This is a genomic window from Pseudomonas sp. FFPRI_1 (genome assembly GCF_055384485.1).
On sequence record NZ_AP029168.1, the window covers coordinates 7,032,501 to 7,486,465 of the forward strand.

At 63.1% G+C, this 453,965-nt stretch carries 419 protein-coding genes, 1 tRNA gene, 1 other RNA gene, 5 pseudogenes and 1 riboswitch (2 of these 427 cut by a window edge); of the genes and pseudogenes, 186 read left to right on the plus strand and 240 right to left on the minus strand.

The features are described from left to right. Both ACZ5BO_RS31635 and ACZ5BO_RS31640 read left to right on the plus strand, forming a co-directional pair. Nucleotides 1-1,291 carry the 3' portion of a peptidoglycan DD-metalloendopeptidase family protein gene (locus ACZ5BO_RS31635; protein WP_464697411.1) on the plus strand. The gene continues 131 nt to the left of window position 1, outside the view, so the window shows 1,291 of its 1,422 coding nt (coding positions 132-1,422); the start codon falls outside the window, past its left edge; its stop codon occupies nt 1,289-1,291. Between the two features lie 3 nt (nt 1,292-1,294). Continuing rightward, nucleotides 1,295-2,386, plus strand: coding sequence for an anhydro-N-acetylmuramic acid kinase (locus ACZ5BO_RS31640; protein ID WP_025132433.1), 1,092 nt, complete (start codon nt 1,295-1,297; stop codon nt 2,384-2,386). A gap of 70 nt (nt 2,387-2,456) precedes the next feature. Here ACZ5BO_RS31640 and erpA read toward each other — a convergent pair whose 3' ends face one another. Both erpA and argC read right to left on the minus strand, forming a co-directional pair. Further along, a complete protein-coding gene (gene erpA / locus ACZ5BO_RS31645) occupies nt 2,457-2,807 on the minus strand; it encodes an iron-sulfur cluster insertion protein ErpA (protein WP_025132432.1) in 351 nt (116 codons plus the stop codon). A 169-nt stretch (nt 2,808-2,976) separates the two neighbouring features. Continuing rightward, complete coding sequence (gene argC / locus ACZ5BO_RS31650; protein WP_025132431.1) at nt 2,977-4,011, minus strand: N-acetyl-gamma-glutamyl-phosphate reductase; 1,035 nt, start codon at nt 4,009-4,011, stop codon at nt 2,977-2,979. A gap of 135 nt (nt 4,012-4,146) precedes the next feature. On the opposite strand from argC, the gene hemJ reads away from it, so the two are divergent. The 6 genes from hemJ to coq7 all read left to right on the plus strand — a co-directional run bounded on the left by hemJ (nt 4,147) and on the right by coq7 (nt 8,636). Continuing rightward, nucleotides 4,147-4,578 (plus strand): protoporphyrinogen oxidase HemJ, encoded by a 432-nt coding sequence (hemJ, locus tag ACZ5BO_RS31655; protein WP_025132430.1) that lies wholly within the window; start codon nt 4,147-4,149, stop codon nt 4,576-4,578. 33 nt (nt 4,579-4,611) lie between these two features. Continuing rightward, nucleotides 4,612-5,580 (plus strand): NAD(P)H-dependent flavin oxidoreductase, encoded by a 969-nt coding sequence (locus tag ACZ5BO_RS31660; RefSeq protein ID WP_025132429.1) that lies wholly within the window; start codon nt 4,612-4,614, stop codon nt 5,578-5,580. A 95-nt stretch (nt 5,581-5,675) separates the two neighbouring features. After that, nucleotides 5,676-6,599, plus strand: a complete 924-nt coding sequence (locus ACZ5BO_RS31665; protein WP_025132428.1) for a DUF805 domain-containing protein — start codon at nt 5,676-5,678, stop codon at nt 6,597-6,599. A 61-nt stretch (nt 6,600-6,660) separates the two neighbouring features. Next, entirely contained in the window at nt 6,661-7,449 is a 789-nt protein-coding gene (locus ACZ5BO_RS31670; RefSeq protein ID WP_025132427.1) for an SDR family NAD(P)-dependent oxidoreductase, read from the plus strand. 74 nt (nt 7,450-7,523) lie between these two features. Next, nucleotides 7,524-7,862: a histidine triad nucleotide-binding protein gene (locus ACZ5BO_RS31675; protein ID WP_016963742.1), complete on the plus strand. Its 339-nt coding sequence runs from the start codon at nt 7,524-7,526 to the stop codon at nt 7,860-7,862. 126 nt (nt 7,863-7,988) lie between these two features. Then, a complete protein-coding gene (gene coq7, locus ACZ5BO_RS31680; protein WP_025132426.1) occupies nt 7,989-8,636 on the plus strand; it encodes a 2-polyprenyl-3-methyl-6-methoxy-1,4-benzoquinone monooxygenase in 648 nt (215 codons plus the stop codon). 73 nt (nt 8,637-8,709) lie between these two features. Here coq7 and ACZ5BO_RS31685 read toward each other — a convergent pair whose 3' ends face one another. Next, complete coding sequence (locus tag ACZ5BO_RS31685; protein WP_025132425.1) at nt 8,710-9,132, minus strand: OsmC family protein; 423 nt, start codon at nt 9,130-9,132, stop codon at nt 8,710-8,712. 236 nt (nt 9,133-9,368) lie between these two features. Between ACZ5BO_RS31685 and crp the strand changes: the two genes are divergently transcribed. After that, nucleotides 9,369-10,013 carry a cAMP-activated global transcriptional regulator CRP gene (gene crp, locus ACZ5BO_RS31690; protein WP_025132424.1) on the plus strand — a complete coding sequence of 215 codons (645 nt, stop codon included), beginning with the start codon at nt 9,369-9,371 and terminating at the stop codon, nt 10,011-10,013. Here crp and ACZ5BO_RS31695 read toward each other — a convergent pair. The 14 genes from ACZ5BO_RS31695 to ACZ5BO_RS31760 form a co-directional block, all read right to left on the minus strand. After that, entirely contained in the window at nt 10,010-10,711 is a 702-nt protein-coding gene (locus tag ACZ5BO_RS31695; RefSeq protein ID WP_464697413.1) for a lipoate--protein ligase family protein, read from the minus strand. The genes crp and ACZ5BO_RS31695 overlap by 4 nt on opposite strands. Nucleotides 10,712-10,868: 157 nt before the next feature. Then, nucleotides 10,869-11,705 (minus strand): indole-3-glycerol phosphate synthase TrpC, encoded by an 837-nt coding sequence (gene trpC, locus ACZ5BO_RS31700; protein WP_025132422.1) that lies wholly within the window; start codon nt 11,703-11,705, stop codon nt 10,869-10,871. Continuing rightward, nucleotides 11,702-12,751 carry an anthranilate phosphoribosyltransferase gene (trpD, locus tag ACZ5BO_RS31705; RefSeq protein WP_025132421.1) on the minus strand — a complete coding sequence of 350 codons (1,050 nt, stop codon included), beginning with the start codon at nt 12,749-12,751 and terminating at the stop codon, nt 11,702-11,704. The genes trpC and trpD overlap by 4 nt, the downstream gene beginning before the upstream one ends. A 9-nt stretch (nt 12,752-12,760) precedes the next feature. Then, complete coding sequence (locus tag ACZ5BO_RS31710; protein ID WP_025132420.1) at nt 12,761-13,354, minus strand: aminodeoxychorismate/anthranilate synthase component II; 594 nt, start codon at nt 13,352-13,354, stop codon at nt 12,761-12,763. Between the two features lie 12 nt (nt 13,355-13,366). Beyond that, on the minus strand, nt 13,367-14,854 hold the full coding sequence (gene trpE / locus ACZ5BO_RS31715) for an anthranilate synthase component I (RefSeq protein ID WP_025132419.1): 1,488 nt from the start codon (nt 14,852-14,854) through the stop codon (nt 13,367-13,369). A gap of 71 nt (nt 14,855-14,925) precedes the next feature. Beyond that, on the minus strand, nt 14,926-15,744 hold the full coding sequence (locus ACZ5BO_RS31720) for a phosphoglycolate phosphatase (RefSeq protein WP_025132418.1): 819 nt from the start codon (nt 15,742-15,744) through the stop codon (nt 14,926-14,928). Next, nucleotides 15,741-16,415, minus strand: a complete 675-nt coding sequence (rpe, locus tag ACZ5BO_RS31725; RefSeq protein WP_464697415.1) for a ribulose-phosphate 3-epimerase — start codon at nt 16,413-16,415, stop codon at nt 15,741-15,743. Before rpe ends, ACZ5BO_RS31720 begins: the two co-directional genes overlap by 4 nt. A gap of 80 nt (nt 16,416-16,495) precedes the next feature. Then, nucleotides 16,496-17,644 (minus strand): iron-containing alcohol dehydrogenase, encoded by a 1,149-nt coding sequence (locus ACZ5BO_RS31730; protein ID WP_025132416.1) that lies wholly within the window; start codon nt 17,642-17,644, stop codon nt 16,496-16,498. Nucleotides 17,645-17,799: 155 nt separating this feature from the next. Continuing rightward, on the minus strand, nt 17,800-18,624 hold the full coding sequence (locus ACZ5BO_RS31735; RefSeq protein WP_025132415.1) for an ABC transporter permease: 825 nt from the start codon (nt 18,622-18,624) through the stop codon (nt 17,800-17,802). 13 nt (nt 18,625-18,637) lie between these two features. Continuing rightward, a complete protein-coding gene (locus ACZ5BO_RS31740; RefSeq protein ID WP_464697416.1) occupies nt 18,638-19,885 on the minus strand; it encodes an ABC transporter permease in 1,248 nt (415 codons plus the stop codon). A 143-nt stretch (nt 19,886-20,028) separates the two neighbouring features. After that, nucleotides 20,029-21,090, minus strand: coding sequence for an ABC transporter substrate-binding protein (locus tag ACZ5BO_RS31745; protein ID WP_025132413.1), 1,062 nt, complete (start codon nt 21,088-21,090; stop codon nt 20,029-20,031). Nucleotides 21,091-21,133: 43 nt separating this feature from the next. After that, entirely contained in the window at nt 21,134-22,258 is a 1,125-nt protein-coding gene (locus tag ACZ5BO_RS31750) for an ABC transporter ATP-binding protein (protein WP_025132412.1), read from the minus strand. Nucleotides 22,259-22,630: 372 nt separating this feature from the next. Continuing rightward, the gene (locus ACZ5BO_RS31755; RefSeq protein WP_025132411.1) at nt 22,631-23,260 is read right to left on the minus strand and encodes a response regulator; all 630 of its coding nucleotides are present in this window, start codon (nt 23,258-23,260) and stop codon (nt 22,631-22,633) included. A gap of 13 nt (nt 23,261-23,273) precedes the next feature. Then, entirely contained in the window at nt 23,274-25,673 is a 2,400-nt protein-coding gene (locus tag ACZ5BO_RS31760) for a PAS domain-containing sensor histidine kinase (protein ID WP_025132410.1), read from the minus strand. A gap of 74 nt (nt 25,674-25,747) precedes the next feature. On the opposite strand from ACZ5BO_RS31760, the gene ACZ5BO_RS31765 reads away from it, so the two are divergent. Next, nucleotides 25,748-26,737, plus strand: coding sequence for an alpha/beta hydrolase family protein (locus ACZ5BO_RS31765; RefSeq protein ID WP_464697418.1), 990 nt, complete (start codon nt 25,748-25,750; stop codon nt 26,735-26,737). Nucleotides 26,738-26,791: 54 nt separating this feature from the next. Here the strand turns inward: ACZ5BO_RS31765 and ACZ5BO_RS31770 are convergent, their stop codons facing one another. The 3 genes from ACZ5BO_RS31770 to ACZ5BO_RS31780 are packed head-to-tail and all read right to left on the minus strand — an operon-like array spanning nt 26,792 to nt 29,257. Beyond that, nucleotides 26,792-27,559, minus strand: coding sequence for a TerB family tellurite resistance protein (locus ACZ5BO_RS31770; protein WP_464697419.1), 768 nt, complete (start codon nt 27,557-27,559; stop codon nt 26,792-26,794). Nucleotide 27,560: 1 nt separating this feature from the next. Beyond that, nucleotides 27,561-28,235, minus strand: coding sequence for an N-acetylmuramate alpha-1-phosphate uridylyltransferase MurU (gene murU / locus ACZ5BO_RS31775; protein WP_025132407.1), 675 nt, complete (start codon nt 28,233-28,235; stop codon nt 27,561-27,563). After that, complete coding sequence (locus ACZ5BO_RS31780) at nt 28,232-29,257, minus strand: aminoglycoside phosphotransferase family protein (RefSeq protein WP_464697420.1); 1,026 nt, start codon at nt 29,255-29,257, stop codon at nt 28,232-28,234. The genes murU and ACZ5BO_RS31780 overlap by 4 nt, the downstream gene beginning before the upstream one ends. A gap of 131 nt (nt 29,258-29,388) precedes the next feature. On the opposite strand from ACZ5BO_RS31780, the gene ACZ5BO_RS31785 reads away from it, so the two are divergent. From ACZ5BO_RS31785 to ACZ5BO_RS31835, 11 genes are all read left to right on the plus strand, one after another. Further along, entirely contained in the window at nt 29,389-32,211 is a 2,823-nt protein-coding gene (locus tag ACZ5BO_RS31785) for an LPS-assembly protein LptD (protein WP_464697421.1), read from the plus strand. Continuing rightward, the gene (surA, locus tag ACZ5BO_RS31790; protein WP_036997049.1) at nt 32,192-33,508 is read left to right on the plus strand and encodes a peptidylprolyl isomerase SurA; all 1,317 of its coding nucleotides are present in this window, start codon (nt 32,192-32,194) and stop codon (nt 33,506-33,508) included. The genes ACZ5BO_RS31785 and surA overlap by 20 nt, the downstream gene beginning before the upstream one ends. Further along, a complete protein-coding gene (gene pdxA / locus ACZ5BO_RS31795; protein ID WP_464697422.1) occupies nt 33,505-34,494 on the plus strand; it encodes a 4-hydroxythreonine-4-phosphate dehydrogenase PdxA in 990 nt (329 codons plus the stop codon). Before surA ends, pdxA begins: the two co-directional genes overlap by 4 nt. Continuing rightward, a complete protein-coding gene (gene rsmA / locus ACZ5BO_RS31800) occupies nt 34,491-35,303 on the plus strand; it encodes a 16S rRNA (adenine(1518)-N(6)/adenine(1519)-N(6))-dimethyltransferase RsmA (RefSeq protein ID WP_025131263.1) in 813 nt (270 codons plus the stop codon). The genes pdxA and rsmA overlap by 4 nt, the downstream gene beginning before the upstream one ends. A 122-nt stretch (nt 35,304-35,425) precedes the next feature. Further along, nucleotides 35,426-35,806 carry a Co2+/Mg2+ efflux protein ApaG gene (gene apaG / locus ACZ5BO_RS31805; protein WP_025131262.1) on the plus strand — a complete coding sequence of 127 codons (381 nt, stop codon included), beginning with the start codon at nt 35,426-35,428 and terminating at the stop codon, nt 35,804-35,806. Further along, nucleotides 35,806-36,675 carry a symmetrical bis(5'-nucleosyl)-tetraphosphatase gene (locus ACZ5BO_RS31810; RefSeq protein WP_025131261.1) on the plus strand — a complete coding sequence of 290 codons (870 nt, stop codon included), beginning with the start codon at nt 35,806-35,808 and terminating at the stop codon, nt 36,673-36,675. Before apaG ends, ACZ5BO_RS31810 begins: the two co-directional genes overlap by 1 nt. Before the next feature lie 33 nt (nt 36,676-36,708). Beyond that, nucleotides 36,709-37,038, plus strand: coding sequence for a thiosulfate sulfurtransferase GlpE (glpE, locus tag ACZ5BO_RS31815; RefSeq protein ID WP_025131260.1), 330 nt, complete (start codon nt 36,709-36,711; stop codon nt 37,036-37,038). A gap of 299 nt (nt 37,039-37,337) precedes the next feature. Then, a complete protein-coding gene (locus tag ACZ5BO_RS31820; protein ID WP_025131259.1) occupies nt 37,338-39,260 on the plus strand; it encodes a PrkA family serine protein kinase in 1,923 nt (640 codons plus the stop codon). A gap of 118 nt (nt 39,261-39,378) precedes the next feature. Beyond that, nucleotides 39,379-40,653 (plus strand): YeaH/YhbH family protein, encoded by a 1,275-nt coding sequence (locus ACZ5BO_RS31825; protein ID WP_025131258.1) that lies wholly within the window; start codon nt 39,379-39,381, stop codon nt 40,651-40,653. Then, entirely contained in the window at nt 40,650-42,212 is a 1,563-nt protein-coding gene (locus tag ACZ5BO_RS31830) for a SpoVR family protein (RefSeq protein WP_025131257.1), read from the plus strand. The genes ACZ5BO_RS31825 and ACZ5BO_RS31830 overlap by 4 nt, the downstream gene beginning before the upstream one ends. A gap of 65 nt (nt 42,213-42,277) precedes the next feature. Then, on the plus strand, nt 42,278-43,507 hold the full coding sequence (locus ACZ5BO_RS31835) for a multifunctional CCA addition/repair protein (protein WP_464697423.1): 1,230 nt from the start codon (nt 42,278-42,280) through the stop codon (nt 43,505-43,507). A gap of 51 nt (nt 43,508-43,558) precedes the next feature. Here ACZ5BO_RS31835 and folK read toward each other — a convergent pair whose 3' ends face one another. Then, nucleotides 43,559-44,074 carry a 2-amino-4-hydroxy-6-hydroxymethyldihydropteridine diphosphokinase gene (folK, locus tag ACZ5BO_RS31840; RefSeq protein ID WP_025131255.1) on the minus strand — a complete coding sequence of 172 codons (516 nt, stop codon included), beginning with the start codon at nt 44,072-44,074 and terminating at the stop codon, nt 43,559-43,561. After that, entirely contained in the window at nt 44,065-44,418 is a 354-nt protein-coding gene (folB, locus tag ACZ5BO_RS31845; RefSeq protein ID WP_025131254.1) for a dihydroneopterin aldolase, read from the minus strand. Before folB ends, folK begins: the two co-directional genes overlap by 10 nt. Nucleotides 44,419-44,492: 74 nt before the next feature. Between folB and plsY the strand changes: the two genes are divergently transcribed. Beyond that, entirely contained in the window at nt 44,493-45,062 is a 570-nt protein-coding gene (gene plsY / locus ACZ5BO_RS31850) for a glycerol-3-phosphate 1-O-acyltransferase PlsY (RefSeq protein WP_019094979.1), read from the plus strand. A 47-nt stretch (nt 45,063-45,109) separates the two neighbouring features. Here plsY and tsaD read toward each other — a convergent pair whose 3' ends face one another. Then, a complete protein-coding gene (tsaD, locus tag ACZ5BO_RS31855; RefSeq protein ID WP_464697424.1) occupies nt 45,110-46,135 on the minus strand; it encodes a tRNA (adenosine(37)-N6)-threonylcarbamoyltransferase complex transferase subunit TsaD in 1,026 nt (341 codons plus the stop codon). Between the two features lie 200 nt (nt 46,136-46,335). Here tsaD and rpsU point away from each other — a divergent pair, with 200 nt between their 5' ends. From rpsU to ACZ5BO_RS31880, 5 genes are all read left to right on the plus strand, one after another. Beyond that, complete coding sequence (gene rpsU, locus ACZ5BO_RS31860) at nt 46,336-46,551, plus strand: 30S ribosomal protein S21 (RefSeq protein ID WP_002551877.1); 216 nt, start codon at nt 46,336-46,338, stop codon at nt 46,549-46,551. 486 nt (nt 46,552-47,037) lie between these two features. Beyond that, on the plus strand, nt 47,038-49,011 hold the full coding sequence (gene dnaG / locus ACZ5BO_RS31865; RefSeq protein ID WP_464697425.1) for a DNA primase: 1,974 nt from the start codon (nt 47,038-47,040) through the stop codon (nt 49,009-49,011). A 67-nt stretch (nt 49,012-49,078) separates the two neighbouring features. After that, nucleotides 49,079-50,926 (plus strand): RNA polymerase sigma factor RpoD, encoded by a 1,848-nt coding sequence (gene rpoD, locus ACZ5BO_RS31870; RefSeq protein WP_025131251.1) that lies wholly within the window; start codon nt 49,079-49,081, stop codon nt 50,924-50,926. 111 nt (nt 50,927-51,037) lie between these two features. Then, on the plus strand, nt 51,038-54,781 hold the full coding sequence (locus ACZ5BO_RS31875) for a bifunctional diguanylate cyclase/phosphodiesterase (protein ID WP_464697426.1): 3,744 nt from the start codon (nt 51,038-51,040) through the stop codon (nt 54,779-54,781). Between the two features lie 15 nt (nt 54,782-54,796). Next, nucleotides 54,797-54,873: transfer RNA gene (locus tag ACZ5BO_RS31880), tRNA-Ile, on the plus strand. A gap of 351 nt (nt 54,874-55,224) precedes the next feature. Here the strand turns inward: ACZ5BO_RS31880 and ACZ5BO_RS31885 are convergent. After that, nucleotides 55,225-57,591: a glucose/quinate/shikimate family membrane-bound PQQ-dependent dehydrogenase gene (locus ACZ5BO_RS31885; RefSeq protein ID WP_464697427.1), complete on the minus strand. Its 2,367-nt coding sequence runs from the start codon at nt 57,589-57,591 to the stop codon at nt 55,225-55,227. A 191-nt stretch (nt 57,592-57,782) separates the two neighbouring features. On the opposite strand from ACZ5BO_RS31885, the gene ACZ5BO_RS31890 reads away from it, so the two are divergent. From ACZ5BO_RS31890 to ACZ5BO_RS31935, 10 genes are all read left to right on the plus strand, one after another. Then, complete coding sequence (locus ACZ5BO_RS31890; RefSeq protein ID WP_011063845.1) at nt 57,783-58,244, plus strand: Lrp/AsnC family transcriptional regulator; 462 nt, start codon at nt 57,783-57,785, stop codon at nt 58,242-58,244. 193 nt (nt 58,245-58,437) lie between these two features. Next, on the plus strand, nt 58,438-60,120 hold the full coding sequence (locus ACZ5BO_RS31895) for a flavin monoamine oxidase family protein (RefSeq protein WP_464697428.1): 1,683 nt from the start codon (nt 58,438-58,440) through the stop codon (nt 60,118-60,120). Nucleotides 60,121-60,231: 111 nt separating this feature from the next. Next, complete coding sequence (locus ACZ5BO_RS31900) at nt 60,232-61,026, plus strand: carbon-nitrogen hydrolase family protein (protein ID WP_464697429.1); 795 nt, start codon at nt 60,232-60,234, stop codon at nt 61,024-61,026. Nucleotides 61,027-61,074: 48 nt separating this feature from the next. Continuing rightward, a complete protein-coding gene (pqqF, locus tag ACZ5BO_RS31905; protein ID WP_464697430.1) occupies nt 61,075-63,537 on the plus strand; it encodes a pyrroloquinoline quinone biosynthesis protein PqqF in 2,463 nt (820 codons plus the stop codon). Nucleotides 63,538-63,693: 156 nt separating this feature from the next. Continuing rightward, nucleotides 63,694-63,768: a pyrroloquinoline quinone precursor peptide PqqA gene (pqqA, locus tag ACZ5BO_RS31910; RefSeq protein WP_003194766.1), complete on the plus strand. Its 75-nt coding sequence runs from the start codon at nt 63,694-63,696 to the stop codon at nt 63,766-63,768. Nucleotides 63,769-63,872: 104 nt separating this feature from the next. After that, nucleotides 63,873-64,784: a pyrroloquinoline quinone biosynthesis protein PqqB gene (gene pqqB, locus ACZ5BO_RS31915; protein ID WP_025131239.1), complete on the plus strand. Its 912-nt coding sequence runs from the start codon at nt 63,873-63,875 to the stop codon at nt 64,782-64,784. A 93-nt stretch (nt 64,785-64,877) separates the two neighbouring features. Continuing rightward, nucleotides 64,878-65,630, plus strand: a complete 753-nt coding sequence (pqqC, locus tag ACZ5BO_RS31920) for a pyrroloquinoline-quinone synthase PqqC (protein ID WP_464697431.1) — start codon at nt 64,878-64,880, stop codon at nt 65,628-65,630. Further along, a complete protein-coding gene (pqqD, locus tag ACZ5BO_RS31925) occupies nt 65,627-65,902 on the plus strand; it encodes a pyrroloquinoline quinone biosynthesis peptide chaperone PqqD (protein ID WP_025131237.1) in 276 nt (91 codons plus the stop codon). Before pqqC ends, pqqD begins: the two co-directional genes overlap by 4 nt. Further along, nucleotides 65,874-67,043: a pyrroloquinoline quinone biosynthesis protein PqqE gene (pqqE, locus tag ACZ5BO_RS31930; RefSeq protein WP_051586112.1), complete on the plus strand. Its 1,170-nt coding sequence runs from the start codon at nt 65,874-65,876 to the stop codon at nt 67,041-67,043. Before pqqD ends, pqqE begins: the two co-directional genes overlap by 29 nt. Then, complete coding sequence (locus ACZ5BO_RS31935; RefSeq protein ID WP_464697432.1) at nt 67,009-68,841, plus strand: S9 family peptidase; 1,833 nt, start codon at nt 67,009-67,011, stop codon at nt 68,839-68,841. The genes pqqE and ACZ5BO_RS31935 overlap by 35 nt, the downstream gene beginning before the upstream one ends. Nucleotides 68,842-68,883: 42 nt before the next feature. Here ACZ5BO_RS31935 and ACZ5BO_RS31940 read toward each other — a convergent pair whose 3' ends face one another. The 5 genes and pseudogenes from ACZ5BO_RS31940 to ACZ5BO_RS31960 form a co-directional block, all read right to left on the minus strand. Further along, nucleotides 68,884-69,042 carry a YqaE/Pmp3 family membrane protein gene (locus ACZ5BO_RS31940; RefSeq protein ID WP_011063854.1) on the minus strand — a complete coding sequence of 53 codons (159 nt, stop codon included), beginning with the start codon at nt 69,040-69,042 and terminating at the stop codon, nt 68,884-68,886. Nucleotides 69,043-69,159: 117 nt separating this feature from the next. Then, a pseudogene (locus ACZ5BO_RS31945) lies at nt 69,160-69,474 on the minus strand (helix-turn-helix domain-containing protein). A 69-nt stretch (nt 69,475-69,543) separates the two neighbouring features. Continuing rightward, nucleotides 69,544-70,269 (minus strand): type 1 glutamine amidotransferase, encoded by a 726-nt coding sequence (locus ACZ5BO_RS31950; RefSeq protein ID WP_464697433.1) that lies wholly within the window; start codon nt 70,267-70,269, stop codon nt 69,544-69,546. Continuing rightward, entirely contained in the window at nt 70,269-71,552 is a 1,284-nt protein-coding gene (locus tag ACZ5BO_RS31955) for an aspartate aminotransferase family protein (RefSeq protein WP_464697434.1), read from the minus strand. Before ACZ5BO_RS31955 ends, ACZ5BO_RS31950 begins: the two co-directional genes overlap by 1 nt. Then, entirely contained in the window at nt 71,549-72,247 is a 699-nt protein-coding gene (locus tag ACZ5BO_RS31960) for an MOSC domain-containing protein (protein ID WP_464697435.1), read from the minus strand. Before ACZ5BO_RS31960 ends, ACZ5BO_RS31955 begins: the two co-directional genes overlap by 4 nt. Nucleotides 72,248-72,349: 102 nt before the next feature. On the opposite strand from ACZ5BO_RS31960, the gene ACZ5BO_RS31965 reads away from it, so the two are divergent. Next, nucleotides 72,350-73,279 carry a LysR family transcriptional regulator gene (locus tag ACZ5BO_RS31965; protein ID WP_464697436.1) on the plus strand — a complete coding sequence of 310 codons (930 nt, stop codon included), beginning with the start codon at nt 72,350-72,352 and terminating at the stop codon, nt 73,277-73,279. A 225-nt stretch (nt 73,280-73,504) separates the two neighbouring features. On the opposite strand, the gene ACZ5BO_RS31970 is transcribed toward ACZ5BO_RS31965, so the two are convergent. The 10 genes from ACZ5BO_RS31970 to bioB form a co-directional block, all read right to left on the minus strand. Continuing rightward, nucleotides 73,505-75,283: an acyl-CoA dehydrogenase C-terminal domain-containing protein gene (locus ACZ5BO_RS31970; protein ID WP_025131230.1), complete on the minus strand. Its 1,779-nt coding sequence runs from the start codon at nt 75,281-75,283 to the stop codon at nt 73,505-73,507. 184 nt (nt 75,284-75,467) lie between these two features. Next, nucleotides 75,468-77,264 carry an acyl-CoA dehydrogenase C-terminal domain-containing protein gene (locus ACZ5BO_RS31975; protein WP_464697437.1) on the minus strand — a complete coding sequence of 599 codons (1,797 nt, stop codon included), beginning with the start codon at nt 77,262-77,264 and terminating at the stop codon, nt 75,468-75,470. A gap of 91 nt (nt 77,265-77,355) precedes the next feature. Continuing rightward, entirely contained in the window at nt 77,356-78,648 is a 1,293-nt protein-coding gene (locus tag ACZ5BO_RS31980) for a GGDEF domain-containing protein (protein ID WP_025131228.1), read from the minus strand. A gap of 221 nt (nt 78,649-78,869) precedes the next feature. Then, the gene (locus ACZ5BO_RS31985; protein ID WP_025131227.1) at nt 78,870-80,675 is read right to left on the minus strand and encodes a phenylacyl-CoA dehydrogenase; all 1,806 of its coding nucleotides are present in this window, start codon (nt 80,673-80,675) and stop codon (nt 78,870-78,872) included. 297 nt (nt 80,676-80,972) lie between these two features. Further along, nucleotides 80,973-81,269 (minus strand): hypothetical protein, encoded by a 297-nt coding sequence (locus ACZ5BO_RS31990; protein ID WP_025131226.1) that lies wholly within the window; start codon nt 81,267-81,269, stop codon nt 80,973-80,975. Between the two features lie 107 nt (nt 81,270-81,376). Then, nucleotides 81,377-82,057 carry a dethiobiotin synthase gene (gene bioD / locus ACZ5BO_RS31995; RefSeq protein WP_464697438.1) on the minus strand — a complete coding sequence of 227 codons (681 nt, stop codon included), beginning with the start codon at nt 82,055-82,057 and terminating at the stop codon, nt 81,377-81,379. Continuing rightward, nucleotides 82,054-82,866, minus strand: coding sequence for a malonyl-ACP O-methyltransferase BioC (gene bioC / locus ACZ5BO_RS32000; protein WP_464697439.1), 813 nt, complete (start codon nt 82,864-82,866; stop codon nt 82,054-82,056). The genes bioD and bioC overlap by 4 nt, the downstream gene beginning before the upstream one ends. Continuing rightward, entirely contained in the window at nt 82,859-83,590 is a 732-nt protein-coding gene (locus ACZ5BO_RS32005) for an alpha/beta fold hydrolase (protein ID WP_025131223.1), read from the minus strand. The genes bioC and ACZ5BO_RS32005 overlap by 8 nt, the downstream gene beginning before the upstream one ends. Next, complete coding sequence (gene bioF / locus ACZ5BO_RS32010; RefSeq protein ID WP_464697440.1) at nt 83,583-84,761, minus strand: 8-amino-7-oxononanoate synthase; 1,179 nt, start codon at nt 84,759-84,761, stop codon at nt 83,583-83,585. Before bioF ends, ACZ5BO_RS32005 begins: the two co-directional genes overlap by 8 nt. A gap of 168 nt (nt 84,762-84,929) precedes the next feature. Beyond that, nucleotides 84,930-85,985, minus strand: coding sequence for a biotin synthase BioB (gene bioB, locus ACZ5BO_RS32015; protein WP_025131221.1), 1,056 nt, complete (start codon nt 85,983-85,985; stop codon nt 84,930-84,932). A gap of 89 nt (nt 85,986-86,074) precedes the next feature. On the opposite strand from bioB, the gene ACZ5BO_RS32020 reads away from it, so the two are divergent. The 5 genes from ACZ5BO_RS32020 (at nt 86,075) to rarD (ending at nt 92,142) form a co-directional block, all read left to right on the plus strand. Continuing rightward, the gene (locus ACZ5BO_RS32020; RefSeq protein ID WP_464697441.1) at nt 86,075-86,815 is read left to right on the plus strand and encodes a double zinc ribbon domain-containing protein; all 741 of its coding nucleotides are present in this window, start codon (nt 86,075-86,077) and stop codon (nt 86,813-86,815) included. Between the two features lie 63 nt (nt 86,816-86,878). After that, nucleotides 86,879-87,643: a TOBE domain-containing protein gene (locus ACZ5BO_RS32025; RefSeq protein WP_464697442.1), complete on the plus strand. Its 765-nt coding sequence runs from the start codon at nt 86,879-86,881 to the stop codon at nt 87,641-87,643. A gap of 231 nt (nt 87,644-87,874) precedes the next feature. Beyond that, nucleotides 87,875-89,779, plus strand: a complete 1,905-nt coding sequence (locus tag ACZ5BO_RS32030) for a PhoX family protein (RefSeq protein WP_464697443.1) — start codon at nt 87,875-87,877, stop codon at nt 89,777-89,779. A gap of 169 nt (nt 89,780-89,948) precedes the next feature. Further along, nucleotides 89,949-90,923 carry a serine/threonine protein kinase gene (locus tag ACZ5BO_RS32035; protein WP_464697444.1) on the plus strand — a complete coding sequence of 325 codons (975 nt, stop codon included), beginning with the start codon at nt 89,949-89,951 and terminating at the stop codon, nt 90,921-90,923. A gap of 331 nt (nt 90,924-91,254) precedes the next feature. After that, nucleotides 91,255-92,142: an EamA family transporter RarD gene (gene rarD / locus ACZ5BO_RS32040; RefSeq protein WP_025131216.1), complete on the plus strand. Its 888-nt coding sequence runs from the start codon at nt 91,255-91,257 to the stop codon at nt 92,140-92,142. Between the two features lie 225 nt (nt 92,143-92,367). Here the strand turns inward: rarD and ACZ5BO_RS32045 are convergent, their stop codons facing one another. Beyond that, nucleotides 92,368-92,886, minus strand: a complete 519-nt coding sequence (locus ACZ5BO_RS32045) for a glycine cleavage system transcriptional repressor (protein WP_025131215.1) — start codon at nt 92,884-92,886, stop codon at nt 92,368-92,370. Between the two features lie 494 nt (nt 92,887-93,380). Here ACZ5BO_RS32045 and ACZ5BO_RS32050 point away from each other — a divergent pair, with 494 nt between their 5' ends. After that, on the plus strand, nt 93,381-95,558 hold the full coding sequence (locus ACZ5BO_RS32050) for a malate synthase G (RefSeq protein ID WP_025131214.1): 2,178 nt from the start codon (nt 93,381-93,383) through the stop codon (nt 95,556-95,558). A gap of 135 nt (nt 95,559-95,693) precedes the next feature. Here the strand turns inward: ACZ5BO_RS32050 and ACZ5BO_RS32055 are convergent, their stop codons facing one another. After that, nucleotides 95,694-96,140 (minus strand): response regulator, encoded by a 447-nt coding sequence (locus ACZ5BO_RS32055; protein ID WP_025131213.1) that lies wholly within the window; start codon nt 96,138-96,140, stop codon nt 95,694-95,696. 453 nt (nt 96,141-96,593) lie between these two features. Here ACZ5BO_RS32055 and ACZ5BO_RS32060 point away from each other — a divergent pair, with 453 nt between their 5' ends. The 7 genes from ACZ5BO_RS32060 to ACZ5BO_RS32090 all read left to right on the plus strand — a co-directional run bounded on the left by ACZ5BO_RS32060 (nt 96,594) and on the right by ACZ5BO_RS32090 (nt 105,046). After that, complete coding sequence (locus ACZ5BO_RS32060) at nt 96,594-98,528, plus strand: putative nucleotidyltransferase substrate binding domain-containing protein (RefSeq protein WP_464697445.1); 1,935 nt, start codon at nt 96,594-96,596, stop codon at nt 98,526-98,528. Further along, on the plus strand, nt 98,525-99,232 hold the full coding sequence (locus tag ACZ5BO_RS32065; RefSeq protein ID WP_464697446.1) for a 3'-5' exonuclease: 708 nt from the start codon (nt 98,525-98,527) through the stop codon (nt 99,230-99,232). The genes ACZ5BO_RS32060 and ACZ5BO_RS32065 overlap by 4 nt, the downstream gene beginning before the upstream one ends. Before the next feature lie 307 nt (nt 99,233-99,539). Continuing rightward, on the plus strand, nt 99,540-100,058 hold the full coding sequence (locus tag ACZ5BO_RS32070) for an RNA polymerase sigma factor (RefSeq protein ID WP_025131210.1): 519 nt from the start codon (nt 99,540-99,542) through the stop codon (nt 100,056-100,058). Continuing rightward, nucleotides 100,055-101,032 carry a FecR family protein gene (locus tag ACZ5BO_RS32075; protein WP_025131209.1) on the plus strand — a complete coding sequence of 326 codons (978 nt, stop codon included), beginning with the start codon at nt 100,055-100,057 and terminating at the stop codon, nt 101,030-101,032. Before ACZ5BO_RS32070 ends, ACZ5BO_RS32075 begins: the two co-directional genes overlap by 4 nt. A 226-nt stretch (nt 101,033-101,258) precedes the next feature. After that, complete coding sequence (locus ACZ5BO_RS32080; RefSeq protein WP_025131208.1) at nt 101,259-103,688, plus strand: TonB-dependent siderophore receptor; 2,430 nt, start codon at nt 101,259-101,261, stop codon at nt 103,686-103,688. A gap of 63 nt (nt 103,689-103,751) precedes the next feature. Next, nucleotides 103,752-104,873, plus strand: coding sequence for a PepSY-associated TM helix domain-containing protein (locus ACZ5BO_RS32085; protein WP_025131207.1), 1,122 nt, complete (start codon nt 103,752-103,754; stop codon nt 104,871-104,873). Further along, a complete protein-coding gene (locus ACZ5BO_RS32090; protein WP_177330316.1) occupies nt 104,870-105,046 on the plus strand; it encodes a hypothetical protein in 177 nt (58 codons plus the stop codon). The genes ACZ5BO_RS32085 and ACZ5BO_RS32090 overlap by 4 nt, the downstream gene beginning before the upstream one ends. Here ACZ5BO_RS32090 and ACZ5BO_RS32095 read toward each other — a convergent pair. Next, entirely contained in the window at nt 105,005-105,457 is a 453-nt protein-coding gene (locus ACZ5BO_RS32095; RefSeq protein ID WP_025131206.1) for a hypothetical protein, read from the minus strand. The genes ACZ5BO_RS32090 and ACZ5BO_RS32095 overlap by 42 nt on opposite strands. Nucleotides 105,458-105,566: 109 nt before the next feature. On the opposite strand from ACZ5BO_RS32095, the gene ACZ5BO_RS32100 reads away from it, so the two are divergent. Beyond that, on the plus strand, nt 105,567-106,196 hold the full coding sequence (locus ACZ5BO_RS32100; RefSeq protein ID WP_025131205.1) for a glutathione S-transferase N-terminal domain-containing protein: 630 nt from the start codon (nt 105,567-105,569) through the stop codon (nt 106,194-106,196). Here ACZ5BO_RS32100 and ACZ5BO_RS32105 read toward each other — a convergent pair. From ACZ5BO_RS32105 to rloA2, 5 genes are all read right to left on the minus strand, one after another. Continuing rightward, entirely contained in the window at nt 106,193-106,378 is a 186-nt protein-coding gene (locus ACZ5BO_RS32105; RefSeq protein ID WP_115658648.1) for a hypothetical protein, read from the minus strand. The genes ACZ5BO_RS32100 and ACZ5BO_RS32105 overlap by 4 nt on opposite strands. Then, a complete protein-coding gene (creD, locus tag ACZ5BO_RS32110; protein ID WP_464697447.1) occupies nt 106,371-107,747 on the minus strand; it encodes a cell envelope integrity protein CreD in 1,377 nt (458 codons plus the stop codon). The genes ACZ5BO_RS32105 and creD overlap by 8 nt, the downstream gene beginning before the upstream one ends. 252 nt (nt 107,748-107,999) lie before the next feature. Beyond that, nucleotides 108,000-109,418: a two-component system sensor histidine kinase CreC gene (creC, locus tag ACZ5BO_RS32115; RefSeq protein ID WP_025131203.1), complete on the minus strand. Its 1,419-nt coding sequence runs from the start codon at nt 109,416-109,418 to the stop codon at nt 108,000-108,002. Beyond that, a complete protein-coding gene (creB, locus tag ACZ5BO_RS32120) occupies nt 109,418-110,098 on the minus strand; it encodes a two-component system response regulator CreB (protein WP_464697448.1) in 681 nt (226 codons plus the stop codon). Before creB ends, creC begins: the two co-directional genes overlap by 1 nt. Before the next feature lie 193 nt (nt 110,099-110,291). Then, nucleotides 110,292-110,789 (minus strand): retropepsin-like aspartic peptidase RloA2, encoded by a 498-nt coding sequence (gene rloA2, locus ACZ5BO_RS32125; RefSeq protein ID WP_025131201.1) that lies wholly within the window; start codon nt 110,787-110,789, stop codon nt 110,292-110,294. Nucleotides 110,790-111,171: 382 nt separating this feature from the next. Here rloA2 and ACZ5BO_RS32130 point away from each other — a divergent pair, with 382 nt between their 5' ends. After that, complete coding sequence (locus ACZ5BO_RS32130; protein ID WP_025131200.1) at nt 111,172-112,059, plus strand: acyltransferase; 888 nt, start codon at nt 111,172-111,174, stop codon at nt 112,057-112,059. 11 nt (nt 112,060-112,070) lie between these two features. On the opposite strand, the gene ACZ5BO_RS32135 is transcribed toward ACZ5BO_RS32130, so the two are convergent. The 4 genes from ACZ5BO_RS32135 to ACZ5BO_RS32150 all read right to left on the minus strand — a co-directional run bounded on the left by ACZ5BO_RS32135 (nt 112,071) and on the right by ACZ5BO_RS32150 (nt 115,089). Next, a complete protein-coding gene (locus ACZ5BO_RS32135; protein ID WP_464697449.1) occupies nt 112,071-113,228 on the minus strand; it encodes a glutathionylspermidine synthase family protein in 1,158 nt (385 codons plus the stop codon). Further along, nucleotides 113,225-113,947, minus strand: a complete 723-nt coding sequence (locus ACZ5BO_RS32140) for a DUF1190 domain-containing protein (protein WP_464697450.1) — start codon at nt 113,945-113,947, stop codon at nt 113,225-113,227. Before ACZ5BO_RS32140 ends, ACZ5BO_RS32135 begins: the two co-directional genes overlap by 4 nt. Before the next feature lie 10 nt (nt 113,948-113,957). Continuing rightward, nucleotides 113,958-114,386 (minus strand): DUF350 domain-containing protein, encoded by a 429-nt coding sequence (locus ACZ5BO_RS32145; RefSeq protein WP_464697451.1) that lies wholly within the window; start codon nt 114,384-114,386, stop codon nt 113,958-113,960. Between the two features lie 136 nt (nt 114,387-114,522). Then, nucleotides 114,523-115,089 (minus strand): DUF2780 domain-containing protein, encoded by a 567-nt coding sequence (locus ACZ5BO_RS32150; protein ID WP_025131196.1) that lies wholly within the window; start codon nt 115,087-115,089, stop codon nt 114,523-114,525. Between the two features lie 224 nt (nt 115,090-115,313). Between ACZ5BO_RS32150 and ACZ5BO_RS32155 the strand changes: the two genes are divergently transcribed. From ACZ5BO_RS32155 to ACZ5BO_RS32165, 3 genes are all read left to right on the plus strand, one after another. Further along, complete coding sequence (locus ACZ5BO_RS32155) at nt 115,314-115,958, plus strand: sigma-70 family RNA polymerase sigma factor (protein ID WP_025131195.1); 645 nt, start codon at nt 115,314-115,316, stop codon at nt 115,956-115,958. Next, nucleotides 115,955-116,629, plus strand: a complete 675-nt coding sequence (locus ACZ5BO_RS32160; protein ID WP_464697452.1) for an anti-sigma factor — start codon at nt 115,955-115,957, stop codon at nt 116,627-116,629. The genes ACZ5BO_RS32155 and ACZ5BO_RS32160 overlap by 4 nt, the downstream gene beginning before the upstream one ends. A 150-nt stretch (nt 116,630-116,779) precedes the next feature. Then, nucleotides 116,780-117,343 carry a hypothetical protein gene (locus ACZ5BO_RS32165; RefSeq protein ID WP_464697453.1) on the plus strand — a complete coding sequence of 188 codons (564 nt, stop codon included), beginning with the start codon at nt 116,780-116,782 and terminating at the stop codon, nt 117,341-117,343. Between the two features lie 99 nt (nt 117,344-117,442). Here the strand turns inward: ACZ5BO_RS32165 and fdhA are convergent, their stop codons facing one another. The 8 genes from fdhA to ACZ5BO_RS32205 form a co-directional block, all read right to left on the minus strand. Next, a complete protein-coding gene (gene fdhA, locus ACZ5BO_RS32170; protein ID WP_015637296.1) occupies nt 117,443-118,642 on the minus strand; it encodes a formaldehyde dehydrogenase, glutathione-independent in 1,200 nt (399 codons plus the stop codon). A 172-nt stretch (nt 118,643-118,814) separates the two neighbouring features. Further along, a complete protein-coding gene (gene purU, locus ACZ5BO_RS32175) occupies nt 118,815-119,672 on the minus strand; it encodes a formyltetrahydrofolate deformylase (protein ID WP_464697454.1) in 858 nt (285 codons plus the stop codon). 155 nt (nt 119,673-119,827) lie between these two features. After that, a complete protein-coding gene (locus ACZ5BO_RS32180; protein ID WP_464697455.1) occupies nt 119,828-120,460 on the minus strand; it encodes a sarcosine oxidase subunit gamma in 633 nt (210 codons plus the stop codon). Nucleotides 120,461-120,595: 135 nt separating this feature from the next. Beyond that, nucleotides 120,596-123,613, minus strand: coding sequence for a sarcosine oxidase subunit alpha (locus ACZ5BO_RS32185; RefSeq protein WP_025131190.1), 3,018 nt, complete (start codon nt 123,611-123,613; stop codon nt 120,596-120,598). Next, a complete protein-coding gene (locus ACZ5BO_RS32190) occupies nt 123,610-123,912 on the minus strand; it encodes a sarcosine oxidase subunit delta (protein WP_025131189.1) in 303 nt (100 codons plus the stop codon). Before ACZ5BO_RS32190 ends, ACZ5BO_RS32185 begins: the two co-directional genes overlap by 4 nt. Before the next feature lie 14 nt (nt 123,913-123,926). Continuing rightward, nucleotides 123,927-125,177: a sarcosine oxidase subunit beta family protein gene (locus tag ACZ5BO_RS32195; protein WP_011063903.1), complete on the minus strand. Its 1,251-nt coding sequence runs from the start codon at nt 125,175-125,177 to the stop codon at nt 123,927-123,929. A gap of 23 nt (nt 125,178-125,200) precedes the next feature. Next, the gene (locus tag ACZ5BO_RS32200; RefSeq protein WP_464697456.1) at nt 125,201-126,454 is read right to left on the minus strand and encodes a serine hydroxymethyltransferase; all 1,254 of its coding nucleotides are present in this window, start codon (nt 126,452-126,454) and stop codon (nt 125,201-125,203) included. 516 nt (nt 126,455-126,970) lie between these two features. Next, the gene (locus ACZ5BO_RS32205) at nt 126,971-127,711 is read right to left on the minus strand and encodes a TraX family protein (RefSeq protein ID WP_464697457.1); all 741 of its coding nucleotides are present in this window, start codon (nt 127,709-127,711) and stop codon (nt 126,971-126,973) included. A gap of 100 nt (nt 127,712-127,811) precedes the next feature. Here ACZ5BO_RS32205 and ACZ5BO_RS32210 point away from each other — a divergent pair, with 100 nt between their 5' ends. The 3 genes from ACZ5BO_RS32210 (at nt 127,812) to ACZ5BO_RS32220 (ending at nt 131,802) form a co-directional block, all read left to right on the plus strand. Then, entirely contained in the window at nt 127,812-128,852 is a 1,041-nt protein-coding gene (locus tag ACZ5BO_RS32210; RefSeq protein WP_464697458.1) for a threonine aldolase family protein, read from the plus strand. Nucleotides 128,853-129,532: 680 nt separating this feature from the next. Further along, nucleotides 129,533-130,978 (plus strand): purine-cytosine permease family protein, encoded by a 1,446-nt coding sequence (locus tag ACZ5BO_RS32215; RefSeq protein WP_025131184.1) that lies wholly within the window; start codon nt 129,533-129,535, stop codon nt 130,976-130,978. Beyond that, nucleotides 130,975-131,802 carry a nitrilase-related carbon-nitrogen hydrolase gene (locus ACZ5BO_RS32220; protein WP_025131183.1) on the plus strand — a complete coding sequence of 276 codons (828 nt, stop codon included), beginning with the start codon at nt 130,975-130,977 and terminating at the stop codon, nt 131,800-131,802. The genes ACZ5BO_RS32215 and ACZ5BO_RS32220 overlap by 4 nt, the downstream gene beginning before the upstream one ends. 70 nt (nt 131,803-131,872) lie before the next feature. On the opposite strand, the gene gbcB is transcribed toward ACZ5BO_RS32220, so the two are convergent. After that, nucleotides 131,873-132,973, minus strand: a complete 1,101-nt coding sequence (gbcB, locus tag ACZ5BO_RS32225) for a glycine-betaine demethylase subunit GbcB (RefSeq protein ID WP_025131182.1) — start codon at nt 132,971-132,973, stop codon at nt 131,873-131,875. 290 nt (nt 132,974-133,263) lie between these two features. On the opposite strand from gbcB, the gene gbcA reads away from it, so the two are divergent. Beyond that, a complete protein-coding gene (gbcA, locus tag ACZ5BO_RS32230; RefSeq protein ID WP_025131181.1) occupies nt 133,264-134,559 on the plus strand; it encodes a glycine-betaine demethylase subunit GbcA in 1,296 nt (431 codons plus the stop codon). An 83-nt stretch (nt 134,560-134,642) separates the two neighbouring features. Here gbcA and sorB read toward each other — a convergent pair whose 3' ends face one another. Both sorB and sorA read right to left on the minus strand, forming a co-directional pair. Continuing rightward, nucleotides 134,643-135,293 (minus strand): SorB family sulfite dehydrogenase c-type cytochrome subunit, encoded by a 651-nt coding sequence (gene sorB / locus ACZ5BO_RS32235; RefSeq protein WP_464697459.1) that lies wholly within the window; start codon nt 135,291-135,293, stop codon nt 134,643-134,645. A 14-nt stretch (nt 135,294-135,307) separates the two neighbouring features. After that, nucleotides 135,308-136,543 carry a SorA family sulfite dehydrogenase catalytic subunit gene (gene sorA / locus ACZ5BO_RS32240; RefSeq protein ID WP_464697460.1) on the minus strand — a complete coding sequence of 412 codons (1,236 nt, stop codon included), beginning with the start codon at nt 136,541-136,543 and terminating at the stop codon, nt 135,308-135,310. A gap of 265 nt (nt 136,544-136,808) precedes the next feature. On the opposite strand from sorA, the gene ACZ5BO_RS32245 reads away from it, so the two are divergent. Then, nucleotides 136,809-137,714, plus strand: a complete 906-nt coding sequence (locus ACZ5BO_RS32245) for a LysR family transcriptional regulator (protein WP_464697461.1) — start codon at nt 136,809-136,811, stop codon at nt 137,712-137,714. On the opposite strand, the gene ACZ5BO_RS32250 is transcribed toward ACZ5BO_RS32245, so the two are convergent. The 9 genes from ACZ5BO_RS32250 to ACZ5BO_RS32290 all read right to left on the minus strand — a co-directional run bounded on the left by ACZ5BO_RS32250 (nt 137,695) and on the right by ACZ5BO_RS32290 (nt 153,871). After that, on the minus strand, nt 137,695-138,951 hold the full coding sequence (locus ACZ5BO_RS32250) for a metallophosphoesterase family protein (protein ID WP_464697462.1): 1,257 nt from the start codon (nt 138,949-138,951) through the stop codon (nt 137,695-137,697). The genes ACZ5BO_RS32245 and ACZ5BO_RS32250 overlap by 20 nt on opposite strands. A 47-nt stretch (nt 138,952-138,998) precedes the next feature. Further along, complete coding sequence (locus tag ACZ5BO_RS32255) at nt 138,999-140,867, minus strand: c-type cytochrome (protein WP_464697463.1); 1,869 nt, start codon at nt 140,865-140,867, stop codon at nt 138,999-139,001. A gap of 125 nt (nt 140,868-140,992) precedes the next feature. Continuing rightward, nucleotides 140,993-144,445, minus strand: coding sequence for a GMC oxidoreductase (locus ACZ5BO_RS32260; RefSeq protein ID WP_464697464.1), 3,453 nt, complete (start codon nt 144,443-144,445; stop codon nt 140,993-140,995). Nucleotides 144,446-146,017: 1,572 nt separating this feature from the next. Next, entirely contained in the window at nt 146,018-146,788 is a 771-nt protein-coding gene (etfB, locus tag ACZ5BO_RS32265) for an electron transfer flavoprotein subunit beta (RefSeq protein WP_464697465.1), read from the minus strand. A 9-nt stretch (nt 146,789-146,797) separates the two neighbouring features. Then, nucleotides 146,798-148,018, minus strand: a complete 1,221-nt coding sequence (gene etfA / locus ACZ5BO_RS32270) for an electron transfer flavoprotein subunit alpha (RefSeq protein ID WP_464697466.1) — start codon at nt 148,016-148,018, stop codon at nt 146,798-146,800. Beyond that, on the minus strand, nt 148,018-149,982 hold the full coding sequence (gene dgcB / locus ACZ5BO_RS32275; RefSeq protein WP_464697467.1) for a dimethylglycine demethylation protein DgcB: 1,965 nt from the start codon (nt 149,980-149,982) through the stop codon (nt 148,018-148,020). The genes etfA and dgcB overlap by 1 nt, the downstream gene beginning before the upstream one ends. A gap of 227 nt (nt 149,983-150,209) precedes the next feature. After that, the gene (gene dgcA, locus ACZ5BO_RS32280) at nt 150,210-152,270 is read right to left on the minus strand and encodes a dimethylglycine demethylation protein DgcA (RefSeq protein ID WP_464697468.1); all 2,061 of its coding nucleotides are present in this window, start codon (nt 152,268-152,270) and stop codon (nt 150,210-150,212) included. A gap of 15 nt (nt 152,271-152,285) precedes the next feature. Continuing rightward, the gene (locus tag ACZ5BO_RS32285; protein WP_464697469.1) at nt 152,286-152,816 is read right to left on the minus strand and encodes a DUF5943 domain-containing protein; all 531 of its coding nucleotides are present in this window, start codon (nt 152,814-152,816) and stop codon (nt 152,286-152,288) included. Nucleotides 152,817-152,893: 77 nt separating this feature from the next. Further along, the gene (locus ACZ5BO_RS32290) at nt 152,894-153,871 is read right to left on the minus strand and encodes a dipeptidase (protein WP_464697470.1); all 978 of its coding nucleotides are present in this window, start codon (nt 153,869-153,871) and stop codon (nt 152,894-152,896) included. 236 nt (nt 153,872-154,107) lie between these two features. Between ACZ5BO_RS32290 and ACZ5BO_RS32295 the strand changes: the two genes are divergently transcribed. Then, a complete protein-coding gene (locus tag ACZ5BO_RS32295; protein WP_464697471.1) occupies nt 154,108-154,509 on the plus strand; it encodes a lysozyme inhibitor LprI family protein in 402 nt (133 codons plus the stop codon). Nucleotides 154,510-154,616: 107 nt separating this feature from the next. Here the strand turns inward: ACZ5BO_RS32295 and ACZ5BO_RS32300 are convergent, their stop codons facing one another. Genes ACZ5BO_RS32300 through ACZ5BO_RS32310 form a run of 3 tightly spaced genes read right to left on the minus strand, consistent with a single transcriptional unit; the run spans nt 154,617 to nt 156,866 of the window. Next, entirely contained in the window at nt 154,617-154,967 is a 351-nt protein-coding gene (locus tag ACZ5BO_RS32300; RefSeq protein WP_464697472.1) for a hydroxyisourate hydrolase, read from the minus strand. Next, entirely contained in the window at nt 154,964-155,473 is a 510-nt protein-coding gene (locus ACZ5BO_RS32305; protein WP_025131165.1) for a nucleoside deaminase, read from the minus strand. The genes ACZ5BO_RS32300 and ACZ5BO_RS32305 overlap by 4 nt, the downstream gene beginning before the upstream one ends. Before the next feature lie 55 nt (nt 155,474-155,528). Then, a complete protein-coding gene (locus ACZ5BO_RS32310) occupies nt 155,529-156,866 on the minus strand; it encodes a nucleobase:cation symporter-2 family protein (protein ID WP_464697473.1) in 1,338 nt (445 codons plus the stop codon). Nucleotides 156,867-157,047: 181 nt separating this feature from the next. On the opposite strand from ACZ5BO_RS32310, the gene ACZ5BO_RS32315 reads away from it, so the two are divergent. From ACZ5BO_RS32315 to ACZ5BO_RS32330, 4 genes and pseudogenes are all read left to right on the plus strand, one after another. Continuing rightward, entirely contained in the window at nt 157,048-157,962 is a 915-nt protein-coding gene (locus ACZ5BO_RS32315; RefSeq protein WP_025131163.1) for a LysR family transcriptional regulator, read from the plus strand. 99 nt (nt 157,963-158,061) lie between these two features. Further along, nucleotides 158,062-158,315: pseudogene (locus ACZ5BO_RS32320) on the plus strand (type II toxin-antitoxin system RelE family toxin). Then, nucleotides 158,299-158,622: a helix-turn-helix domain-containing protein gene (locus tag ACZ5BO_RS32325; RefSeq protein ID WP_464697474.1), complete on the plus strand. Its 324-nt coding sequence runs from the start codon at nt 158,299-158,301 to the stop codon at nt 158,620-158,622. The pseudogene ACZ5BO_RS32320 and the gene ACZ5BO_RS32325 overlap by 17 nt, the downstream one beginning before the upstream one ends. A gap of 34 nt (nt 158,623-158,656) precedes the next feature. Beyond that, the gene (locus ACZ5BO_RS32330) at nt 158,657-159,073 is read left to right on the plus strand and encodes a DUF3010 family protein (RefSeq protein ID WP_025131161.1); all 417 of its coding nucleotides are present in this window, start codon (nt 158,657-158,659) and stop codon (nt 159,071-159,073) included. A gap of 19 nt (nt 159,074-159,092) precedes the next feature. Here the strand turns inward: ACZ5BO_RS32330 and ACZ5BO_RS32335 are convergent, their stop codons facing one another. Then, nucleotides 159,093-160,271 (minus strand): ATP-binding protein, encoded by a 1,179-nt coding sequence (locus ACZ5BO_RS32335; RefSeq protein WP_464697475.1) that lies wholly within the window; start codon nt 160,269-160,271, stop codon nt 159,093-159,095. Between the two features lie 68 nt (nt 160,272-160,339). Then, nucleotides 160,340-161,299, minus strand: a complete 960-nt coding sequence (locus tag ACZ5BO_RS32340; protein WP_025131159.1) for a GlxA family transcriptional regulator — start codon at nt 161,297-161,299, stop codon at nt 160,340-160,342. Nucleotides 161,300-161,493: 194 nt separating this feature from the next. Here ACZ5BO_RS32340 and ACZ5BO_RS32345 point away from each other — a divergent pair, with 194 nt between their 5' ends. From ACZ5BO_RS32345 to ACZ5BO_RS32365, 5 genes are all read left to right on the plus strand, one after another. Next, nucleotides 161,494-162,438 carry a choline ABC transporter substrate-binding protein gene (locus ACZ5BO_RS32345; protein WP_464697476.1) on the plus strand — a complete coding sequence of 315 codons (945 nt, stop codon included), beginning with the start codon at nt 161,494-161,496 and terminating at the stop codon, nt 162,436-162,438. A gap of 88 nt (nt 162,439-162,526) precedes the next feature. Next, nucleotides 162,527-163,414, plus strand: coding sequence for a 3-dehydrocarnitine:acetyl-CoA trimethylamine transferase CdhC (gene cdhC / locus ACZ5BO_RS32350; RefSeq protein ID WP_464697477.1), 888 nt, complete (start codon nt 162,527-162,529; stop codon nt 163,412-163,414). A gap of 113 nt (nt 163,415-163,527) precedes the next feature. Beyond that, entirely contained in the window at nt 163,528-164,493 is a 966-nt protein-coding gene (locus ACZ5BO_RS32355) for an L-carnitine dehydrogenase (protein ID WP_464697478.1), read from the plus strand. A gap of 109 nt (nt 164,494-164,602) precedes the next feature. Continuing rightward, nucleotides 164,603-165,079, plus strand: a complete 477-nt coding sequence (locus tag ACZ5BO_RS32360; RefSeq protein ID WP_464697479.1) for a thioesterase family protein — start codon at nt 164,603-164,605, stop codon at nt 165,077-165,079. A 21-nt stretch (nt 165,080-165,100) separates the two neighbouring features. Beyond that, nucleotides 165,101-166,261 carry a gamma-butyrobetaine dioxygenase gene (locus ACZ5BO_RS32365; RefSeq protein ID WP_464697480.1) on the plus strand — a complete coding sequence of 387 codons (1,161 nt, stop codon included), beginning with the start codon at nt 165,101-165,103 and terminating at the stop codon, nt 166,259-166,261. Nucleotides 166,262-166,517: 256 nt separating this feature from the next. Here ACZ5BO_RS32365 and ACZ5BO_RS32370 read toward each other — a convergent pair whose 3' ends face one another. Next, a complete protein-coding gene (locus tag ACZ5BO_RS32370; RefSeq protein ID WP_464697481.1) occupies nt 166,518-166,946 on the minus strand; it encodes a DUF4952 domain-containing protein in 429 nt (142 codons plus the stop codon). 289 nt (nt 166,947-167,235) lie between these two features. Between ACZ5BO_RS32370 and ACZ5BO_RS32375 the strand changes: the two genes are divergently transcribed. Beyond that, nucleotides 167,236-167,499, plus strand: a complete 264-nt coding sequence (locus ACZ5BO_RS32375) for a hypothetical protein (RefSeq protein WP_025131152.1) — start codon at nt 167,236-167,238, stop codon at nt 167,497-167,499. 61 nt (nt 167,500-167,560) lie between these two features. Next, nucleotides 167,561-168,007 carry an aminoglycoside 6'-N-acetyltransferase gene (gene aac(6'), locus ACZ5BO_RS32380; protein WP_464697482.1) on the plus strand — a complete coding sequence of 149 codons (447 nt, stop codon included), beginning with the start codon at nt 167,561-167,563 and terminating at the stop codon, nt 168,005-168,007. Here aac(6') and gbdR read toward each other — a convergent pair whose 3' ends face one another. Together gbdR and ACZ5BO_RS32390 are read right to left on the minus strand one after the other, a co-directional pair. Next, nucleotides 168,008-169,111 (minus strand): choline metabolism transcriptional regulator GbdR, encoded by a 1,104-nt coding sequence (gene gbdR, locus ACZ5BO_RS32385; RefSeq protein ID WP_025131150.1) that lies wholly within the window; start codon nt 169,109-169,111, stop codon nt 168,008-168,010. Between the two features lie 456 nt (nt 169,112-169,567). Beyond that, the gene (locus tag ACZ5BO_RS32390; RefSeq protein WP_025131149.1) at nt 169,568-170,944 is read right to left on the minus strand and encodes an L-serine ammonia-lyase; all 1,377 of its coding nucleotides are present in this window, start codon (nt 170,942-170,944) and stop codon (nt 169,568-169,570) included. A gap of 427 nt (nt 170,945-171,371) precedes the next feature. Between ACZ5BO_RS32390 and ACZ5BO_RS32395 the strand changes: the two genes are divergently transcribed. The 3 genes from ACZ5BO_RS32395 (at nt 171,372) to choV (ending at nt 174,419) form a co-directional block, all read left to right on the plus strand. Further along, a complete protein-coding gene (locus ACZ5BO_RS32395) occupies nt 171,372-172,328 on the plus strand; it encodes a choline ABC transporter substrate-binding protein (RefSeq protein WP_025131148.1) in 957 nt (318 codons plus the stop codon). 70 nt (nt 172,329-172,398) lie between these two features. Next, on the plus strand, nt 172,399-173,244 hold the full coding sequence (gene choW / locus ACZ5BO_RS32400) for a choline ABC transporter permease subunit (RefSeq protein ID WP_025131147.1): 846 nt from the start codon (nt 172,399-172,401) through the stop codon (nt 173,242-173,244). Beyond that, complete coding sequence (choV, locus tag ACZ5BO_RS32405; protein ID WP_025131146.1) at nt 173,241-174,419, plus strand: choline ABC transporter ATP-binding protein; 1,179 nt, start codon at nt 173,241-173,243, stop codon at nt 174,417-174,419. The genes choW and choV overlap by 4 nt, the downstream gene beginning before the upstream one ends. Nucleotides 174,420-174,604: 185 nt before the next feature. Here the strand turns inward: choV and ACZ5BO_RS32410 are convergent, their stop codons facing one another. Beyond that, nucleotides 174,605-176,545 carry a BCCT family transporter gene (locus tag ACZ5BO_RS32410; protein ID WP_256245023.1) on the minus strand — a complete coding sequence of 647 codons (1,941 nt, stop codon included), beginning with the start codon at nt 176,543-176,545 and terminating at the stop codon, nt 174,605-174,607. Nucleotides 176,546-177,032: 487 nt separating this feature from the next. On the opposite strand from ACZ5BO_RS32410, the gene betI reads away from it, so the two are divergent. The 9 genes from betI (at nt 177,033) to yccS (ending at nt 191,176) form a co-directional block, all read left to right on the plus strand. Further along, a complete protein-coding gene (gene betI, locus ACZ5BO_RS32415) occupies nt 177,033-177,626 on the plus strand; it encodes a transcriptional regulator BetI (RefSeq protein ID WP_025131144.1) in 594 nt (197 codons plus the stop codon). Between the two features lie 109 nt (nt 177,627-177,735). Continuing rightward, nucleotides 177,736-179,208: a betaine-aldehyde dehydrogenase gene (gene betB / locus ACZ5BO_RS32420; protein WP_011063942.1), complete on the plus strand. Its 1,473-nt coding sequence runs from the start codon at nt 177,736-177,738 to the stop codon at nt 179,206-179,208. A gap of 143 nt (nt 179,209-179,351) precedes the next feature. After that, on the plus strand, nt 179,352-181,055 hold the full coding sequence (gene betA, locus ACZ5BO_RS32425) for a choline dehydrogenase (RefSeq protein WP_464697483.1): 1,704 nt from the start codon (nt 179,352-179,354) through the stop codon (nt 181,053-181,055). Between the two features lie 358 nt (nt 181,056-181,413). Continuing rightward, nucleotides 181,414-182,856, plus strand: a complete 1,443-nt coding sequence (locus tag ACZ5BO_RS32430) for a TldD/PmbA family protein (protein ID WP_025131142.1) — start codon at nt 181,414-181,416, stop codon at nt 182,854-182,856. Further along, nucleotides 182,856-184,193, plus strand: a complete 1,338-nt coding sequence (locus tag ACZ5BO_RS32435) for a TldD/PmbA family protein (protein ID WP_025131141.1) — start codon at nt 182,856-182,858, stop codon at nt 184,191-184,193. Before ACZ5BO_RS32430 ends, ACZ5BO_RS32435 begins: the two co-directional genes overlap by 1 nt. A gap of 118 nt (nt 184,194-184,311) precedes the next feature. Further along, a complete protein-coding gene (gene mdtD, locus ACZ5BO_RS32440) occupies nt 184,312-185,742 on the plus strand; it encodes a multidrug transporter subunit MdtD (RefSeq protein ID WP_025131140.1) in 1,431 nt (476 codons plus the stop codon). Between the two features lie 241 nt (nt 185,743-185,983). Next, nucleotides 185,984-187,321 carry an ATP-dependent RNA helicase DbpA gene (dbpA, locus tag ACZ5BO_RS32445; protein WP_256245022.1) on the plus strand — a complete coding sequence of 446 codons (1,338 nt, stop codon included), beginning with the start codon at nt 185,984-185,986 and terminating at the stop codon, nt 187,319-187,321. 146 nt (nt 187,322-187,467) lie between these two features. Beyond that, nucleotides 187,468-188,646, plus strand: a complete 1,179-nt coding sequence (locus ACZ5BO_RS32450) for a BaiN/RdsA family NAD(P)/FAD-dependent oxidoreductase (protein WP_464697484.1) — start codon at nt 187,468-187,470, stop codon at nt 188,644-188,646. A gap of 343 nt (nt 188,647-188,989) precedes the next feature. Next, the gene (gene yccS, locus ACZ5BO_RS32455; RefSeq protein ID WP_025131137.1) at nt 188,990-191,176 is read left to right on the plus strand and encodes a YccS family putative transporter; all 2,187 of its coding nucleotides are present in this window, start codon (nt 188,990-188,992) and stop codon (nt 191,174-191,176) included. A gap of 133 nt (nt 191,177-191,309) precedes the next feature. Here yccS and ACZ5BO_RS32460 read toward each other — a convergent pair whose 3' ends face one another. Next, nucleotides 191,310-192,047, minus strand: a complete 738-nt coding sequence (locus ACZ5BO_RS32460; RefSeq protein WP_025131136.1) for a substrate-binding periplasmic protein — start codon at nt 192,045-192,047, stop codon at nt 191,310-191,312. 267 nt (nt 192,048-192,314) lie between these two features. On the opposite strand from ACZ5BO_RS32460, the gene ACZ5BO_RS32465 reads away from it, so the two are divergent. Continuing rightward, complete coding sequence (locus ACZ5BO_RS32465) at nt 192,315-192,767, plus strand: GNAT family N-acetyltransferase (protein ID WP_464697485.1); 453 nt, start codon at nt 192,315-192,317, stop codon at nt 192,765-192,767. A 3-nt stretch (nt 192,768-192,770) separates the two neighbouring features. Here ACZ5BO_RS32465 and ACZ5BO_RS32470 read toward each other — a convergent pair whose 3' ends face one another. Genes ACZ5BO_RS32470 through ACZ5BO_RS32480 form a run of 3 tightly spaced genes read right to left on the minus strand, consistent with a single transcriptional unit; the run spans nt 192,771 to nt 195,769 of the window. Then, nucleotides 192,771-193,067: a winged helix-turn-helix domain-containing protein gene (locus ACZ5BO_RS32470; RefSeq protein ID WP_025131134.1), complete on the minus strand. Its 297-nt coding sequence runs from the start codon at nt 193,065-193,067 to the stop codon at nt 192,771-192,773. A gap of 23 nt (nt 193,068-193,090) precedes the next feature. Beyond that, a complete protein-coding gene (locus ACZ5BO_RS32475) occupies nt 193,091-193,603 on the minus strand; it encodes a M48 metallopeptidase family protein (protein ID WP_464697486.1) in 513 nt (170 codons plus the stop codon). Between the two features lie 42 nt (nt 193,604-193,645). Next, nucleotides 193,646-195,769: a putative bifunctional diguanylate cyclase/phosphodiesterase gene (locus ACZ5BO_RS32480; RefSeq protein WP_025131132.1), complete on the minus strand. Its 2,124-nt coding sequence runs from the start codon at nt 195,767-195,769 to the stop codon at nt 193,646-193,648. A gap of 319 nt (nt 195,770-196,088) precedes the next feature. On the opposite strand from ACZ5BO_RS32480, the gene ACZ5BO_RS32485 reads away from it, so the two are divergent. Beyond that, nucleotides 196,089-196,760: a polysaccharide lyase family 7 protein gene (locus ACZ5BO_RS32485; protein WP_464697487.1), complete on the plus strand. Its 672-nt coding sequence runs from the start codon at nt 196,089-196,091 to the stop codon at nt 196,758-196,760. A 207-nt stretch (nt 196,761-196,967) separates the two neighbouring features. Here ACZ5BO_RS32485 and fba read toward each other — a convergent pair whose 3' ends face one another. From fba to tkt, 6 genes are all read right to left on the minus strand, one after another. Then, nucleotides 196,968-198,032, minus strand: a complete 1,065-nt coding sequence (gene fba, locus ACZ5BO_RS32490) for a class II fructose-bisphosphate aldolase (RefSeq protein WP_003229012.1) — start codon at nt 198,030-198,032, stop codon at nt 196,968-196,970. Nucleotides 198,033-198,286: 254 nt separating this feature from the next. Then, on the minus strand, nt 198,287-198,616 hold the full coding sequence (locus tag ACZ5BO_RS32495; protein ID WP_025131130.1) for an MliC family protein: 330 nt from the start codon (nt 198,614-198,616) through the stop codon (nt 198,287-198,289). 60 nt (nt 198,617-198,676) lie between these two features. Beyond that, on the minus strand, nt 198,677-198,898 hold the full coding sequence (locus ACZ5BO_RS32500; protein ID WP_464697488.1) for a hypothetical protein: 222 nt from the start codon (nt 198,896-198,898) through the stop codon (nt 198,677-198,679). A 32-nt stretch (nt 198,899-198,930) separates the two neighbouring features. Beyond that, entirely contained in the window at nt 198,931-200,094 is a 1,164-nt protein-coding gene (locus ACZ5BO_RS32505) for a phosphoglycerate kinase (RefSeq protein WP_464697489.1), read from the minus strand. A gap of 17 nt (nt 200,095-200,111) precedes the next feature. Continuing rightward, complete coding sequence (gene epd / locus ACZ5BO_RS32510; RefSeq protein ID WP_025131127.1) at nt 200,112-201,191, minus strand: erythrose-4-phosphate dehydrogenase; 1,080 nt, start codon at nt 201,189-201,191, stop codon at nt 200,112-200,114. 111 nt (nt 201,192-201,302) lie between these two features. After that, entirely contained in the window at nt 201,303-203,300 is a 1,998-nt protein-coding gene (gene tkt / locus ACZ5BO_RS32515; protein ID WP_464697490.1) for a transketolase, read from the minus strand. 257 nt (nt 203,301-203,557) lie between these two features. Between tkt and ACZ5BO_RS32520 the strand changes: the two genes are divergently transcribed. From ACZ5BO_RS32520 to ACZ5BO_RS32535, 4 genes are all read left to right on the plus strand, one after another. Continuing rightward, entirely contained in the window at nt 203,558-204,553 is a 996-nt protein-coding gene (locus tag ACZ5BO_RS32520) for an ArsR/SmtB family transcription factor (RefSeq protein ID WP_464697491.1), read from the plus strand. A 19-nt stretch (nt 204,554-204,572) separates the two neighbouring features. Then, on the plus strand, nt 204,573-205,763 hold the full coding sequence (gene metK / locus ACZ5BO_RS32525) for a methionine adenosyltransferase (RefSeq protein ID WP_025131124.1): 1,191 nt from the start codon (nt 204,573-204,575) through the stop codon (nt 205,761-205,763). A 224-nt stretch (nt 205,764-205,987) separates the two neighbouring features. After that, on the plus strand, nt 205,988-207,664 hold the full coding sequence (ligB, locus tag ACZ5BO_RS32530) for an NAD-dependent DNA ligase LigB (protein WP_464697492.1): 1,677 nt from the start codon (nt 205,988-205,990) through the stop codon (nt 207,662-207,664). A gap of 124 nt (nt 207,665-207,788) precedes the next feature. Further along, on the plus strand, nt 207,789-208,184 hold the full coding sequence (locus tag ACZ5BO_RS32535) for a DUF1090 domain-containing protein (protein ID WP_025131122.1): 396 nt from the start codon (nt 207,789-207,791) through the stop codon (nt 208,182-208,184). 129 nt (nt 208,185-208,313) lie between these two features. On the opposite strand, the gene ACZ5BO_RS32540 is transcribed toward ACZ5BO_RS32535, so the two are convergent. Then, the gene (locus ACZ5BO_RS32540) at nt 208,314-208,763 is read right to left on the minus strand and encodes a c-type cytochrome (RefSeq protein WP_464697493.1); all 450 of its coding nucleotides are present in this window, start codon (nt 208,761-208,763) and stop codon (nt 208,314-208,316) included. Between the two features lie 132 nt (nt 208,764-208,895). On the opposite strand from ACZ5BO_RS32540, the gene mltA reads away from it, so the two are divergent. Then, nucleotides 208,896-210,068, plus strand: a complete 1,173-nt coding sequence (mltA, locus tag ACZ5BO_RS32545) for a murein transglycosylase A (protein WP_025131120.1) — start codon at nt 208,896-208,898, stop codon at nt 210,066-210,068. Nucleotides 210,069-210,135: 67 nt separating this feature from the next. Here the strand turns inward: mltA and ACZ5BO_RS32550 are convergent, their stop codons facing one another. Then, the gene (locus ACZ5BO_RS32550; protein WP_025131119.1) at nt 210,136-210,522 is read right to left on the minus strand and encodes an MAPEG family protein; all 387 of its coding nucleotides are present in this window, start codon (nt 210,520-210,522) and stop codon (nt 210,136-210,138) included. Between the two features lie 32 nt (nt 210,523-210,554). After that, nucleotides 210,555-211,388 (minus strand): EamA family transporter, encoded by an 834-nt coding sequence (locus ACZ5BO_RS32555; protein ID WP_025131118.1) that lies wholly within the window; start codon nt 211,386-211,388, stop codon nt 210,555-210,557. Between the two features lie 209 nt (nt 211,389-211,597). Here ACZ5BO_RS32555 and ACZ5BO_RS32560 point away from each other — a divergent pair, with 209 nt between their 5' ends. After that, complete coding sequence (locus tag ACZ5BO_RS32560) at nt 211,598-211,780, plus strand: hypothetical protein (RefSeq protein ID WP_157838127.1); 183 nt, start codon at nt 211,598-211,600, stop codon at nt 211,778-211,780. A gap of 41 nt (nt 211,781-211,821) precedes the next feature. Here ACZ5BO_RS32560 and ACZ5BO_RS32565 read toward each other — a convergent pair whose 3' ends face one another. The 30 genes and pseudogenes from ACZ5BO_RS32565 to sctW form a co-directional block, all read right to left on the minus strand. Further along, nucleotides 211,822-212,232, minus strand: coding sequence for a CesT family type III secretion system chaperone (locus ACZ5BO_RS32565; RefSeq protein WP_464697494.1), 411 nt, complete (start codon nt 212,230-212,232; stop codon nt 211,822-211,824). A gap of 5 nt (nt 212,233-212,237) precedes the next feature. Then, a complete protein-coding gene (locus ACZ5BO_RS32570) occupies nt 212,238-214,277 on the minus strand; it encodes a patatin-like phospholipase family protein (protein WP_464697495.1) in 2,040 nt (679 codons plus the stop codon). 87 nt (nt 214,278-214,364) lie between these two features. Continuing rightward, nucleotides 214,365-215,048, minus strand: coding sequence for an HrpE/YscL family type III secretion apparatus protein (locus tag ACZ5BO_RS32575; protein ID WP_025131114.1), 684 nt, complete (start codon nt 215,046-215,048; stop codon nt 214,365-214,367). Then, complete coding sequence (locus tag ACZ5BO_RS32580; RefSeq protein ID WP_025131113.1) at nt 215,027-215,668, minus strand: Yop proteins translocation protein K; 642 nt, start codon at nt 215,666-215,668, stop codon at nt 215,027-215,029. The genes ACZ5BO_RS32575 and ACZ5BO_RS32580 overlap by 22 nt, the downstream gene beginning before the upstream one ends. Beyond that, nucleotides 215,668-216,417 carry a type III secretion system inner membrane ring lipoprotein SctJ gene (sctJ, locus tag ACZ5BO_RS32585; protein ID WP_025131112.1) on the minus strand — a complete coding sequence of 250 codons (750 nt, stop codon included), beginning with the start codon at nt 216,415-216,417 and terminating at the stop codon, nt 215,668-215,670. Before sctJ ends, ACZ5BO_RS32580 begins: the two co-directional genes overlap by 1 nt. Continuing rightward, the gene (sctI, locus tag ACZ5BO_RS32590; RefSeq protein WP_464697496.1) at nt 216,414-216,752 is read right to left on the minus strand and encodes a type III secretion system inner rod subunit SctI; all 339 of its coding nucleotides are present in this window, start codon (nt 216,750-216,752) and stop codon (nt 216,414-216,416) included. The genes sctJ and sctI overlap by 4 nt, the downstream gene beginning before the upstream one ends. Continuing rightward, nucleotides 216,752-217,333: a YopR/YscH family type III secretion effector gene (locus ACZ5BO_RS32595; protein ID WP_464697497.1), complete on the minus strand. Its 582-nt coding sequence runs from the start codon at nt 217,331-217,333 to the stop codon at nt 216,752-216,754. Before ACZ5BO_RS32595 ends, sctI begins: the two co-directional genes overlap by 1 nt. After that, on the minus strand, nt 217,330-217,683 hold the full coding sequence (locus tag ACZ5BO_RS32600; protein WP_043274650.1) for a YscG family type III secretion system chaperone: 354 nt from the start codon (nt 217,681-217,683) through the stop codon (nt 217,330-217,332). The genes ACZ5BO_RS32595 and ACZ5BO_RS32600 overlap by 4 nt, the downstream gene beginning before the upstream one ends. Beyond that, complete coding sequence (sctF, locus tag ACZ5BO_RS32605) at nt 217,683-217,937, minus strand: type III secretion system needle filament subunit SctF (protein WP_025131108.1); 255 nt, start codon at nt 217,935-217,937, stop codon at nt 217,683-217,685. The genes ACZ5BO_RS32600 and sctF overlap by 1 nt, the downstream gene beginning before the upstream one ends. Further along, complete coding sequence (locus ACZ5BO_RS32610; protein WP_043274648.1) at nt 217,937-218,143, minus strand: EscE/YscE/SsaE family type III secretion system needle protein co-chaperone; 207 nt, start codon at nt 218,141-218,143, stop codon at nt 217,937-217,939. The genes sctF and ACZ5BO_RS32610 overlap by 1 nt, the downstream gene beginning before the upstream one ends. Beyond that, the gene (gene sctD, locus ACZ5BO_RS32615) at nt 218,106-219,410 is read right to left on the minus strand and encodes a type III secretion system inner membrane ring subunit SctD (RefSeq protein ID WP_025131106.1); all 1,305 of its coding nucleotides are present in this window, start codon (nt 219,408-219,410) and stop codon (nt 218,106-218,108) included. The genes ACZ5BO_RS32610 and sctD overlap by 38 nt, the downstream gene beginning before the upstream one ends. A gap of 1 nt (nt 219,411) precedes the next feature. Continuing rightward, a complete protein-coding gene (gene sctC, locus ACZ5BO_RS32620) occupies nt 219,412-221,223 on the minus strand; it encodes a type III secretion system outer membrane ring subunit SctC (RefSeq protein ID WP_025131105.1) in 1,812 nt (603 codons plus the stop codon). Continuing rightward, the gene (locus ACZ5BO_RS32625; protein WP_464697498.1) at nt 221,211-221,633 is read right to left on the minus strand and encodes a YscB family type III secretion system chaperone; all 423 of its coding nucleotides are present in this window, start codon (nt 221,631-221,633) and stop codon (nt 221,211-221,213) included. The genes sctC and ACZ5BO_RS32625 overlap by 13 nt, the downstream gene beginning before the upstream one ends. A 22-nt stretch (nt 221,634-221,655) precedes the next feature. After that, nucleotides 221,656-222,489 (minus strand): T3SS regulon anti-activator ExsD domain-containing protein, encoded by an 834-nt coding sequence (locus tag ACZ5BO_RS32630; RefSeq protein WP_464697499.1) that lies wholly within the window; start codon nt 222,487-222,489, stop codon nt 221,656-221,658. Between the two features lie 118 nt (nt 222,490-222,607). Then, complete coding sequence (locus ACZ5BO_RS32635; protein ID WP_025131102.1) at nt 222,608-223,423, minus strand: helix-turn-helix transcriptional regulator; 816 nt, start codon at nt 223,421-223,423, stop codon at nt 222,608-222,610. A gap of 252 nt (nt 223,424-223,675) precedes the next feature. Beyond that, nucleotides 223,676-224,095, minus strand: a complete 420-nt coding sequence (locus ACZ5BO_RS32640; protein WP_051586111.1) for a YscW family type III secretion system pilotin — start codon at nt 224,093-224,095, stop codon at nt 223,676-223,678. Continuing rightward, nucleotides 224,092-224,337, minus strand: a complete 246-nt coding sequence (locus ACZ5BO_RS32645; RefSeq protein ID WP_025131100.1) for a T3SS regulon translocated regulator ExsE family protein — start codon at nt 224,335-224,337, stop codon at nt 224,092-224,094. Before ACZ5BO_RS32645 ends, ACZ5BO_RS32640 begins: the two co-directional genes overlap by 4 nt. An 8-nt stretch (nt 224,338-224,345) precedes the next feature. After that, on the minus strand, nt 224,346-224,789 hold the full coding sequence (locus ACZ5BO_RS32650) for a type III secretion system chaperone (RefSeq protein WP_025131099.1): 444 nt from the start codon (nt 224,787-224,789) through the stop codon (nt 224,346-224,348). Between the two features lie 123 nt (nt 224,790-224,912). Next, nucleotides 224,913-225,800 carry a YopD family type III secretion system translocon subunit gene (locus tag ACZ5BO_RS32655; protein WP_464697500.1) on the minus strand — a complete coding sequence of 296 codons (888 nt, stop codon included), beginning with the start codon at nt 225,798-225,800 and terminating at the stop codon, nt 224,913-224,915. A 10-nt stretch (nt 225,801-225,810) separates the two neighbouring features. Further along, nucleotides 225,811-226,977 carry a type III secretion system translocon subunit SseC family protein gene (sctE, locus tag ACZ5BO_RS32660; protein WP_464697501.1) on the minus strand — a complete coding sequence of 389 codons (1,167 nt, stop codon included), beginning with the start codon at nt 226,975-226,977 and terminating at the stop codon, nt 225,811-225,813. Continuing rightward, the gene (locus tag ACZ5BO_RS32665) at nt 226,958-227,464 is read right to left on the minus strand and encodes a SycD/LcrH family type III secretion system chaperone (protein WP_025131096.1); all 507 of its coding nucleotides are present in this window, start codon (nt 227,462-227,464) and stop codon (nt 226,958-226,960) included. Before ACZ5BO_RS32665 ends, sctE begins: the two co-directional genes overlap by 20 nt. A 9-nt stretch (nt 227,465-227,473) precedes the next feature. Next, entirely contained in the window at nt 227,474-228,406 is a 933-nt protein-coding gene (locus ACZ5BO_RS32670) for a virulence-associated V antigen (protein WP_464697502.1), read from the minus strand. 10 nt (nt 228,407-228,416) lie between these two features. After that, nucleotides 228,417-228,695, minus strand: a complete 279-nt coding sequence (locus tag ACZ5BO_RS32675; protein WP_371261354.1) for an LcrG family type III secretion system chaperone — start codon at nt 228,693-228,695, stop codon at nt 228,417-228,419. Between the two features lie 42 nt (nt 228,696-228,737). Beyond that, complete coding sequence (locus ACZ5BO_RS32680) at nt 228,738-229,172, minus strand: LcrR family type III secretion system chaperone (RefSeq protein ID WP_025131093.1); 435 nt, start codon at nt 229,170-229,172, stop codon at nt 228,738-228,740. After that, nucleotides 229,169-231,295 carry a type III secretion system export apparatus subunit SctV gene (gene sctV, locus ACZ5BO_RS32685; RefSeq protein ID WP_025131092.1) on the minus strand — a complete coding sequence of 709 codons (2,127 nt, stop codon included), beginning with the start codon at nt 231,293-231,295 and terminating at the stop codon, nt 229,169-229,171. Before sctV ends, ACZ5BO_RS32680 begins: the two co-directional genes overlap by 4 nt. Further along, nucleotides 231,279-231,620 carry a type III secretion apparatus assembly chaperone SctY gene (gene sctY / locus ACZ5BO_RS32690; RefSeq protein WP_025131091.1) on the minus strand — a complete coding sequence of 114 codons (342 nt, stop codon included), beginning with the start codon at nt 231,618-231,620 and terminating at the stop codon, nt 231,279-231,281. Before sctY ends, sctV begins: the two co-directional genes overlap by 17 nt. A 5-nt stretch (nt 231,621-231,625) precedes the next feature. Continuing rightward, complete coding sequence (gene sctX / locus ACZ5BO_RS32695; RefSeq protein ID WP_025131090.1) at nt 231,626-231,991, minus strand: type III secretion apparatus assembly protein SctX; 366 nt, start codon at nt 231,989-231,991, stop codon at nt 231,626-231,628. Continuing rightward, nucleotides 231,988-232,356, minus strand: a complete 369-nt coding sequence (gene sycN, locus ACZ5BO_RS32700; protein WP_025131089.1) for a type III secretion chaperone SycN — start codon at nt 232,354-232,356, stop codon at nt 231,988-231,990. Before sycN ends, sctX begins: the two co-directional genes overlap by 4 nt. Nucleotides 232,357-232,365: 9 nt before the next feature. Beyond that, the gene (locus ACZ5BO_RS32705) at nt 232,366-232,641 is read right to left on the minus strand and encodes a TyeA family type III secretion system gatekeeper subunit (protein ID WP_025131088.1); all 276 of its coding nucleotides are present in this window, start codon (nt 232,639-232,641) and stop codon (nt 232,366-232,368) included. After that, nucleotides 232,622-233,410: pseudogene (sctW, locus tag ACZ5BO_RS32710) on the minus strand (type III secretion system gatekeeper subunit SctW); the annotation flags it as partial. The gene ACZ5BO_RS32705 and the pseudogene sctW, both read right to left, overlap by 20 nt. Nucleotides 233,411-233,689: 279 nt before the next feature. On the opposite strand from sctW, the gene sctN reads away from it, so the two are divergent. From sctN to ACZ5BO_RS32755, 9 genes are all read left to right on the plus strand, one after another. Next, on the plus strand, nt 233,690-235,012 hold the full coding sequence (sctN, locus tag ACZ5BO_RS32715) for a type III secretion system ATPase SctN (protein WP_464697503.1): 1,323 nt from the start codon (nt 233,690-233,692) through the stop codon (nt 235,010-235,012). Next, nucleotides 235,009-235,476: a type III secretion protein gene (locus ACZ5BO_RS32720; RefSeq protein WP_025131085.1), complete on the plus strand. Its 468-nt coding sequence runs from the start codon at nt 235,009-235,011 to the stop codon at nt 235,474-235,476. The genes sctN and ACZ5BO_RS32720 overlap by 4 nt, the downstream gene beginning before the upstream one ends. After that, nucleotides 235,473-236,465, plus strand: a complete 993-nt coding sequence (locus tag ACZ5BO_RS32725; protein ID WP_464697504.1) for a type III secretion system needle length determinant — start codon at nt 235,473-235,475, stop codon at nt 236,463-236,465. Before ACZ5BO_RS32720 ends, ACZ5BO_RS32725 begins: the two co-directional genes overlap by 4 nt. After that, nucleotides 236,462-237,394, plus strand: a complete 933-nt coding sequence (sctQ, locus tag ACZ5BO_RS32730; protein ID WP_464697505.1) for a type III secretion system cytoplasmic ring protein SctQ — start codon at nt 236,462-236,464, stop codon at nt 237,392-237,394. The genes ACZ5BO_RS32725 and sctQ overlap by 4 nt, the downstream gene beginning before the upstream one ends. Next, nucleotides 237,391-238,044, plus strand: coding sequence for a type III secretion system export apparatus subunit SctR (sctR, locus tag ACZ5BO_RS32735; RefSeq protein WP_025131082.1), 654 nt, complete (start codon nt 237,391-237,393; stop codon nt 238,042-238,044). The genes sctQ and sctR overlap by 4 nt, the downstream gene beginning before the upstream one ends. 2 nt (nt 238,045-238,046) lie before the next feature. After that, nucleotides 238,047-238,313 (plus strand): type III secretion system export apparatus subunit SctS, encoded by a 267-nt coding sequence (gene sctS, locus ACZ5BO_RS32740; RefSeq protein ID WP_025131081.1) that lies wholly within the window; start codon nt 238,047-238,049, stop codon nt 238,311-238,313. Next, nucleotides 238,310-239,098, plus strand: a complete 789-nt coding sequence (gene sctT, locus ACZ5BO_RS32745; RefSeq protein WP_025131080.1) for a type III secretion system export apparatus subunit SctT — start codon at nt 238,310-238,312, stop codon at nt 239,096-239,098. Before sctS ends, sctT begins: the two co-directional genes overlap by 4 nt. Further along, a complete protein-coding gene (sctU, locus tag ACZ5BO_RS32750) occupies nt 239,095-240,153 on the plus strand; it encodes a type III secretion system export apparatus subunit SctU (RefSeq protein WP_464697506.1) in 1,059 nt (352 codons plus the stop codon). Before sctT ends, sctU begins: the two co-directional genes overlap by 4 nt. 168 nt (nt 240,154-240,321) lie before the next feature. Further along, nucleotides 240,322-241,587 (plus strand): cation:proton antiporter, encoded by a 1,266-nt coding sequence (locus ACZ5BO_RS32755; protein ID WP_464697507.1) that lies wholly within the window; start codon nt 240,322-240,324, stop codon nt 241,585-241,587. Here the strand turns inward: ACZ5BO_RS32755 and ACZ5BO_RS32760 are convergent, their stop codons facing one another. Both ACZ5BO_RS32760 and ACZ5BO_RS32765 read right to left on the minus strand, forming a co-directional pair. Further along, nucleotides 241,588-242,475 (minus strand): formate/nitrite transporter family protein, encoded by an 888-nt coding sequence (locus tag ACZ5BO_RS32760; protein WP_025131077.1) that lies wholly within the window; start codon nt 242,473-242,475, stop codon nt 241,588-241,590. It lies immediately after the preceding gene. A 122-nt stretch (nt 242,476-242,597) separates the two neighbouring features. After that, complete coding sequence (locus ACZ5BO_RS32765; RefSeq protein WP_025131076.1) at nt 242,598-243,002, minus strand: acyl-CoA thioesterase; 405 nt, start codon at nt 243,000-243,002, stop codon at nt 242,598-242,600. Nucleotides 243,003-243,202: 200 nt separating this feature from the next. Further along, a riboswitch (S-adenosyl-L-homocysteine riboswitch) is annotated at nt 243,203-243,309 on the plus strand. A 23-nt stretch (nt 243,310-243,332) separates the two neighbouring features. Here ACZ5BO_RS32765 and ahcY point away from each other — a divergent pair. The 4 genes and pseudogenes from ahcY (at nt 243,333) to ACZ5BO_RS32785 (ending at nt 248,802) form a co-directional block, all read left to right on the plus strand. Continuing rightward, entirely contained in the window at nt 243,333-244,742 is a 1,410-nt protein-coding gene (ahcY, locus tag ACZ5BO_RS32770) for an adenosylhomocysteinase (protein ID WP_025131075.1), read from the plus strand. A 187-nt stretch (nt 244,743-244,929) separates the two neighbouring features. Beyond that, nucleotides 244,930-245,775, plus strand: coding sequence for a methylenetetrahydrofolate reductase [NAD(P)H] (gene metF, locus ACZ5BO_RS32775; protein WP_025131074.1), 846 nt, complete (start codon nt 244,930-244,932; stop codon nt 245,773-245,775). A 120-nt stretch (nt 245,776-245,895) separates the two neighbouring features. After that, nucleotides 245,896-246,712 (plus strand): annotated as a pseudogene (locus tag ACZ5BO_RS32780) (substrate-binding periplasmic protein). Nucleotides 246,713-246,936: 224 nt separating this feature from the next. Beyond that, entirely contained in the window at nt 246,937-248,802 is a 1,866-nt protein-coding gene (locus ACZ5BO_RS32785) for a DEAD/DEAH box helicase (RefSeq protein ID WP_464697508.1), read from the plus strand. Nucleotides 248,803-248,983: 181 nt separating this feature from the next. Here the strand turns inward: ACZ5BO_RS32785 and ACZ5BO_RS32790 are convergent, their stop codons facing one another. Together ACZ5BO_RS32790 and ACZ5BO_RS32795 are read right to left on the minus strand one after the other, a co-directional pair. Beyond that, entirely contained in the window at nt 248,984-249,580 is a 597-nt protein-coding gene (locus ACZ5BO_RS32790; protein WP_025131072.1) for a YceI family protein, read from the minus strand. Nucleotides 249,581-249,612: 32 nt separating this feature from the next. After that, nucleotides 249,613-250,164 (minus strand): cytochrome b, encoded by a 552-nt coding sequence (locus tag ACZ5BO_RS32795; protein WP_025131071.1) that lies wholly within the window; start codon nt 250,162-250,164, stop codon nt 249,613-249,615. 319 nt (nt 250,165-250,483) lie between these two features. Between ACZ5BO_RS32795 and ACZ5BO_RS32800 the strand changes: the two genes are divergently transcribed. Both ACZ5BO_RS32800 and ACZ5BO_RS32805 read left to right on the plus strand, forming a co-directional pair. Next, on the plus strand, nt 250,484-251,890 hold the full coding sequence (locus ACZ5BO_RS32800; protein WP_464697509.1) for an adenosylmethionine--8-amino-7-oxononanoate transaminase: 1,407 nt from the start codon (nt 250,484-250,486) through the stop codon (nt 251,888-251,890). Nucleotides 251,891-252,065: 175 nt separating this feature from the next. Further along, entirely contained in the window at nt 252,066-252,785 is a 720-nt protein-coding gene (locus ACZ5BO_RS32805; RefSeq protein ID WP_025131069.1) for a 16S rRNA (uracil(1498)-N(3))-methyltransferase, read from the plus strand. Nucleotides 252,786-253,318: 533 nt separating this feature from the next. Here the strand turns inward: ACZ5BO_RS32805 and ACZ5BO_RS32810 are convergent. Genes ACZ5BO_RS32810 through ACZ5BO_RS32820 form a run of 3 tightly spaced genes read right to left on the minus strand, consistent with a single transcriptional unit; the run spans nt 253,319 to nt 255,864 of the window. Continuing rightward, a complete protein-coding gene (locus tag ACZ5BO_RS32810; protein ID WP_464697510.1) occupies nt 253,319-254,221 on the minus strand; it encodes a transporter substrate-binding domain-containing protein in 903 nt (300 codons plus the stop codon). Nucleotides 254,222-254,250: 29 nt separating this feature from the next. After that, on the minus strand, nt 254,251-254,601 hold the full coding sequence (locus ACZ5BO_RS32815; RefSeq protein WP_025131067.1) for a RidA family protein: 351 nt from the start codon (nt 254,599-254,601) through the stop codon (nt 254,251-254,253). A gap of 21 nt (nt 254,602-254,622) precedes the next feature. Beyond that, nucleotides 254,623-255,864 (minus strand): D-amino acid dehydrogenase, encoded by a 1,242-nt coding sequence (locus ACZ5BO_RS32820; RefSeq protein WP_464697511.1) that lies wholly within the window; start codon nt 255,862-255,864, stop codon nt 254,623-254,625. Between the two features lie 106 nt (nt 255,865-255,970). On the opposite strand from ACZ5BO_RS32820, the gene ACZ5BO_RS32825 reads away from it, so the two are divergent. Continuing rightward, nucleotides 255,971-256,876, plus strand: coding sequence for a LysR family transcriptional regulator (locus ACZ5BO_RS32825; RefSeq protein ID WP_025131065.1), 906 nt, complete (start codon nt 255,971-255,973; stop codon nt 256,874-256,876). 283 nt (nt 256,877-257,159) lie between these two features. On the opposite strand, the gene trhA is transcribed toward ACZ5BO_RS32825, so the two are convergent. Then, complete coding sequence (trhA, locus tag ACZ5BO_RS32830; RefSeq protein WP_025131064.1) at nt 257,160-257,777, minus strand: PAQR family membrane homeostasis protein TrhA; 618 nt, start codon at nt 257,775-257,777, stop codon at nt 257,160-257,162. 154 nt (nt 257,778-257,931) lie between these two features. Between trhA and ACZ5BO_RS32835 the strand changes: the two genes are divergently transcribed. Next, complete coding sequence (locus ACZ5BO_RS32835; RefSeq protein ID WP_464697512.1) at nt 257,932-258,867, plus strand: LysR family transcriptional regulator; 936 nt, start codon at nt 257,932-257,934, stop codon at nt 258,865-258,867. Nucleotides 258,868-259,180: 313 nt separating this feature from the next. On the opposite strand, the gene madM is transcribed toward ACZ5BO_RS32835, so the two are convergent. The 9 genes from madM to mdcA all read right to left on the minus strand — a co-directional run bounded on the left by madM (nt 259,181) and on the right by mdcA (nt 266,480). After that, the gene (gene madM / locus ACZ5BO_RS32840) at nt 259,181-259,945 is read right to left on the minus strand and encodes a malonate transporter subunit MadM (protein WP_025131062.1); all 765 of its coding nucleotides are present in this window, start codon (nt 259,943-259,945) and stop codon (nt 259,181-259,183) included. Nucleotide 259,946: 1 nt separating this feature from the next. Further along, nucleotides 259,947-260,363 carry a malonate transporter subunit MadL gene (madL, locus tag ACZ5BO_RS32845; protein ID WP_025131061.1) on the minus strand — a complete coding sequence of 139 codons (417 nt, stop codon included), beginning with the start codon at nt 260,361-260,363 and terminating at the stop codon, nt 259,947-259,949. A 67-nt stretch (nt 260,364-260,430) separates the two neighbouring features. Next, nucleotides 260,431-261,366, minus strand: coding sequence for a malonate decarboxylase subunit epsilon (gene mdcH, locus ACZ5BO_RS32850; protein ID WP_464697513.1), 936 nt, complete (start codon nt 261,364-261,366; stop codon nt 260,431-260,433). Then, nucleotides 261,363-261,989 carry a malonate decarboxylase holo-ACP synthase gene (locus ACZ5BO_RS32855; protein WP_464697514.1) on the minus strand — a complete coding sequence of 209 codons (627 nt, stop codon included), beginning with the start codon at nt 261,987-261,989 and terminating at the stop codon, nt 261,363-261,365. The genes mdcH and ACZ5BO_RS32855 overlap by 4 nt, the downstream gene beginning before the upstream one ends. Continuing rightward, on the minus strand, nt 261,986-262,789 hold the full coding sequence (gene mdcE, locus ACZ5BO_RS32860) for a biotin-independent malonate decarboxylase subunit gamma (protein WP_464697515.1): 804 nt from the start codon (nt 262,787-262,789) through the stop codon (nt 261,986-261,988). Before mdcE ends, ACZ5BO_RS32855 begins: the two co-directional genes overlap by 4 nt. Further along, a complete protein-coding gene (locus ACZ5BO_RS32865) occupies nt 262,786-263,637 on the minus strand; it encodes a biotin-independent malonate decarboxylase subunit beta (protein ID WP_025131057.1) in 852 nt (283 codons plus the stop codon). The genes mdcE and ACZ5BO_RS32865 overlap by 4 nt, the downstream gene beginning before the upstream one ends. Then, the gene (locus ACZ5BO_RS32870) at nt 263,630-263,929 is read right to left on the minus strand and encodes a malonate decarboxylase subunit delta (protein WP_025131056.1); all 300 of its coding nucleotides are present in this window, start codon (nt 263,927-263,929) and stop codon (nt 263,630-263,632) included. The genes ACZ5BO_RS32865 and ACZ5BO_RS32870 overlap by 8 nt, the downstream gene beginning before the upstream one ends. Further along, nucleotides 263,929-264,804 carry a triphosphoribosyl-dephospho-CoA synthase gene (locus ACZ5BO_RS32875; protein ID WP_464697516.1) on the minus strand — a complete coding sequence of 292 codons (876 nt, stop codon included), beginning with the start codon at nt 264,802-264,804 and terminating at the stop codon, nt 263,929-263,931. The genes ACZ5BO_RS32870 and ACZ5BO_RS32875 overlap by 1 nt, the downstream gene beginning before the upstream one ends. Further along, entirely contained in the window at nt 264,804-266,480 is a 1,677-nt protein-coding gene (mdcA, locus tag ACZ5BO_RS32880) for a malonate decarboxylase subunit alpha (protein WP_464697517.1), read from the minus strand. The genes ACZ5BO_RS32875 and mdcA overlap by 1 nt, the downstream gene beginning before the upstream one ends. Before the next feature lie 193 nt (nt 266,481-266,673). Between mdcA and ACZ5BO_RS32885 the strand changes: the two genes are divergently transcribed. Next, complete coding sequence (locus ACZ5BO_RS32885; protein WP_464697518.1) at nt 266,674-267,246, plus strand: NADAR family protein; 573 nt, start codon at nt 266,674-266,676, stop codon at nt 267,244-267,246. A 21-nt stretch (nt 267,247-267,267) separates the two neighbouring features. On the opposite strand, the gene ACZ5BO_RS32890 is transcribed toward ACZ5BO_RS32885, so the two are convergent. The 7 genes from ACZ5BO_RS32890 to pilG form a co-directional block, all read right to left on the minus strand. After that, a complete protein-coding gene (locus ACZ5BO_RS32890; protein ID WP_464697519.1) occupies nt 267,268-268,173 on the minus strand; it encodes a hypothetical protein in 906 nt (301 codons plus the stop codon). Between the two features lie 79 nt (nt 268,174-268,252). Beyond that, nucleotides 268,253-268,720 carry a chemotaxis protein CheW gene (locus ACZ5BO_RS32895; RefSeq protein ID WP_464697520.1) on the minus strand — a complete coding sequence of 156 codons (468 nt, stop codon included), beginning with the start codon at nt 268,718-268,720 and terminating at the stop codon, nt 268,253-268,255. Next, on the minus strand, nt 268,713-274,613 hold the full coding sequence (locus ACZ5BO_RS32900) for a hybrid sensor histidine kinase/response regulator (RefSeq protein ID WP_464697521.1): 5,901 nt from the start codon (nt 274,611-274,613) through the stop codon (nt 268,713-268,715). The genes ACZ5BO_RS32895 and ACZ5BO_RS32900 overlap by 8 nt, the downstream gene beginning before the upstream one ends. Nucleotides 274,614-274,688: 75 nt before the next feature. After that, nucleotides 274,689-276,752: a methyl-accepting chemotaxis protein gene (locus tag ACZ5BO_RS32905; RefSeq protein WP_025131050.1), complete on the minus strand. Its 2,064-nt coding sequence runs from the start codon at nt 276,750-276,752 to the stop codon at nt 274,689-274,691. Nucleotides 276,753-276,892: 140 nt separating this feature from the next. Next, nucleotides 276,893-277,432 carry a chemotaxis protein CheW gene (locus ACZ5BO_RS32910; RefSeq protein WP_464697522.1) on the minus strand — a complete coding sequence of 180 codons (540 nt, stop codon included), beginning with the start codon at nt 277,430-277,432 and terminating at the stop codon, nt 276,893-276,895. Between the two features lie 11 nt (nt 277,433-277,443). Next, the gene (pilH, locus tag ACZ5BO_RS32915) at nt 277,444-277,809 is read right to left on the minus strand and encodes a twitching motility response regulator PilH (protein ID WP_011064000.1); all 366 of its coding nucleotides are present in this window, start codon (nt 277,807-277,809) and stop codon (nt 277,444-277,446) included. A 57-nt stretch (nt 277,810-277,866) separates the two neighbouring features. Next, nucleotides 277,867-278,271, minus strand: a complete 405-nt coding sequence (gene pilG / locus ACZ5BO_RS32920) for a twitching motility response regulator PilG (RefSeq protein WP_025131048.1) — start codon at nt 278,269-278,271, stop codon at nt 277,867-277,869. Nucleotides 278,272-278,534: 263 nt separating this feature from the next. Here pilG and gshB point away from each other — a divergent pair, with 263 nt between their 5' ends. The 7 genes from gshB (at nt 278,535) to ACZ5BO_RS32955 (ending at nt 285,141) form a co-directional block, all read left to right on the plus strand. Further along, entirely contained in the window at nt 278,535-279,506 is a 972-nt protein-coding gene (gshB, locus tag ACZ5BO_RS32925; RefSeq protein WP_025131047.1) for a glutathione synthase, read from the plus strand. Nucleotides 279,507-279,635: 129 nt separating this feature from the next. Beyond that, complete coding sequence (locus ACZ5BO_RS32930) at nt 279,636-280,535, plus strand: energy transducer TonB (RefSeq protein WP_464697523.1); 900 nt, start codon at nt 279,636-279,638, stop codon at nt 280,533-280,535. Between the two features lie 533 nt (nt 280,536-281,068). Next, nucleotides 281,069-281,638: a YqgE/AlgH family protein gene (locus ACZ5BO_RS32935; protein ID WP_025131045.1), complete on the plus strand. Its 570-nt coding sequence runs from the start codon at nt 281,069-281,071 to the stop codon at nt 281,636-281,638. Continuing rightward, nucleotides 281,638-282,075 carry a Holliday junction resolvase RuvX gene (gene ruvX, locus ACZ5BO_RS32940; RefSeq protein ID WP_464697524.1) on the plus strand — a complete coding sequence of 146 codons (438 nt, stop codon included), beginning with the start codon at nt 281,638-281,640 and terminating at the stop codon, nt 282,073-282,075. The genes ACZ5BO_RS32935 and ruvX overlap by 1 nt, the downstream gene beginning before the upstream one ends. Nucleotides 282,076-282,336: 261 nt before the next feature. Beyond that, nucleotides 282,337-282,843 (plus strand): bifunctional pyr operon transcriptional regulator/uracil phosphoribosyltransferase PyrR, encoded by a 507-nt coding sequence (gene pyrR, locus ACZ5BO_RS32945; RefSeq protein ID WP_025131043.1) that lies wholly within the window; start codon nt 282,337-282,339, stop codon nt 282,841-282,843. Between the two features lie 25 nt (nt 282,844-282,868). Next, a complete protein-coding gene (locus tag ACZ5BO_RS32950; protein ID WP_011064007.1) occupies nt 282,869-283,873 on the plus strand; it encodes an aspartate carbamoyltransferase catalytic subunit in 1,005 nt (334 codons plus the stop codon). Then, a complete protein-coding gene (locus ACZ5BO_RS32955) occupies nt 283,870-285,141 on the plus strand; it encodes a dihydroorotase (RefSeq protein WP_464697525.1) in 1,272 nt (423 codons plus the stop codon). The genes ACZ5BO_RS32950 and ACZ5BO_RS32955 overlap by 4 nt, the downstream gene beginning before the upstream one ends. 127 nt (nt 285,142-285,268) lie before the next feature. Here ACZ5BO_RS32955 and ACZ5BO_RS32960 read toward each other — a convergent pair whose 3' ends face one another. Beyond that, the gene (locus tag ACZ5BO_RS32960; RefSeq protein ID WP_025131041.1) at nt 285,269-285,688 is read right to left on the minus strand and encodes an NINE protein; all 420 of its coding nucleotides are present in this window, start codon (nt 285,686-285,688) and stop codon (nt 285,269-285,271) included. 251 nt (nt 285,689-285,939) lie between these two features. Here ACZ5BO_RS32960 and ACZ5BO_RS32965 point away from each other — a divergent pair, with 251 nt between their 5' ends. Beyond that, complete coding sequence (locus ACZ5BO_RS32965) at nt 285,940-286,563, plus strand: C40 family peptidase (RefSeq protein WP_047289730.1); 624 nt, start codon at nt 285,940-285,942, stop codon at nt 286,561-286,563. 78 nt (nt 286,564-286,641) lie between these two features. On the opposite strand, the gene ACZ5BO_RS32970 is transcribed toward ACZ5BO_RS32965, so the two are convergent. Further along, nucleotides 286,642-287,676, minus strand: a complete 1,035-nt coding sequence (locus ACZ5BO_RS32970; RefSeq protein ID WP_464697526.1) for a type IV pilus twitching motility protein PilT — start codon at nt 287,674-287,676, stop codon at nt 286,642-286,644. Nucleotides 287,677-287,880: 204 nt separating this feature from the next. Here ACZ5BO_RS32970 and ACZ5BO_RS32975 point away from each other — a divergent pair, with 204 nt between their 5' ends. The 11 genes from ACZ5BO_RS32975 (at nt 287,881) to ACZ5BO_RS33025 (ending at nt 295,481) form a co-directional block, all read left to right on the plus strand. After that, entirely contained in the window at nt 287,881-288,579 is a 699-nt protein-coding gene (locus tag ACZ5BO_RS32975; protein ID WP_025131038.1) for a YggS family pyridoxal phosphate-dependent enzyme, read from the plus strand. A 34-nt stretch (nt 288,580-288,613) separates the two neighbouring features. Next, nucleotides 288,614-289,432 (plus strand): pyrroline-5-carboxylate reductase, encoded by an 819-nt coding sequence (gene proC / locus ACZ5BO_RS32980; RefSeq protein ID WP_025131037.1) that lies wholly within the window; start codon nt 288,614-288,616, stop codon nt 289,430-289,432. A gap of 24 nt (nt 289,433-289,456) precedes the next feature. After that, nucleotides 289,457-290,044, plus strand: coding sequence for a YggT family protein (locus ACZ5BO_RS32985; RefSeq protein ID WP_464697527.1), 588 nt, complete (start codon nt 289,457-289,459; stop codon nt 290,042-290,044). Further along, nucleotides 290,044-290,337 (plus strand): DUF167 domain-containing protein, encoded by a 294-nt coding sequence (locus ACZ5BO_RS32990; protein ID WP_025131035.1) that lies wholly within the window; start codon nt 290,044-290,046, stop codon nt 290,335-290,337. The genes ACZ5BO_RS32985 and ACZ5BO_RS32990 overlap by 1 nt, the downstream gene beginning before the upstream one ends. Before the next feature lie 162 nt (nt 290,338-290,499). Further along, nucleotides 290,500-291,639 (plus strand): homoserine O-succinyltransferase MetX, encoded by a 1,140-nt coding sequence (gene metX, locus ACZ5BO_RS32995; protein WP_025131034.1) that lies wholly within the window; start codon nt 290,500-290,502, stop codon nt 291,637-291,639. 7 nt (nt 291,640-291,646) lie between these two features. Then, nucleotides 291,647-292,267: a methionine biosynthesis protein MetW gene (gene metW, locus ACZ5BO_RS33000; RefSeq protein WP_025131033.1), complete on the plus strand. Its 621-nt coding sequence runs from the start codon at nt 291,647-291,649 to the stop codon at nt 292,265-292,267. 25 nt (nt 292,268-292,292) lie between these two features. Beyond that, entirely contained in the window at nt 292,293-292,727 is a 435-nt protein-coding gene (locus tag ACZ5BO_RS33005; protein WP_464697528.1) for a DUF4426 domain-containing protein, read from the plus strand. Further along, the gene (rdgB, locus tag ACZ5BO_RS33010; RefSeq protein WP_025131031.1) at nt 292,724-293,320 is read left to right on the plus strand and encodes an RdgB/HAM1 family non-canonical purine NTP pyrophosphatase; all 597 of its coding nucleotides are present in this window, start codon (nt 292,724-292,726) and stop codon (nt 293,318-293,320) included. The genes ACZ5BO_RS33005 and rdgB overlap by 4 nt, the downstream gene beginning before the upstream one ends. Continuing rightward, the gene (gene hemW / locus ACZ5BO_RS33015; protein ID WP_025131030.1) at nt 293,317-294,519 is read left to right on the plus strand and encodes a radical SAM family heme chaperone HemW; all 1,203 of its coding nucleotides are present in this window, start codon (nt 293,317-293,319) and stop codon (nt 294,517-294,519) included. The genes rdgB and hemW overlap by 4 nt, the downstream gene beginning before the upstream one ends. Before the next feature lie 9 nt (nt 294,520-294,528). Further along, the gene (locus tag ACZ5BO_RS33020) at nt 294,529-294,852 is read left to right on the plus strand and encodes a DUF3392 domain-containing protein (RefSeq protein WP_025131029.1); all 324 of its coding nucleotides are present in this window, start codon (nt 294,529-294,531) and stop codon (nt 294,850-294,852) included. Between the two features lie 80 nt (nt 294,853-294,932). Then, nucleotides 294,933-295,481 (plus strand): RNA 2'-phosphotransferase, encoded by a 549-nt coding sequence (locus ACZ5BO_RS33025; protein ID WP_464697529.1) that lies wholly within the window; start codon nt 294,933-294,935, stop codon nt 295,479-295,481. 94 nt (nt 295,482-295,575) lie between these two features. Here ACZ5BO_RS33025 and trmB read toward each other — a convergent pair whose 3' ends face one another. From trmB to ACZ5BO_RS33045, 4 genes are all read right to left on the minus strand, one after another. Continuing rightward, entirely contained in the window at nt 295,576-296,301 is a 726-nt protein-coding gene (gene trmB / locus ACZ5BO_RS33030; protein ID WP_025131027.1) for a tRNA (guanosine(46)-N7)-methyltransferase TrmB, read from the minus strand. 9 nt (nt 296,302-296,310) lie between these two features. Continuing rightward, nucleotides 296,311-297,105 carry a thiazole synthase gene (locus ACZ5BO_RS33035; protein ID WP_011064024.1) on the minus strand — a complete coding sequence of 265 codons (795 nt, stop codon included), beginning with the start codon at nt 297,103-297,105 and terminating at the stop codon, nt 296,311-296,313. A 163-nt stretch (nt 297,106-297,268) separates the two neighbouring features. Continuing rightward, nucleotides 297,269-297,469, minus strand: coding sequence for a sulfur carrier protein ThiS (gene thiS / locus ACZ5BO_RS33040; RefSeq protein WP_043274661.1), 201 nt, complete (start codon nt 297,467-297,469; stop codon nt 297,269-297,271). A gap of 70 nt (nt 297,470-297,539) precedes the next feature. Next, nucleotides 297,540-297,920, minus strand: coding sequence for a DUF423 domain-containing protein (locus tag ACZ5BO_RS33045; protein WP_025131025.1), 381 nt, complete (start codon nt 297,918-297,920; stop codon nt 297,540-297,542). A gap of 74 nt (nt 297,921-297,994) precedes the next feature. Between ACZ5BO_RS33045 and mtgA the strand changes: the two genes are divergently transcribed. Beyond that, the gene (gene mtgA, locus ACZ5BO_RS33050; RefSeq protein WP_025131024.1) at nt 297,995-298,717 is read left to right on the plus strand and encodes a monofunctional biosynthetic peptidoglycan transglycosylase; all 723 of its coding nucleotides are present in this window, start codon (nt 297,995-297,997) and stop codon (nt 298,715-298,717) included. Between the two features lie 146 nt (nt 298,718-298,863). Here mtgA and rpoH read toward each other — a convergent pair whose 3' ends face one another. The 4 genes from rpoH to ftsY all read right to left on the minus strand — a co-directional run bounded on the left by rpoH (nt 298,864) and on the right by ftsY (nt 303,057). Further along, entirely contained in the window at nt 298,864-299,718 is an 855-nt protein-coding gene (rpoH, locus tag ACZ5BO_RS33055; protein ID WP_025131023.1) for an RNA polymerase sigma factor RpoH, read from the minus strand. Nucleotides 299,719-299,831: 113 nt separating this feature from the next. After that, the gene (gene ftsX, locus ACZ5BO_RS33060) at nt 299,832-300,854 is read right to left on the minus strand and encodes a permease-like cell division protein FtsX (protein WP_025131022.1); all 1,023 of its coding nucleotides are present in this window, start codon (nt 300,852-300,854) and stop codon (nt 299,832-299,834) included. After that, on the minus strand, nt 300,851-301,522 hold the full coding sequence (gene ftsE, locus ACZ5BO_RS33065; RefSeq protein ID WP_011064030.1) for a cell division ATP-binding protein FtsE: 672 nt from the start codon (nt 301,520-301,522) through the stop codon (nt 300,851-300,853). Before ftsE ends, ftsX begins: the two co-directional genes overlap by 4 nt. After that, nucleotides 301,519-303,057, minus strand: a complete 1,539-nt coding sequence (gene ftsY / locus ACZ5BO_RS33070; protein ID WP_464697530.1) for a signal recognition particle-docking protein FtsY — start codon at nt 303,055-303,057, stop codon at nt 301,519-301,521. The genes ftsE and ftsY overlap by 4 nt, the downstream gene beginning before the upstream one ends. A gap of 354 nt (nt 303,058-303,411) precedes the next feature. Between ftsY and ACZ5BO_RS33075 the strand changes: the two genes are divergently transcribed. From ACZ5BO_RS33075 to ACZ5BO_RS33095, 5 genes are all read left to right on the plus strand, one after another. Further along, nucleotides 303,412-304,767 carry a M16 family metallopeptidase gene (locus ACZ5BO_RS33075; RefSeq protein ID WP_464697531.1) on the plus strand — a complete coding sequence of 452 codons (1,356 nt, stop codon included), beginning with the start codon at nt 303,412-303,414 and terminating at the stop codon, nt 304,765-304,767. Further along, on the plus strand, nt 304,760-306,253 hold the full coding sequence (locus ACZ5BO_RS33080) for a M16 family metallopeptidase (RefSeq protein WP_025131019.1): 1,494 nt from the start codon (nt 304,760-304,762) through the stop codon (nt 306,251-306,253). Before ACZ5BO_RS33075 ends, ACZ5BO_RS33080 begins: the two co-directional genes overlap by 8 nt. Then, a complete protein-coding gene (gene rsmD, locus ACZ5BO_RS33085; protein ID WP_025131018.1) occupies nt 306,253-306,873 on the plus strand; it encodes a 16S rRNA (guanine(966)-N(2))-methyltransferase RsmD in 621 nt (206 codons plus the stop codon). Before ACZ5BO_RS33080 ends, rsmD begins: the two co-directional genes overlap by 1 nt. 205 nt (nt 306,874-307,078) lie before the next feature. Next, on the plus strand, nt 307,079-308,080 hold the full coding sequence (locus tag ACZ5BO_RS33090) for a hydrolase (RefSeq protein ID WP_025131017.1): 1,002 nt from the start codon (nt 307,079-307,081) through the stop codon (nt 308,078-308,080). Continuing rightward, nucleotides 308,073-308,906 carry an AraC family transcriptional regulator gene (locus ACZ5BO_RS33095; RefSeq protein WP_025131016.1) on the plus strand — a complete coding sequence of 278 codons (834 nt, stop codon included), beginning with the start codon at nt 308,073-308,075 and terminating at the stop codon, nt 308,904-308,906. The genes ACZ5BO_RS33090 and ACZ5BO_RS33095 overlap by 8 nt, the downstream gene beginning before the upstream one ends. Nucleotides 308,907-309,106: 200 nt before the next feature. On the opposite strand, the gene ACZ5BO_RS33100 is transcribed toward ACZ5BO_RS33095, so the two are convergent. Together ACZ5BO_RS33100 and ACZ5BO_RS33105 are read right to left on the minus strand one after the other, a co-directional pair. Further along, nucleotides 309,107-309,961 carry a sulfurtransferase gene (locus ACZ5BO_RS33100; protein ID WP_464697532.1) on the minus strand — a complete coding sequence of 285 codons (855 nt, stop codon included), beginning with the start codon at nt 309,959-309,961 and terminating at the stop codon, nt 309,107-309,109. Between the two features lie 33 nt (nt 309,962-309,994). Then, entirely contained in the window at nt 309,995-310,666 is a 672-nt protein-coding gene (locus ACZ5BO_RS33105; protein WP_025131014.1) for a TetR/AcrR family transcriptional regulator, read from the minus strand. 149 nt (nt 310,667-310,815) lie between these two features. On the opposite strand from ACZ5BO_RS33105, the gene ACZ5BO_RS33110 reads away from it, so the two are divergent. From ACZ5BO_RS33110 to ACZ5BO_RS33130, 5 genes are all read left to right on the plus strand, one after another. Continuing rightward, a complete protein-coding gene (locus ACZ5BO_RS33110; RefSeq protein WP_464697533.1) occupies nt 310,816-312,246 on the plus strand; it encodes a coniferyl aldehyde dehydrogenase in 1,431 nt (476 codons plus the stop codon). 30 nt (nt 312,247-312,276) lie between these two features. Further along, nucleotides 312,277-312,822: a hypothetical protein gene (locus ACZ5BO_RS33115; RefSeq protein ID WP_025131012.1), complete on the plus strand. Its 546-nt coding sequence runs from the start codon at nt 312,277-312,279 to the stop codon at nt 312,820-312,822. Nucleotides 312,823-312,956: 134 nt separating this feature from the next. Next, on the plus strand, nt 312,957-314,552 hold the full coding sequence (locus ACZ5BO_RS33120) for a GMC family oxidoreductase (protein ID WP_464697534.1): 1,596 nt from the start codon (nt 312,957-312,959) through the stop codon (nt 314,550-314,552). Nucleotides 314,553-314,667: 115 nt separating this feature from the next. Continuing rightward, nucleotides 314,668-315,147, plus strand: a complete 480-nt coding sequence (gene coaD, locus ACZ5BO_RS33125; protein ID WP_003234650.1) for a pantetheine-phosphate adenylyltransferase — start codon at nt 314,668-314,670, stop codon at nt 315,145-315,147. Nucleotides 315,148-315,281: 134 nt separating this feature from the next. Continuing rightward, complete coding sequence (locus ACZ5BO_RS33130) at nt 315,282-315,533, plus strand: YfhL family 4Fe-4S dicluster ferredoxin (protein ID WP_011064042.1); 252 nt, start codon at nt 315,282-315,284, stop codon at nt 315,531-315,533. A gap of 84 nt (nt 315,534-315,617) precedes the next feature. Here ACZ5BO_RS33130 and mutM read toward each other — a convergent pair whose 3' ends face one another. Next, the gene (gene mutM, locus ACZ5BO_RS33135) at nt 315,618-316,430 is read right to left on the minus strand and encodes a bifunctional DNA-formamidopyrimidine glycosylase/DNA-(apurinic or apyrimidinic site) lyase (RefSeq protein WP_025131010.1); all 813 of its coding nucleotides are present in this window, start codon (nt 316,428-316,430) and stop codon (nt 315,618-315,620) included. Between the two features lie 33 nt (nt 316,431-316,463). After that, nucleotides 316,464-317,276 (minus strand): HDOD domain-containing protein, encoded by an 813-nt coding sequence (locus tag ACZ5BO_RS33140; protein WP_177330319.1) that lies wholly within the window; start codon nt 317,274-317,276, stop codon nt 316,464-316,466. A gap of 227 nt (nt 317,277-317,503) precedes the next feature. Here ACZ5BO_RS33140 and ACZ5BO_RS33145 point away from each other — a divergent pair, with 227 nt between their 5' ends. After that, complete coding sequence (locus ACZ5BO_RS33145; protein ID WP_025131008.1) at nt 317,504-318,700, plus strand: class I SAM-dependent rRNA methyltransferase; 1,197 nt, start codon at nt 317,504-317,506, stop codon at nt 318,698-318,700. Nucleotides 318,701-318,754: 54 nt separating this feature from the next. Here ACZ5BO_RS33145 and ACZ5BO_RS33150 read toward each other — a convergent pair whose 3' ends face one another. Both ACZ5BO_RS33150 and ACZ5BO_RS33155 read right to left on the minus strand, forming a co-directional pair. Then, nucleotides 318,755-320,437: a DUF4153 domain-containing protein gene (locus tag ACZ5BO_RS33150; RefSeq protein WP_464697535.1), complete on the minus strand. Its 1,683-nt coding sequence runs from the start codon at nt 320,435-320,437 to the stop codon at nt 318,755-318,757. A gap of 55 nt (nt 320,438-320,492) precedes the next feature. Next, nucleotides 320,493-321,071 (minus strand): hypothetical protein, encoded by a 579-nt coding sequence (locus tag ACZ5BO_RS33155; protein WP_464697536.1) that lies wholly within the window; start codon nt 321,069-321,071, stop codon nt 320,493-320,495. A gap of 311 nt (nt 321,072-321,382) precedes the next feature. On the opposite strand from ACZ5BO_RS33155, the gene ilvD reads away from it, so the two are divergent. Next, a complete protein-coding gene (ilvD, locus tag ACZ5BO_RS33160) occupies nt 321,383-323,224 on the plus strand; it encodes a dihydroxy-acid dehydratase (protein WP_025131005.1) in 1,842 nt (613 codons plus the stop codon). A gap of 274 nt (nt 323,225-323,498) precedes the next feature. Here the strand turns inward: ilvD and ACZ5BO_RS33165 are convergent, their stop codons facing one another. From ACZ5BO_RS33165 to ACZ5BO_RS33180, 4 genes are all read right to left on the minus strand, one after another. Beyond that, nucleotides 323,499-324,722 carry an SGNH/GDSL hydrolase family protein gene (locus ACZ5BO_RS33165; protein ID WP_464697537.1) on the minus strand — a complete coding sequence of 408 codons (1,224 nt, stop codon included), beginning with the start codon at nt 324,720-324,722 and terminating at the stop codon, nt 323,499-323,501. A 1-nt stretch (nt 324,723) separates the two neighbouring features. Next, complete coding sequence (locus ACZ5BO_RS33170; RefSeq protein ID WP_464697538.1) at nt 324,724-325,902, minus strand: SGNH/GDSL hydrolase family protein; 1,179 nt, start codon at nt 325,900-325,902, stop codon at nt 324,724-324,726. Then, nucleotides 325,889-327,289 carry an MBOAT family O-acyltransferase gene (locus ACZ5BO_RS33175; protein ID WP_464697539.1) on the minus strand — a complete coding sequence of 467 codons (1,401 nt, stop codon included), beginning with the start codon at nt 327,287-327,289 and terminating at the stop codon, nt 325,889-325,891. The genes ACZ5BO_RS33170 and ACZ5BO_RS33175 overlap by 14 nt, the downstream gene beginning before the upstream one ends. 781 nt (nt 327,290-328,070) lie before the next feature. Continuing rightward, a complete protein-coding gene (locus ACZ5BO_RS33180; RefSeq protein ID WP_464697540.1) occupies nt 328,071-329,126 on the minus strand; it encodes an HAD family hydrolase in 1,056 nt (351 codons plus the stop codon). Between the two features lie 242 nt (nt 329,127-329,368). Between ACZ5BO_RS33180 and ACZ5BO_RS33185 the strand changes: the two genes are divergently transcribed. Next, a complete protein-coding gene (locus ACZ5BO_RS33185) occupies nt 329,369-330,760 on the plus strand; it encodes an L-cystine transporter (protein ID WP_464697541.1) in 1,392 nt (463 codons plus the stop codon). Between the two features lie 94 nt (nt 330,761-330,854). Here ACZ5BO_RS33185 and ACZ5BO_RS33190 read toward each other — a convergent pair whose 3' ends face one another. Then, complete coding sequence (locus tag ACZ5BO_RS33190) at nt 330,855-331,367, minus strand: dihydrofolate reductase (RefSeq protein WP_025130999.1); 513 nt, start codon at nt 331,365-331,367, stop codon at nt 330,855-330,857. 96 nt (nt 331,368-331,463) lie between these two features. On the opposite strand from ACZ5BO_RS33190, the gene ACZ5BO_RS33195 reads away from it, so the two are divergent. Both ACZ5BO_RS33195 and ACZ5BO_RS33200 read left to right on the plus strand, forming a co-directional pair. Further along, nucleotides 331,464-332,843, plus strand: a complete 1,380-nt coding sequence (locus ACZ5BO_RS33195; protein ID WP_464697542.1) for a DUF2868 domain-containing protein — start codon at nt 331,464-331,466, stop codon at nt 332,841-332,843. Then, nucleotides 332,836-334,221 (plus strand): DUF3482 domain-containing protein, encoded by a 1,386-nt coding sequence (locus ACZ5BO_RS33200; protein ID WP_464697543.1) that lies wholly within the window; start codon nt 332,836-332,838, stop codon nt 334,219-334,221. The genes ACZ5BO_RS33195 and ACZ5BO_RS33200 overlap by 8 nt, the downstream gene beginning before the upstream one ends. 52 nt (nt 334,222-334,273) lie before the next feature. On the opposite strand, the gene ACZ5BO_RS33205 is transcribed toward ACZ5BO_RS33200, so the two are convergent. The 7 genes from ACZ5BO_RS33205 to ACZ5BO_RS33235 all read right to left on the minus strand — a co-directional run bounded on the left by ACZ5BO_RS33205 (nt 334,274) and on the right by ACZ5BO_RS33235 (nt 343,462). After that, nucleotides 334,274-334,828, minus strand: a complete 555-nt coding sequence (locus ACZ5BO_RS33205) for a phosphonate degradation HD-domain oxygenase (RefSeq protein WP_464697544.1) — start codon at nt 334,826-334,828, stop codon at nt 334,274-334,276. Beyond that, nucleotides 334,828-335,961 (minus strand): TIGR03364 family FAD-dependent oxidoreductase, encoded by a 1,134-nt coding sequence (locus ACZ5BO_RS33210; protein WP_464697545.1) that lies wholly within the window; start codon nt 335,959-335,961, stop codon nt 334,828-334,830. The genes ACZ5BO_RS33205 and ACZ5BO_RS33210 overlap by 1 nt, the downstream gene beginning before the upstream one ends. 108 nt (nt 335,962-336,069) lie before the next feature. Continuing rightward, nucleotides 336,070-337,095, minus strand: a complete 1,026-nt coding sequence (locus ACZ5BO_RS33215; RefSeq protein ID WP_464697546.1) for a putative 2-aminoethylphosphonate ABC transporter substrate-binding protein — start codon at nt 337,093-337,095, stop codon at nt 336,070-336,072. A gap of 50 nt (nt 337,096-337,145) precedes the next feature. Further along, on the minus strand, nt 337,146-338,870 hold the full coding sequence (locus tag ACZ5BO_RS33220) for a putative 2-aminoethylphosphonate ABC transporter permease subunit (protein WP_025130993.1): 1,725 nt from the start codon (nt 338,868-338,870) through the stop codon (nt 337,146-337,148). 1 nt (nt 338,871) lies between these two features. Then, complete coding sequence (locus ACZ5BO_RS33225; RefSeq protein WP_025130992.1) at nt 338,872-339,948, minus strand: putative 2-aminoethylphosphonate ABC transporter ATP-binding protein; 1,077 nt, start codon at nt 339,946-339,948, stop codon at nt 338,872-338,874. Nucleotides 339,949-340,131: 183 nt separating this feature from the next. Continuing rightward, entirely contained in the window at nt 340,132-340,995 is an 864-nt protein-coding gene (locus tag ACZ5BO_RS33230; RefSeq protein ID WP_025130991.1) for a LysR family transcriptional regulator, read from the minus strand. A gap of 115 nt (nt 340,996-341,110) precedes the next feature. Further along, a complete protein-coding gene (locus ACZ5BO_RS33235; protein ID WP_464697547.1) occupies nt 341,111-343,462 on the minus strand; it encodes a heavy metal translocating P-type ATPase in 2,352 nt (783 codons plus the stop codon). Between the two features lie 88 nt (nt 343,463-343,550). Here ACZ5BO_RS33235 and cadR point away from each other — a divergent pair, with 88 nt between their 5' ends. Next, entirely contained in the window at nt 343,551-344,000 is a 450-nt protein-coding gene (cadR, locus tag ACZ5BO_RS33240) for a Cd(II)/Pb(II)-responsive transcriptional regulator (protein ID WP_464697548.1), read from the plus strand. Between the two features lie 24 nt (nt 344,001-344,024). Here cadR and ACZ5BO_RS33245 read toward each other — a convergent pair whose 3' ends face one another. From ACZ5BO_RS33245 to ACZ5BO_RS33260, 4 genes are all read right to left on the minus strand, one after another. Beyond that, the gene (locus ACZ5BO_RS33245; protein ID WP_464697549.1) at nt 344,025-344,612 is read right to left on the minus strand and encodes an undecaprenyl-diphosphatase; all 588 of its coding nucleotides are present in this window, start codon (nt 344,610-344,612) and stop codon (nt 344,025-344,027) included. A gap of 192 nt (nt 344,613-344,804) precedes the next feature. After that, on the minus strand, nt 344,805-345,776 hold the full coding sequence (locus ACZ5BO_RS33250; protein ID WP_025130987.1) for a thymidylate synthase: 972 nt from the start codon (nt 345,774-345,776) through the stop codon (nt 344,805-344,807). A 48-nt stretch (nt 345,777-345,824) separates the two neighbouring features. After that, on the minus strand, nt 345,825-346,634 hold the full coding sequence (gene lgt, locus ACZ5BO_RS33255; protein WP_025130986.1) for a prolipoprotein diacylglyceryl transferase: 810 nt from the start codon (nt 346,632-346,634) through the stop codon (nt 345,825-345,827). A gap of 81 nt (nt 346,635-346,715) precedes the next feature. After that, complete coding sequence (locus tag ACZ5BO_RS33260; RefSeq protein ID WP_025130985.1) at nt 346,716-347,498, minus strand: sulfite exporter TauE/SafE family protein; 783 nt, start codon at nt 347,496-347,498, stop codon at nt 346,716-346,718. A gap of 123 nt (nt 347,499-347,621) precedes the next feature. Between ACZ5BO_RS33260 and ACZ5BO_RS33265 the strand changes: the two genes are divergently transcribed. Beyond that, the gene (locus ACZ5BO_RS33265) at nt 347,622-348,368 is read left to right on the plus strand and encodes an NRDE family protein (RefSeq protein ID WP_464697550.1); all 747 of its coding nucleotides are present in this window, start codon (nt 347,622-347,624) and stop codon (nt 348,366-348,368) included. 73 nt (nt 348,369-348,441) lie between these two features. On the opposite strand, the gene ptsP is transcribed toward ACZ5BO_RS33265, so the two are convergent. Together ptsP and ACZ5BO_RS33275 are read right to left on the minus strand one after the other, a co-directional pair. Then, nucleotides 348,442-350,721: a phosphoenolpyruvate--protein phosphotransferase gene (gene ptsP, locus ACZ5BO_RS33270; protein WP_025130983.1), complete on the minus strand. Its 2,280-nt coding sequence runs from the start codon at nt 350,719-350,721 to the stop codon at nt 348,442-348,444. Nucleotides 350,722-350,743: 22 nt separating this feature from the next. Then, nucleotides 350,744-351,223 (minus strand): RNA pyrophosphohydrolase, encoded by a 480-nt coding sequence (locus ACZ5BO_RS33275; protein WP_011064073.1) that lies wholly within the window; start codon nt 351,221-351,223, stop codon nt 350,744-350,746. Between the two features lie 144 nt (nt 351,224-351,367). Here ACZ5BO_RS33275 and ACZ5BO_RS33280 point away from each other — a divergent pair, with 144 nt between their 5' ends. Continuing rightward, nucleotides 351,368-352,024: a histidinol-phosphatase gene (locus ACZ5BO_RS33280; protein ID WP_025130982.1), complete on the plus strand. Its 657-nt coding sequence runs from the start codon at nt 351,368-351,370 to the stop codon at nt 352,022-352,024. Nucleotides 352,025-352,131: 107 nt separating this feature from the next. Here the strand turns inward: ACZ5BO_RS33280 and ACZ5BO_RS33285 are convergent, their stop codons facing one another. The 4 genes from ACZ5BO_RS33285 to ilvA are packed head-to-tail and all read right to left on the minus strand — an operon-like array spanning nt 352,132 to nt 355,863. Beyond that, nucleotides 352,132-352,599, minus strand: a complete 468-nt coding sequence (locus ACZ5BO_RS33285; protein ID WP_464697551.1) for a DUF2269 family protein — start codon at nt 352,597-352,599, stop codon at nt 352,132-352,134. Then, a complete protein-coding gene (locus ACZ5BO_RS33290) occupies nt 352,596-353,852 on the minus strand; it encodes an SDR family oxidoreductase (protein ID WP_464697552.1) in 1,257 nt (418 codons plus the stop codon). Before ACZ5BO_RS33290 ends, ACZ5BO_RS33285 begins: the two co-directional genes overlap by 4 nt. A 26-nt stretch (nt 353,853-353,878) precedes the next feature. Continuing rightward, nucleotides 353,879-354,307 (minus strand): DUF2269 family protein, encoded by a 429-nt coding sequence (locus ACZ5BO_RS33295; RefSeq protein WP_025130979.1) that lies wholly within the window; start codon nt 354,305-354,307, stop codon nt 353,879-353,881. 41 nt (nt 354,308-354,348) lie between these two features. Beyond that, complete coding sequence (ilvA, locus tag ACZ5BO_RS33300) at nt 354,349-355,863, minus strand: threonine ammonia-lyase, biosynthetic (protein WP_025130978.1); 1,515 nt, start codon at nt 355,861-355,863, stop codon at nt 354,349-354,351. 335 nt (nt 355,864-356,198) lie between these two features. On the opposite strand from ilvA, the gene rpiA reads away from it, so the two are divergent. Continuing rightward, the gene (gene rpiA / locus ACZ5BO_RS33305) at nt 356,199-356,870 is read left to right on the plus strand and encodes a ribose-5-phosphate isomerase RpiA (protein WP_464697553.1); all 672 of its coding nucleotides are present in this window, start codon (nt 356,199-356,201) and stop codon (nt 356,868-356,870) included. 348 nt (nt 356,871-357,218) lie between these two features. After that, complete coding sequence (locus ACZ5BO_RS33310) at nt 357,219-359,165, plus strand: autotransporter domain-containing protein (protein ID WP_464697554.1); 1,947 nt, start codon at nt 357,219-357,221, stop codon at nt 359,163-359,165. Here ACZ5BO_RS33310 and ACZ5BO_RS33315 read toward each other — a convergent pair whose 3' ends face one another. From ACZ5BO_RS33315 to ACZ5BO_RS33330, 4 genes are all read right to left on the minus strand, one after another. Continuing rightward, nucleotides 359,166-360,068, minus strand: a complete 903-nt coding sequence (locus tag ACZ5BO_RS33315) for an SdiA-regulated domain-containing protein (protein ID WP_025130975.1) — start codon at nt 360,066-360,068, stop codon at nt 359,166-359,168. Nucleotides 360,069-360,162: 94 nt separating this feature from the next. Next, entirely contained in the window at nt 360,163-361,095 is a 933-nt protein-coding gene (locus ACZ5BO_RS33320) for an SdiA-regulated domain-containing protein (RefSeq protein WP_464697555.1), read from the minus strand. A gap of 163 nt (nt 361,096-361,258) precedes the next feature. Continuing rightward, entirely contained in the window at nt 361,259-361,924 is a 666-nt protein-coding gene (locus ACZ5BO_RS33325) for a fumarylacetoacetate hydrolase family protein (RefSeq protein ID WP_025130973.1), read from the minus strand. A 44-nt stretch (nt 361,925-361,968) separates the two neighbouring features. Then, a complete protein-coding gene (locus tag ACZ5BO_RS33330) occupies nt 361,969-363,363 on the minus strand; it encodes an FAD-binding oxidoreductase (RefSeq protein WP_464697556.1) in 1,395 nt (464 codons plus the stop codon). A 203-nt stretch (nt 363,364-363,566) separates the two neighbouring features. Here ACZ5BO_RS33330 and serA point away from each other — a divergent pair, with 203 nt between their 5' ends. Further along, a complete protein-coding gene (gene serA / locus ACZ5BO_RS33335; RefSeq protein WP_025130971.1) occupies nt 363,567-364,796 on the plus strand; it encodes a phosphoglycerate dehydrogenase in 1,230 nt (409 codons plus the stop codon). A gap of 134 nt (nt 364,797-364,930) precedes the next feature. On the opposite strand, the gene ACZ5BO_RS33340 is transcribed toward serA, so the two are convergent. Beyond that, complete coding sequence (locus ACZ5BO_RS33340) at nt 364,931-365,368, minus strand: DUF4399 domain-containing protein (protein WP_025130970.1); 438 nt, start codon at nt 365,366-365,368, stop codon at nt 364,931-364,933. A gap of 132 nt (nt 365,369-365,500) precedes the next feature. On the opposite strand from ACZ5BO_RS33340, the gene ACZ5BO_RS33345 reads away from it, so the two are divergent. Beyond that, nucleotides 365,501-366,286, plus strand: coding sequence for a transporter substrate-binding domain-containing protein (locus ACZ5BO_RS33345; protein ID WP_025130969.1), 786 nt, complete (start codon nt 365,501-365,503; stop codon nt 366,284-366,286). A gap of 93 nt (nt 366,287-366,379) precedes the next feature. On the opposite strand, the gene ACZ5BO_RS33350 is transcribed toward ACZ5BO_RS33345, so the two are convergent. Together ACZ5BO_RS33350 and ACZ5BO_RS33355 are read right to left on the minus strand one after the other, a co-directional pair. After that, on the minus strand, nt 366,380-366,862 hold the full coding sequence (locus tag ACZ5BO_RS33350) for a 2-thiouracil desulfurase family protein (RefSeq protein WP_464701418.1): 483 nt from the start codon (nt 366,860-366,862) through the stop codon (nt 366,380-366,382). A gap of 2 nt (nt 366,863-366,864) precedes the next feature. Further along, nucleotides 366,865-367,497, minus strand: a complete 633-nt coding sequence (locus ACZ5BO_RS33355) for a 2OG-Fe(II) oxygenase (RefSeq protein ID WP_025130967.1) — start codon at nt 367,495-367,497, stop codon at nt 366,865-366,867. A gap of 429 nt (nt 367,498-367,926) precedes the next feature. Between ACZ5BO_RS33355 and ACZ5BO_RS33360 the strand changes: the two genes are divergently transcribed. Further along, entirely contained in the window at nt 367,927-368,679 is a 753-nt protein-coding gene (locus ACZ5BO_RS33360) for a DUF2059 domain-containing protein (protein ID WP_025130966.1), read from the plus strand. 132 nt (nt 368,680-368,811) lie between these two features. On the opposite strand, the gene bipL is transcribed toward ACZ5BO_RS33360, so the two are convergent. Next, complete coding sequence (gene bipL, locus ACZ5BO_RS33365; RefSeq protein ID WP_464697557.1) at nt 368,812-369,750, minus strand: phospholipase BipL; 939 nt, start codon at nt 369,748-369,750, stop codon at nt 368,812-368,814. Between the two features lie 109 nt (nt 369,751-369,859). Here bipL and ACZ5BO_RS33370 point away from each other — a divergent pair, with 109 nt between their 5' ends. Further along, nucleotides 369,860-370,438, plus strand: coding sequence for a DUF6436 domain-containing protein (locus tag ACZ5BO_RS33370; protein ID WP_464697558.1), 579 nt, complete (start codon nt 369,860-369,862; stop codon nt 370,436-370,438). 110 nt (nt 370,439-370,548) lie between these two features. Beyond that, the gene (locus tag ACZ5BO_RS33375) at nt 370,549-372,960 is read left to right on the plus strand and encodes a penicillin acylase family protein (protein WP_025130963.1); all 2,412 of its coding nucleotides are present in this window, start codon (nt 370,549-370,551) and stop codon (nt 372,958-372,960) included. 32 nt (nt 372,961-372,992) lie between these two features. Here the strand turns inward: ACZ5BO_RS33375 and ACZ5BO_RS33380 are convergent, their stop codons facing one another. Next, entirely contained in the window at nt 372,993-373,898 is a 906-nt protein-coding gene (locus ACZ5BO_RS33380; RefSeq protein ID WP_464697559.1) for a cupin domain-containing protein, read from the minus strand. A 111-nt stretch (nt 373,899-374,009) separates the two neighbouring features. On the opposite strand from ACZ5BO_RS33380, the gene ACZ5BO_RS33385 reads away from it, so the two are divergent. Continuing rightward, nucleotides 374,010-374,351, plus strand: a complete 342-nt coding sequence (locus tag ACZ5BO_RS33385) for a carboxymuconolactone decarboxylase family protein (protein ID WP_025130961.1) — start codon at nt 374,010-374,012, stop codon at nt 374,349-374,351. Between the two features lie 130 nt (nt 374,352-374,481). Here the strand turns inward: ACZ5BO_RS33385 and ACZ5BO_RS33390 are convergent, their stop codons facing one another. The 8 genes from ACZ5BO_RS33390 to ACZ5BO_RS33425 form a co-directional block, all read right to left on the minus strand. Next, nucleotides 374,482-375,372 carry an ABC transporter permease subunit gene (locus tag ACZ5BO_RS33390; protein ID WP_025130960.1) on the minus strand — a complete coding sequence of 297 codons (891 nt, stop codon included), beginning with the start codon at nt 375,370-375,372 and terminating at the stop codon, nt 374,482-374,484. Then, nucleotides 375,369-376,250 (minus strand): ABC transporter permease subunit, encoded by an 882-nt coding sequence (locus ACZ5BO_RS33395; RefSeq protein WP_177330318.1) that lies wholly within the window; start codon nt 376,248-376,250, stop codon nt 375,369-375,371. Before ACZ5BO_RS33395 ends, ACZ5BO_RS33390 begins: the two co-directional genes overlap by 4 nt. Nucleotides 376,251-376,285: 35 nt before the next feature. Next, nucleotides 376,286-377,428 (minus strand): ABC transporter ATP-binding protein, encoded by a 1,143-nt coding sequence (locus ACZ5BO_RS33400; protein WP_025130958.1) that lies wholly within the window; start codon nt 377,426-377,428, stop codon nt 376,286-376,288. A gap of 71 nt (nt 377,429-377,499) precedes the next feature. Next, nucleotides 377,500-378,594, minus strand: coding sequence for a polyamine ABC transporter substrate-binding protein (locus ACZ5BO_RS33405; protein WP_464697560.1), 1,095 nt, complete (start codon nt 378,592-378,594; stop codon nt 377,500-377,502). Nucleotides 378,595-378,788: 194 nt separating this feature from the next. After that, nucleotides 378,789-379,886, minus strand: a complete 1,098-nt coding sequence (locus ACZ5BO_RS33410) for a polyamine ABC transporter substrate-binding protein (RefSeq protein ID WP_025130956.1) — start codon at nt 379,884-379,886, stop codon at nt 378,789-378,791. A 184-nt stretch (nt 379,887-380,070) separates the two neighbouring features. Next, on the minus strand, nt 380,071-381,435 hold the full coding sequence (locus tag ACZ5BO_RS33415; protein WP_025130955.1) for an aspartate aminotransferase family protein: 1,365 nt from the start codon (nt 381,433-381,435) through the stop codon (nt 380,071-380,073). Nucleotides 381,436-381,491: 56 nt separating this feature from the next. Beyond that, nucleotides 381,492-382,850 carry a glutamine synthetase family protein gene (locus ACZ5BO_RS33420; protein WP_011064101.1) on the minus strand — a complete coding sequence of 453 codons (1,359 nt, stop codon included), beginning with the start codon at nt 382,848-382,850 and terminating at the stop codon, nt 381,492-381,494. A gap of 38 nt (nt 382,851-382,888) precedes the next feature. Continuing rightward, nucleotides 382,889-383,671 carry a gamma-glutamyl-gamma-aminobutyrate hydrolase family protein gene (locus ACZ5BO_RS33425; protein ID WP_025130954.1) on the minus strand — a complete coding sequence of 261 codons (783 nt, stop codon included), beginning with the start codon at nt 383,669-383,671 and terminating at the stop codon, nt 382,889-382,891. Nucleotides 383,672-383,949: 278 nt separating this feature from the next. Here ACZ5BO_RS33425 and ACZ5BO_RS33430 point away from each other — a divergent pair, with 278 nt between their 5' ends. Both ACZ5BO_RS33430 and ACZ5BO_RS33435 read left to right on the plus strand, forming a co-directional pair. Then, nucleotides 383,950-385,326, plus strand: coding sequence for a glutamine synthetase family protein (locus tag ACZ5BO_RS33430; RefSeq protein WP_011064103.1), 1,377 nt, complete (start codon nt 383,950-383,952; stop codon nt 385,324-385,326). Nucleotides 385,327-385,468: 142 nt separating this feature from the next. Beyond that, nucleotides 385,469-386,107: a TetR/AcrR family transcriptional regulator gene (locus ACZ5BO_RS33435; RefSeq protein ID WP_464697561.1), complete on the plus strand. Its 639-nt coding sequence runs from the start codon at nt 385,469-385,471 to the stop codon at nt 386,105-386,107. Between the two features lie 8 nt (nt 386,108-386,115). Here the strand turns inward: ACZ5BO_RS33435 and coaA are convergent, their stop codons facing one another. The 11 genes from coaA to argE all read right to left on the minus strand — a co-directional run bounded on the left by coaA (nt 386,116) and on the right by argE (nt 397,543). Then, a complete protein-coding gene (gene coaA / locus ACZ5BO_RS33440; RefSeq protein ID WP_464697562.1) occupies nt 386,116-387,033 on the minus strand; it encodes a type I pantothenate kinase in 918 nt (305 codons plus the stop codon). Between the two features lie 119 nt (nt 387,034-387,152). After that, the gene (locus tag ACZ5BO_RS33445; protein ID WP_011064106.1) at nt 387,153-387,368 is read right to left on the minus strand and encodes a TOBE domain-containing protein; all 216 of its coding nucleotides are present in this window, start codon (nt 387,366-387,368) and stop codon (nt 387,153-387,155) included. 109 nt (nt 387,369-387,477) lie between these two features. Further along, on the minus strand, nt 387,478-388,284 hold the full coding sequence (ssuB, locus tag ACZ5BO_RS33450) for an aliphatic sulfonates ABC transporter ATP-binding protein (RefSeq protein ID WP_011064107.1): 807 nt from the start codon (nt 388,282-388,284) through the stop codon (nt 387,478-387,480). After that, complete coding sequence (gene ssuC, locus ACZ5BO_RS33455) at nt 388,281-389,069, minus strand: aliphatic sulfonate ABC transporter permease SsuC (RefSeq protein WP_011064108.1); 789 nt, start codon at nt 389,067-389,069, stop codon at nt 388,281-388,283. The genes ssuB and ssuC overlap by 4 nt, the downstream gene beginning before the upstream one ends. A gap of 9 nt (nt 389,070-389,078) precedes the next feature. Further along, nucleotides 389,079-390,227: an FMNH2-dependent alkanesulfonate monooxygenase gene (gene ssuD / locus ACZ5BO_RS33460; RefSeq protein ID WP_025130951.1), complete on the minus strand. Its 1,149-nt coding sequence runs from the start codon at nt 390,225-390,227 to the stop codon at nt 389,079-389,081. A 24-nt stretch (nt 390,228-390,251) separates the two neighbouring features. Next, nucleotides 390,252-391,217, minus strand: coding sequence for a sulfonate ABC transporter substrate-binding protein (locus ACZ5BO_RS33465; RefSeq protein ID WP_025130950.1), 966 nt, complete (start codon nt 391,215-391,217; stop codon nt 390,252-390,254). Nucleotides 391,218-391,305: 88 nt separating this feature from the next. Then, entirely contained in the window at nt 391,306-391,899 is a 594-nt protein-coding gene (gene ssuE / locus ACZ5BO_RS33470; RefSeq protein WP_025130949.1) for an NADPH-dependent FMN reductase, read from the minus strand. A gap of 311 nt (nt 391,900-392,210) precedes the next feature. Beyond that, nucleotides 392,211-392,849 carry a peroxiredoxin gene (locus ACZ5BO_RS33475; RefSeq protein WP_025130948.1) on the minus strand — a complete coding sequence of 213 codons (639 nt, stop codon included), beginning with the start codon at nt 392,847-392,849 and terminating at the stop codon, nt 392,211-392,213. A 273-nt stretch (nt 392,850-393,122) separates the two neighbouring features. Further along, complete coding sequence (locus tag ACZ5BO_RS33480; protein ID WP_464697563.1) at nt 393,123-394,448, minus strand: OprD family porin; 1,326 nt, start codon at nt 394,446-394,448, stop codon at nt 393,123-393,125. A 502-nt stretch (nt 394,449-394,950) separates the two neighbouring features. After that, entirely contained in the window at nt 394,951-396,249 is a 1,299-nt protein-coding gene (gene argA / locus ACZ5BO_RS33485; protein ID WP_025130946.1) for an amino-acid N-acetyltransferase, read from the minus strand. A 136-nt stretch (nt 396,250-396,385) separates the two neighbouring features. Next, nucleotides 396,386-397,543, minus strand: coding sequence for an acetylornithine deacetylase (gene argE, locus ACZ5BO_RS33490; RefSeq protein ID WP_464697564.1), 1,158 nt, complete (start codon nt 397,541-397,543; stop codon nt 396,386-396,388). A gap of 159 nt (nt 397,544-397,702) precedes the next feature. Here argE and ACZ5BO_RS33495 point away from each other — a divergent pair, with 159 nt between their 5' ends. Next, the gene (locus tag ACZ5BO_RS33495; protein WP_025130944.1) at nt 397,703-399,070 is read left to right on the plus strand and encodes a CYTH domain-containing protein; all 1,368 of its coding nucleotides are present in this window, start codon (nt 397,703-397,705) and stop codon (nt 399,068-399,070) included. A 28-nt stretch (nt 399,071-399,098) separates the two neighbouring features. Here ACZ5BO_RS33495 and ACZ5BO_RS33500 read toward each other — a convergent pair whose 3' ends face one another. After that, nucleotides 399,099-399,569, minus strand: a complete 471-nt coding sequence (locus tag ACZ5BO_RS33500; protein WP_025130943.1) for an Lrp/AsnC family transcriptional regulator — start codon at nt 399,567-399,569, stop codon at nt 399,099-399,101. Between the two features lie 124 nt (nt 399,570-399,693). On the opposite strand from ACZ5BO_RS33500, the gene ACZ5BO_RS33505 reads away from it, so the two are divergent. From ACZ5BO_RS33505 to ACZ5BO_RS33535, 7 genes and pseudogenes are all read left to right on the plus strand, one after another. Beyond that, nucleotides 399,694-400,011 (plus strand): hypothetical protein, encoded by a 318-nt coding sequence (locus ACZ5BO_RS33505; RefSeq protein ID WP_464697565.1) that lies wholly within the window; start codon nt 399,694-399,696, stop codon nt 400,009-400,011. 108 nt (nt 400,012-400,119) lie between these two features. Continuing rightward, nucleotides 400,120-401,898 (plus strand): type IV pilus assembly ATPase TfpB, encoded by a 1,779-nt coding sequence (gene tfpB, locus ACZ5BO_RS33510; RefSeq protein WP_464697566.1) that lies wholly within the window; start codon nt 400,120-400,122, stop codon nt 401,896-401,898. Nucleotides 401,899-402,394: 496 nt separating this feature from the next. Then, a pseudogene (locus ACZ5BO_RS33515) lies at nt 402,395-402,721 on the plus strand (HAMP domain-containing protein); the annotation flags it as partial. 141 nt (nt 402,722-402,862) lie between these two features. Continuing rightward, complete coding sequence (locus tag ACZ5BO_RS33520) at nt 402,863-403,576, plus strand: methyl-accepting chemotaxis protein (protein WP_370059455.1); 714 nt, start codon at nt 402,863-402,865, stop codon at nt 403,574-403,576. A 126-nt stretch (nt 403,577-403,702) separates the two neighbouring features. Next, nucleotides 403,703-404,623, plus strand: coding sequence for an SPFH domain-containing protein (locus tag ACZ5BO_RS33525; protein WP_025130939.1), 921 nt, complete (start codon nt 403,703-403,705; stop codon nt 404,621-404,623). Nucleotides 404,624-404,633: 10 nt separating this feature from the next. Further along, nucleotides 404,634-405,083, plus strand: a complete 450-nt coding sequence (locus ACZ5BO_RS33530; protein ID WP_025130938.1) for an NfeD family protein — start codon at nt 404,634-404,636, stop codon at nt 405,081-405,083. A 70-nt stretch (nt 405,084-405,153) separates the two neighbouring features. Further along, complete coding sequence (locus ACZ5BO_RS33535; RefSeq protein ID WP_025130937.1) at nt 405,154-405,471, plus strand: DUF2388 domain-containing protein; 318 nt, start codon at nt 405,154-405,156, stop codon at nt 405,469-405,471. Between the two features lie 233 nt (nt 405,472-405,704). Here ACZ5BO_RS33535 and gcvP read toward each other — a convergent pair whose 3' ends face one another. Next, nucleotides 405,705-408,584, minus strand: a complete 2,880-nt coding sequence (gene gcvP, locus ACZ5BO_RS33540) for an aminomethyl-transferring glycine dehydrogenase (protein WP_464697567.1) — start codon at nt 408,582-408,584, stop codon at nt 405,705-405,707. A 191-nt stretch (nt 408,585-408,775) separates the two neighbouring features. Here gcvP and ACZ5BO_RS33545 point away from each other — a divergent pair, with 191 nt between their 5' ends. Beyond that, complete coding sequence (locus ACZ5BO_RS33545) at nt 408,776-409,915, plus strand: DegT/DnrJ/EryC1/StrS family aminotransferase (protein ID WP_464697568.1); 1,140 nt, start codon at nt 408,776-408,778, stop codon at nt 409,913-409,915. A gap of 71 nt (nt 409,916-409,986) precedes the next feature. Here the strand turns inward: ACZ5BO_RS33545 and gcvH are convergent, their stop codons facing one another. The 9 genes from gcvH to ACZ5BO_RS33590 form a co-directional block, all read right to left on the minus strand. Continuing rightward, nucleotides 409,987-410,370, minus strand: coding sequence for a glycine cleavage system protein GcvH (gene gcvH, locus ACZ5BO_RS33550; protein WP_025130934.1), 384 nt, complete (start codon nt 410,368-410,370; stop codon nt 409,987-409,989). Between the two features lie 52 nt (nt 410,371-410,422). Further along, nucleotides 410,423-411,505, minus strand: coding sequence for a glycine cleavage system aminomethyltransferase GcvT (gene gcvT / locus ACZ5BO_RS33555; protein ID WP_025130933.1), 1,083 nt, complete (start codon nt 411,503-411,505; stop codon nt 410,423-410,425). 154 nt (nt 411,506-411,659) lie between these two features. Continuing rightward, a complete protein-coding gene (locus tag ACZ5BO_RS33560; protein ID WP_464697569.1) occupies nt 411,660-413,276 on the minus strand; it encodes an ABC transporter permease in 1,617 nt (538 codons plus the stop codon). Between the two features lie 138 nt (nt 413,277-413,414). Beyond that, a complete protein-coding gene (locus ACZ5BO_RS33565) occupies nt 413,415-414,416 on the minus strand; it encodes an extracellular solute-binding protein (RefSeq protein ID WP_464697570.1) in 1,002 nt (333 codons plus the stop codon). Between the two features lie 138 nt (nt 414,417-414,554). After that, nucleotides 414,555-415,772: a 2-octaprenyl-3-methyl-6-methoxy-1,4-benzoquinol hydroxylase gene (locus ACZ5BO_RS33570; protein ID WP_464701420.1), complete on the minus strand. Its 1,218-nt coding sequence runs from the start codon at nt 415,770-415,772 to the stop codon at nt 414,555-414,557. A gap of 9 nt (nt 415,773-415,781) precedes the next feature. Further along, nucleotides 415,782-416,267, minus strand: coding sequence for a DUF4442 domain-containing protein (locus ACZ5BO_RS33575; protein WP_464697571.1), 486 nt, complete (start codon nt 416,265-416,267; stop codon nt 415,782-415,784). After that, the gene (gene ubiH / locus ACZ5BO_RS33580) at nt 416,260-417,447 is read right to left on the minus strand and encodes a 2-octaprenyl-6-methoxyphenyl hydroxylase (RefSeq protein WP_464697572.1); all 1,188 of its coding nucleotides are present in this window, start codon (nt 417,445-417,447) and stop codon (nt 416,260-416,262) included. Before ubiH ends, ACZ5BO_RS33575 begins: the two co-directional genes overlap by 8 nt. Next, the gene (gene pepP / locus ACZ5BO_RS33585; protein WP_025130927.1) at nt 417,444-418,778 is read right to left on the minus strand and encodes a Xaa-Pro aminopeptidase; all 1,335 of its coding nucleotides are present in this window, start codon (nt 418,776-418,778) and stop codon (nt 417,444-417,446) included. The genes ubiH and pepP overlap by 4 nt, the downstream gene beginning before the upstream one ends. 23 nt (nt 418,779-418,801) lie before the next feature. After that, nucleotides 418,802-419,359 (minus strand): YecA/YgfB family protein, encoded by a 558-nt coding sequence (locus ACZ5BO_RS33590; protein WP_025130926.1) that lies wholly within the window; start codon nt 419,357-419,359, stop codon nt 418,802-418,804. 235 nt (nt 419,360-419,594) lie between these two features. Here ACZ5BO_RS33590 and ACZ5BO_RS33595 point away from each other — a divergent pair, with 235 nt between their 5' ends. The 4 genes from ACZ5BO_RS33595 to ACZ5BO_RS33610 all read left to right on the plus strand — a co-directional run bounded on the left by ACZ5BO_RS33595 (nt 419,595) and on the right by ACZ5BO_RS33610 (nt 421,022). Next, a complete protein-coding gene (locus tag ACZ5BO_RS33595) occupies nt 419,595-419,804 on the plus strand; it encodes a TIGR02449 family protein (RefSeq protein ID WP_011064144.1) in 210 nt (69 codons plus the stop codon). Next, nucleotides 419,801-420,124, plus strand: a complete 324-nt coding sequence (locus tag ACZ5BO_RS33600) for a cell division protein ZapA (protein WP_025130925.1) — start codon at nt 419,801-419,803, stop codon at nt 420,122-420,124. The genes ACZ5BO_RS33595 and ACZ5BO_RS33600 overlap by 4 nt, the downstream gene beginning before the upstream one ends. A gap of 23 nt (nt 420,125-420,147) precedes the next feature. Next, a non-coding RNA gene (gene ssrS / locus ACZ5BO_RS33605) (6S RNA) lies at nt 420,148-420,326 on the plus strand. 90 nt (nt 420,327-420,416) lie between these two features. Further along, entirely contained in the window at nt 420,417-421,022 is a 606-nt protein-coding gene (locus ACZ5BO_RS33610; RefSeq protein WP_025130924.1) for a 5-formyltetrahydrofolate cyclo-ligase, read from the plus strand. A gap of 33 nt (nt 421,023-421,055) precedes the next feature. Here the strand turns inward: ACZ5BO_RS33610 and ACZ5BO_RS33615 are convergent, their stop codons facing one another. Continuing rightward, nucleotides 421,056-421,205: a hypothetical protein gene (locus ACZ5BO_RS33615; protein ID WP_015637431.1), complete on the minus strand. Its 150-nt coding sequence runs from the start codon at nt 421,203-421,205 to the stop codon at nt 421,056-421,058. Between the two features lie 197 nt (nt 421,206-421,402). Between ACZ5BO_RS33615 and ACZ5BO_RS33620 the strand changes: the two genes are divergently transcribed. The 4 genes from ACZ5BO_RS33620 (at nt 421,403) to ACZ5BO_RS33635 (ending at nt 426,841) form a co-directional block, all read left to right on the plus strand. Next, complete coding sequence (locus tag ACZ5BO_RS33620; protein ID WP_464697573.1) at nt 421,403-421,852, plus strand: EVE domain-containing protein; 450 nt, start codon at nt 421,403-421,405, stop codon at nt 421,850-421,852. A 185-nt stretch (nt 421,853-422,037) separates the two neighbouring features. Further along, entirely contained in the window at nt 422,038-423,003 is a 966-nt protein-coding gene (locus ACZ5BO_RS33625; RefSeq protein WP_464697574.1) for an HlyD family secretion protein, read from the plus strand. Continuing rightward, a complete protein-coding gene (rbbA, locus tag ACZ5BO_RS33630) occupies nt 423,000-425,723 on the plus strand; it encodes a ribosome-associated ATPase/putative transporter RbbA (RefSeq protein WP_464697575.1) in 2,724 nt (907 codons plus the stop codon). Before ACZ5BO_RS33625 ends, rbbA begins: the two co-directional genes overlap by 4 nt. Then, nucleotides 425,723-426,841, plus strand: a complete 1,119-nt coding sequence (locus tag ACZ5BO_RS33635) for an ABC transporter permease (RefSeq protein WP_025130920.1) — start codon at nt 425,723-425,725, stop codon at nt 426,839-426,841. Before rbbA ends, ACZ5BO_RS33635 begins: the two co-directional genes overlap by 1 nt. Nucleotides 426,842-426,942: 101 nt before the next feature. Here the strand turns inward: ACZ5BO_RS33635 and ACZ5BO_RS33640 are convergent, their stop codons facing one another. Beyond that, nucleotides 426,943-427,350, minus strand: coding sequence for a flagellar basal body-associated protein FliL (locus ACZ5BO_RS33640; RefSeq protein WP_025130919.1), 408 nt, complete (start codon nt 427,348-427,350; stop codon nt 426,943-426,945). Between the two features lie 158 nt (nt 427,351-427,508). Here ACZ5BO_RS33640 and ACZ5BO_RS33645 point away from each other — a divergent pair, with 158 nt between their 5' ends. Both ACZ5BO_RS33645 and ACZ5BO_RS33650 read left to right on the plus strand, forming a co-directional pair. Then, entirely contained in the window at nt 427,509-428,486 is a 978-nt protein-coding gene (locus ACZ5BO_RS33645; protein ID WP_464697576.1) for an NADPH:quinone oxidoreductase family protein, read from the plus strand. 131 nt (nt 428,487-428,617) lie between these two features. Further along, entirely contained in the window at nt 428,618-429,232 is a 615-nt protein-coding gene (locus tag ACZ5BO_RS33650; RefSeq protein ID WP_464697577.1) for a flagellar basal body-associated protein FliL, read from the plus strand. Nucleotides 429,233-429,265: 33 nt separating this feature from the next. On the opposite strand, the gene ACZ5BO_RS33655 is transcribed toward ACZ5BO_RS33650, so the two are convergent. From ACZ5BO_RS33655 to trxA, 5 genes are all read right to left on the minus strand, one after another. Beyond that, complete coding sequence (locus tag ACZ5BO_RS33655) at nt 429,266-429,916, minus strand: gamma-glutamylcyclotransferase (RefSeq protein ID WP_025130916.1); 651 nt, start codon at nt 429,914-429,916, stop codon at nt 429,266-429,268. A 215-nt stretch (nt 429,917-430,131) separates the two neighbouring features. Beyond that, a complete protein-coding gene (locus ACZ5BO_RS33660) occupies nt 430,132-431,100 on the minus strand; it encodes a CDP-6-deoxy-delta-3,4-glucoseen reductase (RefSeq protein WP_025130915.1) in 969 nt (322 codons plus the stop codon). Continuing rightward, nucleotides 431,100-432,566, minus strand: a complete 1,467-nt coding sequence (gene ubiD / locus ACZ5BO_RS33665; protein WP_025130914.1) for a 4-hydroxy-3-polyprenylbenzoate decarboxylase — start codon at nt 432,564-432,566, stop codon at nt 431,100-431,102. Before ubiD ends, ACZ5BO_RS33660 begins: the two co-directional genes overlap by 1 nt. A gap of 143 nt (nt 432,567-432,709) precedes the next feature. Next, nucleotides 432,710-433,969 carry a transcription termination factor Rho gene (rho, locus tag ACZ5BO_RS33670; protein ID WP_007926725.1) on the minus strand — a complete coding sequence of 420 codons (1,260 nt, stop codon included), beginning with the start codon at nt 433,967-433,969 and terminating at the stop codon, nt 432,710-432,712. A gap of 247 nt (nt 433,970-434,216) precedes the next feature. After that, on the minus strand, nt 434,217-434,546 hold the full coding sequence (trxA, locus tag ACZ5BO_RS33675; protein WP_003206727.1) for a thioredoxin TrxA: 330 nt from the start codon (nt 434,544-434,546) through the stop codon (nt 434,217-434,219). 577 nt (nt 434,547-435,123) lie between these two features. Between trxA and ppx the strand changes: the two genes are divergently transcribed. Further along, a complete protein-coding gene (gene ppx, locus ACZ5BO_RS33680) occupies nt 435,124-436,626 on the plus strand; it encodes an exopolyphosphatase (RefSeq protein WP_464697578.1) in 1,503 nt (500 codons plus the stop codon). Between the two features lie 175 nt (nt 436,627-436,801). On the opposite strand, the gene ppk1 is transcribed toward ppx, so the two are convergent. After that, nucleotides 436,802-439,021, minus strand: coding sequence for a polyphosphate kinase 1 (gene ppk1, locus ACZ5BO_RS33685; RefSeq protein ID WP_025130912.1), 2,220 nt, complete (start codon nt 439,019-439,021; stop codon nt 436,802-436,804). A gap of 18 nt (nt 439,022-439,039) precedes the next feature. Beyond that, nucleotides 439,040-440,053, minus strand: a complete 1,014-nt coding sequence (gene hemB, locus ACZ5BO_RS33690) for a porphobilinogen synthase (protein WP_464697579.1) — start codon at nt 440,051-440,053, stop codon at nt 439,040-439,042. A gap of 207 nt (nt 440,054-440,260) precedes the next feature. On the opposite strand from hemB, the gene ACZ5BO_RS33695 reads away from it, so the two are divergent. Further along, nucleotides 440,261-440,887, plus strand: coding sequence for a DedA family protein (locus ACZ5BO_RS33695; protein WP_025130910.1), 627 nt, complete (start codon nt 440,261-440,263; stop codon nt 440,885-440,887). Here the strand turns inward: ACZ5BO_RS33695 and ACZ5BO_RS33700 are convergent. Continuing rightward, complete coding sequence (locus tag ACZ5BO_RS33700) at nt 440,868-442,103, minus strand: sterol desaturase family protein (RefSeq protein ID WP_464697580.1); 1,236 nt, start codon at nt 442,101-442,103, stop codon at nt 440,868-440,870. The genes ACZ5BO_RS33695 and ACZ5BO_RS33700 overlap by 20 nt on opposite strands. Before the next feature lie 113 nt (nt 442,104-442,216). On the opposite strand from ACZ5BO_RS33700, the gene elbB reads away from it, so the two are divergent. After that, nucleotides 442,217-442,885: an isoprenoid biosynthesis glyoxalase ElbB gene (gene elbB, locus ACZ5BO_RS33705; protein WP_464697581.1), complete on the plus strand. Its 669-nt coding sequence runs from the start codon at nt 442,217-442,219 to the stop codon at nt 442,883-442,885. Nucleotides 442,886-443,056: 171 nt separating this feature from the next. On the opposite strand, the gene ACZ5BO_RS33710 is transcribed toward elbB, so the two are convergent. Together ACZ5BO_RS33710 and ACZ5BO_RS33715 are read right to left on the minus strand one after the other, a co-directional pair. Further along, nucleotides 443,057-443,512 (minus strand): YaiI/YqxD family protein, encoded by a 456-nt coding sequence (locus ACZ5BO_RS33710; protein ID WP_025130907.1) that lies wholly within the window; start codon nt 443,510-443,512, stop codon nt 443,057-443,059. Nucleotides 443,513-443,593: 81 nt separating this feature from the next. After that, nucleotides 443,594-445,492 carry a cytochrome c/FTR1 family iron permease gene (locus ACZ5BO_RS33715; RefSeq protein ID WP_025130906.1) on the minus strand — a complete coding sequence of 633 codons (1,899 nt, stop codon included), beginning with the start codon at nt 445,490-445,492 and terminating at the stop codon, nt 443,594-443,596. A 450-nt stretch (nt 445,493-445,942) separates the two neighbouring features. Between ACZ5BO_RS33715 and ACZ5BO_RS33720 the strand changes: the two genes are divergently transcribed. From ACZ5BO_RS33720 to ACZ5BO_RS33735, 4 genes are read left to right on the plus strand one after another with little or no spacing between them, the layout of a single operon-like run. Next, nucleotides 445,943-447,433: a COG3014 family protein gene (locus ACZ5BO_RS33720; protein ID WP_025130905.1), complete on the plus strand. Its 1,491-nt coding sequence runs from the start codon at nt 445,943-445,945 to the stop codon at nt 447,431-447,433. A gap of 12 nt (nt 447,434-447,445) precedes the next feature. After that, nucleotides 447,446-447,817, plus strand: coding sequence for a YcfL family putative periplasmic lipoprotein (locus ACZ5BO_RS33725; protein ID WP_025130904.1), 372 nt, complete (start codon nt 447,446-447,448; stop codon nt 447,815-447,817). 33 nt (nt 447,818-447,850) lie between these two features. Continuing rightward, nucleotides 447,851-448,438 carry a penicillin-binding protein activator LpoB gene (gene lpoB, locus ACZ5BO_RS33730; RefSeq protein ID WP_025130903.1) on the plus strand — a complete coding sequence of 196 codons (588 nt, stop codon included), beginning with the start codon at nt 447,851-447,853 and terminating at the stop codon, nt 448,436-448,438. 3 nt (nt 448,439-448,441) lie between these two features. After that, nucleotides 448,442-449,185: a penicillin-binding protein activator LpoB gene (locus ACZ5BO_RS33735; RefSeq protein WP_464697582.1), complete on the plus strand. Its 744-nt coding sequence runs from the start codon at nt 448,442-448,444 to the stop codon at nt 449,183-449,185. A 58-nt stretch (nt 449,186-449,243) separates the two neighbouring features. On the opposite strand, the gene ACZ5BO_RS33740 is transcribed toward ACZ5BO_RS33735, so the two are convergent. From ACZ5BO_RS33740 to ACZ5BO_RS33750, 3 genes are all read right to left on the minus strand, one after another. After that, a complete protein-coding gene (locus ACZ5BO_RS33740) occupies nt 449,244-449,876 on the minus strand; it encodes a LysE family transporter (protein WP_464697583.1) in 633 nt (210 codons plus the stop codon). Nucleotides 449,877-450,020: 144 nt separating this feature from the next. Further along, nucleotides 450,021-450,602 (minus strand): mechanosensitive ion channel family protein, encoded by a 582-nt coding sequence (locus ACZ5BO_RS33745; protein ID WP_025130900.1) that lies wholly within the window; start codon nt 450,600-450,602, stop codon nt 450,021-450,023. After that, on the minus strand, nt 450,602-452,512 hold the full coding sequence (locus ACZ5BO_RS33750; protein ID WP_464697584.1) for an ATP-binding cassette domain-containing protein: 1,911 nt from the start codon (nt 452,510-452,512) through the stop codon (nt 450,602-450,604). The genes ACZ5BO_RS33745 and ACZ5BO_RS33750 overlap by 1 nt, the downstream gene beginning before the upstream one ends. A gap of 50 nt (nt 452,513-452,562) precedes the next feature. On the opposite strand from ACZ5BO_RS33750, the gene ACZ5BO_RS33755 reads away from it, so the two are divergent. Then, entirely contained in the window at nt 452,563-453,027 is a 465-nt protein-coding gene (locus ACZ5BO_RS33755) for a TIGR02444 family protein (RefSeq protein WP_464697585.1), read from the plus strand. Here the strand turns inward: ACZ5BO_RS33755 and ACZ5BO_RS33760 are convergent. Further along, nucleotides 453,024-453,965, minus strand: the 3' portion of a protein-coding gene (locus ACZ5BO_RS33760) for an AlgP family protein (RefSeq protein WP_464697586.1). Its footprint extends 180 nt past the window's final position; the window shows 942 of its 1,122 coding nt (coding positions 181-1,122); the start codon falls outside the window, past its right edge; it ends in the stop codon at nt 453,024-453,026. The two genes, ACZ5BO_RS33755 and ACZ5BO_RS33760, sit on opposite strands and share 4 nt — an antisense overlap.

The following is a 453,965-nucleotide window of genomic DNA, read 5'->3' on the forward strand; positions in this document are numbered from 1 at the left end:
GACATTGAGCCTTGACCTGGAAAGTCCGGTCGAACAACTCAAGCAAGATCAAGACGCTGTAACTGTCGAACAAGCCACAAATGAGGCTGTCGCCTCGCCTTTTGCACAGATTGACGATACCGCCGAAGACAGCGCGAAAACTGCAGAGGCCGAACCTGCGCCCGCGGCCGTCGAAGAGCAGAAAGCCCCAGGCCATAGAGAAGTCACGGTGACCAAGGGGGACACACTATCCACGCTGTTCGAGAAAGTTGGCCTCCCGTCGGCTTCTGTGCATGAAGTACTGGCAAGCGACAAGCAGGCCAAGCAGTTTTCCCAACTGAAACACGGCCAAAAGCTTGAGTTCGAACTGACCCCAGACGGTCAACTGAACAACCTGCACAGCAAGGTCAGCGACCTTGAAACCATTACGCTTAGCAAAGGCCCGAAAGGCTTTACTTTCAGCCGAGTGATCACCAAACCGGTAGTTCGCTCCGCCTATGTACACGGCGTCATCAACAGCTCGCTTTCACAATCCGCTTCCCGTGCCGGCCTGTCCCATAGCCTGACCATGGATATGGCCAACGTCTTCGGCTACGACATCGACTTCGCTCAGGATATTCGCCAGGGTGACGAGTTCGATGTGATCTATGAGCAAAAAGTCGCCAACGGCAAAGTCGTAGGCACCGGCAATATTCTTTCCGCGCGCTTCACCAACCGCGGCAAAACCTATACCGCTGTTCGCTATACCAACAAGCAAGGCTCCAGCAGCTACTACACAGCCGATGGCAACAGCATGCGCAAAGCGTTCATTCGCACCCCCGTGGACTTTGCCCGCATCAGCTCGCGCTTTTCCATGGGCCGCAAGCACCCGATCCTGAACAAGATCCGCGCCCACAAAGGCGTCGACTATGCCGCACCAAGGGGCACGCCTATCAAGGCTGCCGGTGATGGCAAGGTTCTGCTGGCAGGTCGTCGCGGCGGCTATGGCAATACTGTGATCATTCAACACGGCAACACCTACCGTACGCTGTACGGGCACATGCAGGGCTTTGCCAAAGGCGTCAAGACAGGCGGCTCGGTGAAGCAGGGGCAGGTCATCGGCTACATCGGTACCACCGGCCTTTCCACTGGGCCACACCTGCACTATGAGTTCCAGGTCAATGGTGTCCACGTCGATCCTCTAGGACAGAAGCTGCCAATGGCCGATCCTATTGCCAAGGCTGAGCGGACACGCTTCCTCCAGCAGAGCCAGCCTCTGATGGCACGAATGGACCAGGAAAAGGCCACCATGCTGGCCTCGAGCAAACGCTGAGTCATGGCGCTCTACATAGGGGTGATGTCCGGCACCAGCCTAGACGGCCTGGACATTGCCCTGATTGAACAAGATCCGACAATCAAGCTGATCGCCACCTGCTATATCCCCATGCCTGAAACCCTGCGCGCCGAGCTCTTGAGCTTGTGCGCCAGTGGCCCCGACGAGATCGCCCGCTCTGCCATTGCTCAGCAGCATTGGGTCAAGCTGGCGTCCGAGGGCATCCACGACCTCCTGCAAAAACAGCAACTGCAAGCTGAAGACATCCGCGCCATCGGCAGCCACGGGCAAACCGTACGCCATGAGCCCAGTCGCGGGTTCACCGTACAAATAGGTAACTCGGCGCTGCTGACCGAGCTCACAGGCATAACCGTCGTCAGTGACTTTCGCAGTCGCGATGTAGCCGCAGGTGGCCAAGGTGCCCCACTGGTCCCGGCCTTTCACGAAGCCCTGTTCCAGCAGCGCACGGGGAACCGCGCGGTTCTGAATGTCGGAGGGTTCAGCAACTTGAGCCTGATCGAAACCGGTAAACCGGTCGCCGGCTTTGATTGTGGGCCAGGCAATGTGCTGCTTGATGCTTGGATACAGATCCAACGCGGGGACAACTTCGATTACAACGGCCAATGGGCTGCTAGCGGAAAGCTGGTCCCAGGTTTTTTGAAGACCTTGCTCAGTGATCCGTTCTTTGCCACCCACGGCCCCAAGAGCACTGGCCGCGAAGTCTTCAATCTCGAGTGGCTGCAACAACATCTGGCCCAACATCCCAGCATGGCTCCTGAGGATGTACAGGCAACGCTGCTTGAACTGACCGCATTGACCATCGTCGAATCTTTGCAGACTGCCCAAGGCGATACGCAGGAGCTTCTGGTGTGTGGCGGCGGCGCCCACAACCTGACATTGATGAATCGCCTGGCCGCACTGCTGCCCAGGACCCGGGTCGACACCACCGCAGCTTATGGCATAGATCCCGACTGGGTAGAGGCCATGGCCTTCGCCTGGCTCGCTCACTGCTGCCTGGAAGGTATCGCCGCCAATCGCCCAAGCGTTACCGGCGCCCGTGGCCTGCGAATCTTGGGCGCCATCTATCCTGCCTGATCGCCAGGCAGCAAAACGCCGCAGGACCGTAAGGCCCTGCGGCGCTGGATAGAAAGCTTTCGCCGACTGATCAGATCGAGAACGAAGACCCACAACCACAGGTAGTGGTGGCGTTAGGGTTCTTGATCACGAAACGCGAACCTTCCAGGCCTTCCTGGTAGTCCACCTCAGCACCGGCCAGGTACTGAAAACTCATGGGGTCGACCACCAGGCTCACGCCTTCGCGCTCAACGATGGTGTCATCATCGGCCACATCCTCATCGAAAGTGAAACCGTACTGAAACCCCGAACAACCGCCGCCCGTAACGAATACGCGCAGCTTCAAGCGATCATTACCCTCTTCATCGACCAGGGTCTTCACCTTGTGCGCTGCACCTTGAGTGAATTGCAAAGCCGTGGGGGTGAAGGATTCAACGCTCATGCTGACTATCTCCCGGCGTTAAGCCGCCATACTGCGTAATGACGCGCATTATCCGCTTCTCCTAGAAAAGCGGTCAACTATTGTTACGGTATATCAATAGTCGTACAGCTGTCCGCATAACGCAGAAAGGCCCGTCAGACGGGCCCTTCTGCTCAACCGCCAACCCCCCTTAAGGCAGCATGCCCGCGTGGGAAAGCCCCAGACGCTCATCCAGGCCAAACAGGATATTGAGGTTCTGCACGGCCTGGCCCGAAGCCCCCTTGACCAGGTTGTCGATCACCGACAGTACCACTACCAGATCATCGTTCTGAGGGCGATGCACTGCAATCCGGCACACGTTGGCACCGCGCACGCTGCGGGTTTCCGGGTGGCTGCCGGCCGGCATGACATCGACAAACGGCTCGTTGGCATAGCGCTTCTCGAACAGCGCCTGCAGATCAACCGACTTATCCACAACCGTTGCATAGAGCGTCGAGTGGATGCCACGAATCATCGGCGTCAGGTGCGGCACGAAGGTCAACCCGACATCCTTGCCCGACGCCCGGCGCAGGCCCTGGCGAATTTCCGGCAGATGGCGATGCCCTTTAACGGCATAGGCCTTCATGCTCTCGGAGGTTTCCGAATACAGCGACCCTACGCTCGCGCCACGGCCCGCGCCGCTGACGCCGGACTTGCAGTCGGCAATCAAGCGGCTGGTATCGGCAAGACCAGCCTCTAGCAACGGCAGGAACCCCAACTGGGTGGCGGTCGGATAGCAGCCTGGAACGGCAATCAGACGCGCCTTGCGGATTTGCTCGCGGTTGACCTCAGGCAGGCCGTAGACCGCCTCGTCCAGCAGTTCCGGTGCGCCATGGGGCTGGCCATACCACTTGGCCCACTCATCGGCATCCTGCAGGCGGAAATCCGCCGACAGGTCAATGACCTTGGTGCCCGCCGCCAGTAATTCGCCAGCTAGCGCGTGGGCAACTCCATGGGGCGTGGCGAAAAACACCACGTCACAGGCGCCCAGGGTCTTGATGTCCGGCACGCTGAAGGCCAGGCCGTCATAGTGGCCACGCAGGTTCGGGTACATATCGGCTACAGCCAGACCGGCCTCGGATCGCGAAGTGATGACTTCCACGCGAGCCTGCGGATGCTGTGCCAACAGACGCAGCAGTTCGACACCGGTGTAACCCGTGCCGCCGACAATACCGACCTTGACCATAAACCTGCCCTCAACGAACCCACTGGAAAGCTGCCGATAATAGGGGCGGCGCGCCCCTGCGACAACCGTCAAGGTGACGTGCGGACGCTCTACCCTCTACTATCCTCGCCACCGTGAACCTGGGAATAACTAAAAATGCTCTATCTATGGCTCAAAGCCTTTCATATCGTCAGCGTGGTCTGCTGGTTTGCCGGCCTCTTCTACCTGCCGCGGCTGTTCGTCTATCACGCCCAAAGCGAAGACAGCATCAGTCGTGAACGCTTCTGCCTGATGGAGCGCAAGCTGTACCGCTTCATCATGGGGCCGGCGATGATCGCAACGCTGATCTTCGGCATCTGGCTGATCAGCCTCAACCCCAGCGCCTACTTCGGCCAGGGTGGCTGGATGCATGCCAAGCTGACCCTGGTGGTGATCCTGATCGGCTATCACCATATGTGCGGCGCCCAGGTGAAACGCTTTGCCCGTGGCGAAAACACCCGCAGCCATGTCTTTTATCGCTGGTTCAATGAAGTACCGGTTCTGATATTGCTGGCTATTGTAATTTTGGTCGTTGTACGGCCGTTCTAACTCTTACTAGTCGCATCCCCTGGGGGTACTCCAATGTCACTGCCCGCTCTGCTCGAACAACGCCTGCGCCTGCCAGTGGTAGCCGCTCCGATGTTCCTGATCTCCAACCCTGAACTGGTCCTGGCTTGCTGCCGCAATGGCGTGGTGGGCAGCTTTCCGGCACTCAACCAGCGCGAAAGCAGTGGCTTCAAGGCCTGGCTCGAGGAGATCGAGGCGGGGCTGGCCAAGCTGGAGAACCCTGCCCCCTACGCCGTGAACCTGATCGTGCACAACAGCAACCCGCGCCTGCAGGCCGACCTGGAGATTTGCATCGAGCACAAAGTACCAATCATCATCACCAGCCTGGGGGCGGTCAAAGAGGTAGTGGATGCCGTGCACAGCTACGGAGGCCTGGTCTTTCACGACGTGACCACCCGCCGTCATGCGGAGAAGGCGGCACAAGCAGGTGTCGATGGGCTGATTGCCGTTGCCGCCGGCGCAGGAGGACACGCCGGGACCTGGAGCCCATTCTCCCTGGTTGCCGAAATCCGCCAGTTCTTCGACAAGACCTTGCTGCTGGCCGGCTGCCTGAACCGCGGCCACGAGATTCTTGCCGCGCAACTGCTTGGCGCTGACCTGGCGTACCTGGGCACCCGCTTTATCGGCACAACCGAAAGCCATGCCCCGCAAGCCTACAAGGACATGCTGCTGAACTCTCGCGCCGCAGACATCGTCCACACCGCCGCGGTCTCTGGGGTTCCCGCCAGCTTCATGCGCCAGAGCCTGGAAAATGCCGGCTTCGACCTGGCCGCCCTGCAAGGCAAGGGTGAAGTCAATTTCGGCGCCAAGCTCAAGCCCATCAGCGATGAAGCCAAAGCCTGGAAAACCGTGTGGTCAGCAGGCCAGGGCGTCGGTGAAATCGACGACTTGCCGAACATTGATCAACTGATCGCCCGCCTGGACAACGAATATCGCGCGGCCCAGGAATCTTCGGCCCGATTGAGCAAACACTGGCCACGCTAAGCCGTTCTCATTGTTTCTTGGCCAGTGAGGGGGCGCTGGCCTTAAACTACGCATCTTTTGTGTAAACCTTCTTTTCAAGTGACAGGGATGCCCCCATGAGCGAGACCCGCTACAAGATTGTGTTCGACGGCACGCTGCTGCCCGGAGTCGAAAAGTCCACCGCCCAACTGAACCTGGCCGAACTGTTCAAAAGCGACACCACGGCGGTGGAACGCCTGTTCACAGGACAATGGGTGGAGCTCAAGCGCGACCTGACCCAGGCCGACGCCGACCGCTATCTCGAAGCCTTGAAGAAGGCAGGCATCGACGCCAGGATCCAAGCCGAGCAGTCCCTGGACCTGAGCCTGGACTCGGTAACAGCCGCCCCGCCTCCACGCCCGGCCAACACCAGCAATTCGCCCTACGCGCCACCTCAGGCCACCGTCGGCGAAGCCATTCCCCAGTACGCGACACTGAACCCCTTCAGTTTTCAGGGCCGGATTGGTCGCCTGCGCTACCTGGCCTGGACGCTGGTCCTGACCGTGATCATCATTGCCTTGCTCGGTGTCGGCGCCTTCGTCGGCATCCTGTTCAGCGCGATAACCAACTCCGGCCTGCTCATGGGACTGGGCATTTTCGTCGGCGCCATCCTGTTTATCGGCTCCATCGTCGTCAGCATCCAGATCAGCGTACAGCGCCTGCACGACCTGGGCTGGTCGGGCTGGCTGTGGTTGCTGAACTTCGTACCGATCGTCGGCAGCATCTTCCCGCTGGTATTGATGGTCAGCCCAGGCAGCAACGTGGCCAACCGCTATGGCGCGCCGCCTCCGCCCAACACCACGGCGGTCAAGGTTCTGTCATGGATGTGGGTGGTGCTGATCGTCCTGCTGATCGTCGGCGTTGTGGCCGGCGGCCTGAGCTCCCTGGAAGATCGCTACAGCGAGGCCAGCTACAGCGAAACCATCGACTCCACCAGCGTGGATGAAGACGCCGAACCGGCCGATAGCGCCGCGCCCTCTGTAGAATCCGAGCAAGAATAAACGCGTCCGCGCCTGCGACTCTCCCTGTCGCAGGCAACCGGCCGTTGCGATGGAGAAGTGCATGACCCGTTACGCCCTGATCACCGGTGCTTCCAGCGGCATAGGCCTGGCCCTGGCCGAAGCGCTGGCCCGGCGCGGCCGCAACCTGATTCTCGTGGCCCGTCAGCGTGATCAGTTGGAAGCCATCGCCCTGGAGTTGACCCAGCGTTTCGGCGTCGAAGTGTTGTTTCGCGCCTGCGACCTGGGTGAGCCCCTGCGCCTGTCCGGCTTCCTGCTGGAACTGGAGGAAGGTGACCGGCAGATCGACCTGCTGGTGAACTGCGCCGGCATTGGTACCAGTGGACCGTTCCTGGCCCAGGACTGGATGACCGAGCAGGACCTGATCGAAGTCAACATCCTCGCCCTGACCCGCTTGTGCCACGCCCTGGGCAACAGCATGGCACTGCTGGGCGGCGGACAGATTCTCAATGTCGCCTCGGTGGCCGCCTTCTATCCCGGCCCCTGGATGAGCACCTACTACGCCAGCAAGGCCTATGTCCTGCACTTTTCCGAAGGATTGCGTGAAGAGCTGAAGAAATGCGCGGTCAAGGTCTCGGTACTCTGCCCTGGCCCAACCCGCACTGCGTTCTTTCGCACCGCACAGATGGACACCGAGAAGCTCAACGACAGCACACTGCTGATGAGCCCCGAGGAAGTCGCACTCTACGCAGTCCGCGCCTTGGAAAAGAACCGCGCGATCATCATTCCCGGCCGCCTTAACCGCTGGATGGCCTTCAGCAGCCGCCTGGGTTCGCGCTGGCTGACTCGCAAGATCGTCGGTTACGTCAATCGGGCTTATTGCCCTCGTTAAGCACCCGGTCGGGGCTGGGCGCACATCGTGAGCCTGAGTACACTCAGCCCGGACCAACCAATGGAGAAACAGCTGTGGATACTCTGTTCACCAAGATCATCAACAGAGAAATACCTGCAAAGATCATCTACGAGGATGACCAGGTTCTGGCCTTCCATGATATTGCCCCGCAAGCACCGGTGCATTTCCTGGTGATTCCGAAAAAGCCCATCCGCACCCTCAACGACCTCACCGAGGACGACAAGGCCCTAGCCGGACACATTCTGTTCACCGCCCAGCGCCTGGCCAAGGAGCAAGGCTGCGAGGACGGGTTCCGAGTGGTGATGAATTGCAATGAGCTGGGCGGACAGACCGTCTACCACATCCACATGCACGTACTGGGTCAGCGCCAGATGAACTGGCCTCCGGGCTGATTGACCCAAGTCCCCCTTCTGCAGCGCCCTCTCGCCATGCCCCAGGCGAGGGTGCGCTGATCCAGCGCAGGTTTCACTCCAATGATTGGAGTAAACTGGCCGCCGTGATTCTTCCCGGAGATAAGCATGACTACCCAACGTCACTACTCGCCGATCGACCGTCTGCTGCTGCAGGCCGATATGGCCATGCGCACGCTGCTGCCTTTCAGCGGTCAACCTTATCGCCCCTCGCCCGCCATCGTGCAGCCGGAAGCGCAGATGAGTGACGAGGACACCCGGCACGTCGCCGGGCTCATGCGCATCAACCATACCGGGGAAGTCTGTGCCCAGGCGCTGTACCAGGGCCAGGCCCTGACCGCCAAGCTGCCTCAGGTGCGCAAGGCCATGGAGCATGCCGCCGAGGAAGAAATCGACCACCTGGCCTGGTGCGAACAACGCATCCGCCAGTTGGGCAGCCATCCCAGTGTGCTCAATCCGTTGTTCTACGGCCTGTCCTTCGGTATCGGCGCCGCTGCCGGCCTGATCAGCGACAAAGTCAGCCTGGGCTTCGTGGCTGCCACTGAAGATCAAGTGTGCAAGCACCTGAACGAACATCTGGAGCAACTGCCGGCGGAAGACGAAAAGTCCCGCGCCATTCTCGAACAGATGCGCATCGACGAAGAACACCACGCCGAAACTGCTCTCGAAGCCGGTGGCTTCCGCTTCCCCGCCCCGGTGAAGTTCGGCATGAGCCTGCTGGCCAAGGTCATGACCAAAAGCACTTACCGGATCTGAATCTCCAGCACCGAATATGAAAAAGGGCGCCATCGAGGCGCCCTTTTCCTTTGTCAGTGAAAGCGCTGGTAATTCAGCCCAGTTCGACAATCTCGTAATCGTGAGTAATGACCACTCCGGCGGCACCGAGCATGATCGACGCCGAGCAGTACTTCTCGGCGGACAGTTCGATGGCCCGCTTGACCTGGGCTTCCTTCAGGCCCCGGCCCTTGACCACGAAGTGCATGTGTATCTTGGTGAAGACCTTGGGATCCTCGGTGGCACGCTCGGCATCGAGGAAGGCCTCGCAGCTCTCGACCGCCTGGCGCGACTTCTTCAGGATGCTGACCACATCGAAGTTGCTGCAACCACCCACGCCGAGCAAAAGCATCTCCATGGGGCGAACACCCAGGTTTCGGCCACCGGCTTCTGGTGGACCATCCATCACCACAACATGGCCACTGCCCGACTCACCGAGGAACATGGCTTCACCAGCCCATTGGATGCGTGCCTTCATCGCCAAGACTCCACTGATAAAAAAGGGTCGCCAGCTTAGCACAGGCACTTCTGTCGGCAGCGCTTAGACCTTGCGCCCCCTCTTTACCGGACCAAGATAAGAAAAATCTTAAATTCACTGAGGATGTGTCTGTTAAGCTGACGCCAAATGACTGGCGCATCGCCAGCGTTTATCGCCCTCATGTTAGCCCTATAAAAAAATCACCCCATACCGTGCAGTCTTTTCGGGATACAACCATGGTTGCTATTGCCCCCACCCCCAAGATCAAGAATCTCGACAAGTTGCTGATGCATTGTCAGCGCCGCCGCTATCAGGCCAAGAGCAACATCATCTGCGCCGGCGACGTGTCCGACAGCCTGTACTTCATCATCAAGGGCTCGGTGACCATCCTTATCGAAGACGATGATGGCCGGGAGATGATCATTGCCTACCTCAATGCCGGGGACTTTTTCGGCGAGCTGGGCCTGTTCGAAGAGGCCGGGCACGAACAGCAGCGCAGCGCCTGGGTAAGAACCAAGGTGGAGTGCGAAGTTGCCGAGATCAGCTACGCCAAGTTCCGCGAGCTGTCGCAGAACGACCCGGACATTCTCTATGTGCTCAGCGGGCAGATTGCCCAGCGTCTGCGCAATACCACGCGCAAGGTCGGCGACCTGGCGTTCTTCGACGTGACCGGACGGGTGGCCCGCTGCCTGCTGGAGTTGTGCAAGCAACCGGATGCCATGACTCACCCGGACGGCATGCAGATCAAGATCACCCGCCAGGAAATCGGCCGGATCGTCGGCTGCTCACGAGAAATGGTCGGCCGCGTTCTCAAGGATCTCGAAGAGCGCAACCTGGTTCATGTCAAAGGCAAGACCATGGTGGTCTTCGGTACCCGCTAAGCCGGCAGAACCCCCTTGAGCATCTGCCGATACAGGCTGTCCAATCGAGCCATCGCATCGGGGGCGGCGAAGGCCTCATGCAAGGCAATGTGACTGTCAGCCCGGCAACGCTGCTCCAGGCCGCAGGCCCGATTGAAGGTGTTGACTGCATCCACCATGGATTCACGCTCGTTATCCAGCAGCAGTGCACCGTGAACCAGGCCGACCGGGCGCTGCCCACCCTTGCTCTGGCGCCAGCGCTGAGCCGTGCCAACCAGCTTGCGACCGTCAAGATTGACGTTGTAGCGACCGTCGCAGAAGGCACCTTCCACCTCCCCCAATGATGGATTGCCTCCCAGCTCACTGAGCAGATCGCAGATCGGCTGGCACAAGCGCCGGTAAGCCGTTTCGATCCGCCCCTGATCACCTTCGCTGCGCGGGGGCGCATAGACCAGCGCGATGTTCACCGTGGCCGCCGATTGCGGTACCGGCTCGCCGCCAGTTTCCCGCAGCAGCACCGGCCAGCCGTTGGCCGCCGACTCGGCGCATGCCTGCTCGAACCCGGGCAACCGGCTCAAGCGCCGCGGCATCACCAGTGCCCGATCGCTGGGCTGCCAGAACAACAGGCCGAACGCCTGGTCTGCAGTGCACACTTGGGCCAGCAAATCCTGTTCGGCTTGCAGGCCCGCTTCGACAGTCAAGGCAAGAGGCTGGGTCATGGAAATGGAAATCCTCGGGGCTGTTGCCATATCGGGACGAGCAGAACTGCTCGGAATTCATCTGGCAAGCCAAACGGCCTGCCCTGCTGCAGATGACGGAAAACCTTGCCGCAGGCATGAAAAAGCCGGCAGCGCCGGCTTGTTCATCGTCTCGAAGTCAATCCAGGGTCGAGCCGCTGACCGGCAGGCCGCGCTCCGGAAAGAACAGGCGCTGCAATTCGCTGCCTGGGCTTTCGGCGCGCATGAACGCCTCGCCCACCAGGAACGAATACACATCGCTGATTTCCATCAGCTCGACATCGGCACGGTTGAGAATACCGCTCTCGGTAATGACCAAGCGGTCGCGAGGAATACGCGGCAACAGGTCGAGGGTAGTTTCAAGGTCGACCTCGAAAGTGTGCAGGTTGCGGTTATTGACCCCCACCAGCGGTGTATCGAGGGTTTTCAACGCCCGCTCCAGCTCGTCGCCGTCGTGCACTTCGACCAATACATCCAGGCCCACGCCCTTGGCCACCGCTGCCAGCTCCGCCATCCGCACATCATCCAGCGCAGCGACAATCAGCAGTACACAGTCAGCACCCAAGGCCCGCGCCTCGACGATCTGGTACGGATCGATCATGAAGTCCTTGCGGATCACCGGCAGTTTGCAGGCCGCACGGGCCTGCTGCAGGTAGGCATCGGCGCCCTGGAAGTAATCGATGTCGGTAAGCACTGACAGGCAGGTAGCGCCTCCCTTCTCATAGCTCCTGGCGATTTCCGCCGGGACGAAATGCTCGCGGATCACGCCCTTGCTCGGCGAAGCCTTCTTGATCTCGGCGATCACTGCCGGCTGCTTGAGCTTGGCCTGTTCCAGCAGGGCCCGGGCAAAACCACGGGGAGCGTCGGCCGCCCGTGCCAGGCCTTCCAGCTCGGCCAGGCTGACGCGAGCACTGCGCTCGGCCACTTCCTCGCCTTTACGTACGAGGATCTTTTCCAGAACTGTCGGCACGCTCATCCTTCATTCTCCTGCTTGAACACCGCGGTAAAGGCCCCCAGCTCCTCAAGCTTCTCCCGGGCCAGGCCCGTGTGCAAGGCATCGTGGGCCAGGGCCACACCTTCTTTCAGGCTGCTGGCATGATCCGCGGCATACAGCGCTGCACCGGCATTGAGCACAATCATTTCAGCAGCCTTTTGCCCGTGTTCGGTCTTGCGCCGACCCAGGGCGTCACGGATCAGCTCCAGGGAAGCTGCCGGGCTCTCCACCACCAGGCCAAACAGGCTCTGGCTCTTCATGCCCAGGTCCTCGGGTTGTACCCAGTATTCGGTAATCTGGTCGTTCTTCAATTCAGCGACAAAGGTCGGTGCCGCCAGGCTGAACTCATCCAGGCCATCCTGGGAATGCACCACCAACACGTGCTTGCTGCCCAGACGCTGCAAAACCTCGGCCAAGGGCCGGCACAGCGCCTGTGTGAACACACCCACCACCTGATGTTTCACGCCGGCCGGATTCGTAAGCGGGCCGAGCATGTTGAACAGGGTGCGCAGGCCGAGGTCCCGACGTGGGCCTGCGGCGTACTTCATGGCGCCGTGATGGGACTGGGCAAACATGAAGCCGATGCCGACGTTGTCGATGCAACGTGCTACCTGGACCGGCGTCAGGTTCAAGTAGATACCCGCCGCTTCCAGCAGATCGGCGCTGCCGCTCTTGCCGGACACGGCTCGGTTACCGTGCTTGGCAACGGTGCAACCTGCCGCGGCAACCACAAAGGACGACGCGGTGGAGACGTTGAAGATGTTCGCCCCATCACCGCCGGTGCCCACCACATCCACCACACCGTCGAGGGTTTTCAGCTCGACCTTGTCCGCCAGTTCACGCATGGCCGATACCGCGCCGACGATTTCGTCGATGCTTTCACTCTTCATGCGCATGGCCATCATGAATGCGCCGATCTGCGCATCAGTGCATTGACCGGTCATGATCTCGCGCATCACCGCGCGCATCTCATCGGTGCTCAGGTCCAGATGGCCGACAATACGGCTCAGGGCAGTCTTGATATCCATGAAAAGTCCTTAGCGCGTGCCGCCGCTCTGTTTGAGGAAGTTAGCGAACAGCTCGTGGCCCTGCTCGGTGAGGATAGACTCGGGGTGGAATTGCACCCCTTCGATGTTCAAAGTCTTGTGGCGCAGCCCCATGATCTCATCGACGGAGCCGTCTTCCAGCTGAGTCCACGCGGTGGCTTCAAGGCATTCGGGCAGCGTTTCGCGCTTGACCACCAGCGAATGGTAACGGGTCACGGTCAGCGGCATGTTCAAGCCGCTGAAGACGCCCAGGTCGCGGTGAAACACCGGGCTGGTCTTGCCATGCATCACTTGTCGGGCACGCACCACCTGGCCGCCAAAGGCCTGGCCGATGGACTGGTGCCCCAGGCACACGCCGAGAATCGGCAGCTTGCCGGCGAAGTGCTTGATCGCCTCAATGGAGATGCCCGCCTCGGTCGGCGTGCAGGGACCGGGCGAGACCACGATACGCTCAGGCTTGAGCGCTTCGATCTGGGCCACGGTCAATTCGTCATTGCGCACGACTTTTACTTCGGCCCCCAGCTCACCCAGGTACTGCACGACGTTATAGGTGAAGGAGTCGTAGTTATCGATCATCAGCAACATAGTGGAAACTCCTCAAACCTTGGATGCGGGGGATTGTTCAGCCAGTGCCACGGCACGGAACATTGCACGACGCTTGTTCAGCGTCTCCTCCCACTCCAGGACCGGCACCGAGTCGGCAACGATGCCGCCACCGGCCTGTACATGCAGCTCGCCATTCTTGATCACCGCCGTGCGAATCGCGATGGCAGTGTCCATGTTGCCATTCCAGGCAAAGTAGCCCACCGCCCCGCCGTAGACGCCACGCTTGACCGGCTCCAGCTCGTCGATGATTTCCATGGCACGGATCTTCGGCGCGCCGGACAAGGTGCCCGCAGGCAGGATCGCCCGCAATGCGTCCATCGCTGTCAGGCCGGCTTTCAATTGGCCGGTGACGTTGGACACGATGTGCATCACGTTGGAGTAACGTTCGATGACCATCTTCTCGGTGAGCTTCACCGAGCCAATCTCAGAGACACGCCCGGTATCGTTGCGCCCCAGGTCGATCAGCATCAAGTGCTCGGCGATCTCCTTGGCATCCGACAGCAGGTCCTCTTCCAGGGCCAGGTCGGCCTCTTCGGTGGCCCCCCGCGGACGGGTCCCGGCAATCGGGCGCACGGTAATAAGGTTGTCCTCGACCCGTACCAGCACTTCCGGCGAACTGCCCACTACATGGAAGTCGCCAAAGTTGAAGAAGTACATGTAGGGAGTCGGGTTGAAACAGCGCAGCGCCCGGTACAGATCGATTGGCGCGGCCTTGAAATCGATCGACATACGCTGGGACGGAACCACCTGCATGCAGTCCCCGGCCAGGATGTACTCCTTGATGGTGTCCACCGCCCGCTCGTAGTCACCCTGGGTGAAACTGGAACGGAACACGGGATCAGCCGCCGGCGGACGGCCCAGATCCAGCCCCGGACGCGGAGTGATCGGCTGGCGCAATTGCTCCAGCAGTGCCTGCAGGCGCGCCTGTCCGGTTTCGAAGGCGTTGTCCTGGGCTGGGTCGGCCAGCACGATCGCGTGCATCTTGCCCGCCAGGTTGTCGAACACCACCACCGCGTCGGACACCATCAGCAGGATATCCGGAACGCCGATCGGGTCCGGATTCGGGCAAGGGCCCAGGCGCGGCTCGACATAACGCACGCAGTCATAACCGAAGTAACCCACCAGGCCGCCATTGAAACGCGGCAGGCCGGCAATGGTCGGTACGTTGTAGCGAGCCTTGAATTCCTCGACGAAGGCCAAAGGATCGGCCACTTCATGGCTTTCGATCTCGATACCGTCGTGGGTCACGCTGACCTGATGCCCGTGCACGCGCAGGACGGTGCGGCATGGCAGGCCGATGATCGAATAGCGTCCCCATTTCTCACCGCCTTGCACCGACTCCAGCAGGTAGGAATTGGGCTGATCGGCCAGTTTCAGGTAGATCGACAGGGGGGTATCGAAGTCGGCTAGGGTTTCGAAGGCCAGCGGGATACGGTTGTAACCGGCTGCGGCCAAACGCAGGAATTCTTCGCGAATCATGGTGTGCCTCGTGGCTTGAGGGTCTAACAGTCAGGTATGCAAACGTGCCGGCAGGGCCGGCCAGACAAAAATCAGGCGCGCCAACGCCAACGGGCCAGGGCCTTGATGACTTTCATCCAGAGTTTGCGAGTGACCACCACGATGGAGTTTCCAGAAGGGGATGGAACAGCGTCGGGCAACGTTATCTCAGCGGCCGGATCTAAGCAACCGGGGATCAGCGCCCGCAGATTGTCGATGACCATGGCCGGAGATTCCTCGGCAATCGGCCGGCCATGGTTATAGCCATAGCTCAGGGCCACGCACTTGACCCCAGCTGCCTTGGCCGCCAGCACGTCACTGCGCGAGTCGCCGACGAACAACGACTGCGACGCCGGCACGCTGGCCATCTTCATCACGAAGAACAGCGCCGCCGGATCGGGTTTCTTCTGTGGCAGGGTGTCGCCACCAATGATCCAGCGGAAATACCGGCCGATCTTCATCTGATCCAGCAAGGGCGCGACGAAGCGCTCGGGCTTGTTGGTGATCAGGGCCATTTCCACGCCCTGCTTGTACAGCCACTTGAGGGTCTCGCGCACACCGGGATAGACCACGGTCAGCTCATGGCTGTCCTCGTAGGCGGCGTTGAACAGCTCCAGGGCGTGCTCGGCCTCGCCGTCGTCGACGCCTTCGGCCTCCAGGCTGTTGGCCAGGGCCCGGCGCACCAGCATCGGCGCGCCGTTGCCAACCCACTCGCGCACCGCCTCAAGCCCGGCAGGTGCACGCCCCATTTTGAGCAGCATGTGATCCACGGCGGCGGCCAAGTCGGGAACCGAGTCCACCAGGGTACCGTCCAGGTCGAACATCACCAGGCGCGGCATGCGCCCCGGGAACAGCTGCTCAAAAGCACTCATGATCGCGCCAGCGCCAGTTCGGCGCGCATATTCTCGATCACTTCCTGGTAGTTCGGTGCATTGAAGATCGCCGAGCCGGCGACGAAGGTATCAGCACCCGCCGCTGCGATTTCACGGATGTTGTTGACGTTGACGCCACCGTCGATCTCCAGGCGGATATCCCGTCCAGAAGCGTCGATCAGCGCCCGCGCCTCGCGCAGCTTGTCCAGGGTGCCAGGGATGAATTTCTGCCCGCCGAAACCCGGGTTGACGCTCATCAGCAGGACCATGTCGACCTTGTCCATCACGTACTTGAGCACGTCCAGCGGCGTGGCCGGGTTGAACACCAGGCCGGCCTTGCAGCCACCCTCACGGATCATCTGCAGGGAACGGTCGACATGCAGCGTGGCTTCCGGATGGAAAGTGATGTAGGTAGCGCCGGCCTCGATAAAGTCGCCGATGATGCGATCCACCGGGGTCACCATCAGGTGCGCGTCGATCGGCGCAGTGATCCCGTACTTGCGCAGGGCGGCACAAACCATCGGGCCAATGGTCAGGTTCGGCACATAGTGGTTGTCCATGACATCGAAGTGGACGATGTCGGCACCGGCGGCCAGGACATTGTCCACTTCCTCGCCCAGACGGGCGAAGTCGGCGGAGAGAATCGACGGAGCAATAGCGAAGGGCTGCATGACGCACCTTTTTTGAGCAGAATCACGATGGCGCGCATTGTATACCTCATGCTTTGGAGCGCACACCGTAACCACGATGTTCAGTAGGCCGCGCGATAGATCTTCTCGATATCGGCGGGACTCAGCCGGCGTGGATTGTTGCGCATCAGCCGTTCGATTCCTGCCGCTTCCTGGGCCATCGCCGGGATCGCGTCCTCGGGCACGCCAAAACTGCGCAAGCCGCTGGGAATCTCCACGGCAGCGCATAACGCGGCCATGGCCTCCACGGCCCGGTCAGCCGCCTCGCTGGCACTCAAGTGCGCCGTCTGCAGGCCCATGGCTTCGGCAATATCCTGCATGCGCTCGACGCAGGCCATCTTGTTCCAGGTCATGACATAGGGCAGCAACAAGGCATTGCTGACCCCGTGAGACACATGAAAGCGCCCGCCCAGCGGATAGGCCAGGGCATGCACCGCCCCTACCCCGGCGTTGCCGAACGCCATGCCGGCCATCAGGCTCGCGGTGGCCATGTCCTCCCGGGCTTGCAGGTTGTTTGGGTTGGCAAAGGCCTTGGGCAAGGCCTTGACGATCAGCTTGATGGCACCAATGGCCAGGGAATCGGTGATCGAAGAGGCATTGAGCGACAGATAGGACTCGATGGCATGCACCAGGGCATCGACGCCACTGGCGGCGGTCACGCTGCGCGGACAGGTCAGGGTCATCTGCGGGCTGACCAGCGCCACGTCCGGCAACAGGTAGTCACTGACAATGCCCTTTTTCAGCTGCGCGGACTTGTCCGAGAGAATCGCCACATTGGTCACCTCAGACCCGGTACCGGCGGTGGTGGGGATGGCGATCAGCGGCGGCCCCTTGCGCGGCACCTGATCAACACCGAACAGGTCCTCCAGGGCGCCATGATAGCCGGCGTAGGCGGCGACACTCTTGGCGATGTCGATGGCACTGCCGCCCCCCAGGCCGATCAGGCCATCATGGCCACCCTCGCGATAGACCTGCATGCAGTCTTCGACGATGGCAATTTCCGGATCGGGTTGTACCCGGTCGAAGATCTCGTAACTGCGCTCCCCCAGGTGCGCCAGGGCCAGCTCTACCGTACCCGAGCGGACCAGGGCGGCATCAGTGACAATCAAAGGGTTATCGACATCCAGGCGGGTCAGTTCGCCAGCCAACTGCTCGATGGCAGTGCTGCCAGTAAGTAATTTGTGGGCGATCTTGAAAGAGGAAATACTCATGTGCGCAGCCTCTTATATAGAAGGTGAGAGCTGGCACAAGAGTAGCTGGGGATTATCGGTTGTCGCCTATTCAGCAGACGAATGCACAGGCCCCCATGCCGCAGCCACGGCCGTGTTCGGCGGCAATGGCTGCAAAGGGTTCAGGGCTCGGTGACTCAGACCTGAGCGGTACGCAGCTTCTCACTGCGCCCGCGCAGCCATTCCAGGGTCAGCAGCAGGACCACCGAGAAAGCGATCAGCAGCGTGGCCGCGGCCGCAATGGTGGGGCTGAGGTTCTCGCGAATCCCGCTGAACATCTGCCGCGGCAGGGTGGCTTGCTCAGGACCTGCGAGGAACAGGGTCACCACCACCTCATCGAACGAGGTGGCGAAGGCGAACAGCGCGCCACTGATGACCCCGGGGGCGATCAGCGGCAAGGTCACCCGGCGGAACGTCGTCAGCGGCGAAGCTCCCAGGCTGGCAGCCGCGCGTACCAGGTTGTGATTGAACCCCTGCAGGGTCGCCGACACAGTGATGATCACAAAGGGCACCCCCAGCACCGCGTGCACGATGATCAGCGAGAAGAAGCTGTTGCCCATGCCCAGCGGCGCGAAGAACAGGTAGCTGGCAACGCCGATGATCACCACTGGCACCACCATGGGCGAAATCACCAGGGCCATGACCAGCGCCTTGCCGGGAAAATCGCCGCGGGTCAGGCCAATGGCCGCCAGGGTGCCGAAGACCATCGCCAGCAAGGTCGCAGCCGGAGCAACAATGATGCTGTTCTTCAGCGCGCGCATCCATTCGGCGGAGGCGAAGAAGTCCTGGTACCAGTGCAGCGAGAAGCCCTGCAGCGGGTACACCAGGAAGCTCCCCGAGTTGAACGACAGCGGGATGATCACCAGCACCGGCAATACCAGGAACAACAGGATCAGGCCGCAGAGAATCCGCAAGCTGTAGAACCAGACCCGCTCGACGGGCGACATGTAGGGGCTCAGCATTTCGATTTTCTCCTTAGCTCAGGCGCAGGCGACTGGCGCCCACCAGCCAGCTGTAAATCAGATAGAGCACGATGGTCGCCAGCAACAGCAGGCCGCCCAGGGCCGTGGCCATGCCCCAGTTGATACTGGTGTTGGTGTAGAAGGCGACGAAGTAGCTGACCATCTGGTCGTTCGGGCTGCCCAGCAGCGCCGGGGTGATGTAGTAACCAATCGCCAGGATGAACACCAGCAGGCACCCGGCGCCAACGCCGGCATAGGTCTGCGGGAAGTACACCCGCCAGAAGCTGGCGAACGGATGGCAGCCCAGGGAAATCGCTGCACGCATGTAGGTCGGCGAGATGCCTTTCATCACGCTGTAGATCGGCAGGATCATGAACGGCAGCAGGATGTGCACCATGGAGATGTAGACCCCGGTACGGTTGAACACCAGCTCCAGGGGCTTGTCGATCACCCCCATGGCCAGCAGCGCGCCATTGATCAGGCCGCCGGACTGCAGGAGCACGATCCAGGCCGCTACCCGCACCAGGATCGAGGTCCAGAACGGCAGCAGCACCAGGATCATCAGCAGGTTGCTCTTGCGCGCCGGCAGGTTGGCCAGCAGGTACGCCAGGGGATAGGCCAGGGCCAGGCAGATGGCGGTGATCACCAGGCCCATCCAGAAGGTGCGGGCGAAGATGTCCAGGTAGATGGACTGGTCCGGGGTGGCCGGGGCCAGTTCACCCAGGTCGTCGATGCGATGGTCCACCGCCGCCAGCAGGTAGTACGGGGTCAGGCTGCTGGTGTTGCGGCGGATCGCCTGCCAGTAGGCCGGGTCGCCCCAGCGCTCATCCAGGCTTTCCATGGCTTCTTTATAGGATTCGGGCTCGGCCTTGAACGGCAGGGCGCGAGCGGTCTTGGTCAGCAGGCTGCGGTAGCCGGCCAACTCCATGTTCAGGCGTTTGGACAGGTCGCCCAGGGTCTGATTCTTGCGGGCATCCGCCAGGTCTTCGCTCAAGGCTTTGTAGGCCTCTTCGGCGGGCAGGCCACGCCCGTCCCAGGCACTCACCGCCGCCACGGTACGCGGCATGCCGCCGACCACTTCCGGGTTGCCGACGCTCTTGTACAACAGCGCCACGATCGGTACCAGGAACACCAGCAGCAGAAACAGCACCAGGGGCGCGATCAGCGCCTGGGCCTTCCAGCGGTTGACCCGCTCGGCACGGGCCAGCCGCTGCTTCAGGGTCGGACCGGCGACCGCGTTCAGGGGAACGGTGAGGGACATGACAAACTCCGCGAATCGATCTTTCGAATACAAACCACCGGCGGCAGGAGCAGGCGTGGCCGCGAGCCAGGCGCATCAGCCGGCACCGATGGTGCAGCTGATGACGCCTTCGCGGGCGAGCCCGCTCCTCCAACAGAAGGTGGTTACTTGGCTGCCCAGGCGTTGAAGCGCTGTTCCAGTTGCTCGCCGTTGTCAGCCCAGAAGCTGACGTCGATCTGCACCTGGTTGGCGATGTTCTCCGGGGTGGTCGGCATGTCCTTGAGAATGTCCTTGGCCAGCAGCGGCACGGCCTGGGTATTGGCTGGGCCGTAGGCAATGTTTTCCGAATAGGTCTTCTGCTGCTGCGGTTGCACCGAATAGGCGATGAATTTTTTCGCCGCTTCGGCACGGGTCTTGTCCAGGCCCTTGGGAATGGCCCAGGCGTCGAAGTCGTAGATACCGCCGTTCCATACCACTTTCAGGTTGCTTTCCTTCTGCACCGCAGCGATCCGGCCGTTGTAGGCCGAGCTCATGACCACGTCGCCGGAAGCCAGGTACTGCGGCGGCTGGGCGCCGGCTTCCCACCACTGAATGTAGGGCTTGAGTTCATCGAGTTTCTTGAAGGCGCGATCCTGGCCGTCCTTGCCGGCCAGCACCTTGTACACGTCCTTGGGCGCGACGCCATCGGCCATCAGGGCGAATTCCAGGGTGTACTTGGCGCCCTTGCGCAGGCCGCGCTTGCCCGGGAACTGCTTGGTGTCCCAGAAATCGGCCCAGCTGCCAGGTGGCGCTTTGAGTTTGTCAGCGTTGTAGGCCAGCACTGTGGACCAGACGAAGAAGCCCACGCCGCATGGCTGGATCGCGCCCTTGACGTAATCCTCGTTATTGCCGAACAGCGCCGGGTCCAGCTGCTCGAACATGTCTTCGTCACAACCGCGGGACAGCTCCGGAGACTCCACTTCTACCAGGTCCCAGGACACGCTCTTGGTGTCGACCATGGCCTTGATCTTGGCCATCTCGCCGTTGTATTCGCCGGCGATGATCTTGCCCTTGCCCGCCGCTTCCCAAGGGGCATAGAAGGCCTTGACCTGGGCCGCCTTGTTCGCCCCGCCAAAGGACACCACGGTCAGGTCCGGCCCCGCCGCCATCGCGTGCGCCGCACCCAGCATGCCCAGTGCCACAGCAAGGGTGCTGAGGGGGGCGGTGAATTTCAGGGATCTCAACATTTATTGTGTTCTCCACGTGCAGGTTGGTGTTGCAGGGGGGCGATCAATTCGCCTCTAAAAGCGGGTCGAGCGCGCGAACGTGCTCGACTTGCCAGCCAAGCGGAACCACGTCGCCCACCGCCAGCGCCGGATCGAGCTCGGCAATCGGCTGTTTCACGAAAAAGTCGCCCTTGCCACAGACCTCCAGGCGCACCCGGACGTGATCGCCCAGATAGATGAATTCCGCGACCCGGCCGGAGAAGCGATTGGCGCAACTTTCGCTGGAGCCATTGAGACTCACCCGTTCCGGACGAATGGACAGGGTCACCGGCTCGCCGATCTGGCCGACATTCACCGCCAGCGCTTCAACTTTCTCGCCACGGCCAAGCTCCACCACGCAACGCTCACCGTTGTGGCTATGCAGGCGACCGTTGAGGCGGTTGTTCTCACCGATGAAGTTGGCGACGAAGGTGTTCTTCGGTTCTTCGTAGAGGGTGCGCGGCGGAGCGATCTGCTGAATCTCGCCCTGGTGGAACACCGCCACCCGGTCGGACATGGTCAAGGCTTCGCCCTGGTCGTGGGTCACGTAGACCACGGTCACGCCCAGGCGCTGGTGCAGGTGCTTGATCTCCATCTGCATGTGTTCGCGCAGTTGCTTGTCGAGGGCGCCGAGGGGCTCGTCCATCAGCACCAGCTGTGGCTCGAACACCAGGGCCCGGGCCAGGGCCACCCGCTGCTGCTGGCCGCCGGACAGCTGGGCCGGGTAGCGCTGGGCGAAGGCGTCCAGCTGGACCATGCTCAGCACCCGCTTGACCCGTTCGCTGATGTCGGTCTTGCTGAGGCCGCGCACCGACAGCGGAAACCCCAGGTTCTCGGCCACGGTCATGTGCGGGAACAGGGCGTAGTTCTGGAACACCATGCCGATGTCGCGCTTGTGCGGAGGCACATTGTTGATGGAGCGCCCGGCCAGCTGGATTTCACCGGCAGTCGGGGTTTCGAAACCGGCCAGCATCATCAGGCTGGTGGTCTTGCCTGAACCGGACGGCCCCAGCAGGGTGAGGAACTCGCCTTTGCGAATTTCCAGGTTGAGGTCTTTGACGATCAGGTTCTCGCCGTCGTAGCTCTTCTGCACACCACGAAAGCTGACCAGAATCTCATTGCCCCCAGCGCTTGAATCGACCTCGCTCATACCCACACCTTTTGTTTTAGACGGCTGTGGAACAAGCCTAGTGGAGGCCGCAGCCCCCGAAAATCGGGGGGTAGGAGAGAATCGCCTCAGCCGTCTGGAAGGTTACGTGTAGGGATTGCCCTACAAGGATGGCGGGAACAGGCAAGAGCGGCGGCAAGCCTGGAGCTGTAAGCCGCAAGAACAGGCAAAGGTCGGGAAGTGGCGATGTCGTAAATAGATATGCAGCGGCCAACGCCCTGGCAAGAGCCACCGAAACCGGGGCGTAGCCAATGTAGCGAGGGCGCTTGCTCCCGCTGGGCCGCAAAGCGGCGCACAAACAGTCACCATCCAGCCAACAGAATGACGGCCTTCAGAGCCTACGCGCGCCCCCACTCAAAGCAGCTTGTGCTCCATGGCGTACTTCACCAGTTCGGCCAGGGAGGTGATGTTGAGCTTCTGCATCAGCCGCGCCTTGTGGGTGCTGATGGTCTTGCTGCTCAGGGCCAGTTGCTGGGCAATGTCGTTGACATTGGCCCCTTGGGCCAGGCGTTCGAACACCGAGAACTCACGTTCGGAAAGCAGCGAGTGCAAGGGCCGGGCATCAGTCAGACCGACCTCGAAGACCATGCGGTCAGCCAGGTCCGGGTCGATGTAGCGACCACCGGATGCGACCTTGCGAATCGCCGTCAGCAACAGCGCAGGGTCGCTGTCCTTGGTGGCATAGCCGGCGGCGCCGATCTTCAGCGCTCGGGCAGCCATCTGCGCCTCGTCATGCATTGACAGCACCAGGATCGCCGGAGGATTGTGCAGTGCGCGTATCCGCGGAATGGCCTCCAGGCCGTTCACCCCGGGCATCGAGATGTCCAGCAGCACCACTTCGCAGGGCACCTGGCGCAGGGTGTCCAGCAACTGCTCGCCATTGCTCGCCTCGCCAACCACCCTCAGGTCCTTGGCCAGGCCGATCAGTTGCTTGATGCCTTCGCGGACAATGGTGTGGTCTTCGGCTACCAGTACACGGATCACGCGTGCCTCCTCATTATTGTTGTTGGTCCAGGGGCACCCGGACGCTCAGGGTGGTGCCCTCGCCCGACTCACTGTGCAGCGACAGGCTGCCGCCCATGATCAGTACCCGCTCGCGCATGCCCACCAGGCCAAAGGAAGTCGGACGTGCCGCAGCGGTGTCGAACCCCAGGCCATCATCGCTGATGCTCATGCACAACTCGCCCGCTTCCAGGGTCAGGCTCAGTTCCACAGTATGCGCCTGGGCATGGCGCATGACATTGGTCAGGGCTTCCTGAAGGATACGAAACAGGCCGATGGCCTTGGCGTCGCTCAGGCGCGGCAGGTTGTCCGGCACCTGGACCAGGCAAGGAATCTGCGTACGTGCCTCGAAACGCCGGGCCTGCCATTCGATGGCCGAGGCAATGCCGGCGTCGAGGATTGGCGGGCGCAGGGCCGTGGCCACGTCCCGTACCAATTGAAACAGCTGGGCGATCAGGCGCTTCATGCTGTTCAGGCGCTCATGCAGGCCTGGGTCGAGCTGGGCATAGGCCAGCTCGCACATGGACGTTTCCAGCTTGAGTACGGTCAGCATCTGCCCCAGCTCGTCATGGACTTCCCGGGCAATGCGGGCCTTTTCCTCTTCACGCACGCTTTCCAGATGCGCCGACAACTCGCGCAACTGCTCACGAGAACTGGCCAGTTCCAGTTCGATGCGCTTGCTTTCGCTGATGTCCCAGACGATACCGTCCCAGACGAATGCACCGTCATCCAGGCGCCGGGTGATGGCCTTGATCTCGGCCCAGCGCTGCTGGCCCTGGCGGGTCAGGATGCGCCCCTGCCAGGACCAGTCGCTGTCGGTATCCAGGGCCTGGTCCTGGGTCTGGTGATAGCTGGCCTTGTCATCCGGGTGCACCAGGCTACGCAGGCCTTTGTCGCGATGGCTCAGCACCGTCGGCGAGTAGCCCACCAGGGATTCACTGCCCTCGCTGATGTAGGCAAAGTCGATCTGCCCGGTGACCGGGGCCCGCTCCAGGCGGAACACCAGCCCCGGGACGTTGGCCGCAATACCCTGTAAGCGCGCCTCGCTCTCGCGCAGCGCCGCCAGGGCCCGACGTCGTTCGGTGACATCGTTGAGATAGACCACCAAGTACTCACTGTCGCGAAACCGCAGGAAACTCAGGGACACATCCGCCGGCAGGATGCTGCCATCCGCTCGTACGCACTGGGTCTCGAAACTTTGCGCGCCCTCCTCGCTGGCCCGGGCGCGCTTCCACAGGTTGAGCCAACGGTCCATGTGCAGGTTGGGCTCGAAATCGATCAGCGGACGGTCGATCACCCCACCCGGCGGATAGCCGAGCATGTCTTCGGCGGCCCGGTTGGCATAGCGCACATGACTGTCCCAGTTGACCCAGAGAATGCCCACGGTGCTCTGATCGATGGAGAACTGAGTCAGGCGCAGCGCTTCCTCACTGGCGGCACGCAGGGCAATGTCTTCCCGCGCGGCCAGCAAGCGCAGCTCCAGGCCACGCTGCTGACGACGCGACCAAAACACCAGCGCCAGGCTGGCCAGCAACAGGATTGCCAGCAGCAGGCTGATGTTCTGCCAGACCCCGGGCGACTCGCTGAGCCGCGGGTACTTGGGTTGCAACCAGCGGTTGTGAAGCTGCTCCAGCTCCTTGGCCGGAATTGCGTGCAGGGCCCTTTCGACGATACTGGCCAGCTCCGGCCAGTCCCGGCGAGTCGCCACCCGCAACAGCTGCGGCAGACCAATATCCCCGACCACCGCCAGGCCGCTGAACTCGGCCTCAGCGGACAGCCGGCTGAGCTGCGCCTCATCCACCACGGCATAACGGGCCTGCTGGCTCAACAGCAACTGCAAGGCCTGGCGCTCCAGGGGTACGCCTTGCAGGTTCAGGTTGGGGTAGGTTACGCGCAGGTAGTCGGCCACGGCGCTGGGCATGCGCACCGCGACCCGGGCCTGACTGTCGAGTTTCTCCAGCTCCACGGCCCCCGCCCCCTTGCGCTCTCCCACCACCAATTGCGGCACTCGCATGTAGGGGTCGCTGAACAACCATAGGCGCAGGCCGGCCGGGGTCTGGGTCAGGCCCGGGGCCATGTCCACTTCTCCGTCGCGCAAGGCCCTTTCCAACTGCGCCTGATCGGGAAAATTGCGCCAGCTGAGTTCGATACTCAGGGCCTTGGCCAAAGCCTGCATCAACTCGACGTTGGCTCCGGAGAGGCGCTGCAGGCGCCGGTCGTATTGAGCGAAGGGGGCTTGCAACACCAACCCCACCCGCAGCTCGGGATGCTGCTCCAGCCATTGGCGCTGCTCAAGGCTCAAGGCCGCGGTGGCGCCGTGGGGCGCCGGGGCCGCACCTCCTATCAAGGGAAGGCACAGGCAGCCGATAAGCAGAAGGCAGCGAAAACGCATCATCTGAAGTCTCACACCCTGACAAATACTGACCAACCCATTAGGCTGCCGGAATTACTTCTGGCCTGGAATATCCGATGCCCCTTGTCCACCGCTCGGCACTGCCCGCATTGTGCCTGTCGCTGATCCTGCCTTGGGTCTTTTCTGCAGAGGCCGCCGATCCGGCCGCGGAAACCAAAAGCCCTGAGGAACAACCGGCCCAGCGCCAACCCCTGCCTGAGCGCAGCCAGGAAGACGCCGCCGCACTCGAACGCCAGTTGCCCGCCCAGGAGCAACAGCAGTTGCAGGCCGGCGGCGATACCTTCCTGGCCCTGTGGAAACCGGCCAATACCAGCGAGCCCAAGGGTGTGGTGATTATCATCCCCGGGGCCGGCGAAACGGCTGACTGGCCGCAAGCCATCGCCCCTTTGCGCAACAAACTGCCGGACACCGACTGGGGCAGCCTGAGCCTGACACTTCCGGACATGCGCAGCGACGCGGCGCAGCCACGGATTGTCGAAGCCGCACCGCCTCCCGTCGACACCAGCAACACTGCCAAGGACGCCAGTGCCGAAGCCAAGCCCATCGAACAGGTTGCTGGCGGCGAAGCCGATGTTGCGGACCGAGCAGTGGCAGAAAGCACGGAAGAACAAGTCAAGGCGGACGCCGAGCGCATCTTCACCCGGATCGACGCGGCCCTGGCCTTCGCTGAACAACAGAATGCCCGCAGCATCGTGCTCCTGGGGCATGGCACTGGGGCCTACTGGGCCGCCCGCTACCTGAGCGAGAAGCAGCCCTCGCAAGTACAGAAACTGGTGATGGTGGCCGCCCAAGCGCCGCTCAACGGCAAGCCCCGGCTGGCGGACCTGACGCCGACCTTGAAGCTGGCGACCGCCGACTTTTTCTATGTCGACAAGGCCGCGACACAAAAAGCCGCCCTGGAACGACTGCAAGCCAGCAAGCGCCTGAAGCACTCGAACTTCAGCCAGATTCCTCTCAAGGCCTTGCCCGGCAACCCTGCTGCGCAGCAGGAGCAACTGTTCCGGCGAATCCGTGGCTGGCTCGCCCCGCAGAACACCGACAGCTGAAGCCTCTGGCCGCCGCCCGCCCGAAGGCGACGGCGGCCAACCCGGCCCCAGCCCTCAGCGAAAGTCCCGACGCTGGCGTATCAGTGCATAGGCACTGTGCAGTTCTCGGGTCTTCTCCGTGGCCTCACGCACCTGGGCCGCACTGGCACCGGTACCTGCGACCTTGTCAGGGTGATGACGACTGAGCAGCCGCCGATAGGCCCGCTTGATCTGCGCCGGCTCACTGGTGGCCGCCACCCCTAGCAGACGTAGCGCCTCCTGATAGGTAATGGGCCCCTCGGCCAGGCTCTTTCTGGCCGGGCCGTACTCCTGGGCCAACGCCTGGATCTGCTCCACCGTCCAGCCCAGCCACTTGCCCCAGAGCTGGATCAACTCGCGCTCGGCCGGCCCGACCCGGCCATCGGCCCAGACCATCCGCCAACAGGCGCGCAGCACGCCTTCGGCCGCGTGCGGCTGGGCAGCCAGGCGACGCAGATAGCCCCGCAAACGGTCATTACCGGACTTGCCCCGATTGAAAGCGGCAATCGCCCGGCGCTGCGCCGCATCGCTCATCTCCAGCGAACGCATTTCCTGGCGCGCTTGCTGGATATGACCATCCACCACCCGGCCATCGCTTTTCGCCAATCGCCCCAACAGGACGAACAGCAGTTCATCGTTGCGCAACGCCGGGCGCCCGCCCAGGCGCTCCCGCAAATGTGCCCAGCTGTGCAGTTGCAGGCGCCGGTCCAGCGCCTGTCCCAACAATGCACCGAGCATGGCCCCCGGAATGCTGGCAATGGCAAAGCCCGCTCCGGCTCCGATCAGAGTCCCTGGCCACCACATATCAGCGACTCGCTTGCAGCAAGTGTTCTACCTGCGCCAGGCGCTCGACAGTACCGACGTCGACCCACTGCCCCTGCATATGTTCGCCCGTGACCTGGCCCTTAGCCATTGCTTCGCGCAACAGCGGAGCCAGCTTGAACGGGCCTGCGGCACAGTGCTGGAACAAGCGAGGATGCAGCACTGAAATGCCGCTGTAGGTCAGTGCCGGTGTCCCCGGACGGCGGTCGTGCAGCACCCCCTGCTCCAGGTGGAAGTCACCGCCGCAAGGGTGGTGCGGCGGGTTATCCACCATTACCAGGTGAGCCAGCCCGGCCAAGGGACGGCGCAGGGAGGCGAAGTCGTAATCGGTCCAGATATCGCCATTGACCACCAGGAACGGCGCATCGCCGAGCAACGGCAACGCCTGGAAAATGCCGCCACCGGTTTCCAGTGGCTCGCTTTCCGCAGAGTATTGAATGTTCAAGCCCCAACGCTGACCGTCACCCAGGGCGTCCTCGATCTGCTGGCCAAGCCAGGCATGGTTGATGACGATGTCACGAAAGCCCGCAGCCGCCAGGGCCCGCAGGTGGTACTCGATCAAGGGCACACCGGCTACCGGCAACAACGGCTTGGGGGTGGTCAGGGTCAGGGGACGCATGCGCTCCCCCTTGCCTGCCGCCAGAATCATTGCCTTCATGCATCGGCTCCCACTGGCTGGCGCAGGCTGAGCAGCAACTGTGAAAGCTCCACCAGCTCGGGACGCCGGGCCAGAACGGCTTCTATATAGGCGAAGAAGCGCGGGACATCGGCCAGGTAGCGCGGCTTGCCATCACGATGGCAGATCCGCGAGAAGATGCCGATTACCTTGAGGTGGCGCTGCACCCCCATCAGGTCACTGGCCCGAAGGAACGCCTCGAAGTCCTCCTGGACCGGGATCCCCAGCGCCCGGGCCTGGTTCCAGTAGTCCTTCAGCCAGCCCTGCACCCGCTCCTGTGGCCAACTGAGGAAGGCATCCTTGAACAGGCAGGTCACGTCGTAGGTCACCGGGCCGTAGACGGCGTCCTGAAAGTCCAGCACCCCCGGATTCGGCTCGCTGAGCATCAAGTTGCGTGGCATATAGTCGCGGTGAACCAGGACCTTGGGCTGCGCCAGGGCGCTGTCGATCAGCAGATCGCTGACCCTTTGCCACTGCTCGCGCTGCCGCGGGCTCAGCGTGACACCCAGTTCACGCCCGATGTACCACTCGGGAAACAGCTCCAGCTCACGGCGCAGCAAGGCGACATCGTAGCTGGGCAGTGGGGCCTCCATCGGCAACTGCTGGAACGCCAGCAAGGCCTGCAAGGCATCGCTGAAAAGTGCGTCGGCATTCTGCTCGTCGATGACGTCGAGGTAGGTCTGCGTGCCTAAGTCATTGAGCAATAAAAAGCCGCGAGGCAGGTCCTGTGCATAAATTTTTGGCACGTTGATGCCGGCAGTCGCCAGCAAATGGGCGATATCCACGAAGGGTTTGCAGTTTTCCTGGGGCGGCGGAGCATCCATGACCACGAAGCTGCGGCCTGCCCCCTGCCAACGGAAATAACGGCGGAAACTCGCGTCGCTGCTGGCCGCGGTCAATGTCGCCGGGGGCACTTCACCCCAGCCTTGTGCTGCATAGACAATCGCCAACTGTTCATCGAGCCAAACTTTCAGGTGTTGCAAGCGTACATCTTGGTCAGGCATTACAAGGGTCTCCGACGGCGCTAGCCGTCAAGCGGGTCATGCTTTATTATCCAGCATCTTTTTCAGACCATCGAGAGGCGTGCGGCCCACCACCGCGGGCAGATGGCACGCAGGAAGCCCGGACTAATAAGATGGCATTGAAATCCCCCGCGTTTCGTAAAAAATTTCCGTTGCTGGTTACCGGCAGTTTGCTGGCCCTGCAACCTCTAGCCACTTCCTTCGTGGTCGCCGCGGAACAGTATGACTGCTCAGTCTCTGCTTCGGGTGGCTGGGCCTGTGCGCCTAAAACCAGCGCAGCCCAACTGCCTCCGCGCCCGATTCACGACGCCAGCTCGGTCAGTTCCAGCGGTTCGACCGCTACCGACAGCGGCGCTGCAGGTGAGGCCGTTGGCGACAAGCCGGTTCTGGTGACCGAGGCCAAGGGCCGTGGCCTGCGGTCCCGCAGCACGGACTACAGCCACCTCGACTGGGTACCGCGCGAGAAGCTCACCGCCGCCCAGTTGGCCGAGACCGGTCCTTACTGCTCTGGTTCCTATATCGAACCAATTCGTCCTGGCATGAATGACAAGACGAATAAAAGTGATGCCCCGACCTTTATCGGCGCCAAGGCTTCGCGTTATCAGCAGGAAGAACAGGTCGCGACCCTGGCCGGCGATGTGGTCATGCGCCAGGGCAGCATGCAGGTCGAAGCCGATGAGGCCAACCTGTACCAGGCCGAGAACCGCGGCGAGCTGAGCGGCAACGTACGCATCCGCGATAATGGCACGCTGCTGGTGGGCGACCATGCCGACGTGCAGCTCGATACCGGCGAGGCCAAGGTCGACAACGCCGAATACGTGATGCACAAGTCACGGGTTCGCGGTAACGCGCTGTACGCCAAGCGTGCGGAAAACGCCATCATCCGCCTCAAGGATGGTACGTACACCACGTGCGAACCGAACAGCAACGCCTGGCAGCTCAAGGGCAACAACATCACCTTGAACCCGGCCACCGGCTTCGGTACCGCCACCAACGTGACCTTGCGGGTCAAAGATATTCCGGTGCTCTACACCCCGTATATCTACTTCCCGATCGATGACCGTCGCCAGTCCGGCTTCCTGCCGCCGAGCTTCAGCAGCGGCAGCGATACCGGCTTCATGCTGGTCACGCCGTACTACTTCAACCTGGCACCGAACTACGACGCCACGTTGTACCCGCGTTACATGGCCAAGCGCGGCCTGTTGATGGAAGGCGAGTTCCGCTACCTGACCAAGAGCAGCGAAGGTCAGTTCGGCGCCGCGTACCTCAACGACGACGACACCGACCGCAGCAAGCAGACCGACTACGAAAAAACCCGCTACATGCTCAACTGGCAGCACAAGGGTGGGCTTGATTCGCGCCTGATGACCGAGGTCGACTACACCAAGATCAGCGACCCGTACTACTTCCAGGACCTGCAAACCGACCAGATCGGTGTGAAGTCCACTGACTACGTCAACCAGCAGGGCGCCGTGACCTATCGTGGTGACAGCTACACTGCACGTCTCAATGTGCAGGCGTACGAGTTGGCGAGCGTGTCCAACATCACTCCGTATAACAAGCTGCCGCAGATCACCTTCAACGGCTCGCTGCCGTACCACCCGCAAGGCCTGGATTTCACCTATGAAACCGAGCTGGTGCGCTTTGATCGGGATCTGCTGAACGGAAACTATACCGACAAAGATGGCGGTCCTTTCAACTCTGACGGGACATTCGGCACTCCCCGCCTGGATACCAACGTTGCGGGCCTGGCTCGTTCGAATGGTGATCGTCTGAATCTCAAGCCTGGTGTCAGCCTGCCGCTGAACTGGAGCTACGGTTTCCTGACGCCGTCCTTGAAGTACATGTACACCCAATACAACCTCGATCTGGACGGCAAAGGTAAATCAGACCTGCTCACCAATCGTAATAACTCGGCAGCTCTGGGCGAATCGTTCAAGAGTTCGCAAAACCGTGGCGTACCAATCGCCAGCCTCGACGGTGGCCTGTACTTCGACCGCAATACCCAATGGTTTGGCAAGAACTACCGCCAGACCCTGGAACCGCGCGCGTTCTACCTCTACGTTCCTGAAGAGGATCAGAAAGACATCCCGGTATTCGATACCGGCGAGCCAACCTTCAACTATGCCTCGCTGTTCCGTGACAACCGCTTCTCCGGCTCCGACCGCGTCGGCGACGAGAACAAGCTGTCCCTGGGTGTCACCAGCCGCTGGATCGAAGACAACGGCTTCCAGCGCCAGCGCATCAGTGTCGGCCAGGCCCTGTACTTCAAGGACCGCACCGTCCAACTGCCGGGCATCGACTACCGGACCCGTGCCGACGCGACCTCCAACGTCTCGCCGTACGCTCTTGAATACGAATACCGCTACAACCGCGACTGGCGCACCACTGCCGACTACAACTGGGACCCGGACAGCCACAGCCCGCGCTCCGGCAGCGCCATGCTCCACTACCAACCTGAAGACAACCCGAACAAGGTGGTCAACGTCGGCTATCGCTATCGCAACGACCAGATCCGCTACGACCAGAACAGCGGTACCTGGAAAATGGGTGGCGACTACGGCACTCCGGGCCAACCTGGTTACGTGAAGGACTACTACAAGATCCAGCAGCATGACTTCTCGGTGATCTGGCCGATCGTGCCGCAATGGAACGCCATCAGCCGCTGGCAGTACGACTACAACCGTAACCGCACGCTCGAGGCCTTCGGTGGTTTCGAATACGACAACTGCTGCTGGAAACTGCGCCTGATCAGCCGTTACTGGGTCAAGTATGACGAGTTCAGTCAGAACGCTCCGGAGAACGAGAAAGGCGACCGCGGCATCTTCCTCCAAATTGTTCTGAAGGGTCTCGGTGGCGTCATGGGCACCAAAGTAGAGAGCTTCCTCGACAAAGGCATCCAAGGTTATCGTGAACGTGAAGACCAAGCTTTCTGATTGTCTGCGCCCGCTGATGCTGGGCGCGCTGTTCCTGAGTACTGCGGCCAGCGCCGCGGTACAGTCCATCGACAAAGTGGTGGCCATCGTCGACAACGACGTGGTCATGCAGAGCCAGTTGGACCAGCGGGTTCACGAAGTCCAGCAAACCATCGCCAAGCGTGGCGGTGGTGTGCCGCCTACCAGCGTCCTGGAGCAACAGGTTCTGGAACGCCTGATCGTTGAAAACCTGCAACTGCAGATTGGCGAACGCTCCGGCATCCGCATCACCGATGAAGAACTGAACCAGGCGATCGGCACCATTGCCCAGCGCAACAGCATGAGCATCGAGCAATTCCGCGCCGCTCTGGCCCACGACGGTCTCTCTTATGAGGACGCCCGTGACCAGGTTCGCCGCGAGATGATCATCAGCCGCGTGCGTCAGCGCCGTGTGGCCGAACGCATCCAGGTATCGGAACAGGAAGTGAAGAACTTCCTGGCCTCGGACCTGGGCAAGATGCAGCTCTCCGAAGAACTGCACCTGGCCAACATCCTGATCCCGACCCCGGAAAGCGCCAACTCCGAAGCCATTCAGAGTGCTGCCCGCCAGGCCATGGAGGTGTACCAGCAGCTCAAGCAGGGTGCGGACTTCGCCCAGCTGGCAATCGCTCGTTCCGGCAGCGACAACGCTCTGGAAGGCGGCGACATGGGCTGGCGCAAAGCGGCTCAACTGCCCCCTCCGTTCGATCGTGAACTGAGTGCCATGGCCGTGGGCGACATCACCCAACCAGCCCGTACCCCAGGCGGCTTCATCATCCTCAAGCTGCTGGACAAGCGTGGCGGCGGCAATCAGGTGCGTGACGAAGTGCACGTGCGTCACATCCTGATCAAGCCAAGCGAAATTCGCAGCGAAGAAGAGACCAAGCGCCTGGCGCAGAAGCTCTACGATCGCATCGAAGCCGGCGAAGACTTTGCCGAACTGGCGAAAAGCTACTCGGAAGACCCGGGCTCCGCTCTCAATGGCGGCGACCTTAACTGGATCGACCCGAACGCCCTGGTGCCGGAATTCCGCGAAGTGATGGCCAAGACCCCACAAGGTCAACTGTCCAAGCCCTTCAAGAGCCCTTACGGCTGGCACGTACTGGAAGTCCTTGGCCGTCGCGCCACCGACAGCACCAGCCAGGCCCGCGAACAGCAAGCCATGACCGTCCTGCGTAACCGCAAGTACGACGAAGAGCTGCAGACCTGGTTGCGGCAGATCCGTGACGAGGCCTACGTCGAAATCAAGCTGCCCGGCGCTGAACAGGCCGCACAGTGAAACCCAGACGTTTCGCTCTGACACCCGGCGAACCGGCGGGTATAGGTCCTGACCTGTGCCTGCTGCTCGCCTCGCAACCCCAGCCCCATCCCCTGATTGCCATCACCAGTCGCGACCTGCTCCTTGAGCGGGCCGCGCAACTGGGGGTGGCGGTCGACCTTCTGCCCGTGACCCTGGACCAACTGCCGGCTGAACCTGCTCCGGCGAACAGCCTGTATGTCTGGGACACTCCCTTGGGCAACCCAGTGATCAGCGGCCAGCTGGACCAGGCCAATGCCGCGTTCGTCCTGGAAACCCTGACCCGCGCCGGCCAGGGCTGCCTGGATGGACACTTCGCCGGCATGATCACCGCCCCCGTGCACAAAGGCGTGATCAACGATTCCGGGATCGCCTTTTCCGGGCATACCGAATTCCTCGCGGACCTGACCCGCACCGAGCAGGTGGTCATGATGCTGGCCACCCGCGGCCTGCGCGTGGCGCTGGTGACCACTCACCTGCCTCTACGGGAGATTGCCGACGCCATCACCGCCGAGCGCCTGGAGCGAGTCACACGGATTCTGCATGCCGACCTGCAACACAAGTTCGGCATCGCCCGGCCACGCATCCTGGTCTGCGGGCTCAACCCCCATGCCGGTGAAGGCGGGCACCTGGGCCGTGAAGAAATCGACATCATCGAACCTACCCTAGAGCGCCTGCGCACTGAAGGCATGGACCTGCGCGGTCCGTTGCCTGCCGACACTCTGTTTACCCCCAAATATCTGGAGCACTGCGACGCAGTGCTGGCGATGTACCACGACCAAGGCTTGCCTGTGCTGAAATACAAAGGCTTCGGCGCGGCCGTCAACGTGACGCTCGGCTTGCCGATCATCCGCACTTCCGTCGACCACGGCACCGCCCTGGATCTGGCCGGCAGCGGCAAGATCGACACCGGCAGCCTGCAGGTCGCCCTGGAAACCGCCTACCAGATGGCCGAGAACCGTATATGACCGAGCAATACCAACACCGGGCGCGCAAGCGCTTCGGCCAGAACTTCCTGCACGACGCCGGCGTCATCGACCGCATCCTGCGGTCCATCCACGCCAAACCCGAAGACCGCATGCTGGAAATCGGCCCGGGCCAGGGCGCCCTGACCGAAGGCCTGCTGGGCAGCGGCGCCCAGCTGGACGTGGTGGAACTGGACAAGGACCTGATCCCGATCCTCAATCAGCAGTTCGCCGGCAAGAGCAACTTCAACCTGCACCAGGGCGATGCCCTGAAGTTCGACTTCAACACGCTGGGTGCAGCGCCAGGCAGCCTGCGGGTGGTCGGCAACCTGCCCTACAACATCTCGACCCCGCTGATCTTCCACCTGCTGCAGAACGCCGGGCTGATCCGCGACATGCACTTCATGCTGCAAAAGGAAGTGGTCGAGCGCCTGGCTGCCGGCCCAGGCGGCGGTGACTGGGGTCGCCTGTCGATCATGGTCCAGTATCACTGCCGCGTGGAACACCTGTTCAACGTCGGTCCCGGTGCGTTCAATCCGCCGCCGAAAGTCGACTCGGCGATCGTGCGCCTGGTGCCCCACGCCGTACTGCCACACCCGGCCAAGGATCACCGCCTGCTGGAGCGCATCGTCCGCGAAGCCTTCAACCAGCGGCGCAAGACCTTGCGCAACACCCTCAAGGCGCTCCTCAGCAGCGCCGAGATCGAAGCTGCCGGCGTCGATGGCAGCTTGCGTCCCGAGCAACTCGACCTGGCCGCCTTCGTGCGCCTGGCCGATCAGCTGGCAGATCAGGTCAAGCCCGAGGCAAGCTGAGCCTCCCACGCGAGATCGGGTAGGACGCCAGACGGGATGTCTGGTTTACTACCCGATACTTGACCTAGACTGACGACCATCAGCTTTGTCCCGCGCCCCGCTTCGCTTTAAAGGCCTTTTGCATGTCCGATCCTCGTTATCAGGTCGATGTCAGCGTCGTCACGCGCTTTCTGGCAGACCAATCGCAACCCGAGCAGAACCGCTTCGCCTTCGCCTACACCATCACCGTCCAGAACAACGGCTCGCTCCCGGCCAAACTGTTGTCCCGACACTGGGTGATCACCGACGGTGACGGCCACGTGGAAGAGGTCCGCGGTGCTGGCGTCGTCGGCCAGCAACCGCTGATCGCCGCGGGCAAGAGCCACACCTACAGCAGCGGCACAGTGATGACCACCCGGGTCGGCAACATGCAGGGCAGCTATCAAATGCTCGCAGAAGACGGCAAGCAGTTCGACGCCATCATTGCCCCGTTCCGCCTGGCCGTCCCCGGAGCCCTGCACTGATGGCAACCTACGCTGTCGGTGACCTGCAAGGCTGCCTGGAGCCCCTGCAATGCCTGCTTGAGCAGGTAGCCTTCGATCCTGCCCGGGACCGCCTGTGGCTGGTGGGCGACCTGGTCAATCGCGGCCCGCAGTCGCTGGAAACCCTGCGCTATCTCTACGCAATGCGCGACTCGCTGGTCTGCGTGCTAGGCAACCACGACCTGCACCTGCTGGCGGCCTGGCGCAACATCGAGCGCCTGAAGAAATCCGACACCCTGCGCGAAATCCTCGAAGCCCCGGATCGCGAGGAACTTCTTCAGTGGTTGCGCCAGCAAAAGCTGATGCACTACGACGAAACCCGCAACCTGGCCTTGGTGCACGCCGGCATCGCCCCCCAGTGGTCCCTGAAGAAGGCCCTGAAGTGCGCCGCCGAAGTCGAGGAGGCACTGCAGGACGACAATCTCTTCGAGCCCTTCCTGGACGGCATGTACGGCAACGACCCAGCGAAATGGGACAGTGAACTCAAAGGCGTGACGCGCCTGCGGGTGATCACCAACTATTTCACTCGCATGCGTTTCTGCACCAGCGAGGGCAAGCTCGACCTCAAGAGCAAGGAAGGGCTGGACACCGCGCCAGCCGGGTACGCGCCCTGGTTCAGCCACAAGGAGCGCAAGACCCGTGACCTGAAGATCATCTTCGGCCATTGGGCGGCCCTGGAAGGCCATAGCAACGAACCTGGCATTTTCGCCCTGGACAGCGGTTGCGTCTGGGGCGGAGCCATGACGCTGCTGAATGTCGACACCGGCGTACGCCTGACCTGCGATTGCGACCCACAGGGCCATATCGCGCCTGCTTCCCCCACCCCCTTGCCCCTACCGGCAAAGCGCTAGATCGCGCCGACCATCACGCTTCAGGAGCCCGCCATGAGCGAATTCAAACGCATTCCCCCAGAACAGGCCCAGGCACTGCGCGAGCAAGGTGCGGTCGTGGTCGATATCCGCGACCCGCAAACCTATGCCCTGAGCCACATCAGCGGCTCGCAGCACCTGGATAACCACTCCATCTCCGACTTCATCCGCGGCGCCGATCTCGACGCCCCGCTGCTGGTGGTCTGCTATCACGGCAACTCCAGCCAGAGTGCTGCGGCGTACCTGGTCAGCCAGGGCTTCTCCGACGTTTACAGCATCGATGGCGGCTTCGAGCTATGGCGCAGCACCTATCCGACGGAAATCGCCCAAGGCACCGCCGAATAATTTTTTTCAGCAGCTCTAGCCCGCGTACTACGCGGGCTGACGCACCACCGGACGAACGGTAGTGCGCAACTAATTCCCCATCTCGCCTTGACCTCCCGGATTCCGAACTATCCTTAGCCTCAGGCCATCCAAATCAGGGGAGAGCCGGTACACCGGCGTGCGGGTCATCGGTACTAGCTTTCAAGGTCGATAGCTTTGGAAGTGTTCTGGGGGGTAAACAGCAGCTGGAAACTCAGCTGCATGCCAGCACTTGACTGACTGATCCGACGCCGGCTCCACGTATCGAGCGAGGTGACGTCATGAGTATTTTTAGCCACTTCCAACAACGCTTCGAATCCACACGCCAGGAAGAGCTTTCGCTGCAGGAATACCTGGAACTGTGCAAAAAGGATCGAAGCGCTTATGCCTCGGCCGCCGAGCGCCTGCTACTGGCCATCGGCGAACCCGAACTGCTGGACACCTCGACCAACTCGAGGCTGTCGCGAATCTTCTCCAACAAGGTGATCCGGCGCTATCCGGCCTTTGAAGACTTCCATGGCATGGAAGAGTGCATCGACCAGATCGTCTCCTATTTCCGCCATGCCGCTCAGGGCCTGGAAGAAAAGAAACAAATCCTCTACCTGCTGGGCCCGGTCGGCGGCGGTAAATCGTCCCTGGCTGAAAAGCTCAAGCAACTGATCGAGAAAGTGCCGTTCTACGCCATCAAGGGTTCTCCGGTCTTCGAGTCGCCACTGGGCCTGTTCAACGCCACGGAAGATGGCGCGATTCTCGAAGAAGACTTCGGCATCCCCCGGCGCTACCTCAACACCATCATGTCGCCCTGGGCCACCAAGCGCCTGGCGGAATTCGGCGGCGACATCAGCCAGTTCCGGGTAGTGAAGCTGTATCCCTCGATTCTCAACCAGATCGCCGTGGCCAAGACCGAACCGGGCGACGAGAACAACCAGGACATCTCGGCCCTCGTGGGCAAGGTGGATATCCGCAAGCTCGAAGAGTTCCCGCAAAACGACGCCGACGCCTACAGCTACTCCGGGGCACTGTGCCGGGCCAACCAGGGCCTGATGGAGTTCGTCGAGATGTTCAAGGCACCAATCAAGGTGCTGCACCCACTGCTGACCGCCACCCAGGAAGGCAACTACAACAGTACCGAGGGCCTGGGGGCGATCCCGTTCACCGGCATCCTCCTGGCTCACTCCAACGAATCGGAGTGGCACACCTTCCGTAACAACAAGAACAATGAAGCCTTCATCGATCGGATCTACATCGTCAAGGTGCCGTACTGCTTGCGGGTTACCGATGAGGTGAAGATCTACGACAAACTGCTGTTCAACAGCTCCCTGGCCAAGGCCCATTGCGCGCCCGACACCCTGAAGATGCTGGCCCAGTTCACCGTGCTCTCGCGCCTCAAGGAGCCGGAAAACTCCAATATCTACTCGAAGATGCGGGTCTATGACGGGGAAAACCTGAAAGACACCGATCCCAAGGCCAAATCGATCCAGGAATACCGCGACAGCGCCGGTGTCGATGAGGGGATGAACGGCCTGTCCACGCGCTTCGCCTTCAAGATCCTGTCGAAAGTCTTCAACTTCGACCCCCATGAAGTAGCGGCCAACCCAGTGCATCTGCTGTACGTACTGGAACAGCAGATCGAGCAGGAACAGTTCCAGGCGGAAACCCGCGAGCGCTACCTGCGTTTCCTCAAGGAATACCTGGCGCCGCGCTACATCGAGTTCATCGGCAAGGAAATCCAGACTGCCTACCTCGAGTCCTACAGCGAGTACGGCCAGAACATCTTCGACCGCTATGTGCTGTACGCGGATTTCTGGATTCAGGATCAGGAGTACCGTGATCCGGAAACCGGGGAAATTCTCAACCGCGTCGCCCTCAACGAGGAACTGGAAAAGATCGAGAAACCGGCAGGCATCAGCAACCCGAAAGACTTCCGCAACGAGATCGTCAATTTCGTCCTGCGCGCCAGGGCCAACAACAACGGCAAGAACCCCACCTGGCTCAGCTACGAGAAACTGCGGGTGGTCATCGAGAAGAAAATGTTCTCCAACACCGAGGACCTGCTGCCAGTCATCAGCTTCAATGCCAAGGCCAGCAAAGAGGATCAACAGAAACACAACGACTTCGTTACACGAATGGTCGAGCGCGGCTACACAGACAAACAGGTACGGCTACTGTCCGAATGGTATCTGCGGGTCAGGAAATCGCAGTGAAGCAGCGGCAAGCTTCTAGCCACAAGCTATAGGCGCGGTGTTGCAGGGCCCGGCCGGGCCCTGTCGCAGTGTCGCTGAGAGCTTGAAGCTTATGTCTTGAAGCTCCCCGGAGGGGCCCATGAGCTATGTGATCGACCGACGTCTCAATGGCAAGAACAAGAGCACGGTGAACCGCCAGCGGTTTCTGCGGCGCTACCGTGACCACATCAAAAAGGCCGTCGAAGAGGCCGTCAGCCGCCGCTCCATCACGGATATGGAACACGGCGAGCAAATCAGCATTCCCGGACGCGACATCGACGAGCCGGTGCTGCACCACGGCCGCGGCGGCAAGCAGACCGTGGTTCATCCCGGCAACAAGGAATTCACCGCCGGCGAGCATATCGCCAGGCCCCAAGGCGGAGGGGGCGGCGGCAGCGGACGCGGCAAGGCCGGAAACTCCGGCGAGGGCATGGACGAGTTCGTCTTCCAGATCACCCAGGAAGAGTTCCTCGAGTTCATGTTCGAGGACCTGGAGCTGCCCAACCTGGTCAAGCGCAACCTGACCGGCACCGACACCTTCAAGACCGTACGGGCCGGGATCAGCAACGAAGGCAACCCGTCACGGATCAACATCATCCGCACCTTGCGCTCGGCCCATGCCCGCAGGATCGCCCTGTCCGGCAGCAGCCGGGCCAAACTGAAGGAGGCCAAGGAAGAACTGGCACGCCTGAAGCGCGAAGAACCGGACAACTTCGGTGATATCCAGGCACTTGAAACGGAAATTGAACGCTTGAGCGCGCGGATCCACCGCGTGCCCTTCCTCGATACCTTCGACCTCAAGTACAACCTGCTGGTTAAACAGCCCAATCCCAGTTCCAAGGCGGTGATGTTCTGCCTGATGGACGTTTCCGGCTCCATGACCCAGGCGACCAAGGACATCGCCAAGCGCTTCTTCATCCTTCTGTACCTGTTCCTCAAGCGCAACTACGACAAGATTGACGTGGTGTTCATTCGCCATCACACCAGCGCCCGGGAAGTGGACGAGGAAGAATTCTTCTATTCCCGGGAAACCGGCGGGACCATTGTCTCCAGCGCACTGAAACTGATGCAGGAAATCATGGCCGAGCGCTATCCGAGCAATGAATGGAACATCTATGCAGCCCAGGCTTCCGACGGTGACAACTGGAACGACGACTCGCCGATCTGCCGCGACATCCTGATCAACCAGATCATGCCGTTCGTGCAGTACTACACCTACGTGGAAATCACGCCTCGGGAGCACCAGGCCCTGTGGTACGAATACGAACGTATCGCGGAAGCGTTTTCCGACACGTTCGCCCAGCAACAACTGGTTTCGGCCGGCGATATCTACCCGGTCTTCCGTGAACTCTTCCAGCGCAGGTTAGTGACATGACCGCCAGAGAGCAGAAACGCCAACCCATCTCCACCGGCTCTGAATGGACCTTCGAGCTGATTCAGGCCTACGACCGTGAAATCAGCCGTATTGCGGCTCGGTATGCCCTGGACACCTACCCCAACCAGATCGAAGTGATCACCGCCGAGCAGATGATGGACGCCTATGCCTCGGTGGGCATGCCCCTGGGCTATCACCACTGGTCCTACGGCAAGCACTTCCTCAGTACCGAAAAGTCCTACTCCCGCGGCCAGATGGGCCTGGCCTACGAGATCGTGATCAACTCGGATCCGTGCATCGCCTACCTGATGGAGGAAAACACCATCTGCATGCAAGCCCTGGTAGTGGCTCATGCCTGCTATGGCCACAACAGTTTCTTCAAGGGCAACTACCTGTTTCGCACCTGGACCGATGCCAGCTCGATCATCGATTACCTGGTGTTTGCCAAGCAGTACATCATGCAATGCGAGGAACGCCACGGTATCGATGCCGTGGAGGATCTGCTGGACTCCTGCCATGCGCTGATGAACTACGGCGTCGACCGCTACAAGCGGCCCTACCCGATCTCCGCAGAGGAAGAACGACGCCGGCAGAAAGACCGGGAAGAACACCTGCAGAAGCAGATCAACGACCTGTGGCGCACGATCCCCAAGGGGGCCGACAAGTACAGCGACAAGGACAATGCGCGCTTCCCCGCCGAACCCCAGGAAAACATCCTCTATTTCATCGAAAAACACGCGCCGCTACTGGAGCCCTGGCAGCGAGAAATCGTGCGCATCGTGCGCAAGATTGCCCAGTATTTCTATCCCCAGCGCCAGACCCAGGTGATGAACGAAGGCTGGGCCACTTTCTGGCACTACACCCTGATGAACGACCTGTATGACGAAGGCCTGGTGACCGACGGCTTCATGATGGAGTTTCTCACCTCCCACACCAGCGTGGTGTTCCAGCCGGGCTTCGACAGCCCCTACTACAACGGCATCAATCCCTACGCCCTGGGGTTCGCCATGTACCGCGACATCCGCCGCATTTGCGAGGAACCGACCGAAGAGGATCGTCGCTGGTTCCCGGAACTGGCGGGCACCGACTGGCTGTCGAGCATCAAGTTCGCCATGAGCAGCTTCAAGGATGAGAGCTTCATCCTGCAGTACCTCTCGCCCAAGGTGATCCGCGACCTCAAGCTGTTCAGCATCATGGATGACGATCAGAAGGACGACCTGCTGGTCCCGGCGATTCATGACGAAAGCGGCTACCGGATCATCCGGGAAACCCTGGCCGCGCAGTACAACCTGGGTAACCGCGAGCCCAACGTGCAGATCTGGAGCATCGACCGTCGCGGCGACCGCTCACTGACCCTGCGCCACCAGCAGCATGATCGCAAACCCCTGGGGGACTCCACCGACGAGGTGCTCAAGCACCTGCACCGCCTCTGGGGTTTTGATATCCACCTGGAAACCCTGCAAGGCGATCAGGTGATGAAAACTCACCACGTGCCGCCAAAAACCGATCACAACGAAAATGACTATGGCCGGCTGGACCTGGCAGTCATCCACCTCTAGAGCCTTCGACAAACCTCCGCGAGCACGGCACAAGGTTTATCCTGTCGCGCTAACGGAGGTTTTTTATGCGGATTTATAAAGTCGGCGGCGCCGTACGAGACCGGCTGCTGGGCAAACCGGTCACTGATATCGACTGGGTAGTGGTCGGCGCCAGCGCGGAAGAAATGATTGCCAAGGGGTTTCGCCCGGTGGGCGCCGATTTTCCGGTGTTCCTGCACCCCAGGAGCGGCGAGGAATATGCCTTGGCCCGAACCGAGCGCAAGAGTGGACGCGGCTATGGCGGCTTCACCTTTCACGCCAGCCCGGAAGTCACTCTGGAAGAAGACTTGATTCGTCGCGACCTGACAATCAATGCCATGGCCGAGGATGATCAAGGAGTAATCACCGATCCCTACAACGGCCAGAAAGACCTCGACGCTCGGCTATTGCGCCACGTTTCCCCGGCGTTCGCTGAAGATCCCCTGCGGGTACTGCGAGTTGCACGCTTTGCTGCTCGCTATGCCGGCCTGGGCTTCAGCGTAGCCCCGGAAACTCTCGCACTGATGCGTCAACTCAGCGAATCAGGCGAGCTGCAGGCGCTGACGGCGGAACGGAGCTGGAAAGAGATTTCTCGCGCCCTGATGGAGGACCAGCCTCAGGTCTTTATCCAGGTGCTGCGCGACTGTGGCGCCCTGGCGGTGCTGATGCCTGAGCTTGATGCTCTGTTCGGGGTGCCCCAGCCAGCGGTCCATCACCCGGAAGTAGACACTGGCGTGCATACCCTCAGCGTTCTGCAACAAGCAGCGTTGCATCGCCAACCGCTCGCGGTTCGCTGGGCCTGCCTGCTCCACGACTTGGGCAAGGGCTTGACCCCCAAGGACGAGTGGCCACGGCACATTGGCCATGAGCACACGGGCCTGGAGCCGATCAAAGCGGTCAATGATCGGTTCAAGGTGCCTCGGGAATGCCAGGAACTGGCGCTGCTGGTAGGCCAGTACCACACCCATGGCCACAAGGCGCTGGAGCTGAAAGCCACGACACTGCTCGAACTGCTGCAAAGCTTCGATGTGTTTCGGCGCCCGCAGCGCTTTGAAGAGTTCATTGCTGCTTGCGAAATGGACGCCCGCGGCCGCCTTGGATTGGAGTCGCGCCCTTATCCGCAGGCTGATTACCTGCGCGGCGCAGCCACTGTCGCACGCTCGGTTGCGGTTCAGCCCCTGCTGGAGCAGGGCTTCAAAGGACCGCAATTGGGTGAGGCGCTGAGGCTGGAGCGACTGAAGGCAGTCAAGGCCTACAAGGAACAGCACGCACCATGAACGTCACGCGGACCAGGCTCGCACCTGGTCCGCTGCAGCTCGGTTCAGCAACTACAAACCCGACGGGGTCAGTTGCCGTCCCTGCCACTCGAAGGCCACAGGCGCCAGCACCTGATCAATCTGGGCTTCATCCCAGAGCATGCCCAGGGATTTGCCCGCCAGCGGATGCACTCGCTCAGGCGCCATCAAGGACAGCGGCCAAAGCACAAAGGCATTCTTCAAAATCTCCGCACGGGGCAGGATCAGTCCATCGAAATTGCCGGTCAGGTCCCCGTACAACAGCACGTCGATGTCCAGCGGCAGACCTTTGCGCTCTGGTGCATAACGTCCGTTGTCCGCCTCGATGAACTTCAAGCGTCGGTCCAGTTCGGTCAGGGGCAGATCGGTAAAGGCCGACACCACCAGGTTGAAGAACGGCCCACTCTTGATGCCCACCGGCTGACTTTCGAAGACCGGCGAGCAGCGCATGTCCACCAGGAAGCTTGCCAGGGCATCGAGCCCGGCTCGCAGGTGAACCTCACGCTCGATATTGCTACCGAGCCCTAGAAACACCTGAGTCAGCGACATCCGCGCTCGATCTCCACGCCCACACCCTTAGCAGCCGGAACGGCCCCTGGCTTGGTCAGCTTCAAACGCAGCCAGGGGATGTGAAATTCGCTCATCAAGACCTCGGCCAGATGCTCGGCAAAGGTTTCCACCAATTGATAGTGGGCTTGCTCGGCAAATGCCTGGATACGGGCGGAAACACTGGCATAGTCCAGTGCCAGGGTCAGATCATCCCCTGCTGCAGCCGGGCGATTGTCCCAGGCAAAGTTAAGGTCAAGACGCAGGCACTGTCGGATGCCACGCTCCCAGTCATAGGCGCCGATCACGGTGTCCACTTCCAGTCCTTCGATAAACACTCTGTCCAAGCACTCTTCTCCGCAGCACGACAAGGGCGCAATGCGCCGTTAGAATCAGGGCGTCCTCGCCCGGAATAGTTAGCATGTTTTGGTTACTGGCGATTTTCGCCTACCTGCTCGGCTCTCTGTCCTTCGCCATTTTGCTCAGCCGCCTCACGGGTAACCCCGATCCGCGAATGAGTGGCTCGGGTAATGCCGGCGCCACCAACATGCTGCGCCTGGCCGGCAAGAAACTCGCTGTCCTGACCCTGCTGGGAGATCTGTGCAAAGGCCTGGTGCCCGTGCTGATCGCTCACCTTGCGGGGCTTTCACTGCAGCAACAGGCGTGGGTCGGCCTCTACGCCGTCCTTGGCCACCTGTTCCCGCTGTACTTCCGTTTCCGCGGCGGCAAAGGTGTCGCCACCGCCGCCGGCATGTTGCTGGGGCTGTATCCCCCGGCCGCCCTGCTGGCCATTGCCGCCTGGGCACTGACCTTCTATCTCACTCGCACCAGTTCGCTGGCAGCCCTGATTGCCACGCCCCTGACCCTGCCACTGCTGGCCTGGCAGGAGCCCGAGGCGCTGCTGCCGATGAGCGTGCTCACGCTGCTGATCGTCTGGCGCCATCGCGGCAATTTACGCGACCTGTTTGCCGGGCGCGAACGGCATTTTTGAATCCCTCGGGAGAAAAGGTCTCAGTTGGTGCCGCCGCCATGCCTCGATCAGAGCGCCGACAACTGCTCCATCGGCCAACGTGCCTGCACGCTGATCGCCAGACTTTCCTGCTGCCCGGCCTGTAAACGCTGACAACCGGCAAAAGCGATCATCGCACCGTTGTCGGTACAGAACTCGGGACGAGCGTAGAACACATTGCCCTTCATCTCGCCGAGCATCTGCTCCAGGGAAGCCCGCAAGGCCTTGTTGGCACTCACACCGCCGGCAATCACCAGACGTTTCAGACCGGTCTGCTTCAAGGCCCGCTTGCACTTGATGGTCAGAGTCTCCACCACCGCCTGCTGGAACGCGAGGGAGATGTCGCAACGGGTTTGCTCACCGTCGTCCCCAGCGCTGACGCACTGCTGCCAGGCAGTCAAGGCCGAGGTCTTCAAACCGCTGAAGCTGAAATCCAGCCCTGGGCGGTCAGTCATTGGCCGCGGGAAGACAAAACGCCCTGGCACGCCCTGGGTCGCCAGGCGGGCAATCTCAGGACCGCCCGGATAGTTCAGGCCAATCATCTTCGCCGTCTTGTCGAAGGCCTCACCGGCAGCGTCATCCAGGGTCTCGCCCAGCAGTTCGTATTGGCCGATACCATCGACCCGGACCAGTTGGGTATGCCCACCCGACACCAACAAAGCGACGAACGGGAATTGCGGAGGCTGCGCCTCCAGCATCGGTGCCAACAGGTGCCCTTCCATGTGGTGGACACCCAACGCCGGAATGCCCCAGGCAAAGGCCAGCGCCTGGGCGCAGGAGGCGCCCACCAGCAACGCCCCCACCAGGCCCGGGCCGGCGGTGTAGGCGATGGCATCGATCTCGGTGGGCACGCAGTCGGCCTCGGCCAGCACCTGGCGGATCAAGGGCAGCATGCGCTTGACGTGGTCGCGGGAGGCCAGCTCAGGCACGACGCCACCGTAGGCGCGATGCAGGTCGATCTGACTGAACAGCGCGTCGGCCAGCAGGCCGCGCTCACTGTCGTAAAGTGCGACGCCGGTTTCGTCGCAGGAGGTTTCTAATCCCAGTACTAGCATGGGTTTGCGCCTTGTAGAGGCTGAATTCGAAGGCGCGCATAATAGTCGCCACTCCCGCGCCCGACCAGCGGTTTTCGATCAGAGGCTTTGCATTCCGAGCGTTGAGGGGTTAACATCCGCAACCCTTAAAAACCGACGACCTCAGCCGCGATTTTTGCGACGAGAACGTTGACCCCGGTAATGAATGAAGGTAGCTCTGGATGCCAGCCGTCAAAGTTAAAGAGAACGAACCCTTCGACGTAGCTCTGCGTCGTTTCAAGCGCTCCTGCGAAAAAGCCGGTGTTCTGGCTGAAGTTCGTAGCCGCGAATTTTACGAGAAGCCGACTTCCGAGCGTAAGCGCAAAGCAGCAGCCGCTGTTAAGCGTCACGCCAAGAAAGTTCAGCGCGAACAGCGCCGCGCCGTACGTCTGTACTAATACACAGACGTTCGCTGCAAGCTTCTGCCAAGCCCGGCCCTCAGCCGGGCTAATGGCATTTGCGGACAACGCTTGATGCTTCACCGTCGAAGCCGCCCATGCGACCCAGACGAATCTGCTTCACCACGTCAGACCTGGCTCCTGCCAGCGGTGCACGTCTTTTCTGACGAGCCTTCCAAGGCTACTGACGAGCACACCCTTAACTGATTCCTGCAGACGATCAGCCCAAGGCGCCCTTTCTCTCGCGCTCGCTTGAATGAGCTGTCCGAGGCCTGCCAACGGCCACTGTCGGACTCAGCGCAACATCTTCAAATAGTGTCGAATACTGATTGAAACTAACGTCAGTTGACGTTCGGCAGATACACTTCCCGACTGCGATCACGCCGAAAACCTGGGCCGAGCCAAGCAATCCCGACGCTTCGCCGCACCCGACCTTTCGACAGCGTCGCCAGGGCTATTTTTCCGCGCAGTGATGACGAGAACGCCATGGCCGGGCTTATTCCCCAGAGCTTTATTGACGACCTTCTGAACCGCACCGACATCGTCGATGTCGTCAGCTCGCGCCTGCAGATCAAGAAAGCCGGCAAGAACTACACCGCCTGCTGTCCGTTCCACAAAGAAAAAACCCCCTCCTTCAGCGTCAGCCCCGACAAGCAGTTCTACTACTGCTTCGGCTGTGGCGCCGGCGGCAACGCCCTCGGCTTCATCATGGACCACGACAACCTGGACTTTCCCCAGGCCGTCGAGGAACTGGCGAAAGCCGCGGGCATGGAGATCCCTCGCGAGGAAAGCGGTCGCGGCCAGCGCAAGCCCCGACAACCGACCGACTCACCGCTGTATCCGCTGCTAACCGTGGCTGCCGACTACTATCGCCAGGCACTGAAAAGCCACCCGGCACGCAAGGCCGCGGTCGACTACCTCAAGGGCCGCGGACTGACCGGCGAGATCGCCCGAGACTTCGGCCTGGGTTTTGCCCCCCCCGGATGGGACAACCTGTTCAAGCACTTGAGCAGCGACACCTTGCAGCAGAAGGCCATGATCGACGCCGGCCTGCTGATCGAGAATGCCGAGACCGGCAAGCGCTACGACCGTTTTCGTGATCGAGTGATGTTCCCGATCCGCGACACTCGCGGGCGCATCATCGCCTTTGGCGGCCGGGTTTTAGGGGACGACAAACCCAAATACCTGAACTCTCCGGAAACCCCGGTCTTCCACAAGGGTCAGGAGCTCTACGGCCTGTTCGAGGCCCGCACGCACAACCGCAACCTCGACGAGATCATCGTCGTCGAGGGCTACATGGACGTGATCGCCCTGGCCCAGCAAGGCCTGCGCAATGCGGTTGCGACCCTGGGCACCGCCACCAGCGAGGAGCACCTCAAGCGCCTGTTCCGTATCGTGCCCAACGTATTGTTCTGCTTCGACGGCGACCAGGCCGGACGCAAGGCGGCATGGCGCGCCCTGGAGGCCACCCTGACCTGCCTTCAGGACGGGCGCCGCGCACGCTTCCTGTTTCTTCCGGAAGGCGAAGACCCGGACACCCTGGTTCGCTCCGAAGGCACTGACGCCTTCCGCGCCCGGATCAACCAGCACGCACAACCGCTGGCCGACTATTTTTTCCAGCAGTTGATCGATGAGGCAGACCCGCGATCCCTGGAGGGCAAGGCCCACCTGGCAACCCTGGCCGCACCGCTGATCGAGAAAATCCCCGGGGCCAACCTGAAGACCCTGATGCGCCAGCGCCTCAGCGAGATCACTGGGCTGACCCATGACACGGTCAACCAACTGGCCCATAGCGCCCCCTTGCAGGCACCGCCGGCCTACGACGCCGGCATCGACTACGACGCCATGCCGGATTTCGCCGACTACCATGAGCCCCACCAGGAAGCCTACGCCCCACAACAAGAGTGGACGCCGAAGAAGAGTGGCAGCGGCAAGAAGTGGGAAAACAAGCCCTGGGACAAGAATGGCAAGGGCAAGCGCCAGGGCGATCGCGATCAGCCACGCGGCCCGCGCATCCCGGCGGCCGTGGAACCTCCAACGCTGGCTGCCTTGCGGACCTTGCTGCATCACCCGCAACTGGCAGAAAAAGTTGAAGATGCCGGGCATTTTGCCGATGACGACAACACCAACACGCAGTTGCTGGTGGCTCTGATCGAAGCCGTGCAGAAAAATCCTAAGCTACGCTCTATTCATCAGCTGATGGCGCGCTGGCACGGCACTCAGCAAGGGCATTTGCTCACCGCCCTGGCGGAAAAAGAATGGCTGATCGACGGAGATAACCTTGAACAACAGTTTTTCGACACCATTAATAGTTTGTCCGCTCGCCAACGCGAGCGTGTTTTAGAGCAACTTCTGAGGAAATCGCGTCAAAGCGAACTCGACAGCGAAGAGAAAAAACAGCTGGTTGAGCTCCTAAAACGCAATGTTCCCGCATCAAACCCGACCTCAACTGGCGCGTGAGGTCATAGCTCGGGTATAATCCTCGGCTTGTTTTTTGCCCGCCAAGACCTTCAGTGGATAGGGTGTTATGTCCGGAAAAGCGCAACAGCAGTCTCGCCTCAAAGAGTTGATCAGCCGTGGACGTGAGCAGGGTTACCTGACTTACGCGGAGGTCAACGACCACCTGCCGGAGGATATTTCAGATCCGGAACAGGTGGAAGACATCATCCGCATGATCAACGACATGGGGATCAACGTATTCGAGAGTGCTCCGGATGCGGATGCCCTTTTGTTGGCCGAAGCCGACACCGACGAAGCAGCAGCTGAAGAAGCCGCCGCAGCGTTGGCGGCCGTGGAAACCGACATTGGTCGCACTACCGACCCAGTGCGCATGTACATGCGCGAAATGGGCACGGTAGAGCTGCTCACACGTGAAGGCGAAATCGAAATCGCCAAGCGTATCGAAGAGGGTATCCGTGAAGTGATGGGCGCTATCGCGCACTTCCCTGGCACTGTGGATCACATCCTCTCCGAATACACTCGCGTCACCACCGAAGGTGGCCGCCTGTCTGACGTTCTCAGCGGTTACATCGACCCGGATGACGGCATTACGCCGCCTGCCGCCGAAGTGCCACCGCCTGTCGACACCAAGACCGCGAAAGCGGACGACGACAGCGACGAAGAAGAAGCTGAAGCGAGCGACGAGGAAGAGGAAACCGAAAGCGGTCCGGATCCTGTCATCGCCGCACAGCGCTTTGGTGCCGTTGCCGATCAGATGGAGATCACCCGCAAGGCGCTGAAGAAGCACGGTCGCGAGAACAAGCAAGCCATCGCCGAAATGCTGGCCCTGGCCGAGCTGTTCATGCCGATCAAGCTGGTACCGAAGCAATTCGAAGGCTTGGTTGAACGTGTTCGCAGCGCCCTGGATCGCCTGCGTCAGCAAGAGCGCGCCATCATGCAGCTTTGCGTGCGTGATGCCCGCATGCCGCGTGCCGACTTCCTGCGCCAGTTCCCGGGCAACGAAGTGGATGAAAGCTGGACCGACGCCCTGGCCAAAGGCAAGAGCAAGTACGCCGAAGCCATTGCCCGCCTGCAGCCGGACATCATCCGTTGCCAGCAGAAGCTGTCTGCTCTTGAAGCCGAAACCGGCTTGAAGATTGCCGAGATCAAGGACATCAACCGTCGCATGTCGATCGGTGAGGCCAAGGCCCGCCGCGCGAAGAAAGAGATGGTCGAAGCCAACTTGCGTCTGGTGATCTCCATCGCCAAGAAGTACACCAACCGTGGCTTGCAATTCCTCGATCTGATCCAGGAAGGCAACATCGGCTTGATGAAAGCGGTGGACAAGTTCGAATACCGTCGCGGCTACAAGTTCTCGACCTATGCCACCTGGTGGATCCGTCAGGCGATCACTCGCTCGATCGCCGACCAGGCCCGCACCATCCGTATTCCGGTGCACATGATCGAGACGATCAACAAGCTCAACCGCATTTCCCGGCAGATGCTGCAGGAAATGGGTCGCGAACCGACCCCGGAAGAGCTGGGCGAACGCATGGAAATGCCCGAGGACAAGATCCGCAAGGTATTGAAGATCGCTAAAGAGCCGATCTCCATGGAAACCCCGATCGGTGATGACGAAGACTCCCATCTGGGCGACTTCATCGAAGACTCGACCATGCAGTCGCCAATCGATGTGGCCACCGTTGAGAGCCTGAAGGAAGCGACCCGCGAAGTACTCTCCGGCCTCACTGCCCGTGAAGCCAAGGTGCTGCGGATGCGTTTCGGCATCGACATGAATACCGACCACACTCTCGAAGAGGTCGGCAAGCAGTTCGATGTAACCCGTGAGCGGATTCGTCAGATTGAAGCCAAGGCGCTGCGCAAGCTGCGCCACCCGACGAGAAGCGAGCATTTGCGCTCCTTCCTCGACGAGTAAGCCCAAGACCCCCAGCCCTGCTGGGGGTTTTGCTTTTTAGCACCCCTCCCTCCCCCTGCTGCCCAGCCCGTCTACACTCGACACATTCCCCGTTCCATGACGAGACGGTTTATGCCCAGACTGTCGGCCATGCTTTTGCTGGCGCTGCTCACTTGGACTGCAACGGCTGGCGCGCTGACTCTCACCGACGAAGAACGTAGCTGGCTCAAAGCCCACCCGGAACTACGCCTAGGTGTAGACGCCTCATGGCCGCCATTCGAATATCGGGACGAGGAAGGCCGCTATCAGGGCCTTGCCGCGGATTACATCCAGCTGATCCAGGAACGCTTGTCGATCACCCTCAAGCCAGTCGAGCCCGCCAGCTGGACTGCCGTGCTCGAGGACGCCAAGCAAGGCAAGCTGGACCTGCTGCCAGGTATCATGTCGACCCCGGAACGCCAGAGCTACATGGCGTTCACCCGGCCCTACCTGGACTTTCCCATTGTGATCCTCGCTCATGAAGGCGGCGCACAACCCCACACGCTTCAGGACCTCTACGGCCTCAAGGTGGCCGTGGTGGAAAACTATGCCCCCCATGAGCTGCTGCGCACCCATCACCCGGATCTGAACCTAGTGGCCCTGCCCAATGTCAGCTCGGCCCTGCAGGCCCTGGCCACCGATGAAGTGGACGCGGTGGTCGGCGACCTGGCCTCCAGCGTCTGGAGCCTGCGCCAGCTCAAGCTCGACGGCCTCTACGTCAGCGGCGAAACCCCGTATCGCTACCAACTTGCGATGGGCGTGCCCCGGGACAGCAAGATCCTGGTGGGGATTCTCGACAAGGTCCTGGCGGACCTGAGCCCCGAGGAAATCAGCGCGATCCAGCAGCATTGGGTCGGTAGCGTGCTGGATCACCGCACCTTCTGGTCGGACGTACTTCTCTATGGCCTCCCCGGCCTGCTGCTTCTGGTCACGGTGCTGGCCGTGGTGATCCGCATCAACCGCCGCCTGAGTTCGGAAATCTCCCGCCGGGTCGCCCTTGAACAGGAACTGCGCAGTAGCGAATACCATTACCGCAGCCTGGTGGAGAGCCTGTCCGCCATCGCCTGGGAAGCCCGCATCAGCGATTTCACCTACAGCTACGTCTCGCCCCACGCCGAGGCCTTGCTGGGTTACCCCCTGTCCCACTGGCTGATCCCCGGGTTCTGGCGCAACATCATCCACCCGGCCGACCTGACCCGCGCCCAGGCCTTCTGCGACCACGAAGTGCAGGCCGGACGCGACCACAGCCTCGACTACCGGGTGATCACCGCCGACGGTCGCTGCCTCTGGGTGCGCGACATCGTCAGCCTGATCGAGCACGGCCACGAACCGGTGATGCGCGGACTGATGATCGACATCAGCGAGACCAAGCACACCGAAGAGGCCTTGCGCCTGTCGGAACAGAAGTTCGCCTCGGTGTTCCAGCAATGCCCGGACATCCTGGTCATCGCGCGCCTGTCCGACGGCTGCCTGCTGGAGGTCAACAAGGCCTTCGAGGAACAGATCGGCCTGAGCGCCGGCCAAGTCGTCGGCCAGACCGCCACCGACCTCAATATCTGGGGCATTCCCGGCGTGGGGCCGGGTCTTCTGCAGCGCCTGCAGGCAGGCAGCATCCGCAACCTGGAAATGCCCTTTCGCCGCCACAACGGCCAGCTCTTCACCGGCCTGATCTCGGCCGAGCCCTTTGACCTCGACACCACACCGGCGCTGGTGGTCGTGGTTCGCGACATCAGCCAACTCAAGGAAACCCAACAGCAACTGCAAACCTCCGAGGAGAAATTCGCCAAGGCGTTCCATGCCTCGCCGGATGGGCTGCTGCTGACCCGGCAGCGAGACGGATTGCTGATTGAGGTGAACGAGGGCTTCAGCCGCATCACCGGCTTCAACAGCGCCATGTCCCTGGATCGCTCGACCCTCGACCTGGGCATCTGGGTCAATCTCAATGAGCGCAAACAGATGCTCGACCTGCTGCAGCGCGACGGCTTCGTCCGTGACTTCAGCTGCCATATCCGCCGCAGCGATGGCCAGATCCGCCTCTGCGAACTGTCGAGTCGACCACTGCCCATCGGCGACGACAACTGCATGTTGACCATTGCCCGCGACATCACCGACCGCCACCAGATGCAGGAAAAACTGCTGCAAGCCGCCACCGTGTTTGAAAGTACGGCCGAAGGGGTGATGATCACCGACACCCAGCAGCGCATCAGTGCAGTCAATCGCGCCTTCAGCGAAATCACCGGCTACAGCGAAAGTGAAGCCCTCGGCCACACTCCACGCCTGCTCGCTTCCGGGCTGCATGACAGCGCCTTCTATGCCGCGATGTGGCATCAACTGACCCTTGAAGGCCATTGGCAGGGCGAAATTTCCAATCGCCGCAAGAACGGTGAGTACTACCCCAATTGGCTGACCATCAACGCGGTACGCAACGCCGACCGGCAAATCACTCATTTCGTAGCGGTGTTCGCCGATATCTCCAGCCTCAAGCACGCTCAGGCGCGGCTCGATTACCAGGCTCACCACGATCCGCTGACCGGCTTGCCGAACCGGACCCTGTTCGAGAGTCGGCTGCTGACGGCGCTCAACAGCCAGGAAGAGAGCGGCAGCCAGGGCGCGGTGCTGTTTCTCGACCTGGACCGCTTCAAGCACATCAATGACAGCCTCGGCCACCCGGTGGGCGACCTGCTGCTCAAAGGCATCGCGGTACGCCTCAAGGAGCAGTTGCGCGACATCGACACCGTGGCCCGCCTGGGCGGAGATGAATTCATCATCCTGCTGCCGGGCCTGCATCAGTCCAGCGACGCCGACCATATCGCCACCAAGCTGCTGAATTGCTTTACCGCGCCCTTTCAGGCCGGCGAACACGAGTTCTTCATCAGTGCCAGCATCGGCACCAGCCTGTATCCCAAGGATGGTTGCGACGTCGCCACCTTGATCAAGAACGCTGACGCCGCCATGTATCGCTCCAAGGCCAAGGGCCGCAACCGGGTCGAACGCTACACCCGCGACCTCACGGCTCAGGCCAGCGAACGGGTGGCCCTGGAACACGAATTGCGACGGGCCATCGAACGCGATGAACTGTCGCTGTATTTCCAGCCCAAGATCAGCCTCAGCAACCACGAACTGGTGGGCGCCGAAGCCCTGATCCGCTGGCACCATCCCAGCTTCGGCGATGTGCCTCCCGAGCACTTCATCCCGCTGGCCGAAGAGAACGGCATGATCCTGCTGATCGGTGACTGGGTGCTGGAACGGGCCTGCCAGCAGCTCAATGCCTGGCACCAGCGCTACGAAAGCTTCGGCCCGCTGTCGGTGAACCTGGCCGGCGCCCAACTGCGCCAACCCAATCTGCTGAGCCGCATCGAACAATTGCTGCGCGAATACGACCTGCAGCCCGGGATGCTGCAGCTGGAAATCACCGAGAACTTCATCATGAGCCAGACCGAGGAAGCCCTGGAGGTGCTGCATCAGCTCAAGCACCTGGGTGTCCAGCTGGCCATCGACGACTTCGGAACCGGCTACTCGTCCCTCAGCTACCTCAAGCGCCTGCCCCTGGATTTCCTCAAGATCGACCAGTCCTTTGTCCGCGGGCTGCCGGATGACCCCCACGACGTGGCAATCGTACGCGCCATCATCGCCCTGGGACGCAGCATGCAATTCACGGTGATTGCCGAAGGCGTTGAAAACCAGGACCAGCAGACCTTTCTCGCCATGGAAGGCTGCGAACAGATACAGGGCTACATCGTCAGCCTGCCGCTGGAGGCCGAAGAGTTTTGCGCAACCTTCCTGCAGATCCGGGTTTCCGATTTTTCGGATAGCACAGCCGAGAAACCATCGTTATAATCCGCCGCCTACTGAGGGCCTATAGCTCAGTTGGTTAGAGCAGAGGACTCATAATCCTTTGGTCCACGGTTCAAGTCCGTGTGGGCCCACCACCTTCAAAGCCGCGCATTGGCGCGGTTTTTTTGTGCCTGTCGATCCCTCTGCATCGGCTGTTATCTGGCAAACCGCCACCTTAAATCATCTCCGCCAGCCTCTCGTTGCTCCCTTCAAAAGAACTCAAGCGCCGCCTCAGGAACTCGTCGACGCCTTGGCCGCGCGGCGGGTGAAAATCGGTCGGGGCTGGACTAACTGGCCGCACTGGGCCGCATCAGCGTCGGCGCCGAACAGGGCACGCAGCGCTTGCGTGCCGCCTTCGCCAGGGTTGCCCAGGCCTGATGCCGCAGCCCCTCATCAATGCACAAGCCGCGCTATGCGCGGCTTGTGCATGGCCCGGCGTACAGCGGTTACTTGGGCAACGCGTAGGCAATCACGTAGTCGCCCCGGTCGGTCGACTGTCGGGCACCGCCTGCGGTGAGCAGAATGTACTGGCGCCCGGTCTTGGGTGAGACATAGGTCATCGGCCCCGACTGGCTGCCCACCGGCAGGCGGGCCTTCCAGATTTCGTTGCCGTTGCCGGAGTCGAAGGCCCGCAGGTAGAAATCCTGGGTGCCGGCGAAGAACAGCAGGCCGGACTGGGTGGCCAGGGAAGCGCCCAGGGTCGGCATGCCGATCGGGATCGGCAGGTGCATGCGGATCCCCAGCGGGCCGGTGTCCTGCACGGTGCCCACCGGCACTTGCCATACCAGCTTGCGGGTCTTCAGGTCGATGGCCGACATCGTGCCAAACGGCGGTTTCTGGCAGGGAATGCCCGCCGCCGAGAGGAAGCGCTGGCGCATGGCGCCGAACGGCGTGCCTTCCTGGGGCACCACGCCCATTTCGATGCCGCTAGCGCCGGCGGCGATCTGGTCCCGGGGGATCATGTAGTTGGCCAGGCCCAGGCGCATGTCGTTGACGAACATGTAGTTGCTGGTGGGGTCCACCGACACGCTGCCCCAGTTCATGCCACCCAGGGATCCCGGGAACTGCAGCGCATGATCCAGACCCGGCGGGGTGTATACGCCCTCATGGCGCATGCCCTTGAACTGGATGCGGCACATCAACTGGTCAAAGGGCGTGGCGCCCCACATGTCGGACTCGCTCAGGGTCTGGTTGCCGATGGACGGCATTTCCACCGAGAACGGCTGGGTTGGCGAATAACGCTCACCCGGCACATTACCCTGAGGCACCGGACGCTCTTCGACCCGGGCAATGGGTTTCCCGGTCTCACGGTTGAGCAGGAAGATCTCGCCCTGCTTGGTGACCTGGGCCAGCGCCGGTTGCACTCCGCCCTTGCCATCCGGAATGTCGTACAGCAGCGGCTGGGCCGGCAGGTCGAAGTCCCAGAGGTCGTGGTGGGTCGTCTGGAAATGCCAGCGCACCTGGCCGGTCTTGACGTCGAGGGCGACGATGGAGGAGTTCCATTGGTCATCGAACTCGGTGCGCTGGCCGCCGAAGAAGTCCGGGGTGGCGTTGCCGGTCGGCAGGTACACCAGGCCCAGCTTGGCGTCATAGGACATTGCCGACCAGACGTTTGGCGTGCCGCGGGTATAGGTTTCACCTGCCGGTGGACGCTTGGTGGTTGTCGGGTTGCCCGGGTCCCAGGCCCACTTCAGCTCGCCGCTGTGCACGTCGAAGGCCCGCACCACGCCCGGTGGCTCCCCGGTGGAGAAGTTGTCCGCCACTCGGCCGCCTACGATCACCAGGGTGCCGGCCACCAGCGGCGTGGAGGTTTGCTGGTAGTAACCCGGCTTGATCTCGCCCATGTCGGTCTTCAGGTCGACCGTGCCCTTGTCACCGAAGTCCTCACAGGGTTTGCCGGTTTCTGCGTTGATGGCAATCAGCCGTGCATCACCGGTGGGCAAGAACAGCCGCTTGCTGCAGGCAGCAGGTGTAGAGGCAGACTCGGCAGCCGACGTGGTGGAAACCTCGAAATAGCCCAGGCCACGGCAGCGCTGCCAGTTTGGCGCGGAGCCTTTGGGGTCGAACCTCCAGCGCTCGGTGCCGGTGTCGGCGTCCAGGGCGAACACCTTGCCGTAGGCAGTACAGGTGTAGACCGTGTTGCCGATCTGCAGCGGTGTGTTCTGGTCTTCGGCGCCGGCCCCGTTGCTTTCAGGCAAGTCGCCGGTACGGAAAGTCCAGGCCACCTGCAATTGATCGATATTGCCCTTGTTGATCTGGTCCAGTGCGGCGAAACGGTTACCCGCCGTGGTGTTACCCCAGTGGGCCCAATCTTTTTGTTCAGTACCTGGAGCCACTGGCTGGATCGCCGGCACCTGATCAGCCGAGACCACGTGAGTCGGTACGAACATGTAGCCGAAGGTCGCCACAACGCCGACTCCCAGCAATCCCGCCACAGCATAGGCACCCCGCCCGGCACGGGCGCCGGAAGCCCGCACCAGGGTCGGATAGGCCAGCGCCACCACCAGGCCAATCACGGCGAAGGTCAGCACCCGCGAAACCAGCGGCCAATACTCCAGGCCCGCGTCCCAGACGGCCCAGAGCGCGGTCAGCACCAGGGCCACGCCGTACAGCCAGGCACCACGCGGATTGCGACGCGCAATCAGCAACCCGGAAACCAGCATCGCCAGGCCCATCAGCAGGAAATAGGCACTGCCCCCCAGGCTGACGAGGTAACCCCCGCCTCCGGCCAGGCCCAACCCGATCAGGGCAATCAGGATACCCAACCCCGCAAGCAACCCTTTGCTGCCGGCGGCAGCCCCTGTGTGTCTCATCGTGAATACCTCTGCCATCTGTAAAACCAGTCCGCGAGAATGTACTAACCAGTTACTTATGACAATCTACCGCAGGCCATTTGTTTCAAAAAAATTCCTGCGTTTGCACGCAGGCGCAGCACTCGTCACCGCCCGGGACCGACAGCGAGGCTGTAACATGGGCGCTCTCGATAGCCGTGCTGGAGCCCACCTTGTCCGATAGCCGCCCTCCCGTTCTTGACGAAGTCGACCGTCAATTGATCGCCGCGCTGCAGATCAACGCCCGCGAAAGCGTGGCGATGCTGGCCCGGCAATTGGGTATCGCCCGCACCACCGTGACCTCGCGCCTGGCACGCCTGGAGAAAACCCGGGTGATCACCGGCTACGGCGTGCGCCTGGGCCAGCGCGTGGTCGATGGCGGCTTGCAGGCGTATGTCGGCATCAAGGTCCAGCCGCGTTCCGGCAAGGAAGTCCTGCGTCGCTTGAGCGGCATGGCCCAGGTCCAGCAGTTGTGCGCGGTCAGTGGCGAATTCGACTACGTGGCCTGGCTGCGCACCGACTCGCCAGAGCAACTGGACCAATTGCTGGACCAGATCGGCAGCGTCGATGGCGTGGAAAAGACCACCACCTCGATCATCCTCAGCAGCAAGATCGATCGCGGCCATGCGCTGTGAGGCAGTCCCGGCGCACTCGCACCGGCATAGCCAAGATGAACTCGTCGTTTTGCGATGATGGTTCGTCATATAGATAAATAACAATGCATAACGACGACAGTTTGCGTCTTATTAACGTGTTTTACCCTCTCTAAAATGGCTGCCATCTTTTCCTATACTCAGCACACTGCTGAGCCGCCCGCCAAGGTCAGCCATGAACAAGAACAATCGCCATCCTGCAGACGGTAAGAAGCCGATCACCATCTTCGGCCCGGATTTCCCTTTCGCCTTCGACGACTGGATCGAGCATCCCGCCGGCCTGGGCAGTATTCCCCAGGCCCAGCACGGCACCGAAGTGGCAATTGTCGGCGCCGGCATCGCCGGGCTGGTGGCGGCCTACGAGCTGATGAAGCTGGGCCTCAAGCCGGTGGTCTACGAAGCATCGAAAATGGGCGGCCGCCTGCGCTCCCAGGCCTTCGAAGGCGCCGAAGGGATCATCGCCGAGCTGGGTGGCATGCGCTTTCCAGTGTCATCCACGGCCTTCTACCACTACGTCGACAAGCTCGGCCTGCAGACCAAGCCCTTTCCCAACCCGCTGACCCCGGCCTCGGGCAGCACGGTCATCGACCTCGAAGGCCAGACCCACTACGCCCAGAAGCTCGCCGACCTGCCGGCACTGTTCCAGGAAGTCGCCGACGCCTGGGCCGACGCCCTGGAAGATGGCTCACGCTTCAGCGAGATCCAGCAGGCAATCCGCGACCGCGACGTGCCGCGCCTCAAGGAGCTGTGGAACACCCTGGTGCCGCTGTGGGACGACCGCACCTTCTACGACTTCGTCGCCACTTCGAAGGCCTTCGCCAAGCTGTCGTTCCACCATCGTGAAGTGTTCGGGCAGGTGGGCTTCGGCACCGGTGGCTGGGACTCGGACTTCCCCAACTCGATGCTGGAAATCTTCCGCGTGGTGATGACCAACTGTGACGATCACCAGCACCTGGTGGTGGGCGGCGTCGAGCAGGTGCCCCTGGGCATCTGGCGCCACGTCCCCGAGCGCTGCGCTCACTGGCCGGCCGGCACCAGCCTCAGCTCGCTGCACCACGGCGCGCCGCGCACCGGGGTCAAGCGCATTGCCCGGGCTGCCGACGGCCGTTTCAGCGTCACCGACAACTGGGGCGATACCCGGGAATACGCAGCGGTACTGACCACCTGCCAGAGCTGGCTGTTGACCACCCAGATTGAATGCGAGGAGTCGCTGTTCTCGCAGAAGATGTGGATGGCCCTGGACCGCACCCGCTACATGCAGTCGTCGAAAACCTTCGTCATGGTCGACCGGCCATTCTGGAAGGACAAGGATCCGGAAACCGGTCGCGATCTGATGAGCATGACCCTCACCGACCGCCTGACCCGCGGTACCTACCTGTTCGATAACGGCGACGACAAGCCGGGGGTGATCTGCCTGTCCTACTCATGGATGAGCGATGCCCTGAAGATGCTTCCGCAGCCGGTGGAAAAACGCGTGAAACTGGCATTGGACGCGCTGAAGAAGATCTACCCCAAGGTGGACATCGCCAGTCGCATCATCGGCGACCCGATCACCGTGTCCTGGGAGGCCGATCCGCACTTCCTCGGCGCCTTCAAGGGCGCGCTGCCGGGCCACTATCGCTACAACCAGAGGATGTATGCGCACTTCATGCAGGACGACATGCCCACCGAGCAGCGCGGTATCTTCATCGCCGGCGACGATGTGTCCTGGACCCCGGCCTGGGTCGAAGGCGCAGTGCAGACCTCGCTGAACGCGGTGTGGGGGATCATGAAGCACTTCGGTGGCGCCACTCATGCCGAGAACCCGGGCCCGGGGGATGTGTTCCACGAGATCGGGCCAATTGCCCTGGCCGACTGAAACTGGCGGCCGGGCAGGTGCTCGTCCCCGCAGGCACCCTCTGCGGGGATGTCGTATGAACCTGTGACAACGGCTACAGTGGCCGGTCTGTCAGTGAGTGGAGTGAAGACCATGCGCGTCGCCCTGTATCAGTGCCCGCCACGGCCGCTGGATGTGGCCGGCAACCTGCAACGCCTGCATCAGGTGGCCATGGAAGCCACCGATGCCGATCTGCTGGTGCTGCCGGAGATGTTCCTCAGCGGCTACAACATTGGCCTGGAAGCAGTTGCTGCCCTGGCGGAGGCTCAGGACGGCCCGTCGGCCCAGCGCATCGCCGCCATCGCCCAGGCGGCCGGCACGGCGATTCTCTATGGCTACCCGGAGCGCAGTGCCGACGGCCAGATCTACAACGCCGTGCAATTGATCGATGCCCATGGCCAGCGCCTGTGCAACTACCGCAAGACCCATCTGTTCGGCGACCTCGACCACTCGATGTTCAGTGCCGGCGACGATGATTTCACCCTCGTGGAACTGGACGGCTGGACGCTCGGCTTCCTGATCTGCTACGATATCGAGTTCCCGGAAAATGCGCGTCGCCTGGCCCTGGCGGGTGCCGAGCTGATTCTGGTGCCGACCGCCAATATGGTGCCCTACGACTTCGTCGCCGACGTGACGATTCGCGCCCGGGCCTTCGAGAACCAGTGCTACGTGGCCTATGCCAACTACTGTGGCCATGAAGAGCAGATCCGCTACTGCGGGCAAAGCAGCATCGCCGCCCCTGACGGTAGCCGGATTGCCCTGGCCGGGCTCGACGAGGCTTTGATCATCGGCACCCTGGACCGACAGTTGATGGCCGAGTCCCGAGCGCTCAACCGCTATCTTGCCGATCGCCGTCCCGAGCTTTACGACGACCTGAACAAGCGCTGATCCAGGGATATCCGCTAGCATGAGCGCTTCTCTGTTCTGGAAGTGCTCATGCCCGCGCTGAACCACCCTCTGCCCCACCTGGAAACCCTGGCCAACGGCCTGCAGGTGTCCTTGCGTCATGCTCCCCATTTGAAACGCTGCGCGGCGGCCCTGCGTGTGGCTGCCGGCAGTCACGATGTGCCGCTGGCCTGGCCGGGCCTGGCGCACTTCCTGGAACACTTGCTGTTTCTCGGTACCGAGCGCTTTCCCGCCGATCAGGGACTGATGACCTATGTCCGCGCCCAGGGTGGGCAACTGAACGCCAAGACCTGCGAGCGCAGTACCGAGTTCTTTTTCGAGCTGCCGGTCGCAGCGTTTGCCGGTGCCCTCGAGCGCCTGGGCGACATGCTCGGCCGGCCGCGCCTGAGCCTGGAAGATCAGCGACGGGAACGGGAAGTCCTGCACGCGGAGTTCATCGCCTGGTCCCGGGATGGGGCGGCGCAACGTCAGTTCGCACTGTATGACGGCTTGTCTGCGGCCCATCCCCTGCGGGCCTTTCACGCGGGCAACCGCTACAGCCTGAACCTGCCCAACAGTGCTTTCCAGCACGCCCTGCAGCAGTTTTATCGGGCTTTCTACCAGACCGGGCAGATGACCCTGAGCCTCGCCGGGCCACAGCCCCTGGAAGAGCTTCGGGCCCTGGCCGAGCGCTGCGCCGTGGAGTTACCCAGTGGGCAGCGTATTGCGCAGAGTCGCCCACCCGCGTTGCTGACATCCTCCACCACGACTTATCAACAACTCGGCGCACAGCGCCAAGATCTGCTGTTTGCCCTTGAACAGCTACCCGAGGGCGCAGCTGCCGCACTGGACTTTCTCTGTACCTGGCTGCAATCGGCCAAACCCGGCGGACTGCTCGCCGAACTGCAGCAACGTCACCTGGCCCATAGCCTGAAAGCGACGCCGCTGTACCAGTTTGCCGGACAAGCCCTGCTGCACCTGGAGCTCGGCCTTTGCACAGAAAAACCGACAGCAGCGGCTCAGACCCAGGCGCTGCTGATGGAATGGCTGGGGTTCTTCAGCGCCCAGGCCGATTGGCCACAGTTGCAGGAAGAATATGCCTTGCTGCAACAACGCCGGAGCCAGTCCAGCAGCGCCCTGGAGCTGGCGCAACGAGACTGCCGGCAAATCGTCGGCGAACTGGATGAGCTGGGGCTGGTTGCCCTCAAGCAAGTGCTCGGGCAACTGCAGCCCCAGGCGGTGGACAACTTCAGCAGCGACTGGCGCCTGCCCCCGCCCAACCCGTTCCTGCGCCCGACCACCGAAGCACCGCGAGCGGGATTGATTCGCGGCCAGACCAGCGCTCATCGGGGACTGCGTACCTTTGCCCAGGACCGTTCCCGGGGGAGGCGAGAACCGTCGGCCTTGAGCTTCAGCCAGGCGCTGCCAAGCGAGAGTGCCGAGGCGGCACTGAGGTTGCGCTGGCGCCTGGCCTCGCCCGCACCGGCCGGCCTCCACGCGCGCCTGGATCGCAGTCTGGAGCCGTTGCGCATTGATGCTCGCCAAGCCGGGGTGGAACTGGGTTTCTCGACGGCAGGACCAGACTGGCTGCTGACACTGAGCGGCCTGCACGCCCCTCTGCCTGCCGTGCTGCAGCAAGCCTTGAAGACCCTCAGCCATCCCACCGAATCATTCTGGCTGCAGAACGAGGCGACCACCGACCAAGCACCGTTGATGCCGATCCGTCAGTTGCTGAAGATATTCAGCGAGCAACCCCTGCCCAGCGGCCCATCAGCGCAGGGCCCGCAGGCACTGCAAGCACTGTGGGCCGCTGCCCGCTGGGATGGGCTGGCTTTGGCATTGCCGGCCAGTACACAAGAAGCCCTCAGCCGGGCGCTGCATCAAATGCCCGGTACGGCGGATACCACCCTCTGCCAGCCGGCAGCGCCTGAAGGTCGGTACCAGTGGCACTGCTTGCCTGGAGAGCCCGGCGAACATGGGTTGCTGCTGTTCTGCCCGACACCGGGTGCCGACCTTGCCGATGAAGCGGCCTGGCGCATGCTGGGGCAGGTCTGCCAGACACCGTTCTATCAACGGCTGCGAGTCGAGTTGCAGTTGGGCTATGCGGTATTCAGTGCAGTGCGCCAGCGTAATGGCCAGACCGGCCTGCTGTTCGGCGTGCAATCTCCCAACGCCAACGCCACGCACCTACTCCAGCACCTCGAAGAGTTCCTCCAGCGTCTGCCTGAGGGGATCATGTCGCTCAGCGAACCGGCCTGGAACGAACAGCGGACGGCTCTGGCGCGCCAGTTCGAACCAACAACGCTGCCCCTGCTCCATGCCATGGAACTGCTATGGCAGGCAAAGCTGGCCGGCCATCCGTCGGATTGCCTGCAGCAGTTGCAGACCTGCATCGACGCGCTCACGCCTGAGGGCACGGCCCAGGCCGCCGAGCACCTCAAGGAAGCGAGCGGAGGCTGGAGGGCCTGGGCCAACGGGCCCTGCCCGGGTTCGCCCTGGCAAGTGGCAGAATGATCATTACCCGCGCTGCAATGAGCTTTCTTCAGAATTGCGGGCAACCTGCAGCAGGAATTTAGTAAGATAGCCCCCTAAGCATCTGAACATCTCCCGCTGGAGGTGGACTATATGTATAGGCAACAATCGTCCCATCCACCCCATAGGAGCACTTTTATGACTTGGTCCAAACCGGCTTACACCGACCTGCGTATCGGCTTCGAAGTCACCATGTACTTCGCCAGCCGCTAATTTCTGCCTCTGGCCAGAAACGCAGCGCAACGCCTCGGCCCGTCCGGGGCGTTTTTATTTTCAGTTCTCCATCTTTTTTTCCAGTCCTCATCCAGGGAGCATTCATGTTCGTCCAGATTCTAGGTTCCGCCGCCGGCGGTGGTTTTCCGCAGTGGAACTGCAACTGCGTAAACTGCGCAGGGTTTCGCGACGGCAGCCTGCGGGCCCAGGCGCGCACTCAATCGTCCATCGCGATTTCCGATGACGGGGTGAACTGGGTGCTGTGCAACGCCTCCCCGGACATCCGTGCCCAGCTCCAGAGCTTCGCCCCCATGCAGCCGGGCCGTGCGCTGCGGGACACCGGGATCGGCGCCATCATCCTCATGGACAGCCAGATCGATCACACCACCGGCCTGCTCAGCCTGCGCGAAGGTTGCCCGCATCAGGTCTGGTGCACCGACATGGTCCATGAAGACCTGAGCACCGGCTTTCCCCTGTTCAAGATGCTCAGCCACTGGAACGGCGGCCTGAACTGGAACCGCATCGAGCTCGACCAGAGCTTCACCGTTCCTGCCTGCCCCAACCTGCGCTTCACTCCCTTGCCCCTGCGCAGCGCGGCCCCTCCTTATTCGCCCCACCGCTTCGATCCTCACCCGGGAGACAACATCGGCCTGATCGTCGAGGACCTGCGCAGCGGCGGCAAACTCTTCTACGCCCCAGGGCTGGGCAAGGTAGAGGGTCCTCTGCTGGAAATCATGTCTGCCAGCGATTGCCTGCTGCTGGACGGCACCCTGTGGGAAGACGACGAGATGCAGCGCCGCGGTGTCGGCACCCGCACCGGCCGGGAAATGGGCCACCTGGCCCAGAACGGCCCCGGCGGCATGCTCGAAGTACTGGAGCAACTGCCCCGCCAGCGCAAGGTGCTGATCCACATCAACAACACCAACCCGATCCTTGACGAAGACTCCGCCGAACGTGCCGAACTGGTACGCCGAAAGGTGGAAGTGGCTTACGACGGAATGAGTATTGAGCTGTAGGACCAATCGACTACAAGCTCGACCAGAGCCTTGGGACCCTATGCGCAGGAGCGGGTTTGCCCGCAAAGCGGCCGAAACACCCGGAGAATCAACATGACCGACACCCCCATGTCGCCTGCCGAATTCGAGCAGGCACTGCGCGCCAAAGGCGCCTACTACCACATCCATCACCCCTATCACGTGGCGATGTATGAAGGCCGGGCGAGCCGCGAGCAGATCCAGGGCTGGGTCGCCAATCGCTTCTACTACCAGGTGAACATCCCCATGAAGGACGCGGCGATCCTCGCCAACTGTCCTGACCGGGAAATCCGTCGTGAGTGGATCCAGCGCCTGCTGGACCATGACGGCGCCCCCGGGGAAGACGGCGGCATCGAGGCCTGGCTGCGCCTGGGCCAGGCCGTGGGCCTGGACCCGGACCAACTGCGCTCCCAAGAACTGGTGCTGCCCGGCGTGCGCTTTGCGGTAGATGCCTACGTCAATTTCGCCCGCCGGGCCAGTTGGCAGGAGGCCGCCAGCAGCTCCTTGACCGAACTGTTCGCCCCGCAGATCCACCAGTCGCGCCTGGACAGCTGGCCCCAGCACTACCCCTGGATCGACCCGACCGGCTACGAGTACTTCCGCACCCGGCTGGGCCAGGCCCGGCGAGATGTGGAACACGGCCTGGCGATCACCCTGCAGCACTACACCACCCGCGCCGGCCAGGAGCGCATGCTGGAGATTCTGCAGTTCAAACTGGATATCCTTTGGAGCATGCTCGACGCCATGAGCATGGCCTATGAATTGAACCGCCCGCCCTATCACAGCGTCACCGACCAGCGGGTCTGGCATAAGGGGATCAGCCTATGAATTTCGACCGCAGCAAAACCCCACGCTGGCGCCCCGGCTATCGCTTCCAGTACGAGCCGGCGCAAAAGGGCCACGTGTTGCTGTACCCGGAGGGCATGATCAAGCTCAATGACAGCGCTGCACTGATTGGTGGCCTGATCGACGGCGAGCGCGACGTGGCGGCGATCATTGCCGAGCTGGAGGTCCAGTTCCCCGGGGTGCCCGAGCTTGGCGATGACATCGAGCAGTTCATGGAGGTCGCCCGTGCTCAACACTGGATCGAACTCGGCTGAGCCCGCCGCCGTGCCCGGCAAGCCGGAAATCGGCCTGCCGCTGTGGCTGCTGGCCGAGCTGACCTATCGCTGCCCACTGCAATGCCCCTACTGCTCCAATCCCCTGGATTTTGCCCAGCAGGGCAAGGAGTTGAGCACCGAGCAGTGGATCAAGGTATTTCGCGAAGCCCGGGAGATGGGCGCCGCGCAGCTGGGCTTCTCCGGCGGCGAGCCGCTGGTGCGCCAGGACCTCGCCGAGCTGATCGGCGAGGCACGCAAGCTGGGGTTCTACACCAACCTGATCACCTCCGGCATCGGCCTGACCGAACAGAAGATCAGCGACTTCAAGAAAGCCGGCCTGGACCACATCCAGATCAGCTTCCAGGCCAGTGACGAGCAGGTGAACAACCTGCTGGCCGGCTCGAAAAAAGCCTTCGCCCAGAAGCTGGAGATGGCCCGCGCGGTCAAGGCCCACGGCTACCCGATGGTGCTGAACTTCGTCACCCACCGGCACAACATCGACAAGATCGACCGCATCATCGAACTGTGCATCGCCCTGGAAGCCGACTTCGTCGAACTCGCCACCTGCCAGTTCTACGGCTGGGCCCAGCTCAACCGCGTCGGCCTGCTGCCGACCCGCGAGCAACTGCTCCGCGCCGAACGCATCACCAATGAATACCGTGCCAAGCTGGAAGCCCAGGGACATCCTTGCAAGCTGATCTTCGTCACCCCGGACTACTACGAGGAACGTCCCAAGGCCTGCATGAACGGCTGGGGCAGCATCTTCCTCACCGTGACCCCGGACGGCACCGCCCTGCCCTGTCATGGCGCGCGGCAGATGCCGGTGCAGTTTCCCAATGTGCGCGACCACAGCATGCAGCACATCTGGTACGACTCCTTCGGCTTCAACCGCTTTCGCGGGTACGACTGGATGCCGGAGCCCTGCCGCTCCTGCGACGAGAAGGAAAAGGACTTCGGTGGCTGCCGCTGCCAGGCCTTCATGCTCACGGGGGACGCCAGCAATGCCGACCCGGTGTGCAGCAAATCGGAGCACCACGGGATAATTCTCCAAGCCCGCGAAGCGTCCGAAACCGCTACCCAAACCATCGAGCAACTGGCCTTTCGCAATGAACGAAACTCCCGCCTCATCGCCAAGGGCTGAGCCCTTCAGCGCCAGCCTGGCCACCGCTGCCGGGGTCGACTTTGCCGAACTGCAACTGACCGCCCATGGCCTGCTCTGGAATGAGTACCGTCCCACCGACGCCAGCTGCCGGATCTGGCACTGGCGGGAGGGGCAGGCCCATTGCCTGACGCCGCCAGGCTTCAGCGCTCGCAGCCGGGTCTATGAATACGGTGGTGGTGCCTTCTGCCTCAGTGGCGAGGTGCTGGTGTTCGTCAACGAATCAGACCAACAGCTGTATCGGCAAGCCCTGGCGGGCGGCGCACCCAAGGCCCTGACCCAGGGCGAATGCCGTTACGGTGACCTGCACAGTCATGGCGATCAGGTATTGGCAGTCGAAGAGCATGCCAAGCAACATCGACTGGTCAGCATCGACATTGAAAGCGGGCGCCAACACCTGCTCGCCGCTGGAGCAGACTTCTACGCTGCCCCAACCCTGAGCCCCAATGGCCAGCGCCTGGCCTGGATCGAGTGGGACCGCCCCCATCAACCCTGGACCTGCACCCGCCTGATGCTTGCCGAACGCCTGGCCAACGGAACCTGGGGCGACCCTCGCTGCGTGGCCGGAGAAGGTGAACTGGAGTCCCTGCAACAACCGCGATTCGATCAGCACGGCCAGCTCTACTGCCTCAGTGATCGCCAGGGCTTCTGGCAACCCTGGGCCGAGGCCGACCATGGCTTGCGTCCATTACCAAGCGCAGCTGCCGACCATGCTCCGGCGCCCTGGCAACTGGGTGGCTGTACCTGGATCCCCCTTGGTGAAGATGCCTGGCTGGGCACCTGGACCGAACACGGTTTTGGACGCCTGGGGCTGCACCAGAGCGCCGGTTCACGACAGGACTTCAGCGGCGGCTACAGTCGTTTTCGCAGCCTGGCGCTGGATGAGCAGCACCTGTATTGCATCGCTGCGTCGCCCATCAGCCCCTCTGCAGTGATCGCCATCGCCCGCGATACACATCAGGTTCAGGTACTGGCGGGCGGGGTCGCGCCTCTGCCGGCAGAGCGCATCAGCCGGCCACAAACCCTGTGCTACCCCAGTGGAGAAGGCCAGGCTCACGGTTTCTTCTACCCGGCCATGAACGGTGTCAGCCGGCCGCCTCTGGTGGTGTTCATCCACGGTGGCCCGACGTCCGCCTGCTACCCGATGCTCGACCCGCGCATCCAGTTCTGGACCCAGCGCGGCTTTGCCGTGGCCGACCTGAACTACCGCGGCAGCAGTGGGTACGGCCGCGCCTATCGCCAGGCCCTGCACCTGCGTTGGGGCGAAGTGGACGTGGAGGACGCCTGCGCGGTGGTGGCCTACCTGGACCAGCAAGGGCTGATCGACCCGCAGCAGGCGTTCATCCGCGGCGGCAGCGCCGGAGGCTACACCACCCTCTGCGCCCTGGCGTTCGCCAAGGTCTTCTGCGCCGGCGCCAGTCTGTATGGGGTCAGCGAGCCGGTAGCCCTGGCACGCGCCACCCACAAGTTCGAAGGTGACTACCTGGACTGGCTGATCGGCGATCCGGAACAGGACAACGCACGCTACCAGGCCCGTACCCCGCTGCTGCACGCGGACAAGATCAGCGTGCCGGTGGTGTTTTTCCAGGGCGAACTGGACGCCGTGGTGGTGCCCGAGCAAACCCGCGACATGCTCAAGGCACTGCAGGGCCAGGGCATAGCCGCCGAGGCCCATTACTACCCGGATGAGCGTCATGGTTTTCGCAAGGCCAGCAATCAGGCCCACGCGCTGGAGCAGGAATGGCGGTTCTATTGCAAGGTACTGCAGGGGCAGCACTGAGCAGCGCCTTGCCCGCTCCATCGGAACGGGCAAGTCTGGGGATCAGCGCTTGGCGATGATGTATACCGCGTGCACGATACCGGGGATGTAGCCGCACAGGGTCAAGAGGATATTCAGCCAGAAGGCGCCGCCGAAGCCTACTTGCAGAAAGACCCCCAAGGGCGGCAAGAGGATGGCGAAAATAATACGGATCAAGTCCATGGGCAGCTCCTGAGGGTCAGCGGCTCGGGCGAGCCTTACCTGCAATCGACCCTGGGCCCAGGCCAGGGTTCAGACCGATTGCGCCTGCGCCCTCACCTCCAGCTCTCCTGCCAAGTCTCAGGCGAGCATCTCGATACCGTGCTTCTGCACGATGCTCAACAGCTTGAGCGCCATGCCGCTGGGGTGCTTTTCACCGGTCTCCCACTTCTTCACCCTGGACGCGCTGGTATTCAGATAACGCGCAAACACCGGCTGGCTGACCTGATTGCGTCACCGCAGCTGCTTGATCTGTTCTGCGGGAACCTGCGCGGGAACAGCGGCGATGCAAGCCTCGTCGAAGCGGCGCATGGTGGTCTTGCCGATGAGTACAACGAGCCTGTAATCGGCGACGCTTTCAAGGTCAAAGTGGGGTTCTGAAAAAGACCGAGACAAAAAAACGCCCCGTGCGAAAAATCGGACACGGGGCGACGCGTTATACCGCGAGACGGTTCAGTAATTCAGTCAACGTAAGGTCGGATGTGGCCCTGACAGATAATCCAGGACTCGGAATAGGGTCGGCGCCAGGCCGCTGCAATGAGGGATCCCGGCAAGAATCGCCTGTTGGTCCTCGACGCTGTCCGGCTTGGCGCTGTGCTCGGCGTTCAGCCAGTCGCTGGGGCGGCTCTGCAAGAGCGCCTCGATGCTCTGCAGGTCGCTCTGCAACAGGCATTGCAGGCCAATGGCCCGCTCCTGCCAGATGAAGCCCTGGTGAGCGCAGGCTGCAGAACGATAGAGGGGCAGCGCCCCCTTGGGCAGGTCGAAACTCTCACCATGCCAATGAAAGGCCATCAGGCGTTCCGGCAGCGCCAGCCCGAGGGGCGAATCCTGGGCATGGGGGTATTTCTCCACCGGCCACCAGCCAATTTCCCTGACAGCGCTAGGGCGCACCTGAGCCCCCAGAGCCTGCGCCAGGAGTTGGCCTCCCAGGCCAATGCCCAGCACCCGCTTGCCTGCGGACAACGCCTTGCGCAGCAGGCGTTTTTCCGCCGCCAGCCAGGGAGCCTGAACCTCGTCATGCACGCTCATGGGCCCCCCCAGGACGATCAGCAAGTCGAAGCTGTCGAGCCGCGGCAACCGTGCCTGGGCATAGAGATGGCAGATATGCACGGCACTCGCCCGCTCCAGCAACCACTGGTTGATCCGGCCCGGGCCGGCTGCGCAGGAGTGCTGCAGGATCAGCACGCGCATTAGACGGATACTCCTTTGCGACAGTGCAATTGCGCCGTGCGCACCCGGGAGAAGGCCCGGGCCAGGCGCAGGAGCATCTCGTCGATATTGCCCTTGCTGACCGTCAGTGCCGGAGTGAAGCGCAGGCAGTCCGCTTGCGGGGCACTGAGCAACAGCCCCTCCTGCAACGCGGCCTTGACCACGGCTTCTGCCGAGTCGCCTGTCAGGGACATGCCCCAGAGCAGCCCATGGCCACGAACCTCGCCCAGGTCATAACGAACCGCCAGGCGATTCAGCCCCTGCCCCAGGTATTGACCGCTAGTCCGCACCTGCTGCATGAAACCGTGCTCTTGCAGGCTGTCCAGCACTGCCAGGCCGGCCGAGGTCATCAGGGCGTTGCCGTGATGGGTGCCGTCCAGTTCGCCGTGTTCGAAGCAGCAAGCCTTGCCTCGTGCCAGCAAGGCCGCCAGGGGCACGCCACCGCCCAGTCCCTTGCCCAGACTGATGATATCGGCGCGTATGCCATACAACTGCTCGGCCAGCAGGGTGCCACAGCGGCCAGCGCCGGTCTGGACCTCATCGAGGATCAGCAGAATGCCCAGCTCACGGCACAGACGCTCGACTCCCTTGAGGTAATGCTCGGTGGCCGGAATGACTCCGGCTTCGCTCTGGATCGGCTCGAGCATGATCGCCACTGTTTGCGCGTCCACCGCGGCATGCAGGGCCGGCAAGTCATTGAATGGCACCTGGCTGAAACCCGGCAATTGCGGTTCGAAGCGGTTGCCCGAAGCCCCCACGCCGGCCGCCGACAGCGCGGCAAAACCTCGGCCATGGCAGCTTCGGCTGGCGGTGATGATGCCTGCGGCGCCGCCGCGATGCAGTTGCCCCCACTTGCGTGCCAGCTTGATCGCCGCCTCGCAGGCTTCACTGCCGCTGCTCAGCAGGTAAGCCTGATCACTGCCAGTGCTGCGGCACAAGCGATCGGCAAGCTTGAGCATGCCGCGGTTGTAGAAGCCCGAACCGGGGTTGATCAGCGACTGGGCCTGGGCGGCAATTGCATTGACCAGCGCCGAAGGGCTGTGGCCCAGGCTGTTGGCGGCACCGGCCTGGGTGAAGTCCAGGTAGGTGCGGTCGTCACTGTCCCACAGCCAGGAACCCTGGCCGCGGACGAATACCGGCTGAGGACGCTGCACACTGGGCATCAGGCACTCGCTGGAGAGGGAAGTGTCCGGGATGGACGCACCCGGCTCGACGGCCAGGTCCTCCAGACTCGGAGAGGTACGGCGCAAACCGAACAGATTCATGCTCGCAGGCCCTCCAGGGGCAAGCCCAGCAAGCGCGCTGACCAGTCCTCGACGCAGCCAGTGCGCAGACGCTTGATGGCAATGTCACGCCAGCGCGAAGACAGCGCCGGACAGTCTATGAGTTTCTGCAGCCCGGCAGGCTCCAGTGGCTCCTGGAAGAAGTAGTGCAAGGCACTGGCCACTGTCAGTTCGGGGTAGCTGCGCTGGATCAGCTCGAAGGGTTCGTCCGCCTGCACGAAGCCGGGCTTGAGCACCCGATAGAACCAGCCACAGCGACCATTTTCCTGGGCCTGCCGAGGCAGATTGATCAAGCCCCAGCGCTGGCTCAGGCGGTAGCAGGGTGAACGAGGCTGGCTGATCTGCAGTAACGCCCCACCCCAGCGGAACATGTCTCCCAGGCAGACCTGTTCTTCGGTCAGGCCATGAGTCGAAAGGTTTTCCGCGAAGGCCGGCGCGCCCCAGTCGAACTGCGGATAACGTTTACGCCAGTGCCTGTAATGTTCGGCAGGATAATGGTGCAGCGCTCGTTCAGGGCCGGTGTGAAAGCGAGGATCGCCATGCTCGTCGCTACCCAGGCCCTGTGGCCACAACCAGAGACGGTTGGCAACCGAGTGCTTGTCGGTATCGTTCAGCAGACCCTGACCGATATTTTTTGCCTTGCCTATGTAAACACCATCGACATAAACGGTATTCATCGCCCTTCGTGGCCCTGTAAGCCTAGTGAATAGGCGCTAGACTAGGCCTCTCCGGGGCTTCGGGCCATTTCGTTTTTTAAGCTTTTTCGATAAGAAATACTTATGGATTTTAAGCAACTGCGTTATTTCGTCGCGGTGTATGAAGAAGGCCATGTGGGGCGTGCTGCAGAACGCCTGTCGATCTCACAACCGGCGCTCTCCCAGCAGATCCGCCAGTTGGAGCAGAACCTCGACGTCAGCCTGTTCGAGCGCAGCAGCAAGCGCCTGCTGCCGACCCTCGCCGCCCACACCCTGTACAACCATGCCCTGCCCCTGCTCGACGGCCTGCAACAGGCCCGTGAAGCCCTGCGCAACTTCAAGGGCCAGGCCCTGCACACCCTGGCCATTGGCGTGCTGCAAACGGTGCACACCAGCCTGGTGCCACAGATGCTCGAACGGGTGCGCAAGGCCCAGCCGCATCTGGTGGTACAGATCTACGAGCTGACTGGATTGGAGATCGAGCGGCGCTTGCTCAATGGCTCGCTGGACATCGGCATCAGCTACCTGCCGCCCCGCCAGCCAGGGCTGCACGGTGTACCGCTGTACGAAGACGAGTTGACGCTGGTCATTCCCGAGCAACACCCACTGCGTGAGTTCAAGAAAGTGTCCATGAGCCAGGCGGCAGAGTTGCCCATGCTGCTGTTGGGTGAGGAGTTTCAGATCCGCCAGATCTGGCAGGCACAACTGGCCAATCTGGGGAGACGCCCACAAGTCCAGGCGGAGTTGAACAACATGGCCGGCATTCTCGACAGCCTGCCCCATACACAGCTGGCCACTGTGCTGCCGGGGCGGTCACAACAGCAGCACGGCAACAAGGAACTGCTGTGGAAACCTCTGAGTGAGCCCAGGGTGCCGTTGAAGGTGGGGTTGGTCTGTCGTGATCTGCAGCGTCAGCAAGGGACACTGGAATTGCTGCGTGCGCTACTGGAGGATTCGATGAACGCTCAGGACGGGCGCCTGGGCGGTGTCGGAGTGGTGGAAGTGCTGGGTTGAAACCACAGCAACAAAAAATCCGGGCAAAAGAAAACCCCGCCGAAGCGGGGCTTTGCAGACTGTTTCCCTGACATCCTTTTCACTCCACCATCCTGGCGGAATCCTACGTGTCCGTGTTGTTGCTTTGCGCTTCCTGCGCGACGTCCATGTGAAGTAGATTAGCTCCAGCCGTCATCTGCCGATATGGGCGATCTGCAGCACGTCATGTAAGAGATTACTTACACGTCAGAACTGCTCAGCCTGCAGCAGGAACAGGGACTCGCTACCTGCCTTGACCGACGCGGTCAACGAATGGATCCGCGGCAACAAACGGGCAAAGTAGAAACGTGCAGTGCCCAGCTTGCTGGCATAGAAATCCTCTTCCTGCTCCTTGCCCAAGGCGGCCTTCGCCATCAACGCCCACATATAGGCATAGGCGGTGTAGCCGAACACCTGCAGGTACTCCACCGAGGCCGCGCCTATTTCGTTGGGGTTGCTGACTGCCCGATCCAGCAGCCATGCCGTCAACTCATCCAGGTTGTCCAACGCCGCATTCAAGGGGCGAGTGAACTCCGCCAGTTGCTCATCGGCGGTGGCGGTGAAGTGGCGAATCTCATCGGCGAACAAGGTATAGAACGCTCCGCCGCTGCCGACGATCTTGCGGCCCACCAGGTCCAGCGCCTGAATGCCGTTGGTGCCTTCGTAGATCTGGGTGATCCGCACGTCGCGAACCAATTGCTCCTGGCCCCATTCGCGGATGTAGCCGTGGCCGCCAAAGATCTGTTGGCCATGAACCGTGGTTTCCAACCCCAGATCGGTGAGGAATGCCTTGGCCACGGGTGTCAACAGTGCCACCAGGCTTTCCGCGCGTTTGCGGGTCTGGGCGTCTTCGCTGAACTTGGCGGTATCCAGTTGCATCGCCACGTAAGTCGAGAATGCGCGGCCACCTTCGTTGGCAGCCTTCATGGTCAGCAGCATGCGCCGTACATCCGGGTGCACGATGATCGGATCGGCGACCTTGTCCTTGGCTTGCGGACCGGTAGGCGAACGGCTTTGCAGGCGATCACGGGCATATTCCACCGCGTTCTGGTAAGAGCGCTCACCAGTCGCCAGGCCCTGGATACCGACCCCCAGGCGCTCGTAGTTCATCATGGTAAACATGGCCGCCAAGCCTTTGTTCGGCTCACCCACCAGGTAACCAATGGCCTGATCGAAGTTCATCACGCAGGTGGCCGAAGCCTGGATTCCCATCTTGTGCTCGATCGAACCACAGCTCACCGGGTTGCGCGCCCCCAGGCTGCCATCGGTGTTGACCATGAACTTGGGTACCAGGAACAGGGAAATGCCCTTCGGGCCGGCCGGGGCATCCGGCAGTTTGGCCAGCACCAGGTGAATGATGTTTTCCGTCAGGTCGTGCTCACCGCCGGTGATGAAAATCTTGGTCCCGCTGATGGCATAGGCACCATCCGCCTGAGGCTCGGCCTTGGTGCGGATAATCCCCAGGTCGGTACCGGCATGGGGCTCGGTCAGGCACATGGAGCCGGCCCAGACACCGGCATACATGTTCGGCAGGTACGCGGCTTTCAGTTCTTCGCTGGCATGCGCATTGATCGACAGACAGGCACCAGCGGTCAGCATCGGATACAGGCCGAATGCCAGGCTTGCGGAGTTGACCATTTCCTCGACCTGGGCGGACACCGCCTTGGGCATGCCCATGCCACCGAACTCCGGATCGCCTCCCACGCCAACCCAGCCACCCTCGGCGTAGGTCTGGTAGGCCTGTGGAAAACCTTGCGGGGTGGTCACCTCGGTATTGTTCCAGTGGCAACCTTCTTCGTCGGCGCTGCGGCTCAAGGGTGCGATGCTTCTGGCAGTGACCTTGCCTGCCTCTTCGAGAATGGCCTCGACTGTCTCGGCATCTACGGTTTCAGCCAAAGCCGGCAACTGGGCCCAGAGTTTGGCGACCTCGAACACTTCATTGAGGACGAAGCGCATATCGCGCAGGGGGGCTTTGTAGTCAGCCATGGCAAACCTCGCAAGATCGAAGACAAGTGGGCCGAAACAGGCCCATTTACGAAAACCCGAGTGTACCCGAACAACTTTTAAGACACATAGGGTCAACTAGTGACTTTTTTGTTATTTTTAGTCATAGACAAATGCCAGCAGGATAAAGCCCGCAGCAGCAGGCTTTATTCAGGGCAACTCAAGGTCACAGCGCGAACAACTGGGCCGGCAGCTTCATCAAGCAATCACTGCCAGACTCAATCGCCGCCAGATGAGCGCCGGTGCGGGGCAGCAAGCGCTTGAAGTAGAACTCGCAGGTGGCCAGCTTGGCCTTGGTGAAGTCCCCATCGCCCTGCCCGGACTCCAACTGCTGCTGAGCCACCAGGGCCATACGCAACCAAAGATAGGCCAGGATGATGTAGCCGCTGTACATCAGATAATCCAGGGCGGCAGCCCCCACTTCATCCGGGTTCTTCATCGCCGCCATGCCCACCTTGGTGGTCAATTCGCCCCACTGGCGGTTCAAGCCGTCAAGTTGCGCGATATAGCCCCCAAGCTGCGGATGCTCAGCGTTGGCCACGCAGAACTTGTGCACGATTTTGGTGAAGCCCAGCAGCAGCTTGCCCTGGCTGCCCAGCACCTTGCGCCCCAGCAGATCCAGGGCCTGGATGCCATTGGTGCCCTCATAGATGGGGGCAATGCGGCAATCACGTACCAACTGCTCCATGCCCCACTCGCGGATGAAGCCGTGGCCGCCAAACACCTGCATGCCATGGTTGGTGACTTCCAACCCGGTCTCGGTCATGAACGCCTTGCAGATCGGGGTGAGGAATGCCAGCAGGTTGTCCGCCTCCTGACGCTGCGCCGGGTCATCACTCAAATGGGCCACGTCCAGCAACTGGGCGGTGAAATAGGCCAAGGCCCGGTTGCCCTCGTTGAAGGCCTTCATGGTCAGCAGCATGCGTCGCACGTCGGGGTGGACGATGATCGGGTCCGCGGTCTTTTCCGGGGCCTTGGGGCCTGTCAGAGCGCGCATCTGCAAGCGCTCATTGGCGTATTTGATCGCCCCCTGGAAGCTCGTTTCACCCAGGCACAACCCCTGCATTCCGGTGCCCAGGCGTGCGTGGTTCATCATGGTGAACATGCAGTTCAGGCCTTTGTTGGCCTCGCCGATCAGGAAGCCCTGGGCGCCGTCGAAATTCAGCACGCAGGTGGCTGACGCCTTGATCCCCATCTTGTGCTCAATGGAGCCGCAGCTCACCCCATTGCGCTCGCCCACTTCACCCGTCGCGTCCGGCAGGAACTTGGGCACGATGAACAGCGAAATGCCCTTGGTTCCGGCCGGTGCATCCGGCAGCTTGGCCAGGACCAGGTGAATGATGTTTTCACTCAGGTCGTGCTCACCGGCAGAGATGAAGATCTTGCTGCCGGACAGCGCATAGCTGCCATCGGCCTGAGGCACGGCGCGGGTCTTGATGATGCCAAGGTCAGTACCGCAATGGGCCTCGGTCAGGCACATGGTGCCGGTCCATTGCCCGGCGGTGAGCTTGTTCAGGTACAACTGTTTCTGCTCGCGGGTGCCATGGGCATGAATCGCCGACATGGCGCCGTGGGTCAGCCCCGGGTACATGCCCCAGGAAGTGTTGCTGGACCCCACCATCTCGCTGATCACCAGCCCCAGCGAGTGAGGCAACCCCTGGCCGCCGTATGCGGGGTCGGCGGCCAGCCCATGCCAGCCGCCCTCCACATATTGGGCGAAGGCTTCCTTGAACCCCCTGGGGGTGGTCACCACGCCATTGTCGAAATGACAGCCCTCCTCATCACCGGAGCGGTTCAGCGGGGCCAGGACGTTTTCACAGAACCTGGCCCCTTCCTCGAGGATCGCGCTGACCATGTCCGGGCTGGCATCGGTAGCCCCAAGGGCCGCGTAACCGGCATGGAAGTCAAAGACGTGGTCGATCAGAAAGCGCATGTCGCGCAGGGGGGCTTGATACTCGGGCATGGTGATTCCTCCGGCAGCAGATCAAATCAACCTACTGCTGCCGCCCTCGACCTGCCAATGACTGTGCAGGCGCTGAATGCGCCATCATCACTCAACCCGCAGCCGTATCCATGCGCACTGCGCCGCGACGGTTCTGTCCGAATGCCACCACACAGTTACGCCCTGCGCCCTTGGCGCTGTAGAGCGCCTGGTCGGCGGCCTTGAGTACTTCCTCGGGCGTACGGTGCTCCATCAGGCGCTCGGCAACCCCGATGCTGATGGTGACCGAAACACTGGAAGCCGCAGCAACCCCGCGCCGCTGGCGGCCTTGCTGATCGTCCTGAGGACGGTTGTCCTGGTTGCGCAGTTGAATGTTGTAGGTGGCGATGACCTCGCGAATCATCTCCAGGTGCGGCATGCACTCGTCCATGCTCTTGCCGGCAAACACCACCGCAAACTCTTCCCCACCGTAGCGATAGGCCCGACCGCCACCGGTGACTTTCGAGAGTTTGCTGGCCACCAGGCGCAGCACCTGGTCACCCACGTCATGGCCATGGGTGTCGTTGAATTTCTTGAAGTGATCGACGTCAGTCATGGCCAGCACATAGTTGCGGCCCAGCCGCTGCATGCGCTCATTCAGGGCTCGACGCCCAGGCAAGCCGGTCAACTCGTCACGGAACGCCATCTGGTACGCCTCGTGAGCGACCGCTGCGGCGATCATCAGCATCACCTGGCTGCACATGATGTTCAGGGTGAACGGCAGGATGAAGGTCTTGGGCAGCATCCAGAACAGCCCGAGCAGCCCCACCAACTGCGCGGCGTGCAACGGCCGCGGGCTACGCCAGTACTGGATGGCCAACAGCAGGAAGGCAGCAAAGAACACCGGATAGGACAGCTGGATCAGGCTCATCCAGCTGCCATGCAGGGCTGGCCAGCGAATTTCCGCCAGCCAGTTCAGCAACGCCTGTGGATAACTCTGCTCAAGCCCCAGGGCCACACTGCCAAAGGCCAGCAACACGGCGAAACGCGCCACCATGTCCTGGAACAGGTGAGTGCGCTCCTGCCAGGCGGCGAACAGGCCGAACAGCAAAGGCAGCAATAGGCAGCAGAGGTGGAACACCACCGCCGCATCCTCGCGGACCCTACCGTTATCCCGGTAGAAGTCGGTCTGGGTGTCCAGCAGGAAGTAGGCGATGTACACCGTGACCATCAGGAACAGTTCGCGCTGGCGACGGTACACCGCGCAATAGGCTCCACCGAGCAACAGCACCAGGGTTGGCAGCACGTTGAACAGTGAAGTGAAGAAGACGTTGAGGTCCTTGACGTAGGCGGCCGCCAGCCCAGCAAGCAAAAGCAGTAAAGACGGTAGAAAATGACTGAAACGTACAGCGGAAGAACGCGGCAAGGGTAAAACTCCGACCCGGCTGACCAATAGATGGCATTGTGCCTCTATTTGCAGAAGTTAAGCACATGCAGTGTGACAGACATCACATTGCCATCTCTTTAACGGCAGGCAATCGTATCTGCTTAGCGATTTAGTCGGGAATTTTCACCAAGATTCTGCAGCTACAAAAAAGCCGCTGGCCCCGAGGGGCCAGCGGCTTTTTGCATGACATCCGCTAAGGCTTAGTAAGCCAGGCCGAAGTCTTCTTCTTTCATGTCCATCAGGTTGTTGGCACCCGACAGCATGGTTGCAACGTGAGTGCGGGTCCGCGGCAGGATGCGCTGGAAGTAGAAACGCGCAGTCTGCAGCTTGGCGGTGTAGAAGGCTTCCTCGGTGGTGCCGGCTGCCAGCTTCTCAGCCGCCAGACGCGCCATGTCAGCCCAGAAGTAGGCCAGGCAGGCATAACCGGAATACATCAGGTAATCCACCGAAGCAGCACCGACTTCTTCACGGTCCTTCATGGCGGCCATGCCCACTTTCATGGTCAGTTCGCCCCATTCCTTGTTCAGTGCTGCCAGCGGTGCGACGAACTCTTTGACCGCTTCGTTGCCTTCGTTGTTCTGGCAGAACTTGTGGACGATCTTGGTGAAGCCTTTAAGGGCCTCGCCTTGAGTCATCAGCACTTTACGGCCCAGCAGGTCCAGGGCCTGGATGCCGGTGGTGCCTTCGTACAGCATCGAGATGCGGCTGTCGCGAACGTTCTGCTCCATGCCCCACTCGGCGATGAAACCATGGCCACCGTAGATCTGCACACCGTGGTTGGCGGATTCGAAGCCGACTTCGGTCATGAACGCCTTGGCGATCGGAGTCATGAACGCCAGCAGGGCGTCGGCCTTTTTCTTCTCTTCTTCGTCCACACCGTACTTGACGATGTCGACCTGCTTGGCAGTGAAGTAGACCATGGCGCGGTTGCCTTCGGCGAACGCCTTCATGGTCAGCAGCATGCGACGTACATCAGGGTGCACGATGATCGGGTCAGCGGCCTTGTCCGGCGCTTTCGGGCCAGTCAGGGAGCGCATCTGCAGGCGATCGCGAGCGTATTTCAGGCCGCCCTGGAAACCGATCTCGGCGTGGGCCAGGCCCTGCAGGGCAGTACCCAGACGAGCAGTGTTCATGAAGGTGAACATGCAGTTCAGGCCCTTGTTCGCCGGGCCGATGAGGAAACCGGTGGCCGCGTCGAAGTTCATCACGCAGGTGGCGTTGCCGTGGATACCCATCTTGTGTTCCAGGGAACCGCAGCTCACTGCGTTGCGCTGGCCAACAGAGCCATCGGCGTTAGGCAGGAACTTGGGCACGATGAACAGCGAGATACCTTTGGTGCCAGCCGGCGCATCCGGCAGGCGAGCCAGGACGATATGGACGATGTTGTCGGCCATGTCGTGTTCACCGGCGGAGATGAAGATCTTGGTGCCGGTGACTTTGTAGGAACCATCAGCCTGAGGTTCGGCCTTGGTACGCAGCATGCCCAGGTCGGTACCGCAGTGCGGCTCGGTCAGGCACATGGTGCCGGTCCATTCGCCGGATACCAGCTTGGTCAGGTAAGCCTCTTGCTGCTCAGGCGTGCCGTGTTCGGAGATGGTGTTCATCGCGCCATGGGACAGGCCCGGGTACATGCCCCACGACCAGTTGGCTTCGCCGACCATTTCACTGACCGCCAGGCCCAGGGATTCAGGCAGGCCCTGACCGCCATGCTCGACGTCATGGGCCAGGCTTGGCCAGCCACCTTCGACGAACTGCTTGTAGGCTTCTTTGAAGCCGGTCGGGGTCTTAACGCCGGTTTCACTCCAGGTGCAACCTTCCAGGTCGCCCACACGGTTCAGCGGAGCCAGCACCTGCTCACAAAACTTCGCACCTTCCTCGAGAATGGCGTCAACCATGTCTGGAGTGGCGTCCTGGCAAGCCGGGAGGCTCTGATAGTGCGCCTCATAACCGAGCAGCTCGTCACGTACGAAGCGAATATCACGCAAGGGGGCCTTGTAGTCAGGCATAGCGATAAACCTCTGCTGATGTAACCGGGAATGAACAACCGCGTTGAATTTTTATAGCGGTCAAACAGTTGTTTGAAACATACGTTTACGCCCAAATCTTGTCAAGCATCGTGCAAACGCCTTTCGTCACCGGGGCACGAATGCACGCGCAGCCGAACGCCCACAGCACTTGCCGTGAAAGTGTAGGAGGCGACCTGGCGGCGTTCAGCTATCGAGCGGAATTAAGGTGTTATAGAAAGTAAAAGCATGCAGCAGGCCCGCTTTCCATCAGGAAATCGGGCCAGAGAGGGAGGGGTATCAGGCGTAGGTATCGATCAGGGTACCGAGGACTTCGTCAGATGCCTTGGCCACCTTGACGCCCAACTCAGCCTGGATCTTGCCCATGGACATTTCCACCATGCTGCTGGCCAGATCTGATTCCTGGCTGCGATCCACGCCACGCAGGCGATTCACCTGGAGTTCTGATGACTGGCTGCCGGCGGAGCGCTCAACGGCCGTGCTGGCGATCTGGCCAGCGGCTTGATCGACACGATTCTGCCCGGTCTGAATCGCGTTCAGTCCGGCGTAGAAAGCGTTGTTCCCGGAGATTTCCATGGGAGGTCTCGACCTTGAGAATGAGTGACGAGGGTAATTGAAGCAGACCTGTCAAGAAAACGCCCGTCAAAAACACTAATGGCAATATGCCTTGTCATAGGCAAAATCTAGTCCAGCAGGTCCAACTGCAAGTGCTCCGCTACCGCCTCGGCTCCAGCAGCCTTGAGCTTCGGCACTCTTCCCAGGCACGGTGCTGGCAATCGTTCGGCCAGGGTCGCAAGGTTTTCTTCCAGACGAGAGGTCTTCGGATCGATGATATTGGCCACCCAACCTGCCAGTTGCAGACCGTCCTGGGCAATGGCCTCGGCGGTGAGCAAGGCATGGTTGATGCACCCCAGGCGCACCCCCACCACCAGGATCACCGGCAGGCCCAGGGCCATGGCCAGGTCCGACAGGTTGTCCTGATCGGCCAAGGGCACTCGCCAGCCCCCCGCCCCTTCGATCAGGGTGAAATCTGCACCCTTGGCCAGGATCTGGCGCATGGGCGTCAGCAGCGACTGCACCGTCAGCGCCACCCCGGCCTCCCGCGCAGCCAGGTGCGGAGCAATCGCCGGTTCGAAGGCAATCGGATTGACCTCCTGATAACTCAATGGCAATGACGACTGTGCCAGCAGCGCCAGCGCATCGGCGTTGCGCAAGCCCTGGGGGCTCGGTTCGCAGCCGGATGCCACCGGCTTGCCCGCCGCAGTGCTCAACCCGGCCAGCCGGGCTGCGTACAACAAGCCTGCGGCAATGGTGGTCTTGCCGACATCGGTGTCAGTACCGGTGATGAAATAGGCGGGGCTCATAGCGGTTTCTCCAACACGGCATAGACCACTTGGTATGTAGCGGGCAATCCCTCGGCCTGACGAAACCCCTCATAGGCCTCGATAAGCCCGGCGATCCGCGCCCGCCCAGTCAAGCCGCCCGGGCGCCCGGGATTCAGATTGTGCGCGCCCAAGGCTTTCAATTCATGGGTCAGACTACGTACATCCGGATAATGCAGGACATGGGGAACCTTCTCCAGGCTACGCACTTGCAAGCCGCTGGCGTCACAGAGTTGCCGGTAGCGTTCGAACTCACGAAAGCGATTGACGTGCACCTGGCCGTCGACCTGGCCCCAGCTCTCGCGCAGCTCATGCAGGGTGCCGACGCACAGGCTGGCGAACGCCAGGACACCACCTGGCTTCAACACGCGCCGTGCCTCGCTGAGCACCGCCGTGAAATCGGCGCACCATTGCACCGCCAGGCTGGAAAAGATCAGTCCACAGCTGTCTGTTTGCAGGGGCAGGCGCTCGGCATCCCCGGCAATGAAATGCTCGGCGCCCCCCAGAGGCCTGGCGTGAGCCAGCATGCCCTGGGCAATATCCACCGCCAGTCCCTGGCTATCAGGGAAGCACGCTCCGAGCACCCGACTGAAATGCCCGGTGCCACACCCCAGATCCAGCCAGCGAGCGGGCGTCCAACCTTCAGGTAAACGGGCCAGCAACTGCTGGCCGACCGCGCGCTGCAGATCGGCAACACTGTCATAGCTGGCTGCCGCACGGGAAAACGAAGCCGCGACCTGACGCTTGTCAGGCAAGTTGCCGGGAAAGGCAGGAACAGACAGGTCAGTCATCACCAGACTCATGCAAGAAAACCTGGATCGCCCCCGCCACTCCGTGGGGGTCCTCCAGAAGAAACCCGTGGCTGGCCTGTTCAATCAGACCAACTTCTATATCCGGCAGCAATGCCAGCAATTCACCCGCGGCTTCGGCAGGAACCAAGCCATCCAGCCCGGCGAACAGATGCAACTGCGGCCCGCGAAACCCTTGCAGGGCGTCCCGCGTGTCCAGTTGCGCGAGCAACTCCAAGCCCGCCATCAGCACCGCCGGCGAGGTGACCGGAGCCCCACCCAGCAAGAGTCGCGACAGGCCCCGCGGGTCGGCGGCGCCCTGGGCACAGAGCAGGGAAAAACGCTTGAGGGTCGTGCGAGGATCGGCAGCGCAACCGGCCAGGAAGCCGTCGAAGATGTCCGCAGACATGGCACTGGACCAGTGCTCGTGGGCGACAAAGCTGGGGTTGCTGGCCAAGGTCAGCAAGCCGCAGCAACGCTCGCCGCGCCGCGCCGCCAGCTCCGAGGCAAGCATGCCTCCCAGGGACCAGCCGCCGAGCCAGGCGTTGTCCGGCAAGGCTGCGTCGAGCTCATCCAGCCACTCCTGCGGATCGCTGGACGCCAGCTCCGGCAGCGGCTCGATCTCTACCCGCAAATGCTCGTCCAGGCCTTGCAACGCTGCGGCCAAGGGCTCCAGAGGTGACACCCCCAACCCCCAGCCAGGCAACAGAATCAGTCGATCACGCATGGCTCGGCCCCGCTTGCAGTTCACTGAAACACTCTGCCAACGCGTTTAACAATAGCTGGACCTGAGCTTCGCTGTGGGCCGCGGACAGGGTCACCCGCAACCGCGCACTGCCGGCCGGCACGGTGGGTGGACGGATCGCCGTGACCAGGATCCCCCGTGAGCGCAGCATCTGCGACAGGCGCACGGCCCGGGCGCTGTCGCCGATCATGATGGGCTGGATCGGGGTAAAGCTGTCCATCAGCTCCAGGCCAATCTGCTCGGCGCCCCGGCGGAATTGACCGATCAGGCTCGCCAAGTGCGCACGCCGCCAGTGCTCGCTGCGCAGCAACTCCAGGCTTTTCAGGGTGGCGCAAGCCTGGGCCGGTGGCTGACTGGTGGTGTAGATGTAAGGCCGGGCGAACTGGATCAAACTCTCGATCAGGTCGTCGCTGCCCGCGACAAACGCACCGGCAGTGCCAAAAGCCTTGCCCAGGGTGCCCACCAGCACCGGAACTTCCTCCAGGCCCAGGCCAAAATGCTCGACCAATCCTCCGCCATTGGCGCCCAGAGGCCCGAAGCCATGGGCGTCGTCCACCATCAGCCAGGCACCCTTGGCCTGGGCTTCCCGGGCCAGGGCCGGCAGGTCGGCAACGTCGCCATCCATGCTGAACACGCCGTCGGTGACCACCAGGGTATTGCCGCAAGCCTTTTCCAGGCGCTTGGCCAGGCTCGTCGCGTCGTTGTGCAGGTAGCGATTGAAGCGCGCACCGGAAAGCAGCCCGGCATCCAGCAGCGACGCATGGTTGAGGCGATCCTCCAGCACCGTGTCGCCCTGGCCCACCAATGCGGTGACCGCACCGAGGTTGGCCATGTAGCCGGTGGTGAACAACAGCGCACGGGGACGTCCGGTGAATTCGGCCAGGGCCTCTTCCAGCGCATGATGCGCAGCGCTATGGCCAATCACCAGGTGAGAAGCCCCACCGCCCACGCCCCAGCGACTGGCACCGGCGCGCCAGGCCTCAATCACCTGTGGGTGGTTGGCCAGGCCCAGGTAATCGTTGTTGCAGAAAGCCAGCAACGGCTGGCCATCGACCAGCACTTGCGGCCCCTGAGGGCTTTCAAGCAGCGGGCGCTGGCGATAGAGATGTTCGGCACGGCGGGCAGCAAGGCGCGCGGCGAGATCAAAAGACATGCAGGCCTCGATGATCAGGAAATGATCTGTAGCAACTGCCCGTCACTGCGACAGGTCGGGCCTCTGCGCCACCAGCCTTGCCAGCCCAACGGGGCGGGGGCAGGCGGCGCAACACAGCGACGTCCAACCGGTCGCAGTCGACGGCAGCGACTACAGGCGAGCGGCCGCTCAGACTGCAGCGTTGTAGAACTGCTCGCTGCTTTTCTGCTCCACCAGGGCCTGTTCGATGGCCGCCTGGTGCACTTCATCGGCATGTTCTTCCCGGGCTTGCGGAGCGATGCCCAATCGCGCGAACAACTGCATGTCCTTGTCGGCCTGGGGGTTGGCGGTGGTCAGCAGTTTGTCGCCGTAGAAAATCGAGTTGGCACCGGCAAAGAACGCCAGGGCCTGCATCTGCTCGTTCATTGCCTCGCGGCCGGCGGACAGCCGTACGTGGGACTGTGGCATGAGGATGCGCGCCACCGCGAGCATGCGGATGAAGTCGAAAGGGTCCACGTCATCGGCGTTTTCCAGTGGCGTACCGGCGACCTTCACCAGCATGTTGATCGGCACCGACTCCGGATGCTCCGGCAGATTGGCCAGCTGGATCAGCAGGTTGGCGCGGTCATCGAGGGACTCGCCCATACCGAGAATGCCGCCGGAGCAGATTTTCATGCCGGCATCGCGCACGTAGGCCAGGGTCTGCAGGCGCTCGCTGTAGGTACGGGTGGTAATGATGTTGCCGTAGAACTCCGGCGAGGTGTCGAGGTTGTGGTTGTAGTAATCCAGGCCAGCCCTGGCCAGGGATTCGGTCTGCTCCTGATCCAGGCGCCCCAGGGTCATGCAGGTTTCCAGGCCCAGGGCTTTCACGCCCTTGACCATCTCCAGCACGTAGGGCATGTCCTTGGCGGACGGATGCTTCCAGGCAGCGCCCATGCAGAAGCGCGTGGAACCAATGGCCTTGGCCCGGGCAGCCTCTTCCAGGACTTTCTGGACTTCGAGGAGCTTTTCCTTCTCCAGGCCGGTGTTGTAGTGACCGGACTGCGGACAATATTTGCAATCTTCCGGGCAGGCGCCGGTCTTGATCGACAGCAGGGTGGAAACCTGGACCCGATTGGCATCGAAATGCGCGCGGTGCACCGTTTGCGCCTGGAACAGCAGGTCATTGAACGGCTGGACGAACAGGGCTTTGACTTCAGCCAAAGTCCAGTCATGACGCAGGGTAGCGGTGGTGCTGGCGCTCATGGGCGATTCCTTGATTATGCTGGGCAGGCGGCGGGGGGCAGGAAAGCCCCACCCGCGACACGGATGTTCGGCATATTTAAGGAAGCGTCATGCGCTGTCAACCAGAATACAAAGGACCGGTTTACATCTGGTCAAAAAACATACAAACATGTTTGCTGTGCGATGAGCCCAGCGATTCGGCGCTGGCCCTGTGCAGCCCCTGCCTGGACGACCTGCCCTGGCTCGGCGCCCAGTGCTCGATCTGTGCCCTGCCGCTGCCCGCCGCCGGAATGGTCTGCGGCCAGTGCCTGCAGCGACCTCCGGCTTTTCAGCGGGTCATAGTGCCCTGGCGCTACGACTTCCCGATGGACAGCCTGATCAGTCGTTTCAAGCATCAGGAGAAATGGCCCTATGGCCGGCTGATGACCGAACTTCTCGGGCAATTGCTGCATTATCGCTTCGATGAGGACCTGCCGCGCCCGGACCTGCTGTTGCCGGTACCGCTGTCCCGCCGTCGCCTGCGCCAACGTGGATTCAACCAGGCGGGCATGCTCGCCCATTGGCTCGGCAGCCAACTGCAGCTGAGGGTAGATGCCCAGTTGCTCAAGCGTATCCAGGACACCCCGGCACAACAGGGACTGGATGCCAGGGCCCGTCATCGCAACCTGCGCCAGGCGTTCGCCCTGGCCGCTCATGCACCTGTCGCCGGCCGCCATCTGGCCCTGGTGGACGATGTGTTGACCACCGGCGCCACTGCCCAGGCCCTGGCCCGCTTGCTGCTTGACGCCGGAGCCCAGCGGGTGGACGTGTACTGCCTGGCCCGGACCCCAAGGCCCGGTCCCTGCACCTGACTTGACTCTCGTCGCTCAAGCCGCAAACTCCCAGTCCATCTTCCGTGCTCGAAGCCTCCCGCCATGTCCTTGCCCACCCTGTTGACCCAGCACATCGTCCGCCGCCCGCAGCGTATCGCCCTGTTGCAGCACATTGCCGAACAGGGCTCTATCACCCGGGCGGCCAAAAGTGCCGGCCTCAGCTACAAGGCGGCCTGGGATGCCATCGACGAGTTGAACAACCTGGCCCAGAGCCCGCTGGTGGAACGCAGTGTCGGCGGCAAGGGTGGCGGTGGCGCCAAGCTTTCTGTCGAGGGCCAGCGTGTGCTGCGCCTCTATCAGCGCTTGCAGGTGCTGCAGGCCCAGGTGCTGGAAGCCGCGGAAGACGCCAGCGACCTCGATCTGCTGGGCCGCCTGATGCTGCGCACCAGCGCCCGCAACCAGCTGCATGGCAAGGTCCGGATGATCGCAGCGCAAGGCTGCAACGACCTGATCAGCCTGGAGTTGCCCGAGGGGCTGGTGCTCAACGCCCAGATTACCCACGACAGCACCCAGCGCCTGGAGCTGCTGCCCGGTACCGAAGTGGTGGCGCTGATCAAGGCCGGCTGGCTGGATGTTCAGGCAGTCGGCGCCCCGGTAACAACTGGACACAATTGTATCAGCGGAACGATCGAGCAGATTCTCGACGCCGAAGACGGTCCCTGCGAGGTGCGGATCACCCTGCCCAACGGCCAGACGCTCTGTGCCCTGGCCGAGCCGCTGCAACTCAAGACCCTGCAATTGGCCGAGAAACACCCGGTCCAGGTGCAGTTCTCGCCCTCCCACGTACTCCTCGGCACCCCGCTCTAAGCAAGGCCTGCAGCGTACCTGGTACGGCCAGAAAGACTCTGCCATGGGCGTCAGCAGGCGACCGCGGCCGTGCTTGCCGACTATCACCCGAGGCTCGCCTGGCCACTACGCCAGCGGTTGATGTCGCCCACAGCGAAGGCAGGGAATTCGCCCCGGTGGCGACGTCTGACTGCAACCTATTCGTCATAGGCGCTCATTAAGGTGGCTGCAAAAACCCGCAGGGAGCCTGATATGAGCCTGTTACTAGAAGAAGACCAACCCACCGACCTGGAACAGATGGTCGGCCTCAGCCGCCGAGGCTTCATCGGTGCCGGCGCCCTGTGCGGCGCCGCCCTGTTTCTCGGCGGTAGCCTGCTGAGCCGCAGCGCCCTGGCCGCCGGTGTCAGCGCCGGTAACAGCCAGTTGCTGGGATTTGCCGGGATTGCCGCTGCCACCAGCGACAGCATCACCCTGCCACCGGGCTACAAGTCCTCGGTGCTGATCAGTTGGGGCCAGCCCCTGCAAAAGAACGGCCCGGCCTTCGACCCGAGCGGCAACGGCACCGCCCAGGCTCAGGAAGTGCAGTTCGGCGACAACAACGACGGCATGAGCCTGTTCGCCTTCCCGGACGACAGGCACCGTGCGCTGATGGCGATCAACAACGAATACACCAATTACCGCTACCTCTATCCCCACGGCGGCCAGCCGCAATCCGCCGCGGACGTGCGCAAGGCCCTGGCCTCTGAAGGCGTGTCGGTAATCGAAGTGCAACGCAAGAACGGCCAGTGGCAATTCGTCCAGGGCTCGCGCTACAACCGGCGCATCCACGGCAACACGCCGATCCGCCTGAGCGGCCCGGCCGCCGGCCACGCACTGCTGCAGACCGCCGCCGATCCCAAGGGCAAGAAAGTCCTCGGCACTTTCCAGAATTGCGCTAACGGCAAGACCCCCTGGGGCACCTACCTGACCTGCGAAGAGAACTTCACCGACTGCTTCGGCAGCAGCAACGCCGAGCAGAAGTTCGACGCCGCGCAGAAGCGTTACGGCGCAGTGGTTGCCAGCAAGGAGATCAACTGGCACCCCCACGACCCGCGCTTCGACCTGGCAAAGAACCCCAACGAACTCAACCGTCACGGCTGGGTGGTGGAAATCGATCCGTTCGACCCGCAATCGACCCCGGTCAAGCGCACCGCCCTGGGCCGCTTCAAGCATGAGAACGCAGCCCTGGCGCAAACCCGTGATGGCCGCGCCGTGGTCTACATGGGCGACGATGAACGCGGCGAATTCATCTACAAGTTCATCAGCCGCGACAAGATCAATCAGCGCAACCCCAAGGCCAACCGCGACCTGCTGGATCACGGCACCCTGTATGTGGCGCGCTTCGACGCCGGCGACAGCAACCCGGACCACCCCAAGGGCCAGGGCCAGTGGATCGAGTTGAGCCACGGCAAGAACGGCATCGACGCCAGCAGCGGGTTCGCCGACCAGGCCCAGGTGCTGATCCAGGCCCGCCTGGCTGCCAGCGTGGTCCAGGCCACGCGCATGGACCGTCCGGAATGGATCGTGGTCAGCCCCAAGGACGGCCAGGTCTATTGCACCCTGACCAACAATTCCAAGCGCGGTGAAGACGGCCAACCGGTAGGCGGCCCCAACCCGCGGGAGAAGAACGTCTACGGGCAGATCCTGCGCTGGCGCACCGGCGGCGATGATCATGGGGCGATGAGTTTCTCCTGGGACCTGTTCGTGGTCGCCGGCAACCCCAGCGTGCATGCCGGCCAGCCCAAGGGCGGCTCGTCCAACATCAACCCGCAGAACATGTTCAACAGTCCCGACGGCCTGGGTTTCGACAAGGCCGGGCGCCTGTGGATTCTCACCGACGGCGACTACAGCAACAGCGGCGACTTCGCCGGCATGGGCAACAACCAGATGCTCTGCGCCGACCCGGACAGCGGCGAGATCCGCCGCTTCATGGTCGGCCCGGTCGGTTGCGAAGTCACCGGGATCGCCTTCGCCCCGGACCAGAAGACCCTGTTCGTGGGCATCCAGCACCCGGGGGAAAACGGCGGTTCGACCTTCCCCGAACACCTGCCCAACGGCAAGCCGCGCTCTTCGGTGATGGCCATCACCCGGGAAGACGGGGGCATCATCGGCGCCTGACCGCCATCCTCGCCAAGCCGGCTTCTGCATCTCCAATGCCGGGGCCGGCCGATTGGCAAAAGCCCTGCCCGAGAACCTCAGCGTCCCCGGTAAACCCTCCCCCTTTGCCTGCCGGTCTGCGCTACCATGCTTGGCCGGACGCGGCAGCCTGCTGCGCGCAGGAGTAAGCATGTCGCACCCGTTTGAAACACTGACCCCCGACCTGGTTCTCGACGCCGTGGAAAGCATCGGCTTTCTCAGCGACGCTCGAGTCCTGGCGCTCAACAGTTACGAAAATCGCGTCTATCAGGTGGGCATCGACGAAAGCGAACCGTTGATCGCCAAGTTCTACCGGCCACAGCGCTGGACCAACGACGCCATTCTCGAAGAGCACCGCTTCACCTTTGAACTCGCCGAATGCGACGTGCCCGTGGTGGCGCCGATCATTCATGAAGGCGCCAGCCTGTTCGAGCACGCGGGCTTTCGCTTCGCCCTGTTTCCCCGCCGTGGCGGCCGGGCCCCCGAACCGGGCAACCTGGACCAGCTCTATCGCCTCGGCCAGTTGCTGGGTCGCCTGCATGCCGTGGGCGCCACCCGCCCATTCGAGCATCGTGAAGCCCTGGGAGTGCAAAACTTCGGCCACGACTCCCTGGCAACCCTGCTGGAGGGCAACTTCGTTCCCAAGAGCCTGCTGCCGGCCTACGAATCGGTGGCCCGCGACCTGCTCAAGCGCGTGGAGGAGGTCTACCAGGCCACCGCGCATCAGAACATCCGCATGCACGGCGATTGCCACCCCGGCAACATGATGTGCCGCGACGAAATGTTCCATATCGTCGACCTGGATGACTGCCGCATGGGGCCGGCCGTACAGGACCTGTGGATGATGCTCGCCGGCGACCGCCAGGAATGCCTCAGCCAACTGTCCGAGTTGATGGATGGCTACAGCGAGTTCCACGACTTCGACCCGCGCGAACTGGCCCTGATCGAACCCCTCAGAGCCCTGCGCCTGATGCACTACAGTGCCTGGCTGGCCCGGCGCTGGGACGATCCGGCGTTCCCCCGCAGCTTCCCCTGGTTTGGCAGCGAACGTTACTGGGGCGATCAGGTGCTGGCCTTGCGCGAACAACTGGCAGCCCTCAACGAAGAACCGCTCAAACTGTTCTGAATCCATGCGCGGGCGACGAAGAAGCCCGCGAGATCGCCTTCGCCGGCAAGCCGGCTCCTACAGAAACCCGCCTCCCAATAGCGCCAACCGTAGGAGCTGGCTTGCCAGCGAAAAGGCCCGAAAGATCACCCTCCCTCACACGCCACCCCCACAGAAACCCACCTCCCAATAGCGCCAACCGTAGGAGCTGGCTTGCCAGCGAAGAGGCCCGAAAGATCACCCTCCCTCACACGCCATCCCCCACAGAAACTGGCTGCGCGAAAGTCAGGACAGGTCTAGACATTTGTCCTTACAATCCCGTCTTTGTTAGCTGCCTAAGCAAGGACTCTGCATGCAAGCCGCCAACCCGCGCCGCGGGTACATCCTGGGCCTGACCGCCTACATCATCTGGGGTCTGTTTCCGATCTACTTCAAAGCCATCGCCAGCGTGCCCGCCGTGGAGATCATCGTCCATCGGGTGCTCTGGTCGGCGCTGTTCGGAGCCCTGCTGCTGACGGTCTGGAAACACCCGGGCTGGTGGCGCGAACTGCGGGACAACCCCAAGCGCCTGGCAATCCTGGCCTTGAGCGGCACCCTGATCGCCGCCAACTGGCTGACCTACGTCTGGTCGGTGAACAACGGGCGCATGCTTGAGGCCAGCCTGGGTTACTACATCAATCCGCTGGTCAACGTGCTGCTGGGCATGCTGATTCTTGGCGAACGCCTGCGGCGCATGCAGTGGCTGGCGGTGATCCTGGCAGCAGTCGGTGTGGCCCAGCAGGTGTGGCAAGTCGGTAGCCTGCCCTGGGTCTCGCTGATGCTGGCGCTGAGCTTCGGCTTCTATGGGCTGATCCGCAAACAGGCTCCGGTCAAAGCCTTGCCCGGCCTGGTGGTGGAAACCTGGATGCTGGTGCCCATCGCCCTGGGTTGGCTGCTGCTGCACCCGGAGGCCAGCAGCGCCCATGCCGCATTCTGGAGTTCGTCCGAAGCCTGGTGGCTGGTGGCCGCCGGCCCGATCACCCTGATCCCCCTGGTGTGCTTCAACGCTGCCGCCCGCGACCTGCCCTATACCACCCTGGGCTTCCTCCAATACCTGGCGCCGACCCTGGTATTGCTCCAGGCAGTGCTGCTGTTCGGCGAGCACCTGTCGTCCAGCACCCTACTGGCCTTCATGTTCATCTGGGCAGGTCTTGCGGTATACAGCGTCGATGCCTGGTTCAGCCTGCGCGGTCGCCGCTGATCAATAAACGTACAACCCTCTACAGGCCATGTCTTTCATGGCCTGCAGCCGTTCTTCCCAAGGTTATCCACAACCTGATCCCCGCCATTTGTGCACAAGCCCTTGAAACTGCCGGTTTTTTGATCAGTTGCCGGTAACCCCCGACAGCCGTGGGCTGGCGCGGGGTCTCTACAGGTTATCCACAGGCACATGCACGGTTTAACGGGATAACCCGCAAGGCGGGAATCAGGCGTCGCTGCGCAATACCAGCTCCACCATCAAATCATCCGCCAGGGTTTCCAGCCGCGATTGCAGCACTTCCAGGGACAGGGTGAGGGGCACTGCCAGAATCGCCTCGGCATGAAACAGCGGTTCGCTGCTCATGGGTGCCGGACGCACTTCGGTGACCAGGCGTTCCAGGTTGACCCCCTGCTCCGCCAGCAACCGGGTGATATCGCGCACGATTCCCGGGCGATCATTGCCCACCAGCTCCATGGCGATGGGTTTCCAGGTACAGGACTGTTCGATACCGCTTTCGGCAATCAGCACCCGGATCCCTTGGGCCGAGAGCCCCTGCAGGGCATCCACCAGCTCATCGTAGGCTTCGGCTGGCACCCCGACTCGCAAGATACCGGCGAACTGCCCGGCCATGCGCGACAGGCGACTTTCCAGCCAGTTGCCGCCATGCTCGGCAATGCACTGGGCAATGCGCTCGACTTGTCCGGCCTTGTCCGGGGCGAATACCGTGAGAACGAGATGGTCCATGGCGCAGCCCTCTATTTATGGTGGAAGAGCAATTATAGGCAGCCTCGCCCTTCGCGCCCTGGTCCTGCGGATACTGGCCTGCAGAGCCGGCTTCTTCCGGGAAAAACCTCAGCCAGGGAGGTAAAACACAAATCGTGTACAACTTTTTGTATTTATATGGAACAATCCACCGACTTTTTGAGAACATCACGTTCCCCAGCGTGACCGCACTGCTTTCCCGAGTCGCGGAACGACGTATTTAGTCTGATTTTCACAACCGCAGTTCATCATGTAGTATGCCGCAGCGCGCACTACATAACGTTGGAACGATGTCCGCCAAGGCCTGACCGCAACCCCCGCAACGCCCATCAGCAAGGCTCCGCCGTTGATTGGAAGGACCCAGCCGCCCGCAATGGCATGTACTGGTGAACAGGGTTGTGCTTTAAATGGCCGCCGGCTTCATTGTTAATTTGAAGAGCTGAAAAGCGAAATAGCTGAGCAGAGTGAGGCAAGCAATGACTGAACACGTTCAAGTCGGTGGCCTGCAGGTCGCCAGAGTCCTGTTCGACTTCGTGAACAACGAAGCCATTCCCGGTACCGGCCTCACCGCCGACGCGTTCTGGGCCGGAGCCGACAAGGTCATTCACGACCTGGCACCGAAGAACAAAGCCCTACTCGCCAAACGCGATGATTTCCAGGCGCGGATCGATGCCTGGCACCAGTCCCGCGCCGGCCAGGCCCATGACGCCGTGGCCTACAAAGCCTTCCTCCAAGACATCGGCTACCTGCTGCCAGAAGCCGCGGACTTCCAGGCCACCACCCAGAACGTCGACGAAGAAATTGCCCGCATGGCCGGCCCGCAGCTGGTGGTGCCGGTAATGAATGCGCGCTTCGCCCTCAACGCTTCCAACGCCCGCTGGGGCTCGCTGTACGATGCGCTGTACGGCACCGACGCCATCAGCGAAGCCGATGGCGCGGAAAAAGGCAAAGGCTACAACAAGGTTCGCGGCGACAAGGTCATCGCTTTCGCCCGCGCCTTCCTCGATGAGTCCGCGCCGCTGGCCGCCGGTTCCCACGTTGGCTCGGTGAGCTACAAGATCGTCGCCGGCAAGCTGGTGGTCGGCCTCAAGGGCGGCACCAACAGCGGCCTGCGCGACGATGCCCAACTGATCGGCTACCAGGGCGACGCCGCGGCCCCGACCGCGATCCTGCTCAAGCACAACGGCCTGCACTTCGAGATCCAGATCGACGCCCAGAGCCCGGTCGGCCAGACCGATGCAGCCGGGGTCAAGGACCTGCTGATGGAAGCGGCCCTGACCACCATCATGGACTGCGAAGACTCGGTCGCCGCAGTCGATGCCGATGACAAGGTGGTGATCTACCGCAACTGGCTCGGCCTGATGAAAGGCGACCTGGCGGAAGAAGTGTCCAAGGGCGGCAAGTCCTTCACCCGCACCATGAACGCCGACCGCGAATACACCGGTGTCGACGGTTCGCCGGTGAAGCTGCACGGCCGCTCTTTGCTGTTCGTGCGCAACGTTGGTCACCTGATGACCAACGACGCGATCCTCGATAAAAACGGCAACGAAGTGCCGGAAGGCATCCTCGATGGCCTGGTCACCAGCCTCGCGGCGATCCACAACCTCAACGGCAGCACCTCGCGCAGGAACAGCCGCACCGGTTCGGTGTACATCGTCAAGCCGAAGATGCACGGCCCTGAAGAAGCGGCGTTCACCAACGAGCTGTTCGGTCGCATCGAAGAGGTGCTGAACCTGCCACGCAACACCCTTAAAGTCGGGATCATGGACGAGGAGCGCCGCACCACGGTCAACCTCAAGGCCTGCATCAAGGCGGCCAGCGAGCGCGTGGTGTTCATCAACACCGGCTTCCTCGATCGCACCGGCGACGAGATCCACACCTCCATGGAAGCCGGCCCGATGGTGCGCAAGGCCGACATGAAGGCCGAGAAGTGGATCGGCGCCTACGAGAACTGGAACGTCGACATCGGCCTGGCCACCGGCCTGCAAGGCCGCGCCCAGATCGGCAAGGGCATGTGGGCCATGCCGGACCTGATGGCCGCCATGCTCGAGCAGAAGATCGCTCACCCATTGGCTGGCGCCAACACCGCCTGGGTACCGTCGCCGACCGCAGCGGCCCTGCACGTACTGCACTACCACAAGGTCGACGTGTTCGCCCGCCAGGCCGAACTGGCCAAGCGCCCCCGCGCTTCGGTGGACGACATCCTGACCATCCCCCTGGCCGTCAACCCGGACTGGTCGGCAGAGCAGATCAAGAACGAACTGGACAACAACGCCCAGGGCATTCTCGGCTACGTGGTGCGCTGGATCGACCAGGGCGTGGGTTGCTCGAAAGTGCCGGACATCAACGATGTCGGCCTGATGGAAGACCGCGCGACCCTGCGCATTTCCAGCCAGCACATCGCCAACTGGCTGCGCCACGGCATCGTCACCGAGGCCCAGGTGATGGAAAGCCTCAAGCGCATGGCTCCGGTGGTTGACCGGCAGAACGCCGGCGACGCGCTGTACCGTCCGCTGGCACCGAACTTCGACAGCAACATCGCCTTCCAGGCGGCGGTCGAACTGGTGATCGAGGGTACCCAGCAGCCCAACGGCTACACCGAGCCGGTGCTGCACCGTCGTCGTCGCGAGTTCAAGGCCAAGAACGGCCTGTAACCTGCGCCACTAAAAAAGCCCCGGTCCAGTGACCGGGGCTTTTTTTTGCGGTTTGTCCCCTCCAGCCCAATCCTCACAGGCTCCCGCCCGGCTCAAGAACAGCCCCACCCGGATCCCTCGCCACACTGAAGGCGGCTACAGGACCACGCCCAATTCGTGCTTCACCAGCGCCAGCAGCTTGCTGGTATCGATGGGCTTGAGCAGGAAATCCACCACGCTCAGGTGCATGGCGGCGATGGCGTCACGCACATCGGCATCGCCGGAAATGATGATGATCGGCAACGCTGCCCGTTCCGATTCGCGCACCTGGCGGATCAGGTCCAGGCCGCTGCAGGGGGCCATGCGCAGATCGGTGATCAGCAGGCCGATGGACTTGTTCGATTCGAGTAATTCAAGTGCAGCCTTGCCACTGGCGGCCGTGATGCAACGGATACCATCCAGGCCGAGAATCTCCGCCAGCAACTCCCGTGCATCCTTGTCGTCATCAGCGATCAATACCCGCTGGGCTGGTAGATCGGGCTCCAGCATGACCGCACTCAGCGCCTCGCGCTCGGCATCACTCAAAATATCGTGGTCGGGCATACATTTCTCTACATGAACAGTTCAATCCCCTAGCACAGTGGTCAGACATCGCTAAGCAGGCCTCCAATGTGCACTTCGTCGGAAAAATTTCCAAGAGTCTTGATCAGAGCTTTTTTGCATTGATCGCAGGCGGTTCAAAGCCAAATGGCCGCGCTGCGCAAACTCGCCGGGCATCATCAGGCAAGACACGCCAATCCATGGCGGTAACAGCCAGCAGGGTCGTGGCCCATCCACGTTGGCGAAGAATGCCGGGAACCCGTCCGCGACCGGCAAATTCCCCCTTCTGCCTGTCGCTCAAACTCGCCTCCCGGGCTGTTTTCAACACCCCACGCTCGGGGCCCCGAGCGTTTAACCCGTGGACCTAGACTTACGTCCAATGGGCACCCCAGGCAGGGGGACCGACCATGGCTGCGATACGACCACAACAAATCCAAAAAGACTGCGGTAATCGTTATGAGTAAAACGGACGCCTTCATCCAGGCCGGGAAGACCGCGGTGTTGCAGAACATTCAAGGGACCGTTCAGTTCCTGCAGCGGTTCCCGCCCTTCAACCAGATGGAGAACCTGCATCTGGCCTATCTGGTGGAACAATGCCAACTGCGTTTCTACGGTCCGGGCGACAGCATCATCAAGCCTGCCGACGGCCCGGTTGAGCACTTCTACATCGTCAAGCAGGGCCGCGTGGTGGGCGAACGCACCCACGCCGCCAAGGGCAGCACCGAAACCACCTTCGAAATCACCACCGGCGAGTGCTTTCCCCTGGCCGCGCTGCTCGGAGAGCGAGCGACCCGCACCGAGCACCGGGCCGCCGAAGACACCTTCTGCCTGCAACTGAACAAGGGCGCCTTCATCAAGCTGTTCGCCCTGTCTGCGGAATTTCGCGACTTTGCCCTGCGCGGTGTCAGTAGCCTGCTGGATCAGGTCAACCAGCAGGTCAAGCAGAAGGCCGTGGAAACCCTCGGCACCCAATACTCGCTGAACACCCGCCTCGGTGAATTGGCCATGCGCCACCCGGTGGCCTGCAGCCCGCAGACTCCGCTGCGTGAAGCCGTGGCGCAGATGCACGAGCAGCAAGTGGGCAGCATCGTGGTGGTGGACGAACGCAAGGCGCCCCTGGGCATCTTCACCCTGCGCGATCTACGCCAGGTGGTGGCCGACGGCACCCAGGACCTCAACCAGCCGATCGAGCGGCACATGACCCAGGCGCCGTTCTTCCTCAGCCCCGACCACAGCGCCTTCGACGCCGCCATCGCCATGACCGAGCGACACATCGCCCATGTCTGCCTGGTCAAGGAACAGCGCCTGTGCGGCGTGGTGTCCGAACGCGATCTTTTTTCCTTGCAGCGGGTCGACCTAGTGCACCTGGCGCGCACTATCCGCAATGCGCCACGGGTCGAACACCTGGTGGCCCTGCGGGGCGAGATCGGCCAGTTGGTGGAGCGCATGCTGGCCCACGGCGCTTCGTCGACCCAGATCACCCACATCATCACCCTGCTCAACGACCACACCGTGTGCCGGGTGATCGAACTGACCCTGGCCGACAAGGGCGACCCCGGCGTGCCCTTCACCTGGCTGTGCTTCGGCAGTGAAGGCCGGCGCGAACAGACCCTGCACACCGACCAGGACAACGGCATCCTGTTCGAGGCCCGAGACGCGGCCCACGCCGCAGAGGTCCGCGGCAAGCTGCTGCCCCTGGCGCAACAGATCAACCAGAGCCTGGCGCTGTGCGGCTTCACCCTGTGCAAGGGCAACATCATGGCCGGCAACCCCGAGCTGTGCCTGTCCCGTGCCGAATGGGCCCGACGCTTTGCCGCCTTCATCCGCGAGGCGACCCCGGAGAACCTGCTGGGGTCGAGCATCTACTTCGACCTGCGGGTGGTCTGGGGCGACGAACAAAGCACCGAGCAATTGCGCCGGGGCATCCTCGACCAGGTCGCGGACAACCGCCTGTTCCAACGCATGATGGCGGAAAATGCCCTGCGCCAGCGCCCGCCCGTGGGGCGTTTCCGCGAGTTCGTCCTGGCCAGGAAGAACGGCGAGAAAGCCACCCTTGACCTCAAGGTCCAGGGCCTCACGCCCTTTGTCGACGGCGCCCGGCTGCTGGCCCTGGCCAACGGCATCGGCGCGATCAATACCCTGGAGCGCCTGCGCCAACTGGTTTCCAGGCAGGTCATCGAGCCCCTGGACGGCGCCGCCTATGAAGAGGCCTACCACTTCATCCAGCAGACCCGCATGCAACAGCACCAGCGCCAGACTCGGGAGAACCAGCCCTATTCCAATCGGGTCGATCCCGACAGCCTCAACCACCTGGACCGGCGCATCCTGCGAGAATCCCTGCGCCAGGCCCAGCGCCTGCAAAGCAGCCTGGCCCTGCGGTACCAGCTATGAGCCTGTTTGCCTGGCTCCGTCCTGCGGTCAGCGCCCTGACCACGCAACAGCAACTGCGCCGCGACCGCCTGCCGGCCTATGCCGAACTGGGCGAATGCAGCCTGCGCGAGCAGCGCTGGGTGGTGGTGGATGTGGAAACCACCGGCCTCAACCTCAACCGTGACCAGGTGCTGTCCATTGGCGCCGTGGTGATCGAGGACGGCGCCATCGATTTCAGCCAGCAGTTCGAACGCACTCTGCAGCGCGCGGGGCACAAGTTGAGCCCCAGTGTGCTGATCCATGGCCTGGGCCCCAGCGCCATCGCCGCCGGCTGCGACCCGGTGGAGGCCCTGCTGGACTTCATGGAGTTCGTCGGCGACAGCCCGTTGCTGGCCTTTCACGCCCCATTCGACCAGCACATGCTCGGCCGGGCACTCAAGGACAGCCTGGGCTATCGCCTGCAGCACCACTTCCTCGATGTGGCGGACATGGCGCCCTTGCTGTGCCCCCAGGCCAATATCCGCGAAGCCGGGCTGGATGACTGGACCCAGTGGTTCAAGCTGCAGGTGGTGGAGCGGCACCACGCGGCGGCCGACGCCCTGGCCACGGCGGAGCTGGCGCTGATCCTGTTCCATCGGGCGCGCCAACAGCAGATCCACAGTCCCTTGAACCTGCAGCAGCGCCTGGGCCAGTGGAAACGTCGGCAGCAGGCACCTTCGTTCTGATCCACAGCTGTGGCGCAGGCTCCTGTGGCGAGGGCGCTTGCTCGCCCTCGCTCGGCCGCTGCCCCGGCGCGCAACGACGGTAAACCTGAGTCCCGAATCCAACTGACTCCGGGCCTTGGCCGTGCTACGCAGGCCAACGGAAGCAAGCGCCCTCGCCACAACGGGCTTCCTCTTCAGACCAAAGTCTGCAACACCCGGCAGCGTCAGCTGCAAGGCAGCCGACCAGCGTCAATTGCGCCACTGTTTCGCCTCTGCGACAATCGCGAATAATTCTCGTTAGTTTAAACTTCTCGATTGGTGAGTCCCGTTGTCGTCAGTCCAAAGCCCTCACAATGAGCTGGTTGGTGCGTTGTACCGCGACCATCGTGTCTGGCTATTGGCCTGGCTGCGGCGCAACGTGGCTTGCGCGCAACGGGCCGAAGACCTGAGCCAGGACACTTTCGTGCGCCTGCTGGGCCGCGACGAACTCAAGGCGCCGCGGGAGCCACGAGCCTTTCTGGTGGCGATTGCCAAGGGCCTGCTGTTCGACTACTTCCGCCGCGCCGCGCTGGAACAGGCCTACCTCAGTGAGCTGATGCTGATCCCGGAAGGCGAACAACCGTCGCCGGAAGAACAGCAGATGATCCTCGAAGACCTCAAGGCCATCGACCGCCTGCTGGGCAAGCTGTCCAGCAAGGCCCGGGCCGCCTTCCTCTATAACCGCCTCGACGGCTTGAGCCACGCCGAGATCGCCGAGCGCCTCGGGGTCTCGGTGCCCAGGGTGCGCCAGTACCTGGCCCAGGGCATCCGCCAGTGCTATATCGCCCTGTACGGGGAGCCGGTATGACCCCCATCAGTTCCAAGCCGGTGTCTGCCCGGGTCCTGGACGCCGCCATCGCCTGGCAGTTGTCGCTGGATGGCGGCGGCAGTGCGCTGGAGCGCGAGGAATTCGCCAAGTGGCACGCGGCCCACGAGGAACACGCACGGGCCTGGCGCCAGTTGGGCATGCTTGATCAACGCTTCAGCGTGGCTTCGGGCCCGGCGCGGAGTGCCTTGCTGCAATCGCGCGAGGGGCTGCGCCGGCGCGTACGCAAACTCGGTCGTGGGGTCGCCAGCATTGTGCTGGTGGCCGGCCTGGCCCTGTTTGCCGGGGAGCGTTACCTGCCGGTGGATTACTGGCTGGCCGACCAGCGCACCGCCACTGGTGAACAGCGCACCCTGCACCTGTCCGATGGCACGGTGATCAATCTCAATACCCACAGTGCACTGGATGTGCGCTTCGATGAGCAGCAGCGACGAATCGTTCTGCAAGAAGGCGAGATTCTCATCGAGACCGGGCACAACGACAGCCGTCCGTTCATCGTCGAGACCCGCGATGGCCGGATGCGCGCTCTGGGCACGCGGTTCCTGGTCAAGCGTGAAGACCAGGGCACCCGCCTCGGCGTGCTGCAATCGGCGGTGGCCGCGCGGCCGCAAGCCGGCCAGGACGAGCAAGTCTTCAAAGCAGGCCAGCAGGTGCTGATGCGCCAGGACGGCCTCGGCTCACTGCAGGCTCTGGGCCCCGGGGCCGATGCCTGGACCCGCGGCATGCTGGTGGTGGACAACGCCCGCCTCGGCGACCTGATCAACGAACTGGGACGCTATCGTCGCGGTTACCTGGGGGTCGCAGGGAACATTGCCGACTTGCGCATCACCGGCAGCTTCCCGCTGCAGGACCCGGACCTGGCACTCGATGCCCTGCTGCCGACCCTGCCGGTGAAGATTGAACGCCACGCCCCTTGGTGGGTGACCGTGGTCGCCAAATCCGACACCCAGCCCTGAAACCCGGCCCCGTGGCCGGCACGGGGCCTGGCCCGAGAAAACTTCGATAACCCGCAACGGATGGCGGCTGCAGCGCAGCACGCCACGGGCTTCCGTGCCCTGCTACGGCGCTGCTTTCAGCAGGGCTGGCTGCTGAATCTAAATTATTTTCAATTCGCTCTATCACTTTTGCAGTTTCGTTCGGCAGATAGGCAATTGCGAAACATTTCCATTCAGGAGCTGCCGTATGTCCCGCTCGCTAGACACCCTGTTGCGCCCCAGCCTGTTGGCCGTTGCCATTGCCTTCAGCGCTCCCCTGCTCAGCTCGCCACTGATTGCCGCCGAGCAGGCGTCCAGCGTGCGCGCCTACAACCTGCCGGCGGCCCCGCTGGCCAGCACCCTGAACCAGATCGCCAGCCAGGCCGGCCTGGCCCTGAGCCTGAATCCGTCCCTGGCCGCGGGCAAGACCTCGGCCCCGGTCAAAGGCCAGTTCGACGCCCCGGGCGCCCTGCGCGAAGCCCTGCGCGGCACCGGCCTGCAACTGGAGCACAGCAGCGCCGGCACCTACAGCCTGGTGGCCATCACCGAAGGCGTGGTGGCCTTGCCGGAGACCAGTATCACGGCCCAGGGCAGCAATGAAACGGCCTGGGGCCCGGTGGAAGGCTATGTGGCCACCCGCACCGCCGCTGGCACCAAGACCGACACTGCTCTGGTTGAGGCGCCGCGCTCGATCTCCGTGGCTACCCGTCAGCAGATGGAAGACCGCAACGTGCAGAATCTTGATGATGCGGTTCGCTACATGCCCGGTATCGTTTCCGCCAGCTATGGCAGCGATACCCGTTACGACTGGATGCTGGTACGTGGTTTCGAGCCCACACAATTCCTCGACGGCCTGCCATTGCCTCGCGGCGTGTATGCCAACCCGAAGGCAGAAACCTGGAACCTCGATCGCCTTGCCTTGCTGCGAGGCCCGGCGTCCTCGGTCTATGGCCAGACCCCTCCGGGTGGCCTGCTGGACATGGTCAGCCGACGCCCCAGCGCCGAGGCCAGCCATGCCGTGCAGATTCAGTACGGCAGCGACAACTATCGCCAGATCAATTTCGCCAGCACCGGCAAGATCGATGATGAAGGGCAATTCCTCTACGGCCTCAGCGGCGTGGTGCGGGATGCCGGCACTCAGGTCGATCACATCGATAACAAACGCTACAACATCGCCCCCAGCCTGACCTGGAACATCGACACCGATACCAAGCTCACCCTGCTCTCGCAGTTCACCCGCGACGATACCGGGGCGACCAGCCAGTTCATGCCAATCCAGGGCACCAAGATCAAGTCTCCCCTGGGCGACGTTTCCCATCACAAGAACCTCGGCGACCCGGACTACGAGTTCTATGATCGCACCTACTACGCCCTGGGTTATGCCTTCGAGCACCGTTTCAACGACGTCTGGCAGTTCCGCCAGAACCTGCGCTACACCAAGTCGGAGCTGGCCTTCCAGCAACTGACCGTTGGCTCCTACGCCTACTCCCCGGCAGATGCGGCGGGTAACATCAGCCGTACCTCGACCAACGTGAACGAAGACATCGGCCAGTTCGCCGTCGACAACAACTTCCAGGCCGACTTCACCACCGGCGACATCAGCCATACCCTGTTGATCGGCCTGGATCACCAACGCACCGACACCTCCTACCTGTCGATCTACGGTGACGGTGGCAAGACCAATATCTTCAACCCGGTCTATGGACAGCCGATCGTACGCCCGGCGCGCTCCGGTGCTTACTACGATTACAACCAGAAAACCGTGCAGACCGGCCTCTACGTCCAGGACCAGATGGCACTGGACAAATGGCGCCTGACACTGGGTGGCCGTGAAGACTGGGTGCACCAAGGCACCACTTACTTCAACAAGAACGACGTGACCAACACCGACCGCAGCAAGAACTTCAGCGGCAATGCGGCGCTGAGCTACGTGTTTGATTCCGGTGTGGTGCCATACCTGTCCTACGCCGAATCGTTCCAGCCGGCCAGCAATGCCAGTGCCTCGCCTACCGAGTCCTACAAGCCTACCGAGGGCAAGCAGTGGGAACTGGGCATCAAGTACCAGCCGCCAGGTTCGAATACGCTGCTGAGTGCGGCGGTCTACGACTTGACCCAGAAAAACGTCCAGGTGACCAGTATCGGGGCGGGGGGCGAGTCGATCACCAGCCAGACCGGTGAAGTGAAGGTCAAGGGCCTGGAGCTGGAAGCCGTGTCCGATGTGACCGAGAACCTCAAGGTCATCGCTGCCTACACCTTGGCCAAGTCCGAGATACAAAAAGGCATCTATAAAGGCAACCGCCTGCAACTGATGCCCAACCAGCAAGCCTCCCTGTGGACCGACTACACCTGGCACAGTGGCGTGCTCGACGGATTCGGCATCGGTGCCGGTGCCCGCTATACCGGCAATACCTATGGCGACCAGGGCAATACCTGGCTGGGCAAGGCCAATGCGTACACCGTGTTCGACGCTGCCGTGCACTACGACCTCGGCCGCCTGGACAGCAGCCTCAAGGGCGCCTCGCTGAAACTCAATGCCACCAACCTGTTCGACAAGGACTACCTGTCCACCTGCGATGGCTCTTACTGCTATTTCGGCGACCAGCGCAGCGTGGTGGCCAGCGCCACCTATCAATGGTAACCGGCTGAGTTCACCACCAGGCCGTCCGACAAGGACGGCTTTGGTGCATCTGAAGGCAAAGAAATGAAAAGCAAGACGATCCGCCGCTGGTCCTTCATCCACACCTGGACCAGTCTGATCTGCACCGTATTCCTGCTGCTGTTGGCGCTTACCGGCCTGCCGCTGATCTTTCACCACGAGATCGACCACCTGCTGGGGGACGCCCCCGAGCTGCGGGACATGCCCGCCGGCACCCCGCACCTGGACCTGCAGCAACTGGTGCAGGCCGCCCAAGCCCATCGCCCGGGCGAGGTGATGCAGTACTTCGGCTGGGAAGACGACGAGCCCAACGGGGTGGTGACGATCATGGCCAGGACCGCCGGCACCGAACCCAATTCATCCCACACCTTTATGCTCGATGCCCGTACCGGCGAGGCGCTGGAAATGCCCTCGGCCAACGGCGGGCTGATGATGGTCATGCTGCGCCTGCACGTGGACATGTTCGCCGGGCTGCCGGGCAAGCTGCTGCTGGCATTCATGGGCCTGCTGTTCATCCTGGCGATCATTTCCGGCACGGTGCTCTACCTGCCGTTCATGCGCCGCTTGAAATTCGCCACGGTGCGCCAGGACAAGTCCAGCCGCCTGCGCTGGCTCGACCTGCACAACCTGATCGGCGTGGTAACCCTGACCTGGGCCCTGGTGGTGGGCGTGACCGGGGTCATCAGCGCCTGCGCCGACCTGATCATCGCCGCCTGGCGCAATGACAGCCTGAGCGCCATGGTCGCCCCCTACCGCGACGCTCCGCCACTGGCCCAACTGGCCCCGGCCAGCCGCCTGCTGGAAATCGCCAGGGACGTGGTCCCGGGCATGCAACCGGACTTCATCGCCTTTCCCGGCACCCGTTTCTCCAGCGAGCATCACTATGCGGTGTTCCTCAAGGGCGGCAGCCACCTGACCTCGCACCTACTGACCCCGGTACTGATCGACGCCAGTACCCTCGAGGTCACTGCGGTGGCCGAGCGCCCCTGGTACATGGATGCCATGGGCATGTCCCAGCCCCTGCACTTCGGTGACTACGGCGGCATGCCGATGAAGGTGCTGTGGGCCTCGATGGACGTGCTGACCATCATCGTCCTGGGCAGCGGCCTGTACCTGTGGATCGTCCGCCGCCGAGCCGGCAGGCCCTCCCCGGAGACACGGCCATGAAGCCCCGGCAGTCAAACTTCTGGAAGGTCTTCGGCCTACCGGCGCTGATCGCCCTGCTCAGCGCTGCCGGGCTGTTTGCGGCGCTGCTGGGGGACGGGGTCTGGGACAGCCTGAGCTGGATCGGCCTGGGCCTACCGACGCTGATCGCCCTGCGCGGCCTGCTGCGGCGCTAACCTGCGGCCTGAGCCCGGTGCCGGAAAACCGCGCCACAGGTACATCGAGAGCGCGAGGCCGACCAGCATCACCGGAATGAACATGCGGTTCTCCATCAGTGCCTCGATGGCCACCAGCACGCTGAACAGCGCCAGCCCCAGCAGCGGCACATAACTGGCCGCCAGGCCCCAGCGCCAGGGCTGGGTCACCGGGTTGGGGCCCCACAGGGTCAGCAGGGTGTACACCAGAGCCGGCAATACCAGGGCCGGCAGCGCCCAATAGCAGGCCATGTAGGCAAATGCCATGATCAGCTCCGGCTCGCCCTCGCCATGACGGCGAAACTCGTACTGCAGGGCCAGGTACACCGCCAGCCCGCCCAGCAGGGTCAAGGCCAGGCTGTACAACCCATGTCTAAGATACCGTTCGCGCATTCCTCACTCCTTGCCTGTCCTGCATTGCGCCCTGTAGCCCCTGCTCCAGGCTGCGCTAAGATCCCGGGGGCGTGAGCCTTTGCCACACTCCCACCCGCGAGGAATATTCATGTCCACCCCCAGCATGACGCTGTTCCACAACCCGGCATCACCTTATGTACGCAAAGTCATGGTGCTGCTGCACGAAACCGGTCAGTTGAACCGCGTGGCCCTGCAGGCGTCCCAGCTGACTCCGGTCAACCCGGATGCGGCGCTGAACCACGACAACCCCCTGGGCAAGATTCCCGCCCTGCGCCTGGATAACGGCCAGGTGCTGTACGACAGCCGGGTGATCCTCGACTACCTGGACCAGCAACATGTCGGCAATCCGCTGATCCCTCGCGAAGGCCCGGCCCGCTGGCGGCGCCTGACCCTGGCAGCCCTGGCCGACGGAGTCATGGACGCCTCGGTGCTGATCCGCTACGAGCTGGCGCTGCGGGCCCCGGAAAAACACTGGGAGCAGTGGCTCGAAGGCCAGCGCGACAAGATCCGCCGCGCCCTGGCGGTGCTTGAAGCCGAGGCCATTGCCGAGCTGGCCAGCCACTTCGATGTGGCCGCCATCAGCGTCGCCTGTGCCCTGGCCTACCTGGACTTTCGCCACCCGGACCTGGACTGGCGGCAGGACCAGCCCAGACTCGCCGCCTGGTACGCCGAGGTCAGCCAGCGTGGGTCGATGCTCGACACCCGCCCGCCGGCCTAATCGGTGAAGCGTGGCGAATACGACGCCACCCGGCCGGCTCCTGCAACCACCTCCCGCTCTTTGCAGGGGCCGATCGGCCGACGCGGCTGCCGGTACGCCGCAGGAGGAAACAGGCCGGCGATCCGCACTGCCAGGTGTTCGCGCAGACACTGATCCTCGCGCAGCCCCAACCACCTACTCATGGCCCACCTCCAGGTCGAACGACAGAGGCGCCGGCTCCTTGCGCAAGCCAATGCCGTACCAGTCCAGCTTGCGGGTCAGCACCATGAACACACCCAGCAGGCCGAACAGCAGCAGCGAGCCCATCAGCAGCGCATAGTCCTCGGCGCTCAACAGGCCGTACAGCAAGCCATACAGGGCAGCCAGGGCAGCGGCGAACGCCGTGCCGTTGCGCCAGCTGTGCAACACATGGCTGACGTAGAAACCGATCAGCAGCACACAGGCACCGGCGGACAATCCATAGGCCAGCTCAAAGCCCAGGTGCTCGGACAGTGACAACAGCAGCAGGTAGAAGAACGCCAGGGCCACCCCCACCAGGCCGTACTGGATCGGGTGCACCGACAGGCTCTTGAGCACTTCGAAGAGAAAGAAACCGGCGAAGGTCAGGCTGATGAACAGCAGCGCGTACTTGATCGCCCGGTCGCTCTTGAGGTACTGGTCCACCGGGTCGATGAAGCTCACGCCAAAGCTGCGGCCGTTGAAGTCATGGCACTCGCTGGAGACGGCGCAGCGCTCCATGGCCTGTTGCAGGTTGGTGGAGAAAAACGAGGTCTGCCAGGCCGCGACAAAACCCTGTTCAGTGACCTCGCGCTGGGCCGGCAGGTAGTTGCCGATAAAGCTCGGATGGGGCCAGTTGGCAGACAGGCGCACCTTGCTGGTCTTGCCCACCGGCAATACCTCCAACTGCCCGGTGCCCTGCAGGCGCAGGTCGAAGGCGAAGTCCAGGCGGGTAGCTTTCTTCACGTCCAGGGGCGGCAAGACCACATGCACACCTTCGTCCAGCCAACTGACGAAGGTGCCCGGAGCAAAGTCCAGGGTCTGGCCGTTGAGCTGCAACTGCAGGGCGTTCTCGATGCCGCGGATATCGCTGATACCGACCGCCAGGAAAGGCGCGTCGAACTGGTAATCGGCGAAGTCGTCCTTGATCCCGTACTGCTCGGGCACGGCAAACTGGCCGCTGATGTGGTTGTCGGCATGGAACAGCCGGGCCTCGTAGATACCCCGGGCCCGCAGCTCTGTCTGGGCCTTGCCGTCGAGTTCGAAGTGCTCCGGCAGGAAGTACAACCGCCCCTGTTTCTCATGGGCCTCCTGGTAGCGCTTCTGGGTTTTCTCGTCGGTCTTCCAGGTGCGCACGGTCTTGCGGTAATCCACCACCATCACCGGCCCGCTGATCTGCTGGCGGGTGCTGGAGCTGCGGGCGATGTCTTCAAGCACGCCGTCGCGCAGTTGCTGACGCTCGGAGATCAGGCCATCGATCATCATCAGCGGGATCAGCAACAAGATAATCAACAGGGCAATGGCCCCGAGTTTGAAGCTCAGATTGCGGTTCATGGATCTCTCCTTGTGCGAATGGGAGAGAGTCTGGCGCGCGGGGATGGGGGTTTGATGGAAGCAATGTGGAGACTCTGTGGAGAATCCCCGGCCAGCGTGACGGTGGCGTGGGCCTGTTCCCCGCGGCCGGCCGGCGCCCCGATGCACAGCGCTGGTCAATCCTGGGGCCGGGAACCAGGGGGAACACTGAGGCAGTGACGGCCCCTGAGGCGCCCAACACCCCAGCGGAGGCAGGCTCTCTCGCCAGACGAATCAGCGCAGGCGCAGGGTCACCTGGACGCCACCGGGTACATTCTCGATGCGCATCTGGCCGCCGTGCAGTTGCACCACCTCTTCGACGAAATTCAGCCCCAGGCCCGTGCTCTTGCGCCCGCTGTCCGGACGCGGCAGGGAATAGAACCGCTCGCACAGGCGCGGCAGGGCGTAATCGGGAATTGCCTCGCCCTGGTTGAACAGCACCCATTCCACGCCGTCTTCCACACGCTGCGCAGTGCAGCGCAGCAGGCCGCCGACAGGGCTGAAATCCAGGGCGTTGGCCAGCAGGTTGCCCAGGGCCTGGCGCAACAGGAACGGCTCTCCCGACCACATCAGGTCCGCAGCGATCGCCTGCTCGACCTGCAACTGCTTGCCCTCGATGCGCCCATGCTGGCTATTGAGCAACTCCTTGAACAACGGCGCCAACGGCACCTCGACCCGCTCTTCCAGCCCCTGGCGCTGCTCCACTTGCGCCAGGTTCAGCAGGCGTTCGATCAGGTGCTGCATGCGCGCGCTTTCGCTGTCGATATTGCCGACGAATCGCTGGCGCTGCGCCAAAGGCATTTCGCTCTGCAACAGTTCCGCCGCCCCACGGATTGCCGCCAGGGGGCTTTTCAGTTCATGGGTCAAGGTGTGCACGTAACGCTCGACATAGGCCTTGCCCTCCAGCTGGGTGCGCATGTGCTCCACCGCACTGGCCAGTTGCGCCAGTTCCCCGCCACGATAATGCGGCAGCTCGGCCCTGCGCCCCTCGCTCACCGCTAACGCGTAGGCGGTCATGCGCCGCAATGCAGCGCTCAGCCACCAGGACAGCAACGCACCGAGCAGCAGGCCCATGGCGATCAGCCCGGCGCCGTACCACAGCAGCCGCCGCTCGGTGCGGTCGACATAGGGCTGCAGGGAGCTGTTGGGCTTGGCCACGGTGACCACCCCGATGATCTGGCCGTTGTCACGGATCGGCGCGCCCACGTGCATCACCGAGGAATTCGGATCGTCGGGCAAGGCCCGGCTCGAACGTGCGCCGTATTGCCCGCGCAGGGTCAGGTAGACGTCGTTCCAGCGCGAATAGTCCTGGCCTACCGCCAGGCCGCTGGAGTCCAGGACCACCTTGCCCTGGGCATCGGTCACGTAGATGCGGTGGTTGACCTGGTTCTTCGCCAGGCCCCAGATGCTCGCCGCCGGCTTGCGTTCGCCATAGGCTCGCAACAACTCCGGCCAGCGGTTCTCGCTCAGGGTGCCGGCCTTGAAATCGTCCCGCAGGATCTCCGCCAGCAGGTTGGCGGTGTCCACCAGGGTTTCCTCGGTGGACTGGCGCACCCCGGGACGGATTTCCTGCATCACCGTATTCAACACGAAGTAACCAGTCAGGCCGATAAACAGCAGGTAGACCAGGAAGATCCGCAGCCCTAAGGTCATCAGGCGTGACCCGGGCTGTAGCTGTAGCCCAGGCCCCGGTGGGTCTGGATCGGCTCGGCCTGGGCCGCCACCAGGCGCAGCTTGGCCCGCAGGCTTTTTACATGGCTGTCGATATTGCGCTCGTAGCCGACATCCGCCATTACCCCCAGGGCGTCCAGCAACTGCTCACGGCTGAACACCCGCTCGGGCTGCTCCAGCAAGCACTGCAGCAGACGGAACTCATGCCGGGTCAGGCTCAACGGCTGCCCCCGGTAGCTGATCTGCACCCGCTCCGGGTCAATCACGAACAGCGCCGGGGGAGCTTCGACCAGCGCCCGTGGCGCCATGCGCTTGAGGATCGCCTTGACCCGCGCCGCCACTTCCCGCGGGCTGAACGGCTTGACCACGTAATCATCGGCACCGATCTCCAGGCCCACGACCCGATCGATCTCGGCGTCCCGGGCGCTGAGGAACATCACCGGCACTTCGCTGAAGCGCCGCAGCTGCTTGCAGGTTTCAAAACCGCTGATGTCCGGCAGGCCGATATCGAGGATGACCAGGTCCGCCGGGGTCGCCCGCTGATATTCCAGGGCGCCGTGGCCCAGGCTCAACCAGGTGGTGGTGAAGCCTTCGCCCTGCAGGGCAAAGATCAACGTGTCGGCAATCGCCGCTTCGTCTTCGACAATCAGGATATGGGGCATGGCATCCAGGCACAGAAGTTCAATGGGCGAACGGTGCCGGATGCCTTATACGCCGTCAATCAAACCCTGAGAAAACGCCGGTGCGAGGCCGGGCAAAAGCGCGGGCAACACAGGTCGGGAGGCGCATATGAGCCACTGGGGCCGGTGCACGGGCCCATGCACGCCAGCTACTGTCTGAAGACGGCAGGCTGGATCAGCAGTCCGGTTTGTCTGCGGTGTAGCGCCGCGCCGGGTTCACCGCCGCGCCGAACTCGCGCAGGGCCTTGGCACCGATCAGCAACGGATAGTTGAAGCTGCTGCGGTCGGTGAGGTTGACCTCCACCGTGCGCTTGACGTTGCCCAGGCACATCTCCAGCTCCACCACCGGGCGCTTGGCCGACTGCGGCTCCTCGCCATCGTCCTCGTCGGAGCGGCTCTTGATCTTGCTGATCCGCGCCACCTTGTGCTCGTAGACCTTGCCGCCGGCATCCTTGGTGGCCAGGCGAAAGCGCACCCAATCCTCGCCGTCACGGCTAAAGGTCTGGATATCCCTGGCCGACAGCGACGCGGTCAGGGCCCCGGTGTCCATCTTGGCCTGCAGGGTCTCGCCGATTTCCGGCAGGCGGATGTATTCATAACGACCGTACAGGGTCGGCTCGGCGGCCATGACCGGCAGCGCCAGCAGAGACAAAAGTGCAAGGACGGATTTCACGGCGCAGGTTTCCTCGTGGAATGGGGCAGCGGGATTTTAGACCGCTGCCGGTCAATTGGTTCGCAGGATCTTTGTATCTTGGATTCAGCACAGGGTTCACTCGGCCGGTCGTGGCGTGGCGAGGCGCCCGGGCGCGGCAGAACCTGGCGCGCCCAGCTTCAGCCGATGTGCCGTCGCAGGCAATCCTCGGCGGCGGGCCTTGCAACCGTTGCGCCCCGACGAGCCAAACGGGCGCCCGCGCCCTCGCCACAGGGGCATTCGGTTGAGCCCCAGGAAAAAGCCTACCCCACCCCAGGTGAAACATTCGTCAGCACACTAGAATTTGGCCTGTCCGCCGAAGCTGCTTATCATGGCGCGCCCAAAAGATTGTAAAGAGTGCCTTATGCGCCGCCTGCTCACCGGCTGTTTCGTCACCCTGCTGCTCCTGCTCAACACCCTGGTGCTGTTCGGCCCGTTGATGGTGTTCGCCCTGCTCAAGCTGGTCCTGCCGGGACGCCTGCGCGATTACGCCTCGGCGGCGGTGATGTGGATCGCCGAGACCTGGGCCGAGATCGACAAGCTGATCTTCTCCCTGTGCATCCCGACCCGCTGGGACATTCGTGGCGGCGAGAACCTGCGCCAGGACACCTCCTACCTGGTGGTGAGCAACCACCAGTCCTGGGTCGACATCCCGGCGCTGATCCAGACCCTCAACCGGCGCACGCCGTTCTTCAAGTTCTTCCTCAAGAAGGAACTGATCTGGGTGCCTTTCCTGGGCCTGGCCTGGTGGGCCCTCGACTACCCCTTCATGAAGCGCTACAGCAAGGCCTTCCTGGCCCGGCACCCGGAACTGCAAGGCAAGGACCTGGACATCACCAAGGCCGCCTGCGAGCTGTTCAAGCGCCAGCCGGTGACCGTGGTCAACTACCTGGAAGGCACCCGCTTCACCCCCGCCAAGCGTGAGCAGCAGGGTTCGCCCTTCCAGCACCTGCTCAAGCCCAAGGCCGGCGGCGTGGCCTTTGTCCTCGCGGCCATGGGCGAGCAACTGGATGCGATGCTGGATGTCACGGTGGTTTATCCACAGGCGCACACGCCGGGTTTCTGGGACCTGATCAGCGGCAGCGTGCCCAAGGTGATCATTGATATCCGTACCCGCGAACTGGACCCGGCGCTGTGGCACGGCGATTACGAGAACGACCCGGCGTTCCGCCAGCAGGTCCAGGACTGGGTCAACCAGCTGTGGACCGACAAGGACCGGCGCATCAGCCAACTGCTCGCCGAGGGCCGTTGATCAATCCTTGATCAATCGCTGATCACATGGGGCAGGAAGCGGCTGCTGTCCTTGGTGATCGGCGAGCTGTCCTCACGAATGCCGATGCCCGCTGGCTGATCACCGATCAGCCAACTGCCGATCACCGTGTGATTGCCGGCGAACACCGGCAACGGGTGAAACTGCTGGCGAATGCAGGGGCCGCCACCGTAGGGCCCGGTCTCGGCCAAGCGCTCGCCCTCTGCGGTGCAGATTTCCACGTTGGCCCCTTCCCGGGAAAAGAACGGCTTGCGCACCCAACCCGCGCCCAGGCTGGCGCTGGGATCGTCGTCGATAAACGCCGGCAGCAGGTTCGGGTGCCCCGGATGACGCTCCCACAGCAGGGCCATGGCGCCCTTGTTGGAGAGGATCGCCTTCCACGGCGGTTCGACAAACTGCGTGCGGCTGCCGGCAATCGCCGGGCCATAGGCTTCGTGGAACATCTGCTCCCAGGGGTAGAGCTTGAACAGGCTCTCGATGGGCATCTCCAGCAGGTCGACGAAACGCCCGCCGGCATTCAGGCCGATGTCTTCGATGGCGATCAGCCGCGTACCCAGGCCAGCCTGGCGGGCGATATCGCGCAGGTATTCGACGGTGCCGCGATCCTCCAGGGAATCCCTGACCGAGGCAAAGTGCATCGGCGACTTGAAGCCGCCCTGGACGAACGCCTGGAGCAGCTTGTCCTCGATGCTGTTGAACTGATCGCAGCCGGCCGGCAACTGCCCGCGCTGCATCTGTTGCTCGAGCCACACGTACTGGAAGAAGCTCGCCTCATACAGCGAGGTCGGGGTGTCGTAGTTGGTTTCCAGCAGCTTGGCCGGGCCTGTACCGTCGTAGCACAGGTCCATGCGCCCGTAGAGATGAGGGTCGCCCTGCTTCCACGACTGGCGGATCAATTCATGGAAGGCCGGGGGAATGGCCAGGCGCTGCAGCAGTTCCTCGCTGTCCACCACCTCGGCCACCAGGGCCATGCACAGCTCGTGCAGCTCCTGGGTCGGGTCTTCGAGGTGGTCCTCGATCTGCCGCAGGCTGAAGCGGTAGTAGGCCGACTCGTCCCAGTAGGGCTCGCCATCGAAGGTGTGGAAGGCAAAGCCCAGTTGCTCCGCCGTGGCCTGCCAGTCCGCCCGCGGGGTGCTGAGGATGCGTTTCAAGAACCGAACCCCCAGCTGTGCCCGGAACCGAAACCGCCTCGACTGACCACCTCATGGGCGCCGGCCATGGCGTCGCCGGCGCGAGTGAAGCGCTCCGGACTGGAAATGCCGAAACGACCACCGTTGCTGGCATTACTGAAGGTCTTGCCGGCCTCCACTTGCTGGGTGAGGGTGCTCAACTGCGAGCCGCCACGACCGTCGCGCTCCTTGTACAGGGCCTCGCTGAAGTAGCGTGGCTCCGGTTCCAGGCCGATCCAGCGCCAGAAACTCGAGCCGGAACTGGAAGAGCCGCCATTGCCGACGCTCATCGCGCTGCCGCCACCGCTGGTGGTGCCGCTGGAACCGGAGCCGGCCTGCTGTTGCTCCTCCTCGCCGGGCTTGACCGGCACCGTGCGCTGGCTGGTCAGGGCAAAACCTTGGAAGGTCGGTATGTAGGTCCGGTTGTAGATGGAGACCTTGCAATGGCCGGGGTAGAAGTCCTCCTCGCAGTCTTGCAAGTCCTTGTAACGCGGGGCCACCACGTCACTACGCTCCCAGGCGTCGTCGCGGGCTGACTGGCAGATATCCAGTGAAATCTGCGCCTGCTCACATTCCTGCGGGCTGGTGAAATGCTGGACTTGGCGAACCTCTCGAGTCGCCTGGGGCTGGCCGTCACAGGCAGCCAGGGCGAACGGCACACTGCCCAGCAGCACCAGGCGCACGCTTTTACTGCGTTTCATGCCGGCGCCCTCAGACTGATGGGGTCATGCAGGCCGCGTTGAGCAGGCCGACACCGACAGAGACTGCAGCCACCAGGATCGCCGCAGCGTTTTCCTGGTTGGCGATGCGCTGGGACAGGCCCTTGAGGGTCAGGCTGACGACAAAGAACGCCAGCAACTGCACCACCGCGGCGATACCGGCCCAGAGCAGGAAGTCGATGATCGAAATGGAATGGGCAATCGCGCTGGCCACCGGGATTGCAAAGCCCAGCAAGGCGCCGGACAGGGCAATGGCGGCGGCGCTGTTGCCCTGGCGGATCAGGGCGAATTCGTTATAGGGGGTCAGGCGCGTGTAGATGAACGCGTAGAGGGCAAACACCAGGGCCGCGCCCAGCATGTAGAGCATGAAACCGAGCACCGCATCAGCGGGCAGAGACATCTTCAGTGCATCCATGAACATCGCGTTCGAGCTTCCTTGAAAAAACGGGCGCGAGATATAACACAGGCCTGATTCGGCGAAAACTCCGAAACAGGCCTGGAACAAATCCCTCGAGGATCAACGACTCCGGCATGCCCGGCGTCGGTACAAGGGTGCCTTACTTGGCCACGCCCCAGATGCCGCTCAGGCTTTGCAGCAGCGAGCCGCCCACGCCCTGCTGGCCCAGGTACTGCAGGATCACCGGCGCGAATTGGCCGATCATGCCGCTGTCCATGCCCAGGGCGCCGAAGGCGTTGTTCAGGTCATTGGTGTCCTTGACGTTGCCCAGGGCGCTGTCCAGGCCCTTGGTCTGCCCGGACGACTGGCCCAGCACGCCGCTCAGGGCACCCAGGCTGCCCAGGGCATTGCTGCCGGAGAGCTTGTCCAGGCCGGGCACGCTTTTGCTCAACTGGGAATAGTCGGAACTGCTCAACTGGTTCTTCGCCAGGCCGAGCATCGCGCCCGTACCGCCGATGGCTTGCTGGGGGGTGACATTCAGCTGCGAGCCCAGGCTGCCGAGCAGGCCGGCGGTCTGGGAGGTCGGGGCCGCGGCGGCAGCCTTGTCGCCGCCCTGCATCCCGGAAATGGCGTTGGCCGCATCGTTCAGGCTGAAACCGCCGGCCAGGGCCGAACCGGCTGCCAGGGTCATCAGGGTAGCCAGGGCGAAACCGCGTGGAATATTCATCGAAACAACCTCATGGGGCAGGAAACCATCCGTGTTCGGGTGGCTGGAAAACAGCCTTTTGACTGAAGAGCCGGGCGAATGTTCCGAAAATGGCGCAGCGGCGCCCGCACCTTCTGGATTTTAGTCGAGAATCCCGCATCCACGGCCCGCCGCCCTGCGTATATCCAGCATCGACGACCGGCGCAGCGTGCATCGGCACCGGCCGTAGCATGAGGTAGCAAGCCGTGAATGGAACAACCGATCACCCTGGACTACCCTCTGGCTGCATCGGCCGCTGCCAATCGTGGTCCGTCCACCTGCCGCTCGCCTGGAGAATCGCCATTTCCGCACTCGACCCCGATCAGCTCAGGCACCTGCTGGCCCAGTGCTCACTGGGCGATCGCCGCGCCTTCGAAAGCCTGTACCGCAGCGTTGCCCCGCGCCTGAACGGCGTCGCCCTGCGCTTCATGGGCCGCCGGGACCTGGCCGAGGAAGTCCTGCAGGAAAGCTTCGTACGGATCTGGCACAACGCAGCGCGCTACCAGCCGCACCTGTCCGCGCCCCTGACCTGGATGATCAACATCACCCGCAACCAGGCCATCGACCAATTGCGCAAGCAGCGCGAGCGCCCCCTTGGCGAACTCGAAGCACAACAACTGGTGGATGAAGCCCCCTCGGCCCACGAGCTGCTGGACAGCGCCCGTGAAGCCCGAGCCCTGAACCACTGCCTGGAAAGCCTGGAGGGCATGCAACGCCAGTCGATCACCGTGGCCTACTTCCAGGGCCTGTCCTGTTCAGAGTTGGCCGACCACCTGGCGGCGCCCCTGGGCTCGGTCAAATCCTGGATCCGCCGGGGCATGGAACGCCTGCGCAGGTGCCTTGAATCATGAATTATCAAACCCCTGAACGACGCCGCGCCCTGGCCGCCGACTACGCCATCGGGCTGATGCAGGGCGCCGCGCGTCGGCGCTTCGAAGCACTGCTGCTGGACGACGCGGCCCTGCGTGAAGAACTGGCGCAGTGGCAGGAAAGCCTCGCCAGCCTGACCGAAGCCCTTCCCGAGCAGCAAGTGCCGGAGCATGTGTGGCAGGGTATCCAGGCGCGCATCCAGCCCCAGGTCCTGCACCTGCCGCAGAAGAACCCGCTGTGGATGCGCCTGCGCCTGGCGATTGCCGCCTGCGCCGTGCTGGCGACCCTGTACATCGGTTTTATCCGGCAGGACGACCAGGTGCGCTATAGCGCCACCCTGCTCAGCGCCAGCCAGGAGCCGGCCTTGCAGATCAAGGCCCATGCCCAGTACCTGCAAGTCGAACCGCTGACCCTGGCGGCCATCGGCCTGGACCGCAGCCTGGAACTCTGGGCGATCCCGGCCGAAGGCAAACCGATTTCCCTTGGCGTGGTGCCAGTGGGAGGCAAGGGCCGGATCAACCTGACCCAGGCCCAGCGCGACCTGCTGGGCACACCGATTGCCCTGGCGGTAAGCCTCGAACCTCACGGCGGCTCGCCCACCGGGCAACCCACCGGCCCGGTGCTGTACCAGGGGCAATTGGCGGCGCTGTAACAGGCACCTGCTGGCGTAGGAGCGGGCTTGCCCGCGAACGCCGTCAGGGTAAACTCCGCGCCCAGGCCCCCCGCCACGTCCTTGCAGGCAGGCCCTTGCCTGCCATGCAGGCCCCCGCCTCGCCTGGCGCCATCCACCGAACGGACTCTTATGAAAGCTGCGCTCTACAGCGGCCTCCTGCTGGCCCTGGCAATCGCCGTCTTGCTCTGGCGAATCGGCACCCCGGTTGATAGCCGCCAATGCACTGATGCGGCCCCAGGCCCCTTGACCGACTTCATCCGCCAGCACTTCAGCGATCGCCAGGGAGCCGACTGGCGCGACGACGGCAGTGCCCTGGGCATTCTTGAAGTTCCCGAGGCCCAGGCATTCGCCCGCCAACCCGAGTTTTACTACTGCGAAGCCCTGAACCTGCTGCAGGACCCACAGCGAACCCAGACGGAAAAGGTGCACACCACGGCCTTGATGCTGTCCCTGCCCCTCGACTACTACCTGGACTTCATGGACCGCAGTCACCAGCTGTACCAGCGCGGGCTCATCGATCAATCCGTCATGAGCATGGTGCTTCTGCCAAGAAGCACGGCCCTGAATTACTGGTGGCTGCCCCAGTGGCGGTCGCGCTTCCAACGGGATGCGCCCGGCATTCTCAGCGATGACCACATGGAAGAGATCCTGAGTGGAGAGCACTGGTTCGACTACCCGGGCCGGGGTTACTGACCCGTCATCGCCGGCGCTCACTGCGTCCGGCCCTGGCCTGCTCCCTGAAACGCCAAAGGGCGACCTGTGGGTCGCCCTTTGCTCCTATTGCCGCAAACCTCAGGCAGCGCTGAACAGCTTGTGCGGGTCGATGACGAATTTCTTCGGCACGCCGGCATCGAACTCGCCATAGCCGCGCGGGGCGTCGTCGAGGCTGATGACTTCAACCCCCACCACGTCGGCAATGTTGATGCGGTCCCACATGATCGCCTGCATCAGTTGGCGGTTGTACTTCATCACCGGGGTCTGGCCGGTGTGGAAGCTGTGGGACTTGGCCCAGCCCAGGCCGAAACGGATGCTCAGGCTGCCCATCTTGGCCGCGGCGTCCACCGCGCCCGGGTCTTCGGTGACGTACAGGCCGGGGATGCCGATTTTGCCCGCCACCCGCACCACGCCCATCAGGGAGTTGAGCACGGTGGCCGGTGCTTCGTGCTGGGCGCCGGCATGGCCGTGGCCCCGGGCTTCGAAGCCCACGGCGTCCACTGCGCAGTCCACTTCCGGCTCGCCGAGCAAATCGGCGATCTGCTCGTGCAGCGGGGTGTCCTTGGACAGGTCGGCAATCTCAAAGCCCTGGGCCTTGGCGTGGGCCAGGCGCACCGGGTTGACGTCACCGACGATCACCACCGCCGCCCCCAGCAGGCGCGCGGAAGCAGCGGCCGCCAGGCCCACTGGGCCGGCACCGGCCACATAAACGGTACTGCCCGGGCCGACACCGGCAGTCACAGCGCCGTGATAACCGGTGGGCAGGATGTCGGAGAGGCAGGTCAGGTCGCGGATCTTTTCCATGGCCTTGTCGCGGTTCGGCAGCTTCAGCAGGTTGAAGTCGGCGTAAGGCACCAGCACGTACTCGGCCTGGCCACCGGTCCAGTCGCCCATGTCGACGTAGCCGTAGGCACCACCGGCGCGGGCCGGGTTGACGGTCAGGCAGACCCCGGTGTGCTGCTCCTTGCAGGAGCGGCAGCGCCCGCACGCCACGTTGAACGGCACCGAGACCAGATCACCGATCTTCAGGTTCTCGACATCACTGCCCTTCTCGATCACCTCGCCGGTGATTTCATGGCCCAGGACCAGGCCGACCTGGGCGGTGGTACGACCACGGACCATGTGCTGGTCCGAACCGCAGATATTGGTGGAGACCACGCGCAGGATGACGCCGTGCTCGATCTTCCTGCCGCGCGGGTCCTGCATTTTTGGATAGTCGATTTTCCGTACTTCGACCTTGCCGCTGCCGAGATACACGACACCACGATTACCAGACATGCTTTCACCTCGCTGTTGTTGTTATGGAACCGCGTAACCCAAAGGGGGGAAACACGTGGATTGCTCGGGTACAGATGCTGTTTCGTTTTCACAACCGCTTTCACGCGAACAGGCGCAACGCCTGTAGGAGCGAGCTTGCTCGCGAAGGGCTGCGCAGCAGCCCCAAGAATCATCAGAGCACCACCGTACGGTTGCCGTTCAAGAACACCCGCCGTTCGATGTGATAGCCCACCGCCCGGGCCAGGGTCAGGCCTTCGATATCCCGGCCCTTGGCGATCAGGTCTTCGGGGTAGTAACTGTGGTCCACCACCTCCACGCCCTGGGCGATGATCGGCCCCTCGTCCAGGTCGTTGTTGATGTAATGCGCCGTGGCCCCCACCAGCTTCACGCCCTTGTTGTAGGCCTGGTGATAAGGCTTGGCACCCTTGAAACCCGGCAGCAGGGAGTGGTGGATATTGATCGCCTTGCCATCAAGCTTGCGGCACAGCTCCGGCGACAGCACCTGCATGTAGCGGGCAAGGATCACCAGCTCGGCGCCGGACTCCTCGATCACCTGCCACACCTGGCGCTCCTGGGAGGGCTTGTCGTTGGGGTCGAGGGGGAAGTGGTGGTAGGGAATCTGGTGCCAGTCGGCCAGAGGCTTGAGGTCCGGGTGGTTGGACACCACCGCCACCACGTCCATGGGCAACTGGCCGATGCGCTGGCGGTAGAGCAGGCCGTTCAGGCAGTGGTCAGCCTTGGAGACCATGATCACTACCTTGGGCCGGTAGTTCGGCGCGGTCAGTTCGAAGTTCATCTCGAAGGCCTTGGCCCGCTGCGCCAGGCCCTGGCGAAAACCTTGCTCGTCGAGGCCGTCGGGCTGGCGGAACTCCACGCGGATGAAGAAGCGCCCCGAGAGCCGGTCATCGAAGGAATGGTGCTCGGTGACGTAGCAGCCCTGCTCGAACAGAAAGCGGGTCACCGCGTCCACCGTGCCGAGCACACTGGGGCAGTCAGCGGTGAGAATCCATGTGTCGGGGGCGCGGCTCATACGGGATAACTCCTGTTCGTTAAGGCAACCGCAGCGCGGTTGATTCGCTGTAGGAGCGAGCTTGCTCGCGAAGGACGGATGTCCCGGAAGACCACAGCGCCCTTGGATCTTTCGCGAGCAAGCTCGCTCCTACCGATCACAGCCAAAGCCGGGCGTCAGGCCTGGACGCTGAGGCCGTATTCAGCGGCGGCGTCCTGCAGCCACATCCACCAATAATCGGAAAAGCTGCGGCGTACCAGCAGTTCCCAGGTGTCTTCGCCGGTACGGCGGATCACCAACTGCGACTTGGCGAACACCGTGCCCACCGCCTTGCCCACCGGAAAGTTGTTGGGGTGCACGTCGTAGCTGGTGGACTTCATCAGCACCTGGCGCACGTTGGGCCCGGACAGTTCGAGAATCTGCTGGCCGCCGCTGACGTTGACGATCTGGATATGCAGGTCGCCCAGGGCGGCGCGCAGGTTCTGCTCGGCGGCGAACTCTTCGCCGCTGGGCACGATCAGCAGCCACTCATCCGGGCCCAGCCATTGCAGGCTGGTCTCGCCCTTGACCACTACGCTCAGGGCGCCTGGCAATTCGATGCCCAAGGCTTTGTGCACGCCGGCGGCGAAAGCCGGATCGTGGCCATCGCCACGGATCGTCAGGTGGCCAAGGAGTTTTTTCTCGCGCAGGGTGACCCCGGCGTTCTTGCGGCCCTTGCCCACCAGGCTCGGCAGGTCGGCGTGGTGCAACGACGATTCGGCCTTGGCCCCGGTGGTGGGGCGCTGTGGGTAAACGTTGACTGCGGTCATAGAGCACCTGTGCTGAATTCTGTTGATAACGCCCTGTAGGAGCCGGCTTGCCGGCGAAGAGGCCCTTGAGCCTGGTGCCAGCCCTGAGGCCGCCTTCGCTGGCGAGCCAGCTCCTACACAAGCCGGTTCCTAGCCCTAAATGTTCTGGCGATCACCTTTGGGGTCGAAGAACACCGAGGAAACGATTTCCGCCTCGATCACCCGGCCATCGGCCAGGGGCGCGAAGACCCGCTCGCCCAGGCGCTTGAGACCGCCCTTGACCACGCCCAGGGCAAAGGAATAACCCAGGGAGTTGTGGGCATAGCTGGAAGTCACGTGACCGACCATGCTCATGGGAATCGCCTGCTTGGGGTTGAACACCAGCTGCGCGCCTTCCGGCAGCCACTGGGTCGGGTCGATCGGCTTCAGGCCCACCAGTTGCTTGCGCTGCTCACGCACGCAGTCTTCGCGGTTCATGCCGCGCCAGCCGATCCATGAGAACGGCTTGGTGCGGCCCACGCACCAGCCCATGTTCAGGTCGTCCGGGGTCATCGAGCCGTCGGTGTCCTGGCCGACGATGATGAAGCCCTTCTCGGCCCGCAGCACGTGCATGGTCTCGGTGCCGTAGGGGGTCAGGTTGTATTTCTTGCCAGCCTCGACGATCTGCTCCAGCACGCCCATGGCGTAGTCGGCCTGGACGTTGACCTCGTAGGACAGCTCGCCGGTGAACGAGATGCGGAACACCCGGGCCGGCACGCCGCCCACCAGGCCTTCCTTCCAGGTCATGAACGGGAAGCCGTCCTTGTCCAGGTCGATGTCGGTGACTTCGCTCAGCAGCTTGCGGCTGTTGGGCCCGGACAGGGTCATGGTGGCCCAGTGGTCGGTGACCGAGGTGAAGTACACCTTGAGGTCCGGCCATTCGGTCTGCTGGTAGATCTCCAGCCACTGCAGCACGCGAGCCGCGCCGCCGGTGGTGGTGGTCATCAGGAAGTGGTTGTCGGCCAGACAGGCGGTGACGCCGTCGTCGAAGACCATGCCGTCTTCCTTGCACATCAGGCCGTAGCGGGCCTTGCCCACGTCGAGCTTGGTCCAGGCGTTGCTGTAGATGCGGTTGAGGAACTCCCGGGCGTCCGGGCCCTGGATGTCGATCTTGCCCAGGGTCGAGGCGTCCAGCAGGCCGACGCTGTCGCGCACCGCCTGGCATTCGCGCTTGACCGCGGCATGCAGGTCCTCGCCGTTTTTCGGGAAGTACCAGGGACGTTTCCACTGGCCGACGTCCTCGAACTCGGCGCCGTTCTTCAGGTGCCAGTGATGCAGCGCGGTAAAACGCACCGGCTCGAAGATGTGCCCGCAGTGCCGGCCGGCCACGGCGCCGAAGGTGATCGGCGTGTAGTTCGGGCGGAACATGGTGGTGCCCATCTGCGGGATGCTGACGTTCAGCGAGCGGGCGGCAATGGCCAGGCCGTTGACGTTGCCCAGCTTGCCCTGGTCGGTACCGAAGCCCAGGGCGGTGTAGCGCTTGACGTGCTCCACCGACTCGAAGCCCTCGCGGGTCGCCAGTTCGATGGCGGCAGCGGTGACGTCGTTCTGCAGGTCGACGAATTGCTTCGGTGCCCGAGCGGTGCCTTTTTCGTGGGGCACCTGGAACAGCGCCAGGGTCGGTTCTTCAAGACGGGCCAGGGCCTTGGGCAGCACGCCCTCCACGGCCTGGAAACCGGCTTCGCTGGCTGCGCGCACGCCGCCTTCGAAACCATCCGCCAGGGCATCGCCGAGGCTGTAGACACCATTGATGCCGCCCACGCACACGCGTTTCTGCGGTGCTTCACCGGGCACGAAACCGAGGATGTCTTCGCGCCACACCGGCTTGCCGCCCAGGTGCGAAGCCAGGTGCACCACCGGGCTGTAGCCGCCGGAGCTGGCGATCAGGTCGCAGTCGAGCCATTCGCCGGGGCTGGTGACCTTGTGCGCCTTGACGTCGATGGCCGCCACCCGCGCGCCGGTCACATGCTTGCTGCCACGGGCCTCGATCACTGCGCTGGAGGTGAGGATGCGAATGCCCTTGGCCCGGGCTTCTTCCACCAGGGCGCCGCGGGGGTTGTGCCGCGCGTCGGCGATGGCCACCACCTGCAGGCTGGCGTCGAGCCAGTCCAGGGCCACACGGTAGGCGTGGTCGTTGTTGGTGGACAGCAGCAGTTTCTTGCCCGGGGCCACGCCGTAACGACGCACGTAGGTGGAGACGGCGCCGGCCAGCATGTTGCCCGGCACATCGTTGTTGCCATAGACCAGCGGCCGCTCATGGGCACCGGTGGCCAGCACCACGCGCTTGGCCCGCACCCGATGAATACGCTGGCGCACCTGGCCAATCGGCGCGCGATCGCCAAGGTGATCGGTGAGGCGCTGATGAATGGTCAGGAAGTTATGGTCGTGATAGCCGTTGACCGTGGCCCGCGGCAGCAGCAACACATCCGGCAGGGACTGCAGTTCGGCAACCACGCTGGCTACCCACTCCGAGGCCGGCTTGCCGTCCAGGCTTTCGCGGCTGTCCAGCAAGCTGCCGCCGAATTCTTCCTGCTCATCGGCGAGGATCACCCGGGCGCCACTGCGGGCGGCGGCCAGGGCGGCGGCGAGACCGGCGGGGCCGCCACCGACAATCAGCACGTCGCAGTGCTGGTTCATGTTGTCGTAGGTGTCCGGATCGTTCTCGGTGGGCGAACGGCCCAGGCCTGCGGCCTTGCGGATGTACTTCTCGTAGGTCATCCAGAACGATTGCGGGTACATGAAGGTTTTGTAGTAGAAGCCCGGCGGCATCAGCTTGCCGCCGACCTTGCCGAGGATCCCCATCATGTCGTTGTTGACGCTGGGCCAGCCGTTGGTGCTGGTGGCTACCAGGCCCTGGTACAGCGCCTGCTGGGTGGCGCGCACGTTGGGAATCTGGGTGGCTTCGGTGGCACCGATCTGCAGCACCGCGTTGGGCTCTTCACAACCGGCGGCAAAGATGCCTCGGGGCCGGGAGTACTTGAAGCTGCGGCCGATGATATCGACGCCGTTGGCGAGCAGGGCCGAGGCCAGGGTGTCGCCCTCGAAGCCCTTGTAGCTCTGGCCGTTGAAGGTGAAGGTCAGGACCTTGTTGCGGTCGATGCGTCCGCCGTTGGACAGGCGATTGGTCTGGCTCATACCTTCTCTCCAGCAGCCTTGGCGGTGAATTGCGGCTTGCTGCCGATCTTGTAGGTTTCAAGGATTTCGTAGGTGACGGTGTCGCGGGTGGCGTTGAAGTACTGGCGGCAACCGGCAGCGTGGATCCACAGCTCGTGATGCAGGCCACGGGGGTTGTCGCGGAAGAACATGTAGTCGCCCCACTCCTCGTCGGTGCAGGCGTTGGGGTCCAGGGGCCGTGGAATGTGAGCCTGGCCGGACGAGTGGAATTCCTCTTCGGAGCGCAGTTCGCCGCAGTGAGGACAGAAGATATGCAACATAGGGTTTTGTCCTTTTAGTGGGCGACCGCAGCAGCGCCGTGTTCATCGATCAGCGCACCGTTGTGGAAACGGTCGATGGAGAAAGGTGCGGCCAATGGGTGCATCTCGCCCTTGGCCAGGCTCGCGGCAAACACGTTGCCCGAGCCCGGAGTGGCCTTGAAGCCGCCGGTGCCCCAGCCGCAGTTGAAGAACATGTTCGGCACCGGGGTCTTGGAGATGATCGGGCAGGCGTCCGGGCTGGTGTCGACGATGCCGCCCCATTGGCGGTTCATGCGCACCCGGGACAGCACCGGGAACATCTCGACGATGGCCTGGATGGTGTGCTCGATCACCGGGTAGGAACCGCGCTGGCCGTAGCCGACCCAGCCGTCGATGCCGGCGCCGATCACCAGGTCGCCCTTGTCGGACTGGCTGATGTAGCCGTGCACCGCGTTGGACATGATCACGCTGTCGATGATCGGCTTGATCGGCTCCGACACCAGTGCTTGCAGCGGGTGGGATTCGATCGGCAGGCGGAAGCCCGCGAGCTTGGCCATGTGCCCGGAGTTGCCGGCGGTGACCACACCAACGCGCTTGGCGCCGATAAAGCCCTTGTTGGTCTCGACGCCGATGCACACGCCGTTTTCCTTGCGAAAGCCAATGACTTCGGTCTGCTGGATCAGGTCCACGCCCAGGGCGTCGGCGGCCCGGGCAAAGCCCCAGGCCACGGCGTCGTGACGGGCCACGCCGCCGCGCCGTTGCACCGTGGCGCCAAGCACCGGGTAGCGGGTGTTCTTCGAGCAGTCCAGGTAGGGGATCTCGTCCGCCACCTGCTGGGTGTTGAGCAACTCGCCGTCGATGCCGTTGAGGCGGTTGGCGCTGACCCGGCGCTCGGAATCACGGATGTCCTGCAGGGTGTGGCACAGGTTGTAGACCCCGCGCTGGGAGAACATCACGTTGTAGTTGAGGTCCTGGGACAGGCCTTCCCAGAGTTTCATGGCGTGCTCGTAGAGCTGCGCCGACTCGTCCCACAGGTAGTTGGAGCGCACGATGGTGGTGTTGCGCGCGGTGTTGCCACCGCCCAGCCAGCCCTTCTCCACCACCGCGACGTTGGTGATGCCGTGTTCCTTGGCCAGGTAGTAGGCGGTGGCCAGGCCATGCCCGCCGCCGCCGACGATGACCACGTCATAGACTTTTTTCGGGGTCGGCGTGCGCCACATGCGCTGCCAGTTTTCATGGTGGCTGAGAGAGTGCTTGAAGAGGCCGAAGCCCGAATAGCGTTGCATAGTCATTGCTCCAGTTGCGGCTCTCAGCGGTAAACCGGGAAATCAGCACACAGGGCCGCCACCTGGCGAGCGACATTGGCCTCGACGTCGGCATCGCCGAGGTGATCGAGGATGTCGCAGATCCAGCCCGCCAGCTCGGTGCACTGGGTGACCTTGAATCCGCGGGTGGTGACCGCCGGGGTGCCGATGCGCAGGCCGGACGTGACAAACGGCGACTGCGGGTCGTTGGGCACGGCGTTCTTGTTCACGGTGATATGGGCGCGGCCCAGGGCAGCATCGGCATCCTTGCCGGTCAGGCCCTGGCGAATCAGGCTGACCAGGAACAGGTGGTTGTCGGTGCCGCCGGACACTACATCGTAGCCGCGTTTGATAAACACGCCGGCCATGGCCTGGGCGTTGTCGATCACTTGCTGCTGATAGGCCTTGAAGCCCGGCTCCGACGCTTCCTTGAAGCACACCGCCTTGGCCGCAATCACGTGCATCAGCGGGCCGCCCTGGGCGCCGGGGAATACCGCGGCGTTGAGTTTCTTCTCGATCTCTTCGTTGGCCTTGGCCAGGATCAGCCCGCCACGAGGGCCGCGCAGGGTCTTGTGGGTGGTGGTGGTGACCACGTCGGCATAGGGCAGCGGGTTGGGGTACAGACCGGCGGCCACCAGCCCGGCAACGTGGGCCATGTCGACGAACAGCAGCGCCCCGACCTTGTCGGCGATCTGCCGGAAGCGCGGGAAATCCAGGGTCTTGGAGTAGGCCGAGAAGCCGGCGACGATCATCTTCGGCTTATGTTCCACGGCCAGGCGCTCGACTTCGTCGTAGTCGATCAGCCCGGTACGGGTATCGATGCCGTACTGCACGGCGTTGTACAGCTTGCCCGAGGACGACACCTTGGCCCCGTGGGTCAGGTGGCCGCCGTGGGCCAGGCTCATGCCGAGGATGGTGTCGCCGGCCTGCAGCAGGGCCAGGTACACCTCGCTGTTGGCCGAAGAGCCGGAGTGCGGCTGGACGTTGGCGTAATCGGCGCCGAACAGCTGCTTGGCGCGCTCGATGGCCAGGGCCTCGACCTTGTCCACATGCTCGCAGCCGCCGTAGTAGCGCTTGCCCGGATAGCCCTCGGCGTACTTGTTGGTCAGCCCGCTGCCTTGCGCCTGCATCACCCGCTTGCTGGTGTAGTTTTCCGACGCGATCAGCTCGATGTGATCTTCCTGGCGTTGTTCCTCGGCATTGATCGCCGCCAGCAGTGCATCGTCGTAACCCTGGATCTGGTCTTGCTTGCTGAACATCACGTCTCTCCCAGCGGCGGCGCTGCGCCTTTCGTCTCGGTGAGGCGAGCCTTACAGCTGCGCCCTTTGGATGCGATGGTATGACCGGGACGGCGAACTCAAATGCCTATGGACGCCACGCAAAGGTGCGTTTACGACATGCCCTGGCGCCCACGGATAGATGCCCGCCTGCGCCACCCGCCAACGGCTCTGGATCGGGCCTGTCCCTCCCCCGCACCGCAACGCCCCTCCCCGGTAGGAGCTGGCTTGCCAGCGAAGAGGCCCTAAAGCCGAGCGCAAACCCGACGGCCGCCTTCGCCGGCAAGCCGGCTCCTACAAAAGCGGCCACCACCTCCCCCGTAGGAGCTGGCTTGCCAGCGAAGAGGCCCTCAAGCCAGGCGCAAACCCGACGGCCGCCTTCGCCGGCAAGCCGGCTCCTACAAAAGCGGCCACCCCCCCGTAGGAGCTGGCTTGCCAGCGAAGAGGCCCTCAAGCCAGGCGCAAACCCGACGGCCGCCTTCGCCGGCAAGCCGGCTCCTACAGGGATGTGCGCAGGGCCAACAGCAGGAGAAAGTGCGCCGGGTACAGCAGGTAGGCCCAGCGGCGCATCGCCGGAAACATGCGGCCGTGCAAGGTTTGCAGCAGCAACAGCCCCAGCAACGGCGCCAGCAGACAGGCGGCAATACCATAAGTCGCCACTGGGTTGCCCAGGCGCGCCGCCGGGAACAAGGTTTGCCATAGATTGGCCGCCAGGCACAGCGCCCCAGGCAGCAGGCTGAAATACCAGGGCCGACGCAGCACCAGCACCAGAGCCAGCGGCAGCAGCACCCCGAAGGCGCCGAACATCAGCCGCTCACTGAAAACCACCGCCAGCAGCAAGGCCAGCAGGCCAAGCCCCAGGTCCAGGCCCTGGCGTCGCTGCCAGCCCCGGGCCACCAGCAGCCCCAGGGCCAAGGTGGGCAGGACATTCAAGGTGTCGGGGTCTGGAATGAACAGGCGATAGGGAATCTCGCTCAGCAGGCTGAACAGCAACAACCAGCCCAGGTAACGCCATTGTCCCGGTCGGTTGTCGGTTTCAACCCTGGCCCGGGTCAGATTCACCGCCATGGCCAGGCAGAACCAGGGAAACGCTAGGCGCCCGGGTACGTACAGCCAGTCCAGGCTCAGGCCCACATATCGCAGGTGATCGAGGACCATGCTCAGCAGCGCCAGCCATTTCAGCGCATCCAGTGCCCCGTCGCGCCGGGCAGTATCGGGTTTCAGCATCGCGTCACGCATAAATCCTTATAGGCCATGCATTATTCCGGCATAAACAGAGCGTGTGCTGGGCCATTATTCTTGGTTAAAGTGCGCACCATCATCGACCACGGAGCCGGCCATGACCGACAAGAGCCAACAATTCGCCAGCGACAACTACTCCGGCATCTGCCCTGAAGCCTGGGCAGCCATGGAGCAGGCCAATCACGGCCACGAGCGCGCTTACGGCGACGACCAGTGGACCGCTCGCGCCTCGGATCATTTCCGCAAACTCTTCGAAACCGACTGTGAAGTGTTCTTCGCCTTCAACGGCACCGCCGCCAACTCCCTGGCGCTGTCGTCGCTGTGCCAGAGTTACCACAGCGTGATCTGCTCGGAAACCGCCCACGTCGAGACCGACGAATGCGGCGCCCCGGAATTTTTCTCCAACGGCTCCAAGTTGCTGATCGCCGGCACCCATAACGGCAAGCTGACCCCGGAATCGATCCGCGAGGTGGCCCTCAAGCGCCAGGACATCCACTACCCCAAGCCGCGGGTGGTGACCCTGACCCAGGCCACCGAAGTGGGCAGCGTCTACACCCCGGAAGAAGTTCGCGCCATCAGCGCCACCTGCAAGGAACTGGGGCTGAACCTGCACATGGACGGCGCACGCTTCTCCAATGCCTGCGCCTTCCTCGGCTGCACCCCGGCGGAGCTGACCTGGAAAGCCGGGGTCGACGTGCTGTGCTTTGGCGGCACGAAAAACGGCATGGCGGTGGGCGAGGCGATCCTGTTCTTCAACCACAAGCTGGCGGAAGACTTCGACTACCGCTGCAAGCAGGCCGGGCAACTGGCCTCAAAAATGCGCTTTCTCTCGGCGCCCTGGGTCGGTTTGCTGGAAAACGACGCCTGGCTCAAGTACGCGCGCCACGCCAACCACTGCGCACAGTTGCTGGCCAAGCTGGTGGAAGACATTCCCGGCGTTGAGCTGATGTTCCCGGTGCAGGCCAACGGCGTGTTCCTGCAGCTTTCGGAACCGGCGATTGCCGCGCTGACGGCCAAGGGCTGGCGCTTCTATACCTTCATCGGCAAGGGTGGCGCGCGTTTCATGTGCTCCTGGGACACCGAGGAAGAACGGGTGCGGGAACTGGCGGCGGATATCCGCACGGTGATGAGCGCCTGACCCGCAAGCCAGGCGTCGATCCTTGCGACGCCTTCGCCGGCAATCCGGCTCCTACAAAGGCCGCGCCAGCTCCTCTCCCGTAGGAGCTGGCTTGCCAGCGAAGAGGCCCGCAAGCCAGGCGCAAATCCCGCCGACGCCTTCGCCGGCAAGCCGGCTCCTACAAAGGCTGCGCCAGCCCCTCTCCCGTAGGAGCTGGCTTGCCAGCGAAGAGGCCCGCAAGCCAGGCGCCGATCCCGCCGACGCCTTCGCCGGCAAGCCGGCTCCTACAAGGGCCGTGCCAGCTCCTCTCCCGTAGGAGCTGGCTTGCCAGCGAAGAGGCCCGCAAGCCAGGCGCCGATCCCGCCGACGCCTTCGCCGGCAAGCCGGCTCCTACAAGGGCCACGCCCTCTCCCCTCCCGTAGGAGCTGGCTTGCCAGCGAAGAGGCCCGCAAGCCAGACGCCAATCCCGCCGACGCCTTCGCCGGCAAGCCGGCTCCTACAAGGGCCGCGCCAGCCCCTCTCCCGTAGGAGCTGGCTTGCCAGCGAAGAGGCCCGCAAGCCAGGCGCAAATCCCTCCAATGCCTCCTCCGGCCGCCATCAGTTCACAGATTCCTGAACTGATTATTTGCCCCCACTGATTCAACAACCGCTGCGTTTGTCCGAGACTCCAGGGTCGACCTATAAAAACAAGGCTGTACCCCATGACGACCTCTTCTTGCGTCACCGAGAAAGCCCCGCCTCCCGGCCTGAAGATCGAGACCCGCTCCATCGACTATGTGCCCCGCGATGAACGCCACGGCAAGGTCTGGCACCAGGGCCCGTTCTGGTTCACCGGCAACTTCGTGCTCACCACCATGGTCACCGGCTTCACCGGCGCAGCCCTGGGCCTGAGCCTGCAATATGCGATCCTGGCGATCGTCATCGGCGTGTGCCTGGGCACCTTCTGCATGGCCTTCCACGCCAACCAGGGCCCGCGCATGGGCCTGCCGCAGATGATCCAGTCCCGCGCCCAGTTCGGCCTGCGGGGCGCCATCGTGCCCTTCACCGCGGTGGTGTTCGTCTACATCGGCTTCAACGTGTTCAACGTGATCCTCGCCACTGACGCCATCAACACGGTGATTCCCGGCGCCCGGGCGCCCTGGTACACCTTGATGATCGCTGTCGCGGTACTGATCGCGGTGATCGGCCATGACCTGTTGCACACCGTGCAACGCTGGCTGACCTACGTGATGATCAGCGTGTTCGCAGTGCTGACCGTCAGCGCCCTGCTGACCCTGCAGGCCGACGCCGCAGTGGCCGATGCGCACTTTTCCTGGTCGGCGTTCCTGATCCAGCTGTCGGCCGCCGCCGGCTACCAGATCAGCTATTCGGTGTACGTCTCCGACTACTCGCGCTACCTGCCGCACAAGACGCCGTCACGCCAGGTGATCTTCTGGACCTACCTGGGCGCTGCCGGCTCGGCCCTGTGGCTGATGTCCCTGGGGGCCTTTCTGGCTTCCGCCCTGCCTTCGCCGGACGCCATCGCCAGCGTGCGCGAAGTGGGCAACCGGGTGATTCCCGGGTTCGGCACCTTCACCGTGCTGATCGCGGTGCCGGCGCTGGTGGGCATCATGGCAGTCAACTGCTACGGCGCCATGCTCACCGGCATCAGCGCCATCGACGGTTTCAAATCGATCAAGCCCAACCTCAAGAGCCGGGTGACCGGGATCCTGCTGGTGGCGGTAGTGATCTTCCTGATCGCCATGAACATTCCCGAAAGCTACCTGGGCAGCTTCAACACCTTCGTGCTGCTGATGCTGTATTTCCTGGTGCCCTGGACCGCGGTCAACCTGGCGGACTTCTACCTGGTGCGCAAAGGCCGCTACGCCATCAGCGACATCTTCAACCCCGCCGGGATCTACGGCCGCTGGTCCAGCGCCGGGCTGCTGGCGTACTTCCTCGGCCTGCTGGCAATGGTGCCGTTCATGTCCCTGAGCTTCTACCAGGGGCCCTTGTCGGTGGCACTGGGCGGCGCCGACATTGCCTTCGTGATTGGCCTGGCCGTGGCCGGGCTGGTTTACTGGGGCCTGACCCGCAACCTCGACCTGGATGCGGAGCGTCTGGCCATCCAGGCCAGCGAACAGCAACTGGAAGGAGGCGCCCAATGATTCCCCAGCCCACCCTGAAAGTGGCCTGCCAGCAGCTGGCGCCACGGATCGGCGACCTGGACTACAACCGCACCCTCAGCGCCGAGGCCATCCGCCAGGCCGCCGCCCGCGGCGCCCAGGTGGTGGTGCTGCCCGAACTGGTGCAAAGCGGCTATGTGTTCACCGACCTGAAAGAGGCCCTGGCCCTGGCCGAGCCCCTCGACGGGCCGACCCTGAGCCTGTGGAAAAGCCTCGCCGAGGAACTGCAGGTGGTGATAGTCGCCGGTTTCTGCGAGCGCCTGGACGATGAACGCGTGGCCAACAGCGCCGCGCTGATCGAGCCCGAGGGCAGCCTGACGGTGTACCGCAAGGCCCACCTGTGGGATCAGGAAAACCTGATCTTCACCGCCGGCGACGAACCGCCGCCGGTGGTGGCCACGCGCTTCGGGCCGATCGCCATGATGATCTGCTACGACCTGGAGTTCCCCGAGTGGGTGCGCCTGCCCGCCCTGGCCGGCGCCGCCCTGCTATGCGCCCCAGTGAACTGGCCGGACGGCCCGCGCCCGGCCAGCGAGCGCCCGGCGGAAATGGTCCGGGTCCAGGCCAATGCGGCGGTCAACCGAATGTTCATTGCCGCCTGCGATCGCTGCGGGGAAGAGCGTGGAGTGGACTGGGTCGGAGGCTCGACCATTGTCGATGCCGACGGCTATCCCCTGGCGGGCAAGGATCGGGAGCGCCGTGAACAACTGTTGCTGGCGGACCTGGACCTGGCCCAGGCCTGGCACAAGTCCATCAGTGAACATAACCATGTGCACCTGGATCGGCGCCCGGCGCTGTATCAGTAACCTGGTTGTCTCGGTTCGCTGGCCAGCCAGCTCCTACAGGAAACGGGTGTAGGAGCCGGCTTGGCGGCGATCAGAACTCCACCCGCACGTCGCCCTTGGGCACGCTGCAGCAGGACAGGATGTAGCCTTCGGCTTCGTCTTCCTCGGTGATCCCGCCGTTGTGCTCCATCTCCACCTCGCCCCCCAGCTTGAGCACCTTGCAGGTGCCGCAGATACCCATGCCGCAGGCCTTGGGAATCATCAGGCCGAGCTTGGCCGCGGCCGCATGCACGGTTTCCCCCGGGGCCACGCGGATGCTCTTGCCCGAAGCGGTGAACTCCACCTGATGCAGGTCCGCCAGGTCCGGTTCCGGCGCCTCGGCCGCCTGTTCGGCGTGCTCCACGGCATCGGCCCGGGCTTCGGCCGGGGTCGCGCCGAAGGACTCCTCGTGGTAGCGCGTCATGTCGAAACCGGCGGCTTCCAGCAGGCGCTTGACCGCGCTCATGTAAGGCGTGGGGCCGCAGCAGAACACTTCCCGCTCGAGGAAGTCCGGGGCCATCAGTTCCAGCATCTTGTGGTTCAGGTAACCGCGATAACCGGCCCAGGGCTCGCCCAGGCCGTGCTTCTCGCAGATCAGGTGCAGGCTGAAGTTGTCGATCCGCGACGCCATGTGCTCCAGCTCGCGGTGGTAAATGATGTCCTTGGGTGAGCGGGCGCTGTGGATGAACACCATGTCGACGTTGGCATTGGTGTCGTAGAACCAGCGCGCCATGGACATCACCGGGGTAATGCCGACGCCGCCGCTGAGGTAGAGGATCTTCGGCGCCGGAAAGTCGATGGCGTTGAACAGCCCCACCGGCCCGTGCACTGCCAGTTCCTGGCCCTCGTGCAGGGTGTCGTGCAGCCAGTTGGAAACCTTGCCCCCCGGCACGCGCTTGATGGTGACCGAAAAGCTGTAGGGCACCGACGGCGAGCTGGAGATGGTGTAGGAGCGCATCACCGGCAGGCCTTCGATCTCCAGCTCCAGGGTGACGAACTGCCCGGGCTTGAAGAAGAACATGATCGGCTGGTCGGCCATGAAGCAGAAGGTCCGCACGTCCCAGGTTTCCTGGATGACTTTGACGCAACGGACGATGTGACGGCCATTGGCCCAGGTCTGGGTGGTGACCGGGTTGAGGAAGGTGTTGGACATGCTGATCTCCACGGCCGGGCGTCGGCGTCTTGTCAGCGATTCTGCGTAAGGCTTCTCGCGCCCATTTACCTATCTGCGACATTCACATGCTTATCGCGACCAGCCCCCAGGTACAGGGGCTTGCGCGTCGGGAACAGATTGGGCCATGTCGCCCATGGATAAGGTTCAAGGCGTCTGCGGACCCACACTCGCCTCCAACACGACAGCCGATTTTTCGTGACTTGCGTAGCACCCACCGTAGCCACTATTTAATTCGCCGGCCGCACCGAACGGCCATGAGGACTTGAACGATGGACGTCACCGCAACCCTGAGCTTGGGCGATCCACTGGAACCCGCACGCAAGGCCACTGCACAGATGCTGCAGGAACGCGAACGGACCTTTTCCCTGCCGCAGCCGTTCTACTGCGATGAAAGGCTGTTCGATATCGACATGCAGGAGATCTTCCAGAAGGAATGGCTGATCGCCGGCATGACCTGCGAGATTCCCACCAAGGGCAACTACATCACCCTGCAGATCGGCAAGAACCCGATCATCGTCATCCGCGGCGCCGACGGCGTGGTCCACGCCTTCCACAACGTCTGCCGCCACCGCGGCTCACGGCTGTGCACCAGCGACAAGGGCAAGGTGGCCAAGCTGGTCTGCCACTACCACCAGTGGACCTACGAACTGGACGGCCGCCTGCTGTTCGCCGGCACCGAGATGGGCGCCGACTTCGACATGAAGCAGTACGGCCTGAAACCGGTGAACGTGAAGACTGCCGGCGGCTACATCTTCATCTCCCTGGCCGAGAACCCGCCGGCCATCGACGACTTCCTCTCCACCCTGGCCCATTACATGGAGCCCTACGACATGGAGAACACCAAGGTGGCGGTGCAGACCACCTTGCACGAAAAGGCCAACTGGAAGCTGGTGCTGGAGAACAACCGCGAGTGCTACCACTGCGGCGGCTCGCACCCCGAATTGCTGAAAACCCTGCTGGAATGGGACGACGTCACCGACCCGCGGGCCGACCAGGCCTTCAAGGACCACGTGGCTGCCTCCGCCGCCGCCTGGGAAGCCGAGAAGATCCCTTACGCCCACGCCAGCTTCGGCCTGCGCAACCGCATCGTGCGCATGCCGCTGCTCAAGGGCACCGTGTCCATGACCCTGGACGGCAAGCAGGGCTGCGCCAAGCTGATGGGGCGGATCAAGAACCCGGACCTGGGCTCGATGCGCATCCTGCACCTGCCGCACTCGTGGAACCACTGCATGGGCGATCACATCATCGTGTTCACCGTGTGGCCCATCAGCGCCCAGGAAACCATCGTCACCACCAAGTGGATCGTGCACAAGGACGCGGTGGAAGGCGTGGACTACGACGTCGAGCGCATGCGCCAGGTATGGGACGCCACCAACGCCCAGGACCGGCGCCTGGCGGAAGAGAACCAGCGCGGCATCAACTCCACCGCCTACCAGCCGGGTCCGTACTCCAAGACCTACGAGTTCGGCGTGGTCAACTTCGTCGACTGGTACAGCGAGCGCATGCTGAGCAACCTCGGTGCGGAACCGGCGCCTTATCTCAAGGGCGTACCCGTACACGGCTGACACGCTCTTGCAGGGGCGAGCCTGCTCGCTCCTGCAATGGCTGCCTGAACGCTATTTTCCAGCTGTCTTCCAGGCGGCTACGACTAAGGCGCGGTCTCAGGCTGCCCGAGGATGAACTCGCTGAGCGTCTTGAGCTGCACCTCACTCAGGGTCGAAAAAGGCGGCATCGGGATTGCTCCCCAGCGCCCTACGCCGCCCTCTCGAATATGCTCGATGAGTGTCTGCTCGCCCTTGGGATCGTTACGGTAACGCTCGGCGACTGCCTGATAGGCCGGACCGACCACTTGATGATCAATGGCATGACACCCCAGACACCCGTTGGCATTGAGTACGCTCATGGCGTCCTGCCGGACGCTGCCCTGTACGCTTGCCACTGGCGGCTCCGCGACCTTGGCGCGAGGCTCTCCCGAATAGGTTTGCTCCAGGTAGGCTGCAATCGCATCCCCCTCTCGATCATCGACCGGCGCACCAAAGGCATGCTGCATCTTGGCCACCTCGCCGCGCCACTGCTGCAGGCTCATGCCAGGTGGTTGCAACTGGATATAGTCCGCTGAATGGCAAATGCTGCATTTGGCGTTGGCAATGGCATAGCCCGGCAGGGATGACGGCTCGTAGCGCGCGGTTTCCGCTGGCAGTTCGAGGCTCAGTGGAGCGGCCCAGCTCATCTGCAAGCCCGTGAGTAAAACGAGGGCCGCCAATAGCACGGTGACCCGGAGGCAAGGAAGTCTGCTCATGGAATGAGGCCCTTTCAAATAATCTGCAGTTGCAGTGACTCGACGGAGTGCCGGGCATAGCCACCGGGGTTCCAGGTCGGTGTCATTGGCTGGGTCTGGCCCTGAACGTTGCGTGCTCGTACCAGTAGCTGGACGATGCCGCGCTGACGCGGTCGCCAGTCCGCCAGCCATTCGCGAAACGAGTAGACCCCCAGGCTTTCACCCAGGCGGGTGGCGTGCCAGGTACGGCCGTTGTCATCGGAAAACTCCACGCTCTGGATACCGGCACCGGCGCCGTCGAAGGCAATGCCGCGCAAGACCTGCAATTTCCCCATCGGCAGGCGCTGTCCACTGTGCACACTGGTGACGAATGAGCGCACCGGCAAAACCGCGATCGGGCGGCTGGCCGTCAGTTCACTACCGGGCGCTACAGACAGGCTCTGGTTGTCGGGCACGCGATAGGCCTTGCTCATGAAAAACCCCTGGAAATCATGATCAATGACTTCGATTTCACTCAGGTGCTTGATCCAGTAGGTGCCGTAGTAGCCCGGCACGATCAGACGGATCGGGTAGCCATTGAGAAAGGGCAGATCCTCACCATTCATGCTCCAGGCGATCAACGGCTCCGGGGCCAGTGCATGGTTGATGTCCAGCGCCTTGGTTACCGTCGGCGTTGCCGGCAGGATGGGTTGGTCGAGGCCGCGAACGGTTACTTGAACGGCGTTGTCCTCGACCCCGGCCTGCTCCAGCACCCTGCGCAACGGCATACCGATCCAGCGCGCGTTGCCCATGGAACCATGTCCCAGTTGCGCGCCAAAAACCCGAGGTTCGAAATAGCCGCGACTGTTGCCCGAGCACTGGTTCACTGCAACCACCTCCACCGGGTCCCCCAGTGCCTTCAGTGCTTGCAGGCTCAGGTCCAGCGGCTGGCGTACACAACCGAACACCTTCAGACGATAGGTACCCGGATCAATCCGGGTGGGAATGTTGGCCAGGTGATAGCGCACGAAGAACGCATCATTGGGGGTCAAGAGTCCCTGGTTGAACACCTCGAACGGGGTCTCCAGGTGGGGTGGACGAGTGGTGATGCGCATCAGCGGCCGCTTCTGCGGGTAAGCGACCAGCTCCCGTTCGCCATTGGCAAAAGGCTGTTGTTCCAGGCTTGCGGCCAACGCTTGCAAAGGTTGAGTGGCCAGACCCAGGCCCGCGAGAACACTGGCCTGCAGGAAGTGTCGACGATCCAGGCCGCCGCGTTTGTCGAAAGGGTTCATCACGTCTCTCCGGGTGGATGACTGCGGCTCAGGCCGGCATCAGGGGGCGCAGGCCAGGAGCAGGCCAGTGAAGCCAAGACAAGGCTCAGCAACAGGCAGGGACAGAGGCGGGAAACCAGGGTCCGGCTGTCCGGTCCCGAGATTGACGGCGAGGCTATGCATGGGAAGTTTCTCTGGTGAGATAACGCTTAAACCTTAAGACGACCAAGTAAATTTGTTAAACGGATAATTTCGCTATCAAATACCTGAAAAACAGGTAAAGACCATGGCCTTCAGTTTCCGTCAGCTACACATATTCTGTGCGGTCGCCCGTACAGGCAGCACGACCACCGCTGCCGAATCCATTTCACTGTCACAGTCGGCGACCAGCGCCGCCCTCAACGAACTGGAAGCGCAGCTTGGCAGCCAGCTGTTCGAACGCGTAGGCAAGCGCCTGCACCTCAACGAAACAGGCCGTGCCCTGCTGCCACAGGCGCTGCGCCTGCTGGATGACGTGCAGCAGTTACAACAGCAGTTTGGCAACGCAGCCAGCATGCCGGCCAACCTCGCGGTGGCGGCCAGCAGCACCATCGGCAATTACGTGTTGCCACGGTTGCTGGCCTCGTTCCAGAAGACGCATCCGAACATCCAGGTCACCATCAACATTGCCAACACCGGCACGGTGATCGATCAGGTACAGGGATTCGATGCCGACGTAGGCCTGATCGAAGGGCCATGCCGCTCACCCCACCTGCTGGTGGAGCCCTGGCTTGAGGATGACCTCATCCTGGTAGCGGCCCCATTCCACCCGTTTGCCAACCAGGGCCGAGTGTCGCTCGAGGCACTGCGCCAGGCTCGCTGGCTGCTGCGAGAAGACGGCTCCGGCACGCGCGATGAGGTCAACCACCTGCTGTTGCCACAGCTGCACTATTTGCCGGATACCCTGGTGATGGGCGGGTCCGAAGCCATCAAGCACAGCGTGGCCGCAGGCCTGGGAATCAGTTGCCTTTCACGCTGGGTGGTCGAGGAGCAACTGAGCTGTGGCTCACTGATCGCCCTCAGCAGTGACCTGCCGCCGTTGCGGCGGCACTTCTATCTTCTACGTCATGGCGAAAAGTTTGTCTCACCCGCCCTCGAACGTTTCTGGACCTGTTGCGAATCCTTTTCCAGTGTCAACGAAGCGGCCAGCTAGTGGCACCATTCTCGCCAATGAAGTCCTCCGTGATCATCTCGCCCTGCAACTTCACCCTCACGTAACCGTTGCGCACCCGCAGCGGATAGTTCGGGTCATCGGCGGACAAGGTTTCCGACCACTGCACCCGGGGGTTGCCCTTGAGCTCGCTGGTGGGGCCATAGGGAATCGCCCCGTGACCGATGCAGCGTCCGTACATGCCGGCACTGGGCGCGTAGCAGATGCCATTGTGCAGGTGCCCCCAATACCAGTAGTCCGGCACCCGCCCCAGGGCCGCGACCACCTGCTGGTACAGCGCTGTCTGCTGCTGCCCGCTGATATCCAGCCCCTGGTGATGGCTGAGCACGATGATCCGGCGCCCCTGCCCCTTGCTGGCCACCAGGTCCTTGAGCCATTGCTGCTGCGGCGGGTTCAGGTTGCCGTCCATGTACAGGTTCATTTCGTCGGCGGCATAGGCGCTGTCCAGGCCGACGATCAGCCAGTGGCTGTTGAACAGGGCAAAGTAGCTGGTGCCCTGCTGCTTGGGAAACAACGTCTGGATCTCGGCAAAGTAGCCGTGGGCACCGCTGTACATCTCGTGGTTGGAGTTGAGGCTGAACGACGCCTGGCTGCCCATGGGCCAGTCCGTGAGGTCGGCGTTCTCTTCACTGCCGGTGCCGGCGTAATACACATCGCCCAGGTGGATGGTGAAATCCGGCTTGTCCTGGGTGATCAGGTCCGCCACCCGCTGCGCTGCCGAATCGGGCTGGAAATACCCGGTGCCCCAGTCCCCGGCCATGTCCAGCACTACGTTGTCGGCCATCTCGATCAGCGCCGGCGTGGTGCCGAAGGGCGCGTGCTTGCGCAGGTTCTCGATCCAGTTGAGCAGGGCCTCGCTCCAGCGCAGGTCCAGCAGCTCCCATTGGCGACAGCCCAGCAGGGTGCCGTCCTTCATCACCTGGGTCTTCAATTCGTCCACCGTTTGCGGCAAGGGCGAGGCGTTCCCCAGGTGCAGCACCGACAGACCGTGGGCCAGCTCCCAGGGCACCGGCGCCTGCCCGGGGGGTAAGTCGCCGTGAATGAGGGCGTACTGCGCCTGATCATGGGCGCGCTGCAGCAGCTGCACGATTGCCTGCAGCTCCTGCGGCTCAAGCTGGCTGCGGAGTTTTTTCCAGGCCAGGTCGAGCCTGGCCAGCAAGCCGTCGACTCGGGCTTTCACCTGTTCGTATTCATGTTCCAGATTGCTCACAAATGACATGCTGGCATCCCTCTTGATGGTCCCTTTGCACAGGCGCCGAACGGGCGTCACAGGGTCTTCATGTATTCAATCAACTGCCATTTCTGCAGGTCGGAGAGTTGCGTGCCGTACACATGGCCGCTGTTGCTGTTGCCCTCCAGGTGGGTGTCGTACTTGAAGTGGCCCGGCCCCTGTAGCGCCGCGCCACTGGTGATGAAGCCGACCTTCTGCGGGTCATACACATCCGAGCCGGTGTAGAACACCTGGGGCCTCAACTCCGGGGCCTGCAACAGGTCCCAGAGGCTCGGCACCGAGCCGTTGTGCAGGTAGGGCGCGCGCAGCCAGATGCCGTCGGTGGGGGTGTTGCTGTAGCTCTGGGTCTTGCGATAGGCGCCGAAGTCGAAAGGCGGCTTCTTGAAGCCGTGGAAGGCTTGCACCAGGCCGCTGGTGAAGGAGTCCAGGCGATGGGGGTCGGTGCCCAGTGCCTGGATATTGGTGGTGACCTGCCCGGTATCGGCCTTGCCGAAATCATGGCAGCCGGCGCAGTTGGCCTCCCACAGCGGCTTGCCCTGGGCGGCCTTGGCCTGATCGATGGCGAACGGCCAGGCCGGTGGCTGGTGCCCTAGCAGCCAGTTGGTGACCCGATTGAAACTCTGGGGCAGCACCGATTCCGGGGTCGCGCCCACCGCCATTGCCGCGGCGTAGTTGCGCTCGCGGATCTGGTTGTTGTTGCCGTCCCAGTGCAGGTACATCGATTCCCGGGGCTTCTGGTTCCAGATCTGCGGCAGATCCACGGTGCCGATGGTGGAATCGTCGGGGAAGCCAAACACCACCATCTTGGTCGGGTTGAAGGTGTCGGTGCGCCCCGGGCCCTGCTGCGGCCGCAGCTTCTGCCAGGCATAGGCCTGCTTCTGCTTGAGCAGCGCGCTCTTGGCCATGGGGATGATCAGGTAGCGGTTGTACAGGCGCTCGACAAAGCCCAGTTGGAACTTGGCGTTGATCGCGTTCATCACCGCGTCCACGGTGAATTTCGGATCGCTGGCGCAATCGTAGGCGAACCACTGGAAGGCCTGGAGCTGCATCAAGTTGGCCGGAGCGGTGGGCACCACCTGGGATACATCGCTGGCACTGGCGCGGTAGGCACCGGTGTGGCACAGAGCGCAGTTGGGCTCCACCGTGGGGTAGCCCAACTGACGCTTGGCCATGCCCACCGGCAGGTCCCGGCCATTCTCATACAGAAAGCCGAAGACCTCGTAGCCACCGGGGCGCGGGAGTTTTTCCGGGCACATCTGCGGCAGGACGGCAAACAGGTAGTAGGGAATCCGCGCCTCGATCCCCAGGCCGATGGCGGCGTACTTGAAGTGATCCTCGTCGGAAGCTTCCGCTGGCTGGGGCACCTCGCGAATCATGTTGACCCAGGTGGCATAGCCGACCACCCCCAGGACCAGCAGCAGGACCAGGCTGGCCACGCGAAAGCTGTGGCGCTTCCAGCACGCGGCCCAGTACTGGCGCCAGTCGTGCAGCCCGGCACAGAGCAAGGCCCAGGGCCGGTTGGCCGGGGCGCTACCCAGGTACAGGAGGATGCCGAGGATCAGGAACATGCTGAGGTCGCCCATCAGCATGGGCACGAACACCGTGGCCTGGTTGCTGGTGTCGATCAGGTAGATCCAGAACGCCACGGCTATCAGCCGCGACAGTACGCACAGCCAGGAATGCACCACGAAGCGCGGCGCGTTGCAGCCCGAAGGCATGTAGAACAGGCTGATGCCCACCAGCAGCATGCCGGCGTTTTCCAGCCAGGGATCGGACAGCACCGGCGGCAGGCCGACCACCGCGGTCAGCAATGCCGGGGCAAACAGCGCCGGCAGGGCGAACACCATGTTCATGGCGATGCCCAGCCAGATAAAGCGTTGGAACCAGCGGATATAAGCGTTCATCTGAGCCTTCCCTGCATCCATGTGTAGCCGCTGCCGCAGGGCAGGCTCCCGGAGCCTGCCCTGCGGTACCTATCGCCAAGCCCGGCTGCGGTACGGGCGCGCCGCAGGCCGCGAGCCGGCCGTCGTCAGCCCTGGGCGGTCTTCTCCAGGTGCGCCAGCATCAGCGGGTACACATCCACCACGGCGTTCTTGCCGAAAATGCAGTCGATATGCCCGTAACCTGGCACCACGTGGCGGCTGAACAACTCGGGGCCATGGAGTTGGCACAGACGTTCATAGGTTTTCAGGGTGCTTTGCGGCAGGTAGCACTGGTTGTCGGCGCCGCTGATAAAGCAGATCGGCAACTTCAGCCGGTCAAAATGCGGCATGTAGACGTCACGCCCCTTGAAGTCCACCAGGTGCCCCTTGCGACAGATCAGCGCCAGGTGCTCGAAGGTCTCGATATTGGAGGCGCCGAACAGCTCGTGCAGGTTGTCGTGCAGGCTCTGGTTGAGGGTGTCGTGGCGGTACAGCGAGGCGTACATGAAGGTGATGCGGTGGCACACCGGGTTGGTGCAATAGCCCTGGGCCTCAAGCCGGGCATAGCCGTTGAGGGCCGTGTCGTAGAGCTTGTTGAACCAGCTTTCCTTGCTGTCGGCATAGGCGGTCAGGGACTTGATGCCAATGGCGTCGAGCACTCCCGGCAGGTGCAGGCCAGCCTTGATCCCGGTAGCGGTGGCCACCACGGTGTCGGCGGCGATCTGCGAGCAGACTACCGAACGCACGTCCTGCAGGCCCGCCAGCAACGACATGAAGAAGGTCGTGGCGCCATAGCAATGCACCACGCATTGCACGTCCCGGGCGCCGGTGGCCTGCTTGATCTGGCCGATGGCGGCCTTGAAGTCATAGGCGGCGATCTGGTCGCCATTGCACTCCTGCTTGCTCGCCGGCAACAGGATGCTGACCCGGAAATCCAGGAGCCAGACGTCATAATCGTGCTTGCACAGGTACTCCAGCAGGTTGGTCTGGATGGTGTCGGTGGAGAAGATGTTGGAGCCCACGCCCAGGCCATGGACCAACATCACCGGGCCTTTGCTGCCGGCCTGGTAGCGGGTCAGGCGCAGCTGCACCCGGTCTTCGGTCTCGAAGAACTGCACCGTCGGCACCGGCGCATCCAGGGGCCGCTTGATCCGTGGTGGCGCGTCGGGGTTGAAGTAGATGTCCCCGGCGAACACGCCGCCGTAGCTCTCCCAGAGAATCCCGGCGAAGAACTTGCCAAAACGCGCCAGGGCCTCGATGCGCTCACGCTCGTTGCGCGCGTTGAGCACCTTCATGGTGGTCATCTGCTTGGCGAAGTCCGCCGGCAGAATGTGCATCACCCCGGAGCCCAGCACCGGGCCGCTCTTGTCCTGGCCGCGGTACAGGGTTACGTACAGGGTGCTGGTATCGGGCCAGATATTCAGTACCCCGTGATCCTCGGGCACGGTCTTGAAGGCGCTGAAATAGTACTCGTTGCCGTCCTCGGCACTCAGGCGCATGTCGTAGTTCATGTGGCGCACGCCGACCTGCTGCTGGAACTCCTCGAACAGGTTGAACACCCCGTGGCTGGCCACCAGGGGTTGTGCCGACAGCGCCGGAGCCTCCAGGGTGCCCACCAGGGTCGCGGCGTGCTCGGGCTCCTTGATCATCCGATTGAGGTCGTTGGCCGTGATGGTCAGGGTGAATTCGATAGGCGAGTTCTGCGCCTCGCCGCGCTTGGCCGCCGCCTCATAGAGCGCCAGGTCGGTGCCCTGGGGCTGGGTGAAGGCGTTGGAGAAATAGCCCTTCATGGTTTCGGTGAACTGTACCCCCAGGGTCGGCGCCGCCACCGCCTTGCTCGGGGCCGAGGGCAGGCTGTAGTCGATCTTCCAGCCGCGATCCTCTGCCAGCAGGCGCATGTTGCGCTCGCTGACCGCTGAAATGGTCAGCAACGGATTGACCGCCAGCGAGGTGGGAATCACCGCGCCGTCCGCCACATACAGCCCGGGATAGACCTGGTTGCCGCTGGCGCCGCTGAACACCTGGCCCTTGTGGTTGACCACGCCCTGGCCGGCATCTTCACCCATCACACAGCCACCCAGCGGGTGCACCGAGACGATGCTGTGCTTGAGCAGCTTGGTCCAGATCGGGTTCTCCACCCAGACTCCGCCCAGCGCCTTGGTGCTCTGGTACAGGCGCTCATTGCCAAGAATCACGTTGGGTTGCTGGCCAACCCCCGGCCAATCGATGCGCAGCTGATCCTTGGCGTCCAGCAGCATGCGACCGCGACCATTGTCATGACTCATGATCAGGTAGGTCTGCATGTTGTGCAGCGCACCGTGGTAGGGCCCGCGCAGGAAGCTTTCGGCCTCGCGTTCCTTGTACCCCAGCTTGCCACTGAGGCTGTCGTCGGTGGCCTTGCCCAGGGTCCCGGCGAACAGCGCCATGCTCGGTACCATGGCCCGGCCCAGGGCGCCGGGGATCGAGCCTTCCTCAATGACCATGCGGCTGCGCCAGTCGCCCTGGGTACGCATGTCGATGATCGAGGTGATGCACGGTCCCACCGGCTCCATCTCACTGGCCGGGTGGGTGCCGAAACCGATGCCGTTGATGGTCTGCTCACAGTTGTGGCCGAAGCCGAGGATGTCGCCGTTGCCGCTCATGTGCTCGCCCAGCTGGTCCGAGGTGGACAGGCCCTTGGCCTTGGAGCGCAGGAGGATTTCCGTGGAGCCCAGGGTGCCGGCACTGAGCACGACGATGTCGGCCTTGACGAACAGGGTCGGTGCCGAGAACTTCTCGCGACCGCTGTCCAGGTACTGGAAGTGCACGATCCAGCCATCGCCGTCACGCTCCAGGTAGCGCACCTGGGCCTGGCAGAAGATCTCGGCGCCATGGTTGCAGGCATCCGGCAGGTAGTTCATCAGGGTGGTGTTCTTGGCCTTGTTGTTACAGCCCGAGACGCAGTCGCCGCAGTGGTTGCAGGGCAACTGTTCGACCCCGACGTGATTGAGGTTGTTGGGCAGCTTGGCGAAGGTCACGTTGATCGGCGGCTTGTAGAAATGCGTGCCCTGCTTGAGGAACTCCGCGGACTTCTGGTTGGCCTTGAGCTTGGGCAGGGTCGGCGCCGAATCGGGATAGGGATTGGGCTTGAGCATCTCCCGGGCCCGGGCATAGCCCTCCTTGAGCAGGGTATCGCGGTGCTCGCGTACCGCCCGCGGCCAGCGCGGATCGTCGAACACCCCGGGCTCGGGCTCCAGGGCGACGTTGGCGTTGATCAGCGAAGTGCCCCCCAGGCCGCAGCCGACCACCACGTTCTGCTGGGCATTGACGTGCAGGTCGAATAGCCCGGTGCGCGAACCGATGTGGCCGTCGGGATCGTGCACCTGCAACTCCTCGGTGGCGGTGGCCAGGGTGTTGGGGTACTCGCCGGGCTGGATCTCGCGCCCTCGCTCCAGCAGACAGACGCGGCGCCCGGCCCGGGACAGACGGGAAGCGGCAATGCCGCCGCCATAGCCTGAGCCGATGACGATCACGTCGTAGCGTTCCTGGATCTCGCTGATGGGGGTCGCGATCCGAGTCATGACAAAGTTCCTCTCAGGCAGATGGGGCAACTCTGGGGTCGCCTCTAATGGGTGAAGCCGAGCGCGCAGCAGGCAGCCGGACAGGCAGGCCTTGGCGCCAGAAACACAAACAGGGGGATCAGTGATGGAGTCGGAGCCGATGGCTCGCGGGCAGGGCTATAGACGAGCGCGCTGGTTGGCGGCGCGACGCCGGGTACGTCGAGGTAGGGAAATCCGGATCGGGGAAACCTGCGATAAACGACAATCCATTGCCTGCGCTCCCTGAACCGAATGTGGATAAGTAGCTGCTAAGTCCTTGTGCCATCAGTGAAGACAGGCCACATGGCACTGTCAAGAAAGCCATTAGAACTGTATGAAATTTGATCTATTGCCGTACACGCTATGGATTACGCGGGCTGCAGCCTTGCGCAAACATCTTGTCCACAGCTTGACCCACAGCAACTGTGGGCAAGTGCCCAGGCGTTGGGGATATTTCAGTGGGCAACGGCAAGAAAATCCGTGACTTATGGGCAAACTGCCGTTTTTCCCGTAATTGATCAATTATTGAACAAAGCTCTGGAACACCCGTATTAAAAGGCCTGTAGCGGAAGGCGAACACCTTATCCACAGAACGGCCAACAGACTTTGGGGGCAACTGGGGCCTGGGACCTCAGCGACTGTGGAAAACCCCTGCAAGCCGCGAAATATCGAGGCTTTACCCGAATAATCGAGCCAGAACAGCATAGTTGGGTGTTTTTTGATCAAACCATTCAAAGCCAGGTTTTGCGGGGCCTGCAGCGGTAAGCGAACATCTTATCCACAGAAGCGCCAACAGACTTTGGGGGCAAGTGCTGTGCAAAAGTCTTTTCGGCTATTTCTCCACCCTGGGAAAAAAGCCATAAAAATCGGCAGCTTAGGCTGTTCAAATTTCGTACAGCTGGCTACAGGGCTTGTTCCACATGGGCTTGAGCAAGGCGCGAACACCTTATCCACAGGTACGCACACAGGGATTGTGAGTAACCCGACCGCGACTCTGGCAGCAGCGGGTTTGCCAGCGAACGGCGCTGCCCAGAGCTTTGCAAAACCCTAGCGGCCCCTTCGCCGGCAAGCCGGCTCCTACGGTGGGGGCAGGCGCGATTTCCCGTGTAGGAGCTGGCTTGCCAGCGAACCGCGCTGCCCAGAGCTGTGCAAAACCCTAGCGGCCCCTTCGCCGGCAAGCCGGCTCCTACGGTGGGGGCAGGCGCGATTTCCCGTGTAGGAGCTGGCTTGCCAGCGAACGGCGCTGCCGAGCGGTGCAAAAACCTAGCGGCCCCTTCGCCGGCAAGCCGGCTCCTACGGTGGGGGCAGGTGCGATTTCCCGTGTAGGAGCTGGCTTGCCAGCGAACGGCGCTGCCCAGAGCTGCGCAAAACCCTAGCGGCCCCTTCGTCGGCAAGCCGACTCCTACGGTGGGGGCAGGCGTGATTTCCCGTGTAGGAGCTGGCTTGCCAGCGAACGGCGCTGCCCAGAGCTGCGCAAAACCCTAGCGGCCTCTTCGCCGGCAAGCCGGCTCCTACGCTAGGGGCACGGCTTGAGGTTTTTGCATGAACCTGGGTTCAGCGTACGACGCCTTCTTCGATGAGCAATTTGAGAATGGCTTCGGCGCCGGCCTCCGGGCTGGCGCCCTTGAGCACCTGGCCGGTGCCGCCGCTGGCCTTGGCGGTGGCGGCCTTCATGCGATCCGCGCCGCTCTTGGCCTTGATCACTTTCAGGCGCTTGGGCCGGGGTTTGGCCGGTTGCAGGCTGCAGGCTGAGAGTAACTGGTCTTCCACCACCACGACCTGATCGGCCTGCAACAAACCACGGCGCGCCGGACCATAGGCGCTCTGGCGCGGTTTCGGCGCGGCGTTATCCACAGTGGCGAGGAACGGCAGGCGCACCTTGAGCCGGCGCCGCTGGCCCCGGGGCAAGGCTTGCAACACATGGGCCACGCCATCGGCCAGGGATTCGACCTCGGCCAACCCCACCACCAGCGGCCAGCCCAGGTTCTCTGCCAGCAGAAACGGCAGCATGCCCGAGCCCTCACCGGTTTCCGCCTGGCTGCCGGTGAGCACCACCTGCGCCCCGGCGTGCCGCAGGTACTGGGTCAGGGCCGGCAGGGCATCGGCGCCCGCCGGTTGCTCCAATACATGCAACTGCTCCAGGCCCATGCCCAGGTAGGCGCGCAGGGCCGGTTCGGCGACGTCGCCAGCATGCAGCACTTGCAGTTGCCCACCGGCCAGTTGCAGGCCCAGCTCCACCGCCCGGGCATCCTGTTCGGCGCGCCGTGGACGGCCGGAGGTCGGGTGCGCGCCAATCGATACCAGGCTGATCACATTGCTGTTCATAACGTCCCCTTAAGCCGCATCGCGCTTGGCGCCGTTGCGGTAGAGCTGTACCGCCGCGATCAAGGCTCGAAGAATCTCGGCGCTGTCGCCGATCACCGACAAGTCGGCTCTTTTGATCATGTCGCAGCCCGGGTCGAGGTTGATCGCCACCACCTTGTCGCAGGCACCGATGCCCTGCAGGTGCTGGATCGCCCCGGAAATCCCCACGGCCACGTAGACCCGCGCGGTGACCCAGATACCACTGGCCCCCACTTGCCGGTCCCGCGCCATGAAGCCGTCGTCCACGGCCACCCGCGAAGCACCTTCGGTGGCCCCCAGGGCCGCGGCGGTCTGGTGGAACAGTGGCCAGTCCTTGACCCCGTTGCCCCCGGAAAAGATGAACTCGGCCTCGGCCATGGGAATCGCCGCCGGGTCCACCGCCACCGCGCCCAGGTCCTCGATCCGCGCCAGGCTGCGGGCCACGCTTGTGGATAACTCCACCGCCAAGGCTTCGTGGCGAGTTTCGCTGACCGGTTCGGCGCATTCGGCCGCGGCCAGGATCAAGCGTGCCACCGGCTGCGCCAGATCCTGCAGGCCGGCACCGGCACGGCCGATGCACTGCCCGTCCTTGACCTGCCAGACCCGGGTCGCCGGGCGTTCGCCCAGGGCCGCGGCAAAGCGCCGACCCAGTTCGCCACCACCGGTGCGGCTGTCAGGCAGCAGCCAGTGACGCGGGCTGAACTGGTTATCCACAGCCCGCAAGCCCTGCACTCGCTGCTCCGGTGCATAACCTTCAAACTCGTCGCCCACCAGCACCAACAGGCGGTCGACACCCGCCGTGGCAAAGGCCGACTCCTTGTGCTCGCCAAACACCACAGCCAGCACCGCACCGTCCTGGCCTGCCAGTTGATGGGCCAGGCCCAACAGGTCGCGGTCGTGGCTGCTCAGGCGACCACCGACCATGTCCGGCACCACGCTGATGTAGAACGCCGGCTGCGGCACCTGATGCAACGGCAACTGCACCTCGGCCGCTGCCGTGCGTTTGGCACTGCCACCCTGCTGGGCACCACTGCGATCGATGCGCTTGAGGCCGTTGGGGCCGATGAAACCGATGCCATGGGGGTTCTTGCGGATCAGGCCATTGGGCCCCATCCAGCTGTGTTGCGCCGGCTGCATGGCCGCATGCAGCGGGTGCAGGCGGTTGCGGGCGATCCACTCGGCCCGGGGATCACGGCGGATAATGTCGCTCATCAGTGCACCTCCGCAGGTTCGGGTTTCACCGAGGCCGGCGCTTTGCTCGGCGCGGCATCTTCAAGCAAGGCATCGGCCACCAGTTCGGCGATGTCCTTGATCATCGGCCGCGGCTCCACCACCCCTTCGAGCATCGCCGTGCACTGTGGACAACCCACGGCCACCAGCTCGGCGCCGGTCTCGCGGATGTCTTCCATGCGCATGTCGGGTATGCGCTGCTTGCCGGGAATGTCGGTGATCGGCGCCCCGCCGCCACCGCCACAGCAACGGGAACGGAAGCCCGAGCGCTGCATTTCCCTGATCTCGATGCCCAGGGCCCGCAGTACGTCGCGAGGGGCCTGGTACTCGCCGTTGTAGCGGCCCAGGTAGCACGGGTCGTGATAGGTCACGCTGCTGCCCTTGTGCTGACCAAGATTCAATGCGCCAGCGCCGATCAGCTCGGCCAGATAGGTGCTGTGGTGCTGCACCAGGTAGTTGCCGTCGAAGGCGCCGTATTCATTTTTCAGCACATGGAAACTGTGGGGATCGCAGGTGACGATGCGCTGGAAGCGGTACTTGGCCAGGGTCTGGATATTGCGCTTGGCCAATAGCTGGAAGGTTGCTTCATCCCCCAGGCGCCGGGCCACGTCGCCGCTGTCGCGTTCTTCCAGGCCGAGCACGGCGAAGTCCACCTTGGCCGCCTTCAGCACCTTGACGAAGGCCCGCAGGGTCCGTTGGTTGCGCATGTCGAAGGCGCCGTCGCCGACCCAGAACAGCACATCGGTGGTTTGTTTTTCACTGAGCAGGGACAGGTTCAGGTCTGCCGCCCAGTTCATCCGCCCACCCGGGTTGAAACCGCCGGGGTTGTCGGTGGCGATGAGGTTTTCCAGGACCTCGGCGCCCTTGTTCGGGGTGGCGCCCTTTTCCAGGGTCAGGTGGCGGCGCATGTCGACGATGGCGTCGACGTGCTCGATCATCATCGGGCATTCCTCGACGCAGGCCCGGCAGGTGGTGCAGGACCACAGGGTCTCGGCGTCCACCAGGCCGTTGACGATGGGCTGGTGCGGGTTGCCGCCATGTTCGCCAATGGCTTTGCCACTGCCGTCAAGGGATGGGTATGGGCTGCCAGCGAACTGGGCGTCGGTACCTCCGGCCAGGCCCACCACCATGTCCTGGATCAGCTTCTTCGGGTTCAGCGGCTGGCCGGCGGCGAAAGCCGGGCACGCCGCCTCGCACTTGCCGCACTGCACGCAGGCGTCGAAGCCCAGCAGTTGGTTCCAGGTGAAATCCTTGGGCTTTTCCACCCCCAGCGGAGCGGACGGGTCTGCCAGGTCCAGGGGCTTGAGACCCGTGGAACGACCGCCACCAAAACGTTCGGCGCGACGGTGCCAGGCTAGGTGCAAGGCGCCAGCGAAGGCGTGCTTCATCGGCCCGCCCCAGGTCATGCCAAAAAACAGCTCGGACACGCCCCACAGCACCCCGACCGCCAGAATCGCCGCCAGCAGCCAGCCGCCGAAGTTTTCCGGAAGGATGCCAGCCACCGGCAAGGTCACCAGGAAGAAACTCACCGAGAATGCCAGCAGGCTTTTCGGCAGGCGCATCCACGGCCCCTTGGACAGGCGCGCCGGTGGGTTGCGCCGGCGCTTGGCGACGAACAGCGCGCCGACGAACATCAGCGTGGTGGCCAGCAGCAGGGCGTAGCCGAGGATGCGGTTATGCAGGCCGAAGCCATGCACCAGGATCGCCAGCACCGCAGCCAGGACAAAACCGCCCGCGGTGGCGACGTGGGTGTTGGCCATGTATTTGTCCCGGGCCACCACATGGTGCAGATCCACCATGTAGCGCCTGGGCATGGCCAGCAGCCCGCCGAGCAGATCGACCTTGGAGGCTCGCCCCCGGCGCCACATGGCCACGCGTCGCAGCGCGCCGAGGACCGCAAGGCCGACGGCGGCGAACAACAGAATGGGAAGAAGGGTGTTCAACATCACAGTCACCTTACAGTCAGCTGCAAGCGGCAAGCTTCAAGCGGCAAGAAAGAGCAATGTGAGCAGTGCTTTCGCTTGCAGCTTGCAGCCGGAAACTTGCAGTTGCCGCTAAAAATCCTCACAGAGCCAAGTGCGTCCTATCGACCGCGCGCTTCCAGCAGCAAGAAAGAGCAATCGCGAACGCCTGCTTCAACTTGCCGCTTGCAGCTTGAAACTTGCAGCTGCCGCTAAAAGTCCTTGCACAGGCGCAGTGCGTCGTAGATCGCGGCATGGGTGTTGCGCTGGGATACGCAGTCGCCAATGCGGAACAACAGGTAGCCCTCCCCGCTCTCGCTCAGGCACGGCTGCGGCTTGATCGCGAACAGCGCCTCGACGTCCATCTGGCCCTTGTTGCGCGAACCTTCCTTGAGCCCGTAGTACAGCTCTTCGTCGGGACGCACGCCGTTCTCCACCACCACCTGGTCCACCACTCGCTCTTCGCGGGCGCCGGTGTATTCGTTCTCCAGCACCGCCACCAGCTTGTCGCCTTCGCGGTAGACCTTCTCCAGGGTCAGGTCCCCGGTCATGATCACTTCCTTGGGGTACAGGCTGCGGTAGTAGGTAGGGAACGAGGTGCCGCCCACGGCGATGCCGGGTTTGATGTCGTCGGTGACGATCTCCACTTGTGCGCCCTTGTCGGCGATATAGTCGGTGACCGACATGCCGGTGAATTCGCAGATGGTGTCGTAGACCAGCACGTTCTTGCCCGGCGCCACCTTGCCGTCAAGGATGTCCCAGCTGCTGACCACCAGCCCTTCGGCAGCGCCCCAGTGTTCGTTCTGCTCGATGAACGGATGGCCGCCCACCGCCAGCACCACCACGTCCGGGCGCAGGTCGAGGATGGTCGCGGTGTCCGCCGCGGTGCCCAGGCGCAGGTCGACTTTCAGCCGCGCCAGCTCCAGCTGGTACCAGCGGGTGATGCCGGCGATCTGATCCCGTTGCGGGGCCTTGGAGGCGGTGGTGATCTGCCCGCCGATGGCCTCCTTTTTCTCGAACAGGGTCACGTCGTGGCCGCGCTCGGCGGCCACGCGGGCCGCTTCCATGCCGGCCGGACCGGCACCGACCACCACCACCTTGCGCTTGATCCCGGTGGTTTTCTCGATGATGTGCGGCACCCCCATGTATTCACGGGAGGTGGCGGCGTTCTGAATGCACAGCACATCCAGGCCCTGGTACTGGCGGTCGATGCAGTAGTTGGCGCCGACACACTGCTTGATCTGGTCGATCTGGCCCATCTTGATCTTGGCGATCAGGTGCGGGTCGGCCATGTGCGCACGGGTCATGCCCACCATGTCGACGTAACCGCCTTCGAGAATCCGCGTGGCCTGGTTCGGGTCCTTGATGTTCTGTGCGTGCAGCACCGGCACCTTGACCACTTCCTTGATGCCCGCCGCCAGGTGCAGGAACGGCTCCGGCGGGAAGCTCATGTTGGGGATCACGTTGGCCAGGGTGTTGTGGGTGTCGCAACCCGAGCCCACCACGCCGATGAAGTCCAGCATGCCGGTGTCGTCGTAGTACTTGGCGATCTGCTTCATGTCCTCGTGGGACAGGCCGTCCGGGTGGAACTCGTCACCGCACAGGCGTATGCCCACGCAGAAATCGTCGCCCACTTCAGCGCGCACCGCCTTGAGCACCTCCAGGCCGAAGCGCATGCGTTTCTCGAAGGTACCGCCCCATTCGTCGGTGCGCTTGTTGACCCGCGGGCTCCAGAACTGGTCGATCATGTGCTGGTGCACCGCCGACAGCTCGACCCCGTCCAGGCCGCCGGCCTTGGCCCGGCGTGCGGCCTGGGCGTAGTTGCCGATCACCCGCCAGATCTCTTCCGGCTCGATGGTCTTGCAGGTAGCACGGTGCACCGGCTCGCGCACCCCGGACGGCGACATCAGGGTCGGCCAGTTGAAACCGTCCCAGCGCGAGCGCCGGCCCATGTGGGTAATCTGGATCATGATCTTGGCGCCATGCTTGTGCATGGCGTCGGCCAGGTTCTGGAAGTGCGGGATGATCCGGTCGGTGGACAGGTTCACCGAGCTCCACCATTCCTGGGGGCTGTCGATGGCCACCACCGAGGAGCCACCACAAATGGCCAGGCCGATGCCGCCCTTGGCCTTCTCCTCGTAGTACTTCACGTAGCGCTCGGTGGTCATGCCACCATCAGTGGCGTAGACCTCGGCGTGGGCAGTACTCAGGACACGGTTGCGGATGGTCAGTTTGCCGATCTGGATCGGCTGGAACATCGCTTCGAAAGCCATTTTTCTTAACTCCGCTTACAACGGTTTGACGACGAACAGGCCATCTTCGTGACCTTCTTCGGAACCACCGTAAAGCTGCTCGGCCACGGTGCGGATCTTGCTGCCACGGGCGGCCAGGATCTGGTCCATGGCGCCGGCGAACCAGCCGGTGAACATGTAGTCGACCTTGCGCCCGACCTTGCCGTAGACGTAGACGAACGCCGAGTGCTCGAGCTTGACGCTGGCAGTGCCTTTATCCAGGTCGATGTCCTGGATCTTGAACAGCCCCCAGCCGCGCTGGGACAGGCGCTTCATGTAGTGTTCGAACACCGCCACGCCTTCCAGGCCGTGGCATTCGGCTTCTTTCTCGCACCAGTGCCAGGCGGACTTGTAGCCGGCCTTGTAGAGAATCTCGGCGTAGGCGTCGCTGCCCAGCACTTCTTCGATGCCCATGTGGTTGTTGACGAAAAAATGCCGTGGCACGTAGAGCATCGGCAGGGCGTCGGAGGTCCAGACACCGGTTTCGCTGTCGACTTCGATAGGCAATTGCGGGGCGATCTTGGCCATGGAAACGTGACTCCAGAAATTCAGTGGGTGCCCCTGCGCGAACGGCAGGGGGTATCGGATAAGGGAGGTGCGCAGGCTTACTCGCCCCAGACGTCCTTCAGGACGCTGACCCAGTTCTCGCCCATGATCTTGCGCACCACGCGCTCGCTGTGGCCGCGTTTGAGCAGGGTCTCGGTGAGGTTGGGGAACTCGCCCACGGTGCGGATGCCCAGCGGGTTGATGATCTTGCCGAAGTTGGTCAGGCGCCGGGCATAGCCCTTGTCGTGGGTCAGGTATTCGAAGAAGTCCTGGCCGTGGCCCTGGGTGAAGTCGGTGCCAATGCCGATCGAGTCTTCACCGACGATGTTCATGGTGTATTCGATGGCTTCGGCGTAGTCGTCGATGGTCGAGTCGATGCCCTTGGCCAGGAACGGCGCAAACATGGTCACGCCGACAAAACCGCCGTGGTCGGCGATGAACTTCAGTTCGGCATCGGACTTGTTGCGCGGGTGCTCCTTGAGCCCCGACGGCAGGCAGTGGGAATAGCAGACCGGCTTCTTCGATTCGAGGATCACTTCCTCGCTGGTCTTGGAGCCGACGTGGGACAGGTCGCACATGACCCCGACACGGTTCATCTCGGCGACGATCTCGCGACCGAACCCGGAGAGCCCGCCATCACGTTCGTAGCAGCCGGTGCCCACCAGGTTCTGGGTGTTGTAGCACATCTGCACGATGCCCACGCCCAGCTGCTTGAACACCTCGACGTAGCCGATCTGGTCTTCGAAGGCATGGGCGTTCTGGAAGCCGAACAGGATGCCGGTCTTGCCCAGTTCCTTGGCCTTGCGAATGTCCGAAGTGGTGCGCACCGGCATCACCAGATCGCTGTTTTCACGGATCAGTTTCTGGCTGGCGGCGATGTTGTTGACCGTGGCCTGGAAGCCTTCCCACACCGACACGGTGCAGTTGGCCGCGGTCAGGCCGCCCTTGCGCATGTCCTCGAACAGCTCGCGGTTCCACTTGGCAATGATCAGCCCGTCGATAACGATGCTGTCGGCGTGTAATTCGGCTGGGCTCATCAGGCTGTCCCCTTATTGGCGATTCCTGCGCCGAATCGTCTGCCGGCGCTTTGGGGCCAGCATATGCCTGAGGGCCGGGGCGCCTCGGTGCAAAAACGACAGGGGAATTGCCGAAAGCGTCAAGCACTGACAAAGGGCCGGACGGAGGGCATGGGTGGCCTCTGTTCTTTGCCCGGGGCTTGCGCCAGAATTCGCGCCTTTAGTGGATGCTTCACCGGATTAGGGGCAGTGATGCAATGAAACCGATCTTCCTGGCCTTGGTACTGATGGCGACCGGCGTACAGGCGGCCGAAGAGGCCGACAGCACGCCCTGCGACGGTGTGGAAAACGACGTGCAGACCCTGGAATGCGCGACCTACAACCGGACCACCGCCGAGCAATTGCTGGGCGACAACGTGCAGAGCCTGCTGGAACGCCTCGGTACCTTGTACGGCAACGACAAGGCGCAACTGAGCGACATCAGCGCCAAGGTCAAGAACGCCCAGCAGCTGTGGCAGAAACAGCGCGATGCCGACTGCGCGCTGGAATCCTTCCCGGCCAAGCCCGGCACCAAGGCCTACAGCATCGCCACCAATGATTGCCTGGCGCGGATGAGCGACGAACGCTCGGAGTTCATCGAGTCCATCGCCCAGGAATGACCCGCCCCCGGTAGGAGCGGGCTGGCCCGCGAAGAAACTCCGGCGCAAATCCCTGTCGCGACGGGAAGAGCTTCGCGAGCAAGCTCGCTCCTACGGGCTCCGGGGGTTCAGGCGCCGCCGCGAAAGCACGAGACGCCCCAGGCGGTGAGCTTGAAGGGCAGGTGGTAGTGCTGGCGCGGGTCGTCCAGGCCGAAGCGGTACACCAGCACCTCGAGGAAGGGCACCGACGGCAGCGCCTGGCCTTGCTCGCGATAGAACGCCGCCACCTCCAGCTCCACTTCGTAGACGCCCTGGCCAACGCTTGCCGCCAGTTCGCTCAGCTCGTTCAGCAGGCCATTGCTGCCAATCCGCCCCTGGCACAGCCAGGCGCCGCCCACAGGCCGCACCCGCACCGCCATGCCTTCGGCCACCTTGCCGCTGGCGACGTCCACCACATGGATGGATAGGCCGCCGTTCATTTCCAGAAGCCCTTGTGCGCCAGCGCGGCCTCGCTCTCCAGCATCGGCCCGAACACCGGAATCTGCCGCTGCCCCCGAGCGAAGACTTCACGGCACGGCAGGGAAAAGGTCGGGTTTTCCGGGTGATCGCCGGTCAACTCCAGCAGCTCATGTTCGGACAAGGCGTAGACCACCCGGCCAATGCCGGTCCAGTAGATGGCCCCGGCGCACATGCAGCAGGGCTCGGCGCTGGTGTACAGGGTGCACTCGGCCAGGGCCTGGGGGCTGAGGCGCTTGGCCGCCAGTGCCGCTGCCGCCAGTTCGGCGTGCTGGGTCGGGTCGCCTTCGGGGGGCATCGAGTTGTTGCCGGCGCTGGCGATGACCTTGCCGTCGCGATCGGCCACCAGGGCGGCGAACGGATGACGGCCACGGGCCTTGGCCTCTTCGGCGAGCAGGATGCTCTGGCGCAGCAGGTGCAGGTCCAGTTCGGTGACGCCGGCAGGGATGGAAGAAAGAATCTGGGTCATCTTGACCTCCTTTTCATGGACAGGAGCCGCCACAGCAATGGCGGCGAGAAAAACGTCAGTCATTGAGCTCGACATGGGCTGCCAGCACCTGGGCGGCGGGCTCACGGGGGTTGAGCAGCAGGTTGAGCACGATGGCGGTGATGGCGCCAAGGAAGATGCCGCTTTCCAGCACCAGCTTGAGGGGACCGTGCAGATGGGCGAACAGCGCCGGGAAGGACATCGGCAGCACCCCGACGCTGACCGACACCGCCACCACGATGGCGTTGCGCGTGCCCTCGAACTTCACCCGCGACAGTTCCTGGATGCCGGCCACGGTGGTCATGCCGAACATCACGATGGCGCAGCCGCCAAGCACCGGGGTCGGCACCGCGGCCACCAGGGCACCCAGCTTGGGAAACAGCCCCATGAGCACCATGATTGCCCCGGCTGCCGCCACCACGAAGCGGCTCTTGACCCTGGACAGCGCGATCAGCCCGGTGTTCTGGGTAAAGGCGTTGTAAGGGAAGCTGTTGAACAGGCCACCGAGCATGGTTGACAGGCCATCGGCGCGGAATGCATCGCCCAGGGTGCGCTGGGTGGTCGGCTTGCCGGTGAGCTTGCCGATGGCCAGGCAGTTGCCGGTGGTCTCGGCCATGATCACCAGCATCGCCAGGGTCATGATCAGGATCGGCAGCAGGGAAAACTGCGGGGCACCGAAGGCCATGGGCCGGCTCAGTTCGAACCAGGCCGCCTGGCTCACCTGGGCGAAGTCGGTCATGCCGAACGCCGCGGCGATCAGGCTGCCCACCAGCAAGCCGATGAGCACGCTGAGGTTGCCGATAAAGCCCGAGAACTTGCCGTAGATCACCAGGGTCACGGCGACCGTGGCCAGCCCCAGCAGCAGGTTGGCCGGCGCGCCGAAATCCTCCGCCGCCGGGTTGCCGCCGCCGAGCCAGATCGCCGCTGCCGGCATCAGGGAAATGCCGATGATGGTGATCAGGCTACCGATCACCACCGGTGGAAAGAACCGCAGCAGACGGCTGAACAGCGGTGCCAGGGCAATGGTGATGACGCCCGCGGCGATCACCGCGCCGAACACCTCGGTCAGGCCGAACTGCTTGCCGATCATGATCATCGGTGCCAGGGCGATGAACGAGCAGCCCTGGATCAACGGCAGCCGCGCGCCAAAACGCCAGAACCCCAGGGTCTGGATCAGGGTGGCGATGCCCGAGGTCAGCAGGTTGGCGTTGATCAACAGCACCACCTGCGCCGGGGTCAGGCCCAGGGCATTGCCTAGAATCAACGGCACCGCCACCGCACCGGCATACATCACCAGCACATGCTGCAAGCCGAAGGTGAACAGCTGGCGAACGGGCAGGACCTCGTCCACTGGGTGAACCCGGGGAATGTTCATGTCGCAGATCTCCTGAAGGTGCAGCTCTTGTTGTTGTTCTGGCAGGCATCCGGGAGCGGTGCCCCGGCAGGATGTACGAACGTCGGCGTCCATGATCTGTGCTTGAATACGATGAAACAAATGAGCAGCCATCGCTTTTAACGATGGATCAGACAGCCCTGTCCCAGGGCCGGGAGCCGCGATGCGCTTTTCGCTGGATCAACTGCAGATGTTCGTACAGGCCGCGCACAGCGGCTCGTTCTCGGCCGCTGCACGCAAGCTGGGCAAGACCCAGTCCACGGTCAGCGTGGCCATCGGCAACCTGGAGGCGGACCTGGGGGTCGAGCTGTTTGACCGCAGTGCCCGCAACCCGGTGCTGACAGCCACCGGGCAGAAGATGCTGCTGCAGGCCGAGGCGGTGCTGGAGCGCTGCCTGACTCTGCAGGCCAACGCCGACTGCTTGTCCGAGGTGGTGGAGCCGCAGTTGTCCATCGTCATCGAAACCCCTTACGGCCCGCTGATGCCGGCCTTGCGCGAGTTCGAGCAGGCCTTCCCCTATGTCGACTTGCTGATCCGTCACCCACTGTCCGGTGATGCCAGCGAACTGGTGGCCCGAGGCGAGGCGGTGCTGGGGATCGCCTTTTCCCAGCCTGGCTATGCCCAGGAACTGGAGTTCCAGCAGATGGGCAAGCTGATCATGCTGCACGTCTGCCACCCGGATCATCCCCTGGCCCGGCTGGACAGCGTGACCTTCGACGATCTGCATGTGCATCGACGCCTGGCCTTCAGCGCCCATGCCGACAAGCTGCCCAGCAGCGAATACCTGCGCTGCAGCCAACTGTGGCAGGCGGAAAACTACCTGGCACTCCTGGAGATGGTCCGCGCCGGCCTTGGCTGGGCCACCCTGCCCCGGCAACTGATCCAGCGTGAGCTGGCCAAGGGCGAGCTGGTGGAGCTGCAACTGAACGCCTACCCCCACACCGACTGGCTGGTGGGGGTGGACCTGCTCTGGGCCCGGCAACGGGTGCTGGGCAAGGCCGAACGCTGGCTCAAGGAACGCTTGCTGCGGCACAAGGTGTACGAGGTGGATCGGCGCGGGCAGTCGACGACCTGGTAACGGCGGCGCGGGCAACAAAGGGACAAGGTTCTGCGCTTGGCCGGGCAGTGGATATAAGCAAGGAGTCGCAATCCTTATGAAAGGCTTATATAGCCCGCCATACACGAAATCCTCTGGAGTCGAAAAGCGGTCAAGCAATTGCTGCGTTTGCACCCCGAACACCAGGTCCAGGTTCGTGATGCGATCGCCCTGCTGGCCGACATGCCCGCCAATGGCAACGTCAAAGCCCTGTCCGGCCACACCTATGCCTATCGCCTGCGGGTTGGCCAGTAATGCGGGCTGTTCGATTGGGACGGGCCATCCATATCGTCAGTGTCCAAGAGGTCAAAAAACGTGATGAACGCACCTACTGACCTCCAGATCATCCACGGCCCGGACGGCAAGCCGGCGTTCGTGGTAATTCCCTACGCGCAGTACGTTGCGCAGCAGAAGGAGCCTGGCCTGATCCCCCATGACGTGGTCAGTCCCATGGTCGATGGCGCCACGCCGATCCGGGCCTGGGGCGAGCACCTGCACCTGACCCAGGACCAGGTAGCCAAGCGCCTGGGGATCTCTCAGCCGGCCTTCGCCCAACAAGAGAGCGTGGCCCGCCCCCGCAAGACCACCCGGGAAAAAATTGCCGCCGTCTTCGGTATACGCGCCGACCAGCTAGAGCTGTAAGCTGCGCCTCACTGACTGATTGAAAGGGTTACTCATGAGCATCTGCGGTATCGAAATCAAGGGCAGCGAAGCCATCTTCGCCCTCGCCACCCTGCAAGACGGCGCCCCTCAGCACCTGGCCATCGCCACCAAGAAAATCGCCCTGGAGGATGACGACGAGGCCGCCAACGTCAAGGCCTTTGCCGCTCAAGTGGCAGCCTTCGTGAAAAGCAACGGGATCCAGCACATCGCCATCAAGAAACGCAGCAAGAAGGGCGAGTTCGCCGGCGGCCCCACCACCTTCAAGATCGAAGGTGTGTTCCAACTGCTGGAAGACTGCGCGGTGACCCTGCTGTCGCCACAGACCCTCAATGCCCAGTACAAGAAGCACGCCTTCGACCTGCCGGCGAGCCTGAACAAGTACCAGCATGAAGCCTACAAGGCCGCCTGCGCGGCGCTGCTGAAGAAGTGAGGCCGCGCCAGCCCTGGGCTCAGTCCGACTTGCGCCGGTAGTGCTGCAGCCAGTCAGCGAACGAGTTGTCCTCCAGGGCATAGGCGCCACGGCTGGATTTCCACACCAGCTCCTTTTCCCGCAGGGCATCGATACAGGCCTGGATGGTCTGGGTGCCGGGCATGGTACTGCTGCCCGAGGCCTTCAGGGCCTCGCCCACTGCTGCCAGGGTGTCATCGGTAAAGGGTGCAAAGGGCAGGTTGCTGATCGAGCGCTCGACCATGACTTCCAGCACCGCCCGTTGCGCGGCGGTCAGGCCGTTCCAGGCGCTTTCAAATTCGCTCCAGACCCCGGCCCGTAGAATTTCGGCACTGCTGCGCAACAGCTCGTTGAGCTGGCTCGCCTCACCCAGTTCCAGAGCCACCTGGCCAATGATGCTGCGGAGCATTTCCGGGCGCCGGCCGACCCACTCGAAGGCCTGGTCCAGATCCTCGGCATTGAACTGGTTGGTGGACGCCAAGTGAGCGTTCAGGTGCGCGGTGTAGGCCTTGGTGAAGTCACGCCCCAGCAAGGGAAAGGGGGTGATGCTCGACCCGAAGAACGGCTGGTTGCGGTTGAGTACCAGATGGGCCAGCTTGTCCCGGTTGGACCCGGTGAACACCAGGCGCAGGCCGCTGGTGTCCATGTCGCGGCCCTGGTTGAGCTGATCACGGGCGGCCTTGAGGGCAAACATGGCATTCAACCCGGCCTCGGAACTCAGCGCATGCTGGGCTTCATCGATGACCAGCACCACGGTCTTGCCCGCCGCGCTGTGCAACAGCTCCAGAGCCTGGGTCAGGGTGGCCCCTTCCGGCAGTTGGGATCGACTGAAGTCCCAGGACAGGGTCCGCAGGAAGCTGAGCTTCTCCACCCCCCATGACTTGGCCAGCTTGCGTATGCCCTTTTCGAACGGCACCAGCGCGCCGGCAATGGCCCCGGCGATCAGCTCGGCGGGGTCTTTTTCGCGGTTGGCCCACAGATCCACATAGACCGCCAGCCAGCCTCGACGCAGGCACTCGGGCAGCAGGTCTTCGCGCAGGAAGGTACTTTTGCCGGTACGCCGCGGCGCCGCCAGGAACAACCCCGAGCTGTAGTCCTGGATCCCGGAGCCCACCAGGCCATCGGCAATATTGAGCGCCAGGGCAGGACGACGAAACACGAAACCGGTGTTTTTCGACATGGTTTTATACTCAATTATTGCCAGGACTATAATTTATAGTCGCGAGTATAATTAACTATAAAACCCTGTCAAACCAGCTCCCGGCCGCCTCCCAACTGGCGCCGGTCCTCGCGCGGGCACTGCACGAAACGTGCGCGGTAGCTGCGGGTGAAGTAGGAAGGCGATTCAAACCCGCAGGCAATGCTCACCTCCAGCACGCTCATGTCGGTCTGGCGCAGCAGCTTGCGGGCCTTCTCCAGGCGCAGGCCCAGGTAGAAGTTGCTCGGGGTGTCGTTGAGGTGCAGGCGGAACAGGCGCTCCAGCTGGCGCCGAGTGACCTTGATCGACTCGGCCAGGGCCAGGGTGCTCAGGGGCGGTTCGCTGTGCTGTTCCATTTCGCCGATCACCTGCACCAGCTTCTTGTTGCTGATGCCGTAGCGGCTGGCGACTTCCATGCGCTGGTGATCCTTGCGCGGGCGGATGCGCCCGAGCACGAACTGCTCGCTGACCTGGACCGCCAGTTGCGGGCCGTGGGCCTGGGCGATCAGGTCGAGCATCATGTCGATGGACGCCGTGCCGCCGGCACAGGTGATGCGCCGTCGATCGATCTCGAACAGCTCCTGGGTCACGCTCAGTTGCGGGTAGGACTCCTTGAAGGCCTCGATGGCCTCCCAGTGCAAGGTCACCCGGTGCCCCTCCAGCAAGCCGCTCTCGGCGAGGATCACGCTACCGGTGTCGATCCCGCCCAGGGTCACCCCCTCCACCTCCAGCCGCCGCAACCAGTGCTCCAGGGCCGGGGTGAGGAACTTCAGCGGCTCGAAACCGGCCACCACCCACAAGGTTGCGCCTTTGTTCAGCGGCTCCAGGGCCGCATCGACATTCACCGACATGCCATTGCTGGCCAGCACCGCGCCGCCGTCGGCGCTCAGCACATGCCAGCGGTACAGCTCGCCACGAAAGCGGTTGGCCACCCGCAGCGGCTCGATGGCGGAAATGAAACCGATGGCGGAAAACCCCGGCATCAGCAGGAAGTAGAAGTCCTGGGACATGCAACGCACTCCGGTGACGGCCAGCGTGGGCCTTGTGATACGCCAAATGCCCCGGTGCCACAAGGGGGCAGGTCGCTGCAGTGCAAGAGTCGGTCGCCGCTGTGCGTTTGCCAGCGGCGGCGCCTGCGTACCTTGGCATCACCTGCGCACAAAGACGCCGGGACCGACAATAACGACCTGCCGAGGAAAGCATCATGAAACGACTGATCAGCAGCTGTGTGCTTGCGCTTAGTGGTAGCGTTTTTCTGAGCAACGGGGCCCTGGCCGCCGATGCCGCCAGTTGCCAGAACGTGCGCCTGGGCGTGGTCAACTGGACCGACGTGATCGCCACCAGCGCCCTGACCCAGGTCCTGCTCGACGGCCTCGGCTACAAGACCAAGCAGACCAGCGCCTCCCAGCAGATCATCTTCGCCGGCATCCGTGACCAGCGCCTGGACCTGTTCCTGGGCTACTGGAACCCGCTGATGACCCAGACCATCACCCCCTTCGTCGACGCCAACCAGGTCAAGGTCCTGGCCGAACCGAGCCTCAAGGACGCCCGCGCCACCCTGGCCGTGCCGGCCTACCTGGCAGACAAGGGCCTGAAGACCTTCGCCGATATCGCCAAGTTCCAGAAGGAACTGGGAGGCAAGATCTACGGCATCGAACCGGGTTCGGGAGCCAATACCCAGATCAAGGAAATGATCGCCAAGAACCAGTTCGGCCTGGGCCAGTTCCAGTTGGTGGAATCCAGTGAGGCGGGCATGTTGTCGGCGGTGGCCCGGGCGGTAAAACGCAACGAAGCCATCGTGTTCTTCGGCTGGGCACCGCACCCGATGAACGTCAACTTCAAGATGACCTACCTCAGCGGCAGCGAAAACGCCCTGGGGCCCAACGAAGGCCAGGCCACGGTGTGGACCGTCACCGCGCCGAACTACGCCGAGCAGTGCCCGAACGTGCACCGGCTGTTGACCAACCTGACCTTCAGCGCCGAAGACGAGAGCCGCATGATGCAGCCGCTGCTGGATCACAAGGATGCCCTGGAATCCGCCCGGCAATGGCTCAAGGACCACCCGCAGGACCAGCAGCGCTGGCTGGAGGGGGTCACCACCTTCGATGGCCGGCCGGCCGCCGAACACCTGCAACTGACCAGCAAATAAGCCACCGCCACCAGCGCCCCGCAGCCCGCCCCGGGCTGCGCACGGCCAGCTCACGCCCCCAGCAAACACGCCTGTAAGGAACCGCACCATGAACCACGACGTCATCATCACCTGCGCACTCACCGGTGCTGGCGACACGACCGCCAAGAGCCCCCACGTGCCGGTCACCCCGAAACAGATCGCCGCGGCCGCCGTAGAAGCCGCCAAGGCCGGCGCCACCGTGGTCCACTGCCATGTGCGCGACCCCGCCACCGGCAAGTTCAGCCGCGATGTAGCGCTGTACCGCGAAGTGATGGAGCGCATTCGCGAGGCCGACATCGACATCATCGTCAACCTCACCGCCGGCATGGGCGGTGACCTGGAGATCGGCAGCGGCGAGAACCCCATGGAGTTCGGCCCCAACACCGACCTGGTGGGCCCGCTGACCCGCCTAGCCCACGTCGAGGAGCTGCTGCCGGAAATCTGCACCCTGGACTGCGGCACCCTGAACTTCGGCGATGGCGACACCATCTACGTCTCCACCCCGGCCCAGCTGCGGGCCGGCGCCAAGCGTATCCAGGAGCTGGGAGTGAAGGCCGAACTGGAGATCTTCGACACCGGCCACCTGTGGTTCGCCAAGCAGATGATCAAGGAAGGCCTGCTGGATGACCCGCTGTTCCAACTGTGCCTGGGCATTCCCTGGGGCGCGCCGGCCGACACCACCACCATGAAGGCCATGGTCGACAACCTGCCGCAGGGCGCGGTCTGGGCCGGCTTCGGGATTGGCCGCATGCAGATGCCCATGGCCGCGCAAGCGGTACTGCTGGGGGGCAACGTGCGGGTCGGCCTGGAAGACAACCTGTGGCTGGACAAGGGTGTGCTGGCCACCAACGGCCAACTGGTGGAACGGGCCACGGAGATCCTCAGCCGCCTCGGCGCCCGGGTCCTGACCCCCGCCGAAGGCCGGCAGAAAATGGGCCTGAAGCAACGCAGCTAAGCCGACCCCACCCTCCCCCGTAGGAGCCGGCTTGCCGGCGAAGAGGCCCGCAAGGCCGCCAACCGCTTCGCTGGCGAACCCGCTTCTACAGACTCTTTTTCCAGGAAGACGCGATGACTTTTATCACCAACATCAAAACCTTCGCCGCTCTGGGCAGCGGCGTGATCGGCAGCGGCTGGGTGGCCCGGGCCCTGGCCCACGGCCTCGACGTAGTGGCCTGGGACCCGGCGCCCGGCGCCGAAGCGGCCCTGCGCAAGCGCGTCGCCAACGCCTGGGGCGCGCTGGAAAAACAAGGGCTGGCCCCTGGAGCATCACAACAGCGCCTGCGCTTCGTCGACACCATCGAGGCATGCGTGAAGGATGCCGACTTCATCCAGGAAAGCGCCCCCGAGCGCCTGGAACTCAAGCTGGAACTGCACCGCAAAATCAGCGCCGCGGCCAAGCCTGACGCACTGATCGGCTCCAGCACCTCGGGCCTGCTGCCCAGCGAATTCTACGAGGACTCGAGCCACCCGGAACGCTGCGTGGTCGGCCACCCGTTCAATCCGGTGTACCTGCTGCCGCTGGTGGAGGTGGTGGGTGGCCAGCGCACCGCACCCGAAGCGGTCCAGGCCGCGATCAAGGTCTATGAATCCCTGGGGATGCGGCCTTTGCACGTGCGCAAGGAAGTCCCCGGGTTCATCGCCGATCGTTTGCTCGAAGCCCTGTGGCGCGAGGCCCTGCACCTGGTCAACGACGGCGTGGCGACCACCGGGGAAATCGACGATGCGATCCGTTTTGGCGCCGGCCTGCGCTGGTCGTTCATGGGCACCTTCCTCACCTACACCCTGGCCGGCGGCGACGCCGGCATGCGCCACTTCATGGCCCAGTTCGGCCCGGCGCTGCAACTGCCCTGGACCTACCTGCCGGCCCCGGAGCTGACCGACAAGCTGATCGACGATGTGGTCGAAGGCACCGCCGAGCAACTGGGCAGCCACAGCATTGCGGCCCTGGAGCGCTATCGTGATGACTGCCTGCTGGCGGTGCTGGAGGCGGTGAAAACCACCAAGGCCAAGCACGGCATGCACTTTCACGACTAACCCAACCCCGTAGGAGCTGGCTTGCCAGCGAAGAGGCCCTCAAGCCAGGCTGCAAACCCAACGGACGCCTTCGCCGGCAAGCCGGCTCCTACAGTTATCCGGTGACCCTATGCCTGCCCTGACCACCTACAGCACCCGCATCATCCGCGACTGGGTCGACTACAACGGCCATCTGCGCGATGCCTTCTACCTGCTGATCTTCAGCTACGCCACCGATGCCCTGATGGATCGCCTGGGGCTCGACAGCGACAACCGCGAAGCCAGCGGTCATTCGCTGTTCACCCTGGAGTTGCACCTCAACTACCTGCACGAGGTGAAGCTCGACAGCGAGGTCGAAGTCCATACCCAGATCATCGGCCACGACCGCAAGCGCCTGCACCTGTACCACAGCCTGCACCAGGTCGGTGACCCGCTGGAGCTGGCCGGTAACGAGCAGATGCTGCTCCACGTCGACCTGGCCGGGCCGCGTTCGGCGCCGTTCAGCGAGCCGGTGCTGCAACGCCTGCAAACCCTGGCCGCCGAGCAGGCCGACCTGCCGCGCCCGACCTGCCTGGGCCGGGTGATCGGCTTGCCCGCGGAAAAATAATCAGCAGAACAGGAGATCGCCGTGAACACCGCCGCCCTTGCCGACTACCGCAGTTATCCGTTGATCAGCGCGCTGGCCAGTGCCCAGGTCCTGCCGGACCGGGTCCAGGTGCACTGGGCCGACGGGCGTCTCAGCCCTTTTCACCATCAATGGCTGCGGGATAACTGCCCCTGCTCGCAATGCGTCTACAGCGTGACCCGCGAACAGGTGCTGGAAATCGTCGATGTTGCCGAAGACCTCGCGTGCACTGCAGCGCGCATTGATGCCGACGGCTGCCTGAACCTCGACTGGGCAGACGGCCACCACAGCCGCTTCGACCCCGGCTGGCTGCGAGCCCACGCCTACGACTGGCAATCACGCGAGGAACGGCAGGCCGCCAGGGCTCGACGCCAGCTGTGGGACGCCAGCCTGCAGCTGCCCGTGTTCGAGTACCGGGCGCTGATGGAGGATCCTCAAGCACTGCTGCAATGGTTGCGGGCCCTGCGCGATACCGGCCTGACCCAGGTTCGGGGAGCACCCACCGAACCCGGCTCCCTGGCGTTGATCGCCAAGCGCATCTCGTTTATCCGCGAAAGCAATTTCGGCGTGCTGTTCAACGTGCAATCCAAGGCCGATGCCGACAGCAACGCCTATACCGCTTTCAACTTGCCGTTGCACAGCGACCTGCCAACCCGCGAACTGCAGCCGGGGCTGCAATTTCTCCACTGCCTGGTGAATGACGCAGAGGGTGGTGAAAGCATTTTCGTCGACGGCTTTGCCATCGCCGATGCCCTGCGCCGGGAAGCCCCCGAGGCGTTTCGTGCGCTGTGCGAAATTCCCGTGGAGTTTCGCAACAAGGACCGCCACAGCGACTACCGTTGCCTGGCGCCAATCATTGCCCTGGACGCCCTGGGCCAAGTCGCGGAAATCCGCATGGCCAACTTCCTGCGCGGCCCGTTCGACACCTCGGAAGAACAGATGCCGGTGCTGTATCGCGCCTACCGGCGCTTTATTGCCATGACCCGCGAGGCCAGGTTCCGGGTGATTCGCCGCCTGGACCCGGGCCAGCTCTGGTGTTTCGACAACCGCCGTACCCTGCACGCGCGCAATGCCTTCGATCCGGCCAGCGGCGCCCGGCATTTCCAGGGGTGCTACATCGACCGTGACGAACTGCTCTCCAGAATCCTCGTGCTGGAACGCTGATCCTCACCCCACCCGCCCCCAGCTCCCCCGTAGGAGCCGGCTTGCCGGCGAAACTTGCCGGCGAGCCTTCCACAGGCAAAAAAAAGCCCCGATCAAGCCGTGACAGGATCGAGGCAGGGACTACTGCTTTGAGGAGCTGCGGTGAGAAGGTGACCAAACCCACACGACGCCAGCTGCTTGCAGTCTGCCGACTCCGCCCTGGCATCGATTAGCCGAAAACGACCTGGCCGTAGGTAAAAGGGCCATTCCGGCGCCTTCAGACTTCCTCGGTATAGAACACCACCGTCACGTAGAAATAACCGATCTTGTCCCAGTCCTGCCGCTGGTTGTAGGGCGTCTCTTCAGACCCCATGCCGATCTGGTAACGGCGATCGCTGGCTTTGTCTCGATAGGAAAAGAAGCCCTGGGTTTCCCAGCCACAGCAGACGAACCTCAGGTCATGCTCCAAGCCCATTTTCCGCTGCAGATACCGCTCGACCTCATGGGCATCCCGGCCTTTGACTCTGTAGCTGGCGGTCAGCGGGGCCCCCTGGGATGCCGGCGCCGACTCACAGCGCAAAAACTCCAGGGACGGCGGCGGCTCGGCCATGGCTCGGAGAAAATCCGCACACTCGGGAGACGCCGAAGCCGCGCTGGAAATCATCCAGAACAAACCGACCCAACACACTCTGAACATCAGTTTCATCGACTACAGCTCCATGGTTTCCAATCCAGCGGCGGTGCAGCCTGGCCCTCGGCGACCGACCCGCTTGAGTACCCGCCTTTATGCAAGCCCCAGGCCCCACAAGCAAGCCCCGGAAGACAATTGCACAGCCGTTGCAACCGGCAGTGGCCATCGCCTGCCGATCGCCGAGTTAGCCGAAAACGACCTGTTCATAGGTAAACGGGCCATCGCGACAATCTGCCCTTGCCGCCACCGGGACGGCCTACCAGAATCGACTGACGACCACGCTCCCTGAAAAAGGATAAGAGTCATGATGCATGCGGATTTGATTGATCAGGACGACCTGCTGGGGCAACTGCGGGCCCTGGGTTTCGAGATGCCCGCAGGCGCCAGCGCCGAGCAGGCCTGTGAATGTGCGGTAAGGGGCTTGAGCGATGCACGAGCCAAGGCGCTCAAGGGCATGGTCGAGCAGATGCTCACCGGCAATGCGACGATTCTGCCGGCAGTGCGCCAGGCCATCGACCGCCAGTTGCTGCCAGCCCTGGCCGAGTACCTGCAGCAAAAACGTGCGTGAATTTCCCCGAACCCGAGGCAATTGCTAGAGTGCGGGTCCTGCGGAAAATACAGGCACGCCCATGATCTCCATTCAACCAGGCTCACCCGCCAACACTGGCGGGTGGCTGCAATTGCGCCAGGGCCTGTGGCCCGATTGCCCGCCGGACGAGCACCAGGCGGAAATCCGGCAGATGCTGGCCGAGCCTCAGCGCTACGGGTGCTGGCTGGCCCATGCCGAGAACGGTGAGGCCGTGGGCCTGGCGGAGGCGGCGTTGCGCCACGACTACGTCAACGGCACCGACAGCTCCCCCGTGGTCTTTCTCGAAGGCATCTATGTGCTCCCCGGCTACCGTCGCCAGGGCATCGCCCAGCACCTGATCGAACAGGTCGCCAGTTGGGGGCAACAGCACGGATGCGTGGAGATGGCCTCGGACACCAGCCTGGACAACCTGGTCAGCCAAAGCCTGCACCAGGCGCTCGGCTTCGTTGAAACCGAGCGCGTGGTGTATTTCAAGAAACGCTTGTGACTACAGGCGCACGCTGGCGAAGGTCGACTCGTTGCGCGCCTGGCTCAGGGCCGACAGCGGGCCGGACAGCGGCGACAGCACCATGGCTTGCGGCAGCGGCATCATCGCCACTTGCTGGGTGGTGTTGGAACCGATGCGCTCATCCCGCGGCGGAATGCCGAAGTATTCGCGGTAGCACTTGGAGAAGTGCGGTGTCGACACGAAGCCGCACACCGATGCCACCTCGATGATCGACATCGGCGTCTGCTTGAGCAGTTGCCGGGCGCGGATCAGCCGCAGCTTGAGGTAGTAGCGCGACGGCGAGCAATGCAGGTACTTCTGGAACAGCCGCTCCAGCTGGCGCCGGGATACCGCGACGTACACCGCCAGTTCGTCGAGGTCGATCGGTTCCTCGAGGTTGGCTTCCATCAGCGCGACGATTTCCTGCAGCTTGGGCTGGTTGGTGCCAAGCATGTGCTTGAGGGGCACACGCTGGTGATCCTGCTCGTTGCGAATGCGCTCGTAGACGAACATTTCCGAGATTGCCGCCGACAGCTCGCGGCCGTGATCGCGGCTGATCAGGTGCAGCATCATGTCCAGTGGCGCGGTGCCGCCGGAGCTGGTGAAGCGGTTGCGGTCGAGGGTGAACAGGCGGGTGCTCATGGCAACCCGGGGGAAGGCTTCCTGCATCGACGCCAGGCATTCCCAGTGCACGCTGCAATCGAAACCGTCCAGCAGGCCGGCACAGGCCAGGGCCCAGCTGCCAGTGCATACCGCGCCGAGACGGCGCGATTGACGGGCCTGGCTTTGCAGCCAGGAGACGTGTTCGCGGGTCACCGTGCGCTGGATGCCGATGCCGCCGCAGACGATCACGGTGTCGAGGCTGGGGGCTTTGTGCATGGAGGCGTCAGGCGTGATCTGCAGGCCATCGCTGGCCCAGACCTGGCCACCATCGACGCTGAGGGTGGTCCAGCGATACAGCTCGCGACCGGACAGTTGGTTGGCCATGCGCAGGGGTTCGACTGCGGAGGCCAGGGAAATCAGCGTGAAATTGTCCAGCAGCAGAAAGCCGATGGATTGAGGCGCACGGTTCTGGGGTTGGGCCCCGGAGTTGAACGACGTCATCGCGATATCTCCTCACACAAAGCGGGTGATGGCCTCAGGCGGAGGCTCTTTTTATGTGCCCTGTTCCTCAAGGGAGACGGGCTTGATATTCACAGAGCAATTGCCATGCCTAAAGTTGAATGGGCATTCAATAACTCCTGAAAACGACGTCGCGACCCGTCTATATAGCCCCTTCTCAATGTGCGGATTAGAAGCGCGGCAGGGCGCAGGCAAACGCCCGGCGAACAAGCTGTGAGCACTTAGGTAGCACTTGCGCGGCCAGCACCTGCTGCTGGAACCGGCGAGTGTCACTCAAAGCACAACCGGCCGACGAACGGGGGCGCTCATCAGCCGGGGCCGCGACGTGTCTATCTGCGACGCGCTAAAAGGTGGCGCGGCCCCGGGATCGTGGGCGATTTGCGCGCGCCATGGCCCGGGCCGGCACCGCTGGCCGCCCCCACCGAGCCCAAGGCCGGTTCAACATTCCACGGCACTCACCGCCAGCCCGCCACGAGAGGTTTCCTTGTACTTGTCATGCATGTCCGCGCCGGTATCACGCATGGTGCGAATCACCCGGTCGAGGGAAATGAAGTGCTGGCCATCCCCGCGCAAGGCCATTTGCGCAGCATTGATCGCCTTGACCGCGGCAATCGCGTTGCGCTCGATACAAGGCACCTGCACCAGCCCGCCCACCGGATCGCAGGTCAGGCCGAGGTTGTGCTCCAGGCCGATTTCCGCGGCGTTGCACAGTTGCTCGGGGGTCGCGCCAAGGATTTCCGCCAGGCCGGCCGCGGCCATGGCGCAAGCCGACCCGACCTCGCCCTGGCAGCCCACTTCGGCGCCGGAGATCGAGGCGTTCTTCTTGCACAGGATGCCGATGGCCGCTGCGCCGAGGAAGAAGTCCACCACGTTGGCGTCGGTCACTTCCTCGCTGAATTTCATGAAGTAGTGCAGCACCGCGGGAATGATCCCGGCCGCGCCGTTGGTGGGCGCCGTGACCATGCGCCCGCCTGCGGCATTCTCCTCATTCACGGCCAGGGCGAACAGGTTGACCCACTCCATGGCGCTCAGGGTCGAGCCGATCACATTGGGCTTGTTCAACTCCTGCAAGCTGCGGTGCAACTTGGCCGCGCGACGCCGCACGTTGAGCCCGCCCGGGAGAATGCCCTCATGCTTGAGGCCTTGCTCCACGCATGCCTGCATGGCCCGCCAGAGCGCCATCAGGCCGGTGCGGATCTCCTCCTCCGAACGCCAGACCTTCTCGTTGGCCAGCATCAGCTCGGCCACCCGCAGGTTGTGCTTCTGGCACAGGCCCAGCAGTTCCACCGCGCTGGAGAAATCGTAGGGCAACTCGCTGCGGTCCAGGTCCGCCACGCCACTGCTGGCCTGGGCCTGGTCGACGACAAAGCCGCCCCCCACTGAATAGTAGGTGTCGCGGTACAGCTCCCCTCCTTCCCCCTCGGCCACCAGGGTCATGGCGTTGGGGTGAAAGGGCAGGTTCTCGTCCAGCAGGCGCATGTCCCGGGACCAGAGGAAAGGCACCGGCAGGCGCCCGTCCAGCAGCAGGGTGTCGGTTTCGCGCAACCGCTCGATGCGGGTCCCGATCAGCGACGGATCGATTGCGTCCGGCCATTCGCCCATCAGCCCCATGATCACTGCGTTGTCGCTGCCGTGGCCGATGCCGGTGGCGGACAACGAGCCGAAGAGCTGCACCTCGATCCGTCGCACCTGCTCCAGCAGCTGGCGCGCCTTCAATGCCTGGACAAACAGCGCCGCCGCACGCATGGGTCCGACCGTGTGGGAACTGGAAGGACCGATGCCGATTTTGAACAAGTCGAAAACACTGATAGCCATTACTGCGTGACCCCTCGATGAGCACTGCCCAGGCGCCCAAAGCGCCCTCTGGCGGAGCTGCTACGCTCAAGCTGCAATCCGCCGAGAAGGGCGCATCATCGGGCTTTTGCCGTACCCCGCAACGTCTGACACCGACCCACTCATGCCCACCAACGCCGCCAGGCGCCATGCGCGGGTTCTGGGCGTTTTTTGCGGCTCAGATGAAGGAAAAATTGCGGAAAAACACTGTATGCGACCTCACCGACACTGGATGCGACCCTCCCTGTACTGGATACGACGCACCCTGTAGGCGACAGTTTTTCACTGGTACATGATCAGTCTCGACTCGATTGCACGGCACGGTGGTAGAGCTGTCCCCGGCACACCAACCGCCACACTTATAAGCGCGGTCCATACACCGCCAGAAAAACATCCAGGAGTCCCCCCCATGAAAGGTTCCCCCTCGCTGTTGTTGGCCGCCATGCTGAGTCTGCCGCTACTGGCACAAGCCGCAGAACCGGAACAATGCAGTACCGTCAACTTCTCCGATGTCGGCTGGACCGACATCACCGTGACCACCGCTACCACCAGCGTCGTGCTCAATGCCCTGGGCTACAAGACCAAGACCACGATGATTTCCGTGCCGGTGACCTACAAGTCCCTGGCCGATGGCAAGAACATGGACGTGTTCCTCGGCAACTGGATGCCGACCATGGAAAACGACATCAAGCAGTACCGTGACGCCGGCACCGTGGAGACCGTTCGGGCCAACCTGGAGAACGCCAAGTACACCCTGGCCGTGCCCGAGTCGCTGTATGACAAGGGCCTGAAGGACTTCGCCGACATCGTCAAGTTCAAGACCGAGCTGGACGGCAAGATCTACGGCATCGAACCGGGCAACGACGGCAACCGCACCATCCAGAGCATGATCGACAAGAACGCCTTCGGCCTCAAGGACGCCGGCTTCAAGGTGGTGGAGTCCAGCGAGGCGGGCATGCTGTCCCAGGTTGAACGCGCACAACGACGCGACACCGCCGTGGTGTTCCTGGGCTGGGAACCCCATCCGATGAACACCCGCTTCAAGATGAAGTACCTCACCGGCGGCGATGACTTCTTCGGCCCCAACTTCGGCCAGGCGACCATCTACACCAACACCCGCAAGGGCTATACCAGCGAATGCAGCAACGTTGGCCAGTTGCTGAAGAACCTGTCGTTCACCCTGAACATGGAAAGCAGCCTGATGGGCAACGTGCTGGACGACAAGATGAAGCCTGATGCGGCCGCCAAGGCCTGGCTGAAGAAGAACCCGCAGGTGCTCGACACCTGGCTCGCAGGGGTGACCACCATTGACGGCAAACCAGGCCTTGAAGCCGTGAAAGCCAAGCTCGCGCAGGCCTCCAACTAAGTAGCACGCTTACGCCGGGCGGGCCCGCCCGCCCGGGCTGTTTTTTCCTTGCATGCGGACGTTCAATACCATGCTCATTGATCAGAAAATCCCCCTGGGCCAGTACATCGCGGCTTTCGTAGAGTGGTTGACGAAACACGGCGCCAGTACCTTCGATGCGATCGCTACCACCCTGGAAACCATGATTCACGGCGTGACGTTCGCGCTGACCTGGTTCAACCCCCTGGCCCTGATCGGCCTGATCGCCCTGCTCGCGCACCTGATCCAGCGCAAATGGGGCCTGACCGTATTTGTCGTGCTGTCCTTCCTGTTGATCCTCAACCTGGGGTACTGGCAGGAAACCATGGAAACCCTGGCCCAGGTGCTGTTCGCCACCCTGGTCTGCGTGCTCATCGGCGTGCCCCTGGGGATAGTCGCCGCCCACAAGCCGCTGTTCTACACCATGATGCGCCCGGTGCTGGACCTGATGCAGACCGTGCCCACCTTCGTCTACCTGATCCCGACCCTGACCCTGTTCGGCCTGGGCGTAGTGCCCGGACTGATCTCCACCGTGGTGTTCGCCATTGCCGCACCGATTCGCCTGACCTACCTGGGCATTCGCGATGTTCCACAAGAGTTGATGGATGCCGGCAAGGCCTTTGGCTGCTCGCGCCGTCAGTTGTTGTCGCGCATTGAACTGCCCCATGCCATGCCGAGCATCGCCGCCGGTATCACCCAGTGCATCATGCTGTCGCTGTCGATGGTGGTGATCGCCGCCCTGGTCGGCGCCGACGGCCTGGGCAAGCCGGTGGTCAACGCCCTCAACACCGCGGACATCGCCCTGGGCTTCGAAGCCGGCCTGGCGATCGTGCTGCTGGCGATCATGCTCGACCGCATCTGCAAGCAACCTGAAGCCAAAGTAGGAGGTGACGCATGAGCATTATCCGCTTCGACAAGGTCGATGTGATTTTCTCCAAGGACCCGCGCGAGGCCCTCAAGCTGCTGGACCAGGGCATGACCCGCAACGAGATCCTGAAGAAGACCGGGCAGATTGTCGGCGTCGAGAATGCCAGCCTGGACATCGAGAAAGGCGAGATCTGCGTGCTGATGGGCCTCTCCGGGTCCGGCAAATCCAGCCTGCTGCGCTGCATCAACGGCCTCAACACCGTGAGCCGCGGCAAACTGTTCGTCGAGCACGAAGGCAAGCAGATCGACATTGCCTCCTGCAGCCCGGCGGAACTGAAGATGATGCGCACCCAGCGCATCGCCATGGTGTTCCAGAAGTTCGCCCTGATGCCTTGGCTGACGGTACGCGAGAACATCAGCTTCGGCCTGGAGATGCAGGGCCGGCCGGAAAAGGAACGGCGCAAACTGGTGGACGAGAAACTGGAGCTGGTGGGCCTGACCCAGTGGCGCAACAAGAAACCCGACGAGCTTTCCGGCGGCATGCAGCAACGGGTCGGCCTGGCCCGCGCCCTGGCCATGGACGCCGACATCCTGCTGATGGACGAACCCTTCTCGGCCCTTGACCCGCTGATTCGCCAGGGCCTGCAGGACGAGTTGCTGGAACTGCAGCGCAAGCTGAGCAAGACCATCGTGTTCGTCAGCCACGACCTGGACGAAGCGCTGAAACTCGGCAGCCGCATCGCCATCATGAAAGACGGCCGGATCATCCAGTACAGCAAGCCGGAAGAAATCGTCCTCAACCCGGCGGACGACTACGTGCGCACCTTCGTCGCCCACACCAACCCGTTGAACGTGCTGTGCGGCCGCAGCCTGATGCGCAGCCTGGACAACTGCAAGCGAGTCAACGGTTCGGTGTGCCTGGACCCGGGCGGCGACTCCTGGCTGGACCTGGCAGAAGGCAACACCATCAAGGGCGCCCGCCGCAACGGCTCGCAGATGGACCTGCAGAACTGGATACCAGGACAAGCGGTGGAGGAGCTGGGACGGCGCCCGACCCTGGTGGACTCCAACATCGGCATGCGCGACGCCCTGCAGATCCGCTACCAGACCGGCAACAAACTGGTGCTCCACGACAACCAGCAGGTGGTGGGCATTCTTGGCGACAGCGAGCTCTACCACGCGCTGCTCGGCAAGAACCTGGGTTAAGCAGCAGACACAAAAACGCCGCGAGCAATCGCGGCGTTTTGCTTTAACGACACACCACCTTCTGCAGGCGCTGGCTTGCCAGCGAAGAGGCCCTGAAGCCTTGCAGCGCTTGAGGGCGCCGTCGCCGGCAAGCCGGCTCCTGCATCCGGTAGAGCCGCTCCAGCAGGAGCGGCCCGTGACTTCACTCAGCTATAGACACGGCCAAGGAGCTGCCGATGGCTTTCGAACTGATCGAGCACATCACGGGTGATCTGTTCCTGGGTGAAGCCCATCAAGTCGTATTCCTGGCTGCCGTTGTGCAGGTACACCTCGGCGCGGTAGTAGCGGGTGCGCTCTTCCTCGGCGTCGGCCGATTCGCTCGGCGTCGCCAGGTAGCCGTCCAGGCTCACTTCGTAGACGAAAGGGTTGCCCTCTTCCATCTCGATCCGCACGCCCATGCAGCGCTTGGACTTGCCGAGCAGGGTCTGCACGTCCAGGCCCTGGGCCCGCAGTTGCGCCGCCGCTTCTTCCAGCGCCGGAGTGACCTTTCGGTCCATGAAGCGCTGGACCACCGACTGAGTCGGTTGCAGGTCGAGGGCGGTCAGGCGTTCACTGAAACCACGACGTCCGCGTTCGGCCAACTGCGCCTGCTCCTGTTCGATCTGCACGTCCTGGCGCATGGCCTTGTGCAGGCCGAACATGAAGCACACCAGCACCACCGAGAACGGCAGCCCCGCCAGCACCACCATGGTCTGCATGGCTTCGAAGTTGCCGGCGAACAGCAGGCCGATGGTCACCAGGGTGATCACCACCGACCAGAAGATCCGCAGCCAGTGCGGGGCGTCTTCGTCGACGTTACCGCCCTTGCAGGACAGGTTGGCCATCATCACCGCGCCGGAGTCGGCCGGGGTCAGGAACAGCACGAAGCCGACGAAAATCGACACGCCGATCACGATCTTCGACGCCGGGTAATGCTCAAGCAACTGATAGATCGCCATGGACGGCTGTTCCAGCGCCGTCTTGCCCAGCTCCACCGCCCCATGGTTCATCACCAGGTCCAGGGCCGAGTTACCGAAGATCGACAGCCAGGCCAGGGTGAAGCCCAGGGGAATCAGCAGCACGCCGGCCACCAGTTCACGCACCGTGCGGCCGCGGGAAATCCGCGCAATGAACATGCCGACAAAAGGGGCCCAGGAAATCCACCAGGCCCAGTAGAACAGGGTCCACAGGCCCAGCCAGCGATCGGACTTGGCACTGTCGCCTTCATACACATAGAGGTCGAAGGTCTTGAGCACCACGCCGTTGAGGTAGTCACCGATGTTCTGCACGAAGCCGTTGAGCAGGTGCAGGGTCGGACCGAACAGCAGCACGAAGATCAGCAGGCCGCTGAACAGCACGATGTTCAGGTTGGACAGGCGGCGGATGCCGTTTTCCACACCGGACACCGCAGCGATGGTCGCTACCGTGCTCATGACGATGATCACGATCAGCAGGTTGGTGTTGCTGTGCTCCATGCCGAACAGGTTTTCCAGGCCGGAAGACACCTGCATCGAGCCGATCCCCAGGTTGGTCACCAGGCCCAGCAGGGTCACGAACATGCCGAAGCCGTCCACCGCGTGACCGGCCGCGCCCTTGACCCAACGCTCACCCACCAGCGGGTACAAGGCCGAACGCAGTGCCAGTGGCTGGTTATGCCGGTAGGCGAAATACGCCACCGCCAGGCCGACCAGGGCGTAGATCGCCCAGCCATGCAGGCCCCAGTGCAGGAACGTCAGTTGCACCGCCTGGCGTGCGGCCAGGTTGCTGCCGGCCACGCCTTCGGGTGGGTTGAAGTAGTGGTCCAGGGGCTCGGAGGCACCGAAGTACAGCAGCGAGATACCGATGCCGGAGGAGAACAGCATGCCCGCCCAGGCGCCGTAGCTGAAGTCCGGGGTGTCGTCCTTGCTGCCCAGCTTGAGCTTGCCGTAGGAGGAAAACGCCAGGCCCACCACAAACACCAGATAGGCGGCGATCACCACCATGTAGTACCAGCCGAAACTGCGGGACAGCCAGGCCTGGGCAATGCCCAGCATTCTGCCGGCCTCTTGCGGGGCGATGATCAGAATGGCGGTCAACAACAGGATCAACGCGGTCGAGGTGTAGAACACCCAACCGTTGACCCGCACCTTCTCCGGTGGGGTCTTTATAAGCGAGGCAGAACTCATTGCACAGATGCTCCAGGCAGTGCGAGAGAAGGACACAAGGCAACACGGCACCCGACCAATCGGTTAGTTGGCAGCCGATCGTCGGGTGTTATAAAGACACCCCGAAAAAACCCGAAACCGCAAAAGCCGCGTTGCGCACCCGCATCCAAGGTCGGTGACGAACCTGCAGTTCATCCCCTGGTCCCCAGAGCGTCCTGCCCCTTCAACACGTCCGTTCTCTTGCCGGTCCACGCCATGCCACATGTAGGTTTCGGGCTATTTCGGAGGTCGTTATTGCGCCGTCTACGAGGAGGAAGAACTCCTTCAGGCAGCGACGATTTGTCGCAGATCTTATTCTTTGTTGATTGAACGTTCAATCAAAACAAAATAGACTGGCCCACAAGTCGACAGGCGTATGACGCCCGTCGACGGGCCTAAGGAGAGGTAGCAGATGCCCAAGGTCGGTATGCAACCCATACGCCGCCAGCAATTGATCGAAGCCACGCTGCAAGCGGTCGATCAGGTCGGAATGGGGGACGCCAGCATTGCGCTGATCGCCCGTTTGGCCGGTGTCTCGAACGGCATCATCAGTCACTACTTTCAGGACAAGAATGGCCTGATCGCCGCCACCATGCGGTACCTGATGAACGCCTTGATAGAGAACGTCACCGAGCGCCGTCAGGCGCTGACAGATGACAGCCCGCGGGCCCATCTGCAGGTGATCATCGAAGGCAACTTCGACGCCAGCCAGGTCAATGGCCCGGCAATGAAAACCTGGCTGGCCTTCTGGGCCACCAGCATGCACCACCCGTCATTGCACAGGTTGCAGCGGATCAACGATCACCGCCTCTACTCCAACCTGTGCTGCCAGTTCCGCCGCGTTCTGCCTCTGGATGAAGCACGCAGCGCGGCCCGTGGTCTGGCAGCCCTGATCGACGGTTTGTGGTTGCGCGGTGCACTGTCGGGAGACGCTTTCGACACCGAGCAGGCGCAACAGATCGCTTACGAATACATGGATTTCCAACTGGCTAAGCAGGAGCGCTAGAGCACAACCAAAAACGCTCGGCCCCTGAACCGCCACTGATCAGCGCGCCCCGAACTTCCGGGCGCCTGCGGTGGTCAAGCCAACTACTTAATGCACTTGCGAGGACACTATGGCCCGTTTCGAACTGCAAAAACTCTACATCGACGGCGGCTACACCGACGCCGGCAGCGACGCCACTTTCGATGCCATCAACCCGGCCAACGGTGAAGTTCTCGCACAAGTGCAACGTGCCACCAAGGAAGACGTTGAACGTGCCGTGGTCAGCGCCGAGAAAGGCCAGAAGATCTGGGCCGCGATGACCGCCATGGAGCGTTCGCGCATCCTGCGTCGCGCCGTGGAGATCCTGCGCGAGCGCAACGACGAACTGGCCGCCCTGGAAACCCTGGACACCGGTAAAGCCTTCTCCGAAACCAAGTACGTGGACATCGTCACCGGCGCCGACGTGCTGGAATACTACGCAGGCCTGGTGCCAGCCATCGAAGGCGAGCAGATCCCGCTGCGCACCACCTCTTTCGTCTACACCCGTCGCGAGCCCCTGGGCGTAGTGGCCGGTATCGGTGCCTGGAACTACCCGATCCAGATCGCCCTGTGGAAATCCGCCCCGGCCCTGGCGGCCGGTAACGCGATGATCTTCAAGCCGAGCGAAGTGACCTCGCTGACCACCCTGAAACTGGCCGAGATCTACACCGAAGCCGGCCTGCCGGATGGCGTGTTCAACGTTCTGACCGGCAGCGGCCGCGAAGTCGGCACCTGGCTGACCGAGCACCCGCGCATCGAGAAAGTCTCCTTCACCGGCGGCACCGACACCGGCAAGAAGGTCATGGCCAGCGCTTCCAGCTCCTCGCTGAAAGACGTGACCATGGAACTGGGCGGCAAGTCGCCACTGATCATCTTCGACGACGCCGACCTGGATCGCGCCGCCGACACCGCGATGATGGCCAACTTCTACAGCTCCGGTCAGGTCTGCACCAACGGCACCCGGGTATTCGTACCGAGCCACCTGAAGGCCGCTTTCGAAGCCAAGATCGCCGAGCGCGTTGCGCGCATCCGCATCGGCAACCCGGAAGACGAAAACACCAACTTCGGTCCGCTGGTCAGCTTCCCGCACATGGAAAGCGTGCTGGGCTACATCGCCAAGGGTAAAGAAGAAGGTGCCCGCGTCCTGTGCGGCGGCGAGCGCCTGACCGACGGCGAATTCGCCAAGGGCGCCTTCGTGGCCCCGACCGTGTTCACCGATTGCACCGATGACATGACCATCGTCCGTGAAGAAATCTTCGGCCCGGTGATGGCCATCCTCACCTACGAGACCGAGGAAGAAGTCATCCGTCGCGCCAACGACACCGACTTCGGCCTGGCCGCCGGCCTGGTGACCAAGGACCTGAACCGCGCCCATCGCGTGATCCATCAACTGGAAGCCGGTATCTGCTGGATCAACGCCTGGGGCGAATCCGACGCCAAGATGCCGGTTGGCGGCTACAAGCAGTCGGGCGTGGGCCGTGAGAACGGCATCAGCTCGTTGAACAACTTCACCCGCATCAAGTCGGTGCAGGTCGAGCTGGGCGACTACGCCTCGGTGTTCTGAGCGGCGGTCAGCAGCTAGCTACACGCGGCAAGTACAGGCAACAGCCTTGCTTGCCGCCCGCTCCCCATTTCCTGCCAAGCCTGCTTCGCCGCTGTTTCTTGCCGCTTGAAGCTTGAGGCTTGCAGCTCCCCACGGAGGCTCCAATGGCCAAAGAATACGATTACATCATCATCGGTGCCGGCTCTGCCGGTAACACCCTGGCGACCCGCCTGACCGAAGACGCAGGCGTCACCGTCCTGCTGCTGGAAGCCGGCGGCCCGGACTACCGTTTCGACTTCCGCACCCAGATGCCCGCGGCACTGGCGTACCCACTGCAAGGCCGTCGCTACAACTGGGCCTATGAAACCGATGCCGAGCCACACATGGACGGCCGCCGGATGGAATGCGGGCGCGGCAAGGGCCTGGGCGGCTCGTCGCTGATCAACGGCATGTGCTACATCCGCGGCAACGCCATGGACTACGACGGCTGGGCCAAGCTGCCTGGCCTGGAAGACTGGACCTACCTGGATTGCCTGCCGTATTTCCGCAAGGCGGAAACCCGTGACATCGGCCCCAACGACTACCACGGCGGCGACGGTCCGGTCAGCGTGACCACACCCAAGGCCGGCAACAACCCGCTGTTCCACGCCATGGTCGAAGCCGGCGTGCAGGCCGGTTACCCGCGTACCGAAGACCTGAACGGCTACCAGCAGGAAGGCTTCGGTCCGATGGACCGTACCGTCACCCCTAAAGGCCGTCGCGCCAGCACCGCCCGCGGTTACCTGGACGTGGCCAAGCAGCGCTCGACCCTGACCATCGTCACCCACGCCCTGACCGACAAGATCCTCTTCGAAGGCAAGCGCGCCGTGGGCGTGAGCTACCTGCAAGGCAGCACCGAAGAGCGCGTGGAAGCCCGTGCGCGCAAGGAAGTCATCGTCAGCTCCGGCGCCATCGCCTCGCCGCAGTTGCTGCAACGTTCCGGCGTCGGCCCGGCCAAGCTCCTGGAAAGCCTGGACATCCCGGTGGTCCACGACCTGCCGGGTGTCGGCGAGAACCTTCAGGACCACCTGGAGCTGTACCTGCAGTACGCCTGTACCCAACCGGTATCGCTGTACCCATCGCTGCTGTGGTGGAACCAGCCGGCCATCGGTGCCGAATGGCTGTTCAAGGGCACCGGCATCGGTGCCAGCAACCAGTTCGAAGCCGGCGGTTTCATCCGTACCCGTCCGGAATTCGAGTGGCCGAACATCCAGTACCACTTCCTGCCGGTAGCGATTAACTACAACGGCAGCAACGGCGTGCAGGAACACGGCTTCCAGGCCCACATGGGCTCCATGCGCTCGCCGAGCCGTGGCCGTGTGCAGGTCAAGTCCAAGGATCCGCGCCAGCACCCGAGCATCCTCTTCAACTACATGGCCACCGAGCAGGACTGGCAGGAATTTCGCGACGGCATCCGCCTGACCCGGGAAATCATGCAGCAACCGGCCCTGGACGCCTACCGTGGTCGCGAGATCAGCCCGGGCATCGAAGTGCAGACCGACGAGCAGCTGGACAAATTCGTCCGCGAGCACGCCGAGACCGCGTTCCACCCATCCTGCTCGTGCAAGATGGGCACCGACGACATGGCCGTGGTAGATGGCCAGGGTCGCGTGCACGGCATGCAAGGCCTGCGTGTGGTGGATGCCTCGATCATGCCGATCATCACCACCGGCAACCTCAACGCGCCGACCATCATGATGGCCGAGAAAATCGCCGACAAGATCCGTGGCCGCCAGCCACTGCCACGCAGCAAGGCCGACTACTACGTTGCGGGCGAAGCCCCGGTACGTGGCAAGCCGATGCGTGAAGTAGGCCCGACCGCGCAGTAAACGATGTTGGCGCCGACCGCCTGGGTCGGCGCCACTTCCACCCTCGTCCCGCCCTTGCGGCACCACACTCCCCGCCCATGCCTCCCTCCCGGCCCCGGGCCTGGAACAGGCGCGAACGAAAATCTCCGGCTGTCGATCGACAACCATCAACCTCCCCGTCCCGCTCCTGCCTTCAGCACGCTCGGCCATCGCCTTGCGGCAAGGACTGCGTCCTTGATCGCAGCCTTGGGCAGCGGCTACAGTTCTGCAACTTGCACATCCCCTTTCGCCCCCGAGCCCATCAGCACCTATACCTGTAGGAGCCAGCTTGCTGGCGAAACGCGCCGGCCCGCTATCGAGCCTCACAAGGAGGTCCTCCATGTTCGACTTTCACCCCCAGCTCAAGCAGCGCTTCGCTGCCTTGCGCACGGGCGCCGAATTCTTTTCCCTGCGCTATGTGCGCGAGTCGGACCAGTACCTGTCGGTGCGCAAGAACGTTGCCGAACCACCCAGCCTGGGCCGTGACGAAGGCGCGATGCTGACCGTGCGGGTGCGGGGCGTGGAAGCCTACGCGGCCACCAACGACCTGTCGCAAAGCGGCCTGCAGGCAGCTCTCGATCGAGCCGAGCAGCAGGCCCGGGTGATTGCCGCCCACGCCCTACTGGACCTGCGCGAGCAGCCGGTGTCCAGTCATCGCGCGGACTACCTGTCGCCGAACCTGGAACAGCCCTTCCCGTCCTTGAGCGACTGCTACCAGTTGCTCGGCGATGAATCGGCCTCGGTGCCCAAGGACGAACGCCTGGTGAACTGGCAGGTGGGCATCGGCGTCACCCAGGTCGAACAGATCTACCTCAACAGTGCCGGTGCCGAGCTGCGCCAGGCCCAGCGCTTCGTCTATCCGGGCCTGGACGTGACCGCCTACGACGGCAGCGACAGCCAGACCCGCAGCCTGGGCCGGGAGAACTTCGGCCAGCAGGGCTCCGGTGACGTGATCAGCCGTTGCGGGCTGCTGGGGGCGGCGCCACGGGTGGCCGACCAGGCCCTGCAACTGCTGCTGGCCCCGAACACTCCGCAAGGCACCCGCGACCTGCTGCTGATGCCGGACCAGATGATGCTGCAGATCCACGAGTCCATCGGCCACCCTCTGGAGCTGGACCGGATCCTCGGCGACGAACGCAACTACGCCGGCACCAGCTTCGTCAAACAGCAGGACTTCGGCCGCCTGCAATATGGCTCGTCGCTGCTCAACGTGACCTTCGACCCGCAGATCCCCGAAGAGCTGGCCAGCTACAGCCATGACGACGACGGCAGCGCCGCCGACAAGCAGTTCCTGATTCGCGAAGGCCTGCTGGTACGCCCCCTGGGTGGCGCCCTGTCGCAGTACCGCAGCGGCCTGGACGGCGTGGCCAACAGCCGCGCCTGTGGCTGGAACCGCGCGCCCATCGACCGCATGGCCAACCTCAACATCGAGCCCGGCGACCAGCCCCTGGAACAGCTGATCGGCCAGATCGAGCACGGCATCCTGATGTCCACCAACCGCTCCTGGTCCATCGACGACGCGCGCAACAAGTTCCAGTTCGGCTGCGAGTGGGGGCAATTGATCGAAAACGGCGAACTCAAGGGCGTGGTGAAGAACCCCAACTACCGGGGCATTTCCGCGCAGTTCTGGCGCAACCTCAGCGCCGTGGGCGACCGCAGCACCTTCCAGGTGCTGGGTACACCGAACTGCGGCAAGGGTGAACCCAACCAGGTGATCCGCGTTGGCCATGCTTCGCCGGCCTGCGTGTTCAGCAAGATTGACGTATTTGGAGGAGACGCCTGATGACCAGGACGATAAATCAGGCCGATCAGTTCAAGGCCTTGGTGCAGTGGCTCGGCGATGCGCTCAAGGAGTCGGAGCAGTTCACCCTGGGTTACGCCGCCGAAGCCTCGGCGTTCATCCGCTTCAACCACGCCAAGGTGCGCCAGGCTGGCCAGGTGCAACAGGCCAGCCTGCATTTCAAGCTGATCGATGACGGCCGCCACGCCGACCTCAGTATCACCTTGAGCAACGATCCCGAGACGGACCGCCAGCGCCTGGCCGAAGGCTTGCAGCAACTGCGGGACACCCTGCCGCTGCTGCCGGCCGACCCGTACCTGATGCTCAACCACACGAGCTGGAAGACCCACCACGTGCAGGAGCAGCCGCTGCCCGGCAGCGAACAGGTGGTGGCGCAAATCGCCCAGGCCGCCGCCGGCCTGGACCTGGTGGGCATCTATGCCGCCGGCCCCATCAGTCGTGGCTTCGCCAGCTCTGCCGGGGCCTTTGGCTGGCACCAGGCCAACAGCTTCAATTTCGACTTCAGCCTGTTCCACGACAATGGCGAAGCGGTGAAGGCCAGCTACGCCGGTCACACCTGGAGCGACCAGGACTTCGCCCAGCGCTTCCAGCAGGCCCGTCAGCAACTGGAGTTCCTTGGCCGGCCGCTGCGGACCCTGGCCCCGGGAGAATATCGGGCGTACCTGGCCCCGGCGGCGCTGGAGGAAATCATGGGCATGCTGGCCTGGGGTGGCTTCTCGGCCCAGTCCATCGCCAGCAAGCACAGCCCGCTGCAGAAGCTCTACGCTGGCGATGCCCGCCTCAGCCCCCTGGTCAACCTGGACGAGCAGGTCAGCGGCTCCCTGAGCCCGGCGTTTTCCGATGAAGGCTACCCCCGCAGTGACCTCAAGCTGATCGCCGAGGGTGCTGCCAACGCCCAGTTGATCAACTCCCGCAGCGCCGCCGAGTATGGCCTCACCGCCAACGGCGCCGGCAGCGGCGAATACCCCAGCGCACTGAACATGGCCGCGGGCCAGTTGTCCCAGCAGCAGATCCTCAAGCAACTGGGCACTGGGCTGTACATCAGCAACCTGTGGTATCTGAACTACTCGGACCTGCCCGCCGCACGCCTGACCGGCATGACCCGCTTCGCCACCTTCTGGGTGGAGAACGGCGAGATCCAGGCCCCGGTGAGCACCATGCGTTTCGATGACAGCGTCTACAGCCTGCTGGGCTCGCAACTGGAGGCCCTGACCGAACAGCGCGAGCTGCTGCTGTCGGCCAGTACCTACGGCCAGCGCCAGACCGCTTCGATGCATCTGCCAGGGGCACTGGTCAGCCGCCTGACCCTGACCCTGTAGGAACTGCCCGCAAAGCTGTAGGAGCTGGCTTGCCAGCGAACGATGCAACGCCCCGGCCCGAATGCAGCGCGTCCTTCGCCGGCAAGCCGGCTCCTACCTGAACTGACATCGAGGTCCCATGCCCGCACGCCCGCCTCTCGACGCCACCACCGCCCGCTGGCTGCCCTGGGTGGTGGCCATCGCCTTCTTCATGCAGTCCCTGGACGGCACCATCCTCAATACGGCGCTGCCGGCCATGGCCCAGGACCTGGCGGAAAACCCGCTGCGCATGCAGGGGGTGATCATCGCCTACATGCTCACCGTGGCCCTGCTGATTCCCGCTTCGGGCTGGATCGCCGATCGCTTTGGCACCAAGAAGATCTTCTTCGGCGCCATCCTGCTGTTCAGCATCGGCTCCCTGCTCTGCGCCTTGTCCAACACCCTGACCCAACTGATTGGCGCCCGGGTGATCCAGGGCCTGGGCGGCGCGCTGATGCTGCCGGTGGGACGGCTGGTGGTGCTGCGGGCCTACCCGCGCTCGGAACTGGTGCGGATCATGGGCTTCATCACCATTCCCGGCCTGCTGGGGCCACTGATCGGCCCGACCATGGGCGGCTGGATGGTGCAGTACCTGACCTGGCACTGGATCTTCCTGATCAACCTGCCGGTGGGCGCCCTCGGCTGCTACGCGGTATGGCGCTTCATCCCCGACCTGCGGGGCAGCGAGCGCACGCGCTTCGATGGCCTGGGCTTCCTGCTGTTCGGCGCGGCGATGGTACTGATCACCATCGCCATGGAGGGCCTCGGCGAGCTGCACCTGCCCCACCTGCGGGTGATGCTGCTGCTGTTTGGCGGGCTGGCCTGCCTGGCGGCCTATTGGCTGCGGGCCGGGCATATCGACAACCCGCTGTTCGCCCCGTCGCTGTTCAAGGTGCGGACCTTCGCCGTGGGCATCCTCGGCAACCTGTTCGCCCGCCTGGGCAGTGGTGCCCTGCCATTCCTGGTGCCGCTGCTGCTGCAAGTCGCCCTGGGCTACTCACCGTCCCAGGCCGGGATGAGCATGCTGCCCCTGGCGGCCGCGGCGATGCTGGCCAAGTCCATTGCCCGGCCACTGATCGAACGCCTGGGCTACCGCATCGTGCTCACCGGCAACACCCTGGCCCTGGGCATCATGCTGGCCAGCATGGGCCTGGTCAGCGAACAGACGCCCTACCCGCTGCTGCTGGGCATGCTGGCGGTGCTGGGGGCGATCAACTCGCTGCAGTTCACGGCCATGAACACCGTGACCCTGATCGACCTCGACGATGCCGCCGCCAGCAGCGGCAACAGCCTGCTGTCGGTGGTGGCGCAACTGTCCCTGAGCCTCGGGGTGGCCTGCGCCGGTGCGCTGCTGGGCGGCTTTACCGCCGAAGTCGGCAACGATGGCGTGGACACCGTGCTCGGCGCCTTCCAACTGACCTTCCTCACGGTAGGGATCATGGCGATGCTGGCGGCGGCAATCTTCCTCCAGCTGTCGCCCACCGATGGCCGCCGCGCACGCAAGCTCGAGGAGCAGCACATCGAGCATTGACCCGCACATCCCCTCCGTAGGAGCCGGCTTGCCGGCGAAGAGGCCCCGAGCCCCGCGCCAACCTCGCGGCCGCCTTCGCTGGCAAGCCAGTTCCTACCCGGAACCGCCCCTGCGCGGCTGCTCGTCCAGAATTTGCAGGTTGTGGCAGCGGGACTGATACACTGCGCGACATTTTGTTTTGCAGGCCAGTCCCGTGACCACCATCGCCACCGCTTTTAATACTTTGCCCCTGTCTCCCGCCATGCTGGCTAACCTCGACTCCCTCGGTTATGCCCAGATGACGCCGATCCAGGCGCAGAGCTTGCCGGTGATCCTCAAGGGCATGGACCTGATCGCCCAGGCCAAGACCGGCAGCGGCAAGACCGCGGCCTTCGGCATCGGCCTGCTGAACCCGATCAACCCGCGCTACTTCGGCTGCCAGGCCCTGGTGATCTGCCCGACCCGCGAGCTGGCCGACCAGGTGGCCAAGGAAGTGCGCCGGCTGGCCCGCGCCGAAGACAACATCAAGGTCCTGACCCTGTGCGGCGGCGTGTCCTTCGGCCCGCAGATCGCCTCCCTGGAGCACGGTGCGCACATTATCGTCGGCACCCCGGGACGCATCTCCCAGCACCTGCGCAAGGGCTCGCTGAAACTCGACGGCCTCAACACCCTGGTACTCGACGAAGCCGACCGCATGCTCGACATGGGCTTCTACGACCCGATCGAGGAAATCATCGCCTACACCCCGGAGCGTCGGCAGACCCTGCTGTTCTCCGCCACCTACCCGGTGGGCATCAAGCAACTGGCGTCGAAGTTCATGCGCGATCCGCAGCAGGTCAAGGCCGAAGCCCTGCACGCCGACAGCCAGATCGAACAGCGCTTCTACGAAATTTCCCCGGAAGAACGCATGGACGCGGTGGTCAAGGTGCTCAACCACTTCCGCCCTCAGTCCTGCGTGGCCTTCTGCTTCACCAAGCAGCAGGTGCAGGAAACCGTCGACCACCTGACCGCCAAGGGCATGTCCGCCGTGGGCCTGCACGGTGACCTGGAACAGCGCGACCGCGACCAGGTGCTGGCGATGTTCGCCAACCGCAGCACCTCGGTGCTGGTGGCCACTGACGTCGCCGCCCGCGGCCTGGACATCGACGCCCTGGACATGGTGATCAACGTCGAACTGGCACGGGACTCGGAAATCCATATTCACCGCGTCGGCCGTACCGGTCGTGCCGGCGAGAAAGGCGTGGCCATCAGCCTGGTATCGCCGTCCGAAGCTCACCGCGCCCAGGCCATCGAGCAACTGCAGAAAGCCCCGCTGAACTGGGAACAGATCGACAGCCTGAAAAGCCAGGGCGGCGGCCCGCTGCTGCCAGCCATGAGCACCCTGTGCATTGGCGCCGGGCGCAAGGACAAAGTGCGTCCAGGAGACATCCTCGGCGCCCTGACCGGCGAAGCCGGCATTCCCGGCACCCAGGTCGGCAAGATCGCGATCTTCGACTTCCAGGCCTACGTGGCCGTGGACCGCAGCATCGCCAAGCAGGCCCTGCAGCGCCTCAACAGCGGCAAGATCAAGGGCCGTTCGCTGCGCGTGCGGATTCTCTGACCCCGCGCCAGCAGCACTCGGGCGGCGCTCCACGCGCCGCCAAACACCCATAACCCGGTCCGCGCCACGGACCGCGGCGCGGCCTTCGCTGGCAAGCCAGCTCCTACGGCAGGCGCCTGTCGTGAGTTTTGTGAGAGGACACCGTTTTGCGCTCTACCGAAGTCGTGATCATTGGCGCTGGCGCCGCAGGTTTGATGTGCGCCCTGACCTCGGCCGGCCGGGGACGCCAGGTGCTGCTGCTGGACCACGCCAACAAGGCCGGGAAGAAAATCCTGATGTCCGGCGGCGGCCGCTGCAACTTCACCAACATGTACACCGAGCCGGCCAACTTTCTCTCGCAGAACCCGCACTTCTGCAAATCGGCCCTGGCGCGCTACACCCAGTGGGACTTCATCGGCCTGGTGGCCAAGCACGGCGTGCCCTACCACGAGAAAAAGCTCGGCCAGCTGTTCTGCGACAACAAGTCCAGCGACATCCTCGGCATGCTCCTGGACGAGTGCGAGCAAGTGGGCGTGGAGCTGCACCTGGACACCTCGATCCAGCAGATCGAGAAACTGGACGCCGGCTACCTGCTGCAAACCACCCTGGGGCCGGTGCAGTGCCAGTCCCTGGTGATCGCCACCGGCGGCCTGTCGATCCCGACCCTGGGCGCCACCGGCTTCGGCTATCAGGTGGCCAAACAGTTCGGCCACCAACTGCTGCCGACCCGCGCCGGCCTGGTGCCCTTCACCATCACCGACCAGCTCAAGGAGCTGTGCGGCGAGCTGTCGGGCACCTCGGTGGATTGCCTGGTGAGCTGCAACGACCAGAGCTTTCGCGAGAACATCCTGTTCACCCACCGCGGCCTCAGCGGCCCGGCGATCCTGCAGATTTCCTCCTACTGGCAGCCCGGCGACGCCGTCGAGATCAACCTGCTGCCGGACCACGACGCCCTGGGCTGGCTGCAACAGCAGCAGGCGGAGCGCCCCAACAGCGAGCTCAAGACCCTGTTGGGGGAGATCTTCACCAAGAAGATGGCCGGCCTGCTGGCGGATCACTGGTTCGTCTCCAAGCCGATGAAGCAGTACACCCCGGCGGAGTTGGCCGAGGTGGCCGGCAAGCTCGGCAACTGGCAACTGGTGCCGGCGGGCACCGAAGGCTACCGCACCGCCGAGGTGACCCTGGGCGGCGTCGACACCCGCGAGGTGTCGTCCAAGACCATGGAATCACTGAAAAGCCCGGGGCTGTATTTCATTGGCGAAGTACTGGACGTCACCGGCCACCTGGGCGGCTTCAACTTCCAGTGGGCCTGGGCCTCAGGCTACGCGGCCGCGCAGTACGCCTGATCCTCCCGAACACCTGCGGCAGGCCTGCTGGCTGCCGCAACCGCCGCTCCTGGAATTCCTGCTCGTGTAGCGGTCCATGGTTGCTGTGGTTTGTCTGGCCTGGGCGCTTGCTCCCGCGGGCCCGCGTAGCCGGGCCCAGTCCAGTACCACTGTCCACGAACAGCCTCACAAGCAGCCCCATCGCCCAACCTGCCCGCCTCTCAGGCTCCGCCCCAGCGCTCACACCCCAGATCGAACCTCGCAAAGAGGAACAGATTTTGCTCAAGGATGTGACGGCGGCATTGCGCCGTCGTCAATACTGGCTCAATTTAGCTGCATCGCCCCGGAAGGCCTTACCCACTTCATGTCATCGACCTCTTTTCGCCAATCCCTGCGCCGTCTCTGGGCACTGGACAAATTCAGCTACAGCGTGCGGGTGTTCATCGCCCTGACCGGCAGCATGGCGCTGTGCTGGTACCAGGATGAAATGGCCCTGCTGATCCCGCTGTTCCTGGGCATCATCGCCAGCGCCCTGGCGGAAACCGACGACAGCTGGCAAGGCCGCCTGAATGCCCTGGCAGTGACCCTGGTGTGCTTCAGCATCGCCGCACTGTCGGTGGAACTGCTGTTCCCCTACCCCTGGATCTTCGCCATCGCCCTGGCCCTGGCCAGCTTCGGCCTGACCATGCTCGGCGCCCTCGGGGAACGCTACGGAGCCATCGCTTCGGCAACCCTGATTCTGTCGGTCTACACCATGATCGGCGTCGACCAGCGCGGCGGCGCGGTGATCGATTTCTGGCATGAGCCGCTGTTGCTGGTGGCAGGTGCCGCCTGGTACGGCCTGCTCTCGGTGCTGTGGCAGGCACTGTTCTCCAACCAGCCGGTGCAGCAGAGCCTGGCCCGGCTGTTCCGTGAACTGGGTTTCTATCTCAAGCTCAAGTCGTCGCTGTTCGAGCCTATCCGCCAGCTGGATGTGGAAGCCCAGCGCCTGGAGCTGGCCCGACAGAACGGCAAGGTGGTGGCGGCCCTCAACGCGGCCAAGGAGATCATCCTGCACCGGGTCGGCAATGGCCGTCCGGGGTCGAAGGTCAGCCGCTACCTGAAGCTGTATTTCCTCGCCCAGGACATCCACGAGCGAGCCAGTTCGTCCCACTACCCCTACAACGCCCTGACTGACGCCTTCTTCCACAGCGACGTGCTGTTTCGCTGCCAACGCCTGCTGCGCCAACAGGGCAAGGCCTGCCGTGCCCTGGGTGAATCCATCCAGTTGCGCCAGCCCTTCGTCTATGACGCCGGCTTCGCCGAGGCCCTGGGCGATCTGCATGCGTCCCTGGAGCACCTGCGGATCCAGAGCAACCCGGCCTGGCGCGGCCTGTTGCGTTCGCTGCGGGCCCTGGCCGCCAACCTCGGCACCCTCGACCGCCTGCTCAGCGATGCCAGCAACCCCGATGCCCTGGCCGATGCCACCGACAGCAGCCTGCTGGACCGCTCGCCGCGCAACCTGAAGGATGTCTGGGTGCGCCTGCGCACCCAGATGACGCCGACTTCACTGCTGTTCCGCCATGCCCTGCGCCTGCCCCTGGCCCTGAGCATCGGCTACGGCATGGTGCACCTGATCCACCCGTCCCAGGGCTACTGGATCATCCTCACCACGCTGTTCGTCTGTCAGCCCAACTACGGCGCCACCCGCCGCAAGCTGGGCCAGCGGATCGTCGGCACCGCCATCGGCCTGACCATCGCCTGGGCGCTGTTCGACCTGTTCCCCAGCCCGCTGGTGCAATCGTTGTTCGCCATTGCCGCCGGGGTGGTGTTCTTTACCAACCGCACCACTCGCTACACCCTGGCCACCGCCGCCATCACCCTGATGGTGCTGTTCTGCTTCAACCAGGTGGGCGATGGCTACGGGCTGTTCCTGCCCCGGCTGTTCGATACCCTGCTGGGCAGCCTGATCGCCGGCCTGGCGGTGTTCCTGTTCCTGCCGGACTGGCAAGGACGGCGCCTGAACAAGGTGCTGGCCAACACCCTGACCTGCAACAGCATCTATCTGCGCCAGATCATGCAGCAGTACGCCGCCGGCAAGAGCGACGACCTGGCCTACCGCCTGGCCCGGCGCAACGCCCACAACGCCGACGCAGCGCTGTCCACCACCCTGGCCAACATGCTCATGGAACCAGGGCATTTCCGTAAGGAAGCGGACGTGGGCTTCCGCTTCCTGGTGCTGTCCCACACCCTGCTCAGCTACCTCTCGGGCCTGGGCGCGCACCGGGAAACCCGGCTGCCGGACGAAGTTCGCGAACACCTGATCGAGGGCGCCGGGGCCAGCCTGACGGCGAGCATCGACGAGATTGCCCAGGGCCTGGCCAACAAGACCCCAATCGCCCTTCAGAGCGACGCCGAGGAAGCGCTGGCCAATGAACTGGAACAGATGCCCGACGAGATCGACGAAGGCCAGCGCCTGGTGCAGACCCAGTTGGCGCTGATTTGCCGCCAGCTGGGCCCATTGCGGACCCTGGCAGCGCACCTGATCAAGGACACCAGCAGCGCTGAATAACCGTAGGAGCCGGCTTGCCGGCGAAAGGGGCCGCGGGAGCTGCGGGAAATCCACCGGCCTCTTCGCTGGCAAGCCAGCTCCTACACAAGCCCGCTCCTACACAAGGCAGCGCCTGCACTAGCCCACTGTCCGGTTACATGCCGTGCTGGCGCAGCAGGCGGTCGTAGCTGCCGTCGGCTTTCATGGCGGCAATTTCCTTGTCGAACCTGGCCACGATCTGTGCGTGCTCGGGGTTCTTCAGGCTGACCAGGATGTGCAGGCTGTTCTCGCTCAGGGGCTTGGGCAGGAACTCCACGGCATTGCGCACCCGCGGTGATTCCCGGGCCAGGTAATAGCGGGCTACGTATTCGTCTTCCAGGGTCAGCTTGACCCGGTCCGCTGCCAGCATGCGCACGGCCATGGCGAAGTTGTGCACCGGCACTTTCTGCAGATCAGGGTCGTTGTCGAATTGCGATGAGTAGGCATACCCGCGCACCACGGCAATCGGGTACTGATGCAGCTGCTTGAGGTTGCTGTATTCCAGAACCGCATCCTTGCGCTTGATGAAGCGCACCCGGTTGACCATGTACTCCGAAGAGAACTGCCCCAACTGGGTGCGCTCGTCGTTGTACCAGGCATTCACCAGCACGTCGTAGCGCCCCTCGCCAATGCCCAGCAGGGCCCGGGCCCAGGGCACCTGTTCGAATTCGCTGGAGTAGCCGGCACGGGCCAGGGCCGTGCTGACAATGTCGGTGGCCACACCGCCATTGACCAGAGTCGCGTCGGTAAAGGGGGGCCAGACATCGGCAACCAGCCGCAGCTTCTCTGCAGAAGCGCCCTGACTCAGCAACAGCAATCCGATCAAGGCCAAAGCTCGATGCAATCGCAGCATGCTAAAAGATCCTTAGCGGGCACAGGGCCCGGCGCGTTCCAGCCCACACTCCAGGGGCCCGGCCCTGACTCGGCAGGTCGACCCAGGTCCTAACATTAGCTCATGCACAGAACCTGAAAGCAGATTACACAAAGAAGACAAGCGTCAGGAAACACAATAGTGGCATTTTGACCCAACTCACAGAAACAAGCTCCCGGGCACACTCCACAAGACATACTGCGCCGATCTGCTTACTATTTCGCGCAGCACTTTTCACAGGATATGAAGATGACCATCGAATGGGTCTGCAAACACCACACCGACCTGGGCAAGGAACAGCTGTACGCGATCTTGCAACTGCGCACTGAAGTCTTTGTCGTGGAACAGAAATGCCCCTACCAGGAAGTCGATGGACGCGACCTTGAAGGCGACACCTGCCACCTGATGGCCTGGGATGGCGACAGCCTGGTGGCCTATCTGCGCCTGCTGGACCCGATCTCCCAAGGCGGCGACGTGGTGATAGGTCGCGTCGTGACCGCTGCCCAGGCCCGGGGCCAAGGCCTGGGCCACAGCTTGATGGAGCAGGCGCTGAAACAGGCGCAACGGCACTGGCCTGATACCCCGATCTACCTTTCGGCCCAGGCGCACCTGCAGGGGTACTACGCCGGCTACGGGTTCAATGTCGCCAGTGATGAATACCTGGAAGACGACATCCCGCATATCGGCATGCGCCGCGCCTGAACCTCAGGGATAACCCAGCACGGCCTTGATCTGCGGCAGGTGCGGCTCGATCCAGGCCTTGTCGATCGCGCCCCAATCGTGAATCCGGTAGCAACCGGCATGATTGCGGGCGCCGTCCTGTTGCTCGAACTCACAGTGGATGTCCAGGTCCGCCAGAGCGGCGATGGTGTCCTGGGCTGTACGCCGGGGCATGCCGGTGAGTTCGGTCAGCGCCGGCACGCTACTGGCCAGGCCGCTGTCGATCAGGTACGCCACATACAGCCGGCGGTAGAAACTGCTCTTGGTCTTGCTCACATCCATCGCCTACTCCTGGTCGCTAAGGATCAACCCGACACCTCTACCCTGGCTGGCAGGTCGCGCCAGGTCAGGTAGACCCGCAGGTCGAATTCCAACTGGTGATAGCCCGGCAGCATGTGCTCGCAGAGCTTGTAGAACGCCTTGTTGTGATCGGATTCCTTGAAGTGCGCCAACTCGTGCACCACGATCATCCGCAGGAATTCCGGCGCCGCTTCCTTGAACAGCGAGGCGATGCGAATCTCCTTCTTGGCCTTGAGCTTGCCCCCCTGCACCCGGGACACCGAGGTGTGCAGGCCCAGGGCGCGATGGGTCAGGTCCAGGCGGTTGTCGAACAGCACCTTGTCGATGGGCGGTGCGTTGCGCAGGTATTCCTGCTTCAGTTCCAGGGCATAGCTGTACAGCGCCTTGTCACTCTGCACCCCATGCTTGGCCGGATAACGCTGGCTCAGGTAGTCGCCCAGACGCTCCTCGACGATCAGCTGGCGCACTTGCTCTTGCAAGGCAGCGGGATAGGCCTGGAGGTATTTGAGTGCAGTCATGGGGGAACAACGCAAGATGCAAAGGTCGCCAGTGTAGCGAATTCAAGCCTGCAGCGCGCTCCAGTCGAACGGCTGGACGAACTGGCTGGCGGTGCTGACGGTCAAGGGTCGGGCCACCAGGAAACCCTGCACGTACTCACAGCCGCAAGCCTTGAGCCATTGGTATTGCTCGAGGGTTTCCACGCCCTCGGCGATCACCAGCAAACCGAACTGCTTGCACAGATCGATCACGCTGCGAGCAATCGCGGCGTCCCGCGGTGACGTGAGCAAGCGGGCGATCAAGTGCCGGTCGAGCTTGAGGGTGTCCAGCTGCAAATCACGCAGGTAGGCCAGGCAACAGCTGCCTGAACCGAAATCGTCCAGGGCCACCCGTACCCCCAACTGATGCAACAACTGCAGCTGTTTGCGGGTGTCATCCAGGTTCTGGGTCAGCGCCGCCTCGGTCACCTCGACTTCCAGCTGGCGCGGTTCCAAGCCGTGGCGCATCAGAACCTGACGCAGTTCCGAGGCCAGGTTGGGCATGCTGAACTGGGTGGCACTGAGGCTGATGCCGAGCACCAGATCAGGGCTGAACACCTGCTCCCATTCCTTGCGCTGGGCGGCGCCCTGCTGATAGATCCAACTGCCCAGCCGACTGATCAGCCGGGCCTCTTCAAGCAAAGGCAGGAACAACCCCGGCGGCACGTCGCCAACACTCGGATGCCGCCAGCGCAGCAGCGCCTCGAACCCGCGCAAGCGCCCATCGGCAATGGCCACCTGGGGCTGATACACCAGGGTGAATTCCTTGCGCTCCACCGCGCTGCGCACGCTTTCCTCGAGCATCAGCCGGGAGCGGGCGCGTCCGTTCATTTCGTGATCGTAGTAGCGGTACTGCTGTCGACCGGCACGCTTGGCCTCGTACATGGCAATGTCCGCGGCCCGCAGCAGGCCATCCAGGTTGGAGCCGCAGTCGGGGTAAATGGCGATGCCGATACTCGCCCCCAGCACCACCTCCAGGCCATCGATCTGCTGGTTGATGGACAGGCGCTCGATCAGTTTCTCGGCGATCTTCGCTGCCTGCTCGGGGAATCTCAGCTCCAGCAAGGCGGTGAACTCATCCCCGCCCATGCGCCCGAGAATGTCGAACGAATGCAGGCACTCCTTCAACTGCTCCGAAACCCAGCGCAATACCCGGTCGCCGGCGTCATGACCCAGGGAATCGTTGACCCGCTTGAAGCCGTCCAGATCCAGGTACAGCAGGACCAGGGACTTGTCCGAGCGATCACTGCGCAACAGGATGTTTTCCACCGTCTGGTAAAAGCCCCGGCGGTTGAGCAGCCCCGTCAGCGGGTCGGTCACGGCCTGGTACTCCAACTGCTGGTGCAAGTGACGCACCTCAGACATGTCCAGCAGGGTCACCACCATGGCCTTCTGCTCGCTGGGCAGTGGCGCACAGGACAGTGCCACGCTGATCTGCTGGCCGGGGACGGTACGCAGCAGAGCGTCATGCAGGCGGTAGGTTTCACCCCGGCGATAGCAGGCGTACAGCTGCGAATCGCTCCAGTCGGGAACATGGGGCTTTTGCAGGTAGTCGAGAAAGGGCGAGCCCTCCAGCTCCTTCACCTGGGCACTGAGCAGGCGTGAAACAGCCGGATTGGCAAAGCGTACGTAACCGCCCTCGTCCACCACCAGGATGCCTTCGGCAGCGTTGTCCAATACCGAGGCATTGAATGCCCTGGCCACCTCCAGGTCATGGCTGAGGTGCTGCAGGGCCCGGCGATTGCGCTGATGCTCGAGCAGCGCCTGGACCTTGGGCTTGAGGATCTGCGGGTCGAAAGGCTTGAACAGGTAGTCCACCGCGCCACTGGCATAGCCCTTGATCACGGCATCCTGGGACTGCTCGTTGGCGGTGAGGAAAATGATCGGGGTCAACCGGGTGCGCTGGCTGCCACGCATCAGCCGGGCGACCTCGAAACCGTCCATGCCGGGCATCTGCACGTCCAGCAGCACCAGGTCCACCTCATGCTCGAGCAACAGACCCAGGGCCTCCACGCCGGAGGCAGCGGTCATCACCCGCCAATCCTGACGCTGCAACAACGCGCGCATGCTTAGGAGATTTTCAGGATAGTCATCGACGATCAAAAGAGTGGAGTGACCTTGGGCTGCCTCCGGTTGCACGCATTCCATGCTGCTTCTCTTGTCTGTAGATAAGACCGAACGGTTGAGAAAACCTGACAAAAACTGAGGTTTCACTCTAGACCCGGATACCGCAAAGCAGAAGCTGTCAGTACGCCATCGCTCTGCCAATGGCCCCGACTCCCGACTAACGGTCACACTTTTGCAGCAGGAAAACCGGGAAAGATGGCATTTCGACATTTTGCCGGCGCCAATTATCTGCCGTACGGACCTTTCCCAGGCGTGCTTCTGCGCTATAAAGACGCCCTGAGAAGCTCAGACCAAAGCCTTCACCGGCCTGCTGCAGGCCGCTCCTTGCGGAATCTTCACCATGATCGACCTGGCAACCTGGAACCTCAGCGTTCCTGTCGGTAGCCCACCGACCACCATCGACACTCCGAGGCTGGTCCAAGGCTTCAAGGACCAGTACTTCCACTCCGACACCGGCACGCTGTTCTTCTGGTCGCCGGTCACCGGCTCGAAAACCGAGAATGCCATCTACCCCCGCACCGAACTGCGCGAGACCTACGCCAACGGCACGCTGCGCAACTGGACCTATCCCGAAGCCGACAACCTGCTGTATGCCACCCTCGCGGTGAACCAGGTGCCCTCGTCGGGCAAGATCGTCATCGGCCAGATCCACGCCTACAACAGCACCAAGCCCCTGGTGAAGGTCGAGTACCAGTACAAGACCAGCAAGGGCAGCGGCAACATCGTGGCCAAGGTGCGCCTGCGTCCGGACGACGAGGAAGGCCGGGTCATCACCATTGCCGAGAACGTGCCCATGGATCGGGAGTTTTCCTACCTGATCCACCTCAGCCCGGGCGGCGCCCTGGGCATCAGCGCGGCGGGCTACCAGTGGGACACCCAGCTGAGCGCCACCTGGCGCGACAAGCCCTTGTATTTCAAGGCTGGGGTCTATGTGCAGGACAACACCGGCTACACCAGCGAAGGCGGCAAGGTGACCTTCACCAAGCTGGACATCGACCACAACAAAACCTAAACCCCCTCCCCGTGCAGGAGCCGGGTTGCCGGCGAGGGCGTCCTGAAACACAGCGCAGGCCCAAAGGGCCTCTTCGCTGGCAAGCCAGCTCCTACAATAAACGCCTGGATCCCCTGTGGGAGCCGGCTTGCCGGCGGCTACGGAGGCGGGAATTCCGGGCACAAAAAAGCCCGCATCACTGCGGGCTTTTTCGTTCAGCGCAAAGGCTTAGTTGACCTTGGCGTTCAGCTCACCCTTGAGGTAACGCTGGAACATCGCTTCCAGGGAGATCGGCTTGATCTTCGAAGCGTTGCCTGCAGTACCGAAGGCTTCGTAACGGGCAATACACACGTCGCGCATGGCGGTCACGGTGGCGCCGAAGAACTTGCGCGGGTCGAATTCGCTCGGGTTGGTGGCCATCAGGCGACGCATGGCACCGGTGGACGCCAGGCGCAGGTCGGTGTCGATGTTGACCTTGCGCACGCCGTACTTGATGCCTTCGACGATTTCCTCAACCGGCACGCCGTAGGTTTCCTTGATGTCACCACCGTACTGGTTGATGATCGCCAGCCACTCTTGCGGAACCGAAGAGGAACCGTGCATCACCAGGTGAGTGTTGGGGATGCGCTTGTGGATCTCTTTGATCCGGTCGATCGCCAGCACGTCGCCGGTAGGCGGCTTGGTGAACTTGTAGGCGCCGTGGCTGGTGCCGATGGCGATGGCCAGGGCGTCGACCTGGGTCTTCTTGACGAAGTCTGCGGCCTCTTCCGGGTCGGTCAGCATCTGGCTGTGATCCAGCACGCCTTCGGCGCCGATACCGTCTTCTTCACCGGCCATGCCGGTTTCCAGGGAACCCAGGCAGCCCAGCTCGCCTTCAACCGACACGCCGCAGGCGTGAGCCATGGCCACGGTCTGCTGGGTCACGCGGACGTTGTATTCGTAATCGGTCGGGGTCTTGCCGTCTTCGCCCAGGGAGCCGTCCATCATGACCGAGGAGAAACCCAGTTGGATGGAGCGCTGGCAGACGTCAGGGCTGGTGCCGTGGTCCTGGTGCATGCACACCGGGATATGCGGGAACTCCTCGATGGCGGCCAGGATCAGGTGACGCAGGAAAGGTGCACCGGCGTACTTGCGCGCACCGGCGGACGCCTGAACGATCACCGGGGAGTCAGTCTTGTCAGCGGCTTCCATGATGGCGCGCATCTGCTCAAGGTTGTTGACGTTGAAGGCTGGAACGCCGTAGCCGAACTCGGCTGCGTGGTCCAGCATCTGGCGCATGCTGATGAGTGCCATTGTGTGTGTCTCTCCCGGTCGAGGGTCGTTAATCGTGCAAGCCTGCCGGAGCGGCGGCTGCTATTCAAGTGATTGCAGATCGGGGGTCAGCCCGCTCTGCGGATTCGGTAAAACAGTATTCCAGTCCTGTGAATCCCAGGCCGCGAATGAACGCAATCGCATTCGAGGGCCTGGCTTCACGCCTCCAGCTGACACGGCCGTGCTGCAAGCGCCGGACACCTGGAGGAGGCATCAGGTTCGGGCACAGGCTGCCGTCATTGCGCCTTGCAGCCGCGGCCGATCAAGTCATTGGTGGCGACCCAGTACACCAGGCCTTCCTCACCCTTTACGTGAAACGCCAGCATGTCATCGCTGTACAGCGAACCCGAACCGCTGGGTTCAAGCTTCAGGCGGCGCACCTGATCGTCGCCTCCCAGGCGCACGTCGACGGCCTTGCGGCTGTCGTCGGTGTAACGCCAGAGCACTTGTGCCTGGCTGTCGCAGACCCAGGTGGTCCAGTTGTCGGTGGTGGGCGACTTGAGCAGGTTGAGGTTGGCGCACCCTGCAAGCAAGCCCAGCATCGCCACGGCGATCAAACCTTTCATCGATGTTCCTCGGCGGGCGGCCCGCGGGCCCCGGCACGTTGCGTTATCCAATCTGACCCGTCATGGGCAACCCTGTTCCCTGGCCTTTGACGGTGTCTCGTACTTCTCCAGCCCCTCGGGGCCCAGGCGCTTGTTGATCACCGGGGCCGTCTCGGCCTGCCAGTCCGCCTGGTAACAGCCCTTCTCCGGCTCGCCGACGGCATCCTCAGGTTTTGCCTCAGGGGCGCTTGAACACCCCGCCAGCAACGCCACGGCGATCAACAGTGACAACGTCTTGACCATCAGAACACTCCTTTGCCCGGCCAATCCGGGCCTCAGGCCTTGGCCCGGGCTTCCAGGACTTCAACTGCCGGCAGGACCTTGCCCTCGACGAACTCGAGGAAGGCACCGCCACCGGTAGAAATGTAGGAGATCTGCTGGGCCACGCCATACTTGTCGATAGCGGCCAGGGTGTCGCCACCGCCAGCAATGGAGAATGCGGCGCTATCGGCGATGGCCTGGGCCAGGACTTTGGTGCCATTGCCGAACTGGTCGAACTCGAACACGCCCACCGGACCGTTCCAGAGGATGGTCTTGGACGATTTCAGCAGTTCGGCGAACTGCGCGGCCGTTTGCGGACCGATGTCGAGGATCATGTCGTCATCCGCCACATCAGCGATCAGCTTGACGGTGGCTGCTGCGCTTTCGGCGAACTCCTTGGCCACGACCACGTCCACCGGCAGCGGCACGCTGACCTTGGCAGCGATGGCACGGGCAGTGTCCAGCAGGTCCGGCTCGTACAGCGACTTGCCCACCGGGTGACCCGCGGCCGCCAGGAAGGTATTGGCAATGCCGCCGCCCACGATCAACTGGTCGCAGATCTGGCTCAGGCTGTTGAGCACGTCGAGCTTGGTCGACACCTTGGAGCCGGCGACGATGGCTGCCATCGGCTTGGCCGGGGCACCCAGGGCCTTGCCCAGGGCATCCAGTTCAGCGGCCAGCAGGGGGCCGGCAGCCGCCACCTTGGCGAACTTGGCGACGCCGTGGGTCGAGCCTTCGGCGCGGTGCGCGGTGCCAAAGGCGTCCATCACAAACACGTCGCACAGGGCCGCGTATTGCTGGGCCAGTTCGTCGGCGTTCTTTTTCTCGCCCTTGTTGAAGCGCACGTTCTCGAACAGCACGAGGTCACCGGCCTTGACGTCAACGCCGCCCAGGTAGTCGGCCACCAGCGGCACTTCACGGCCCAGGGCACGGCTCAGGTAGTCGGCTACCGGCTTGAGGCTGTTCTCGGCCGAGAACTCGCCTTCGGTGGGACGGCCCAGGTGCGAGCAGACCATCACTGCCGCGCCTTTTTCCAGGGCCAGCTTGATGGTCGGCAGCGAAGCCAGGATCCGCGCGTCGCTGGTGACGACACCGTCCTTGACTGGGACGTTGAGGTCTTCACGGATCAGCACGCGCTTACCTTGCAGATCGAGGTCGGTCATCTTCAACACGGTCATGGGTCGCAATTCCTGGGTTACTGTTCTTTAGAAGCAGAGAGTTTAGAGACAGAAAGTGGAGCAGCTGTTTGCAGGTAGTGGCCTGCAACATCCAGCATTCGGTTGGCAAAGCCCCATTCGTTGTCGAACCAGGCCAGGATGTTCACCAGCCGAGGGCCGGAAACACGAGTCTGGCTGGCATCGACGATCGCCGAATGGGGATCGTGATTGAAATCACAGCTGGCATGAGGCAACTCGGTGTAGGCCAGCAAGCCCTTGAGCGGGCCGCTGGTGGCGGCCTCGCGCAGGATCCGGTTGACCTCGGTGGCGTCGGTATCACTCACGGTCTGCATCGTGATGTCGAGGCAGGACACGTTGACCGTCGGCACCCGCACAGCTTTGGCCTGAATTCGCCCGGCAAGTTCCGGCAACAGGCGCTCGATGCCACGGGCCAGACCAGTGGACACCGGGATCACCGACTGGAACGCCGAACGGGTACGGCGCAGGTCCTCGTGGTGATAGGCATCGATTACCGGCTGATCGTTCATTGCCGAGTGAATGGTGGTCACCGAGATGTATTCCAGGCCGATGGCCTGGTCCAGCAGACGCAGCAGCGGCACACCGCAGTTGGTGGTGCAGGACGCGCTGGACACCAGCCGCTCGGCACCGGTCAGGCAATCCTGGTTCACCCCGTAGACGATGGTGGCGTCGACATCCGCCTCGCTGGCCATCGGCTGGGAGAACAGCACCCGCGGCGCGCCGGCGTCGAGAAAACGCTGGCCGTCTTCGCGGGTGTGGTAGGCACCGGAGCATTCCAGCACCAGATCGACGTCCAGGGACGCCCAATCGATGCCTTCGGGGGTGGCACTGCGCAACACCTTCACGCAATTGCCATTGATATGCAGACAGTCGCCATCGACCTTCACCTCGCCGGGAAACCGGCCATGGGTAGAGTCGAAGCGTGTCAGGTATTCCACACTGGCCATGTCCGCCAGGTCATTGATGGCGACGATCTCGAACCCGGCCGCAGCCCCTCGCTCGAACAGAGCACGCAAGACGCAACGACCAATCCGGCCGTAGCCGTTGAGTGCAACTTTATAGGGACGCGGTTGAGGCATGGGGTTCTCGATCAGGCACAGGCAGACAAACTTGTTATGCGCACCCGGCTGCAGGAATCGGCGAACCCATTCCTGCAGGGGATCGCGGTGGCCAGGCCACCGCGTGCTTTTTTAGTCTTCCAGCAGCTCTTCGGCCTGGCCCAGGATGTTTTCCAGGGTGAAGCCGAACTCTTCGAACAAGGCTGGCGCAGGCGCCGACTCGCCGTAGGTCGTCATGCCGATCACGCGGCCTTCCAGGCCCACGTACTTGAACCAGAAATCGGCGTGAGCGGCTTCGATGGCGATCCGCGCGCTGACCTGCAACGGCAGCACCGATTGCTTGTAACCCGCATCCTGGGCGTCGAACACGCTGGTGCACGGCATGGAAACCACGCGCACCTTGTGGCCCTGCTCGCTCAGCTTGTCGAAGGCCTGAACCGCCAGGCCCACTTCCGAACCGGTAGCGATCAGGATCAGCTCAGGCTCGCCCGCGCAGTCCTTGAGCACGTAGCCACCGCGGCTGATGTCGGCAATCTGGCCGGCATCGCGGGTTTGGTGCTGCAGGTTCTGCCGGGAGAAGATCAGCGCCGAAGGGCCGTCCTTGCGCTCCAGGGCGTGCTTCCAGGACACCGCCGATTCCACGGCATCGGCTGGACGCCAGGTGTCGAGGTTTGGCGTGGTGCGCAGGCTGGTCAACTGCTCGATCGGCTGGTGAGTCGGGCCGTCTTCGCCCAGGCCGATGGAGTCGTGGGTGTAAACGTGGATCACCCGCTGCTTCATCAGGGCCGACATGCGCACCGCGTTGCGCGCGTATTCCATGAACATCAGGAAGGTCGCGCCGTAAGGCACCAGGCCGCCGTGCAGGGCCACGCCGTTCATGATCGCGGTCATGCCGAACTCACGCACGCCGTAGTACATGTAGTTGCCGCTGGCATCTTCGGCGCTGACGCCTTTGCAACCTTTCCACAGGGTCAGGTTGGAGCCGGCCAGGTCCGCCGAGCCACCGAGGAACTCGGGCAGCAGCGGGCCGAAGGCATTCAGGGTGTTCTGGCTGGCCTTGCGGCTGGCAATGGTTTCACCCTTGGCCGCCACTTCGGCGATGTAGGCATTGGCCTTCTCGGCGAAGTCTGCCGGCAGATCGCCGCTCAGGCGACGCACCAGTTCGTTGGCTTCAGCGGGGAAAGCTGCGGAGTAGGCGGCGAAACGCTGGTCCCACTCGGCTTCCGCCGCGCGACCGGCTTCCTTGGCGTCCCACTCGGCATAGATGTCGGCAGGGATTTCGAACGGGCCGTGGTTCCACTTCAGGGCGGCACGGGTCAGGGCGATTTCCTCGGCCCCCAGTGGCGCGCCGTGGCAGTCTTCCTTGCCCTGCTTGTTCGGCGAACCGAAGCCGATGGTGGTCTTGCAGCAGATCAGGGTCGGCAGCGGGCTCTTGCGCGCGGTGTCGATGGCGGTCTTGATCTCTTCCGGATCGTGGCCGTCGACGTTGCGGATCACCTGCCAGTTGTAGGCTTCGAAGCGCTTGGGCGTATCGTCGGTGAACCAGCCTTCGACTTCGCCGTCGATGGAAATGCCGTTGTCATCGTAGAAGGCGATCAGCTTGCCCAGGCCCAGGGTGCCGGCCAGGGAAGCGACTTCGTGGGAAATGCCTTCCATCATGCAGCCATCACCCAGGAACACGTAGGTGTGGTGATCGACGATGTTGTGACCCGGGCGGTTGAACTGCGCACCCAGGACCTTTTCCGCCAGGGCGAAGCCCACGGCATTGGCCAGGCCCTGGCCCAGCGGACCGGTGGTGGTCTCCACGCCCGGGGTGTAGCCGAATTCCGGGTGGCCCGGGGTACGGCTGTGCAGCTGGCGGAAGTTCTTCAGGTCATCGATCGACAGGTCGTAGCCGGTCAGGTGCAGCAGCGAGTAGATCAGCATCGAGCCATGACCGTTGGACAGCACGAAGCGGTCACGGTCGGCGAAGGATGGATTGCTCGGGTTGTGCTTCAGGTAGTCACGCCAAAGTACTTCGGCGATATCCGCCATACCCATGGGGGCACCGGGATGGCCGCTGTTGGCTTTTTGCACGGCATCCATGCTGAGGGCACGAATGGCGTTGGCACGCTCACGACGGCTTGGCATCGCTGATCTCCTGGGGATTGAATAAAACGAAACGGAAAAAAGGCCTGCATTTTCCCTCAGGCGCCAGGCCGGGGCAATGACAGATAGTCACTCAGGCATGTTTTTCCCACAGATAGAGGTTGAATCGACTGGTGAACGCCCGCTGTCGCTCGTTGATTGGAGGTACACAGGCCTCCACGAACGCCTGGCAACCAATATCAAAACTTTTTGATATTGGCCTTGCAGGGGCCTTCCTGCATCACTAGACTGCTGCCCTTATGAACTTGCGCGCACCAACCCTTGCCCATGACGATTGCGACGAACTGGCTGCCCTGTGCAAGGCCGGTGGCGATCCACTGCGGCTGAATGTATTGCGCGCCCTGAGCAACGATTCATTCGGCGTGCTGGAGCTGGCACAGATCTTCGCCATCGGCCAATCCGGCATGAGCCATCACCTGAAAGTCCTGGCCCAGGCCAGCCTGGTGGCGACCCGCCGTGAAGGCAATGCGATTTTCTATCGCCGCGCCCTGCCCCACACCGAGCTGCTGGGTGGCAAGCTGCATGCAGCCTTGCTCGATGAAGTCGATCAATTGGCTCTGCCGATCGAAGTCCAGGGGCGGATCGGCCTGGTGCACCGGCAACGGGCTGCCGCCAGCCAGGACTTTTTTTCCCGGGTGGCGGAGAAGTTCCGCGCCCAGCAGGACCTGATCGCAGGACTGCCCCAGTACCGCGACAGTGTGCTCGCGCTGCTGGACAAACTGAGCTTCGACCCTGCGGCCACGGCGATTGAAGTCGGGCCCGGCGACGGTGGATTTCTCCCCGAGCTGGCCCGGCGCTTTGCCCAGGTAACCGCGGTGGACAACAGCCCGGCGATGCTTGAACTGGCACGCCAGCTGTGTGAGCGCGAAACGCTGGCTAACGTCAGTCTGAAACTGGCCGATGCATTGGACGGTGTGCAACTCAACGCCGACTGCGTGGTACTGAATATGGTCCTGCACCATTTCGCCGCACCGGCCGAGGCCCTCAAGCAGATGGCCCAATTGCTGCAACCAGGCGGCAGCCTGTTAGTGACAGACTTGTGCAGCCACAACCAGAGCTGGGCCAAAGAGGCTTGCGGCGATCTCTGGCTAGGGTTCGAACAAGATGATTTGGCCCGTTGGGCCACCGCTGCGGGACTGACTCCCGGGGAAAGCCTCTATGTGGGCTTACGTAATGGTTTCCAGATCCAGGTTCGCCATTTTCAGCGACCGGCTGGCGACACTCACCATCGGTAAATTTTAGGAAACCGTCGAGATGAGCGAATACTCCCTTTTCACCTCCGAGTCCGTGTCTGAAGGGCATCCGGATAAAATCGCCGACCAGATTTCCGATGCGGTACTGGACGCCATCATTGCCCAGGACAAGCACGCCCGCGTTGCGGTCGAGACCCTGGTCAAGACCGGCGTTGCCATCGTTGCCGGCGAAGTCACCACCAGCGCCTGGGTCGACCTGGAACAGATCGTTCGCGATGTGATCTGCGAAATCGGCTACACCAGCTCCGACGTCGGCTTCGACGGCGCCACTTGCGGCGTGATGAACATCATCGGCAAGCAGTCCCCCGACATCAACCAGGGTGTGGACCGTGCCAAGCCGGAAGACCAGGGCGCCGGCGACCAGGGCTTGATGTTCGGCTACGCCAGCAACGAAACCACCGAGCTGATGCCAGCACCTATCGCCTTCTCCCACCAGTTGGTGCACCGCCAGGCCGAAGCCCGCAAATCGGGCCTGCTGCCATGGCTGCGCCCCGACGCCAAGTCGCAAGTGACCTGCCGCTATGAAAACGGCATCGTGGTCGGCATCGACGCAGTCGTGCTGTCGACCCAGCACAACCCGGAAGTGTCCTACGCCGACCTGCGCGAAGGCGTGATGGAACTGATCGTCAAGCACGTGCTGCCAGCCGAGCTGCTGCACAAGGACACCCAGTTCCACATCAACCCGACCGGCCAGTTCATCATCGGCGGCCCGGTGGGCGACTGCGGCCTGACCGGCCGCAAGATCATCGTTGACAGCTACGGCGGCATGGCCCGCCACGGCGGTGGCGCGTTCTCCGGCAAGGATCCATCCAAGGTTGACCGTTCCGCCGCCTACGCCGGCCGCTACGTGGCCAAGAACATCGTGGCCGCGGGCCTAGCCGAGCGCTGCGAGATCCAGGTCTCCTACGCCATCGGCGTAGCCCAACCGACCTCGATCTCGCTGAACACCTTCGGCACCGGCAAAATCAGCGACGACAAGATCGTCAAGCTGGTCCGCGAGCACTTCGACCTGCGTCCTTACGCGATCACCACCATGCTCGACCTGCTGCACCCGATGTACCAGGAAACAGCTGCCTACGGCCACTTTGGTCGTGCTCCGCAAACCAAGACCGTGGGCGAAGATACTTTCACCACCTTCACTTGGGAAAAAACCGACCGCGCCGACGCCTTGCGCGCCGCTGCCGGCCTGTAAGCAGAACCTGGCAACATCCAGAGCCCCGCCGGCAACCCCGGCGGGGCTTTTTTGTAGCCGAAGGTTTCCCCCGATTCCCACGGAACGCCCGCGTTGCGCCACTGCCAGCCCGTCGCGAAAGGCGCCTTCGCGCCGGGGACATACCTGGCAAACACCTCCTTCGCGCCCCTACTCCTCCAGCCCCTACCCTTTACAGCATGCCCCCCAGAGCAAGGACGCTCCCCATGCTGCCAAGACTCCACCTGCTACTGATGCTGCTGCTCATCTCGCTGGACGCCCAAGCCCGCTGCCCCGATTGGCCCACCCCGCAAGCCATCGAGGAAATCACTGCCCTGCAGCAACGACTGCAGCACTGGGATGCGCGCTATCACCTGCATGGCGAGTCATGGGTGGCCGACGAAATCTACGATCAGTCGCGCCTGCGCCTGAACCGCCTCGAGCAATGCTTCCCACAGATACCTAGGGCGCCAGCCCAGCCCCTGCTCGGCGCCCGCGGCAGCATCGCCCATCCGGTTGCCCACACGGGCGTCGAGAAACTCCCCGATGCCAATTCCGTACAGCTCTGGCTCAAGGATCGCGAGGAAGTCTGGGTACAACCCAAGGTCGACGGTGTCGCCGTGACCCTGATCTATCGGCAGGGCCGCTTCCATCAGGCACTGAGCCGGGGTGACGGTTTGCAGGGGCAAGACTGGAGCGCCGCGGCACGGCAGATCGCGGCTATTCCCAAACAGCTGCCACAGCCTATCGACCTGCTTGTGCAAGGAGAGCTCTATCAGCGCCTGGAGCAACACGTGCAGGCCAGCTCCGGCAGCCTCAATGCCCGCAGCCGGGTGGCCGGATGGCTGGCTCGCAAGCCAATGGCGAGCGCGGACGCCGAGCAGATCGGCCTGTTTGTCTGGGACTGGCCTCAAGGCCCCGCCAACCTGGAGGAACGCCTGGAGCAACTCGCAGGACTGGGGTTTGCCGAAGGCCGTGAATTCAGCCACGCCATCGCCCGCTTCGCCGACGTCCATCGCTGGCGGCAACACTGGTACCGTTCGCCCCTGCCCTTTGCCAGCGACGGCATCATCCTGCGGCAAAGCCGGCGCCCCGCCGCCGAACGCTGGCAGGCCAAGGCTCCCTACTGGATAGCCGCCTGGAAATACCCCTACGCCCAGGCCCTCGCCAGCGTGCGCCAGGTGCGATTTCGCATCGGACGCACCGGGCGCATCACGCCCCTGCTGGAGATCGAGCCGGTCACCCTGGACGACCGGCAGGTCCGCCGCGTCAGCGTCGGCTCGCTGCAGCGCTGGCGGGCCCTGGACATCATTCCCGGTGACCAGGTGGCTATCAGCCTCGCCGGCCTGACCATCCCCCGCCTGGACAGCGTGGTGTTCAGGCACGCGCAACGCCGGGCCATCCAGGCCCCGACGCAGGCCGACTTTCACCCTCTGAGCTGCTGGCAGCCATCACCCGGCTGTGAAGGGCAGTTCCTCGCGCGACTGACCTGGCTCAGCAGCAAGCAAGGATTGAACATGCAGAATGTCGGGGAGCACACCTGGGCTCGATTGATTGAAACAGGCCGTATCAAAGGCCTGCTGGATTGGCTGACCCTCGATCAGGCAGAGCTTGCTAACATTGCCGGCTTCGGCGAACGCAGCAGCGCTCGCCTGCTCAGGAGCTTGCACGAAGCCAGGCAGCAGCCCTTCACACGCTGGCTGAAAGCGTTGGGGCTACCGCCCAGCGGAGCTGCCGACCTGAGCGGGCCGTGGCAAGCGCTCGCGCCAAGAAGCAGCCAGGACTGGCAGAATGAGGCCGGTATCGGCGCAGAACGCGCTGCCCAATTGGCGGCATTTTTCCGCGCCCCAGAGGTGCTGGCTTTGCGCGACACCCTGAACACCGCTGGAATCGAAGGTTTTTAATCCGTCACCCTGGGGACGACTGTTGAACCACCCAGGCGGGAATAGGCTCCAAGAGACCATTCCCGCTGCACCCCAGCGTATTTTTATTTGGTTATTTTTTGATCTTTTTCACCTGGAGCCGTCAATGAAGCTTTTTCCCACGCTCACCGCCCTGACCCTGTGCAGCCTCATGAGCGCACCGCTGCTGGCCGCCGAACCCGCCCCGCAGTTGACCGGCTGCGCCGCCAAGCGCCAGGCCATCATGACCCAGATCGAACAGGCCAAGGCCTATGGCAACAGCGCTCAGCAGCAAGGCCTGGAACGGGCCCTGAGTGAAGTCACCGCCCACTGCACCGACGCTTCACTGAAAAAAGAGCGGGAAAACAAGGTGCTGGAGGCCAAGCACGAAGTCAGCCGGCGCCAGGCCGACCTGGAAAAGGCCATGAAAAAGGGCGACTCGGAGAAGATCAACAAGCGCAAGGACAAGCTCGCCGAATCGCGCAAGGAGCTCCAGCAAGCCCTGGACGAACTGGACAAGTAAAGCCACAGGGCCCGGCCACGCCACCTGGAGCGCTCAAGTCAAACGCTGCGAGGAGGTTCGGGCCTGCGGGACAGGCAAGCACACCCAGGCTTGCCCCACCCGGCAGGATTGTTCACCCGAGCCTGGCAATCAGTGGTTGCGGAACTCTTTATGGCAGGCACTGCAGACGTCCTCGACCTTCTGCACCGCAGGCCCCAGGTTGCTGGCCTTGTAGGGCTGGACCTGGCTGATGGTCACCAGCTCACCGGTGGCTGCCTCGAGGTTGCGCGCCAGCTCCTGGAAACGCGCCTGTTTGCGCCAGACGTCATCGGTGGCGCTGGTGTGATCCTCTTCCTTGACCTCAGGGAAGTGTTTCCAGGGCTCATGGGACAGGTTGTCGAGCTTCACTGCGCCTTCGGCAAAACGCGCGCCGTCGAAGGGAATCCGCCCACGGAGCATGCCCCCCAGGTCCTCGCCAGTCTTGAGCATCTGTTTGAAGATCGCCTTGCGCTGGCCCAACGGAGAGTTCGGATCGACACCGCCACAGGCGGAGAGCGTCAGGCAGGCCAGCAATACAACGGAAAGTCTTTTTAGCGTCATGGTGGCTTCAGTTCAGGTCACGGAAACGGCGGCCAGTATCCTCGCCTCCCCGGCAAACACCAATAGCCCTATTAATAATATGGGTTGTCCCGACCCAAGAGCGTTGCGGAAAACCCTTCAAGGACACACAGCATGAACCCGAGCTTCCTCAGCTGGCGCCGCCATTTGTTCTGGACCTTCCCAGCCCTGGCACTGCTCGCTGGCTGCAACGGCGGTGACAGTGGCAAACCACAGACTCACGCCCTGGCTACCTACAACAGCGCGACCTGGGAATCCCTGCCCAGCGTTGCCGACAACGACCTGCTGGCCGGCTTCGGCTCCTGGCGCAGTGCCTGCACCCGCCTGAAAGCCGATCCGGTGTGGGGCGCCACCTGCGCCGCGGCCGCCACGGTGCCGCAAACTCCGCAAGCCATACGCCGTTTTCTCAAGGAGCATCTGGAGGTCCATGGCCTGCGCTCGGGCAATGGCAGCAGCAGCGGCCTGATCACCGGCTACTACGAACCGGTGTATCCCGGCAGCCTGACCCAGACCCCGGTTGCCAATGTGCCGGTGTATGGCGTGCCGGACGACATGATCATCGTCGCCCTGGACAGCCTCTACCCGGAGCTCAAGGGCAAGCGCCTGCGAGGCCGGCTCGAGGGGCGGGTACTCAAGCCCTATGACGATGCAGCGACCATCGAGACCAAGGGGGTCAAGGCGCCGGTAATCGCCTGGCTGACCGATCCGATGGACCTGCAGTTCCTGCAGATCCAGGGCTCCGGGCGGATCCAGCTGGACGACGGACGACAGCTGCGGATCGGCTATGCCGACCAGAACGGCCACCCCTATCGTCCCATTGGCCGCTGGCTGGTGGAGCAGGGCGAGCTGAAGAAGGAAGACGTGACCATGGGTACCATTGCCGCCTGGGCCAAGGCCCACCCGACGCGGATTCCCGAGCTGTTGGGAAGCAACCCGAGCTATGTGTTCTTCAACCGCAACCCGGACAGCAACGAGGGCCCGCGAGGCTCGCTGAACGTACCGCTGACCTCTGGCTACAGTGTTGCCGTGGATCGCAAGGTGATCCCCCTGGGCAGCCTACTGTGGCTATCCACCACCCGCCCCGACGGCAGCAACCTGGTACGCCCGGTGGCCGCCCAGGACACCGGAGGCGCAATTACCGGCGAAGTCCGCGCCGACCTGTTCTGGGGTACCGGAGACGCCGCCGGCCAGTTGGCCGGCGACATGAAACAGCAGGGTCAGATCTGGATGCTCTGGCCCAAGGGCATGGCACTGCCCAAGGTGCCGGACGTTCCAGACAGCAAATGACCGGAGCGATCCGGCTTGCCAACCGCTCGCCTGCAGTCGCTGCTGCAGGCGACCAAGCGCCGAAGCGTCAGACCGAAACGAAGAAGAAGCTGGCAATCAGCGCCATGCCGACGAACCACACCAGGGAACGCAGGATGGCCCAGTCCGCCAGGTAGCAGATGATGTACAGCAGGCGACTGGTGATGAACAACACTGCCAGCACGTTGAGGGTCACCAGTTCGGCGTTGCCCGCTACATGGGCGATGATCACCGCAGCGGCAAACGCCGGGGTCACCTCGAAACTGTTGAGCTGGGCATTGTGCGCCCGCCGGGCAAAACCTTGCAGGGTGTCGAGGAAGGCTCGCGGATCGTGGTTCTGTCCAGCTCCATACTTGCCTGAACCGAACTTGGCCACGCCGGTACACAGGTACGGCAACAAGATAGCGATCAATACACACCAGAAAGCGACAGTCATAGCGCAAATTCCTTTTTTAGAGTTGTTTGAGGTCAGAACTTCATCACCAACATGCCAATCAGCACCAACCCACAGGCTAAGAGCCGTGGCCGGCCGAAAGGTTCTTTCAGGTAGCGCATACCGAACAGCACCACCAGAATCACACTGATCTCACGCAGCGCCGCCGCTTCGGCGATCGATCCCAGCTGCATGGCCCAAAGCACCAGAGCGTAGCTGAACAACACGCAAAATCCGACACTCAGGCCAAGGCGCCATTGCTCACGCCAGAACCGCGCAAAAGCCGGGCGTTTCCACACCATCGCCACCAGCGGAAAGGGCCAGGCGCTGAGCAGCGTGACCCAGGTCAGGTAGTCCAGCGGGTGCGGCCAGCGGCGCAAGGCCTGCCCGTCGATAAAGGTGTAGCAACCGATGCACAGGCCAATCAACGCCACCACCGGCAGCATCGACCAGGGCAGGCGCGCACCGCCTCCTCCCTGCCAGAGCAGGCAGAGCATGCCAAAGGGGATCAACAGGATGCCAAGGATTTGCTGGGTACTGAGTACCTCGCCGGCAAAAAACAGGGTCAGTGCCAGCACCACCAGGGGCGACAGCCCGCGCATCAGTGGATAGACCAGCCCCAGATCCCCCACGCGATAGGCCTGGATCAGCAGATAGCGATACAGCAATTCAAAGGCCGCCGAGGCCAGGATCCAGGGCCAGATCTCCGGCGGCGGCGCTTGCAGGAAAAACAGCATGCCGGCGACGAACAGCAGCGCCACGCTGTCCATGCAAGCCACCACCAGGAGGCGTTCGCCACTGAACTTGATCAGGGTATTCCAGGCCGCATGCAGCAGCGCGGCCACCAGAACCAGACTTGTCGCCAGCACCTCACACTCCCTGATTGCCTGAAGAGAATCGATTCATCTAGGCTCGGCGGCGGTCTATAGTGACGCCGATCACGCCGCACGCAGTTGCGCCTATCTATTCCGATCGTTCCGGTTACGGCTCGATTTGCTGGACCTGAGCCGCTGCAGAAGCAAAGCCGGCATGCGTATGCCCGATCAGAGCGTCAAGACTACAGACAGAGGCCTTGCCCGTGCCAGCCGCTTTATCTGCACTTGCCGTTGCCGCGCTCGGTATCGACACCCCTGAATTCGGCATCAAGGATCGGTTGCCCGATGCCGCCCGCGACCTCGTGATGAACACTCCTCACGCCGGCCTGCTCATGACCACGCGCCTGGTCACCGCACCTTGCCATGTGGATGCCCGCTTGAAATGACACCGGGCCCATAAGGGCCCGGTGTTATTCAAACAGTCAGCTCAGACAAATACCCCACTTCGCATAGGCGCATCAGTCAGGGTCGCGCCGGGCGCAGTCAACGAACTGAACGAGGTATGGCCTTGCAGCAATTTGCCATACCAGGCGTTCAACTGCTCGACGTCTGCCTGCCCCTCAAGCGCCTCGATCCACAGCACCAGATCACCGGCAACGTCAGCCGTCAGTCTGACCGGGGCAAGCACCGAGAACGGGCTGTTGACCTGCAATAATTGCAGCACCACACCCTGCAGCAGGGGGCTGGGCAACGCGCCCAGGCGCAAGGCAATCAACCAGCCGCCTGGTGTGCGCTCGAGCAACAATTCAGGCCCCTCACCAATGCGCAGGCGGCAGGTATGCTGCGCCTCTGGCGGCAACTGCAGGTCCCATTGGTCCAGCCAGGCTTTTACGCTCATGGGGTTTACTCCTTGATCCGCCAGGCCCGGGCCATGTCGATGGTGGTAGAGCTGAACGCCTTGCTCCAGGGCTTGTTCCGCGCACCGTAGTTGTCGGCCAGATCATCCAGAGCCTGATTGATCTGCGCTGGGTTGATGGCACGCATCAGGCTGTGCTCGACGCGGCGCAGCAATGCTACGTTGGAGTCCGGCTGACCAGTCCGGAACAGGGACGGCAAGATCACTTCCTTGCGAATGTTGTCGGCAATCACCGCTACATCACGCTTGCGCATTTCGTCCACCGCCGCCTTCAGCACTGGCGACTCCACCGGCGTGTTGCGCAGAGCGCCGAGCAAACGTTGATGGTCCTTGTTATCCGCGTTATTCAAGGTTTTGCTCAACCACTCCTTGCGCTCTGGCGTCGTCGCCAAAGCGTCCAACTGCGAGAAGGCCGAACGCATGTCGTCGGTCAATTTCATGTCTTCGGCCGAGACGATCGCCACCGTCAGACCGGATAACGCCTCGCCCACCGCCTGCCGGAACTGCACAACGTCCGCTGTGCGCACCGGGTCTTGCTGGGCGACACTGGCCAGCATTTCATCGTCCAGCGCCAGCAAAGCGCCTTCCATCGTCGCAAACGTGTGGGCCTCGCGGGCTTGCAAACGGTTGTCGAGGTGGCCACCCACCTCGTCCTGCAACAACGCCTGCAGCGAATTCTTGACGGCGTCGGGCATGGTGAAATTCAGGGTGCCGCTGAGCATCCCGCTGTAGTCGCCCGATTCAGTCTTGAGCGGCACCACAACGGTCTGGTCTTCGAACGCGGCGAGCCCACGATCCTGCAATGCCGCTCGTGCGCCCAGTGGAGCGCCCACAATCCCCTCCGCCAGATTGATCGCGCCTCGGCCAGGGCCCTTCTGTGCAACCTCATCCTCAGGGAACTTGAGGATGAGGTTATCGGCCTGACGCAACGGACTGTTCGAGAACTGCCGATCGATCATCTCTGGCACTGGCACGTTGAGCATGACGCCACCGTCCTGAAACAGCGTGCGCTCACCCTGTTCCTGGAACGGCTGCGCGGTTTCAGCGGATTTCTTGAACACCAGCGGGAACGAGCCTGAGATGTGCGCAGCATGGGCGATGTCCATGTCGGGGGTCAGCTCGGCGCTGAACACCACCAACTGCGGACGCCCTTCAAACATGGCCGTGCCGGTCATGTTCAGTTCCTTAATCTGCGGAATCTGCTTGCTGAGCACGGCCAGGTCGCGGAATGTCACCGCCCCGCCTTTCTCCAGTTTTTGCGCGATAGCGCTGACGGCGGGTTGCCGAGCAACGTCCGGATGAGCCGCGATCTGGCTCAGTACGGACTTGCTGGACTCCGTGCGCAGAACCTTCTCCAACGGCGCCGCTTCAGAGCCCATGCGCGGCAGAATGTTGGATAGCAGCCGAATGATGCTGCCGACGATGCCCAACTTGCCCCCGGTCATCAGGGTGCCGGCACCGGAGATCAGATGCTGGGCTTTCTTCTGCCAGCCTGTACCGCTGTCGAGCAGGGAGATCAGGTCCATGCTGTCCGACAGATTCTTGAACGAAGTGGCGTTCATCCCGGACGCCAGCAGCGAAGCCGTGATAGCGCCGGCCGACGAGCCGGAAATGCTCTTGATACCTTCGAGCGCGCCCTTGTTTTCAAGCGCCGTAATCGCCCCCGGATACGCCGCGCCTTTAGCCCCCCCTCCGCTGAGGACCAGACTGGTCAAGGGTGGACGCGTCAACTGCAGTTCGGTAACGCCGTTCTCGAAACTGCGCAGCGTGATCTTGCGCTGTCCGGCCGCGTCGGCGATCAACTGCGACGCACCTTCAGGCTGCGGCGTGACCAGGCTGGCACGGCTGAAGTCCGGCAATTGCGCGCTGACCGCGATGCCGACGGTATTCTTGAGCGCTGCCGTCAGACTCTGACCCACGGCGTCGGTAGACAAGGTGCCCTTGGCCGGTTGCGAGTCTTTCGGCGGGGTGATTTCCTGCGGCTTGCCGGTACTGGCAAGCGCGTTGATTGAGGAAGGAATTAACATAGTGGCTCCCAGGGAACGTTGGTTCTTTCAGGAGCAAAGACTAAGGGAATGACTTTTTTTGTTTTTCCAGTATCGGACGTATTTTTGTCAATTTAGAACTTCAAGCGTGGGTGCTTCGACGGCACTCTCACTCACAGTCGCGATGACTCTGTCCTTGTGCATCCAGGCTTGCTTCAAGGTCGCTTCCAGAGCGCTCAACTGACCGTCCACGCTCGCATCGATAATGCCAATTTCGGTCTCCAGGATACAGCCGCCCTGGTCCAGGCGGGCATCGGCAATGACTTCGACATAGCCCACTTCCGGGAAGTCCTTGAGCACTCGGGAGATCTGCTCGCGCACCTCAACCACCTGATCCGGCTGCACATGCAGAATCACCTGCTTCTGATTGCTGACCAGCGACAGCGCCTGCTGCGCGACCTGTAATGTCAGCTCGATGTTGTCGTAGTGCTGGAGAATCTTGCGCACTGCCTGCAACACCACGTCGCTCATCTGTTGTTCGACCTCACGGTAATACTGATGACATTGCAGCAGCGTCTCCTGAATCAGCGTGGCCTGGCGGATACGTGCCTCTTCGACACCGGCCTGCCAGCCCAACGCCTTCTGTTGCACGTAGACATCATGGGCGGCCTGTTCGATTTCAGCGGCGCGTTTACGGGCGATGTCGACCAGTTCGCCCGCCGTCAGGTAATCCTGATAGTCGCTGCTACGCAGCAAGACCTGATCCGGCGCGAGTCGTACTTCGGAGGCTTTTATTTCAATAAATGGAAGCATTGCGGGCTCACTTGTCGGGCGATTTTCAGGCACAACGCCTGGGCCAATGAACGCTGGTTGCTGCTCATCACCCAATGCACCGCAGGCGCGGGCAAACCGGGCTCGGCAAGCCCCAGGCGCAAGGCCACACGTCGGGCAAAACCCGGGGCGGCGTCAGCGCAGGCCAGCAACCAGAACGCCAGCGCGCGTTGGCGCAGGCAATCACCGAGCTCACCTTCAGGCAATGGCAGCTGCCAGCCTGGCGGCCAAGTACCTATGATCAGCTCCAGCTGTTCCAGGCAGTAACGATGCCCGGCCTCACCGATTGCGGCATGAACCCGGCGCAGGTTGCTCGCGTCCAGCACTTGGCGAATAGCCTGGCCATGCAACAGCGCGCCCAGGTAACCGAGGGTCTTCTCCAGCGCCGCTTGCTCAAAGAACGCCAACCCTCCAAGGGTCGCTGGCAACTCGTAGTCGATGTCCAGCGCGCATTCACTGAGCAGCCAGGCATTGATCCCGCTGTGCCGACGCCAATGGCTCAGGGTGTCGGCCAGTTGCATCAGCGCAGGCGGGACGCGCGTAGGGTGGATGTAGCGGGCAGGACAAAACCGCAGTTGATAGGGCGTCAGCAACAACGTCATTACGAAGCCCTGCTGCGCAGCCACAAGTACTGGCCGAGATTACTCACCAGCAACAGCGCGACCAGCAGACCGAACAGCCCGAGCAAACGCCCACGAGAGGCTTCCGTCACCTGAATCGAGAACACCGTGTCATATCGCGGCGCGAGTGGAACCTGGCGGACGTCCACCGAAGGCACCAGGACCACGCTGATACGGTCGTAACTCAGGCCCTCGATGCCGTTGTTCACCAATTGTTTAATCTGCGGAATGTAAGCGTCGAGCTGAATGTCCGCCGCATGCTTGATAAACACCGACGCCGAGGCCGGTGAAGATTTCTTGCCCAAACCGTCACGGTCTTCGGGCAACACCACATGGACGCGCGCCACGAGCACACCGTCGATTTCCGACAGTGTCCGGGAAATTTCCTGAGCCTTGGCGTAATTGAGCCGGGCGCGCTCCTCGACCGGCGAGGAGATCAACCCCTCCTTGGGGAACACATCCTTGAGTGTGGAAAAACTCTCACGCGGATAGCCCTTGCGCTTGAGCGCATCGATGGCCTCGGCGATATCGGACTCCTCGACCAGCAGTTTGATCTTGCCATCCTTGTCCGGCTGCTTGGACGCTTCGATTCCCTCGGTGCGCAGCAACGCGAGCATTTCATTGCCTTCTTTCTGACTGATACCGGCATAGAGTTCGACCTTGCAACCGGCAAGCAGCAAAACGGTCAGCAACATCAGCGTTCGATTGAGTCTCTTCACGCAACACCTTATTGGGTTTTCATCAGCGTTTCGACGTTCTGACTCATGCGTCCGACCGTCTTGGCTATCAGTTCCTCCTGCATGCTGATGCGCATCAACGACCACTGCATCTGCATCAGGCTGCTCGGGTCATCGCCGGGGGTCGACAACTCGACCTCAAGCTCGCGCTTGGCCTGGGAGAAACGCTCTTTCATCTGTCCGATCTCATTGAGCAGGTCGCCCCCAAGGCTCTCGGCGCCCTTGGCCATCGCCTGCTCGAAATCGGCAATTTGCCCGACACTGGCCTGGGGGGGCTTGAGCTCATCGAGCGAGGTGACCGCGGCCTGACTTATCTGATTAACGTCCATCACGACTCCAGATCGGGTGAGTGGGTAAAGCTCATCAAGTTTTTAATCATTGCGTTGAGCGGAATCAGCGTCTGCAACTCGCTGCGCACCAGGGAGCTCAGGTACTCGCTACCCTCAACGCCCTTGATCTCGCCCAGTACATTGAGCAACAGCGTCTCCTGCTGCTTGCCAAAAGGGGCCTGCTCCTTGAGCAGATCCTTGAGCGCCAGACGATCGGGCTCAAGCCCGCCTCGCTGTTGCGGGAAATGCGCCAGCAAGCGATCCGACAAACCGTGCATGAGCCACTCGCGCAGCTCGTCACGACGGCCCTCAGCCGACTCCGGCAGGTCCTGGCGATACCATTTCCAGACCGTCTCGCGCTGCTGCGTGCGGTCCATCCCCGTCAGGGCTGTGGCCAGGCTCGCACCTTGCAACCACAGCTGCAGCGGGGCATCGGTCGGAGCCGGCCGGGACGCCCCTGGAGGGCTTTTCATCGCCGCCTCGAAGGCCTGCACCTGACCGGGCTCGGCCGGCGCTGCGGGCCTTGCATCCAGTGCATGGCGCAGCGGCAACTGAGCGGGCGCCCCATCAATTTTGTTCATGCCCCCTCCGGGTTGCGCATGCCATGGGCAAACTGCAACAGGCGCGGGTCCTCGCTCGCAGCCAGCCCGGCCAGACGCCGATCCAGCGCCGACCCCAGACCCAGTCGCCATTCACACAACGCCAGCCAGGGCTCCAGCTCCGGCCACGACTGACGCTCGCCCAACACCAACGCCTGTTGGTAATGCCCTTGATTCATCAGGCTGGAAAGACGGATCAGGCACACGACTTGCGCCGGCCCTTCAACCTGCTCGAGCCAGTTGGCAATCTGTTGGGCTTCTTCGTGGCAATGGTGGCCGGTACCGGCCAGGGCTAGTTCTGCCATCAGCCCTTTCAATGAACTGTCCATCATCAGATTTTCTGCAAGATGCCTTGCATCAGGTCTCTCATCGAACGTGTAACGGTCGAGTTGATGTTGTAAATCACCGACCATTTGTTGAGTTTGTGCTGAAGCTCGGCCAACAGCGCCGGGTTGTCGGCGGAGTCCTTGAGCGCCGCGATAGCGTCGCCAACTTCCTTATTGGCGTTGTTCGCCTGTTCCTTGAGGTTATCCGCGACTTTGTCGAGGGTGTTGACGCTGCTGTCATTGGTAAAGATCGATGCCATCACGAAGCTCCCTTGAGCGTGTTGAGAATATTGATGGCGGCCTCGACTGCCTGGGCTTCCATCTGCCATTGCTGGTATTGCCGAGGCTCACCGCCGCTCATCAAGCGACATTTGACCTGGGCCTGGGCCTGCTCCAACTGCGTGCGTATCTGCCGTTCAAAATCTACGTCAGCGGCGCGCAGACGCTCCTCCAAAACCGTCATCATTAAGCGGCTCTCCTTTGAGATTGATGATGAACTGTTGCTTGCCGCGACTGACGACCACAGCGTCAGCATTGATCGCCAACACCCTCACGCCTTGGGGAGTCGACGCATCAACCGGGTATTTCTGGCCGTCGCCAAGCACCACATAAGGCAATTTGCCCAAGGACACCGAACGCACCACAAACTCCAGCTCATCGCTGCTGGCGCGCTTGTTGCGGCTGAGCAGCTCAAGGGCTGGGCGTGCACCGAACTCCTGACGAAATTCACGCTGCAACTTATAGAACTGGTTGAGCTGAGCCTCATCAAGCGCCCCGCGCAACTCGATGCGTTCACCTTTGTCTTGATAGGCCAGCGCCGCTTCAAGCCCGAAGTCGGCAAGCATCTGGTCGAGTCGCTTAAGGTGCGAGCCGGCCAGGCGTACGCGGTTTTCCACACCCAGCAAGCCGGGGACATCGGCCTTTAGCAGGTTATCGATCTGCAGCCAGTGATCATCCTCCAGCGCCAGCTCGCCAGTGAGGCGAATCCAGCCGGGCTGATCGGCATTGACAGTGCGTACCTGGCGATAACCGAACTTTTGCAAGATGAATTCCACCCCTTGGCGAATCTCTTCCATGCTGCGTACGTCGAGCCGATACGTCAGTGCGCTGCGCTCCAGGTATTGCTGCAGTGACAGCCGTGTGCGGTTATCTTCCAGGTAGCCGGTGAGCGTGATACTGCCATTGGCCTGAGGCTCACCGACTTGCACAGACTGGAACTGGCGATCACGCAAAAACATGCGCAACGCAACGAGCGGATCTTCGCTGCTCATACCACTGCTGCCACTCGACCATGGCGCTCCCAGCAGCCCCACGAGCCCCACCAGCAGCAACAGGCTGGCGGTGAGCATCAGGCGCCCTGCCCAATAAGCCCGGGGCGCCGGCGCACGTCGCTCTTGCGGGTTGGCAGCCATCGGCAACTGCTCGAAAAACTGCCGTTCCTGAGCACAGAAGGCCCACAGCAACGGCCCACAAGCCTGTCGCACCAGCGCCTGCAACGTGCTGCCGCCGGCCAGCGGCTGGCCCTCCTGAAGCGGCTGATGCCCTTCAGCCCACTCCAGCAGGCGAACACCTTGCGGGTCGACCTCCAACACCAGATGGACCGGCGCAATACCTTCATCGACCAGCACCAGATCGGCTTGCAAAGGATCGCTACCGATGACCACGCGCCCTTCGGCCAGCGGTACTTCGACCCCTTGATTGAGGCCGCTGTAGAAACGAATTTTCCAGCTCATTTCAGGGCTTCTCAGGCGCACGGACGCACTGTTCGACACCTTCGACGCAGGCCCCTTCGGCAATGCGCCAGCCCGGGGTGTCGTTGCCCTGATTGCAGGCGGTCAGCGAAGAGTCCTTACCGGCCTGCGCCAGTATCTGCTGCAACTCGCGAGCCGGCCCCAGAGCCTGGCACTGCGCAGTGCCGAGCAATTTCTGCAACGAAAGGCTCTGGTTCGACAACTCATCGATCTGCAGCAGTTCATCCATATAGCCACGCTTGCTGCCCAACGCCACGAAGTGACCGAGACCATTGTCGATCAGCCGCGGCTCGATCAGGAACAGTCGCACCGAACGGCGAGTCAGACTGGACTTGAAACGGAACAGTGCGCCCAGGTACGGGATATCGCCCAGCAGCGGCACCTTGCGTACCGACTCGTTGAGTTCGTCGCGGTAGATACCGCCGATCAATAGACTCTGGCCGTGCCCGACGCGCGCCACAGTGTCGACCACGGTACGGGCAATAGTGGGAATGCCTCCAGGCCCGGAACTGTTGGGTTTCTGGTTGCCGTCCTCGATGTGCAGGCTAAGGCTGATTTCCGGTTTGTCCCCCAACTGGATCACCCGCGGCGTCAGTTTGAGCATGGTCCCGTAAGTGATGGGCGTGAGTTGAGCCACACGCTCACCGATGAGACGGACGTAATAGGTTTCGCTGTGGTCGATCACCGCCAGGGTATTTTCCTGAGTCAGCACAGTCGGCCGCGAACCGATCTGCGCGCGCCCCTGGCTCTGCAGCAAGGTGATTCGCGCCAGCAGGAAATCCAGGCCACGACTGTCTACCAGACTGGCACCGGCCTCCGCAGCGGAAGCGGGACCGCCGAGATTCTGGCTAGTCGTGCGGATGTCGACCAAATGGCGAGGACCGGCACTGATCCCGACGCGCCAGTCCACCCCCAGTTCAGCGAGGTTTTCTGCGTTGATGTCGACAATCGACAAGCCGACTTCGATACGCGCCGACGGACGATCCAGCGCCGTTATCAGGCGCCGATACATCGGCATGCGCTCCTTGGTATCGCGCACCAGGATGGCATTGAGCGAGGGCTCGGCCTGAACCACCGCCCGCCCGGACTGTACCGGCTGCCGTGGGCTGTCCTGCCCTTCGACCGACACCACGTTAGCGTCACTCAACACTCGGGCCAGGATAGTCGCCACACCAGGGGCTTCAATATCATCCTCGCGGTACTTGATTCGCCGGTCCTCAGCGACCGCGTACTTGAGCGGGAAGATCTCCACCGCCAGGTCGCCGGTTTTTTCACTGCGCAATGCGTGTTGCTGCTCCAGGGCCATGGCAGTTTGCTCCACCAGGTCAAGGTAGCGCGAAGGGCCAGCGGCATACACCAGCCGCCCGCTCATGTCCGGGCGCCAGCCAAAACGCGGTTCCCAAACCCCGGCCGCTTCCAGCGCCTGCCTCAGTTCGGTTTCGCTGACCTGTTCCAGCTTGACCAGCCGCGACTGCATTTCGGTGGATTTGAATACATACAGAACAGCCCCGTCGTAATACCAGATGAGGTTGTAAAGCGAGGCCATCAGCTGCAGGAAGGACTGCGGATCCTTGAGGTCGAAGCGCCCGCTGACCTGGTCATTGACCTTGTCACTGACAATCACCGAACCGTCGTAGTTGGCGCCAAAATTGGCCAGCACATCGCGCAGGCTTTCACCTTGCGCAACATAGTTGTAGGGGACGGCTGGCCAGTCCAGATCCTGGCCGTGGGCGGTGGTGGTCAACAGCCACGCAAGCACCAGACCCAAGTACCGCGAAACACTCAAGGACGCCATAACGTTTGCTTCCACTGCGGCTCCAGGCCGGCCAGCAGCAGCTCTGGCTTGATCGTTTCCAGAATGACGACCTGCGCCGCCATTGCCTGCTCCAGTTCGTCGAGCCCGAGGGCACCCAGATCAAGGCGTGCTTCAAGAATGAGATTGGATTGTTCGTCGGTCGCCAGCGCCTGGGGATAATGCCGGCTCCAACGGGTCACCTGACCCAGCAAGTTGACGAGCAAGTCTCGATCCGCTGGGGATTGGATCTGAACCTGCCAGTTCAGCGGACTGAACAGCACCAGGTCATCACCCTGACGCCGAAAATACAGGCTATGCCCGTCGATCCGCAGGTGATAGCGACCTGATCGATCGACCACAAAGGGCCCTTGGCCCGTTCGCGCGGCCAATCCAGTCAGTAAATGTTCCATAGTTCCTCAACGTATCTGGCAGTCAGAGGCTCTGCCAGTAAAAATGATCGTGAGCCCGACACAGGCTCCGTTCTCGCAGAAAGTGCTGCACTGCGCCCGCTGCGTCAGCGTCCTCGTCAAGTTTGCCCAACGGCTCCCACAGCGAGGTCAGCGCCACCGGCACAGGCGCAAAGCCATCGAGCTTGCCGTCAGCCAGCAACACAGCCATCCCTTGATTCCAATTGGGCCAGGCCAATCTCGCCTGCTCGCAAACATCACTCAGCTTGAGCAGCAGCGCCGCCATTTCGGCCTGGGTCTGGGCCTCGCAGCGCTCGACTTTGGCCAACTCCTGCTCAGACAGTTGCGAATCGGTTGCGCTGACTTGGCGCCAGAACTCGGCTCTGATGCGCAATTGACGAGCCTGGGTTTCATACTCGATCAGTGCAGAACGCCAACTGGGGATGGCTTCGTCGAACAGGCTTTCCCACCAGCTGTAGACCGGCAACAGGACCCAATCGATGATTGCCTGGCTCGAGGCCAGGTTGATTCGGTCGCCCAGCCAATCACACCAGTCCTCGCCCTGGGCCGAGGCGTAACGCAACACCAATTGAATGTCCCCACGCTCAAGGGCCATTCCGCGGGCAAGACGCTGCTGCAGCCAATTGGACTGAAACAGCTGCTCCAGTTGCACACGCGACAACAGGCGCTGTAACAAGCTCAACTGGCGTGCGCTGATGATTCCCCATTCACGGTACAAGCCGGCTGATACACAGCCCGCAGCTCTGCCTCGACTCCGGGCATCCTGCCCCACTACGGAGACCCGGCGGCCTGCGAAAATTCCGGCTTGAGGACGTTGATTATGATCTTCCTGGCTCATTCTCTGCCTTGACTATCTCGTTTCGTAGCACACCCGCCAGCATCTTTCACTGCGACCAATCTTACTGAGGGCCAATGGACCAAACTTACAAAAAACGTCATTTTTTTTTAGTCTGACGCTATTCCTTTCCTTGCCTGGAGCGACTGGGCGTACATCCGAAACGGCGACGATAGCTTTGGGTAAAGTAGGACTGACTGGAAAAACCGCTTTCCATCGCGATGTTCACAATACTCACCTCACTGTTAAGCAACAAATGATGGGCGTAGAGGATACGCCGCTCGCTGATCCAGGCACGAGGGGAAACGCCATAGACTGAACCGAACAGCTCCTTGAACGTCGTCAAGCCCATGCCGAACTGCCGAGAGAACTCACAGAGCCGCCACTCCTTGAGATAGTGCTGCTCCATGAACACCTGCAGTCGCTCGACATGCCGACTGCCCTGTTGGCGCAGCACCGACATCAGCGCCGGTCCTTGAGGGCTGAACGCAAACAACATCAACAATTCTTCGACCCGCAACAAGGCCAGCATCGGTGGGTGCTCGTGCACCATCAAGCCTTCGAGCCCCTTGATGCAGTCAGCCATCAATGGAGTACTGGCAAACGCGACAAGACTGACTCCAGGTCCGTCCCAGCGCTCGACCTCACTCAACAGTGAACCGAAACGTTGAATGAATTCTTGTAGGAACCGGACAGATAATGGAATCCAGATTAAACAACTTTCATGTCCGCCCGTACTGATGACGTAGTTGCCTCTACGAGCGAAAACCAGTTCACCCGGCATGAGACAAACTGTTGTATTGCAATCTTGAAGTGTGAGCTGCCCCTCAATCAGGATATAAATCCCAGCTTCACCGTTCGAGACAAACTCAAACGTAGGAATAGCCCATCGGCACAGCTTTATTTGTTTCCGAGCTCGGACGCTGGCACCTTGCATTTTTTTTGTGACCCCTACCTGCACATACAGTTTGTACCGCGCCCAGGTAGGCGACGTACGAAAACTCACCCTCGACGTAATACGACGTGACGCATTGAACAATGAGCTGCCTAACGACAGTTGCAAAACAATGGTTAATTATCGAATTAGAATAATTGCTCTTATTTAACCAACTAACGCCTATCTTTCTATAACGGGCGAATTATCCGAATACTTAACAAAGCAACCAGTAAAAAAACGATACAAAAAATTTCAAAGATGCATCGATGCTGACCGAACAGCACACTTGGGGTAACACGGTAGTTGCCCAAGATTTACTTTCATGTTGCTGTCGGTCACCACAGGCTGCCAACTTCGAGCCTGAACAGGCCCCTCTTCGGACCAGGCCAACTGACTGCGCAACAATAGCCCCTCACCGACCACCTGTTGCGGCATCAGACGAAAGGCGAAATGCACGGGCAACGCCGCCACCCGGTAGCGAGCCTGGGCGATCAGTCGCGGCGTCCCTTCGACCTGGGCGTAGAGACGAACAGTGACATAGGCCGGGCGCGTGACGGGGGACGGCATGCGTACCTCGCCCTTCACATTCACCCCCTGCACCGGCAGCGCGGGTGACACACCGACACAGCCAACCAGGAACAAAAAAACACTGCACAGCAGCGCCTTGATCATGGCTGACGAACCTGACGCTCATAAACCGCCGATACATCGCCATCAACCAAGCGCTGCAGGTGCTGCTCACTCTGTTGATCGGTAGCCACTTGCGTCGCCAGCCAGCGCCCCAGATCAGCCACACTGGCAACTCCTGCCTGGCGGCTGGGCACCTGACTGAGCGAGCGTCCGGCAAAACTCCCGGACACTTGCACCTCGTCGCTCTTGGCCGCGAGTGAAATGCCAGCGCTGTCTATCTTCATAGCTCTGCTTAAACCCTCATGCCGGCAGGTATGGATTGCACTTGGGCGGTACTGTCCTGTGCGGGCAGCAATTTCTGCCAGAACTCGGCGTGATCCAGCAGATTGGCCAAGGTGGTTTCGAAGCGTAACAAGGTCAACTCGGCGGCCGGAATCTGGGCGTACAACTGCACCACACCGGTTTCCTCGTCAAAACCAAAATGCAGGTCGAAGCGATACCAGCGTCGATTGAAGCTCGCCAGTTGCCGGAAAATCCCGTCACCAACGGTCTCAATCCCTGCCACATCGGCTTCCAGAACCAGTCGATCACGTCCGGCCAGCAATACCAGCGTTACGCCCAACTGATCGTCAAACAGAAGGCTTGCAACGCCTTCTTTATCCAACGACAAAGCGGGAAGGCCACTGCGACTGGCGAATTCGGCAAGCAGCTGATTGACCTTGATACTCAAATCCATGCATGTCTCCTCGAGCTAGGCAAATGCTAGCACCCGGCCATGCAACGGCTTTGTCACTGACGGGCTTTTCTTTTAAGAAAAAAGCCGCATCAATGCGGCTTTTTTCCTATAGACAAAATCACATCAAGCGCCGATAGCTGCTGCTCGTACCGCCTGGTTGTGATTCTGGGTGTACTGCGCAAGCAGCTGCAGCATCTCTTTCCAGAACTCGGAGTTGAAGCTCACCTGGTCTTCGCCCCTTTGCTTTCCGCTCTGGGCAATCGACGCATTGACTTCATCTTCCTTGGCATTGGCCTGAACCGCCGTCTGCTGGACCTGCACCGCGTTGCTGGACATCTGTCCGAGCGCCTGATTGACCGAGTTGATGCTTTGCAGCTTGGCATTGCGGCTATCCACACCCTGCCCGGTCAACTTCAGCGCGCTGGTGTCGGCTGCCTGGTCCTTGGACCAGATCCGGCCGATTTCGGCGCGATCCGCCTTCGAGGTTTTGCCCATTGCCTGCATCTTGGCGTCGATCAGTTCGTTGCGCCCGGAGATGTTTTTCTCGAGGGTTTTCTCCTGGCTGATCGCCTTGCCGTTCTTGATCGCACCGATGGCCCCGGTGATCGCCGAGCCAACAGCCATCACACCAGAGATCACGGCCATGGCGATCATCAACTTGGAGCCGCTGCGCATTTCGTCCACCTGGGATTTCTGCGCACTGATAATCGACTTGTTCTCGCTGTCGCGCTGAACGATGCCCAGTTCACGCGCCTTCTGCGCGAAGCGAAGCAGCAGCACCAGCATATCCACAGTGCCATTGAGCTCACTGCTGACCTTGCCCAGCCCCTCTGGCTTGAACACTTGACGCGGTTCAATCAGCTCGACACCCGAGTTCCTTTTCGCCGCGCCGGACGATAGGCCCGCTTGGTGCACGGTTTCACCGCGCGCGGCCGCTTGGGGTTTTTCCAGCGGCTGGGTGTTGCCGATTTGCCCCAGGCCCTGAGCGCCATACCCTGTTTCAATCATCATAATGTGCTCCTCAGATAGCCGCAGGGCGGCTGGAAAGATTGTGCAGGCTGTCGTCCTTGGCATTGAGCATCTGGAAAATCAGCTCCATGACTTGCAAGAACGACTCGACCATGCGGCTGAGCTCCTCCTTGAGCTTATCGAGCACCGCCTGGACCTGGGTAAGCTGTGAACGCCCCTCGAGAACATCCGCCTGTCTGTCGGCGGCCTTGGCCTGCATCACCGAATTGGCGGTTTGCGCCGCACCATTGGCCACATCCAGGGTCACATCGCTAATCTGCATCCCGAGCTTGGCGCCATGGGAAAGCGACTGGCTGGCGACATTGCCGAACTTGCTTCCCAGATCCGCCACTTTGCCGGCGAGACTGGCGGTGAGCTCGGCGGCCTTACCGCCGATTTTTGCACCCACCTTGGCGACCGCCCCTACGGCAGCCCCCCCGAAACTGACTACCGCAGCGATCACGGCGATGGCGATTTCAATCCCCATCAGAGCCGGTCCGAGCTTTTCCATCACTTCCTTGCTAATCAATCCGTCCTTCGCCGCTTGTTGCACCGCCTGGGAAACCACCCCCATGACACCGCCGGCAATCATCAATGCGCCAGCCGCTGCACCCACGCCGGTAGCGACCAGAATGGCACCGACGATGATCGACGCAATGGCACTGATCCAGCCAAAGATCTTGCCGACCAGACCGGACTTCTGGGCTTCTTTAGCTGCCTCGGTCGACTCCAGAATCTTCTTCTGGTTTTCTTCCATCTTTTGCAGATTCTGCTCACGCGCCTGCTTGATTTCTTCGAGCTTGAGCTTCTTCTGCGTGGACTCCAGTTCGCCAGTCAGCTTGGCCAGCTCAATCTCGAAGTCTTCCACCGAGCTGAGCCGTGCCAAGCCCAGACGCGAGCTTTCAGCGACCACCCGCTGGGCCAGTGCACTGTCCTCGCGCACCGACTGCAGCAGACGCCTGACGTCCGCCCGAGTGCTGGCATCCACAGGCTGCTGACTGGCCGCCAGCGGCGCCGTCAGTTGCACACCCTGGGAGTGAATGGCCTGACGGCCATCCGCCTCGACCCGGGAGACCGTAAGTGCGCCCCCCTCTCGATCATTGCGTGGACGAACCACAGTATCGCTTGCAGAAACGCCCCCTGTGGCAAACGCAACGCGATCAAACGTTATCGGATTCATTGTGTTGATCCTTTCTCGCTAATACGGCTTCCAACATGGCGCCGGCACGCTCGGCCAAAACCGCGTGTGCCGGCTGTGCCGAGGCCAAGGCCTGAGCCGAGTAGAAGCCACTCTCGGCTCCGTCGAGATCACCCAGTTGCAGGTGACACTCGCCAGCATGAAACGGAAATCTGGGCTCATTGATGTCGATCAACGCGCCATAACTGAAGCTCTGCAATGCCAGCTCGAGCTGCCCCAGCGACTGGCGACACGCGCCCAGCCCGAGGAAGAACCGAACGTCGTAGTGATCAAGCATGCACAGCGATTGAAAGATCTTGTGGGCGTCCTGCCACTTGCCAGCCTGGTACTGATTGAAGGCCAGGGAATAAAGCTGCTCCAGACTGTCGCTGGAGATATTCTTGAGCATGGCCAGCGTGCCGCCATCGCGCAAAAACGCCTCCAGCTCCTTCTCGACCGCCTCGGAAACATCGTGTTCTTGCTGGGTCATCAACCGTTCCTATATGGCATTTAGAATGTCGCGCATCATGCTGTCGTACTTCTGGACAAAGCGATTCAAGGCCTCGATCGCGGTGTTGTAGCGCGAGCTGACATCGTTCAACAGCGTGGTTTTTTCACTGACTTTGTCGTTGATCGGACGCGCGCGATCGCTCACCGTCGTGGAGAAGTTGGCGATCGGGTTGTTCTCGTCCTTAAACTCATACTTGTTCTGCAAGTCGCCATCCTTCATCGCACCACTTTCCTTGGGATCACCCTTGAGGAATGCCTTGATGCTCAGCGGATTGCCTGCACGGTAAGTGTCGAGCCCGGTCAGCAACTTGTATTCCGAACTGGCCTGCCAACTCTTGTCATCGGGATAACCGTACAAGGTGCGATCAAACAGGTTGAGCCCCGGCTCGATCTCGATCTCCTTCTTGGCCGCCAGCTTCGCGTTGATCTGCGACTGGATCTTGCTGAAGATATTGAGTTCGGCGGTCAGCAACTTGAGCTCGTCGCGCAGTGCCGTGCGCTTGCCGTCCTGGATCAGCAGAACCTCGCCATAGACGTCCCGCACGTCATCGTCGATGCGGTCAGCGGTCAGCCCGAAATGTGCCTTGGCGAGAAACTCTTTCAGCGGCCACGGCTGCCCCGGATGGGCATCGGCGTACTGATTGATCAGTTGCTTGACGGACTCGACCCCGGACTTGACCTGCAGCTCATACAGCCCGCCGTCGGCGTTCGGGTCAGGCGGCAGAAAATACGCCAGCAGCTTTTCGACCTGGGCAGCCGACAGGGTTTGCCCGTCATGCGTGAAGCTGATGTTGCGGCTTTTGATCAGCGCCTGAAGCTCTGCGAGCGACTCGGACCGACTGCCGCGCAGTTGATCCATGGGCAAGGTCTGCAGCTGATTGAGCAAGCCCGACAGATCTTGTTGGTAATGCTTGATTTGCATAGGGGGTTCCTTACACCGCAAGTCCACGCATCGAAGTCGGACGGCGTAATCGTTTTCCTTCATCGGCAACGGGTGGGCGGGAAGCCCGCATCCGTTGCACTTCCTTTAACAGCTCTTGCTCTGCCGCCTGGACCAGAGACTTGTCCCGCGATTGAAAAACCTGATCACGGACCTCATCGGACAACGCCAGGCCTTGCCACATTTCGCTGAGCAGGCGCGCGCGATGTTCGTTGTCTTCAATGGCCAGGACAGCGGCTTGAACGGTTGCGGCGTGGGTTTCGTCAGACACGTCCATGGCTCCTATAGTAGGGAGAGGGCATCGGGTTTCCTGTCAGGTACAGTCGATTTTTTGTCGTTTTCTCATTGATCGCAGCGAACACACCCGCCCGGCCTCCAACTCGAACCAGCCTGGCAGAGGCTCGATCGCGCCGGCCCAGTGGCGGTAGAAGCGCTCCATACGCCCAGCCAACAATGGACTGCCCGACATCGCTTGCACCTGGCCGTACAGGCTGGCGTGAGGCCCCAGCTGCGCAAGGACTGCCGCCGCCAGCACGTACAACGCGGCAAAGGAATTGCACAGCCCCTGGCGTCCATCAGTTCGACGCAGCATGACGATCCACACGCGCTTGCCCTCACAACGCCAGGCCAGTTCGCAACCGCCATGCACGAACTTCCAGCCCAGGGGCAGCGTGCTCTTGCGCAAAAAATGCTCACGGATGCGGTAACCCCGCGCCTGCAGCCAATCAATCAACGGGTCGCGCGTCATAACGAAACCCGACCCAATGGCTGGATGTTGATCTGCTGGGTCAGCTCCTGATACGAGAGAACGGGCAAGCTGTAGTAATCACTTTCAATCAACTTGCGCACGTAGCGGCGGATGTCCATCGACACCACCAGCACCGGTTTGGCCTGCATTTGCGAGAGGTCACCGACGGTCTGCCTGACCTGCTCGAGAAAGGACTGGGTCACAGCCGGATCCAGTGCCAGATAGCTGCCGGCACTGGTCTGGCGGATGCCACCACGAATTTGCTCTTCCACCAGTTGGTCGAGCAGATAGGCCGGCAGGATGTTATTGCCGCTCGAATACTTGTAGCAGATGTAGCGTTTGAGACTGCTGCGGATGTACTCGGTGAGTTGCACCACATCCTTCTCTTTCTGCCCCCACTCGACCATGGCTTCCAGAATCGCCCGCATATTGCGGATCGAAATGTCCTCGCCCACCAAGCGCTGGAGAATCTCGGTCATGCGTTGCAACGGAATGATGCGTTGCGCTTCTTTCACCAGTTCCGAATAGCTGTGCTCCATCTGCTCCAGCAAGTACCGGGTTTCCTGGATGCCGATAAAGTCTTCGGCGTATTCACGCAGCACGTGGGACAGGTGCCAGGTCAGCACCTGATCCATGCTCAGGAAAGCGCAACCGGAGCGCTCCAGCCGTCCTTCGTGCGCGGCGTCGACCCACAACGTCGGCTGGCCCGGCAACACCGGCTCGCCTTCTTCAAACGGCACCCCCATCAGCTCCAGCTGACTGGCTCGCTCCTGCACCAGCAACCGCGCACTGCGCAGTCGCCCGCGTGCCACCGGCACCTCTTGCAACTGAATCAGGTATTCGCCGTCTTTCAGATCCTCATTGAAGCGCAGGTGAATACCCGGAAACGGCACGCCAAAGTCCAGATAGAGCGCACGTCGCACCCGCACCAGTTCGTCATTGAGGGCGAGCGCCTCAAGCTCCTGCTGCATGCCCGCGTCGACATCGATCAACAACGGCACGGTCATGGCGAACTCTTCCTTGTCGCCCAACCGCGAGCTTTTGGGTTTGCTGCCTGAGGGCTTGGCTTTGGGTTTGGCCGATGACGCGGCACCCGCCCCCTGGGCCAACAGCGTTGGCAAGTCCCTGGGGTTGTTCTCGGCTGCCAGTCCGCGTTGGCGCAACAACATGAAGTAGCCGCCACCGCCCACCACGGCAGCCAATACCATGAAGGTCACCGTTGGGAACCCGGGGATGAGCCCGAACAATACCAGCAGCACTCCACCGATCAGCAACGCCTTGGGCTGCGCAACGACCTGGACACCGATGTCATTGCCCAGGTCCGAGGCGCCATCCGAGGAGTCCCGGGTCACGATGATCCCGGCCGTGATCGCAATCAACAGGGCAGGCACCTGGCTGACCATGCCATCGCCGATGGTCAGCACCGAATACAGCTGCAAGGCGTCGCCGGCGGTCATGCCCTTCTGGGTGATGCCGATGGTAATACCCGCCAGAATGTTGATGAAGATGATGATCAGGCCCGCAATCGCATCGCCCTTGACGAATTTCATCGCGCCATCCATCGAGCCGAACATCTGGCTCTCGCGCTCGATCACTGCTCGCCGGTCCCGCGCCTCATTGACATCGATGACACCGGCGCGCATGTCGCCGTCGATACTCATCTGCTTGCCGGGCATGGCGTCCAGGGAGAACCGCGCGCTGACTTCGGCCACGCGCTCGGCTCCTTTGGTGATGACCAGGAACTGCACGATGGTGATGATCAGGAAGATGATGCAACCGACGATCAGATTGCCGCCCACCACAAAATTCCCGAACGTGTAGACGATCTGACCAGCGTCGGCTTCAAGCAAAATCATGCGCGTAGTGCTGACCGACAACGCCAGCCGAAACAACGTAGTGATCAACAACACCGCCGGAAATACCGAGAATTGCAACGGTGAGCTGACGTACACCGACATCATCATCAACACCACCGACACGGTGATGTTGATCGCGATCAGGATGTCGAGCAGGAAGGGCGGCAGCGGCAGGATCATCATGAAGACCACGGCCAGCAGCATCACGGCCAGCATGATGTCCTGGCGCTCGCCCACCTTCCTGAGGAAATCAGACAACGCGTTCATAAGACTCCCGCGGGCTCAGGAACCGCTCGTAAGCGACGCGAGCATCGGCCATGCGTCCCTGCAACTGGCAGGCACGGCTGATACAGCCCCACAGCGCCAGGTCACCTTCGCCATCGGCCAGCAACCGGTCGCATTGACGTTCAGCCAAGACCCCCTCCTCCAGTTGCAACAGCGCCACCACCAGTGCCCGACGCGCCTGGCCGTGGGCTGGCTCGACCACCAACAGGGCTTCAAGAAATATCCGCGCTCGACCCGGCTGGCCGCACTGCAGCTGTAGCCAGCCAAGCAGGAGCAACAGGTTTTGCTGTACCGGCTCTAACATCATTGGGGTCATACCTTGTGCAGCATATGGAGGGCCATCTGCAGCAGATACTCATCTTCGCTACGGGTTTGCAGCAGCGCCAACGCCGCCTGCAACTCGGGCACCTCGGGTGAGGAGATCTGCTGCGCGAGGTCTTTCAGGGCCTGGCGAAACGCCTGTGGCCGGAGCAACTCGTGAAAGCCTTCAGTAGGGCAGGCAAAGGCCAGCAGCCGACGCCCGGCGAGATCCGCCGGGTAGAGGTTATCCAGATGGGTCTCGAGCGAATGACCATCGGGCGGCAGCACATACCGCTCGGGCAGGGCGCAGCTGCGATGCTGTTCCCCGACCTCGGTCAGCCGTTCGATGCCGATGTGCGGGGCACTGATCCGACTCACGGCTCAAGCACCGTGCGGCGCGCCGAACTCAGGGTATGCAACGCCTGGTGCAGTACCGGGGCAGTGATACGTCGCTCATCCAGGGTGATCAGCAGCAACAGGCGGCCACTCGCCCACGCACAGCGCAGTGGCAATTGCGGCCCAGTGCCACTGAAGGTCAACGCCAGGGCACGAATCCCCCCCTGATGAACCTGATGCCACGCCAGATCCACGGCCAGCCACAGCGTCAGCTTGCGGTCATGCTGTTCAAGTTGCAGGGTGCCGGTTTCCTCGAACTCCAGCTGGATCAGCGCCCCCGCCGGAGCAGGTACGGCCACCCCGAGGTCCTGGCAGAACTGGGCCAAGGCTTGGTCAATCCAGGGCATGTCGTTTACTCACTGTGCCTGCCATTCGTCTTCTTCCTGATCGATTGCCTGGTCCAGCGCAAGCTGGCAGGCATTGAGCAGGTTTTGACGCTGCTCCTCATCGCTAAAGATTTCCGTAGGAATCAGGCGGATCAGACGCTTGATCTCACGAAAGAAATGGATCCGGCGTGCCGCATCCTTGATCGCCAGCGGCGCGATCAGACGCTGCACGTCCTGAACACTCGCCCAGCGTTTGTCGACCAGGCCGATCACCCCGCCCATCAGGTCAGAAGGCCCGTATGCCATGACCTCGCTCCCCCGTTACCAGCGCCTGCCAGAGCGCATTGACCTGGTTCGACAGCCCCGTCAGCACCCGCAACTTGTGCATGTCGCTCATTACCCGTTCGAGCTTGACCGGGTCGAGCCTGAGCTGCTGGCTGTCGAGGTCGGCGCTCAATGCCTTCATCAGGAATCCGGTCACGCCTTCAAGTGCGCTATTGCCAAAACGCGCGTGAATGTCGTTCCACGCCGCACTCAGCCCGCGATAGTCCATGACCGCATCGCGATAGGTGTCTCGCAGTGACTGGATGTCGCCGACCCCCTGCTCTGCCGCTTCCTTGGCCAGCGGCCCGATCTGCACCCCCAGCTCGATGGCATGCCCATGTTCCTGGGCCATCTCCAGCAGAGCCTGATCAATCAGCTCGACCATCGCCCAGGCGTCGGTCTTGCCGGCCAGTTCCTGGCGCGCATGGGAAAGGGCAACAAACTGATGGCTGATCTCCCGGGAGAACCCCTTGAGGTACGCCTTGAGCTGCGCCAGATTGCTCAACTGGCCGCTGCCAAGGTGCGCAACAAGGGCCTCGAGCTTTTGTTGCGACTCAAGGTCCGGGACTTTCTTGAGGTGCTCCTCCAGCATTTCGAGGATTTCGCTGATCCGCGCATGGCCATCGCTGACGTTGCGCTTGGCCAACGACTTTTCGACCCGCTCGGAGAACGCAAAAGTCAGCTCTTCAGCGGCGTCGGCCATCGACTGGCTGGCAGAAACGTACTGCACACGCTCCCCCTGGAAACTGCCGGTCGGCCGGCTGTCGCGCTCAATACCCGATGGGTCCTGTCGGTCCGGCAATGACACTGCAGGAACGACACTCTGAATATTGGCCATGGAAGCACTCGCTTGCAGAAAACGCTGATGTGAGCCCCATTGTAGAAACCCGCCTGCCAGGGGCTCTGCCAAAATCGGTCGCTTTTTTTTAGGCCTTGCGCCAACCAATTTCTAAAAACTTGCGACCGGCACTGAAATCACTGCAGCGGGCCTTTACTTATAGTGGCCGTCACCCCTCCACCCAAGCCGACCATGCACCTCTCACTCGAACACATCACCGGCCAGATGCAGCAGGCCATCGATAAATGTCGGCTGATTCAAATTCGCGGCCGGGTCACTCAGGTCACCGGCACACTGCTTAAAGCGGTGGTCCCGGGCGTACGCGTGGGCGAACTGTGCCAATTGCGCAACCCGGACCAGTCGCTGTCGCTGATGGCTGAAGTCATCGGATTTCAGCAGCATCAGGCGCTCTTGACCCCGCTGGGTGAAATGCTCGGCATTTCCTCGAACACCGAAGTCAGCCCGACCGCCACCATGCACCAGGTTGGCGTCGGCGATCACTTGCTGGGCCAGGTGCTTGACGGCCTCGGCCAGCCGCTCAACGGCATCAGCCTCGGTGAGCCTGCTGCCTGGTACCCGGTTTACCGCGATGCGCCAGACCCCATGAGCCGCAAGCTGATCGAACAGCCGATTTGCCTCGGCGTGCGCACCATCGATGGTCTGCTGACGTGCGGTGAGGGTCAGCGCATGGGCATTTTCGCCGCGGCCGGCGGCGGTAAAAGTACCCTGCTGGCAACCTTGATGCGCAGCGCGGACGTCGACGTCATCGTCCTGGCGCTGGTCGGTGAACGGGGGCGTGAGGTTCGCGAGTTCATCGAGTCCGATCTCGGCGTACAAGGCCTCAAGCGCTCGGTGCTGGTGGTCGCCACGTCGGACCGACCTGCCATGGAGCGTGCCAAGGCCGGGTTTGTCGCCACCACCATTGCCGAGTACTTCCGCGATCAGGGCAAACGCGTCCTGCTGCTGATGGATTCGGTCACCCGGTTTGCCAGGGCCCAGCGCGAAATCGGGCTGGCCGCGGGCGAACCGCCGACCCGGCGCGGCTACCCACCTTCGGTGTTCGCCGCCCTGCCACGATTGATGGAGCGGGCCGGCCAGTCGGACAAAGGCTCGATCACCGCGCTGTATACCGTGCTGGTCGAAGGCGATGACATGACCGAACCCGTGGCGGACGAGACCCGTTCGATTCTCGACGGGCACATCATCCTCTCGCGCAAGCTGGCCGCGTCCAACCATTACCCGGCCATCGATGTGCTGCGTTCGGTCAGCCGGGTGATGAACCAGATCGTGAGCCCTGAACATCGCAACGGCGCCAACCAATTGCGCGAATGGCTGGCTCGTTACGAAGAAGTCGAATTGCTGATCAAGATCGGTGAATACCAGAAAGGCCAAGACCCCGTGGCTGATCGAGCCATCGAAAAAATGGACGATATCCGTGCCTGGTTGCGTCAAGGCACCCACGAACCCAGTGATCTGCCCCATTGCCTTGAACAGCTCGCGAGCCTGACCCGATGACGTTGCCCACCCTGCTGCGCATCAAGAGCTTGCGCGTCGAACGCGCCGAACAGGCGTTGCAACGCCAGGAACAGAAGGTCGCCGAAGCCCACCGCAACCATCAGTCCGCGATCACCGAACACCAGCAATACCGGCAGTGGCGCCAGGCGCAAGAACACCAGCTGTTCGAGCGCTGCAAGGCCAAGCCCATGAACCGCAAAGCACTTGAACAATGGCAGCAACAAGTGGCCCTGCTGCGAGAAAAAGAGGCCGCACTGGAGCAGGCCATCGCCGAGCACGCGGAAAACCTGGCTCAGGAGCGCGAACGCCTGCGCCTGAGCCGACGTCGCTTGCAGGAGGCCCAACAGCAAGTGGAAAAATTCACCGAACTGAACCGCCACGCCCTCGCCGAGGAGCGGCTGCTACTTGAGTTCAAAGAAGAACAGGAGCTCGAAGACTTTCGTCGTGCCGAGGCCATTTCATGAGCAGAACTTCCCCACCAGACTTTCCGCAGGAAGTCTTTGCCCGTACACCGGCCCCGACAGGAGTTGCCGCCGACCGGGCACGTCAGGCTGAATTCGAGCGGGCACTCAACCATAAACCGGATGCCCACGAGCAACGCCGGGACGCAGAGGCGCACAGGCTCGATAGCGGCGACCCAGATGCATCGTGGGTTCTGGAGGGTGATTTGCGCTACGCAGCAGATAAACCCAGCCAGCAGCGAAAACCGCTCACTGAGCCTGAGTCAGACATTGGCCCAGCGGATGAGCCCGCGGAAAAACACCAGGCCAGCGCGCAATCGGAGCTTGAATCCGTACCACCGCGGCTTCCCACAGCTGCGGAGAAACAGCCGGAGGTGGCGCCCGAGCGCCCCGTTGTTGCAGCAGGCCAGCGTGAAAACGCCCCGGTAACCGCCAAGCATGAGGAGCCGGGTCTGCCCGTTCCCCCTGGCCCGTCTGCCACTGGGCCCGTCGCTGAACTGCCCTCGGAGCAGCAGGATTCTTCCCCAGAGCAGGAGCAACAGCCGCCCTTGATTGCCCTGCTCGAAGAGCCAACGGCGGCTGCAGGCATGACCCAGACCCCGGGTGACAAGCTACTGGCTCGCTTGCTCAACAACATCGAGCCGCCACCGCTGAGTAAAGACCTCGACAAGTTGCTGCAAACCCTGCAACCGCAGATCCATGCCGCAATTACCCGCAATGGCAGCACCACGCTGCTGCAGGTGAACCTGACACAGCTGGGACAGGTCGGCATTCAGCTCGCCCATTCTCATGGACACCTGCATGTCGACATTCAGGCCAGTCCCGGCAGCCTGCTGCAGCTTCAACTCGCCCGTGGCGACCTGATGGAGCGCCTGCAACGCCTGAACCCCGGACAACCGATCCAGCTGACCTTTAACCAGCATCAATCTGGAAGCGACCAGGGCTCTCGTCAGCGCCGGCACGTGCAAGACGAGTGGGAGCAAGACTCATGAGCGGCCTGACGCTGGCTCGCGCTGCCCTCCACACACTGGCCCTGCAACAGAAAGTCAGTCGTTGCCGCACGCGCTACCCGCTCGCCGACGGTGAAGCCCGGCTGGCGATTGTGCCGCAACCCGAGGCGCTGGATGTACGGCTCAATGTCCACTGGCAAGGTCTGTTCCTGCGCTGGCGCTGCCACAGTGCAGCCCTGGCCGGATGGCTTGAACCCCTGCTGCAGGAGGCCGCGCTCAGCAACCTGCCGCCACCGCTGCAACTGGCATTGCTGGAGCTGGAAACAGCAGTGCTGCCGGGGCTCATCTGGAAAAGCATTGAACCGTGCCAGGCCGAGCCTGGCACGGACACACCGACACTGGCATTGACGCTGTCACGCGGCGCACAGCGCTTGGTGATCTGGCTGGAAAGTGACCCTGACGCACTGCTGGCGCACGTGCCCGCACGCCCGTTGGCGGAGCTGACGGCCGTAGCCTTGCGACTCTCGCTGCAATGGGGACCGGTCTGCCTGCTCCCCGCGCAACTGCATTCACTGGCCACCGGTGACCTGTTACTCCTGCCACCACGTCACGACGCCGCCAGTCCTTTGCTCGGCGTAGTCGAAGACCGCCCATGGGCACGATTTCGCCACCACGATTCTCAACTGGAATTGCTCACCATGCACAACGAAGCGCCCGTCGAAACCCTGCCGGATCTGGCCAGCCTGGAGCAACTCCCGGTCCAGGTCAGTTTCGAAGTCGGCCGTCAGACCCTCGATCTGCACACCCTGGCCACCCTGCAACCAGGATCGTTGATCGACCTGGCCACGCCGCTCGAGGGCGAAGTGCGAATCCTCGTCAACCAGCGCTGCCTGGGCGTGGGTGAGCTGGTGAGTATTCAGGATCGCTTGGGCGTGCGCATCACCCGCCTGCTGCAGGATCAGCCCACATGATTCAACTGCCTGACGAGCTCAGCCTGATTTTCGGATTGGCGCTGCTGGCATTGCTGCCGTTCATCGCGGTCATGGCGACCTCATTCATCAAGATGACCGTGGTCTTCTCGTTACTGCGCAATGCCTTGGGCGTGCAGCAGATCCCGCCAAACATGGCGATGTACGGGTTGGCGATCATCTTGAGCCTGTACGTCATGGCCCCGGTGGGTTTCGCCACCCGCGACTATTTGCGCACGCATGACGTCAGTCTCAGCAACACCGAATCGGTGGAGCAGTTTTTAGACGAGGGTATGGAGCCGTATAGGGGCTTTTTGAAAAAGCAGATACTGGCCCGCGAACACGAATTCTTCGTCGACAGCACCCGTCAGGTCTGGCCCAGCGAGTACGCGGACCGCCTCGAACCCGACAGCCTGCTGATCCTGCTGCCAGCGTTCACCGTCAGCGAGTTGACCCGCGCCTTTGAAATCGGCTTTTTGATTTACCTGCCATTTATCGCAATTGACCTGATCATCTCGAACATCCTGCTCGCGATGGGGATGATGATGGTGTCCCCGATGACCATCTCCTTGCCGTTCAAGTTGCTGCTGTTTGTCCTGCTGGACGGCTGGGCGCGGCTGACCCACGGCCTTGTGATCAGTTACGGAGGTTGAAGGTGAACAACGCCGAGATCCTTCATTTCACCAGTCAGGGTTTGTGGCTGGTACTGATTCTGTCGATGCCCACCGTACTCATGGCCGCTGCCGTCGGCACACTGGTGTCGCTGCTGCAGGCGCTGACCCAAATCCAGGAGCAAACGCTGGGGTTCGTCGCCAAACTGATTGCCGTGGTCATCACCCTGTTTGTCACGGCTGGCTGGATGGGAAATGAACTCTATGCCTTTGCCGAGCTGACCCTGCTGAAAATTCCTCTCGTGCGATGAGCATTCAGGACCTGCAAGAGCTTCTGCTGGCCTATACCCTGCTGCTGCCCAGAATCATCAGCTGTTTTGTGGTCATGCCGATTCTCAGCAAACAAATGCTCGGTGGCGGCCTGGTGCGCAATGGCGTGGCCTGTTCGCTGGCGCTGTTCGCCTACCCGACCATCGCCGGTACGTTGCCGGTAACGCTCGACGGCATAGACCTGGCAATGCTGATCGGCAAAGAAGTGTTGCTCGGCCTGCTGATCGGCTTTGTCGTGACAATCCCGTTCTGGGCCATCGAGGCCACCGGTTTCATCATCGACAACCAGCGCGGCGCCTCCATTGCCTCGACACTCAACCCGACACTTGGCAGCCAGACCAGCCCTACCGGCCTGTTGCTGACACAAACCCTGATCACCCTGTTTTTCACCGGAGGCGCGTTCCTGGCATTGATCGGCGCGCTGTACCAGAGCTACGTCAGTTGGCCGGTCGCAACCTTCTTCCCCTACATCGGTAGCCAGTGGGTGGACTTTTTCTACGGTCAGTTCGGACAACTGCTGCGCCTATGCCTGTTGCTGGCCGCGCCCCTGCTGATAGCCATGTTCCTGGCCGAATTCGGTCTGGCCCTGATCAGCCGCTTCGCCCCGTCGTTGAACGTGTTCATCCTCTCCATGCCGATCAAAAGTATCGTCGCCAGCCTGCTGCTGGTGCTGTACCTGAACGTGTTGATGGACCACGCCTATGACAGCCTGCTGATCGCCATCGACCCGCTGCGCCAACTGCGCCCGGTATTGGAGACACCATGAGCGCGGAGAAAACCGAACAACCCACACCGAAGAAGCTTCGCGATGCCCGGACCAAAGGCCAGGTCGTCAAAAGCCGGGAAGTGGTGTCCACCGCCCTGATCCTTGCATTGATCGCCACACTCATGGGGTTTTCCGAGTACTACATGGAGCACCTCGGGCAATTGATGCTGATGCCCGAGGCGTATCTGAACCTGCCTTTCCGGCTGGCCTTGCAGTTGATGGTGGAGAACCTGTTCCAGGAGATGATCTACCTCTGCCTGCCGCTGTTGGTCGTCGCGGCCGTGGTGGTGATCGCGGCACATCTGGCGCAGTACGGTTTTCTGCTCAGCAGTGAATCGATCATGCCCGATCTGCAAAAGATCAACCCGGTGGAAGGCGCCAAGAAGATCATCTCGATCCGCAGCCTGGTGGACTTTCTCAAGTCGCTGTTCAAGGTCGCATTGCTCTCGGTGTTGGTGTGGACGATTCTGGCCGACAACATCAATGCCCTGGTTCGCCTGCCTGGCTGTGGCCTGAGCTGTGTCGCACCGGTGATCGGCCAGCTGCTGGGGCAACTGCTGTTGGTCTGCGGTGTCGGATTCATCGTGATCTCGGCGCTCGACTACGCCTTCGAGCGTTACCAGCACACCAAGCAATTGCGCATGAGCAAGGACGAAGTCAAACGCGAATACAAAGAGATGGAAGGCAGCCCGGAGATCAAAAGCAAACGGCGCCAGTTTCACCAGGAGCTGCAGTCGAGCAACCTGCGTGCCGACGTCAAGCGCTCCTCAGTGATCATTGCCAACCCCACCCACATCGCCGTGGGTATTCGCTACGTGAAGGGTGAGACGCCGCTGCCGGTCGTCACCTTGAAACATACCGACGCACTGGCCCTGCAGGTGCGGCGGATTGCCGAGGAAGAAGGCATCCCGGTGTTGCACCGCGTGCCGCTGGCCCGGGCGCTGTATCAGGACGGTCATGTCGACCAGTACATCCCCGCCGACCTGATTCAGACCACGGCCGAAGTGTTGCGCTGGCTCGACAGCCAGCAACAGGCATCACCACCGGAGCTGTAACATCCCTGCGGTTTTTTTCACGCCAAGCGGTAACGGCGTGTCAATCCTGCGGTCAACGCAGACGGAGACTAAAGCCTCGCTGGATGTATCTCCTGTGGAAAACCACGCATCAAAGTCATGCCCGACACGTCGGGCAGTCTTCTCACGCACCCCTCCAAAGGACCCCGGATGCTTGAACTTGTCGCTGCCTTTATCTGCCTGACGACCCTGCTGACCTACGTCAACTTCCGCTTTATCGGCCTGCCGCCGACCATCGGCGTGATGGTGACCGCCCTGCTGTTTTCCTTGCTGCTGCAAGGCTTGAGCTACCTGGGCTTTCCCGGGCTCGAGGAGCATGTCGAGGAATTGATCGGCAAGATCGACTTCGGCGATCTGCTGATGAACTGGATGCTGTCGTTCCTGCTCTTCGCTGGCGCCCTGCACGTCAACCTCAATGACCTGCGCAGCTATCGCTGGCCCATCGGGCTGTTGGCCACGGTGGGCGTGCTGATCGCCACCTTCGTGATTGGCAGCCTGGCCTACTGGATCTTCGGCCTGTTCGGCTGGCAGGTGAGCTTCCTCTATTGCCTGCTGTTCGGTGCACTGATTTCCCCCACCGACCCGATTGCGGTACTGGGCGTGCTGCGGACCGCCAATGCCTCCAAGCCGTTGAAAACCACGATCGTCGGCGAGTCGCTGTTCAATGACGGCACTGCGGTGGTGGTGTTCACCGTATTGCTGGGCATTGCCCAGTTGGGCGAGACCCCGACCCTGGGCGCCACCGCCTGGCTGTTCGTCCACGAAGCCATTGGCGGCGTGCTGTTCGGCGCGCTGATCGGCTACCTGGTGTACCTGATGATCAAGAGCATCGAGCAGCACCAGATCGAAGTGATGCTGACTCTGGCCCTGGTGATCGGCGGCTCGGCGATGGCCAGTGAACTGCATGTGTCAGCCCCGATCGCCATGGTGGTGGCCGGCCTGATCATCGGCAACCTGGGGCGCAACCTGGCGATGAACGAGATGACCCGGCGCTACCTGGATGGTTTCTGGGAATTGCTCGACGACATGCTCAACGCCCTGCTGTTCGCGCTGATCGGCCTGGAGCTGTTGCTGCTGCCATTCAACTGGCTGCACCTGGCAGCCGCCAGCCTGTTGGCGGCGGCCATCGTGCTTTCGCGCCTGCTCACCGTGGCCCCGGCGATTCTCCTGCTGCGGCGCTGGCGCAGCGTTCCCCGGGGCACCATCCGCGTACTGACCTGGGGCGGCCTGCGCGGCGGCGTGTCGGTGGCCCTGGCCCTGGCGCTGCCCCTGGGACCGGAGCGCGACCTGGTGCTGAGCATCACCTACATCGTGGTGTTGTCATCGATCCTGCTGCAGGGCCTGAGCATCGGCAAGCTGGTACGCCACGTCACCAGCGATGCGCCGGTGACCAAGGCCGAAACCGAGGCGCACTGATCATTTCTTGATCCGGCGTGGATCGGGCACTGCTGCCCGGTCCGCATCCCGGTTCGACCTGCCACTCTCACTGCGCACCTGGGCATGACTGATCAGGGCGAAGATGAAACTGCCACCGATGATGTTTCCTGCCAGGGTCGGCCCGGCGAATACCCAGCAGAAATCCCGCCACGTCAGCTCGCCGGCAAATACCAGGTAGGACACCTCCGCCGAACCCACCACGATATGGGTGAAGTCCCCCAGCGCCATCAGGTAGGTAATGAGGATAATGATCCACAGCTTGGCGCTTTCCATGGAGGGGATCATCCACACCATGGTGGCGATCATCCAACCGGAGATGATGCCCTTGGAGAACATCTGCGCACGGTCGTTCTCCATCACCTTGCGGCCAATTTCCAGGAAGGCCTGATCGGTCCTGCTGTCGAATATCGGCAAGTGCAGCATCACGTAGGCCACCAACAGGGTGCCGCACAGATTGCCCACCAGCACCACGCCCCACAGGCGCAGCAAACGCCCGGCGTTGCCCCACGTCGGCTTGCTCATCACTGGCAGTACCGCGGTCAGGGTGTTTTCCGTGAACAATTGCTGGCGCGCGAGAATCACCGCCAGAAAGCCCGCGCAATAACCGAAACTGGCGATCACCTTGAAGGCCTCGCCATCGGGCAGGCGCGAGTTGAGCAGGCCCATGCCCATCAGGGACAGGCCCATGGTCAGGCCCGCCGCCAGGGCCGACCACCACAGAGCGGCGACACTGCGTTCGAGTTCCTGATCGCCCTGGGTGCGGATGATTTCATGCAGGACCGCCGCGCGAGGCGGCTGGTTGTGTTCAACCTCATGCCGCTCTTTCGCGGAGAGGTCGGGGGTCTTGCCGTCTTCTTGAGTGTCCATGGGACTCCTGAAACCCGTGGGTCATGTAGCTACGACACACAGGTTGCAGGGCTGTTCAGTGCTTACCCGGGTTTAGCCGTTACTGGCGCCAGGCGGCTCCGGCAACCGACCATGCAGGTCACTCACTCGGCGGGCTCGTCTTCCTTGAACTGGTCCTTCACGTATTTGATCTCGGTCCGCCCGTGAGGCGCTGGCAAACCGTCTTCACCCAGGTTGACGAAGACCATTTTCTCCACCGTGAGAATGGACTTGCGGGTGATCTTGTTGCGCACTTCGCAGGTCAGGGTGATGGAAGTGCGACCGAACTCGGTGGCGGTGATGCCCAGTTCGATGATGTCGCCCTGGCGTGAGGCGCTGACGAAGTTGATTTCGGAAATGTACTTGGTGACCACCCGCTGGTTGCCCAGCTGGACAATCGCGTAGATCGCCGCCTCTTCGTCGATCCAGCGCAACAGGCTGCCGCCGAACAGCGTGCCGTTGGGGTTGAGGTCTTCGGGTTTTACCCACTTGCGGGTGTGGAAATTCATATTCACTCCTGACCGTCCTGCCGATTGATGCGCGACATGATGGCAGACCGGCCGGTCAGCCTCCATGCACCATCGACTATGGTCGCTATTAATGAACTTCATGCAGTCGACATAAACACTTTTGGAAGTGTGGCTCAGGCGGCTATAATCGCCACCGATTCAAAAACGGTCATCTGTACTGGATACCGTTTTCCCGCCACCTGTCCGAGGGGCGCTGCAGCAGGCCTGGCCTGTCAGGCTCGGATGGGGCGTTGATTGATCGTGATGACGCGATCGGTCACTAAACGCACAACGGCGCCCATTCGCATACATTACGAATGGAGGCTCTTCATGAGCGCTGTCAACACGCCTGCAGATTTCAACGACTACAAAGTCGCCGACATGTCCCTGGCCGCCTGGGGCCGTCGCGAAACCATCATCGCCGAATCGGAAATGCCGGCCCTGATGGGTCTGCGCCGCAAGTACGCTGGTGAGCAGCCACTCAAGGGGGCAAAAATCCTCGGCTGCATCCACATGACCATCCAGACCGCCGTGCTGATCGAAACCCTGGTTGCCCTGGGTGCCGAAGTGCGCTGGTCGTCCTGCAACATTTTCTCCACCCAGGACCAGGCCGCTGCCTCCATCGCCGCTGCCGGCATTCCTGTGTTCGCCTGGAAAGGCGAGACCGAAGCCGAATACGAGTGGTGCCTGGAGCAGACCATCCTCAAGGATGGCCAGCCTTGGGATGCCAACATGATCCTCGACGACGGCGGCGACCTGACCGAACTGCTGCACAAGAAATACCCGGCGGTACTGGAGCGCGTTCACGGCGTGACCGAAGAAACCACCACCGGCGTGCACCGCCTGCAGGACATGCTGGCCAAGGGCGAACTGAAGATCCCGGCCATCAACGTCAACGACTCGGTGACCAAGAGCAAGAACGACAACAAGTACGGCTGCCGTCACAGCCTCAACGACGCCATCAAGCGCGGCACCGACCACCTGCTGTCCGGCAAGCAAGCGCTGGTCATCGGCTACGGTGACGTGGGCAAGGGCTCGGCCCAGTCCCTGCGCCAGGAAGGCATGATCGTCAAGGTGTCCGAAGTGGACCCGATCTGCGCCATGCAAGCCTGCATGGATGGCTTTGAACTGGTTTCGCCATTCATCGACGGTATCAACCACGGCACCGAGGCCAGCATCGACAAGGCCCTGCTGGGCAAGATCGACCTGATCGTGACCACCACCGGCAACGTCAATGTTTGTGATGCAAACATGCTCAAGGCCCTGAAAAAGCGCGCCGTGGTCTGCAACATCGGTCACTTCGACAACGAAATCGACACCGCTTTCATGCGCAAGCACTGGGCATGGGAAGAAGTGAAGCCACAGGTGCACAAGATCCATCGCACCGGCCATGGCGATTTCGACCCACAGAACGACGACTACCTGATCCTGCTGGCCGAAGGCCGCCTGGTGAACCTGGGCAACGCCACCGGTCACCCAAGCCGCATCATGGACGGTTCGTTCGCCAACCAGGTCCTGGCCCAGATCTTCCTGTTCGGCCAGAAATACGCCGACCTGTCGCCGGCCCAGAAAGCCGAGCGCCTGACCGTTGAAGTTCTGCCCAAGAAGCTCGACGAAGAAGTGGCCCTGGAAATGGTTCGCGGCTTCGGTGGCGTGGTCACTCAACTGACCAAGCAACAGGCCGACTACATCGGCGTGACCGTCGAAGGCCCATTCAAGCCAGACACCTATCGGTACTAAGAGCAGCTACAAGCCTTGAGCTTCAGGCGGCAAGCCGGGCCACAAGCCCAGCTTGCCGCCTGGGCCTTGGGCTTCGCCCCTATTTGCTTAAACAGTTCCAGGCAGTCAGGTTCAGGCACAAGAGACGAGCGCACCCCCGCTGCTCTTGCAGTTTGCGGCTTGCGGCCTGTAGCTGGAGGTTCCCTCCATGTCCCAAGACCGTCGTTACAGCTTCGAGTTCTTCCCTACCAAGACCGATGCTGGGCATGAAAAACTGCTCGCCACTGCCCGTCAGCTGGCCGGCTACAACCCCGATTTCTTCTCCTGCACCTACGGTGCCGGTGGCTCGACCCGCGATCGTACGGTCAATACCGTGCTGCAGCTGGAGAGCGAAGTGAAAGTCCCTGCCGCACCGCACCTGTCCTGCGTTGGCGACAGCAAGGACGACCTGCGCGGCCTGCTGCAGCAGTACCAGGCGGCCGGCATCAAGCGCATCGTTGCACTGCGTGGCGACCTGCCTTCGGGCATGGGCATGGCCAGCGGTGAGCTGCGCCACGCCAATGATCTGGTGAGCTTCATTCGTGAAGAGACCGGCAGCCATTTCCACATCGAAGTCGCCGCCTACCCGGAAATGCACCCGCAGGCACGCAATTTCGAAGACGACCTGAGCAACTTCGTGCGCAAGGCCAACGCCGGCGCCGACAGTGCGATCACCCAGTACTTCTTCAACGCCGACAGCTACTTCTATTTCGTCGACCGCGTACGGGAAATGGGGGTCAACATCCCGATCGTGCCGGGCATCATGCCGATCACCAACTACAGCAAGCTGGCGCGCTTCTCCGACGCCTGCGGCGCCGAGATCCCACGCTGGATCCGCAAGCAACTGGAAGCCTACGGTGACGATAGCGCCAGCATCCAGGCCTTTGGCGAGCAGGTCATCAGCGAGATGTGCGAGCGTCTGCTGCAGGGCGGCGCGCCCGGGTTGCACTTCTATACCCTGAACCAGGCCGACCCGAGCCTGGCGATCTGGAACAACCTGAAGTTGCCGCGCTAAGGCGCAAAAGCTCCTCAGGCCCCGCTGCAAAGCGGGGCCTTTTTGTTGATGTCAGGCTTGAACTAGAGCGGCTGGAACTGCCCCTAGCAATTGCATGATCTCTCGTCGTAATCTCCAGCCATGTCCGTCATCGCCCAGTTGCTGACAGCCCTTCTCTGCACTTGCCTGAGCCTCGCCGCCCATGGCGAGAAGCTGCGCATTGTCACCGAACCCTGGGCACCTTATGTCTACGAGGAGAATGGCAAGTCCCTGGGGCTCGACTACGAGACCACGGCCATTGTCTTCCAGCGCCTGGGAATAGAGGTGGAATGGCAGTTCCTGCCCTGGAAGCGCTGCCTGGCCATGCTCGAGACCGGCCAGGCCGACGGTGCCCTGGACATTTTCCACAGCGACCAGCGCGACAGCACCCTGCTCTACCCCAGCGAGCCGCTCTCCGAGGTCGAGTTCGTGATGTTCTATGCCAACCAGCGCCCCCATCCGTTCAAACACCTCGATGAACTGAAGGGACTGACCATCGGCACCTCCCCCGGCTACCTGTACAGCGATGACTTCAGCGGCTCGACCCTGTTCAACCGCGAGCCGGCCCCCACTCACGAGGCCAACTTCGGCAAGCTGCTGCTGGGACGGATCGACCTGCTGATCACCGACAAACGGGTTGGCCAGCACCTGCTGGACACCTTGGGCATTCGTGACCAGGTCAGCCAGAACCCCGTGGTCATCAGCCATCAGAGCCAGTACCTGGCGGTGCGACGCAACGCCGGCATGGACCTGCTGGTGCAGCGCTTCGGCGCCGAACTCAAGCGTTTCAAGCGCGAGCCGGCCTACGCCGAACTCAGCGCCAAGTACGGTGCGGAGCCGGCCTTGCCCCCGGTCAGGTCCTCATCGACCCGCGAATCAGAAAAAAGCCGTTGAGCAGCAGGAAAGCAGCGCACACTGAATGCTCTGTTATACTCCGGCCTCCCGCCAGGCTCACGCCCGGACGCTGGACCCTGTTCAAGGCATCTCGACCACGCTACGGCGCAGCCAATCCGGCCCGCGCGAGCCTGGGGTCGATGAGTCTTCAGGCCAGCAGGACCGGACGGGATTGCGTCCTCTTAAACGCCATTCACGCCCGGCAAGATTATCCCTTTGGGCCCAGCCCTCACTAAAACAGGATTACTCATGTCCTTTGCTTCCCTCGGTCTCTCCGAGGCTTTAGTCGGTGCCATCGAAGCCGCCGGCTATACCCAGCCTACTCCGGTGCAACAGCGGGCCATTCCCGCCGTGTTGCAAGGTCGCGATCTGATGGTCGCGGCACAGACAGGTACTGGTAAGACCGGCGGCTTCGCCCTGCCGATCCTGGAACGCCTGTTTCCCAATGGTCACCCGGACAAGTCCCAGCGCCATGGCCCACGCCAGCCGCGGGTACTGGTCCTGACCCCGACTCGCGAACTGGCCGCGCAAGTGCATGACAGCTTCAAGCTGTACGCTCGCGACCTGAAGTTCGTCAGCGCCTGTATCTTCGGCGGCGTCGGCATGAACCCGCAGGTGCAGGCCATGGCCCGCGGCGTGGACGTGCTGGTGGCCTGTCCCGGCCGCCTGCTGGACCTGGCCGGCCAAGGCAGCGTCGACCTGTCCCACGTGGAAATCCTGGTGCTCGACGAAGCCGACCGCATGCTCGACATGGGCTTCGTCCATGACGTCAAGAAGGTCCTCGCCCGCCTGCCGGCCAAGCGCCAGAACCTGCTGTTCTCCGCGACCTTCTCCAAGGACATCACGGACCTGGCCGGCAAGCTGCTGCACAATCCCGAGCGCATCGAAGTCACCCCGCCGAACACCACGGTAGAGCGTATCGAGCAACGGGTATTCCGCCTGCCGGCGAGCCACAAGCGCGCCCTGCTGGCACACCTGATCACCGCCGGCGCCTGGGAACAGGTCCTGGTGTTCACCCGTACCAAGCACGGCGCCAACCGCCTGGCCGAGTACCTGGACAAACACGGCCTGAGCGCTGTGGCGATCCACGGCAACAAGAGCCAGAACGCCCGCACCAAGGCCCTGGCCGACTTCAAGGCCGGCGACGTGCGGATCCTGGTGGCCACCGATATCGCCGCCCGCGGCCTGGATATCGACCAACTGCCTCACGTGGTCAACTTCGAGCTGCCCAACGTCGATGAAGACTACGTGCACCGCATCGGCCGTACCGGCCGTGCCGGTCGCTCGGGTGAAGCCATCTCCCTGGTGGCCCCGGATGAAGAGAAGCTGCTCAAGAGCATCGAGCGCATGACCAAGCAGAAAATCGCCGACGGCGACCTGATGGGTTTCGATGCCAGTGCAGTGGAAGCCGAGAAGCCGGAAGTGCGCGAGCGCCCGGATGTACGCAACCCGCGTAATGCTCGTGGCCCTCGTGGCGACGGCCCGAATGGTGGCGGTGGCGGCGGTGGTCGCAAGGACAAGGGCAAGGACAAGGGCGGCAAGGACAAGCCGGCCCGTGGCGAGCGCCCGGCCCGCGAGCACAAACCTCGTGAAGGCACCCCGGCCCGCGAACAGCGCCAGCCAACACCACGTGCCGACCGCGCGCCGGACGAGTTCCTCGACGACGATGTGGACAACTTCGGCAACCGTGCTGACTACGTCAGCCCTTACCAGAACAAGGGCAACCAGGGCCGTGGCCGCCGTCCAGGCGCGCCTGCCCAGGGCGCAGGCGCAGGCAACTCGCCACGTGGCGGCACCGGAGGCGGCCAGGGTCGCTCGGGCAATCCACGCAACAGCAATGGCAGCTCCACCGGCACTGCTCCAGCCAAGCGCAATGGCCCACGCAGTGGTGCCCCGCGTGATGGCCAGGGCCGTCGCGAAGACTCGAGCAACCGCCGACCAAACCGCGATGACAGCTCGCGCCAGGAACCTGCCGTGCAAAACCCACGGGGCAACCAGCCGAAGATCATGCACAAGGAATCCAAGGCCGATCGTTTCCCGACGCCTGAGCAACTGGACCAGTTGCCAAGCCGTCCACGGGGCGAAAAGCCTGCGTTGCTGACACGCAACCGCTGAATCCCGACGCTGAAATGAAAAACGCCCCTGGTTGCAAGACCCGGGGCGTTTTTTTATGGCGGGCCATCCAGGAAGCCTCAGCCAGAATCAACACAGCCTTCATGCACAGGCTGACCCGGCAACAACCGCCACCATGCAAAACGCCGACACAAGGTCGGCGTTTTGTTGAAGCCTGCGAGATTTACTTCGCTTTCACACCTTCGAAGGTGATGTACAGCTCGACGTTGTTGGACGCCGGGCCCAGGTCCATCATCTTGCCGAAATCCTGGCGATTGAAGCTGGTGGTGCCTTCGAAGCCAGCGCGGTAGCCGCCCCATGGATCCTTGCCTTCGCCCAGGAAAGTGGCCTTGACCACGACCGGCTTGGTCACCCCGTGCAGGGTCAGGTCGCCCGCGACGTCGGCGGTCAGCTTGCCGTCGGCGTTCTTGCCGGTGGGCTTGACGCTGGTGGAGACGAACTTGGCGTCGGCAAACTTGCCAGCGTCGAGGAAGTCCTTGCTGGTGATGTGCTTGTCACGTTCGGCGTGGTTGGTGAACACGCTGGCGGTGCGCACATTGACTTCGATCTTGGCGTCTTCAGGCTTGGCCGCGTCGAAGCTGAACTTGCCGTCCAGGTCCTTGAAGGTACCGGTGATGAAGCTGTAGCCCAGGTGGCTGATCTTGAAATCGACGAAGGCGTGCTGGCCTTCCTTGTCGATCACGTAGTCCGCTGCCATCACTTGACCGGCCGTCAACAGGGCAGATCCGATTGCCAGAGCGGCGAGAGTCTTTTTCAACATGCTTTCTATTCCTTTTGAGTCAAGGTTGAACATCAGGCTTTGCGGCCCAGCATACGGGTGAGGGTCGCATCACGATCGATAAAGTGGTGTTTCAGAGCAGCCAGGCCATGAACGCCGGCGAAAATCACCAACGCCCAGGCCAGGTACAGATGCACCACACCTGCTACGTCTGCCTGGTCCGGTAGTCCGGAGACCAGGGCAGGCACTTCAAACAAGCCAAACACCGGAATACCCACGCCATCGGCGGTGGAAATCAGGTAACCGGCAATCATCACCGCAAACAGGCCCAGATAGAGGAATGCATGCCCCAACTTGGCCCCGAGACGGGTCAGAGGTCCATGATTGGCCGGTGCCGGTGGTGGTGGGCTGACAAACCGCCACAGCACCCGCAGCAACATGATCGCAAACAACGTCAGGCCAATGCTTTTATGCAGATCCGGCGCATCTTTGCGCCAGGTGCTGTAGTAGTCCAGACCCACCATCCACAGGCCCAGGGCGAACAGTCCGAACACCGCCAGGGCCACACCCCAGTGCAGAACAATGCTGACCCAGCCATAGCGCGAAGAAGAATTACGTAGCTGCATGAGTTGAATCCTGTAAGAAACGCAGAGCAAGACTAACGATTTACCTATCGAATTAAAGCGGAAAAATTCGCTTTGAAATATCGAGAAATACGATGATGAGTGTGGGACGAGCGCGTTAAGAAAAGATTAAGGCCCCCTGTTTTCTCCCCCTTCCTGGCCAGCCCTTGGTGTCTCGCCCCTCCTTGGACACGTCTTTGCACAGCAAGTGCCGCCATTGAAGCGGCTGCTCCACACAATAGGTTGTCCCACGGCCATGCATTGCATAGGCTTGCCCGATTGTTCGCCCGCGTACCTGGCGGGCCGCCCCAGGAGACTGTACATGAGCCTGAATAACCAGTGGATGCAACGCGATCTCGCGGTGTTGTGGCATCCCTGCACCCAGATGAAAGACCACGAACAACTGCCCCTGATCCCGATCAAGCGCGGTGAAGGCGTCTGGCTGGAAGACTTCGAGGGCAAGCGTTACCTGGACGCGGTCAGTTCCTGGTGGGTCAATGTGTTCGGCCATGCCAACCCACGGATCAACCAGCGCATCAAGGATCAAGTCGACCAGCTCGAACACGTGATCCTCGCCGGCTTCAGCCACCAGCCGGTGATCGAACTGTCCGAGCGCCTGGTGCAGATCACCCCCGAAGGGCTGACTCGCTGCTTCTACGCCGACAACGGTTCGTCATGCATCGAAGTGGCGATGAAGATGAGCTTCCATTACTGGATCAACCGCGGGCAACCGAACAAAAAGCGCTTCGTCACCCTGAGCAACAGCTATCACGGCGAGACCATCGCCGCGATGTCTGTAGGCGACGTGCCGCTGTTCACCGAAACCTACAAGGCCCTGCTGCTGGACACCCTCAAGGTGCCGAGCCCGGACTGCTACCTGCGCCCCGAAGGCATGAGCTGGGAGGAACACTCGCGGAACATGTTCGCCGCCATGGAGCAGACCCTGGCCGAACACCACGACAGCGTCGCTGCCGTCATAGTCGAGCCGCTGATCCAGGGCGCCGGCGGCATGCGCATGTACCACCCGGTGTACCTCAAGCTGCTGCGCGAAGCCTGCGACCGCTACGGCGTGCACCTGATCCACGATGAGATCGCCGTGGGCTTCGGTCGCACCGGCACGATGTTCGCCTGCGAGCAGGCCGGTATCCGCCCGGACTTCCTGTGCCTGTCCAAGGCCCTGACCGGCGGCTACCTGCCCCTGGCCGCGTGCGTGACCACCGATGAGGTCTACAGCGCCTTCTACGACGACTATCCAACCCTGCGGGCCTTCCTCCATTCCCACAGCTACACCGGCAACCCGCTGGCCTGTGCGGCGGCCCTGGCGACCCTGGATATCTTCGAGCAGGACAACGTCATCGAGAACAACCAGGCCCTGTCCCGGCGCATGGCCAGCGCCACCGCGCACCTGGTCGATCACCCCCATGTTGCGGAAGTACGCCAGACCGGCATGGTGCTGGCCATCGAAATGGTCCAGGACAAACCGAGCAAGAGCGCCTACCCATGGCAGGAGCGCCGCGGCCTGAAAGTCTTCCAGCACGCCCTGGAACGCGGCGCCCTGTTGCGCCCCCTGGGCAGTGTGGTGTATTTCCTGCCACCGTATGTGATCACCCCGGAGCAGATCGATTTCCTGGCCGAAGTCGCCAGCGAAGGTATCGATCTTGCCACCCGCGACAAGGTCAGCGTGTCAGTACCCAAGGACTTCCACCCGGGCTTTCGCGATCCGGGCTGAAAGGCTTCGCTCCTTGTGGCGAGGGCGCTTGCTCGCTCTGGACCGCGCTGCGGTCCAGGAACCAGAGGCCTAAGCCATCTCGTGCAAGCGCCCGAGGCATGCACGGACGGCTTCGCCGACGAGCGGGAGCAAGCGCCCCTCGCCACCGACCATTCAGATTCAACAGAGATCCCTGATGAGATTGTCCCGCTTCTTTATCGATGCCCCCCTGAGCCTTGGCGAACACGAGTTGCCGGAGGCCCAGGCCCATTACATCGCCCGCGTGTTGCGCATGGCCGAAGGCGACGCCCTGCAAGTGTTCGACGGCTCGGGGATGGAGTTTCGCGGCACGCTGGTGGAAGCCGGCAAGAAGCGCGTGCGGGTCCGGCTCGATGAGAGCTTTGCCGGCCAGGACGAATCGCCGCTGCAGATCCACCTCGGCCAGGGCCTGTCCCGGGGCGAGCGCATGGACTGGGCGATCCAGAAGGCCACGGAACTGGGGGTTGCCGAGATCACCCCGATCTTCAGCGAGCGCTGTGAAGTCCGGCTCAAGGACGAGCGCGCCGACAAGCGCCTGCTGCATTGGCGCCAGGTGGCCATCAGCGCCTGCGAGCAATGCGGCCGCTCACGAGTGCCGGTGATCCACCCGCCGTTGCTGCTGGCAGACTGGATCAAGCAATCCACGGCCGACCTCAAGCTGGTGCTGCACCCGGTGGCAGCGCCCCTGGAAAGCCATGCCAAGCCCGGGACCCTGGCATTCCTGATCGGCCCGGAAGGCGGCTTGTCCGACGCCGAAGTGGAGCAGGCGCAGGGCGCCGGTTTCCTGCCTGCGCGCCTGGGACCACGGGTGCTGCGTACCGAAACCGCACCGGTGGTGGCCCTGGCGGTGGCGCAGCAACTCTGGGGCGATTTCTGACCCCGCCATTCATCCCTGGGTAGGAGCTGGCTTGCCAGCGCAAGCACCCGCAAGGCATGCGCCCGGCTCGACGGCCTCTTCGCCGGCAAGCCGGCTCCTACACGAGCCCCGCAACACACCGTAGGAGCTGGCTTGCCAGCGAAAGCACCCGCAAGGCATGCGCCCGGCTCAACGGCCTCTTCGCCGGCAAGCCGGCTCCTACACGCCCCCCGCAACGCCCGTAGGAGCTGGCTTGCCAGCGAAAGCACCCGCAAGGCATGCGCCCGGTTCAACGGCCTCTTCGCCGGCAAGCCGGCTCCTACACGCCCCCCGCAACGCCCGTAGGAGCTGGCTTGCCAGCGAAAGCACCCGCAAGGCATGCGCCCGGTTCAACGGCCCCTTCGCCGGCAAGCCGGCTCCTACACGAGCCCCCCGCAACACACCGTAGGAGCTGGCTTGCCAGCGAAAGCAGCCGCAAGGCATGCGCCCGGTTCAACGGCCCCTTCGCCGGCAAGCCGGCTCCTACAGGCAAGCGCCACTTCGCGGTTCGCCGGTTACTCCACCGGATCGCTGGTCGGCTTGGCGATGATCGCCTTCAGCTCGCTGGTCATGGGAAATTCCAGGTTCAGGCCCTTGGGCGGGATCGGCTGCTGGAACCAGCGCTGGTAGATGCCGTTGATCTCCCCGGTGCGATACAGGTCCGCCAGGGTCGCATTGACCAGAGCCAGGAACTGCGGGTCGTCCTTGCGCACCATGCAGCTGTAGATCTCCCGTGACTGCTCTTCCCCCACCACCACCCAGTTGTGCGGGTCCCGCGCCTTGGCCCGCTCGCCATAGAGCAGCGCATCGTCCATGTAGAAGGCCGCCGCACGTCCCGACTGCAGCATCTGGAACGCTTCGCCGTGGTCCTTGGCGCTGATCACGAACATATCGATCTTGTGCTCGACGTTATAGCTCTTGAGGAACCGCTCGTTGGTCGTGCCCGCGGTGGTCACCACGTTTTTGCCCCGCAGGTCGGCGAAGTTCTTGATTCCGCTGTCCTTGGCGGTCAGCAGCTGGCCCTTGACGTAGATGAAGCCATAGGAAAACGCCACCTGCTTCTGCCGCTCGGCTGTCACCCCGGTGGAGCCGCACTCCAGGTCCACGGTGCCGTTCTGCACCAGGGGAATACGGGTCTGGGACGTCACCAGGTTGTACTTCACCGCCAGCTTGGGCAGTTGCAGCTGCTGCTGGATACGCTCCACCACCTTGCCCGCCAGCTCCACGGAATAGCCCATGGGCTTGCCGCTGTGGTCACCCACGTAGGAAAACGGCACCGAAGCATCGCGATAACCCAAGGTAATACTCGCGCTGTTGGCGATCTTCGCCAGGGTGCCGTCCAGCGACGCCTCACCGGCCTGAGCCGTGGCGCCGAACAACAGGCCCAGGGTGCAGCCGAGCAACGTGATCTTATGCATTGTTATTCTCCGTTGTGGGTAAGGGTGATTCAGCGGCGCACCGCAATAACGCTGATTTCGACGAGGATTTCCGGACGCGCCAGGGCGGCCTGCAAAGTGGTGCGGGCCGGCGCCTGCCCCGGGGACAGCCACGCCGACCAGACCTCGTTCATGGCGCCGAAGTCGGCCTGGATATCCTTCAGATAGAGGGTCGCGCTGAGCAGGTGGTCCTTATCGCTGCCGGCCTCGGCCAGCAAGGCGTCGATCTTCTCCAGCACTTCGCGGGTCTGGCCGCTGATATCGCTGCTCGGGCCCGGCACCTGACCGGAAAGAAACACCAGTTCGGCAAAGGTCACGGCACCACTGAGGCGGTTGTTGCTGTGGATACGCTGAATGCTCATCAAGAAACTCCTGTTCAAGGTTCAGGCCACGCGGGGCGTCAGGCCCTGCATGTCGATACTGGTGGAACGCTGGCCGATCAGTTCGCCAAGCAGTTGGCCGCTGCCGCAGGCCAGGGTGAAACCCAGGGCGCCGTGCCCCAGGTTGAGCCACAGGTTGCGGTAGGCGGTGGCACCGATCAGTGGTACGCCGCTGGGGGTGGCCGGGCGCATGCCGGCCCACTCGACCGCGGCCGCGTAGTCACCGGCGTTGGCGAAGCTTTCGGCCGCCTGGCGGCGCATCAGGGCCAGGCGCCCAGGGTCCGGTGCCGGGTCGAAGCCGACAATGTCGACCATGGCCGCGACCCGCAACTGCTGGCCGATGCGGGCGTAGACGATCTTGCGGTTGTAGTCGGTGAGGCTGATCTCCGGCGCCCGGTGCTGCGGGCCGATGGGTACGCTGAGGCTGTAGCCCTTGAGCGGATAGAGCGGCAGGTGCAGTCCCGGCAGGCGCAAGTCGGCGCTGCGATGGCCGGCGGCCAGAACCAGGTGCTCCACCGGCAGTTGGTAATCGCCCAGGTCGATGGCCTGGACCCGGTCACCGGCATGGCGAATGGCCCGGACTCGCTGGCCCAGGAGGATCTCGCAGCGCCCGGAAGCCCGCAGCCGCGCCGCCAACTGCTGGCAGAACCCATGGCAATCGGCGACCTCTTCATCCGCGGTGTAGATGCCACCGACAAACGGCACATCCCCCAGGGCAGGTTCCAGGGCCGCGCATTCAGCGGCCGACAGCACCTGCTGCCGACGGCGGTCCGCCAGGTTGTGCCGGGCATGCTCGAAGCTTGCGCTTTCGCGGAAGGTCACCAGCTTGCCGTTGCGCCGCCAGTCGAAGCCCTGCAGGTGGTCCTCTTCGCGCCAGCCTTGCAAGGTGGCCTGGCTGAGCAGTGCCAGGCGCAGCAGGTGCGCGCCATTGCGCTGGTTCACCGAGCGCCGGCAAGCCCCGAGAAATCCCGCCATCCAGCGCCATTGCGCCGGGTCCAGGCGCGGCCGCAGCTTGAGCGGCGAGTCGCCCTTGAGCATCCACCCCAGCGCCTGCCAGGGCACGCCGGCATCGGCCAGGGGCGCCACGTAGCGATAGGACAGCTGCCCACCATTGGCAAAGCTGGTCTGGCTGCCCAGGGAGTCCTGGGCTTCCACCAGCGTCACCTCGAAACCCTGGCGAACCAGAGCGTAGGCACTGGCCAGGCCGATGACCCCTCCCCCGATGATGCACACCCGCTGACTCATGATTGCCCCTGGCCTGTTGTTGAACGGCTTCAGGTTAGGGGCAGGTGACAGCGGGCGAACAATGAATAAAGATGGACCTCCCATAAACAAAGGTTATGGACCGCCCATGCGCCTGCGCCATATCGAAATCTTCCAGGCCATCCGCCAGACCGGCTCCATCAGCGGTGCCGCGCAGTTGCTGCACGTCTCGCAACCGGCGGTGAGCAAGGTGCTGCAGCACGCCGAGTTGCAACTGGGCTTTGCGCTGTTTCTGCGGGTGCGCGGCAAGCTCCAGGCAACCCCGGAGGCCCTGGAGCTGGAGCGCGAAGTGGACAAGGTCAGTGAAAGCCTGCAAGGAGTCCGGCGCCTGGCCCAGAGCCTGCGCCGGGAGCCGGGTCAGAGCCTGCGCATCGGCGCCACTCCGGCCCTGGCCCTGGCGTTGCTGCCTCCGGCCATCAGCGAATGGACCCGGCGCTACCCGGACAGCCTGTGCGAGCTGTCCAGCGCCCACAGCCGCGAACTGGTGCAGAACCTGCTGATGCGCGAGATCGACCTGGCCCTGACCCTGCAACGCCCGGATCACCCCGGGCTGAGCGGGCAGGCCCTGGCCCAGGGGGTGCTGGTGGCGCTGGCGCCGCTGGACTACTGGCCAGCGGCAACCCGCGGCCAACCCCTGGCGCTGATGGAGTTGGCGGATGCGCCACTGATTGGCCTGAGCAGCGCCGATCCGCTGTCGGCCCGGCTCGACAGCTACCTCAAGTCGGTGGAGCCGGCACCGCGGGTGCACATTGCCGTGCAAACCTATTCCCTGGCCCGGGCCATGGTGGAATCCGGCGCCGGGCTGGCGCTGATCGATCCCTTCACCGCCCTGGGCGCCTCAACGGCCAGCACCGCGATCCGTCCCCTGAGCCCGGCGCTGCCGATCACCCTGTACGCGGTGACCCGCGCCGCCGAACCGCCGCCCCACACCCTGGCCAGCCTGCTGGAGATCTTCGCTCGCCAGGCCCAGGCCCAACTCGACCACCCCTTGTAGGCGCTGGCTTGCCAGCGAAAGCGCCCACAAGCCCGGCGCAAACCCTCAAGGCCCCCTTCGCCGGCAAGCCGGCTCCTACAACAAACCGCAGCATCCCGCCCGTAGGAGCTGGATTGCCAGCGAAGGCGCCCGCAAGCCCGGCGCAAGTCCCAAGGGCCTCTTCGCCGGCAAGCCGGCTCCTACAACAAACCGCAGCATCCCGCCCGTAGGCGCTGGCTTGCCAGCGAAAGCACCCGCAAGCCCGGCGCAAGTCCCGCGGGCCTCTTCGCCGGCAAGCCGGCTCCTACAGGACGTAGAACAGGATGGCGACGAAGTGCAGCAGGCTGCCGGCGATCACGAACAGATGCCAGATGCCGTGGGCATGGCGCAGGCGGCTGTCGAGGGCGAAGAAGATGATGCCCACGGTGTACAGCACCCCGCCCGAGGCCAGCCACGCAAACCCGGCAGGCCCCAGGGCCGCCAACAGCGGCTTGACCGCCACCAGCACGATCCAGCCCATCACCGCATAGATCACGATGGAGAGGATCCGCGCCTCGGAGCGCGGCTTGATCTCCTGGAGAATGCCGATCAGCGCCAGCCCCCAGACAATGCCAAACAGGGTCCAGCCCCAGGGCCCGCGCAGGGTCACCAGGCAGAACGGTGTATAGCTGCCGGCGATCAGCAGGTAGATCGAGAAGTGGTCGACCTTCTGCATGATGTTCTTCGCCCGTCCGCGCACGCTGTGATAGACCGTGGACACGCTGTAGAGCACCAGCAGGGTGAAGGAGTAGATCGCCACGCTGACGATCTTCCACGGGCTGCCGTCGAGGCTGGCCAGCACCACCAGCCAGATGCCGCCGACAAACGCCGCGATGGCCCCCAGCAGGTGGGTCCAGGCGTTGAATCTTTCTCCGTGATACATCGTTCGCTTACCCTGAAAACATGAAAAAACACGCAAGGCTCAGGCCTGCAGCTTGAAAGCGCAATATTTCTATTGGGGCGTGGCCGGTAAAAAACCAGCGGCCACCGGCTGACTCATCGGGCATCATCAGGCCCTCCTCACCAGAGTCCGGACCATGCTCATCGACGAAGAGTTGACCCTGAAAAAGCTCGAAGTGTTTCTGGCCTTCATGCGCACCGGCAATCTGGCCCGCGCCGCCAGTGAGTTGCAGACCAGCAATGTCAGCGTGCACCGGGCCATCCACTCCCTGGAAAACGCCCTCCGCTGCCCGCTGTTCAAGCATGAAGGGCGCAACCTGACCCCGCTGGAAAGTGCCTATGTGCTGGAGGAGCGGGCGCAGAAGCTGGTGCAGGACGTGGTCGAGAGCGTGCGCCTGACCCGGGAAGCCGCGGGCTTCTCTGCAGAACGCTTCAAGCTCGGCGCGCTTTACTCGTTGACGGTGAAAACCGTGCCGCAACTGATCATGGGCCTGAAGCTGCGACGCAGCGAGCTGAACATCGACCTGATCCTGGGCTCCAACATCGACCTGTTGTACAAGCTCAAGAACATGGAAGTAGACGCCATCCTGATTTCCCTGGACGACAGCGTCAACGACCCGGACTGCGAACAGCTGCCGCTGTTCTCCGATGACATTTTCCTCGCCACCCCCGCCGACTCGCCCTTCGCCCAGCAGCACGAGGTGGACCTGGCCGACGTGCGCGACGCCACCTTCATCACCCTGACCCAGGGTTTCGCCACCCACCAGGACGGCGCACGGGTGTTCAAGCAGGCGGGCTTCGAGCCCAAGGTGGCGATGCAGGTCAACGATATCTTCACCCTGTTGAGCATGGTCAGCTCGGGGGTCGGTTATGCGTTGCTGCCGGGAAGGATTGCCGCGGTCTATGAAAACCGCGTGAAGTTGATACCGCTGCAGGCGCGCTATCGCCTGCAGCAGCATATCGGCGTGGTGTTCCTCAAGGCCAAGGAGCGCGACCCGAACCTGCTGGCGCTGTTGGCCGAATGCCGGATGTACGCCAACCGCCAAGCCCCGTCCCGACACCCTCCCCTGTAGGAGCTGGCTTGCCAGCGAAGGCGTCCGCAAGAGCGGTGCACGTCTCAGGGGCCCGTTCGCCGGCAAGCCGGCTCCTACAAAAACACGGCATCTGTGGCTCTACCCTCCTGTGTGGGAGCTGGCTTGCCAGCGAAGGCGTTCGCAAGAGCGGTGCACGTCTCAGGGGCCTGTTCGCCGGCAAGCCGGCTCCTACAAAAGCACGGCATCTGTGGCTCTACCCTCCTGTGTGGGAACTGGCTTGCCAGCGAAGGCGTCCGCAAGAGCGGTGCACGTCTCAGGGGCCTGTTCGCCGGCAAGCCGGCTCCTGCAGGGGTTAGCCCACCAGGCCGCGGACGATGAAGAACAGCAGCGACGGCCCCAACAGGCAACCCAGGCCGGTATGGAAGGTGGCGGTCAAGGCGCCGTAAGGCACCAGCCGCCGGTCGGTGGCTGCCAGGCCTGCGGTCACGCCGCTGACGGTTCCGGCCAGCCCGCCGAAGACCATCGCCGAACGCGGATTGTCCAGGCCCATCCAGCGTGCCGCCATGGGTGTGCCCACCATCACCAGGATGGCCTTGATCAGGCCCGTGGCAATCGACAGGGCCACCACATCGGAACTGGCACCGATGGCCGCACCGGTCACCGGGCCGACGATATAGGTCACGGCCCCCGCGCCAATGGTGGTCATGCTCACCGCATCGCGATAGCCAAAGGCCCAGGCGATGCTCGCACCCACGATAAACGGCAGCACCGTGCCCAGCAGCAGCGCCACTGCGCCGATCATCCCGGCCTTGCGCGCCTCGGTGGCCTGTACCTCAAAGGCCGTGGCGACGATGGCGAAGTCCCGCAGCATGGCCCCGCCCATCAGGCCGATGCCGGAGAACAGCGCCAGGTCCGCCAGGCCCTTCTGCCCGCCGGTCACGGTACCGCCGACCCAGGCCAGCACCAGGCCGATGACGATGGCAATCGCCGAGCCGTGAATCCTGCCGAATGTCAGGCGCCTGGACAGCAGCACCGAGACCCACATGATCGCCCCGACGAAAGCGAACGCCGTGACCAGACCGTTGTGCTCCAGGCCTTTCTCGATCAGATCCCACATCTCAGCGCCCCCCTGCCGGTGCTGCATCGGCGCCCGGCTCCAGCGGCTCGGCCGGCAATGGCTCGCCCTTGTGGGTCCGGCTGATCAGGGCAATGGTGCAACCGCAGAGCAGCACCGAGCCGATGGCGGCCAACACCGCCACGGGTCCGCCGTGCAGGGCGGTGACCACGTTCTGCTGGGCAGCCATGGCCACCACCACCGGGATGTACATGGCACCCCAGAAGCCGACGCCCATCTCGCAATCCTTGGTCATGCCGCCGCGCTTTTGCATCCACAGGCGCGCACAGATCAGCAGGATCATGGCGATGCCGACCCCGCCGACATTGGACTTCACTCCCAGCAACACGCCGAGCATGTCACCGATAATCACGCCCGCCAGGGTACAGATCGCCAGCAAGGCCACACCGTAGATAATCATTGTCGTTGTCCTCAAAGTGCATCGTCGAAGTTGTTGTTCTTGTGCTTCGTCAGCCTGAGTCGGTGCTCTATCGGTCGCGGTTGCCCTCCTCGCGCAGCAGTGCCTGCAAGGTGTCCAGACGGGCACCGTCGAAGGCGATGACCGTTCCTTGCTCGAATACCCGACGCGCCAGCCCGGTCAGCACCGCACCGGGAGGCAGCTCGATCTGCAGGCGCACGCCACGCTCGTAGGCGCTTTGCACCGTGCCGCGCCAATCCACCACCCGGCACATGTTGCAGGCCAGGTCGTCGCGCAGTTGTTCCACCCCACGCATGGGCCGCGCCCGACTGCCGCTCAGGTAGCCGATCCGGGGAACCTGCAGGCGCACTTCGGCGAAGGCCGCCGCCAGGGCCTGGGCCGGCTGCTCCAGCAAGGGGCAATGGGACGGCACGCTGACCGCCAGGCGCCTGGCCACCCCCGCGCCCGAGCGACGGGCCCGTTCGGCCACCGCCTGCATCGCGGCGTCGCTGCCGGCGATCACCACCTGGCTGTCGGCATTGATATTGGCCAGGTACACCGGCGTATCCCGGCTGTGAACCTGGGCCAGAAGCGCCTCCACGGCCGCAAGCTCCAGGCCGATCAACGCGGTCATGCCATAACCCTGTGGATAAGCCTGCTGCATCAGCTCCCCCCGCAGGCTCACCAGGCGCAGGGCATCGGCGAACTCCAGGGCGCCCGCCACCACCGCTGCCGGGTAGGCGCCGATGGACAGGCCAGCGACGTAGTCCACCGTGGCCGCCGATTGCAGCAGGGTCCGGGCAGTAGCCACCCCGGCGATCAGCAGGCACAGCTGCACTGCCCGGGTGGAGGCCAGGGCCTGGGGCGAATCCAGCTGCATTACGTCCTGGCCCAACACCTCGCCGGCCTCTTGCAGGCACGCCAGCACCTCGGGGCTTGGCGGCAGGCGCTGGAGCATGCCCGGCTGCTGCGCGCCCTGGCCCGGGAACACCAGCAGGCTGCTCACGCTGCTTGCTCCCGAACGTCCCAGGGGTCACTCACCAGCCTCGCGCCTTCCGCGCTCTTGAGCAGCACCCGGGGCGCCGAGCCGGCCCACTCGCGCAACGCCAAGGCCCCTGCAGGCACCTGCAATTGCATGTCCACCGGGCAGCCGGCGCTGTCGAGCAGCGCCAGCAACGCCCGGGCACGGGGCCGGGACAGGGGTTCTGGCGCACGCAGGATCAGGTCCAGGTCGCTGCCCTGATGCAACGCGCCAACGCCACTGGCCAACTCGAAACCGGCACTGCCACTGACGCCCCATGCCCACTCCAGGGCGTCCAGCTCGTCCCGCAGTCGATCCAGTGCCCGCAGCGCCGGCCATTGCCGAGACGACGCCACATGACGCAACGCCTCAGGGCACACCCCGCGTTGCACGGTGTCCTGCGCCAGCAACGCCGGATAACGCTGCTCCCGGGACGTGCCACGCAGCCCTACGGCCACCAGCCCGGGTGCAGTCAGGGCCCGGCGCACCACCACCGGCTGCCCGGCCGCCAGCACCGCATGGGCCCAGGCCGGCGCGTCGGCCGGCAACTGCGCCGGGGTCATGCCCCACAGCAGATCGTGGGGCAGCCAGGGGCCGGCGCCCTTCACCACTGCTCCCGCAGCAGTTGCCGGACCCGGCTGGAGGCAGCGCGGTTCGCTGCACCCAGGCGGCTGCCCAGGTCCACACCCTTGGCCCGCACATCGGCCACGGCCTGCAGTAGGCACTCCTCGACCCGGGCCAGGTCCTGCGCCGTCGGTTGCTCGATCTGCTGCACCGACAGGGTTTCCCAGAGCAGGCCGAGGCCGGCGTAGCTATCGATGTCGTAGGCCATGGGCGGCACGCTGGCGGCCAGGGCTTCCAGTTCCTCAACGCTGCGCAAGGTCACTCGGGCCGCCGAGGCCTTGCCCATGGCGTGCACCATCACGCCCGGGTCACGCAGGGCAATCAGCCGGTTGGCCTGGTAGCCGTGGGCCAGGAAGGCACCGGACATGGCCTTGCCCACCAGCAGGGCAATCACCGGGTGCCCGGCCAGCCGCGCCCGAGCGTAGCTGTCGGCGGCACCGGCCAGGGCCTGATGGATGCCCAGGGCCTCCTCGCGCCGGCCATAGGCCTGGCTGGGCACATCGACAATGGCAATCAGCGTTCGCTTGTGAGCCTGATCCTGGTCGGCGGCAATCACTTCATCCACCGTCCTGGCCAGGCCCCAGCCTTCGAGCAGGCCGACCTCACCCTGGCGGGCACGGACAAAGCGGTTTTCAGGATCGGCCACGACGGCGATGAAACGCGCCGGCTGGCCGCCCAACTGACCGTCCGCCACCTTCAGCGACGGCGGCAGGTCCTTGACCTCCCTCGCCCCGCCAGCCAAGGCGTTGAACCAGTTCAGCCCCCTCAGGGAACAGGCACTCATGAGCGGTCTCCTTGATACAGATGACGAACCGTCGCCGCATCGATTTGCGGCGCCGTGTCCAGGCGGGCCAGGCGCTGCAGATACAGGTCGGCCTCGCGGCTGCGTTGGCGCGGCGGCAAGCCGAGGGCCAGCAGTTCGCGAACCTGGGCCTGGATCTGTGCCACATCGTCGGCCACGTAGCGGTCCACCAGGCCACTGGCGAAACGCTGCTCACCGCCGGTCAGGCTCCAGATGAACGGCCGGTCCCGGGAGTCGTATTCCTCAAGGCCCGCTTCCTGCTCGATCACCTGCGGGCCGTTGAGCCCCAGGCGCGCTTCCTGGGTGACCAGCAGATAACTGCACAACCCGGCGGCAATCGACATGCCGCCAAAGCAGCCGACACTGCCGGCCACCACGCCGACCACCGGCTGGTACTGGCGCAGGTCGACGATCGCGGCGTGGATATCGGCAATCGCCGCCAGCCCCAGGTTGGCTTCCTGCAGGCGCACACCGCCGGTTTCCAGCAGCAACACGGCGCGGGTCGGGATGCCGTTGCGGTTGTCTTCGGCGGCCAGTTCCAGGGCGCCGGCAATCTTCGCCCCACCCACTTCACCGAGGCTGCCGCCCTGGAAAGCGCCTTCGATGGCAGCAATCACCACCGGCGAACCCGCGATGCTGCCCTTGGCGATCACCACCCCGTCATCAGCCTGGGGCACCACGCCCTGGCGCTCCAGCCAGGGCGACATGACCCGCTGGAACGGGTCGAGCAATTCGCGAAAGCTGCCGTCATCCAGCAGCGCCCGGGCCCGTTGTCGGGCCCCCAGCTCGACGAAACTGTGCTTGTTCAGCAAACGTGCACTGTCAGTCATGGCCGATCTCCTCGAAGCCCTGTTCCAGGCGCAGGCGCACCACGCCGGGGGTGGCGCCGAAATCATGGATGTCGATCAGCAACGCCGGCGGCGTCTGGCCATCGAACATGCGCTCGAACAGGTGCTGCCAGCGGGAGGCGCTGCCATTCACCGAGGTCTGCACCTGGATCAGCAGCTTGCCGGCCTGCCCCGGCTCCAGCAGCACCTCAAGGTCGCCGGAACCGACACAGCCCACCAGGGCACGGCCACGGCCGGGCTGGCCGGCGGGGAATTCGAAATTCAAGGTTTCCATTACATCGCTCCCTGGATTAAGGCATCGCCGGATTCGATCCGGTCGAGCAACAGGCTGGCTGCCAGCAGGTCTGCGGCGCCGCCGGGCGAGGCATTCAAGGTCACTAGTTGCAGGTCCAGCTCGTGCAGGCGACAGCGGCCGGCCAGGCTGGCACTGCCCCCCGCCTCGAGCACCGCCCGGGCGCCCTGCTGCATCGCCTGCAGGCCCGCCTCGCCGGCGCGGTAGAGCACGCAGGTGTCCGCCAGGCGACTCATGATCGCCAGCAGGGCATCGAGCCGGGCGTTCTGTTCGCCATGGCCCTGCTCGCGGCTGCGCCCGAGCTGGGGCAGCCCCCACTGCAGCACTGCGGGAAAGCCCTGCTGCGCCTCTTCCCGGGCACCGCGCACACCGTAGCGCAGCGCCACCTGGGCGCCGTGGCTCAGGGGCCGTGGCGCATAACGATCTTCCAGCAGCGCCAGGCGGGCAGCCCGCAGCGCGATGCTGCTGGCCCCTGTGGATTCAGGCTCCAGCGCGGCAGCGGCCACCAGCAGGCCCAGGGCCCAGATCGCTCCGCGATGGGTATTCACCCCCTGAGTGGTGGCAAGCATCGCCCGCTCGCCTTCACGGCCGATATGGCCCAGGGCTTCGCGCAGGGGCAGGCCGATTTCGCCCCATTCCAGCGCGGCATCGGCCATCTGCTTGAAGGCCGGCCACAGGGACAGCGCCGAGGCGTGCATCAGCCCCAGGTGCAGGTCGCAGTGGGCGCCATTGCCGCGGCGGTCCACCAGGGCCGGCTTGGGCGACAGGTCGGCTTCGTCGATCAGTGCGTCCACCGCCAGGTCCGCCAAGCGTTCGGCCAGGTTCAAGGGGCGCGATTGCAGATTGAATGCGTGCATTACCAGCTCCTGAACTTGGCGGGCGGGTTGTACAAGCCGCCGGACCACTCCACCAGGTCGGCGACGCTTTTCGCCGCCAGCAGTTCGCGGCTGGCGTCGGTACGGCGAATGCCGAGGTCTTCCGGCAGGGCGATCAGGCCTTCGCGGCGCATGCGCGCGGTGTCCTTGGGGTTGTGTCGCAGGCCGATGGCGGTGACCCCGGCCACGGCGGCGATCATCGCCTGGCGCTCTTCCAGGGAGCGGGCCTTGTACAGGTAGGCAATGCCCTCCTCGGTCAGCAGGTGGGTGACGTCGTCGCCGTAGATCATGATCGGTGCCAGGGGCATGCCGCTCTTGCGCGCCACGTCCACCGCGTCGAGGGTTTCGACGAAGGTCGGTTTGCCGCCTTCCTGGAAGGTCTCGACCATCTGCACCACCAGCTTTTTGCCGCGTTCGAGCATGGCCTGGGGGGCGTCGCTCTGATCCTGGCGCATATCCAGCCAGGCCGGGGTGCCGTGGCGGCGCCCGCGCGGGTCGTGGCCCATGTTCGGCGCCCCGCCGAACCCCGCCAGGCGGCCGCGGGTCACGGTGGAGGAGTGGCCGTCGCCGTCCACCTGCAAGGTGGCACCGATAAACAGGTCCACCGCGTACTGCCCGGCCAGTTGGCAGAACATCCGGTTGGAGCGCAGCGAGCCGTCGCGACCGGTGAAGAACACGTCCGGGCGTGCGGCAATGTAGTTCTCCATGCCCAGTTCGGTGCCAAAGCAATGCACGCTTTGCACCCAGCCGCTTTCAATGGCCGGGATGAGGGTCGGATGGGGATTGAGGGTCCAGTTGCGGCAGATCTTGCCCTTGAGCCCCAGGGACTCGCCGTAGGTCGGCAGGATCAGTTCGATGGCCGCGGTGTTGAAACCGATGCCGTGGTTCAGCGACTGCACGTTGTGTTTTTCGTAGATGCCGCGGATCGCCATCATCGCCATCAGCACATGCACCGGCTTGATGTGGCGCGGGTCACGGGTGAACAGCGGCTCGATGTAGAACGGCTTGTCGGCCACCACCACGAAGTCGACCCAGGAGGCCGGGATATCCACCCTGGGCAACTCGCTGACGTCATCCACCAACTGGTTGACCTGAACGATGACGATACCGTCGCTGAAGGCCGCCGGTTCGATCAACGCGGGCGTGTCCTCGGTACTGGGGCCAGTGTAGATATTGCCGGCACGGTCGGCCATGAAACCGGCGGACAGCACCACATTGGGGATCAGGTCCACCACCAGCCGCGCATAGAGTTCGATGTAGGTATGGATCGCACCGATTTCCAGCAACCCGTCCTCGAGCAACTGGCTGATGCGCAGGCTCTGGGTGCCGGCAAAGGAGAAGTCGAGCTTGCGGGCGATGCCGCGCTCGAACAGGTCCAGGTGCTCGGAGCGGCCGACGCTGGGCATGATCATGTGCAGGTCATGCAGCTTGGCCGGATCGGCCTTGGCCAGGGAGCGAGAGAGAAAATCCGCCTGCTTCTGGTTGTTGCCCTCCAGCACCACCCGGTCGCCCGGCAGGATCAGCGCTTCCAGCGCCGCGACAATCTTGTCGGTCGGCAACACCACGCCGTCGGCGAGGGCCCGCACCTGCTCGAGGCGCCGCAGCTTTTCGCTGCGCCGCCGCGACCAGCGCGCGTCGGGGGAAATTGTTGTTGTCATGCTCACTCCACAGGTTCGCTGTCGTGGCAGTCACCATAGGAGTGAAAACGGAGGGCATCAATCAAGCATGACGCCGGATAGTTACGCTGAGCGTAATGATTGCAAGGCCATTGGCGCCCCATCACCCAATCGGTACACAATGCGCGCCGGAACGGCCAATCAACGGTCGAGGCAGACAACGATGAGAGTCAGCATGGACACACCGATTCGCTCAAACCAGACGCTGCTGGAGCAGATCAGCCTGGGCCTGAAGCCCGACTACCTGATGTTCTGGGGGCACCAGCCAACCCGCGACGGACGCATCTCGCAAAGCTGCTTCAGCCAGTGGTTCGCCAGCGGTTTCGAGCTTGAGGGCATTCACTACCCCAGCGCCGAGCATTTCATGATGGCCGGCAAGGCCCTGCTGTTCGACGACCGGGAAACCCACTCGCGGATCCTCAAGGCGGTCACTCCGGCGGACGTCAAGCAACTGGGCCGTGAAGTGCGCGGTTTCGATGATGCCCGCTGGACCGAGGCACGTTTCGAGATCGTGGTGCGCGGCAACCTGGCCAAATTCAGCCAGCACCCGGCCCTGGGTGAATACCTGCTGTCCACCACCGATCAGGTGCTGGTAGAAGCCAGCCCGGTGGACCGAATCTGGGGCATTGGCCTGGCCGCCGAAGACCCCAAGGCCAGCCGGCCGGAGCAATGGCGCGGGCTCAACCTGCTGGGTTATGCCCTGATGGAAGTGCGCGACCAACTTCACAAACCGGGACTGGATCACTGAGGTCAGAAACCCTGAGAGTGCTTAGAAGGGCAAGTGCAGTCTGCGTCTGACTGCACCGAAAGACACCAATGCAAGGGTCGCGACCACCGCACTGGCTATCGGCTGATACGGCACAAGAAAGCGCATCGACTGTATATAAAAATAAGTGATCAACAGCATATAGAACGTCAAAATCAATACGTTATGGCGCTTGCGCTCGATACTCCACGAAATCCTGAGGAACCCTGGCAACACCAATACAATGGCCACGGCGCCTTCGATCAAAGCCTTGATGAACCTGTCAATCACTTCCCCTTCGACCCTAACGAACACCACTATCATAGAAAGACTGGTGGTTATGAATATGAACGAACAGACATATTCAAACACGTGCAGGAGTTTCAGCTTACAGGCATCTTCAACAGCTGCCTCATCCACCTCAGGTTTCAATGTCAGCAATGCGGCTAAAAGCCCGGCGCCCAAACCACCGAGTGTCATAATCACGAAATTCGTAAGAACCAGCGCGAATTCTTGAGCCCCTGAGTTCTCCTTGATTTGCTCGGTGTATTGGAAAACCTTCTTCCGATAATCAATCGGTTGCTGACTAGCGTCCATCGGACCAGAGCTACTCTTTTCAATCACCGCTATCTGGCCATTGAACTGCGCAATCGAGGCTTCCAATTTGGCATTTTTCTGCTTCAGCTCGAAGCCCGACGCCGACAGGTAGAACATGATTAAAGCGGCGCTGGATATGGAAAAAAAGAACCCCAACATCATGCCTGTCCGGGTTCTCACACCCATGACAAATGCACCACTTACCGATACCCCTACAATCCAAAATAACAGCACTTCAACTAACGGCATGTGGGAAGCCTCCATCACACCGGCGGTCAATGAACTGCACTGCTCGGACAGCACTCTCAATACATCGCCAAAATCCACTTTCAAACAAAACCTCCCTTTACTTCAAACAGACTAAGACCGGCCTCTCTATCGGCCCCAAGCGATGTAGATTTACCCACCAAGGCTACAAACTGCTTGAATACCCCATACCGTTTACCAGCAACTCTTCCAGCGCCAGCAGGTCCGGCACCTTGACCACCTGCTCGGCCACCTGCACCGCGGCCTTTTCCAGCGGCGCCAGGGGCACATCGACGTAGCTCAACTGGCTGTCGAGCTTGCAGGAGCGGGGAATGCCCTGCACCAGCAAGGCCATGAACTTCAGCTCCGGGCGCCCACCCAGGGCGTTGAGCACGACGATCCGCGCCCGCTCGCCAATCACCGTCCGAGCGCCACAGGCCGACTCGAAGCTGATCAGCGCAATCCAGCGCTCGCGCCAGAGCACCCGCCCCAGGTACCAGGGCGGTGAATCCAGGTCGAAGGCGCCCTGCTGGTAGTCGATCAGCTCGGCCACCGCGACATTGGGCAGGATCAGGGTGCGGTCGGCCAGGGGCAGCAGCAGCCCGGTGAGAGTGCTGGCGCGGTGATCAAGCATGGGTCTTGCTCCACAGGGCAATGCTTTCCAGCAGCACCGACTCTTGGTAGGGCTTGCCGAGGTAGTCGTTGACGCCAATGGCCATGGCCCGGTCGCGATGCTTCTGGCCGGTACGGGAGGTGATCATGATGATCGGCAAGTGCTGCAGGCGAGGGTCGTTGCGCACCTGGATCGCCACCTCGAAACCGTCCATCCGCGGCATTTCGATGTCCAGCAGCATCAGGTCCGGGGTGTGCTCGGCCAGCAACGCCATGGCGTCGACCCCGTCCTTGGCGGTGAGCACGTTCATGCCGTGGCGTTCCAGCAGGCGGCTGGTGACCTTGCGCACGGTGACCGAGTCGTCCACCACCAGCACCAGCATCGGCCGTGGCGGTTGCACCTCGCTGGCCGGTTCGTCACCCGCCAGGCGCGGCAGTGGCGCCTGGACCTGCAACGCGCGGATATGCGCCAGCAGATCGAGAATCAGCACCACCCGGCCATCGCCGAGGATGGTCGCCCCGGACAGTCCCTGGACTGCGGCAAACTGCGGCCCCAGGCTCTTGACCACGATTTCCCGGGTGCCAAAGGTGGCGTCCACCTGCACGGCTATCCGCTGCTCGTTGCAGTGCACCAGCAGCACCGGCAAGGGCAGTACCTGGCCCAGCAGCTTCGGCCGCGGCACGGTATGCAGCAACTCCCCCAGGTAACACAGCTGATAGCCCTGGCCGGCGTATTCGTAGTGCGGCGGATCAAGCTGGTAAAAGGCATCCAGCTCGCCCGGCAGTACCCGCACGATGCCCTCCACGGTGTTCAGCGGAATCGCGTACTGCTCGTCCGCGCATTGCACCATCAGCGCTCGGTTGACCGAGACGGTGAACGGCAAGCGGATGCGAAAATGCACGCCCTGCCCGGCAATCGAATCGATGCTCATGGTGCCGCCCAGTTGGCGCACTTCTTCATGGACCACGTCCATGCCCACGCCGCGTCCGGAAATCTGGGTGATCTTCTCGGCGGTGGAAAACCCCGGCTGCATGATGAACTGCAGCACCTCGCGGTCGCTGAGCTGCGCCTGCGGGTCCAGTAATCCGCGTTTGATGGCCTTTTTGCGCACCGCTTCCAGGGGCACACCGGCACCGTCGTCGCGCATGTCGAAGATGATGTCGCCCCCTTCCCGGGACAGATCGAGGGTGATCCGTCCCTGCTCCGGCTTGCCCACCGCCAGGCGCGCCTGGGCCGACTCCAGGCCATGATCGACCGCGTTGCGCAGCATGTGCTCCAGCGGCGCAACCATGCGTTCGAGAACGTTGCGGTCCATCTCCCCTTCGGCGTTGCCGACCACGAACTCCACGTCCTTGCCCAGCTCTTCGGCCACCTGGCGGACGATGCGCTTGAGCCGCGGCACCATGCGTTCGAAAGGCACCATGCGCGTGCGCATCAGGCCCTCCTGCAGCTCGGTGTTGATCCGCCCCTGCTGCGCCAGCAGGTTCTCGGCGTCGTGGTTGCGCCGGTCGAGGGTTTCCTTGAGGTCCAGCAGGTCCGAGGCCGACTCGAACAGGGCCCGGGACAGTTGCTGCAATTGTGAGTGGCGGTCCATTTCCAGGGGGTCGAACTCTTCGTAGCCCAGGCGCTCGGCCTCCACCTGCTGGCGGCTGAGGATCCGCCCCTGGGTTTCGGTGTCCAGCCGCCGCAACTGATCGCGCATGCGCTCGATGGTGGTTTCCATCTCGCCCAGGGCCACCCGGGCATCGTTGACCTGTTGTTCGATGCGCCCCCGGAAGATCGAGGTTTCCCCGGCCAGGTTCACCAGGTCGTCCAGCAGTTCGGCGGAGACTTTGACCATGTCTCCTGCGCCGGCCGCGTCCGGCACCGGGACCACGGATTCCGGCTTGGCCAGCAGCAGCGGTGCATCCTGGCCGGGACCGGACGGCACACGAGGGTGGCTCAAGTCATGGATGGCCTCGATGAGTTTCTGCGCGGCCTCGATGGGTTGCCCCGCCCGGGCGGCATCGAGCATCTGGGCCAGTCGGTCGTGGCTCTTCTGCAACAGGGTGAAGAGCACCGGGCTGGGCTGCAGCAAGCCGGCGGACAGGCCTTCGAAAAGAAATTCCAGCTCATGGGCCAGGTCACCGATGGGGGCGATTTCCACCATCCGTGCACCGCCCTTGAGGGTGTGCAGGTCGCGCAGCAGGGTTTCCACCTCCTGGCGCGCCTGGGGGTCGGCCTGCCAGCGGCCGAGCGCTGCGGCCGAGCTGTCGATGATGTCGAAACCTTCCTCCAGGAAAATCTCCAGCAGCTCCGGGTCCTGGGCCGTGCTGTCTTCCGGCACAGCGCTCTCCGGCACGTCGGTGGGGCTGGCAGCCTGCTGCCGATAAGCGCGGACCGCCTCGACCTGGCCCCGCGAGTCATCCAGGGCGCGCTGCCCCTGCAGTTGTTCGAGCAACAATGCCAACTGCTCGTGGCTGCTGCGCAACAGCAGGCCCAGGTGCGGGCTGTAGCTGTAGCGCCGGTCCACCAGCCCCTCGTACAGCGACTCCAGCTCCTGGGCCAGTTCGGCCACGGGAGCGACCTCGGCCATCCGCGCGCCGCCCTTCAGAGTGTGCATGTCCCGCTGCAGGGACGACAGCGGCGCGCCGTTTTCAGGGTCGCCCAACCAGCGCTGCAGGGCCTGGTCGGCGCTGTCGAGAATATCCACCGCCTCTTCGAGGAAGATCTCGACGATCTCCTGGTCCGCGGCCGGTGCGTCCGGAGCCTGTTCCAGGCGAGCAGTGGCGGCCCCCAGTTCGCTGATGCTCAGGGTGCGGCTGCCGTCGCTCTTGATCAGGCCGGTGGCGGACGGATCGAGCGCCTCGTCCAGCAACTCGCGAAGGGCCTGGACGCGCTCCGGACGGGGGCTGACCTCCTGGCCCGCCGCCAGTTCGTCGAGCATGTTGATCAAGGCCTCATGGGCACCTTGCGCCTCATGGAAGAACCGTTCGCTGACCGCCAGGCTGCTCTCCTCCACCGCGCCGTAGAGGTCGAGCAGGGCCTCGCACAGCTCATCCATCGGGTGCAGGTCCGCCAGGTGCGCACCTTCGCCCAGGGTGGTCAGTTCATCCAGCAGGGCACTGAGCTCCTGGCGCTCGCCAGGATGCTGCTGCCAGCGCAGCAGCAGGCTCTCGGCATCCAGCAGGATATCCATGCCCTGGGCCAGAAAGTTGTTGATCAGTTGCGGATCACGCTTGGCCCGGGGCGCGCTGTCCGGCGCACTGAGCAGGTTTTCCAGGCGCTCGCCCAGCAGGGCCAGGGCACGGCCCACCAGTGAGCGGGCGCCGTCGATGGGGGCCAGCGGGTCGCTGTCCAACTGCCGCAGGCCACGTCGCAACAGGCCTTCGGCTTCCAGCAGCAGTTCCACTTCATCCAGATCCAGCGCAATCAGGTGCGCACGGTATTCCCGTGCCAACTGGTCAAAGGGGCCGGCCAGCTCGGCCATCGGCAGCACCCCGGCCATGGAGGCGCTGCCCTTGAGGGTATGCAAGGCGCGCTGCAGTTCATCACTGGCCTGCAGTGGCAACTGCTCGGCAGCCTGATCGAGAAAGCGATTGATGCTGTCCAGGTGGGTCTGGGCTTCGCTGCGAAAGATCTCCAGCAGCTGCGGGTCCAGGGCTTCGTCCCGAGACGGCGCGGTGCTCGCCGCGGCATTGCCTGTGGCCAGGGCATGGGCACGAGCCGCAAGACGGTCGACATCATCACGCTGGCGCTGCTCCTGGGCGGCAAACTCGGCGATCAGCCCCGGCAGCAGCGCCAGGGTGTCGCCCACCAGTTGCTGGATATCGGCACTGGGCGCCACGCTGTGCTCCAGCACCCGATTGAGCAGGTTCTCCACCGCCCAGGCCAGTTCCCCCAGCACCAGCGCACGCACCATGCGCCCGCTGCCCTTGAGGGTGTGAAAGGCCCGGCGCAGTTCACTCAGGGCAGACTTGCCCTGAGGGTCGGCGATCCAGCGCGGCAGGTACTCGTGGAGCATTTCCAGGACTTCCTCGGTTTCTTCGAGAAAGACTTCCCGCAACTCGTCATCCACCGGCGGCTCATCCCCCGGGGGCGGCAACAGGCTGCCCGGCGTGACCAGGGCCGGCGGGTTGAGGGCCGACACCGGCACTGCCAGCACCTGGGCCAGGGACGCCGCCAGGGGATCGTCCAGCGCCGCAGAGGCCTGCTCGTCAAGCCCCGCAGACGGCTCCGCCAGCGGGGCCCGGACCACCGGCACATAACCCAGGGCGGCCAGCCCCTCTTCGGCGATATCGAGGATCTTCTCCCCCGGCGCCTCATGGTCCTCGCTCAAGCGCTCCAGGTAATAGTCCAGGCTGGTGATCACATCCGCCAAGTGCTCGAACTTCTGCCAGTCCGGGTGGGGCTGGGCGGCCAGCAAACGCTCGCTGATGAACTGGTTGCAGGCCTCCATCAGGCCGGCGGCACGGGGCAGCGGAATCATCGCCAGGGCGCCGCGCACCTGGGTCAGCAACTCGGGGACAGCAACCAGCTGCTCGGGCTCCCAGTCAGCCTCGATGTACTCGACGATCAGGTCCTTGGCCTGCTGCAGGCAGATCCGTGCCTCCTTGATCACCAACTGATGGATCTGGCTCAGATCGGTGGTGGGCAGGCGGCTGTCCTCGCGGTTTTCCGGCTCCACGGTGCCGACCATCCCGGCCAGGGTCGCCTCGACATAGAGCAGGGCCCCGGCGACATCCATCAACACCGCATCATCCGGCGCACGCTGGCCCTGGGCCAGGCTCTGGACCACCGCCAGCTGGTCGATGATCACCTTGCGTGGCTGGCCAAACCCCAGCACTGCCAGGGTGTCGGCGATCTGCCGCAGGGGCGACAACAGGCTGTCCAGGTCATCGGCATGCTGGCGGTCACTGCGCACGAACAGGTCGAGGCGCTCCTTGACCCGCACCAGCCCATCGCACACCGCCATCAATACCGAGCGCATGGCGTCCCGGTCAGGGCCAGTCAGGCGGGCCCGCTCTTCATCGACCAGCGCACTGTCGGGCAATGCGTCATCCAGTCCGTAACGTTCTTTCATGGTCAGCATCAATGGCGTGGGATGGCGCGCTTTGGCGATATAGAACAGCAGGCTCTTGAGCAACTCGTCAGGGGCCGGCTGGTTGATTCCGGGCATGCCCTGCTCCAGCAGGCGCTTGAGCTCCTTGTCAGCATCCTTGAGCAGGCTGCGCACCGCCGGGCTGTTGGCGATGACGTCCTGGCGCATGCCTTCCACCAGGGCCGAGGCGATATGCCACAAGGGCGCCAGCGGCGCATCCTGGCACAAAGCCTCCAGGCGCTCGAAGACCTTGGCCATGTGGCCCAGGCTGGTTTCATCGTCCTGCTCGCGCAGCAAGTCCACCAGGGCGCTCTGCAGCATGTGCCGCAGCTTGCGCAGCTGGGTCGGGAACTCCAGCGGCTCCAGGGCCGCCAGGGCCTTGTCGCTCAGGGGCGGCAGGCTGGGCAGTTGCGGGCTGAACAGGCTGGTTTCCGAAAGCAGGCTTTCACCACGGGCACTGCGCAGGTCGTTGAGCAGCGGCAGCACCACCAGCGGCAGGTCGCGCCGGGCGCTCTGCACCCGGTCCAGGTACTGGGGCAACTGGCTGATGGCCTGGCGCAGCAGGCGAATGGCTTCGTCGCGCTGGGCGACGCGCTGCTCCTGCAAGGCCAGGGCGAGCTTCTCCATTTCCTCGGCCAGCAGCGCGGCCCCGTAGAACTCCACCATCTGCAGGCTGCCGTGCACCAGGTGGATACCCTCCAGGCACTGGCCCAGGGCATCCGGGGCCTGGGGGTCGTCGGCCAGATGCTCCAGCGCCTGATAGGCCTGCTTCAGGGTCTCGGCAATTTCACCCTTGACCCATTCCAAGGCCACATAGTCGTGCCGATCAACCATACCCACTCCAGTCAAAACCTTCTGTCAGAACCTGTTTGCGCGAGCTCATGGAGCGCTGAACCTGGTTTTTTAGCGTCAACGGTTGTCATTCGGCGCCGGCCCCCGGGTCGCCGGCAAGGTAAAGCCCGACACCGAGCGGCGCAGTTGGCTGGCCATCTTCGCCAGGTTGCCGATGCTCTCGGCGGTCGCGGTCGAGCCGGACGAGGTTTGCGAGGTGATCTGCTGGATCACGTTCATGGTCAGGGATATCTGCCCGGCCGAGGAGGTCTGCTGCTGGGCCGCGTTGGAAATGCTCTGGATCAGTGCCGCCAGGGTCTTGGACACGCCCTCGATCTCTTCCAGGGCCACCCCGGCGTCCTGGGCCAGGCGCGCACCGCGCACCACTTCGCTGGTGGTCTGCTCCATGGAGATCACCGCTTCGTTGGTGTCGGTCTGGATCGCCCGCACCAGGGTCTCGATCTGCCGGGTGGCCGCCGAGGAACGCTCGGCCAGCCGTTGCACTTCGTCGGCGACCACGGCGAAACCGCGACCGGCATCGCCGGCCATGGACGCCTGGATCGCCGCGTTCAGGGCAAGGATGTTGGTCTGGTCGGCAATGTCATCGATCAGGCTGACAATATCGCCGATTTCCTGAGACGACTCACCCAGGCGCTTGATGCGCTTGGCGGTGTCCTGGATCTGCTCGCGGATGTTGTCCATGCCATGGATGGTGTTGTGCACCACCTCGTTGCCCTTGTTGGCAATCTCCACCGAACGCTCGGCCACCGCCGAGGACTCCGCAGCATTGGCCGACACCTGGTCGATGGACTGGGCCATGTCGTTGATCGCCGTGGAGGCTTCGGAAATCTGCTGGGCCTGGTGCTCCGAGGCCTCGGCCAGTTGCATCGCGGTGGCCTGGGTCTCCTGCACTGCGCCGGCTACCTGGCCGGCGGTGAGGTTGATGGTGGCCACCAGGTCCCGCAGCTGGTCGACGGAATAGTTGATCGAGTCGGCGATGGTGCCGGTGAAGTCTTCGGTTACCGAGGCCGTCACCGTCAGGTCGCCATCGGCCAGGTCTTCGATCTCGTCCAGCAGGCGCATGATCGCGTTCTGGTTACGCTCGTTCTTCTCGGCGGTCTCGCGCAGCTGGCGGTTGGTCTCGCGCACCATCACCAGGCCGATGAGGATGATCGAGGCCAGCGCCAGCAGGCCCAGGACATAGCCGCCGATGGTGTCCAGCTTGCGGCTGCCGGCCAGGTTCTCGAAACCGGTGGCCAACAGTGAAGCCTCGTCCAGCAGGGTCTGGGACAGGCTAAAGATGCTGCTCGCCGATTCACGGACCTGGAACAGCTCGGGGGAGGTTTCGAGGATTTCGTCCACGGAGCCGGAAACGAATTCGAACAGTTCGGAAATCTCCCCCAGGCGGGCGCGGGCATCGGGATCCTCGACCTGACTGATCTTCAGCCCCGGGTTGCCCTGCAGCATGCCATTGAGCACCTGTCCGAAACGCGCGGCATCACGCCCGAAGGCATCGGCCGCCTGTACCGCGTTTTCGTCACCGGCCAGCACGGTATTGACCGCCCCCAGGATCCGCTCGGCCAACAGCGACTGGCGCTGGGCCATGGCCACCTGGGCCGCGGGGGCGCCGCGCTGGAGCAGGATTTCCACGACCTTTTCGTATTCCACCTGCAACTGCGGCACGGTTTCCGCCAGGGTTGCCGCCACTTGGTGCAGCGACAGCACCGTCTGTTCGCTGGCGAGAATGGCGTCGGTGTTCTTCAGCAGTTTTTCCCAATCCAACTGCACCGCGCGCATTTCCTGGCGCAGCACCACCGGGGCGCCGGGCAGGCCGGTGACCGGGTCGCCCTTCTTCAGATAACCCCAGCGCTGGGCGAAGTCATTGCGCGCATCCCCCAGCAACTTGAACGCCGCAGCCTTGCCGGCCGCCGCTTCGGTGGCGTTCTTGGCGATGCGCTGGGACAGCACCCGCAGCTCACCGGCATGGCCGATGTACTGCTTGTCGTAGGTGGCCTGGGTATTGAGGTAAGCGAAGTTGGCGAACAGCAGCATGATGAACACGATCAGCGCGATGAACAGCACGATGATCTGCGAACGACTGCGGGAGCCCTCCAGGGGCTTGCCGGTTTTGGCTTTGGTCATCGATCAGGCCTGTGGCGAGCGGGCGGTCCCGCATTCAGGTGCCCGGGGCGCACGCATCACCGGGGCAGCATGGGTTGACCCAGGGAAGCACGGGCCTCCCATGGCACGACGAACGGGTTGCACCAGCGCCGGAGCGCCCTTCACGCGGCCACCTCGAGAAAATCCGTCGAGCGGGCCAGGGCAAAGGGACTGAAGACCTGCCAGACCTGCTCGCGACGGAACTGGCCCTGCAGGTAGGGATTGATCGCCGCCAAGACCGCGTCGCCGACGCCGGGCTCCAGGCTGTCCTGGGCAAAATGCTGCAGGCCAGCCACCTCGTCCACCAGCAGGCCGGCGAACAGTTCCTTGTACTCCACCACCAGTACCCGCCGCTGCTTGCGCAGGGGCGACAGTTCATGGCCGAAGAAACCGCACAGGTCCATGATCGGCAGCAGCCGCCCGCGCAGGTTGGCCACGCCCTTGACCCAGGGCTTGACCCCCGGCAGCAGGGTGTAGCGCGGTTCGGGCAGGACCTCGCTGATCTCGCCCATGGCCGCCACATACCAGTGCTCGCCCAGGCGAAAGCCGATGCCGCTCCAGCTGTGCTGGCGGGTTTCCTGGGACGGCAGGTCGGCGGCCAGCAGGCGACAGCGCTGGTCGATCTCCAGCAGCAGCTCGAAGGCGGTCTGGGATTCGCTCATGGCCGGGGCGGTCAGCCGGCCAGGACGTTGTTCAGGGTCTTGATCAGGGTCTCTTCGTCCACCGGCTTGGTCAGGTAGTCCTTGGCGCCCTGGCGGGTGCCCCAGACCTTGTCGGTTTCCTGATCCTTGGTGGTGATGATGATCACCGGGATATGGCTGGTCTCGGCGTCCTTGGTCAACTGGCGGGTGGCCTGGAAACCATTGAGGCCGGGCATGACGATGTCCATCAGCACGGCATCGGGCTTTTCCTCACGGGCCAGGGCCACGCCGTCGGCGCCGTTCTCGGCCTTGAGCACTTCATGGCCGTGCTTTTCCAGCATGCCGGTGAGTTTGTACATTTCAGTCGGCGAGTCATCGACGATCAGAATACGAGCCATGGTCTTCCCCATACGGTATTGGCGCCCGGCCCGCTGGCCGGACGCCGCTGTGCGTGTCTACTGTGGCGCAAGCGCGACAAAGTCCGGGACGTGGGCCTTGATTGCGCTCAGCAGTTCTTCCTTGCTGAAGGGTTTGGTCAAAAACTGGTCGGAGCCGACGATCCGGCCCTTGGCCTTGTCGAACAGCCCATCCTTGGAGGACAGCATGATCACTGGAATGGACTTGAACGCACTGTGGTTCTTCACCAGCGCGCAGGTCTGATAACCGTCGAGCCGCGGCATCATGATGTCGACGAAAATGATCCCGGGATGATGGTCGACGATCTTCGACAGGGCTTCGAAGCCGTCCACTGCGGTGATCACCTCGCAGCCGACGTTCTTCAACAGCATTTCGGCCGTGCGGCGAATCGTCTTCGAGTCGTCGATCACCATCACCTTCAAGGCGTTGGAATGCTGTTCCATATCTGCTCTGCCATCGCCCCAGCGAATGATTTGATCCGGTACCCCTGGCCAACGCCCCAAACCCTTGAACTTCAAGGCCTCGGCCCGGCATGCGAGCCTTTTTAGCACACTCTCCCCCCTGCAATCTATGGACCACGCCAGGCAGTGGTTTTTCCTTGACCCAGGCTCATGTCAGCGCCACTCTGACGCCACTTTCGGAGGCTGTGCCGCTCAGGTGGCAGGCCCCAGCCTTGCGTCCACCCATTTTTTGAAGGAACCCACCCATGAGCGTTCGCGTCGGGATTGTCATGGACCCTATCGCCAGCATCTCCTACAAGAAGGACAGTTCGCTGGCCATGCTGCTGGCCGCCCAGGAACGCGGCTGGACCCTCTTCTATATGGAACAGCGCGACCTGTACCAGGGTGCCGGCGTGGCCCGGGCACGGATGCGCCCGCTGCAGGTCTTCGCCAACCCGGAGAAATGGTTCGAGCTGGACGCCGAGATCGACTGCCCGCTGAGCGATCTGGACGTGATCCTGATGCGCAAGGATCCGCCCTTCGACATGGAGTTCGTCTACTCCACCTACCTGCTGGAGCAGGCCGAAAGCGCCGGCGTGCTGGTGGTGAACAAGCCCCAGAGCCTGCGCGACTGCAATGAAAAGCTGTTCGCCACCCTGTTTCCCCAGTGCACGCCGCCCACCGTGGTCAGCCGTCGCGCCGACGTGCTGCGCGAATTCGCCGCCGAACATGGCGACGTGATCCTCAAGCCCCTGGACGGCATGGGCGGCACGTCGATCTTCCGCCACCGCGCAGGCGACCCGAACCTGTCGGTGATCCTCGAGACCCTGACCGCGCTCGGCAGCCAGCAGATCATGGCCCAGGCCTACCTGCCGGCGATCAAGGACGGCGACAAGCGCATCCTGATGATCGACGGCGAGCCGGTGGATTACTGTCTGGCGCGCATCCCCGCGGCCGGTGAAACCCGCGGCAACCTCGCCGCCGGCGGCCGTGGCGAAGCCCGCCCGCTGAGCGACAAGGACCGCTGGATTGCTGCCCAGGTCGGCCCGACCCTGCGGGCCAAGGGCCTGCTGTTCGTCGGCCTCGACGTGATCGGCGAGCACCTGACGGAAATCAACGTCACCAGCCCGACCTGCATCCGCGAAATCGACAACGCCTTCGGCACCAACATCGGCGCACAGCTGATGGATGCCATACAGAGCAAGCTGCAAGCCACAAGCAACAAGCCGCAAGCTTGATCTGTGTCACCTGCAGCTGGTCGCTTGCCGCTTGCCGCTGGAGGCTTGAAACCAACATTGCGTTATCATGCGCCGCCTGAGAAACCGTGATGTTGGTTGTGCAATGCCTCCAGTGATGTCGAACTGCCTATGAACCTCCCGTCCGATCTGCCCCCCGAGCTTGCCCATGGCGGCGTGCGTGCGGCCGATCGCCTGGGGTTTACCCTGTTCCTCGCGGCGCTCCTGCACCTGGCACTGATTCTCGGCCTGGGCTTCTCCTTCGCCGAACCCAAGGCCATCAGCAAGACCCTGGAAATCACCCTGGCCACCTTCAAGAGCGAGACCAAGCCGAAGAAGGCCGATTTCCTCGCCCAGGACAACCAGGAGGGCAGCGGCACCCTGGACAAGAAAGCCCTGCCGAAGACCACCGAAGTGGCGCCCTTCCAGGACAACTCGGTAAAAAAGGTCACGCCGCCACCATCGGTCAAGCCGCAGGTCAAGGAGGTCGCGCCCAAGGCCGCGGTCGCCACCACCGCGCCCAAACCGAAAAAGACCGTGGTCCCCCGAGAAGAGGTCAAGAAAGAGCCCACCCCCAAGGCCGATACCCCGACGTTTGACAGCTCCCAGCTGTCCAGCGAGATTTCCAGCCTGGAAGCCGAACTGGCCAATGAACAGCAGCTGTACGCCAAGCGCCCGCGGATCCACCGCCTGAGCGCGGCCTCGACCATGCGCGACAAGGGTGCCTGGTACAAGGACGAATGGCGCAAGAAGGTCGAGCGCATCGGCAACCTGAACTACCCCGACGAAGCCCGGCGCAAGCAGATCTACGGCAACCTGCGGCTGATGGTCTCGATCAACCGCGACGGCTCGCTGTATGAAGTGCTGGTGCTGGAGTCCTCCGGGCAGCCGCTGCTGGACCAGGCGGCCCAGCGCATCGTGCGCCTGGCGGCACCGTTTGCACCCTTTACCGGCGACCTGTCGGACATCGACCGCCTGGAAATCATCCGCACCTGGCGCTTCGCCCGGGGCGACAAGCTCTCCAGCAACTGACCCGCCCTCCGGGTAGGAGCCGGCTTGCCGGCGAAGGGGCCCGCAAGCCCTGTGCAACCTTCGATGACGCCTTCGCTGGCAAGCCAGCTCCTACAACACCCCCGCCCCCCGTAGGAGCCGGCTTGCCGGCGAAGGGGCCCGTAAGCCCTGCGCAACCTTCAATGACGCCTTCGCTGGCAGCCAGCTCCTACAACACCCCCTGCCCCCGTAGGAGCCGGCTTGCCGGCGAAGGGGCCCGCAAGGCCTGTGCAACCTTCAATGACGCCTTCGCTGGCAAGCCAGCTCCTACAACACCCCCCGCCCCCGTAGGAGCCGGCTTGCCGGCGAAGGGGCCCGCAAGCCCTGTGCAACCTTCGATGACGCCTTCGCTGGCAAGCCAGCTCCTACAACACCCCCGCTCCCGTAGGAGCCGGCTTGCCGGCGAAGGGGCCCGCAAGCCCTGTGCAACCTTCAATGACACCTTCGCTGGCAAGCCAGCGCCTGCAACAGGGTTGCGCTTGTCAGCCGGCCCCGCCAACGCCACACTAGCGCTCATGAAAAATGTCAGCCCCAGCTACCTCAAGCATCACTTCCTGATCGCCATGCCCCATATGGCCGACCCGAACTTTGCGCAAACCTTGACCTACATCGTCGAGCACAACGCCAGTGGTGCCATGGGCCTGGTCATCAACCGGCCCCTGGACCTCAACCTCGCCGAGATTCTGGAACAACTGCGCCCCGAGGAAGACACGCCCTTGCTGTGCCAGCATGTGCCGATCTTCAGCGGCGGGCCGGTGCAGACCGATCGCGGTTTTGTCCTGCACCCCACTGGCCCGGTCTACCAGGCCACGGTGGAGCTTGAAGGCCTGTCACTGTCCACGTCCCAGGACGTGCTGTTCGCCATCGCCGACGGCGTGGGGCCGGCCAAGAGCCTGATAGCCCTGGGCTATGCCGGCTGGGAAGCCGGGCAACTGGAAGCCGAACTGGCGGACAACGCCTGGCTGACCTGCCCTTTCGACGCCGACATCCTGTTCAACACCAGCAGCGAATTGCGCCTGGAAGCCGCGGCCCGGCACCTGGGGGTCAACCTCAGCCTGCTCACCAGCCAGGCGGGCCACGCCTGATGGCCCTGCGACTGATCCTCGGCTTCGACTACGGCACCAAGCAGATCGGCGTCGCCGTCGGCCAGGCCATCACCGGCCAGGCCCGCGAGCTGTGCACCCTGAAAGCCCAGAACGGCGTGCCCGACTGGAATCAGGTGGAGGCCCTGATCAAGGAATGGAAACCCGATGCGGTAGTGGTGGGCCTGCCCCTGAACATGGACGGGACGCCCAGCGATATGTGCCTGCGTGCCGAGAAGTTCGCCCGACGCCTGAACGGCCGCTTCAATGTGCCCTTCTATACCCATGACGAACGCCTGACCACCTTCGAGGCCAAGGGCGAACGCCTGACCCGGGGCGGGCAGAAAGGCAGCTACCGCGAGAACCCGGTGGACGCCATCGCCGCCGCCCTGCTGCTGCAGGGCTGGCTCGACGAAAACCCCGCACTGCTGAACACCTGAAGACCCAGACATCCCGAAGATGCGCGGCTCAAGAGCTGCGTGCCTCCTGGCCCAACACCAGCCGTAAGAACCTGTTAACGATCTAGCGAGCGACGCTCAGGCAAGGCAAAAATGGCAAAGAAAGCAGAATTTAGGCACCTACAATGAGCATTTCGAAGCCGTTTTTAACGCCGCATCAGCTAAGCGCAGCAGATCCTGAACAGGTTCTAAGTCCACGCGCCTGCTGCCCGGCAGCAGGCGCGAGCCCACGAAGGAGCCACCATGAGCCTGCCCAATCCCGCCGCCCTGATCAGCCAGATGGCCGCTGATCTCAATGCTCACCTGGCCAAGCGCGCCATCAGCGAACCACGCTTCATCGGTATCCGTACCGGCGGCGTGTGGGTGGCCCAGGCCCTGCTGGAGGCCCTGGGCAGCGACTCGCCCCTGGGCACCCTGGATGTGTCCTTCTACCGCGACGACTTCAGCCAGAACGGCCTACACCCGCAGGTACGCCCTTCGGAACTGCCGTTCGAGATCGAAGGCCAGCACCTGGTATTGATCGATGACGTACTGATGAGCGGCCGGACCATCCGCGCCGCCCTCAACGAGCTGTTCGACTATGGCCGCCCGGCCAGCGTGACCCTGGTCTGCCTGCTGGACCTGGATGCCGGTGAATTGCCGATCCGTCCGAATGTGGTGGGCGCGACCCTGTCGCTGGCGGCCCACGAGCGGGTAAAATTGTCCGGTCCTGCGCCGCTTCAACTCGAGCTCCAAGACCTCGCCCTCTAACTCGCCCTTTTAAGAGTCCATTGCGATGACGCCTCTAGACGCCAAGCGCCCGCTGCAGCTCAACGATCAGGGCCAGCTGCGCCACTTCCTGTCCCTCGACGGCCTGAACCGCGAGCTGCTGACGGAAATCCTCGACACCGCCGACTCGTTCCTCGAAGTCGGCGCCCGGGCGGTGAAGAAAGTCCCGTTGCTGCGCGGCAAGACCGTATGCAACGTGTTCTTCGAGAACTCCACCCGCACCCGCACCACCTTCGAACTGGCGGCCCAGCGGCTGTCGGCGGACGTGATCACCCTGAATGTCTCGACCTCTTCGGCGAGCAAGGGTGAAACCCTGCTGGACACCCTGCGCAACCTCGAAGCCATGGCCGCCGACATGTTCGTGGTCCGCCACGGCGATTCCGGCGCCGCGCACTTCATCGCCGAACACGTGTGCCCGCAGGTGGCGATCATCAATGGCGGCGACGGCCGTCACGCCCACCCGACCCAGGGCATGCTCGACATGCTGACCATCCGCCGGCACAAGGGCGGCTTCGAGAACCTTTCGGTGGCCATCGTCGGCGACATCCTGCACTCGCGGGTAGCGCGCTCGAACATGCTGGCGCTGAAAACCCTCGGCTGCCCGGACATCCGCGTGATCGCGCCGAAAACCCTGCTGCCCATCGGCATCGAACAGTACGGCGTGAAGGTCTACACCGACATGACCGAAGGCCTGAAAGATGTGGACGTGGTGATCATGCTGCGCCTGCAACGTGAGCGCATGCAGGGCGGCCTCTTGCCCAGCGAAGGCGAGTTCTACCGCCTGTTCGGCCTGACCACCGCACGCCTGGCCGGGGCCAAGCCCGATGCCATCGTCATGCACCCGGGCCCGATCAACCGCGGCGTGGAGATCGAATCGGCGGTGGCCGACGGCCCGCATTCGGTGATCCTCAACCAGGTGACCTACGGCATCGCAGTGCGCATGGCGGTACTGTCCATGGCCATGAGCGGGCAGACCGCCCAGCGACAATTCGAGCAGGAGAACGCCCAGTGAAGCTCAGCATTCTCGGCGCCCGCGTCATCGATCCAAGCAGCGGCCTGGATCAAACCACTGATCTGCATCTGGAAGCCGGCAAGATCGTCGCCATCGGCGCCGCTCCCGGCGGTTTCAATGCCGTCACCGTTATCGACGCCAAGGGCCTGGTGGCCGCACCCGGCCTGGTGGACCTGAGCGTCGCCCTGCGCGAGCCGGGCTACAGCCGCAAGGGCAGCATCGCCAGCGAAACCCGCGCTGCCGCGGCCGGCGGCGTCACCAGCCTGTGCTGCCCACCGCGGACCAAGCCGGTACTGGACACCTCGGCCGTGGCCGAGCTGATCCTCGACCGCGCCCGCGAAGCCGGCAACAGCAAGGTGTTCCCCATCGGCGCCTTGAGCAAGGGCCTGGAAGGCGAACAGTTGGCTGAGCTGATTGCCCTGCGCGATGCCGGTTGCGTGGCCTTCGGCAACGGCCTGGAAGGCTTTCGCAGCACCCGCACCCTGTGCCGTGCCCTGGAATACGCCGCCACCTTCGACCTGACGGTGATCTTTCACTCCCAGGACCGTGACCTGGCCGAAGGCGGCCTGGCCCACGAAGGCCCCACCGCCAGCTTCCTCGGCCTGCCGGGCATTCCGGAGAGCGCGGAAACCGTGGCCCTGGCCCGGGACCTGCTGCTGGTGGAACAGAGCGGCGTGCGCGCGCACTTCAGCCAGCTGACCAGCGCCCGCGGCGTGGAACTGATTGCCCAGGCGCAAGCCCGCGGCCTGCCAGTGACCGCCGATGTGGCGCTGTACCAGCTGATCCTCACCGACGAGGCGCTGATCGACTTCTCCAGCCTGTATCACGTGCAGCCACCGCTGCGCTCGCGGGCCGACCGTGACGCTCTGCGCGCGGCAGTGAAGTCCGGGGTGGTGCAAGCCATTTCCAGCCATCACCAGCCCCACGAACGGGACGCCAAGCTGGCGCCGTTCGGCGCCACCGAGCCGGGCATCAGCAGCGTCGAGCTGTTGCTACCCCTGGCCCTGACCCTGGTGCAGGACGGCCTGCTGGACCTGCCGACCCTGCTGGCCCGCCTGAGTGCCGGCCCGGCCGCGGCCTTGCGCCTGCCGGCAGGCAAGCTGGCAGCCGGTGGTGCGGCGGACCTGGTGCTGTTCGACCCGGCCAGTTCCACCGTGGCCGGCGAGCGCTGGCTGTCCAAGGGCGAAAACTGCCCGTTCCTCGGCCATAGCCTGCCGGGCGCGGTGCGCTACACCCTGGTGGACGGGCATATCAGCTATCAGGGCTGATTGCCTGGCAAACACCCTGTAGCCGCTGCCGCAGGTTGCGAACGGCTCCGAAGGAGCCGCCGCTGCTGATGGCGCCCTGCGGCAGTGGCTACATGCTGCGCCAGCACCGCCTGCGCCGATGACGGGATCAACGGCGCTTGGCGTTTTCCAGGGATACCTGATCGTTCAGGGTCCAGAAGTCGTACAGCACCCCGAGGAAGAACAGGCCGCCGGTGAACAGGTAGAGCACCCCGCTCAGCCATTTGCCCTGGTACATGCGGTGCACGCCGAAAACCCCGAGGAAGGTCAGCAGAATCCAGGCCACGCTGTATTCCACCGGACCTGCGGTAAAGCGAAGGTCGGCTTCCCGGTCCATGGACGGAATCAGGAACAAGTCGATCAGCCAGCCAATGCCCAGCAGACCGAAGGTGAAGAACCAGATGGTCCCGGTCACCGGCTTGCCGTAATAGAAGCGGTGGGCACCGGTAAAACCGAAGATCCACAACAGGTAGCCGATCACCTTGCTATGGGTGTCATGGGCGGATGCATCCTGACGATAGGTGTTCATTAAGAGCCTCTTTGCAGGTGATAGATAAATATTCTTAAAAACTTTGTGACTTTTTTACAGGCGTTCGACGTGTGACCAATGTTACCTTCTCTTGCGCCAAAGCCTTGTACTGCCTGACTTCTGACGGTTTTCTGCGTCAAGTTGCCACCTCTTTGCCGAAGTTGACCCCAAGGTTGAATCGACAAACGGCCTCGGAAGTGACCTGAAAGCTGTTATAAAGTTGCGCGCTAACCAAATAAGAGCCTTGCCTAATGCGTCCATTTTTCAAGACATGGCTAACCATTTGCCTATTAATGCCACTGGCCGCCCACGCCACCAACCGTGAGCAACGACTTCCCAACGTTAATGGCTACACCCCGAAACCTCACGTTTCGACGGTCACCGCCAAGAACAAGACTTCGATCAAGCACCCCACCCGCCTGAGCAAGGCCGACAGCAAGCTGGTGGCCAACAACGCCGGCCGGCCGAGCACCACGGTCCTCAGCCGCGCGGTCAACGTCCTCGGTACACCCTATCGTTGGGGCGGCAGCAGCCCAAGTAAAGGCTTCGACTGCAGCGGCCTGGTGCGCTATGCCTTCAACGACGTCGCCGCCGTGGACCTGCCACGCACCTCCAATGCCATGGCCAGCGGCCACGGGCAGAAGGTCGAGCGCAAGGACCTGAAACCCGGCGACCTGCTGTTCTTCAACATCAAGAGCCGCAAGGTCAACCACGTCGCCATCTACCTGGGCGAAGACCGCTTCATCCACGCCCCGCGGCGCGGCAAGGCGGTGACCATCGACACGCTGAAAAAACCCTACTGGCAGAGCCACTACGTGGTTGCCAAGCGGGTCCTGCCCAAGGAGCACGCGCCCCTGCGGGTCGTGCAACGCTGATACCCCGCTTCGCCGGCAAGCCGGCTCCTACACCCACCTGTAGGAGCCGGCTTGCCGGCGAATGCATTTCCAGCCCCGTCAAAAGCTCTCCGGCATCCGCGCCTGCTCCCGGGCCTGATCGCGGCTGATCAGCCCCTGCGCGAGCAATGCCTTGAGGCTCATGTCCAGGGTGCGCATGCCTTGGCCGCCCCCGGTCTGGATCGCCGAATACATCTGCGCCACCTTATCCTCGCGGATCAGGTTACGAATGGCCGGGCTGCCCAGCATGATCTCGTGGGCCGCCACCCGGCCGCCACCGACTTTCTTCACCAGCACCTGGGCAACCACCGCCTGCAGCGACTCGGCCAGCATCGAGCGCACCAGGGCTTTCTCCTCTCCCGGGAATACATCCACCAGCCGATCGATGCTCTTGGCGGCCGACGAGGTATGCAGGGTGGCGAACACCAGGTGCCCGGTTTCCGCGGCGGTGAGCGCCAGGCGGATGGTTTCCAGGTCCCTTAGCTCTCCCAGCAGAATCACGTCCGGGTCCTCCCGCAAGGCCGCGCGCAGCGCCGTGGCAAACCCTTGGGTATCGCGTTGCACCTCGCGCTGGTGGACCAGGCAGTTTTTCTGCGGATGGATGAACTCGATGGGATCCTCGATGGTGAGGATATGCTGCTGCCGATGCTGGTTGAGGTGATCGATCATCGCCGCCAGGGTGGTGGACTTGCCGCTGCCGGTGGGCCCGGTCACCAGCACCAACCCCCGGGGCAGCTCGGTAATCTGTCGAAATACTTCACCCAGCCCCAGCTCCTCCAGGCTCCGTACGCGCTGGGGAATCAGGCGCAGTACTGCGCCAGCGCCCCGAGCGTGCCGGAAGGCATTGACCCGAAATCGCGCCAGGCCTGGCAGTTCATAGGCAAAATCGAGGTCCTGATGGGCAGCAAATGCCTGACGCTGCGGCTCGCTCATCAGCCCCTGGATCAACACCTGCACCTGCTCCGCGTCCAGGGGCGGGCCACCACTCGGCCGGATATCGCCATCGATGCGCAGCATGGGCGCCAACCCGGCAGACAGATGCAGGTCGGAAGCGCCCAGGGAGACGCTCAGGGCCAGGAGTTCGGTGATGTCCATAGTGCTCCCCAATTCCAGTAGAATGCCGCGAGCTTCAGACCCCTGTACGCCCGGCAGATTCAATTGCCCGGTGGCGGACAACCTCCGGCGCGGCCCTTGAGCATTGCTCGGGCCGGCTGGCAGACCGGGTCTGGTGGATTCACGCGGCAGGTGGCGGCCAGGGTCGCAGGCAGCCGGTCGCAGGTACTTTTGAGACGGAATCGAATGTCCACGATAGCAGACAACATTGCCCAGGTAGCCGAGCGGATCCGCAGCGCCTGCCAGGTCGCGCAGCGTAACCCGGACAGCGTCCGATTGCTGGCCGTGAGCAAGACCAAGCCCGCCGCGGCCCTGCGCGAAGCCCATGCCGCAGGTCTGTGTGACTTCGGCGAAAACTACCTGCAGGAAGCCCTGGGCAAACAGCAGGAATTGGCCGACCTGCCCTTGAGTTGGCACTTCATCGGCCCCATTCAGTCGAACAAGACTCGCGCTATCGCCGAACACTTCGACTGGGTGCATTCCGTGGACCGTCTGAAAATTGCCCAACGCCTGTCCGAGCAGCGCCCCGCCGAGCTCGCGCCGCTGAACATCTGCATTCAGGTGAATGTCAGTGGCGAGGCCAGCAAGTCCGGCTGCGCCCCAGCCGAGCTGCCCGCCCTGGCGGCCGCCATCAGCGCCTTGCCACGCCTGCAACTGCGCGGCTTGATGGCAATCCCCGAACCCACCGAGGATCGGGATGCCCAGGACGCGGCCTTCGCCGCGGTTCAGGCCTTGAACAACCAACTGCGGGACAGCCTCGGGCTGCCCCTGGACACACTTTCCATGGGCATGAGCCACGATCTGGAAGCGGCCATCGCCCAAGGCGCCACCTGGGTGCGGATCGGTACCGCGCTGTTTGGTGCCCGCGACTACAGTCAGTCCTGATGCGACTGACCCCGACCTCACATAAGGACCTGTCATGAACACCACTCGTATCGCTTTTATCGGTGCCGGCAACATGGCGGCCAGCCTGATCGGTGGCCTGCGGGCCAAGGGCCTGGATGCCTCGCAGATCCGCGCCAGCGACCCGGGCGAGCAAACCCGTGCCAAGGTAGCCGCCGAACACGGCATCCAGGTGTTTGCCGATAACGCCGAGGCCATCGACGGCGTCGAGGTGATCGTCCTGGCGGTCAAGCCCCAGGCCATGAAAGCGGTGTGCGAGGCCCTGCGCCCGAGCCTGAAGCCGCAGCAACTGGTGGTGTCCATCGCCGCCGGCATCACCTGCGCCAGCATGAACCAGTGGCTCGGCGAGCAGCCGATCGTGCGCTGCATGCCCAACACCCCGGCGCTGCTGCGCCAGGGCGTCAGTGGCCTGTACGCCACCGCCCGGGTCAGCGCCGAGCAACGCCACCAGGCCGAGGCGCTGCTGTCCGCCGTCGGCATCGCCCTGTGGCTGGAACAGGAACAGCAACTGGATGCAGTGACCGCTGTCTCCGGCAGCGGACCGGCGTATTTCTTCCTGCTGATCGAGGCCATGACCGCGGCCGGGGAAAAACTCGGCCTGCCGCGGGAAACCGCCGCCCAACTGACCCTGCAGACCGCTCTGGGGGCTGCCCACATGGCGGTTTCCAGTGATGTCGACGCCGCCGAACTGCGCCGCCGCGTGACCTCGCCGGCCGGCACCACGGAGGCGGCGATCAAATCCTTCCAGGCTGACGGTTTTGAAGCCCTGGTGGAAAAAGCATTGGGTGCCGCCGCGCACCGCTCGGCCGAAATGGCTGAACAACTCGGCCGTTAATTCGCCCTTACAAAGGAATCAATGATGTTCGGACTCAACGACGCTGCCATTTTCGTCATCCAGACCCTCGGCAGCCTGTATCTGCTGGTGGTCCTGCTGCGCTTCATCCTGCAAGTGGTACGGGCCAACTTCTACAACCCGATCTGCCAGTTCATCGTGCGGGCCACCCAGCCACTGCTCAAGCCCATGCGCCGGATCATCCCCAGCGTGTTCGGCCTGGACCTGTCCTCGCTGGTGCTGGCGCTGATCGTGCAGATGGTGCTGTTCGCCGTCATCCTCACCCTCAGCTACATCCCCTTCAACGTGCTTGGCCTGCTGCTCTGGGCCCCGATCGGCATCTTCGCCCTGCTGCTGAAGATCTGGTTCTTCGCCATGATCATCAGCGTGATTCTGTCCTGGGTCGCCCCTGGCAGCCAGAGCCCGGGCGCCGAACTGGCCTACCAGATCAGCGAGCCGTTCCTGGCGCCGTTCCGCCGTATCGTGCCGAACCTGGGCGGCCTGGACATCTCGCCGATCCTGGCCTTCATCGTGATCCAGCTGCTGCAACAGTGGCTGATCCCACGGATGGCGTTCTACACCTTCATGCCCCGTGAGCTGTTTGGCCTGATCTGATGAGCTATTTCCGCTGGGACGGTGACGATCTGATCCTCGATTGTCACCTGCAACCCAAGGCCAGCAGCGATGAGTTCGCTGGCCTGCACGGTGATCGCCTGAAGATCCGCCTGACCGCCCCGCCCGTCGAAGGCAAGGCCAATGCCCACCTGATGGCGTTCCTGGCCAAGGCCTTCGGCATTCCCAAGAGCCACGTCAGCCTGGTTAGCGGCGAGCTGAACCGGCAAAAGCGGGTGCGCCTGCAAGCGCCGAAGAAGCTGCCGGAGCTGCCGGGGCTGGCTCGCCCCGCCTGATTCGCCGGCAAGCCGGCTCCTACGTCCTGTGTCCGCTGTAGGAGCTGGCTTGCCAGCGAACCTCCCAGGTCATTTCCCGCAACGAACACAGCCCCGGGCTTTGCTTGCCGCTGGGTGCAGCGGTCTTTAGACTTACGCCTCATTTAAATGAGAGCAGGGTCGATGCCAACTGCCTTCCCCCCCGATTCTGTTGGTCTGGTCACGCCGCAAACAGCGCACTTCAACGATCCTCTGGCCCTGGCCTGCGGACGCGCGCTGGCCGCTTACGACCTGGTCTATGAAACCTACGGCCAGCTCAACGCCAGCGCCAGCAATGCGGTTCTGATCTGCCACGCCCTGTCCGGCCATCACCATGCCGCCGGCTACCACAGTCCCGACGACCGCAAGCCCGGTTGGTGGGACAGCTGCATTGGCCCGGGCAAGCCGATCGACACCAACAAGTTCTTCGTGGTCAGCCTCAACAACCTCGGCGGCTGCAACGGCTCCACCGGACCCAGCAGCCTCAACCCGGACACCGGCAAGCCATTTGGCGCCGACTTCCCGGTACTCACCGTGGAAGACTGGGTACACAGCCAGGCACGCCTGGCTGATCGCCTGGGCATCGGCCAATGGGCCGCGGTGATCGGCGGCAGCCTCGGCGGCATGCAGGCCCTGCAATGGACCATCACCTACCCGGACCGGGTCCGGCACTGCCTGGCCATCGCCTCGGCGCCCAAGCTCTCGGCACAGAACATCGCCTTCAACGAAGTGGCGCGCCAGGCGATCCTCACCGATCCCGAGTTCCACGGCGGCTCGTTCCAGGAGCAGGGGGTGATCCCCAAGCGTGGGCTGATGCTGGCGCGGATGGTGGGCCATATCACCTACCTGTCCGACGACTCCATGGGCGAGAAATTCGGCCGCGGCCTCAAGAGCGAGAAGCTCAACTACGATTTCCACAGCGTCGAGTTCCAGGTCGAAAGCTACCTGCGCTACCAGGGCGAGGAGTTCTCCGGGCGTTTCGACGCCAACACCTACCTGCTGATGACCAAGGCCCTGGACTACTTCGACCCGGCGGCCAACTTCGACGATGACCTGGCCAAGACCTTCGCCAACGCCACTGCCAAGTTCTGCGTGATGTCCTTCACCACCGACTGGCGCTTCTCCCCGGCCCGCTCCCGGGAACTGGTGGACGCACTGATGGCCGCGCGCAAGGACGTCTGCTACCTGGAAATCGACGCCCCCCAGGGGCACGACGCCTTCCTGATCCCGATCCCGCGCTACCTGCAGGCTTTCAGTCACTACATGAACCGCATCACCTTGTGAGGAATCGATGAGAGCCGATCTGGAAATCATCCAGGAATGGATCCCCGCCGGCAGCCGCGTCCTCGACCTGGGCTGCGGCAACGGCGAGCTGCTGAGCTGGCTGCAGGAACACAAGCAAGTCACCGGCTACGGCCTGGAAAACGACCCGGACAACATCGCCGAATGCGTGTCCAAGGGCATCAACGTCATCGAGCAGGACCTGGACAAGGGCCTGGGCAACTTTGCCAGCAACAGCTTCGATATCGTGGTCATGACCCAGGCCCTGCAGGCCGTGCACTACCCGGACAAGATCCTCGACGAGATGCTCAGGGTCGGCCGCCAGTGCATCATCACCTTCCCCAACTTCGGTCACTGGCGCTGCCGCTGGTACCTGGCCAGCAAGGGTCGGATGCCGGTCTCGGAATTCCTCCCGTACACCTGGTACAACACGCCGAACATCCACTTCTGCACCTTCGAGGACTTCGAAGAGCTGTGCCGCGAGCGCGAAGCCCGGGTCATCAATCGCCTTGCCGTCGATCAACAACACCGCCACGGGTGGGCCAGTAAGCTATGGCCTAATCTCTTAGGAGAGATCGGCATCTACCGCGTCAGCAGTCCCGGCCTGCAGGATCACAAAGTCGCGGTTTAACCACGCTGCATCGAGGAGAACGATCATGGGTCGCTTGATTACGTTTCTACTGACTGCCTGCCTGAGCCTTGCGGCCCTGGCGGCGGATCCGATCAAGGGCGAGCGCCAGGAAGTGTTCGGTGACGTTACCGTGCACTACAACACCTTCAACTCCACCTACCTGCAACCGGACATCGCCAAGGCTGCAGAGCTGATCCGCAGCAAGAACCAGGGGGTCATCAACGTCTCCCTGATCAAGGACGGCAAACCGCTGGTCGCCCAGGTCAGTGGCACGGTGAAGGACCTGACCAGCAAGAGTATTACCCTGAACTTCCGGCAGATCACTGAACAGGGCGCGATCTACTACATCGCCCAGTTCCCGGTGGAGCAGCAGGAAAACCGTACGTTCACCATCAATGTGCAAACTGGCGGTGACACCAACAGCTTCAGCTTCAACCAAGAGCTATTCCCGGGCGAATAATGAACCTCACGCAACTCGTACTGGCCAGCCATAACGCCGGCAAACTCAAAGAACTCCAGGCCATGCTCGGCGCTTCGGTGCAATTGCGCTCGATCGGCGAGTTCAGCAGCGTCGAGCCGGAAGAAACCGGCCTGTCGTTCGTCGAAAACGCCATCCTCAAGGCGCGCAATGCCGCGCGCATTTCCGGCTTGCCGGCATTGGCCGACGATTCCGGCCTGGCGGTGGACTTCCTCGGCGGCGCGCCGGGCATCTACTCGGCGCGCTACGCCGACGGCCAGGGCGATGCGGCGAACAACGCCAAGCTGCTGGAAGCGCTCAAGGACGTGCCCGAAGCCCAGCGCGGCGCGCAGTTCGTCTGCGTCCTGGCCCTGGTGCGCCACGCCGACGACCCGTTGCCGATCCTCTGTGAGGGCCTGTGGCACGGGCGCATCCTGACCGCCGCCAGCGGCGAGCACGGCTTTGGCTACGACCCGCTGTTCTGGGTGCCCGAGCGTGACTGCTCCAGTGCCGAACTGGGCCCCGTGGAAAAAAACCAGCTTAGCCACCGCGCCCGCGCCATGGCCATTCTGCGGCAACGCCTGGGCCTGAAATGAGTCATGAGCCCTCCGCGTCGCCGCTGATTCACGGCGGCGCGCAAACGCCCCGGGCGGCCCTGCCCCAATTGCCGCCCCTGGCGCTGTACATCCACATCCCCTGGTGTGTGCGCAAATGCCCGTACTGCGACTTCAACTCCCACGCCGCCAGCCCGACGCTGCCGGAAGAGGAGTACGTCGACGCCCTGCTGGCCGACCTCGACCAGGACCTGCATGCGGTGCACGGCCGCGAGCTGAGCTCGATCTTCTTCGGCGGCGGCACCCCCAGCCTGTTCAGCGCCCAGGCGTTGGGCCGGCTGCTCAAGGGCGTGGAACAGCGCATCCGCTTCGCCAGCGACATCGAGATCACCCTGGAAGCCAACCCCGGGACCTTCGAGCAAGAGAAGTTCACCGCCTACCGCGCCCTGGGGATCAATCGCCTGTCCATTGGCATCCAGAGCTTCCAGGAACAGAAACTCAAGGCCCTGGGTCGCATCCACAACGGCGATGAAGCCATTCGCGCTGCCGGCATGGCGCGCCAGGCCGGGTTCGACAACTTCAACCTGGACCTGATGCACGGCCTGCCGGACCAGTCCCTGGACGACGCCCTGGGCGACCTGCGCCAGGCCATCGCCATGAAGCCGACCCACCTGTCCTGGTACCAGCTGACCCTGGAGCCCAACACAGTGTTCTGGAACCAGCCGCCGGTGCTGCCGGAAGACGACACCCTGTGGGATATCCAGGAAGCCGGCCAGGCCCTGCTGGCAGAGCACGGCTATGCCCAGTACGAAGTCTCGGCCTACGCCCAGCCGGGCCGTGCGGCGCGGCACAACCTGAACTACTGGAGCTTTGGCGACTTCATCGGCATCGGCGCCGGTGCCCACGGCAAGCTCAGCCACCCGGACGGGCGCATCCTGCGCACCTGGAAGACCCGCCTGCCCAAGGACTACCTGAACCCGGCCAAGCAGTACCAGGCCGGCGAGAAGGCCCTGAGCAATGCAGAGCTGCCGTTCGAGTTCCTGATGAACGCCCTGCGCCTCACCGACGGCGTCGACGCGGCGCTGTTCGCCCAGCGCACCGGGCTGGACCTGGCGAGCCTCGCCGAAGGCCGGCGCCAGGCCGAACAAAGCGGCCTGTTGCAGGTCGAACCCTCACGCCTGGCGGCCACGCCCCGTGGGCAACTCTTCCTCAACGACCTGCTGCAATACTTTCTGATCTAAGGAAATCACATGGATCTGGTACTCGACCTGCTTGCCACCGTGTCCCGCTGGAGTCGCAGCAACCTTTCGGAAATCTCCCTGGCGCTGGTGGGCTGCCTGCTGGTGCTGTTCGGCGCAGACATCAAGGGCTGGGTCGAACAACGCCTGGGTGGCATGGCCGGCGCCCTGCGGGTGCCGCTGATGGCCCTGCTGTGCATGATCGGCAGCGGCCTGGCCCTGATCTATGCGACACCGTGGATCGTCCGCGGCCTGAGCCAGTTCAACAATTACAGCCTGGCGCCGGTGCTGCTGGTGGTGCTGGTGCTGATTGGCGTGGTCGCTGATCGCCGCTGACCTTGAGCCCCGCTGCTACCCCGTAGGAGCCGGCTTGCCGGCCAACGCAATCTAACGGCCCCCCGTTATCAAGGAAGAGCATGAGCCAGAAAATCATCGAGGAAAGCAGCAAGTTCCTCAGCTACGTGCTGCGCCACGAACCCCATGCCATCGGCCTGGAACTGGACAGCGAAGGCTGGGGCGATATCGACGCGCTGATCAGCGGCGCGGCCAAGCACGGCCGGCAACTGAGCCGGGAACTGATCGCGCTGGTGGTCGAAGGCAATGACAAGAAGCGCTTCGCCCTGTCCGCCGACGGCCAGCGGATTCGCGCCGTCCAGGGGCACTCCAACAAAAACGTGCAACTGCAGCTGGAGGCCCGGCAACCGCCCGCCGTGCTCTTCCACGGCACCGCCACGCGCTTCATGGCTTCGATCAACGAGAAAGGACTGATCCCGGGGTCACGCCATCACGTGCACCTGTCCCAGGACCTCGATACCGCCCGGGCCGTGGGCCAGCGTTATGGCCAGGTGGTGATCCTGCAGATCGACGCCCAGGCCATGCAGGCCCAGGGTTTCACCTTCTATCAGGCGGAGAATGGGGTGTGGCTGACCGACCAGGTACCGGTCGGTTTCATCAAGCCCTTGTAGGAGCCAGCTTGCTGGCGAAGGCGTCCTTGAGGGCCCCTTCCCTGGCAAGCGGAACGCCGCCCGGCCAGCTCCTACAACCGCGGGTTTGCGTGGCTCAGGCGAGCTTTTCGAACTTCAAGTCCCACACACCGTGGCCCAGGCGCTCGCCACGACGTTCGAACTTGGTGATCGGGCGTTCGGCCGGGCGCGGTACGCACTTGCCGTCTTCGGCCAGGTTGCGATAACCCGGGGCAACGTTCATCACTTCCAGCATGTACTCGGCATAGGGCTCCCAGTCGGTGGCCATGTGCAGAATGCCGCCGACCTTGAGCTTGCTGCGCACCAGTTCGGCAAAGGACGCCTGGACGATACGGCGCTTGTGGTGCCGGCTCTTGTGCCAGGGATCGGGGAAGAACAGCATGAGCCGATCCAGGCTGTTGTCGGCGATGCAACGGTTGAGCACCTCAATGGCGTCGCAATCGTAGACCCGCAGGTTGGTCAGGCCCTGGGTCAGCACGCCGTTGAGCAGCGCGCCAACACCCGGACGGTGAACTTCCACACCGATGAAATCCTGCTCCGGAGCCGCCGCGGCCATTTCCAGCAGCGAGTGGCCCATGCCGAAGCCGATCTCCAGGGAGCGCGGCGCCGAACGGCCGAACACCTGGTCGTAATCCACCGGGGCATCGGCCAGGGGCAGCACGTACAGCGGTGCACCCTGGTCCAGGCCGCGCTGCTGGCCTTCGGTCATGCGCCCGGCGCGCATCACGAAACTCTTGATACGGCGGTGTTGGCGCTCGTCGCCTTCTTCCGGCTGGATTGGCGTGTCGTTTGATTCAGTCATCAATGGCTCTTACTTGATCAGACCATCCAGCGGCGAGGAGGCGCTGGCATAGAGTTTCTTCGGCATGCGACCGGCGAGGTAGGCCAGGCGGCCCGCGACAATCGCGTGTTTCATGGCTTCGGCCATCATGACCGGCTGCTGCGCGTGGGCGATGGCCGAGTTCATCAGCACCGCTTCACAACCCAGCTCCATGGCGATGGTGGCATCGGACGCGGTGCCGACACCGGCATCCACCAGCACCGGGACCTTGGCTTCTTCGAGGATGATCTGCAGGTTGTACGGGTTGCAGATCCCCAGGCCAGTACCGATCAGGCCGGCCAGGGGCATGACCGCGATGCAGCCCATTTCCGCCAGCTGGCGAGCGATGATCGGGTCATCGCTGGTGTAGACCATCACGTCGAACCCTTCCTTGACCAACACTTCGGCGGCCTTGAGGGTTTCCAGCACGTTGGGGAACAGGGTCTTCTGGTCGGCCAGCACTTCCAGCTTCACCAGGTTGTGGCCATCGAGCAGCTCACGGGCCAGGCGGCAGGTGCGCACGGCTTCGACCGCGTCATAGCAACCGGCGGTGTTGGGCAGGATGGTGTAGCGATCCGGCGGCAGGATATCCAGCAGGTTCGGTTCGCCCGGGTTCTGGCCGATATTGGTCCGGCGCACCGCGACGGTGACGATCTCGGCACCCGAGGCCTCGATGGCCAGGCGGGTTTCTTCCATGTCACGGTACTTGCCGGTGCCTACCAGCAAACGCGACTGGTACGTCCGACCGGCCAGGACGAAAGGCTTGTCACTACGAACGTTGCTCATCGGAAATCCTCTGTTGGGGTGAGGTTCTTGCAGAATTCTGTATCAGGCCCGGGGCGCTGGTGACCCTCGATCCGGGGCCGGTGAACGCCTGTCGTCCATGAGAGGGCCCGGAATCGGGCCAGGGCGCTGCGCAGATTAGCAGCAGCGCGGTTGACGCCAGTGACTAGCCGCCACCGATGGCGTGAACCACTTCCACCTGATCGCCCTCGTTGAGGATAGTTTCGGCGTGTTGGCTGCGCGGAACGATATCCAGGTTGAGTTCCACCGCGATCCGCCGTCCGGTCAGTTCCAGATGGCTCAGCAGGGCCGCAACGGTCGAGCCGTCGGGCAGTTCAAGGGATTCACCGTTCAACTGAATGCGCATGCCAAGGCCGCCATCATTTTTAGGGGCCAGCATTCTAGCCCGATCATGACCTAAAGGTCAGCTACAAGCGTCAGGCGGCGACTTGCAGGCGCCAGGCGGCGAGCCCCAGCAGGAACCAGCCGACCAGGAAGGCCACACCGCCGAAGGGGGTGATGATGCCCAGCTTGCTGATGCCGGTCAGGGTCAGCAGGTACAGGCTGCCGGAGAACAGCAGGATGCCCAGGATGAAGGCTCCGCCGGCCCAGGTCACCAGGCGCCCGGGAATGTGCGCCGCCAGCAGGGCGACGCCGAACAGCGCCAGGGTATGCACCAGCTGATAGGTCACGCCGGTATGAAATATAGCCAGGTACTCCGTGCTCAGGCGGTTTTTCAGGCCGTGGGCGGCGAAGGCGCCGAGGGCAACCCCGGTGAAACCGAAGAAGGCGGCCAGCATCAGGAAGCCACGCAACATGAGGAACTCCAGTCAGATTCAGCACAAAGGGTCTGTATAATGGCGCGCTCAACGGGTTCGGCCAAGCCATCTCTATGCTGCGTTTTCTGTTTCGTCGCCTTGTAAAAGCCTTGATGTGGTTCGTGGTCGGCAGTGTCCTGCTGGTACTGGTGCTGCGTTTCGTGCCGCCACCGGGCACTGCCCTGATGGTGGAGCGCAAGATCGAGTCCTGGGTCGACAACGACCCCATCGACCTGCAACGCACCTGGAAACCCTGGGATGAAATCTCCGACAACCTCAAGGTGGCGGTCATCGCCGGCGAGGATCAGAAGTTCCCCGATCACTGGGGCTTCGACCTTGACGCGATTCAAGCGGCCTTTGCCCACAACGAACGCGGCGGCTCGATCCGTGGCGCCAGCACCCTGAGCCAGCAAGTCTCGAAGAACCTGTTCCTGTGGTCCGGCCGCAGCTACCTGCGCAAAGGCCTGGAGGCCTGGTTCACCGCGCTGATCGAGGTGCTCTGGCCCAAGCAGCGGATTCTTGAGGTCTACCTCAACAGCGTCGAATGGGACGAAGGCGTGTTCGGCGCCGAAGCGGCTGCGCGCCATCACTTCGGCGTCAGTGCCGCCAATCTCTCCCGGCAACAGGCCAGCCTGCTGGCTGCGGTCCTGCCCAACCCGCGGGTATGGAGCGCAGCGCGCCCCAGCACCTACGTCCTGCAACGGGCCGGCTGGATCCGTCGGCAGATGAGCCAGCTGGGCGGAGCGGACTACCTGAATCGGCTGAACGAGTCGCGCAGGGCGCCCTGGGCTGAGTGAGTCGGAATCGGCTTTGTACCCGCTCTTCTCGAGCATGTTCGAGACGGGTGACGGGCCGGGGATTCGCCGGCAAGCCGGCTCCTACGGCAGCCGCACAAACAAAAACGCCCCGATCATCTCGGGGCGTTTTGCGTGGTGCCTGACACTTAGGCGGCGATGGACAGTTTCAGCTTGTTCATCGCGCTTTTTTCCAGCTGGCGGATCCGCTCAGCCGAAACGTTGTACTTCTGCGCCAGGTCATGCAGCGTCGCTTTCTCTTCCGCCAGCCAACGCTGGTAGAGGATGTCCCGGCTGCGTTCGTCCAGCACTTCCAGCGCCTCATGCAGGTTGCTGCTGGAGTTGTCGCTCCAGTCCGCATCTTCCAGTTGCAGCGCAGGATCGTAGCGATGGTCTTCCAGGTAGTTGGCCGGAGACTGGAATGCACTGTCGTCGTCCGCTTCGGCAGCCGGATCGAAGGCCATGTCCTGACCGGTCAGGCGACTCTCCATCTCGCGCACTTCGCGAGGCTCCACGCCCAGGCTTTCGGCCACGCGATGGACTTCCTCGTTGTTCAACCAGGCCAGACGCTTCTTCTGGCTGCGCAGGTTGAAGAACAGCTTGCGCTGCGCCTTGGTGGTCGCAACCTTCACAATCCGCCAGTTACGCAGGATGAACTCGTGAATCTCCGCCTTGATCCAGTGCACCGCAAAGGACACCAGGCGCACACCCATCTCGGGGTTGAAACGCTTCACGGCTTTCATCAGGCCAACGTTGCCTTCCTGGATCAGGTCGGCCTGGGCCAGCCCGTAGCCGGAATAGCTGCGGGCGATATGTACGACAAAACGCAGGTGGGCGAGCACCATCTGCCGAGCCGCCTCAAGATCCTGCTCATAGTAGAGACTCTCGGCCAGTTCACGCTCCTGCTCCGGGGTCAGCAATGGAATGCTGTTCACCGTGTGTACATAAGCCTCCAGGTTTGCGCCTGGAACCAATGCATAAGCAGGTTGCAAAGAAGTGGTCATACGAAAAAACCTCCGACTCACATAACTCGTGCCATTCAGCACTGCGAAAATTGACCGGAAACCGCGAAACAAGTTCCCATAAATGCTGAAAGGTCAATACAAGCAAAAAGACATTACTTCGGTGCCAGCTCCCTCAGGTGGCGGGCCACCGCAATCCACGCACCGATATAACCCAACAGCACCGCCCCTAGCAAGAGCGACAGACCATCGGCAACCGGGACACCGGCGAGGGCAAAATCACTGCCATACAAGCCGGCCAAGCCGATTACCGCATCGTTCAGCCAGTCCAGGCCGAACGCCAGCACTCCCCAGGACAGGATCCCCGCGCCAAAACCATACAGCGCGCCCATATAGAGGAAGGGCCGACGAACATAACTGTCCGTGCCGCCGACGAGTTTAATCACTTCTATCTCGGTGCGGCGGTTTTCAATATGAAGACGAATGGTATTGCCTATCACCAAAAGTAATGCAGAAACCAGCAACACCGTCAGACCGAAGACAAAGCGGTCCCCCAGCTTGAGGATCGCCGCCAGCCGCTCGACCCACACCAGGTCCAGCTGTGCCAGCTGCACCTTGGGCATTTCCGCCAAGCGCTGACGCAGGGCTTCCAGCGTTGCCTTGTCCACCTCGTTCGGCGTTACCAGCACCACGCCCGGCAATGGGTTATGGGGCAGCTCCCGTAGCGCCTCGCCCAGCCCGGACTGCTGCTGGAACTCTTCCAGGGCCTTTTCCTTGCTGATGAACTCGGCATCCGCCACGCCGGGCAGCCCCTTGATCTCTTCGCGAAGCTTCTCGCCTTCGGTGGCGCTGGCATCCAGCGCCAAATACAGCGAGATCTGCGCCGCGCGCTGCCAGGAACCGCCCAGGCGCTCGACGTTGTTGAGCAACAACGACAGGCCCATGGGCAGGCTCAGGGCCACGGCCATCACCAGGCAGGTAAAGAAGCTGCCGATGGGCTGCTTGCCCAGGCGCCGCAGGCTGTCCAGCAGGCTGGCGCGGTGGCTCTCGATCCAGGCGTGCAGCAGGGTGCCGAAATCCGGGCCGTCGTCTTCGTCGCGCTTTTTCTTCGGCGGTGGTGCTTCGGAGGCCTTGGGCGCTACGCGCTCAGCGACTTTAGGGGTACGTGTAGCACTCATACGCCTGCCTCCCCGTCGCCGATCAATCGGCCGCGCTGCAGGGTCAGCATGCGGTGGCGCATGCGGGCGATCAGGGCCAGGTCGTGACTGGCGATCAGCACGCTGGTGCCCAGGCGATTGATATCTTCGAACACGCCCATGATTTCCGCCGCAAGACGCGGGTCGAGGTTACCGGTGGGTTCGTCCGCCAGGAGCAAAGCGGGACGATGAACGATGGCCCGAGCGATGCCCACGCGCTGTTGCTGGCCGGTGGACAGGTCGCCGGGGTAGAGATCGGTTTTATCCGAGAGCGCCACGCGCTCCAGGGCCGAATCCACGCGCTTGGCGATTTCCGCCTTGGACAGGCCGAGAATCTGCAACGGCAGGGCTACGTTGTTGAACACGGTGCGATCGAACAACAGTTGGTGGTTCTGGAACACCACGCCAATCTGCCGCCGCAGGAACGGGATCTGCGCGTTGCTGATCTGCCCCAGGTCCTGGCCGGCCAGCAGCAGCTTGCCGGTGGTCGGGCGCTCCATGGCCAGCAGCAGGCGCAGCAGGGTGCTCTTGCCGGCACCGGAGTGGCCGGTGACAAACAGGAATTCGCCGCGACGGACGCGAAAGCTCAGCTCATGCAGGCCGACGTGGCCGTTGGGATAGCGCTTACCGACCTGTTCGAAACGAATCATGAACGCTCCCGCTCGGCAAACAGTGCCTGGACAAAGGGTTCGGCTTCAAAAGTACGCAAGTCATCGATGCCTTCACCCACACCGATGTAACGAATCGGCAAGCCGAACTGCTTGGCCAGGGCGAAGATCACCCCACCCTTGGCCGTACCGTCGAGCTTGGTCAGGGCCAGGCCGGTCAATTCCACGGTCTGGTTGAACTGCTTGGCCTGGTTGATGGCGTTCTGGCCGGTACCGGCGTCGAGCACCAGCAGCACCTCATGGGGCGCGTCGGCATCGAGCTTTCCGATCACTCGGCGCACCTTCTTCAGTTCTTCCATCAGGTTGTCTTTGGTGTGCAGGCGGCCGGCGGTGTCAGCGATCAACACATCGATATTGCGCGCCTTGGCCGCTTGCACCGCATCGAAGATCACCGAGGCCGAGTCGGCGCCGGTGTGCTGGGCAATCACCGGGATCTTGTTGCGCTCGCCCCACACCTGCAGCTGCTCCACCGCCGCGGCGCGGAAGGTGTCGCCGGCGGCCAGCATGACCTTCTTGCCTTCCAACTGCAGTTTCTTCGCCAACTTGCCGATGGTGGTGGTCTTGCCGGCACCGTTGACGCCTACCACCAGGATCACGAACGGCTTGTTCTGGGAGACAATCTTCAGCGGCTGCTCCACCGGCTTGAGCATGCCGGCCAGTTCGGCCTGCAGCGAGGCGTACAGCGCATCGGAGTCGGTCAACTGCTTGCGCGCAACCTTCTGCGTCAGGTTCTGGATGATTACCGAAGTGGCCTCGACCCCGACATCGGCGGTCAACAGGCGGGTTTCCAGGTCTTCCAGCAACTCGTCGTCGATGGCCTTCTTGCCCAGGAACAGGCTGGCCATGCCTTCGCCGATGCTGGCGCTGGTCTTGGACAGGCCCTGCTTGAGACGGGCGAAGAACCCGACCTTGGCTTCCTCGCTGCGAGCAGGCTCGACAACGGGCTCGGCTTCCGGCGCAGCGGCTACTGGCTCGACTTGCGCTTGCGCGACAGGAGCAGGAGCAGGAGCAGGAGCAGGAGCAACAGGCTCGGGGGCGGTGAATGCCGGCGCTACCGGTGCCTGTTCCTCGACCACAGGGGCCGGGGAAATCACCGGCCCTGCAACGATTGGCTCAGGGCTGGCGGTCACGGCCGGAATCGGCGGCGTCACATGCTCCGCCTGGGCATCCTCCACCAAGGCCACCGGCTCTTCCGCCACCGGCAGGGTCAGCCAGGGCTTGTGTTCGGGGCTCGGGGTCAGCGGCAACTCGGCCGCAACAACCGGTGCCGGCTCGGGCTCGGCCTGAGGCTGCAGAATCGGCTCGGCTAGCGGCAGCACCACAGGTGCGGCCGGAGCGACCTCCACCGCCGGGGAAACACTCGCAGCAGGCTCAGCAACTGGTGCCGGAGCCGGCTCAACAGGAACGGGGGGCTGCTCGACGACGGCTTCCTGCGGTTTCTTGCGCAGCCATCCGAACAGGCCTTTCTTCTCGCCAGCCGGGGCTGGGGTCTTTTTGTCGTCGTTGGAACCAAACATGGAGACGGCTATCTCAAGGTAGCGATGCGCCATAGGGCGCTTCGGTAAATAAATATTCGATGCAGAACAGACTGTATTTAGCCCAGCTTGTTCACGCGCAACATGTTGTCGAAATGCCCAAAAGCACTTCAACGATCGATTTTACTTAGGACTAGAACGGCAAAATCGGCGAAAGAGCGAAGTTTAGCGGATAAAACAGCGCTTCTTGCCGGTAACCCATACAACCTGCTCAAGTACATCCTGATCCGCGAGAACCTGATAGGCGTGGCCGCCAGTAAAACGGATCAGTATCCTAGCACCTCCTCGCCCGCGCAGGCTAAGACCAAGCGGGCAGCTCAACAGGTTTAAAAACGAATGAATGCTCTAGCCCGCCGCGCCGCAGGCCTGCTGCTCAGCACAGTTTGTCTGCCCCTTGCAGCCCTGGCTGCCGACCCCCAACCCACCCACGAATTCACCCTGGACAACGGCCTCAAGGTCGTGGTCCGCGAAGATCATCGCGCACCTGTGGTGGTGTCCCAGGTCTGGTACAAGGTCGGCTCCAGCTACGAAACCCCAGGCCAGACCGGCCTGTCCCACGCCCTGGAGCACATGATGTTCAAGGGCAGCGAGAAGGTTGGCCCCGGTGAGGCATCGTTGATCCTGCGGGACCTGGGCGCCGAAGAAAACGCCTTCACCAGCGACGACTTCACCGCCTACTACCAGGTGCTGGCCCGCGACCGCCTGGGCGTGGCCCTGGAGCTGGAAGCCGACCGCATGGCCAGCCTGCGCCTGCCGGCCGACGAGTTCGCCCGCGAGATCGAAGTGATCAAGGAAGAACGCCGCCTGCGCACCGACGACAAGCCGATGTCCAAGGCCTACGAGCGCTTCAAGGCCATGGCCTATCCGGCCAGCGGCTACCACACGCCAACCATCGGCTGGATGGCCGACCTGAACCGGATGAAGGTCGAGGAGCTGCGCCACTGGTACCAGTCCTGGTACGCGCCCAACAACGCCACCCTGGTGGTGGTTGGCGACGTGACCCCGGACGAGGTCAAGGCCCTGGCCCAGCGCTACTTCGGCGCGATCCCCAAACGTGAGGTACCGCCCGCGAAGACCCCGCTGGAACTGGCCGAGCCCGGCGAGCGCCTGATCACCCTGCACGTGAAGACCCAGTTGCCGAGCCTGATGCTGGCCTTCAACGTACCGAGCATCGCCACCGCCGAGGACAAGCGCTCGGTGAACGCCCTGCGCCTGGCGGCCGCGGTGCTGGATGGCGGCTACAGCGCACGCATCCCGACCCAGTTGGAGCGCGGTGAAGAATTGCTGTCCAACGGTTCCAGCAGCTACGACGCCTACAGCCGCGGTGACAGCCTGTTCCTGCTCTCGGCCACCCCCAACAGCCAGAAGAAGAAAACCATCGCCCAGGCCGAAGCCGGGCTGTGGCGCCTGCTGGATCAACTGAAGGCCACCCCGCCGTCCGCCGAGGAACTGGAGCGGGTGCGGGCCCAGGTCATCGCCGGGCTGGTCTACGAACGCGACTCGATCACCAGCCAGGCCACCACCATCGGCCAGCTGGAAACCGTCGGCCTGTCGTGGAAGTTGATGGACACCGAGCTTGCCGAGTTGCAAAGCGTGACCCCGGAAGACATCCAGAAGGCCGCCCGCACCTATTTCACCCGGGAGCGTATGAGCGTGGCCCATGTACTGCCTGAGGAGTCCGCTCATGAGTAAGCGCAAGAATGCTTCGCCAGTCCTGCTGGGCCTGGCGCTGGTCGCCCTGTTCACCGCAGGCGGCCTCTACCTGCTGTCGCGCTCCGGCGAGTCCGATGCCAGCCAGGCCCTGGACAACGCCAAGTCCAGCCAGAAGCTGCAATCGCTGGCCGAGCTGGATGGCAAGGCGCCGGCCCACCGCACCCTCGACGTACAGACCTGGAACACCGCCGAAGGCGCCAAGGTGCTGTTCGTCGAGGCCCGCGAGTTGCCGATGTTCGACATGCGCCTGATCTTCTCCGCCGGTAGCAGCCAGGACGGCAACACCTCCGGGCTGGCCCTGTTGACCAACGCCATGCTCAACGAGGGCGTGGCCGGCAAGGATGTGGGCGCCATCGCCCGGGGCTTTGAAAGCCTGGGGGCAGATATCGGCAACGGCGCCTACAAGGACATGGCCGTGGTCTCGCTGCGCAGTCTCAGCGCTGTGGATAAGCGCCAGCCGGCGCTGGATCTGTTCGCCGAAGTGGTGGGCAAGCCGACCTTCCCTGCCGACTCCCTGGCGCGGATCAAGAACCAGTTGCTCGCCGGCTTCGAGTACCAGAAGCAGAACCCTGGCAAGCTGGCCAGCCTGGAACTGATGCAGCGCCTGTACGGCAGCCATCCCTATGCCCATGCCAGCGAAGGCAATGCCAAGAGCGTTCCGAACATCAGCTTGGCGCAACTGCAGGCATTCCACGCCAAGGCCTATACCGCCGGCAATGTGGTGATTGCCCTGGTGGGCGACCTCTCGCGCAGCGACGCCGAGGCGATTGCCGCGCAAGTCTCCGCCGCACTGCCAAAAGGCCCCGCCCTGGCGAAGGTCGAGCAACCGGTAGAACCCAAGGCCAGCATCGGCCATATCGAGTTTCCTTCGAGCCAGACCAACCTGATGCTGGCGCAACTGGGCATCGACCGTGACGACCCGGACTACGCCGCTGTGTCCCTGGGCAACCAGATCCTCGGCGGGGGTGGTTTCGGCACCCGGCTGATGAGCGAAGTGCGCGAGAAGCGCGGCCTGACTTACGGTGTCTATTCCGGCTTCACCCCGATGCAGGCCCGCGGCCCGTTCATGATCAACCTGCAGACCCGCGCCGAAATGAGCGAAGGCACCCTGAAACTGGTGCAAGACGTGTTCGCCGACTACCTGCAGAACGGCCCGACCCAGAAGGAACTGGACGACGCCAAGCGCGAACTGGCCGGCAGCTTCCCGCTGTCCACTGCCAGCAACGCCGATATCGTCGGCCAGCTGGGCGCCATGGGCTTCTACAACCTGCCGCTGAGCTACCTGGAAGACTTCATGCGTCAATCCCAGGCGTTGACGGTGGAACAGGTCAAGGCCGCCATGAACAAACACCTGAGCGTCGACAAGATGGTCATCGTCAGCGCCGGTCCGACCGTTGCGCAAAAGCCGTTGCCGCCCCCTACTGACAAACCCGCCGAGCAGCCGCTCGGGGTTCCGGAGCACTGATGGCCCGTCCAGCCCGTCCCAGCAAGAAACCCGTCCACAACCAGCACAATGGCGTGGGCCAGTTGCGCATCATTGGTGGCGAATGGCGCAGCCGCAAGCTGAGCTTTCCCGACCTGCCAGGGCTGCGACCGACACCGGACCGGGTGCGCGAGACCCTGTTCAACTGGCTCGCCCCCTATGTGGCCGGGGCCAAGGTCATCGACCTGTTCGCCGGTAGCGGCGCGGTATTTCTGGAAGCCCTGTCCCGTGGCGCCGCCACGGGCCTGGCCCTGGACAGCAGCAGCGTAGCGATCTCCAGCCTGCGCGAGCACCTGGGCACCCTGCGCTGCACCGTCGGCCAGGCGCAGACCGCCGATGCCCTGCGCTACCTGGAAACCCAGCCGGCAACGCCGTTCGACCTGGCATTCCTCGACCCGCCGTTCAACCAGAACCTGCTGCCGGCGGCCTGCGCCCTGCTGGAAGAGCGCGGCTGGCTGGCCAACGACGCCTGGATCTACACCGAAAGCGAAACCCCGCCTTCGACCCTGGGCCTGCCGGGGAGCTGGCGCCTGCACCGTGAACAAAAATCCGGGCAGGTGTATTACTCCTTGTGGCAACGTATGGCAGACAACGCCGCTTAAGAAGCGGCTCACGATCCCGCCAGCGACGCTCAGGCCAGGCAAACATGCCTGAGCGCCCGCAGCTCAGGCCGCGAAATGCGCATTTCGACGCCATGCTCAACGCCAAATGAGCTAGACCCAGCAGATCGTGAGCCGGTGCTTCAGCCGGCTGGAACAAGGCGCGCGGCCCGCCCGGGTTGCGCACCGCTGCATCGAGAGCCTCCCCGTGCCTGACTCGCCAGATCGCTTCACCCCCGCCTTTGGCCTGGGCAACCCGCACCTGCAGACCCTGTGGGGCCCACTGTGGCGCCCGACCACCCACCTCGAACGCCAGCGCGAACGCCTGTGGCTGGAGGACGGTGACTTTCTTGATCTCGACTGGCACGGACCTCATAGCGCCGAGGCCCCTCTGGTCTTGGTGCTGCATGGCCTGACCGGTTCCTCCAACTCGCCCTATGTGGCCGGCCTGCAGCGCGCCCTGGCCGCCCAGGGCTGGGCCAGCGCCGCGCTGAACTGGCGCGGCTGCTCCGGCGAACCCAACCTGCTGCCCCGCAGCTACCACTCCGGGGCCAGCGAAGACCTGGCAGCCGCCATCGAGCATTTGCGCACCCTGCGTCCCCAGGCACCGCTGTACGCCGTGGGTTATTCCCTGGGGGGCAACGTGCTGCTCAAGTACCTGGGGGAAAGCGGCAGCGCCAGCCCGCTGCAAGGGGCCACGGCGGTATCGGTGCCGTTTCGCCTGGACCAGTGCGCCGACCGTATCGGCCAGGGGTTTTCCAAGATCTACCAGGCCCATTTCATGCGCGAGATGCTGGCCTACATCAAGGACAAGCAGCGCCAGTTCCAGCACGACGGCCGCCATGATGGCCTGGCGACCCTGGCGCAGCTTGGATCCCTGGAGAAGATGCGTACCTTCTGGGATTTCGACGGCCGGGTCACCGCGCCGCTGCATGGCTTTAGCGATGCCCAGGACTATTACCGTCGCGCATCCAGCCGCTACTTTCTCGGGGAGATCCGCACCCCAACCCTGATCATCCAGGCGGCGGACGACCCTTTCGTGTTCCGCCACAGCCTGCCCGAAGCCAGTGAACTGTCCGCCAGCACCCGCTTCGAACTGCAGGCCAAGGGCGGCCACGTGGGGTTTGTCGAGGGCAGCCTGAAACGCCCCGGCTACTACCTGGAGCGACGCATTCCACAGTGGTTGACGAGCCTGGGCCGCCATGGATAAGCCCAACCGCGAGTCGATCCGTTTCTGGCAGACCGCGCCACTGGCGGGGGTCGAGCTTCTGGCGGCACGTTATATCGAACACCGCTTCGTGCCCCATGTGCACGACGGTTATGTGATCGGCATGATCATGGCCGGTGCCCAGCGCTACCGCTATCGCGGCGCCGAGCACCTGGCGGGCAGCGGCACCCTGGTGCTGATCAATCCCGACGAGTTGCACACCGGTGCCAAAGGCGCCGAAGACGGCTGGCTGTACCGCGCCTTCTACCCGGACAACCAGCAGATCCTCGGCCTGCTCGACGAGCTGGAACTGCCCAGCGGCAGCCTGCCGGCCTTTGGCGCCACGCTGTACCGCGATCCGGACCTGGTGAAAGGGTTCGCGCAGTTGCATCACCTGCTGGAAAGCCCCGCCACCGCCCTGCAACAGCAGACCCTGTGGCGCGAGATGATGCTCCTGCTGCTGCGCCGCCATGCAGGGGTCAAGGCGCCCGGTGAGCCGGGGCTGGAACACCGGGCCATCGTCCAAGCCAAGGAACTGCTGAGCGCGCAACTGGCGGCACCGCCTTCCCTTGAGGAGCTGGCGGCGGCCGTGAACCTCTCGCCCTTCCACTTTGCCCGGGTGTTCCGCCGGGCGACCGGCATTCCACCCCATACCTGGCTGATGCAACAACGCATCGCCAAGGCCCGGGCCTTGCTGCGCGATGGCTGCCTGCCCCTGGAAGTGGCGACACAATTGGGTTTCGCCGACCAGAGCCACCTCAGCCGCCAGTTCAAGCAGGTCTATGGCGTGGCGCCGGCGGCCTACCGCAATGCCCGGCGTTCGGACTGAAGGCCCCGGCCCGACAAGCCACTGAGCCAGGCGAAGGAGTGTTTGTGGCGCGGGCGCTTGCTGCCGCTGGGCCGCGTAGCGGCCCTAATCCCTGGTGCAACCTGCCTGCGGACGATTCCCACAGCCAGGCGGTGTGACGGCCTGGCCGTCAAGCGCAAGCGCGCTCCCTCGCCACACGGTTGCCCCTCTCGACCACCGGTTCAGTCACCGGTGGCGACAGGCCGTTGAGGATCGGTGATCCATTCGCTCCACGAACCGGCATACAGCCGCGCCAGGGGATAACCCGCCAGGCACAGGGCGAACAGGTTGTGGCAAGCCGTCACACCGGAACCGCAATAGGCCACCAGCTGCTCAGGGGAGCGGCCCCCCAGCTTCTCGGCAAAGCGCTGCTTGAGCTGATCCGCCGGCAGGAAACGCCCGTCGCTGCCCAGGTTGTCGGTGAATGCTGCGCACTGCGCTCCGGGAATATGCCCGGCCACCGGATCGATGGGCTCCACCTCGCCACGAAAGCGCGGCAAGCCCCGGGCATCCAGCAAGGTCAGCTCCGGCCGGCCCAGGCGCTGTTGCAAGTGCTCGGCATCCAGCAGCAGGCGGTGGTCCGGCTGGCCGTTGAACTGTCCCGGCACGGTCTGCGGCGGATCCAGGCTCAGGGGCAGGCCGGCCGCGTGCCAGGCCTTGAGGCCACCATCGAGAATGAACACGCCGTCACGCTTGCCGAGCCAGGCCAGCAACCACCAGGCGCGGGCGGCAAAAGCGCCGGGACCGTCGTCATAGAGCACGATGTCGCTGTGATCCTCGATCCCCCAGGCCCGCAGGCGCGCCAGCAGCTGTAGCGGATCGGGCAGCGGGTGCCGACCGGTCACACCCTTGATCACCGGAGCACTCAGGTCCCGGTTCAAATCGGCGAAATGCGCCCCGGCAATATGCCCTTCGGCATAGCTGCGTTGCCCGTAGTCCGGGTCTTCGAGGGCAAATCGACAATCCAGGATCACCAGCCCGGGCTGTTGCTTCCTCTGGTCCAGGGCAAGCGGGCTGATCAATTGCGCGATGGGCATAGCGGGCTCCTGTGAATAACTCGGAAGCTGATCCTACTGCACTTCTTCCAGGGCTTGGGCCAGGGGCACGTAAAACTCGTCGAACAGGCCGTTGACCGCCTCCCGGGCCTGGTCGGTAACAAACCCGGCTTCCAGCACCAGCACCTGATAGACCCCACGCTTGATCGCCTCCTCGCTCAGGTGGGTGGAATTCTCCCGGGTGGTGCACAGAAAGCGCACCCAGGAGGTGAGGATGATCCAGGCGTTGAGGGTCAGGGATTCGATCTGCACCTTGTCCATGGCGATGATCCCCGCCTCGACGAAGCGCCCGTAGATGGCCATGCCCTGGATCAGGCAGCGCTGGGAGAAACGCCGGTAGCGGGCCGCCAGCTCGGCGTCGCTGTCCAGCAGGTGCTCCAGGTCGCGGTGCAGGAAGCGATAGCGCCACATGGCCGCCAAGAGTGCCTGCAGGTAGTAGCGCTTGTCCTGCACGGTGACCGCGCGCCCCGGCGGCGGACGCAGGAAGCTGTCCACCAGGGTTTCGTATTCGGCGAACAGCACGGCGATGATCGCCTGCTTGTTGGGGAAGTGGTAATAGAGGTTGCCCGGAGAAATCTCCATGTGCGCCGCAATATGGTTGGTGCTGACATTGCGTTCGCCCTGCTGGTTAAACAGCTCCAGGCTGAACTGGACAATGCGTTCGCGGGTTTTTATGCGTGGGGCCATGGGCTTGAGCTTTAATCGTGTGGAGGCAGGCCTGCATCTTACGGTCTATCCCCAAGCGGATAAATCACGGTCGGCACAGGAGGGTAATTGACAATTTAGAGTATAAGCTCTAAAAAACTAGCCACCCATAAAAAAACCGGAGCCCGTCCATGTCTGCCGAAATCGCTTACCTGCAGGATTCCCTTCAGCAACAGGACGAGCTGCTTGAGCTGTTCGAAGCCCAGCGCCGGGCCTATGCCGCCAATCCCATGCCGCCGGCAGCCCAGCGCCAGCAATGGCTCAATGCCCTGCAGGGACTGCTGAACACTGAGCGCCAGGCGCTGATCGACGCCATCAGCCAGGACTTCAGCAATCGCAGCGCCGATGAAACCCTGCTGGCCGAGCTGATGCCCAGCCTGCATGGCATCCACTACGCCAGGAAACACCTCAAGAGCTGGATGAAACCCTCCCGGCGCGCCGTCGGCCTGGCCTTTCAGCCGGCTTCGGCCAAGGTGGTCTACCAGCCCCTGGGCGTGGTCGGGGTGATCGTGCCCTGGAACTACCCGCTGTACCTGTGCATGGGCCCGCTAGTGGGTGCCCTGGCCGCCGGCAACCGAGTGATGCTCAAACTCAGCGAATCGACCCCGGCCACCGGCCAGTTGCTCAAGCAGCTGCTGGCCAGGGTCTTCCCCGAGGACCTGGTGTGCGTGGTCCTGGGCGAAGCTGAAGTGGGCATGGCCTTCTCCAAGCTGCGCTTCGATCACCTGCTGTTCACCGGCGCCACCAGCATCGGCAAGCATGTGATGCGCGCCGCCGCAGAAAACCTGACTCCGGTGACCCTGGAACTGGGCGGCAAGTCCCCGGCCATTGTCTCCAGCACCGTGCCCCTCAAGGATGCCGCCGAACGCATAGCCTTCGGCAAGACCCTGAACGCCGGGCAGACCTGCGTCGCCCCGGACTACGTACTGGTGCCGGAAGAACGCGTCGGCGACTTTGTCGAAGCCTATCGCCAGGTCGTGCGCAACTTCTTCCCGACCCTGGCGGACAACCCCGACTACACCGCGATCATCAACCAGCGCCAGCTGGCACGGCTCAACGGCTACCTGAGCGACGCCACCAGCAAGGGCGCACAGCTGGTGCCGCTGTTCGAGCAAAATCAGGAGCGGCGCCTGGGCCACAGCCTGCTGTTGAACGTTACCGACGAGATGACGGTGATGCAGGACGAGATCTTTGGCCCGATCCTGCCGATCGTGCCCTACAAGACCCTGGACCAGGCCTTCGCCTATATCACCCAGCGCCCACGGCCCCTGGCGCTGTACTACTTCGGCTATGACAAGGCCGAGCAGCAGCGGGTGATCAACGAAACCCACTCCGGCGGCGCCTGCCTCAACGACACGTTGCTGCATGTGGCCCAGGACGATCTGCCGTTTGGCGGCATCGGCCCTTCCGGCATGGGCCACTACCATGGCCATGAGGGTTTCCTGACGTTCAGCAAAGCCAAGGGCGTGTTCATCAAGCAGCGCTTCAACGCAGCGCGCCTGATCTATCCGCCCTATGGAAAATCGATCCAGAAGCTCATCCAGAAGCTGTTCATCCGTTAACCAGTACATCGCCGGGTAATAACAATAATGATCACCCCTAGCCTGTCTGAAACACCCGCGCTGTCACGGCGCGGCCTGCTGAAAATCGGCCTCTGTGCCAGCGCCTTCCTGGCCACTGCCGGGCTCGGCGCCAGCCTCAGCGGTTGCTCCGCCAGCACACCCGCCAGTGGCTTCGCCCTGCTGCGCAGCAACGACCTGCCGTTCCTGCGCGCCCTGATCCCGGTGATGCTCGAAGGCGCGGTCGCCGCAGAGCAGATGCCCGCCGCCATCGACGGCACCCTGCGCAACCTGGACAACGCCCTCAACCACCTGTCGCCGGAGATGTTCAAGCTCACCCAGCAATTGTTCGACGTGCTGGGCATGGCGGTCACCCGCGGCCCGCTGACCGGGATCTGGGGCAGTTGGGAGAACGCCAGTGGCGACGATATCCGCCATTTCCTCAGTCGCTGGGAGAACAGCTTCCTGTCCCTGCTGCGCATGGGCCATGCCTCGCTGCTGCAACTGGTGATGATGGCCTGGTACACCCGCCCCGAGTCCTGGGTTCACTGCGGCTACCCCGGTCCGCCCAAGGTCTGACCTGCCGTTTATCGCGACAAGGCCCAGAGGACGTTCAAAGGGCCCCGAGCGCCGGTTTTATCCGGCGACCATCGCAACCCGCGGCAGCGGCCACCGGAACTTGCCACGACATCAATAATAAGAGAGCACCCGATATGCCTGTACCTGATCTGTTCCGCGAAGGCCTGAACCGTGGCTGGAAAACCTACAACGGCTCGCAGCTGGAGCAGGACCTGACCCTGGAAGCCGATGTCGCCATCATCGGCAGCGGCGCCGGCGGTGGCACCACCGCCGAAATCCTCAGCGCTGCCGGCTACAAGGTGCTGCTGATCGAAGAAGGCCCGCTGAAAACCAGCGACGACTTCAAGATGCTCGAAGACCAGGCCTACACCAGCCTCTATCAGGAAGGCATCGGGCGCATGAGCAAGGACGGCGCCATCACCATCCTCCAGGGCCGCGCCGTGGGCGGCACCACCCTGATCAACTGGACCTCGAGTTTTCGTACCCCCGACCCGACCCTGGAGCACTGGGCCCGGGAACATGGTGTGGTGGGCCATAGCTCCGCCGAGATGGCGCCCTGGTTCGAGAAAATGGAACAGCGCCTGGGGGTCGCGCCCTGGGTCATGCCGCCCAACGCCAACAACGACGTGATCCGCAAGGGCTGCGAGGCCCTGGGCTACAGCTGGCACGTGATTCCGCGCAACGTGCGCGGCTGCTGGAACCTCGGCTACTGCGGCCTGGGCTGCCCGACCAATGCCAAGCAGTCGATGCTGGTGACCACCATTCCCGCGACCCTGGAGAAAGGCGGCGAACTGCTGTACCTGGCCCGGGCCGATCGCCTGCAGATCAAGGACGACAAGGTCTCCAGCCTGCAATGCGTGGCCATGGACGAGCGTTGCGTGGCCCCCACCGGCCGGACCATCACCGTCAAGGCCAGGCACTACGTACTGGCCGGCGGCGGCATCAACAGCCCGGCCCTGCTGCTGCGTTCCGACGCCCCGGACCCGCACTCGCGCCTGGGCAAGCGCACCTTCCTGCACCTGGTGAACTTCTCCGCCGGGCAGTTCGACGAAGTCATCAACCCCTTCTACGGTGCGCCGCAGTCGATCTATTCCGACCATTTCCAATGGCAGGACGGCACCACCGGGAAAATGTCCTACAAACTCGAAGTACCGCCCCTGCAACCGGCCCTGGCCAGTACCCTGCTGGGCGGTTTCGGGCCCCAGAGCGGCCTGTCCATGGAGCAACTGCCCCACACCCACGCCATGCTCGCCCTGCTACGGGACGGGTTTCACCCGGACAGCGTCGGTGGCAACGTCGAACTGCGGGGCGACGGCACTCCAGTGCTCGACTACGAAGTTTCGCCCTACGCCTGGGATGGCCTGCGCCGGGCCTTCCACAGCATGGCGGAGATCCAGTTCGCCGGCGGCGCCAAGGCGGTCAAGCCGCTGCACAGCGATGCCCGGTTCGCCAAGACCCTCGCCGAGGTGCGCAGCCAGATCGACGGCCTGGACCTGGCGCTGTACCGCACGCGCCTGGGCAGCGCCCACGTGATGGGCGGCTGCGCCATGGGCGAAGACCCGAAAAACGCCGTGGCCGACAGCCTCGGGCGCCATCATCAACTGCACAACCTGTCGATTCACGACGGCTCGCTGTTCCCCACCAGCATCGGCGCCAACCCGCAGCTGTCGGTGTACGGCCTGACTGCACAACTGGCGACAGCCCTGGTGGAGCGTCTGAAAACAGCCTGAAAAAGGCAGGTATTCCCGGCGTCTATAGTGCTTTCTTCCTTAAAAGGCGACTTGGCCCACCGGGAATGCTGCGATACCATCCGACTCCCCAACGGATTCCCGCCAGGACGACGCGATGAACCGAGTGTTGTACCCAGGTACCTTCGACCCGATTACCAAGGGCCATGGCGATCTGGTCGAGCGCGCCTCGCGGCTGTTCGACCACGTGATCATCGCCGTTGCCGCCAGCCCCAAGAAAAACCCGCTGTTCCCCCTGGAGCAGCGTGTAGAGCTGGCGCGCGAGGTGACCAGGCACCTGCCCAACGTTGAAGTGGTCGGCTTCTCCACGCTGCTGGCGCATTTTGCCAAGGAGCAGAACGCCAACGTCTTCCTGCGTGGCCTGCGGGCAGTCTCGGACTTCGAGTACGAATTCCAGCTGGCCAACATGAACCGCCAGTTGGCACCGGATGTGGAAAGCCTGTTCCTGACGCCCTCCGAGCGCTATTCGTTCATTTCCTCGACCCTGGTCCGCGAAATTGCCGCCCTGGGCGGGGATATCACCAAGTTCGTCCACCCGGCGGTCGCCGACGCACTGACCCTGCGCTTCAAGAAGTAAGCCGCCCGGCCCCGCTCCGGGGCCCTTGCCAGGCGTCAGCCATCGCGCCCGCGTGCACTGCGGGCGCCAATACGGCACAATTGCGCGCATTCGATTTTACATGCCCGGGCCTGCCGCCCAGGCCGGAGTCCCCCATGTCCCTGATCATCACCGACGATTGCATCAACTGCGACGTCTGCGAACCCGAGTGCCCCAACGCGGCCATTTCCCAAGGCGAAGAGATCTACGTGATCGATCCGAACCTGTGCACCCAGTGCGTCGGCCACTACGACGAGCCGCAGTGCCAGCAAGTGTGCCCGGTGGATTGCATTCCATTGGATGAGGCGCGCCCGGAAACCGAAGAAGAGCTGATGGCCAAGTACCGGAAGATCACCGGCAAGGCGTGAGGAATTCAGCGCCTGTGCTGGCGCTTGCCCCGGCAGACCGGCCCCCGCAAACGCCTGCAGGAGCCGGCTGGCCGGCGAAGTTTTTCAGCTCTGGCAGCGCGGGCAGTAGACGCTGGCACGCTGCCCCAGCTTGATTTCCCGCAGGCCCGTGCCACAGACCTTGCAATGCTCATTGCCACGGCCGTAGACGAACAGTTCCTGCTGGAAGTACCCCGGCTGGCCGTCACCGCCGATAAAGTCGCGCAATGTGGTGCCGCCGCGCTCGATGGCTGCCGCGAGGATGCGTTTGATCTCGATCGCCAGCTTCAGGTAGCGCGCCCGGGAAATGCCCTTGGCTTCGCGGCGCGGGTCGATGCCCGCAGCGAACAGCGCTTCGGTCGCGTAGATATTGCCCACTCCCACCACCACGGCGTTGTCCATGATGAACGGCTTGACCGCCATGGAGCGTCCCCGGGACAGCTGATACAAACGCTCGCCATCGAACAGGTCGGTCAACGGCTCCGGCCCCAGGCGTATCAGCAGTTCGTGATTCAGCGGGTCGTGGCTCCAGAGCATGGCACCAAAGCGCCGCGGGTCGGTGTAGCGCAGGGCCAGGCCCGATTCCAGCTCGATGTCCACGTGCTCGTGCTTGGCCGCCGGCAAGCCGACTTCCACCAGCCGCAGGTTGCCGGACATGCCCAGGTGGCTGATCAGGGTGCCGACCTCGGCGTTGATCAACAGGTACTTGGCCCGCCGCTCCACCTGCACGATGCGCTGCCCGGACAGGCGCACATCCAGGTCCTCGGGAATCGGCCAGCGCAGGCGCCGTTCACGCACGACAACCCGACTGACCTTCTGGCCTTCCAGATGCGGCGCGATCCCGCGCCGGGTGGTTTCGACTTCCGGTAATTCAGGCATCTGCGCCTCGGGCATTCATCGCGGTATGAATAATCAGTGCGCGCCCAGCTCGCGCACGGTTTCCTTGAGGTTCTCGAAGTCGTAGTCCGACAGGCCGACGTAATCGAGAATCAGGTGGCCAATGCTGTTCCATTCATGGTCTTCGACCTGGTTGCCCAGCACCCGGTAGGAAGCACAGATGTGCTCGGCCATCTTCAGGATCGCCAGCAGGTTCTTCAACTGGCTGTTGCGCGACGACTCGTCGCTGAAGATCGCCAGGGCATTGTGGTGATTGGCGATGGCATTGGTCACATGCTCCGGCAGGCGCCAGGACTTGGCCGTGTAGTAACCGACCACCGCATGGTTGGTGTTGAAGGCACGGTTTTCCGTGTCCACCACCCGCCGCTCCGGCCCGGCACTGCCGTAGGCCTCTTCCAGCACCGCCATGTAGTTGGGGAAGCGCTTGAGCATCAGCGGCACGCCGCAGTCGTGGAACAGGCCCAGGGCATAGGCTTCGTCCACCGCCTGGGAGCCGGTGCGCTTGGCCAGGGTCAGGCAGGTCATGGCCACGTCCTGGGCGGTGTCCCAGAAGCGGTTGAGGGTGACGATGGTCTCGTCGCTCATTTCGCCCTTGATCGACTGCGCATTGATCAGGTTGATGATCGAACGGCTGCCCAGGAGGTTCACCGCACGCTGGATCGAGGCGATCTTGTTGCTCAGGCCGTAATACGGCGAGTTGACGATCTTCAGCAGTGCGCCGGACAACCCCGGGTCCTGGGATATCAGCTTGGCAATCACTTCCAGGTCGGGATCGGGCATGTACTGCTCCATCTGCAAATCCACCATGATTTGCGGCTGGGGCGGCACGCTGATGCCTTGCAGGGCCTGTTGAATCTGTTCGGCTGATAGCTCTTGGGACATAGGTACGCACTCTGGGTCAGGCGGCGATTCTAACCCTTAACCAGACAATGTTGGGCGTTCGGACAGGAACTTTACCCCCGGGCCTGGTCCACAAGGCCTGGCCGCAGGTCCAATGGCCATCGCTTGAACCCCGCGAAGGGGTATAATCGCGCCCTTTTTTCCGGAGCGACGTCATGTCCCTGCCAAGCCTGCGCCTCAAAGCCAATGCCGATCGCCGCCTGCGCGCCGGCCACCTGTGGGTCTACAGCAACGAAATCGATGTAGCCGCCACCCCACTCCACGGCTTCAAGGCAGGTGACCAGGCCATTCTGGAAGCCGCCGGCGGCAAGCCCCTGGGCATCGTCGCGATGAGCCCGAACAACCTGATCTGCGCTCGCCTGCTGTCTCGCGATGCCAAGCTGCCCCTGGACAAGTCCCTGCTGGTGCACCGCCTGAACGTGGCCCTGTCCCTGCGCGAGCGCCTGTTCGACAAACCGTTCTACCGCCTGGTCTACGGCGACTCCGACCTGCTGCCGGGCCTGGTGGTGGACCGTTTCGGCGACATCCTGGTGGTGCAGATCGCCTCGGCGACCATGGAAGCCCACAAGGACGACGTGATTGCAGCCCTGACCCAGGTGCTCAAGCCCAGCGGCATCCTGTTCAAGAACGACTCCGCCGCCCGCGATGCCGAAGGCCTGGGCCGCTACGTGGAAACCGTGTTCGGCCTGGTGCCGGAGTGGGTGGCCCTGGAAGAGAACGGCGTGAAGTTCGAAGCCCCGGTGATCCAGGGCCAGAAAACCGGCTGGTTCTATGACCACCGGATGAACCGTGCCCGCCTGGCGCCTTATGCCAAGGGCAAGCGCGTACTCGACCTGTACAGCTACATCGGCGGCTGGGGCGTGCAAGCCGCGGCCTTCGGCGCCAGTGAAGTGTTCTGCGTCGACGCCTCGGCCTTCGCCCTCGACGGCGTGGAGCGCAACGCCGCGCTCAATGGCTTCGCCGATAAGATGACTTGCGTTGAAGGCGACGTGTTCGAAGCCCTGAAAGAGCTGAAAGCCGCTGAAGAGCGCTTCGACGTGATCGTTGCCGACCCGCCGGCCTTCATCAAGCGCAAGAAGGACATGAAGAACGGCGAAGGCGCCTACCGCCGTCTGAACGAGCAAGCCATGCGCCTGCTGAGCAAGGACGGCATCCTGGTCAGTGCCTCGTGCTCCATGCACCTGCCCGAGGACGACCTGCAGAACATCCTCCTGACCAGCGCCCGCCACCTGGACCGCAACATCCAGCTGCTGGAGCGCGGCAGCCAGGGCCCGGATCACCCGGTGCACCCGGCCATCCAGGAAACCCGCTACATCAAGAGCATCACCTGCCGCCTGCTGCCCAACAGCTGAGTGCAGTGAACAGAAAAATCCCGGCCATGTGCCGGGATTTTTTGTTTCAGCCCGTCATGGGTGCCGGTAGGCCTGCTGGAAGTCCAGCTCCACACCGTCGACCTTGAACGTCTTGTAGTGCGGGCGCACCGGCTTGATCTTGCCCTCGCGGATCTGCGCGATCAGCCCCGCAGCATCCGGGATCCCGTTGAACTTGCCCGTGTAACGCCAGAGGACCTTGCCCTGCCCATCACGGGCAAAGAGCATCGCCGAAGACTCCCAGGCGTGCTTGCCGATCAGCAGCACTTCGTTGACACCGTCGTCATTCAGGTCCACCGCCCAGGCGAAACAGCCGGGCGGCGTGCAGTCACTTCTGGACGTCAGCACCTCGACCAATTGCGCGCTGTCATCCACCTCCGGGCCTAGCCATTGCACCTTGGCGGTCAAGTAATCGACGGACTGGTCATCCCGGGAAACCGATTCCAGCAGTTCGCGCAGGGTGGTCCGGTCCGGCTCCTGCAGAACCTGCCCCTGGCGCACCTGTTCGAGCAACGCATTGAACTGCGCCCGACCGGGCTCGCCCAGATGCCGGCGCAGGGCCCTGACATCGAAGTCGGCCACTGGGGTACGCCCGCTCAGCAGGCGCTGTACCTGGTTGCTGGCACTCAGCGCCTGCGGGTCCAGCACCGGGGTGAACAGCAACAACAGCGCGACGAAACTCAACAGCGCGACCCAGGGGTTGCTGCGGCTCAGGCGGGCGAGCCAGGCCCCCTGCCTGCCCAGCACCGCCCAGAGCGCCGCCAGGCTGTGGACCAGAGCCAGGGCCACGAGGAACATGGCCAGAACACGTGACGGCGTCAGGCCATATTGATCAATCCGCAACCAGCTCGAATAACCGGCCATCAGCACCAGCAAGGGCAGACAGCAGAGGCTGGCGTTGATCAGCAGCTTGAGCAATCTGGCGTAGCTGGCATCGCTCCGACCGTCCTGGAACACGCCATTGATCAGGAACAGATTACTGGCCACCAGGCACAGCAGGATTCGCGAGGAATAGCCGGTGCTCCAGATCGGCTGCAGGCCGGTGAATGCCAGGGTCAGGGTGAAGACCACCGTGATCAGTGCGCACAACGGCAGCAGGTAGCGGCACACCGTCAGCAGGATATCCCGCAGCAAGCCGATGACTCTCTGGTTCACGCGGCCCATGCGCATGCCCAGGGAGAAAAACAGCGGCATGCTGAAGCACATGAAGTACTGCGAGCCGAACAGCTCATCCAACTGCGACATGCCAAGGAGGCTGAACAAACCACCGCACAGCCAAAGCAGCATGCTGAAGGCCAGGGTCACCAACCACGCCAGGATCACGATGAAGGCGTTGTTCCAGGCATGCCGGAACAGGTCTTGGTAGCGTGGACCAAGGCCCTCGCGGGTCGGCCAGCTCAAGATGAACGCAGTACCGATATAGCCCAGTACAAGCGCGGTGAACGACCAGAACATGCTCAGCCAGCCATTGGCATTGTTCAGCAGCACCCAGTAGGAAAACCCGCTCAACAGCACGCTCAGGCCAATGACCAGGGCCCAGGTGCCGCGCTCGCGCACTGCACTGCCAAGCAGTTGCAGGTTGCTCCCGGCCACCAGAGCCAGGGTCCAGAGGGCCGAGCCCACTGCGGGTTGTTCATGCAACAGGCCGGCGACCAACAGCAAGCCCTGCACCAGGGCAATAGCGATGTAAAACAACAGCGAGCGACTCAGCGCAGGCATGGCAAATCCTTTTATGAAGATGTGTGGTCAAGGTGACGCGGATAAACCGCCACCGCTAGCACCCCGCCAGCGGACGCCCAAGGCGCCGCAGCAGCGGCAGGCACAGGCGCACCAGGAACAGGCCGAGGGAAAACGCCAGGGTCGGGCCGGCAAAGAACACCAGCGACAGAAAGCCGTCCTTGAAAGGATCGAGATGGGAGCGGGTGATCCAGTGCTTGAAGATCGCCTGGGCGATCCACGGCATCGGCAGCGCCAGCAGCACCCACAGCGCATAAGCCAGAAAGCGCCGCCCCAGACTGTCACGCCCTTGCAGCGCAGCCGCGCAAAGGACAGTCAGCAGGATCAGCCCCGCGGCCAGGCTGCCCAGCATCCGGGAGGTCAAAGGCAGCCCTCCACAGGCCATGACCAGCCCCGCCGTAGCCAGGGCCAGGGCCATCGCCGCCCCCCAGGTGCGCCATTCACCCCGGCGCTCGGGTGCCAGCTGCAGCATGCCGCCGCCCATCAGCACCGCGGCACAGGCCGCGCCGATGGCCAGCTCCGAGAGTTCGCCGGAAAAGACCACGGCCAGCAGCAGCGCGCCCTGCACCAGGCCCATGCCCAGGTAAAACCTCAAGGTTCGAAGTGTCGCGGTCATTCCAGATCCATTGGAGAGCGATCGAAGGGCGCGCAGTCTACCTCAGCCCCCCGAATCCGCGCAGCGGGTAGCGGCTCAAGACACTCTTAACGCCGCAGAGCGGCCACGGCATTCCTTCCTGGCGCCAGCGGTGTAGAATCGGCAGATTCATCGCCAGTCATCCCCCGGCGGGTTTATGAGCTCAGGCTGAGTCTCGCGGCGATCCCGCGGGGTCATCGGCAGCTTCGGACACACGGCCATTTCTGAGTGTTCCCGAGGTCAGTAGAAGCTCACTCCCCATTTGTCACCTGATTAGCCGCCCGGAGTGCTTCATGCCTGATTACCGTTCGAAAACGTCCACCCATGGCCGCAACATGGCCGGCGCCCGTGCCCTGTGGCGCGCCACGGGGATGAAAGATGCCGACTTCAAGAAGCCGATCATCGCCATTGCCAACTCCTTCACCCAGTTCGTCCCGGGCCACGTGCACCTCAAGGACCTGGGCCAGTTGGTCGCCCGCGAAATCGAACGCGTCGGCGGCGTGGCCAAGGAATTCAACACCATCGCCGTGGACGACGGCATCGCCATGGGCCACGACGGCATGCTGTATTCCCTGCCGAGCCGCGAGATCATCGCCGACTCCGTGGAATACATGGTCAACGCCCACTGCGCCGACGCCATCGTCTGTATCTCCAACTGCGACAAGATCACCCCCGGCATGCTGATGGCCGCCCTGCGCCTGAACATCCCGGTGATCTTCGTCTCCGGCGGCCCGATGGAAGCCGGCAAGACCAAACTCGCCAGCCATGGCCTGGACCTGGTGGACGCCATGGTCATCGCCGCCGACTCCAGCGCTTCTGACGAGAAGGTTGCCGAGTACGAGCGCAGCGCCTGCCCGACCTGCGGGTCGTGCTCCGGCATGTTCACCGCCAACTCCATGAACTGCCTGACCGAGGCCCTGGGGCTGGCCCTGCCGGGCAACGGTTCGACCCTGGCCACCCACAGCGACCGCGAACAGCTGTTCCTGCAGGCCGGGCGCACCATCGTCGAGCTGTGCCAGCGCTACTACGGCGACAACGACGAGTCGGTACTGCCGCGCAACATCGCCAACTTCAAGGCGTTCGAGAACGCCATGATGCTCGACATCGCCATGGGCGGCTCGACCAACACCATCCTGCACTTGCTGGCCGCCGCCCAGGAAGCCGAGATCGACTTCGACCTGCGCGACATCGATCGCCTGTCCCGCAGCGTGCCGCAGCTGTGCAAGGTGGCGCCGAACATCCAGAAGTACCACATGGAAGACGTGCACCGCGCCGGCGGCATCTTCAGCATCCTCGGCTCTCTGGCCCGCGGCGGCCTGCTGCACACCGACCTGCCGACCGTGCACAGCCGCTCGATGGAAGAAGCCATCGCCAAGTGGGACATCACCCAGACCAGCGACGAAGCCGTGCACCACTTCTTCAAGGCCGGCCCGGCGGGCATCCCGACCCAGACCGCGTTCAGCCAGTCGACCCGCTGGGACACCCTGGACGACGACCGTGAAAACGGCTGCATCCGCAGCTTCGAACACGCCTACTCCAAGGAAGGCGGCCTGGCGGTGCTGTACGGCAATATCGCCCTGGACGGCTGCGTGGTGAAGACCGCCGGGGTCGACGAGTCGATCCACGTCTTCGAAGGCAACGCCAAGATCTTCGAAAGCCAGGACAGCGCCGTGCGTGGCATCCTCGCCGACGAAGTGAAGGAAGGCGACATCGTCATCATTCGCTACGAAGGCCCCAAGGGCGGCCCGGGCATGCAGGAAATGCTCTACCCAACCTCCTACCTGAAGTCCAAGGGCCTGGGCAAGGCCTGCGCGCTGCTCACCGACGGGCGCTTCTCCGGCGGTACTTCGGGCCTGTCCATCGGCCACGCCTCGCCGGAAGCCGCTGCCGGCGGCGCCATCGGCCTGGTGCAGGACGGTGACAAGGTGCTGATCGACATTCCCAACCGCTCGATCAACCTGTTGGTCAGCGACGAGGAACTGGCGGCGCGCCGTGTCGAGCAGGACAAGAAGGGCTGGAAGCCTGTGGAGAAACGTCCACGCAAGGTGACCACCGCGCTCAAGGCCTACGCCCTGCTCGCCACCAGCGCCGACAAGGGCGCGGTGCGCAACAAGGCCATGCTCGACGGCCTGTGATCAAAACGCGCCTGTAGGAGCCGGCTTGCCGGCGAAGGGGCCCTCAAGCCCTGCACCGCCCTCCCGGGCGCCTTCGCTGGCAAGCCAGCTCCTACAACAAACGGCCGCTCAAACCCGACGCCAAACCCTGTAGGAGCCGGCTTGCCGGCGAAAGGGCCCTCAAGCCCTGCAGCGCCCTCCCGGGCGCCTTCGCTGGCAAGCCAGCTCCTACAACAAACGGCCGCTCAAACCCGACGCCAACCCCTGCAGGAGCCGGCTTGCCGCCGAAAGGCCCTCAGGGAGTGCGTTCACCCAACTGCCCGCGCAGGTAGCGATACAGCCCGTCTGCACTCTTGCGATAGCCATCGGCCGTCAGGTGGATCAGGTCACCGCGCGCCAGGTCGTTGGCCTGCCACTTGATGATCGAACAGTCCCCGCCCATGAAGGCTTGCCAGTCCCAGAACAGGGTGCGGCTGTTCTTCGCCACGTCCTTCTGGATCTGGATCAACGGGCGCAATGGCTGGGGTTGCGAGGCGGCGCAACTGCCGGCATTGCGGCGCTTGATGGAGTCTGGCGGCCCCACCAGCAGGATCACGGTCTTGGGCAGGTTCTTGCGCAGCAGCGCGACCTTCTCCTGCAACTGGCTGCGATACAGCTGCAGGTCCAGGTCGTTATCGAAGGCCTCATTGGTGCCGTAGGCCAGGACTACCATGTCCGGGCGCAGGCCCTTGAGGACGTCCATCCAGCCGGGCTGCCACTTGTCCAGCACATCCAGACGCGCGCCATTGATCCCCAGGGAGGAGTAGATCACCCCGGCGCTCTTCTGCCCGAGAATGTTCCAGCCCCCCAGCGCCAGGCCCTGGTTGTTGGCCACGCTCAGGTCCAGGGGCAGGGTCAGGTTGTTGAACGGCGGGCTGAAGCGCCACTGTCCACCCGTTGCCGCCAGCATGCGGCTGCTCTTGTTGAGGTTGTCCCGGGCGGTCAGGGTGCTGTTGCTCGACGCCTGGTACAGCGCGGAGATCCGGTACTGCTGGTTGCTCGGCTGGCGCTCGGCGATATGCACCCGCGCACCCGGGGTCGTCGGCAACGACAGGTAGCCCCCCAGGGGAAACTGGTTGCTCTGCTGGTTGCGCGCCGACACCTGGGACCACTGGCGCTTGGCGATGCTGAGGATCACCCGCTCGTAGCGAGTACCGGGCACCGGTGTGGCGGCCACGAAGCCGATACCGCCATCGCCGTACTGCGCCTGCAGCAGGCGCCGCAGTTCGCCGCTGAACAGATCCGCCGCCGTGTGCGAATCCCCCAGTTGCACGATGCTGATGGGGGTACGGTTGGAGGTGCTGAACTTGCGTGCCAGCAGCGCCAGGTTCGGGTCGGTACCCGTGGCCACGACTTTCTTCGCCCCGGCTCCGGGCCTGGCCAGCGCCGAAGCGGGAGTGGCCTGAACCTCGGTGGTCGGGCTGCAACTGCTCAGCAAGGTGATGCCCAGCAACAGCGCAATGCCTTGCAGTCGCCCCATATCAGTGCTCCGTCAATTGTTGGCTGGGAAAGTTGATCAGCGAGATCACACGCTCAGCGATCAGCTTCTGCCCAGTGGTGGTGAAGTGGATACCGTCGTCGACCCGGGTCTTGACCTTCTTGCCATCCCCGGTGGTGCGGTAATAGGAAAACTCGTCGTTCTGGTAGCCGAGAATCTCGTTAGCCGAGACGAAGTGCTGGTGGTACAGCTCGATCTGGCTCCGGTACAGGTCGCTCAGGTAGGCCATTGCCGTAGACAGCTTGGCCTTCTCCATGTTCGGCGGGCCGACCCAGATCACCTGCACATTATGCGCCTGGGCGGTGTCGAGGATCGAATCGATGCGCCGGCGATAGGCTTCTTCCCAGTCCGGCTTCTTGAACCGCAGGAACGGCTTGCCCTTGACCTCCGGCATGTCCCAGGGGTCGTTGGGGCCGAGGAAGATCACCATCAGGCGAATGTTGGGGTTGCCGGCCAGGGTGCTTTCAACGGTCTTGGGCCAGTTGAAGAAGCTCGGATAGGCAAGGCCGGTGCTTTGCTTGCTGAGGTTCAGGCTCTTGACGTTGTAGCGTTTGCGCAAGGTGTTGGCCATGTGTGGTGCCACGCCCTGCATCAACGAATCGCCGACAAAGAACACCTCATCGCCGGTCGCCAGGCTGACCCTCAGCGGATGGTCACTGTACGGCTGACCCGCGGTTGGCGGGTGGGCCACGGGCGGCGCTGCCAGCGGTTGCGGATGCACCGCAGGCGCTGCGACCGCGACAGCCTCGGCAACGGGCGCGGGATGCGCGGCGACCGGCTGGGCCGGGGTCGGATGGAGGTTGGCTGCAGGCACCGGGTGGCTGGCAACAGGCACAACCGCAACCTGCGGTTGCGGCGGCTCTTCATCCGCGGCCGCTTCCGCCTGGGCCACCAGGCTCAGGTCGGCCGCGGCGTCAAAACTGCCGACAAAGGCCAGCCTGGCGTTCTCCAGGGCCTGGTTGAGCTGCGCGCCGAAGCGCCACTGCGGGTTCTGCGACAAGCCCGGGATCTCGCAACCTTCGTGGTACTTCTGCTGGCAATAGAGACGGATCGACTGCTGGTTGAACCACACCAGCAACAGGCTCGTTACCAATAGCGCATAGAGCACCTTGGCCGCGCTGCCAAGGCTGACCGACAAGGGCGAACGGTTAGAAACTGGCATAGATGAACCCCGGCACGCCCGACGGTGAGGCGAAGATGACCACGCAGATGAACAGCCCCAGCGGCACTGGATAGAGCAGCCACGGCAAGCCGGTGGCGGCGTCGAACAGCCGGCGCAGCAGCGCCACGATCCGTGGGTAGAAGGCGACGAACAACAGGCAGCCCAGCAACGAGACGGCAGCGCTGGCCAGCCCGGCGAAGGACAGGTCGCCCAGGCCGCTGAGCATGTCCAGGGCATCGGCCAGGGTCGCGCAGCGGAAGAAGATCCAGGCGAAGGCCACGTAGTGGAAGGTCAGCAGGCGGGCGCTGAGATCGGCGCCGATCCAGCTCGGCCCCCGGGCCAGCAGCGGGCTGCACAGTTTGTACAGCGCCAGGCCGATCCCGTGCAGCGCGCCCCAGATGATGAAGTTGGCGCTGGCGCCATGCCATAAGCCGGAGATCAGCATTGCCAGGAGCATGTTCAGGTTGCCGCGCCAGGCCGGCCCACGGTTGCCGCCCAGGGGGATGTACACATAGTCGCGGATAAAGGTCGACAGGCTGATGTGCCAGCGGCCCCAGAATTCCTTGAGGTTGCGCGCCGCGTAGGGGTAGTTGAAGTTCTGCGGCAGGCGGAACCCCAGCAGCAGGGCGATGCCGGTCACCAGGTCGGTGTAGCCGCTGAAGTTGAAGTAGATCAGGAACGAATAACCGTAGACCGCCCGCAGGATCTGCTCGGCGGAAAACGCCACCGGGCTATCGAATACCGGGTCGACCCATTCGTTGGCCAGCCAGGAACTGAGGAAGAACAGCTTGACCACCGCCACCGCGATCAGCCCCAGGGCCCGTTGTGGCTCCAGCACCTGGCGCAGCTGCGGCGGATTGATCTGCGCCAGCATGGGGAGCGCCCGGTTCACCGGGCCGGCTATCAGGCTAGGGAAGAACGCCAGGTACAGCGCCAGGTCGAAAGGCGAGCCCGGGGTCAGCTCACGGCGGTGGATCGACACCAGGTAGCTGACCGAGTGGAAGGCGTAGAACGACAGCCCCACCGGCAGCAGCACTTCCAGCAGCGGCAGCGACACCTCGACGCCGAACTGGGCGAAGGCGTTCTGCACCGTGCTGGTGAAGAAGTCCTGGTACTTGAACAGGTAGAAAGCCCCCAGCACCAGCAGCAACATCAGGCCGTTGACCCAGCCTCGCCCGGGGTAACGCTGGCTCAACAGGCCGAGCAGGTACACCAGGGCCGTGTAGCCCAGCAGGATGTAGAGAAAGTTCAGGCTGAAACTGGCGAGGATCGCGTAGCTGGCGACCAGCAGCAGGGCGTTCTGCAAACGCAGACTGAAGCCCAGCCCCCAATACAGCATGAAGAACAGGATGAAACAGAGGCCGAATTCGATCGAGAGATAGCTCACAACGTAGTCCATTACGTGCAGTCGGGGACAAACCCGGCACAAGGGAGAGCAGGCGGGGGATAGGAAACGGGCGCGATTATGGCAGAGGGGGTTTGGCGGTCACAAGTTGAAACATTCCCATCTTGACCCGACAACGAACGGCACGCGCCGCTTGTAGGAGCTGGCTTGCCAGCGAAAGCGCTCCCGAGAGCGGTGCAGGACTTGCGGGCCTCTTCGCCGGCAAGCCGGCTCCTACGGAGAAAGGTGTGCGGCGACTTGCTGTAGGAACTGGCTTGCCAGCGAAGGCGCCCCCGAGAGCAATGCAGGACTTGCGGGCCTCTTCGCCGGCAAGCCGGCTCCTACGGAGGAAGGGGCACGGCGGCTTGCTGTAGGAGCTGGCTTGCCAGCGAAGGCGCCCCCGAGAGCGACGCAAGACTTGCGGGCCTCTTCGCCGGCAAGCCGGCTCCTACGGAGGAAGGGGCACGGCGGCTTGCTGTAGGAGCTGGCTTGCCAGCGAAAGCGCTCCCGAGAGCGATACAGGACTTGCGGACCTCTTCGCCGGCAAGCCGGCTCCTACGGAGGAAGGGGCACGGCGGCTTGCTGTAGGAGCTGGCTTGCCAGCGAAGGCGCCCCCGAGAGCGATGCAGGACTTGCGGGCCTCTTCGCCGGCAAGCCGGCTCCTACGGAAGAAGGTGTACGGCGGCTTGCTGTAGGAGCTGGCTTGCCAGCGAAGGCGCCCCCAAGAGCGATGCAGGACTTGCGGACCTCTTCGCCGGCAAGCCGGCTCCTACGGGATGAAGGGTTACTGGATGTCTTCCGGCTTGACGATCACCCAGTTCTTGTCCGCGGTCACCGGCAACCCTTCCTTGGCCTGGGCCGCGGCGTGCTTGGCGATCATGCCGTTGAGCTGGGTCATGTACTTGTCCTTGCGGTTGATCCACAGGTGGATGCCGCCCTTGGCCACGTCGACATCGTGGAACAGCATGTAGCCGTCGCTGGTGGGCGTGTCACCACCGACCAGCACCGGTTTCTTCCACTCATCGATGTAGGTCAGGATCGCCGCATGCTTGCCGGCCATCCAGGTGGCCGGAGTCCACAGGTAGGGGGTCAGCTCCAGGCCGAGGTTGGCCTTCTCGTCATATTTGCCTTCGCTGATCTGCTTGCGCGCGGTGGTCAGGGCGCCGGTCTTGCGATCCTTGAGCAGGGTGGTCACGCCGATCACGTTCTGCGGTTTGACGTTGTAGCCGTACTTGGGGTCGGCAGCGACCATGCGCACCAGTTCTTCGGACGCGGCGGTCATCACGTAGACCTCGATGCCGTTCTCCATCAGCTTGTTGTACAGCTCGGCCTGGCCAGTGAAGACCTTGGGCGGGTTGACCTCGATGGTCTTGACCACGTCACCGTCGTAATAGGTGCTCGGCACCGGCTTGCCCGACGCCATCAACTCGTCGACGTAGCCCTTGAGTTCCTTGAGGGTGAAGCCCGAGAACACCTGGGCCACCCAGGGGTAGCAGACCATGTCGTCGATTTCACAGAGACGGTAGTAGTAGCTGAACAGGCTTTCCTTGTGCTCGGCGCTGTCCTTGAACGGAATCAGCTTCAGGGAGGGATCGAGGGTCTCGCGGGTGATCAGGCCCTTGTTCTCCATGTAGGGCAGCAGGGATTCTTCCAGGTCGTAGCGGTAACTGGTGTTGTCCATGTCGAACACCGCGTAGTTACCCTTGTTGGCGTTGGCCGCGATCATCGCGTCCAGCTGCTTGGCCTGCTCTGGCGGCCAATGCTTCAACTCGGTGGCGAGGGCCTGACCGGCAAGGCCCAGGCAGAGTGCGGCGGCGAGCAGTTTCGGGACGAGTTTCATCGGCGGTTTTCTCCCTGAGTGAAAGCACTCGACGCTAACAAATCCCTGTGACAGTTCTCGTCTCTACACGACCGCTTGCGTTCCGTAAGCGCCAGCCACATGCGCCTGAGCGCCAGCCGCTTATTCCAAAAACGACAGTCGCCATGCGATATCGTTATTAATTCAATAGATTTCAAGCTGTTAGGCTTGCCGGTTCGCAATCGCCCTGAGCCGCGATTGGCACTCGTCTTATCGGAGTCACAATGAATCTGCCGCTGATCCTCAATCTGCTGGTGTTCCTCGCCTTGCTGGCGGGCCTGGCACAAACCCGCCACACCACCTGGAGCCTGGCCAAGAAAGTCCTGCTGGCCCTGGTGCTGGGCGTGGTGTTCGGCATCGCCCTGCACAGCCTCTACGGTGCCGGCAATCCGGTGCTCAAGGCCTCCATCGGCTGGTTCGACCTGGTGGGCAACGGTTACGTGCAGTTGCTGCAAATGATCGTGATCCCGCTGGTGTTCGCCTCGATCCTCAGTGCTGTGGCGCGCCTGCACAACGCCTCGTCCCTGGGCAAGATCAGCTTCCTGACCATCGGCACCCTGCTGTTCACCACCGCCATCGCAGCGCTGGTGGGCATCGGCCTGACCAACCTGTTCGGCCTGACCGCCGAAGGCCTGGTGGCCGGCACCCAGGAACTGGCCCGCCTGCAAGTGATCCAGAGCGACTACGCGGGCAAGGTTTCCGACCTCAACGTGCCGCAGTTGCTGCTGTCGTTCATCCCGCAGAACCCCTTCGCCGACCTGGCCCGGGCCAAGCCGACCTCGATCATCAGCGTGGTGATCTTCGCCGCCTTCCTCGGCGTCGCCGCACTGCAACTGCTCAAGGACGATGCCGACAAGGGCCAGAAGGTGCTCAACGCCATCGACACCCTGCAAGCCTGGGTAATGCGCCTGGTGCGCCTGGTGATGAAGCTGACCCCCTACGGTGTGCTGGCGCTGATGACCAAGGTGGTCGCGGGCTCCAACCTGCAGGACATCATCAAGCTCGGCAGTTTCGTGGTGGTGTCCTACATCGGCCTGGGCCTGATGTTCGTGGTTCACGGCCTGCTGGTGGCCCTGGCCGGGATCAACCCGCTGCGCTTCTTCCGCAAGGTCTGGCCGGTGCTGACCTTCGCCTTCACCAGCCGCTCCAGCGCCGCGAGCATTCCCCTGAGCATCGAGGCCCAGACCCGGCGCCTGGGCATTCCGCAATCGATCGCCAGCTTCGCCGCCTCATTCGGCGCGACCATCGGCCAGAACGGCTGTGCCGGCCTGTACCCGGCGATGCTGGCGGTGATGGTAGCGCCGACCGTAGGCATCAACCCACTGGACCCGCTGTGGATCGCCACCCTGGTGGCCATCGTGACCTTGAGTTCGGCCGGTGTGGCCGGGGTCGGCGGTGGCGCGACCTTTGCCGCGCTGATCGTGCTGCCGGCCATGGGCCTGCCGGTGTCGTTGGTGGCGCTGCTGATTTCCGTGGAGCCGCTGATCGACATGGGCCGCACCGCCCTCAACGTCAGCGGTTCGATGACCGCCGGCGCGATCACCAGCCAGGTGATGCAGCAGACCGACAAGGCGCTGCTGGACGCCGATGAGCATTCGGAGCTGGAGCACGCGTAAAACAGCAGTTGCACGCCGCCAGCTACAAGCTGCAAGTAGAAGCCGACGGGCTCTTGCTTGCAGCTTGAAGCTTGAAACTTGCAGCTGCCTGCTGTCAGCTTCTCTCCCACACCTCGAAGCTGTACGCCGGCTTGTCGCCTTCGGGCGGGTTCGGTACCTCTGATACCAGCTTCCACTGCTGTTCATCGAACTCTGGGAACCAGGCATCGCCCTGCGGGCTCAACGCTACCCGCGTCAGGTACAGGCGATCTGCCTGCTCCAGCCCTTGTCCATAGAGCTGTGCGCCCCCAATAAGCATCAGTTCGCTGGCGCCCTGCTCCAGGGCCCATTCCTCGGCCCGGGCCACCGCGGCTTCCAGCGACGGATAGACCTCGGCACCTTCGAGCGCCAGATCGGTCTGACGACTGACCACGATATTCAACCGCCCCGGCAAGGGCCGGCCGAGCGAATCCCAGGTCTTGCGCCCCATGATGATGGGCTTGCCCAGGGTGGTGGCCTTGAAGAATTTGAAATCCCCCGGCAAATGCCAGGGCATGCTGTTGTCGACGCCGATCACGCGGTTTTCACCGAGGGCCGCGATCAGGCTGAGAGGGAGAGATTTTTTCATGCCGGCGAGGATACCAGAGGACCAGGACCTGGCAACGTACCCCGATCCGCGCTGCAGCAGTTATGCTCAGCGCACTTTTGAGCGATGGAATGACGCGTGACTGCACTGACTCCCCTGCAACGCCTGTGGCTGACCGAAACCGTGCGCCTGCGCGAGGAGCACGCCGGCCCGCTGGAAGATCAGGAAGCCAACCGCCTGGCCCGCAACCAGGGCGGCGACCTGGCGACCCGGATCCAGAACCGCGCCCTGTGGCTGGCCCAGCGTGACGGCCTGCACAGTGCCCTGCTGCACTGGCAGCAAGGTGCGCGGCTGGCACTGCTGGCACTCTCGGTCTTGGCGGTCATCAGCGGCGCCGGCCTGGCCTTCAGCGCCCTGGGCAACACCCAGCAGCCGGTGAACGTGTTCTGGGCCCTGGGCAGCCTGCTGGGGATCAACCTGATCCTGCTGCTGAGCTGGCTGGCCGGCCTGCTGTTCGCCGGCGAGCACGGTGCCAGCCTGGGCCGCCTGTGGCTGTGGCTCAGCGAGAAATTCTCCCGGGATGCCAAGGCCGCCCAACTGCCGCCGGCCCTGCTGCTGTTGCTGCAACGGCGCAAGCTCAACCGCTGGGCCCTGGGCAGCCTGATCAACGGCCTGTGGTGCCTGGCCCTGCTCAGCGCCGTGGCCATGCTGCTGTTGCTGCTGACCACCCATCGCTACAGCTTTGTCTGGGAAAGTACCCTGCTGGGCGCCGATGCCTTCGCTGCCATCACCAACTTCCTCAGCGCCCTGCCCCGGTCACTGGGCCTGGGCGCCCCGAGCCTGGCGACCATCCAGGCCAGTACCCGGGATGTCTACAACACTGAGCTGGTCCGTCAGATGTGGGCCATCTGGCTGGTGGTGCTGGTGGTGATCTACGGCGTGTTGCCGCGTCTGCTGCTGATGCTGTTCTGCCGCTGGCGCTGGAAACACGGACAGGCACGCCTGCAACTGGACCTCAACCTGCCGGGCTACGCGCAACTGCGTGAACCCCTGATGCCCAGCAGCGAACGCCTGGGGGTCAACGATGCGGCTCCCGAACAGTTGCACCGGGTCGAAGGCGCAGCCAACACCCTGGACAGCAGCGGCGCGCTGCTGGTGGCCATCGAGCTCGACGACCAGCGCCCCTGGCCGCCGCAGCTGCCGGATAACGTCAAGGACGCCGGCATCCTCGACAGCCGCGAATCACGCCATCGCCTGCTGGAACAGATGAGCCGCTTCCCCCCGGCGCGCCTGGTGATCGCCTGCGATCCCCGGCGTTCGCCGGACCGCGGCAGCCTGGGGCTGATTGCCGAGCTGGCGCGCAATGCCAGCGCCACCCGGGTCTGGCTGCTGCAGGCACCGCCCGGCCAGGCCCTGGATGCCGAGCGCCTGGGTGACTGGCACAGCGCCCTGCAACAGCTGGAACTGCCGTTCGCCGATTGCGTGCCCCTCAACTGGCTGGAGACCGGTCATGACTGATGCCCGCCACAAGCCGCTGAAACTGGCGGTGGTCGGCCACACCAACGTGGGCAAGACCTCGCTGCTGCGCACCCTGACCCGGGACGTGGGTTTCGGGGAAGTGTCCCATCGCCCCAGCACCACCCGGCATGTGGAAGGTGCGCGGCTATCGGTGGAGGGCGAAGCCCTGCTGGAGCTGTACGACACCCCCGGCCTTGAGGACGCCATCGCCCTGCTGGATTACCTGGAACGCCTGGAACGCCCGGGCGAACGCCTGGATGGCCCGGCGCGGGTGGCACGCTTTCTCGACGGCAGCGAGGCCCGCCAGCGTTTCGAACAGGAAGCCAAGGTGCTGCGCCAGCTGCTGGCCTCGGACGCCGGCCTGTATGTGATCGATGCCCGGGAACCGGTGCTGGCCAAATACCGCGACGAGCTTGAGGTGCTCACTGGCTGCGGCAAGCCGCTGCTGCCGGTGCTGAACTTCGTCAGCAGCGCCGACCAGCGCGAAGGCGACTGGCGTGAAGCCCTGGCCCGCCTGGGCCTGCATGCCCTGGTGCGCTTCGACAGCGTGGCGCCGCCCCAAGACGGCGAGCAGCGCCTGTACGAGAGCCTGGCACTGTTATTGGAGCATGCCCGCCCGGCCCTGCAACGCTTGATGGACGACCAGCAGGCCCAGCGTCGGGCGCGCCAGCACAGCGCAGCCCGGCTGATTGCCGAGCTGCTGGTGGACTGCGCCGCCTGCCGCCGCAGCGTGGCCAGCGACGCCCAGCAGGAACAACAGGCCATTGGCGAACTGCGCCAGGCCATCCGCCAGCGCGAGCAGCGCTGCGTCGAAGCCTTGCTCAAGCTCTACGCCTTCCGCCCCGAGGACGCGTCGACCAGCGACCTGCCGCTACTGGACGGGCGCTGGGGCGACGACCTGTTCAACCCGGAAACCCTCAAGCAACTGGGGGTGCGGGTGGGCAGCGGCATCGCCGCGGGCGCGGCGGCCGGAGCCGGGGTCGACCTGCTGGTTGGTGGCCTGACCCTGGGCGCCGCGGCCCTGGCCGGGGCAATTGCCGGTGGCGCCCTGCAAACCGCCCGCAGCTACGGCAGCCGCTTGCTGGGCAAGCTCAAGGGCCAGCGCGAACTGACCGTGGATGACAGCGTGCTGCGCCTGCTGGCCCTGCGTCAGCGCCAGCTGGTACAGGCCTTGAACCTGCGCGGGCATGCGGCCATGGACAGCATTCGCCTGGCCACGCCGGAGGATAAGAGCTGGCGCGAGGGCAAGTTGCCGGAAGCCCTGAGCAAGGCCAGGGCTCATCCGCAGTGGTCGTCGCTCAATCCCCATGCGCGCCTGAGCCAGGTCGAGCGTCAGGAGCAGATCGAGGCGCTGGCTGAGACGTTGCTGGTGTCTTAGATCGCCTTCGCCGGCAAGCCCTGTAGGAGCCGGCTTGCCGGCGAAAGGGCCCTCAGGCCAATACAGCCAGCGCCTTGTCCTTGAGCACCTGCATATCCATCACCGGGACCCACATTTCCTTGGCCTGCTCGTCCCAGTGACGCATGCGCAAACTCACCGCCCATAACGGGTCGAGTTCGAAGGCTGCCGCCTCTGCCGCGCTCATCACCCCACCCTGGTACTCCAGGGTGCGCCGGCTGGCTTCGCTCAGCCGCTGGTAATAACCGGGGTCCTTGAAGGTCAGGTAGCGCTTGGCCTGGACGTGATACTCCACCAGCCGCGCCAGGCGTTCGCTGAAACCCGCCCGGCGCAAGTAGTCCGCCCCCAGGCGTTCATGGCTGACCACGCCATAGCCCCCCATGTTCTCGGCATCCTGCACGCAGATATGCCCGATATCGTGGAAGAACGCCGCCAGCACCACTTCATCGTCATAGCCCTCGGCCATGGCCAACTGAGCGGCCTGAGACATGTGCTCGATCTGCGACACCGGCTCGCCGATGTAGTCGCTGTCACCGAAGCGCTCATACAGGCCGAAGACCTCGGCGATCACCTGCTGCGGTCGATTCATCACTGCTCCTCCAGTATCCGGGCGATATTGCGCTCGGCCATGGCCGGACCGACGCTCATGCCGACCCCGGTATGCATCAGGGATACATTGATCCCCGGGGCCGCCTCCAGGAAGGAAAACGGCGCCGGGCCACGGGCACCATAGACACCCTGCCAGCGCTCCACCACCTGGACCTTGCAGCCCAGGGTCTGCTCGGCCAGCTCGATCATCCAGTTATCCACCTGTTCGCCGTTGAATGGCGACGGATCCCCGCCGTAATCGTGGGAATCGCCGATGATCAGCTCGCCATAGGGGGTCGGACTGATCAGCAGATGAATCCCATGCTCATGCAGATGGGGGGCCTGGGCCAGGATCTCGGCCTGCACCGCCGCCGCTTCCGGCAGGTCGGCAAAGGCACCGTAATGCACACAGCTCAAGCCGGTGAGCAGCGCGTGCTGCAGGTTCAGCTCGGCCTGGGGACGGGCGCGGAGCATCTGCAGGCGGCAGACCTGCGGGTGCAACTGGGCAATCGGCTCGGCCAGCAGGGTCTGGTAGTCGTGGCCCGAACAGACCAGGGTCCGCGTGCCACGAAAACTGCCAGCGGTGCTGTGCAACAGCCCCGGCTGGATGTCCCGAACCAGGGTCGAGAAGTGGAACTGCACCCCCAGGTCCCGGCGCAGGTAGTCGATCAGCGCCGGAATCGCCTCGCGGGAATACAGTTGCTGGTCGTCCAGGCCATGCAGGGCTGCCCGGTGATGGCGGAACTGGCCGCCATACAGGTCATTCAAGGCCGCGCCGCGCAGCAGCTCGACCCGGTAATCGTGTTCCTGCGCCCGGCCGGCACAAAAGGCCTGCAGCAGGTACTCTTCGGCTTCGCTGCGGGCGAACAGGTAGGAACCGTTGCGCTTGAGCTGCACGCCCGCCAACTGCTGCCAGTCGCCCCAGATTTCCCGGCTGGCCTTGGCCAGCTCCAGCATCATCCCCGGCGGCTGGCCTGTGACCAGGGCCTGGCCGAAATTGCGCACCGACGCGCCCAGGGGCGTGGCGCTGCGCTCGAAAACTTGCACCCGCAAACCGCGCTTGGCGGCGGCATAGGCGTGGGACAGGCCCAGGATGCCGGCGCCGACGATCAGCAGATCGCTGTGATTGGTCATGTTCATGTCTCATTGAGTGTGGCGAGGCAGCTGCAGCGCATTGTCCGGACTCAGGGCTGCTTCGCCGCCCAGCGCGAGCCAGCTCCCTCGCCACAGCTGCCCTGGGCGTTACTGTGCGGCGACCTTTTCCGACTTGCCGTCATAGCGCTTGCGCCATTCGCTGAGGATTTCGTCGCGGTTCTTCGAAGCCCAGGCAAAGTCGTTCTTGATCAGGCGCTGCTCGTAGTCCGCCGGCAGTTCGGTCTGCGGCTTGGCGATGCCGGGCTGGGCCAGCACGGCGAAGTTTTCCTTGTACAGCTCCATGGCCGCCGGGCTGGCGGAGAAGTCGGCGAGCTTCTTTGCCGCCTCTTCGTGGGGGGTGCCCTTGATCACTGCAGTGGCTTCGATTTCCCAGCCCAGGCCTTCCTTGGGCAGGACGATGTCCAGCGGCGCGCCCTGGCGCTTCAACTGCACCGCCGGATACTCGAAGGAGATGCCGATGGGGAATTCACCGGCGGCGGCCAGCTTGCACGGTTTGGAACCGGAATGAACGTACTGGCCGATGTTCTGGTGCAGCTCATCCATGTACTGCCAGCCCTGCTTCTCGCCGAAGGTCTGCAGCCAGGCGCTGACATCGAGGAAGCCGGTGCCGGAAGAGGCCGGGTTAGGCATGACGATCTTGCCCTTGTACTCGGGCTTGGTCAGGTCCTGCCAGCTCACCGGCTTGGTCAGGCCCTGCTTCTGGGCCTCCACGGTGTTGAAGCAGATGGTCGCGGCCCACACGTCCATGCCGACCCAGGCCGGCGGGTTGGCGGCGTCGCGGTAGTTCGGGCCGATCTTGCCCAAGTCCTTCGGTGCATAGCTTTGCAGCATGCCCTGCTGGTCGAGGATCGCCAGGCTGGAAGCCGCCAGGCCCCACACCGCATCGGCCTGCGGACGGGCTTTTTCGGCCAGCAGCTTGGCGGTGATGATGCCGGTGGAATCACGTACCCACTTGATCTCCACGTCCGGGTTGGCCTTTTCAAAAGCCTGTTTGTAGGACTTCAGTTGCTCGGCTTCGAGGGCGGTATAGACCGTTAGTTCGGTTTTCGCAGCAAAGGCGTTCAGGCTGACAGCAGAGAGGACGGCAGCGGCAAGAGCCAGGAGCTTGAACATGGTGCGGTTCCTTAGTGAGTGCAGATCAGGGTTGGGGGAGGTGAACGGAATCAGTGACCGGGCGCGCCCTGGCGCCAGGCCTGGGAGCGGCGCAGCAGGCCCCGCGACGCCCAGGCCAGCAACAGCGAGACGCCGGCCGAGGTGAACAGGATCAGGGTCGACATGGCCGCGGCGCCGCCGACATTGCCGGCATCGTCCATGTTCAGCACGGCCACGGCGGCGAGGATGGTGTCGGGGCTGTAGAGGAAGATTGCCGCCGACACCGTGGTCATCGCCGAAACGAACAGGTAGCGCACGATGTCCAGCAGCGCCGGCAGGCAGATCGGCACCGTGACCCGCAGGTAGTGCCGGTACAGCGGCGCCTTGAGCGACAGCGCAGCCGCCTCGAACTCCGCGTCCAGCTGGCGCAGGGCGGTGGTGGCGGTCATCTGCGCGGTGGTCAGGTAGTGGGCGATGGTGCACACCACCAGCAGGGTCATGGTGCCGTAGAGCACATGCAGCGGGTTGCCGTTGAGGTTGAAAAAGAACACGTAGCCCAGGCCCAGCACCAGGCCGGGCACCGCCATGGGCACGAAGCTGAGCATGCGCAGCGCCAGGTTGAGGCCGCGCTGCCCCGAGGTCTTCTCCATCAGGTAGGCACCGGTGAAGATCAGCACGCTGCCGATCAGCGCCGTGCACAGGGCCATGGTCAGGCTGTTGCGGTAGGCCAGCCAGCCACCGCCGGCGGTGTCATTGAACTGGTAGTGATTGAGAGACAGCGACAGGTTGTAGGGCCAGAACTTCACCAGGGAGGAATACACCGCCATGCCGAACACCAGCAGCAACGCTGCGCAGATCAACAGCACGATGGCCAGGTAGCAGGCATCGCGGCGCTTGCACGGCGCCGGCCTGAACACCTGGGCCCGGCCGCTCATGGAGTCGCCATGGCGGCGACGCAACCAGGCATCGACGCCGAAGCTGAACAGCGCCGGGAGCAACAGCACCATGCCGATCAGCGCGCCGCGGCCGAACTGCTGCTGGCCGACCACCGCCTTGTAGGCCTCCAGGGCCAGCACCTGGTAGTCGCCGCCGACCACTACCGGCACGCCGAAATCGGTGATGGTCAGGGTGAACACCAGGCAGAAGGCGGCAAATACCGCCTGCCGGGTGGCCGGCCAGGTAATGCTGCGAAAGGCCTTGGCCGGGCTCGCGCCCATGCTCGACGCCGCATCGAACAACCGCGCATCCGCCAGGGACAGGGCCGAGAGCAGAATCATCAGGGCATGGGGGAAGGTGTAGATCACCTCACCGAGGACAATGCCCCAGAAACCGTAGATGTTGTCGGCGAACAGACCGCGAAGCATGCCCTGGTTGCCGAACAGGTAGACCAGGGCAATACCCGGCAGCATCGACGGTGCCATCAGCGGCAACAGCGACAGGCCGCGCCAGATCGCCTTGCCGGGAATCAGCGTGCGCTGCAGGGCGTAGGCGAACAGATAGGCCAGGGGCACCACGATGGCGGCAACGCTGAGGGAGACTTTCAGGCTGTTGCCGAGCAGCCAGTGAAAATTGTCACTGCTAATGAGTTCACGGGCCGCGACCAGGCCACCGCCCTGCCCGGCCTCGGCGCTGAAGCCGCGCCAGAAGATCGCCAGCAGCGGCAGCAGCACCGCAACCCCCAGCAACAGCAGGAGCAGGAACTTGCCACCCACGACGAACAGACGGTCGCCGAGTTCGGCACGGGAAGTCTGCCGCGCCCGCTTTGCAGGTAGCGGCAGGGACATTTGCACGCTCATATCAGGCAAACACCTGCAGGCTGCGCGGCGGCAAGGCGACCCAGATGTCCTGGGCGCCCAGTCGCGGCATGGCTTCCGGTGCCAGTTCGGCCAGCAGCGGATGCCCTGGCAAATGATTGAGTTCAAAACTCATGCGGCAGCGGTTGCCGAGGAAGGTGATTTCCCGGACCTTGGCCGCGAACAGGTTTTCCTCATGCACCGGCGGGTTGACGCTGATGGCTTCCGGACGGCAGAACAAGCGGCCCGAGGCGGCCTTGGCCGAATCGTCGGCCAGGCGCACATTCATCCCGCCGACCTGGGCATGGCTGTCGCTGTTGCGGCTGAAGGGTAGCCAGTTGCCCTGGCCGACGAACTCGGCGACGAACGGCGTGGCCGGACGGTCGTAGATTTCCTGGGGCGTGGCGTACTGCTCGACCTTGCCGTTATTCATCACGGCAATCCGGTCGGCCATCAGCATGGCTTCGTCCTGGTTGTGGGTGACCATCAGGGTGGTGATCCCCAGGCGCCGCTGCAGCTGGCGCAGTTCGGTGCACAGGTGCTCGCGGACCCGGGCGTCCAGGGCCGACATTGGCTCATCCAGCAGCAGCAGCGAAGGTGCCGGCGCCAAGGCCCGGGCCAGGGCGACCCGCTGCTGCTGCCCACCGGAAAGCTGGCCGGGGTATTTTTTTTCGCTGCCGGACAGGCCAACCAGCTCCAGCATCTGCGCCACGCGCTTGCGCGTTTCCTCGCGCCCGCTGCCGGCCAGGCCGTAGGCGATGTTGGCTTCCACGGTGAGATTGGGAAACAGCGCGTAGGACTGGAACAGAATGCCGTAGTCACGGGCCTGTGGCGGCAGGAGCGACACATCCCGTTCCCCCAGGTACAACTCGCCCTGGTCCTGGCGCTCAAGGCCGGCGATGCAGCGCAGCAAGGTGGTCTTGCCGCAGCCAGACGGCCCCAGCAGGCACACCAGTTCGCCGGCGGCCACGTCCAGGGAAACGTTATCCAGCGCGGTGAAGGCACCAAAGCGCTTCTGTACACCGCGAATCTTCATCGGTGCGCCGGGGTTGCTCAGGGCAGTTGCAGTCGGGTTGTTCATGGACGGGCCTCATCTGGCAGATGAAACCCATCCTAGGGGGCGAATGCGTAGCTCTTGTGGCAAACAGGCAAAAGCTGCCGATAGTGGTATTGGCAGATTTGGGTTGGCGCCGGGCCGCAGAGCCGGTAGCGGCCGGGGCATGATGAGGCGCCGGGCAAGGGATGACGGCCGGAGCAGCTGTGACTAAAGGGGCGCCATTTCCTGGGCCAGCCCGAGGAAAGCCGCAGGCAGCCGCGCGTTCTTGCGCTCCTTGAGGCAATACAGGTATTCGGCTATCTGCGGTGCATTTTCGATGCTCAGCACCCGCAACTGCGGATCGTGAGGAACCTCCTGGCGGGCAATGATGCTGATGCCGATATTGCGCAGCACCGCTTCGCGAATCGACTCGCGGCTGCCGATTTCCAACAGTGGGCCGAAGCTGACGTTGGCGTTCTTCAGCAGGTCCTCGGTGAGGCTGCGGGTGGTGGACCCGGGTTCGCGCATCAACAGGGTGTGTCCGGCCAGGGCGTTGAGGGGCACATGGTCCAGGGCGGCCAGGGGATGATTGCGGTGCACCGCCAGCACCAGCGGATCGCTGCCCAGTACCCGGCGGATCAACCGCGAATCCTCCAGCAACTGCGAGGATGCCGCCACATCCACCCGGTACTCCTCCAGTGCCTCCAGCACCTGCTGGGAGTTGCCGATTTCCACCGAGACCTCCACTTGCGGCAAGCGTTGGCGAAAGGTCTTCACCAGGTCGAGGATGTAATAAGGCGCCGTGGCCGCGATGCGCAGAGTGCCCTGCACCTGGCCGCTGTTACGCAGGAAGAACTCGATGTCGGCCTCCTGCTGCAACAGGTCCTTGACCATCGGCAGCAGGCGCGCGCCCTCATCGCTCAGGCTCAGGCGCCGGCCACCGCGAAAGAACAGCTCCACCGAATACTGGCTTTCCAGATTGCGGATCTGGGTAGTCACTGTGGGCTGGCTGAGACCGAGCTTCTTCGCCGCCTGGGTGATGCTGCCCAGGCGAGCGACCATGTAGAAGGCCTTGAGCTCCGCACTCAACATGGAAGGCCGCGACACGCTTGTGGCTGCAAGCTGCAAGCCGATACAGGTCCTTGTAGGTTCATCACGCTGACTCTCACCTCGATCGCTTGCAGCTTGTAGCTCGCCGCTGCCCTGGCTATTTGCGCAGCAGGCGCAAGCCGTTGAACACCACCAACAGGCTGACCCCCATGTCGGCGAATACTGCCATCCACATGGTGGCCAGTCCGGCAAAGGTTACCCCAAGAAAGATCGCCTTGATGACCAGCGCCAGAGCGATATTTTGCTTGAGGACCACCGAGGTCTGGCGCGACAGGCGGATAAACGCCGGGATCTTGCGCAGATCGTCGTCCATCAGGGCCACATCGGCGGTCTCGATAGCGGTATCGGTGCCCGCCGCTGCCATGGCAAAACCAATCTCGGCGCGGGCCAGGGCCGGGGCGTCGTTGATCCCGTCGCCCACCATGCCCACCCGGTGGCCTTCGGCGTACAGGGTTTCGATGGCTTGCAGCTTGTCGGTAGGCAACAGGTCGCCCCGGGCCTGGTCGATGCCTACCTGGGCGGCAATCGCCTGGGCCGTATGCGGGTTGTCGCCCGTCAGCATCAGGGTCTTGATTCCCAGCTCATGCAGCTGCTGGATGGCTTCGCGACTGGACTCCTTGACGGTGTCGGCCACGGCGAACAGGGCCAGCGGGCCGTTGCGATCCAGCAGCAGGACCACGGTCTTGCCCTGCTTCTCCAGGGCGAAGAGCTTTTCTTCCAGGGCAGGCGAGCACAGGCCCAGCTCTTCCACCAGGCGGTGGTTGCCCAGGTGGTACAGCTCACCGTTGATTTCACCGCGCACCCCTCGGCCGGTCAGGGCCTCGAAGTTATCCACAGGGTGCATCGCCAGCTGTTTATCCACAGCCGCCTGGGCAATGGCCAGGGACACCGGGTGGTCGGAACGCCCGGCCAGGCTGGCGGCCAGGGCGGGCGCCGAGTCTTCGGCGAGCGGATCCAGGGGCAGGAAGTCGGTCTGCACCGGCTTGCCGTGGGTGATGGTGCCAGTCTTGTCCAGGGCCAGGTAGTCGAGCTTGTAGCCACCCTCCAGGTAGACCCCGCCCTTGACCAGGATGCCCTTGCGCGCCGCCGCGGCCAGGCCGCTGACAATGCTCACCGGGGTGGAGATCACCAGGGCACACGGGCAGGCCACCACCAGCAGCACCAAGGCACGGTAGATCCAGTCGAACCAGGCACCGGCCATGAACAGGGGCGGAATCAGCGCCACGCCCAGGGCAAAGGCGAACACCGCCGGGGTATAGATCTTCGAGAAGCTGTCGACGAAGCGCTGGGTCGGTGCCCGGGCGCCCTGGGCCTGTTCCACGGCGTGGATGATGCGCGCCAGGGTCGAGTTGTTGGCGGCCGCGGTAACCCGGAACTCCAGGGAGCCGGCCTGGTTGATGGTGCCGGCGAAGACCTTGTCGCCCACGGTCTTTTCCACGGGCAGGCTTTCACCGGTGATCGGTGCCTGGTCGATGGTGGAGTTGCCGGACAGCACTTCGCCGTCCAGGCCAATGCGCTCGCCGGGCCGGACCCGAACCCGCGCGCCCAGCTCGACGCTTTTTGCCTCCTGCTCACGCCAGCTGCCGTCCGCCTGTTGCACCGTGACCTGTTCCGGGGTCATCTGCATCAGGCCACTGATGGCGTTGCGAGCACGGTCCAGAGAGCGGGCTTCGATCAGTTCGGCCACGGTGAACAGGAACATCACCATCGCCGCTTCCGGCCATTGGCCGATCAGCACCGCGCCGGTGACGGCGATGCTCATCAGGGCATTGATGTTGAGGTTGCGGTTCTTCAGGGCAATCCAGCCCTTCTTGTAGGTACCCAGGCCGCCACTGAGGATCGACACCAGGGCTACCAGCGCGATCACCCAATCGGGGGCAGCATTGGTGAAATGGATGACTTCGGCCGCCAGGGCACCGATCCCGGACAGGGCCAGCGGCCACCAGGGCTTTTTCACCGGCGCCGCAACTGCCGGCGCGGCGTCCGAACTTGGGTTCAGGGGCTCGGCGTGCATGCCGAGGGATTTCACCGCCGCGATGATCGGCGCCGTGTCCGGCAGGTCGTGGGTCACCCCCAGCACGCGGTTCATCAGGTTGAACTCCAGCGCCTGGACCCCGGCCAGCTTGCCCAGCTTGTTCTGGATCAGGGTCTGCTCGGTGGGACAATCCATGGCTTCGATGCGGAAGCTGCTCAGGCGCGCGCCGGCGGTCGGGGTCTCGCTCAAGGTGACCCTGGACGGCGCCAGGCCAGCGGAACCGCAGCAGGATGCGCCGTGGGCGGCATGATCGTGCGCCTTGACCGGCTGCAACTTGCCCGCGGGTGCCTGGGAATGGCTGGGGCCATGGCTGTGACCGTGGTCGTGATCGTGATCGTGATCGTGATCGTGATCGTGATCAGCCTGGGGCTGCTGATCCGCGGTTTTGCGCGGGCTGTGGAGAGAATCGCTCATTAGGGTCCCTTCCGAATTAAGGTGCTTGTTGCCAAGTGAACACCCTGTAGCCACTATAGGGTCAAGCCCCTATTCGGAGACGACGACAATGAAGATTGGCGAACTGGCGAAACTCACCGACTGCCAGGTCGAGACCATCCGTTACTACGAGCGCGAGGGGCTGCTGCCGGAGCCGGCCCGCAGCGAAGGCAACTACCGCCTCTACACCCAGGCCCATACCGAGCGCCTGACCTTCATTCGCAACTGCCGCAGTCTCGACATGACCCTCGAGGAAATCCGCAGCCTGTTGAACCTGCGAGACAGCCCCGAAGGGCAATGCGCCAGCGTCAACGCCCTGATCGACGAGCATATCCACCACGTCAAGGCGCGCATCGACGGGCTGCTGGTGCTCCAGGCCCAGTTGCTGGACCTGCGTCAGCGCTGTGGCGAAGAGCCGGACCTGGACCACTGCGGGATTCTCCAGCGCCTGGAGGTCAGCGGCTCGGTGGCCCCCAGCGAGGCCGAGCCCTCCCATGTCGGGCGCAGCCACGGGCATTGAGCCCGCAGCTCAGGCCTCACGGCTTCAAGAACCCTGGCGTCCCATCGGTATCAGGCGGTGATAGATCCCCTCCAGCAGCGCCAGCAAACGCTGGTCCAGCTGCCGCCAGATCATGCTCCGACGCACCAGCCAGGCGCTGAACAGCCCCACCAGGCAACCGCCAAGGATATCGAAAGGGAAATGCACCCCCAGGTAGACCCGCGCCCAGCTCACCAGGAACGCCAGGGCCAGCATCACCCCACCGGTCTTGCGCAGTGACGCGAGGATCAACGCAAAGGCCATGGCGAACATGCCGCTGGCGTGGTCGCTGGGAAACGAGGCGCCGGGGGCGTGGGCCAGGAAATTCTGCCCCAGGCCCAGCATGAAGGGCCGCGGGTGGAACCACAGCTCGCGGATCAACAGATTGCAGGCCAGGGCGAAGACGATGCTCAGGGTCGCCAGCAGGACGATCATGCGCTGGCGTCGATCGCCGAAGACCCAGAACACCAGGAGCAGCAGCGGTACGCTCAGGACCAACCCTTGCGCAAGGAAAACCGCCAGCTCACGCACCGGCAACGACGCCTCGGCACTGGCATTGATGAGCAGGAACAGGCTGCGATTGAGTTCTTCCATACAGGGCTCACGCTCACTATCACAAGGACAACACCCCGCGCCTCGCAGGGCCGCCCCCAGGAGCGTAGTCGCCCGCCAGGCACGGCAATACCCGGAATACCTCCCGGGCAAGGTCGAAAAAGGCAACGGGGTGAATCGACAAGGGCCGCGCAGTGTCTGCTGCGCGGCCCTCGGGTACTGCCGAAGAATCGCTTAGACCGCCATCGGCGCCGTCATCGGCGCATGGTGCTCATAGCCTTCCAGGGAGAAGTCGCTCGGCTCGATCAATTCCAGCCACTCCGGCTGGTACTGACCGGTCTTGGCGAACTCCGGCACGCGCTCGGAAATCACCAGCTTGGGCATCGGGAACGGCTCGCGCTTGAGCTGCTCGTTGAGCATGTCCAGGTGATTCTCGTAGACGTGGGCGTCACCGATGAAATAGGTGAACCAGCGCGGAGTGTAGCCGGTCAGGCGGCCGATCAGGCTCAACAGCGCAGCCCCTTCGGTGAGGTTGAACGGCGTGCCCAGGCCCAGGTCGTTGGAGCGGATGTAGAGGGTCAGGGAGATTTCCCGGGTCTCGACATTGGGGTGGAACTGATACAGCAGGTGGCACGGCGGCAGGGCCATTTCGTCCAGCTGCGCGCAGTTCCAGCCGTGGAACAGGATCCGCCGGCTGCCTGGGTCGTTGATGATAGTGTCGACGCACTGGCGGACCTGGTCGATGGCCTTGTACAGCACCACGTAGGCCTGGCCCTCTTCCTCACCCGCGGCGATCTGCCGGTAGCCCTGGCTCAGGGCCAGGTCGATGGCCGCCTGGTTGCTGGTCTTGATCTGCTTGTAGGCCGGCCACTTGCGCCATTGCACGCCATAGATCTCGCCCAGGTCGTCATCACCCTGGCGGAACGGATTGGCCAGCCACTGGGCGTTTTCGTTGGCGTTCTGGTCCCAGACCTTGCAGCCCAGGGCGCGAAACTGCGCAGCGTTGTTCACCCCGCGCAGGAAACCGACCATCTCGCCGATGGCTGACTTGAAGGCCATCTTGCGGGTGGTGATGGCCGGAAAACCTTCCTTGAGGTCGTAGCGCAGCATCGCCCCGGGGAAGCTGATGGTGTTCACACCGGTGCGGTTGGCCTGCTTGGTGCCGTTGTTGATGACGTGGGCCACCAGATCAAGATATTGCTTCATGAAGTACCTGCATCCTTGAACCCGGGACCTGCGTCCCGGGGTTCGAATTTATTGCGCCGCGCTCTTGGCCGGAGCGCGATGATACGCCAGCCAGATCAGCCCCAGGCCGCCGAGAATCATTGGCACGCAAAGAACCTGACCCATGGTCAACCAGTTCCACGCCAGATAGCCCAGTTGCGCGTCCGGCACCCGGACGAACTCGACGATAAAGCGGAAGATCCCGTAGAACAGGGCGAACATACCGGAAACCGCCATGGTCGGCCGGGGTTTGCGCGAGAACAGCCACAGGATCGCGAACAGGGCCACCCCTTCCAGGGCGAACTGGTAGAGCTGCGAAGGGTGACGGGGCAACTGCGACGGGTCGCTGAACGGCGGGAAGATCATCGCCCAGGGCAGATCGGTCGGCTTGCCCCACAGTTCGGCGTTGATGAAGTTGCCGATCCGCCCGGCACCCAGGCCGATCGGCACCATCGGGGCGACGAAGTCCATCAGTTCGAAGAAGGTCTTGTTGTTGCGCTTGCCGAACCACCAGGCCGCCAGCATCACGCCGATAAAACCACCGTGGAACGACATGCCGCCCTTCCACACCTCGAAAATCAGGGTCGGATTGGCCAGGTAGGCACTCAGGTCGTAGAACAGCACATAACCCAGGCGTCCGCCGACGATCACCCCCATGGACATCCAGAACACCATGTCCGAGAGCTTCTCTTTGCTCCAGGTCGGATCGAAGCGGTTCAGCCGGCGCGACGCCAGCAGCCAGGCTCCGCCGATGCCGATCAGGTACATCAGGCCGTACCAGTGGATTTTCAGCGGGCCGATGGCCAGGGCCACCGGATCAATCTGCGGGTAAGGCAGCATTGCGACTCCTCGTAAGGGTTAGAACTCTAAATTCCCGGGCAAACCTGTCACGCCAGGATTAAGCCAGGATTGCGGCAGCACTCAGAACAGGAAACTGAGCCCCACACAGAACAGCAGTGCGGCAAACAGCCTCTTCAACAAACGCGGCGACAGCCTATGGGCCAGGCGCGCGCCAATACGGGCAAACACCATGCTGGTCAGGGCGATGCCCAACAGCGCCGGCAGATAAATGAAACCCAGACTATGGGCCGGGAGCAGCGGATCATGCCAGCCCAGAATCATGAAACTTAAGGCGCTGGCCAGGGCGATGGGCAAACCACAGGCCGAGGACGTGGCCACGGCCTGCTGCATCGGCACGCTGCGCCAGGTGAGGAACGGCACCGTCAGCGAGCCGCCACCCACACCGAAAATCGCCGAAGCCCAGCCGATCACACTGCCGACCGCGGCCAAGCCCAGTTTTCCGGGCACCTGGCGACTGGCCTTGGGCTTGAGCTCCAGGGTCATTTGCAGGGCGATCACCAAAGCGAAGACACCAATGATCTTCTGCAAGTGCGGGCCGGAAATGGCCTCGGCGGTCAGCGCTCCGAACCCGGCCCCCAGCAGGATGCCAAGCGTCATCCAGGCAAAGATCGGCCAGCGCACCGCACCACGGCGATGGTGTTCGCGTACGGAGTTGATCGAGGTGAAGATGATGCTGGCCAGCGACGTACCGACCGCCAGGTGGGTCAGTATCGAGGCATCGAACCCCTGCAGGGTGAAACTGAATACCAGCACCGGGACAATGATGATCCCGCCGCCCACACCGAACAACCCGGCCAGCACCCCGGCACAGGCGCCCAACAGCAGATAGAGCAGAAATTCCATGGGAGCATCCGAAAAATAGACCGGCATGGTAACGGATGCGCCGCCTTGGACTCCACTGAATGGCGATGGATACCCGTCGGTTCTGTGGGTAAAGTGAGCCAAAACACACAGGGGGCCACCTTCATGTGCTTGATCGTTTTCGCCTGGCGACCGGGTCATCCGCAGCCGTTGATCGTCGCGGCCAACCGTGACGAGTTCTATGCCCGGCCCAGCCTGCCGCTGGCACAATGGCCGGAATCGCCACAGATCCACGCCGGCCGCGATCTGGAGGCCGGTGGCACCTGGCTCGGCGTGGGGGCCGATGGCCGCTTCGCCGCCCTGACCAATATCCGAAACCCCCACCAGCCCCCGGCGCGACGCTCCCGCGGCGAGTTGGTGGCGCGCTTTCTCGCCGGCAGCATTCCCCTGGAAGACTATCTGCACGATGTGGTGGGACGCTCGGTGGAGTACGCCGGGTTCAACCTGCTGCTGGGGACCACGGACCAGCTGTGGCACTACAACGCCCAGGCCGTTGAGCCCCAGCGCCTTGCAGCCGGTGTCTACGGTTTGTCCAATGCCGGGCTGGATACGCCCTGGCCCAAGCTGCTCAAGGCCAGGGCTGCGCTGCAAGCGGTGCTGCATGATCCCCAGCCCGAGGCCCTGCTGGCACTGTTGAGCGACCCGCAGACCGCGCCTTATGCCGAGCTGCCCGATACCGGAGTCGGGCTGGCCACGGAAAACCTGCTGTCCAGTGTGTTCATCGCCAGCCCCAGCTACGGCACCCGAGCAAGCACGGCATTGATCGTCAACGCCGACGGTTCACGGCATCTGCTGGAGCGCAGTTTCGGCCCGTATGGCGGGCATCTGGGAGAGGTCGAGCTGAGGGTTTGAAGCGTTCGCCGGCAAGCCGGCTCCTACACAGGCCTTTGTAGGAGCCGGCTTGCCGGCGAAGAAGACACCTCGATTACAGGGTCTTGCTTGACGCCGGGTTGATCATCCGCGCCAATCCGAGTTTCTTCAGCGCCAGTTGCAGCGAGCTGTGGATAACTTGCGGGTTGTCGATGGTCATCATTTCTGCCAGCAGCTCCTTGGCCTTGGTCATGCTGACCTGACGCAGCATCCACTTCACTTTCGGCAAGTTGGTGGCGTTCATCGACAGGCTGTCAAAACCCATGGCCATCAGCAGCACTGCCGCTGCCGGATCACCGGCCATTTCGCCACAGATGCTCACGGGCTTGCCTTCGGCATGAGCATCGCGGACCACGGTCTGCAAGGCTTGCAGCACCGCCGGGTGCAGGTAGTCGTAGAGGTCGGCAACCCGCGGGTTGTTGCGGTCCACCGCCAACAGGTACTGGGTCAGGTCGTTGGAGCCCACCGAGAGGAAGTCCACCTGGCGCGCCAGTTCCTTGGTCTGGTACACCGCAGCAGGAATTTCAATCATCACCCCAACCGGTGGCATCGGTACGTCGGTGCCTTCGTCACGCACCTCGCCCCAGGCACGGTGGATCAGGTGCAAGGCTTCTTCCAGCTCGTGGATGCCGGAAATCATCGGCAGCAAAATCCGCAGGTTGTTCAGGCCCTCGCTGGCCTTGAGCATGGCTCGGGCCTGCACCAGGAAGATTTCCGGATGGTCGAGGGTCACGCGGATGCCGCGCCAGCCGAGGAAGGGGTTGTCTTCCTTGATCGGGAAATACGACAGCGATTTGTCGCCACCGATGTCCAGGCTGCGCATGGTCACCGGTTGCGGGTGGAAGGCCGCCAATTGTTCGCGGTAGATCGCCAGCTGTTCCTTCTCGCTGGGGAAGCGCTGGTTGATCATGAAGGGCACTTCGGTGCGATACAGGCCTACACCCTCGGCGCCGCGCTTCTGCGCCCGGGCCACATCGGCCAGCAGGCCGGTGTTGACCCACAGCGGCATGCGATGGCCATCAGGGGTGATGCAGGGCAGATCGCGCAGAGCGTCCAGGCCCTGGGCCAGTTGCCGCTCTTCCGCCACCACATCGGCGAACTGCTTGCGCAGCACATCGCTGGGGTTGGTGTAGACCTCGCCGTGGTAACCGTCGACGATCATCTGGATACCGTCGACCTTGGAGTACGGCAGGTCCACCAGGCCCATCACCGTCGGGATACCCATGGCCCGCGCCAGGATCGCCACGTGGGAGTTGCCCGAACCCAGCACCGATACCAGCCCCACCAGCTTGCCTTCCGGCACTTCGCCGAGCATGGCCGGGGTCAGCTCTTCGCTGACCAGGATGGTGTTGTCGGGGTAGACCAGGGTCTGCTGGCGCTCCTCCTGCAAATAGGCCAGGAGCCGGCGCCCCAGGTCCTTGACGTCCGAGGCCCGCTCGCGCAGGTAGGCATCGTCCATCAGTTCAAAACGGTTGACGTGATCGGTGACCACCTGGCGCAGCGCGCCCTGGGCCCATTGCCCGGTCTTGATCACGGTCTTCACTTCGCTGCCCAGGGAAGCGTCGTCGAGCATCATCAGGTAGACGTCGAACAAGGCGCGCTCTTCGGGGCGCAACTGGGTGGCGAGTTTTTCCGACAGCGCACGCATGTCCGCACGCACCCCTTCCAGGGCGCTCTTGAACAGAGTCAGTTCGGCATCGATGTCAGTGATGTGCTTGTCCGGCACTACATCCAAGTCGGCCGGCGGCAGCATCACCACCGCGCTGCCCACCGCCGCGCCGGGGGAGCCCGGTACGCCGACGAACTTGGCTTCCTGGATGCCCTTGCCCTGGCGGCCCAGGCCACGGATCGAGCCCGTGGCTTCGGCATGGGCGATAACCCCGGCCAGTTGCGCGCTCATGGTCACCAGGAAGGCTTCTTCGCCTTCGTCGAACTGGCGACGCTCCTTTTGCTGGATGACCAGCACACCCACCACCCGGCGGTGGTGAATGATCGGCGCGCCGAGGAACGAGGCATATCGCTCTTCACCGGTTTCGGCGAAGTAGCGGTAGCGCGGGTGATCGGCGGCGTTTTCCAGGTTGAGGGGTTCTTCCCGAGTGCCCACCAGGCCCACCAGGCCTTCGTTGGGGGCCATGCTGACCTTGCCGATGGAGCGCTTGTTCAAGCCCTCGGTGGCCATCAGCACGAAACGGTTGGTTTCCGGGTCCAGCAGGTAGACCGAGCAGACCTGGCTGCCCATGGCCTCTTTGACGCGCAATACAATAATCCCCAACGCCGCCTTGAGATCCTTGGCGGAGTTAACTTCCTGGACGATCTTGCGCAGCGTATTGAGCATGGCTCGGGGTCGAACTCCGTCGTCAGTCGCGCACTAAAAGGCGCGGGGCAAGCTCTTTGAGAGCGCGGCGATACACTTCGCGCTTGAATGTCACCACCTGGCCCAACGGATACCAATAACTGACCCAGCGCCAGCCATCGAACTCCGGTTTACCGGTCAAATCCATCCGCACCCGCTGTTCGTTGGAAATCAGGCGCAGGAGAAACCATTTCTGTTTCTGGCCAATGCACAGCGGCTGGCTGTGGGTCCTGACCAGACGTTGCGGCAAACGATAGCGCAACCAGCCCCGGGTGCAGGCGAGAATTTGCACATCTTCGCGCTCCAGGCCCACTTCTTCGTTCAACTCGCGGTACAAGGCGTCTTCCGGCGTCTCGTCGGGGTTGATGCCCCCTTGAGGAAACTGCCAGGCGTCCTGATTGATACGGCGAGCCCATAGCACCTGTCCGGCATCATTGGTCAGAATGATCCCGACATTGGGGCGGAAACCATCGGGGTCGATCACGGCTACAACCTCGCAAACGCATGTCGCCGCATTGTTCCACAAAGCTTGGGAATGCAGCAACGAGGCTGCTTACCTTATGTGCACTCTTGTGAAAAGACCGTATTCTGGGCACCTTTTTCAGCGACTTTTCAGTGAGTAACTGCAATGCGTCTGGCTTTATTCGACTTGGACAACACCCTTCTGGGCGGCGACAGCGACCACGCCTGGGGCGATTACCTGTGCGAGAAAGGCTTCCTCGACCCGATCGCCTACAAGACCCGTAACGACGAGTTCTACCAGGACTACCTGGCCGGCAAGCTGGACAACGCCGCGTACCTGAACTTCTGCCTGGAAATCCTCGGCCGCACCGAGATGGCCGTGCTCGAACAATGGCACCGCGACTTCATGCGCGACTGCATCGAGCCCATCGTCCTGCCCAAGGCCCTGGCGCTACTGGCCAGGCACCGGGACGCCGGCGACAAGCTGGTGATCATCACCGCCACCAACCGCTTCGTCACCGCCCCTATCGCCGAGCGCCTGGGGGTTGAAACCCTGATCGCCACCGAATGCGAAATGCAGGATGGCCGCTACACCGGGCGCAGCACCGACGTACCGTGCTTTCGCGAGGGCAAGGTCACGCGCCTGAACCGCTGGCTGGAAGAAACCGGCTACAGCCTCGAGGGCAGCCACTTCTACAGCGACTCGATGAACGACTTGCCGCTGCTGGAGCAAGTGACCACTGCGGTGGCTGTCGATCCCGACCCGAACCTGCGGGCCGAAGCCGAGAAGCGCGGCTGGCAGGTCATCAGCTTGCGTGACTGAAATCGCCGTCACCGCCACTGAAAGCCGCGCAAGCCCAAGACCGCTTGCCGCGGCCAGGGCTTGCGCGCCTGGGGCTGGCTCGTGCCCCGGGCAGCGGCGACAGGCCTTCAGGCCGGCTTGGCCACCATCAGGTAGAAAATCACCATGAAGGCCAGAAACGCCGGCCAGCCCAAGGCAAACCACCAGCGCATATAAAGGCTGGCCTTGAGCGGCATCGGCGTGCCATCGCACAGCGCCTGTTCGGCCATCTTGTGCACCCGGATCTGCAACCAGACCACCGGTAGCCAGCACAGCCCCGCCAGTACATACAGCCCCAGGCTCCACATCAGCCAGGCCTGCTGGATCGGCCAGCCCGCCAGGTGCACCAGCCCCAAGCCACTCAAGGGCTGGAATACCGCCGTGGTGGCGGTGAAGGCCCAGTCGGCGAATACCAGGTGCCTGAAAGTCACGGCGATCACTTGCACCTTGCCGCTGCGCCAGGCCCGTAACGCGTAATAGGCAGAACCGGCACCCAGGCCGAAAAGAATCGTCGACGACAGGATGTGCAGGGTTTTCAACAGCAGATAAGCGCTCATCGGCGGGGTTCGGTCCACAACAGCCAAAGGGTCGCCACCATCAGCACCAGGTTCTTGGCCACGGCGGCATAAGGGTCAAACCAGAAATGCGGCAGGATCAGGCTGATGATCAGGGTGTAGCCGAACATCAGCAGCAACTGCGCCTGCAGGGCTCGCCGGCGCCAGCGCCGCAGCAGCAGGCCGGCGCCCAGCACGGCGTCGCAGAGCGAGCCACCGACCACTGCCAGTGTCGCCCAGGCGCCGTGCACACCGGCTTCGGCCATGATCCGCAGGCCCCAGTCATAACCGGGACCGATGCACACCGCCGCCGTCCCCAGCCAGATCAGCACCAGCACCGCCAGCAACAAGGGACGCAGAGCCAGTTGCGTACTTTGCCCGGCCTGCGGCCAATCATTCAGGCGCGCCGCCAGGGGCGCCGCGTGGTAACCACAGACCGACGCCAGGACCTCGGAGTCCGCCAGGTTATCGGTGCGAGCCATGCTCAAGCTTTGGCCGTTCAAGGCCCGCCAGCCCAGGCGATCACCCAGGCCGGCGAGCATTGTCAGGATCATCGACGGCGGCTGGAAATAACGCGCTGGAGCCCAGCCCTGGGCCGCCCGCAGGCGATCGAGCAACTGGGCCAGGGTGATCCGCTCGGGGCCCACCAACGGCAACACCATGGATGCTTCGGGCCAGCGCCTGAGCAGCGCCAGTACCGCGGCGCTCAGGTCATCCACATGCAAGGGCTGCAACTGCGCCCGGGACGACAACAGCGGGATCAGCGGCCAGGGCGACAGCCGCGCCAGCCAGCGACTGCTGGCCCCGCCGGCACCCAGTACCAGGGATGGCCGCAACACCACCGCCGGGATAGCCAGGCGCAGCAGGTATTCATCCGCCGCAGCCTTGCTGGCCAGAAACGGTACATGGGGCTGTGCCCCGGCGCCCAGCGCGGAAATCTGCAGCACCCGCACACCCTGGGCCGCCGCCAGATCGAACAGCGCCCGAGTGCCCTGGTCCTGAGTCCGGGCCAATGCCTGGGCATCACTGCTCAAGAGGCCGGCGGCATTGATCAGCAGATCGGTATCGGCAGGCAGGACAAAGGGCCGGGACTCGCGGCCCAGGTGATCGAGATCCAATTGTCGCCACTCCACCCCGGGCAGGCTCCGGGGCTGTGGATAACGGCTGGTGGCGATCAATTGATGGCCGGCGGCATGCAACGCCGCCAGCAGATGACGGCCGATAAATCCCGTGGCCCCCACCAGAACAACCTTCATGACAATCCTTAAGGCTTACACCGGAATCAGACCGGCTTGGCACCCATGAGGCCGGCGATGGCGACAAAACACACGGCACTGAAGACCGCCAGCACCAGAGTGAAGGTCAGGCCACTGGCAACCTTGGCCAGCCGCAGGCGGTTGAGCCGCACCATCAGCCACAGCCACGCCAGTGCGCCCAAGGTATAGAGCACGCTGGAACCCAGGACCCAGGTCTGCCCCAAGGGCCAGCCGATCAGGTGCACCAGCCACCACCCGGTAAAAGGCAGAGCCAGCAACCCCAGCGCCAGCAGCAACCAGCCGAACAGCCCCGGACGCTGCAGCACCCGGGTATAAACGGTGGCGTCGCCCTGGCGGCGCAGGCGCCAGACCCAGATCGCCAGACCCAGCGCACTGCCCAGCAGCAGCACGGTAGCCAGCACATGAAGCGTCTTCAGCGTGGTCAGTGTTTCCATGTCATCGCTTCCTTAAAGGCTCCGATCCTCAGCGTAGTCGTTCAGCCAAGGAACAGCTGGTACGCCGGGTTGTCGCTTTCATCCCAGTACGGATAACCGATCTGCTCCAGGGCCGCCGGCACCAGGTGGCGCTCGTCGGCCGGTACTTGCAGGCCCGCCACCACGCGGCCGTCCGCCGCACCATGGTTGCGGTAGTGGAACATCGAGATGTTCCAGCGCCCGCCCAGCTTGTTGAGGAAGTTGAACAGCGCCCCCGGACGCTCCGGGAACTCGAAACGCAGCACCACTTCGTCGCTGACCTTCTCGGCATGGCCGCCGACCATGTAGCGGATGTGCAGCTTGGCCAGTTCGTTGTCGGTCAGGTCGATCACCGGGAAGCCCTGCTCGCTCAGGCTGGCGATCAGGGCGCTGCGAGGATCGTTTTCCGGGTGGGTCTGCACGCCAACAAAGATGTGCGCCTCGCTGCCGGTGTTGTAGCGGTAGTTGAACTCGGTGATCTGGCGCTTGCCCACCGCCTCGCAGAAGGCCTTGAAGCTGCCCGGCTTCTCGGGAATGGTCACGGCGATGATGGCTTCGCGGCCTTCACCCAGCTCGGCGCGCTCGGCCACATGGCGCAGGCGGTCGAAGTTGACGTTGGCGCCGGAGTCGATGGCCACCAGGACCTGGCCGCTGACGCCGCGCTGCTCGACGTATTTCTTGATCCCGGCCACGCCCAGGGCGCCGGCAGGTTCGGTGATCGAGCGGGTATCGTCGTAGATATCCTTGATCGCCGCGCAGATCTCGTCAGTGCTGACGGTGATCACTTCATCGACATAATCCTTGCAGATGTCGAAGGTGTGCTGGCCGATCTGTGCCACCGCCACGCCGTCGGCGAAGATTCCCACAGTCGGCAATACCACCCGCTCGCCGGCGGCCATGGCGGCTTGCAGGCAATTGGAATCATCCGGCTCGACGCCGATGATCCTGATCTCGGGACGCAGGTACTTCACATAGGCCGCGATGCCGGCAATCAGCCCGCCGCCGCCGACCGGAACGAAAATCGCGTCCAGCGGGCCCGGGTGCTGACGCAGGATCTCCATGGCCACGGTGCCCTGCCCGGCAATGGTATGGGGATCGTCGTAGGGATGGATGTAGACGTAGCCTTTCTCGTCCACCAGCTTGAGCGAATAGGCCAGTGCTTCCGGGAAGCTGTCACCGTGCAGCACCACCTTGCCACCGCGAGAACGCACGCCTTCGACCTTGATTTCCGGCGTGGTCTTGGGCATCACGATGGTCGCCTTGACCCCCAGCACCTTGGCGGCCAGCGCCAGGCCCTGGGCATGGTTGCCCGCCGAGGCGGTAACCACGCCACGGGCGCGCTCGGCCTCGCTGAGCTGGGTCAGCTTGTTGTAGGCACCACGGATCTTGAACGAGAACACCGGCTGCAAGTCTTCGCGCTTGAGCCAGATCTTGTTGCCCAGCCGCTCGGAGAGCTGGCGGGCAGTCTGCAATGGGGTTTCTACGGCAACGTCGTAAACGCGCGAGGTGAGGATCTTCTTGACGTACTGTTCGAGCATCGGAAAGCATCACTGAGCGGGTTGGGCAGGGCCCAGGAGTCTAACCCAGCGTTCAGCCGGGCGACCACACGAAAACAGAGGTTTTAAGCCCGCCGCCCTGCACCCGCTCATGATGCAGAGCCGGCGTGCTCGCGCTCGACAGCAAAACCCTCGCGGCCCCCACTCTCACGGCTGGCCTGCAACAACCCGGGAACGCTTCGCCCTTCGGCGCCAGCAACCCACCCCGATCACCACCGCCGCCCCCGGCCGATTAGCCAAACGGGCAATGACCTGACCTGCGCCGGCGCCTATAATGCCGGCCTTTGTGCCCCCCCCTTGCCCGCTTCGGAGCCCGCATGACCCAGGATCAACTCAAACAGGCTGTCGCCCAGGCCGCCGTCGACCTTATCCTCCCGAAACTCGACGACAAGAGCATCGTCGGGGTCGGCACCGGCTCCACCGCCAACTGCTTCATCGATGCCCTGGCCCTGCACAAGGGCGCCTTCGACGGCGCCGTGGCCAGCTCCGAAGCCACCGCCGCGCGCCTCAAGGGCCACGGGATTCCGGTGTATGAACTGAACACCGTCAGCGACCTGGAGTTCTACATCGACGGCGCCGACGAAAGCGACGAGCACCTGAACCTGATCAAGGGCGGTGGCGCTGCCCTGACCCGCGAGAAGATCGTTGCCGCCGTGGCCAAGACCTTCATCTGCATCGCCGACGCCAGCAAGCTGGTGCCGGTACTGGGCAACTTCCCGCTGCCTGTGGAAGTGATCCCCATGGCCCGCAGCCACGTAGCCCGGGAACTGGTGAAGCTGGGCGGTGATCCGGTGTACCGCGAAGGCGTGCTGACCGATAACGGCAACATCATCCTCGACGTGCACAACATGCAGATCACCAACCCGGTGGAGCTGGAAAGCCAGATCAACGCCATTGTCGGCGTGGTCACCAATGGCCTGTTCGCCGCGCGCCCGGCAGACGTACTGCTGCTGGGGACTTCGGAAGGGGTGAAAACCCTCAACGCCTAAAGCGCACGGCCAGCTTCATGCAGGAGCTGGCTTGCCTGCGATGCAAACGAATCGGTGTGCCAGTAGCACCGAGGTGGCGCCATCGCAGGCAGGTCCGCTCCCACATTCAATCCTGCTCGCTCACCCGATCCGTGTAACAAAAACGCTACTTTTCGCAGCATGCCTCTCCAAAACCGTGCACTGAGTCACGGCATCCCACGCCTTCATTGGTATCAAATCCGTTACAAATTACAGCCAGGCGACCCACGCGTTTAACAATGCGCCACTTAGCAATCGCCCAGGGAATGAGGCGCGCATCGTGCAAAGGGTCTGGGCTTAACCCCTCCTTCTCAGCTCAAGGAAGACTTTGTGATAAAGCCCCTCGCCCTCGCAATCAGCGTTATCGGCAGCCTGCTGGCAACGCAAACCCAGGCCTACGATTACGGCCAGCACGCCAATACCACCCTGGAAAAGTTGATCAACGACTACCCCGGCCGGTATCGCGGCACCGCCAATTTCATCGGCGCGGCAGATTGGATGCAAAGCCAGATGGGCTCGGCCTATAGCATCAGCCGCCAGAACTTCACTTGGAACAACGGCAGTCGCGCCTCGCAGAACGTGGTGGCCTACGCCGCCGGCACCAAGCCGCAATACGTGGTGATCGGTGCGCATTTCGACACCTACTTTGGCCGCCCTACCTTGCAAGGCCTGGACGACAACGGCTCTGGCGCCAGCGTGCTGACCGAGGTGGCGAAGAACCTTGGCGGCTTGCAATTGGAAAACGGCCTGCAGATTGTCGGCTTCGGCGCCGAAGAGGAAGGCCTGCGCGGCTCCAAAGCCTTTGTCGACTCACTGAGCGCCAGCCAACGGGCCAACATGCTGGCGATGATCAACCTCGACAGCCTGATCACCGGCGACATGATGTACGCCCACGCCGGCCAGAACAGCACCGCCAACCCGGCCTTGGCGTCATTGCGCGAACACACTTTCCAGATTGCCAAGGAATTGAACATTCCGCTGTTCACCAATCCCGGCCTGGACCCGCAATACCCCAAAGGCACCGGCTGCTGCAGTGATGGCGAGCCTTTCGAGCCGCTGAACATCCCGATTCTGTATATAGAAGCCACCAACTGGGAGCTGGGCGCCCTGGACGGCTACACCCAGACCAACAACCCGAAAATCCCTGGCGGCTCGACCTGGCACGACCCGGCAGAGGACAACAAAGCCGTGCTCACCGATGCCTTCGGCCAGGAACGCATCAACCAGCGCCTGCGCGACTATTCGCGCCTGCTCAGCCGCCTGGTGCTCGAGCTGACCAACGCCGACCTGATGGCCTCAACGGCCTCCGGCGGTGCCGTTGCGCGCAACATGCAAGACAACCTGCAACGCCAGCACCAAGCCATGGTGCGCCTGCATGATCGGCGCTGGCTGACGCTTCAGGCGGCCAGCCGCGAGGTCGGCAGCTTCGATGGCGAAGTGGGCGTGGACGGCGAATACACCCCAGACAGCGGCTTCGACAGCCCGCTCAACCGTGACGCCCGGCGCCTGGGCGTACATGCCCTGGGCGACTACCAGCTGAGCTCCAACCTGAACATCGGCGCCAGCCTCAGCTACCTCAATAGTCGCGACAAGCTGGAGCACCGCGGCAAACTGGACAGCGACACCTGGCAGGCGGCGGTCTACGCCTTGCTCAATGATGGCGGACCGAGCTGGCTGGCCGGCGACTTGAACGTCGGCCGCACACGCTTTGATGCCAAGCGCAACCTGCTGATCCAGGCCAGTGGCGGCCCGATCCTGCTCAACCAGCAACTGAGCGGCAACACCGACGCGCTGTCCTTGGGCGCGCGCGTACTGGGCGGTTATGACTTCGACTTCGGCGCCATCAAAAGCGGGCCATTCGCCGGACTGGACTACACCCATTACCGTATCGACAAATTCCATGAGAAACAGGATCTGCGCACCGCGCTGGAGTACCAAGAGCAGTCTTTCGACTCCCTGGAAGCCAGCCTTGGCTGGCGCGTGCGCGGCGCCGTTGCCCTGCCCTACGGCTTGAGCCTTCTGCCTTACGGCGACATCGCCTGGGTCAAGGAACTGGCCGACGGCCGCCTCGATGACCTGCAATTAACCGCCCACGCCGATGGCCAGGCGCGCACGGCCAAACTGGGCTCAGTGGACAAGAGCTTTGGCCGCGCGCAAGTCGGCAGCCAGTTGGCGATCACCCCACAACTGGGCATATACGCCGAGCTCAACAGCCGCCTTGGGCATGCCGAAGGGAGCCAGACCGGCTATTCACTGGGCGTGCAGTGGATGTTCTGATCAGGGCTTCTTGAACACATAGAACAGGTTCGGCTCGCTGACCAGATACAGCGAGCCTTCGTCATCCATGGCGATCCCTTCCGCCTGAGGGACACGATTTTTCAGGCCATGGCGCCCGCCGAGCAGCGAGAGACTGCTCAGCGGGCGGCCGTCGATGTCCAACTCCAGCACCAGAAACGACTCATCGGACAGCGCCAGCAAGTGGCCGCTGCGCTCGTCGTACTGCAGGCTAGACAGATCACGCACAAACAGCCCGGCATCGCGCTTGGGGTTGTTGATGACGTGCACCGAGTAGTTTTTTTCCGGTTTGAAATGGGGAAACCCGTGGACCTCGTAAATCAGCATGGGGTCCCGCTCCTTGGCCACGAACAGACGCTTGCCCGAGGCATCGTAGGCCAGCCCTTCGAACCCCTTGTTACCACTCATATGAACACCCAGGCTGATCTGTTCGGCATCCGCGGCATCGATAAAAGTGGTGTCGTCGCGCAACTGGATCTTGATCAGCCGATGCTGGCGCTCGTCGCTGATCACATAGGTGTCGGCACTGATGAACTCCACCGCCTCGGGATCGCCGAACCCCAGCAGATCGATACGGCGCAGGATCTGCCCATCCAGGGAGAGCTCGATCAGTTCGGAGTTCTTGTTGGTGACGGTGAACAGGCTCTTGCGCAGTGGGTCGTAGGTCAAGGCCGAGACTTCGTCGAGCCCCTGGATAGGCTGCGCCTGGAGACTCGCACGATAGTCGCCAAGCCCCAGCGACTGAGGGTCGGCGGCCTGCCAGAGGGACTGCCAGTCAAACCAGGCCCGCTGCCACAGGCGGTGATTGTGGGCCAAGACCGCCAGCAGGACGACCAGCAGGCCAAGGATCAGGAAGGCAGGGTGCAGACGGGTCAGGCGGTACATGGTCGAAAAGCTCGAATTCAGGACAGGCTGATGAAATATCACAGCTGACTGAATTCAAACTTAATCGGCCGGGTACAGGCCGGAGTCGGAAGGCTTATTGCTTTTCGAAGCGATAGAACAGGTTGGGCTCGCTGACGATGTACAGGTTGCCGGCCTCGTCCATGGCCACGCCCTCGGCGCGGGGAATGGTGCTTTTCAGGCCGTTGAAACCACCGAGCAGCGCCATGAAGCTGACCTGCTCGCCCGCCTCGTCCAGCTCCAGCAGCAAATGGGAGTCGGCCGACAGCACCAGGGTGTGGCCTGTACGTGGATCGATGCCCAGGGCAGACAGGTTGCGCAGGTCCAGTTCGTCGCTGGGCAGCTTCTGCTTGTCGCCCTTGAGGACCTGGCTGCCATCGCTGCTCCAGGTGAACAGCGCTGGAGGACGCTCCTCACCCAGCAACAGCTGCTGCTTGCGCGGATTCCAGGCGATCGCTTCGAACGCCTTGTTCTGGTCTGCAGAAGGGCCCAGGTCGTAGCTCGGGAAGTCGGCGATATTCAGCTCCTTGGTGGCAGCATCGACCTTGACGATCACCAGCGAATGCTGGCGCTCGTCAACAATCGCCAACAGGCCGTTTTCCATGACCGTCACCCCTTCCGGGTTGCTCCAGCCCACCAGGGGGATTTTGCGCAGGACCTCGCCTTGCAGCGTCAGCTCGGCCAGGAACGGGTGCTTGCCCATGACCGAGAACAGGGTCTTGGTTTGCGGGCTATAGGCCAGGTCGGAAGCCTCATCGCGCTCCATGCCAGGCAATGCCTTGGCATCGATGACCGCACGGTAGGCGGGCAGCCAGATACTGGCGCTACGTTCGGCAGGCTCGACGAACCCCTCCTGCACCCAGAGGGCGCCGCGGTCATCCCAATGCATGATGCTGGCAACGCCATAAGCGATCACGCCCACCAGCAACAGCCAGGAATACCAGCGCATGCGCAGCCGCACACGCAATCGGCGAACACCATGAGGGTCAGACAGAGGGGGGGCATCCATCACAAGAGTTCCAGAGATCGGCCATAGGTAATAGCACACGAATTTCAGGTTCGCGAACCATAAACTTGGGAATTATCCGGAAGATATGTGAAAAAACGGTAAAAGGCAGCGCCCTTTCTGCGAGGCGCACGGCATTCCCGTGCCACCCGCAAAAAGTTTCGGATCAGCGGACGCTGCTGGTGAAACGACTGGCGCCCGGCAACTCCAGCACCAGCTCATCACCGACGTTCAACGGCCCGACCCCGACCGGGGTACCGGTCAGGATCACGTCACCGGCCTGCAGCGAGAAACAGCCGGCCATGTACTGGATCATCGGCACGATCGGGTTGAGCATGACGCTGCTGTTGCCATCCTGGCGCACTTCGCCATTGATGGTCAGGCGAATGCCGATGTCGGTCAGATCGGCAAAGGTGCTGCCCACCACGAACGGCGCGATCACCGCTGCGCCGTCAAAACACTTGGCAATTTCCCAAGGCAGCCCCTTGGCCTTGAGCTCGGCCTGCTTGTCGCGCAGGGTCAGGTCCAGCGCTGGGGCGAAACCGGAAATGGCATCCAGCACTTCTTCACGGCTGGGCTTGGTGGACAGCGGCTTGCCGATCAGCACCGCGATCTCGGCTTCGTAGTGCACCGAGCCACGCTCGGTGGGAATGGCAAAACCGCCTTCCAGTGGCACCACGCAACTGCCCGGCTTGATAAACAGCAGGGGCTCGGTAGGAACTGGGTTATCCAGCTCCTTGGCATGCTCGGCGTAATTGCGACCGATACATACCACCTTGCCCACCGGGAAATGAATCCGGGTTCCGTCGACATACTGGTGCTGATAGCTCATTTACCGACTCCTGCTCGTCTGCTTTATCAGGACGCTGCTTGGGCTCAAACAGCGAAGATCTTGCCCGGGTTCATGATGCCGTTGGGGTCGAACACCGCCTTGACCGCCTGCATGTAGTCGATCTCCACCGGCGAGCGGCTGTAGGTCAGGTAGTCGCGCTTGGTCATGCCCACGCCATGTTCGGCGGAAATCGAACCGTTGTACTTCTCGACGGTTTCGAACACCCACTTGTTGACCGTGGCGCACTTGGCGAAGAACTCGTCCTTGCTCAGGTTGTCCGGCTTGAGGATGTTCAGGTGCAGGTTGCCGTCGCCGATGTGGCCGAACCAGACGATTTCGAAATCCGGGTAGTGCTTGCCGACAATCGCGTCGATTTCCCCGAGGAACGCCGGCACTTTCGAGACAGTGACCGAGATGTCGTTCTTGTAAGGGGTCCAGTGGGAGATGGTTTCGGAGATGTACTCGCGCAGCTTCCACAGGTTCTGCAACTGGGTCTCGCTCTGGCTCATCACCCCGTCCAGCACCCAACCCTGCTCGACGCAGTGCTCGAAGGTTTCCAGGGCATGGTTGGCCACTTCCTCGGTGGTGGCTTCGAACTCCAGCAGGGCATAGAACGGGCAGTCGGATTCGAACGGCGCCGGGACATCGCCGCGGGCCAGGACCTTGGCCAGGGCCTTGTCGGAGAAGAATTCGAAGGCCGTGAGGTCAAGCTTGCCCTGGAACGCGTGCAGTACCGGCATGATCGAATCGAAATCCGGGGTCCCCAGGACCATGGCCGTCAGGTTCTTCGGCGCCCGGTCCAGGCGCATGGTGGCTTCCACCACGAAGCCCAGGGTGCCTTCCGCGCCGATGAACAACTGACGCAGGTCGTAGCCGGTGGCGTTCTTGATCAGGTCCTTGTTCAGTTCCAGCAGGTCGCCCTTGCCGGTGACCACTTTCATGCCGGCTACCCAGTTACGGGTCATGCCGTAGCGAATGACCTTGATTCCGCCGGCATTGGTGCCGATGTTGCCGCCAATCTGGCTGGAACCTGCCGAGGCGAAATCCACCGGATAGTACAAGCCGTTTTCTTCCGCCAGGTTCTGCAACTGCTCGGTGACCACACCCGGCTGGCACACAGCGGTGCGATCGGTCAGGTTCAGGTCGAGGATCTGATTCATGTAGTCGAAGGACACCACCACTTCGCCGTTGGCCGCTACGGCAGCAGCCGAGAGCCCGGTGCGCCCGCCAGAAGGCACCAGGGCAACCTTGTGCTGATTGGCCCAGCGCACGATGGCCTGGACCTGCTCGGTGGTCTTGGGAAACACGATGGCCGTCGGGGCCGGAGCGAAATGCTTGGTCCAATCCTTGCCGTAAGCATTCAGGGAGTCAGCGTCGGTCAGCACCTTGCCAGGCTCAACCAGGGTCTTCAGCTCATCAATCAGGGCAGGATTGGTCATCGACAGAACTCTCGAACAATTCATGGTCATCCTGAGAACGCTTCACGTCGCAGGAATGAGTGTTTAGCGGGGCGCGTATGCTAGCATACCGCCCCCGCAGCAGAGTGCCCAAGGGCCTTCTGCGGTGTCGGCCCAGTGCCGCCCAGGTCAGCTCAAGCTGTCCACTTCCCTGCCATTTTTCTCCGGGACACAGGTTTACGCAGATGAGCAAGACTTCTCTCGATAAGAGCAAGATCAAGTTCCTTCTCCTCGAAGGCGTCCACCAATCCGCTGTCGACGTCCTCAAGGCCGCCGGCTACACCAGCATCGAGTACCTCACCGGTTCTCTGCCGGAAGCCCAGCTCAAGGAAAAGATCGCCGATGCACACTTCATCGGCATTCGCTCCCGCACTCAACTGACCGAAGAGATCTTCGACCACGCGAAGAAACTGGTCGCAGTGGGCTGCTTCTGCATCGGCACCAACCAGGTTGACCTGTCCGCCGCTCGCGAACGCGGTATCGCCGTATTCAACGCGCCTTACTCCAACACCCGTTCGGTCGCCGAACTGGTGCTGGCCGAGGCCATCCTGCTGCTACGCGGCATCCCCGAGAAAAACGCTTCCTGCCACCGTGGCGGCTGGATCAAGAGCGCGGCCAACTCCTTCGAAATCCGCGGCAAGAAGCTGGGTATCGTCGGTTATGGCTCCATTGGTACCCAGCTGTCGGTCCTGGCCGAAGGCCTGGGCATGCAGGTGTTCTTCTATGACACCGTGACCAAGCTGCCCCTGGGCAACGCCACTCAGGTAGGCAACCTGCACGACCTGCTGGGCATGTCCGATATCGTCACCCTGCACGTGCCGGAAACCGCGGCCACCCAGTGGATGATCGGCGAGAAGGAAATCCGCGCCATCAAGAAGGGCGGGATCCTGATCAACGCCGCCCGCGGCACCGTGGTCGAGCTGGACGCCCTGGCCGACGCGATCAAGGACAAGCACCTGATCGGCGCCGCCATCGACGTGTTCCCGGTGGAGCCGCGCTCCAACGACGAAATGTTCGAAAGCCCGCTGCGCGGCCTGGACAACGTGATCCTGACCCCGCACATCGGCGGCTCCACCGCTGAAGCCCAAGCCAACATCGGCCTGGAAGTGGCAGAGAAGCTGGTCAAGTACAGCGACAACGGTACCTCGGTGTCCTCGGTCAACTTCCCGGAAGTAGCGCTGCCGGCCCACCCGGGCAAGCACCGTCTGCTGCACATCCACGAGAACATCCCGGGCGTGATGAGCGAGATCAACAAGGTCTTCGCCGAAAACGGCATCAACATCTCCGGTCAGTTCCTGCAGACTAACGAGAAGGTCGGCTACGTGGTGATCGACGTCGACGCCGAGTACTCGGACCTGGCGCAAGAGAAGCTGCAGCACATCAACGGCACCATCCGTTGCCGCGTGCTGTTCTAAAAGCAGCTACCAGCGGCAAGTTCCAAGCTGCAAGCCAGAGCCCGCTCTTACTTGCGGCTTGTAGCTGAAACCTTGCAGCTAGTTGCACAAAAAGGGAGCCTTCATAGGCTCCCTTTTTTGTGCGGTATTTACGTTTATTTCACCGTTACTGTGATTTTCTTGGAGACGATCACCGGGTTGAAGGGCACGTGGTTCTTGTCCGCCAGCTCCAGTTGCAGGGTGTGCTTGCCCGGGGCCAGGGTCACTTCGGTTTCGGTCTGGGCCTTGCCGAAGTGCAGGTGGTTGGCGTCCATCGGGATCGGCAGGTTCTCGGCCGGCAACTGATCGACGTCGATCAGCAGGTGATGATGGCCGGTGTTCGGGGTCTGGTCGCCAGCCGGGGCCAGGGCCATGCCTTCAATGCCGAATTTGACCGTGAAGGTCTTGTCCACGGTGGCCCCGTCAGCGGGAGAAACGATCAACACCTTGGCACCGGCAGGAGCCGGGGTCCGAGGGATTTCCGCTGCGCCGGCAAGCATCGAGGCCCCCAGCAACAGACCGGTCAAGGCAGCACGCGACATAAAATTTTTCATTATCTTCTCCAGTTTTTCCGTAAATCTTTTACGGTGATGACAACTTCATGGCAATTCGTTGTCGAAGGCACTCATCACCTTAGCAAAGCGAGCCTGAACGGCGCATCGCTCATATAAATTCAAGGAGTGACCATGCGTTTCCTGCCTGGCCTGATACTTTTGCTGCCCCTTGTGAGCACCTGCGCTCAAGCCGAACTGATGGACGACATCAATGACCGCGGGGAACTGCGCATCGCCCTGGAAGCCAATACGCCACCCTTCAACTTCAAGGATGACGGCAAGCTGACCGGTTTCGAGGTCGAGTTGGGGCAATTGCTGGCCAGCGAACTGGACGTGCGCGCGGACTTCGTGGTGACCGAGTCCGCCGATTTGCTGCCCGGAGTCGAAAGCGGCAGGTTCGATGTCGCCATCAACCACATAGCAGTGACCCCGGAACTCAAGGATCGTTTCGATTTCAGCGAGCCCTACAGCTATTCCAGTGCGCAGTTGATCGTGCGCAAGGAAGAGCAGCGTCCGCTGTTTTCCCTGCAGGCCCTGCGCGGCCAGGCGCTGGGCGTGGCCCAGGGCAGTCAGTTCGTCGATCAGGCGCGCACGGTGGAAGGTATCAACCTGCGCAGCTATCCCGATGCCCAGCAGCCGATCAAGGACGTGGCAGACAAGCAGATCGATGCCGCCATCAGCGACCGCCTGCTGATTCCCTACGCCATTCGTGACAGCCGCCTGCCGGTGAAGGAAGGCGCCAAGGTAGGACCGACCCTGAGCCTGGCCATTCCCTTCCAGAAGGGCAGCCCGGCCTTTCGTGCGAGCCTGGACAGCGCCCTGCAACGGATCAAGGCCGATGGGCGGCTGATGGCCCTGTCGGAAAAATGGTTCGGCATGGATGCGAGCAAGCCACCCAAGGCCGAAGCCGGGCAGTAGATCGGCAATTACAAGGACATCGATGGGGCGGGGGTGCCGAGGACTTCCAGGGCGCAGGAAGCCCGGCAGACTCTGTCCCACCCGCAGCTAAGGCTACAGGGCGGCCAGGGCAGCAGCGGCTTCGGCCAGTTGCAACTCACTGAAGACTCGGACCCCGTGGCGCCTCAGCAGCGCAGCGGTAACCCCTTCGCCCTGGACCCGGACCCCGCTGAAGGTGCCGTCATACGTCAGCAGATTGCCGCAGGAAGGGCTATTGGCCTTGAGTACGGCAATGCGAATCCCGTGTTTCTCCACCAGCTCCAGGGCCTGCCGGGCACCGCAGAGGAACTCGCCGCTGACGTCCTCGCCGTCGCGGGTCAGCACCGGTGCCTTGCCCTCCAGTACGTCCACCCCCTGCCCGCCCGGAATCTCTGCCGCCGCCCGCGGCGTCGGCAAACCGCCGGCCACTTCCGGGCACAGGGCAACCACGCGCCCTTCCTGCTGCCAACTGGCGAGTTGAGCGAACGGCCCGCTGGCCCCACCGTCGTAGCGTACGCGGTGACCCAGCAGGCAGCGGCTGACCAGAATCTTGTGCATCATCAAAATGGCTCGTTGCCACGACGCCGGAACCAGCCCGTCAGGGAAAGGCGTTCGCGGGTCGCGGGGAGGACTTCATGGGGCACCTCGCCGGAAAGAAACACCACCAGTTGCCCCCCTACAGGGACCACATCGTATTGCCCCTGGTCTTTGAGGTACATGCGCAACTGTCCGCCGTGCTCCGGCAGCCATTGCGAGTTGAGGTAGATCACCGCCGACACCATGCGCCGGTCGTCATCGCGAAAACGGTCCACGTGACGCTTGTAGAAGGCGCCCGGCGGGTACAGCGCAAAGTGGCATTCGAAATCCTCGAGCCCGAGAAACAACCCCCGATTCAAGGCCTCGCGCAGGCTGTCCATCAGCCCCAGGTAGGTGTCACTGGCTCCAGCCTCGCCAGGTTCGATCCACTGGATGTGATCGCCCCGAATCCCCTCGCGAATCTCCTGGGCCGGGCCTCGCCCCACCGCTGCAGGAGCCAGCTCACCTTCGGCTGCACGTTTGCGGCACTCGGCCGCCAGTTCGAGGGTCAAAGCCTCGGGCAGGAAAATGCTCTGCTGCGACCAGCCACAAACGGCCAGGTCGTCGACGATTCGCAACAACAGCGGGTGATCAGAGGGTATGTGCATGGCGCGCATAGTATCCAGCATCGGATAAATCCGACAGAGCCACAGAGCGGAGGATGGTGCATTTTTTTCACCTGCACTTTTCCGTCATTACTTCAGGAGTGAAGACCGTTGCCGACGAGCCCGATGGCCATCGCAAAAGGTGCAAGGCATGACAGGCGATACCGCCAGGGATCGCGCCCAGGGCAAGCCCCGCAATGCCGCTTCGCAGACTATTGCCAGCACGCCAAAAAGGCCACGCTCCGCCTGGCGCGCGGCGCTATCGCCCAAGCCTTGCCCGGAGCAGGCCAGGCATGCTCCACGCCTCCTGCCGCGCCCCAACCGGGTCGCTGGCACGACCTGCCATCGGACATCAGCACTTGCCGGGGGACGAACCTGATACGAATTCTCGACAACCACCGCCTTGCCCCGGAGAATAGTCGCCTGCTGACAGGAGTCCCTATGCGTCGTCTGCTTTTCTCACTGTTGATGTTCTGTGCCTTGCCTGCCTGGGCAGACAGCTACGACCAGTTGTACAAGGTCGCCGGCTGGCCGGAACAACGCGCGCATTTCAATGATGCCCTCAGCGCCGCCCAGCAGCGCTACCAGAACAGTTTGCCACCGGCGGTCTACCAGGCCCTGGTGGATAACAGCAACCAGCGCTTCGCGCCCCAGGCCGTTGACCGTCGCGCCGAAGCACAACTGCGGCAGAACCTGGTGGATCCAGCACCCGCACTGGCCTTCTTCCAGTCGCCCCTGGGTCGCAAGATCGTCGCCGCCGAACTGCTGGCGACCCGTCGCGACCAGTTGGCCAAGAATGCCCAGGGCTTGCCGAAAATGCAGGCCAGTGACAACCGCCAACTGATCATCGGCCATCTGGCGCAAGCGCTGCCGGCCAGGGAAGCAGGGGCAGAAGTCAGCCTGGCGATTGCCGGGGTCGCCGCCGACAGCCTGAGCCAGATGATTCCCGGCTTGCTGGGGGGCGGCCAGGCCCAGGGCATGCTCAACGGCCAGCGCCAGCGCCTGATGCAACAGATCGGCAATGACCTGAACAACACCCTGCTGTATGTCTATCGGGAGCTGTCCGACACCGAGCTGGAAGAGTTCGCAACCTTTGCCGAGTCCAGCGAAGGCAAGGCTTATTATCAAGCGGCCCTGGCAGCGATTCGCGCTGGCCTCGCCGTGGGCCAGAGCACCTCAAGCCTGGCGCCCTGACCCCACCCCTTCTCCCGATAGCCAGGAGAACAGGCCTCTCTCAGCATCCCTGCCGCCGCCGGCGCAGTGCCGCGCAGATAAAGCGCAGCCTGCAGCGGCTACGGGCGACGCCGCAGTTTCGGAGAGGGCCGGTCAGACATGCTGGGTAAGAAAGGCGAAATACTGGTCGCGGTACAACGGAATTTCATTGGCCAGGTGATGCCGTGCCTCGGGCAGCATCAGCACCTCGGGTGTGGCGAACTTGCTGCGAATCACCTGCAGGTTGTGCTCCCAATCCACGGTCATGTCCGCCTGCCCCTGCACGATCACCGGTTGCCTCGAGCTGCGGGGCGCCGCTTCCAGGCGCTTGATCCAGCGGGCCAGTGCACCGACCCAGGCCGTGGGCAGGCGCTGGGGCTGCAGCGGATCGACCTGGAGAAAGGCAAGGAAGTCCGGGTCGTTGGAGTTCTCGCTGAAACGCCGGGCAATCCCGGTGACAAAAGGCCGTAGCAGGTAATAACTGAGCATCGACCAACCCCAGGCTCGCGGCCGCACCAGGGGCGAAAGCAGCATGACCTGCCCCTGGGCCGGACTCTCGCTGCCCTGCAACAGCAGGTGATCCATGATGATCGCACCTCCCGTGCTCTGGCCGAACAAGTGCCAGGGCTGGGGCAGATCCAGAGAACGGGCCTCGGCGAACAAGCCTTGCAGCACCCGCTGGTATACGGCGAAATCATCGATGCTGGCCCGCTCGCCACTGGATAGGCCGTGCCCGGGCAGGTCGCAGGAAATCACCACGAACTGGCGCTGCAAGGCCCACTCGATCACGTGCCGATACAGGCCCATGTGGTCGTAGAAGCCATGGAACAGGAATAGAGTTGCCCGTGGTTCCTGCGGCCACCAGACCTGGCTGACCACCTCAAAACCGTCCACCTGAAAACGCCCCAGGCGGCTGCGCGGCACCGTGGCACACCCGGCAAAATCCACACCGTAGAAGCGCTGGTAGGCCTGCCCCTCCACCGACAAGGGCTGCCCGGCAACCAAGGGTTGCAGGCTGGTGCGCAGATGATCGGGGTCGAAGGTCACGGACATGGGGGTTTCCAAAACGGGGTACCAGGAACAAAACAGGCTTTATCGGCCTGCGATATTCATCTGTCGCGGCAAGCATGGCAAGCTACGCGACCTTCGAGGACCGTTCCCAATGCCCCAGCGCCACCGCACGACCCTGCTAGCCAGCCTGCTTGTACTGATCTGCGCCCTGGTGCTGTGGGCTGCCTACGACTGGTTCCAGGGACGGTACCTGCGAACCTTCAGCGAGCACACCGCGATGTTCTCCGGCGATCCCCTGCAACTGCCCGCCGAGCTGGCCGGTCCCGGGGCGATCCGCCTGGTGCACTTCTGGGACCCGGCCTGCCCCTGCAACGTCGGCAACCAGCAGCATCTGGCCGAACTGATCGACATCTACGGCCCCCGGGGCGTGGAGTTCTATGCGGTGCAGAAGCCTGGCAGCCACGGCCAGTTGCCCGCCACCCTGGGCCAGTTGAAAACCCTCGAGCACCTGCCCGGAGCCGAACAGATCCCCGCCAGCCCGGCCGTGGCAATCTGGGACCGCAGCGGCAAGCTGGCCTACTTCGGCCCCTACAGCGAAGGCCTGACCTGCAACTCCAGCAACAGCTTCATCGAGCCCATCCTTCAAGCACTGCAGGAGAACCGCGCGGTCAACGCCACCCATACCCTGGCGGTCGGTTGCTACTGCCCGTGGCCACCCGCTGCCGACTAAGGCATTCGCGACTATTCAAGGACTGCCCCATACGCGCAGCCCGAGACTTGTGCTACATGTTGGCAGCTCTCCCGGAACGGCACCGGACACAACAACAGCAAGGAGCCCCCATGAAACGCAGCCTGACCGTCGTCGCCATCCTGATCCTCGCCCTGCTGGCGGGGGCCGGCGCCTATCTGTACAGCAAGCAGCCGACGCGCCAGGGCCAGGTCGAACTCAAAGGCCTGCAGGGCTCGGTCACCGTGCGCTACGACGAGCGCGGCGTGCCCCATATACGTGCCGAGAACGAAGCCGACCTGTATCGCGCCCTGGGGTATGTCCACGCCCAGGACCGACTGTTCCAGATGGAGTCCCTGCGGCGCCTGGCCCGCGGTGAACTGGCCGAAGTCCTCGGCCCCAAGCTGCTGGACACCGACAAACTGTTCCGCAGCCTGCGCATTCGCGAACGCGCCGACAGCTATGTGGCCGGGCTCGACCGCCAGTCCCCCGCATGGAAGGCCCTGGAGGCCTATCTGGACGGCATCAACCAGTATCAGGACAGCCACGCCAGCCCTCTCGAATTCGACGTCCTGGGCATCCACAAGCGGCCGTTCACCGCAGAAGACACCATCAGCATTGCCGGCTTCATGGCCTACAGCTTCGCCATGGCCTTTCGCACAGAACCGCTGCTGACCTATATCCGCGACCAATTGGGTAATGACTACCTGAAGGTCTTCGACCTCGACTGGCAGCCCAAGGGCGTGCTGGCCAAGGGCAAGTCGCAAGCCGCCCTGCCCCTGGCCGCCATCGATTGGCAGGAACTGGGCCAGATCGCCCGCCTCAGCCAGCAAGCCCTGGCCGATGCAGGCCTGCCGCAGTTCGAGGGCAGCAACGCCTGGGCAGTGGCAGGGGCCCGAACCAAGAGTGGCAGAGCACTGCTGGCCGGTGATCCGCATATCCGCTACTCACTGCCGTCGGTGTGGTACGAGGCCCAGCTCTCGGCCCCCGGCTTCGAACTCTATGGTCATCACCAGGCCCTGGTACCCTTCGCCTTTCTCGGCCACAACCTGGACTTCGGCTGGAGCCTGACGATGTTCCAGAACGACGACCTCGACCTGATCGCCGAGAAGCTCAACCCGCAGAACCCCAACCAGGTCTGGTACCAGGACAAATGGGTCGACCTGGTCAGCAGCGAACAGCAGATCGCGGTCAAGGGCCAGGCACCGGTCACCCTGACCCTGCGCCAGTCGCCCCACGGCCCGATCATCAACGACATGCTCGGCACCACCGTAGGCAAGGCCCCAGTGGCCATGTGGTGGGCCTTTCTGGAAACCCCGAACCCGATCCTCGACGGTTTCTACCAGCTCAACCGCGCCGACACCCTGGCCAAGGCCCGTGCGGCTTCGGCCAAGGTCCAGGCACCGGGCCTGAACATCATCTGGGCCAGTGCCAAGGGAGATATCGGCTGGTGGGCGTCTGCGCTGCTGCCCAAGCGCCCGGTCGGCGCCAAGCCGGCGTTCATTCTCGATGGCAGCACCGCCATGGCGGACAAGGAAGGCTTCTACCCCTTCAGCGCCAATCCGCAGGAGGAAAACCCGGCCCGGGGCTATATCGTCTCGGCCAACTTCCAGCCGGTGTCTCCCACTGGCATGGAGATTCCCGGCTACTACAACCTCGCCGACCGCGGCCAGCAACTGGACCGGCAACTCAGCGACAAGAACCTGAAGTGGGACCTGGAGAACACCCAGAAGCTGCAACTGGGTACCACCACTGCCTACGGCCCACGCCTCCTGGCACCCTTGCTGCCGGTGCTGCGGGAAGTGGTCAGCGCTCCCGAAGAGTTGAAACTGCTGGAGCAACTGGCGAAGTGGCCAGGCGACTACCCGCTGGATTCCACCAGCGCCACCCTGTTCAACCAGTTCCTGTTCGAACTGGCCAACGCCACCTTCCATGAAAAGCTCGGCGATGCCTATTTCGATGCCCTGATCCAGGCCCGGGTGGTGGATGCTGCCTTGCCGCGCCTGGCCGCGGATCCCGACTCCCCCTGGTGGGACGACCGCACCACGCCTCAACGTGAAAGCCGGGCCGATACGCTGAAGGTGGCCTGGCGCGCCAGCATCGACCACCTCAAGCGCACCCTGGGAGACAACCCGGCGCAGTGGCGCTGGGGCACCGCCCATACCCTGACCCATGGCCATCCGCTGGGCATGCAGAAGCCCCTGGATCGCCTGTTCAACGTCGGTCCGCTGGAGGCTCCCGGCAGCCATGAAGTGCCGAACAACCTCACCGCCAAGATCGGCCCCGCGCCCTGGTCGGTGGTGTATGGCCCGTCGACCCGGCGCATCATCGACTTCGCCGACCCGGCCCATAGCCTGACCATCAACCCGGTGGGCCAGAGCGGCGTGCTGTTCGACAAGCACTATGACGATCAGGCCGAGGCCTTCATCGAGGGCGTGTACCAGCAGGCGCACTTCAGCGACGAGGAAGTCACCGCCAACACCCGAAGCACCCTGAAGCTGCTACCGGCGCGCGCCGTCCAATAAGGCAGAGGTCAGCCATGGCCGGCAAGCGTCACCTACAGGGCCCGACGCACCCGGCCTGGCGCCTGCCCGTAGACCTGCTTGAACTTCTTGCTGAACGCCGCCTGGGATTGATAACCGACCTGGGCGGCAATCTCGTTCAAGCCCAGGGGCGAATGGCTCAGCAGATTGAACGCACGCTCCATACGCACCTGAGTCAGCAACACCCAGGGCGATACCCCCGCCACACGCACGAAAACCCGCATGAAAGTGGCCCGGGACATGGCCGCAATGCCCGCCAGGCGCTCAATGGTCCAATCATTGGCCGGGGCCTCCAGCATGGCCTGCCAGGCCCGTTTCAGGCGCTTGTCACTCAGCAGGGCAAGGGGCCCCGCCGACGGCTGCACCTGGGCCAGGTAAGCCCGCAGTATCAGGGTGAAGAGGGCCGAGGACAGCGCATCCAGTAAAACCCCCGCGCCCAGTTGCTCTGCCTCTGCCTCACTGCGCAACAGCTGCACCAACGCCCTCAGCGAGCTGTCGGCGGCCAGATCGGCGCCGCCAATGACCAGATGCTGTGGGAGGGCCGACAGCAGCATGGACGCCGGGTTGTAGTGGAAACGCCCACACAGCATATCCAGCTCGATGCCGGGCTCGCCGAAGCGATGCACCGGCAACACACCGCCCTCTTCCACCCGCGGCAGGCTCGGCGCCACCTCGCGCCCGGCACTCAGCAGCAGATGCCCCGCACCACCGGGCAACAGCAGAATGTCGCCCGCGCGCAACGTCTGGCGCTGGCCGTCAGGCAATTGGATCCGACAGCCGCCCGCCAGCACGATGTGATAAGGCGCCGTACCCAACGCCTCCTGGGAATGGTCCAGTGCCCAGTCGCCTTGAAACTGGCAGCGCAGATCGAGGCTGCCGCGAACGCCGGCCTGGGCAATGAGAGTATCGATGGCATTCATATGAGCGTATCGGGCAGATACCTGAGCGAATCGGACAAACGAGGCGCACCAGGATGGTCAAGACTGAGGGTGTCGCAACAGTACACCCCAACCCATCCCGGAGTGAATACGATGTTCCACAACTGGTCAGAACTGCTGCCTACCATCAAGAAAGCCTTTGCTTCCCTGGGCAGAAGCAACCCGAAAATGGTCCAGGCCTATATGGCCCTGGGTGAAGCCGCTGAAGAAAACAACGTGCTCGACGCCAAGACCCGCGAGCTGATTTCCATCGCCGTGGCCATCACCACCCGCTGCGACGGCTGCATTGGCGTACACACCGACGCTGCGATCAAGGCTGGCGCCACCCGCGAGGAAGTGGCCGCGACACTGGCCACGGCGATCTCGCTGAACGCCGGGGCGGCCTATATCTACTCGCTGCGCACCCTGGAGGCGTATGACAGCCTGAAGCCCTGATCCTACGGCGAGCAACGCGCTACGTGGCGCTTGCCCCGGCGTTATCCCGATCGGCACGAAGGGGAAACCCAGGGCAAAAAAAACCTCGCTCCCAATCCGGGGCGAGGTTTTTTTCAGGGCAATACACCGGTCAGGCGGTTTCCACACTCTGCGGGCGACGCACGTCCGGCTGCTTCCAGGAGTCGGCAGCGCTCTCTTCGATGGCTTGCTGGATCGCCCGCTTGCGGGCTTCTTCGGCACGGCGGCTGAAGAACCAGACCAGGAAGGTCACCAGGGACACCGCCAGCAGAATCAGGCTGGCCACGGCGTTGATCTCCGGCTTGACCCCCAGGCGCACCGCCGAGAACACCTCCATCGGCAAGGTGGTGGAACCCGGGCCGGAGACGAAGCTGGCCAATACCAGGTCGTCCAGGGACAGGGCGAAGGACATCATGCCGCCGGCTGCCAGGGACGGCGCGATCATCGGGATGGTGATCAGGAAGAACACCTTCCACGGACGCGCGCCAAGGTCCATGGCCGCCTCTTCGATGGACAGGTCCAGCTCACGCAGGCGCGCCGACACCACCACCGCCACATAGGCCGCACAGAACGTGGTGTGGGCGATCCAGATGGTGACGATCCCCCGCTCCTGGGGCCAGCCGATCATCTGCGCCATGGCCACGAACAGCAGCAACAACGACAGACCGGTGATGACCTCGGGCATGACCAGCGGCGCGGTGACCAAGCCACCGAACAGCGTGCGCCCCTTGAAGTGAGTGATGCGAGTCAGCACGAACGCCGCCAGGGTACCCAGGGCCACCGCGGCAATCGCGGTGTAGCAGGCGATCTCCAGCGAGCGCACCACCGACCCCATCAGCTGGGTGTTGTCCAGCAGGCCAACGTACCACTTGATCGACCAGCCGCCCCATACCGTCACCAGTTTGGAGGCGTTGAACGAGTAGATCACCAGGATCAGCATCGGCAGATAGATGAACAACAGGCCGATCACCAGCATCAGGCTGGAAAAACTGAAGCGCTTCATTCCTTGCCCTCCATTTCTTTGGCCTGACTGCGGTTGAACAGGATGATCGGCACGATCAGGATCGCCAGCATCACCACCGCCAGGGCGGAAGCCACCGGCCAGTCACGGTTGTTGAAGAATTCCTGCCACAGCACCTTACCGATCATCAGGGTTTCCGGGCCGCCCAGCAGCTCAGGAATCACGAACTCACCCACGACCGGGATGAACACCAGCATGCAGCCGGCGATGATGCCGTTCTTCGACAGCGGCACGGTGATCTGCCAGAAGCTGTTGAACGTACTCGAACCCAGGTCGGACGCCGCTTCCAGCAGGCTGTGGTCGTGCTTCACCAGGTTGGCGTACAGCGGCAGGATCATGAACGGCAGGTAGGAATAGACCACCCCGATATACACCGCGAGGTTGGTGTTGAGGATCTGCAGCGGCTCGTTGATCAGGCCCATGGACATCAGGAAGCCGTTGAGCAGGCCGTTGTTGCTGAGGATGCCCATCCAGGCGTAGACGCGGATCAGGATCGCGGTCCAGGTCGGCATCATGATCAGCAGCACCAGCACGGTCTGCATTTCCTTGCGCGCCGTGGCGATGGCATACGCCATCGGGTAACCGATCAGCAGGCAGAGGATGGTGCTGAAAAACGCCATCTTCAACGAGCCGAGGTAGGCGGCGATGTACAGCTCATCGTCTCCCAGCATCGCGTAGTTGCCGAGGTTGAGCAGCACCTGCAGCTTCTGGTCGACGAAGTTGTAGATCTCGGTGTACGGCGGGATAGCCACGTCCGCTTCAGCGAAGCTGATCTTCAGGACGATGAAGAACGGCAGCATGAAGAACAGGAACAGCCAGATGAACGGGACCCCGATGACCAGCTGGCGGCCACCGGGAATTATTCGACTGAGTCGGCGCTTGAGCTTTCGCATGTTCATGAGCGCAGTACCACGCCACTGTCGTCTTCCCACCAGACATAGACCTGGTCACCCCAGGTCGGCCGTGCGCCGCGGCGCTCGGCGTTGGCGACGAAGGATTGCACCAGCTTGCCGCTCGGCAGCTCGACGTAGAACACCGAGTGGCCGCCCAGGTAGGCGATGTCGTGCACCTTGCCGCTGGACCAGTTGTATTCGCAGGTCGGCATCTCGGCGGTCACCAGGAGCTTTTCCGGGCGAATGGCGTAGGTCACCGACTTGTCCTGGACCGAAGTGCTGATGCCGTGGCCGACATAGATGCTGCGGTCCACGTCCTTGCAGGTGATCACTGCATGGCCCTCGGCATCGTCCACCACTTCGCCCTCGAAGATGTTGACGTTGCCGATGAACTCGCACACCAGGCGGCTGACCGGCGTCTCGTAGATGTCGATCGGGCTGCCGATCTGGGCGATCCAGCCCAGGTGCATGATGGCGATGCGTTCGGCCATGGTCATGGCCTCTTCCTGGTCGTGGGTCACCATTACGCAAGTCACGCCGACGCGCTCGATGATCTCTACCAGTTCCAGCTGCATCTGCGAGCGCAGCTTCTTGTCCAAGGCCCCCATGGGCTCGTCGAGCAACAGCAGTTTCGGGCGCTTGGCCAAGGAGCGGGCCAGGGCCACGCGCTGGCGCTGGCCACCGGAAAGCTGGTGCGGCTTGCGCTTGGCGTACTGGCTCATCTGTACCAGCTTGAGCATCTCCGCCACTCGGGCGTCGACCTCAGCGGTCGGGATCTTGTCCTGCTTGAGGCCGAAGGCGATGTTCTGCGCCACGGTCATGTGCGGGAACAAGGCATAGGACTGGAACATCATGTTGATCGGCCGCTCGTAGGGCGGCATGTCGGTGATGTCCACGCCATCGAGGAAGATTCGCCCCTCCGTTGGCCGTTCGAAACCGGCCAGCATCCGCAGCAAGGTGGACTTGCCCGAACCCGAGCCGCCGAGCAGGGCGAAGATCTCGCCTTTCTTGATTTCCAGGGACACGTCGTCCACGGCAACCGTCTCGTCGAACTTCTTCGTGACCCGGTCGATTTTGACCAGCACCTGTTTAGGTGTCTGGTCGCCCTCGAGGGCTTTCTTATAGGCGCCGGAGGCAACTGCCATTTGCGAAACTCCCAACAAAATTTGCAGCCCGCCGCACGCCGGCGGGCCTTGGATAGTTTGAGCCTGTAGTACTACTTGCCCGTCTTGACCTTGGTCCAGCTGCGGGTCATCAAGCGTTGGATATTGGGTGGCAACTCGGTGGATACATAGGTCTTTTCGAGCACTGCCTGCGGTGGATAGACCGCTTCATCGGTGCGGATGGATTGCTCCATCAGCTTGTCCGACCCCGGGTTGGGGTTGGCGTAACCGACGTAGTCACTGACCTGGGCAATCACCTCAGGTTGCAGCAAATAGTTGATGAAGGCGTGGGCTTCCTTGACGTTGGTCGAATCCTTGGGAATCGCCAGCATGTCAAACCACAGGGCACCGCCCTCCTTCGGGATGCTGTAGGCGATGTTCACGCCCTTGCCGGCATCCGCGGCCCGGGCCTTGGCCTGGAACACATCGCCGGAGAAGCCGATGGCCACGCAGATATTGCCGTTGGCCAGGTCGGATATGTACTTGGAGGAATGGAAGTAGGTCACGTAAGGGCGTACCGCCAGGAGCTTGGCCTCGGCCTTCTTGTAGTCCTGGGGATTGGTGCTGTTGGCGTTCAGCCCCAGGTAGTTGAGGACCGTAGGCATCATTTCATCGGCGGAATCGAGGAAAGCCACGCCGCAGCTGTTGAGCTTCTTGATGTTCTCCGGCTCGAACAACACGCTCCAGGAATCGATCTTGTCCACACCCAGGGCGGCCTTGACCTTGTCCACGTTGTAGCCGATGCCGTTGGTACCCCACAGGTACGGCACCGCGTACTGGTTGCCCGGATCGTTCATTTCCAGGCGCTTGAGCAGGGCCGGGTCAAGGTTCGAATAATGGGTCAGCAGGCTCTTGTCGAGCTTCTGGAAGGCCCCGGCCTTGATCTGCTTGCCCAGGAAGTGGTTGGACGGCACCACCACGTCATAGCCGGTACGCCCGGCCAGCAACTTGCCTTCCAGGGTTTCATTGGAATCGAATACGTCATACACCGGCTTGATACCCGTGGCCTTTTCGAACTCGGCCAGGGTGTTCTGACCGATGTAATCGGACCAGTTATAAATATGCACGGTCGGTGCCGCCTGAGCGCCAGCCACCAGCGTCAGGCTGGCGGCGACCAGCATGGCCTTGCGAAATAAAGAAATAGGCAAGTGGAGGTCCTCTTAACTTGAATAGTTGGGCTCAAGTGGCCCCGCGCTACCTGACAGCCCTGGACTGCCCAGCAACAAAACCGGCGCGCAACTTACCCTCGATAAACCAATCCAGCAAAACTTTCTGTCATTTAATTGTTTCCTGTTGCCGCCCTCGCCATGACGACGGCAACAGGGTAGTGCTGCAAACCGGCTTATTTACCGGATTTGATCTTGGTCCAGCTGCGGGTCAGGATGCGCTGGGTCGCGGCCGGCAAGTCGGCAATCGCGTACAGCTTGGCCTGTACATCAGCAGGTGGGTAAATGCCCGGGTCGCTGGTGATGTCTTTATCGACCAATGGGGTTGCAGCCGCGTTACCGTTGGGGAAACGCACGGCGTTGGTGATCTCGGCCATGATTTCCGGCTTCTGCAGGAAGGTCATGAACTTGTAGGCGCCTTCGACGTTTTCAGCATCCTTGGGGATGGCGACCATATCGTAGAAGCTGCCAGCACCCTCTTTGGGGATGTTGTAGCTGACCTTGACCTTGTCACCGGCTTCGGCGGCGCGGGCCTTGGCCTGGTAGACGTCACCCGAATAACCCACGGCGACGCAGATGTTGCCGTTGGCCAGGTCGGAAATGTACTTGGAGGAATGGAAGTAGCCGATCGAAGGACGAATCTTGAGGAACAACGCTTCGGCTTCAGCCAGTTGCTTCTTGTCCTGGCTGTCGGTCGGATAGCCCAGGTAGTGCAGCGCCACCGGAATCATCTCGGTTGGCGAATCGAGGAAACTGATGCCGCAGGACTTCAACTTCTCGGCGTTTTCCGGCTTGAACAGCAGGTCCCAGGAGTTGGTCGGCGCATCGGCACCCAGCGCGGCCTTGACCTTCTCGGCGTTGAAACCGATACCGATCGAGCCCCACATGTAAGGGAAGGCGTGCTTGTTGCCCGGGTCACTCACCGACACCGCCTTGAGCAGTGATTCGTTGAGGTTTTTCCAGTTCGGCAACTTGGACTTGTCCAGTTCCTGGTAGACACCGGCCTTGATCTGCTTGGCCAGGAAGTTGTTGGAAGGCACTACCACGTCATATCCGGACTTGCCGGCGAGCAACTTGGCTTCCAGAGTTTCATTGCTGTCGAACACGTCATAGACAACCTTGATGCCCGATTCGGCTTCAAACTTCTTGATGGTGTCCGGCGCGATGTAATCGGACCAGTTGTAAACGTGCAGCACCTTATCGTCCGCTTGTGCTGCCGCCGCCATCACGCCCATCAGGGACATGGCGAGGAGGGTCTTGCCAGCTAACTTCATACCTAATGCCTTCATGCGTAATGCTCCAATTATTCTTTTTAACCACTCGTTCAGCGGCCAGAGTCCGGGCAAACGGAACGGCGGGTAGTCTGGCAAGATCCAAGGCCGGCTTTCAAGAAAAGACCAGGCCTTTATATCTGCTTTGAACGCAGTGCCCGCAAGCACCGCGCTCAAAGCCTAGCACTCAGCCCTCGAGCACACTCAGGGTCAGGTCCAGACACTTGCGCGCCTTGGTTACCAGTTCGTCGATCTCCGCTTCGCTGATCACCAGGGGCGGCGCAATGATCATGGTGTCGCCCACGGCGCGCATGATCAGGCCGTTGTCGAAGCAGAACTGCCGGCAGATCATGCCCACACCACGGCCTTCGTAACGCGCCCGGGTGGCCTTGTCCTTGACCAGTTCGATGGCCCCCAGCAGCCCTACCCCGCGAACTTCGCCCACCAACGGGTGATCGCTCAGCTCGCGCAGACGTTTTTGCAAATAAGGTGCCGCTTTTTCATGGGCGCGCTGGATAATTTTCTCTTCACGCATGATGCGGATGTTTTCCAGGGCCACGGCGGCGGCCACCGGGTGCCCGGAATAAGTGAAGCCGTGGTTGAAGTCGCCGCCCTCATTGAGCACCGCCACCACTTCGTCGCGCACGATCAGGCCGCCCATGGGGATGTAGCCGGAGGTCAGACCCTTGGCGATGGTCATCATGTCCGGCTTGAGGTCGTAGAAATCGCTACCGAACCACTCACCGGTGCGGCCGAAGCCACAGATCACTTCGTCGGCGACGAAGAGGATGTCGTACTTGGCGAGGATTTCCTTGATCCGCGGCCAGTAGCTGTCCGGCGGGATGATCACGCCTCCGGCGCCCTGGATCGGCTCGGCGATAAAGGCGCCGACATTGTCCACGCCCAGTTCGAGGATCTTCTCTTCGAGCTGGTTGGCGGCCCAGATACCGAACTCTTCAGGGCTCATGTCGCCACCCTCGCCGAACCAGTACGGCTGCGGGATGTGGACGATGCCCGGAATCGGCAGGTCGCCCTGCTCGTGCATGTAGGTCATGCCGCCGAGGCTGGCGCCGGCCACCGTGGAACCGTGGTAGCCGTTGACCCGGCTGATGATGGTTTTCTTGTTCGGCTGGCCCTTGATCGCCCAGTAGTGACGAACCATGCGCAGCATGGTGTCGTTGCCTTCGGAGCCGGAGCCGGTGAAAAACACGTGGTTCATGCCTTCCGGCGCCACCTCGGCAATCGCCTTGGACAGCTCCAGCACAGGCGGGTGGGCAGTCTGGAAAAACAGGTTGTAGTAAGGCAGCTCACGCATCTGCTTGCTGGCGGCCTCGGCGAGCTCGTCACGGCCATAACCGATGGCTACGCACCACAGGCCGGCCATGCCGTCGAGAATCTGATTGCCTTCACTGTCCCAGAGGTACACACCCTTGGCATGGGTGATGATCCGCGGCCCCTTTTCCTTCAACTGTTTGAAGTCACTAAAAGGTGCCAAGTGGTGATCATTGCTAAGAGTCTGCCACTCGCGGGTTTGCGGGTTTTTATGAGTCATCAATCTCTCCTAAGTGTCAGTGAAGGCGCCACTGGCGGGCAGTGGCGCCCGGCGGATCAGACGGCGAACAACAGGAACTCCCGCTCCCACGAACTGATCACGCGCTTGAAGTTTTCATGCTCGGCCCGCTTCACCGCGACATAGCCGGTGATGAACTTCTGGCCCAGGTACTTCTCGATGGTCTTGCTGTTTTCCATACGCTCCAGCGCATCCTCGATGGTCAGCGGCAGGCGCAGGTTGCGCCGCTCGTAACCACGACCGACCACCGGCGCGCTTGGGTTGTGGCCTTCGACCATGCCGATGTAGCCACACAGCAAGCTGGCGGCAATCGCCAGGTAGGGGTTGGCGTCGGCGCCCGGCAGGCGGTTTTCCACCCGGCGGTTCTGTGGCCCAGCATCCGGCACCCGCAGGCCCACGGTGCGGTTCTCCTCACCCCACTCCACATTCACCGGCGCCGAGGTGTCGGGCAGGAAGCGGCGGAACGAGTTGACGTTGGGGGCGAACAGCGGCAACAACTCGGGAATGAACTTCTGCAGCCCGCCGATGTGGTTGAGAAACAGCTGGCTCATGGTCCCGTCTTCATTGGAGAAGACGTTCTTGCCCGTGTTGATGTCGATGATGCTCTGGTGCAGGTGCATGGCGCTGCCAGGCTCGCCGGTCATGGGCTTGGCCATGAAGGTGGCGGCCACGTCGTGCTTGAGCGCGGCTTCGCGCATGGTGCGCTTGAACACCAGGATCTGGTCGGCCAGGGACAATGCATCGCCGTGACGGAAGTTGATCTCCATCTGCGCCGTGCCGTCCTCGTGGATCAGGGTGTCCAGGTCCAGCTCCTGCAGCTCGCACCAGTCGTAGACATCCTCGAACAGCGGGTCGAATTCGTTGGCCGCTTCAATAGAGAACGACTGGCGCCCGGTTTCCGGGCGACCGGAACGACCGATCGGCGGCTGCAGCGGGTAGTCGGGGTCGTCGCTGCGCTTGGTCAGGTAGAACTCCATTTCCGGCGCCACGATCGGCTGCCAGCCGTGGTCGGCATAGAGTTTCAGGACCTTCTTCAGGACGTTGCGCGGCGACAGCTCGATCGGGTTGCCCTGTTTGTCGTAGGTGTCGTGGATCACCTGGGCAGTGGGCTCGATGGCCCAGGGCACGAGGTACACCGCGTTCTGGTCGGGGCGGCAGACCATGTCGATGTCCGCCGGGTCCAGCAACTCGTAATAGATGTCGTCTTCGACATAGTCGCCGGTCACGGTCTGCAACAGCACGCTCTCGGGCAGGCGCATGCCTTTTTCGGCAATGAACTTGTTGGTCGGCGAGATCTTGCCCCGGGTGATCCCGGTCAAGTCGCCGATCATGCATTCGACTTCTGTGATCTTGTGGTCTTTCAACCAATCGGTGAGCTGGTCGAGGTTGTTACTCATAAATGCCTCTAGGCTGAGTTTCCTGACTCTCTATTAAGTCAGGCGTTGTATGACGCTTCGGCGTCGCGCTGTTTTGCCCGCTTGCGACAGGCATCCCCAAAAGCCTGGAAAATCGCCAGGTAGTGAGGATTGCAGCTTACCTGCCATTCGGGGTGCCATTGCACCCCCAACGTAAATGCCTTGGCGGTATCGACGGAGATCGCCTCTATCAGGCCGTCAGGCGCCAGCGCCTCAACCCGCAGGCCTGGTGCCAGGCGCTCTACGCCCTGGGCATGAATCGAGTTGACCTGGATATCCCGGGGCAGGCCCAGGCCCGCCAGGACGCCACCTGCCTGGATGTGCACGTCGTGGGCTGGCGCGTACCAGTCATCCAGGGGCTGGCCTGGTTTTTCTGCGTGCCGGTGGTCATTGAAGGGCCCCACCTCATGCACGTTCTGGTGGAGGCTGCCGCCCAGGGCCACGTTCATTTCCTGAAAGCCACGGCAGATGCCCAGCACTGGCACCCCGGCCTCGACGGCGGCAGTGAGCAGCGGCAAGGTGGCCGCATCCCGTGCAGAATCATGAGCAGTGCCTGGTGCACTGGCCGACCCCAGGTAATGGAAAGGTTCTATATTGGAAGGTGAGCCGGTAAAGAGGATGCCGTCCAGACCGTCCAGAATATCGGACGGGGAAAGCAAGTCTGCCATGGAGGCAAGAATCACCGGCAAGCCCTGGGCTGCGCTGGCTACTGCCTGGACATACTCGTCGCCACTGATGTGATAGGCATGCAAACCGATCTGCCTGGAGCAGGCGGTGACGCCGATTAACGGCAGGCGAGACATGAAACACCCCGGTATTATTGCTGTTATGGGTTTGATTCGAGCTTAGCCTTGTTCATTTTTTTACACAACACCCCCGTAAAAAATACAACACGGCCCGCTCAAGCCTGCGGTGCACATGGTGGTCAAGGCCCAAAAAACGCCCTGTTTTGCCTCAAAAGAGCCTCGGCAGCCCTTTATTAGGGCATAAAAGGCCTTGCTTGACTTCGGCATGCCGTTCGGGTTGACTGAAACCAGAAAAGATCAATGATTGATATTTTTAACAACAAAGGTGTTGCATCATGTCGGTACCCCCGCGTGCCGTTCAGCTCAACGAAGCGAACGCGTTCCTCAAGGAACATCCAGAAGTTCTGTACGTTGACCTTCTGATTGCGGATATGAATGGTGTGGTGCGCGGCAAGCGCATCGAACGCACCAGCCTCCACAAGGTTTACGAGAAAGGCATCAACCTGCCGGCCTCGCTGTTTGCCCTGGATATCAACGGCTCCACGGTGGAAAGCACCGGCCTGGGCCTGGACATCGGCGATGCTGACCGGATCTGCTATCCAATCCCCGACACCCTGTGCAACGAGCCTTGGCAGAAGCGCCCTACCGCGCAATTGCTGATGACCATGCACGAACTGGAAGGCGATCCGTTCTTCGCCGACCCGCGGGAAGTGCTGCGCCAGGTCGTCACCAAGTTCGACGAACTGGGCCTGACCATCTGCGCCGCTTTCGAGCTGGAGTTCTACCTGATCGACCAGGAGAATGTGAACGGCCGGCCACAGCCGCCACGCTCGCCGATCTCCGGCAAGCGCCCGCATTCCACCCAGGTCTACCTGATCGACGACCTCGACGAATACGTCGACTGCCTCCAGGACATCCTCGAAGGTGCCAAGGAACAAGGCATCCCGGCCGACGCCATCGTCAAGGAAAGCGCCCCGGCGCAGTTCGAAGTGAACCTGCACCACGTCGCCGACCCGATCAAGGCCTGCGACTACGCGGTCCTGCTCAAGCGCCTGATCAAGAACATCGCCTACGACCATGAGATGGACACCACCTTCATGGCCAAGCCTTACCCGGGCCAGGCGGGCAATGGTCTGCACGTTCACATTTCGGTTCTGGACAAAGATGGCAAGAACATCTTCGCCAGCGAGGATCCCGAGCAGAACGCCGCACTGCGTCACGCGATCGGCGGTGTGCTCGAGACCCTACCGGCGCAGATGGCCTTCCTCTGCCCGAACGTCAACTCCTACCGTCGTTTTGGCGCACAGTTCTACGTACCGAACTCGCCAAGCTGGGGCCTGGACAACCGCACCGTGGCCATCCGCGTGCCGACCGGCTCGGCCGATGCCGTGCGTATCGAACACCGGGTCGCTGGCGCCGACGCCAACCCCTACCTGTTGATGGCTTCGGTCCTGGCGGGCGTGCACCACGGCCTGACCAACAAGATCGAGCCGGGGGCGCCGACCGAAGGCAACTCCTACGAGCAGAACGAGCAGAGCCTGCCGAACAACCTGCGTGATGCCCTGCGCGAGTTGGACGACAGCGAAGTCATGGCCAAGTACATCGATCCGAAGTACATCGATATCTTCGTCGCCTGTAAGGAAAGTGAGCTGGAGGAGTTCGAACACTCCATCTCCGACCTCGAATACAACTGGTACCTGCACACCGTGTAAGCGCCAGCTGCATTGAAGAACGCCGCAGGGTTTATCCCGGCGGCGTTTTTTTTATGCCCGTGATTCGGATGCGCCCCAGGCTGCGGCTACAGGGATAATCGCTCACTCGCGTACAATGCCCGCTGCCCTGTAGGAGAGACTGATGACGCGCACCGCACCGCTTCGCAAACCCCGTGCACGCAGCCAGGCCCGGATCGACTCGATACTCGACGCCGCACGAACCCTGCTGGCGGCCGAGGGCGTGGCCAGCCTGTCGATCTACAGCGTGGCCGACAAGGCGCAGATCCCGCCATCCTCGGTCTATCACTTCTTCGCCAGCGTCCCGGCCCTGCTGGAAGCCCTCACTGCCGATGTCCACGCGGCGTTCCGCGCCTGCCTGCTGGAACCTATCGACCATGAGCGGCTCGGCAGCTGGCGCGACCTGTCGCGCCTGGTGGAGCAACGCATGCTCGACATCTACGGCGAGGACGCGGCGGCCCGCCAACTGATTCTCGCCCAGCACGGCCTGACCGAAGTCACCCAGGCCGACCGCCAGCACGACATCGAGCTGGGGGACCTGATGCACAAGCTGTTCGATCATCATTTCGAGTTGCCGACGCTGCCCACCGATGTGGACGTGTTCGCCCTGGCCATGGAGCTGGGAGATCGGGTGTATGCCCGCTCTGTGCAGCAGCACGGGCAGATCACCCCACGCATGGCCGAGGAAGGCATGCGCGTGTTCGATGCCTACCTGGGCCTGTACCTGCCGCCCTACCTGGCCAAGCGCACCACCCCGCGCTGAACGCCGGCTCAGGCCTGGCGCAGCAGCAACCGGTCGATGCTGTGGTCCGCCGACTTGTGGATGATCAGGTTGGCCCGCTCCCGAGTCGGCAGGATGTTTTCAACCAGGTTCTTCAGGTTGACCCGGTCCCAGGTATCGGAGGCCACTGACAGCGCCTCGGAATCGGACAGGCCCTTGTACTTGTTGAAATAGGAATCCGCCGACTGGAAGGCCGTGTTCTTCAGGTAGACGAACCGCTCCAGGTACCAGGTCTTGATGGTCGCTTCAGGGGCGTCGACATAAATCGAGAAGTCGATGAAATCCAGGGCATTCAGGCCCTGGCCCTGCTCCCCCTGCAACACATTCAAGCCTTCCAGGATGATGATGTCCGGCGCCTCCACCGACTGCGCCTCATCGGCCAGGATGTCGTAGCGCACATGGGAATAGATGGGAATCCGCGCCGCTTCGCCCCGGCGGCACACCGCCTGGAGAAAATCCACGAACAGCGGCTCGTCATAGGACTCGGGAAAGCCCTTGCGGTGCAGGATGTTTTTTTCCTGCAGGGTGGCCAGCGGGAACAGGAACGAATCCGTGGTCACCAGGTGCACATTGGGCTTGCCCGGCCAATAGGCCAGCAGCGCCGCCAGGACCCGGGCAAAACTGCTCTTGCCCACCGCCACGCTGCCGGAAACACCGATCACGTAGGGGGTCTTGAAACCGGTCTGCGGCACCTTGAGCGACTGCACCTGGGCCGCATGCAAATGCAGCAGGCGCGACAGCGGCAGCAGGACCTGCCGCACTTCATCGGGCGCCATAGGCTGGGTCGGGCTGGTCAGCGCCTCCATATCGGAGGGCGACAGGTTCATCGGCTCTGCGGCCCGGAGAGCGGACCAATGGTCGCGATCGAACTCCAGATACCCCACGTTTGGACCCTGCTTTGTTGTCATGTCTGTACTGTCAGGCCTTGCCGAAAGCAGGGAAAGTATCAAATCTGACCGTTATTTACAGCGCCCATGAAAAAAGCCCCGAAGGGCTCGCACCGTTCGGGGCCGTGATCGTGCGTCGTTCACAACTTGGCGATCGATACCTCGGTGGACTTCACAAAGGCGATCACTTCGCTGCCAATCGACAGCTCCAGCTCTTTCACCGAGCGGGTGGTGATCACCGAAGTGACAATGCCGGAAGCGGTCTGCACGTCGATTTCCGACAGCACGTCGCCTTCGACGATTTCCTTGATGGTGCCCTTGAACTGGTTGCGTACGTTGATGGCCTTGATGGTCATGGTATTTCTCCTAAGGTCGAAAAACAGAGCTGCAAGCTTCAAGCCGTCAGTTGCAAGCACAAGCACGACGCTCTTGCTTGCCGCTTGCAGCTGGAAACTTGCCGCTGCTCTAGAGCGCCCAGCGCAGCTGCGTGGGCAAGGGTGAAACGGGTTCCGGTTCCGGTGGCGAGCCGGGCAGTGACAGCACACGGTTGAGGACTTCGGTTTCCAGCGCCGCCAGGCGATGGGAACCCCGCACCCGCGGGCGTGGCAGCTCGACGTGCAGGTCGAGACCGACCTCGCCGTCCTCGATCAGGATCACCCGATCGGCAATCGCCACCGCTTCGCTGACATCGTGGGTGACCAGCAGCACGGTGAAGCCATGCTGCTGCCACAGGCGTTCGATCAACTGCTGCATCTCGATCCGCGTCAGGGCATCCAGCGCCCCCAGCGGCTCGTCCAGCAGCAACAGCCGCGGCTGGTGGATCAGGGCGCGGGCCAGGGCCACGCGCTGCTTCTGCCCACCGGACAGGGCCGCAGGCCATTCCTGGGCGCGGTCCGCCAGGCCCACGGCTTCCAGAGCTTGCAGGGCTTGCGGGCGCCAGTTGCCCTTGAGCCCGAGCCCGACGTTATCGATGACCTTTTTCCAGGGCAGCAGGCGCGCTTCCTGGAACATCAGCCGGGTGTCTTCAATGGCGGCGCTCAAGGGCGCGGAACCGGCCAGCAGTTCGCCGGCGCTGGGCTGGTCGAGGCCGGCCAGCAGGCGCAGCAAGGTACTTTTGCCGCAGCCGCTGCGCCCTACCACCGCCACGAACTGGCCGGCGGGAATGTGCAGGTCGATTTCCCGCAGCACCTGTCGCGAACCGAAAGTCTTTTGCAGTTTGCGCACTGCCAGGGGAATGCCCTGCAGCAGCCGCGGAGGTTGTTGAGCCGTCATTGGGCACCGCCTTTGGCGACCTGGTAGGCCGGATGCCAGCGCAGCCAGACCCGCTCCAGGCCACGCGCGGCCAGGTCCGCCAGCTTGCCGAGCACCGCGTACAGAACGATCGCCAGCACCACCACGTCGGTCTGCAGGAACTCCCGGGCGTTCATTGCCAGGTAGCCGATGCCGGAGCTGGCGGAAATGGTTTCGGCGACGATCAGGGTCAGCCACATGAAGCCCAGGGCAAAGCGCACCCCCACCAGGATCGAAGGCAGGGCGCCGGGCAGGATCACCTGGCGGAACAGGGCGAAGCCGGACAGGCCGTAGCTGCGGGCCATCTCCACCAGCGCCGGATCGACATTGCGGATGCCGTGGTAGGTGTTGAGGTAGATCGGGAACAGCGTGCCCAGGGCCACCAGGAAAATCTTCGCCGACTCATCGATGCCGAACCACAGGATCACCAGGGGAATCAGCGCCAGGTGCGGCACATTGCGGATCATCTGCACCGAGCTGTCCAGCAGCCGCTCGCCCCACTTCGACAGGCCGGTGATAAAGCCCAGCGCCAGGCCGATGCCGCCACCGATGACAAAACCCAGGCCGGCGCGCCAGCCGCTGATGGCCAGGTGAGTCCAGATGTCGCCGCTGCGCACCAGGCTGACGCCGGCCTCGATCACTGCACTGGGAGCCGGCAGGATGCGGGTCGACAACCAGCCGGCCGACACCGATAACTGCCACACTGCGAGCAGTAGCAGCGGCAGCCCCCAGGGCGCCAGCCGCTGCACTATACGTTGTCCATTCATGACCGCACCTCAGCTCTGGGACGCGGCTTTGGGAATGATGTCATTGGCGACCATCTCTCCGAACGGGCTGACATAACCTGCGGTCTCGGGCAGCTTGGGCCGCTCGATGTCCAGGTGCGGGAACAGCAGTTCCGCCACCCGATAGGATTCTTCCAGGTGTGGATAACCGGAGAAGATGAAGGTATCGATGCCCAGGTCCGCGTATTCCTGCATCCGCGCCGCCACGGTAGGGCCATCGCCCACCAGGGCGGTGCCGGCACCACCACGCACCAGGCCGACGCCGGCCCACAGATTGGGGCTGACTTCCAGCCTGTCGCGGCGGCCACCGTGCAGGGCCGCCATGCGCTGCTGGCCCACGGAGTCGAAGCGCGCCAGGGACGCCTGAGCCCGGGCAATGGTGTCATCGTCCAGGTGGGAGATCAGGCGTTCGGCGGCCTGCCAGGCCTCGGCATTGGTTTCCCGCACGATCACGTGCAGGCGAATGCCGAAGCGCACAGTGCGCCCAAGCTTGGCGGCCTTGTCTCGCACCTGCTGGATCTTCTCGGCCACGGCGGCCGGCGGCTCGCCCCAGGTCAGAACCATCTCCACCTGCTCGGCCGCCAGGTCCTGGGCCGCTTCCGAGGAACCGCCGAAATACAGCGGCGGGCGGGGTTGCTGCAGCGGCGGATAAAGCAGCTTGGCGCCCTTCACGCTGATGTGCTGGCCGTCGTAATCCACGGTTTCGCCTTCCAATACCCGGCGCCAGATGCGGGTGAACTCCACTGAAGCCTGGTAGCGCTCTTCATGGTCGAGGAACAGGCCATCGCCGGCCAGTTCGTCCGGATCGCCACCGGTCACCAGGTTGAACAGCGCCCGGCCGCCGGACAGCCGATCCAGGGTCGCCGCCTGACGCGCCGCCACCGTCGGGGAAATGATCCCCGGGCGCAGGGCCACCAGGAACTTCAGGCGCTGGGTCACCGGAATCAACGAGGCCGCCACCAGCCAGGAATCCTCGCAGGAACGCCCGGTGGGAATCAGCACGCCGCCAAAACCGAGCCGATCGGCCGCCTGGGCAATCTGCTGCAGGTAACCATGGTCGACGGCGCGAGCGCCTTCGGCGGTGCCAAGGTAATGGCCGTCGCCGTGGGTGGGCAGGAACCAGAAGATGTTGAGGCTCATGGAGTGGTCTCCTAAGGGGTCGAATTACGGCGCTTTGGCCACGGTGGCGGTCGGTGTCCAGATCACATCGGCAATGCGCAGCGGCTTGGGAATCAGCTTGAGCTGATAGAAGCTGTCGGCGATCTTCTGCTGTGCGGCGATGACTTCCGGGGTCAGGAAGCCTGCGCCATAGCCCTGGCGCTTGACCGAAGTCAGGGTGATATCGGTGGACAAGCCCAGCAGCGGCGCCACCTGTTCGGTGACCTCCTGCGGATTGGCCCTGGACCACTCGCCTACCGCCCGCACCTCCTCCACCAGGGCCTTGATCACCTCGGGATGCTGTTGGGTGTAGGGCTTGGTCGCCAGGTAGAACTGGTGGTTGTCGACAATGCCGCTGCCGTCACGCAGGGTGCGCGCCTGCAGTTGCTGCTCGGCGGCCGCCTGGTAGGGGTCCCAGATCACCCAGGCATCGACACTGCCACGCTCGAACGCGGCGCGCGCATCGGCCGGAGGCAGGAACACGGTCTGGATGTCGCTGTACTTGAGGCCGGCGTCTTCCAGGGCGCGAACCAGCAGGTAGTGGACGTTGGAGCCCTTGTTCAGCACCACCTTCTTGCCCTTGAGGTCCTGCACCGTCTTGATTGGCGAGTCCTTGGGCACCAGGATCGCTTCGCTGTGGGGAGCCGGTGGCTCATAGGCCACATAGAGCAGGTCGGCGCCGGCAGCCTGGGCGAACACCGGTGGTGTCTCGCCGGTCACACCGAAATCGATGGAGCCGACATTGAGCCCTTCCAGCAGTTGCGGGCCGCCGGGGAACTCGGTCCATTGCACGTCGACACCTTGCTGCGCCAGGCGTTTCTCCAGCGAACCCCGCGCCTTGAGCAACACCAGGGTGCCGTATTTCTGATAACCGATACGCAAGGTGTCGGCTTGAGCTTGAACAATGGCGCCGAAGGACACAGCCGCAGCAAACAGAGCGACCAGACCGCGACGCAAAATGACAGGGCGCATGGCGCTCTCCTTTTTGCTGTGGGATTGTGGCTGCACCTGCTTGCCCGTTGGCGGGCGAGTAAGGCGAGTGTTTCAATCAGGGTGAAGCTCAAATGCTCCAGCGAGCACTCAACAGGCGTTCATTGAGCAGGTTCGGATCCAGCGGCTTGGGACGACGGGCCAGGGCGCTGTGAAACTGCTCCAGGGCCTCGTGCAGGCGCTGCTCCAGGGCTGGGGCCAACTGTGGCTGGGCGCTGCCCTCGCCGTAGGCGATCTGGCTGTCTTCGGCAAAGATGCCCTGGAGCATCTCCTGGGCCTTGAGCGCCGACAGCACCGGCTTCAGGGCGTAATCCACCGCCAGCATGTGGGCAATGCTGCCGCCGGTGGCCATGGGCAGCACCACCTTGTGGCTCAGGGCGCGCTCCGGCAGCAGGTCGAGCAGGGTTTTCAGGGCGCCGGAGAACGATGCCTTGTAGACCGGCGTAGCGATCAGCAGGCCATCGGCCTGTTCGATCTGTTGCAGCAGGTCGATGACCTTGGGGCTGTCGAAGCGTGCGTGAAGCAGATCCTCGGCCGGGAAGTCCCGGACCTGGTAACCGACCACTTCCACGCCTTGCTGCTGTAACCAGCGCTTGGACAACTCCAGCAGCACCCCGGAACGGGAGCGTTGGCTGGGACTGCCACCGAGAGAGACCACCAGCATGCAGGGAATTCCTTGAACAAAAGAGAGCGATTCGCGGGATGCGATCTCGCCGGACTGAACAGACCTTAACAGCCTATTTTTATATCCATAAATCTTATTTATTCATTTGTTTATTCCATATATGCATATGCAAATCCCTGGACGACAGGCAAAAAAATAGGCCGTCGAAACGGCCCAAATCCCCTGCCTTGTGGATCTGTTACTCCTGCGTGCTGCGTAGGAGCGGGCTTGCCCGCGAAAGGGTCCGCGAAACTTGAACCGGCCTCACCACCGCCTTCGCCGGCAAGCCGGCTCCTACAGCGGTTAGTGGGTCAGCGGTTGGGTTGCGGGGTCAGGCGCAGGTAGGGCTTCACTGCGCGATAACCCTTGGGAAAGCGTCGCTTGATCTCTTCCTCGTCCTTGAGCGACGGCACGATCACCACCTCGTCACCGTCCTGCCAGTTGGCCGGGGTGGCCACCTTGTAGTTGTCGGTGAGTTGCAGTGAATCGATCACCCGGAGGATTTCGTTGAAGTTGCGCCCGGTGCTGGCCGGGTAGGTGATGGTCAGGCGAATCTTCTTGTTCGGGTCGATGACGAACAGCGAACGCACGGTCAAGGTGTCGCTGGCATTGGGGTGGATCAGGTCATAGAGGTCCGAAACCTTGCGATCGGCATCCGCCAGGATCGGGAAGTTGACGACCGTGTGCTGGGTTTCGTTGATGTCCTCGATCCAGCGGTGATGGGAGTCCACCGGGTCCACCGACAGGGCAATGGCCTTCACTGAACGCTGGGCGAACTCGTCCTTGAGCTTGGCAGTGAACCCCAGCTCGGTGGTGCACACCGGGGTGAAATCCGCCGGATGGGAAAACAGCACGCCCCAGCTGTCGCCCAGCCACTCGTGGAAACGAATCTTGCCGGCACTGGAATCCTGTTCGAAGTCGGGGGCGATGTCGCCCAGTCTGAGGCTCATGGGTGCTGCTCCTGTGAGTGCGTTATGGAGCTACTCTGCCTGCACGGGAGACTATTTAAAAAGAATATATATCGATTTATTAATAACTGAATTGAATATTAAAAATCTCTTCACTGGACCATCGGACACAGGAAGACCACCCTTCTCAACAAGGTTCGAGAAGGCCTTGAGTAGCTGTAAAAAGAGGGGGACTCAGGAAGGGCTCACGGGGGTGGGCCTGACTTGAAGCAACACCTCGCCCGGCATTGCGCCGGGCGAGGTTTTATCACGCTATTACAGCAGCGGGATCGAATAGCTGACGATCAGACGGTTTTCGTCCTGGGAACGAGTCGAAGCCAGGTCGGTACGCCACATAGCGTTTTTCCAGGCAAAGCCGAGGTTTTTCAGCGGGCCTTCCGGAATAACGTAAGCAACGGTCAGGTCACGTTCCCACTCGGTCTTGTCGCCGACGGTGGTCTCGATGTTGTTGCCGCGCAGGTAGATCACGTTAGCGGTCAGGCCTGGTACGCCAACCTTGGCGAAGTCATAGCCGTAACGCGCCTGCCAGGTACGCTCGCCAGCACGGGCGAACTTCTGGATCTGCATGTCGGTGATGGTGCTGTTGGACGAGCCGTCACCCTGGTTCAGCCAAGGGAAGTCGCTGTCGCCGTTGGTGTACTGATAGCCACCACCGAAGGTGTGCCCTTCAACCGAGTACAGGGCCAGGTAGCTGTACAGGTTGTTGTCGACCTTGCCCTTGGTGATGCTGCCACCGTAGTAGCCTGGGGAGAAGTAAGTGGCGGTATCACCGTTGGCACCGTTGTCACGGCTGCGGTAGTAACGCAGGTCACTTTTCAGAACGCCCGGGCCGATAGCCCAGTTGTGCACCAGACCCAGGAAGTTCTGGGTGTAGAAGTCTTTCAGCTCGCCGTAGTAGTAGGAAGCGGTCAGATCCTTGGTGATCTTGTAGTCCGCACCGGCGAAGTAGAACTTGTTGCTGAACTCGCCTTTGCTGTAGTTGGAACCAGCGTTGGCGTTAGCGATCGACAGACCTTCGTTGTTGCTCGAGTTACGGCCTTTGGCGTGCTCGATCTGACCAGCAGTCAGGGTCAGGTCCTTGATCTCGTTCGAAGTGATCTGGCCACCCTGGAAGGTTTGTGGCAGCAGACGACCATCGTTGGTCTTGATAACCGGGTTGTTCGGCTGCAGGGTACCGATCTTCAGTTCGGTCTGGGAGATCTTGACCTTGCCGGTCAGGCCCAGGCTGGCGAAGTCAGGAACGGCACGGTTGCCATCGCTTGGAAAGATGGTGCCACCGGAAGCACTCCCGCTGGAGTTACCACTCTTGGCCGGGCTGGAGTCCAGACGAACGCCGTACAGGCCAATCGCGTCAACGCCGAACTGAACGGTACCTTGGGTGTAACCCGAGATGAAACGCAGATCGAAGCCTTGACCCCATTCTTCGTTCTTGTTCGCGCCAGGACCGTCACGGTTATCAGTATTGATATAGAAGTTGCGCAAGCCCAGGGTGGCCTTGCTGTCTTCGATGAAACCGGCGGCGCCTGCCTGCTGCGCCAAAACCCCTACGGCCACAGCCAGGGCCAAGGTGGACTTGTTCATGTATCGCTCCTCTCGTTTTCTAATTTTTGTGGTTCCTGGCCCCGGATCGAATGCCCGGGTGCCACAGATGCGCGATTAGCGCCAGACCGTGACCGATAAGTCAATCGTAACGATCTGTGTCTACGACCATGGTCTAATCGCAGTTATTTGGTCCATGCAGGGTAATGAATTACTCATAAACCCAAAAAGAATTGTTTAATTCTTTTTCATACCTTTCAGGAATAAAGCTCGCCACTCTCCCGACAAGAGATGCAGCGTAGACGCTTGCAAGCTTATTTCTGAAAGATATTCCCCTGGCTCAGCCCCCAAGATCCCCTGCGTGTACAAGCACAAAACGTCATTCAGGATCAAAAAAGCGACGCAATAATGGCTAAGAGCCTATCCTCCCGTCAATTTGTTACAGTTTTTGTATCGAAATGAAATTTTTCTGACATGTGCAGCTGGCCGCCGCGGTTCGATCGATTGATCGGGCCGTGGCGGCTAGTTGTGCAAAGAGGCGGGCTCAGAGGGCTTTTTCGAAGATCTTCGAATTGCGCTGGTAGTTGTACAGCGAGGCCCGGGCCGATGGCAGGCGCTCGACACTGCTGGGCACGAAACCACGCTCGCGGAACCAGTGAGCGGTACGGGTGGTGAGGACAAACAGGGTCTTCAGGCCCTGGGCCCGAGCGCGGGCCTCGATCCTTTCCAGCAGTTCGTCGCCGCGCTTGCCATGGCGGTACTCGGGGTTCACCGCCAGGCACGCCAGCTCGCCGGCATCGGAATCGGCAATCTGGTACAGGGCCGCACAGGCGATGATCATGCCCTCGCGCTCCACCACGCTGAACTGCTCGATCTCGCGCTCCAGCACCTCGCGGGAACGCCGCACCAGGATGCCCTGCTCTTCCAGCGGGCTGATCAGGTCCAGCAAGCCGCCCACATCCTCGATCGCCGCCTCGCGCACCCGCTCGAACTGCTCCTGGGCCACCAGGGTGCCGCCGCCGTCGCGGGTGAAGAGTTCGGTGAGCAAGGCGCCGTCCTCGGCATAGCTGACGATATGGCTGCGTCCGACCCCGCCGCGGCACGCCTCGGCCGCTGCATCCAACAGCTCGGCCTGGTAGTTGCTGCCCAGACGCTGCAAGTGGGCCGGGACCTGCTGCGGACGCAGCTCGCGCACCAGCTTGCCATTTTCGTCCAGCAGCCCCAGGTCGGCGCCGAACAGCAACAGCTTGTCGGCCCCCAGGTCGATGGCCGCGCGGGTGGCCACGTCTTCACAGGCCAGGTTGAAGGTCTCGCCGGTGGGCGAATAGCCCAGGGGCGACAGCAACACGATGGAGCGCTCGTCCAGCAGGCGGTTGATGCCCTTGCGATCGACCCGACGCACTTCGCCGGTGTGGTGATAGTCGACGCCTTCCAGCACGCCAATCGGACGGGCGGTGACCAGGTTGCCGCTGGCCACCCGCAACCGCGAGCCCTGCATCGGCGAAGAGGCCATGTCCATGGACAGCCGCGCCTCGATGGCAATGCGCAGCTGGCCAACGGCGTCGATCACACACTCCAGGGTCGCGGCGTCGGTGATCCGCAGGCCGTGGTGGTAATGCGGCGTCAGGCCACGGGCGGCCAGGCGGGCTTCGATCTGCGGGCGCGAGCCGTGCACCAGCACCAGGCGTACGCCCAGGCTGTGGAGCAGCACCAGGTCGTGAACGATGTTGCCGAAGTTGGGATGTTCAACGCCGTCGCCGGGCAGCATGACCACGAAGGTGCAGTCGCGGTGGGCGTTGATATAGGGAGACGCGTGGCGAAGCCAATTGACGTATTCGGGCATGAACCTGAGCCTGTAAATAAAAAGCAGCCTATGAAAGGACGAAACGGGAAACGCACAGCGGGCTGATGGTTATCGTCGGAACAGGCTTGGCAACACGCTTACTCTCCTCATGGGTACGGACAAAGGCACCGGCAATTTACTGAAATTGGGCCGGCGTCAGGCAGTAATGTTCAATCAACTCTCGTAATAGATGCACGGTAGGCTGCAAGCGTGACATTTCGAGGTACTCCCCCGGCTGGTGGGCGCAGGCAATATCGCCGGGGCCGAGCACCAGAGTCTCGCAGCCAAGGCGCTGAAGATAAGGCGCTTCGGTGCCAAACGCTACTGCTTCGGCGCGATGCCCGGTCAGCCGCTCCGCCACTCGCACCAACTCGGCATCCTCGGGCTGCTCGAACGGCGGCACCGCCGGGAACAGTGGCCCATAGTCGATCTTCACCTCATGGCGCTCGGCAATCGGCCGCAGCTTCTGCCGGATCGCCTCGCGCAGGGCTTGCGGGTCCATGCCCGGCAAGGGCCGCAGGTCGAACTCCAGGGAGCACTGGCCACAGATGCGGTTGGGATTGTCGCCCCCGTGGATGCAGCCGAAGTTCAGGGTCGGCTGCGGCACGCTGAACTGCGGATTGCGGTATTCACGCTGCCACAGCAGGCGCAGCCCGCGCAGTTCGCCGATCGCGTCATGCATGGCTTCCAGGGCACTGCGGCCCAGGCTCGGATCCGAGGAGTGGCCGCTGCGCCCGAGGATCTCGATGCGCTCCATCATCACCCCCTTGTGCAGGCGGATCGGCTTGAGCCCCGTGGGCTCGCCGATCACCGCCGCACGTCCCAGGGGACGACCGGCCTCGGCCAGGGCCCGCGCCCCGGCCATGGAGCTTTCCTCGTCGCAGGTGGCCAGGACCAGCAAGGGCTGCTTGAACGGCTGCTCGAGCAGGGGCTGCACCGCCTCGATGATCAAGGCGAAAAAACCCTTCATGTCGCAACTGCCCAGGCCAATCCAACGGCCATCAGCCTCGGTCAGCTTCAGCGGATCGGTCTGCCACAGCGCCTCGTCGAACGGCACCGTATCACTGTGCCCGGCCAGCACCAGGCCGCCGGGGCCACTGCCAAAGCTGGCCAGCAGGTTGAACTTGCCCGGGCCGACCTGCTGGATATCGCAGGCGAACCCCAGATCACCGAGCCAACCGGCCAGCAGGTCGATCACCGGGCGGTTGGACTGGTCCAGGGCCGGCTGGGTGCAACTCACCGATGGCGTGGCGATCAGTGCGGCGAACTGATCCTTCATGGACGGCAATGGCATGAGCTGGCTCCGGAAGATCCCAAGATGAGGTCCATCATAGAGGCATCACGTGAACAGAAGGAACCGTCGCGGCACCTCCTGGCGCCTTGTCCTGTACACTGCACGGCCTTGGCAGCCAACTCTTCCCCGGCTGCGCTCCCGATCCTGGATTTTCCGGCCATGCAGAAAGAAACCGAAATCAAACTCCGCGTCAGCCGCGAAACCCTCGCCGCTTTGCGCGAGCACCCGCTGCTGAAAAAGCGCAACAAAAGTGGCTGGGAACGCCGTGAACTGATGAACCAGTACTTCGACACCCCAGAGCGCGACCTGGCCCGGGCCAAGGTTGCCCTGCGCCTGCGCCGCGACGGTGACGCAGTGATCCAGACCCTCAAGACCAGCGGCCAGAGTGTCGCCGGCCTGTCCGAACGCAACGAGTACGACTGGCAGTTGCCCAAGGCCAAGCTCGACGTGAAGAAGCTCGAAGGCGAGTGCTGGCCCGAGGCCCTGGCCGAGCTGGACAAGAAGACCCTCAAGCCACTGTTCACCACGGATTTTGTTCGTGAGCGTGCAGAAATCGCCTGGGGCCGTGGCAAGGCCAAGGTAGTGATCGAGGCGGCCCTGGACCTGGGCCAGGTCATTGCCGGCAAGCAGAAGGAAGAAATCTGCGAGCTGGAACTGGAGCTGCGTGAGGGCGAACCGGCCGCGCTGCTGGAACTGGCGGCCGAGCTGGCCCTCACCCTGCCGCTGATGCCCTGCGACATCAGCAAGGCCGAGCGTGGCTATCGCCTGTTCGATGCCGACAGCTATTCCCTGAGCCTGCCCGCCCCGCAACTGAGCGCCGAACTGGCGCTGGACGACGCCTTCGCCGCCCTCGCCTGGCACCTGCTGGGAAGCAGCCAGCGCCTGGCCGAACAGTATCGCTTCAACGGTCACTGGCGCCTGCTGCAGGACTGGGTAGACAACCTCGCCGAACTGCGGGCCCTGGCCAGCAGCCTGGGCCAGGCCGCGCCACGCCAGTCCACTGCGCAACTGCGCAGCGCCCTGGACGCCCTGCTCGAAGACTGGCGGCCACTGGTGCAGGCCGGCCTCGACGACGAAGACGTGCGCAAGGCCGCACCGGAGCAGTTCATCGAAGAGTTGCAGGACGTGCGTTGGGGCCTGTTCTCCCTGAACACCTCGCGCTGGTTGCTGGCCCGTGCCTGGACCGGCGACCGCAACACCCGTGGCAACCGCCAGGGCGCCGCGCAACTGGGCAGTTGGCTGCCGCGCCTGCTGGCCGAGGAAGCTACCTCCCTGCAACTGCCGCGCTACCAGCAGCAACCCGAAGACCTGGCCGAGCAACTGCCGCGTATCGAACGCATCCAGGCCTGGTTGCATCACGCCCGGGCCGTGCTGGAGATTGCGGAACTGGACCGTCTCTACGGTGAACTGAACAAACTGGCACAACTGGCCAACGAGCCGATCACCGATGAAACCCTCGATGCCCGCAAGCAGCAGGCCATCGCGGTGTTCCAGAACCGTGCCTGGAAGACCCTGCTGCGCATGTAACGGCAGCGCCGCCCCAGCCCGCCGCCGCTCAGCCCATGACCGGCAGGCTGGTGGTGGACTTGATCTCCGACAAGGCAACGATCGAGTTCACTTCCTGAATCCCCGGCACCATGGACAGCTTCTCAAAGAAGAACCGTTCATACGCCTCGATATCCGCGGTCACGATGCGCAGCAGGAAATCCACTGCCCCCATCAGCACATAGCACTCCAGCACCTCCGGAAACCCGCGGATCGCTTCGGTGAATTCGGTGAAGTTGGAGCGCCCGTGGGCGTTGAGCTTGATCTCGGCAAAAATCTGCGTGTTGAGGCCGATCTTCTTGCGGTCGAGCAAGGTCACCTGGCCGCGAATCACCCCCTCTTCCTTCAAGCGCTGAATCCGTCGCCAGCACGGCGACTGGGACAATCCCACCTGCTCGGCGATCTGTGCGCTGGAGAGCGAAGCGTCCTCTTGCAGCAACGCGAGAATCCGGCGATCGTAGGCGTCCAGCTCGCTATGCATAATCAATTCCTTAAATTTATATTTATCGAATAGAACAATTCGATTTAATCCATAACTAGCCAATCTTAGATAAGAAATACCCGAAACCGCATGTAAAAATTTCTCCACTGATCTGGAGACCGCCATGCCCCTTCCTGACCCTGCTCCCCGCGCCGACGCCTGGTGCGTCAACAACGCCCACTGCCGCGTGCACTATCAGGTCGTCGCCGACGCCGAAGCCGACGTACTGTGTCGGGTGCTCAATCATTTCGCCCTGCAGTTCCTGGTGCCACAACGGGTCGCGGTGCTGCAAGAAGACGCCACCCTGCACATCGAAGTGGAGCTCGACGGCCTGAGCTGGCACCGGGCCCGAGTGATCAGTGAAAAGCTGCGCAACCTGATCAGCGTCTGCTCGGTGGAACTGCAACTGGCCGAACCAGCCCGCCTGCAGGCCGCGGGCTAAAGCCGGCAAAACCCTGCAACCCTTGACCGACGGCTCCTCGGCTTGGCGGGACTATTCTTGGCACTTTGTGGTCAGAGACCCATCTCTCTATTGCCCCAAGGAGCCTCAATGGCCACAGCGCACACTTCCCAGGATCGCTGGCTGGACCTCAATGACCTGCTGCGGGACCTGCTTGGCCAGGGCCGCATCAGCCAGGAGGCTGCCGAGCAGGCGATGAGCGCCCGTCGCCAGGGGCTCGGCAGCTCCCTGCATCCCCTGGAGTTCCTCGCCAACCAGCACCTGCCGGACCTGCACCACCCGGACCGACGCCTGGACCTGGACAGCCTCACCTGCTGGCTCGCGCAGCAGGCCGGTCAGCCCTACCTGCGCATCGATCCCCTGCGCATCGACGTCGCCAGCATCACCCCCCTGATGTCCTACACCTTCGCCCAACGGCACAAGATCCTGGCCGTGGCCGTGGATGCCCAGGGCGTGACCGTGGCCAGTGCCCAGCCCTACGTCAGTGCCTGGGAGGCCGATCTGGCCCATGTCCTGAAGCGCCCGATCCGGCGAGTGGTGGCCAGCCCCGTGGAAATCCAGCGCCTGGCCCTGGAGTTCTATCGCCTGGCCAGGTCGGTGAGCGGTGCCACCAGCGAGCAGAAGGCCAGCAGCCTGGGCAGCTTCGAGCAGTTGCTCAAACTCGGGGCCAGCGACCAGGAGCCCGATGCCGACGATGCCCACATCGTCAATATCGTCGACTGGCTGTTCCAGTACGCCTTCCAGCAACGGGCCAGCGATATCCACATCGAGCCCCGCCGCGAGCAAGGCACCCTGCGTTTTCGCATCGACGGGGTGTTGCACAACGTCTACCAGTTCCCGCCCCAGGTCACCCTGGCCATCGTCAGCCGCCTCAAGAGCCTGGGGCGGATGAACGTCGCGGAAAAACGCAAACCCCAGGATGGCCGGGTCAAGACCCGCACGCCCGAAGGCAGCGAAATCGAATTGCGGCTCTCGACTCTGCCCACCGCCTTCGGCGAAAAGCTGGTGATGCGCATCTTCGACCCCCAGGTGCTACTCAAGGATTTCGACCAGCTGGGCTTCTGTGCCGACGACCTGAGCCGCTGGCAGGCCATGACCACTCAGGCCAACGGCATCATCCTGGTCACCGGCCCCACCGGCTCGGGCAAGACCAGCACCCTCTACACCACCCTGAAAAAGCTCGCGACCCCCGAGGTCAACCTGTGCACCATCGAAGACCCGATCGAGATGATCGAGCCGGCGTTCAACCAGATGCAGGTCCAGCACAACATCGACCTGAGCTTTTCCAGCGGTGTCCGGGCCCTGATGCGCCAGGACCCGGACATCATCATGATCGGCGAGATCCGCGACCTGGAAACCGCGGAAATGGCCATCCAGGCTGCGCTCACCGGGCACTTGGTGCTGTCCACCCTGCACACCAACGACGCCCCCGGCGCCATCAGCCGGTTGCTGGAACTTGGGGTGCCCCATTACCTGATCAAGGCCACCTTGATCGGGGTCATGGCCCAGCGCCTTCTGCGCACCCTCTGCCCGCACTGCAAGGTTCCCGCCGAACTGACGGCGGATGACTGGGAAAGCCTGACCGGAACCCAGCACCTGCCACCTGCTGCCGGCGGCCAGCGCGCGGTGGGCTGCGCCGAATGCCGGGGTACCGGTTACCACGGGCGCACCGGGGTCTACGAAATCATGCCCTTGGGTTCATCCCTCAAGGCCCTGATCCATCGCGACCTGGATCTTGCCCGCCTGCACCGCCAGGCCTGCGCCGATGGCATGCGCAGCCTGCGCCTGGCTGCCGCGCACAAGGTTGCCCAAGGCCTGACCAGCCTTGAGGAAGTGCTACGGGTCACGCCCGGCAACCAGCCCCCATAGCGGCACCGGAGGCGAACCCCAGGCGCTGGACTACGCTTGAATCACCGCCGAGATAAGCAGGGAGCCCGGTATGAACATTCGTCAAAACATGCTCGCCACCGGGGCTGTCAGCCTCCTGGCCATTGCCCTGGTGGCCGGGCTGGGTTTATGGGGCCAGTCACGCCTGGCGCGGGCACTGGTGGACAACGAGCTCAACGCCAGCGCCCTGCGCAACCACCTGGAGGCCGACATGATGCACGACGCCCTGCGGGCCGATGTGCTGGAGGCCCTGAGCAGCCAGCCCGGCGATGCCGCCGCTGGCGATGAGGTCCGCAACAGCCTGCGCGAACACGGCGACTGGTTCCGCAAGGCCCTGGCGGAAAACGCCAAGTTGCCCCTGGCTCCAGAAATCCGCAACGCCATCACCGAGCTGCAGCCGGTGCTGGAAAACTACATTCATGCCGCCGAGAACATCGCTGGGCAGGCCCTCAACGACCCACAGGCCGCGCGCCTGCACATGCCGGAGTTCTCCCAGCGCTTCAGCGAAGTGGAGAGCCGCAACGCCGCCCTCAGCAGCCAGATCGAAGCCAGCACCGCCCAAACCCGCGAACTCAGTGAAAGTGCGGTCCGCCAGGCCGCCTGGTGGCTGATCGGCGGCAGCCTGCTGGCCGCCCTGGCACTGGCCCTGTTGACCCGGCAACTGCTCAACCGAGTGCTCAAACCCCTGGAAAAATCCGTGGCCACGGCCCGGGCCATTGCCCAGGGCAACCTGACCACGCCCATCAGCGTCGACAGGCATGACGAGGCCGGCCAACTGCAACAGGCCCTTGGAGAAATGCAAGACAACCTGCGGCAGATGATCACCACCATCCGTCATGAAAGCGAAGAGTTGCGTGGCCGCTCCCACAGCCTCAGCGACACGTCGCTGAGCATTGCCGACGGCGCCAGCGAGCAGGCCGACGGCGCCACCAACATGGCCGCCGCCATGGAGCAGATGATCAGCAATATCGCCCAGGTGGCCGAACACGCGCGCAATGCCCAGGGCATTGCCGCCCAGTCCGAATCCCTGGCCGGTAGCGGCGGCCAGGTAATCCTCGGGGTCGTGGACGGCATGAGCCATATTGCCGAGGCGGTGAACCAGTCTTCCCGCAGCATCACCGCCCTGGGCCAGTCCTCAGAAGAGATCCACTCGATCATCCAGGTGATCAACGGCATCGCCGAGCAGACCAACCTGCTGGCCCTGAACGCCGCCATCGAAGCCGCCCGAGCCGGGGAAGCCGGCCGGGGGTTCGCCGTGGTGGCTGACGAAGTGCGCAATCTGGCAGCCCGCACCGCACAGTCCACCCGGGAAATCACCGGCATGATCGAACGCATCCGGGAAACCACCGAACAAGCCGTGAACAGCATGCAAACCGGGGTCAGCCGGGTCAACGACGGGGTCCAGATGGCCCAGCAGGCGGGCACCTCGATCAACGAGATCCGCCAGGGCGCCCAGCGCTCGGCGGTGATGGTGGAGGAGATTTCCCTCACCATCGGCGAGCAGTCCAAGGCCAGTAGCGAAGTGGCGCAACGGGTGGAGATGATCAGCCTGGTAGCCCGGCGCAACAGCCAGGCCATGCGTGAGCTGACCCAGACCGTCGAGCAGATGGAAAACTCCGTGGCCACCTTGCAGACCTCGGTCACCCGCTTCCAACTGTGAGGCCACGGGCACGCCGGTGATGTGTGTCCTGATGATACAAGGGCCACGGTATCTCTGCGCACGACCGGGCGCCGCCGTACACTCGCCCACCTGTGCCCCTTGATCACCTCTGAGCAGGAGAATGTTATGCAGATCGGAAGCGTGTTGTTACTTTTCGTCGGCCTCGCCGTGGCCATCGTGTTCATGGGTTTCAAGGTCGTGCCCCAGGGCTACCAATGGACCGTGGAACGCTTCGGCCGCTACACCAACACCCTGAAGCCGGGGCTGAACATCATCATTCCGGTGATGGACCGCATCGGACGCAAGATCAACGTGATGGAAAGCGTGCTCGACATTCCGCCACAGGAAGTCATCACCGCCGACAACGCCACGGTGCAGATCGACGCCGTGTGTTTCTTCCAGGTGGTCAATACCGCCCAGGCGGCCTATGAGGTCAACAACCTCGAGCACGCCATCCGCAACCTGCTGCAGACCAACATCCGCACCGTGCTCGGCTCCATGGAGCTGGATGCGATGCTCAGCCAGCGTGACGGGATCAACGAGAAGCTCCTGCGCACCGTCGACGAAGCCACCGCGCCCTGGGGGATCAAGATCACCCGGATCGAGATCAAGGACATCAGCCCGCCCGCCGACCTGATGGCGGCCATGTCCGGGCAGATGAAGGCCGAGCGGGTCAAGCGCGCACAGATCCTCGAAGCCGAAGGGCTGCGGGCAGCAGCCATTCTGACCGCCGAAGGCAAGAAGCAGGCGCAGATTCTGGAAGCCGAAGGCGAGCGCCAGGCAGCCTTCCTCGAATCCGAGGCCCGGGAGCGCCAGGCCGAGGCCGAGGCCCGAGCGACTCAGGTGGTGTCCGAGGCGATAGCCAACGGCAACGTTCAGGCAATCAACTATTTCGTGGCCCAAAAGTACGTCGATGCCCTGGGCAAGCTGGCCTCGGCCAACAACAGCAAAGTGATCCTGATGCCGCTGGAGGCCAGCCAGGTGATTGGCGCCGTGGGCGGCATCGGCGAGATCGTCAGAGCCACGTTCGACGGCAAGAAGGTCTGAGGCGCGATCCATGTTGGCATTCCTGCAAGCACTATCGTTCTGGGACTGGCTGGCCCTGGGCACCGTATTGCTGATATTCGAAGTGTTCGGTGCCGGCGGCTATCTGCTGTGGATCGGCCTGGCAGCCGCCGCCGTGGGGGTCCTGACCTTCCTGATTCCCGGCTTGTCATGGGAAGTTCAGTTCCTCTTGTTCGGCCTGCTGTCGGTAATGACGGCGCTGTACTGGTGGCGACGCCAGCGCAGCGTGGCGCGTCCCAGCGACCAGCCCAACCTGAACCTGAGGGGCCAGGAACTGATCGGCAAGACCTTCGTGGTGCATCAGGCGATCGTCGACGGCCGCGGCCGGATCAAGGTTGCCGACGGCGTGTGGATCGCCAAGGGCGCCGATGCCCCCGTGGGCGCCCGGGTGCGGGTGACCGGTCAGGAAGGGGCCGTCCTGCTGGTCGAAAACCTTGACTGAGGGGTCACGGAACTCCGCCAGGCTATCTAGAATCAAACAGTGCAGATCCCCCCAGTTGGAGTCACCCATCATGCGTCTGAAAATAGCTGTCGTTACCCTTGCCCTGCTTTCTCTTCCCGTTGGTTCGGCAATGGCCGACACCTTCTGGCGTAACGTCATTTCCTCCGGTGCCACCACCGGCTCCACCTACCTGACCTTCAAGGACCACAAGCTGATCGTGGCCGCCCAGGACGATGCCGGCAGCTTCGTCGCCAGCGAAGGCAGCATTCGCGGCCCCTACCTGGAAGCCGCCATGCAGAAAGTTCGTGCCGACAACCCCGGCCTCAAGGCCACCGATATGGAGCTGGCCAACGCGATCCTGGCCAAGAATGCGGTGGCTGGGGAGTGACATCGCATAAGGAAATCATGATGCCGCTCGAATGAGCGGCATTTTTTTTGCCGGAAAAACACCCGGCAAAAGGCCCCGCAAGCCACCAGGCATGCGGGGTGCAACCGGGGCCAGGCGCCTTCAGAGGAGATGACTGAGGCCTCAAGGGCCGCCGCAGACTCGGAGCTTGCGACCGCTACGCGCCGGAGCCGATCGACCGAGCGCCAGCAAGCTCCCTGGCCACAAGCGAGGGACTAAGGCTCGCGGTAGGCGTCCAGCGGTACACAGGCGCAGAAAAGGTTGCGGTCACCGTAGACGTTGTCTACCCGGTTCACCGTCGGCCAGTACTTGTGGGCGCGGGTGTGGGCGCTGGGCAGCACCGCCTGCTCGATGCTGTAGGGCCGCTCCCAGAGTCCGGTGATGTCCGCCAGCGTGTGGGGCGCGCCCTTGAGCGGATTGTCCTCGGCAGGCCAGTTGCCCTCCTGTACCTGGGCAATCTCCGCGCGAATGTTCAGCATGGCCTCGATAAACCGGTCGAGTTCGGCCTTGGACTCGCTTTCCGTGGGCTCCACCATCAGCGTACCCGGCACCGGAAACGACATGGTCGGGGCATGGAAGCCGTAGTCCATCAGGCGCTTGGCCACATCTTCCTCGCTGATGCCGGTCAGGGCCTTGAGCGGGCGCAAATCGAGAATGCATTCGTGGGCCACCCGACCATTGCGCCCGCTGTAGAGCACGGGAAAGGCTCCGTTGAGCTGTTCGGCCAGGTAGTTGGCTGCCAGGATTGCCACCTCGCTGGCATCTGCCAGTTGCGGCCCCATCAGGGCGATGTACATCCAGCTGATGGGCAGAATGCTCGCACTCCCCCAGGGAGCTGCGCTGACCGCGCCGTTTTCCGCCAGCGGACCGTCGAGCGGCACCACCGGGTGATTGGCAACAAAAGGCGCCAGGTGCGCGCGCACGCCGATCGGCCCCATCCCCGGCCCGCCGCCGCCATGGGGAATGCAAAAGGTCTTGTGCAGGTTCATGTGGGAGACATCGGCACCGATGTCCGCGGGCCGAGCCAGCCCCACCTGGGCATTGAGGTTGGCGCCGTCCATGTACACCTGGCCGCCGTGGCTGTGGATAACTTCGCAGATGCGGCTGATGCCTTCTTCATAGACGCCGTGGGTCGAAGGATAAGTCGCCATCAGGCAGGACAGGCGATTGCCCGCGGCCTGGGCCTTGGCTTGCAGGTCGTCCAGGTCGACGTTGCCGGCTTCGTCGCACTCGACGATCACCACCTGCATCCCGGCCATCTGCGCCGAAGCCGGGTTGGTGCCATGGGCCGAGGCCGGGATCAGGCAGATACTCCGCTCGCCCTGGTGACGGCTCTCGTGATAGCGACGAATGGCCAGCAGCCCGGCGTATTCACCCTGGGCCCCGGAGTTGGGTTGCATGCAGATCGCATCGAAACCGGTGATGGCACACAACCAGCGCTCCAGCTCTTCGATCAGCACACCGTAGCCGGCAGCCTGCTCCCTTGGGGCAAAGGGATGCAGGTTGGCGAACTCCGGCCAGGTGATGGGGATCATCTCGCTGCTGGCATTGAGCTTCATGGTGCAGGAGCCCAGGGGGATCATCGACTGGTTGAGCGCCAGGTCCTTGTTTTCCAGTTGCTTGAGGTAGCGCAGCATTTCGGTTTCGCTGCGATGGGCAGAAAACACCGGGTGAGTCAGGTAGCGGCTGCGGCGCAACAGGTGCTCGGGAAGACCCGACTCCAGCGCTTCGGCATCCAGCTCGGCAACGTCCAGCCCATGGTCGGCGCCGAGGAACACATCCAGCAGCCGGGCGACAGTGGTCTCATCGCAAGTCTCATCCAGGCTCAGCCCCAGCCGGCCGCGCCCGAGAATCCGCAGGTTGATCTGCAGCGCCTTGGCGCTCTCGATGATGGCCGTCTGGCTGCCGCCAACATCCAGGGTCAGGGTGTCGAAGAAATGCCGGTTGATCCGCACCATGCCGTGGCGCTCAAGGCCGGCGGCGAGGATGCAGGTCAGCCGGTGCACCCGCTGGGCAATGCGCTTGAGCCCTTCAGGCCCGTGGTAGACCGCATAGAAGCTGGCGATATTGGCCAACAGCACCTGGGCGGTACAGATGTTGGAGTTGGCCTTCTCGCGGCGGATATGCTGCTCCCGGGTTTGCAGGGCCATGCGCAGGGCCACCTGGCCCCGGGCATCCCTGGACACACCGATGATGCGCCCGGGCATCGCCCGCTTGTACTCGTCGCGGCAGGCGAAGAATGCCGCATGAGGACCGCCGTAGCCCATGGGCACGCCAAAACGCTGGGAAGACCCCAGGACCACATCGGCCCCCAGTTCCCCCGGCGGAGTCAGCAACAGCAGGCCGAGCAGGTCCGCTGCAACGCACGCCAGGGCCTGCTGGGCATGCAACTGGTCGATCAGCGGCCGCAGGTCGCGGATCTCGCCATGGGTATCGGGGTATTGCAGCAAGGCGCCGAACACCTGATGGGCCGCCAGGTTATCCACAGCATCGACGACCAGCTCGACACCAAAACCCTCGGCACGGGTGCGCACCACGGAGATGGTCTGCGGATGGCAGTGCTCATCGACAAAGAACAGATTGCTCCGGGACTTGGCCACGCGCTTGGCCAGGGCCATGGCTTCGGCCGCCGCAGTGGCCTCGTCCAGCAGCGAGGCGTTGGCCAGGTCGAGGCCGGTGAGGTCAATGGTCAATTGCTGGAAGTTCAGCAGGGCCTCGAGCCGGCCCTGGGCGATCTCGGGCTGGTAAGGCGTGTAGGCGGTATACCAGCCGGGGTTCTCCAGCACGTTGCGCAAGATCACCGACGGCGTCAGGGTGCCGTGATAGCCCATGCCGATCAGGCTGGTCCAGACCTGGTTCTGTGCGGCATAGCCCTTGAGCCTGGCGAGGGCGGCCGGCTCATCCAGGGCCGGAGGCAGGTCCAGGGCACGGTTCAGGCGAATGCCCGGCGGCACGGTCTGCTCGATCAGTTCATCCCGGCTCCCCAGCCCGAGGCTGGCAAGCATGGCCTGCTGCTCTTCGGCATCAGGGCCCAGGTGCCGCTGGAGAAATGCATTGGGCTCGCGTAACTGGCTCAGGGATGGCGACTGGGACATGACAGGCTCTCTCCGATAAGCGGCGCTCGGCGTCGATACAACAGGGTGCAAAGCAGCATAGCAGCCGATTTCGCCGGTCGACGCACTGGCATCCCGAGGCAATCGGTACCATCATGCAGGGCGCCAGCGCACCCGCTCCGGTGCGCCTCAACCCACGCTGTCATCGTCCGCCTATCGGGTGTCCCATCGTCATGAGCCAACTGCCTTTTCTGCCGTTTTCCAAACCCACCATCGATGAAGCCACCATCGCCGCCGTCGGCGATGTATTGCGCTCGGGATGGATCACCAGCGGACCCAAGGTCCAGGCCTTTGAAGCCCAGCTCTCGGAATTCTTCGGCGGGCGTCCGGTGCGCACGTTCAACTCCGGCACCTGCACCATGGAAATCGCCCTGCGGATCGCAGGTATCGGCCCTGGGGATGAAGTCATCACCACGCCGATTTCCTGGGTCGCCACCGCCAACGTGATTCTCGAAGTCGGTGCCACGCCAGTGTTCGCCGACATCGATCCGGTGACGCGCAACATCGATCTGGACCAGGTCGAGGCAGCCATCACCCCCCGTACCAAGGCCATCATCCCGGTGTTCCTGGCCGGCTTGCCGGTGGACATGAGCCGCCTCTATGCCCTGGCCAAAAAACACGGCCTGCGGATCGTGGAAGACGCAGCCCAGGCCCTGGGCTCGAGCTGGGACGGTCAGCGGATCGGCGCCACTGGCGATTTCGTGTCCTTCAGTTTCCAGGCCAACAAGAACGTCACCTCGTCCGAGGGCGGCTGCCTGGTGCTGAACACCCCGGAGGAAGTGCGCCTGGCCGAGAAGTACCGCCTGCAAGGGGTCACCCGCACCGGCTTCGACGGTCTGGACGTGGATGTGCTGGGGGGCAAGTTCAACATGACCGACGTCGCGGCGGCCATCGGCCTGGGGCAGTTTGCCCATATCGAAGCGATCACCGCCCACCGGCGTGAATTGGCCCGGCATTACTTCGAGTGCTTTGGCAGTGATTTCCAAGCCCGCTATGGCGCCCAGTTGCCACCGGCGGACTTCACCCACAGCAACTGGCACCTGTTCCAGCTGGTGCTGCCCGAACGCCAGGACGGCAAGCCGGCCCGTGCCACCTTCATGGAGCAGATGCAGGAACGGGGGATCGGCATCGGCTATCACTACCCGCCGATTCATTTGCTGAGCCTGTACCGCGAGCGCGGCTTCAAGGAGGGGATGTTCAAGGTGGCGGAGCGAGTCGGTCGACTGATCGTCTCGTTGCCCATGTTCACCGCCATGAACAAGGGCGATGTGGAACGTGCGGTGGCCGCGGTAAAAGAGGTGCTGCAGCCTTAAAGGCCGAGCTGCAGAAGCATCTGCCGGCACGCCTGTCCCCGTATCCGGGCAGGCGTGCTGGCGGCATGGGCTTATTCGCCGATGGCGGCCTGGTAGCCTGCGGCGTCCAGCAGCTTGTCCAGATCAGCCGGGTTGCTCGGCTTGAGCTTGAAGATCCAGGCACCGTAAGGATCGCTGTTGAGCAGCTCGGGGCTGGCGCTCAGCTCTTCGTTGACCGCGATCACTTCACCGGCCACCGGAGCGTAGATGTCGGAAGCGGCTTTCACCGACTCCACCACACCGGCCTGGTCCCCTGCCCCAAACACGGTGCCGACTTCCGTCAGCTCGACGAACACCACGTCGCCCAGGGCTTCCTGGGCGTGATCGCTAATACCCACGGTCACACTGCCGTCGGCTTCCAGACGGGCCCATTCGTGACTATCGGCAAAACGCAGGTGGGCAGGGATATCGCTCATGTTCTGTGTCCTCAAGAATAAGTGTCAGCGGCGCAATGCCGGCTGTAATGGGTTAGATCAAGGTCTTGCCATGGCGCACGAAGGTCGGTTTGACCACCCGGACCGGGTACCACTTGCCACGGATTTCCACTTCGGCACGGTCGCCGGTAGCCATCGGCACCCGCGCCAGTGCGATCGATTTGCTCAGCGTAGGGGAGAAACTACCACTGGTGATCTCACCTTCGCCAACATCGGCGATGCGAACCACCTGGCGCGCCCGTAAAACCCCGCGCTCTTCCAGCACCAGGCCGACCAGTTTCTGCTTCACGCCACCGGCTCGCTCGGCCTCCAGGGCAGTACGGCCGATGAATCTGCGCGAGGCCGGTTCCCAGGCGATGCTCCAGGCCATGTTCGCTGCCAGCGGCGATACATCCTGGTGAATGTCCTGGCCATAGAGGTTCATCCCGGCTTCCAGGCGCAGGGTGTCCCGGGCGCCCAGGCCGATGGGCGAGATCCCCGCCCCTACCAGGTCGTTGAAGAATGCCGGGGCCTGCTCGGCGGGCAGGACGATTTCCAGACCGTCCTCGCCGGTGTAGCCGGTGCGGGCAATGAACCAGTCGCCATCGCAACGGCCTTCGAAGGGCTTGAGTTGTTGAATCAGGGCGCCCCGTGACTGGCTCACCAGCTCGGCGATCCGGCTGCGCGCCTGGGGCCCCTGGATCGCCAGCATGGCCAGCTCCGGGCGTTCGTGCAGTTGCACCTGGAAGTCCCCACGCTGCGCCTGCATCCAGGCCAGGTCCTGCTCCCGGGTGGCGGCGTTGACTACCAGGCGATAGGCGTCTTCAAGGCGGTAGACGATCATGTCGTCGACGATACCGCCGCGCTCATTGAGCATGGTGCTGTACAGCGCCTGGCCGGGGCTCTGCAGGCGCTCGACATCATTGGCCAGCAACTGCTGGAGCCAGGCCTTGGCCTGGGCACCGCCGACATCGATCACGGTCATGTGGGATACATCGAACACACCGCAATCACGTCGCACCTGATGGTGTTCCTCGACCTGTGAGCCGTAGTGCAAGGGCATATCCCAACCGCCAAAATCGACCATTTTCGCGCCGAGGGCGAGATGCAGGTCATACAGAGGCGTACGCTGTCCCATGGGTTTCTCCTTCCGGGCGTGGCGAGGGTGCGGACTGGCGCTGCAAGGGTGAAAGCCTTGATATGTATGGCTTACAGCCGATCTCAGCGTCCCGGCCAAACAACAGACCGCACCGAATGCCGCGCATTGTAGCCGCAAGGTGGAGGGCTGGCACCTAACCGATTCGATGGGCCGAGCGACGAATCAGCCCAATCACCGGTAGCAGCCCCACCAGCACCAGGGTCAGCGCCGGCAATGAAGCACGCGCCCACTCCCCCTCACTGGTCATCTCGAAGATCCGCACCGCCAGCGTGTCCCAGCCGAACGGGCGCATCAGCAAGGTGGCGGGCATTTCCTTGAGCACATCGACAAACACCAGCAAGGCCGCGCTCAAGGTCCCGGGCAGCAGAAGCGGCAGATACACTTTGAAAAACAGTCGTGGACCGCCAACCCCCAGACTGCGAGCCGCTTCGGGCAATGACGGGCGAATTCGCTCCAGGCTGTTTTCCAGAGGCCCGTAGGCCACCGCGATGAAGCGCACCAGATACGCCAGCAGCAACGCCGCCAGGCTGCCCAGCAACAGCGGCTTGCCCGCCCCGCCCAACCACCCCGACAACGGAATCACCAGCTCCCGATCCAGGTAGCTGAAGGCCAGCATGATCGACACCGCCAGCACCGAGCCGGGCAAGGCATAACCCAGGTTGGCCAGACTGACCCCGGCGCGAATGCCCCGGGTCGGCGCCAGACGCCGGGCGAAAGCCAGCAGCAGAGCCACGCTGACAGTGATCAGCGCCGCCATGCCGCCCAGGTACAGGGTGTGGATGATCAGCCCGGCATAGCGCTCATCCAGGTCAAAGCGCCCACGCTGCCAGAACCACACCAGCAATTGCAGCAGGGGGATCACGAAGGCACAGGCGAACACCAGCAGGCACCAGCCCGTGGCCGCCGCGGCCTTGAGCCCCTGCAAGTGATACAGGGCCTTGCCCCGGGGCCGCTCGTTGCCCGTGCGGCTGGCGCCCCGGGCACGTCGCTCGCCGTACAGCACCAGCATCACCGCCAGCAACAACAGGCTGGCCAGTTGCGCAGCGCTGGAGAGGCTGAAGAAGCCGTACCAGGTCTTGTAGATGGCGGTGGTGAAGGTATCGAAATTGAACACCGACACCGCGCCGAAATCCGCCAGGGTTTCCATCAGCGCCAGGGCCACCCCGGCACCGATGGCCGGTCGCGCCATGGGCAGCGCCACCCGCCAGAACGCTTGCCAGGGCGACTGGCCGAGCACCCGGGCAGCCTCCATCAGGCCCTTGCCCTGGGCCAGGAAAGCATTGCGTGCCAGCAGGTAGACATAGGGATAGAACACCAGCACCAGTACCAGGATCACCCCGCCGGTGGAGCGCACCCTGGGCAGGCGCAGGCCGCTGCCGAACCACTCTCGCAGCAGGCTTTGCACCGGGCCGGAGAAATCCAGCAGGCCGACAAAGACAAAGGCCAGCACATAGGCCGGGATTGCGAACGGCAGCATCAGCGCCCAGTCCAGCCAGCGCCGCCCGGGGAACTCGCAGAGGCTGGTGAGCCAGGCCAGGCTCACCCCCAGCAGCGTGACGCCAAGCCCGACCCCCAGTACCAGGGTCAGAGTGTTGCTCAACAACCGTGGCATCTGCGTATCCCATAGATGGGACCAGATCTGCGGGTCGATCGCCTGCCAGGACAACAGCAGCACACTCAGCGGTAGCAGGACCAGGGCCGCGACGGCAAAGACCAGGGGATACCAGCGGCGTTGGGCAGGATGGGCCACAAAAAACTCTCGGGCAGGTGGAACAGACAAAGGCGCTTGCAGATTGTGCGGATGGCAAGGGCGCTTGCTCCCTCGTCCCAACAGCCCAGCCGCTAAAGAAAACGCCCCGCAAAAGCGGGGCGCAGTATAACGGCAGGCTCAGTTCCAGCCAGCGCGGTCCATCAAGCGGATCGCTTCGGCCTGGCGCTTGCCGGCAATTTCAACCGGCAGGGTATCCGCCACGAACTTGCCCCAGCTGGCCACTTCCGCGGAAGGCGCCACCGCCGGGTTGGCCGGGAACTCCTGGTTGACGTCGGCGAAGATCTTCTGCGCTTCAAGCGTGGTCATCCACTCCACCAGGGCCTTGGCGGCTTCAGGGTGCGGCGCATGCCGGGTCAAGCCGATGCCCGACAGGTTGACGTGCACCCCACGGTCGCCCTGGTTCGGCCAGAACAGTTTCACTGCCAGGTTCGGCTTCTGCTTGTGCAGGCGGCCGTAGTAGTAGGTGTTGACGATGCCGACATCGCATTGCCCGGCGTTGATCGCATCCAGCACCGCGATGTCATCGGAGAACACGTCGGTGGACAGGTTGTTGACCCAGCCCTTGATGATCTCTTCGGTCTTTTCGGCGCCGTGAGTCTCGATCAGGGTGGCAGTCAGCGACTGGTTGTAGACCTTCTTCGCAGTGCGCAGGCACAGGCGGCCTTCCCACTGCTTGTCCGCCAGGGCTTCGTAGGTGGTCAGTTCGGAAGGCTTGACCCGGTCGGTGGAGTAGGCCAGGGTCCGCGCCCGCAGGCTCAGGCCGGTCCAGGCGTGGTTGGATGAGCGGTATTGCAGAGGAATGTTGCTGTCGATGACCTTGGAGGTGAACGGCTGCAGGATGCCCATCTGCTCGGCCTGCCAAAGGTTGCCGGCGTCCACGGTCAGCAACAGGTCGGCGGTGGCGTTCGAGCCCTCGGCCTTGATCCGCTGCATCAGCGGCGCTTCCTTGTCGGTGATGAACTTGATCTTCACCCCGGTCTTCTGGGTGTAGGCATCGAATACCGGCTTGATCAGCTCATCGATACGCGAGGAGTAGACCACAACTTCATCGGCGGCGTAGGCGGTGCCGCCGATGAGTGTGAGTGCCAGGGCGGTCAGTAGACGCTTCGGTGCCAACATGGGAGCGGTCTCTCGATTTCAAAGTGAAGCGAAATGATAAGGACTCCCATTTGCCATCTCAACCGAACCCGGCGTTGAGGAGTTACCAGATGTTGCGCGAGGGCGCCAGGGCACAGGACACCCTGCGCCGGGCGCCGGCTAGGCCCTGGCCAGTTCCGGCAGGTCGCCACTCAGGCCCAGGGCCTGGCGCACGAAGACGGCTTTGGCTTCGGGCATCTGGTCGATCACCTTGAGCCCGGTATTGCGCAACCAGCGCATTGGCAGCGGATCGGCCTGGAACAGCCGCTCGAAGCCTTCCATGGCCGCCATCAGCGCCAGGTTGTGGGGCATGCGCCGACGCTCGAAGCGGCTCAGTACCTTGACCTCGGCCAGGCGCTCGCCACGACTGGCGGCTTGCAGCAGCACCTCGGCCAGCACCGCGGCATCGAGAAAGCCCAGGTTGACCCCCTGCCCCGCCAGCGGGTGGATGGTATGGGCGGCGTCGCCGATCAGGGCCAGGCCTTCGGCCACGTAGCGCTTGGCATGCCGCTGGCGCAGTGGCACGCAGAGCCTTGGATCGGCGGCCAGCACAGTGCCCAGTCGACCTTCGAAGGCACGCTCCAGTTCGGCACAGAATGCCTCGTCGTCCAGGGCCATCAGGCGTTCGGCCTCAACAGGCGTGGTAGACCAGACGATGGAGCACCAATCGTGCTGCCCGTCCCGCACCAGGGGCAGGAACGCCAGCGGGCCGGTGTCGGTAAAACGCTGCCAGGCTGTCAATTGGTGAGGCTGGCTGCTGCGCACGCTGGTGACGATGGCGTGGTGCAGATAATCCCACTCGCGAGTGGCGCAACCGGTGAGACGGCGCACGGCCGAGTTGGCACCATCGGCAGCGATCACCAATGGCGCGCGCAGGACCCGACCGTCGGCCAGGGTCAGCAGCCAGTCATCACCGGAACGGCGCATCTGCTCCAGTCGCGCATTGGCCAGCAGGCCGATGTCGCATTCATGCAGCCGCTCGAGCAAGGCATCCTGGACCACGCGGTTCTCGACGATATGCCCGAGGACATCGGCATGCACACTGGCGGCCGAAAAGTGGATCTGCCCGGTGCCGCTGCCGTCCCAGACCTGCATGTCGCAATAGGGGCTGCTGCGGCGCCGGGCGATCCCGTCCCAGGCACCCAGGCGCTGCAGGATCCGCTGGCTGGCTGCCGACAAGGCGCTGACTCGGGGCTCGAACGGCGCCTGGGCATCGAAGGGTTTGACATTCAGGGAGCCGCCATCGAGCAGCAGCACTTCCAGTCCGCTGCCCTGCAATGCCAACGCCAAGGCACTGCCGACCATTCCGGCTCCGACAATCAGCACATCTGCGCGCATTTCCATGCTTTAGGCCTGTCTCGCTTGCGGCTTGCGCCGCACGTAAAGGGTTTTATCGACCCGCGCCACCAGGGTGCCGGAGCCATCATGAATCTCCACCTGCAACTGCGGCAGGTATTTCTCGTCATTGGCGGTCTGCCGGCGGATCTCGTCGAGCAACGCCTGATCGATGTTGAACCGGGCGAACACCGGGCCCTTGCCCGGAGCGATGAAATCAATGGCCGCAGCCTTGTCCCAGACGATGTAGTCGCGCCCCAGGTTCTCCATCAGCATCAGCATGAAAAACGGGTCCACCATCGAATACAGGCTGCCGCCGAACTGGGTCCCGACATAGTTGCGGTTGTACCAGCCCAGGCCCATGGCGACCTGGGCTTCACGGAAATCCGCGCTGATGTGCCGCACCCGCACACCCGCCCCCAGATAGGGTGGGTACAGGCTGAGCAACCAGCGCAACAAACGTGCCTTGCCGACACGCCGGGTCAACCAGTCACGCATCCGGACGGGTACCCAGGCCCATGGCCTGACGGGCGAACCAGCGCTTGGCTGGAGGCAGCAGGTCCAGCCCCAGCAGGCCCAGATTGCGCCCCACCGACAGCAGAGGCAGCTTGCTGCCGAACAATCGCGTGACCTGGTCGGAGAACCCCACGGTCAGGTCCTGGTCCAGGCGCTGGCGCTCGCGGTAGGCCTGCAACACCGAGAAGTCCCCCGGCGTCCGCTCGCTGGCCAGCAAGGCATCCGCCAGAGCCTGGGCATCGCGCAGTGACAGGTTGAAACCCTGGCCGGCAATCGGATGCAGGCTGTGGGCGGCATTGCCCAGCACCACCAGGTGCGGACGCACCTGTTCTTCGGCCTCTACCAGTGACAGTGGGTACAGGTGCCGCGCGCCGACTTGCTTGAGGGTGCCCAGGCGATAGCCGAACACACCCTGCAACTCGCTGAGGAAGGCCCGCTCGTCCAACTCGGCCAGGCGCTGCGCATCCATGCCCTGGCGGGTCCAGATCAGTGCGCAGCGATTCTCCGGCAGCGGCAGCAAGGCCATCGGGCCGTCATCGGTAAAGCGCTCGAACGCCATGCCATTGTGGGCTTCGCTGGGGGTGATGTTGGCGATCAGCGCGCTCTGGTTATAGGGGCGGTGCTTGACCCCGATGCCCAGTTGCTCGCGCAGCCCGGAGCGTCCGCCGTCGGCGAGCACCGCCAGGTCGCATTCCAGGGTGGTTTCATCATTGAGGGTCAGGCGATAACCGCCTTGCAGCGGCTCCAGGCGAGTGACCTCGGCCGGGCAGCGCCAGCTGATCACGTCCTTGTCCAGGCCCTGCCACAGGCATTGGCCGAGCCAGGCGTTTTCCACTACATAGCCCAGGGCCGGGACGCCCTCTTCCATGGCCGACAGGCGCGCGGTGGAAAACCGCCCACGGTCGGACACGTGAATCTGCTTGATCGGCTCGGCGCGTCGGGAAATCGACTGCCACAGGCCCAGGCGCTGATAGATCTGCCGGGCGCCGAAGGACAGGGCCGAAGAGCGGGCGTCGTAGCTGGGCTGGAAGCTGTCGCCCGGGGCAAAGGGCTCGATCAGCACGATCTTCCAGCCCCGGGCCTTGGCTCCGGCCTGCAGCGCCAGGGCCAGGCTGGCGCCTACCAGGCCGCCGCCAATGATCGCCAGATTGACCCGGCTCATGCCACACCACCCTGGGCTGCGGCCATCAGTGCCTCAATCTCGGCAACACGCTTGGGCACGCCACCGGTCAGAATTTCACAGCCCTGCTTGGTCACTACCACGTCGTCCTCGATGCGCACGCCAATGCCGCGCCATTTCTTCGCTACCTGCTGGTTGTCCGGGGAGATATAGATGCCCGGCTCGACGGTCAGCGCCATGCCGACCTCCAACACCCGCCACTCGCCGCCGACCCTGTATTCGCCGACATCATGTACATCCATGCCCAGCCAGTGACCGGCACGGTGCATGTAAAACGCCTTGTAGGCCTCACTGGCAATCAGCTCGTCGACCTCACCTTGCAGCAGGCCGAGCGTCACCAGGCCGGCGGTGATCACCCGAACCGTTGCCTCATGGGCCTGGTTCCAGTGCTTGTTCGGGGCAATCTCGGCAAAGGCCGCTTCCTGGGAAGCCAGCACCAACTCGTAGATCGCCCGCTGCTCAGGCGAGAACTTGCCATTGACCGGCCAGGTCCGTGTGATGTCGCTGGCGTAGCAATCGATCTCGCAGCCGGCGTCGATCAGCACCAGGTCACCGTCCTTGAGCACGGCGTCATTCTGCTGGTAATGCAGGATGCAACTGTTGCGCCCGGACGCGACGATGGAGCCATAGGCCGGCATCTTCGCCCCGCCCTTGCGGAACTCGTAATCCAGTTCGGCCTCCAGGCTGAATTCATGCAGGCCGGCACGGCTGGCCTGCATTGCCCGGATATGGGCCTGGGCGGAAATCCGTGCCGCCTCGCGCATCACCTTCACTTCTGCCGCCGATTTATACAGGCGCATGTCGTGCAGCAGATGATCCAGGGCAACGAATTCGTTCGGTGGCTGGGCGCCAAGGTGGGCTTTGGAGCGGATCACGTTGATCCAGTCCATCAGGTGGCGATCGAACTCAGGGTTGCTGCCCATGGCCGAGTAGACCCGGTCACGCCCTTCGATCAGGCCCGGGAGGATGTCGTCGATATCGGTGATGGGGAAGGCATCATCGGCACCGTAGTCACGGATTGCTCCTTCCTGGCCGGCCCGCAGACCGTCCCAGAGCTCGCGTTCGGCATTGCGCTCGCGGCAGAACAGCAGGTACTCGCCATGCTCGCGACCGGGTATCAGCACGATCACGGCCTGGGGCTCGGGAAAGCCACTGAGGTACTGGAAGTCGCTGTCCTGGCGGTAGACATGCTCCACGTCGCGATTGCGAATGGCCACGGCCGCAGCCGGCAGGATCGCGATGCTGTTGGGTTCCATCTGCGCCATGAGCGCCCTGCGGCGACGGCCGTATTCCGATTTCGGGATATGAATCATGGGCAGACAGAATTCCCTGTCGATCAGTGCAGAGAAGGCTTGGCAGCCGGTGCAACGGTCTTGTTGGTTTCGGTGAACAGCAGCAAGGGGGCAACCCGCAGGTACTCCATCACTTCCATGTAGTCGCTTTCGCCGTCCTCGGATTCTTCCAAGGCGTCCTGCACCTGGGCAATCGCTGCAAGGTCCTGCAACACTTCCGTGGCCTCCGTGCTCAGGGCACTGCTGTCACGGGAATTGAGGCCGAAACCGGCGAGGAACCCCTGGCACCACTGGCCCAGGGCCGCGGCACGCTCGGTCAGGGGCGCATCATCGCTGGGCAGCAGCAGGACCACGGTCATGTCATCGCTGGTGAGCTCGCCCTTGACCATTTCCTGCAGGCCAATCAAGGCGTTGCGTACGTTGTCTTGCGGCTCGCCTTCGAGCAGTTCGGCGGCGTCCACCAGCCAGCCATCGACCTCGAAGCCGGCACCGGCGCAACTGCGCCCCAGCAACAGGCCGTGCAATTCGGCAGGGGAAACAGGATGACCGCTGCTGCTGAGCAGGGTGGCGAAGGCGTTATACGGGGAATTCTGAATGGGCATGGGCAGCTAGGCGCCAGGCGGCGCAATGTCTAGAATGAAGGCCTTGTATCGTAGGGCGTGTCATCATTCATTGCCAGCGCCGTGTTGTGCCTTGCGCCCCGCTACAGAGGTCCGCAGGGCCTTGGGCGACCGACAGATTACCGACCGGACAGCGCCCGATGCGCCAGGATTATTCACCCCGTCCAGACGCTGCCCAGCCAGTTGCCACTCATCAGACCAACTTCAGTGGGACACAATGGAAGACACCGACCTGCACGCACTGATGGCCAGACTCGAGCTGCTTATTACCCGGGTCGAGCAACTAAAGAGTCAAAACGCACTCTTATTAGCTCAGGAAAAGACCTGGCGCGAGGAACGCGCGCACCTCATTGAAAAAAACGAAATCGCCCGGCGTAAGGTCGAATCGATGATTTCGCGCCTCAAGGCCCTGGAGCAAGACTCATGAGTTCAAGCAATAGCGTTACCGTGCAGATCCTCGACAAAGAATATTCGATCATCTGCCCCCAGGAAGAACGCAGCAACCTGGTCAGCGCCGCCCGCTACCTGGACGGCAAGATGCGCGAGATCCGCAGCAGCGGCAAAGTCATTGGTGCCGATCGCATTGCGGTCATGGCCGCGCTGAACATCACCCACGACCTGCTGCACCGCCAGGAGCGCCCGGACGTGCAGGCCAATGCAACAACCCGTGAACAGGTGCGCGACCTGCTGGAGCGTGTTGACCTGGTCCTGGCCACTGATTCGGACACAAGCAAAGCTGATTCCTGACAGCGGTTGCGGTATACTCCCGCCACTCCCTGGGGTGCTTGCCAGTTGGCGATGTCCCTGAGCCGATTCGCACTACCCTGGAAGTTGCACGTTGGGCTGGTGTGCATGTCCGCTAGACGGAAAGCCTTAAAGCCTGCTGCATCTTCCGCCTTGAACTTTCGGGTTCAAGGGCTAAGTCGACAGCGGTTCGCCTGGGGAGCCTGAATTGTCAGCCAATGCCAGTTATCCATGCTGGCATTGGTTTTTCCGGGTAGGCTGTTCTGCCAAATCCGACCTTCTCATAGCCTCTTTCATGACCGAACCTGCGCCGCTTTCCCGCCCGCAACTTCGCCGCATGCTGCGCAAGGCCCGCCGCGCCCTGAGCCCTGCCGAACAACGCCAGGCAGCCCTCGGCCTGTACCGCCAACTGGCACAGGACCCGGTGTTTCGTCGGGCCCGGCACCTGTCCCTGTATCTGCCCACCGACGGTGAAATCGACCCGCGCCTGCTGCTGCGTGCCGCCCAGCGCCGGGGCAAGGCCACCTACCTGCCGGTGCTCAGCGCCTGGCCCCGGACCAAGATGGTTTTCCAACGCATCCTCCCGGGAGAAACGCTTCGGCCCAATCGTTTTCGCATTCTCGAGCCCCGGGTCAATTGCGCGCGGCAACGCAAGGTCTGGGCCCTGGACCTGGTGCTGCTGCCCCTGGTTGGCTTTGATGAAGAAGGTGGACGCCTGGGGATGGGTGGCGGCTTTTATGACCGCAGCCTGGCCTACCTTGCGCGGCGCCAGAACTGGCGCAAGCCGAAGCTGCTGGGGCTGGCCCATGAATGTCAGAAAGTCGGAAAGCTGGACCAGGCCAGTTGGGATGTACCCTTGCAGGGAACGGTGACGGATCGGGGCTGGTACTTCGCTCGATAGGTGCCGCGTTCGATCAGCGGCACCCGAGATGGTTCAGCGCTTGAAAGGCTGCGGCTGCTGTTGTGCGATTTCGATGGGGGCATCGGTCTTGCTTGCCCACAAGCTCTGCGCATAACCGGTGGTCACAACGCCCAAACCGAACAAAATAACCAAAATCCATAGTAAATCCGGTTGGCGTTTCATCGATTGCCCCCCCTCGGGCAAGTCACACACGATGACAGCAACGGTTCTAACAACGGCCCGTGCAGCAGCGTCAAGCTTAAAATCCCGGCATTCTGCGATAACGTGAACCGACACGCAAACGCTGACGTCAACCGACCGTCGGTTTGTCATAAAATTGCCCGACAACCTGCCCAATCACCCTTTGGAGGGTAAGCAAGATGGCCTATTGGCTGATGAAATCCGAGCCCGACGAGCTCTCGATCCAGGGTTTGCAGCACCTCGGCCAAGCCCGCTGGGACGGAGTGCGCAATTACCAGGCGCGCAACTTCCTGCGCGCCATGGCGGTAGGCGACGAATTCTTCTTCTACCACTCCAGCTGCCCGGAACCGGGTATCGCCGGCATTGGCCGGATCATTCGGGCCGCCTACCCGGACCCGACCGCCCTGGAACCGGACAGCGTCTATTTCGACCCCAAGTCCAGTGCCGAGAAGAACGCCTGGAGCGCGATCGACGTGGCCCATGTGGAGACCTTCGGCAAGGTCCTGCGCCTGGACTACCTCAAGCAGCAATCAGCCCTCGCCGAGTTGCCCCTGGTGCACAAAGGCAGTCGCCTGTCGGTGATGCCGGTCAGCGCCGATCAGTGGGCGGCCATACTCGCTCTGCGTTGAGTACAAGCCCTGGGCGCCGGGACAGCGCAGCCTCAAAGACCCAGGCTTCAGCGCATTTTTGTCCTGATCACCATGCAGCCTGCGGACAATAGGGTTAGGCTTGGCCCTTTCATTTGACGAGCATCAAGCTAGCAAGAGCCTTGCTTCGTCAGACTAGGACGCTATTGCCGCAGGACGCAGAACACATGTCGACGAACCACCGTTCTTCCCGCCTTTTTGCTGTTTCCCTCCTGATTCTGTTGGTTGCCGCCGGTGGCTTCGGTTACTGGAAGTCCCTGCAGGATCGCCTGCCCGAAGGGCTGAGCATGGGCAATGGTCGACTCGAAGCCACCGAAGTGCAGATCGCCAGCAAGATCCCCGGGCGCCTGGCAGAAGTGCGGGTCAATGAAGGCGACAAGGTGCTCCAGGGCCAGTTGCTGGCGCGCATGGACACCCGCACCCTGGAAGCCCAGCGCAGCCAGGCCGAGGCCGAGGTGGTGCGAGCCCGGGAAAACCTGTCCGCAGCAGAAGCCAATGTGCAACTGCGCCAGAGCGAACTGCTGCTGGCCAACCAGGAACTCAAGCGCTCCCAGGAACTGTTCAAGCGCGGCTTCGCCAGCCAGCAGATCATCGATCAGCAGCAGGCCCGACTGAACACCGGCAACGCCGCGGTGCTGGCTGCCCAGGCCCAGGTCGCGGCAGTAAAGGCCGCCATCGGCGCCGCCCAGGCCCAGGTTGCCCAGCTCACCAGCGAAATCGACGACAGCAGCCTGCGGGCGCCCATCGACGGCATCATCCAACTGCGCCTGGCCGAACCCGGCGAAGTGCTGGGCGCCGGCGGCCGTGTGCTGCTGCTGATCGACCCCAACGACCAGTACATGAACCTCTACCTGCCGGCTTCGGTCACCGGCCGCCTGACCGTTGGCGACGAGTCGCGGATCCTCCTCGACGCCCTGCCCAACCAGCCCCTGCCGGCGAAGATCAGCTTCGTCGCGGCCAAGTCCCAGTTCACCCCCAAAGAGGTGGAAACCCGGGACGAACGCCAGAAGCTGGTGTTCCGGGTCAAGGTGCGCCTGACTCAACCCGCCGCCGTGCCCCAGGCCAAACCGGGAATGCCCGGCGCCGGTTATGTGCGCACCGCTCCCGTGGACTGGCCGGCCAACCTGAAATGAGCGCCCTGGCGCTGCAAGCCAGCGGGCTCAGCCATCGCTATGGCTCACAGCAGGCCCTGATCGACATCGGCTTCAGCCTGCCGGCGGGCACCCGCTGCGGCCTGATCGGCCCCGACGGCGCCGGCAAGTCGAGCCTGCTCGGGCTGATTGCCGGGGTCAAGAAACTCCAGCAAGGCGAGTTGCAAGTGCTCGGCGGCGCCATTTCCCAGCGCCGCCACCGCAGCAGCCTCTACCCGCGCATCGCCTTCATGCCCCAGGGGTTGGGGGGCAACCTGTACCCCGAACTCTCCATCAGCGAGAACATCCGCTTCTTCGCGACCCTGTTCGGCCTGCCCAAGGACGAGTGCGAACAGCGCATGCACAGCCTGCTGCTGGCCACTGATCTGCTGCGCTTCGCCGAACGTCCGGCGGGCAAGCTGTCCGGCGGGATGAAACAGAAACTCGGCCTGTGCTGCGCGCTGATCCACGAACCGGACCTGCTGATCCTCGACGAACCCACCACCGGGGTCGACCCGCTTTCGCGCCGGCGTTTCTGGGAGCTGGTGGAGGACGTGCGCCAGCAACGCCCGCAACTGACCCTGCTGGTGGCCACCGCCTACATGGAAGAGGCCGAGCAGTTCGAACACTGCCTGATGCTCGACCAGGGCCGGATGATTGCCCAGGGCCTGAGCCAGGAGCTGGCGCAAGTGACGCCCAGCGGCAAGCTGGATGACGCCTTCACCCATTTCCAGGGCGACACAGGCCATGACAATCAGCCACTGGTGATCCCGCCCCGCTGCAGCGACAACCAGGACATCGCCATTGAAGCCCACGAGCTGACCCTGCGTTTCGGCGACTTCACCGCAGTCAACAAGGTCAGCTTCGCCATCGGCCGCGGGGAAATCTTCGGCTTCCTCGGTTCCAATGGCTGTGGCAAGACCACCACCATGAAAGTCCTCACCGGGCTGATGCCGGCCAGTGAAGGCAGTGCCAAGCTGCTGGGCAACCCGGTGAACGCCAAGGACCTGGCCACCCGCAAGCGGGTCGGTTTCATGTCCCAGAGTTTCTCCCTGTATGGCGAGCTCAGCGTGCGCCAGAACCTGGAGCTGCACGCTCGCCTGTTCGACCTGCCGACCGCCGAAAGCGCTCCGCGCATCGAGGAACTGATCCAGCGCTTCGACCTCGGAGCGATTGCCGAACAACAGTCCGGCGCCCTGCCCCTGGGCCTGCGCCAGCGCTTGTCCCTGGCGGTCGCGGTGCTGCACCGCCCGGAAGTGCTGATCCTCGACGAACCCACTTCCGGCGTGGATCCGGCAGCCCGCGACGACTTCTGGCGCCTGCTGATCGAACTGTCCCGGGAACAGGGCGTGACCATCTTCCTGTCCACCCACTTCATGAACGAGGCGCAACGCTGCGACCGCATCTCGCTGATGCACGCAGGCAAGGTACTGGCTTGCGACACCCCGGCAGCGCTGCAGCAACAGTTTGCCGGCGACACTCTGGAGGCGGCCTTCGTCCGCTGCCTGGAGGAGGCGCAGGGAGCACCGGACAGCCCACCGCCTCCGGAGGCCACGGCACCGGCCAGCGCCACCGCCATCGCGCCGCCCCGCTCGGGCCTGAGCCTGGCCCGCCTGCTGGCGGTGGCCACCCGGGAAGGCAAGGAACTGCTGCGGGACAAGGTGCGCCTGGGCTTCGCCCTGCTGGGGGCGATCTTCATGATGGTGATCTTCGGCTATGGCATTTCCCTGGATGTGGAGAAACTCGCCTTCGCCGTCTACGACCAGGACCAGACGCCGCAAAGCCGCGCCTACCTGGAGGCCTTTCGCAGCTCGCGCTACTTCGAGGAAAAACCGCTCATTCGCAGCTCCGCCGAATTGCACCGGCGCCTGCAGCGCTCGGACATCAAGCTGGCCCTGGAGATCCCGCCCGGCTTCGGCCGTGACCTGTATGCCGGTCGCCAGCCGGCGGTGGCCGCCTGGCTGGATGGCGGCATGCCGTTTCGCGCGGAAACCAGCCGTAACTATGTCGAGGCCGTGCACCAGGCCAACCTGGAACGGCTGGCGGAACAGAGCAGCCCGGCCCTCAACTCCAGGCCCGCAGCCAAGCTGGAAACCCGCTTCAGGTACAACCAGGACGTGGTCAGCGTCAACGCCATCGGCCCCGGGGTCATGGCACTGATCCTGGCCTTCATCCCGGCCATGCTCACGGCCCTGGGCATCGTCCGCGAGAAGGAGCTGGGCTCGATCACCAACTTCTACGCCACACCCCTGACCCGCCTGGAGTTTCTCCTGGGCAAGCAGGCACCTTATCTGGCGGTCAGCCTGATCAACCTGGCGTTGCTGGTGGCGATGAACCGCTGGCTGTTCGGCGTGCCCTTCAAGGGCAGCGGCCTGACCCTGGCCCTGGGCGGCGTGCTCTACGTGCTGGCCACCACCAGCATGGGGCTGCTGATCTCGGCCTTCACCCGCACCCAGATCGCGGCGATTCTCGGCACCATGATCATCACCAGCCTGCCGACCATCCAGTTCTCCGGGCTGATCGTGCCGCGCTCGTCCCTGGACGGTTCGGCAGCGATCATGGGGCAGCTGTTCCCGGCCGGGTATTTCCTCGATATCGCCGTCGGCACCTTCACCAAAGCCCTCGACCTGCGCGAGCTGTGGCCCCAGTGCCTGGCCCTGGTCGGGTTTTTCCTCGGCTTCACCGGGCTCAGCCTGGTCATGTTGAAAAAGCAGGAGGTCTGATGAATCGGCTTGCCCATATCCTGCGCCTGGGCCTGAAGGAGCTCACCAGCCTGCGCCACGACAGCGTCCTGTTGCTGTTCCTGCTGTACGCCTTCACCGTGGCCATCTACCTGCCCGCCGCCGGCTCGGTGATCGGGGTGCACAACGCCAGCGTGGCCGTGGTGGATGAAGACCACAGCCTGCTGTCGCGCCAGTTGACCGAATCCCTGCAACCCCCGGAGTTCCAGGCTCCGGAGCCACTGCCCTATGACCAGTTGGACGCGGTGATGGACAGTGGCCGGTACACCTTCGTGATCAATGTGCCGGCCAACTTCCAGAGCGATCTGCTGGCCGGACGCCAGCCCGCAGTGCAGGTCAACGTCGACGCCACCGCCATGAGCCAGGCCTTCATGGGCGCCGGCTACATTGGCCGGATCTTCCAGCGCGAGCTGCTCAACTATGCCAATCAGGCGGATGCCACGAGCCAGACCCCGGCCCTTCTGACCACCCGCGCGCTGTTCAACACCAACCTGCAAGGCGGCTGGTTTCTGGCGGTAATCCAGATCGTCAACAACATCACTATCCTGGCCATTGTGCTCACAGGCACCGCGCTGCTGCGCGAACGGGAACACGGCACCCTCGACCACCTGCTGGTACTGCCGTTGACAGCCTTGGAGATCATGCTGGCGAAGGTCTGGAGCAATATGCTGGTGGTGGTGCTGTGCACCTGGGTGTCGCTGGAGGTGATAGTCAAAGGCGTGCTGGGGGTGCCACTGGCGGGCTCCATGGGATTGTTCCTGATGGTCACCGCGCTCTACCTGTTCGCCAGCACCGCCCTGGGCATCTTCCTCGCCACATTGGCTCGCTCGACTCCGCAGTTCGGCCTGTTGGCGATTCCGGTGATCATCCCGATGCTGCTGTTGTCCGGCGGCAGCACCCCCCTGGACAGCATGCCGCAGTGGCTGCAATGGGTGATGCAGGGCTCGCCCTCGACGCACTTTGTCAGCCTCAGTGCAGCGATCCTGTTTCGTGATGCCGGGGTCAATGTGGTCTGGCCCGACCTGCTGGCCCTGGCGACCATCGGCCTGCTGTTCTTCGCCATCGCCCTGGCACGCTTTCGCAAGAGCCTGGCCTCATGACCCACACCTCGTAGGAGCCGGCTTGCCGGCGAAGGGGCCTCAGCCCTGTATCGCCCTCTCGGGCGTCTTCGCTGGCAAGCCAGCTCCTACAGCGGGCAGGCCTACTGGATGATCAGGTTGTTGAACAGCAGGTCTTCCACCACCGGCTTGCCGGTCTCGTCGTTCATCACCTGCTGCACCTGCTTGAGGGCTTCCTGGCGCAGCTTTTCCTTGGCCTCGACGTTGTTCATGGTGTCGCTGGTCTGCTGGGCGAACAAGGCCACCAACTGGTTGCGAATCAACGGCTCATTGGCCTTGACCGCCTGGGCCGAGGCATCGCCGGTCACTCGCAGTGCCACATCGGCCTTGTAGACCTTGAGTTTCGGACTGCCATCGAGGCCGTAGTTGCCCACGAATGGCGGGCTCAGGCTGATGTAGCTGACTTTCGGGGCTTCGCCTTCTTTGGCCTCTTCGGCCACGGCTGCCATGGGCAGGGAGAGGGCCAGCAGCAACATGATCCACGCTTTCACAATTCACTCCTTAATCCGGTTTGCGGCCTAGCATAAAGGCCCGTCCGCCTGAGCCCAAGCACAAGCTTATGGCTGGCTATCAGGACCGGGCATGCTCGTTGACCGCCTGATTCACACTCCTACACTTATCGGCCACCACTCCCAAAGGAATAGCCCTGATGAAAGCCGTGCTGTGCAAAGCCTTCGGCCCCGCCGAAACGCTGGTGCTGGAAGAGGTCGCAAGTCCCGTGCCGAAGAAGAACGAGATCCTGCTGGACGTGCACGCTGCGGGAGTCAACTTCCCGGACACTCTGATCATCGAGGGCAAATACCAGTTCAAGCCGCCCTTCCCCTTTTCCCCGGGTGGTGAGGCAGCCGGCGTGGTCAGCGCCGTAGGCGAAAAGATCGGCCACCTCAAGCCCGGCGACCGGGTCATGGCCCTGACCGGCTGGGGCAGCTTTGCCGAGCAGGTGGCCGTGCCGGGCTACAACGTGCTGCCGATTCCCGCCGCCATGGACTTCAACACCGCGGCGGCCTTCAGCATGACCTACGGCACCTCGATGCACGCCCTCAAGCAACGCGGCAACCTGCAACCCGGTGAAACCCTGCTGGTGCTCGGCGCCTCGGGCGGGGTCGGGCTGGCAGCCGTGGAGATCGGCAAGGCCATGGGGGCGAGGGTGATCGCCGCCGCCAGCAGCGCGGAGAAACTCGCGGTGGCCAAGGCCGCCGGGGCCGACGAGCTGATCAACTACAGCGAAACCAGCCTGAAGGACGAGATCAAGCGCCTGACCGACGGCAATGGCGCCGACGTGATCTACGACCCGGTGGGCGGCGACCTGTTCGACCAGGCCATCCGCTCCATCGCCTGGAACGGACGCTTGCTGGTGGTGGGTTTTGCCAGCGGACGCATCCCCGAGCTGCCGGTGAACCTGGCGCTGCTCAAGGGGGCGGCCGTGGTGGGCGTGTTCTGGGGTTCCTTTGCCCAGCGCCAGCCCCAGGACAACGCGGCAAACTTCCAGCAACTGTTCGGCTGGTTCGCCGAGGGCAAGCTCAAGCCGTTGGTATCTCAAGTCTATCCATTGGCCGAGGCTGCCCGAGCCATCGACGATCTCGGCCAGCGCAAGGCCGTGGGCAAGGTGGTGGTGCAGGTTCGCTGAGCCCGCCACGGTGGCGTGCTGCTGAAGATTTTCTTCCGGCTCACCCACCCCTCAGGGCATTTTCGTCTTCAATCATGGGCAGGTTTCGCTGCGGTTCGAGCGCAGCACCTTCCCCAACCAGAGGGCGAATGATGAGCATGAGGCTACGCAAGCTACTACGGGGGCTGGTGGCGCTACCGGCATTGATGATGGCCATGCACACCCCGGCGCAGGACCTTGCCCGGGATGTGCAAGGGCTGCGCAATACCACCGTGCTGATTGTTCGCCACGCGGAAAAACCTGACCAGGGCAGCGGCCTGAGCCCCAGGGGCAAGGAGCGAGCCCAGGCCTATGGGAGGTATTTTGACCCGCTGCAACTGGAAGGCCAGCGCCTGGTTCCCCAGCGCCTGATCGCTACCAGCGACAGCAAGGACAGCGCGCGCCCGCGACTGACCCTGGTACCGCTCGCCCAGCGTCTGAACCTGAACATCGAACAACCCTATGACAACAACGAGTTCGACAAGCTGGTGAAGTCCCTGGGCAAGGACAACCAGGCCCAGGTCCTGTTGATTGCCTGGCACCACGGGAAGATCTACAAGCTGATCGAGGCTTTCGGTGGCGACGGCGAGAAGTTGACCGGGCAGAAGTCCTGGCCGGAATCGGTGTATGACTGGTTGATCGTGCTGCGCTTCGACGACAAGGGACAGTTGTCTGAGTCTCGTAGCCAGAAGATCCAGGAACATTTGTTGCCGGGGGACGGCGACTGACAAACACTCCTGGGCCGCTCTGTGCAGAGCAGCTCAGCAGGCGCTCGACGTCTTGCAGCGCTTGAGCCGCGCCTCCAGGTTGCGATCCGGCATGGCGTGGCTGCGCAGGGCCTGGACGGTCTGCTCAACGTAGTCACGGGTCGTGCCATAACGCCCGCAAGCACTTTCGAACACCTGGTTCAGCACATGATCCGGTAGGTTGCCGGCGTAGCTGGGCAGGTGGCGCTCCAGCACGAACCCCAGGGCCTGCACCAGGCTGCCATCCTCAAGACGGCAGTTGAGCCAGTGTGGGCGATAGGAGGGATAGGGCATCTCACGCTGCCACAGGGCATACAGCGAAGCATCCAGTTGCTCCTCCGGCAAGCGATAGGCAAAACCGCTGCAGGAGCCGCCGCGGTCCAGGCCGAAGACCAGCCCCGGCCGCTCCGGTGTACCGCGATGTTCGTGGGACCACAGGTACAGGCCCCGATGGTAGCCATGCACGCGCCCACGCATACGCTCCACCGCCGAGCACTCAGGACGCCAGATCAATGAACCGTAGGCGAACAGCCAGACCGGGCCGCCTTTATGCCGGGACATGGTGGACTGCATGGAGTTGAGCAACTGCTCGCGAGTCAACTGCGGCCCAAGGTCGAGCCGGGGAGGATAAGCCAGATTCAGATAACTGGATTCAAGGGCTGTCATGGCGAATAGCGTTCGGCTCCCCGCGTAAAAGAAGTTACTAAATAGAACGCTTGGCAGTAACTGCAAGACACATATGTTTCAAGGCAAGTTAAGTGCCACTAGGCGCTGGCCACTTAAGTTGGAGGCATATATATAACCTACCGGCATTTATTTAATTAGATAAATACCGATGGGCTATATACAGCGTTATAACGCGGCATGCCGGCCCGATGCAGTCAGGGCCGCGGGGCGTAGGCAAACACGTCGGCGCGCATCTGATGGGCATCCATCCCGGCGTTCACCAGCGCATCCAGGGTGGCGTAGATCATCGCCGGCGAGCCGCTGGCGTAGACGTGCACCGCCGACAGGTCGGCGATGTCCTCGCAGACTGCTTCATGCAGCATGCCGCAGCGCCCTTCCCAGCCGCACAGGTCACTGACCACCTTGTGCAGGTAGAGGTTGGGCAATTGCAGCCACTCGTCCCAGTGATCCAGTTGGTAGAAGTCTTCCGGACGACGCACTCCCCAATACAGGTGCACCGGATGCTTGAAGCCCTCGGACCGGCAATGTTCGATCAGGCTGTGCATCTGCGCCATACCGGTACCGGCAGCGATCAGCACCAGCGGGCCATCCGGCAGCTCGGCCAGGTGGGTGTCACCAAAAGGCAGCTCGACCCGCGCCATGCGCGTGCGCTGCAGTTGCGCCATCAGGCTCTGAGCGCTGTTTTCACGCACCAGCACATGCAACTCCAGGTCCCGCCCGCTGTGAGGCGCCGAAGCCAGGGAGAATGCCGACTTCTCGCCATTGTCGCGTTCCAGCATCAGGTACTGCCCGGCGTGATAACGCGGCGGCTTGCCGGCCGGCGCCCGCAGCCTGACACGCCAGACGTCACCGCCAACCTCCAGGCATTCAGTAAGCTGACACGACAGGCTGCGCACCGGCAATTCTCCCAGCGCAAGGACGCCATCCCACAGCACGATGCAGTCTTCCAGCGGCTCTGCAATGCAAGTGTAGAACTCGCCGTGATCCCTCACATCGCCAGCCTGCTGCACGCTGCCCTCCACCAGCAACGCAGCACACACATGACAGTTGCCATTGCGGCAGCTCTGCGGGCATTCATAGCCCAAACGCCGCGCCGCATCGAGAATCCGCTCGCCGGGCAGCGTCTCAAGCACTGCTCCGGAGGGCTGCAAGGTTACACGCATCAATCTATTCCTAACTGATTCCAGATGGCATCGATCCGGCGGGTGACCGCCTCATCCTTGACGATGACCCGGCCCCACTCGCGGGTGGTTTCTCCAGGCCACTTGTGAGTGGCATCGAGCCCCATCTTCGAACCCAGGCCGGAGACCGGCGAGGCGAAGTCGAGGTAGTCGATCGGCGTGTTGTCGATCATCACCGTGTCGCGCTTGGGGTCCATGCGCGTGGTGATGGCCCAGATCACGTCGTTCCAGTCCCGGGCATTGATATCGTCGTCGGTGACGATAACGAACTTGGTGTACATGAACTGTCGCAAAAACGACCAGACGCCCAGCATCACGCGCTTGGCGTGCCCCGGGTACTGCTTCTTCATGGTCACCACCGCCATGCGGTACGAGCAGCCTTCGGGCGGCAGGTAGAAGTCGGTGATTTCCGGGAACTGCTTCTGCAGGATCGGCACGAACACTTCATTCAGCGCTACGCCGAGGATCGCCGGCTCATCCGGCGGCCGGCCGGTGTAGGTGCTGTGGTAGATCGGCTTGATGCGGTGGGTGATGCGCTCCACGGTGAACACCGGGAAGCTGTCGACCTCGTTGTAGTAGCCGGTGTGGTCGCCGTACGGGCCTTCATCGGCCATTTCGCCAGGATGGATCACCCCTTCCAGGATGATCTCGGCAGTGGCCGGCACCTGCAGGTCATTGCCGCGGCACTTCACCAGTTCGGTACGGTTGCCCCGCAGCAGGCCGGCGAAGGCGTATTCGGAAAGGCTGTCCGGCACCGGGGTCACGGCGCCGAGAATGGTCGCAGGGTCCGCGCCCAGGGCCACGGACACCGGGAACGGCTGGCCCGGGTGTTTTTCGCACCACTCGCGGTAATCCAGGGCGCCGCCGCGGTGGCTCAGCCAACGCATGATCACCTTGTTGCGGCCGATCACCTGCTGGCGGTAGATGCCCAGGTTCTGCCGATCCTTGTTCGGGCCCTTGGTCACCGTCAGGCCCCAAGTGATCAGCGGGCCGACATCGCCCGGCCAGCAGGTCTGCACCGGCAGCATGCCGAGGTCGACATCATCACCCTCGATCACCACTTCCTGGCACACCGCATCCTTGACCACCTTGGGCGCCATGGAAATGATCTTGCGGAAGATCGGCAGCTTGGACCAGGCGTCCTTGAGCCCCTTGGGCGGTTCCGGTTCCTTGAGGAAGGCTAGCAACTTGCCGATTTCCCGCAGTTCGCTGACGGCCTCGGCGCCCATGCCCAGGGCTACTCGTTCGGGAGTGCCGAACAGATTGCCAAGCACCGGAATGTCATAGCCTGTGGGGTTTTCGAACAACAGGGCCGGGCCTTTGGCACGCAGGGTGCGATCACAGACCTCGGTCATTTCCAGCACTGGGGACACCGGAACCTGGATGCGCTTGAGTTCACCGCGCTGTTCCAGGCCGCTGATAAAGTCGCGCAAGTCGCGATACTGCATGCTTGAGCCTCGTGTTTCGCCGTGGCGTTCAGGGCAGGCAGTTTAGCGCCGAACCCCACTGTTCAGAACAGTGAACTGCCGTTTGATCAATAATCAGATAGCAAAAAGCCGGGTTTCCCCGGCTTTCTGCGGTCCCGCTCGACTTACTTGCGTTTCATCGACAGGAAGAACTCATCGTTGGTCTTGGTCTGTTTCAGCTTGTCGACCAGGAACTCGATGGCGGCGACTTCATCCATGGGATGCAGCAGCTTGCGCAGGATCCACATGCGCTGCAACTCGTCGTCGGCGGTCAGCAACTCTTCGCGGCGGGTGCCGGAACGGTTGATGTTGATGGCCGGGAATACACGCTTCTCGGCGATCTTGCGGTCCAGGGGCAGCTCCATGTTGCCGGTACCCTTGAACTCTTCGTAGATCACTTCGTCCATCTTCGAGCCGGTTTCAACCAGCGCGGTGGCGATGATGGTCAGCGAGCCGCCCTCTTCGATGTTGCGCGCAGCGCCGAAGAAACGCTTCGGTTTCTCCAGGGCGTGGGCATCCACACCACCAGTCAGTACCTTGCCGGAGCTCGGGATCACGGTGTTGTAGGCACGGGCCAGACGGGTGATGGAGTCCAGCAGGATCACCACGTCCTTCTTGTGCTCGACCAGACGCTTGGCCTTCTCGATCACCATCTCGGCAACCTGCACGTGGCGGGTTGGCGGTTCGTCGAAGGTGGAGGCGACCACTTCGCCGCGCACGGTGCGCTGCATCTCGGTCACTTCTTCCGGACGCTCGTCGATCAGCAGCACGATCAGATGAACTTCCGGGTTGTTGCGGGTGATGTTCGACGCGATGTTCTGCAGCATGATGGTCTTGCCCGCCTTTGGCGGAGCAACGATCAGGCCACGCTGGCCTTTACCGATCGGGGCGCACAGGTCGATCACGCGACCGGTCAGGTCTTCAGTGGAACCGTTGCCGGCTTCCATCTTCATGCGCACGGTCGGGAACAGCGGCGTCAGGTTTTCGAACAGGATCTTGTTCTTGGCGTTCTCGGGACGGTCGTAGTTGATCGTGTCGACCTTGAGCAGCGCGAAGTAACGCTCGCCTTCCTTCGGAGGGCGGATCTTGCCAACGATGGTGTCACCGGTGCGCAAGTTGAAGCGACGGATCTGGCTTGGCGAGACGTAGATATCGTCCGGGCCGGCCAGGTAGGAGGCATCGGAGGAGCGAAGGAAGCCGAAGCCGTCCTGGAGGATCTCCAGCACGCCATCACCGGAGATTTCCTCACCGCTTTTCGCGTGCTTTTTCAGCAGGGAGAAAATCACGTCCTGCTTGCGCGAACGGGCCATATTTTCTATGCCCATCTGTTCGGCCAATTCGAGCAGTTCGGTAATCGGCTTTTGCTTGAGTTCAGTCAGATTCATATAGGAATGACGTAATCATTTATAGAGGGGGGAAATTAAGCTTTTGGCTTAATGAGGCCGCGCCGCAGAGAAGGCGACAGGATCGCGTACTAATTCGAAAAGGAGAGCGTCGGCGACGGCTTGCAGGGGGCACTGGAGGAACCAGTGCGGGACCGAATGTAACACCTGAGTTTCGGAGCGTCTAGCCCTCAATCACGAAAAGGCCCCGCATATTGCGGGGCCTTTTCAATCACGCCAAAACCGACAATCAGATGTTGGCGTCGAGGAATGCCGCCAGTTGCGACTTCGACAGCGCACCGACCTTGGTCGCTTCAACGTTGCCGTTCTTGAACAGCATCAGGGTCGGAATACCACGCACGCCATGCTTGGCCGGGGTTTCCTGGTTTTCGTCGATGTTCAGCTTGGCAACGGTCAGCTTGCCTTTGTAGGTTTCAGCAATTTCGTCCAGAACCGGAGCGATCATTTTGCATGGGCCGCACCACTCAGCCCAGTAGTCGACCAGTACAGCGCCTTCGGCTTTGAGTACGTCGGCCTCGAAGCTGGCGTCGCTGACGTGTTTGATAAGATCGCTGCTCATGGAATTCTCCAGGTTGTAAGCAAAAAAACGTGGCCCATCATATCTGCCCTTCCCTCGTTCAGGAAGCCGGAGATGATTGACTCTCACTATGGTGCCCCATGAATTTGGGTATAGCTCAGCTGGGGAAGAAGCGGCGGCAGCCAAGGCGATTCCGCCGGCCTGCGCGGCCCCGCAAAGGCGGTTCCTGCACGCCTTTATATGCGGCGTACCAAGCGGCCAGGGCCAGGGGCAACTGTTCTGGCGACAAACCGCCCAGCTTCCACGCCCCGTTCAGGTCGGATGAACGGTCGTGCGCAAAATGTACAAAAGCCCTCCCTGCCCCGCTGGCGAGTCAAACCGAGCAGCACGCACATAGCTTTTTTGCCGGGGAATTCGAGACTGTCCCGAGAACCGCTACCGCTGCCTGCAACTGCGCTCGAAACCTCGATTGAGGAGCCCTGCATCCCTCGCCCGAGAATGCTCGCCAGGATCTGCGGCGAGCGGTTTCATGCGTTGAATCAAGCCATTGGACACTGCGCGTTGGCGCGAGCCTGTGATCGTGGCAGGATGGCGAGGTTATCGACCGAGACCCCCAACCATGCCCCAATCCCAAGCCAAGAATCTGTCCCTGATCGCTGCAATAGATCTGGGCTCCAACAGCTTTCACATGGTCGTGGCCAAGGCCCGGAACGGTGAGATCCGCATTCTCGAGCGGCTGGGTGAAAAGGTTCAGCTGGCCGCCGGCATCGACGAAGAGCGTCGGCTCAATGAAGAATCCATGCAGCGCGGGCTCGACTGCCTCAAGCGCTTTGCCCAACTGATCAACGGCATGCCCCTGGGCACCGTACGCATCGTCGGCACCAACGCCCTGCGCGAAGCACGCAACCGCGGCGAATTCATCCACCGCGCCGAGGAAATCCTCGGCCACCCGGTGGAAGTCATCTCCGGCCGCGAAGAAGCGCGCCTGATCTACCTCGGGGTTTCCCACACTCTCGCCGACACCCCGGGCAAGCGCCTGGTGGCCGACATTGGCGGCGGCAGCACCGAATTCATCATCGGCCAGCGCTTCGAACCGCTGCTGCGCGAAAGCCTGCAGATGGGCTGCGTGAGCTTCACCCAGCGCTATTTCCGCGACGGCAAGATCACCCCCGCACGCTATGCCCAGGCCTATACCGCAGCGCGGCTGGAGATCATGAGCATCGAGCACGCCCTGCACCGCCTGACCTGGGACGAAGCCATCGGCTCCTCCGGGACCATCCGCGCCATCGGCCTGGCCCTCAAGGCCGGCGGCCAGGGCAGTGGCGAGGTCAACGCCGAAGGCCTGGCCTGGCTCAAGCGCAAGCTGTTCAAGCTCGGCGATGCCGAGAAGATCGATTTCGAAGGCATCAAGCCCGACCGCCGGGCGATCTTCCCCGCCGGCCTGGCGATTCTCGAAGCGATCTTCGACGCCCTGGAACTGCAACGCATGGACCACTGTGAAGGTGCCCTGCGTGAAGGCGTGCTCTACGACCTGCTGGGCCGCCATCACCACGAAGACGTGCGTGAACGTACCCTAGGCTCGCTGATGGAGCGCTACCACGTGGACCTGGAACAGGCTTCGCGGGTCGAGGGCAAGGCCTTGCGCTCCTTCGACCAGGTGGCGGCGGACTGGGACCTGGAGGACGGTGTCTGGCGTGAGTTGCTGGGCTGGGCGGCCAAGGTCCATGAAGTGGGCCTGGACATCGCCCACTATCACTACCACAAGCATGGCGCCTACCTGATCGAACACTCCGACCTGGCCGGTTTCTCCCGGGAAGACCAGCAGATGCTGGCCCTGCTGGTACGCGGCCATCGCCGCAACATTCCCAAGGAGAAGTTCGCCGAGTTCGGCGACGACGGCATCAAGCTGATCCGCCTCTGTGTGCTGCTGCGTTTCGCCATCCTGTTCCACCATATCCGCGGCACCCAGCAAATGCCCCAGGTGAAGCTCAGCGCCGACGGCGACCAGTTGGACGTGGAATTCCCGGCCAACTGGCTGGACGAAAACCAGCTGACCCAGGCCGACTTCGCCCTTGAAGCGGACTGGCTGACCCGGGTCGGTATCGTGCTCAACGTCCGCTGACCCTGCCCCACCGCGGATGTAGGAGCCGGCTTGCCGGCGAAGAGGCCCCCAAGCCTTGAATCACCCTTACCGGCGCTTTCGCTGGCAAGCCAGCTCCTACAGGTCACCCACGCAGCCCAATAAAAAAGGCCAGCCCGGTGATCGGGCTGGCCTTTTTCATGGGCGCCTGTAGCGTTTAGCGCACTGGCAACACCGGGCTGCCAAGACGCTCCAGCAAGGTCGCCTGGGCGCTGCGCGGGTTCTGGTTGCCGGTCGGCGTGTTACGGATGTAACGACCGTCGGACTGCAGGCTCCAGCTGTGGGTGTTGTCGGTGAGGTAACTCTCCAACTCCTTCTTGACCCTCAGGATCAGCTTCTTGCCCTCCACCGGGAAGCAGGTCTCGACCCGCTTGTCGAGGTTGCGCTCCATCCAGTCGGCGCTGGAAAGGAACATCTGTTCCTCGCCGCCATTGAGGAAGTAGAACACCCGGGTGTGCTCGAGGAAGCGGCCGATGATCGAGCGCACGTGGATATTGTGCGAGACCCCGGCAATACCTGGACGCAGGCAGCACATGCCCCGCACCACCAGGTCGATGCGCACGCCCGACTGGCTGGCCTTGTACAGCGCGCGGATGATCTTCGGATCGGTCAGCGAGTTGAACTTGGCGATGATGTGCGCCGGTTTGCCGTCCAGGGCGAACTGAGTCTCCCGGGCAATCATGTCGAGCATGCCCTTCTTCAGGGTGAACGGCGCATGCAGCAGCTTCTTCATGCGCAGGGTCTTGCCCATGCCGATCAACTGGCTGAACAGCTTGCCGACGTCTTCGCACAGGGCGTCGTCGGAGGTCAGCAGGCTGTAGTCGGTGTACAGCCGGGCGTTGGCCGCGTGGTAGTTACCGGTGCCCAGGTGCGCATAGCGCACGATCTCGCCGGCTTCGCGACGCAGGATCAGCATCATCTTGGCGTGGGTCTTGAACCCCACCACACCGTAGATCACCACCGCACCGGCCGCCTGCAGGCGACTGGCCATCTGCAGGTTGGACTCTTCATCGAAGCGCGCCCGCAACTCGATCACCGCGGTGACCTCCTTGCCGTTGCGCGCAGCGTCCACCAGGGCGTCGACAATCTCCGAGTTGGCGCCACTGCGGTACAGGGTCTGGCGCACCGCCAGCACGTGCGGATCCTTGGCGGCCTGGCGCAACAGGTCGACCACGGGAGTGAAGGATTCGAACGGGTGCAGCAGCAGGATGTCCTGCTTGCTGATGACGCTGAAGATGTTCTCGCTGTTCTGCAGCAGTTTCGGAATCTGTGGCGTGAACGGCGTGTATTGCAGCTCCGGATGGCTGTCCAGACCGGTGATGCTGAACAGCCGCGTCAGGTTCACCGGGCCGTTGACTTGGTACAGCTCGGTCTCGTGCAGGTTGAACTGCTTGAGCAGGTAGTCCGACAGGTGTTTCGGGCAGGTGTCGGCCACCTCCAGGCGCACCGCATCACCGTAGCGACGGGAGAACAGCTCGCCGCGCAAGGCACGGGCCAGGTCTTCGACGTCCTCGGTGTCCACTGCCAGGTCGGCGTTTCGGGTCAGGCGGAATTGATAGCAGCCCTTCACCTTCATGCCCTGGAACAGGTCATCGGCGTGGGCGTGGATCATCGACGAGAGGAACACATAATTGTCGCCAGGGCCGCCGACTTCTTCCGGCACCTTGATGATCCGTGGCAGCAGGCGCGGCGCCGGGATGATCGCCAGGCCCGAGTCGCGGCCGAAGGCGTCGATGCCTTCGAGTTCGACGATGAAGTTCAGGCTCTTGTTCACCAGCAATGGGAACGGGTGCGTCGGATCCAGGCCGATGGGGGTGATGATCGGCGCGATCTCGTCGCGGAAATAGCGGCGCACCCAAGTCTTGAGCTTGGTGGTCCAGTAGCGGCGACGGATGAAGCGGATCTGATGTTTCTCCAGCTCCGGCAACAGAATGTCGTTGAGAATCGCGTATTGACGATCGACGTGACCGTGCACCAACTCGCTGATGCGCGCCAGCGCCTGGTGCGGCTGCAGGCCATCGGCACCGGCCTGTTCACGGGCGAAGGTGATCTGCTTCTTCAGGCCGGCCACGCGGATCTCGAAGAACTCGTCCAGGTTGCTGGAGAAGATCAGCAGGAACTTCAGGCGCTCCAGCAGCGGGTAGGACTCGTCCAGCGCCTGTTCCAGCACGCGGATGTTGAATTGCAGTTGCGACAGCTCGCGGTGGATGTACAGGCTGCTGTCATCCAGGTTGGGAATGACGATAGCCGGCGCCGGTTGCGCCTCCGCCACGCCGGCCGCCGGCGCGGGCTCCAGCTCCGGCGGGGTCTCGGCCACGGGCTCGATCACCGGCTGGGCGTCTTTTACGGCAACTTCTGAGAGTCCTTCAGTATTCATCGCGTGTTCCTGGGAGGGCTATTTTTGCTCTCGTAACAATTGAGCAGCACGAACGGCAAAGTAAGTCAGGATGCCATCGGCACCTGCACGTTTAAAAGCGGTCAGGGATTCAAGAATAACCCCTTCACCCAACCAACCATTCTGGATCGCCGCCATGTGCATGGCGTACTCGCCGCTGACCTGATAGACAAAGGTCGGGACCTTGAATTCATCCTTGACCCGAAAAAGGATATCCAGGTACGGCATGCCCGGCTTGACCATGACCATGTCCGCCCCTTCCGCCAGGTCCGCGGCCACTTCCTGCAAGGCTTCGTGAGCGTTGGCCGGGTCCATCTGGTACGAGGCCTTGTCGGCCTTGCCCAGGTTCAGCGCCGAACCCACCGCATCACGGAAAGGCCCGTAGTAGGCGCTGGCGTACTTGGCCGAGTAGGCCATGATCCGCACATTGACGTGCCCCGCCAGCTCCAGTGCCTCGCGGATCGCCTGGACCCGCCCGTCCATCATGTCGGACGGCGCCACCACCTGGGCCCCCGCCTCGGCGTGGGACAGGGCCTGGCGCACCAGGGCGTCGACGGTGATGTCGTTCTGCACGTAGCCGTGTTCGTCGAGGATACCGTCCTGGCCGTGGGTGGTGAATGGATCGAGGGCCACATCGGTGATCACCCCCAGCGCGGGAAACCGCGCACGCAAAGCGCGGGTGGCGCGCTGAGCGATACCTTCGGGGTTCCAGGATTCGGCGGCGTCCAGCGACTTGAGCCCGGCCGGCGTCACCGGAAACAGTGCCAGCGCCGGAATCCCCAGCTCGACCCAATGGGCCGCTTCTTCCAGCAGCAGGTCGATGGTCAGGCGTTCGACCCCAGGCATCGAGGCCACCGCCTCACGGCGATTCTCACCCTCGAGCACAAACACCGGCAGGATCAGATCATCCACACTCAGGCGATTCTCGCGCACCAGACGGCGGGAAAAATCATCCCGGCGGTTGCGCCGCAGACGAGTGGCAGGAAACAGGCGGTTGGCGGGGGTAAAGCTCACGGCGGACTCCAGGGCCCGCGCTGGCGGGCGAGCGGAACAGTTATAAGCGGGCATTATGACGAACAGATGACAGTTGTGCTCAAGGTGTTGACCGACAGCAACACTCATTGTCATAGGGGGGAATGTTCACGTCGAGACACATTTCGATACTTTCCCGAACGTCGTCGAAGGGGTAGGCTGCGCGTTCATTTCGCCAGCATCCAGACAATGCTCCAACAATTTCTTCAGGATTTCGGCTACTTCGCCCTCTTTCTCGGTACGTTTTTCGAAGGCGAAACCATTCTGGTTCTAGCCGGGTTTCTTGCGTTCCGCGGATACATGGATATCAACCTGGTGATGGTGGTTGCCTTCTTCGGCAGCTACGCCGGTGACCAGCTGTGGTACTTCCTGGGACGCAAGCATGGCCGCAAGTTGCTGGCGCGCAAGCCGCGCTGGCAAATGATGGGTGACCGGGCGCTGGAGCACATCCGCAAGCACCCGGACATCTGGGTGCTGAGCTTTCGCTTCGTCTACGGACTGCGCACGGTGATGCCGGTGGCCATCGGCCTGTCCGGCTATCCGCCAGGACGCTACCTGCTGCTCAATGGCATCGGCGCGGCCATCTGGGCAATCGCCCTCGCCTCGGCGGCCTACCATTTCGGCGCCGTCATGGAAGGCATGCTCGGCAGCATCAAGAAGTACGAGCTCTGGGTACTGGGCGCGTTGCTGGTGCTGGGCTTTGGCCTGTGGTTGCGCCGGCGGTTCAAGAACGCGCGCCTGGCCAAGCAGATCTACGAAGCCGAACAGGCCGGCGAACACGCCAAGGCCAAGGAATCTACGACGCCAGTCGAGTGAAGCGCTGGCCGCAGCAGTACAGCAGGCTGACACTCAACAGGCTGTAGCAGCCCAGCGCCACCCAGGCCAGGTGGCCGGCCGGCCACAGGCCGACGATGGGCGCCAGCCACACCAGTGGCAGGTTCGACAGCAGCCGTGCCAGCTCCAGCTTCAGGCTCCAGGGCCGGTTTTCCAGGGCTGCCCCCAGCACGAACAGGCCAAATGCCAGGACGCTCCAGCCCAGGACCAGGGCCTGGGTCGAGAGGCGGTCCTCGGCGTTCATCAGGTAGCTGCCCAGCGCCACATAAACTGCGAACTGCAGCACCACATAGACCTGCCGACGCCCCTGCAAAGGCACCTCGAACTTGCGGAACCGGCTCAAGTCCGGCTTGGGCAAAGGATTGCGGGCTTGCACGTCCGCCGGACGCCAACCGGTGCGCATGAACCAGATCCGCAACTTGTCCCAATAACTGGACGTGTGCCGGGCGTCATCCCACAACTGCGCGTAGAACTGCAGGTTGGCCCATAGCGGGTTCCAACTGGCCAGCGGCGTGGTCACCCCGAACACCACCGGTTCGTTGTCATCCTCCTCCTGGAAAGTGCCAAACAGCCGATCCCAGAGAATGAACACGCCGCCGTAGTTGCGATCCATATAAAGAGTGTTCTGCGCGTGATGCGCCCGATGGTTGGACGGGGTGACGAAGAACCACTCGTACCAGCCCAGCTTGCCGATGTGCCGGGTGTGCACCCAGAACTGATAGAGCAGGTTGAGGGCCGCCACAGTGACGAACACCGACAGCGGCACCCCAAGCACCGCCAGGGGCAGGTAGAAGATCCAGCCCAGGAGAAACCCGGTGCTGGTCTGGCGCAACGCCGTGGAAAGGTTGTAGTCCTCGCTCTGGTGATGCACCGAGTGGGCGGCCCAGAGGATGTTGCGCTCATGGCCACAGCGATGCAGCCAGTAGTAGCACAAGTCATACAGGACAAAGGCCGCCACCCAGACCCAGGCACTCTGCGCGGACAGCTCGAACAGCGCCAGGTGCTTGAGGGCAAAGGCGTAAGTGACCAGGCCCAGGCCCTTGGTCAACAGGCCTGTCGTGGTGGACAACACGCCGGTGCTGATGCTATTGACCGCATCGGCAACCCGGTAGTTGTGCACTCCCCGCCAGCGGTCGGCCAACAATTCGGCGACAATCAACACGAAGAAGAACGGCACCGCATAGAGAATGAGGTTCATGGCGCGACCTGATCGGAATCGATAGCCAAGATTAGGTCCGAGCCTGACATTCCCCTATGGCGACAGGTGACAAAACGGCGGACATTTAGCGCCATGAATCTGGAGAAAAACCCATGAGCAAAAAAGTTGCAGTGATCCTTTCCGGCTGTGGTGTGTTTGACGGCGCCGAGATCCACGAAAGCGTGATCACTCTGTTGCGCCTCGACCAACGCGGCGCCCAGGTACAGTGCTTCGCCCCTGACATTCCCCAGATGCACGTGCTCAACCATCTGACCGGCGAAGCCATGCCCGAGACCCGCAACGTCCTGGTGGAGTCGGCGCGCATTGCCCGGGGACAGGTCAAGGACCTGCGCGAAGCCAAGGTCGAGGACTTCGACGCACTGATCGTTCCTGGCGGTTTTGGCGCCGCCAAGAACCTCTCCAGCTTCGCCACCGAAGGCGCCGCCTGCAGTGTCCAGGCAGACGTCCTGGCCCTGGCCGAAGCCTTTGCCGAAGCGGGCAAGCCGGTGGGCCTGATGTGCATCGCCCCAGCCCTGGCGGCGAAGATCTACGGCCCCGGCGTGACCTGCACCATCGGCAACGACGCCGACACGGCCGCAGCCCTGGTCAAGATGGGCGCCACCCATGCTGAATGCGCGGTGGGCGACATCATCGAGGACAAGGCGCGCAAGCTGGTGAGCACCCCCGCGTACATGCTTGCACAATCCATCAGCGAAGCCGCCTCGGGCATCAACAAGCTGGTGGACCGGGTACTGGAATTGACCCACGAAGGCGAGCAGTAAAGCCTGTGGCGAGGGCGCTTGCTCCCGCAGGGCCGGGTTGAGGCACTCGCGCAAAGCGCCCGCAAGATCGGCTGACGCGGTGAACCAGGTACTGCGCATCAGCCGATTTCACCACTGCTGCGCCCTTGAGCGGGAGCAAGCCGCCTCTCTACAACCCGCTCCCTCCCCCCTTCAACCTTGGCGTGCCAGCCGGGTCAGGATCCGGTCCAGGGAATTGGCGAAGGCCTGCTTCTCACGATCGCCATAGGGCGCCTGCCCGCCACTGACCTGCCCCTGCTCCCGCAGATCGGTGAACAGGTTGCGCACCGCCAGGCGCTCACCCATGTTCTGTGCATCGAACTCCTTGCCCCGCGGGTCCAGGGCCGCCACGCCCTTTTTCACCAGCCGGTCGGCCAGCGGCACGTCGCTGCAGATCACCAGCTCACCAGGCACCGCGTGCTCCACCAGATAGTCATCGGCCGCATCCGGGCCGCTGGGCACCACGATCAACCTGACACAGGCAAAGGCCGGCTTGATCTGCGCCTGCCCAGCCACCAGCACCACTTCGAACTGGCGCTTGAGGGCAAAGCGCACCACCTGGTCCTTGGCTGCCTTGGGGCAAGCGTCAGCATCGATCCAGACACGCATTGAAGTTCTCCCTGCAACATGCAAAACGGGCAAGCCGCCCCCGCAGGGGCGGGCGTGCCCGCGATCAGTACAGCCTGTGGCTCAAGAAGCCTGCAAACGCCGCTTCTCACTCATCCGGCTGCGGCTATAGAGCACCACGATCGCCAGAATGGCCAGCGCCTGGGCGGCCAGCGAATAGGCGTCGGCATGAATGCCCAGCCAATCGAAGTCGAAGAATGGCACCGGGCGGGTGCCGAAGATACCCGCCTCCTGCAGCGCCTTGACCCCGTGACCGGCAAACACCACCGACAAGGCGCAGAGCAACGCCGCGTTGATGCTGAAGAACAGCGTCAGCGGCAGCTTGGCCGAGCCCCGCAGGATCACCCACGCCAGGCCTACCAGCAGCACCAGGGCGGTGGCGCCACCGGCCAGCACCGCGTTGTGCCCGGCAGGGCCGGCCTGCAGCCACAGGGTCTCGTAGAACAGGATCACCTCGAACAACTCGCGGTAGACCGAGAAAAATGCCAGCACCGCGAAACCAAAACGCCCACCACCGCCCACCAGGCTGCTCTTGATGTAGTCCTGCCAGGCCGCCGCATGCCGGCGGTCGTGCATCCACACCCCGAGCCACAGCACCATGACGCTGGCGAACAGCGCGGTAGCGCCCTCCAGCAGTTCCCGCTGAGAGCCGCTGACATCGATCACGTACGCCGCCAGGGCCCAGGTTCCCAGGCCGGCCAGCAGGGCCAGGCCCCAGCCGACGTTGACGCTGCGCACCGCCGATTGCTGCCCGGTGTTACGCAGGAACGCGAGGATCGCCGCCAGCACCAGGATCGCCTCCAGGCCTTCACGCAGCAGGATCAACAGGCCGGAGATGAAGCTCAGGGACGCGCTCAGGCTGTCACCGCCCAACAGTTCGGCGGACGCCTTGAGCTTGGCCTTGGCCGCGTCAAGGCGCTGCTCGGCCTGGGCCACCGGCAGCCCGTCCTGCAGCGACTGACGGTAGGCCATCAAGGCCTTTTCCGTGTCCTTGCGCACCGTGGCATCGACATTGTCCAGGGAGCTTTCCACCAACTCGAAGCCTTCCAGGTAAGCCGCTACCGAGAGGTCGTAGGCTTGCTCGTGATCGCCGTTGCGATAGGCCGCAAGACTCTTGTCCAGGGTCGACGCGGTGTAGTCCAGCAACTGCGCCGGGCCACGCTTGACCTGGGGTGGCTGGGCACGCTGGGCGCGGAAGCTGGCCGCCGCTTGCGGGCCCTGGGCCGCCAGCACTTCGCCGGGAGTCTGCCGGGCCAGATCGGACAGGTTGAAACTCTGCGCGCCTTTGGCGGCAGCGGGGTCGGCACTGAAACTGGCGATGTAGGTAGCCAGGTCCCAACGCTGGCGATCATCCAACTGATCGGTGAAAGACGGCATATCAGTGCCTTCGACACCCAGCCCCAGGGTGTTGTAGATGGCATACAGGCTCAACCGATCGAGCCGCGCGGCATCGCGCAGGTTGGCCGGTGGTGGAGTCATGCCGACACCGGCCGGGCCGTCGCCGGCACCGTTTGCGCCGTGGCAGACCGAGCAATGCTGGGCATACAACGGCGCACCGCGAGTCGGGTCCGGGGTAATGATCGGCGCCTGGCTGACTTCATAAGCCACCGCCAGCCGGGCCCCCATCTGCCGCGCCTGGCGAGCCACGAGGTCACCGTCCACCCGATCGGCAACCGCCTTGCGCAGGCTGGCAACACCTTGCTCCAGTTCCGCCTTCTCCGGCTTGGCCGGCAGATCGCCGATCAACCCCTGCAAGACTCCGAGAAACTCCACCTGCTCGCGGTACTCGGACTCATCGATAACCTGGCCTGCCTCGACGGTGGCCGGGTAGTCGGCGCCAATGTAGTCCAGCAAATGCAGGGCCTTGGGCGCGCCATCAACGGTATCGGCCAGCAGGTTGAAGCTGCAGAGCACCAGCACCGGCAGCACCAGCAATGCCAGTAAACGGGAAGGGGCAGTCATGAATGAATCTCAAAGGGAAATACGAAGTAACATATTGTTCCCTCCCCATCGGTTTCACTCAAGGCTTATCGGCCCGCAGAAACATGTTCAACTGCCGCAGGCCGGCCTGGGCCAAGCCCGCACTGCACCGCAAGCGTGCAGGAGCACTGCGGCCTGCAAGCGCTCAACACCATGGCGTGCCCGCCCCCACCAGGGGGACCCCCCGTTCTTGATACCCCATCGAGGCTCAACGAACAGCGGCCCGAATAGTGGCAATACCCAATCAAATTGCATCTAAAAAGCCATTACAGCGTCAGAATCCACGTCTATAATGCCGCGCCCTCGTTATCGCGATAAGGCATTTAAGCTCCTCTTCTTATGAGGAATTGGCAGGGTAGCCATTGTTCCTGCCAGTGAGTTCGTCCAGCCCGACTCGCACGCCAGGCTGTCTCATTCAGGGAAGAAGTACCCATGGCATCCCGCGCCCTCACCTTGATTGCCCTCAGCGCAGTCACCCTGCTCGCCGGTTGCTCGGCCTTTCGCAGCTACGACAGCGAACTTCAGGAAACCAACCAGCAATTGCGTGCCGGCAATCTCGATGCCGCCCTGACCCTGCTGGAAAAGAACAACCAGGGTGAAGACAAGGACCTCCTCTACTACTTCGAGAAAGGCGAGTTGCTGCGAGCCAAGGGCGATCTGAATGGCAGCCAGGCTGCCTGGGGCCATGCCGACCAGGTGGTGGGCAACTGGGAAGACTCGGTCAAGTTCGACAGCGACAAGTACCTGGCCCAGTTCGGCAGCTTTCTGGTCAATGACAAGGTCCGCCGCTACGAAGGCTACGACTACGAAAAAGTCATGCTGACCACCCAGATGGCCATGAACCTGCTGGCCAGCAATGATTTCGATGGCGCCCGCATGGCCATCAAGAAAACCCACGAGCGCGAAGCGGTGATCGCCGAGCTGCGGGACAAGGAATACCTCAAGCGCGAGGACGAGGCCGAGAAGCAGGGGGTCAAGACTCAGTACAAGGACCTCAAGGGCTACCCGGTGGAAGCCCTCGATGCGCCAGACGTGGTCAACCTGAAGAACAGCTATCAGAGCGCCTTCAGCCACTACCTGGCTGGCTTCGTCTATGAAGCCCTGGGCGAGAAGGACCTGGCGGCACCCGGCTACCGCAAGGCCGCCGAGCTGCGCCCCAATACTCCACTGCTGGAGCAGGCACTGCTGAACCTGGATGAACCCGCTGCGCCGGTAGCGGTTGAAGCCCCAGGCAAATCCTCGACCAAGTCCAAGCGCAAGGCTTCGGCCCAGGCCCCGATCAAGGCGCTGGTGCCGGTCCTCGCGGCTGACGAAAGCGACGTGTTGATCGTCGTGCAAAGCGGCCTGGCTCCGGCGCGTGACTCGGTGCGCATTCCCCTGCCCCTGCCGATCAACGACCATCTGGTGATCACCCCGCTGTCATTCCCGGTGATCAAGGCCGACACCTCGACCCAGGCCTTCGCCCAGATCGGCATCGACGGCCAGCAGCAGAACCTGACCCTGCTCAACAGCACCACTGCCATGTCCCGCCGGGCCCTGCGTGACGACATGCCGGGGATCATCCTGCGTACCACCGTACGCGCCGTGAGTCGTGGCATCGCGCAAAAGAACCTCAACGAAGTCAATCCGCTGGCCGGCCTCGCCGTCGGCCTGGCTTCGGCGATCACCGAAGGCGCCGACACCCGCACCTGGCGCACCTTGCCGGACAACACTCAGGTGGCGCGCCTGCGCCTCAAGCAGGGCGAACACAGCCTGAGCCTGCCCAACGCTCTGGGCGGCACCCAGGTACAGGTCAAGGTCGACCAGCGCTACCAGGTGATCGCCCTGCGCGTGGTGGGCAACCGGGTATTCAGCAGCGGCCTGGCTGCCCAGGTCATCCCGAACAACGCCGGCCAGGCCATGGCCAGCAACCAACGTCCCTAAGCGGAGCTCCTCATGCGCGTGAAACTTCTCGCTGTTGCCGCACTGGCCCTCCTGGCCGGTTGCACCACCCCTGCGCCTCCGGCCCCCGGCAGTGCCGCGAGCAAGGTGGTGGTGATGAACAAGTTCAACAATATCGCCATCGGTGCGATGCGGGTCGCCCGTGAAAACGGCTTCCTGACGGTCAAGGTGGCACTGAACAACACCAGCCACACCAACATGACGATGTACTACCGCTTCGTCTGGCTGGGCGACGACGGTTTCCCGGTGGCCGACGAGGAAAGCTGGAAAGTCTTCAACCTGTACGCGGCCCAGGCCACCTTCCTGCCGGCCATCGCGCCGGTGCCCAAGGCCACCGACTTTCGCATGGAAGTCAAAACCCAATAAGCCGTCCCTGAACCCGATCAAGAGAACACTTCCATGTTTGCACGCTTTTCCTTCCTCGCCGTGGCCGCCCTGCTGGCCAGCGGCTGCGCCAACAACTCCCCGGTACTGGGTGGCAAGAACATCAGCTACGGCGACAGCAAGGCCGTGGAACTGGTGACCAACGAGTTCGGCTCCACCGACCTGCAGATGATCGCCGAATCCATGACCCGCTCCCTGGCCCAGTCCGGCATCCTCCAGGGCCGCCCGGTGGTGCAGGTCTACGACGTGAAGAACAAGACCAGCGAGTACATCGACACCCGCGAGATCACCACCTCGATCAAGACCCAGCTGATGAAGTCCGGCACCGCCCGCTTCGCCAGCGACAACACCGCCATGCAGAGCCAGGTCGACCAGCTCAAGCTGCAGAACCAGAGCGGCCTGTACAAGAAATCCACCGTGGCCAAGACCGGCAACATGATCGCCGCCAAATACCGCCTTGAGGGCTCCATCAGCTCCATCGTCAAGCGCAGCAGCGATTACAAGGACGTCTTCTACAAATTCAGCCTGCAGTTGATCGACGTCGAGAGCGGTCTGGCCGAGTGGATGGACGAAAAAGAGATCCGCAAGACCACGGAGCGCTAAACGATGCGTGCATGGATTGGCATCCTGGCCCTGGCCTGCGCCTTCAGCGCGCAGGCGGCGCCGAAAGTCGCAGTCACGGACCTGGCCTACCAGGAGCGTGTGCAGGAGTACATTCACCTGGTCTCGGCCCAGCAGAACTATCGCGAGGGCTACTACAGCTCCAGCGGCTCGGCCAGCTACAACGAACTGGAAGCCAGCACCAGCTACATCGAAGAAGGCGAACTGCGCAAGTTCACCGGTGACATCAAGGGCGGGATCCTCAAGTCCGGGATGTTCCAGCTGGTGCAGGGCTCGCCCCACACCGATGCGTCCAAGGCCAACGTCTATGACGTGATCAAGCGCATCAAGGCCGGCAACTTCAAGGGTGCCGACTATGTGCTGTTCGGCACCGTGTCGGACATCGACTTCACCCAGGACATCAACGAGCTGGCCAATACCAACAGCTACTCGGCGGTGCTGGGCCTGACCCTGGTGGCGGATTTCAGCCTGATCAACACCCGCACCTTCGAGATCACCTCGGCATTCACTGCCATGGGCGAAGGCCAGGACACCAAGCTGGTGAACAGCCGCGATATCCGCGTCTCGCTGAACCGGCCGCGGGTGGTGCGCGAAGTGTCCAAGGCCCTGGGCGAGGATGTCACCCGGCAGATGGCCGAGCAGTTGGGCCGTGGCGGCTACGAGCAGCAGGGGCAGGCGCCGATGCGCAACAACCTGCCGCCGGACACGGCACCGGTGATCCTGCGCTAACGCTTACGCCAACGAAAAAGGCGACCCATGGGGTCGCCTTTTTTTGTCGCCGGAGAACCTACACCGCAGCCTTGCGGATGGTTGCCAGCAAGCCCGCTGCGCCGATGAACAGCCCGGCGAAAGTGCGGTTCATCCGCCGCTGCTGGACCGGGGTGCGCAACAGCCGCAAGACCTTGGACGCCAACCCGGTGTAGCCGGCCATGACAATCAGGTCGACCACGATCATGGTGGCGCCGAGGATCAGGTATTGCTTGAGCAATGGCGCATGAGGATCGATGAACTGCGGCAGCACCGCCAGCATGAACACCAGGGCCTTGGGGTTGCTGATGTTCACCAGGAAGCCGCGGAACACCAGGGCCAGGGGCTTGCCGATGGGACGGATGGCCGCGTCGTCGCTGAGGTCGCTGGGCAGCGCCCGCCACTGTTTCACTGCCAGGTAGACCAGATAGGCCACACCGAACCATTTGATGGCATAGAAGGCGGTGGAAGAGGCGGCAAGGATGGCGCCCACGCCGGCCGCGACAATGGCGATCTGCATGGCCAGGCCCAGTTGCAGGCCCAAAGCGTTCCAGTAACCGCGCCAGAAACCGTATTGCAGACCACAGGACATGGACGCAATGGCACCTGCCCCGGGAGAAAGACTGATCACCCAACTGGCGGCAAAAAACGCCAGCCATGTCTCAAAAGCCATCGCACACCTCGGATCGAATTTGGTCGTGACTGCCTAAGCTAATCCTCCGACCGGCGACTGACCATGTTTTTTTGTCGGACAGGCGCTACTCGACCCTGGCAGTCACTGTCACAGCGGCTACAGGCGCGCTCTAGCAGTGAGCGGCTACTTTTCGCCCGTCCCCACGGGCAGCACGTCGCTGCCGCGCCACCGGCGCACGGAGCGCTGGAAGAACAGGCTGTTGGGCACCTGCACCATGGCGCTGCCGGTGCCGGCCTCTTCGGACTCGATCAGGGTGGTGTACAGCAGGTTGATCGCCACGACCCGGCCCTTGACCCCGGGCTTGTCGACGGTGTCCACCAGCTCCACCACATCCCCCAGGCGAAACGGGCCGACAGTGAAGATCAGGATCGCGCACAGCAGGTTGGAGAGCACGCTCCACATCGCGAAGAAGGCCACGGCCGCCACCGCGACGAAGCCGGACAGGGCCGTCCACAGCACTGTGGCGGACACCCCCAGACGCTCCAGGACGAAGATCACCGCGCTGCCCATGATCAGCCAGCGCAGGCCGCCGCGCAGCGGCATCAGCAATTGCGGCGGGAACGGGTAACGCTCGCCCAGGCGGGTCAGGCCACGGGCCACGAAGCGCTGGGCCAGATAGCCCGCCAAGAGAATCAGCAAGATCTGCACGCCAACCCACAACGGACCGATCCACTGCGCCGGCAACGGCAACTGCAGCGCCTCCATCAGGACAACGCCTCCAGCTCGGCCTGCATGCTTTCCAGCAGTTCCAGGGCCTCCATCCAGGCCTCTTCCAGCTCGGACTCACGGACCTTGAGCTTGGCCTGCTCGGCCAGCAGGTCCCGCAGTTCATCCTTGCGCGCCGCCTCGTACAAACCGCTGTCGCCGAGGCTGGCCTCGATCTTGGCCAGGCGCTCATGCACCTTGCCCAGCTCGGTTTCCAGCTTGTCGGCTTCGCGCTTGTGCGGTGCCAGCTGCTGGCGCAGGGCGGCAGCGGCCTGGCGCTGGGCCTTCTTGTCGGTCTTGTCCGGATTGACCGGAGCATTGCTGACCGGGGCATTGCGCTGGCGGTAATCCACCAGCCAGCGGGTGTAGTCGTCCAGGTCGCCGTCGAACTCTTCGACCTTGCCGTCGGCCACCAGGAAGAAGTTGTCAGTGGTGCTCTTGAGCAGATGGCGATCGTGGGAGACCACCAGCACCGCGCCACTGAACTCTTGCAAGGCCATGGTCAGGGCCAGGCGCATCTCCAGGTCCAGGTGGTTGGTGGGTTCGTCGAGCAGCAACAGGTTCGGCCGCTCCCAGGCGATCAGCGCCAGCGCCAGGCGGGCCTTTTCACCGCCGGAGAAATTCAGCACCGGCTCATCGATACGGGCGCCACGGAAGTCGAAGCCGCCGAGGAAATCGCGCAGGGGCTGTTCGCGCTCGGTAGGAGCCAGGCGCTGCAAGTGCAGCAACGGGCTGGCCTTTGCATCCAGAGAGTCGAGCTGATGCTGGGCGAAATAGCCGACGACCGTGTTCTCGCCACGGGTCAGGCGGCCGGCCAGGGGCTGCAGCTCACCGGACAGGTTCTTGATCAGGGTCGACTTGCCGGCACCGTTGGGGCCCAGCAGGCCGATCCGCGCACCCGGCGTCAGCTGCAGCTTGACCTTCTCCAGGATGGTGCGCTCGCCATAACCCAGGCGCGCGTCGGAGAGGTCGATCAGGGGGCTGGAGATCTTCGTCGACTCGCGGAAGGTGAAGTCGAACGGCGAGTCGACATGGGCTGCCGACAGTTCCTCCATGCGCTCCAGGGCCTTGATCCGGCTCTGGGCCTGGCGGGCCTTGGTGGCCTGGGCCTTGAAGCGGGCGATGTAGCTTTCCATGTGCGCACGCTGCGCCTGCTGCTTCTCGTAGGCCTGCTGTTGCTGGGCCAGGCGTTCGGCACGGGCCCGTTCGAAAGCGCTGTAGCCGCCGCGATAGAGGGTGATCTTGCGTTGATCCACGTGGGCCACGTGATCGACCACAGCATCGAGGAAGTCGCGATCGTGGGAGATCAGCAGCAAAGTACCGGGGTAGCCCTTGAGCCACTCTTCGAGCCAGATGATGGCGTCGAGGTCCAAGTGGTTGGTGGGTTCGTCGAGCAACAACAGATCCGACGGGCACATCAGCGCCTGGGCCAGGTTCAGGCGCATCCGCCAGCCCCCGGAGAAGTCGCCGACCTGGCGGTCCATCTGCTCGTTGGTGAAACCCAGGCCGGCCAGCAGTTTGCGGGCGCGGGCGTCGGCAGTGTAGCCGTCGGCGCTGTCCAGTTCGGCATGCAGGCGCGCCTGGGCAGCACCGTCGTGGGCCGCTTCGGCGGCGGCCAGGTCATGCTGCACCTGGCGCAGGCGCAGGTCGCCGTCAAGCACATAGTCCACCGCCAGGCGCTCGAGGGTATCGACCTCCTGACGCATGTGGGCAATGCGCCAGTCGGCCGGCAGGAAGCAGTCACCCGAGTCCGGGTGCAGCTCACCGCGCAGCAGGGCGAACAGGCTGGATTTTCCGGCGCCGTTGGCACCGATCAGGCCGGCTTTATGGCCGGCGTGCAGGGTCAGCTCGGCGTCTTCTAGCAGACGTTGCGGACCACGCTGTAAAGTCAGGTTCTGAAGTCGAATCATAATGGCGGCGGAGTCTACCAGCTTCGTTCGCAACTGGCGCGAGTAGCACTATGTCCTCTGACCTGTGGAGCTTTGCCCTGAAGACCTATGCCCTGCCCGGCGTGCAGGAGGCCTGCCTGCAACTGCAGGAAAGCGGGGCCAATGTCTGCCTGTTGCTTTGCGGGGCTTGGCTGGGTCGACAGGGAATAGGCTGTGATCAACAACGCCTGAAGCAGCTTGAAGAGCTGACGGTACCCTGGGACCGGGAGGTGGTGCAGCCTTTGCGCAACCTGCGGATCGGGTGGCGTGAGGCAGCGAGCGCAGACACCGAATTAAGCGCCTTGCGTGAACAGCTCAAGAGCCTGGAACTGGAAGCCGAACGACAACTGCTGCTGCGTCTGCAGGCACGAGCGCAAGGGTGGCCCGCAGCTCAGGCACAGAGTCTGGAGGCTTGGCTGGAAGGACTGGCGGCCGAAGCCGCCGACCTCAACCGCGATGCGCTGCAAGTGCTGCGCCTCGCGGTGACCGGCGCTTAGGAAGCGCTGGAGGGGGTGCTGGCCGCAGGCACAGCGGGAGTTGCGGGTGCACTGGCAGCCGGTGCAGGAGCCGCTGGCGCTGCTGGCTTGACCGCAGCCGCTGCAGGTGCCGCCGGCTTGGCTGCAGGGGTCGCAGGTTTGGCCGCGGCTGGCTTGGCGGCCGCTGGTTTGGCCACTGGCTTTTTCACCGCCGGTTTGGCAGCAGGCTTGGCTGTGGCAGGCTTGGCGGCCGACGATGCAGCAGCAGGCTTGGCGGCTACTGCTGGCTTGGCAGCGGGTTTGGCTGCGGGTTTGGCGGCAGCCTTTACCGGTGCTTTTGCAGCAGCAGGCTTGGCCACTGGTTTGGCCACTGGTTTGGCTGCAGGTTTAGCCGCAGCGGGTTTGGCAGCTGCAGTTTTAGCCGCAGGTTTCGCCGCGGGCTTGGCTGCAGGTTTGGCTGCAACAGGTTTCGCAGCGGGTTTGGCAGCAGGCTTGGCCGCTGGTTTGGCAGCGGCTTTAGCTGCGGGTTTGGCAGCAACCGGTTTGGCGGCAGGCTTGGCAGCAGGTTTTGCCGCAGCGGATTTAACGGCCGCAGGCTTGGCTGCGGGCTTGGCCGCGCTGGCAGCGACAGGTTTTTTCGCAGCCGGTTTAGCTGCTGGCTTGGCTGCAGGTTTGGCTGCTGCTTTAGCCGCGGGCTTGGCGGCGGGCTTCTTCGCTGCAACGGCTGCCGGCTTGGCATCGCGAGAGCTCAATGCCTTGCCTACTGCCTCCTTCACACGACCAACGCCTTGAGCCAGTTTCAGGCTTTCCTGGGCGTCGCGCTTGAGTTGCAGAATGTAGGTACGGGTTTGCGCCTGACGCTCTTTCAACGCGTCGAGCAGGTCTTCGAGTTCCTTGACTGCGGTCTTGGCCTTGGCTTGTGCCTTGGCCTTGCCAGCTGTCGCGGCGTCCTGCAGTTT

Bases quoted from the DNA above. Each gene is read 5' to 3' on its own strand.
- ACZ5BO_RS31640 (WP_025132433.1), top strand. From the start codon at position 1,295: ATGGCGCTCTACATAGGGGTGATGTCCGGCACCAGCCTAGACGGCCTG.
- erpA (WP_025132432.1), bottom strand. From the start codon at position 2,807: ATGAGCGTTGAATCCTTCACCCCCACGGCTTTGCAATTCACTCAAGGT.
- argC (WP_025132431.1), bottom strand. From the start codon at position 4,011: ATGGTCAAGGTCGGTATTGTCGGCGGCACGGGTTACACCGGTGTCGAA.
- hemJ (WP_025132430.1), top strand. From the start codon at position 4,147: ATGCTCTATCTATGGCTCAAAGCCTTTCATATCGTCAGCGTGGTCTGC.
- ACZ5BO_RS31660 (WP_025132429.1), top strand. From the start codon at position 4,612: ATGTCACTGCCCGCTCTGCTCGAACAACGCCTGCGCCTGCCAGTGGTA.
- ACZ5BO_RS31665 (WP_025132428.1), top strand. From the start codon at position 5,676: ATGAGCGAGACCCGCTACAAGATTGTGTTCGACGGCACGCTGCTGCCC.
- ACZ5BO_RS31670 (WP_025132427.1), top strand. From the start codon at position 6,661: ATGACCCGTTACGCCCTGATCACCGGTGCTTCCAGCGGCATAGGCCTG.
- coq7 (WP_025132426.1), top strand. From the start codon at position 7,989: ATGACTACCCAACGTCACTACTCGCCGATCGACCGTCTGCTGCTGCAG.
- ACZ5BO_RS31685 (WP_025132425.1), bottom strand. From the start codon at position 9,132: ATGAAGGCACGCATCCAATGGGCTGGTGAAGCCATGTTCCTCGGTGAG.
- crp (WP_025132424.1), top strand. From the start codon at position 9,369: ATGGTTGCTATTGCCCCCACCCCCAAGATCAAGAATCTCGACAAGTTG.
- ACZ5BO_RS31695 (WP_464697413.1), bottom strand. From the start codon at position 10,711: ATGACCCAGCCTCTTGCCTTGACTGTCGAAGCGGGCCTGCAAGCCGAA.
- trpC (WP_025132422.1), bottom strand. From the start codon at position 11,705: ATGAGCGTGCCGACAGTTCTGGAAAAGATCCTCGTACGTAAAGGCGAG.
- trpD (WP_025132421.1), bottom strand. From the start codon at position 12,751: ATGGATATCAAGACTGCCCTGAGCCGTATTGTCGGCCATCTGGACCTG.
- ACZ5BO_RS31710 (WP_025132420.1), bottom strand. From the start codon at position 13,354: ATGTTGCTGATGATCGATAACTACGACTCCTTCACCTATAACGTCGTG.
- trpE (WP_025132419.1), bottom strand. From the start codon at position 14,854: ATGATTCGCGAAGAATTCCTGCGTTTGGCCGCAGCCGGTTACAACCGT.
- ACZ5BO_RS31720 (WP_025132418.1), bottom strand. From the start codon at position 15,744: ATGAGTGCTTTTGAGCAGCTGTTCCCGGGGCGCATGCCGCGCCTGGTG.
- rpe (WP_464697415.1), bottom strand. From the start codon at position 16,415: ATGCAGCCCTTCGCTATTGCTCCGTCGATTCTCTCCGCCGACTTCGCC.
- ACZ5BO_RS31730 (WP_025132416.1), bottom strand. From the start codon at position 17,644: ATGAGTATTTCCTCTTTCAAGATCGCCCACAAATTACTTACTGGCAGC.
- ACZ5BO_RS31735 (WP_025132415.1), bottom strand. From the start codon at position 18,624: ATGCTGAGCCCCTACATGTCGCCCGTCGAGCGGGTCTGGTTCTACAGC.
- ACZ5BO_RS31740 (WP_464697416.1), bottom strand. From the start codon at position 19,885: ATGTCCCTCACCGTTCCCCTGAACGCGGTCGCCGGTCCGACCCTGAAG.
- ACZ5BO_RS31745 (WP_025132413.1), bottom strand. From the start codon at position 21,090: ATGTTGAGATCCCTGAAATTCACCGCCCCCCTCAGCACCCTTGCTGTG.
- ACZ5BO_RS31750 (WP_025132412.1), bottom strand. From the start codon at position 22,258: ATGAGCGAGGTCGATTCAAGCGCTGGGGGCAATGAGATTCTGGTCAGC.
- ACZ5BO_RS31760 (WP_025132410.1), bottom strand. From the start codon at position 25,673: ATGATGCGTTTTCGCTGCCTTCTGCTTATCGGCTGCCTGTGCCTTCCC.
- ACZ5BO_RS31765 (WP_464697418.1), top strand. From the start codon at position 25,748: ATGCCCCTTGTCCACCGCTCGGCACTGCCCGCATTGTGCCTGTCGCTG.
- ACZ5BO_RS31770 (WP_464697419.1), bottom strand. From the start codon at position 27,559: ATGTGGTGGCCAGGGACTCTGATCGGAGCCGGAGCGGGCTTTGCCATT.
- murU (WP_025132407.1), bottom strand. From the start codon at position 28,235: ATGAAGGCAATGATTCTGGCGGCAGGCAAGGGGGAGCGCATGCGTCCC.
- ACZ5BO_RS31780 (WP_464697420.1), bottom strand. From the start codon at position 29,257: ATGCCTGACCAAGATGTACGCTTGCAACACCTGAAAGTTTGGCTCGAT.
- ACZ5BO_RS31785 (WP_464697421.1), top strand. From the start codon at position 29,389: ATGGCATTGAAATCCCCCGCGTTTCGTAAAAAATTTCCGTTGCTGGTT.
- rsmA (WP_025131263.1), top strand. From the start codon at position 34,491: ATGACCGAGCAATACCAACACCGGGCGCGCAAGCGCTTCGGCCAGAAC.
- apaG (WP_025131262.1), top strand. From the start codon at position 35,426: ATGTCCGATCCTCGTTATCAGGTCGATGTCAGCGTCGTCACGCGCTTT.
- ACZ5BO_RS31810 (WP_025131261.1), top strand. From the start codon at position 35,806: ATGGCAACCTACGCTGTCGGTGACCTGCAAGGCTGCCTGGAGCCCCTG.
- glpE (WP_025131260.1), top strand. From the start codon at position 36,709: ATGAGCGAATTCAAACGCATTCCCCCAGAACAGGCCCAGGCACTGCGC.
- ACZ5BO_RS31820 (WP_025131259.1), top strand. From the start codon at position 37,338: ATGAGTATTTTTAGCCACTTCCAACAACGCTTCGAATCCACACGCCAG.
- ACZ5BO_RS31825 (WP_025131258.1), top strand. From the start codon at position 39,379: ATGAGCTATGTGATCGACCGACGTCTCAATGGCAAGAACAAGAGCACG.
- ACZ5BO_RS31830 (WP_025131257.1), top strand. From the start codon at position 40,650: ATGACCGCCAGAGAGCAGAAACGCCAACCCATCTCCACCGGCTCTGAA.
- ACZ5BO_RS31835 (WP_464697423.1), top strand. From the start codon at position 42,278: ATGCGGATTTATAAAGTCGGCGGCGCCGTACGAGACCGGCTGCTGGGC.
- folK (WP_025131255.1), bottom strand. From the start codon at position 44,074: ATGTCGCTGACTCAGGTGTTTCTAGGGCTCGGTAGCAATATCGAGCGT.
- plsY (WP_019094979.1), top strand. From the start codon at position 44,493: ATGTTTTGGTTACTGGCGATTTTCGCCTACCTGCTCGGCTCTCTGTCC.
- tsaD (WP_464697424.1), bottom strand. From the start codon at position 46,135: ATGCTAGTACTGGGATTAGAAACCTCCTGCGACGAAACCGGCGTCGCA.
- rpsU (WP_002551877.1), top strand. From the start codon at position 46,336: ATGCCAGCCGTCAAAGTTAAAGAGAACGAACCCTTCGACGTAGCTCTG.
- dnaG (WP_464697425.1), top strand. From the start codon at position 47,038: ATGGCCGGGCTTATTCCCCAGAGCTTTATTGACGACCTTCTGAACCGC.
- rpoD (WP_025131251.1), top strand. From the start codon at position 49,079: ATGTCCGGAAAAGCGCAACAGCAGTCTCGCCTCAAAGAGTTGATCAGC.
- ACZ5BO_RS31875 (WP_464697426.1), top strand. From the start codon at position 51,038: ATGCCCAGACTGTCGGCCATGCTTTTGCTGGCGCTGCTCACTTGGACT.
- ACZ5BO_RS31885 (WP_464697427.1), bottom strand. From the start codon at position 57,591: ATGAGACACACAGGGGCTGCCGCCGGCAGCAAAGGGTTGCTTGCGGGG.
- ACZ5BO_RS31895 (WP_464697428.1), top strand. From the start codon at position 58,438: ATGAACAAGAACAATCGCCATCCTGCAGACGGTAAGAAGCCGATCACC.
- ACZ5BO_RS31900 (WP_464697429.1), top strand. From the start codon at position 60,232: ATGCGCGTCGCCCTGTATCAGTGCCCGCCACGGCCGCTGGATGTGGCC.
- pqqF (WP_464697430.1), top strand. From the start codon at position 61,075: ATGCCCGCGCTGAACCACCCTCTGCCCCACCTGGAAACCCTGGCCAAC.
- pqqB (WP_025131239.1), top strand. From the start codon at position 63,873: ATGTTCGTCCAGATTCTAGGTTCCGCCGCCGGCGGTGGTTTTCCGCAG.
- pqqC (WP_464697431.1), top strand. From the start codon at position 64,878: ATGACCGACACCCCCATGTCGCCTGCCGAATTCGAGCAGGCACTGCGC.
- pqqD (WP_025131237.1), top strand. From the start codon at position 65,627: ATGAATTTCGACCGCAGCAAAACCCCACGCTGGCGCCCCGGCTATCGC.
- ACZ5BO_RS31935 (WP_464697432.1), top strand. From the start codon at position 67,009: ATGAACGAAACTCCCGCCTCATCGCCAAGGGCTGAGCCCTTCAGCGCC.
- ACZ5BO_RS31940 (WP_011063854.1), bottom strand. From the start codon at position 69,042: ATGGACTTGATCCGTATTATTTTCGCCATCCTCTTGCCGCCCTTGGGG.
- ACZ5BO_RS31950 (WP_464697433.1), bottom strand. From the start codon at position 70,269: ATGCGCGTGCTGATCCTGCAGCACTCCTGCGCAGCCGGCCCGGGCCGG.
- ACZ5BO_RS31955 (WP_464697434.1), bottom strand. From the start codon at position 71,552: ATGAATCTGTTCGGTTTGCGCCGTACCTCTCCGAGTCTGGAGGACCTG.
- ACZ5BO_RS31960 (WP_464697435.1), bottom strand. From the start codon at position 72,247: ATGAATACCGTTTATGTCGATGGTGTTTACATAGGCAAGGCAAAAAAT.
- ACZ5BO_RS31965 (WP_464697436.1), top strand. From the start codon at position 72,350: ATGGATTTTAAGCAACTGCGTTATTTCGTCGCGGTGTATGAAGAAGGC.
- ACZ5BO_RS31970 (WP_025131230.1), bottom strand. From the start codon at position 75,283: ATGGCTGACTACAAAGCCCCCCTGCGCGATATGCGCTTCGTCCTCAAT.
- ACZ5BO_RS31975 (WP_464697437.1), bottom strand. From the start codon at position 77,264: ATGCCCGAGTATCAAGCCCCCCTGCGCGACATGCGCTTTCTGATCGAC.
- ACZ5BO_RS31985 (WP_025131227.1), bottom strand. From the start codon at position 80,675: ATGCCTGACTACAAGGCCCCCTTGCGTGATATTCGCTTCGTACGTGAC.
- ACZ5BO_RS31990 (WP_025131226.1), bottom strand. From the start codon at position 81,269: ATGGAAATCTCCGGGAACAACGCTTTCTACGCCGGACTGAACGCGATT.
- bioD (WP_464697438.1), bottom strand. From the start codon at position 82,057: ATGAGCCCCGCCTATTTCATCACCGGTACTGACACCGATGTCGGCAAG.
- bioC (WP_464697439.1), bottom strand. From the start codon at position 82,866: ATGACTGACCTGTCTGTTCCTGCCTTTCCCGGCAACTTGCCTGACAAG.
- ACZ5BO_RS32005 (WP_025131223.1), bottom strand. From the start codon at position 83,590: ATGCGTGATCGACTGATTCTGTTGCCTGGCTGGGGGTTGGGGGTGTCA.
- bioF (WP_464697440.1), bottom strand. From the start codon at position 84,761: ATGTCTTTTGATCTCGCCGCGCGCCTTGCTGCCCGCCGTGCCGAACAT.
- bioB (WP_025131221.1), bottom strand. From the start codon at position 85,985: ATGAGCGCCAGCACCACCGCTACCCTGCGTCATGACTGGACTTTGGCT.
- ACZ5BO_RS32020 (WP_464697441.1), top strand. From the start codon at position 86,075: ATGCGCTGTCAACCAGAATACAAAGGACCGGTTTACATCTGGTCAAAA.
- ACZ5BO_RS32025 (WP_464697442.1), top strand. From the start codon at position 86,879: ATGTCCTTGCCCACCCTGTTGACCCAGCACATCGTCCGCCGCCCGCAG.
- ACZ5BO_RS32030 (WP_464697443.1), top strand. From the start codon at position 87,875: ATGAGCCTGTTACTAGAAGAAGACCAACCCACCGACCTGGAACAGATG.
- ACZ5BO_RS32035 (WP_464697444.1), top strand. From the start codon at position 89,949: ATGTCGCACCCGTTTGAAACACTGACCCCCGACCTGGTTCTCGACGCC.
- rarD (WP_025131216.1), top strand. From the start codon at position 91,255: ATGCAAGCCGCCAACCCGCGCCGCGGGTACATCCTGGGCCTGACCGCC.
- ACZ5BO_RS32045 (WP_025131215.1), bottom strand. From the start codon at position 92,886: ATGGACCATCTCGTTCTCACGGTATTCGCCCCGGACAAGGCCGGACAA.
- ACZ5BO_RS32050 (WP_025131214.1), top strand. From the start codon at position 93,381: ATGACTGAACACGTTCAAGTCGGTGGCCTGCAGGTCGCCAGAGTCCTG.
- ACZ5BO_RS32055 (WP_025131213.1), bottom strand. From the start codon at position 96,140: ATGCCCGACCACGATATTTTGAGTGATGCCGAGCGCGAGGCGCTGAGT.
- ACZ5BO_RS32060 (WP_464697445.1), top strand. From the start codon at position 96,594: ATGAGTAAAACGGACGCCTTCATCCAGGCCGGGAAGACCGCGGTGTTG.
- ACZ5BO_RS32065 (WP_464697446.1), top strand. From the start codon at position 98,525: ATGAGCCTGTTTGCCTGGCTCCGTCCTGCGGTCAGCGCCCTGACCACG.
- ACZ5BO_RS32075 (WP_025131209.1), top strand. From the start codon at position 100,055: ATGACCCCCATCAGTTCCAAGCCGGTGTCTGCCCGGGTCCTGGACGCC.
- ACZ5BO_RS32080 (WP_025131208.1), top strand. From the start codon at position 101,259: ATGTCCCGCTCGCTAGACACCCTGTTGCGCCCCAGCCTGTTGGCCGTT.
- ACZ5BO_RS32085 (WP_025131207.1), top strand. From the start codon at position 103,752: ATGAAAAGCAAGACGATCCGCCGCTGGTCCTTCATCCACACCTGGACC.
- ACZ5BO_RS32090 (WP_177330316.1), top strand. From the start codon at position 104,870: ATGAAGCCCCGGCAGTCAAACTTCTGGAAGGTCTTCGGCCTACCGGCG.
- ACZ5BO_RS32095 (WP_025131206.1), bottom strand. From the start codon at position 105,457: ATGCGCGAACGGTATCTTAGACATGGGTTGTACAGCCTGGCCTTGACC.
- ACZ5BO_RS32100 (WP_025131205.1), top strand. From the start codon at position 105,567: ATGTCCACCCCCAGCATGACGCTGTTCCACAACCCGGCATCACCTTAT.
- ACZ5BO_RS32105 (WP_115658648.1), bottom strand. From the start codon at position 106,378: ATGAGTAGGTGGTTGGGGCTGCGCGAGGATCAGTGTCTGCGCGAACAC.
- creD (WP_464697447.1), bottom strand. From the start codon at position 107,747: ATGAACCGCAATCTGAGCTTCAAACTCGGGGCCATTGCCCTGTTGATT.
- creC (WP_025131203.1), bottom strand. From the start codon at position 109,418: ATGACCTTAGGGCTGCGGATCTTCCTGGTCTACCTGCTGTTTATCGGC.
- creB (WP_464697448.1), bottom strand. From the start codon at position 110,098: ATGCCCCATATCCTGATTGTCGAAGACGAAGCGGCGATTGCCGACACG.
- ACZ5BO_RS32130 (WP_025131200.1), top strand. From the start codon at position 111,172: ATGCGCCGCCTGCTCACCGGCTGTTTCGTCACCCTGCTGCTCCTGCTC.
- ACZ5BO_RS32140 (WP_464697450.1), bottom strand. From the start codon at position 113,947: ATGAAACGCAGTAAAAGCGTGCGCCTGGTGCTGCTGGGCAGTGTGCCG.
- ACZ5BO_RS32145 (WP_464697451.1), bottom strand. From the start codon at position 114,386: ATGTTCATGGATGCACTGAAGATGTCTCTGCCCGCTGATGCGGTGCTC.
- ACZ5BO_RS32150 (WP_025131196.1), bottom strand. From the start codon at position 115,089: ATGAATATTCCACGCGGTTTCGCCCTGGCTACCCTGATGACCCTGGCA.
- ACZ5BO_RS32160 (WP_464697452.1), top strand. From the start codon at position 115,955: ATGAATTATCAAACCCCTGAACGACGCCGCGCCCTGGCCGCCGACTAC.
- ACZ5BO_RS32165 (WP_464697453.1), top strand. From the start codon at position 116,780: ATGAAAGCTGCGCTCTACAGCGGCCTCCTGCTGGCCCTGGCAATCGCC.
- fdhA (WP_015637296.1), bottom strand. From the start codon at position 118,642: ATGTCTGGTAATCGTGGTGTCGTGTATCTCGGCAGCGGCAAGGTCGAA.
- purU (WP_464697454.1), bottom strand. From the start codon at position 119,672: ATGAGCCGCGCCCCCGACACATGGATTCTCACCGCTGACTGCCCCAGT.
- ACZ5BO_RS32180 (WP_464697455.1), bottom strand. From the start codon at position 120,460: ATGACCGCAGTCAACGTTTACCCACAGCGCCCCACCACCGGGGCCAAG.
- ACZ5BO_RS32185 (WP_025131190.1), bottom strand. From the start codon at position 123,613: ATGAGCCAGACCAATCGCCTGTCCAACGGCGGACGCATCGACCGCAAC.
- ACZ5BO_RS32190 (WP_025131189.1), bottom strand. From the start codon at position 123,912: ATGTTGCATATCTTCTGTCCTCACTGCGGCGAACTGCGCTCCGAAGAG.
- ACZ5BO_RS32195 (WP_011063903.1), bottom strand. From the start codon at position 125,177: ATGCAACGCTATTCGGGCTTCGGCCTCTTCAAGCACTCTCTCAGCCAC.
- ACZ5BO_RS32200 (WP_464697456.1), bottom strand. From the start codon at position 126,454: ATGTTCAGCAAGCAAGACCAGATCCAGGGTTACGACGATGCACTGCTG.
- ACZ5BO_RS32205 (WP_464697457.1), bottom strand. From the start codon at position 127,711: ATGCGTGACGCGATGCTGAAACCCGATACTGCCCGGCGCGACGGGGCA.
- ACZ5BO_RS32210 (WP_464697458.1), top strand. From the start codon at position 127,812: ATGACCGACAAGAGCCAACAATTCGCCAGCGACAACTACTCCGGCATC.
- ACZ5BO_RS32215 (WP_025131184.1), top strand. From the start codon at position 129,533: ATGACGACCTCTTCTTGCGTCACCGAGAAAGCCCCGCCTCCCGGCCTG.
- ACZ5BO_RS32220 (WP_025131183.1), top strand. From the start codon at position 130,975: ATGATTCCCCAGCCCACCCTGAAAGTGGCCTGCCAGCAGCTGGCGCCA.
- gbcB (WP_025131182.1), bottom strand. From the start codon at position 132,973: ATGTCCAACACCTTCCTCAACCCGGTCACCACCCAGACCTGGGCCAAT.
- gbcA (WP_025131181.1), top strand. From the start codon at position 133,264: ATGGACGTCACCGCAACCCTGAGCTTGGGCGATCCACTGGAACCCGCA.
- sorB (WP_464697459.1), bottom strand. From the start codon at position 135,293: ATGAGCAGACTTCCTTGCCTCCGGGTCACCGTGCTATTGGCGGCCCTC.
- sorA (WP_464697460.1), bottom strand. From the start codon at position 136,543: ATGAACCCTTTCGACAAACGCGGCGGCCTGGATCGTCGACACTTCCTG.
- ACZ5BO_RS32245 (WP_464697461.1), top strand. From the start codon at position 136,809: ATGGCCTTCAGTTTCCGTCAGCTACACATATTCTGTGCGGTCGCCCGT.
- ACZ5BO_RS32250 (WP_464697462.1), bottom strand. From the start codon at position 138,951: ATGTCATTTGTGAGCAATCTGGAACATGAATACGAACAGGTGAAAGCC.
- ACZ5BO_RS32255 (WP_464697463.1), bottom strand. From the start codon at position 140,867: ATGAACGCTTATATCCGCTGGTTCCAACGCTTTATCTGGCTGGGCATC.
- ACZ5BO_RS32260 (WP_464697464.1), bottom strand. From the start codon at position 144,445: ATGACTCGGATCGCGACCCCCATCAGCGAGATCCAGGAACGCTACGAC.
- etfB (WP_464697465.1), bottom strand. From the start codon at position 146,788: ATGAACAGCAATGTGATCAGCCTGGTATCGATTGGCGCGCACCCGACC.
- etfA (WP_464697466.1), bottom strand. From the start codon at position 148,018: ATGAGCGACATTATCCGCCGTGATCCCCGGGCCGAGTGGATCGCCCGC.
- dgcB (WP_464697467.1), bottom strand. From the start codon at position 149,982: ATGTTGAACACCCTTCTTCCCATTCTGTTGTTCGCCGCCGTCGGCCTT.
- dgcA (WP_464697468.1), bottom strand. From the start codon at position 152,270: ATGGCTTTCGAAGCGATGTTCCAGCCGATCCAGATCGGCAAACTGACC.
- ACZ5BO_RS32285 (WP_464697469.1), bottom strand. From the start codon at position 152,816: ATGGCCAAGATCGCCCCGCAATTGCCTATCGAAGTCGACAGCGAAACC.
- ACZ5BO_RS32290 (WP_464697470.1), bottom strand. From the start codon at position 153,871: ATGAGCCCAGCCGAATTACACGCCGACAGCATCGTTATCGACGGGCTG.
- ACZ5BO_RS32295 (WP_464697471.1), top strand. From the start codon at position 154,108: ATGAAACCGATCTTCCTGGCCTTGGTACTGATGGCGACCGGCGTACAG.
- ACZ5BO_RS32300 (WP_464697472.1), bottom strand. From the start codon at position 154,967: ATGAACGGCGGCCTATCCATCCATGTGGTGGACGTCGCCAGCGGCAAG.
- ACZ5BO_RS32305 (WP_025131165.1), bottom strand. From the start codon at position 155,473: ATGACCCAGATTCTTTCTTCCATCCCTGCCGGCGTCACCGAACTGGAC.
- ACZ5BO_RS32310 (WP_464697473.1), bottom strand. From the start codon at position 156,866: ATGAACATTCCCCGGGTTCACCCAGTGGACGAGGTCCTGCCCGTTCGC.
- ACZ5BO_RS32315 (WP_025131163.1), top strand. From the start codon at position 157,048: ATGCGCTTTTCGCTGGATCAACTGCAGATGTTCGTACAGGCCGCGCAC.
- ACZ5BO_RS32325 (WP_464697474.1), top strand. From the start codon at position 158,299: ATGAACGCACCTACTGACCTCCAGATCATCCACGGCCCGGACGGCAAG.
- ACZ5BO_RS32330 (WP_025131161.1), top strand. From the start codon at position 158,657: ATGAGCATCTGCGGTATCGAAATCAAGGGCAGCGAAGCCATCTTCGCC.
- ACZ5BO_RS32335 (WP_464697475.1), bottom strand. From the start codon at position 160,271: ATGTCGAAAAACACCGGTTTCGTGTTTCGTCGTCCTGCCCTGGCGCTC.
- ACZ5BO_RS32340 (WP_025131159.1), bottom strand. From the start codon at position 161,299: ATGTCCCAGGACTTCTACTTCCTGCTGATGCCGGGGTTTTCCGCCATC.
- ACZ5BO_RS32345 (WP_464697476.1), top strand. From the start codon at position 161,494: ATGAAACGACTGATCAGCAGCTGTGTGCTTGCGCTTAGTGGTAGCGTT.
- cdhC (WP_464697477.1), top strand. From the start codon at position 162,527: ATGAACCACGACGTCATCATCACCTGCGCACTCACCGGTGCTGGCGAC.
- ACZ5BO_RS32355 (WP_464697478.1), top strand. From the start codon at position 163,528: ATGACTTTTATCACCAACATCAAAACCTTCGCCGCTCTGGGCAGCGGC.
- ACZ5BO_RS32360 (WP_464697479.1), top strand. From the start codon at position 164,603: ATGCCTGCCCTGACCACCTACAGCACCCGCATCATCCGCGACTGGGTC.
- ACZ5BO_RS32370 (WP_464697481.1), bottom strand. From the start codon at position 166,946: ATGAAACTGATGTTCAGAGTGTGTTGGGTCGGTTTGTTCTGGATGATT.
- ACZ5BO_RS32375 (WP_025131152.1), top strand. From the start codon at position 167,236: ATGATGCATGCGGATTTGATTGATCAGGACGACCTGCTGGGGCAACTG.
- gbdR (WP_025131150.1), bottom strand. From the start codon at position 169,111: ATGACGTCGTTCAACTCCGGGGCCCAACCCCAGAACCGTGCGCCTCAA.
- ACZ5BO_RS32390 (WP_025131149.1), bottom strand. From the start codon at position 170,944: ATGGCTATCAGTGTTTTCGACTTGTTCAAAATCGGCATCGGTCCTTCC.
- ACZ5BO_RS32395 (WP_025131148.1), top strand. From the start codon at position 171,372: ATGAAAGGTTCCCCCTCGCTGTTGTTGGCCGCCATGCTGAGTCTGCCG.
- choW (WP_025131147.1), top strand. From the start codon at position 172,399: ATGCTCATTGATCAGAAAATCCCCCTGGGCCAGTACATCGCGGCTTTC.
- choV (WP_025131146.1), top strand. From the start codon at position 173,241: ATGAGCATTATCCGCTTCGACAAGGTCGATGTGATTTTCTCCAAGGAC.
- betI (WP_025131144.1), top strand. From the start codon at position 177,033: ATGCCCAAGGTCGGTATGCAACCCATACGCCGCCAGCAATTGATCGAA.
- betB (WP_011063942.1), top strand. From the start codon at position 177,736: ATGGCCCGTTTCGAACTGCAAAAACTCTACATCGACGGCGGCTACACC.
- betA (WP_464697483.1), top strand. From the start codon at position 179,352: ATGGCCAAAGAATACGATTACATCATCATCGGTGCCGGCTCTGCCGGT.
- ACZ5BO_RS32430 (WP_025131142.1), top strand. From the start codon at position 181,414: ATGTTCGACTTTCACCCCCAGCTCAAGCAGCGCTTCGCTGCCTTGCGC.
- ACZ5BO_RS32435 (WP_025131141.1), top strand. From the start codon at position 182,856: ATGACCAGGACGATAAATCAGGCCGATCAGTTCAAGGCCTTGGTGCAG.
- mdtD (WP_025131140.1), top strand. From the start codon at position 184,312: ATGCCCGCACGCCCGCCTCTCGACGCCACCACCGCCCGCTGGCTGCCC.
- dbpA (WP_256245022.1), top strand. From the start codon at position 185,984: ATGCTGGCTAACCTCGACTCCCTCGGTTATGCCCAGATGACGCCGATC.
- yccS (WP_025131137.1), top strand. From the start codon at position 188,990: ATGTCATCGACCTCTTTTCGCCAATCCCTGCGCCGTCTCTGGGCACTG.
- ACZ5BO_RS32460 (WP_025131136.1), bottom strand. From the start codon at position 192,047: ATGCTGCGATTGCATCGAGCTTTGGCCTTGATCGGATTGCTGTTGCTG.
- ACZ5BO_RS32465 (WP_464697485.1), top strand. From the start codon at position 192,315: ATGACCATCGAATGGGTCTGCAAACACCACACCGACCTGGGCAAGGAA.
- ACZ5BO_RS32470 (WP_025131134.1), bottom strand. From the start codon at position 193,067: ATGGATGTGAGCAAGACCAAGAGCAGTTTCTACCGCCGGCTGTATGTG.
- ACZ5BO_RS32475 (WP_464697486.1), bottom strand. From the start codon at position 193,603: ATGACTGCACTCAAATACCTCCAGGCCTATCCCGCTGCCTTGCAAGAG.
- ACZ5BO_RS32480 (WP_025131132.1), bottom strand. From the start codon at position 195,769: ATGGAATGCGTGCAACCGGAGGCAGCCCAAGGTCACTCCACTCTTTTG.
- ACZ5BO_RS32485 (WP_464697487.1), top strand. From the start codon at position 196,089: ATGATCGACCTGGCAACCTGGAACCTCAGCGTTCCTGTCGGTAGCCCA.
- fba (WP_003229012.1), bottom strand. From the start codon at position 198,032: ATGGCACTCATCAGCATGCGCCAGATGCTGGACCACGCAGCCGAGTTC.
- ACZ5BO_RS32495 (WP_025131130.1), bottom strand. From the start codon at position 198,616: ATGAAAGGTTTGATCGCCGTGGCGATGCTGGGCTTGCTTGCAGGGTGC.
- ACZ5BO_RS32500 (WP_464697488.1), bottom strand. From the start codon at position 198,898: ATGGTCAAGACGTTGTCACTGTTGATCGCCGTGGCGTTGCTGGCGGGG.
- ACZ5BO_RS32505 (WP_464697489.1), bottom strand. From the start codon at position 200,094: ATGACCGTGTTGAAGATGACCGACCTCGATCTGCAAGGTAAGCGCGTG.
- epd (WP_025131127.1), bottom strand. From the start codon at position 201,191: ATGCCTCAACCGCGTCCCTATAAAGTTGCACTCAACGGCTACGGCCGG.
- tkt (WP_464697490.1), bottom strand. From the start codon at position 203,300: ATGCCAAGCCGTCGTGAGCGTGCCAACGCCATTCGTGCCCTCAGCATG.
- ACZ5BO_RS32520 (WP_464697491.1), top strand. From the start codon at position 203,558: ATGAACTTGCGCGCACCAACCCTTGCCCATGACGATTGCGACGAACTG.
- metK (WP_025131124.1), top strand. From the start codon at position 204,573: ATGAGCGAATACTCCCTTTTCACCTCCGAGTCCGTGTCTGAAGGGCAT.
- ligB (WP_464697492.1), top strand. From the start codon at position 205,988: ATGCTGCCAAGACTCCACCTGCTACTGATGCTGCTGCTCATCTCGCTG.
- ACZ5BO_RS32535 (WP_025131122.1), top strand. From the start codon at position 207,789: ATGAAGCTTTTTCCCACGCTCACCGCCCTGACCCTGTGCAGCCTCATG.
- ACZ5BO_RS32540 (WP_464697493.1), bottom strand. From the start codon at position 208,763: ATGACGCTAAAAAGACTTTCCGTTGTATTGCTGGCCTGCCTGACGCTC.
- mltA (WP_025131120.1), top strand. From the start codon at position 208,896: ATGAACCCGAGCTTCCTCAGCTGGCGCCGCCATTTGTTCTGGACCTTC.
- ACZ5BO_RS32550 (WP_025131119.1), bottom strand. From the start codon at position 210,522: ATGACTGTCGCTTTCTGGTGTGTATTGATCGCTATCTTGTTGCCGTAC.
- ACZ5BO_RS32565 (WP_464697494.1), bottom strand. From the start codon at position 212,232: ATGAGCGTAAAAGCCTGGCTGGACCAATGGGACCTGCAGTTGCCGCCA.
- ACZ5BO_RS32570 (WP_464697495.1), bottom strand. From the start codon at position 214,277: ATGTTAATTCCTTCCTCAATCAACGCGCTTGCCAGTACCGGCAAGCCG.
- ACZ5BO_RS32575 (WP_025131114.1), bottom strand. From the start codon at position 215,048: ATGCTTCCATTTATTGAAATAAAAGCCTCCGAAGTACGACTCGCGCCG.
- ACZ5BO_RS32580 (WP_025131113.1), bottom strand. From the start codon at position 215,668: ATGACGTTGTTGCTGACGCCCTATCAACTGCGGTTTTGTCCTGCCCGC.
- sctI (WP_464697496.1), bottom strand. From the start codon at position 216,752: ATGGACGTTAATCAGATAAGTCAGGCCGCGGTCACCTCGCTCGATGAG.
- ACZ5BO_RS32595 (WP_464697497.1), bottom strand. From the start codon at position 217,333: ATGAACAAAATTGATGGGGCGCCCGCTCAGTTGCCGCTGCGCCATGCA.
- ACZ5BO_RS32600 (WP_043274650.1), bottom strand. From the start codon at position 217,683: ATGATGGACAGTTCATTGAAAGGGCTGATGGCAGAACTAGCCCTGGCC.
- sctF (WP_025131108.1), bottom strand. From the start codon at position 217,937: ATGGCATCGATCTTTACCAATGACAGCAGCGTCAACACCCTCGACAAA.
- ACZ5BO_RS32610 (WP_043274648.1), bottom strand. From the start codon at position 218,143: ATGATGACGGTTTTGGAGGAGCGTCTGCGCGCCGCTGACGTAGATTTT.
- sctD (WP_025131106.1), bottom strand. From the start codon at position 219,410: ATGAGCTGGAAAATTCGTTTCTACAGCGGCCTCAATCAAGGGGTCGAA.
- sctC (WP_025131105.1), bottom strand. From the start codon at position 221,223: ATGGCGTCCTTGAGTGTTTCGCGGTACTTGGGTCTGGTGCTTGCGTGG.
- ACZ5BO_RS32625 (WP_464697498.1), bottom strand. From the start codon at position 221,633: ATGGAACATTTACTGACTGGATTGGCCGCGCGAACGGGCCAAGGGCCC.
- ACZ5BO_RS32630 (WP_464697499.1), bottom strand. From the start codon at position 222,489: ATGAGCCAGGAAGATCATAATCAACGTCCTCAAGCCGGAATTTTCGCA.
- ACZ5BO_RS32635 (WP_025131102.1), bottom strand. From the start codon at position 223,423: ATGCAAGGTGCCAGCGTCCGAGCTCGGAAACAAATAAAGCTGTGCCGA.
- ACZ5BO_RS32640 (WP_051586111.1), bottom strand. From the start codon at position 224,095: ATGATCAAGGCGCTGCTGTGCAGTGTTTTTTTGTTCCTGGTTGGCTGT.
- ACZ5BO_RS32645 (WP_025131100.1), bottom strand. From the start codon at position 224,337: ATGAAGATAGACAGCGCTGGCATTTCACTCGCGGCCAAGAGCGACGAG.
- ACZ5BO_RS32650 (WP_025131099.1), bottom strand. From the start codon at position 224,789: ATGGATTTGAGTATCAAGGTCAATCAGCTGCTTGCCGAATTCGCCAGT.
- ACZ5BO_RS32655 (WP_464697500.1), bottom strand. From the start codon at position 225,800: ATGATGATTGAAACAGGGTATGGCGCTCAGGGCCTGGGGCAAATCGGC.
- sctE (WP_464697501.1), bottom strand. From the start codon at position 226,977: ATGAATCCGATAACGTTTGATCGCGTTGCGTTTGCCACAGGGGGCGTT.
- ACZ5BO_RS32665 (WP_025131096.1), bottom strand. From the start codon at position 227,464: ATGACCCAGCAAGAACACGATGTTTCCGAGGCGGTCGAGAAGGAGCTG.
- ACZ5BO_RS32670 (WP_464697502.1), bottom strand. From the start codon at position 228,406: ATGCAAATCAAGCATTACCAACAAGATCTGTCGGGCTTGCTCAATCAG.
- ACZ5BO_RS32680 (WP_025131093.1), bottom strand. From the start codon at position 229,172: ATGACGCGCGACCCGTTGATTGATTGGCTGCAGGCGCGGGGTTACCGC.
- sctV (WP_025131092.1), bottom strand. From the start codon at position 231,295: ATGAACGCGTTGTCTGATTTCCTCAGGAAGGTGGGCGAGCGCCAGGAC.
- sctY (WP_025131091.1), bottom strand. From the start codon at position 231,620: ATGATGTTAGAGCCGGTACAGCAAAACCTGTTGCTCCTGCTTGGCTGG.
- sycN (WP_025131089.1), bottom strand. From the start codon at position 232,356: ATGCCCTGGATTGACCAAGCCTTGGCCCAGTTCTGCCAGGACCTCGGG.
- ACZ5BO_RS32705 (WP_025131088.1), bottom strand. From the start codon at position 232,641: ATGGCATACGGGCCTTCTGACCTGATGGGCGGGGTGATCGGCCTGGTC.
- sctN (WP_464697503.1), top strand. From the start codon at position 233,690: ATGCACCTCTCACTCGAACACATCACCGGCCAGATGCAGCAGGCCATC.
- ACZ5BO_RS32720 (WP_025131085.1), top strand. From the start codon at position 235,009: ATGACGTTGCCCACCCTGCTGCGCATCAAGAGCTTGCGCGTCGAACGC.
- ACZ5BO_RS32725 (WP_464697504.1), top strand. From the start codon at position 235,473: ATGAGCAGAACTTCCCCACCAGACTTTCCGCAGGAAGTCTTTGCCCGT.
- sctQ (WP_464697505.1), top strand. From the start codon at position 236,462: ATGAGCGGCCTGACGCTGGCTCGCGCTGCCCTCCACACACTGGCCCTG.
- sctR (WP_025131082.1), top strand. From the start codon at position 237,391: ATGATTCAACTGCCTGACGAGCTCAGCCTGATTTTCGGATTGGCGCTG.
- sctT (WP_025131080.1), top strand. From the start codon at position 238,310: ATGAGCATTCAGGACCTGCAAGAGCTTCTGCTGGCCTATACCCTGCTG.
- sctU (WP_464697506.1), top strand. From the start codon at position 239,095: ATGAGCGCGGAGAAAACCGAACAACCCACACCGAAGAAGCTTCGCGAT.
- ACZ5BO_RS32755 (WP_464697507.1), top strand. From the start codon at position 240,322: ATGCTTGAACTTGTCGCTGCCTTTATCTGCCTGACGACCCTGCTGACC.
- ACZ5BO_RS32760 (WP_025131077.1), bottom strand. From the start codon at position 242,475: ATGGACACTCAAGAAGACGGCAAGACCCCCGACCTCTCCGCGAAAGAG.
- ACZ5BO_RS32765 (WP_025131076.1), bottom strand. From the start codon at position 243,002: ATGAATTTCCACACCCGCAAGTGGGTAAAACCCGAAGACCTCAACCCC.
- ahcY (WP_025131075.1), top strand. From the start codon at position 243,333: ATGAGCGCTGTCAACACGCCTGCAGATTTCAACGACTACAAAGTCGCC.
- metF (WP_025131074.1), top strand. From the start codon at position 244,930: ATGTCCCAAGACCGTCGTTACAGCTTCGAGTTCTTCCCTACCAAGACC.
- ACZ5BO_RS32785 (WP_464697508.1), top strand. From the start codon at position 246,937: ATGTCCTTTGCTTCCCTCGGTCTCTCCGAGGCTTTAGTCGGTGCCATC.
- ACZ5BO_RS32790 (WP_025131072.1), bottom strand. From the start codon at position 249,580: ATGTTGAAAAAGACTCTCGCCGCTCTGGCAATCGGATCTGCCCTGTTG.
- ACZ5BO_RS32795 (WP_025131071.1), bottom strand. From the start codon at position 250,164: ATGCAGCTACGTAATTCTTCTTCGCGCTATGGCTGGGTCAGCATTGTT.
- ACZ5BO_RS32800 (WP_464697509.1), top strand. From the start codon at position 250,484: ATGAGCCTGAATAACCAGTGGATGCAACGCGATCTCGCGGTGTTGTGG.
- ACZ5BO_RS32805 (WP_025131069.1), top strand. From the start codon at position 252,066: ATGAGATTGTCCCGCTTCTTTATCGATGCCCCCCTGAGCCTTGGCGAA.
- ACZ5BO_RS32810 (WP_464697510.1), bottom strand. From the start codon at position 254,221: ATGCATAAGATCACGTTGCTCGGCTGCACCCTGGGCCTGTTGTTCGGC.
- ACZ5BO_RS32815 (WP_025131067.1), bottom strand. From the start codon at position 254,601: ATGAGCATTCAGCGTATCCACAGCAACAACCGCCTCAGTGGTGCCGTG.
- ACZ5BO_RS32820 (WP_464697511.1), bottom strand. From the start codon at position 255,864: ATGAGTCAGCGGGTGTGCATCATCGGGGGAGGGGTCATCGGCCTGGCC.
- ACZ5BO_RS32825 (WP_025131065.1), top strand. From the start codon at position 255,971: ATGCGCCTGCGCCATATCGAAATCTTCCAGGCCATCCGCCAGACCGGC.
- trhA (WP_025131064.1), bottom strand. From the start codon at position 257,777: ATGTATCACGGAGAAAGATTCAACGCCTGGACCCACCTGCTGGGGGCC.
- ACZ5BO_RS32835 (WP_464697512.1), top strand. From the start codon at position 257,932: ATGCTCATCGACGAAGAGTTGACCCTGAAAAAGCTCGAAGTGTTTCTG.
- madM (WP_025131062.1), bottom strand. From the start codon at position 259,945: ATGTGGGATCTGATCGAGAAAGGCCTGGAGCACAACGGTCTGGTCACG.
- madL (WP_025131061.1), bottom strand. From the start codon at position 260,363: ATGATTATCTACGGTGTGGCCTTGCTGGCGATCTGTACCCTGGCGGGC.
- mdcE (WP_464697515.1), bottom strand. From the start codon at position 262,789: ATGAGTGCCTGTTCCCTGAGGGGGCTGAACTGGTTCAACGCCTTGGCT.
- ACZ5BO_RS32865 (WP_025131057.1), bottom strand. From the start codon at position 263,637: ATGACTGACAGTGCACGTTTGCTGAACAAGCACAGTTTCGTCGAGCTG.
- ACZ5BO_RS32870 (WP_025131056.1), bottom strand. From the start codon at position 263,929: ATGGAAACCTTGAATTTCGAATTCCCCGCCGGCCAGCCCGGCCGTGGC.
- ACZ5BO_RS32875 (WP_464697516.1), bottom strand. From the start codon at position 264,804: ATGCACGCATTCAATCTGCAATCGCGCCCCTTGAACCTGGCCGAACGC.
- mdcA (WP_464697517.1), bottom strand. From the start codon at position 266,480: ATGACAACAACAATTTCCCCCGACGCGCGCTGGTCGCGGCGGCGCAGC.
- ACZ5BO_RS32885 (WP_464697518.1), top strand. From the start codon at position 266,674: ATGGACACACCGATTCGCTCAAACCAGACGCTGCTGGAGCAGATCAGC.
- ACZ5BO_RS32895 (WP_464697520.1), bottom strand. From the start codon at position 268,720: ATGCTTGATCACCGCGCCAGCACTCTCACCGGGCTGCTGCTGCCCCTG.
- ACZ5BO_RS32900 (WP_464697521.1), bottom strand. From the start codon at position 274,613: ATGGTTGATCGGCACGACTATGTGGCCTTGGAATGGGTCAAGGGTGAA.
- ACZ5BO_RS32905 (WP_025131050.1), bottom strand. From the start codon at position 276,752: ATGACCAAAGCCAAAACCGGCAAGCCCCTGGAGGGCTCCCGCAGTCGT.
- ACZ5BO_RS32910 (WP_464697522.1), bottom strand. From the start codon at position 277,432: ATGAGCGAATCCCAGACCGCCTTCGAGCTGCTGCTGGAGATCGACCAG.
- pilH (WP_011064000.1), bottom strand. From the start codon at position 277,809: ATGGCTCGTATTCTGATCGTCGATGACTCGCCGACTGAAATGTACAAA.
- pilG (WP_025131048.1), bottom strand. From the start codon at position 278,271: ATGGAACAGCATTCCAACGCCTTGAAGGTGATGGTGATCGACGACTCG.
- gshB (WP_025131047.1), top strand. From the start codon at position 278,535: ATGAGCGTTCGCGTCGGGATTGTCATGGACCCTATCGCCAGCATCTCC.
- ACZ5BO_RS32930 (WP_464697523.1), top strand. From the start codon at position 279,636: ATGAACCTCCCGTCCGATCTGCCCCCCGAGCTTGCCCATGGCGGCGTG.
- ACZ5BO_RS32935 (WP_025131045.1), top strand. From the start codon at position 281,069: ATGAAAAATGTCAGCCCCAGCTACCTCAAGCATCACTTCCTGATCGCC.
- ruvX (WP_464697524.1), top strand. From the start codon at position 281,638: ATGGCCCTGCGACTGATCCTCGGCTTCGACTACGGCACCAAGCAGATC.
- pyrR (WP_025131043.1), top strand. From the start codon at position 282,337: ATGAGCCTGCCCAATCCCGCCGCCCTGATCAGCCAGATGGCCGCTGAT.
- ACZ5BO_RS32950 (WP_011064007.1), top strand. From the start codon at position 282,869: ATGACGCCTCTAGACGCCAAGCGCCCGCTGCAGCTCAACGATCAGGGC.
- ACZ5BO_RS32960 (WP_025131041.1), bottom strand. From the start codon at position 285,688: ATGAACACCTATCGTCAGGATGCATCCGCCCATGACACCCATAGCAAG.
- ACZ5BO_RS32965 (WP_047289730.1), top strand. From the start codon at position 285,940: ATGCGTCCATTTTTCAAGACATGGCTAACCATTTGCCTATTAATGCCA.
- ACZ5BO_RS32970 (WP_464697526.1), bottom strand. From the start codon at position 287,676: ATGGACATCACCGAACTCCTGGCCCTGAGCGTCTCCCTGGGCGCTTCC.
- ACZ5BO_RS32975 (WP_025131038.1), top strand. From the start codon at position 287,881: ATGTCCACGATAGCAGACAACATTGCCCAGGTAGCCGAGCGGATCCGC.
- proC (WP_025131037.1), top strand. From the start codon at position 288,614: ATGAACACCACTCGTATCGCTTTTATCGGTGCCGGCAACATGGCGGCC.
- ACZ5BO_RS32985 (WP_464697527.1), top strand. From the start codon at position 289,457: ATGTTCGGACTCAACGACGCTGCCATTTTCGTCATCCAGACCCTCGGC.
- ACZ5BO_RS32990 (WP_025131035.1), top strand. From the start codon at position 290,044: ATGAGCTATTTCCGCTGGGACGGTGACGATCTGATCCTCGATTGTCAC.
- metX (WP_025131034.1), top strand. From the start codon at position 290,500: ATGCCAACTGCCTTCCCCCCCGATTCTGTTGGTCTGGTCACGCCGCAA.
- metW (WP_025131033.1), top strand. From the start codon at position 291,647: ATGAGAGCCGATCTGGAAATCATCCAGGAATGGATCCCCGCCGGCAGC.
- ACZ5BO_RS33005 (WP_464697528.1), top strand. From the start codon at position 292,293: ATGGGTCGCTTGATTACGTTTCTACTGACTGCCTGCCTGAGCCTTGCG.
- hemW (WP_025131030.1), top strand. From the start codon at position 293,317: ATGAGTCATGAGCCCTCCGCGTCGCCGCTGATTCACGGCGGCGCGCAA.
- ACZ5BO_RS33020 (WP_025131029.1), top strand. From the start codon at position 294,529: ATGGATCTGGTACTCGACCTGCTTGCCACCGTGTCCCGCTGGAGTCGC.
- ACZ5BO_RS33025 (WP_464697529.1), top strand. From the start codon at position 294,933: ATGAGCCAGAAAATCATCGAGGAAAGCAGCAAGTTCCTCAGCTACGTG.
- trmB (WP_025131027.1), bottom strand. From the start codon at position 296,301: ATGACTGAATCAAACGACACGCCAATCCAGCCGGAAGAAGGCGACGAG.
- ACZ5BO_RS33035 (WP_011064024.1), bottom strand. From the start codon at position 297,105: ATGAGCAACGTTCGTAGTGACAAGCCTTTCGTCCTGGCCGGTCGGACG.
- thiS (WP_043274661.1), bottom strand. From the start codon at position 297,469: ATGCGCATTCAGTTGAACGGTGAATCCCTTGAACTGCCCGACGGCTCG.
- ACZ5BO_RS33045 (WP_025131025.1), bottom strand. From the start codon at position 297,920: ATGTTGCGTGGCTTCCTGATGCTGGCCGCCTTCTTCGGTTTCACCGGG.
- mtgA (WP_025131024.1), top strand. From the start codon at position 297,995: ATGCTGCGTTTTCTGTTTCGTCGCCTTGTAAAAGCCTTGATGTGGTTC.
- rpoH (WP_025131023.1), bottom strand. From the start codon at position 299,718: ATGACCACTTCTTTGCAACCTGCTTATGCATTGGTTCCAGGCGCAAAC.
- ftsX (WP_025131022.1), bottom strand. From the start codon at position 300,854: ATGAGTGCTACACGTACCCCTAAAGTCGCTGAGCGCGTAGCGCCCAAG.
- ftsE (WP_011064030.1), bottom strand. From the start codon at position 301,522: ATGATTCGTTTCGAACAGGTCGGTAAGCGCTATCCCAACGGCCACGTC.
- ftsY (WP_464697530.1), bottom strand. From the start codon at position 303,057: ATGTTTGGTTCCAACGACGACAAAAAGACCCCAGCCCCGGCTGGCGAG.
- ACZ5BO_RS33075 (WP_464697531.1), top strand. From the start codon at position 303,412: ATGAATGCTCTAGCCCGCCGCGCCGCAGGCCTGCTGCTCAGCACAGTT.
- ACZ5BO_RS33080 (WP_025131019.1), top strand. From the start codon at position 304,760: ATGAGTAAGCGCAAGAATGCTTCGCCAGTCCTGCTGGGCCTGGCGCTG.
- rsmD (WP_025131018.1), top strand. From the start codon at position 306,253: ATGGCCCGTCCAGCCCGTCCCAGCAAGAAACCCGTCCACAACCAGCAC.
- ACZ5BO_RS33095 (WP_025131016.1), top strand. From the start codon at position 308,073: ATGGATAAGCCCAACCGCGAGTCGATCCGTTTCTGGCAGACCGCGCCA.
- ACZ5BO_RS33100 (WP_464697532.1), bottom strand. From the start codon at position 309,961: ATGCCCATCGCGCAATTGATCAGCCCGCTTGCCCTGGACCAGAGGAAG.
- ACZ5BO_RS33105 (WP_025131014.1), bottom strand. From the start codon at position 310,666: ATGGCCCCACGCATAAAAACCCGCGAACGCATTGTCCAGTTCAGCCTG.
- ACZ5BO_RS33110 (WP_464697533.1), top strand. From the start codon at position 310,816: ATGTCTGCCGAAATCGCTTACCTGCAGGATTCCCTTCAGCAACAGGAC.
- ACZ5BO_RS33120 (WP_464697534.1), top strand. From the start codon at position 312,957: ATGCCTGTACCTGATCTGTTCCGCGAAGGCCTGAACCGTGGCTGGAAA.
- coaD (WP_003234650.1), top strand. From the start codon at position 314,668: ATGAACCGAGTGTTGTACCCAGGTACCTTCGACCCGATTACCAAGGGC.
- ACZ5BO_RS33130 (WP_011064042.1), top strand. From the start codon at position 315,282: ATGTCCCTGATCATCACCGACGATTGCATCAACTGCGACGTCTGCGAA.
- mutM (WP_025131010.1), bottom strand. From the start codon at position 316,430: ATGCCTGAATTACCGGAAGTCGAAACCACCCGGCGCGGGATCGCGCCG.
- ACZ5BO_RS33145 (WP_025131008.1), top strand. From the start codon at position 317,504: ATGTCCCTGCCAAGCCTGCGCCTCAAAGCCAATGCCGATCGCCGCCTG.
- ACZ5BO_RS33150 (WP_464697535.1), bottom strand. From the start codon at position 320,437: ATGCCTGCGCTGAGTCGCTCGCTGTTGTTTTACATCGCTATTGCCCTG.
- ACZ5BO_RS33155 (WP_464697536.1), bottom strand. From the start codon at position 321,071: ATGACCGCGACACTTCGAACCTTGAGGTTTTACCTGGGCATGGGCCTG.
- ilvD (WP_025131005.1), top strand. From the start codon at position 321,383: ATGCCTGATTACCGTTCGAAAACGTCCACCCATGGCCGCAACATGGCC.
- ACZ5BO_RS33165 (WP_464697537.1), bottom strand. From the start codon at position 324,722: ATGGGGCGACTGCAAGGCATTGCGCTGTTGCTGGGCATCACCTTGCTG.
- ACZ5BO_RS33170 (WP_464697538.1), bottom strand. From the start codon at position 325,902: ATGCCAGTTTCTAACCGTTCGCCCTTGTCGGTCAGCCTTGGCAGCGCG.
- ACZ5BO_RS33180 (WP_464697540.1), bottom strand. From the start codon at position 329,126: ATGAAACTCGTCCCGAAACTGCTCGCCGCCGCACTCTGCCTGGGCCTT.
- ACZ5BO_RS33185 (WP_464697541.1), top strand. From the start codon at position 329,369: ATGAATCTGCCGCTGATCCTCAATCTGCTGGTGTTCCTCGCCTTGCTG.
- ACZ5BO_RS33190 (WP_025130999.1), bottom strand. From the start codon at position 331,367: ATGAAAAAATCTCTCCCTCTCAGCCTGATCGCGGCCCTCGGTGAAAAC.
- ACZ5BO_RS33200 (WP_464697543.1), top strand. From the start codon at position 332,836: ATGACTGATGCCCGCCACAAGCCGCTGAAACTGGCGGTGGTCGGCCAC.
- ACZ5BO_RS33205 (WP_464697544.1), bottom strand. From the start codon at position 334,828: ATGAATCGACCGCAGCAGGTGATCGCCGAGGTCTTCGGCCTGTATGAG.
- ACZ5BO_RS33210 (WP_464697545.1), bottom strand. From the start codon at position 335,961: ATGACCAATCACAGCGATCTGCTGATCGTCGGCGCCGGCATCCTGGGC.
- ACZ5BO_RS33215 (WP_464697546.1), bottom strand. From the start codon at position 337,095: ATGTTCAAGCTCCTGGCTCTTGCCGCTGCCGTCCTCTCTGCTGTCAGC.
- ACZ5BO_RS33220 (WP_025130993.1), bottom strand. From the start codon at position 338,870: ATGAGCGTGCAAATGTCCCTGCCGCTACCTGCAAAGCGGGCGCGGCAG.
- ACZ5BO_RS33225 (WP_025130992.1), bottom strand. From the start codon at position 339,948: ATGAACAACCCGACTGCAACTGCCCTGAGCAACCCCGGCGCACCGATG.
- ACZ5BO_RS33230 (WP_025130991.1), bottom strand. From the start codon at position 340,995: ATGTTGAGTGCGGAGCTCAAGGCCTTCTACATGGTCGCTCGCCTGGGC.
- ACZ5BO_RS33235 (WP_464697547.1), bottom strand. From the start codon at position 343,462: ATGAGCGATTCTCTCCACAGCCCGCGCAAAACCGCGGATCAGCAGCCC.
- cadR (WP_464697548.1), top strand. From the start codon at position 343,551: ATGAAGATTGGCGAACTGGCGAAACTCACCGACTGCCAGGTCGAGACC.
- ACZ5BO_RS33245 (WP_464697549.1), bottom strand. From the start codon at position 344,612: ATGGAAGAACTCAATCGCAGCCTGTTCCTGCTCATCAATGCCAGTGCC.
- ACZ5BO_RS33250 (WP_025130987.1), bottom strand. From the start codon at position 345,776: ATGAAGCAATATCTTGATCTGGTGGCCCACGTCATCAACAACGGCACC.
- lgt (WP_025130986.1), bottom strand. From the start codon at position 346,634: ATGCTGCCTTACCCGCAGATTGATCCGGTGGCCCTGGCCATCGGCCCG.
- ACZ5BO_RS33260 (WP_025130985.1), bottom strand. From the start codon at position 347,498: ATGGAATTTCTGCTCTATCTGCTGTTGGGCGCCTGTGCCGGGGTGCTG.
- ACZ5BO_RS33265 (WP_464697550.1), top strand. From the start codon at position 347,622: ATGTGCTTGATCGTTTTCGCCTGGCGACCGGGTCATCCGCAGCCGTTG.
- ptsP (WP_025130983.1), bottom strand. From the start codon at position 350,721: ATGCTCAATACGCTGCGCAAGATCGTCCAGGAAGTTAACTCCGCCAAG.
- ACZ5BO_RS33280 (WP_025130982.1), top strand. From the start codon at position 351,368: ATGCGTCTGGCTTTATTCGACTTGGACAACACCCTTCTGGGCGGCGAC.
- ACZ5BO_RS33285 (WP_464697551.1), bottom strand. From the start codon at position 352,599: ATGAGCGCTTATCTGCTGTTGAAAACCCTGCACATCCTGTCGTCGACG.
- ACZ5BO_RS33290 (WP_464697552.1), bottom strand. From the start codon at position 353,852: ATGAAGGTTGTTCTGGTGGGGGCCACGGGATTTATCGGCCGTCATCTG.
- ACZ5BO_RS33295 (WP_025130979.1), bottom strand. From the start codon at position 354,307: ATGGAAACACTGACCACGCTGAAGACGCTTCATGTGCTGGCTACCGTG.
- ilvA (WP_025130978.1), bottom strand. From the start codon at position 355,863: ATGCTCGAACAGTACGTCAAGAAGATCCTCACCTCGCGCGTTTACGAC.
- rpiA (WP_464697553.1), top strand. From the start codon at position 356,199: ATGACCCAGGATCAACTCAAACAGGCTGTCGCCCAGGCCGCCGTCGAC.
- ACZ5BO_RS33315 (WP_025130975.1), bottom strand. From the start codon at position 360,068: ATGTACCGCCTGACCCGTCTGCACCCTGCCTTCCTGATCCTTGGCCTG.
- ACZ5BO_RS33320 (WP_464697555.1), bottom strand. From the start codon at position 361,095: ATGGATGCCCCCCCTCTGTCTGACCCTCATGGTGTTCGCCGATTGCGT.
- ACZ5BO_RS33325 (WP_025130973.1), bottom strand. From the start codon at position 361,924: ATGAGCTATCAGCACCAGTATGTCGACGGAACCCGGATTCATTTCCCG.
- ACZ5BO_RS33330 (WP_464697556.1), bottom strand. From the start codon at position 363,363: ATGACCAATCCTGCCCTGATTGATGAGCTGAAGACCCTGGTTGAGCCT.
- serA (WP_025130971.1), top strand. From the start codon at position 363,567: ATGAGCAAGACTTCTCTCGATAAGAGCAAGATCAAGTTCCTTCTCCTC.
- ACZ5BO_RS33340 (WP_025130970.1), bottom strand. From the start codon at position 365,368: ATGAAAAATTTTATGTCGCGTGCTGCCTTGACCGGTCTGTTGCTGGGG.
- ACZ5BO_RS33345 (WP_025130969.1), top strand. From the start codon at position 365,501: ATGCGTTTCCTGCCTGGCCTGATACTTTTGCTGCCCCTTGTGAGCACC.
- ACZ5BO_RS33350 (WP_464701418.1), bottom strand. From the start codon at position 366,862: ATGCACAAGATTCTGGTCAGCCGCTGCCTGCTGGGTCACCGCGTACGC.
- ACZ5BO_RS33355 (WP_025130967.1), bottom strand. From the start codon at position 367,497: ATGCGCGCCATGCACATACCCTCTGATCACCCGCTGTTGTTGCGAATC.
- ACZ5BO_RS33360 (WP_025130966.1), top strand. From the start codon at position 367,927: ATGCGTCGTCTGCTTTTCTCACTGTTGATGTTCTGTGCCTTGCCTGCC.
- bipL (WP_464697557.1), bottom strand. From the start codon at position 369,750: ATGTCCGTGACCTTCGACCCCGATCATCTGCGCACCAGCCTGCAACCC.
- ACZ5BO_RS33370 (WP_464697558.1), top strand. From the start codon at position 369,860: ATGCCCCAGCGCCACCGCACGACCCTGCTAGCCAGCCTGCTTGTACTG.
- ACZ5BO_RS33375 (WP_025130963.1), top strand. From the start codon at position 370,549: ATGAAACGCAGCCTGACCGTCGTCGCCATCCTGATCCTCGCCCTGCTG.
- ACZ5BO_RS33380 (WP_464697559.1), bottom strand. From the start codon at position 373,898: ATGAATGCCATCGATACTCTCATTGCCCAGGCCGGCGTTCGCGGCAGC.
- ACZ5BO_RS33385 (WP_025130961.1), top strand. From the start codon at position 374,010: ATGTTCCACAACTGGTCAGAACTGCTGCCTACCATCAAGAAAGCCTTT.
- ACZ5BO_RS33390 (WP_025130960.1), bottom strand. From the start codon at position 375,372: ATGAAGCGCTTCAGTTTTTCCAGCCTGATGCTGGTGATCGGCCTGTTG.
- ACZ5BO_RS33400 (WP_025130958.1), bottom strand. From the start codon at position 377,428: ATGGCAGTTGCCTCCGGCGCCTATAAGAAAGCCCTCGAGGGCGACCAG.
- ACZ5BO_RS33410 (WP_025130956.1), bottom strand. From the start codon at position 379,886: ATGAAGTTAGCTGGCAAGACCCTCCTCGCCATGTCCCTGATGGGCGTG.
- ACZ5BO_RS33415 (WP_025130955.1), bottom strand. From the start codon at position 381,435: ATGACTCATAAAAACCCGCAAACCCGCGAGTGGCAGACTCTTAGCAAT.
- ACZ5BO_RS33420 (WP_011064101.1), bottom strand. From the start codon at position 382,850: ATGAGTAACAACCTCGACCAGCTCACCGATTGGTTGAAAGACCACAAG.
- ACZ5BO_RS33425 (WP_025130954.1), bottom strand. From the start codon at position 383,671: ATGTCTCGCCTGCCGTTAATCGGCGTCACCGCCTGCTCCAGGCAGATC.
- ACZ5BO_RS33430 (WP_011064103.1), top strand. From the start codon at position 383,950: ATGTCGGTACCCCCGCGTGCCGTTCAGCTCAACGAAGCGAACGCGTTC.
- ACZ5BO_RS33435 (WP_464697561.1), top strand. From the start codon at position 385,469: ATGACGCGCACCGCACCGCTTCGCAAACCCCGTGCACGCAGCCAGGCC.
- coaA (WP_464697562.1), bottom strand. From the start codon at position 387,033: ATGACAACAAAGCAGGGTCCAAACGTGGGGTATCTGGAGTTCGATCGC.
- ACZ5BO_RS33445 (WP_011064106.1), bottom strand. From the start codon at position 387,368: ATGACCATCAAGGCCATCAACGTACGCAACCAGTTCAAGGGCACCATC.
- ssuB (WP_011064107.1), bottom strand. From the start codon at position 388,284: ATGACGGCTCAACAACCTCCGCGGCTGCTGCAGGGCATTCCCCTGGCA.
- ssuC (WP_011064108.1), bottom strand. From the start codon at position 389,069: ATGAATGGACAACGTATAGTGCAGCGGCTGGCGCCCTGGGGGCTGCCG.
- ssuD (WP_025130951.1), bottom strand. From the start codon at position 390,227: ATGAGCCTCAACATCTTCTGGTTCCTGCCCACCCACGGCGACGGCCAT.
- ACZ5BO_RS33465 (WP_025130950.1), bottom strand. From the start codon at position 391,217: ATGCGCCCTGTCATTTTGCGTCGCGGTCTGGTCGCTCTGTTTGCTGCG.
- ssuE (WP_025130949.1), bottom strand. From the start codon at position 391,899: ATGCTGGTGGTCTCTCTCGGTGGCAGTCCCAGCCAACGCTCCCGTTCC.
- ACZ5BO_RS33475 (WP_025130948.1), bottom strand. From the start codon at position 392,849: ATGAGCCTCAGACTGGGCGACATCGCCCCCGACTTCGAACAGGATTCC.
- ACZ5BO_RS33480 (WP_464697563.1), bottom strand. From the start codon at position 394,448: ATGAACAAGTCCACCTTGGCCCTGGCTGTGGCCGTAGGGGTTTTGGCG.
- argA (WP_025130946.1), bottom strand. From the start codon at position 396,249: ATGCCCGAATACGTCAATTGGCTTCGCCACGCGTCTCCCTATATCAAC.
- argE (WP_464697564.1), bottom strand. From the start codon at position 397,543: ATGCCATTGCCGTCCATGAAGGATCAGTTCGCCGCACTGATCGCCACG.
- ACZ5BO_RS33495 (WP_025130944.1), top strand. From the start codon at position 397,703: ATGCAGAAAGAAACCGAAATCAAACTCCGCGTCAGCCGCGAAACCCTC.
- ACZ5BO_RS33500 (WP_025130943.1), bottom strand. From the start codon at position 399,569: ATGCATAGCGAGCTGGACGCCTACGATCGCCGGATTCTCGCGTTGCTG.
- ACZ5BO_RS33505 (WP_464697565.1), top strand. From the start codon at position 399,694: ATGCCCCTTCCTGACCCTGCTCCCCGCGCCGACGCCTGGTGCGTCAAC.
- tfpB (WP_464697566.1), top strand. From the start codon at position 400,120: ATGGCCACAGCGCACACTTCCCAGGATCGCTGGCTGGACCTCAATGAC.
- ACZ5BO_RS33520 (WP_370059455.1), top strand. From the start codon at position 402,863: ATGGAGCAGATGATCAGCAATATCGCCCAGGTGGCCGAACACGCGCGC.
- ACZ5BO_RS33525 (WP_025130939.1), top strand. From the start codon at position 403,703: ATGCAGATCGGAAGCGTGTTGTTACTTTTCGTCGGCCTCGCCGTGGCC.
- ACZ5BO_RS33530 (WP_025130938.1), top strand. From the start codon at position 404,634: ATGTTGGCATTCCTGCAAGCACTATCGTTCTGGGACTGGCTGGCCCTG.
- ACZ5BO_RS33535 (WP_025130937.1), top strand. From the start codon at position 405,154: ATGCGTCTGAAAATAGCTGTCGTTACCCTTGCCCTGCTTTCTCTTCCC.
- gcvP (WP_464697567.1), bottom strand. From the start codon at position 408,584: ATGTCCCAGTCGCCATCCCTGAGCCAGTTACGCGAGCCCAATGCATTT.
- ACZ5BO_RS33545 (WP_464697568.1), top strand. From the start codon at position 408,776: ATGAGCCAACTGCCTTTTCTGCCGTTTTCCAAACCCACCATCGATGAA.
- gcvH (WP_025130934.1), bottom strand. From the start codon at position 410,370: ATGAGCGATATCCCTGCCCACCTGCGTTTTGCCGATAGTCACGAATGG.
- gcvT (WP_025130933.1), bottom strand. From the start codon at position 411,505: ATGGGACAGCGTACGCCTCTGTATGACCTGCATCTCGCCCTCGGCGCG.
- ACZ5BO_RS33565 (WP_464697570.1), bottom strand. From the start codon at position 414,416: ATGTTGGCACCGAAGCGTCTACTGACCGCCCTGGCACTCACACTCATC.
- ACZ5BO_RS33570 (WP_464701420.1), bottom strand. From the start codon at position 415,772: ATGCGCGCAGATGTGCTGATTGTCGGAGCCGGAATGGTCGGCAGTGCC.
- ACZ5BO_RS33575 (WP_464697571.1), bottom strand. From the start codon at position 416,267: ATGCGTGACTGGTTGACCCGGCGTGTCGGCAAGGCACGTTTGTTGCGC.
- ubiH (WP_464697572.1), bottom strand. From the start codon at position 417,447: ATGAGCCGGGTCAATCTGGCGATCATTGGCGGCGGCCTGGTAGGCGCC.
- pepP (WP_025130927.1), bottom strand. From the start codon at position 418,778: ATGATTCATATCCCGAAATCGGAATACGGCCGTCGCCGCAGGGCGCTC.
- ACZ5BO_RS33590 (WP_025130926.1), bottom strand. From the start codon at position 419,359: ATGCCCATTCAGAATTCCCCGTATAACGCCTTCGCCACCCTGCTCAGC.
- ACZ5BO_RS33595 (WP_011064144.1), top strand. From the start codon at position 419,595: ATGGAAGACACCGACCTGCACGCACTGATGGCCAGACTCGAGCTGCTT.
- ACZ5BO_RS33600 (WP_025130925.1), top strand. From the start codon at position 419,801: ATGAGTTCAAGCAATAGCGTTACCGTGCAGATCCTCGACAAAGAATAT.
- ACZ5BO_RS33610 (WP_025130924.1), top strand. From the start codon at position 420,417: ATGACCGAACCTGCGCCGCTTTCCCGCCCGCAACTTCGCCGCATGCTG.
- ACZ5BO_RS33615 (WP_015637431.1), bottom strand. From the start codon at position 421,205: ATGAAACGCCAACCGGATTTACTATGGATTTTGGTTATTTTGTTCGGT.
- ACZ5BO_RS33620 (WP_464697573.1), top strand. From the start codon at position 421,403: ATGGCCTATTGGCTGATGAAATCCGAGCCCGACGAGCTCTCGATCCAG.
- ACZ5BO_RS33625 (WP_464697574.1), top strand. From the start codon at position 422,038: ATGTCGACGAACCACCGTTCTTCCCGCCTTTTTGCTGTTTCCCTCCTG.
- rbbA (WP_464697575.1), top strand. From the start codon at position 423,000: ATGAGCGCCCTGGCGCTGCAAGCCAGCGGGCTCAGCCATCGCTATGGC.
- ACZ5BO_RS33635 (WP_025130920.1), top strand. From the start codon at position 425,723: ATGAATCGGCTTGCCCATATCCTGCGCCTGGGCCTGAAGGAGCTCACC.
- ACZ5BO_RS33645 (WP_464697576.1), top strand. From the start codon at position 427,509: ATGAAAGCCGTGCTGTGCAAAGCCTTCGGCCCCGCCGAAACGCTGGTG.
- ACZ5BO_RS33650 (WP_464697577.1), top strand. From the start codon at position 428,618: ATGAGCATGAGGCTACGCAAGCTACTACGGGGGCTGGTGGCGCTACCG.
- ACZ5BO_RS33655 (WP_025130916.1), bottom strand. From the start codon at position 429,916: ATGACAGCCCTTGAATCCAGTTATCTGAATCTGGCTTATCCTCCCCGG.
- ACZ5BO_RS33660 (WP_025130915.1), bottom strand. From the start codon at position 431,100: ATGCGTGTAACCTTGCAGCCCTCCGGAGCAGTGCTTGAGACGCTGCCC.
- ubiD (WP_025130914.1), bottom strand. From the start codon at position 432,566: ATGCAGTATCGCGACTTGCGCGACTTTATCAGCGGCCTGGAACAGCGC.
- rho (WP_007926725.1), bottom strand. From the start codon at position 433,969: ATGAATCTGACTGAACTCAAGCAAAAGCCGATTACCGAACTGCTCGAA.
- trxA (WP_003206727.1), bottom strand. From the start codon at position 434,546: ATGAGCAGCGATCTTATCAAACACGTCAGCGACGCCAGCTTCGAGGCC.
- ppx (WP_464697578.1), top strand. From the start codon at position 435,124: ATGCCCCAATCCCAAGCCAAGAATCTGTCCCTGATCGCTGCAATAGAT.
- ppk1 (WP_025130912.1), bottom strand. From the start codon at position 439,021: ATGAATACTGAAGGACTCTCAGAAGTTGCCGTAAAAGACGCCCAGCCG.
- ACZ5BO_RS33695 (WP_025130910.1), top strand. From the start codon at position 440,261: ATGCTCCAACAATTTCTTCAGGATTTCGGCTACTTCGCCCTCTTTCTC.
- ACZ5BO_RS33700 (WP_464697580.1), bottom strand. From the start codon at position 442,103: ATGAACCTCATTCTCTATGCGGTGCCGTTCTTCTTCGTGTTGATTGTC.
- elbB (WP_464697581.1), top strand. From the start codon at position 442,217: ATGAGCAAAAAAGTTGCAGTGATCCTTTCCGGCTGTGGTGTGTTTGAC.
- ACZ5BO_RS33710 (WP_025130907.1), bottom strand. From the start codon at position 443,512: ATGCGTGTCTGGATCGATGCTGACGCTTGCCCCAAGGCAGCCAAGGAC.
- ACZ5BO_RS33715 (WP_025130906.1), bottom strand. From the start codon at position 445,492: ATGACTGCCCCTTCCCGTTTACTGGCATTGCTGGTGCTGCCGGTGCTG.
- ACZ5BO_RS33720 (WP_025130905.1), top strand. From the start codon at position 445,943: ATGGCATCCCGCGCCCTCACCTTGATTGCCCTCAGCGCAGTCACCCTG.
- ACZ5BO_RS33725 (WP_025130904.1), top strand. From the start codon at position 447,446: ATGCGCGTGAAACTTCTCGCTGTTGCCGCACTGGCCCTCCTGGCCGGT.
- lpoB (WP_025130903.1), top strand. From the start codon at position 447,851: ATGTTTGCACGCTTTTCCTTCCTCGCCGTGGCCGCCCTGCTGGCCAGC.
- ACZ5BO_RS33735 (WP_464697582.1), top strand. From the start codon at position 448,442: ATGCGTGCATGGATTGGCATCCTGGCCCTGGCCTGCGCCTTCAGCGCG.
- ACZ5BO_RS33740 (WP_464697583.1), bottom strand. From the start codon at position 449,876: ATGGCTTTTGAGACATGGCTGGCGTTTTTTGCCGCCAGTTGGGTGATC.
- ACZ5BO_RS33745 (WP_025130900.1), bottom strand. From the start codon at position 450,602: ATGGAGGCGCTGCAGTTGCCGTTGCCGGCGCAGTGGATCGGTCCGTTG.
- ACZ5BO_RS33750 (WP_464697584.1), bottom strand. From the start codon at position 452,512: ATGATTCGACTTCAGAACCTGACTTTACAGCGTGGTCCGCAACGTCTG.
- ACZ5BO_RS33755 (WP_464697585.1), top strand. From the start codon at position 452,563: ATGTCCTCTGACCTGTGGAGCTTTGCCCTGAAGACCTATGCCCTGCCC.